A 385,137-nucleotide genomic window follows, 5' to 3' on the forward strand; every position below is an offset into this window, starting at 1 on the left:
TCGTCGTAACGCGCCGTCCAGGTGCTGCCATCCGGGTAGCTGACCTTGGTCACCAGCGTCGTCAGGTGGTGATACTCGTAGGCGATCGTGCGCCCCAGCGGGTCGGTTTCTTCGAGCAGGCGGGCGAACTCGTCGTACTTGAAGGTCAGGCGATTGCCGTCTGGCAGGTCGAGGCCGACCATGTTGCCCTGCTCGTCCTGCTCGTCCTGCTCGTCCTGCTCGTCCTGCTCGTCCTGCTCGTCCTGCTCGTCCTGCTCGATGGCATGCGTTCGCAACCGAAATTGCGACCATCGTTGACGCGTTCAGTTTCGGTGCTAGATATTCAGTCACTTCTTAGCAGACATAAGTTTTGGCCCTACCGCAGGCTTGGTAGAGCCAACGAAACCGCATACTTTTAAAGAGCAAGACTGATCAACTAAAAACTAAAGACGCACCGAGTTCATCAACAACGTAAAAACAATTCAAATATCATTAAACTCAGCCCACGTATCATATGCATAGCGCTCGTCAACCTCCTCAAAGACAACCCCTTTCAAGTCGCAAGCGGCAACTTTAAACTTTTCACTACAGAATAACTCCAACGTTTCCTGACATCTAAAAAGATCCCCCTCTAATGCCGGGGAGATCACAAAACTCGTAATATTATCTATGCTCGTGGACCCCGGATAAATCGGACTTTCAATTTCGAGACCGGTCTCCATGTCTTTTGAAACCTCAAATACTGACTTACTCTTATCTAGCGCCGCCAGACTTTCACCGGGAAGAAATATAAAAAAGTCGCCCTTCCGAGAAGCCCCGCCATAGGATATTTCTAACGGAACGGCCCTATATTTAGCCTCCACTTTATCACAAACATCTAAAAACTTTTTCGAAACATAAGTATCGCCTAGCTGGTAGTAATCGAAATCCAAATCATTGAGTGCCATTTCCAGATCAGATAGCTCCAGAGAGTATGTATTCTCTATTACTATCTCCATTGGATTACGCTCAAAGGAGTCCCACTCAAACTCTTCGCAATTGAAAAAGCCCGACAACACAGTTGGACAGCCTACGCCTTGAGAGTCATAGCGCAAAGCATAATATTTAACACTACTCACAAAAGCCTCCCAGTAACAGAATCCACTACAAAATTATTATTCATGAGGTTTTCTCTTGCGAAATCCTGAATCTTGCCAATCCCCAGTACCAATTGGGTATCTGACACTTTACCAGCCCTAAAAGCGTCATTCAGTGCGGAAACCTTGGTTTCTACCACATTAGTATATTGAGCATGGCTAGACCAATGCCCAGGAAGATCAATTTTCTGCGTCAAATCTTTACTGCCAGGCAAAAATATACCATTGGATGCGCCGTCGTCGCCGAAGCCCATTGATCGAAGCTTGTTAAACATTTTGGCATAACGCGGCTTCTTCATGATCTCTTCAGGAATGAGGTGGTGATTTGCCATCCCATCCCCCTTCCTAGCGCCCATGTTATTACCTAACTTTGTCGAGCACCATCCTAACGGGTCAACTTCTTGAACTGGATTTATAGTGTACGAGTAAATATTTATCCCACCAGCCAATCCTATGGGGTCTTGAGTGGTGAAACGCCCAACCTCAGAATCATAAAACCTGAAAGTATTGTAGTGCAGCCCGGATTCATAATCGAAGTACTGACCCTGGAAGCGCAAATTCTGCTGTATCTCATCGACTTCCAGACTTTCAATGGCGCCCCACGAGCGATACGTCGCCTGCCAAACGACCTCACCATTGCTGCCTGTCAGTTCCAGCGGCGTACCGATCTGATCCGTATGGAAGTAATAAAGCTTCTGCTCTTCCCCTTCCGCCTGATCAACCCGCGCCAACGGCGCGTAGCTACCCGGCTCATACAGGTACAAGATGCTCTGCCCAGGCGTCTCCTCCCGCAGCATCCTCAACCCTTGCCACAGGAAGCGCTTCTGCTCGACCTCACCATTGATCTCAGCCCGCTTGGCAACCCGCCGCCCAAGGCTGTCATACCGGTACTGCCCGGTACTCTCCAGCGTGCCATTGACCACTGTTTCAGCCCGAACCAACCGGTTCTCGCAGTCATAGACAAAGCTCTGCAGCTTGCTATGCCCCGAGCGCTTCTCGATCAGGTTGCCCCAGGGATCGTACCGATACTCCTGATCCCGCCATTGCTTGATCCGGTTGTCCTTGACCTTGTCGAACTGCCGCGCATTGAAGTCCAGGCGGTTGGCCGCCGCGTCGTAGCGGAACTCTTCGCTACCCACCAGCGAGCCAGTATCGCGGCTGCGCAACTGGCCATTGGCTTCGTACTCGTACTTGATCTCGCCACGCAGCTTGTCCAGCGTGCGCACCAGTTCACCGGCCGGGTCGTACTGGTATCGCCGGTGAATCGGGTTGTAGGCATGCTCCACCAGCAGCGAGGTATTGATGCCGGTGTTGTGCGCCTGCGAAAGCTTGTCGGCGGGCAAGGTCGAGGCGAACTGCCAAGCCTTGCGCCCCATCGCGTCGTAGCCAAAGCAACTGGTGAGCTTGCCCTGGGTGCGGTAGACCTCGCGGTGCAGGTCGTCACGCTCCATGTCGCTGATCACCTGGCCATCCAGGTTCAGCTGGTGCAGGTGCCCGCTGCCGTAGTACAGGTGGTTGACCTTGCGGCCGTCCGGCAGGGTCAGCGTGGTCAGGTTACCGAGCGGGTCGTACTCGTAGCTTAGCGTCCCATCCGGCGTGACTTCCTTGGTCAGCCGGCCCAACACATCATAGGCGTACTCCAGCTTTTCTTCCGTGATCCCAAGCTGCTTGCCGATACCGCTGGGTTGTCGCTCGATGCTCAGCAGCCGGTCGCCGTCGTCATAGGTGAATTGCTGCTGTGCGTCGTTATTCAGCTTGCTGACCAAGCGGCCAATGATGTCGCGCTCAAACAGCGTATGACGCTCTGGGCGTTCGGCACTTTCGCCATAGCCAATCTCATCCAGCCGGGTGAGGTGACCAGCGACGTTATAGCTGAAGCGCCGGGTCAGATTATCGACCCGCACTTCTTCACTCAGCCGGTCCGATACGTCGTAGGCAAAGCTATACGTCGCATTATTTTCGTTGACCAGCGCGGTCAGGCGCACGGCCTTGTCGTACTCGTAGCGCACCCGCTGGCCTTTGGCGTCCTGGCGGCTGCTGGGCAGGCCGCGGGCCGTGCGCATCAGGCGTATGGTCTGGCCCTTGCCGTCGGTGTGGCTGAGTACCTGGCCATAGACGTTGTAGGTGAAGGTTTCCGTGCTGCCGTCCGGGTGGTTGATGCGCAGTACTTCACCGTCCGGTTTGCGCTCCAGCGAGGTGGTCTGGTTGAGCGCATCGGTCACCGCTATAAGGTGCTGACGCTCGTCGTAGCGGTAGTAGGTGCTCTTGCCTGAGCAGTCCTGGTAGCGCTCGACCTGGGCCAGGGTGTTCCACCACAGGTACTTGGACTTGAAGGTCGCATCGATGATGGTGTGCGGCAGGCCGTCGTCGCTGTTGAGGTATTCGGTCATCTGGCCGAGCGCATCGATTTCAGCGAGCAGGTTGCCCTTGTCGTCGTAACGCGCCGTCCAGGTGCTGCCATCCGGGTAGCTGACCTTGGTCACCAGCGTCGTCAGGTGGTGATACTCGTAGGCGATCGTGCGCCCCAGCGGGTCGGTTTCTTCGAGCAGGCGGGCGAACTCGTCGTACTTGAAGGTCAGGCGATTGCCGTCCGGCAGGTCGAGACCGACCATGTTGCCCTGCTCGTCCAGCGCGATGGCATAGCGTTCGCCACCGTAGTCTCGGCTGGCGATGACCCGATGGTCGGCGTTGTACTGCACCTCCAGCTCACGGCCGAGCACGTCGGTGGCCCAGCTGGTGCGGGCGTCGAGGTCGTAGCGGAAATGGTAATGCTCGCCGTCACTGGTCCAGTGCTCGACCACGCGTGGCCTGCCGCCCTGGGTTTCCCAGCGATAGTGGCAACCCAGGCCCAGGGCGTTGCTGTGGGTGACCATCAGGCCTTCGGCGTAGCTGAAGCTGCGCACGGTGTCGCCGTTGCGGTTGATTACCGCATTCAGCTGACCGTGTTCGTCGTAACGGTACTGGGTCAGTGTTTCGACCGCTTCATTGTTCACCACGCGCTTGATGTCGGTCAGGCGGCCCAGCGGGTTGTCGTAGTGCAGGTGCACGCGGATGCCGCCAGTGGCGCTGATGTCAGTCAGGGTGCCGTCGGGCGTGCGGGTGAAATGCAGGAAGTGGCCGAGGGCATTCTCTATACGTTGCAGCGGCACTTCGGTGTTGCTGTCGGGCACTTCACCGAAGTAGAAGAACAGGTTGTCGAGGGTCTGCAGGATGTAATGGCCGCCCTCGGTGCATACCAGGTACACCTGCTCGTGCGGGTTGTAGATGCGCTCGCCCGGCTGCAGGGCCACGAACGGGACTTCGCGGCCCTGGTTGTCGGTGAGGTAAATGAACGAACCCTGGCGGCGCAGGCTTTGCTCCCAGGGCAGCACCCAACCGCGGCCAAGCACGCTGTCGACGGTGAGGTCGCTGGCGTAGAAACGCGACCATTCGATGGGCATCAGGCCAGGCAGGCTGAAGTCGATTTCATCAGGGATCAGTTTGCGGCCGGTAGTCAGGTCGACCGGGTTGCCGACCAGCCCACCGATAGCCTTGCGCGCCACCGGTTCGACCACATAGCGGCTGGCGACTTCACCGGCGACAAAGCCTGCCGTGAATTTCAGGGCACAGGGCATGATGGCTTTCATCCCAGCCTGGCTACCGGCCTTGATCAGCTGGGCAATACCGCCGGCAGCGCCAGCGATGGCCATCAGCACATCCACGGTGGTACGCAGCCATTCCGGGATTTCATCATCCACTGGCAGGTAGCGATAGGTGCCGCCGCCGATGATGACGTTGTCCGAGCCACCGGAAATGGTCGCACCGCAGGTCAGCTTGTCGCCCTTGCGTGCCGCGGCAACGCTGTTGATGAAGACGTTGGTCGAGCCCTCGGCAATCTGCACCGGCCCTGGGTGCTTGTCGCAGGCACCGATGCTTTTTTCGACGCGGGCGGCCTTGCGGCTGTTGATGAACACGTTGGGTGAGGCAGTGGTTATCGTCCCTGAGGGGGACGAGAACATACTGCCTATCGCCTCTCCGGCAGCGGTCAGCAAGCTGCCCCCGATACCGGCTGCGAGGCCGGCGAGCAATGCGACGCCGAACCCGCAGGTGAAGGTGGCGATAGCCACCGTGGCCACCAGCGCGATACCCAGGGCAGCTCCGATCAGGAAGCCCCCCAACGCGCTGGTGTGCGAGATATCGTCGCCGAACCTGGCCGCTTCGAACATGAAGGGTTACTCCTGTTCGTTGGTTACGGCCGGGGAACGCGGGGTGAAGCTGGCCAGCAGGTTGTCCCAGTCCTGGTTCTGCTGTGCACTGAAGTCGGCCTGAGCCGTGGTGGAGAAGATCAGCGCACGTCCGGGGGCGATGATGAAGGCGGCCTGGCGTTGGTACAACGGGCGCCCTTGGTTCATGTAGTAGGCGTCGATCTGGATACCGGCGATGGGCGCAGTAGCCGAAAGCGAGACGGCCTTGTTACCCATGCGGGTGTAGCCGCGCAGCTTGGACGTGAGCATTTTGACCTGACGATCCACGTAAGCCTGCAACGCTTCGTCCGGCAGCAAAGTGTCACGCGAGACGGTAATGCTCAAAGGTGCGGGCACACTGGCACCCAGGACGAACATGTTGACTGTGCGGTCTTCGAAACCTGCCGGCAGCGCCATGCTGCCTTCCTGCAACTCGTAATCCATGCGATGAAAATTCCTGATAAAGAGAACGGAGTCAGCCCAGCGCGAAGCCATCGAGCATGCGGTCAAATTCTGCCAGCCACTGGCTCAGGCCAGGCTTGCTCGGGTCGATCACTGTGGAGATGTCGAGCCATTGCTGCGAGTCGCTGCCGACCACGGGCACCAACGCGCCGACCAGGCGACCGTGCCGGGGCTCATGGCCGGTATTGAAGTGGAAGTCCAAAACCTTGGCTGGGTGGCCAGCCATGTGGCAATCACGCTGACGAATCAAGCGCAGCTGTGGGGTAGATTCGCGCAGGGCCTGGACCGCGTCCTCGAACAGCAGCTGCAAGGGTTGCCTGGAACGAACGTCGCGACGCCGGATGCGAAGGCTGACCGGTTCGCCTTCATGCTCAAGGGTGGTTTGAATATCGCGAAAGCGAAAGCCGGCCGGAAATTGCAGGTTGAGACCGGCGAAGGTAAAACCGCTGGCCACATCCAGCAGTGCTATCGGCACCGGCTGCGCCTCGGGCACAGGCTCAGGCAGGTTGGCGGCTTCCGCTAGCCTGGCCTGCCGCGCAGCTTGCTCTTGCGCTTCGCGCTTGGCAGAGAGGCGGTCGTAGATCGAGGTCTTGTACATGAACCGTGTCTCAGTCGTTGATTCGCACTGCCGCGCCAGTGATCTGGGTAGTGTCGGTACTCGTTGTTACGATGGCCTTGCCTTTGATTTCGATGCCTTCCGGCGTCAACGTAATGCTGCTTTCACCCACCTGCAGGATGATGTGCTGCTTGGCGGACACCTGAATGAACTGGTTGTCGACCTGCAAGGTGTAGGAGCCTTCAGTGACTTGCACCACCGTATCTTTCTTTACGCTTTCGGTATGCGTGCCGCCAACGGTAATCGTCCGGTTGTTGCCCACATCATGGGTCTCATCCAGCTCGATCTCGGTATCCATGTTGCGCTCGGCATGCATGATGATCTGCTCGGCGCCGGCCTTGTCCTCGAAGCGGAAGAAGTTGGCCGTACCGCCGTCTCCCTTCATCGACCGGGTCAGGAAGCCGCTCTGGGTCTTGTTCGCCGGCAGCGCCCAAGGCGGCGTGTTGCTGCTGTTGTACAGGCTGCCCATGATTAGCGGGCGGTCGGGGTTGCCGTCGAGGAATACCACCACCACTTCGTCGCCAACGCGTGGGATCTGGATACTGCCGAAGCCGCCGCTGGCGCCGGATTGGGCCACGCGCACCCAGCACGAACTGTGGTCGTTGTGCTGGCCCTTGCGGTCCCAGTGAAACTGGATCTTCACGCGACCCAGTTCGTCGGTGAAAATCTCTTCGCCAGGCGGGCCGACGATGATCGCGGTCTGCGGGCCGGCGATGGTTGGCCTGGGGGTACTCAGTTGCGGGCGGAACGGGATCTTCTTGCGCACGCAACTGAAGGTATTGAAGTAGCTGGCCTGCTGGCCGCTGAGGTAGTTGTTGTGGCCTTCGCTTTCCACGCTCATCAGCAGGAACTGCCGGTCTTCGACGGCGCCCTGGTCGTGGCTATAGTGCTGCAGCAGTTCGAAGGTGTAACCGGGCTTCATGGCCCGGCAGTTACTGGCGCCTTCGAACTTCTTGCCGCGCAGTTCCAGCGCCTCGATACGCAGGCGCAGCAGGGTTTCGCCTTCGTCGTAGGTGCCGTGGGTGTACTGGCCGGGGAAGTCGTAGATTTCGAAGTTTTCCACGTCGCCCTGCTTGTTCACGCTGTTCATCGCCACCGGCAAACGGTTGTTGGGCTGGCGGTAGTCGAAGGTCTGCGTGGCCATCTTGCCGGACTGCAGCTGGCGGTTGCCGCTCCACTGAGTGATGGAGTCGGCGGTCTCGGTGACCGATGCGCTGTGGAAGCGGATCTGTGGTTGTTCAGGGATGTCCACCAAGGTGCTTGAGTCATCGCAGATGATCATGGTGTGGCCTTCGGCGGTGTGCTCGAAGTAATAGAACATCCCCTCTTCCTCCAGCAGGCGCTGAACGAAGTTGAAGTCGGTTTCGCGGTACTGGGTGATGTAGGTGTAGCGCTTCTGCGGGCGGGTCAGGCGGAATTCGTGGCGGGAGAACGCCGGGCACAGGGCGAACACTTCGGTGATTACTTCCTCGACCGTGTTGCCCTGGAAGATCCGCGTATCGAAGCGGTTCTTTAGCATCGAGAACCACGGGTTGAGCGTGGCGGTGTAGCGCGCCATGCCACCGTCGCTGCCGATGCTGGCAAAGCGCGTGAGGTAACCGGTGATGTGCCGCGGGCCGCCTTCGGCCAGTTCAATCTCGATGCTGACATGCTGGCCCATCATCGACTTCAGTGGCAAGCCGGAATCTTCGCAGACCAGCAGCAGTTCGTAGTTGAACGCCCGCGACAGGGCCTCGACGCCCTTGAAGGTTTCCAGCAGCAGTTCCTGCTCGGGGTTGGCCAAGTTGTGGAACTTGAACAGGCGGCGGTTCTGCGGCGACAGCAGCGCGGAGGCCAGGTCCATGATCATGCGAAATCTCCTTGAAAACACGGCCAGCACGCGCTTGCGATGCTCAGCTACAACTCTGTTCTTGCAGGCGTATTCGGCATGCGCACATCACGCGCGTGCCCTGCGGAATCATGCGACTGCCGGCATGATGGAAAGTGCCATCATGCATTGAATTTAATGCGACCTGGTTCACATTTCCGAATGCCAGGCAGGCAGAAGCGCCTAAAAGGAGACACCGGCAAACGATGCCCTGTCAACCCATCGCAAGCCTTGCAATGCTGAGCTTAGAGCCCCGCAAGGCGATATCACATCGCCACTTTTTCGTAACCGTCACTGCTGCGCCAAGACGCTACCAGCCAGCGCCGAATGGCCCGTAGCAGAAGGTTTTACAAGTGGTGAGCGGAGCCTATACCTGACCACGCAAATTCGAGCCGTACGCTACCTCTACGTCCACGGCGCTCGCGGAGAACAATGTTTCATAACGTGGATTGGTTCAAATTTTTCGCCATTCATCCATTCTGGCAAATGGCTAGCGTGGACCCTGGCCGTACTGGCACTTGCGGCAAGCGAACACCAATGATGCGGGCGACGATGCTTAATTGCCATCATTGCCGCACACCGCTGCCATGACAACAATGAACGCTCCGTCGGATCTTCACACCAATCTCGAGGTCTGACGCGACATGCTGCGCTCGCCGCCGAAGCGCCGCCCACCTCCATGGACAGTGAAGCGAAATGGATCTTTTGACCAACATACCCAGCTGGGGCGACATCGATCGCAATCTCGAACAGAAATTCAGCGAGCTCAACCAGAGCGTCGACAGCGGCCTGAACAGCGCCCATGAAGCCTGGGACGGGTTCAGCCGCCGAGTGAGCAATGGTGCCAATCAGGCCTACGGCTACCTGGGTGGCCAGCGCATCGACAACGTACGCCAGGCCATGGCCCTGTCCTACCCGATCATCCAGGACAACCTCAAGCGCAAGTGGTCCTCCATCGGCATAGAGCAAATCCTGCCGGTACTCCTGCAACTGGTCAAAGAAGTGTCGATGATCCTCGGTGGCAGCGTGGCGGTTGGCTCGCTCGCCGGTGGCGTGGCCGGGGCGTTCGCCTTTGGCGTTGGCGCTGCACCAGGGGCGGTGGCGGGTGCCGGCATCGGCCTGCAGGTCGGCAACCTTATCCTCATGGGCCTGGGGCTGTCCGCCATCGCCGAGTATTTCTACCAGGGTCTGCCGGCCTGTTTGTCGACCTTGCAGCAAGGCATGGCCACGGCGTGGTTTGCCGAGGATGGCCTCAAGCCTGCGGGTCTGGACCCAACCGGCGGTTCGTCGGCGCAAGCCCAGGAGCGCGTGGAGCGCGCTGCCCGCCAGCTGGCCCGCGGGCAGGAGCAACTGGTGTTGCTGTTGCTGACAGCCATTGTCACCTACCTTACTCGGGGGCAGATGAAGGCGGGTATTTTGAGGAATATGGAAACCCCCGCTATACGCAGTGCGCGGCTGCAGGCGGAAATGTCCAACAAGCAACTGGCCGCCTGGTTGGCAAAAAACGAGCAACAGCTGTTGGCGCATCCTGAACTTCAAGCACGCGATGCCACACCACTCAAGCGTGCAGAGGCTGAACCACCACGTGCTAATGAACGATCTCGCGAGCTATCGCAGAAGGCTGCCGAGCCACCAAAACCCAAATACAAACCAGGATTCACCGAACAGGATATTCTTGCAATCGCCAAAGGCGAAAGGCCCGACCCTGTTACTTATCTAGACCCAGATTATGTCGCGCAACACCTGGCCCAGTTCGAAAATGGTGCCTCACGCTTCATGACCCAGACAAACCTTGAGAAATACGGCATCGCACAGAGAGATGGTACGTCATTCATCATGCCAGGCCACGAAGCAACCGAACTACTAGCCAAGACAGCAGGTGACAAACGCGCCTTGGAGCAAGCCCTTGGCTTACCTGAGAATTTCCTTGATACCAATGCCCTGGTCCGGGTAGACATCCCTGATCCGAAGCAGTTGAATCTGCGAATTCCTTCAGGAAATGAAGCCGGTGCTAACGAGTTCTGGATCCCTGGTGGCAAGCTACCTGACGGCAACAGCGAGGCCGTCATAGACGCGGCGGGTATTGCCGCCGAGATGTTCAACACCGCCCCCCTTTTTTGAAGGCCCCCTATGAAATTCAAAGATCTTTTCATCAGTCGTCAGCACATGTACTCCATCGGCATCGAAGAAGACGCTGGCCAGTATTACGTTTCGTTTCCAGTCAGCAACGGCATGGTTGACTACGAAGAGTATTACGCCCTCGCTCCAGCTACGTTTGAAGCCTTCATGGATGACCCTGATGCGGCTCTGGCTTTCGTCATCAAATGCCGTAAAAGAGAACTCGATGAATTACTGATCATCAAGCCGGGAAAAAATCGGGGCACGGCCATCTAGCGCCACACAGACAGATGCTGACGAAATCCGACACTGCATGAATGTTTGATCCTACCCACAACCTGGGTGGCGCCATCTCACGCTGCGGTAAATGTGATGCAGTCCCTCACACCCAATCGCGGCGTCTGGTCAATGCAATTGACACCCTCCACAATCAGGGTCAACCATGCCCGGTACTGGATACCTGGTCCGTTCCTTCCCAGCCCTATAACGCCATTGGCGGTGCTCGGCAGATGACCTGTGGCCAACGCGAGCTCTTCAAACTGTTAACACCAGGTGCATTATGAAACCCACACCCCCTCGGCTATGTACAGAAGGCAATCGACATCACCGCACAGCGGAACAAGGCCTGTCCCGCTTACCCCATTTATGGGATGCTACTTAATCAACTTGACTATGTGAAAGCCGTGTTCGAAGGGTGCGAGCAGGATAAATCAAAACTCCACCAACTCAGTATCGGCGCCATTGCCTCGAAAGTATTCGAAGAAAATGACCCCGAGTTGGCCAGAGCACTGAAAGACGCCTATTACGTAGCCATCCAGTCGGCTCGTGGCCTCAAGATTCAACTACCCGATTGATTGCCGAGGTTCGATCAGGCCAGACACTGAACATCGATAGCAGGAACGGACGCTGGGCGGGGCAAGGCAGATAACCTCCACCGAGAAATCACTTTTCAAGTGGGTAAGCCCAGGTGATTAACATGAAACCGACTACACCACTCGAGTATGTAGACAAAGCGCTCGCAGTCGCCATTGACCGCCAAAATCGCATCCCTGGCTTTCCTGTCTACGCCACCGTCATCGATCAGTTAAAGTACATCAGGGCCGTGTTCGACGGTACGGAAAAGGATAAATCGAAGCTGCACAGACTGACGATTGGTGCTATCGCGGCTAAGGAATTTGAACCCACGGACGAAGCCCTCGCCGAGGCATTGCTTCACGTTTATTACATTGCAGAGCAATCAGCCAACGGCCTGAAGATTCGCCTGCCTGGAGAAAAATAATTACCTAGGGGACGCCGACCACCAAACCGCTGAGGTTTCCACTGCGACCGTGGGAGGTGAACCACAACCTGATATGACAGGAACCCCACCATGAATCCAGCTGCGCTGAGGCACTCGGCTACGGCGCTGCGCAGGCTGCTTGAGCACTATCAACACCAACAGCGCGCTGCGGCCCTATTGCTCGAGGAACTGGATGGCCTGCTCAAGCGTGCTACGAATGAAGAAATCACCACCCCCATGGAGGCGCGCGACATCCCTGGCCATCGCTACTTTACTGAAAACCGTTGGGCGCGTACCGTGACCATGAATAGCGCTATGCCATTTACATCGAACTCATCGACGGACGACGCTCGAAAGCTTTTCAGAAGCTACAAGCTTAAATGAACAGACCTTGATCACTTCAAACTGATCACGTCGCCCATGCAAAGCTGTAAGTGCTAGCATCCGGACTTCTCAAATCGATCATGCTCATTCCTTGCTGTGAGTTGCGCTCATCCATGCGAACATTCTGCTGAACCGACTGCTCACTGGCAACGATCCGTGCAGGTAGCAGCAAAGACCAGACCGATGCAGCAAGGAACGCTGAGGCTATCGTGAAGAATCATGCCGAACTCCATGTAAGATCCCCGATCCTTTACAAACTGGCGGGCATTGGCCTGGCCCTTTGCCTACTGGCTGTGGGGGCGCTTGGCGTCTACGTGCTCTGGACTGAAATCGTCCCGCTTTACGGTCGTATCTACCGGGATGCACCGGTCGTGGAAACGCCCCTCAAATCATTCTTCGTTGTCGCGGCAATACCATTCGCACCGGTCATGGCCCTGGGCTGCCTGATCGCAGCCTGGACTGGCCAGAAATTCGACCCGCCCAAAACCTCCTGGCTCTACGCGCTTCAACTGCGCTCGATGAAATTGACGGTTGCACTCATGGTCGTAGCGCCTGTCTTGATCGCGCTGACCACTGCCACACTTTCCGCCAAGGGCTACTGGTCGTGCCCAAAGCTGCGTATCTCGGGTTCAGGTTGGCAAATGTTCTGGGTAAACGATGAGCGTATGTGCTTCAGCCCAGACAGCTACATCAACGATAACTGGCCATGCAAAATCGTGGGCAAACAGAACATCTGCGTCCAAGTGGATGGCCGCTAGCTTCTTGATTCGAAAGAATCGAGAGGCGCCTAGCTGGCTTTAAGCCGCTGTAAACCACCGTACGAAACCGCTTCGGCACGGCATATTCCGTCGCATTGCCATCATTGAAACGCGCCGCGATGGCAGTCGAGTGCCAGCGGCTCGACGCAAAAAAATGAGACCCCCTTCACTTTTTGGAAAAAACTTTTTACGCCAATTTTTACCGTTCTTTTAGCACTTCAGCCCCCCGACTTTAGGGGCTAAAGCCCCATTTCCCGCGCTCAAAACCCACCGCCAATGGCATGGCGCCATCATTGCGTCGCATCACAAAACAGGGAAAAAATCGCTCCCCTCGCCGGAACTTATTCCGCAGCGGGGTGCCCTACTCGGCATTGCTGGCAACACGATATTCATGTGCCAGCACCCAATCAGACGCCTTCGATAGGCGCATTTTCAGGTCCTCGCCACTGGCGTTTCAGGACGATCAAGCAGGCACATGGACGATGCACCGATGACACAGACATTCGATGTCGAAGCACTGATCAAGCTGCGTAGCCAGACGCGGGCGATCTCCGATGCGCTGAAGGCGCAGGCGGCGGATTACCTTGCCACCGTGGCACCGCTGATCCGTCCACAGAACCTGTTTGGCGAGTACCTGCAAGGCGCCCAGCGCAGCAGCGGGCGCGAAACCCAGGGCCATTTTCAGTCGCTGATCGAGCTCTACGAGCGCATTGGCTCGGCTGCGCCATTCCAGTTGGTCAGCGAACTGGACGTGCCGCTCACCCTGATCAGCACCACCCCGGAACTGTACCCACTGGAATACGACAAGGTCCTCGCACAAAGCGGCCAAGTCATCCGCATCACCAGCCCGGTGCGCTGGGTGGTCGGCTTCCAGGGCTTCGAACTGGCGCGCTTCCGCGCAGTCATCAATGACCCCAACCGCAGCAGCGCCGAGCTGTACCGCTTCGTGGTGCACTACCTGGTGCTGTTCTACTGCCTGAGCAAGTCGCCAGGCGTTGGCCGGCTGTTCGAAGGGCTGCGCTTCGGCCTGAGTTTCGAACGCCTCAAGGGCTTGGGCGACCTGCCGTTCTGCGTCCTCAGCGCGCCAGTGCGCTCGGAACTTCCGGACGACTCGGTCATTCGTAGCAGCACGCAAATTGCCGGTAGCACCCGCTTCGAAGAACTGGTGGGGCGCGACAACATCCTGGAAATGAACGACGAAATCCGTCAGCGCCTGCTGCTGACGATCGAAGGACTGTAACGCGCGGTGCCCGCTACCGGGCCGCGCCAAGATACGTAGCGAATTGCTTGCATTGGAGAACACGATGGCGAAGAAGGAAAGCACCCAGCACAAACTCGACCGCGTTCGCGCGCCCCGGGTCCATATCACCTACGACGTGGACATCGGCGATGCCATCGAGAAAAAGGAACTGCCCTTCGTCGTCGGCGTGCTCGGTGACTTCTCCGGCAACCCGCTGGAGCCGCTGCCCAAGCTCAAGGACCGCAAGTTCGTGTTCATCGACCGCGACAATTTCAACGGCGTGCTCAAGGGCATCAAGCCGCGCCTGACCTACCGCGTCGACAACACCCTGGCCAGGAACGGTACCCAGCTGGGCGTCGAACTGAACTTCAACAGCCTTGAAGACTTCGAGCCGCAGAACGTGGTCAAGCAAGTGGAACCGCTGCGCAAGCTACTGGAAGTGCGCAACAAGCTGGCCGACCTGCGCAACAAGATGGGCGGCAACGACAAGCTTGAAGAGTTGCTGATGGATGTGCTGCAGAACACCGAAAAGCTCAAGACCCTGGGCAAGGAATTCGGCCGTGAAGCCGAAGTGAAAGACCCAACCAGCAGCGATCGCGCCTGAGCAGGAGCCCTAACATGACCGACAAGCAAACCGCACCGCAACAGGCCGGCGACCTGGTCGAAGTAGAAAACTTCGCCCCGCAGCCTTCGCTGCTGGACAGTATCATTTCGCAAAGCCGCGTGGCCCGCTCCGATACCGAGCGCAGCCGCACCCGCGACCTGATCGGCGAACTGGTGAACCAGGTACTCGAAGGTGAAATGACCCCGAGCAAGGACCTGATTGCCGTACTCGACTCGCGTATCGCCGAGATCGACGCGATGCTCTCCGAGCAGATGAACGAGATCATGCACGCCCGTGAGTTCCAGCAGCTGGAAGCCTCATGGCGCGGCCTGAAGTACCAGGTCGACCAGACCGAGACCAGCACCACGCTGAAAATCCACCTGCTCAACGCCTCGAAGAAGGACCTGGTGCGCGACCTCAAGGCCGCCAGCGAATTCGACCAGAGCGCACTGTTCAAGAAGGTCTACGAAGAAGAATACGGCACCTTCGGTGGCGCGCCGTTCGGCATGCTGATCGGCGACTACGAGTTCAACCGCAACCCCGAAGACATGTACCTGCTGGAAGAGGTCTCGCACGTAGCCGCCGCGGCCCACGCGCCGTTCATTTCGGCCGCCTCGCCCGAGCTGTTCGGCTGGGACTCGTTCACCGAAATGTCCGGCCCGCGTGACCTGGCGAAAATCTTCGACACTGTCGAATACGCCAAGTGGAAGTCGTTCCGCGCCTCGGAAGACTCGCGCTACGTGGGCCTTACCCTGCCCCACGTGCTCGGCCGCCTGCCGTATGGCCCCGATACCACCCCGGTAGAGGAATTCAACTTCGTCGAAAGCGTCGACGGCCGCGACCACAACAAGTATCTGTGGATGAACGCCGCCTACGCCCTCGGCACCCGCGTCACCGATGCGTTCTCCCGCTACGGCTGGTGCGTGGCAATTCGCGGCGTGGAAGGTGGCGGCCTGGTCGAAGGCCTGCCGACCCACACCTTCAAGACCGATGACGGCGAAATCGCCCTCAAGTGCCCGACCGAAATCGCCATCACCGACCGCCGCGAAAAAGAGCTGTCTGACCTCGGCTTCATCCCCCTGGTGCACTGCAAGGGCACTGACTACGCTGCGTTCTTCGGTACCCAGTCGGCGCAAAAGCAGAAGCAGTACAACACCGACATTGCCAACGCCAACGCACGCCTGTCGGCGCAGCTGCAATATATCTTCGCCACCTCGCGCATCGCCCATTACATGAAGGCGATCATGCGCGACAAGATCGGCAGCTTCGCTTCGCGCCTGGATGTTGAACGCTTCCTCAACCAGTGGCTGGCCAGCTACGTGCTGCTCGACGACACGGCCAGCCAGGAAGCCAAGGCCAAGTTCCCGCTGCGTGAAGCCCGTGCCGAAGTGTTCGAAGTGCCGGGCAAGCCAGGCGTGTACAAGGCCGTGACGTACCTGCGCCCGCATTACCAGCTCGACGAACTGACCGCGTCGCTGCGGCTGGTCGCCGAACTGCCGCAAGGCGCGCGCGGCTGACCGGCCGGTGTGTACAGGGATGACACATGAGTAACCAGGCCCGCCTGCTGCCCTCGCTGCTCGACCGATTGCTGGACGACCGTCCGTACCAGTCGGTTGAAGCCGCCGCGCAGCGCACCTGCTCGCTGGCCGAGTACAAGGCGAGCATCGTCCGCGACCTCGAGGTGCTGGTGAACACGCGCCAGTCCTTGGTCGCCGAAGAGCTCGACGGCTTCAGCCAGCTCGGTGGTTCCATCCTTGAATACGGCATGCCTGATTTCATCAGCCGCAGCGTGCTCGACCCCCATGATCGCCGGCTCATCCAGCAACAGCTGGAGCGGGCGATCAGCACCGGTGACCGGCGTTTTCGCCGGGTTCGGGTGCAACTGCTGGCCCAGGAAAACGGCCACCGCATGTTGACCTTCCGCGTGGACGCCGTGTTGCGCCTGCAAGACATCAGCCGCCAGGTGTCGTTCGACGCCGTGCTGCAGGTCAACACCCAGGAATACAAAGTGCAGAACCTCAACTGATGCTCGACGAACTGCTGCCCTACTACGAAAAGGAACTGTCGCACCTGCGCTTCCTCGGCCAGGAGTTTGCCGCGCAGTACCCGAAGATCGCTTCGCGGCTGCTGATCGAGGGCGACAACTGCGAAGACCCGCACACCGAGCGCCTGATCGAGGCGTTCTCGTTCCTGTCTGCGCGGGTGCACAAAAAGCTTGATGACGAGTTCCCGGAAATCGTCGAGTCGTTCCTCGAGGTGCTGTACCCGCACTACCTGCGTCCGACGCCGTCGATGTCGATCGCCGAGCTGAGCCTGGGCAGGCACGAGAAAGTCACCGAGGCTTATCGCGTGGCGCGGCATACCGAGATGCATGCCAACGCCGTGGAAGGTGTGGTGTGCAAGTTCCGCACCTGCTACCCGGTGGAGCTGTGGCCGGTCAGCGTGCAACAGGCATCGTTCGCGGAAATGGAGCGTTCGGCATTCAACGGCCACAGCGCTGACCTGGTGGCGCGCCTGCGTATCCGCCTGCAAGCCACCAGCGATGCCCTGTTCGGCCAGATGGAAATCGACCGCCTGCGGTTTTTCCTCGATGGCGAAGCGACGCTGATGCTGCAGCTGTACGAGCTGCTCTTCAACAACCTGGCCAAAGCCACTCTGAGTTTCCAGGACGATGGCCGCAACCGCGAAGTCGCGCTGCCAACCACGGCACTGCAGGCCGTGGGCTACGCCCGCGACGAAGGCCTGGTGGACTACTCGGAGCGCTCGTTCCTGGGCTACCGGTTGCTGCACGAGTACTTCACGTTCCCCGACAAATTCATGTTCTTCGACCTCAGTGGCTTTGCCCGCATCCTGCAAGGCAAGGCGGTCGAGCAGGTCGAGATCAACTTCTATTTTTCCGACTACGACCTCAGCGAGCGCCTGGCGCGGCTGACGCAGAACATCGGGCGCAACAACTTCAAACTCAACTGCACGCCGATCATCAACCTGTTCCGCCAGCAGGCCGAGCCGATCAAGCTTACCCACACCCAGCATGAATACCAGGTCACCCCCGACACCCGTCTGCACAATGCCGCCGAAGTGGTGTCGATTGACCGCGTGCGCCGGGTGCGCAAACTCGGCGGCATCGACCAGGTCGCCACCTGCCAACCGTTTTTCGAGCCGCGCGGCGAGCAAGACCCGCACACCAGTTTCTGGATCGCCCGCCGGCGCAATCAGGGCGATGCCACGGCCATGAGCATCCGCGTGGTCGACCGCGACCTGGAACTGATCGACGCCAGCAGCGACACCTTGAGCATCGGCCTGACCTGCAGCAATCGCGATGTGCCGCTGATGCTGCCGTTCGGCGGCGAACGGGGTGATTTCACCATCCCCGCCAACTCGGTGATCAAAGACATCCGCTGCCTGCGCAAACCCACAGCCACCGTACGCGTGCCGCTAGGCAAGGGCCTGATCTGGCGGCTCATCGCGCACCTGTCGCTAAACCACCTGTCGCTGGTCAGCCAGGGGCGCGAGGTGCTGCTAGAGCTGCTGTCGCTGTACAACTACCGCAACGTTTCGGCCATTCGCAAACAGATCAACGGCATCAAGGCAATCAGCAGCGAGCCGGTAGTTGCGCGCATCGGCCACCCACGGCCGAACTTCGTGCGTGGCGTGGGCATTACCCTGACCCTCGACGAAAACCAGTTCACCGGCAGCGGCGTGTACCTGTTCGGCATGGTACTGGACCACTTCTTCGGGCAGTACTGCTCGATGAACAGCTTCACCCGACTGAGCCTGCGCTCCCAACAACGAGAAAAGAGAATCGTCCAATGGCCAGCACGCACTGGCGATCAGCCCCTGGTCTGATCGATCAGGCCCGAGCCGAGCCGCACCGATTCGAATTCTTTCAATTGGTGCGCCTGCTCCGCCTGCACTACAGCCGTACCGGGCGCATGGACCTGGCGACCCGGCCGCACGAAGACCCGCTGCGTTTTCGCACCCAGCTGTCGCTGGCGTTTCCGGCCAGCGAGGTCAGCGACTTGCACTTTGAACGCGAAGGCAAGGTATCCCCGGCCGGCCTGCCCCTGTCGGAGGTGCAGGTCACCTTCATGGGCCTGGTCGGGCCATCGGGCGTGCTGCCGCGTCCGTACACCGAGCTGCTACTCGAACGCCACGTGCAATACCGCGACGATGCTGCCCACGCGTTTCTCGACATCTTCTCGCACCGCATGACCACGCTGTTCTACGAAGCCTGGCAGAAGTACAAATTCCATATCGAGCACGAGCGCAATGGCACTTCGGGCTTCGATGGCTACCTGCTCAACCTGGTCGGCCTGGGCCCGCGCGCGCAAAAGCTCAAGTTCGAAGAGCAGCCTTCGGCGCTGCGTCGCGAGCTGTTCAGCTACTTTGCCGGGCTGCTCAGCCAGAAGCCGCGCAACGCGCTCAATCTCGAGGTGATGCTCGGCTTCTATTTCTCGCTGCCGATCAAGGTCAGGCAGTTCGCCGGGCGCTGGCTGAACCTGGAGCCCGGGCAATGTACCCAGTTGGGGCGCAAGAACGCGCAGCTGGGCCACAGCGCAGTCGCCGGCAGCCGGGTCTGGGACTACCAGTCGTGTATCCGTATCGAGCTGGGGCCACTGGACCTGGCCGATTACCAGCGTTTCATGCCGGGCACCGAGTGCTACCGCAAGCTGGTCGAACTGGTGCGCTTCTATATAGGTGCCGAGCTGGATTTCGAAATCGCCCCGCGTCTCAAGCGCGAGGCAGTGCCTTCCGCCCGGCTGGGCCGCAGCGGCAATGTCGCCCTGGGCTGGCTGGGCTGGCTGAAACGCCCTGGCCATGACGCGGAGCCTTCGCGTTGCGCCGTTTTCCATATTCCTTACGATGGGGTCGCCTTGTGAACCTGAAGTCTCTGTTCGCCAAGCTCAATGAAACCAGCCGCACAGCCACCGAAAGCGCGGCGGCCCTGTGCCTGTCGGAGCACCACTACGACGTCGAGGTGGAGCACCTGCTGCTGCAACTGCTGGAAAACAATGACAGCGACCTGGCGCCGATCCTGCGCCACTACGACGTTGTTGCAGAGCGCTTGCAGGCGCAGCTGGTCACCGCCCTGGGCACTTTCAAGAAAGGCAATACCCGCACCCCGGCGCTGTCCCCGCATATCACCCGCATGATCGAGCAAGCCTGGTTGCTGGCTTCCATCGAATATGGCGTCAGCCAGGTGCGCAGCGGCCATTTGCTGCAGGCCCTGCTCGATGATGCCGAGCTGCGCCGCGTGGTGGTCGCTTCGGCGCCAGAACTGGAGAAAATCATCACTGACGACCTGCGCCTGAACCTCGCCGCCCTGGTCGAGGCCAGCGCCGAGTCGAAACAGGCCAGCCCATTGCCCAGCCCGTCGGCACCCGTGGCCAACAGTGCCAGGGCCGGGGGCAGGACCCCGGCGCTGGACCAGTACACCGTCAACCTTACCCAAAGCGCACGTGACGGCCGCATTGACCCGGTACTGGGCCGCGAGTTCGAAGTACGGCAAATGGTCGACATCCTCACCCGTCGCCGGCAAAACAACCCGATCCTTACCGGTGAAGCCGGGGTGGGCAAAACTGCGGTGGTCGAGGGCCTGGCGCTGCGTATCGCCCAGGGCGATGTACCCGCGGTGCTCAAGGATGTCGCCCTGCATACCCTCGACCTCGGCCTGCTGCAGGCCGGCGCCGGGGTCAAGGGTGAGTTCGAAAACCGCCTGAAGGCAGTGATCGAAGAGGTCAAGCGCAGCCTGCACCCGATCATCTTGTTCATCGACGAGGCCCACACGCTGATCGGCTCTGGTGGCCAGGCCGGGCAGAACGATGCCGCCAACCTGCTCAAGCCAGCCCTGGCCCGTGGCGAACTGCGCACAATCGCCGCCACTACCTGGGCCGAGTACAAGAAGTACTTTGAAAAGGACGCCGCCCTCGCCCGCCGCTTCCAGGTAGTGAAGGTAGAAGAGCCCGACGAAGACAAGGCTATTCATATGCTGCGTGGCCTGCTTGGCAAAATGCGCGAGCACCACAAGGTGGCAGTGATGGACGAAGCACTGGTGCAGGCGGTGCGCCTGTCCAACCGCTACATCACCGGCCGGCAACTGCCGGACAAAGCCGTGAGCGTGCTCGACACCGCCTGCGCACGCATTGCCCTGGCGCAATCGTCGCAGCCAGGCGCCCTCGAAGACTGCCGCCGACAGATCGACAACCTGCAGGCAGAAATTGCCGTGCTCGGCCACGAAGCCGGTAAGGGCCACGACCATGCCCGCCGCCTGGGCGAGCTGCAGGCCACCCTGCAGGCCGAGCAGCAGCAGGAACAGCGGCTGAACATGCAGTGGCAGCAGGAGCTGGAACTGGTCGAGCAGCTCAAGGCACTGGATGCCGCCAACGACACTGATGCCCAACAGCTCAACGCGCTACGTGCCGAGCTGGCCCAAGTGCAAGGCGACCAGCCACTGGTCCACGCGCTGGTCGACAGCGGCGCCATCGCTCAGGTCATCAGCGGCTGGACCGGCATCCCGCTGGGCAAAATGCTGCGTGACGAGATCGACACCGTGCAGCGCCTGCCAGCCCTGCTCGGCGAACGCGTGCTGGGCCAGGACCATGCCCTGCACGAAATCGGCAAACGCATCAAGATTTCCCGCGCGCGCATGGAAGACCCGAACAAGCCGATTGGCGTGTTCCTGCTGCTCGGCCCCAGCGGCGTCGGCAAGACCGAAACCGCCCTGGCCCTGGCCGACACCCTGTACGGCGGCGAGCGCAACCTGATCACCATCAACATGTCCGAGTACCAAGAGGCGCACACCGTGTCGAGCCTCAAAGGCTCGCCACCCGGCTACGTTGGCTACGGCGAAGGCGGTGTGCTGACCGAAGCCGTGCGCCGCAAGCCATACAGCGTGGTGCTGCTCGATGAAGTGGAAAAGGCTCACCCCGACGTTCTCGAGCTGTTCTTCCAGATATTCGACAAGGGCGTGCTGGACGACGGCGAAGGCCGCGAGATCAACTTCCGCAACACGGTGATCATTCTCACGTCCAACACCGGCACCGAGCGCATCATGCAGACCTGCCTGAACGCTGCCGAACTGCCGACGCCGGGCGCCATCATCGAAGGCCTGCGTGACGAGCTCAACCAGGTGTTCAAGCCGGCCTTCCTCGGCCGCCTGAGCATCGTGCCGTTCTACCCGGTGCAGGACCAGATCCTCGAGCGCATCGTCGCCCTCAAGCTTGGCCGTATTGCCAAGCGCTTCGCCCGCAACCATCAGGCCGAACTCAGCTACGACGAAGCACTGGTCAAAGCCATTGCCGCGCGCTGCACCGAGGTCGACAGCGGTGCGCGCAACATCGACAACATCCTGTCCCAGACCCTGATGCCCGAACTCGCCCAGCGCGTGCTCGAGCGCATGGCCCAGGACACGCCGATCGAGCGCCTTGTGATCGAGCTAGGCAGCGATGGCGATTTTGCTTATCGCCTGGCCTGACCAGTACCCGGAGGTTTTTGCCGTCATGCAGCACAAGCACACCATCCTCAAGCGCCTCACCGCAGCCGCTCTGCTGTTGGCACTCGCCGGCTGCGGGGTCACCGACCGTATCGGCAAGCGTATGGAAGACAGCTGGGCAGCCGACATGCTGGCCGACAGCGAGAAGGTCATCCTCACCTCCGACGGCGGCAACCAGCTCAACCCCGATGTCGAGGGCAAGCCGCTGTCGGTGGTGATGCGCGTGTACCAGCTGACCGACCTTGAACGCTTCGCCGCAACCGATGCCGAGACCCTTTGGGACACCCCGGAAAAGGCCCTTGGCAACACCTTGGTGGAAGCACGCGAAATCACCCTGCTGCCGGGTATCGGCCAGATCGACCAGTGGCCGCTGGCCAAGAGCGCCCGCTACGTCGGCGTGGCGGCGTTCTTCCGCGATGAGCAGGACGCGCGCTGGAAAGTCGCCTTCGACGCCAATTCATTGCGCAAGGACGGTATCTGGTTTTCCTCCGACGGCCTGCGGGTACTGGTGGACAAGACCGAGATCAGTGCCATGCGTGGCGTCGACGTACTGAACAAGCCGCCGACCGCAGACCAGCTGGCCGCCGCGCAAAAGGCCGAAGAAGCCGCACCGGCCCTGACCGACAAGGTGCAGGGCGCGGTGCTCGACAAGGCTACGGATGTTGCCGGCCAATCGGCACAGAACGCCACGGACAGAACCTTCAACTCTTTAGTGGATAGCGTTAAATGAGCAAGCAGAGCCGGGTGATGTGGTCGGAAGGTATGTTCCTGCTGCCCCAGCATTTCCAGTATCAGGATGAGTTCCACCAGCACCAGCTGGCCGAGGCGACCTTGCGCGGGACCCCGTTCCATTGGGGCGTGCAGGTGCTGCAAGTGGACGAAGATGCGCTGGCCAACGGTTCGCTGCAGCTCAAGCGCCTGAAGCTGGTGTTCCCCGATGGCAGCCTCTACGACGCGCCGCAGCACGACCCGCTGCCGGCCGCGCGCGACCTCAAGGACTTGCTCAAGGCCAACGAGCTGAAGGTCTACGCCGCGCTCAAGCTGCCCGAACCGTTCGGCCTCAACTATGTCGAGGACGGCCAGGAGCACAAGGCTGCACGGCGCTTTCGCAAGCAGTTCGATACCCTGCCCGACCTCAACGAAGGCGAGCTGGAAAATGAAATTACCAGCCTGCGCCTGAACGTGGTGCTGCTGGTCGACGGTGACAGCCTCGACGGCTACAGCCATTGTGCGCTGGCCAAACTCACGCGCAACAGCATGGGTGGCTTCAACCTAGACCCACATTTTGTCCACCCGACCCTGCACTTGGGCAACCATGAGACCCTGGCCGGCATCGGCAAGCGTTTGCTGGGCGCGCTGCAGGCCAAGAGCAAGGCGCTGTCGGGCCGTCGCCGCGAGCGCGCCGACCAGATTGCCGAGTTCGGCTCCAGCGACGTCACCCTGTTCTGGCTGTTGAACACGGTCAACCGCGCCCACCCGCAGCTGGCCCACCTGCTGGCCCACCCACGCCTGCACCCGGAGCGCCTGTATCTGTTCCTCGCCGACCTGGCCGGCGGCCTGCTGACCTTTACCCTGGACACCCAGCTCAGCGACATCCCGGAGTACGACCACCACGATCCGGCAGCGGCGCTGGTCAAGCTCGACGAGATGATCCGGGTGATGCTCGACAATGTCGTGCCTAACCAGTGCATCGTCATCAACCTTACCCAGACCAAACCGTCGTACTGGCAGGGCCAGCTGCGCGACCCACGCCTGGCCGAAGCCGACTTCTATGTCTCGGTGCAAGCCGACATGCCTGGTGCCAGCCTGCTGGAACTGGTGCCGCGGGCGTTCAAGGTCGGCTCGCCGGAAGACATCGAAGTGGTGGTCAACAGCGCCATGCCCGGCGTCACCCTCAACCACGCCGCGCGGTTGCCCAACGCGATCCCGGTGCGCCTGGACAATCAGTACTTCGCCATCGAGCCGCACGGCCATGTGTATGAGCGGATGATGAACGCCCAGACCGTCTGCTTCTACGCGCCCAGCGCCTTTACCAACCTCAAGCTGGAACTGATGGCGGTGCTCAAATGACCGAAGCCGTACTGCAACAGGGCGCCGATGCGGCCGCCAACGACAAACCGACCCTCAAGGACCTGGTTCAGGACTTCATCAGCATGGCGCTGATCGTGCGCCGTGGTCGCCAGGTCACCTCGGTGCAGGCCTTCGAGGCCAGCGTCGAGCGTTTCTTCGACAACCTCGAGCGCGATGCCCGCGCCGCCAACTACAGCGTCGACCAGGTCAAGGATACCCAGTACGCGCTGTGCGCCTTCCTTGACGAGAGCGTGCTGCGCTCCGGTGACAACGAACTGCGCCGGCATTTCGAGCTGCAGCCGCTGCAGTTCCGCTACTTCGGCGTACACCTGGCCGGTGAAGGGTTCTTCGAGAAGGTCGATGCGCTGCGTGCCGACGTCAAGCAGAACATCGACGTGCTCGAGGTCTACCACCTGTGCCTGGCCCTGGGCTTCGAAGGCAAGTTCAGCCTCGGCCAGAAAGACCAGCTGCGCTACCTGGCCAACACCCTCGGCCAGGACATCGCCCGTTACCGCAAGGCGCCAAAGGCCCTGTCGCCAGACTGGGCGCTGCCCGACCAAGTGTCGCAGATGCTGCGTCACGAAGTGCCCTTGTGGGTATACCTGGCGCTTATCGCGCTGGTCTGCGTCGGCGTGTACCTGACGCTCGACTGGTTGCTGGACAAGGAAGTCGCCGCCCTTTCCGAACAAATCCGCCAGCTGTTCAGTGCCTGAGCAACGCTCAGGTAGCCGAGTCAGGAAGACATGAAAACATTACTGCGCCTGTTGAAAAGTTTCTGGATTCTCCTGCCACTGCTGTGGCTGGCGAGCCTGTTGATCTGCTGGTTGGTCGCACCGTTGCTGCCGTGGCTGCGTCATCACGTGCCCGAGGCATTGGCCATCATCAGCGCCTGCTTCCTGCTGGTGATCGTACTGCGCCAGTATCAACGCATCCGCGCCGAGCACAACCTTGAGAACCTGCTGCAGATCGAAGTCGACCGCTCGTGGAACGCCACCGGCGAATTCCGTGACCAGCAGGTGCTGCGCGAACGCCTCAAGCACGCCATCGCCATGCTGCGCACTGACCGCTCCGCTGGCGGTGGCGGCAAGGCGGCGCTGTCCGACCTGCCCTGGTACCTGGTGGTCGGCATGTCGGCTGCCGGCAAAACCTCGCTGCTGACCCACTCGGGCCTGTCGGCCAGCATCGCCACGGCCAATGACAGCGAAAGCGGTACCCAGCACTGTGACTGGTACTTCAGCCCTGACGCAGTGATGATCGACACGGCCGGCCGCTACTTGCGCGACGACCAGTCGGCCGGCGAATTCTCGGCTTTCCTGCGCATGCTGCGCAAACAACGCGGCAAGGCCGCGATCAACGGCCTGGTACTGGTCGTCAGCCTGCCCGAGCTGTTGGCTGCCAACAATGAAGAGCGCAATGCCCTGGCCGCCCAGCTGGTGGCGCGGGTCGATGAATACGCCGAATGCCTGGACGCCAACCCGCCGGTCTACCTGATGCTGAGCAAGACCGACCAATTGCCGGGCTTCAGCCAGGCCTTCGATGGCCTCGATCTGCACGATCGCCAGCAGCCGCTAGGCATGACCTTCGGCCTGTCGGAGATCCGCAACAACGGCCTGCATGCCGTGCTGCAGGCGCGCCTGAAAAGCCTGCAGGGGCATATCCGCCAGCACGTCGACGCGCAGATGATCGCGCTCGGCGCCGCCGCCGACAGCACCTTGCTGAACTTCCCGCAGTACTTCGCCGCCCTCGGCGGAGTGCTTGAACAATTCCTTGAACACTTTACCCGTGGCCACCGCGGCGGCGCGCCGCTGTTGCTGCGCGGCCTGTACTTCACCAGCGCACTGCAGACTGGCCAGCATCTGGGGCAGGTATACGAAGACGCCATCGCCGACGAGTTCGGCCTGAAGGCCGCCTATGATGACGTTGCGCAGAACGACGGCAAAGCCGTGGGCAGCCGCAGCTACTTCATCACCGACACCTTCCGCCGGGTGATCTTCCCCGACCGCGACCTGACCCTGTACCAGTCGCGCCTGGGCCGCCAGGCCAGCTTCAGTCCGCTGCTGCTAAGCCTGGCAGCCGCCACCGGCGTACTGTTCATCGGCTGGCAAATGCTGTCGTTCGCCAACAACCGCCAATGGCTGGAAAGCCTGCGCGGGCAACTGACGCAGATCGAGCAGGCAGAAGACCGCGAGCAGCTGCTGGCCGCCGGCAAGGGCCTGGAAGTGCTGCGCGGGCAGATGGCCACTGTCGAAGCCCATCGCCAGCAAGGTGTGCCGCTGCAACTGAGTGCCGGCCTGTACCATGGCGAGGCGATCCACCAGGTAAGCCGCACCGCTTACCTGGCACAACTGCGCAGCCAGGCGCTGGAGCCTATCGCCCGCAGCTTGCAAGTGCAGATGCGCGCGTTCAATACCTTTGCCAGCGGCATCAACCAGCAGCTGGAATTCACCCCGGCGGCGCAGCCGAAAAAGCGCAATGGCAAACCGTTGGCCCCGGCCGTCGCGGCCCGGGCCCAGGCGGCGCTGGGCAATACTCGTGGCGGCGCCTATGCCGCCAAAGTCAACCTGGCTACCGCCAGCGACGCCGCCGAGCTGTCTGCCACCACCGGCGGCCTGTCGTTGTCCGAGGAAATGCTCGGGCGCCTCGACGAACAGCAGGTGGCGTCGATCATCGATGCCTACAACACCCTTAAGCTGTACCTGTTGCTGACCGAGCCCCAGGCCCACCCGGACGCGGCGTTCGTCACTGCCAGCCTGCCCCAGGCCTGGGCCAGTGCAACCGGTGAAGGCAGCCCTGCCGATGTCGGCGTGATCGAAGAAAACGCCCCCCTGTACGTGCAGTTGCTGGAACAGGGCCAGGCACCGTCGTTGCCGCGTAATGAACAGCTGATCAGCGAAACCCGCGAAAACCTCAAGGCGTTCATGATCTCCAGCTCGCTGGTCGATCGCGAGTACCTGCGCTTGCAGCTCGAATCGAGCCGCCAGTTCCCTGCGTTAAGCCTCAACGACCTGGTGCCCCAACCAGGCCGCGCGCTGCTCTACGGCTCCGCCGGCGTGCCAGCGATCTACACCCGGCAGGGCTGGGAAACCTTCGTCAAGCCTGAGCTGATCAAGCTGGTGTCGGGCAACCTGCACAACGACTCGGACTGGGTACTGGACGGCGAAGGCGGCGATGCCATCGTGCAGAAGGCCAACTTCGTGCGCGAGTTCATGACCCGCTACAAACGGGACTACACACAGGCCTGGTACAAGATGGTCGGCAGCGTCGGCGTACGCCACTTTGCCGACCTGGCCGCGGCCACCCAACAACTGGGCCTGCTCAGCGACGTGCAGAACTCGCCGGTAAAGAACCTGCTGGCAGCGGTCAACGACAATACCCAGTGGGACCTGCCAGTCAAACACACGCTTCCGTCCCCGGGGGCGGCTCGCGAAGACGGCTTCTGGAGCAAGGTTACCGGGCTGTTCGACAGCAAGGACGCCCTGCCCGCCAACGTCGGCCCGGCCCTGCCCGCGGTCGATGACGGCAGCCTGGCCAAGCGCTTCGAGCCTGTGGCGCGGGTGTTCGCCGAGAACAACGCCGAAGGTGCCGACAGCACCATCATGGACCGTTACCTGGCCGCGCTGCGCAAGCTCAAGGTGCGCATGAACAACATCCAGCGCTCGCAGGACGTGGGCAAGAGCAGCAAGCAGCTGATCAGCGAGACCCTGGAAGGCCAGCCGAGCGAAGTCACCACCGTGCGCAACTATGTGGAAAGCAGCGTCGATACCAGCCAGGACGGCCTGTCACGCTCGCTGCAGGGGCTGTTCAGCTTGCCGATCCAGTATGCCTGGGCCACGCTGCGCGACCCGGCCGGCCAGCAGATCGCCAAGGCATGGGCGCAGCAGATCGCGAAGCCTTGGGAACAGGTCATGGCACACCGCTACCCGATCGCCGGCAGCAGCCGCAACGAAGCATCGGTAAAAGACCTGCAGCGCTTCGTCGACCCCGACAGCGGCCTGCTGCCGGCCTTCAAACGCAACGAGATCGGAAACCTGGCCGGCGGTGAGGGGCTGGGTGCCGGCGATGGCAAGGGGCCGGCGCTGGTCAACCCGCGCATGCTCAGCAGTATCGACAGGGCCAGCTCCGTAGGCCAGGTAATCGCCAGCCTGTCGGACCGCGACAACGGTTTCGAGATCATGCTCGAGCCCTCGGCCACCTTCACCGACATCGTGTTCACCCTCGATGGCCAGGAGCAGCACTACCGCAACGGCCGCAGCAGCTGGAACCGTTTTGCCTGGCCGGGTACCAGTAACGCGCCGGGTGCTCGCCTGGACGTGGTCACCCTGAGCGGCGCAAGGGTCACCGTATTCGACTTCCCCGGGCGTTGGGGCTTGCTGCGCATGAACGAAAGCGCCCGGGTCGAAGACCTCGATGGCATCCAGCAGCGTTTCAGCTGGAACACGGCCAACGGCCGTGTGAGCCTGGTCGTGCGCAACTTCGGTGGGGTCAAGCTGACCGACCTGAGTGACGTCAAGGCCCTCAGCGCTCTCAATGACCGAGGCGCGCAATGATTGGTTGCTTCGGCAAACTGCCGTCGAGCGCGGACTTCGTCAGCCTGCATGGCGCGGCCGAGGAAGTCTGCGAGTTCGACGCCTGGCTGCAGTCTTCGCTGGCGGCGATGCGCCACCGCGAAGACTGGCAGGCGTTGTTCGACGCGTTGCCGATGTGCTTCTTCAACTACCGGGCGCGCAATGGCAACTGGCTGCTGGGTGGCCTGCTCAGCTCGCGCGACGCCAGTCAGCGCCGCTACCCGTTCTTCATCTTCCAGTTGCTCAGGGGCGAGGAAGGGGCGAGCTTGGTCAACCCGTTCACCCTCGCCGAGCTGTTCAGCGCCCAGATCAAGCCCTTGTTGCACCAGGCCGTGCAAGGTGCCGACCGCGCCAGCCTGTTCGAACGGGTCAAGGCGCTGCGGCCGCTGCAGGTTCAGGACCTGGACCTGTTCCGCCGGGTGCACGCCAAATTCCTCCATGATTTCAGCTTCGCTGACATCAGCCGGGCCCTGCAGAGTTCCTGGCCGAACTTCGACAGTGCTACAGCGCTGTCCGGGCTGCATAGCTTCTGGCCGGCGCTGCACGGCGACTTCGAGGGCGGTATCGAATTGCCGCTGCCGGCCGAACGGGGCCTGAAAAACCCCACGGCCGACCTTTGGCTCACCTGGCTGACGCGCATGAGCGGGCACCCGAGCGTGCCCGCGGTGAGCCTGCTGGCCGACGACTTCATGCATCCACGGCTTTATTGCTTCCCATCGCGCCATGCCAGCAGCGCCTATCGCCTGCTGTGTGCCTGCGCCGAAACGCAACAGCACCTGCAACTGCTCGGCACGCCGCCTGCGGCACCGCGCACACATGACGACGACCGACCTCTTGAACACGTCATCGACCAGTTCGTCGATGCGCTGGATGCGATGCCTGTATGAACAAGATCAAGTACTACTGCCTGCGCTATCAACCCTACCTGCTGGGGGTGGCGTTCTTCCTGGGGATCTTCCTGGTCTGGGCCATAGGCCGCGCCCTGGGCTTCGCTTCGCTGCACAGCCTGCTGGCAGGCATCGGCGTGTTCTTGCTGCTGTCGGCAGGCTACGTACTGCTGCTGTACCGCGGTGCCGGTCAGCACCACAACCTCGAGGGCCTGCTGCGCGACGACGCCGACCAAGCGGTGCTGAACGCTACCCCGGCCGACCGTGAAGAAATCAGCTTGCTGCGCGAACGCCTGCTGCAGAGCATCGAGCGCCTGCACAGCAACAAGCCGCGCGGCACCCCAGCCAAGGATGCGCTATACGCCCTGCCCTGGTACCTGGTGATCGGCCAGCCGGCGGCTGGCAAAAGCACCATGATCCTGCAATCGGGCCTGAACTTCCCCTATGCCGAGCGCGAAGGCGCGCGGGTGTCGGGCCTGGGCGGCACGCGCAACTGCGACTGGTTCTTCAGCTCCGAAGCGGTACTGCTGGACACCGCGGGGCGCTACATGAACAGCCCCGAAGAGGCCGGCAAGTGGCGCGGCTTCCTGCAACTGCTGCGCCAGCACCGTCAGCGCCGACCACTCAACGGCCTGATCGTCAGCGTCAGCATCGCCGACATCCTGCACAACTCAGCCGAAGACCGTGAGCGGGTGGCCAAGCGCCTGCGCGAACGTATCCAGGAAAGCTGCGCGCTGCTGGAGGTGCGCCTGCCGATCTACCTGGTGTTCACCAAATGCGACCTGATCCCCGGTTTTACCCCGTTCTATCGCCAGCTGGACGATGCTGCACGCGGTGAAGTGATGGGCAAGACCTTCTCGCACAAAGGTTACCAGCAGGCCGACTGGGGCCAGCGCTTCGGCAAGGCAATGGACGAGCTGACCGGCTACTGGCAGCGGGTGGCCAGCCAGCAGCTGGTGCAGCAGGACATCCAGGTAACCCGGCAAAACAACGCCAGCTACCGCTTTCCACTGGAGCTGGCGGCGCTCAAACCGCGCCTGCAGCAGTTCGTCGACAGCCTGCTGCGTGCCAACCCCTACCAGAATGCCGAGATGCTCCGTGGCTTCTATTTCACCGCCGCGCTGGAGGCTGACGAGGCCCAGTGGGGTAGCCATGGGCAACATGTCGCCGAACGCTTCGCCCTGGAACACGCTGAGGCGGCGGCAGCCCATGCCTGCCAGCCAGCGCCGTTGTTCATCAACAGCCTGTTCCGCAAAGTGATCATTCCTGACCAGCACCTGGTGGCGCTGTACACCAGCAACCGCCGTGAACGCCGGCGCAAGGCCGCCTGGGTAGGCGCTGCCAGCCTGACCGGGTTGGTGCTGTGCAGCCTGTGGGGCTGGTCATACCTGAACAACCACGCCAGCCTGGCCGGCATCTCCAGCGAACTGGCCCAGGCCAAGGCCGAAGACAATGGCGCCAGCGGCCAGTACGCTGCCTGGCGCAGCCTTGACCGACTGCGGTTCTGGGCCGCCCACTACTACGGGCAACACCATGAACACGGCGTGCCGCTTGGCATGCGCCTGGGCCTGTACCAAGGCCATCAAATAGAACCGGTGCTGCGCACCCGCTACTTCGCGACCCTGCAGGACGTAATGCTCAAGCCCACGGCGGACAACCTGACCCGCACCCTGTACCTGCTTACTACGCTCAAGGTCTACCAGCGCAACACCCGTGAGCTGCAGCCCGTACGCGGTATCGACAGCGTCGAGGCAGAAGCCTTGCCGCATGACAATCGCGCGCAGTCGATTGCCGATTTCGGCAAGGCGGCGCTGGACACCTACGTGATGCTTTCGCCGGCCCAACGCGAAAAGGCCGACCCGGCGGTGCTCAAGGCGCGCCTGCCGGACTATTGGTACCCGGCCATTGCCCGCCATACAGGCAAAAGCATCGCGGCGTCCGCCAGCGAGGCCGGCGGCAATCAGGACTACGTGTACGCCAGCCGCCAGATTACGTTCTACAGCGACCAGGTCCATGAGCCAGATGTACCACGCATTCTCGACAACGCCTTCCTGATCTCCAGCTCGCGCAATTACATCGACAGCTTGCGCGCCCAGTCGCTGCGCTCGATCGAGACCATCACGCTGGAATCCGACACCCTCTTCGCCTTTGGCCGCGCGGACTTCCAGAGCCTTAAAAACGAGGGCCAGAGCCAGCTAAGCGCAATCGCCAGCAAACTGCTCAACACGCCGAATATCGGCAAGATCGTCATTTCAGGCCACGCCGACCAGCTCGGTGACAGCCAGGGCAATTTGCAGGTTTCGAAGCAACGCGCACAGACCATCCGCACCTATCTTGTCGGCAAGGGCGTCCCCGCCGAGTTGGTGGTTGCACAAGGCGAGGGCAGCCGCAAGCCACTGGTCAACTGCGACATGCAGCAGCCGCGGGCGCAACTGATCAAGTGCCTGGAGCCAAACCGCCGGGTAGAAATCGAAGTGCGTGGGCTCGACTGAACCACGCCGCAATAACCGGTCGCCCGTGCCTCACAGGAGGAGGCACGGACGACGGAAAGCTACCTCTGCCGGCGTGCCCGGCGAGGTCAAAACCAAGGGGCGCATGAGCAACCCTTTACTTGATGTTAATGGAGAGTTTCACAATGGCATTTGACGCGTATATCCAAATCGACGGCATCCCAGGCGAAGTACTGGACGACAAGCACAAGGACTGGATCGAAGTGCTGGGCTACGAGTACGGCGCCACCCAGGCCACTTCGGCAACTGCCAGCTCCTCGGGCGGTGCGTCCTCCGAGCGTGTTGCCCTGAGCGACTTCAAGATCCGCAAGGCTGTCGACAAAGCTTCGGCCAAGCTGTTCGAACACTGCTGCACCGGCAAGCACATTGCCAAACTGAAGCTGAACGTGAACCGCGCCGGTGGCGACAAGGTCACCTACCTGACCATCGACATGGAAGAAGTCGTGGTGTCGTCGGTCAAATTCGTCGCCGGTGGCAACCAGGGTGGCGAAGACAAGGCTGTCAGCGACCTGCCGATCGAAGAAATCAGCTTCAACTTCGCCCGTATCAAGACCACCTACACCCAGCAGAACCGCGCCGACGGCCAGGCTGGCGGCAACATTGTCGGTGGCTGGGACCGTACCGCGAACAAAGTCTTCGCCTAAGCAGCGCTTGCCCATGGGCCGCACAGGCGGCCCGTGTTCTGCAGCGTGCCGGGTAACCCGGCACGCTGCCTTCCTGTCCTGATCAGAGTGTTATATGCCTGAAATCCTCAACGACCTTTCGCTGGCCGAGCTGGCCGCACCGATCAACGGTGGTAGCGGCGAAGACTTGAGCTTCTCTGCCTTGTTCGACCAGATCAAGGAAGCACGCCGGGCAGACCCTGACTACCTGACCCAGGGCGACTGGCAGACCGACCTGAAAACCGCTGACTGGGAGCAGGTCATCCACCTTTCGGCACAAGGGCTGGCACAGCAGAGCAAAGACCTGATGCTGGTCGCCTGGCTCAGCGAAGGCCTGGCCCAGCGCGAACATTTCGAAGGCATCAGCTTTGGCCTCGCGCTGACCGAACGCGTCCTCGATAGCTTCTGGGACAGCGCCTATCCGTCGCTTGATGACGGCCTGGACGAACGTGCCGCACGGCTGTCCTGGCTCAAGACCACACTCACCGACATTGCCGGTGGTTTGCCCATTACCCAAGGGCAGAATTTCGGCGTGCTGCGCTATGACGAATCACGCCACGTAGAAAACCTCGCCTTGCAAAACCCCAAGGCCATGCAGACCGCGCTGAACGAAGGCAAGATCAACGCCGAAATTTTCCAGCGCTCGGTGGCCCTGAGCGACACCGGGCACCTGCGCACCAAGGCCATGCAGATCGCAGCCAGCCTGCAAGCCTGCAACCGCCTGCAAGCCTGTATCGACCGCCTGTTCGGTCATGAGGCGCCCAGCTTTGCTGGCCTCGCCGACATGCTGTTACGTGCCAGCCAACTGGCCGAAAAGCTGCTCAAGGACCGCGGCGTCGAACTGCACCCTGCCGTATTGCCCGACGTTGAGACAGCTGCCGCCCCTGCCCCTTCCAACGAAACAGGTGCCTCGATGAACACGCCTGTCCAAAGCAGCACACCTGCCCCCATGCGGACCACGCCACTGACGCGTGACGAGGCCTTCACGATGCTCGCGGGCATTGCCCAGTTCTTCAAGCAGAGCGAACCGCAAAGCCCGGTGCCGTACCTGATCGAACGCGCCATCAAGTGGGGCAACATGCCACTCGAGGGGTGGTTGAGCGATGTGATCAAGGACAGCAACGTGGTCGACAACATCCGCGATGTGCTGGGGACTCGCGAGCCAAGGTCCTGACCTTGCGCCAGGCTTGCGGGCCTCTTCGCGGGCACGCCCGCTCCGACAGGGCTGCATGAAGTCTGAACGCTGTGCTGTACCTGTGGGAGCGGGCGTGCCCGCGAAGAGGCCCGCACAGGCAACATAAATGCTGCTACCTTGAGCACTCGTCACTGCCAAGGACCGCCCCATGCCACCCCGCCAGCCCAACCCCTCCGGTTTCATCTGCGTCCGTGGCGCCCGCGAGCACAACCTGAAGAACGTCGACGTCGATATCCCCCGCGACGCACTGGTGGTGTTTACCGGCGTATCCGGCTCGGGCAAGTCCTCACTGGCCTTTTCCACAATCTATGCCGAAGCCCAACGCCGCTACTTCGAATCGGTAGCGCCCTATGCCCGGCGCCTGATCGACCAGGTCGGTGTGCCGGACGTGGATGCCATCGAGGGCCTGCCGCCGGCGGTGGCGCTGCAGCAACAACGTGGCACGCCGAGCGCGCGGTCCTCGGTGGGCAGCGTGACCACGTTGTCCAGCTCGATCCGCATGCTCTATTCGCGTGCCGGCCACTACCCTGCCGGGCAAGCGATGCTGTACGCCGAGGACTTTTCGCCGAACACGCCCCAAGGCGCTTGCCCGGAATGCCACGGCATGGGGCGGGTCTATGAAGTGACGGAAGCGACCATGGTCCCCGACCCATCGCTGACCATCCGTGAGCGCGCGGTGGCGGCGTGGCCGATGGCCTGGCAAGGGCAGAACCAGCGCGACATCCTGGTCACGCTGGGCTATGACGTCGATGTACCCTGGCGCGACCTGCCCCAGGTACAACGCGACTGGATCCTGTTCACCGAAGAAATGCCCACCGCGCCGGTGTATGCCGGCCTGACCCCGGCGCAAACCCGCGAAGCACTCAAGCGCAAGCAGGAACCCAGCTACCAGGGCACGTTCATGGGCGCCCGGCGTTACGTGCTGCATACGTTCATGCACTCGCAGAGCGCGCAGATGCGCAAGCGCGTTGCACAGTACATGCGCCCCAGCCCCTGCCCGCTGTGCCAAGGCAAGCGCCTGAAGCGCGAGGCGCTGAACGTGACCTTTGCCGGCCTGGACATTGCCGAACTGTCGCAGCTGTCGTTGCAGGCGCTGGCCGAGGTGTTCCGCAATGTGGCGAAAGCGGATTACCTTTCGCAACCGCAGGACGACCTGACCCTGGAAAAGCGCCTGGCGGCGCAACGCATTGCCAACGAACTGCTGGAGCGCATCGATACGTTGCTCGACCTCGGCCTCGGTTACCTGGCCCTGGAACGCAGCACCCCGACTTTGTCTTCCGGCGAACTGCAACGCCTGCGCCTGGCCACCCAGCTCAATTCGCAGCTGTTCGGCGTCATCTACGTGCTCGACGAACCCTCGGCCGGCTTGCACCCGGCCGACAGCGAAGCGCTGTTCGAAGCCCTGCAGCGCCTGAAGCACGCGGGCAACTCGGTGTACGTGGTGGAGCACGACCTGGACACCATGCGCCGCGCCGACTGGCTGGTGGATGTCGGGCCGGCGGCCGGTGAGCATGGCGGCACCATCCTTTACAGTGGGCCGCCGGCTGGCCTGGCCGATGTCGAGCAATCCTCTACCCGCACCTATCTGTTCAGCGCACCCGCCCAGGCGACGAGGGCGCCACGCCAGCCCCGAGACTGGCTGAAGCTTGAGGGTGTCAGCCGCAACAACCTCGATAACCTCAGCGCTGCCTTCCCGCTGGGCTGCTTTACTGCGGTCACCGGTATTTCCGGCTCGGGCAAGTCGAGCCTGGTCAGCCAGGCCCTGCTGGAGCTGGTGGGGGCGCACCTGGGCCATGCCGAACAACGTCGCGAAGCCGAAGAGCAGAGCCTCGAAGACCAGCCGGAACAGGCCAGCAGCGGCCATGTCAGCGCGGGCCTTGGCAGCATCAAACGCCTGGTGCAGGTTGACCAGAAGCCGATCGGCCGTACGCCGCGCTCCAACCTGGCCACCTACACAGGGCTGTTCGACCATGTGCGCAAGCTGTTTGCCGCCACCGAACAGGCCAAGGCGCAAGGCTTCGATGCCGGGCGCTTCTCGTTCAACGTGGCCAAGGGCCGCTGCGCCAACTGCGAAGGCGAAGGTTTCGTCAGCGTCGAGTTGCTGTTCATGCCCAGTGTCTACGCGCCCTGCCCGACCTGCCATGGCGCCCGCTACAACCCCGAAACCCTGGCGGTGAGCTGGCAGGGCATGAACATCGCGCAAGTGCTGCAGTTGACCGTCGACCAGGCCCTGGCAGTCTTTGCCGAACAGCCCCCGGCGCGCCGTTGCCTGCAAGTACTGCAGGATATCGGCCTGGGTTACCTGCGCCTGGGCCAGCCGGCCACCGAACTGTCCGGTGGCGAGGCGCAGCGCATCAAGCTGGCCACCGAACTGCAACGCATGGCCCGTGGGGCCACGCTGTATGTGCTGGATGAGCCTACCAACGGCCTGCACCCGCAGGACATCGACCGGCTGCTGGTGCAGTTGAACCGGCTGGTCGAGGGTGGGCACAGCGTGGTGGTGGTCGAGCATGACATGCGCGTGGTGGCGCAGAGCGACTGGGTGATCGACATCGGGCCTGGGGCTGGGGATGCCGGTGGCAAGGTGGTGGTCAGTGGTACGCCGCAGGTGGTGGCGGGGTGCAAGGAAAGTCGCACAGCGCAGTTTCTGGGCAAAGCCTTTTAGGGCCTGTAAGGGCCTCTTCGCGGGTGAACCCGCGCCTACAAGGGTCACGCGATCGTTGTAGGAGCGGGGTCACCCGCGAACAGGCCGGAACGGGCAACACAAGATTGTGCATTGCCAGCTCCGCAGGCCGGCGCATAGAATGCGATCAATTCCTAATTGCACCTTTCCCGGAACCTCGCGCCCGCCCATGCCGCCCGCCGACCCTACCCTCAACCTGCAGGTCCAGACGCTGTACACCGAGCACCACGGCTGGCTGCAGGGCTGGCTGGGGCGCAAGCTGGGCAATGCCTGCGATGCCGCCGACCTAGCCCATGACACCTTCGTGCGCCTGCTCAGCCGCCAAGGCAACAGCTATTTCGGCAGCGAACCGCGGGCCTTGCTGACCCACATTGCCAAGGGCCTGGTGGTCGACCGCTGGCGCCGGCAGGATGTCGAACGCGCCTACCTGGAAGCCATCGCCCACTTGCCGGAACCCGAAGCGCCCTCGCCAGAAACCCGCTGGTTGATCCTTGAAACCTTGTACCGCATCGACGCCATGCTGCGAGAGATGCCGGCACGGGTGCGCCAGGTGTTCCTGCTGTCGCAACTGGACGGGCTGACCTACGCGCAGATTGCCGAGCAACTGCAGGTTTCGCTGATCACCATAAAACGTGACATGCGTACGGCGTTCCTCGCCTGCCTGAGCATCGACTGATGGTGCAGCGTATCGACCCCTTGATTCTCGGTGAGGCAGCCGACTGGCTGGTGCAGCTGCAATCGGGCGCCGCCACCGAGGCTGACCACCGTGCAGTCCAGGCCTGGTGCCAGCGCAGTACCGAGCACGCTCAGGCCTGGCAACGTGCCGAAGCCGTACTTGGCGACTTCAGCCGCCTGCCTGTACCGGTTACCGGCGAAACCCTGCGCCGGCTCAGCCGCAACGGTGCAGTCAGCCGCCGCCAGGCCCTGCAGCGCCTGGGCATGTGGTTGCTGGCTGCGCCTGCGGCGTGGCTGGCCTGGCGCGAAACCCCGTGGCAGCAGTGGACGGCCGATGCGCGCACGGCAGTTGGCGAACAACGCCTATTGACGCTGGCCGACGGTAGCCAGCTACTGCTCAATACCGATACGGCCATCGATATCAGCTTCGACGCCCAACAGCGCCGCATCGACCTGCTGGCCGGTGAAATCCTGCTCACCAGCGCCAAGGACCCTGCCACCCCGGCGCGCCCCCTGCTGGTGCGCACCCTGCATGGCCAGGCAACTGCACGGGGCACGCGCTTCAGCGTGAGTGTCGAGGGTGCGCTGACGCGAGTGGCCGTGCTTGAAGGCGCCGTCGATACCCGCCCCTTGCATGGCACCGGCAGCCTGTTGCTCAGGGCTGGCGAACGCAGCGCCTTCGATGCCGACCGGGTGCTGCCCGCCTCGCCCCTGGAGGCCGGCGACCTGGCCTGGGAGCACGGCATGCTGCTGGCGCGCGATATGCGCCTGGCCGACCTGCTGCAGGAGCTGGGCCGCTACCGCCCCGGCGTGCTGCGCTGCCACCCGGCGGTAAGCGAGTTGAAAGTGTCTGGCGCTTTCCCGTTGGCTGATACTGACGCCAGCCTGCGGTTGCTGGGCGAAACCCTGCCAGTGGCCATTCAGGGCCTGACCCGCTATTGGGTCACCGTGGAGCCGGTGGGCTGACGCGCCCTCTGTAGGAGCGGCCTTGCGTCGCGTTGGAGCGCGAAGCGGTCCCAAGTTCTGTGCCTTGCCACAAGAACGTCGGGGCTGCTCTGCAGCCCATCGCGACGCAAGGCCGCTCCTACAAGGGACCGCGACAACTTGAGTGATACCTTTTCCTGCGTCGTCCGGTGATGAGTGCAGAACCGTCATTTTCTGCACCTACAGGACCCTCGCACCATGCCCCGTTTGCCCCTCAAGGCCTTGAGCCTTGCCATCGCCATGGCCGCCCTGGCCCCCCTGGCAATGGCCGCCGACGCCACCCCGCGCACCTATCACCTGGCGGCCGGCCCGCTGGCCGATGTGCTGGCGCGCTTCGCCGCCAGTGCCGGGGTGCCATTGTCGTTCGACCCGGCCCTGCTCAAGGGCGTGCAAAGCCAGGGCCTGGAAGGTAGCTACAGCGTGCCGGAAGGCTTCACCCGCCTGCTGGCCGGCAGCGGCTACAGCCTGATCACTACCGACAGCGGTGGCTACACCCTGGCGCCCACGGTCGACCTGGGCAATGCCCTGGAGCTGGGCGCGACCACCATCAACAGCGACCTTGCCGCCAGCAGCGACACCTGGCAAGGCGGCCAGTTAGCCCGCAGCGCCCGCCTCGGCGTCCTCGGTGACCAGGCGATCAGCGACGTGCCGTTCAGTGTCACCAGCTTCACCGCCAAGACCATTGCCGACCAACAGGCGCGTACGCTGGGCGATGTCCTGCTCAACGACGCCGCCGTCCGCCAGTCGGCGGGCTTCGGCAACTTCTCGCAGGTATTCACCATCCGTGGCATGCCGCTGAACAGCGATGACATCAGCTACAACGGCCTGTACGGCGTGCTGCCACGGCAAATCATCACCACCGAAGCCCTGGAGCGGGTCGAAGTGTTCAAGGGGCCCAATGCCTTTCTCAACGGCGTGGCCCCCCAGGGCAGCGGCATCGGCGGCGCGGTCAACCTGGTACCCAAGCGCGCCGAAGACACGCCAACTCGCCATGTCACCCTGGACTACGCCACCGGCGCCAACGTCGGTGGCCACATTGACCTGGGCAAGCGCTTCGGCGAAGACAACCGCTTCGGCGCACGTATCAACCTGGCCCAGCACGACGGCGGCACCGGTGTGCATGAAGAGGCGCAGCATTCCACCCTGGTGGCCGTGGCCCTGGACTACCGCGGCGAGCGCCTGCGCCTGTCCACCGACCTTGGCTACCAGAAGGAGCGCATCAACCAGGGCCGTGCGGTGATCTACCCGACCGGCACCAACGTGCCTCACGCCCCCTCGGCACGCGACAACTATTCCCAGGACTGGACCTGGTCGCAGCTCGAGGACACCTATGGCATGGTCAACGGCGAGTACGACCTGAGCGAAAACTGGATGCTTTACGCCGGTGTCGGCGCCAAGCACACCCGCGAAAACGGCGAGTATTCCTCGCTGTATGTCAGCGATGAAGACGGCACGGCACGCGGCGGCTATCTGTACCCGCCGCACGATGAGGACAACAAGAGCGCCATGGCCGGGCTCAATGGCCGCTTTGCCACCGGGCCGGTCAGCCACCGGGTCAACTTCGGCCTCTCTGGCATGTGGGGCGAGCAGCGCTCGGCTTACGCGGCTGTCACTGCTGCAAACCGCTATGAGAGCAACCTCTACCACCCGGTCAAGGTGCCGCGGCCAACCAACACCTACACCGGCAGCGACCTGCACGACCCACGCATCGTCGGCAAAAACCGCGTCAAGAGCGCGGCGGTATCCGATACCCTGGGCCTGTTCGATGATCGCCTGTTGCTGACCGTGGGCGTGCGCAGGCAAACCATCGAGGTGGATGGCTGGGCCACCGCCTCGGGGGCGCGCAACGCCAATTACGAGGAGTCGGTGACAACGCCGGTGTATGGCTTGGTGCTTAAGCCTTGGGAGCACGTGTCGTTCTATGCCAATCGCATCGAAGGCCTGGCCCAGGGGCCGACCGCACCGTCGAGCGTGAGCAACGCCAATGAAGTGTTCCCGCCCAAGCGCAGCAAGCAGGTGGAGGCCGGGGTGAAGCTGGACTGGAACAGCTTTGGCGCCACCCTCGGCGTGTACCGCATCGAGCAGCCCAGCAGCACCACCTTCCGTGCCCCGGGTGCTGAGAAAGAAACCTTCAGCATGGATGGTGAACAGGTCAACAAAGGCGTCGAACTGAACCTGTTCGGCGAGCCAGTGGCGGGCTTGCGCCTGCTGACAGGCGCAGTGTTCATGCACACTGAGTTGAAAAACACGGCCAACGGCAGCAACGACGGCAACCGCGCCCCCGGGGTGCCGCGCTTCCAGTACAACCTGGGTGCGGATTGGGATGTTCCCGGCATTCAAGGTGCAGCGCTTAGTGCACGGGTGCTGCGCACCGGTGGCCAGTATGTGAATACGGCCAACAGCCTGAGCATTCCGGCCTGGACCCGGGTCGACCTGGGTGGGCGCTACAGCTTCAAGGTCGATGACAAGCAGGTGACCTTGCGGGCCAGTGTCGAGAACGTGGCGAACAAGGCGTATTGGGCTTCGGCTTCGACTTCGAACAATTACCTGACCCAGGGGACGCCGCGGGTGTTGCGGTTGTCGGCCAGTTTAGATTTCTGATGGGGCTTGAGGCGTATGCCTTGAGAGGTGCAGCGCCTATCAGATCGAGCGCCGCGCGGGCGGCGCTCGATCTCAACCCCACCACAAAAACCAAGGCATGCACCTAGCAGCACCAACCGCCGCTCAAGTACAGTCTGCCCATGGACAAATACGCCCCCCGCCAGTGGCTCCCCCACGAAAAGCCCAGCCTGCCGGGCTCCCCTTCCACGCCCCTGCATTCGCCAGGTAAACGCCTGGCCTACGGCGTGGTCGGCCTGCTGGTGGCAATCACCGGCGGCCTGGGCAATGCACTGGTCACCGCCAACCTGGTATTTCTGCAGGGCGCACTGGGCGCGACCACGGCGGAAATGGCCTGGTTGCCGGCCGCGTATGTGATGACCAACGTGTCGATCAACCTGTTGCTGGTGAAGTTCCGCCAGCAGTACGGCCTACGGGCCTTCACCGAGGTGTTCCTGGTGCTGTACGCCCTGGTCACCTTCGCCCACTTGCTGGTCAACGACCTCAACTCGGCCATTGCCGTGCGCGCAGCCCACGGCATGGTCGGCGCGGCGCTCAGCTCGCTGGGGCTGTACTACATGATCCAGGCCTTCCCGGCGCAATGGCGGTTGAAGGCCATGGTGCTTGGCCTGGGTGCCTCGCAGCTGGCCTTGCCGCTGGCGCGGATATTTTCCGAAGACTTGCTGCAGATCGCCGAATGGCGCGGGCTGTACCTGTTCGAGCTAGGGCTGGCACTGGCGGCGCTAGGGTCTGTGCTGATGCTCAAGCTACCGCCCGGCGACCGTTTCAAGACCTTCGAACCACTGGACTTCCTGACCTTCACGCTGATGGCCAGCGGTACTGCCCTGCTCTGCGCCGTGTTGTCGCTGGGGCGCATCGACTGGTGGCTGGAGGCGCCGTGGATCGGCATGGCGCTGGCCGCCTCGATCGCGCTGATCTTCAGCGGCCTGGCGATCGAACACAACCGCCGCAACCCGTTGCTGATGACCCATTGGCTGGGCAGCGGCGCCATCATTCGCCTGGCCTTGTGCGTGGTATTGATCCGCATGGTCACCTCGGAACAGTCCACCGGCGCAGTCGGTTTTCTGCAAGCGCTGAACATGGGCAGCGAGCAGATGCGCACGCTGTACGCGATCATGCTGCTGGGCGCGGTGGCGGGTTTGGCCAGCAGCGCGCTCACCATCAACCCCAACCACCTGGTGATACCGCTGTTGGTCTCATTGCTGGCCATGGCCGCCGGTGCGTTCATGGACAGCAGCTCCAGCAACCTCACGCGCCCGGCACAGATGTACTTCAGCCAGTTTCTGCTGGCGTTTGGCAGCACCTTCTTCCTTGGCCCATCAATGGCCCTGGGCATCAGCCATGTGCGCGCCAACCCGCGCAACCTGGTGAGCTTTTCGGTGCTGTTCGGCATCTGCAACAACCTCGGCGGCCTGATTGGCGCCGCGCTGCTAGGCACCTTCCAGACCTGGCGGGAGAAGTTTCACTCCAGCCACCTGATGGACCGCCTCAGCTACCTGGAGCCACTGGTCAATGCACGCGTGCAAAGCGGCGGCGCCGGTTATGGCGGTATCATCGCCGACCCGGCCCTGCGCAGCGAAGCCGGCATGCGCCTGCTGGCCAGCGCGGCCACCCGCGAAGCGAATGTCATGGCCTACAACGATGTGTTCGTGCTGATCGGCAGCATCGCTATCCTGACCATGATCTGGATCTGCATCCGTAGCACCTGGCTCTGGTACGCGAAACGCCAGGCCACCTCCACCGACTCCACCCCCGGCGCGCCCACCCGATGACCGACGACACCCGTACCACGACCACCACCGCCATCGCCGAAACCCCGGAAGGCGCCACGCCACCCAGCGAACCGGGCAGCCAGGTTCGCACGCGGCGGGTGCGCATCTTGTCCTCGATAAGCTTCGCGGCCGTGGCCCTGGCCGGCATCCTGCTGGTGCTGTATGCCTGGCGGCTGCCACCGTTCAGCAGTGCCATCGAAAGCACCGAAAACGCCCTGGTCCGTGGCCAGGTAACCATCATCGGCCCGCAACTCAGTGGTTACATCGTCGATGTGCCGGTGCACGACTTCCAGTTCGTCAAGGCGGGCGACCTGCTGGTGCAACTGGACGACCGCATTTACAAGCAGCGCCTGGCCCAGGCCATTGCCCAACTGCAGCAGCAACAGGCAGCCCTGGCCAACAACCTGCAGCAGCGCAACAGTGCCGAAGCCACCATTGCCCAGCGCCAGGCAGCCATTGGCGATGCCCAGGCGCAGGCAGCCAAGGCCAAAGCCGACCTTGGCCGCAATCAGGCGCTGGTCGACGATGGCTCGGTATCACGCCGCGAACTGGACCTAGCCCGCGCCAGCAACGCGGCCGCCATCGCCAACCTGGCCCAGGCCAGGGCAGCACTGGAAATCGCCCGTCAGGACCGTGAGACCGTGGTGGTCAACCGGGCCGCACTGGAGGCGTCAGTGGAAAACGCCAAGGCAGCCGTCGAGCTGGCCCGTATCGACCTCGACAACACCCGTGTCACCGCCCCGCGCGATGGCCAGCTTGGGCAGATCGGCACGCGCCTGGGCGCTTATGTCAATTCCGGCGCGCAGTTGATGGCACTGGTGCCCGACACCCTGTGGGTGATCGCCAACATGAAGGAAACACAAATGGCCCAAGTGCGCATCGGCCAACCCGTGAGCTTTACCGTGGATGCGCTGAACCACCTGAAGCTACAGGGCCATGTACAACAGATTTCGCCGGCCACCGGTTCGGAATTCGCCTTGTTGCAGGCAGACAACGCCACCGGCAACTTCGTCAAGATTGCCCAGCGGATACCGGTGCGCATCACCGTGGATGCCGACCAGCCGCAAGCCAGGCAATTGCGGCCAGGGATGTCGGTGGTGGTCAGTATCGATACCCGTAGTCAGCATTGAGGGTGTTGCTGCTGGCCCCTTCGAGGCGTCGAACCGCCGCGAAGAGGCCGGTACAGGCTTACATCCACCAGGCCAGCACCACCGGCAACCAGGCAAACGACAGGTAGTTGATTGCAGCCCCAGGATGTCTGCCCAAGACACGTGCATGTCGCCCCCAGACTGCGGCGTCTCGTCGCACACCCAAGCCCCTTGGGCAAATCCTTGCAACCCCGTAGAATCGCGCTTCCTTTTCGCCCGTCGCCTTGAACGGTGGCAACCGGCAGCAATGACAGAGTCCGTGCCTGAACACATGAACGCACATGTGAAATAGGCTCAACCCTCCCCGCCCGGCCCATTTCCCAAAGGGTCCAGCGGTTGAGTCTTGCCCAGGTCGCATCCGTATGACCACTCGCCCCTTATCGGGTCGAGCCGGTGTGCGCGTCCGAGAAGGCGCTCATTCCGCTCATCCAACTAGAGGTACGTATGTCTCCGCGTTTGCTGGCCATGGCGCTGGCGCCCCTGCTCGGGCTGTTCATCATCGCCCTGGGCAACGGCTTCATGTCTTCCCTGACCACCCTGCGCCTGGGCGCTGCCGGTGAGTCTGCCACCACCATCGGTATCGTCTCGTCGACCTATTTCATCGGCCTGACCCTGGGTGCCATCTTCAACGACCGGCTGATCCTGCGCATCGGCCACATCCGCGCCTACACCAGCTTCGCCTCGCTGATCGCCGTGACCATCCTGTTGCAGGGGCTGTTCTACGACGTGACCTGGTGGTCGGTGCTGCGGCTGATCAACGGCTGGGCCGCGGTGGGCGTGTTCCTGGTGATCGAAAGCTGGCTGCTGCTGGCCGGTGACGCAAAAATCCGCGGCCGCCTGCTGGCACTGTACATGATCGCCTTCTATGGCGCCGGGGTCATTGCCCAGGCCGGTCTCGGCGAAATCACCCAGTTGGGCGAAACGGCACCGTTCATGCTGGCCGGCGTGCTGGCCGCGCTGTCGGTGCTGCCCATCGTGATCCTGCCACGGGTGTCGCCGCTGCTGGACCAGGTCGAACCCCTCAAACCCCGCCAACTGCTGGGGGTGGCACCTTCGGGCCTGGTTGGCTGCTTCGGCTCGGGCGTGGCAATTGCCGGCATCTATGCCCTGCTGCCGTTGTACTTGCAGCGCATTGGCCTGGCGGTAGGCGAAGTCGGCAACATGATGGCCTGGGTTATCCTCGGCGCCATGCTGCTGCAATACCCGGTCGGGCGCTGGTCCGACCGCAAGGACCGCCAGGATGTACTGATTGCCCTGGCTGCGCTGTGCGTGGTGCTGTCGCTGGTTACCGTGTTTCTGCCGTCGGACTCGTTCCTGCTGCCGGCCATGCTGTTCCTGCTCGGGGGTGGCGTGTTCACCCTGTACCCGGTAGCGGTCAGCCATGCGGCCGACCGGGCGCCGTCCGATGCGCTGGTGCCGATGATCCAGGGCCTGCTGCTGATCAACTCGCTGGGTTCGGCCATGGCGCCGCTGGCCATTTCGCCGATGATGACCGAATTTGGCGAGGCTGGGCTGTTCTGGGCGTTTGCCGTGGTCAACCTGGCCATGGTGTGCTTCTTCATGTGGCGCCGGGGCAAGCGCCCGGCGGCAGAGCACCCGGCACCGTTCGCCGCTTCGACCACCTTCTCGCCAACCGGTGCCGAGTTGCGCGTGACTGAAGACCTGATGCATGCGGCGCAGGAGCATCCGCCGCTGGAACCGGTGGAAAGCCCGGCGTCGGCGCAAGCGCAACGCCCCGAATAACTCCTCCTCCTGGCCGGTTAACGCCGGCCCCCTGTAGGAGCGGCCTTGTGTCGCGATAGGGCTGCGAAGCAGCCCCAGCAATTTGTGCATTTTTGCTGAAATCCTGGGGCTGCTTCGCAGCCCTATCGCGACACAAGGCCGCTCCTACAGAGTGCGCGAAGGTCGGCGAGATGTGCTGGTTCAATGACCACTCGTCGCCCGGAAGGCACCCCACCCTCACCGCCCAGCCAAACGAATGACAGATCATCCGCCAAGGAGACTTCCCATGATCCGCATTCGCCCTCTTTCGCTGTCCTTCGCGCTGGCACTGGCCATGCTGAGCGGCACCAGCTTCGCGGCCACCGAAAGCACCAACACCGACAGCCACCCGCAAACTGACCAAACCGGCGGCAAGACAGCCGGCGAAGGCAGCAGCGTCAATACACCTGGCGGTGCCCGGGACAATGACAGCAGCAATACCGGCACCGACTCCACCCATGACGGTGCCGCCGGTGGTTCCAACAGCACTGGCGAGGCCACCGGCTCCGGTGCCGGCGCCAGCGGGGGCAGCGCCGAGGACCAGGACAGCCACTGACGCAGGCTTGGTCTAGACTGAGCCCAACGCTCTGCCAAGGTCCCCCACATGCACTTTAAATGCTGGCTGTTCGCAGCCCTGTTGCCGTGCACCGCCCTGGCTGCCGGCAGCAACCAGGGCGCGCTGTCGATCAGTTCGTCATCATTCACCGACGGCGGCACTATCGCCTTGCAGCAGGTTGGCCTGGATCCGGCCTGCGGCGCAGGCGAAGAGCGCACCCCGCAGCTGAGCTGGAAAAACCTGCCCGAGGGGACCCGGTCGCTGGCCCTGATCATGTTCGATCCGGACGGAGGCAAGGGCATTGGCGTGGTGCACTGGCTCGCCTATAACATCGACCCCGAGCAGGATGGGCTCAAAGAAGGCATGGCCGGGCTGAGCGGGCAATATGTCACCGTCGGCCGCAACTCCCGCGGTACCCTCAGTTACCGCGGCCCTTGCCCACCCGCCGGTGATAACCCGCACCATTACGCGTTGACCCTGGTCGCCACCGACCTGCCGCTGGGCACCCTGCCCGAAGGCCTGGACCGCAACGGGCTGCTGGAACTGCTGCAGGGCCATGCACTGGGCGCGCAGAGCCTGATCGGGCGCTATGGGCATTGAACCAACCAGTACAAAAATAAATGACTTACTTCATAGTATTTATCCATTGAATGCCCCGGGCGAAGTGAAGTAAGCTCGGGCTCATTCACTGGAGAGCAACATGCCAACACACACCCGCAACCACGCCAACCACACCGGTCGCAGCCTGCGCCCAGTGCTGGCCGTTGCCGGCTGCGTGGCACCTGCCAGCTATTACTTTGGGTATTGGTTTAGCCACTAGGCGCCGATACCCACACGGCGCCCACCTTCGAGGGGCCGCCGAACATGAGAATACTCAAACCCCCGGTCGGCTTCCCGACCGGGGGTTTTGCTTTTCAGGCCTTGAACAACACCGATTCACATTGAGGACAGATTCATGAACTACGCCACTTATTACTGCGCAAACACCTCTGCCTGGCGATTTAGCCAATCCCGTTCGGGCCAGCCTGCCGCCTCCGATCGGTCCTGCACAGGTGGCAATGCAGTAGCCAATACCAATTCAACGATCTGTCGAACACCTCGATAGGGCCGACCGCGCGGGCCAGAACCCGCCGTCCGCCCAGGGAAAAACGCCATGCAAGCTTCCAGCCTCGCCCTGCCCCTGACCCAGCCGCAAGCGGCCAACACCACCGTCAGCAAGCGCCTGCCCAGCCCGCACCTGCTCAAACAGCAAATGCCGCTGTCCAGCGAACTGGCCCAGCAAGTCCAGGCCCACCGCCAGGCCATCCGCAACATTCTCGAAGGCCGTGATCCGCGCTTGCTGGTCATCGTTGGCCCGTGCTCGATCCACGACCCTCGCTCGGCCCTGGAATACGCCGACCGCCTGGCCGCCCTCAGCCGCGAAGTCGATGACAAGCTACTGCTGGTGATGCGCGCCTACGTCGAAAAACCGCGTACCACCGTGGGCTGGAAAGGCCTGGCCTACGACCCGCATCTGGATGGCAGCGACGACATGCACTCGGGTATTGCCTTGTCCCGCGGGCTGATGCTGAGCATGATCGAACGCGGCCTGCCAGTTGCCACCGAACTGCTGCAACCGATGGCCGCCGGCTACTTCGACGACCTGCTGGCCTGGGCTGCCATTGGCGCGCGCACCACCGAATCGCAGGTCCACCGGGAAATGGTCAGCGGCCTGGAGCTGCCAGTCGGTTTCAAGAACGGCACCGACGGCGGCATTGCCATCGCCAGCGACGCCATGCGCAGCGCCGCCCACCCGCACCGCCACTTCGGCATGGATGCGCAGGGCCACCCGGCAATCATCGAGACCCTGGGCAACCCGGACACTCACCTGGTGCTGCGCGGCGGCCACAAAGGCCCGAACTACGATGCCGACAGCATCGCCATGGCCCGCCAGGCACTGGCCAAGGTCGGCTTGCAGGCACGGATCATGGTGGATTGCAGCCACGCCAACAGTGGCAAGGACCCGACGCGCCAGCCTGCGGTCTTCAACGAGGTGCTGGAGCAGCGCCTGGGCGGCGACCGCTCGCTGGTTGGCGTGATGATCGAAGGTCACCTGTTCGACGGTTGCCAGACGCTGGGCAAGGGCGCACTGAAATACGGCGTGTCGATCACCGATGGCTGCCTGGGCTGGGCCTCGACCGAAGCGCTGTTGCGCGAGGCGGCACAAAAACTCTAGGCCCATGGCTGCAAGCCTGGCGAGACATACCCCGGACAAGTGCGCTAGGCTTGCGTTTTTACCCCAAGGAGCAGTACCCATGGCCCGTGCAACCGCCCGCCACATCCTCGTTGCCAGCGAAGACAAGTGCAACGAACTGAAAGCCCAGATCGAAGCAGGCGCCGACTTCGCAGAAATCGCCAAAGCCAACTCCACCTGCCCTTCCAGCCGCCAGGGCGGTGACCTGGGCTCGTTCGGCCCAGGCCAGATGGTCAAGGAATTCGACACCGTGGTGTTCAGCGCCCCGGTCAACACCGTGCAAGGCCCGGTGAAAACCCAGTTCGGTTACCACCTGCTGGAAGTGACCAGCCGCCAGGACTAAGTAGCCAGTAGCTGCTCATGTCCCCTGTAGGAGCGGGTTCACCCGCGAATGCGTCCGTTCACGCAACGACGTTGCCTGATCTGGCGCATTCGCGGGTAAACCCGCTCCTACAGGTCCTGTGTTGCCTGTTCCTGCTTTTTTTTGCCTTCAATAGCCAGGCTGCCCCCACCCACGCCCTCACTGTCTACGGCGAAGCCCCCCGCTACCCCACCACGTTCCAGCACTTCGACTACGTCAACCCCGACGCCCCCAAAGGCGGCGTCCTGCGCCGCTCGGCCATCGAAATCGGCCAGTTCGACCATATCCTGCCCTATATCGACAAAGGCATCGGCGTCAGTGAAGTCGATGGCCTGCTGTACGCGCCGCTTGCCGTGCGCTCATTCGACGAACCCTATACCGTCTACGGCCTGATCGCCCGGCGCATGGAGCGTGGGCCGGACGACGCCTGGCTGCGCTTCGACATCGACCCGCGCGCCACGTTCGCCGATGGCAAACCGGTACGCGCCGAGGACGTGCGCTTTACCTACGAACTGCTGATGAGCAAAGGCAGCCTCAAGTACCGCACCCAGTTCGCCGATGTTACCGGGGTGACCGTGGAAGGCCCGCACAGCGTGCGCTTCGACTTCAAACCCGGCCACGGCCGCACCTTGGCGCTGGACCTGGCCAGCCTGCCGGTAATGCCCGAGCACGACTGGCAGCGGCGCGATTTTGCCAACGGTGCCGGCTTCGATAAACCAGTCGGCAGCGGGCCCTACCGCATCGGCCAAATCGACAACGGTCGCAGCATCACCTTCGAGCGCGCCCCCAACTGGTGGGCGCGTGACCTGCCAGCCAGCCGTGGGCGCTACAATTTCGCCAAGCTGCGCATCGAGTACTTCGGCGACACCGAAGTGGCGCGCCAGGTGCTCAAGGGCGGTGGCTACGACTATAACCGCGAGTTTTCCGCCACCGCCTATACCCTGGGCTACAACGGTGCGCAACTGGACGACGGCCGCCTGCAACGCGCCCACCTGGGCCCGGCCAAGCCGCAGGTGGCCCAGGGGTTCGTGTTCAACCTCGACCAGCCACAGTTCAAGGACCGCCGCGTGCGCCAGGCGCTGGGCATGCTGTGGGACTTCGAGTGGAGCAACCGGCAGATGATGCGCAATCTGTACATTCGCCAGCAAAGCCTGTTCTCCAACACCCCGTTGGCCGCCCGCCAACTGCCGGATGCCGGTGAGCTGAAGCTGCTCGAACCGCTGCGCGGCAAAGTACCGGACGAAGTCTTCACGACCGTGTTCACGGCCCCGGTCACCGATGGCTCGGGCATCATTCGCAAGCAGCAGCTGCAGGCCCTGGCCCTGCTCGAGCAAGCCGGCTGGCACCCCGAGGGTGACCGCCTGGTGAACAGCGAAGGCACACCGCTGGCGTTCACCTTCCTCAATGGCCAGGCAGGCCTGGAGCGCCTGCTGCTACCGTGGAAGCGCAACCTGGCGCAGATCGGCGTGACTCTGAACATCCGCAACGTCGACTCGGCCCAGTACGTCAACCGGCTGATGGCCCGCGATTACGACATGATCGTCACCGGCTACCCGGTCACCTTGTCGCCCGGTGCCGAACTGTACAACTACTTTGGCGCGGCCGCCGCCCATGACCCTGGTTCGAACAACCTGATGGTGCTGCAGGACCCGGCCGTGGACCGCCTGATCGATGGCCTGGTTCGCGCCAGCAGCCAAGCCGACATGCTGCACCACGCCCATGCCCTGGACCGGGTACTGCAATGGAACTACTACTGGATCCCCAACTACTACCCGCCGGGCAGCTCTACCGTGTGGTGGAACCGCTTTGGCCTGCCCAAGGTCCAGGCCACCTATGACGAAGGCCTGGACACCTGGTGGGAAGTCAGCTCGACTGGACTGACCAATGAGCAAATGGCCGAACGACGGAAGCCAGCCCCATGACCAGCTACGTGCTGCGCCGCCTGCTGCTGATCATCCCGACCCTGTTGGCGATCCTGCTGGTCAACTTCGTCATCGTCCAGGCCGCGCCGGGTGGCCCGGTGGAACAGGCCGTGGCGCGCCTGCAGGGCATTGGTGGTGGCGCACCCGGCGCACGGGCCGAGGTGGTCCATGGTGAGTCGCGTGCCACCCGCGGCCTGGACCCGAAACTGATCGAAGAAATAAAACGCCAGTACGGTTTTGACAAAACCGCCCCGCAGCGGCTGTGGCTGATGCTCAGCCAGTACGCCCGCCTGGACTTCGGTAACAGCTTCTTCCGTGGCGCCAAGGTGACCGACCTGATCCTCGACAAATTGCCGGTGACGCTCTCGCTGGGTTTCTGGGCAACCCTGATCACCTACCTGGTGTCGATCCCGCTGGGCATCCGCAAGGCCGTGCGCCACGGCAGCCGCTTCGATGCCTGGAGCAGCGCGCTGATCGTGATCGGTTACGCCCTGCCCTCGTTCCTGTTCGCCCTGCTGCTGATCGTGCTGTTCGCCGGCGGCACGTCGCTGAACTGGTTCCCGGTGCGCGGCCTGGTCTCGGACAACTTCGACGAGCTGAGCCTGCTGGGCAAGGTTGCCGACTACTTCTGGCACTTGGTGCTGCCGGTCGGGGCGTTGGTGATTGGCGGCTTCGCCACCCTCACCTTACTGACCAAGAATGCCTTCCTCGACGAGATCTCCCGCCAGTACGTGGTCACCGCCCGTGCCAAGGGCCTCAGCGAGCGACGGGTGCTGTACGGCCATGTACTGCGCAATGCCATGCTCCTGGTCGTGGCCGGGCTGCCGCAGGCGCTGATCACGGTGTTCTTTGCCGGCTCGTTGCTGATCGAGGTGATCTTCTCGCTCGATGGCCTGGGCCGCATGAGCTACGAGGCCGCCGTGTCGCGGGATTACCCGGTGGTGTTCGGCACGCTGTTCATCTTTACCTTGGCGGGCCTGCTGATCCGCCTGATCGGTGACCTGTCGTACACCCTGCTCGACCCGCGCATCGACTTCGACACGAGGGCGCACTGATGCTGTCGCCGGTATCGCGTCGCCGCCTGCACCGTTTTCGCCGCAACCGCCTTGGCTGGGTCTCGCTGTGGCTGTTTGCCGGCCTGCTGTTGCTGAGCCTGGGTGCCGAGCTGGTGGCCAACGACAAGCCCTTGCTGCTGGCTTACAAGGGCGAGTTGTACGTGCCGGCGCTCAAGCGCTACACCGAGCAGGAATTTGGCGGCCAACTGCCGTTCCAGCCCGACTACCGCAGTGCTTATGTGCGCCAATTGATCGAGGACCAGGGCGGCTGGATGCTGTTCGCGCCCATCCCGTTCAGCGCCGATACCCCCAACTATGACCTGCAAGTGCCTACGCCCAGCCCGCCGAGCGCAAGCAACTGGCTGGGCACCGATGACCAGGGCCGCGATGTGCTGGCGCGGGTGTTGTACGGCACGCGGGTATCATTGCTGTTCGCCTTCGCCCTCACCGTGGTCAGTGTGCTCATCGGCGTCGTCGCGGGTGCCCTGCAGGGCTACCACGGCGGCTGGGTCGACCTGCTCGGCCAACGCTTGCTGGAGGTGTGGTCGGGGCTGCCGGTGTTGTACCTGCTGATCATCCTCAGCGGTTTTGTCGAACCGGACTTCTGGTGGCTGCTGGGGATCATGGCGCTGTTTTCCTGGCTGACCCTGGTCGACGTGGTGCGCGCCGAGTTCCTGCGTGGGCGTAACCTGGAATATGTGAAAGCCGCCCGGGCGCTGGGCTTGCCGGACAGCCAGGTGATGCTGCGGCATATCCTGCCCAATGCCATGAATGCCACCCTGACCTATGTGCCGTTCATGCTGACCGGGGCAGTTACCACGCTTACGGCGCTGGATTTCCTGGGCTTCGGCATGCCGGCCGGCAGTGCCTCGCTGGGTGAACTGGTGACCCAGGGCAAGCAGCACCTGGAGGCGCCGTGGCTGGGCTTTACCGCGTTCTTTGCGCTGGCGGTGATCCTGTCGCTGCTGGTGTTTATCGGGGATGCCTTGCGGGAGGCGTTTGATCCCAGAGGCTAGGTTAAGTGAACCTTTAAGGAGCATTACATGACCTTCAACGGCAAGACTGCACTCGTCACCGGCTCCACCAGCGGCATCGGCCTGGGCATTGCCCAGGTACTGGCCCGCGCGGGCGCCAACATCGTGCTCAACGGCTTTGGCGACCCCGCACCAGCGCTGGCCGAGATTGCCCGGCACGGGGTGAAGGTAATCCATCACCCGGCCGATCTGTCGGACGTAGCCCAGATCGAAGCGCTGTTCGCCCTGGCTGATCGCGAGTTCGGTGGCGTCGACATTCTGGTCAACAACGCTGGTATCCAGCATGTGGCGCCGGTCGAGCAGTTCCCGGTCGAGAGCTGGGACAAGATCATCGCCCTCAACCTGTCGGCGGTGTTCCATGGCACGCGCCTGGCGCTGCCGGGCATGCGTGCGCGCAACTGGGGGCGGATCATAAACATCGCTTCGGTGCATGGCCTGGTCGGTTCTACCGGCAAGGCGGCCTATGTGGCGGCCAAGCATGGCGTGGTCGGCCTGACCAAGGTGGTGGGCCTGGAAACGGCTACCAGCCAGGTCACCTGCAATGCCATCTGCCCCGGCTGGGTGCTGACCCCGCTGGTGCAGAAACAGATCGACGATCGTGCGGCCAACGGTGGCGATCCGCTGCAAGCGCAGCACGATCTGCTGGCAGAGAAACAACCCTCGGTGGCCTTCGTTACCCCCGAGCACCTCGGTGAGCTGGTACTATTCCTGTGTAGCGAGGCCGGTAGCCAGGTTCGTGGTGCCGCCTGGAATGTTGATGGTGGCTGGTTGGCCCAGTGACGGTCGGTCTGGGCCTGGTGGTGGTCTCGCATTCGTTTATCTGCAAGGAGGCCTTATGCGCCCTACCCCAATGACCGCGATTCTGGCCCTGACCCTGGCTGCCGCTGCGCAGGCATCAGCAGCCAGCTTGAAGGACGTCGCGCCCTACCCCGAGGCCGAAAAAGGCTTCACCCGGCAGGTTATCCACCTGCCGGCCCAGGCTGACGAATCGGCCTATCAACTGGAAATACTCGCCGGCAAGACCCTGCAGGTGGACTGCAACCGCCAACGCCTGGGCGGCAAACTCGAGGAACGTACCTTGGAAGGCTGGGGTTATAACTACTACCGCCTGGACAAGGTCAGCGGCCCGGCCAGCACCCTGATGGCCTGCCCGGACGGCAAGAAGACCAAGGCCTTCGTGCCGGTGGTGGGTGAAGGCTTCATGCTGCGTTACAACAGCAAGCTGCCTGTGGTGGTGTATGTGCCCAAGGATGTCGAGGTGCGCTACCGCGTGTGGTCGGCGTCGCAGGACGTGCAAAAGGCTAAAGTAGAGTAACGTGCCCCCCCTGCTGCCTGAAGCTTGGCGCGGTCCCTGTAGGAGCGGCCTTGCGTCGCGATGGGCCGTGCAACGGCCCCGGCAATCTCGGCTGCGAAGCTGAAAATTTGGGGCCGCTTTGCGGCCCATCGCGACGCAAGGCCGCTCCTACAGGGAGTGCGCAATCGCCTTCAGGTAATGCCTTCAGGCATAATGCGCGCCTTTTTGCCCACGAAGCACAGGTACGCCCCATGAAAGCCCAAGCCCGCCACATCCTGGTCAAAACCGCTGACGAAGCCGAAAAGCTCAAGCAGCGCATCGCCAACGGCGAAGCTTTCGACGTACTGGCGAAAAAGTTCTCTACCTGCCCTTCGGGCAAACGCGGCGGCGACCTGGGCGAGGTCCGCCCCGGGCAGATGGTTGGCGTCATTGACCAGGTGATATTCAAGAAGCCCCTGCGCGTGGTGCATGGCCCGATCAAGAGCAAATTCGGTTACCACCTGGTGCAAACCTTCTATCGCGATTGATAGCCCTGGGCCACCTAGCATTTTTGCCAGTTGCCCCCTCTGCGCACAATCCATACAACTCAGGCAGGGCCGAAGCCGCCGCACTGGCGTTGCTTCAGGTAGTGGTCCTTTCAATGGACACGGAGACCTGCCTATGCGCTGCCCCCGCTTGCTACTGCCTGTTGCATTCCCCCTGCTGACCCTGCCTTTGCTAACCCATGGCCAATCCCTGACCGTTTCACCGGGTGAGAACCTGGGTGCCCTCGTGCAAACGTCGGCTGCTGACACCTTCATTCTCAACGGGGGTGCGGTGCAGTCATTACAACAAGGCGATGGTGAGGACACGTTCACCATGTCTGGCGGCACGCTAGGGTCATTGAACCAAGGCGGCCACATGGACACATTCACTATGACAGGGGGTACCATCACGGGCGCTTTTGAAGATGGTGATACAGCGTGGTTCAAAGGTGGCAGCATTGGCCGGGTAGACCTCAAGCTTGCCGATAACTTCTTTGAAATGTCCGAGGACACCAAGACAACGGGTACCCAAACAACCGTTATTGGTAACGTGGTCAGCGGCCTTGGCAATGACACGATCATCGTGACTGGCGGCACCATCGGTGGGGATATCAGCACCAGCAGCGGCGTCGACAAGATCACCATCAGCGGCGGTACCCTCAAAGGCGAGATAAGGGCCGGTAACGATAACGACGTGTTTACCTGGACCGGTGGCCAGATCGGCGAACGGGTCGACATGGGCAATGGCGATGATACCGCCACTGTCAGTACGTTCGACTTGAGCAACTCAAGCGTTGCCCTCGACGGCGGTACCGGGACCGACACTCTGACATTCGAACAGGCCAAGCTGGGCAAAGGCGCCCTGTATGTCAATTGGGAGTCCATCAGCCTGAACAAGGGCAGCCAGCTCACTCTCGACGACACCTTGACATTGGGCGACCTGGGTACCGATCAACCACGAGCAATCGCCGCGACGGGTACGGGCACCCTGAACATTGATGCGACCAGCACACTATTCAGTCGGCAAGGCGGTATCGTCAGCATCCAGGATGGCAACAAGGCGTCGGTGGTAAACGCTGGCATCATCGATCTCAGGGGTAAGCATGCCAACGGCAGTCTGACTATCCAGGGCAACTACACCGGCAACAACGGTACCCTACTCCTGAACAGCGAGCTGGCCGGCGATCACGCTCCCTCCGACCGCTTGGTGGTCAGCCGTGGAGCCATCGGCGGCTCTACCAAATTACTCATCAACAACCTCGAAGGTACGGGTGCGGCGACTACCCAAAACGGCATCCTGGTCGTTGAAGCACAAAACGGCGCGACCAGTACCAGCACCGCCTTCATCCAGCCCCAGACGCTTTCGGTGGGGGCCTACGACTACCGGCTGTTCAAAGGCGGTGTAACAGCGGGCAGCGAAAACAGCTGGTACCTACGTTCGACGCTGGTCGCACCACCCGCGCCGGCCCCAGTGCCGGCGCCAGGCGAGCCGACACAGCCAACAGAGCCGGGCGAGCCACCCGTGATCGCGCCAGCCGCCACCCCACCGGTCGCCGCCCCTGCACCCGGCCAGGTCGACCTGCCGGCACCGGTGCAAGGCGAAAGCCTGCCGCTGTATCGCCCAGAAGTGCCGGTGTATGCCGCAATACCGCGGGGTGCCGCGATCATCGCCCGCCAGGCACTGGGCACGTTCCACCAGCGCCAAGGCGACCAGCAATTGCTCCAGGGTAAAGGTGGCCTGCCTGCCAGTTGGGGCCAGGCCTACGGCGGCGCGCTGCGCCAGCAATGGAGCGGCACGGTCAGCCCGAGCCTGGATGGCGACCTGTATGGCTTCAAGGTCGGCCAGGACCTGTACGCCATGGTTGGTGACAACGGTTATCGCCAGCATGTCGGCTTCTACGTCGGCCATAGCCGCCAGGACGCCGACGTCAAAGGCTTCGCCCTGGCCGTGCAAAACCGCAGCGTCGGTGACCTGAAACTCGATGGCGACAGCGTCGGTACCTACTGGACGCTGGTCGGCCCTCAAGGCGCCTACCTGGATGCCGTGCTGCAGTACACCAGCCTCGATGGCCGGGCGCGCTCCGACCGTGGCGACAAACTGAACATCGACGGCCACGCCTGGACCGCTTCGCTGGAGTCCGGTTACCCGATCGCCCTGTCCGAGCGCTGGACCCTGGAGCCACAAGCCCAACTGATCGCGCAGAAGGTCTCGCTGGACAGCGCCAACGACAGTGTCTCGCACGTCGGCTACGATGCTCAGGTCGAACTGACCGGCCGCTTGGGGGTACGCCTGGAGGGTGCGTTCAAAGGCAGCAGCAACCGCCTGTTACAGCCCTATGCGCAGCTCAACCTGTGGCACGGCGACGGTGGCCGCGACACCTTGACCTTCGACGGCGTCGACAAGATCAAGACCGACTACCGCTACACCTCGGTGCAACTGGAAAGCGGCCTGGTGGCGCAGGTCAGCAAAGCTTTAAGCCTGCATGGCGGCGTGCAGTACACCACCAACCTGGACAGCCGCCAGCAGGAAGCCAGCGGCGTGAACCTGGGCGTGCGCTGGCAGTTCTAGCGGCGTGCAGCCAGCAGACCGAGGCCGGCGCAGCCCAGCAGGGAGGCGCTGACCCGGTTGAACAGGCGCCGCGGGCCGGGCTGGCTGAACCAGCGCTGCATGTAGGCACCCAGGCCCGAATAGATGGCAATGGCCGCCCACTCCAGCAGCAGGAACAACCCGCCCAGCCAAAGGAACTGCTCGCTCACCGGCGTAGCGCTGCCCACCGAGACGAACTGCGGCAGGAAGGCGGTGAAGATAAGGATGGCCTTGGGGTTGCCGGCTGCCACCCAAAACTCCTGGCGTGCCAGCCGCCAGGTGCCGCGCGGGTGGTCGCTGGCCACCACGGCCTCACCCACTGGGGCACGCCACAGTTGCCAAGCGATGTAGAACAGGTACACGGCGCCCACTACCTTGATCGCCAGGAACAGGTATTCGCTGGTGTGCAGCACCACGGCCAGGCCCATGGCCGCCAGGGCGATCATGCCGCTGAAGGCCAGGATGCGCCCGCCGCCTGCCACACAGGCGGTGCGCAGGCCATAGCGGCTGGCGTTGTGCAGCGACAGCAGGTTGTTCGGCCCCGGAGCCATGTTCAGGGCGAAGCAGGCGGGGATGAAGAGCAGCAGGCTGGAAAAGTCCATTCTTGTTTTCCTCGGGCAACAGGCGTCTATTTCGGCGTGTGCAGGGCCTTGCGGTCAAGTTACAGCCAGCGATAAAAACTGTACGGGTGCGTGACAACTGTTACCCTCGCGAGGATACCGAGGACCACCCTGATGCCTTCTTCTCACGCCGTGCTGTGGCGCGACCCGGCGCTGCCGCATGTCGAAAGCCGCCGCGCCTGCCACAGCCGCGCTTGCTACAAGGCCCACAGCCACCCGACGTTTTCCATTGGTGCAGTGGATGCCGGCTTCAGCCTTTTCAGCGGTGCTGCCGACGGGCAGGCGCGGTTGACACCCGGCACGCTGGTGATGGTCCCGGCCCATCGCCTGCATGCCTGCAACCCCGCCCCCGGGCAAGCCTGGAGCTACCAGATGCTGCATGTGGATGCCGACTGGCTGACGCACGTGCGACAGGAGTCGGGGCTGGGCGGTGCGGGGGCTGGCGAGCCGGCGCGCATCTGCCGGGCGCCGCAGGTGTATGCGCAATTCTGCGAGCTGAACCGCGTGCTGTTTTCCAGCGCCAGCACCTGTGAAAAAGATGCAGCGCTGATCGCCTTTCTTGGCGACCTGGACGTTGGCGCGCAGCCGCCGCTGACGCCAGCACCGGGTTTGCCGGACACAGCCTTGAGCAGGCTGATCGCACAGGTCGAAGGCCAGGACCCGGCGCAGTTGAGCCTGGAGTTACTGGCGCGGGAAGCCGGGCTTGGGCGCTATCAGTTGATCCGGGCATTTCGCGCGGCTACCGGGTTTACCCCGCATGCCTACCTGCTGAACGCGCGGGTCAACCGAGGGCGGCAGTTGCTGGGTGAAGGGCATGCGCTGGCAGAGGTGGCGTACCGGCTCGGGTTTGCCGACCAGAGCCATTTTCAGCGGGTGTTCAAGGCGCATGTGGGGGTGACGCCGGGGCAGTATCGGGGCGATTGAAGATTTGCGCGGTCCCTTGTAGGAGCGGCCTTGCGTCGCGATGGGCTGAGAAGCAGCCCCAAATTCTCAGCTTCGCAGCGGAGATCGTCGGGGCTGCTTCGCAGCCCATCGCGACACAAGGCCGCTCCTACACGGGACCGCGTCAGCTTCTGGTATTTGCAATATTGTTCAATACGCCCAACCCGCCCGCCAGCAGACTGCGGTTTTCCCCGCAGAGCCGCCCGCACCATGCAACAATTCCTGATCATCGCCCTCGCTCACTTCCTTGCCCTGCTCTCGCCCGGCCCGGACTTCTTCCTGGTCGCGCGCACTTCGGTCAACAGCGGCTGGCGCATCGCCAGCGGCGTGTGCCTGGGCATCGCGCTGGCCAATGGTGCGTTCATCGCCATGGCCTTCACCGGGCTTTCAGTGCTGCAGGAAGGCAGCCCGCTGTTCACCGGCCTGCAAATGGCCGGCGCCGGCTACCTGCTGTACATCGGCACACTGTTCCTGCGCCATGCCGGGCAAACCCGCTTGGGGGGCGTCGCTGGCGAGCAGGCCGTTGACGGCTGGTGGCGATGCTTGGCCATGGGTTTTTTGTCCGGCGTCCTGAACCCCAAGAACGCGCTGTTCTACGCCAGCCTGGCCAGCATGGTCGCCAGTGCCAGCGTCGGCTGGAAAGCCACCTACGCGCTGTGGATGTTCAGTGCCGTGCTGTTGTGGGACCTGCTGGTGGCCATGGCCATCGGCAACCAACGGGTATTGCGGCGTTTCGCCCGCAGCCTGCCCTGGCTGGAACGGGCCTCCGGGCTCATGCTGGTGCTGCTGGCGGCGGCATTGCTGTTGCACCTGGCCCGGGGCTGAGCAGCTTAAGGCTGCGCATGTCCATCAAGGTAAAGTGGCCGCTGGCCCAGCCCCCGGTGTCCAGGTGCCAGACATTGCCCAGCAGCTTGGCCTCCAGCACGGGGGTGTGGCCCACCAGCAAGGCACGCAGGCCTTGCACCGGCTCGGTATCACCCACTTTCAGCCGCCGCCGCGACCACTGGCACACTTCCCGCACCTTGGGGTCGTGGTCCAGTTCCAGCTCCAGCCAGTCGCGCAGTACCGCCCAATCGGCAAACGGGCTGTCGGCATGCAACAGACCGACCAGCCCCGCTGCACTTTCAACCTCGATCGCAATCGGCAACTGCTCGAAGCGCTCCACATAGCGCAGTTGCTCGGCCCGTGGCAGGTCGAGAAACCAGCTGCCACCGGCGGCGCGGTACATCTCCAGATCAAGCCGCCCGCCACGTACGCGAGTAATTGCCAGCGCTTCATGATTACCTTGCACGGCATGGAACCAAGGCTGCGCCAGCCATTGCAGCGCCGCCTCGTTGTCCGGCCCGCGGTCGACCAGGTCACCCACGCTGAACAGGCGGTCCACGGCCGGGTCGAACCCCACCGCATCCAGGCATTGCTGCAGGCGCTGGAAGTGCCCATGGATATCGCCAACGGCCAGGTCCCGCCCCCGCAGGTTGGCCATCAGCCGGCGAAACCGTGCCATTGCAAACTTCCTCTGCTGGCCCATGCATTACTGCCTTCATGCGCGCCGCGCGTATGAGGCTGTACCCGGACAGCATGGCACAAGCTGCCCGGGTCGCGGTGATCGAGCAGCGTTTCGTCACCTTGCCCGGGTAAAAAATCCCTTCACTGGTGGAGGAGCAGCTGGCAAGGGTATGCTCGGCGTTTAAACCTTTACCAGGGAAGGGTCCACATGAAGCTTTGCGCCGTAGAACTGGCGTCGTTCAAGGGCGATGTGCCAGGCAGCCTGCAGCGCCACCTGGCCTGTATCGAACAGGCGGCTGCCCTTGGCGCCGAACTGGTGGTGTTCCCGGAATTGTCGCTGACCGGTTATGAACCCAGCGTGGCACGCCAGGCAGCCCTGCCCGTCACCTCCACACGGCTGGACCCGCTGCAGGCCGCCTGTGACCGGCTGGGTATCACCGTGGCCGCAGGCCTGCCACTGCCAACGCCTGACGGTATACGCATCGGCATGCCGATCTTCAGCCCTGGGGCACCGCGCCAGGCCTATGCCAAGCGGCGCCTGCACGAAGATGAACTGCCATGGTTCACCCCGGGTGACCAGGCCTTGCTTTTGCCGTTGGGCGAACACCGCATAGCACCCGCCATCTGCTTTGAGTCGATGTTCATGGCGCATGCCGCTGCAGCCCGCGAGCATGGCGCCGACCTGTACCTGGTCAGCGTGGCGAAAACCGCCAAAGGCATTCGTGAAGGCTACACGCACTACCCTGAGGTAGCCCGCGAGCTGGGCATGCCGGTACTGCTGGCCAACTGTGTGGGGCCGGCCGACACGTTCATCGGCGCTGGTGGCTCTGCCGCCTGGGACAGCCAGGGCCACTTGCTGGCCAGCCTGGATGATCACAGCGAGGGGCTGATCTTGCTGGACACTGGCAATGCCAGCGCCAAGGCTCTCCCCCTGGCCACGGCATGACTTATCTGTTCCTCGCGCTGCTCAGTTATGCCTGCACCTACTACGTGGTTGGCCTGCTCATCCGTGGCCAGTTGGCGGATGTGGCCGAAGGCCTGCGTCACCGACCCGAGGCGCCGACGCCCGGCGAGTACCTGCGCGAGGTCAGCCAGGCTGCACGACGGGCTCAGCGGCACTACACCCTGATGGCCGGCTCGGTGTTGGCGGTTGTGGCTTGCCTGGTCGTCAGCGGGTTCGGCTGACGCCTTACAAATCCAGCGCCAGACTCTGCCGGCCTTCCAGCGCCAGCAGGTACTGTTTGGCCGCCAGCCCGCCGGCGAACCCGGTCAGGCTGCCCGAAGCGCCGATGACCCGGTGGCAGGGGGCGATGATCGAGATCGGGTTGCGGCCATTGGCGGCGCCCACCGCACGCACCGCACTGGGGTTGCCGATCTGCCGGGCGATGTCGCGGTAGCTGCGGGTTTCGCCAAACGGTATCGCCAGCAGAGCGGCCCACACCTGGCGCTGGAACCCAGTACCGACAAAGTCCAGCGCCAACTCGAAACGCTGGCGCTTGCCGGCGAAGTACTCACCCAACTGGCGAGCGGTTTCCAGCAATACCGGGCACTGGTCGTCGCGGTGCAGCGCGCCCAGGCGTACACGGTTCTCTCGTTCCTCTTCCCACAGCACGGCGGCCAAACAATCGCCACGGGCCACCAGGGTCAGGGTGCCGACGGGCGATTGCATGAAAGTGAATGCGCTGGACATCAGCGGGCTCCTGCAGTTGCGTTAAACGCCACTGTACGCATCCACAGTCTCGCCTGCATCCGCTTTCCTGCTCAGTTAATTGCGCAGCCAGCTATGCGTCGTGCCTGGCTGAGGTTGACCTTGGGAATCAGCTCGACCGGGATGCGCGAAGTCGCCGACAGGTTGTAGACATGGAAGTGCTCATTGACCACTTCGCGGGCCATCAGCGTCAGCGACGGCAGTATACGGCTGTCCCAGTGCTGGTCGAGCCCGCACGGCGAGCACTGGCCCTGACCATTCTCATAGAATCGCCCGACGCTCTGGTCGAGGTCTACCCCGACCAGCAGCACTTCTTCAAAACCCAGGTGATAGGCCAGCTGCAACGCCACATACGCGACCGTGCGGGCATCGAAAAAGCCATGGGCCAAGTCTTTGCTGAAGGCAATCGAGCGGCTGCGCTTGCTCCACAACGCGCGGTTGCACACGCAACTGTCACCATGGCCGCGCAAACCGTCGAGCAGGCCCGGTGTGTCGGCCTTGTGCAAGGCATAACGCTCGGTGCCGACCGGCACATCGGCACCGGCATACTGCTCGGGCCATAATGCCAGGCGTTCGCTGTCGCGCACGGCGGTGGCGAAAAAGTCCGGCTGTTGCTGGCGGAAGCTCCTGTCGGTACACACGTAGAAGAACGGTTTGATGCCATGTTCGGCGGTCATGGCGACCGAGCCGTTCATGGCGATGACGGGCAGATGGGCAAACTCTGCCAACGGGAAATGCCTGGCAGAGGCGCCGGAGGCAAGAATCACCACCGGGCCCTGCTGGGTGTTGCGACACGCCCCGAAACTGGAGAACGCCCCGCGTTCAGCACTCGGCTGCGACGAAAGTGTGTTCATCAATGGCTTCTTTGGACTGGACAGTTCAAGCCACAATACTGATCCGTGTATACCTCGCGGCCGCTTTTACCTAACTTTACTCATCTGAACTTTAGTCAATCGCCAGTCCTTTGTTTGGCGGGTTTCGTCTCCGTCTCAAAACATGCACCTGACGTGTAGGAGCGGCCTTGCGATTGAGCTGCAGCGCAGCCCCGGCAATCTGTGCATCTGCGCTGAAACCTTGGGGCTGCTTTGCAGCCCATCCGACCGGTCCGGCGCCCCGGCAAGGCCGCTCCTACAAGGTTCAGCGCAGGTGCCTGGCCAATGTTGGTTGGTCCAGTTGCACACCCTCACAACAGACCACCAGGGCCAGAGGTTGTTCCCGCCACTGGCGGTCCGGTATACCGATCACAGGCTCCGAGGCGACGGACGGGTGATGGCTGATCAGGTTTTCCAGCGCCACCGAATTGCTTCGCATCGGACGACGGCAGGTTTTCATTTGATGACAACTGCGCCTATGACCTTCCGACTAGTCGGAATAGAACTGAATCCCGTCCTTGTGGGTTGGGTCGAGAATTATGAACGCAGCCATTTTGATGAGGTGAATCATGACCATCGTAGCTGAGACGCTCGCTCAACTGGCCCAAGCACTGCGGGCGCAAGGCGCACAACGCGTTGCAGAGCTGACTTTTATCCGCACGCCCTATCGTTGCGGAAAGCGCTGGATATGCAACGTCATTCGTCGCAACAAAGGGCGAAAAGCCATCAATTATTCATGAGCCTGCTTGATGCCTATCAAAGACAGGACTAATACTTAGGTCTCTGCCTGGGGAGGCACGAAGCATGCAAACAAGATTCGTTATCGTTCCCGCAGTGCCCATAGAAAAGGAGTCCTTCCGCGTCGGTAGCCGCTATTACGCCGCTACGGTTTGTGGTGGCTTTGACATTTACGACAATCAGGCCAAGGAGCGGCTCAAGCCGAGCTACCCCAGCCGGACGGATGCGCAGGTGCAGTGTGAGCAGATGAACAGGCGAGGTGAATAGCTGCTCACTCTGTGGGAGCGGGTTCACCCGCGGAGAAGCTGACGTAGTTTATGGCACCGGCTTTGCCGGTGTTCGCGGCTGAAGCCGCTCCCACAGGGACGGTGCGCGCCTTTGAAGTTGAGCAACAAAGGCGCCCACAACGTCATGTGTTCGTGGCGTTGACCTCGCCCTCCTGCCAACCGGCAACTAACCGTCGCGCGTTTTCCTCGCAATTCATCCCCTGCGGTTTGCCTTCAATACCGGCAATCACTGCCAGTAACTGGGCCCGGTTCTGTGCCAGCCGCTGCTGCATCGCCTCAATCTCCGCGACCTTGCGCTTAAGGCTCGCCAGCAACAAACCGTGCCCTCCCTCCGCCGCCCCGGCGGCATCCGTAAGGTTGCGCATTTCCTCCAGGCTGAACCCCGCCTGCTGGCCACAGGTAATGATCTCCAGCGCGCGCACCACGTGCTCCGGGTAATCCCGGTAACCATTGCCCAGGCGACGGGCGGCAATCAGCCCGCTAGCTTCATAAAAGCGGATTCGCGATGCGCTAAGCCCTGTACGTTGTGCCAGTTCACCAATTTTCATTCCGGTGGCATTCCCCTATTGACCTTCAAGTTGACTTTAACCTTAGCCTTCTCGCGAACCTAGGGTTTGTACGAAAAGTCGCCGAGCGGCGATCAGGCAAGGCGAAAACAGGCGAGGAACGGCCGGGGTCGCGCCCGACTTTGCTGGTTGCAAATGAGCATTCCGAGCCTGTTTTCAACGCAGCATGATCGTCGCGCAGGCTGTTTTCGTACAAAACCTAGCCCACGCGTGCAGCAACCGATGCGTGGTAGCCCTTATTCGGAGATCGCCATGACGCCGTTTCAGCCTCTGCCCCTGCCCAATGGCAGTGTCATTCCAAACCGCATCGCCAAGGCGGCGATGGAAGAAAACCTGGCCAACCCGGACCAGACCCCGTCCGACCAGTTGCTGCGCCTGTACCAGGCCTGGGCCGAGGGTGGCGCCGGCTTGTTATTGACCGGCAATGTGATGATCGACCCCAGTGCCATGACCGGCCCGGGCGGCGTAATGCTCGACGCCAGCCAGCCGCTGCAACGCTTTCGCGACTGGGCGCGTGTCGGCCGTGCCCACGGCGCGCAGTTCTGGATGCAGATCAACCACCCTGGGCGGCAGATGCAGGCCAACCTGGGCCAGCCCACCGTCGCCCCTTCGGCCGTCGCCCTGGACATGGGCGGCTTGTCCAGGCTGTTTGCGCTACCCAAGGCGCTAACCGAAGCCGAGATCACGGCCTTGATCCAGCGCTTCGCGCGCACGGCTGCGCTCGCCGAAGAAGCGGGCTTCAGTGGCGTGCAGATCCACGCCGCGCACGGCTACCTGCTGAGCCAGTTCCTGTCGCCGTTGAGCAATCAGCGCCAGGACCGCTGGGGTGGCAGCCTGGCAAACCGCGCCCGGCTATTACTGGAGGTGGTCAAGGCTGTACGCGAGGTGGTTTCGCCAGGTTTTGCCGTGGCAGTGAAGCTGAACTCGGCGGACTTCCAGCGCGGCGGCTTCGAGCCTGAGCAGGCCCGCCAAGTGGTGCTGTGGCTGAACGAATTGCCAGTAGACCTGGTGGAACTGTCGGGTGGCAGCTATGAGGCGCCGGCCATGCAGGGCGATGCCCGCGATGGTCGCACCCTTGCCCGTGAGGCCTACTTCCTGGAGTTTGCTCAGGACATTGCGGCCATCGCGAAAATGCCGGTGATGGTCACCGGCGGCATTCGTCGCCTACCGGTGGTCGAGCAGGTACTCGCCAGTGGCGTGGCCATGGCCGGGATCGCCACGGCACTGGCTGTAGAGCCTGCCCTGCCCCAGCGGTGGCGCAACGGCGAGGCGGCTGCCACAGCCGAGCTGCAACCGATACGCTGGAAGCGCAAGTCCTTTGCGGCGTTGGCCTACATGGCGCTGGTCAAGCTGCAGATGCGTCGGCTGGCGGCGGGCAACCGGCCCAAGGCGCATGCGTCGCCGTTGCGCGCATTGTTGCTGGAGCAAGGCTGCACGTTACTGCGGGTCAGGCAGTACAGGCGCATGATGAAAAGCCGGGCGGGCTAATGCAGACAGGCGCTCCGTGCCCTCTGTGGGAACGGGCACGCCCGCGAAAATCCGACGCAGTGCAAAGGGCACCGGCTGCGCCGGTGTGCGCGGCTAAAGCCGCTACAGGCATTCCTTGGCAGCCTGGCGCAGCTTGTCGCCAGACAGGAAGCTGCCCTTGTAGAACGTCGCGCGGCTGCCCTCGCGGGAATCGACCACGTCCAGCACATCATCACTGGCCACGGCACTGGACGCTGTCAGCCGGTAACCGTGAGCAATCGATTTTTGCGTAGCCTGTGGTGCTACCGCCTGCCATTTGGGCAGGACGCAGGCCGCGTACTCCTGTGGCGTTTTTGGGGTCAGCTTGCTGGCTGTGGGGTTGCCGGGGGTTGCGCAACCGGCAAGGCTGGAGACTAACGCAGAAACGATCAAAATACGAAAAGTAGGCATTTTCAATTGGCCAGTAGGGATACGCTGCATTCTAGCGAAGCGCATTCCGAGTGACTAATCAACCAAGGTCTTGATGCAGGCGCCTGGCGCGATTGACACACTGCCGATATCTCCCCGACAGCAAAATGACAAGTCGACAGATTTACTACAGCAGTACGACATTAATTATTTGCTGGCACTCAGGGAACGAATTCAATCTGCCCTGCTTCTGATGAGCAACAGGCCGCGACAACAGGCGACTTGCCCCACTCACTTACACCGATCAGTGCACGCTTCGCTCAGGAGGATCCCATGCTCTGGTGGTTGGAACTAATCGCCCAATACGCAACCGCAACCGGCTTGGCCGTGCTCTGCATTTTCGTGTTCTGGGCCTTTAGCCTGGCGTTCGGCAGGGCCTACCTGAAGCTGCTTTCGGGCCTGCTGGCCGCCGCGCTGCTGTTTATTGCCGCATTGCCTCATGGTGTGGACTTCGCCTTGGGCAACCACCTGGCGCCTGGTGATACCAGCGCGCTGCTGTTGTTCATTGCCGATGCATGCGGCGTGATCACGGCTGTGATGGTGGCTTCGTTCTTTTTCAACCCCGAACGGTTGTTGGACGAAGCCTGAGCAGCATTGAAGAGCCGCACCTGATATTTCTGCCAGTAGCCTGTAAAACTGGAGACTGGGAAAGTGTCTATGCCAATGGGCCTTACACCATCACTCCTCAGGGGTTACAGAGCATGCAAAAGAAAGCTGGCAAGACGCAGATTTTCTATCAGAACGGTAAACCCGTCACGTTCATCGAACCGGAAAAGTGCACAAGCATCTGTCGCACCGCCGATGTGGCGCTGGCCGAACAGCAGGTAGACGGTATCAAGCTGCTGGAAACGGATGCTATGGGTTCCGTGCTGCGGGTGCACGAGAAAGACTGAAATCTTCGCCCTCAACGGTAAATACCCAGGTTCTACGGAGCCTGGGCAACCACTCGCCCTCCACAAACCTGTTGCGTTCCAGCCGCCTAAGCAGCGATGCTCATAAGCTCGCAGCAGCAACAGACAAGGAAGGCCTCTACGCCATGGAAACGCTCCACACCATCAAGTCAGACCTGGTCAGAACGGCCGACCACCTGGATCAGCTCAGCCAGGCCATGAGCGGCCACGCCAGGTTCCTGGAGGCGCGCGGCAGCTCGCAGGCCGATATCGATGTGGCGGCGCACATCAAATCCATTGATGGGGTAGCGGACGAGTTGCGTATTGTCGCTGCGCGAATCGACGATATTACCGTTCCATCGCGCGGGTTCAGCGCAACTTGAGCTTCACCACTTTGCTCAGCGCCCAGCCAGTGAAAACGTAAAACGCATCCAGATAAAAGCGCCCGGCATAGTTGGGCAGCGGCGCGTGATTCAGTAACACGTCCGGGTCGGGCGCCGGCGGGAACAAGGCATAAATACCGTTGGGCATCACAGCCAATGCCAGCAGCAACAGGTACGTCGAGGCTTGCAGCAACGTTGCGCGGTGACTGAGCCTGGCAGACCACTTCAGGCCGTAATAGGCCACCAACCCGGCAACCGGCAATACCCAGAAATGCGTCGGGATCCCGATGAACATTTCGGGGACAACGCTTCTTGCTTCCACCCGCTGTTCTCCATTCAAATGCGCGGATTATTGCGGGCGAGGCCGGCAAATGCAAAATTCGCTTTCGCCGCCCGAACACAAAGCCCGCTCTCGACGGCAGGCCTTTTGTGGTCCGGGGTTAGATAATCATGCTTTTGAGCACATCAGTGCGGCATCCAGCAGCCTGCCATGGTCATACCAGGCATCCCGTTGATAGGCCGTGAACTGATGCTGGGTGCCCGTGCCCCGTAATTCGACAAGCCCATCTGCCTTGTCGGGGTCGGTACTTTCGATGAACAGCTTGACCGAGTTGTCACCCGCGACTTCGTAGGTTTTAACAGTGCCTTGCAGTTCGCCTTTGACGCACCCCAGATAGGCGGGTGGGCTTTTCGCGGTAGTACCAGAGGTAGCGTCATGGCTGTCACGCACATCGGGGTCATGTGCACAACCTGCCAAGAGCAAAGAGGCAAACCCTGACACCAGTATTGCGCCTGCTAGCGACGTTGAGCTTTTCACGCGACACGCTCCTGCTGCCCCCTGGAAAACAGGTAAAATAGTGCCAGGTAGCCTGCCCTTTCTGGTTTTCATTGGCCTATGTTACTGCCCAATGACAAACGGACATTAGTTTAGTTTGCTATATGCCGTTAATGCCGTATTTCTGACGCACTGGCAGTTGCCCCGATGCCGCGTACGTCTTGCCCCAGAACCGGGGTCAGCCGATGAAATTGAGGAACACGAAGGTGGCTGCCAAATCCAGTGTCAGCACGGCAACCACGCTGAAAATCATGTAGTAGCGGTCATCCTGAGTCATTTTTGCGTACTCCGCAGGGTCAATGTCTCCGGATCACAGCAATTACCGTTCCAGCTTTACCTTGGCGTGGTTGTCGATAGGTTAACTTTGCAGTCTTGCGCCTTCCGCCTCGCGAGTATCAGGAAGCCAAAAGGTAAGCCGCCACCCCCTTGATCAAGTGCCAGGGCTTACCGAGAGACACCTGTTCGAGCAGCCTGTTGTAATTGCCCGCAAACCCGGCAATAGCGAAATAGACAAACCACTTCCGTATAATTCTGGAGCGTTTCTTTTTGGTGATTCGCAACAATCGGTACATCTTGAATAATGGCCCTGCCGAACAATAATAAAAAACCAACAGCGCGTCGGGCTTTGGGTCATCCTATTTACGAAATTTTGCTGCCAGCGCGTCAGCGCTTGTCGTGAAGCTCGGCCGGCCAAGCGCTGAACAGCATGTACATGCCAGGCCTACCTAGCATCTCATTACCGCTTTCCTTGCCTGGTAAGCGGTGCAGGATACCACCGCAGCGAAACGATGACCGCCTGCCGGACGTTTACGTCGATGCACAACAGAAATCATCAAGGTCGGCTAGTATTCAGATGAGTACAAGCACCGCGAGATGACGATCATGCTAAAACAAGAAGCGGACGACGTGATTGAGCGTATTAGAGATGACCTGAAAAGGCACGGCGTGCTGATCGGCTACGATCCAGAGCTAACCAATGCTGAATTCGGGTGCGACCTGGACCACCACGTGGCTCAGGTAAGAGACGATCCGAACAACCATGTGTTGCGCATAGCGATACATGACGAAGGCTTGTGGGCCCAGCTCCGGCAGGGAACGATATATCGCTGCATTGTCAGTGATTGTCGAGGGAAGCTTTTCGGCATTCCTATCTCCATTGAACCAAGAACCGATGCGTCCTACACCATTCAATACAAGGTCTAGAACAATGGCAGAGGGCGGCCAACTCCGTCCTCTGCGTTCATTAGTAGATCCTCATCGGAGCCACGACCGCCCGCCCGGCCGGTCGGCAGGAAACAAAACTCACCGAGGTTCGGGATGTTCACTGGACACCGAGTTGTTGGCATCCACATCTTTCATCTCTTCCTCGATCGGAGCATCGTCGTCCGATGCCAGCGGGACCTCACCACCGGTCTCTGTTGGATCAGGCGCTCCAACCTCCTCAGTACGAGCAGAGCCGTTATCCCGTGGAACTTGTGAGTCTTGGTCGGAGCCTGGGTTGCCAGGAGGAGGATTCCAATCCTCAGGCCGCTTCTCTGACCATGCCTCGCCGACGCCCTGCTTAGGCTCCGAAGCCGTTTCTTCCAAACCGGCCCCATGAGCGTGTCCTTTATCCGGTGCTCGTTCATCGGGTCCTGGGTACGCAGCGTCTGGGCCATTGTGGTCGATCGCCATGACAGTTTTCCCATGTGAGGCGCAGGATATCTGCGCATACGATTGGGAAATCTGGCTTGGTATGAAGTGCCAAAGGCTCGACGAGCGGGCGGACTATGGCGATAAGGCTCCAGTCTGAACCTTCGCAGCACCGCAATAGGGTGCTACCGCTCTGTCAGATGAACGCCGACGGCAAAGGCAACAACCACCAGGACAACCTCCGCTACCACGTATGCCACATAGAACTCATCCGAAAACATGACCCGGTCTCTGAGAAGCCGCCTAGCCCTTTGCTTTGCGGGAATCGATCAGAGCTATGAGGTTGATCAGAAGTTCAGTGCTGGTCTGTAGTCCTCAGGTCACCGGCATCGACTGGCTCCGCGACGATGGCCGTGAAGCTGCCGGTGAAGCTGTGCCGAAGCTCCCTCGGCATGTCGTAGGAAAAGTGGACAAGCCAGGATCCGTCGCCGAGGAGCACTGCTTCCTGGCGATACTTATCGACCTCGTCCTCACCAATTCCGATAACGGCTGCGACTTCGTGGTTCGTTGGCTCGCGGTCCATCGGGACTCAACTCGTTGGGATGGGATTACAACCAATAGCTCAAATGGCATCACATTGCCACTATGACCATCATGAGGTTGACGACGCCCCTTCAAACGAAAGCTAACGAGGTGGGCTTAACGGTTTTCAAGACCGAGGCATAAAAGCACCCAACCACTGTGTGCTTGCATTAAACATATGAACATTCGTATATTCGACTTTCCGTATGTATGGGTGCAGCCATGATTACCCCGCCCGATGTATTCAAGAGCCTATCCGACGAGACCCGTGCTCGCGCCACCCTGCTGATCGCAAGCCTGGGTGAGCTATGTGTCTGCGAACTGATGTGCGCGCTGAACGACAGCCAACCCAAGATAAGCCGTCACCTCGCGCTGCTGCGCAGCAATGGCATGCTGTTGGACCGTCGACAGGGTCAGTGGGTGTACTACCGCCTTAACCCGGAGCTTCCCGCCTGGGTGCACGAAATGCTGCAGGTGACCTTGAACGCCAACTCGCAGTGGTTGGCAGATAACTCGCTTCGGCTGCAAAACATGGACGGCCGCCCCGTCCGTGACGCTGCCTGCTGCTGACCACTATCAAGCGAGGTCTTCGTGCTGGTCGCAATTGCCGTCTTTATTTTAACCCTCACTTTGGTCATCTGGCAGCCGAAGGGGCTCGGCGTTGGATGGAGTGCCGCGCTCGGTGCCTTCATCGCCTTGGCGGCGGGTGCCGTTTCGCTGCACGACATCCCGACCGTGTGGGCCATAGTCTGGAATGCCACCGCCACTTTCATCGCCGTCATCATCATCAGCCTGCTGCTGGACGAGGCCGGTTTCTTCGAATGGGCCGCGTTGCATGTGGCGCGCTGTGCAAACGGCAGCGGCTACCGCTTGTTCGCCTTCTGCGTGCTGCTCGGTGCTGCCGTGTCGGCGCTGTTCGCCAACGATGGTGCGGCACTGATCCTCACGCCCATCGTCATGTCGATGCTTCTCGCGCTGCGTTTCTCTCCTGCCGCGACGTTGGCCTTCGTCATGGCTGCCGGCTTCATCGCTGACACGGCGAGCCTGCCGCTGGTAGTCTCCAACCTGGTGAACATCGTCTCGGCCGACTACTTCAGGCTGGGTTTCAGCGAGTATGCCTCGGTGATGGTGCCGGTCAATTTCGCCAGCGTGGCCGCAACCCTGGTGGTGCTATTCCTGTTCTTCCGCCGTGACATCCCGAGGCAGTACACGGTCGCGGCCTTGAGAGTGCCAAGCGAGGCGATTCACGACCGAGCGACCTTCAATGTCGGTGGCGGGGTGCTGCTGGTGCTGTTGATCGGCCTGTTTGCCCTGGAACCACTGGGTATCCCGATCAGTGCGGTAGCTGCAGCCTGTGCGGCGATCCTCCTTGCCGTCGCCGCTCGCGGGCATCGCATCTCGACCCGCCGGGTACTGCGCGAAGCGCCCTGGCAGGTAGTGATCTTCTCTGTTGGCATGTACCTGGTGGTCTACGGACTAAAGAATGCCGGCCTTACCGACATGCTGACCCACCTGCTGGATCGCCTTGCGCAACAAGGGCTGTGGAGTGCCGCCATCGGCACCGGGTTGATTGCTGCATTGCTGTCCTCGGTAATGAACAACATGCCCAGTGTGCTGGTCGGCGCCTTGTCGATCCAGGCCAGCGAGGCGCAAGGGCTAGTGCGTGAGGTGATGATCTACGCCAACGTCATCGGCTGCGACCTCGGCCCGAAAATCACCCCCATCGGTAGCCTCGCCACGCTGCTGTGGCTGCACGTGCTGGAGCGCAAAGGCATGCGCATCACCTGGGGGTACTACTTCAGGGTCGGCATCCTACTGACGTTGCCAGTTCTGTTGATCACCCTTTCGGCCCTGGCATTGCGCCTGAGCCTTTGAGATCCGCTACGAAGCGGAGGAGCCCCCATGCGAGTCCTGTTCATGTGCACGGCCAACAGCTGCCGCAGCATCCTTTCCGAGGCCATGTTCAATCACCTGGCGCCTCACGGATTTGAAGCCGTCAGTTCCGGCAGTTTTCCGAAGGGCCAAGTGTTGCCTCGCAGCCTGACCACCTTGCAGCATGCCGGCATCACGACCGATGGGTTGAGCAGCAAGGGCAATGACGCGTTCGAGGGATGCCCTCCGGACATCGTCATTACCGTTTGCGACAAGGCTGCCGGAGAAGCGTGCCCGGTGTATTTCGGCCCTGCATTGAAATCGCACTGGGGGCTAGAGGATCCGTCCGATGTCGTGGCTGACCAGATGTCGGTCGAGGCTGCATTCCGCGCCACGCTGGCACACATCGAGTTACGCTGCCGGGCGTTCTTCGCTCTTCCCTTCGACACCCTTGGCCGCGACGAACTCAAACGCGAGCTGGATCGCATCGGCGCTCTCTGAGCAGGAGGAAACATGTCCGATCAACTGCCCAACCTCGATCTTTCGCTGTTCGACCTACCGACAGCGGCAACCCCTACCAGCGAGCACAAGCCGCGCATCCTTTTGCTATACGGATCGACCCGCGAGCGCTCCTTCAGCCGCCTGCTGGTGGAAGAAGCAGCGCGCCTGCTGGAGCACTTCGGCGCCGAGACGCGCCTATTCAATCCTTCTGGCCTTCCGCTACCTGACGACGTGCCGGTGGAGCATCCCAAAGTGCAGGAACTGCGTGATCTGGTGCAGTGGTCGGAAGGCCAGGTCTGGTGCTCGCCGGAGCGTCACGGCGCAATGTCCGCCGTGTTCAAGGCGCAGATCGACTGGGTACCCCTGGCGCTTGGCGCCGTGCGCCCCACACAGGGCAAGACACTGGCGGTGATGCAGGTCTGCGGCGGCTCGCAGTCGTTCAACGTAGTCAACCAACTGCGGGTATTGGGCCGCTGGATGCGCATGTTCGCTATCCCCAACCAGTCGTCGGTCCCCAAGGCCTATCAGGAGTTCGACAACGCAGGCCGCATGAAGCCGTCGGCGTATTACGATCGCGTGGTAGACGTTATGGAAGAACTGGTGAAGTTCACCCTGTTGTTACGTGATCGCCAGCAGTTTCTAGTGGATCGTTATTCGGAACGCAAAGAAAGCGCCGAGCAGCTTTCCGTCCGAGTAAATCAGCGCTCAATCTGAGGCACACATGTGCTTTGAAGTACAAAACTACTCGATCCAGCGGTAACCCCTCTTCCGTCTATTCACTGCCGCGATAAAGCGGCGGCCAGGGGCTGGCTCAGTCTCCGACCCAGAGCCAGCCAGAGTGAACGGCAAGTCTACCCAACAGACGCTTTGGGTATGGCGGCGGGCACGCCTTCAGTAGCTATCCGGCGCGCCCGGCCAACACCCCAGGCCAGGGCCCGAGTCATCGATTCGCCGGGTCGTGAATCGAATGTTTCTTCGTGCAGCGCCATGCCCTGAGGGGCATACACCCCTATAAACAGCTGCGTTTGGCCTGTCCGAGAAAGCCTGACCTGAACATCAACGTGCGTGCCGTCGTCCAGTGTTTCGTCATGGGCACGGTGGTGAAGTTGTGGGTCTGCCCAATCCCAGAACACATTTCCACGAACTCGCATGACCCCTCCTCCAAGATTCTTTATCCATAGAAGGTGGAATGTACGACCCGCAAATTAACTTTCAAGTGCCGTAGATCAAAAAACCTAACCGAAGCGACAACTGGCCATTTGAGACTTATACAGAAAATGACGCCATGTATAAGTTTTCGCCAACAGCGCTCTATTTTCCTTCATTCGCCTCGCTTCGATTCGAAAGTGACTCGGCGAATTCGATCCACTGCTCAAACGCTGCACGGTGTGCATCGCAGGTCGCCTTCCAGTCAGGCCCACCAAGTCGGCCATAGGCAACTTGATTCATGGTGTCCGAGGTCAGCGTGTCGAGTTCTCGCAGTAACTTGTACGCGCGGTATCTTTTTTCACTTTCCGGCATCGTTCTACCTTTCAACTTCGCACAGCAAGGGGGGGCCACTTCCAGGTAGCCTCTGCCCAGTGGACCTGCCTAAGTTCCCTCCTATCCCCTCAATCATGAATTGTCCGCCGAATGGCGGCGAGGCGAAGCTATGTGTCAAGCAAAGAAACGCCCGATTCTGCTCCGCGAGCCTTGGAGGGCCAATACGGCGACGACATGGGCGGGCAGATCTTCCGAGCTACGCACCCAGACGCCATCTACTGCAATCGGCTCAAAGCACGGAGGAGTCCCGCACGAAACCCAACGCCGTTCGTCTCCCGCCAGGAAAGAATGGTGAGCACGGGAACCAGACCTGCGACCTGCTCCACCAAAGGCGTCCGATCCTGAAAGGTTTGGGGATCGGGTACCGCCCCCGTATAACTGCCGTCACACCTATGCGACAATAGCCTTAATGTCTGGTCTCAACCCCGCATTCATCGCCCAACAGCTCGGGCATAGCGTGCAGATGCTCTTATGAACACATTCGCGCTGAATTAACTCGTCCAACGACTGGCAGGCGCTGGAAAAGCTCCAGACGGGTCCGAAAAGGGTCCGTAGCTGCGAAGAAGCCACGTAAGTTATTGATAGGTAAGCTCCTTGATCTCCACCGCTAACATCACCATGCAGTTTCCTGGGGGTGTTTGGCGGTGGTAAAGGGTTGATTTTACTGGGCGAAATCCCCCTCCTCACCCCCTCATTTCCGTATCAGTGGTATCAGAATTGGTATCATTCGGTGGCCGTCGTTGACTGCTCGCTATTGGCCGATAGCTGCCCCTCGCTGACGGCAGCTATCGGCTAGGACCAGTCGTCGAGTACTTACAAAAACCGGGCGATACTGCTAAAAGCCTGCCCGATAGCAGCAAGCCGCACACTACAGGACAAGTGCATAGTTCGCGGAAATACAGCCACTAATTTTTGTCTTCACACCATTGTGCATTGTTGCACTTCATGACTGCCACCGGCTTTCCCATTTCGCCATCCCAGACCCATGCCACCGGCACGAAATCGCCATTTTCCTCACTTGAGCCTTTGAAAGTTATCTGTAAGTTCTCTTCATAAGCAGCGACACCCTTTGGCAATTCCGTAAACTCGCCTTTTTCGTTATGCCCATGAACCAACAGGATCCCAAATCCATATTGCGAAAGCTTCTTAAGCGCGTCCACCACCTCAGCGTCTTTGAAAGCCTCATCAGTACGCTCTTGAATAGATTTCATTGCAAAGCTCCTGTTGAGCTAAAGAGAGTTACCAATGCGAGTATAGTTGGACCACAAAGAATTTATGGCTCAAGGTTGACTGCCCTGCATCGACAGATGCGCAAACTGACGGCCACCCATGCGCATTCCTCTCGAACTTTGCAACGGTTTTCAAGACCGTGGTACAAGCGCCCAAACCATGCGGCCTCACGGTCGAAATCGGTTCCAAAACAGGGGCAAAACGGAATGTCTATACCGCATACTGCAAGGGTCACCGTTTCAGTTTTGGAACCGATTTTGCTGGTTTGGGGACCAATCCGGCGCGAATCGAAACCAACAAACCACGAGCACTTGCTTGACAGCTAAAGGTCGCCGCTGCTAAAGATGTGGCACTTAGCCACCACAAGGATTGATCATGGCAGCCTCGAAGTGCATCAAATGCGACAGCCCCCGCTTTGAAATTAAGAAGGCCAATATCACTGGCGCCAACTTCATCATGTACTTCATCCAGTGTGCAGGCTGTGGAGGAGTAGTAGGCGTCGTTGAGGCTGAGAACATTGGTGCGAAGCTTGAAAAAATATCGCGCAAAATTGGAGCGTTATAAGCTCCCTGGGTAAAGGCTGACCGCCTTGCTTCCAGTACTGCAGCAGTAGCGTGAGATTCGATGCTCAGGCCGCGCCACAAGCATCCTGTGCATCGAACCTGTCTAATCCGGTTTGGCTAGTTTTTGCGACTTTGACCCAGTAAAACCGAGAAGCTCTGGAGCAGTATTAGACAGCTTCAGCACCCTCACCCAGGCGTTCTGCCGGAACGAAACCCAATCTCTTCACAAGCATTTTGTCGCAATACTGGCACCTTCCCAGCAAGCCGCACTCCACCTTCTAAGTGATGGGGCCTATGCTCTGGGAGGCATCGTGTATGAGGTTTTGGTCGAAGGTGAGGCCAGCGTGCTGCAGTGCGAAGTCATCGACCTGGTAGACGAGCAGCCGCAGCCAGGCGCTTGGTCGAGCGATTGGGATGCCCAAGGCTACCGTGAGCTAGAGTTTCGCGTGGTCTCAGGCCAATGGCTCGACCCTGATGGCACACCGCATGACCTGGGCAGAAACGGCTGCGCCGAGGTGGCCGACCGGTATGCCGAGTTCATCGAGGGCGAGCTATGGCACCAGATCGACGCCGAGCGGGCCGCATGAACGATCATGCTCGAGCGCCCACAACCTAGCTGACTCCGTGAACTCCAGCATATCTGCCAGCTGATCAGCGTCAACGTCACACCGCCGGTGCGCAGACATCGCCAGCGCCGTGAGCACCATGGCTCGACCATCAGGATCAGCTACCAGAGCCTGCTGATCATTGAGCTCGTCCAGCCACGCCGGTGGCAGGCTCAACATTTGACTGTCCAGAGTTGATCAATACGCGTCGTATAGGATTGACTCATCATCTCCCGCCTCATTACCCAGTCCGGCGTTGCCGGTACGCTGGCGGCTCGCATCGTCCCCCTCCCCCAGCGCCCGTTGATGTCATCCATCACCTGCATCAGCCGGTCACATGCCACCGACTGCTTGAGCGCGAACAAATCCTCTGAAAACTCGCCTGGCTGCCGCAGATCCATCAACAGCACCTCAGCCTTGCTGTACCGAAACCCGGGCCTGAAGATCCGGCCAACCGCATCGGTGGCCAGCCGAGTCATCAAAAGGGTGTCGCAGGTTGGGTAGGGCAGTTCTACCAATGCCCCTTGGGCGTGGTGGGCTTCGTCCGGGTTGAACATTCCGGTGCGGATGCTGACGCGCATGCGCTTGCAAACCGATCCCTGGGCACGGAGCTTTTCCGCTGCGCGACCAACGTAGGTGGCCACTGCCTGCTTGATCGGCGCCAGTTCGGTCAGCCGCTTGCCGAACATCCGGCTGCAGCATATCTCCTGCTTCGGCGGTTCTGCCTCGTCCAGCTCCAGGCAGGGCGTGCCTGCCAGTTCCCGAGCGGTCTTCTCCACCACGACACTGAATTTCTGCCGCAGCGTCCAGGCATCGGCCCTGGCTAGATCCATCGCCGTGTGAATGCCCATTGCCTCGAGGTGGGCGGTCATTCGCCGGCCCACGCCCCAGACCTCCTTGACCAGGGTGTTCCGCAGCACCCAATCGCGCTTGAACGGATCGGTGATGTCGACCACGCCGCCGGTCTGGGCCTGGAGGCGCTTGGCGGTGTGGTTGGCCAGCTTCGCAAGAGTCTTTGTACCGGCGATGCCAACACCCACAGGGATGCCGGTGCATTGGAAAATCTTTGACCGCACCTTGCGCCCAAACTGGGTCAGGTTTTCCTGAATACCCGACAAGTCAGCGAAGCATTCGTCGATGCTGTAGATCTCGGTGGCCGGCACCATCGACTCGATCAGGGTCATGACGCGCTCACTCATGTCGCCGTACAGCGCGTAATTGCTGCTGAAGGCGATGATGCCGTGCCGGCGCAGCTTGTCCTTCGCCTGGAAATACGGCTCGCCCATCTTCACGTAAGGCTTGGCGTCGTACGACCTGGCAATCACGCACCCATCGTTGTTGCTCAGTACCACGATCGGGGTCTTGGCTAGGTCTGGACGAAACACGCGCTCGCAGCTCGCGTAGAACGAGTTGCAGTCGATCAGCGCGAACACCTGGTCACTGCGCATGGTCGCGAACGCTGTAACGTACGACACCCCAGATGACGAGCTCGTCGCCCTCCATGATGTACCGCGGTGGGTAGGCTGGATTCTCCGATTTCAGTATCACCACGCCGTCGCGTCGGTGCAGACGCTTGCACACTGGCTCGCTGTTCACAGCGGCAATCACCACATCGCCGTGCTCGGCTTCGCGGCCGCGGTCTACGATGACGATATCGCCCGAGTAGATTCCAGCCCCCTGCATGCTGTCGCCCTCCACTTTCACTAGATACACATGGGGCGCTCGGAGGTCGAAAAGCTCATCCAGGGAGATATGGCCTTCCAAATGGTCCGCTGCCGGCGAAGGGAACCCGGCCGGGACATGGAACGAGTACAGCGGTAACGGTTCGGTACCGCCGGTAGGCGTACCCAAGAATGTGATGGTCATGATGGAAGGTCCAATGCAAACTGTATGCATATACAGTAAATCTGGCATCGGGTGCCCGGTCAATCCTGGGCGGTGAAATTTCTGACGGGCGAGAGGTGGGATATGTGCGGACGGTACTCGATCTACGAGTCGATGGATCACTACCTGCGCCAGCTGTCGCTGGACCTAGTGGTGATAAATGGCTACGACCATGAGCCAATCAACCGGTACAACGTAGCGCCGTCCACTCGCGTGGAAATCATTCGCCAGGTTGGGGATGGGTTGAGTGCGGATCGGGTCAAGTGGGGATGGTCGCCTTTCTGGGCGAAGGGGAAGCGCCCGGATCCGATCAATGCTCGGGCCGAGACGGTAGTGACGGGAAAGTTCTTCAAGGGGCTATGGCCAAACGGCAGAGCCTTGGCCCCTGCAAATGGCTGGTTTGAATGGCTGCCTGATCCAGCGGACCCAAAGCGAAAGCAGCCCTACTACATCACCAGCGTCGACGGCGAGCCACTATTCTTTGCAGCTCTAGCTGAGGTTCACCACAGCTTGGAGCCGGATGAGCGCGATGGATTCGTGATCATAACCGCGGCGGCCGACCAAGGGCTGGTCGATATCCACGACCGAAAGCCTCTGGTGCTCTCCCCTGATATTGCCAGGGAGTGGATGGACCCAGCCACAACGCCTGCGCGCGCTGCGGAGATTGTCGAAGCTGGATGCAGGCCCGCTCAGGATTTTCGCTGGTTCCCTGTAGGTAAGGCCGTCGGCAACGTGCGCAACCAAGGACCAGAACTGGTTGAGCCGATTCAGTGAAGCGGCGGAAGATCCTTGCCGCGCGCCTTGGCAATCACCCTAAGTTGGTAGTCGGAAACCACCTGAAACAGAGACTCAGCCAGAAGGCGTAGGCGCTCCACTTCCTCCACCGGCGCGCCACGGTCCTTGGCCTGATGGTACTCGCGCATAGCGTCGATAGCCTGCTGAATCAGCGGCTCGCCGGCTTCGACCATTCCTATGAAGGTGCGCTTGTCCATTGCGATGCCCTTTTCACTTGGATGTGATCATCATAAAGCACCTCGAGGTCCGCTCCTGGGAAAGATTGCCTTGCCTAAGGAATCGTGTAAATTCTCAAGCGATTTGATGGCACATAGCCAGGAGGCCTGCACATGAAAGAGTCATTTGACCTGACAACGAAAGAAGGCTTAGAGCAAGCAAGGTCTGTTGCGAAAAATGTTGGTACGGCGATTGTTTTGGCCAATCCCATTTTTGCTATTGCTAATACGGGCATGCGAATCGCAAAAGGCATGACTAAAACCAACTCTATAGAGACGCAAGCTCAAGCAGCTGTGGACATCATCAAGGCGGGCAAAGAGAACGGCGCGAAGCGAGTTAAAGTCACACTTGATCAAGAAGCCGGCGCAAATCTGAACGTTCCCATCGAGGGCGTGAACGTATCCGCTAAGGTTGGCAGCAACGGTAAGATGACACTTGAAGTTGAGTACTAAATTTTTACCTACAAGCTTCGACTGCTGGCTCAAGCTGCTTCTCATAGCCGAGTCGCTGCCGCCGCTCCGCCAGTAGTGCTCTCACCGTCACCTCAAGGCTGTCGGTTTTGCCAGATCCGGCGCCCTAGTGAAGTGAAGTGTCGATGGATCCAATGGTGATTAATAGGACGCAAGCTGATACTATTCAGCCACGCTAGCTTTTCCACTCATAGGGACCAAGATAGCTAGAAGCCCTGGACGCCAGCATCCGGGGCTTCGTTTTTCTGCCTACGGCCCCTTCATCCCTTCAACTACAGCCTCGCATGCCAAGCCAGCTATTCGGCTTCGCTCAAGCGCTGCCGCGCAGCTGCCCGCCATTCGGTCAGCGTCTTCAAGCAATCCCCCGAGCACCACGACGGCAGAGGTTCCTGTCTTGCGCTGCTGGGCAGCGATGGTATCGCAGGTGGCTCGGTGGCCATCCCGCAGTCGCTTGATCTCACCGTGCAGCCCACTAGCAGCAGACTCAGCAGCAGCGGCCCGGTCTTGGGCCAGTTCCAGTTTCTGTCGTGCATTCTCGCCCTCCTCGTCCGCCTCGGCCTGGCGGCGCCTCTCTTCTGTTCTGGCCTGTACAGCGGCGCGCCGGTCGCGCTCGGCAGCCTGCAGGCGGTAGTCGGACAGAGCCTTGCCGGCCTTGGCTGTTTCCGTCCTAGCAGCCGCCGCAGAACCATCGGCAATCACCACCCGGTATTGCTGGCCGCCGGCAACCAGCACCATGGCTATCAACCACCAGCACCAGGCAGGTACCGCGCCGAGCAAGGTCAAGCCCCCCCCAGGAACAGGTCCCGCTCGGCGGCCCGCCTGCGTACCAAGCCAGCCAGCACCTGCCCGCCGGCCTTGTTCCAGCGCGAGAACTGTTCGGCAGCGGCTGCATAGTTGCCTGCATTGAGCAGCCGGCGGAGCGTGGAAGACTCGAGATTGGCCGCGCCCAAGTTGTAGGTGAAGCTCATCAGGGCGTCCCACTGGTTTTGACTCAGCGGCGTCGTTACCAGGCGCTGCACCTCAGGCTCGAAGCGCTGCACGTCGTTCAGCAGCATGCGCTCGGCCTGTTCCTTGGTGATCGACATCCCCGACTTAACGCCTCTGGTTGTGCCGTATCCAATGGTCCAGACGCCGACTGAATCCTGATAGGCCTGCAGACGCAGGCCTTCGAATGACTTGATGAGGCTCAAGCCGCGTTGCGATGTTCGCATGGGTTCCTCCAAGCATGAAAAAGCCCGCACATGGCGGGCGGGCTGTACATGGTTTCAGGTCTCGATCAGAGCCCCGTTCTACAAAGCAGAAAATCTTAGATAGCAATGAGCCACGTCAGCGGCTACGCTTTGCTTTTTGGTATTCCTTCCAAGCTTGTCGAACAGGACCATCTTTTCGAAATCCAAACCATCCGACAAAAACAGCCAAACTTAAAAAACCTAAAGCAATGACAATTAAGAAAAAAACGAATAAATCCATGCTAAATCTCTCACTTGAAACAGCAAATGTTATCCATACCACCGGATCAGTAATTGCGATAATTTCAGCATTTATCGCTGCCGTAGCGGGCGCCATGACATTCGTGGCCTCAGTGGTTCAGAGCCAACATGCCGACCAAAAAATAGCAGAAGCTAACAGCTTGAGCGCTATAGCGAATAACTCGGCAGCTGAAGCCAATCAAAAAACCGAGGAGCTCGTACAGCAAAACCTCGAACTTTCTATAAAGCTTGAGAGCGAGAGGAATGAAAGGCTGCGTTTACAAAACAGCCTGGGGCCAAGAAAAATAAGTCCGGAAACCGCGTTAAAACTGATGGAAGATCTCAAAGGACTCGGCAATTCATCGATACGTCTTAAAATCGCCAGAAATGAAGAAGAGGTTGAAAAATATGCAGCCCAGATATTCCTTATATTGAAAATGGCCGGAATACCAACAACAGCACAGAAGACGCATACTATTTCATCTGGAAGCAATACAGGAGTTCAAGCGGTGTTTTTCAACGGGCCGGAAAGCGAGAAAATCGAAAGCATTTTTCGCGAGTCTGGAGTATTCAGTAGGATTCTCCGGCCCAAGATCGACGCAAGCAACCAAGACGGTTTCGGTTTCAACACCAGTGAAATTACTGCTGTAATTACAGTTTTCCCGAAGGATCACGTTCTTCCCTGATCTTAAAATCAAGCCTAAATGGATTGATTCGTTGGATTATAACTGGCTAAACCGTGATCCCTCGACCTTCCGCGTACTCGCGAAGATCGGAGGCTACAAGCAAGATCTCCTCCTCTTCCAAAACCTCGCTGTGGTACTGGAAGACCGCGACATCGCAGACACCGGTATACGAGGTGTAAGCGCTACCAATTCGGATCTTGTCAGGAGACACCCTTCGGATAGCTGTTGGTGTTGCACTTGCGGTATAGGGAACGGTGAGGTTTCGGTTGATCAGCTTACCGTCACTGAAGGACAGCATCATCATCGCCCAGGTTGTGAGCGGAATGACCTGCGTGGTGGCAACAGCCAAAACGCCGTCAGCTGCGTCATTGGCCGCGTGAGTCGAGTGGCCATTCACCCGCGATACGGCGCCACCAGCGTAAAGGCCAACGCCGCTATATCCCGGCAGTACAGCCCCGCCAATCCCGCGGTATGTGCCCGCTAGCAACGTCCGATTGGCTACGGCGCCATCGTCGACCAGGTTGCGCGCGATCACGAACATCGTGCCATTCCGGCTTTCTGCGATTCCGGTCTGCAGGAAGTGCTGAAGCCCAGTGCAGCGGAGGTAGGAAGAGTTCACCACCGGCGCGCCGAAGATGGTCCCCTTGAGGCTGCTCTTGCCCGGGGCATAGTTGCGCTGGCACTTCTCCAAGCTTTCATTAAGGAAATGGATGCCCTCCAGCGCCCGGCGTACCGGACTGGCATAGGCGGTTGCGACATTTTCCGCGTCCACATCGGTGGCAACAATACTTACACCCATCATCAACTCCTTAGAAGCCGGACTGCCGGCTGTACTCAAACATCACGCAAGGGTTATGCAGCGCGTACACCGCCCCGGATGGGGAGGTGGCGGTGTCGTACAGCCCGTGCGTATCGCGTAGATTGCCCCGAGCCCCAATCGCAGGCCCCGAAGCAGCTGGGTCGCCGATGCGGCCGCGCGCATAGGTCAGGATGGCATCTGCCGAGGCGGGCCGGCTCAGCGAAATGCGCACAGTATCCTCGGCCGAAACGGCAACGCCGCTGATCAAGCTGGTGGCCACCGCGTCGGACTCGCGGATATCAAAACCTTGGTTCGCCGCTGCAGCGGCTAGCGCTGTGTCGACGACCAGGCGCCCACGAGGAACGTGGAACTTGATGTCGATGTGGTCATCACCCCACGTCACGGCCACTGGCTCAAGCGGCCGCCACTTGCCGCTGCGCCTGATCATGGTTTCGTACATTGCCCGGCTGTGATACTCACCCATCAGCCAGCTGGCCTCATTGGTCAGGTGGAGGTTGTCTTCGGTGACCACCGGCAGAATGTACGCCGGCACCGACATCACCACGTCGGGCCGCTGACGGCTTGCGCGCCACTGAGCCAGTGCAATCTGCATCGTGTCGCTGCTGTACTTGCGATGTGCCGCTACCTGATAGGTGAAGATGTAGGGCAAGAACTTCTGGCCGGTGATCTGCGAAATCTGGACCGACATTTTGTCGAACAGATCCAGGTAGAGCTGGGTGTACTGATAGGCCGACCGCGTTCCTGGCGAGCTGACCGGATAGTTGGCCTCGCCTTGCTCCCAGGCATAGGCCCACACCGAGTAGGATTTGCCCAGCGAGGCAGACAGCGCGGCCTGGCTCTTGATCAGCTCGATGGTTTTTTCAAAGTACCCGACCCCGCCTGGCCCAAGCGCCTCGACGGTTTGCCCTCCCTGGCCGGGCGATGCGCCAACGAACACCCAGTTGGCCGCAGACTCGCCACCAGCGACTGCACGCCGAACGGCGCCATTACACATCGCCGTAACTGGCGTCTCGCCGTCTTCACCCACTACGGTCTCCACCAAAGGTAGGTAGGAGGAGGCGTTGAAGCCCGATTCAGTCGCTCGAACCTTTGTGCCGCTGGCCAGCATGAGGTTGCCGTACAGTTGCTCCACCGACAGTACCGGTGTCGACTTGGCGCCGCGGGAAAGCGACTGACCGTAATTGATGATTGCGATGTGGTTAGTCCGCAGCTGATGATTCAGCGCCAGCAGCAGGTCTATTGACGGACTTGTAACCGGTGTAGCACCGGTGAATTGACCTTCAGCCCCGGGGATGATGAAGCCCTTCTTGTCAACGAACTCGATGCCCTGACTGTTCGACTTCCTAAGTACCAGTCCGTTGATGTCGGATTGCTGCACCCCGAAGGTGGCCATGCTCGTTCCCAGTAGATCGGTAACCTTGAGCCCATCCGACCTCAGTTTTCCGCCGAGCAGCTGCAATGCGCCATCAAGCATCAACTGCGCCAGGATGAACTTACCAGCGCGGAACTCGTGCGATACCACATCGCTTGCGAACTCCTGCACACGGCTTGCAATCTCGTTTACTGCCGCGCTGTTCGGCACAGTGTCGATGTAAGTCGCTACTCCGCTATCGTTTCGATACAGGTCGACATAGCCCTTGGCATCAGCCGAAACCACGCTGAAATACCCGCCTGACACAGTGCCTGCCAGACCTAGAGCAGTCGAAGTGTAGATGAGCGCTCCGCTCATCTGCGTGGAAAGGTCGGCAAGCACTTTGGCATTGGTCGGTCGCTGGACGCCCCCGCCGACGTCGACCATCTTGATATCAGGCGACAAGAACAGCTCATTTGCCGTGTCAATCGTTTGGGTCAAGCGTGCGAGATCTTCTGCTCCGCTCATGTTTACTCCAGGCGAAAAAAAGCCCACCGAAGTGGGCAGGGAATTAGGTGGCCGTGGCGCCAGGCCATGATCGGGTGTACCAGCGCTCAAGCAGCGAGCGAAGCTGGGCGGTCATCACCGTGATCGGCATCCCAGCAAGTAATGAAGTGAATTCGGCTTCGTCGACGATTGGCAGCTCGAACAGCTCAAGCTCTGCGGTGTAAAGCCAGTGATTCACGCCAACCGGCTCCGGCACCACCGGCTTATCCGTGAACCGAGCCCTTGTAGGCTGCAGGCCCAGTGAAGTTTTGATCGGACAGAGAAACCAGTCCGCCCACTTGATGCCCCACTTCCGCCACCCGTCGAAAAGCTTTGCCTGGTTTTTCGTGAACAACCAAGTGACGTTCACAAGGGTCGGAACCGTTCGATAGCGCCGGCGCTGCATGGCCCTTCCGGTGACCAGCGGCGTTCGCTCGATGGGACTAACGGGCGAAAAACCATAACCATCACGCAACGGCAGCGGTAGGTTGTCAGGTATCGAAAGCATCAGGCCCTTCCTCAGGTCGGTGCAAAATTGTCGTCATCGTCATACACCCGTACGTCGTAGTTCACGGCCTCGACATTGGCGGTGAAGCCTTCGGACTTGATGGAATCGATCAGAATCGGGTAGCTCCAACGGGTAGTTGTGCCGAACTGCAGATGCGGAGGCTCGATGCTCCAGGACAGATCCGGCACGAAGTCGAGCTCCGGAACGGTCAGCCTGGTCTCGTCGACCCGGGTTGCAGGCCATGGGCCACTGAGCGTGCCATCCGGACGGCGCAGACCTACGACATGGTTTGCACCTTCATCCCACGGCAGCGGTTCCGAGCTCTCCAGCAAGGTCAGGTTGTTACCCACCTGAAAGTCGACAAGGAGAGCGCTTTGGCCATAGCCGGGAATGTCGTCGGAGGCGGCACAATAGCTTTTGTACCGGCTGTTCATCGCAGCGAGCTCTGTCGAGAACGTGTATCCGTGCCGCTGATACCTGTAACGACGGCGCTGCCTTATCCCGATACGCCACGCTCGATCCCGATTGATCACGCCCTTGAGGGTGATTTTCTCGGTTTTAAGGCCTTGGTCACCGGGCAGTCGGCACTTCACTGTCTCCTTCTGCCAGGTGTTTTCGTCGGTGTACTCGACATCGACCCCGTCGTAATCGTCGGGTCGCACGTTGGTAAACTTGCGGACGAGCCTCGTTGTCATGCTCTGTGGCGAGTACAGGTGCTCGTAGACTGATCGCGGCTCGTCACGCACTGGGCGTATCAGGCCACGATCAATGGTCAGCTCGGCAAAGCCAGCCATCAGAACGGTATTCAGCGCCTCTAGCACCGTTTCCTGACCGTTGACCTCAAGGTCGAACTTGTCGCCACGGGCCTTCCAGATCGCGTCCAAGCGGTCCAACTCAACCAAGTCAAGGTCATCGTCGGTGTAGCCAATGGTCCTGGCCACGTGAGCAACCCACGGAACGATGTCCCTGGTGGGCGTCTCGACTGCCCAAGCGCCGCCATTTCGAACAGGAAGCACTCTGGTTGGCCGTACCGACACCATGGTTTGCGACTGAGCGGAAAGCCGGTTGCTGCCCTTGATGTAGACGACCATAACGGTCACATCGGCATAGCGACGCGGAATACGCTCGATCCTGGCCCGCAAGCCAAACCACTGCACCCGGTCCTGCTTGTTGGTGCTGGTCGACTCTTCGCCGATTCGCCGCACGCGCACTTCCGGCCGCATGGAGGTCGGCAGCGAGATCTTGCGGGTGTAGCCCATCTGGTCAGGCGATGTGGCCGTGTAGGTCGTCGTGACCGATGTCCAATCTCCAGCTGTCGCGATGTCGCGATACTGGATCTCGACCTTAACGCTAACCTGGCGCGGATTGCCGTTCTTGTCCGTGTAGCGGATGAGGCCTTGCGGGAAGAAGAAGTCCACTTCAAGTCGGCGTGTGACCTCCCCAGCCGGCAGCGCTGCGATTGGGCCAGACCAGTCGCCCTCGGTGGTCGAGCCATCGAGGACGATGTTGGCGTCGTTGGTTTCTATAGGGTTGAAGCCCTCCCACTCCTCATCCACTGCACTGATGTCGGTCAGCCTCGTAACGGTGATAGCGGACGGTCCGTGCGCTTCGTTCCCTGGCGTATCCTCGTCATCCTCCTCGGAATCATCGGACACGGCCGTAATGCGGTACCGCAGGGCGCGATAGCCGATGGCGGACAGCAACTCACCGACCTGAAGACCGATCACTGGCGCGCCACCGTCGTAAGCCAGGGTCATGTTGGCGTACTGCCCATCGGTCGCCGCTTCGGATTTGGTGCCAGTAACGAAAACCGGGCTGGAACCGAAGATGTCCGAGGTGGTACCGGTCAGGCCCAGCGCAGCACCGCTGTAGGGTGCGGCTTGCTCTGCAATGCGCAGACGCCCAGATGATGCGCTTGCTGCCAGCGGAGTACCGGCAAGCGCGCTGTTTACTGCTGCGACCAATCCAGTCAGGTTGGTGGTGGCTGTATTGAGCGTAACCGGGAACGTGCTCGCACCACGGGTAACCGTCAAGCTCAGGGGTACAGCGTCGAAGTTGAATCGACTGGGTGCCGCGCTGCCGGTCACCATAGACGGGCTGCCGGGCACCTCTGGAGTGCCTGGCACCTCAGGATTATAGGTGGCCACCACATACTCACCGGCGTTGGCCCCAGTGATTTCGATCCTCATGCCCACAAAGGGCTGCAGCATCGGCAGATGCTTGCCGCTGATCACTGTGGCGCTGCCATCGGCGGGCGCAGTGAAGGTGTGAGGGTATGGGACCTCGATCCGGGCGATCATGCCGCTGGTCCAGCCGGACGGGAACCAACCAGCGCCTTCAGGGACCGTGAGCACGAAGTCGTTTGCCTGGACTGCATTGCCCGAAAACTGCTGTTGCACCGCAACCGTAGTGGTCAGCGTCAAGCCGGCGTTGCCGGTGTTGGTCGCTCCCACCTCTGTTGCACTGTGCCACCACTGAGCGGCTGTCTCGCTGGCCAGGTCTTCGCCTGGGCCGTAAATCGCGTAACTGGCGGTACCACCCAGGGAAGCGATCGGCGTATCACCGATCAAGATATCGCTTGGGAGCACCTGATACTTGCCCTTGCCGATGCAAAGCAGAAGTTCTGCCCATTGCTCGGTGGGGTCGCCGAAGTAACGGTGCACAGGCACCAGTATGTCGGGATAGCGCTTGGGATGGCCGGCCAGTTCCGGGATGACGTCGTTCAGCGCTGGCTGGTTGCCCTTGACAGTGGAAAGGTTGAGTTCTTTGGATGTCCGGTTTTGAGTACTGGGGGTGACCGGCTTCACGGGGTCGAACGGGTTGCCCAGACCAAACAGCTTGGCCAACGGACCTGGCTTGAAAATGGTTTTGAGGGCGCTCCCCTTCGGCTCGATGTAGATCGAAACCTGATCGTCTGGAGCAACCTCGGCTTCGGCCCATGCTGCGGGGGCAACCAGATCACCATTTACCACGATGCTGATCGGCGGTACCGGTCTGGGCTCGTATCCTTTTACCTTGGCCTTCAACCAGGCTTCGATGGTAATGACTTCGGCCAGCGGATGACGCTCCAGCGGGCCGCCCTCAAGCTTGCTCGGGAAGATCTCGATCACGATGGTATTTCACCTTTGGATAGGACCGCTCGAAGTCGATCAGGCGCATGTTGGTCACCCCGGCGATGGGGTTGATCTCGAAGACCCGCAGCTCACCGTCAATCGGCACGACAACCCCGACGTGCGTGCACAGCCCGCCATGGATCACCGCGGCGATTGCTCCCGATACCGGCGGGCCAACTGGCATGAGGTCGGAGTATTGGGCGTAGGCTTTGGCGGATGATCGAAGGTCTCGTCGGTCGATCGGGCCGAAGGACGGCAGCGGCGGCAGGCCTAGCACTTCCTCGCGGATTGCCAGGACCAGCCCCCAGCAGTCGAGCAGGTATCGGCCGCCCACGACCTCGCCCCGCGCCCCGTCTTGATACGTCGCGGTGAAGTATTTGTCGTACATGGCGTTATTGGTAAGTCAGTCCTGGGAAACGGTCGGTGGTGTAGCGGTCCCTGTTCCACATCATGTTGATCAGGTCGTAGTAGCCGGCCTCAACCTGGATGGTGGGGCCGTCCATGGTCCCGCCGAATGAGGTCATCCGGTACGGCCTATCAGCAGGCTCGCCAGGGATGCTGTACAGATACTCGCGGTAAACGATTATGACCCTGGCTTCGGCCTCAAGTGAGGCGTCCAGCAGTTGCTGGGCCTCACCGGTCACGTTGTCGATGACAAAGGTCAGCGTTTGCGCGCCGCTGTTGTCCTTGTCCGGCAGCGCCACATCGATCGCCGAAGCCAGGAATGTGACCGTTTTACCAGCCTCGGTAGTTGCCCGGAAATCTTCAAAGTCCTGGACCAGGTACAGCGTCTTGCTCCAGGCCGGGCACGAGATTTCCAGCGTCGGGACGATGTCATCGCCGCCCGAGGCATAAACCACTTCGAGCGCATTCACCTTGGCACCCTCCTCGTCCCGTATGCCGCTCCGGATGCACGGCTTACCTTGCCATTGCCAGTTGCGAAACCTTTCGCAATGTGGTCTTCGGCCGCGGCAATAATCACCTTCATGGTGTCTCCATCCAATCGAGCGGATACGTTGTCATTTCCATAGTTGGCGATATGGACGTTCATCTGAGGCTGAGTCGCAGCACCTCCCCCTGACGACGCAGTGACTGCACGGGACGAGCCTGCAGCTCCGCTCGTTGTCATCCGACCGCTACGGAGAGCCTCAACCGAAGCAACACCGCCGAAGCGCTGGATATCGGCCTGACTCCAAACCACCTCGCCCTTGTGGACGACGCCAGCGGGCTCATTGACCCCACCATCACCGGTGTAACCGCCGCCGGAGAAGCCCTTGAACAGAGCAAACGCCGCCAGCAGGCCAGCACCACCCACGATTGCGGCGGCACCGAGCGTACCGACCGAGGCCACCAGTGCCGCAGGAAGCCAGGCGGACAGGGTGGTCCCTGCCGCCGCAACCTGGGCAGTAGTCGTTGTTGCGGTAGCCGCGAGGGAGGCGCTGGTGACAACGCCGATCCCAGTAACCTCGGCCGCGGTCTTGACGCCTTCCGCCGCCACCTTGGCGCTTGTGGTGGTGGCAATGCCAGCCAGCTCCAGGGCGGTGTTGATGCCATACCTGGTGCCCATCTGAATGAGCGAGCTCAGCACCTCAGTGACGATGGTCTGACCGAGGCTAGCCATCGACTCCTCAAGGTTCTTCCCTTGAACAATGGCCGCTGCCGCGTTATCGCCGATCCCCTGGGTTACCGACTCCATGGTGTTGTAGATCATGTCGGAGGTCTGGCCGGCAATGTCGCGCGCCCTGTCGCCATAGTCCTCAAAGGCCGACTGCGCACCATTCAGCCAGTTGCCCTCGGCGTCAGCCAGGTCGCGGTAGTTCTGCAGGATCTGCTGAGTGGCCGCCGTGTGGGTGCTAGCCAACGCGGCCTGTTTCTTCTCAAACTCCGTCTGGGACATGCCGCGAGAGCCGTCACCATACTGATCGGCCAGCGTGCGCTGGTCCTGGGCATAACGATCGTCCAAGGTGTTGAGCTCACCCGCAATCTGCCGATTACGTCCACCCTGCCCCACGCCGGCCACTGCTCGGGCGCCCGACTGACGGAGCGTGTCGAGCTGCAGCTGCAGGGCTTCTGTGTAGCTGGTGATGGCCCGCGTCTCAGTCTTCAGCCTGCCCTGCTCGTTGGCCGAGAGGACTGCCAATTCGCTGTCGGCATCCTTCTGCGCCTTGACCATGTTGGCCCGGGCATCAGCGATCTTCTGGTCCAACTGGATGCGCTGCGCTGCAGTGGTGCTGCTGCGGTTCTTCGTCTCCTCCAGGGCCTTGATCTGATCCTCGTAGGCAACAGTAACCTGCTCCTTCTCCGAGTTCGCCAAAGCAACGCGCTGGTGGTAGTAGGCCTCCTGCGAAACGATCCCTGCCTTCTGCAGGGCGTCCAGTTCCTTCTGGTTGTTGGCATAGCTGGTGACGATGGCCTTGAGCGCGTTCTGCTGGTCGTTCACGGACGTGAGGTCGACCGGGGTGTTACGGCCCGCAGGATCCTTGTTCTTGCTGAGAATCCCTTTGGCGATCGTGTCGTAGGCGCCGCCTGAAACCTTGTCGCCATCAAACATAACGCCGGCCAGCAGGGGGCTAGACTTCCCGGTGGAAGCGGCTGTTTCCCGAAGCTCGACAAACTTCAGCCTAAGCTGCTCAAGCGCCTTGGTACGCTTGTTCTCTGGGTTTGCGCTATCTACCTGACTTCCTAGTTCCTTCTGAAGGTTCGCTTGCTTTTCAATCGACGCCTGCAGGGCCGCCCTTTGCTTCCGCTCATTCTCCCCTGCACTTATTCGCTGCTGGATGAGCGCAATTTCATCCGTATACTGTTTCTTGAGCGAGTCACGCGCCTTGCTGCTGAACCAGAACTGCCCATCAAGGTCAGCTACCTGCTGCTGAAGCACCTGCATACGAAACTGATCGGGGTCGGCCGAGACTCCGCGCTTCAACTCGTTCCAATACCTCCTAACTGAGCTAGTCGCCTCGTCCCAGAGCTTGGCTATACCGCGTGTTGAATCAGAGATTTCTTTGTTCCGCCGAGTCATTTCCTCCGATACTTCACCGGCCAGAAGCTTAAGCGCATCCATCTGCCTGCCTTGGTCCTCAAGCGCAGAGATCTGCTCGAATACAGAGAGGCTTATCGCGTGATACTTGGAGTTGAACTCAACAGCAAAGGCAGATACGTCCTTCTTCGCCTCTACGAACTGCGTGACGAAAGTCGAAGCGCTTGTCCCTGTAGCAACTGAAAGCTGTGTAGCCGCTGAAGCAACTGCCTCGAACGCCCCGCCCGTCAACTTTCCGGTCTGCACAAGGGCCAGCAGTGCATCGTTCGCCTGGCTGAAGTATTTGCCACCCGCAAGCTTTGACTGCAGGTCGATTAGCTGGCTCGCAGACTTACCAGCCGCGCCACCAGTCGCCACCAGCGCTTTATTCAGTTCATTTAGGTCGCTGACCCCCGCGAATGCAGCAACAGATAGCCCAGCAACGGCTGCAGCCGCAAGGGATACGGGGTTGATCAAGCTAAAGGCATAGCCGCCAACAGCCTGCAAGGCAGGACCGATGCCCCCGAACATGTCCTTCAGTTGACCACCCTGCTGGAGCAAGACCGTCAACGGAGCTTGCCCGCCTTGGAGCGATACCACGATATCAGTGAACTGAGCAGGAACATTCCTCAGCGCGGCGGCAGTTGCCCTGGCAGACATGCCAGTTCTGTTGAGTGCGTCGTCGGCCCCTCCTAGCGCAGTCCTTGCTTGGTCAATTTTGGCCCTGTACTCGCCAAAGGAGTCTACGTCCAACAGCTTCTTGTCTCGATACCCCTGGAGTTTTTTCTCCATTTCATCAAGTCGCCCCAGAGCGGCAACTGTCGGGTCGATTTTACCAAGGAGTTCTTGAAGGCCGGCGGCTTCGGCTTGTCGTGACTCTGTCGACTCCTTTGACGATTTGGAAAGCCTCTCCTCCGTAGCCAGCAATGCCTGGGCACGGCTATTGATAGAGGCCTGCCGGGCATCTCGGTCAGACAAAACAGCATTCGCCTGACTCGTCACAGTCGCTTGGCGATCAAGTGAACTGCTCAGTGACTGAACATATGTGCTCGCCTCAAGAGACGCCTGGGCCATCGCCAACAGACGAGCCTTCTGTTGCTCAGTAGTCTCAGATGCATTCCGACCTGACTGTGCTGAGGCGTCGGTAGAAACAGCCAGCTTGGTCTGGGCTTGACCTGCCTGTTCAGCCCCAGTGCGCATTGCACTTAGGCCCTTGGCAGCCGAAGTGAAAGAGTCCGACGCAGAAGTTACAGCCCTGCCAACAGAAGCCATCAACTGAGCGGTTTGAGCTTGTTTGGCATTGAGCGCTTGCAGTTCTTGAACAATCTGCCGAGTGTCCCCTTGCAGTCCGTTTAGTGCACTCTCCCACGCCCTACCTGTTTTCCCGGCCGACTCTTCGCTTCGCTTACCTGCATCGACCAGCTTGCCCAGATTGTCTACTGCCTCAACGGCGTCGCCTGAATCGATCTTGATGCCGAGCTCGGCGAAGTTGGCCATGCTTTTCTCCAGGCAACAAAAAACCCGCCGAAGCGGGTTTTTCATACAGCTTTTGTCAGTTACTGAGGATCTTGGCCTTCTCGGCCTCAAACTCCTCGGTTGTTAGGTGTCCCCGTTCCTTCAAGTCAGCGAGCTTTGCTAGCTGCTGAAAACGGTCGCCTTCAGCCGGTGAAGGACTAGCTGCAGCAGTTGGCGCAGCGTCCTGGGAGAACGCCGATGCTGCCCAAACCAGTGCGACTAGCCAGCCTATGAAGGTCCATCCGGCTAACAGATTTAAAAGAAAAATCGCCGTTCCGCTCGGGTGCCCGCGCTTCCCAGCCACCATCGTCGGAATGAAGTAAATTAAGACGGCCAGTAGAAGGAGGATGAATCCGAGGCCGGCGCTGGAGCTTTGAGACATAAAATCTCTCCCTGTAAGTGGGGCAGAATTTATCATTTTGCCACCACTCTGCCCACACCATCAGGACGATGGACGCTCCTCCGCCCACTGCTTGAGAATCACCCCTTCCATGTGCCTCAGGTCACCGAAAACCCCGGCCCGCTCCTTCTTGCGAATTCCCACCAGGTCGAGAACGGCCGGTATGGCGCCATAATCCAGGCCAGATGCCCCACCAGGCCCAACCCGCCATTGCGTCGTCAACGCCTCGAATACGCAGAAGGCCGGCCAGTTCTCTGGCCACACCTGCTGTTCTTCGCCGCCGACATCAGCCTGGGTCAGCCCGAAGGCCGCCAAGGCCGCGCTGTCGTCTTGCTCGTACAGCGCGGAGGCGGCCTCACTCAGTTTCCCAAGCGGGCGGCCTGGAACGCTGCGGAATAGGCCCGCAGGATGGCCCGCGGCGCCTCATTCAAGCCAGTGACCAGCTGGCGGATCGAGTCATCGTCAAACGGCTCGTCGAACCCCCAGCCCTCCGCCACCTCCTTGACCTGCTCGACCTGGATGTCGATTTCCAGTTGCGCCACCTCTTTGAGGGTTGCTCCCTCCTTGCGGGCCGACTCAACCAACTCCTTCCCTTTCTCGTTCCACTCGTCGAACAGGTCAGCCAAGGCCAGCCGGTCACGGTATTTGAAGGTGAAGTCCACTTTCAGTACACCACCGCCAACCTTGGGGATCTCGACGGGAGCCTTGAAGTTTGCAGGTTGGGCAATTTTGAACGACTTGGCCATGCTGGCTCCTTAGGCGGCGTATCGGGTCGGGCGGGCGGCCAGCGACAGCGTGATGGTACGGGTCATCAGGCTGTTGCGGTCCAAGGTTGGGGTGGCGGAGATGGACACGTAGGCGTTGTAGTAGATCACCGAGCCATTCGGCAGCTTCAGGCGCACCACTCGCGGCTCTTTGTCTTCGTCAGCTTCTTCGCAGATCGGAACGTATGGCTTCGCCGGATCGTCCGCGACCGTCAGGGTCATGGTGATCGGGTTCTTCGTGGTCGGCAGCTGGCGGTCGTCATCGTCCTCCAGGAAGCCGAAGGTGTAGAACTGCTGCTCACCCCCACTCATCGCCACCTGGGTGATCTGAGAGATCTGGGCCCAGCTGGTCACAGCCCTGACGGAGCCGGCGCCCGAGCCAGCGGTGTAGACCTGGGTTCGAGTGGTGTCGATGCCTTCCAAGGCAAAGGTGCTGGTCAGGGCATCATCTACCCGGGCGACCTTGCCGTCCAGGCGCACCCAGCCGGACGTGACGACGACTACATCACCATCTTCCAGATCATGTGCAGCCGCCGACACTACGGCCGGATTGGCATTGCTGATGGCCGTGGCCAGAATAGCGGTTGCGAACGCGACGCCGATCTCCATGATCGCGCCATTGGGGAGTTTGAACGCCATGTGGGGTTCCTCTTGCGGGTATAAAAAACCCGCTCAGGGCGGGTATTGGTTGCCCAATGGGCGGTTCAGTCAGCGCTTGCCTCACCCTGGTAGGTAAAGCTGGCCGGGACCGAGTACGTCGCCGACTCGGTGATGGTTGGCCCCTGCTCCACTGGCTCGGTGACCATACCTTCGAAGCCGTTGCGACTAAGGGCAGAATCGACCCGGAACAGGCCGGTTAGCTCTTTGACCAGTGTCTCTGCCGTCTCTAATGGCTGGCCTGCCGGGCAGACGATACTGACCTGGTATATGCCCGTGTACTCGTAGGCTTCGCCGCCCAGGTAACGGCAGGTGGTCGCCCCTGGAAGCTGAAACGCTTGCAGGTAGGTTTCATCCTGCATGGGTTCGAAACCATCTTCGAAGTTCGCCACGCGGATCGGGCGCACCGCTGCCCAAGCCATCAGCTTGATCTCGATAGCCTGGCGGGCCCTTGCTTGGCTCATACTCTGTTGTTCCTGATGGCTTCGTCGACGATGCGTTGGAAGTTAGCCAGAGTCACCCGGACCATACCGGCTGGGGCTTGGGTAGAGTGGCCGTACTCGAGCGGGATGGCGTAAGGCAAATTGTTCACGATGTACGCCGTCTGGCCGATGGTCAGGGCCTGCACTTGGGTGATGAGGGCGGTAATGGCCTCGCTACCCGACGGGTCTACTCGGTCGAGCTCCTCAGTCGCCGGCGAATCGATGGAGAACTGCCAGTTGCCGCGGCACCGTCCGCCGACGTAGCCCTGACCTGCTACCAGGCCATTGGTGGCGAAGTTCTGCTCGCGCTCGGTCTTGGTGAGGGGCTTGGCGTACTTCACGCCCTTGCGCAGCTTGCCGGCCTTGGTGAAGTTGCCCTGATTCAGGTTGATCAGGGTGTTGCGTACCGCGACCTTGAAGTCGTAATCATCAGCTGCCTTGTTGGCCTTGGCTCGGTGGGCCACATTGGCCGCCCACAGCTCCGGGTTGCCGACCGGCGACATGCGGATCACACTGCTGCCGATCTCGATCACAATCTCGCGGAATGTTGCGTCCAGAGCCTGCTCCGCCTGCTCGGCGAATGCCCGTATGGCTTCAGCGAAGCCACCCTGCTGCCCGCCGTACCGCTGGGCCATGTGTGAGCCGCGCGCCATATCACTTCCTCAGCTGAATGGTCCAAGTGGCCTGGGCAGGGTCCTCAGACACGTTGAGGGTGCGGTATCCGCTCACCTGGTCGCCGATCTTGGGCGCTGCCAGGGCATCGGTGACAGCGCCGGCCTGCCCCTCGAATAGTTCGCTCTGGAGTACCAAAAGCTTCACATCCTCGGTCTGGATGCGGGTCCCGTCGATCTCCTTGGCCAGATAGCTGCCGAACACGCCGCGCCCGGTGTAATGGATGTTCGAGGCCGGGACTGTGCCGCCGATCTCGGGGTCGTATCCGCCTTTTACTGTACGGCTCCCTGCAACTGGCTTCACCGCATCGGCCAGGCCATCTGGGTCGTCGAACGCTTCCGCCAGCTCGGCCTGGAGTTCTTCGCGCATGCCCATGGCTCAGATCCTCTTGAGCATTACGGTGCCGGATCGACGGATCCAGGGGTCGATGAGGTCGAGGGCGAAGTTTTCACCGGCCGAGCGATCGACAGACCCCGCGACGTAGGTCTTGCTGGTCGAGGTGCCGGCCTGGGCCGACACGGTCTTGCTCTGCACCTCGCGCTGGGTGTCCTTGTACAGCTTGCCGGCCGCAGCCAGCTTGGCCACCTGCGCGCCGGCACTCACGATGGCGTTAGGCACCGGATCTGGCACCGTCCGTTTGATCTTGGCCGTCAACCAGGCGTTGGCCATGGCAACGGCGAGGACTGCATCACCGTCACCTGCCCAGCCCTGCCCGAGCGCCTGGTCAACATCAGCGACGGTGATGAAGTCAGTCATGGGTTATTCCTTCGACGGGATCAGGGCCTGCAGCTCGGGCTTGTTGAGGGCTGGATCAAAGGTGATGCCTTGCGCCGTCAGCCAATCCTTGAGCTCCGGCACCTTCATCTTGTGCGGGTCGGTCTCGTCGCCGCCCTCTTCCTCGATCGCCTTGTCGATCTCGGCCTGGCTACTGACCGAGGCATAGCCGTTCGGCGGGTAGGTCGACGCCTTGTAACCCTGCTCCAGCCACTGGGCGATAGTCGGGCCGTCCAGGCGCAGACCTTCCTCGATCTCGTTCACGCTGATGCCCTGGCGCTGGTACGCCTCGCCGATGTGCGGAGCATCGCCCTGCACGGACACCGCGGTAGCGCCGTCGATCACGCCGAAAAACTGGTCCAGACGGCGATAGCAGGTGCCGCGCTCGCTGCCCGGGGTATTGGTGTAGATGACTTTCATGCTGATCTCCTGCGCAGGGCGCCTGGCCGGCGCCCTGCATCATGGGGTCAAGGGGTGGCGGTGCCACTGATGACCGCGGCGAATGGAACCTGCTTGCGGTCGAATACGCGCTTCCAGTTGGCCGCCGAGGCGTATTGGGCGGCGGTCGGGCTCAGGTTGCGGTTCTCGCTGCCCTGCCAGCTGAAGCCGGCCGGTTGGAGGATGTAGGTTTTGCGCTCCCACAGCACCTCGGCGCCACCACCGTTGCCGCCATCTGCCTTGCGCTGCATCTCCACCGGCATGTGCGGGTCGCCCTCGCCATAGCCGAATGCGCCCTGGCCGAAGAACAGCGAGAGGAACTGGCCCGGCGCGTAGGTCAGGGCGTCATCCATGAACACCGGCTTACCCAAGTAGGTAGCCAGGATGATCTTGCCCTGCGAGTCGCGCAGGTACTCGATCATGTCCTGCTTGACCATCTGGTTCATGACTACCGAGTGCACGCCAATCGCGCCGAACATGTCGGCAGCATCGCCGGCAGTGAAGGCGGCATCTTGGAAGGCATTGGCGCTGATCGAAGCGCCTGCGTCCTTGACCATGTCGCCACCGTTCTGGGCGATGTTGGCAGCGATGATGCCGCGACCCGCGCCCATCAGATAGCGCTGCCACTGGCGGGTCCAGTAGGTGCCGAAGCGGTTGCGGATGTGCTGCATCGGCTCGGAGTTGGCCAGCTCAGCAGTAAGGTCGGATACGCCGTAGCCTTTGTTGAGGTACAGCGTTCGGGCGCGCATGCTGCCCTGCTCGGCCTTGCCTACGGCGCCCAGGTCGTCAGGGTCGTCGTTGGAGATGTTCGGCGCCTCGTCGGCGTCGAGATCCTGCCAGTAGCTGATCTCGGAAGTGCCTTGGCCGTTCTTCGCGATGTTGTCCAGGGTAGCGGAGCGGGTGATGATGCCCGACTCGTAGACGGCGGTCTTCTCTGGAGAGTTTACCGGCTCCAGGGTGCCGTAGTAGTCGGCAACAAAGATGTCCGACAGTTGGGTAGATGCCATGGGTTAGGTCCCTCGGGTGGCTTGGAGTTTTTTGAAAGCGTCGGGGTTGTCACGAGCCATCGCAGCGCGCTCGGTCTCGGTGTACTCGCCCCATTTCTTCGTGGCCTTGCCACCGTTGTCGCCGGTCTGCCCAGCACCCTGAGCCCTTGGCCACAGGTGGGTAGCGGTTTCGCGCAGCGATTCCGCCCATTCGAGGGGAGACAGCGGGGTTTTGCCGTCCTTCCCGTACACGACTTCGCCGGCACGGTCGGTGGCGACAGGCTCGCCGTCTTCGCTAAGTTTGAAGGTGCCGCGGGCGCGAAGGATGATGTCCTCAGCAGCCTCTGGCAGCGCGCCGGCCTTGATGGCAGCAGCGCGAATGGAGTCAGCCAACACCTTGTCGCTGTACTTGGCAGCGAAGGCTTCGGCCTTGTCCGCACGTTCGTTGGCGGCCTTGACCTGTTTATCCAGATCAGTGCGCAGGCGCTCGGTGCGGCGGCTGATCACTTCGTCCAGCTTGCCCTCTGCGATCAGCTTGGTCTCTTCGTCCTGGCCGGCTTTGGCCAGCAACCCCTTGACCGCCTCGATATCCAGTCCGTCGAACTGGCCTTTCAGCTTATCTAGCTCGGCCTTGATGGTCTTGTTAGAGCCGATCAGCTCGGTGTTTTTGGTTTTGAGGCCCGAGACCTCGCCATCCAGGAATTTCTGCACCTCGCCGCCCAGCGCAGCCTTCAGCGCGGCGGTTTGGCTTTCGTCAAGGGTGAGGCCGTGGGCGGCCGGGTCGAAGTCAAAAGGCATGTGGCTATCCCCTGGGGATTGGTGGGCCCGCCTAGCGGGCAGAAAAAAGCCCCGCAATCGCGAGGCCTGTAAGTCGCGCCACGAAATCGTGGCAGTGTGTTATGTGGCGCGGATTAGCCGATTCCCGCCCGCTCAAATGCCAACGGCTCCAGCTCCTTGAGCTGGTAGAGCGTCAGCGGCTTGAAGTTCCTGTCCAGCTGTAAAGCGGAGAAGCGCTCGGCCGTAAGGCCGCCATCACGAAACAACTTGCCCCGCACCGGCCCCAGCGCGGCGTCTTGGAACGCAGCTGGCTGTGTTTTGAGCCACTGGTAGTAGCTCAGGCTTGCCGAGACCTGCCCGCCGCCATCCGCGCCAACGGCTGCCCGGGTAGCGCCTTGCCCTAACTGCGCCGACAACCTGGTGATCGGCGTGATCGTTGTCCGGCAGTGGATGTGGAACGGGGGCACAGGGCCCTTACCCATCTCGAACTCCCGACCATCTAGGCTCTTGCACTGCGCACTGGTCTTGCGATCGAGCGTGGCGACGATCCGATAACCAGGCACGACCTCAGCATTTGCAATCAGCGTTTCCATGCGCGCCGTGGTGGCCACATGCTGAACTGCGGTCTGGACCACTGCTCGGGCGTTTCGGTTCGTGACCGCCAGCACGCCATCAGTGAAGTTCTGAGCAGCGGTGCCGCGTATGGCCTGGGTGATCTCAGCGTTAGTCTGGCCCTGCACAACGCCCATCCGGATAGCGTTGGTTACCCTTTCCGATTCGGAGCGGGTCCATCCACTCAAGAAGGGCTTTAGCAATCTGCCGCCGTCGATGCCGGCCACCTGCAGAGGCCGTGTATTGATCGCCGCACGGAGCAGAGACTCAGTAGGCATGATCGCATCGATCAGTAGAGCCTTTGCTAGGCTGCGGCCCTCGAAAGCAGCCTCGTACTGTGCGATGTCCACCAGATCAGCCTGCATTCGGTCGCTGAAGGCACTGTAGATCTCCAGCAGCTTCCCACCCACCCTACCCAAAAACTCCTCAAGCCGGCCCCGGCTGTAGGTACTCAGCTCCTTGCGGGTGAGCTGATCACGTACCTGGCTATCAGCCCGGCGCAGGTAGGTTTCGAACTTCTGAACCTCGCCGGCCTTCAGCCGCTCAAGTAGTACCGAGTGGCGGCTTACCTGCTCCAGCAGCTTCTCGTCCGCCGTTTGCTCCGGTTTCTTCGCCATCATCTTTGTCCAGGTTGATGCCCGCCGACTCGCGCTCGTCGCTGATCAGCTCGGCCTCTTCGTCATATGGGCGCTCCGGCAGCTTGCCGGTGGTGAGGTACTGCCAGTAGGTCTCGGCGCTGATGGTGCCGGCCATGACACTCTTCTGCAGCTCTGCCAGCACCTGGGCATCTACCTCTGGGATCACGAACTCTGGCTTGACGGTAAAGACAATCTCGTCAGGGTTGTAGCCAGTCCACTCCGCCGCGTAGCGAAGGGCCTGTTCGATTGCCTCCGCCGCAGTGATGACGATGCTGTGCAGCGTGGCATGCTGGTCGTTCTGGCGGGTTTTGCGGGCCTCGCCCGACTCCGTGCCAGAGACGTCCATGACCTTGGCACCGGCCTCAAGAGCCGCGTTCTTCTGGTCCTCCATCGCCGTGCGGACGGCTTCGATTCCAGCGCCCTGGAACTCTAGGTAGCCGCATTGACCCTTCGGCCCGAGATCCCAGGCTGCGGAAGGACCGGTCACACTGAGTTCCACGCTCTCGTCCAGGCCGGACACCCAAGGCTGCGGGTGGCTGGTCTGATGCAGAGCTGTGAAGTAGTCGGCGCTGAGCTGATACGACTTCAGCGCGGCCCGGGCCATGGTTAGCAGTGGGATCTCGTCCACATCCGGCGAATTGTCGGTGGAACCGCAATAGATGACCGGGATGTAGGCCAGGCCGCGCACCAAGTTGTTGCTGCCGTCGACGGCACCCAGCAGGCGATCATCTTCGATGAGCTCACCGGCCTCGTTACGCACGCCAGTCCGGCAGACCGCGCCGTCCATGTAGAACTCGCGGTATACCGTCTCGCACTCGTGACTGTATCGGTCCTGCTCCTTACGCCTAAACTCGCGGAACACCGACAGCACCAGGTCCTGACGGCCGCCCTGGTCGGCGGTGTGCCAGTTGATGGCATTGCGGACAGCGTAGGTCGCGAAGTACGGCTGGCCTGTGTCGTCGATGTTAACTACCAGCGGCACACGGCCATGGGAAATAGCCTGGCGCACGATCCGCAGGAAGAGTTGGGTCAGACCAAAGCCATCAGCCGTGGCGTTGTCCTCCAAGCCCTTCAGCCCCGACGGTAGTTTCACCTCGGGTATCAGCCGGGAGACCAGGCCCATCATCGAGCGCAGCGAATCCCGCACCCAGTGCTCGTACTGGGCGCGGTCGGTGTAGTTGCGGTAGAGGTAGGCATTGCCTTGGCCGTCCAGCTTCTCGGCCTCGGTCATGCCGCTAGGCTTCGGAAGGTTGCGAGGACTGCGCTTAATAGCGCCCTCGCCCTCCAGGGCGTCGTCCATCATCCGCCACTCTTCGATGTGAGCGTCGTAGTCTGGGTTCGTGGATTGAACAGGCATTACGCCAAACCTCCGATGCGGCGGGTGCCGGCGGACTGTGTCTTGATCGGGAACCGCTTGGCGATGAAGTAGCCTGCGGCGTCGTTCATGTGGTCGTGACCCTTCTTCGGATCTTTGTCCGGCTCACCTTTGTCGGTGTAGGTCTGCCGTTCCAGGCACTGGGTGAGCTGCGGGCATTGGTCGATATTGACCTTCAAGCGACGCTCTCCGTAGGTGTTGAGGAACATGGCGTTGACGGCGTTGATACGGTCCTTCACACCGGGGTTCTGTGAGCCGACCACCACGGTGAAGCCGGCCTTTTTGAGCAACGATAGGTCCGACTCGCTGGCGTTCTTGCTGCTGGTGTTCTGGCCGCTGGCGTCCGGGTACACGGAAACGCTGTGCCCCGAGAAACGCACCTTGATCTTCTCGATCATCTCCGGCGTGTCGCGCACCGAGTGGAACTCGTCCAGCGCCAGCGGCAACCCGTCACGGACCACGTACACAACCGCGGCCATCTTCATGACGTTGAAGTCCATACCGATGTGGATGGCCTCGCCTGGCTTGATGCGCTCGCTGGTGCGGCACTCAGCCCGGTCGAAGGTGTAGTACACGACACCAGCATAGTTTTCGAAGCCAGCCTCGTATTCCTGGCGGAACGTGCGCGGGTCCATCTTCCGCCGGGCGGCGTCCAGCTCATCGGCCGGGACGTTGCCGCCCTGCAGCGAGGTGTATTGCCAGCTCTTGTGGTCGGGCTCACCGCCTGGCTGCCCGTCGCGATAGGTGTCGTAGCAGTGGTTGAAGCCCTTCGGGGTTCCGATCCGCAGCGCATGACCGCCCTTCCTCGACTCCCCGGTCTGCGGGATCGTGTACTGGCAGGTCGAGAGCATGGGCCTGAGTACTTCTTCCCAGGCAGCCCACGGGCAGTCCGCCCATTCGTCCACTAGGACAAAGAACAGGCCGGAGCCACGCAGGTTGTCGTAGTTGTCCAGGCCGACCACACGCATGATGTGGCCAGACTTGAGGGTGATCGAGCACTCGGTTTCGTTCGGCCGGTTGGCGCGCCATGCTTCGGGGATCGCCTGCTTCAACCTACGCCAGAACACGCGCTTGGCCTGCTTGAACGTCGGTGCGCCATACCAGATCTCGTCCTCGACGCTAACGCCCCACTCTGCCGCCAGGCGGGCCGCGCGACGCATCTCTGCCTTACCAAGGAAGGTCTTGCCGAAGCGCCGCCCACACACCGCATCGCGGAAGCGAGCCTCAGGCTGGAAGCCCCAGACGTAGATGTTCGCCTGTTTCGGCGTCAGCTTCACCGGCGGGTCATAGGTACGGGGTAGTCGGGACACCTTCGTCTGGCTCCAGCTTGTACTCAGCAACGGCGTGCGGCTGATCTGCCTGGGAGCCCAGGGGTTTGTCGGGTTCGATCTTGCGGTTGACGTACATGTCGCCGCATTCCTTGGCTGCCTGCTCATACAGCTGGGCAGTCAGCGCCAGGTTGCGCATGTTCTCGGCCTTCTCGGCCATTCGCCCAAGGCCACGCAGCCGAAACGCCCGGTTAGCAATGGGGATCTCCGAAGTCTCCTCTCGGAAGCGCTTGCGGGTGTCTTCGAACAGCGTTCGCCACTTCGCTGCCAGGTTGACCCCGGCGCGTTTGGTCGGGTCGTGCTGCTCCACTTGCTGGCGGGTCACATCGATGTCGAATTCTTGCTTGACGGCCTGCGAGACCTGGGTCGGCGTGTCGAAGCACGCCAAGGCCTGAACGATGAAGGCCTTCACATCGCTTTTCAGGGCTGCCATATATTGGGTTCCGTCTCATGCCTGTCTCACATCAGGCCAACTTAAGCAGACAGGTTCCGCAGGCCCTCGAAATGTTGATCTTGGCCACCTCAGGCGGCCGACTTGCAGCATCGATCAGCTGCTGTACGTCGTTGCTGGCACCGTAGCGCCTCACTACGCCGACGAACTCTTCCACGTCGTGTCCGCGCAGGTAGAGTTTGGGCAGCCCCTCCTGGGTGAACTTGGGAGCGCCGTACTCATCAGCCGCCTGGGCGATGTGGTAAAGCTCGTGTTCGACCAGGGCGCAGAACTCAGCGTCGGTGCATTGGGCGCAGTAGTCGGCAGCCAGGGTGATGAGGTAGGTCGGCTCCTCGCCGAACCACTGGCGCATCTGCTGCTCTTGCCGGGCCTTCTGCCATCCGCCAGCACGGAACATCAGTTGCTCGGCCTGGCCGAGAACCACTCGCCCCTGCTTGGCGAATCCAGTCGACGCCCACAGCACGCCGATGTTGGCGTCCATCAGATGGGCGTGCTCTGGGTTGTGGATGCACCCGGTGTCAGCAAGGATCTCGCTTTGCACCCAATCCCACACATCGGTGGCCGGGCGTAGCGTTAGCCACAGAGATTCAAGCAGGTCAGCCGGCGGCATGGGTCTCCTCATGAATCACCTGGCTATTGAAATAGTGGCGCGTTGCCGGTATTGATGCGGATCCAATCAAAAGAGGTGATCGGCATGACTATCGGTGAATTGGTTGCAAACGCATCTTCGGTGTATGGACATAGCGAGGAGGACAAGCGGGCTTATGCAGTTGCAGCCGCGCTTGAGGTGATTGGCCAAAAGGCATCTCAAAGCGGTGCTCACATCACTCACTTGGACAAGGAGTTCGAGCGCCTGAGCACTTACGCCGATCAGATCCAGGCCGCTTTAAAGCTCAAGTAACACAATCGGCGCCGCTCTCACCCGCGGCGCCACCTACCCTTCGCAGCCATCCAGCAACACATCTATCAGTTGCTGTTCCGCCAGCCTGAACAGCGCCAGGGCCTGCAGGTCATCTGCGGCCGGACCAATGCCGAACGCAGTTACTTTCCCAGCCGGGGAGCGCAGAGCGACCGCGCCGATCGCGCATGGGTCGATGTTGCCCTGCTCCAGGTCGTCGGCGATCTTGCGTAGCGCCTTGACCGTGTCGCGCCACCCCTCTCGCTGGAACTCCAAGACCTTCACTTGGCCACCATCCAGTGCGTCTCGGCATGGGCATGGCCATGCAGGATCGCGACGATCAGGCCCTGGGGCAGGCCGGCGGCCTTGGCTTCAGCCACTGCCTTTGCCACCGCGGTATCGAGCTCATTGGTTGCGGCAGCCACATCGGACGAGAGCGGCAAGGCGTGGTGGAGGCGAGTGATATTCGTCATGGGATCTCCGCGCCACGAACGGCGCCTGCTTGGAATGTGGCGCGACTACGGCGATACCCGATTGAGGGCCTCGTCCGCCTTATCGGCTGCCTGGTTGGCGGTCGTTGCGGCCTTTGAGGCTTTGGCCGCGGCGTTCTCTGCCTTTCGTGTCAGCTCATCCAAGCGCTGGTCGCGCTCAGCCATGGCAGCGTCGTAGGCTTCGCGGATCTGCTGGACCTGGTTGGCCTGGGTACTGGTCATGGCCCAATAGGCCGACTGCCAGCCCAGCACAGCGCCACCGGCGATCAACACCAGGGCGATGACCCAGATCTCAGCCCGGCGCCACCAGCGACGAGCAATGAATTCCAATGCGCATCGGTCCATCAGGAATTACCTCCCAGCTTTCCGCGCAGGCGGGCGATCTCCTCGCTCTGGGCGGTGACTTGCTTGGAGAGCTGTCCGACCTGCCCCGTCAGGGCTTCGATCTTGCCCTCCAGGCGGCCAACGGTGGCCATGAGATCGTTTCGCTCCTTCGCGAACTGATCGGCACGGGCCTCGGCCTGCTTGCGAGCATCGCGCTCGGAGTCGAGCAGTTCGTTCAAGCGGCGGACGGTGCCGATGTCAGCGTTGTCCATGGCACGGTCGGCGGCGTCCTTTGACAGGAACTTGCGCAACCAAAGAAAGCCGCCCAGCAATACAGTGCCCGTTCCGCCCAGCCAGGTGGCTGTGCCTGGGCCGAGGTCGGTCGGATCCATAACTACTCCAAAAGGGTTTGGCCGCATTCCGTGCTGGCCCAACAGTGTTGCTGCCAGGCCTATACTCAAGCGCTGAAATGACTGATTGCTTTGCGGTTTTCTAAGGACTGGGGAATGTCAAACGGATCACTTTATGTTGTCGTGTATCACCTACACGGCGAGGCTAGGCGCTTCATCATTAGGGCCGAGCGAATGGACAACGCGAATGCTTGGCATTGGGCCGCCTGTGATGCAGGCGTGGGCGTGATACCGAGATTTGGGTCGTCAAACACCAAAAAAGTCTCGAAACCGTTAGCAGAGCGCTACGGCATCACTGATGTCCAGTGGAGCAGGTCGAGCAGCTCATGAAATATCGAATTGACTATAACCTCAAAGGGCATGCCCGATTCTGGGTATGCGAATGGCCGTCGTCATTTCGCCAGGACGATGCGCTTACAGCCTTGATACGGTTGCATGCTCATGCGGATTCTTTGACCGCGATGCGGGTGCCGCTCCCTGCAACTCATGAAGAGTTGGCAGCGGCGGTTGCCGACTTGGGTATTTCCGATGTCCGCATCAAGGCGTCCGCATGAACCTACCCGGATTTTGCTTTCTTCAGAAAGCGAGAACCCCGTAGCGCGGTACTACCGGCTTCGTCAGATACCCCTTTCAGGCCACTCTGGCTGTGGGTCCCGCACCAGAAACAAAATTCCCGGCTCGATGGCCGGGACTCTTGAGGCCCTCTTCGGGCAATAAAAAACCCGGCAGTGTGGCCGGGTTCTAGATGTGTTTGCCGTAGGCAAAACTGTAACAATGGCGATACGGTATCACCACACGTGCGGGAACACAACAGGATTCAACCGGATGCTACGCGGCCTCTTTCATTTCGTAGATTGCTGCCGCCACCGGCGACAGCGCACGCTTGTCGATGTCCTCGCATACCTCGAAGCAGATCTGTACGAAAGGCTCCCAGTCGCGGGCCCAGGCACAGGACGGCAGTGCCACCCCATAGGTATCGTCGATCCAGCGTTTGAACCACTCCGGGCTGGCAAAAGGATCCTGAGCCGATGACTGCCCGCCCTGGTGCATGCGGCGGTACCGGAACATCACGCCCTTAGTGACGTACTCGCAGCGTTCGCGCTTCGCCGCGGTCATGCGTCCGGACCTTGCCATCGCCATGCCGAAGATCACCTCCTCGGCCACCTCGCGCTCGTCATCGCTGCAACTTGGGGCATACATGAAATTGCCGAATGCCCGGAGGCTGCCTGGAAGCTTAAAGATCGCCGCCTGCACACCGCCGGCCAGTGCCTGGTGCGCAGCGTGGCTAGCCTTCCGCTGCTTCTCTGTGGTCTGGACCATGGTGCCGAGCAAGCCCAGTTGCTCGATGAACACGCCCTGGCTATCCCACGGAATGTACAGGCAGTCATGCCAGGATTGACGCGCGCTGTTCAGTTGCATGGGCCGTTCTCCTTCTTGCGGCGTGTCTCGATGGTCTTGGCGTGCACTACGCACCAGGTGGAAGCGATGATCATGGCCAGCAGCAGCGCGCCGGCTGTGTCTGCGATTGTCCAGGTCATGCTGCTGCCCTCCGGAGATCTTTGAGTTTTTGCCTGTACATGGCCTTGATGCCCTGCAGGTCCTCGATCGTGTAGCGCCGGACTGATTGGTCCCTATCCAGGGCCTCTACAGCCTCCAGGCCAATGCGCTTGATCAGGCCAATCCGGTAATCCGCCACGTTGCCGGACAGATAGCGGTTGTCGTGCTTCGACTGGGCGTGGCAGTTGTTCTCGTCGAATCGCAGATGTGGCGCCGCGCCGGTGCTGCGGTAGTGGCCGGCATCCACTGCATTACCGTTCCAGTCGAGCGGTCGGCCGCTGGAGATGCAGCGATACCCCGCCAGGCGGTCGCGCTCGCGGATGTACGCGTTGAAAGCCTGCTGAGCCTCTCGCAGGTGGTCACCTTTGGTCTTCAGCTTCTCCCGGCGCGCCTTTAGGTCTTCCCGGGCCTGCTTAGTGATGGCCTTGGCCGCCACCTTCTGCACCTTCGAGTCCTTCGACATGGCCAGAGCACAGGCGATGCTGCACACCTTCTGCGTGGTCATGGCTGGCTTGAAACGCTGACCGCAGCCAGGTGCCTTGCACTTCTTCGGCTTGATCTCCTTGCCTAACGTCATGCCGCCTCCTCCCCCAGCAGATCCCCGAACACAACGCCGCGGGCCGAGAAGTCTGCAACCACTCGCTCGGTGTAGGCGATGCCTTGGGCGCGATTGAACAGGCTGGTCACCGGCATGCCGTCGGGGCCGAACAGCTTGCAGTCGCCCATCATGTCCAGCTTCTCCTCGTAGGACAGGTGACGCATGACGCGGTACCAGGCCGCCTGGAAATCCTGATCTTCGTTCAGCAGGATCTGCACGCCGTGGTGCAACTTGCAGTACTTTCGGGCCTCGGAGGGGTCGCCGATCTGGGTCATCTCGGCGATGCGCTTGTAAAACGCGAACCACAAGGCGTTCTGATCCAGAGTGCGATCCTTGCCGGGGCGCATGCTGACCACCACGAACTTGTTGCTGCGGAACATGCTGGTGAGCATGGTGACGGCCTCGGACAGCTTGGCCTGGCAGTTGACGCTGATTTTCTCAGTCACGGTTCGCCTCCTTCACCCAGCGGCGCATCGACAGGTCGCAACCCATGGTCAGGCAGACGCCATTGGCCATGCCGCGGTGAGTCGCGCGCCGACGACAGCCACAGCCGCATCGGCGGCGCGACTTCGCGTCGACCGGCTCGTGGTACCGGATCTGGCCCGGCAGGCCGCCGACCTGACCCCAGCCATCCATGCCGCCGCGCATTGCTGCGGAGCGTGCTGCCTGAGACATCGAGTTGAGGTCAGTCATGGCTCGCCCCCCGAATCATCGCGCCATCGACCTGCTGATCCAGGCGATCACCGCTAGGGCAGTCATAGCCGAGCTTCACCGAGACCTTTGGGTTACAAACCACAGCGAGCTCCGCCACAGGCCAGTGCTGGTTGCGCAGGAAGCGGTACCGCCTGGCATCCCTTCGAAGGGCCTCGTTCTCGGCCTTGAGCTGGTCGCGGTCACCGCGAAATGCCCTGCGCTCTCGGTCACACTCGCCTAACTGGCTGGAGAGGTTCTGCGATTCACGATCCAGTCGCTCGATCTCAGCGAGTAGATCCAGGACGTCATCGCCAGCGATCTCCATCGGGTGGTGACCCCAATCGATGGCTGCCGCCCGGAGCTTTTCTTTGTCGATTTTCATGGCTTCACCCGGAAGAATTCGACTTCGAAGGGGCCAACGTAAGCTCTCATTGCTGGCTTCCACTGGAGTTTGGTGAAATACAGGTGCCAGTTGCGGGGGCGGAATGCGAAAAGCAGCCACCCGTCTTTGAACCCGAAGCTCACGAAGTGCCCATGGCCCCGGTACACATCGCTGAATGGTCCGTAGTTGATCTTCATGCCACCACCTTCAAGCCCTGAGCCTCGATCACCTTCCGCACGTCGCGAATGTAGGCCGCCTCGTTGAAGCTGCCGCCCTCCACGTCGTCGAACTCCTCGCAGTAGGCCTCACTTGTGCGGTCCGGCATCTGAACCACCACGGCCTCACGGGACGCCCGCCAGCACATCCAGCGCTCGACATGCTTCTCATATTGCGAAACGGTGCAGATTTTCAGGTGAGTCAGTACATAGCGCTGGCTATCTGAGTTCCAGGCCACGCCCTCAGGCACCGGGTAACGCTCCTCGAATTGGGGGCGCATATTCTTGGTGTCCATCAGTGCTTCTCCATCAACTGCGCAATGGCGACGCGTGTCTGCCGCTTGCGGAGATAGGTGTCGACCCGGTTGCGCTGGGATTCTTTGATGCGCTCGCGGTCTTTCTTGTCCTTGGCTGCCTTGAGGATGCAGCGCACCTCGGCCAGCTTTTCGCGGACCTTGGGGCTGACCTGCGCGCGCACTTCACCCGTGAGCAGGCCGGCAATGGCCTGGCCGTCTTGGGTGATGGGCGCAATTCGGAGGTCGGCCAGGTACTTGATCCCGGTCTCTTGGGTGATGAGCTGGGCGCGGACAGCCGACTCGATGGCCACCACCCGGCGCCCAGCGTCGTAGCCCAGCGAGACCTCCCACTGCGCCGGCTGATCCTCGGCCCGGGCAAAGCTGACCAGGCGCTCGTAGGCGCTCATGAACGCCATCCGGGCGCCGATCTTGTCGCCGGCCTCAAGGATTGGTTCGGAGGCAATCATGGCCTGCCGGATTTCTGTGGTGAGCACCACGGTTTCATACTCATCACTGGCCGCCAGCGCGATCGACCACGCTTCATCCTTCCCAGGTCGGCTATCAGCCGCGTGGATGTGCTTGAGGACCATGCCGAGCGAGAGGCGCCCAGCAGGCTCTCTACGGCACGAACGTAGCGCGCCAGTGATAGCGTCAACCTCATACGCCGAGAGATCCTCAGCGATGAGCGTTGCGCCTCCAGCGCTGATCGTCTGCCCCATTGCCTCAGCGGTTGCACAGACAGCCGCAGCCAGATCCGCGATTTGGTCACAGGAAAGCATTGCGCTTACCTCCCTGCCCGTTGCGTATCGCCTCTGCTGCCTCATGCGCTGCGTTGATGTTCGCCTGGGTCTGCTCCTGCTGGCGGGCAGTCGTGGCGTTCATCTGGCGATTGGTGACCCATTGGGTGTGGTAGGCCTCGGCCTTTGCCAGCAGGTCACCCAGGTTGTGGCAGCCGTTGATGATCCGGGCATCGTTGATGGTGATGAAGTACGCAGCAACGTGGTGCGCGATATCCGCCCCCAGGCGCGATACCAATTGCCCCATCTGGCCAGCCACCTTGGCGTTCCATACCGGCCACGCTTCGTAGCGCTTGCGATAGGCCATGGCGTAGTTGGCCCAGGCCTTGAAGGTTTTGCACTCAGGGTCTTTCGGACCAGGCATATCAGCCGGGATCTCACACCGGGGCTTCTGGATCACAGCAACGACCTTACCGGCGCTCCCTTCCGCGTCAGCGGGTGGGGCGCAATGCTTAGCATCAGTCTTTGCTTCTTCTTCAGGAGATTGCTGAAGATCATTCTTTGTTTGTAGGGGATTTTCCGGCGCCGGTTTGGCCGGGGCCGGTTTAGCCGTCGCCGGATTTTCCGTCTGTGGTGCACCCATAGACGGATTTTCCGTCTGTGGTCGCTCGCACACGGTGTAATCCATCCCACTGAAGGAACCGCCATCGCCGCGTGAGCGATCAATGGCCATGTAGCCAGCCGACTCAAGCTCTTTGATGATCACGCGCACAGCGTCACGACCGCTAGACTTGCCAATGGCCTTGCTCGTCTGCTTGATCAGGTGGGCAACGGAAACCTCCCAGTTGTCCGGTTTACCTAGAAGGAAGATCAGCAGGCCACGGGCGGCCCATGAAAGGCGCTCGTCTTCACTGATAGCCTTGTCCAGGGTGTAGAACTTCGTTTCAGGGCGCGGCGCCCGGATGATGCTCATGTCATCACCTCGAAGTAGAACTTGTGCTCCTTGTCGAAGCCCAGCATTGGGAAGGCGCCGGCCTCCTTCAGGTAAAGCAGCTGCGAGTGACCGAAAACAGGACTACCAGTGACTGATTTCGCAACCAGGTACATGCGATAGTCTTCAACAGTTTTTGAACCCTTAGCGCCATTGCAGGAATTGCAGGCCGGCATCAGGTTTTCAATGCTATTCGAGCCGCCATGCTTGCGCGCGGTTACGTGGTCGACAGCAAAGGTCAGCAGCTCGACTGGAGTGCCGCAGTACGAGCAGCGCCCGGCGGTCTTCGCGTAGACGCGCTCGCGCTTCGTGGTCTTCATGGCCTTGACCATCGGCTCCATGCTCACTGGGCACGCTCCAGGGACACAGCGTCACGCTTCTGGCACACGAGCATGAGTGCCGCATTCCGCTCCTCGCGTGCCGTAATGCCACGGCGCCGCATACCGACGACATGCCGGTACGCCCGGAACTTAAGGCCGGTGCCAGATGGGATCTCGGTCGCCGCCTCTTCCAGATCGCAGCGCACCTCGCTGTAGCAGTAGGCGCCGTACTCGGCATCGCGGAACTCAGCCGAATTGAGCTCGTTGACGTAGAAGTCACGCGCCGCTTCGCAGTGCGCACAGGTCTTGTAGGTCGACACGTCGCCTTCCCAGAGGCAGGATACGAACTCGTAGCGGTCACCTGGCTCGATACAGCCGCGGCATTCCGTGCAGTTGTGACGCTTGCGCGCGACCCGGTGCTTTTCGGTGTGGAATTCAGGGTTCATGCTGCACCCCGCACGGCCTTGTCGTGGGTGTGGAGGCCGTCCCAGTTCTTCTTCATGGGCAGCTCGCCGGCCAGGTACAGCTCGTACAAGCGCACGGCGCCCTTGCGCAGCAGTGCAGGCGTGAAGGCGATGAATGAGTCCTTGCCGTGCGGACTGACCTGCTGCTGATGCTCGGTCATGTACTTGTCGCGGGCATAGGCGGCAACGCGGTAGCGGGTACCGGACTTGCTCTCGTTGTAGAGCCAGTTGCGGCCCTCAAGAAAATGGCCGACCTGCATCACGTTGACCCCATTGAGGCCCTTGCAGAACTGGACGTGGCTCATTCCTTCCTTGAACAGGTTCTCCAGGTGGTCGATCTTCTTGGCCTGGGCCTCGACTTGGACAGTGAGCAGGACGCGTGCTTTCTCCGACTCCAGGGCCATCTGGAGGATTTCCAGTTTGCTGAGGTCGGCGGGCATTGGCTTCGCTACCTGAGCCTCCAGTTGCTGCCAGCGGTCAATGATCTTGGCGCGCAGCTTGGCGTTATAGCCAGACACCAGCACCAGGCAGTCGCGCTGACTTAGGAGAAACTCTGGGTACGACTGGCCGTTCTGCGGATGGACGTACTGGGTCTCCTCAGATCTGAGGACACCCTCACCCACCAGGCGCCGAGCATCGCGCATGACGTTGTCGTGGCTTTTGTTGGTCAGCTCTGCGATTTCTCGAGTCGACATCGTGCGCGCCACGAAATCGTGGTTAGCATTTTGTGGCGCGGGCCGGATGAGGGCCTGTACACTTTGGGTCTGCATATGCATAATTCCCTTCAGAGTTTTGTGTTGCAGAGAGCCGGGCCTTCACCCCCGGCTTTTTTGTGCCCGTAATTCGGGCTTATCAGGGCCTGTTCAGGCCTTGCGCTGGAACGGAAGAACCGTTCCCCTCGCGTTTCGAGGTTTCGTTCGGCTGGCCAGCTCTCGATCAATCAGCTCGGCTGCTAGCGCTTCACGGGTGATCCCCCGCTTTCGCGCCTCTCGCTCAAGCAATTCCATCGAGCCCGGGTCCAGACCGAATTGTTCGGTCGGCATAGGGCCTCCTCGCGGCCTTCAGGCTGCGGTTTGATCGCCGGTATTCTCCGAAGCCAGGGCAGCCAGCTGCGCTTCCAGCATTTCGCGGCAGAGCACGGCACGCTGGGTGCGGTGATACACGGCCATCGCCTGGATCAGGTTGAATGTGTCCTCGTCGACCCGGACCTTGATCTCGCGGTCATGCAGGTGATTGCGGTTGGCGTACATGCGGGAGTAGCTCCTTGCAGTTGGAATTGGTTAGGCGGCGACTTGTGTCGGCGGGAACGCATCATCAAGGGCGCAATTGGCGCCCAGGACGTTCAGCGCTTCCACGATCTGGCGCGCCTCTTGAAGGCCTGGGTTCCTGAGGCCTGATTCGTAATTCGCCAGGCGGGACTGATTCCAGCCGAGCTGACGGCGCAGCGCTGCCTGGGTAACGCCAGCCCTTTCGCGGATCGTTCGGACTTGGTTCATACGGTCTTCCTCCATTGATGACCGAAGGATAAACACGCATCGTGTTAATTGCAATCACAATAAGTGAAAGCCTGGTATTTCGTTTCGTGATGAAATTCGGCGCATGAATGAATCATTGAGCCAGCGCATCAAGCGCCTGAGAAAAGCCAAAGGGATGTCCCAAGCCCAGCTTGCTGAGGCCTGCGGCTGGAAATCCCAGTCCCGGGTTGGTAACTATGAGGTCGGCACTCGCGAGCCTACCCTGGCCGATATCGCTTCGATGGCAGCAGCCTTGGGCGTTGACCAGTCCGAGCTGTTACTGAATTCGCCGATGCCAGAACTAACCTCCGCGCCTGAACGGAGCATGGCCGACCTTGTAAAGCAGATGCTCGCAAAGAGCGGCAAGGGCTTTTCCGAGGAGGCGCGCCGCCGGCTTCTCGCAGCAGCTGAGGAGCCGCAACCCTCAAACGTGATTGAGGCTGACTTCTCCCGCCCTGGCCTGGTTGGAGATGAGGTGTGGATTGCGCACTACGATGTCCGCGCAGCAATGGGCGGCGGGCAGAACGCACACGATTTTCCAGAACTATTGAAAGACATCCGCGTCAGCCCAAGCAATCTCCGCGAATTGGGCGTTGAGTTCGAGGAGTACTACCACCTAAAGGTGGTCACCGGCTGGGGCCAGTCGATGGAGCCCACCATCAAGCACCGTGATCCCCTGATCGTGAACATCAACGTCCGCGAGTTCGTGGGGGATGGGATCTACCTGTTCTACTGGGATGACCACATCTACATCAAGCGCCTGCAGGTGGCGGATGAGGACCATTTCGAGATGATTTCGGACAACACCAGGCACAAGGATCGGCTGATCCGGCGGGACATGACGTACATCCAGGCTCGGGTTCTACTTGTCTGGAACGCACATCTCGTTTAACCCCACCATTAGCCAAGGACAGCGCCCATGGACAAAGAAACGATTGAGCACCAGGCTTACTATGAGCAGCTGAAAGCAGCTTCCACCGTGACTGTGGATGAATTCCTTAGCTTCTTAGAAGAGAAGGGTTTGGATGACATGCCATGCGAGCTCTGCCAATGTAAAGAATGGGCGGTAAGTTCTCTGGCGGGGACGGCACCTGATATCGTTATGAAGAACGTTTGCGGCGGGCACGACACAGGATTTTACACCCCTACCAAACGAGCTTTTTTTTATTGCTTTTGCATGGGATGCGGTAACACGAAGGAGTTTTATGCCGACTACGTGCTGAAGCTTATGAAGCCGGAAAGCCCTGAGGCTGCACTCTTCGATGAACGGTTCGAAGTTGATAGAGACAGAGCATGAACAAGATCTTTGTATCCAGAAGCTCTGAAACATCTGAAGCCAAGAAGCTGATAGGCCCAGAACAAGCGCCCTCCGAACCCAAATTGTCAGTCAAATCGAAGCTGTACTTGGTGTCGCATACCAGCACAGAAGCTATAGCTGCACACGTCAAACGGGGATCAGCTAGCCCCAATCACGGCGGTGACAGTCACATTCAAAATGGCTATCCTGAACCCATGAACGACATCACGCGCGAAGAACTCAACGCCAAGCTCGAGGCCATCGAAGTCAAGATGGATGCCCGGGTGCAAGCCGTTTCTGCGAAAATTGATAGCTTCTTGTCTGCGCAAGTGGAGAGAGATAAAGCCTGGGAGAAAATTTCCGAGGCTAGATTCGATCGCATCGAGAAGGACGTCAGCAGCATCAAGGCCGAGAGCAAAAAAGTTGCTGAGGACATCAATGGCCTCAAGGTAACCATGGCCAAGTATCTCGGTGCAGCAATCGTCATTGGCGCTGTTGCGTCAGCAATCCTTGGCGCCGCAGCGAAAAATTTGCTTGGATCTTGATTCATTGATGTAGCTGAAAGCCCGCCATAGCCAGGCGGGCTTTTTCATGGCCGTCAGAAAGGCGCCTCCTCTTCTACCCTCTCATCCTCCCAATCCTTCTCTACGACCAGGTCGTCGCGATCCTCTGCGCTCTGCGGCTCCCACCGAACCGTCACGCTCTCGTCGTCATTGAACGTCAGGTCCAGCTCCGGCGTTTCGGCCATCAGCCCCATCACCTCCTCCCACTCCATGTCTCCATCCGTGTCCAGGCGATGGATCGTCACCCAGCGCTGAGCCTGCGCGATCGGGTGATTGATCATCGACGAAACCCGCAGGCCCAAGCGTTCTAGCTCGGTCATCTCCTGGCGAGCCTGCGGCGCCGACTTCTTCTGCTTGGCCATACCTTCCTCCATAGACTGTACATATATCCAGTAATGAGCAGAGCATACATCACGCCTTGTGAAAGGTGAACACGCTTCGCTTGGAAGAATTTCAACACGGCTCCGAAAAATAAATCACATTTCGTGTTGACACAAAAAACACATTGCGTGATATTTGCCTCAACACCGCAGTCACTCACGAGGGACTGCAGAGGCCCTCAAGCCTCACCGCTCTTTAACAGCCAGCGCCATGCCCGACTACCCGGCCCAGCCGGTTAGGTCACTCCCGGCTCCATCGGTGGGAGGTCAGTAAACCGATGAACAAAACCGCACTTGCCTCTACCGGCGACCGGCGATCCGACAGGCCCGAAAGCCTGCCCACGCGCAGCCCACTGCGACGGCGGACGAGGTGTTGACCGAACTGAGTGAATGACCTGGTAAGCGGGTGCGTAGAAACACCACGAGATTCACTGAAGCACCTGGGCGACCGGGTGCTTTGGGAATCCACTGGAGGTACACCCGATGAACCAACCTGCAAAAGACCCCGTGAAATGCGCACGCTGCCGCCAGCCGGTGGAGAAACCGATCTACCGGACCATTCACTTTATTGGCTTCGCAAACGGACGAAGGGCCGCGCTGAGCGAAAACCTCCCGTTCTGCAGTGCAGAGCACGCCAGTCACGAGCAAATGAGTCGTGAAGGCTGAAGATTTCACTGGCTGGCCTTGGCGACAGGGCCAGACGGGAAACCAACCGAATGCACGGAGCAAGCACAAGATGAACCAGCAAACCCTGCAAGAGCTTCTCGCAGAACGCGTCGCCGCATACGCCAATTCCGACCGCCCTCGTGAGCTGATCGATGAAGGAATCGAAAAGCTGTTTGCAGATGTGGTGAAAGACACGTTCCGCTCATACGGCGACTTCGGCGGCGCCGTCAAGGAGGCGGTGAAAGCCGCTCTTCCGGCCAACGTCTCGGATGTCTTCGAGCTTCAGCGGTACAACGCTTTGGTTGCCAATGTCCTTCGCGAGCGCTGGCAGGCAGCAGCGTTGCAGTCCACTGTTTTGGAGCAGGCAGACAAGGCCATCAGCGAAGTCCTGGATGGCGAAGGGCTAATTACTGGTGAAATCTCATTGAAAGGCCTGATTGATGAGTTCATTGCTGATCACAAAGACCAGGCCGCTGAGGAACGGTGGAGTCGACCAGAAATTCGCTTCGAAGAAAGCGAGATCGCCTCGTCAACCTTCCTCTACATCGGATTTGACCCAGAGCCTGAACAAAGCCGCGACCGGTTCATGTACAGCTCAGACAAGCGAAGCATCCACAGTCTGAAGCACTCTCTTCACATCCACATTCAAGGCGAGCGTGCGACTGAAGACCGATTCAGGCCGACAGAGCGATTCGGCGATGTGGTCGGCGCGAAGCTCGACGAGAAGAAAATCGCCGTCAACATGCGGGTTCGCTCGAAGTGGGAGCGCATGCTGGCGTCCCTGTATTTCGGCAACGCCCTCTTGATCATCGATTGCGAAGAAGACGAGTTCGATTACGGCTTCGACGACTGACAACCAGCGCCACGTCAGCCTGACGTTAACCGCCCGATGCCCTGCACACCATCGCAGGCTGCATCGGAGTGTAATCTGGATGCGCAGGCTGATGCGCGATAACTGACCAGCACCCATACCGGTATTGCTTCCAGCCGGAGAGGAGCGTGGCGACTACGGCTCAGGCTCTGATCAAGGTCAGGACAGTCGAACGCCGGAGATCAGCACCGGCCAGATCACACCCCGATGCAGTTTTCATCGATTTAAAACGCATCACTGTGAGCCTTATACAAGTTAAGGCTCATCGCAGTAACCCTTAATCGACGCGAACCGCAGGCGAATCCGGGGCCACACGGCCAGACCAGATGCTTCCCGGGCAGCTCCGGGCGCCTGCCTCATCCCTTCACATCGACCGCATCGGCAGGCGCCAGGCCACCTTTCACGGTGGGTTTGGTCACCCGCGCCTGGCGCCTGGCCAATGCGGTCCAGAGGATCATCCAATGAGCGGAATGAACGTATCCGGCCAGATCATGATTCAGGAAACTGCAGCCGGCGGATTCTCGGCACAGGTCTACCCAACGCGCCTTGATGCGGCCATTCAGCTACTGCGCGTGATGATTCGCCGCGCAGCTGACGAGCAGCAGGCCATGGCCCAAATCGAAAATGCCGTAGCTGAGCTGATCAGCGAGGAGCGACATGATTTGGATATGGAAATGGCAACCGAGCGTCGCCGCCGCGGAGAAGAGCCATGAGTGGCTGGATCAAGTGTAGCGACAGGCTGCCGCCTGGCCCCGGTAGCTACCTGACCCATTCCCCGCATTCCCCTTACCCGATCCACATCGGGGTTTGGCTTGAGCGCGAACAGGCGTGGGAACACGAGTGCCACCGCAAGAAACGCAGCGAGATCAAGCCAAAAACTTGGATCACGCACTGGCACGAGCTGCCAGCCCTCCCTACCGAGTAACCCACTACCTGGAGGCGACCATGGGCGCACTTCGAGCAGCACAGTTTGAGTACGACAACCGGATGCCGCCGGCGGTGATCGAAAGCGAAGCTGACGGCGCCGAAGAACGCTGGATCGACGACGGCATCGCTGAGCTGATGGCGCGCCGCGACTTCGTGTTCCAACGCCGCCTGCGGCCGCAGCAGGGCGTCACCTTCGAGCGATTCGCCCAAGCAGTGGACGAGTTCGTGATGGGGCAGCTTGGCCTGTCTGATATCAGCAACTCTGTCCTCGGCCGCTTGGTACTGGCGGCGCGCTGCAAGGTCACCAGCGATGCGGCTGCAGCAGCCGAAGAGATCATGAGCGTGGCGAGCCCTGAAGCAGCGCTACAGGAGATCGCTCGCCAGCTGCTCACCCCATTCGCCGAGGAAGGAGTTCTGGCCCAGGCCGAGGAGTCGCAGTGAGAAGCCCTCATGTCCTCATCGACAACGAGCTCGACGCCATGGCGCACCCCGGCACGGATATGAGCTGGAGCGTCATGGTGCAGAAGCTCCTGACCGAAATGCTGGCCGACCAGCGCATCACCATCGAAGAGTTCAACCACTACTGCGGGCGCCTCAACAAGATCGTTGATGGGCGCAAGGAGGTCGCATGAGCAACATCAATTGGGAAAGCTGCCCTGAGGCAACCCTCTTTGACCCGGTTGACCAGAACTTCCTGCGGGAGGTAGGCGAAGCGCTGCTGCTCTTCAACATCAAGCGCGGCTGGACCGTGCCTCTGCACACCGTATACGGCTTGCGCATCGAGGACTGCGATCGCCCACTGATCAAGCGCCCTGAGTGGAATGGCGAAGGCCTGCCGCCCGTTGGCACAGTATGCGAGTTCGCCGGATTCAACCCTGAGGAGACCTTGCCGTCTGACCCTATGATTGGTGATCGCGTGACGGTGATCGCTCACTTCAAGAGCGGCTCAATTGATGTCGCGGCGTTCACCTTCTTCGCCCCGCCTGAGTTTGAGTATTTGCAGGTCGCTCAAGGCGCATATGGCTGCTTCCGACCAGTCCGCACGCCCGAGCAGATCGCGGCGGAGGAGCGCCTAGCATCGACATACGCCATGTGCGATATCGCACCTACGCTGAGCAACGTGGATGCTGTTGCACTGTACGACGCCGGCTACCGCAAGCAGGAGGCATCATGACAACTCCAGTATTCCCATCACTGATCGATGACCAGGTGGCGGAGGTTCAGGAATCCATGGCCCTGCCAGAGGGGCGAATCCTGATGCTCTTCAAGGGCCCCACCTTATGGGATGCCAAGCAGGCCGCAAAAGAGTCGTTTATCGAAAACCCTGAGGCCTGGCACTGCCGCTCCTATCTCTGCGGTGAATGGACTGTCGGCTATCAGGTGCGCACATGAGAGACATTGAACGCACCGTCGAAATCGGCTGGCAGGCTGAAAGCGCTGAGCGCCGAGCAAAGAACCGCCAGAGCAGTGCTGAGATGCTCTCCGAGCGCGGCATTCAGTTCGAAGCCAAGAACATGGGCGCACACCTGATCGTTTCGCACGAAGGGAAGGTCGCAGATTTCTGGCCTGGCACCGGCAAGTACATTCCCCGCGGCGGTGGTAGGCCCGGGCGCGGCGTCTTCAACCTGTTGAAAATGCTGGGCGTCAAGCCATGACCAGCTACCAGCGAGCCCGCCGCCTAGTCATCTGGCGCGGATCCTTCTCCATGCTCTTCGCCTGCACCTTCTTCATGCTCGCCAGCGCCCTTGCTGGCTGCATTACCTCCTGACGCAAGACGCCCGAGTACGGCGGGCCCCTTCGGGGGATAACCGTGCCCGCAAGGGAGCGTAAGCCGGCAAGAGCGCACAACCATCACCGGCAGCCAGGGCGTTCGGCCTACATCACGGGCGTGACCTGGCATTCCCCTTATCTCTACTGACGGCGCCGGCCTGGCGCGAGGTGTACCAATGTCCGCATCAACCGAATTGGCCGTTGTGCCGCCGAAAGAAACCGCTCTTCAAGTCTTCCAGGCGCCGAATGGCCTGGACCCTTACCTGCAGAAGATTCGCGACGAAATCGACGCATTCGTGCCGGACACCAGCACAGTGAAGGGCCGGAAGGCCATCGCTTCGATTGCCTACAACGTCGCCAAGTCAAAGACCGCTCTCGATAACGTCGGCAAGGAACTTGTAGCCGAGCTCAAGGAAATCCCGAAGAAGATCGACGCCGAGCGCAAGCGGATGCGCGACAAGCTTGATGCCTGGCAGGAAGAGGTGCGCCGGCCGCTGACCGAGTGGCAGGCCGCTGAGGATGCTCGGATCGACCGCCACAACGAAGCGATCGCCCACATGAAGGTCCTGGCCACCGAGCTTGGCGCGCTGGATGCCGAGAAGCTGCAGGCGCGCATCACCGAGCTGTCAGCATTCCAGTTGGGCGAAGCTTGGGAGGAATTCGAGGCTGAGGCCGCCCGGACCAAAGAGTCGTCGATGACCGCCGTTCAGGCAGCGCTGGAAGCTCGGAAGAAGTACGACGCCGAGCAAGCCGAGCTGGCCCGCCTGCGCCGCGAAGCAGATGAGCGCGCCGAGCAAGACCGCATCCGGGCCGCACAGGAAGCCGCAGTCGAGCTTGAGCGCCAGCGCGTTGCTCAGGAGCAACAGGCAGAGCGTGAGGCCGCGGCCAAGCGCGAGCAGGAACTGAAAGATCAGGCCGCCGCTCAAGAGCGCGAAGCCGAGAACCAACGCCTGCAGCTCAAGTTGCAGGCCGAGCAAGCCGAGCGAGCCAGGCAGCAAGCCGAGGCCGACCGTATTGCTACCGAGCAGCGGATGGAGCAAGAGCGCCAGGCCGCAGCGCGCCGGCAAGAGGAAGCCGCTGAGCAGGCGCGCCAGGAAGAACGCCGCCGCGCCGATGCAGCCGCGGCTGAGATCGTACGCCAGCAGCAGGCCCGCGAGCGCGACCAAGCCCACAAGATCAAGATCATGGGTGAGGCCAAAGAGGCTCTGATGTCGATGAACATCACCGAAGAGTTGGCCAAGGCCATCGTGCTCAAGATCGCCCGCCGCGAAGTCCCGAACGTCACCATTAACTTCTGAGGTAGCCGCCATGAGCAGCACCATTATCCTGCCGGAGCAGCGCCGCCAGGCTGTAGTCGCTCCCGGCCCAGTAGACAACAGCATCATGGCGGTGATCAGCCGGGCAGCTGCGGACCCGACCTGCGACATCGAGAAGATGGAGCGCCTCCTTGCGATGCATGAACGAATGCAGGCCAAAGCGGCTGAAGCCGCTTTCAACGCCGGCATGGCCCAGATGCAGTGCGAAATCCCGACGGTGTTCGAGGCCGCGGTGAACCTGCACACCGGTAACGCCTACGCCACGCTGGACGACATCACCCGGGTGGTAAAGCCGATCATGCAGCGGCACGGGTTTGCGATCACCTTCAAGGTGGAAAATCAGGACAAGTCGATCAGCGTCACCGGCATCCTGATGCACCGCGACGGCCACCGCGAGCAGACAACCATGACCCTGCCGGCCGACATCGGCAAAGGTCGGAATGATGTTCAAGCGGTCGGCTCGTCCACCACCTACGGCAAGCGCTACGTGATGTGCGCCTTGCTGAACATCACAACCGGCGACGTCAGGGATGATGACGCGCAATCGTCGGATGGCTCCGATACGGCAGAAATGCGAGCCCAGGCATTAAACGACATCCTTGCCCAGGTCGAAGCGGCCGCCACGCCAGACGAACTCAAGGATGTATGGCAGGCATCCGTAAAGGTCATGCAGGCCAGTGGTGACAAAGCCGGATACGACGCGGTGAAGATCGCCGTAACTAAGCGGAAGACAGTATTGGAGGCCAACCCATGATTATCGTCAATTGCACCCAAGGCTCGCCAGAGTGGCTGCAGGCCCGCGCCGGCGTTATCACCGCCAGCATGTTCAGCACCGCCCGCTCCAAGGTGAACGGGCTCACTGCCCAGCAGCGCACCTACGTCGACGCCATCTTGGATGGCCGCAGCGAGGCCAAGGCGCGCGAACTGGCCGGTTACAAGGCTGCGCCAAAGGCTGAGGTTGTGCAGCGGGCCCTGGACGGCGAGAAAGTCGGCGAGCCATCCAATGCCGCCCTCTCCTACGCCTTCGAGCTGGCCGTCGAGCGCATCGGTGGTGCCCCGCTCGATGGCGGGTTCGAAACATGGCAGATGCGCCGCGGCCATGAACTGGAGCCAGAAGCCCGAATGGAGCATGAAATCCAGACGGGCCTGATCGTCACGCAGGTCGGCCTGGTCAAAACGGACGACGGATCGTTCGGCGCCAGCGCGGACGGATTCATCGGCGAGGACGGAGGCAGCGAGTACAAGTGCTTCCTGGCCCCGGACAAGCTCCGCGCGTTCCACATCGAGAACGACGCCAGCGACGTCATCGACCAGGTGCAGGGCTGCATGTGGATCACTGGCCGGAAGTGGTGGCACATCGGAATGTACTGCCCTCTCCTCAAGCCCGTTGGCCGCCAGCTCTGGTGGCGCGAGTTCAAGCGCGACGATGACTACATCGAGCAGCTGGAGCAGGACCTTTGGGAATTCAAGCTGCTGGTCGATGGCTACGAGAGTCAGCTGAGGAGCAAGGCCGCATGAACCCATCAATCGACCTGGAGGCCGCAACTGCGGCCTTCTTCGCATCTGGCGGCCAGATCATCGTGCTCGATGGCTTTCAGTACGTGCCCTTCCGGCAGCGAAAGCATCCTGATCCGAAGCCAAAGCGGGTAAAGCCAGCCCCTCCCGCAAAGGAGCACCCTCAACAGACCCGCGCCAAGGCTCGCACTGCGCAGGTCTCCGAGCTTGCCAAGACCATGACCTGTGCCGAGGTGGCAGAACTCCTCGGTGAAACCAAGACCGCTCTGTGGGGCGTTGCAGCGAGGGGCGGATTCAAGTTTTTCTCTCCGCCAAAGCCGCCTGAGGCAATGAAGATGAAGGCCGAACCTACCCAAGAGGACCGCGATTTGGCGGACAAGATCATCGCCCTGCGTGATACCGGCAAGTCCCGGTGGGGTGTGACTTTGGAGTTGGGCATAGGTAACTGGAGGTTCGCGCGCATCCTTGCCGCGTTCGACATTGACTTCCCTCTCAAGCGGAAACGGGGATAGGCCATGATCGCCACTATCTCCCAGCCCGTACCCGCCGTGAAGTACGCAGCGGCCATGGCCAGGTCCACTGGTCAGCCTTGGGGCGTATACCGAGGAAACAAGCGCCTACTGGTGGTCATGCCGTCAGGCTCGACGAAGAAAACGCCCATTAAGGTGTGCCACCCATGAGACGCATCCAGAAAATCACGCAGCAGCGTCGCCGCCAGCTGCACATACACATCCCGCCCAGCGGATTGAAGGAGGTGCCGTATGGCCATGGATCAGGCAGAGCGCGACCGGCGCCGGCGCGAGAAGTCAGCAAAGCACCAGGAAGAAGACCTGCGCTTGAAGGTTCGACCAGGGACTAAACAGGCCCTGCTGGAGCTGATGGAGTGGGCCGGGATCGAGGAACAGGGCGAGGCGATGACGCTGATGATTCATCACCTGCACGGGCTGGGCCCGGGTGGGGCGCTGCCGCTTCTTACGCCTCCGCGCCACGAAATCACGGTTTCACCGGATGTGGCGCGAAAGCTTGAGAGCTTCAGGGTACGTGAGGCGCTGAGATTGCCTAGTTCTGAGGCGGCGCTTGAGTAGTGAATCGCACTGACGTTTCTCGTTTCGGCGGTGGAGTAACGAATCCTAAAATCGCTACTGTAGAGTAGTAGGAGGGTTCGTCGCCCTTATTTAGAGACTCCGAACCGACATGAAGAAGTCGCCCCTGATGCTCTTGAATCAAGTGATTGATATCCCAGTCAATAGAAGTGCCAAACCGCTGGCTGCAATAGGGGCACCCTGAAAGCTCATCGGTGCTAAGCCTGATGGTATGTTCCACGCCTGAATAGTCCACTCAAAACTCCTTGTGTCCGACCCCATGTCGGTCCTCCGTAATACCCCATCCAAAATCAAATTGCCACCATGCCGCTTAGCGGCCACGGAGAATCCCTCATGCCTATCCGTAACGCAGCAATGCACTTCATCGACAAGAAGCCAGATGGCAGCCCGGCAGTACTGCACAAGGCCAATGGCGCGCTGCCACCAAGCGAAGCCATCGACAACCTCTTGGCAGACCTCATCGACGCCTACAACGCCAAGCAGGGCAAGGCCTGGGGTTTCTTCCACGGTGAGTCCGGCGCCTACCCGTTCAGCGGCTGGCTTCGGTCCTTCGTGGATGGCCAGACAGAGTTCATGGCGTTTACCGACCAGGCAGTCGAGCATCTTCAGCGCCTGATGGAAGAGTCGAACCTCAACACCGGCGGCCACGTCCTCTTCGCCCACTACCAGCAGGGCATGACCGAGTACCTCGGCGTCGCCCTCCTGCAGCATCGCGACAGCGTGACGGTGAGTGCCGAGCTGGACGTGAAGCCATCCCGCCACCTGGACCTGTCACAGCTGCACCTGGCCGCCCGCATCAACCTCTCGGAGTGGCGCAACAACAAGGATTCCAAGCAGTACGTGTCGTTCATCAAGGGCAAGAACGGCCGGAAGATCTCCGACTACTTCCGCGACTTCATCGGCTGCCAGGAAGGTGTGGACGGCCCGGGCGAAACCCGGACTCTGCTCAAGGCCTTCAGCGACTTCATCGAGCGTGAGGTTCTGCCTGAGGAAGCAGCCCGCGAGAAGACCCATACCCTGGTCGAGTACGCCACCGCCCAGACCAAGCTGGGCGAGCCGGTGACCCTGCAAGAGCTGTCCGAGCTGCTTGACGAAGACCGCCCGCAGAACTTCGCCGAGTTCATCCGCAACGCTGACTATGGCCTGTCTGCCGAGATTCCTGCCGATAAGCGGACGATAAACCAGTTCCGCCGCTTCACCGGCCGCGCCGAAGGGTTGTCGATCAGCTTCGAAGCGCACTTGCTGGGCAACAAGATCGAATTCGACCAGGAGGCCGGCACGCTGATGATCAAGGGCGTGCCGACTCAGCTGGTCGACCAGCTCAAGCGCTCGGCAGCAGCCTGACCCCAATTATCATGCCGCCCCGCCACGGAGGGCGGCGCATGCATGGAGAAAGCCATGAAAGACCAAGAACGCTCCGAACTCGCCGCCCGCGTCGCTGAAGACCTGGCCCAGCACCAATACACCCAGCTGGTAAATGAGAACGGCGTCGAGGTTTGGCGCTGTCAGCAGCCTGGAACCCGGGTCTACCACTTCGATATCTGCGTGACCGCCTACGGCATGTCGATGTTCGGCGATATCGACGGGCTGTTATGGCATGTCGGCGCCGACTACGGCATCAACTTCCTGCGCCACCAAAGCGATGGATATCTGCACGAAAAACTGGAGAGTACCTGCAAGCGCGAGGTCATCGACTTCGACAGCATTCGCGATACGGTTTGCAGCTGCATCGTTGGCCGCATTGATGAAGAGTTTGATGCCGATCAGATCCCTGAGGAGATCAGCGGCATCCCTGACCAAGGAGCCACCCTCGATCAGGCAGAGCTGCTGGTCGGATGGTTGCGCAACCAGGAAGAAGCCGGTGACCTGCGACTACCGTTCAGCGACCTGGCCGATGTCATCGAGGAGGTTGAGACCTTCGCCGAAGGCCGGGATACCGAACTTGTGCTTGCCTACGATTTCCTCCAGAGCAATGAGTCGCTGATCGGCGGAAGCGACCTCTGGGAGACCAAGATCAGCAAGCCATGCCCGAACCTGATGGCGCGCCTGTTCTACGTTCGCCACGCGGCCAATGCAATCATGGCGATCAAGGAGAAGCAGCAGGCGGAGGCAGCATGACCCAGTTCTACCTACAGGACAGCCGCAGCAACACGGGTGACGGCCTTATGTTCTGGGCACTGGGTGGCGGCTACACCACCAGCCTCGACAAGGCCGAGCTGTTCACCCAAGAGCAGGCCTGTAGCCACCGGGAAACAGACATTCCCTGGCCAAAAGATTACGTCGATGCCCGCGCACATCTCGGCGTCGACCACCAGTACATCAGCCTGGACGAAGCCCGCGACCAGCTGAGCCCGGGATGCGCCGTTGTACTGCAGATCCTGGGTCACTGGAACGGGAACGACATTGCCCTGGCCAGATGGCCAATAGGCCACACCTTCCGGTTCGACAAAGCACACCACCTCACGCTTGAGGCTGCCGAAGCGATCGGCAACACGCGAGAGGAAGCGGTGATCTGGCCTTTCTCTTACCTCGAGGCCAAGGCCAGGCGCCTGGTGCACAAGCGGGACGTAAATATCAAAGAGGCCCTGCAAGGCACCGGCATTGAACTGGTGGTGCCAAGAAAGCAGCGCAAGCCCTGGGAGCGGCCGCTCAATTGCCACGGCTGCGGACGCTTCATCAGCTGGGACGGCCGATACCTCAACGACTGCCAGCACTGCGGCGCGAACAACTGCCCATGACCCTCCGGCGCTGCCCGCCAGCGCCTCAAATATGGAATCTGCGATCCGGGACGATGCAGCTCCCATCAAACGGGCTGTATCGAGGCGATGTGGCGACGTTGCTCTGGAACAAAACAAACGCTTCGGCTGCTACGCCGGGAAGCCCACGACAAGCCTCCATTTTGCACCGCCCTGCGATGACATTTTCAGTACCGAAGGCTTCGATATCGGAAGCCGACAGGCTTTTGGCGAGGTGTACCACCAGGTTGCAGATGTCGGCGTCCTCTCCACGCTCCGCCGGGTTGTCGAGCAGAAGCTCAATGACCCTGGCTCGGTAAGCCCACCAACGCACCTCGCCACTCCGCTCTTTCGGCTGGCGTGCCTCCTCGAGCAGCAATACGAGTTTCTGTCGCTCTGCCTGGCTTAGCGGCCGCCAATCTAGCTCGTTGATAAACACTTCGGCTCCTGAAGCACGACGGTGGACGTTTCGCTTCAGTTTGGCATATCAGGGCTCAGTCAGCAGACCTAGCGTCGTACTCAGAGATCGGACAGGTGATGACCGCCGTAAAGCTACCGGTAAAGCTGTGCCGAAGCTCTCTCGGCATGTCGTAGGAGAAGTGGACAAGCCAGGATCCGTCGCCCAGTAGCACTGCTTCCTGGCGGTACTTGTCGACTTGGTCCTCACCAATTCCCACAACTGCTGCGATTTCCTGATTCGTTGGCTCGCGGTCCATCGGGGTTCAACTCGCTGGGCTGGGATTACAAGCAATAGCCCAAATGACATCAAATTGCCATCTAAACACGCCTCCCCGGCGAGGGCGGCGCCTGCAATGGAGATTTCCCATGACCCCCTACCAGATCACTGGGCCGGCGCAGATCGGCGTCAGTGGTGGCCGCACTAGCGGGCACATGCTCTGGAAAATCCTTGAGGCCCACGGCGGCAAGCTTCCGACAGATGTGCACGCCTTCTTCCAGAACACCGGCAAGGAGCGCGAGGAAACACTGGCGTTCATCGACGCCATGTCCAAGAACTGGGGCGTCAACATCGTCTGGATGGAATGGTGCAGGGTTTATGGCCAGCCGGACGACGCGCCCTGGTACAAGATCGTCGACTTCGATACGGCCAGCCGCAACGGCGAGCCGTTCACGATGATGCTCGAGTACTACCAGGCATACCGGAAGGCCGAAAAGAACCTGCCGGCCGTGCTGCCGAACTTCAGCAACAACATGTGCACCGCCTACCTGAAGGTGAAGATCGGCGAGAAGCATATGCGCGCCCTGGGCTATGACGAGTGGGATTGCATCGTCGGCATTCGCTACGACGAGCCTCGACGCTACAGCCGGATGATGACCGCCAACGAGCGCGGCAATGCCCGCTGGGACAGCGTTTGCCCATCCTACGTCGCCGGCATCATCAAAGAGGACGTGGCGGCTTTCTGGGCCGATCAGCCTTTCGACTTGGGCATGGATTCGGACTACGGCAATTGCGACCTGTGCTGGAAGAAGAACGAGGCCAAGTTGATCAGGACCATTCAGGAAGACCCGTCCAGGGTGATCTGGTGGTCTGGCACTGAGCAGCGGTTCGGCCAAGTGTTTCGCCAGGACCGGCCCAATTACCGGTCACTGGCCTGGTCAGCGGACCAACGCTCAAGACAGACAGATTTTGATTTCGATTATCTGGCCGAGGATATCGACTGTTTCTGCGGCGATTGAGACGTCGAACGGTCTTGGAAGCTAGCCTGGGTAGCACCTGGACTCGTCAACCCACCACTCTTTTCCGTGATGCTCGTTGCACGAAACGCGCACCATCGTGTCGTCGATTTCTTCGATGACACCGCAGCGTTCCTCGCCAGTTGTAGTGTCGCAGACACAGTCGCCTACTTCGAACTCAACCGATTTATCGTCATTAATAATCATAAGCACTCCGTCCAGCTGTAGGTGTTTTAGCAGGCACAGCCGGCAAATTACCGCACATCACATCATCGCTCCAGCCCTTCAGGTATTCAGGTATTCAGGAATCACCATGACCACAGCAATCGACCTGTTCGCCGGCCTCGGCGGATGGAGCACCGGCGCGCGCGCCGCAGGCGTCCAGGTTCTCTGGGCGGCAAACCACTGGCCGGTGGCCGTTGAATGGCACAGCGCCAACCACCCAGACACGCAGCACGTCTGCCAGGACTTGCACCAGGCCCGCTGGGAGCAGGTGCCGGCGCACGACATCTTGCTTGCCTCTCCCTGCTGCCAAGGCCACGCCAAGGCCCGCGGCAAGAAGTCGGGCAACCCCGAGCATGACGCCTCGCGCTCGACGGCCTGGGCCCCGGTATCGGCCCTGGAGTTCCACCGGCCGTATGCGGCAGTGATCGAGAACGTCCCGGAGTTCACCGACTGGGTGCTCTACCCGGCCTGGCTGCAGGCAGTGCAGGCGCTGGGGTATCAGGCCGCGCCACACATCGTCGACTGCGCCGACCTCGGCGTGCCGCAGCACCGTGTGCGCCTGTTCATGGTTCTGACGCGCAGCAAGGCCCCGATGATGCTGCAGCTGCCGCAGGAACGGCATGTGCCGGCCGCCAGCTTCCTCGATTTCGATGCTGGGCGCTGGTCGCAGATTGAGAGGCCAGGTCGGGCTCCGGCCACGCTGAACCGGGTACGTAACGGCCGCCAGCGCTTTGGCGGACGGTTCATCATGCCCTACTACGGCAAGGGATCAGGCACCACCGGCCGCGATATCAACCGGCCGATCGGCACCATCACTACCCTGGATCGCTGGGCCCTGGTCGACGGCGACCGGATGCGCATGCTCAGCGCCAGCGAGGCCCTGGCCGCCATGTCGTTCCCAGCTGACACCCTTCGACCAGACAACCACCGGTTGACCATGCACATGGCAGGCAATGCGGTGCCACCTCTGGCCGGGCAGCGGGTTATTGAAGCTCTTATGAAGGCCGCCTAGCTTTCTCGACCGCCATCTCGCCGGATCGAGTAAAGGCAGTTGTCCTGATCATCAGGAACGACCATCTCTTCGCCAAGAACGTAGATCGGACCTACTAGCTCGCCGCTCGCGGCATACAAGCCGTTGTCGATAATTTGAAAGCGCTGCACGCCCTTCTCGTCGACCACGGAGCCGTCAGGCTGTATCGCGCCAACCGGCGCACCAACTGGCCAGCGCCCCTGATAAAGCGTGTGCTTGTGCTTATTGAATTCCCCGACCATTCCAGTGCTCCCGTGGCTAAAACATGAACTGTAGCCGAGGTATCCTCATGCCCACAGAAAACCGATCCAGCAGCAACAAACTAGCGATCCTGCCGACGTGGGTCATCGACCGCATCAAGGAAGAAATGCGCCTCGGCCCTGCCACCTGGCAGGCAATAACCGACGCAGTTGAACAGGCAGAGGTGCCACAGGCGCTGCCTTGCGAAGTGAAGCTGCCGCCGGGCACCGTAATCGACCAAGGTTATCCCCTGTCGACGTTGCTGATGGCGATTGCACAGCGCGCGCGCCAGCCGGCCCATGCCCAGGTGTTCAATAACGAACCGCCAGCCCGGCAGCCCCACCCCGAGCCAATAGCCTGGATGGTTAGTACGGCCATCTGGTGGACCAAAGAAGAGGCAGAGCGGGATGCGGCGGCGACTGGACTGCCAATTGTTGGCCTGGGGCCGATGACCGGCGCTGCGTCTGCTGAGCAGCAACATGGCGAGCCGGTAGCCATAGTGACCATTGGCACCAACGACAAGGAAGTGATTGAGCCTTTGTCGCATGACTTGAAGGTCGGGACCGAGCTCTACACCCGCGCCGATCCTGGCGAGGTTGAGAGGCTGCGCGCCGCCCTGAAGTTCTACGCGGACCGAGACCACTTCGCCGAGGACATCGGCAGCGATTGGGACAGCGTGAGCGGCGAGCCTGCGAACGTTCTCTGGCATGAGCAAGAGGCCTGGTTCGTTGAAGACGGGTCAATTGCCCGCGCGGCTCTGGAGCGCCAGCCATGAGCTGCCAGCCTGATTTGGCCGGCCCGACCAATGTCGCGCGACTGGAGCAGCTCATCGCCAAGCTGCAGGCCGACCTTACCGAGCGGCATCAGCGTATCGATCAACAGGTCAACGGCGAGCTTGAGTGGATGGACCCGCGCCGTGCAAAGGCCTTCGCCGATGGCCGCTATACCGGGCTGAACGAAGCGTCGGAGCTCTGCAACCGCATGGGCTGGGCTGCCTATTACCCGCCCGGCACAAGGTACAGGGCCTTTGTGCCGAAAGCTCGCACCGCCCTGGGCGACTTGCTTATCAAGGCTGCCAATGCAATCGCCGATCTCCCTGACGGCCCATACGAGCGTTTCAAGGCACGCCAGGCGAAGAAGAAATCCTGAGGGAGCACATTTGTACTCCAAGCTGTAACCCCTCTCCCGCCTATTCACTGCTGCGATATGGCCGCTAGAGGGTAAAGCTTCTAGAGTGCTGAAGGACGCTGGGTGTATCAGCGAAATCTGGAGTAATGATGCGCAGCATGAAGAAGACGATCATCTTGGAATTGGATGTCTTGGAGAACGTTATCAAGGATCTTCCGGAAGAGAGCCCAGCGGGAAACCGCTTGAGAGAAATCATCGCCGCCGCTGAAGAAGCACGACTGCGCGGCCCAGTGGCTTATCTCGCTCATCGCAGAGATGCAAAAGGGGCTGGCAGAGCATTCGTGGCTCAGCCAGGGAGGAGCTACGACCAAACTATTTATGTGGGGCCTTATCCAGTCTATGCCCAACCTCTTGCTTGATGCCGAAAGGTTGGCTCTGTGATTCGGAGCCAACCCCCGGTGCGTGACGACGGCTCTACCCCGCCGAAGCTTTGGCGGTGATGGCGGGCACTCCTTCGGTAGCGATCCGGCGCGCCCGTCCTACACCCCAGGCCATTGCACGAGTCATCGATTCGCCGGGACGGGAATCGAACGCTTCTTCGTGCAACGCCATGCCTTCGGGTGCATAGACGCCGATGAACATCTGTGTTTGACCTGTTGTTGAAAGCCTCACCTGTACATCAATGTGCGTGCCGTCGTCGAGCGTTTCGTCATGGGTACGGTGGTGAAGCGCCGGGTCTGCCCAACTCCAAAACACATTTCCACGAACTCGCATATGGCCCTCCTCCAATCGTTATTTTTTCATCCATTAGAGGGCCAAAATAATGCGTGCCGAAAAAACTTCAAGTGACGTAAGTCATAAAATCAAACGAAGCGACAATCGGCGTTTAAGTTATACAGATTTTCTATTTTGTATAAGTTCTCTAGGGATTAAGAAGAGCGCTCCCTGTCTCTCGCTTCGGCTGTAAGCGAATCGGCAAATTCAATCCAGGCATCGAAGGCGGCGCGGTGCGCGTCGCATGCAGCTTGCCATTCTGGCCCTCCCAGGCGGCCGTAAGCTACCTGATTCATGGTGGATGACGTAAGCGCGTCCAGTTCCCGCAGCAATTTGTAAGCGCGATATCTTTTTTCTATATCCGGCATGGTCTTTCCATCCAACTTGCACAGCAAGGATTTGAGCCTTCTAAGACTTCTGCCTGATGGACCTCCCCTGGTCTCACTTATTTCCATCAATCTTAAACCGTCCGCCGAATGGCGGCGAGGAGGAACTATGCCCGAGTTAAAACTGATGCCTGGCCTTGAGGGCCGTCGCCGATGACCCGCCTCGCCCTCTGCCTCCTGCTGCTGGCCACCGGCGCCAGCGCAACCGAGAACGTCATCGACGTGCAGCGCGACAGCCAGCGCGGCGTCACCTGCTACCTGCTGAATGGGGTCGGCATCAGCTGCATCCCCGACAGCCAGCTGCTGGCCGGCAACCAGCGCCAGCTCTCCCCGCACGAACAGCAGGACAACGGACCTACACCCGCACTGGCGCCTGGGCGCTGGATTGATGAGAGGTATCAGCTTTGAGCGAAATCGATTGGAGCAAGGCACCGGAAGGCGCAAATCACTACCAGCCCGCAGCCACCCCCAATAACCGACCAGTTTTTTGGAGAGTTGAAAACGACGTAGCGCGCGAGGTCTGGGCGATGAACCCTGACGGCAGCATCCGCGACCATTTCAAATATGGGCCTGATGGCTGCCAGGCTTTCGCGCCGTGGCGCTGCATCGTCAAACCCGTCGAGTGGAAAGGCGACGGCCTACCGCCAGTTGGCCTTGAGGTCGAATGCACCTTCGACATCTGGGGATACTGGCTGAAAGGCAAAGTACTCTGCTACGGCGAGAAGATGATCTTCATGGAGCAGGAGAGCAGCAAGGGCGACGGGAAGTTTGAAGGTTCCATGAACCCTGACGGCATCAGGTTCCGCCCTATCCGCACGCCTGAGCAGATCGCGGAGGACGAGCGAGAGCGTGCCATTTTCGACATAGCGAGAATACTTGCCGGTGGAAACGAGCCAGACCAAATCGACATTGGTGATGCGGGCCTCGTCTACGACGCAGGTTACCGCAAGCAGGTGGCGCCATGATCGCCCTTGCCTACATGGCCTACCTGATCTACAGGGGGCCGCGATGAGCGAAGTCAGCCTCTACCACGGCGAGTGTCTGGAGGTGATGAAGTCGATCCCGGACGCCAGCGTCGATCTGGTGCTGGCTGACCTGCCCTATGGCACCACCCAGTGCGCCTGGGATGTGGTGATCCCCTTCGCCCCACTCTGGGAGCAGTACTTGAGAATCGCCAAGCCTGAGGCGGCCATTATCCTCTGCGCGGCCCAGCCTTTCAGCTCGCTAGTGGTCGCCAGCAACCCCCGCGACTACCGCTACGAGTGGATCTGGGAGAAAGGCAACGCGACCGGCTTCCTCAATGCGAAGAAGCAGCCCCTACGAGCGCACGAAAGCGCTCAGGTCTTCTATCGGCGCCAGCCGGTGTACAACCCGCAGATGACCACCGGGCACCAGCGGCGCACGGCGAAGCGGAAGACGGTCAACTCGGAGTGCTACGGCAAGGCTCTGTCACTCACCGAGTACGACTCCACGGACCGGTACCCGCGCTCGGTGCAGTTCTTCTCGAGCGACAAGCAGACTGCAAACTTCCATCCAACCCAGAAGCCGGTCAGCTGGATGCGGTTCCTGATCGCCACCTACACCAACCCCGGCCAGGTTGTGCTCGACAACACTATGGGCAGCGGAACAACCGGCGTTGCCTGCATTCAACTGGGCCGCCGTTTCATCGGCATCGAGAAAGACACCGACGAACATGGCAACCCGCTTGGGTACATCGACATCGCGCAGCAGCGAATCGCCGAAGCAATCAACATTCGCGACACCCAGGCCGCGCAGATCGAACTCTTCGAAGCGCGCGCCTAACCCCTCCCCCAACTACTCAAGCCCGCCGACATGCGCGGGCATGGAGAGCTATTGCCATGACGAAACACAAACACACGCCAGGCCCTTGGGAAGTCCTAAACGAAACCGAGGTCTTCACCGGCCTGGGCGCTGACAGCGGAGACGGCGTGAAGGCGCTTCCGTCCGATGGCTGGATGATCGCAGATTGCGGCGACTGCGTGACCTTCACCGAGATCGGCCCGGCAGAACTCAGCCGCGACCTGCGCCGGGCCAACGCCAAGCTGATCGCCGCGGCGCCGCTCATGTTGACCGACTTGGTCGACGCTGCCGCCCAGTTGCGCAAGTACGAAGCCTTGCACCGCGCGAAGGGCACCGCCGACAGCCTGGCCAAGGCCGAAGTCAACGCCGAACTGGCCTCGCGCTTCGAGCAGACCATCGCCAAGGCTACGGCCTGACCACCAACCTGCCGCCACCGGCGGCGTGGAGACCATCCCATGGATATCGAAACCACCGGTGACGTCGACAAAGTCACCGAGCAACGACTAGCCGAACTGATCGGCTGCACTAAACGCTCCCTGGAGCATCGGCGTCTGGATGGGAAGATCCCCGAGGGCGTCTGGATGAAGCATGGCGGCCGGATCATCTACAGCAAAAAGAGGTATGACGAATGGCTGGAAAGCCAATGGGTTTACCCTGTGGGGTCGAAATCTTCCGCAACTCCCTCCGCATTCGTTTCACATGGGACGGTGTCCGTCGATGCGAAACGCTCCCCTATCCCCCGACACAAAAAGGGATCAAGGCTGCATCCAACCTTCGCGATCAGGTAACCAGCCTCAACAAGCTCGGCCTCCTTGACCAGGACAAGTACGCAGAGCTGTTCCCCAGTTCACAGGCTGCGGTCGGCGGTAAGCCGACCTTCGGCGAGTATGCCCAGCTCTGGCTCGACGGCCGGGAAATCACCCAGGGCACGCACAACAACTACAAGAGCGCCCTGAACCTCTACTGGGTACCGCGACTGGCCATGGTCCGTGTCGACCTGATCACGACCAATTTGCTGCGTCGCGTCATCGCCGAAACTGAATGGACCTCCCCAAACGTGAAGCGCAATGCGATCACTAGGCTGTCCACCATCCTTACTGCAGCCACCCGGGAAGGTCTGCTTGCAAAGAATCCCGCCGAGCTGATCGACCTGCCTAAGCGCTCGAAGAAAGAGATCGATCCTTTCACCCTGGCAGAAGCCAACACCATCATCGACAAGCTGTACCAGCACAAGCACTGGCCCAGCCTCATCTACGCCGCTCTGTTTGAATTCATGTTCTTCACCGGCCTCCGCCTGTCGGAGGCCTTGGCCGTGCGTTGGGATGTGATTGACATGGAGAGACGGACCGTACACGTCAAACGGACCATCGCACTGGGTGAGGTTGAGGAAAGGACGAAAACCGGCCGGGATCGTTTCGTGCTGCTGAACGATCGGGCGTTGCTGGCAATCCAGTTCGCCAGGCAGTACGCGGATCGCCGCAGGGATGGCAAGGGAGCGGTGACCGAAACCCCCTTCCTGTTCCCGCCGTCAAAGAACGCCGAGTACGTGAGACAGACCTCCGATTTGCACAAACAGTGGGTGCCGGTGCTGAATGAATTGGGGATCAGGCGTCGCCCCCCATACAACTGCCGCCACACCTATGCGACAATATGCTTAATGTCCGGCCTCAACCCCGCATTTATCGCCCAACAGCTGGGTCACAGCGTTCAGATGCTGCTGTCGACGTATGCCCGTTGGCTTAACTCAAGCTCCGACTGGAGCGAGCTGGAAAAACTCAAGATTGGTATCAAATCGGTATCAGCTGAAAGCCCAGCGTCGTAAGTTACTGATAGGTAAGCCCTTTGATCTCCACCGCTAACATCACCATGCAGTTCGGCTCCAAGCCGCTGTTCGAAAACGTTTCCGTCAAATTCAACAACGGCAACCGCTACGGCCTGATCGGCGCCAATGGCTGCGGCAAGTCGACCTTCATGAAAATCCTCGGCGGTGACCTTGAGCCGTCCGGCGGCCAGGTCATGCTCGAGCCGAACACCCGCCTGGGTAAGCTGCGCCAGGATCAGTTCGCCTACGAGGAATTCACCGTGATCGACACGGTGATCATGGGCCACGGCCAGCTGTGGAAGGTCAAGGCCGAGCGTGACCGTATCTACTCGCTGCCGGAAATGACCGAGGAAGACGGCATGGCCGTCGCAGAGCTGGAAACCGAATTCGCTGAAATGGACGGCTACACTGCCGAATCCCGCGCCGGTGAACTGCTGCTGGGCCTGGGTATTCCGCTGGAACAGCACTTCGGCCCGATGAGCGAAGTGGCGCCAGGCTGGAAGCTGCGCGTGCTGCTGGCCCAGGCGCTGTTCTCGGATCCGGACGTGCTGCTGCTCGACGAACCGACCAACCACCTGGACATCAACACCATCCGCTGGCTGGAATCGATCCTCACGGCGCGTAACAGCACCATGATCATCATTTCCCACGACCGCCACTTCCTCAACAGCGTCTGTACCCACATGGCTGACCTGGACTACGGCGAACTGCGCCTGTTCCCGGGCAACTACGACGAGTACATGACTGCAGCCACCCAGTCGCGCGAGCAACTGCTGTCGGACAACGCCAAGAAGAAAGCCCAGATCGCCGAGCTGCAGACCTTTGTCAGCCGCTTCTCGGCCAACGCCTCGAAAGCCAAGCAGGCCACTTCGCGCGCCAAGCAGATCGACAAGATCCAGCTGGCCGAGGTCAAGCCTTCCAGCCGTGTCAGCCCGTTCATTCGCTTCGAGCAGACCAAAAAGCTGCACCGCCAGGCCGTGGTCGTCGAGAAAATGGCAAAAGCCTTCGACGACAAAGTGCTGTTCAAGAACTTCGACCTTACCGTCGAAGCGGGCGAGCGCGTGGCGATCATCGGCCCCAACGGTATCGGCAAGACTACCCTGCTGCGCACCCTGGTCGGCGAAATGACCCCGGATGCCGGCTCGGTGAAGTGGACCGACAGCGCTGAGGTGGGCTACTACGCCCAGGACCACGCCCACGACTTTGAAGACGACGTGAGCCTGTTCGACTGGATGGGCCAGTGGACCTCCGGCGAGCAGGTGATCCGCGGCACCCTCGGGCGCATGCTGTTCTCCAACGACGAGATCCTCAAGTCGGTAAAGGTGATTTCCGGTGGTGAGCAAGGCCGCATGCTGTTCGGCAAGCTGATCCTGCAGAAGCCGAACGTGCTGGTGATGGACGAGCCGACCAACCACCTGGACATGGAATCGATCGAAGCGCTGAACCTGGCGCTGGAAAACTACCCAGGTACCCTGCTGTTCGTCAGCCACGACCGCGAGTTCGTGTCGTCGCTGGCCACGCGCATTATCGAGCTGTCGCCCGATGGTGTGGTGGACTTCAGCGGTACTTACGATGACTACCTGCGTAGCCAGGGTGTGTTGGTCTGATTGAAGGTAAGCCTGGCCATCTTGGGTGGCTGGGCCGGCCTCTTCGCGGGTAAACCCGCTCCTACAGGGATCTCCGGGCCTGCGGACATGTGGAGGTCCTCGTAGGAGCGGGTTCACCCGCGAAGAACCCACCACCTATCCCACAGGCTGGCACTACCCGACGAATAATTCGTTAGCCTGCTTTCATTTCCTGCGCGCAACGGCCATGATGGGACCATGCCCAACCGCCTGCCCGCGAACGAGCCCATGACCGCGCAACAACCCGCCCCCACCAGCAACACCCTGCACATCACCCTGCAGATTCTGTCGATCGTCTTCTACACCTTCATTGCCTTCCTCTGCATCGGCCTGCCGATTGCGGTGCTGCCCAGCTATGTGCACGACCAGCTCGGCTTTGGCGCAGTGATCGCTGGGGTGACGATTGGCCTGCAGTACCTGGCCACGCTGCTCAGCCGCCCGTTTGCCGGCAAGGTGGCAGACACCTTGGGAGGCAAGCAAGCCATCCGCTTTGGCCTGCTGGGCATTGCCGGCTGCGGGGTGTTGACGCTGCTGTCGGCCTGGACCCTGAACCTGCCGCTGCTCAGCCTGGCACTGCTGCTCGGCGGCCGTTTGCTGCTGGGTATCGCTCAAGGGCTGATTGGTGTTGCAACCCTCAGCTGGGGTATCAGCCAGGTCGGCCCTGAGCACACCGCCCGCGTGATTTCATGGAACGGTATCGCCTCATACGGCGCAATTGCCATCGGCGCGCCACTGGGTGTGCTGGCCGTGGACGGGCTGGACTTCAGCGTGCTGGGGCCGGCGCTGCTGGTGCTGGCAACCGTTGCCCTGCTGGTGCTGCGCAAGCGCCCCGATGTGGTGGTGGTGCGCGGCGAGCGCCTACCGTTCTGGTCGGCTTTCGGCCGTGTGGCACCGTGTGGCCTGGGCTTGACCCTGGCCTCGATCGGCTACGGCACCCTGACCACATTTGTCACACTGTATTACCTTGAGCGCGGCTGGGCCGGTGCGGCCTGGTGCCTCAGTGCCTTTGGCGTGTGCTTCATCATTTCGCGGCTGTTGTTCGTCAATGCGGTCAACCGCTTTGGTGGCTACAACGTGGCGGTTGCCTGCATGGCCACCGAAGTGCTCGGCCTCGGCCTGCTGTGGCTGGCACCCTCGCCGCCGTGGGCACTGGTGGGTGCGGGGCTGACCGGTTTCGGATTGTCGCTGGTGTACCCGGCATTGGGTGTCGAGGCGATCAAGCAGGTGCCTAGCAGCAGCCGCGGAGCGGGGCTGGGCGCTTACGCGGTGTTCTTCGACTTGGCGCTGGCCATTGCCGGGCCAGTGATGGGGGCTGTTGCCGTGCACCTGGGCTATGCCTCGATCTTCTGCGTGGCCGCCCTGCTCGCGCTGGCCGGCGTTGGCCTGACGCTGCTACTGGCGCGACGCGCCCGTCGCAGATAAACGTGCGGCCAGTTCCGGCGCGCCCAGCGCCTCACTGAAAAACGCGGCGGTTTCACGCTGCAGGGAGTGGTGGATATGCCGGCGGTCGACACCGTCGGCGTCCTTGCAAAGCGCCGGCATCCGCACGTACTGCTCGGCATCGCAGTGAGCCATGAACACGAAATGCCCGGCACCTGCCAACAGTCGATAGTCTGGTGTGACCGGCAGCTTGCGGGCCAAGGCTTCGGCATTGCGGTCAACAGCCACCAGTTGGTCGCTGTCGCCGCTGTAGATCAGTACTGGCACCCGCACCCCGGCCAGGGCATGGCGGCCGAACAGCAGGCTCAGCGGCGCCATCAACATGGTTGCACCCACGCGCGGGTCGGCTTCGGGCGCCAGTTCGCTGCGGTCGGCAATCAGTATGCCGTGGGTCTTGCAGGCGTCGGCGTCGTTCGGGCGCTCCAGGCAGTACTGGCGCAGGCGGTCGAGATCGGGGCGCGCGCCGGACAGGATCAACGCGGTTTCCCCCCCCGCTGAATAGCCGATTACACCCACCTTGCCGTCATTCAGGTAAGGCCCCACCAAGCCATCGTCGCGGGCCGCAGTGATCGCGGCACTGACTTGCAGCGGCCGGCCATAAAGGTTGCTCAAGGTGCCAAGGCGGCTGTGGTCGCGGGCGTTGTCCCCGGGGTGCACCACCGCCACCACCACGAACCCTTGGCGCGCCAGCGAGGTGGCTAGGTAATGCAGGGCCAATGGGCTGCCAGTATTGCCATGCGACAGCACCAGCAGCGGGAACCGCCCCGTGGCAATGGGGGCTTCTTCGGCTACCTCGATCGGGTAACCGTCGATACGGGTACTGCGGGCCTGGCCGAGCGCCGGGTAGAAGGCCAGTGCCTGCATGGGCCGGCTATCGACCGGGTCGGGCAAGGTCATGTGGTGCAAGCCGGCTGCCCACTGCGCAGCCTCGGCATGGCCCAGCAGGCCGCCGAGCAGGGCCAACGCCAACACGCAACGGGGAATAGTCATCGGCCGGCAGCTCCTTGCGGGTGAAGCGATATGCCAGCATAGGACCCGCACGGCGTGCGCCGGATGAAAACTGAATGAAACCCACGTCATGCACGGTGTGCGTGCGCCCTATGCATTTGCGCGTGACGGCGAACCCGTGGCATAGATGCAGGTCAACGTCTTTACGTGACCGTTTTAGCGCCATTGAAGGAGTTTCATGCATGAGCAAGCCCGCCTACGTGCCACCCAAAGTCTGGCGCAATGACGCAGCCTCCGGCGGCCAGTTCGCCAGCATCAACCGCCCGGTTGCCGGCCCGACCCACGACAAGGACCTGCCGCAGGGCAAGCACCCGCTGCAACTGTATTCGCTGGCCACGCCCAACGGCGTCAAGGTGACCATCGCCCTTGAAGAGTTGCTTGCCCTGGGCCATATCGGTGCCGAGTACGATGCTTGGCTGATTCGCATCGGCGAAGGCGATCAGTTTTCCAGCGGCTTCGTGCAGATCAACCCCAATTCGAAGATCCCCGCCCTGCTCGACCGCAGCGTCGAGCCGCCGGTGCGGGTGTTCGAGTCCGGCTCGATCCTGCTATACCTCGCGGACAAATTCGGCGCTTTGCTACCCCAGTCGTCAGCGGCGCGCACCGAAAGCCTGAACTGGTTGTTCTGGCAGATGGGTGCGGCGCCTTACCTGGGTGGCGGCTTTGGCCACTTCTATGTGTACGCGCCGGAAAAGATCGAGTACGCCATCAACCGTTTCACCATGGAGGCCAAGCGTCAGCTGGATGTGCTTGAACGCCGCCTGGCCGAAAGCCGCTACCTGGGCGGCGATGAATACAGCATCGCCGATATCGCCGTGTGGCCGTGGTATGGCCAGCTGGTGCGCGGCAACCTGTATGGCGCAGCGGAGTTTCTGGCGGTGGACGAGTACCCGCATGTGCAGCGCTGGGCCGAGGAAATTGCCCTGCGCCCGGCGGTGCAGCGTGGTACCCGGGTGAACCGCACCTGGGGGGATGAAGGCACTCAGGTGCCAGAGCGGCATTCCGCGCAGGATCTGGACTGACCTTCTCAGCCGGCTGACGCGAGCCCTTGTAGGAGCGGCCTTGCGTCGCGATGGGCTGCGAAGCAGCCCCGGCAATCTGTGTATTTACGCTGAGAACCTGGGGCTGCATTGCAGCCCATCGCGACGCAAGGCCGCTCCTACAGGGGACCGCGTCGCCTTGCGAAGGGAGCAGTACAGGCCCCGACAATGCCCACCTGCACAAACCATTTGCCCCCGCGCAAACCTGCGTCCGCCATGCCCTTCTTGTACACTCCTCGCAATAGCCCCCACCTGCACATTTTTTTGGTGAACGCATGATCGAGGTAACCGAGGTTTCCATTGCCGAGCTGCGCGACGCGCTCGAGTCGGGCCGCACGACGGCGGTCGAGTTGGTCAAGGCCTACCTGGCCCGTATCGACGCCTACGACGGCGCCGACACTGCCACCGCGCTGAACGCCGTAGTGGTGCGCAACCCACAGGCGCTGAAAGAAGCCGAGGCCTCCGACGCCCGCCGCGCCAAGGGCCAGGTACTGAGCCCGCTGGACGGCATCCCCTACACCGCCAAGGACAGCTACCTGGTCAAGGGCCTGACCGCTGCATCGGGCAGCCCGGCCTTCAAGGACCTGGTGGCCCAGCGCGACGCCTTCACCATCGAACGCCTGCGCGCGGCCGGTGCCGTGTGCCTGGGCAAGACCAACATGCCACCAATGGCCAACGGCGGGATGCAGCGTGGCGTGTATGGCCGCGCCGAAAGCCCGTACAACGCCAATTACCTGACTGCGCCGTTCGCCTCCGGCTCGTCCAACGGTGCCGGCACTGCCACCGCTGCCAGCTTCAGTGCCTTCGGCCTGGCCGAAGAAACCTGGTCCAGCGGCCGCGGCCCGGCGTCCAACAACGGCCTGTGCGCCTACACCCCGTCGCGTGGGGTGATTTCGGTGCGTGGCAACTGGCCGCTAACGCCGACCATGGACGTGGTGGTGCCGTATGCGCGCACCATGGCCGACTTGCTGGAAATTCTCGACGTGGTGGTTGCTGACGACGCTGACCCGCGCGGCGACCTGTGGCGCCTGCAACCTTGGGTGCCGATCCCGGCAGCCTCGACGGTGCGCCCGGCTTCGTACCTGGACCTGGCGGTGGATGCCGGCTCGCTCAAGGGCAAGCGCTTTGGCGTACCGCGCATGTACATCAATGCCGACAGCGAAGCCGGCACCTCCGAAAAACCAGGCATCGGCGGCCCGACCGGTCAGCGCATCAACACCCGCGCTACCGTGATCGACCTCTGGCAGCAAGCCCGCCAGGCTCTGGAGGCGGCTGGCGCCGAAGTGCTGGAAGTGGACTTCCCGCTGGTATCCAACTGCGAAGGTGATCGCCCGGGTGCGCCAACGGTGTACAACCGTGGCATCGTCAGCAAGGCGTTCCTGCATGACGAGCTGTGGGAACTGTCGGGCTGGGGCTTCGATGATTTCCTGCGCGCCAACGGCGACCCCAAGCTTAACCGCCTGGCCGACGTCGACGGCCCGCAGATCTTCCCGCACGACCCGGGCACCCTGCCCAACCGTGAGGACGACCTGGCGGCCGGCATGGACGAGTACGTCAACATGGCCAAGCGTGGCCTGAAGACCTGGGACCAGATCGAAACCCTGCCCGACGGCCTGCGTGGCCTGGAGCAGACCCGCAAGCTGGACCTGGAAGACTGGATGGACCAGCTGGGCCTGGACGCCGTGCTGTTCCCGACCGTGGCCGACGTGGGGCCGGCGGATGCCGACATCAACCCGGCATCGGCGGACATCGCCTGGAGCAACGGTGTCTGGGTGGCCAACGGCAACCTGGCGATCCGTCACCTGGGCGTGCCGACCGTGACCGTGCCCATGGGCGTGATGGCCGACATCGGCATGCCGGTGGGGCTGACCTTTGCCGGGCGCGCTTATAGCGACAACGCGCTGCTGAGCTATGGTGCTGCCTTCGAAGCGACCGGCTCGCGCCGCATGATCCCGCCGCGCACGCCGGCGCTGGGCTAAATACCAGGGCTGCTGCGCAGCCCATCGCCGGCAAGCCGGCTCCCACATCGATTGCATGGACCTCAAGTCATGTGCAATTCCTGTGGGAGCCTGGCTTGCCAGCGATGAGGCCGGTAAAACCAACACAGATCGCAAAGTTCAACTTAATGTGTAAAAATACACAAAACGTTGATTTTGCGATCTATCATGCCCATTCTCCCCATCGAAGAACGCCAGCTCACCCTCACCGTGCTCAAGGCCGCCATCCAGGCCCTGGGCAGCGTTGCCGCGCGCAACATGGAAATCCTCCTGCACGACCTCGACCACCCCGAGCACTCGGTGGTGGCGATCGTCAACGGCCATCTTTCCGGGCGCAGTATCGGCAGCCCGATCCTCGCCGCACCCGAGCAGGACCAGGGTTTCAAGGCGCTGATGCAGGCCTCGGCCGACCAACACGGCTGTGAGCCGGTGGTGCTGCCCGACTACCCCACTACGCTCAAGGGCCGCACCCTGCGCAGCGCCACGGCCATCTTCCGTGACAGCAGCGGCCACCCGTTCGCCAGCCTGTGCGTCAACACCGATGTCACCGGCCTGGACGCTGCCATGAACTTCCTTCAGCAGTTCCAGCCCCTGGGCGCCACACCCGCCGTCAACGAACCCGCCGACATGGAATTGCTGATGAGCGAGATCATCCAGGCCTCGCTGCAACGCTGCGGGCAGGGGCGGATGAACAAGCAGGCCAAGGTCGAAGCCGTGCGGGTGATGCAGGAACGTGGCCTGTTCATCGTCAAGGGTGGTGTCGAGAAGGCTGCCAGTGCCCTCGGCGTCACCCGCTACACCGTCTACAACTACCTCGAACAACTGCGTGGAGCCAGCCAATGACCTTGCACATTCCTACCCCCCTGATCGAATCGCGCCCACTGTCGCTGGCGGCCGGTCGCAACATCTGGCTCAAGCTCGATGCCCTGCAGCCCTGCGGCTCGTTCAAGCTGCGCGGTGTGGGCCACGCCTGCGAGGTACACGTGGCCCGTGGCGCCAAGCACTTCGTGTCGTCTTCGGGGGGCAATGCCGGCCTGGCGGTCGCCTATGCCGGGCGCAAGCTGGGGGTACCGGTGACCGTAGTCGTGCCCGAGACCACCACTGAACGGGCCAAGGAGCTACTGCGCCAGGAGGATGCCAAGGTGCTGGTGCACGGTAGCTCCTGGCAGGAGGCCAACGAGCTGGCGCTGACCCTGGTCGGCGCTGGCGATGCCTTCATCCACCCGTTCGACGACCCGTTGCTGTGGGCCGGGCATGCCAGCCTGGTCGACGAAGTGGCAGCGGCCGGGTTCAAGCCCGATGCCGTGGTGCTGTCAGTAGGCGGTGGCGGGCTGCTCAGCGGTGTGGTCGAGGGGCTGCAGCGCAATGGCTGGGGAGATGTGCCGGTGCTGGCCGTGGAGACCACGGGTGCTGCCTCGCTGCACGCGGCCATGCAGGCCGGGCACACGGTCGAGTTGCCGCGCATTGCTTCGATCGCGAGTTCACTCGGTGCCAAGCGGGTGGCCGAACAGGCGCTGGCCTGCACGCAACAGCACCCGGTGCACAGCCACCTGGTCAGCGACCGCGCGGCGTTGGAGGCTTGCGAGCGGTTTTTGCTTGATCATCGTATGTTGGTGGAGCCGGCGTGTGGGGCGGCGTTGGCGTTGGCTTATGATGCCGACCCACTGGGCAGCTACCAAAACGTGTTGGTGATTGTTTGTGGTGGCGCTACCGCTACTTTGGAACAGATTCAGGCTTGGTTGAAACAGGTTGGTTGAGGTTGCCTGAGCGGGCCTCTTCGCGGGCTTGCCCGCTCCCACAGGGACATCACAGGGCTTAGGGCGGCGGGGTTCCTGTGGGAGCGGGCAAGCCCTAATGCCGGTCAGTTAAGCAATTTGGGGCCGCGTTGCGGCCCATCGCCGGCAAGCCAGGCTCCCACAATATGGCGCATGGCTTGAATCCGATGCGGGTCGGTGTGGGAGCTGGCTTGCCTGCGATGGGCTGCGCAGCAGCCCCAGTAGCCTTAACTGACTGGCACTAGAGCAAGCCCGCGAAAGGGCCGGCACAGGCAATTCATTCTGGATCACGACCCTGCCATTGGTCAGGCTGTCATCAGACTGTTCCCTTCTCTCTGTATTACTCCCCCCAGCACAGCCGGAAATTTACCGGCAACCGCACCAACGCAGAGGAAAAACGCCTTGCGCCCTTTCGGTCTGCGGCAAGTGAAGGCACAATGCGTGTCCTTTTTTTGGCCGGCCTGGCCGGGGGCCTTTAAATGATCAAGACGCCGTATTACCTCATCGATAAAACCAAGCTGCTTAGCAACATGGAGAAGATCGCCTACGTGCGTGAACACTCCGGTGCCAAGGCGCTGCTCGCCCTCAAGTGCTTCGCCACCTGGTCGGTGTTCGACCTGATGCAGCAGTACATGGACGGCACCACTTCATCCTCCCTCTTCGAGCTCAAGCTCGGCCGCCAGAAGTTCGCCGGCGAAACCCATGCCTACAGCGTGGCCTGGGCCGACGACGAGGTCGAGGAAATGCTCGAGAACTGCGACAAGATCATCTTCAACTCGATCGGCCAGCTGCAGCGCTTTGCCGAACAGTCCGAAGGTAAAGTGCGTGGCCTGCGCGTCAACCCGCAGGTCAGCAGCTCTGACTACCTGCTGGCCGACCCGGCCCGCCCGTTCAGCCGCCTGGGCGAATGGGACCCGGCCAAGATCGAGCAAGTGATCGAGCAGATCTCCGGCTTCATGTTCCATAACAACTGCGAGAACGGTGACTTCAGCCTGTTCGACAAGATGCTCACGCACATCGAAGAGCGCTTCGGCCACTTGCTGCACAAGGTCGAGTGGGTCAGCCTGGGTGGCGGCATCCACTTCACCGGTGAAGACTATGCCGTTGACGCCTTCTGTGCGCGCCTCAAGGCGTTCTCGCAAACTTACGGCGTGCAGGTGTACCTGGAGCCCGGCGAAGCTGCCATCACCAACAGCGCCTCGCTGGAAGTGACCGTGCTCGACACCCTGTACAACGGCAAGCACCTGGCCGTGGTCGACAGCTCGATCGAAGCGCACCTGCTCGACCTGCTGATTTACCGCCTCAACGCCAAGATGGCCCCTAACGACGGCGAGCACACCTACATGGTCTGCGGCAAGTCGTGCCTGGCTGGCGACATCTTCGGCGAGTACCAATTCGACCGTCCTTTGGCCATTGGCGATCGCCTGTCGTTCATCGACACGGCCGGTTACACCATGGTCAAGAAAAACTGGTTCAACGGTCTGAAAATGCCGTCCATCGTGGTCAAGCAACTCGACGGCAGCGTCGAAGTGGTCCGCGAGTTCGGTTTTGAAGACTACGTTTCCAGCCTGTCGTAAGACCGGCTTTCCTAGTAAGGAGCAAAGGGTAAATTGAAGAAGAACGTTCTTATCATTGGTGCAGGAGGTGTCGCCAAGGTGGTGGCCCACAAGTGCGCACAGCATAACGACGAACTGGGTCGTATCGCTATCGCGTCACGGAACATCTCCAAATGCCAGGCCATCATCGACAGCGTCAAGGCCAAGGGTAGCCTCAAGGTACCCGCCGACATCCAGGCCTTCTCGCTCAACGCCCTCGATGTCGAGGCAACCAAGGCACTGATCCGCGAGACCGAATCGCAGATCGTGATCAACGTGGGCTCCGCGTTCCTCAACATGTCGGTGCTGCGTGCCTGCATCGATACCGGTGTCGCCTACCTGGACACCGCCATCCACGAAGAGCCGGGCAAAATTTGCGAGACCCCGCCGTGGTACGGCAACTACGAGTGGAAACACCTCGAAGAGTGCCAACAAAAGAACATTACCGCCATTCTCGGCGTCGGTTTCGACCCGGGTGTGGTGAACAGCTACGCAAAACTTGCGCAGCAGCAGTATTTCGACAGCATTGATTCGATCGACATCCTCGACGTCAATGCCGGTTCGCATGGCAAGTACTTTGCCACCAACTTCGACCCGGAAATCAACTTCCGCGAGTTCACAGGGCAAGTCTGGAGCTGGCAGAACAGCCAGTGGACCAGCAACACCATGTTCGAAGTCAAGCGTACCGACGACCTGCCTGTGGTGGGTTCGCAAAACCTGTACCTGACCGGCCACGATGAAGTTCACTCGATTTCGAAGAACCTCAACGTGCCGAACGTGCGTTTCTGGATGAGTTTCGGTGAGCATTACATCAATGTGTTTACCGTGCTTAAAAACCTGGGCCTGCTCAGCGAGCAACCGGTGAAAACCGCCGAAGGCCTGGAAGTGGTACCGCTGAAAGTGGTCAAGGCCGTGCTGCCGGACCCAGCCTCGCTGGCCCCTGGCTACACCGGCAAGACCTGCATCGGTGACCTGGTCAAGGGCACCAAGGATGGCCAGCCACGCGAAGTGTTCATCTACAACGTGGCCGACCACGAAGAAGCCTACGCCGAGACCGACAGCCAGGGCATTTCCTACACCGCCGGCGTACCGCCAGTGGCTGCAGCGCTGCTGGTTGCCCGTGGCGAGTGGGATGCCAAGCGCATGGTCAACGTCGAGGAACTGCCAGCCGAGCCGTTCCTCAAGGCGCTGGACGTGATGGGCCTGCCGACCCGCGTCAAGGATGAAAAAGGTGACCGTCCTTGGGACGCTGAAGCCTAAGCGGTAACACAGAGGGGGCGCCAACAGGGCGCCCCCTCTGCTTTTGCAGGCCTGGCCTATTCGCGGGTGAACCCGCTCCCACAGTCTCGTCCGTTGTGAAGTCCATGTAGGAGCGGGTTCATCGAGGCGTCGAACCGCCGCGAATAGGCCGGCCCAAGCTAGCCCCATTTCCACATTCAAGAACAACTCGCCCAAGTAACAATATCTACACACCGATGTGACATTTTTTCTCAGCTTTCCTATCAAGGAGCTGTCAAATGAAGGTCACGGTTTTCGGTACCGGCTACGTCGGCCTCACCCAGGCAGTGTGCCTGGCCCAGGTGGGGCATTCGGTGTTGTGCATGGATGTCGATGCCGAGCGGGTCGCCGCCCTCAGCGCCGGGCATTGCCCGATCTTCGAGCCCGGCATGGCCCCGATGCTGGAGCGCAACCTGGCCTGCGGCCGCCTGCGTTTCACCACCGACGCCGGCCAGGCTGCCAACTACGCCAGGTTGCAGTTCGTCGCCGTCGGCACCCCGCCACAGGCGGATGGCAGCGCCGACCTGAAACACGTGTTTGCCGTGGTCGACAGCATCCTCGAACATGCTGACGGGCCCAAGGTAATCGTCAACAAGTCCACAGTGCCGGTGGGTACGGTACACCGCATCAAGGCGCGCATCGCCCAGGCCGTGGCCGATAGCAGCCGCTTTCAGGTCATCAGCAACCCGGAGTTCCTCAAGGAAGGCTCTGCCGTGGACGATTGCATGCGCCCGGAGCGCATCATCATCGGTGGCGCCGAGCCGGCCGAAGTGGAGCTGCTGCGTGAACTCTACCTGCCATTCAGCCGCAACCGCGAAAAACTCATGGTCATGGATGCGCGCAGCGCCGAACTGACCAAGTACGCCGCCAACTGCATGCTGGCGACCAAGATTTCCTTCATCAACGAAATCGCCAACCTGGCCGAGCACCTGGGCGCCGACATCGAAATGGTGCGCCGCGGCATCGGTTCGGACTCGCGCATCGGGTACGACTTCATTTACGCCGGCTGCGGTTTTGGTGGTTCGTGCTTCCCCAAGGACCTGCAAGCCCTGCGCCGCAGTGCCGAGGCCGAAGGCTTCGAGGCGCAGCTGCTGCGCGCGGTAGAGGCGGTCAACGAGCGGCAGAAAGGCCGGCTGTTCAGCAAGATCCAGCGCCACTATCCCGGTGGCCTGCGGGGCAAGGTATTTGCCCTGTGGGGCTTGTCGTTCAAACCCAATACCAATGACATTCGCGAGGCTGCCAGCCGAGTGTTGCTGGAAGCGCTGTGGGCCGCTGGCGCACGGGTTCAAGCCCATGACCCGCAGGCCATGGCAGAAATCCAGCGCCATTACGGCGCGCGCGCCGACCTGCAATTGGTGCCCTGCAAGGACGATGCACTGGAGGGCGCCGATGCCTTGGTGATCGTTACCGAATGGCAGGACTACCGCGTGCTCAACATGGACAAGGTGCCGCAGCTGCTGGCCGACCGGGTGGTGTTCGACGGGCGCAACCTGTTCGAGCCCAAACATATGGCCGCTGCCGGCCTGACTTACTACGGCATCGGCCGTGGCCAGGCGCAGCCGGCACGCCCGTACTGATCACAGGCGTTGCCTGTTTTATCGGTTTTCACCTCGCGCGCCGGCTGTGCGAGGCCGGCATCGAAGTGGTCGGCATCGACAACCTAAATGCCTACTACAGCGTCGAACTGAAAAGGGCACGCCTGCGAGAACAGTGCGGCTTTGCCGACGTGGTCGTGGTCGACGAAGGCAGCAGCGACCGTACCCCCAGCTGGGGTGATGTTCCCGGCAACCTGCAGGCCGTTGCGGTGCAGACCGGGAAATGACTGTAGGAGATCGCCCAACCCTCCCGGACTGTGCTGTCGCTCAAAGAACTCGCTTTCGGTGTGGGAGCCTGGCTTGCCGGCGATGGGCTGCGCAGCGGCCCCAAAAATCTCAAGTCAATCACAGTCCGTCAAAATGGTGTCGCCTGCATTGGGGCTGCTTCGCAGCCCATCGCCGGCAAGCCAGGCTCCCACAGAGTTTGTGCCAAATCAAACCGTCACGATTTGTCCCATGAGAGCGGCCTGAAATTACGGCGCAGGCGGGTTGAGCTGCAATACCTCGTTGGTATACGCCCACTCCTTCTGCACCTCGTCCGGGTGGTCATTCAGGCGCATGCCATACGATGGAATGATCTGCCTGAACTTCGCCTGCCACTCTGGCGAAGCCACCTTGTCCTTGAACACCCTGTTCAGCACATCGAGCATGATCGGCGGCGCGGTCGAGGCGCCCGGCGAAGCACCCAACAAGCCGGCAATGCTGCGATCCTTGGACACCACCACCTCGGTACCGAGTTTGAGCACGCCGCCCAATGCCTCATCTTTCTTGATGATCTGCACCCGCTGGCCCGCCTGCCACAGCCGCCAGTCCTCCTTCTTCGCCTCGGGGAAGTAGGTGCGCAACGCCTCGAAACGGTCATTGTCGGATTGCAGCACCTGGCCGATCAGGTACTGCACCAAGTCGAACTCGCGCACCCCGACCCGCACCATCGGCCAGGCGTTGTGCACACTGGTGCTGGCCAGCAGATCCAGCAAAGAGCCCTGCTTGAGGAACTTGGTCGAGAAGGTGGCGAACGGGCCGAACAGGATCATGCGTTTGCCATCGAGCACCCGGGTATCCAGGTGCGGCACCGACATAGGCGGTGCGCCAGTGGCGGCGATGCCGTAGGCCTTGGCCATGTGGCGCTGGGCGATGGCCGGGTTGTCGGTGACCAGGAACGAACCACCCACCGGGAAGCCGGCATAATCCTTGGCTTCGTCTATTCCGGACTTCTGCAGCAAGGGTAATGCCGCACCGCCAGCGCCGACGAACAGGAACTTGGCGTCGGTGGCCGCCTTGCTGCCGTCCTTCAGGTTCTTGTACTCGACGTGCCAGGAGCCGTCACCGTTACGGGTAATGTCCTGCACCTCGGTTGATAGCTTGAGATCAAAATTCGGCCGGGTCTGCAGGTACCCTACGTATTGCCGGGTGATCTCGCCAAAGTTGACGTCCGTGCCGATCGGCGTCCAGGTCACGGCCAGTTTCTGATTGGGGTCGCGGCCCTCCATCATCAGCGGTACCCACTTGCTGATCTGCGCGTGGTCTTCGGAGTACTGCATGGGCTTGAACAATGGGCTGGCCTGCAGCGCCTCGTAGCGTTTTTTCAGGAAGCGGATGTTGTCATCGCCCCAGACAAAACTCATGTGCGGGGTGGTGTTGATGAACGAGTGCGGGTTCTTCAGCACGCCCTGCTTGACCTGCCAGGCCAGGAACTGGCGGGTTACCTGGAACGACTCGTTGATCTCCACCGCCTTGCTGATGTCGATCTTGCCGTCCTTTTCCGGCGTGTAGTTCAGCTCTGCCAAGGCCGAGTGACCGGTGCCCGCGTTGTTCCAGCCGTTGGAGCTTTCCTCGGCCACCTTGTCCAGTCGTTCGACCATTTCCATCGACCAGCCCGGCTCCAGTTCGTTGAGCCACACCGCCAGGGTGGAACTCATGATGCCGCCACCCACCAGCAGTACATCGACCTTCCTGGTTTCCGCTGCCTGGGCGTTGAGCGTGCCGATGGCCAACGCCAGCCCGGCCAATGCCAGTTTGGGCTTGATGGTGATCTTCATAACCTCTCCCGCGCCTCGTGCCAGCGTAAGTTAAGCCACAAGCTTAGCTGACGGATTTAGTCAGGTATGACGGGCACATAAACACTTGCATTCAGGCACTTCTCAAAATACTGTATGAATATTCAGTATCGCAGGTCAGCCCCATGCAACTCATCGCCAAACTCGGCATCCTCGCCGACGCCGCCAAGTACGACGCTTCCTGCGCCAGCAGCGGCGCGCCCAAGCGCAATTCGCGTGGCGCCGAGGGCCTGGGTGCCACCAATGGCATGGGGATCTGTCACAGCTATACGCCCGACGGCCGCTGCGTATCGCTGCTGAAAGTGCTGCTCACCAACTTCTGCCTGTACGACTGCCAGTACTGCGTGAACCGCCGCTCCAGCAACGTGCCGCGTGCGCGCTTCAGCCCCGAGGAAGTGGTGCGCCTGACCCTGGACTTCTACCGGCGCAATTGCATCAGCGGCCTGTTCCTCAGCTCTGGCATCATCCGTTCGGCGGACTACACCATGGAGCAGCTTATTCGCGTGGCCCGGCTGTTGCGCGAGGAACACAACTTCCGCGGCTATATCCACCTCAAGACCATCCCCGATGCCGACCCGCTGCTGATCGAAGAGGCCGGGCGCCTGGCTGACCGGCTCAGCGTCAACATCGAACTGCCGACTGACGCCAGCCTCAAGCGCCTGGCACCCGAGAAACAGGCGCACACCATTCGCCAGGCCATGGGCGTGATTCACCAGGGCCAGCAGGCCGTGGCCAACGAGCCCAGGGCGCCGCGGTTTACCCCGGCCGGGCAAAGCACACAGGTCATCGTCGGTGCCGACAGCACCGACGACAGCACGTTGCTGCGCAATGCCGAATCGCTGTATCAAGGCTTTGGCCTCAAGCGCGTGTACTACTCCGCCTTCAGCCCGATCCCCGACAGCCCCGGCAGCGTGCCGCTGGCCGCGCCACCGCTGCTGCGCGAGCACCGCCTGTACCAGGCCGACTTCCTGTTGCGTGGTTATGGCTACAAAGCCGGCGAGCTGCTGGGCCAGAGCGGCAACCTGGCACTGGACATCGACCCCAAGCTGGCCTGGGCGCTGGCCAACCGCGACGTCTTCCCGCTGGACGTGAACCGCGCGGAACCTGCGCTGCTGGCGCGCATCCCCGGCATTGGCCTGCGCAGCGTGCAGCGCCTGGTGGCCCTGCGGCGGGAGCGGCGCATCCGCTATGACGATCTGATTCAGCTGCGCTGCGTGCTGGACAAGGCGCGCCCGTTCATCGTCACCAGCGACTACCGCCCGGCCCAGGCTGAATTGCGTAGCGGCCTGCTGCGTGCGCGTTTGCGTGAACCGCAAGCGCCGGTGCAAATGGGGTTGTGGGGGTGATTGCGCTCGATTGCGACGACCTGTTCACCACCTGGCGCGATCAGGCCCGGGTGTTGTTGGGGCATGGCATCGACCCCTCGCACGTCACCTGGTCGCAAGGCCCGATGGCAGACCTGCTGGCGGTGCCGACAGCGCTGCCTGATGGCCCCGGTCCTTTCCGGGCCAAGGTCCCGGCAGCCTTGTTGAGCCAGTTGGAACAGGCCTCGTGCTACCGTGGCGAGCAACGCTGGAACCTGCTGTACGAGGTGCTATGGCGCGTGGCCCACGGCGACCGCACGGCGATGCTGGCGGGGGACCGTTTGGGCAGTGAGCTGCAGCGGCGCATCAAGCAAGTGACCCGCGAAGCCCATCACCTGCATGCTTTTGTGCGTTTCGTGCCGCTGCCTGAACAACTGGTTGAACATCTGCAGCTTGATCTGGTGGCTTATCACGAACCGGCGCATGACATTCTGCAGAGCGCCAGCCCGCACTTCGCCGACCGCCTGGGGCGGTTGCGCTGGTTGATCGCCACGCCCCAGGACGGCATTCGCTTCGACGGCCAGGCTTTCGATTACCAGCGACAGTGCCCCGAGCCCTGGCGCCAGTGGTCGCGCAACGCCGAAGACCCGGGTGCGGAGCTATGGCGCACCTACTACCGCCACACCTTCAACCCTGCCCGCCTCAACCCCGACGCCCTGCGCCTGCACATGCCCGGGCGGTTCTGGCGGCACTTGCCGGAAGGCATGTTGATCCCCCAGCTTGAAGGCCTGGCACGCCAAGGCAAGCAACGGGATGGCCAAGCCCAGGAAGTGGCCTCGCAGATCGGCAAGCAAATCAGCAAGCCTGCGCGGTCGGTGTAGGAGATCGCCCAACCCTCGGGGCTGCGCTGTCGCGCACAGAACTGAGTTCGCAAGCGGTCCGCACCCTGTGAGCGGCTTTAGCCGCGAAGAATCCAACGCGGTGCATGGCACCGGCTGCGCGGTGTTCGCGGCTAAAGCCGCTCCCACAGTGTCCCTGCTAATTCAATGAGTTATGTGCAGTTCTATGAAAGCAGCTTAAGGCATCCGTTCGTTCATCAATCCAGCAACCACCCGGCATCGCCCTCGTCCAGCACGCCACCGTGATCAGTCTGGTCACCCTTTCGCGCCACCGCCGCCCCCTCGATCAGGAAATGCTCTGCGCCACTTTCGATTACAGCACCACAGGTAGTATGGTCACCCACCCTGGCAACCGCTCTGCCATTGAACGTGTACGCAGCACTGCCGCTCTCGACCTGGTTGACGCCATGCAACGGGCATACATGTCGATGGCCTACCAGTACAACAGGGTTCATTGAGCTTCTCCTTCAGATGGCGCTGTGCGGGATTCTCGATCCATCGCCTCTGGCCAATGAACCTTCGGCGCCAGGCGGTGCATATGGCTGAGGCCATCGTCATCGTTCCAGTCACGGGGCGGGTGCACGAACTTCGGCAGGGCTTCGGGGCCTTGCTGCATGAATAGCCGGGCGATGGCCCAGTAGGCCTCGCCGTGGTAGAGGTCGTGGGTGAAGAACACACGGTCGATGACCTCGTTGGTGTCCGGGTTGCGCACCGATAGCATGACGTTCTCGATCCGTCCGCCGTGGCCGGGGGCGTAGACTCGGTATACTTCGGCGGTGACGTCGTCCCAGTTGTAGGCGACCGGTTTGACGCCCCAGTGTTTGCGGCTGAACAGGTAGATGTAGTGGAATCTGAATTGATAGAGGTAAATTTTTCGGCGTAGGCGATTGAAACGGATGGGTTCGTCTCTGGGGAGCATCAAGTCCATTTTTACAAAGGATGCAACAGCCCACAAACCAACCAGCGGCATTACAACCGCTACAAAAGCAATATGCCAATCACGCGACCAATTGTCATCCAGCATGCTCCAGTACAATGGAATAAGCACCCAAAGGGCCAACACCAGACCTGGAACCCCAAGCAATACTGCAAGCCCGCGCAAGCTAACAGTAGACCGCGGAATCTCTAGGCACACCTCATCCAAATAATTTGGCGATGGATCTATATCCTCAACACTAAAGCGCGGGACTGCCTGTGAGCTTACATCAGGAAGGTCATAGCTCCAACTTAAAGCCCGCTCCCAAAGGACCTTGGATTTGTTTTTCACTCATTGAACTCCTTGACACCAATCTCTACATAAGCTTCTGGCATACTTCTATCTGGCCAATACATCACTACCAAGGTCGCAGCGTTAATGGTATGTTGTCCAATCGTCGCCATGAGGTCTACAGCACCCGTAATTTCCAATCGAATAGTAGATAAACCATCTGTACCTGATGACTTACGATTTCTATTCACTAAAAAATCACTTTTGTAGTCAGGCACCCTGGGCGGAGAGAAGCCAGAGAAATTGGAGGTCTTGGTGAGAGCCTTGACTGGATAGGCTTGATGCTCATCAACAATCAGGGTCTCTCCGCCCACGAAATCGGGGAAAACACCGTCGCCACTACGATGTACTACCAAGGTCCAACGAAAAGCTGATCGTCCATCAGTGTACCCAGTCAAACAAACTAAGAACTTAAGTTTATGCTCTAACCCCAAGCTGACCAGTCCACCAATCTTGGAAGCAGTCGGTTCGCTTGAGCGATTGGTCTCAAAATTAATCGCCGCACGTACACCGAGCGTGGCCGCATTAAGCTCTGCAAACGCAATATCTGCATATTCAGGAACACGCCAAACCATTGCCAGCTTTTCATCAGCCTTACCAAAACAGCATCGACTCGCCCAACGCTCAAGGGCGGTAGACTCGCTTTCTTCGGCCCACTTGCTAAGTGTATATGCACTAAGCGCCAGCAATACAGCCAAGCCCAAAGGTCCTAAAACGAAAGAGTTAAAAACCGCATAGGCAAATACCCCGGTTGAAACCCCATAAGCGAAGCTCGCAATGGAATATAGCTTTCCCGCTCTAGTATCCCCCTTTGCTGATGCGCGCTTTCCGGCAGAATGCGCTTGCACCGTGTCAAATAGTCCTGCTACCGCACTGATTATGGCACCGAGCCTTATTAGCGTCACTGCAACGCCTGATGTGCGCTTAGCCCACGGCTTACCAATTTTTTCTGCACTTGATCTTAACAGAAGCCCAACGAATTCGATCTGCCCTCCTAACAATCCCATTTGAGCTCCCTGCAGCGCCAACTTGGCCTCATGCGCTCCCGGCCCAATCTCGGCCTCTGCCCTCTCCAGATTCCGGGCCAAACTGTCCTGCTGCAAATACAACCCACCAATCGCCAGCAACACCTCCCAGCTCCCAGCCACTCCCCGTAAACCCGAGAAACCGGTCCGCACCAACTTACCTGCCTGCTCCGAGGTGATCCTCATCCCCTCAAGCAATTTGCGCGCATTGCTATCGAGCGTTCCTGCCGCCACCGAAATGTCTACCAAGGCAATCTGCGCCGCACTGCTTGCCTGGGTCACCTTCATGTTGGCCTTTTCAAACAACCGGCCACGCACATCCTCTGCCTTTCCCTCGACCCATACCGTCACACTGATCATCGTGTGGGTGAACCGCGGGTCGAGCACTGCCAGGCTCATCAGCCCGTGCTGGATGATCGGCCGCACCTTCTGCAGCGACTTCATCGAGCCGAACTCGAAGTCATCAATACTGCGATGCATCCGGTCGCGCGCCTCGGCGATCGTGGCGTTGGCCTTGTGCTGTAATTCGCGCAGATGGGCGCTCTGCAGGGCGTAGTACTCGCCCAGCTTCATCTTCACTTCCATTTCGATCAGGTGAACGCCGTTGTACAGAAACTGCGTCGCGCCGTTCAGGTGCCGCACAGCATTCTGAATGCCAGGCGCAAGGTTTGGCGCCAGTCGCTGGCTGGCGGCATTGAGCGCGCTCTGCGTCTCGGCAATGGCCTGCTTGAGGGTATTGCGCATACGCAAACCGGCGTCGTCGCTAGCGATGATCTTGCTCAGCACGCTGTAGAGCCTGTCGCTGTCGTTCCAGTTGACGGCTTCGCTGGCGGAGAAACTGGGCAGCAGCGCGGCCAGCAGTGCGCGGTCACGCATCAGCAAGGCGCGGTAGGGAGGACTGTCAGGGGCCTGCAACCATTTCAACCAGAGTAGTTCGCTGGAACCGGCAGCGGGGCTGCGTGGTTCCAGGCTGGGTACAACCGCGTCCGTGACACCACCGCCCAGGCACAGGGCCATGGTCTTCGCGTAGGCCACACCGGATTCGCGATTGTGACCGTCATAGTCGTATTGCTCGGCCACCTTGAACATGGGGGTGTCGAACAACGCAACGTAGGCTTGCGCATCTTTGTCGATATAGCGTTGAAATTCGATTTCCTGACGGTCGTAATCGGCCTGGAACGCGGCCCGCTGCGGCTCGTGGTAGCGCTCTTCGAGCCTCTCGTCGCTTTCCAACTGCGCACGCTCGACCAGGCGCTGACGCTCCACTGCCGGGTCCACGAACACAGGTGGCCCGTCCCCCGTCGTTGGCGCCATCGACGGCACCTTCTGCCCCGCCCATTCCCTGTGCGTGGCACGGATGATCTGCAAAATCTGCGAGGTCTGCAGCTGATAGGCGCGCATGGGCTCTTCGCGCCAGACCTGGCGCTTCACTACCCAGTTCAGCCGTTGGTGGTTGTACTCCTGAATCAGGCCCACCGTATCGTCGAGCACCACTGCTAGCACGCCGTTTTCCAGCTTGTGCCGATTCATCGCATTGATCACATGACCACGCAGGGCGAACCGGCGCAGCCAGCGGCTGTGGAAACCATGCGCGCTGTCGAAGGGTGAGCAAGCCTGCTGGGTGTATTCGAACACCTGCGTGTCGACCTGCAAGCTGTCGGGCGTCATGGCCATGCCCAGCAGTTCAGGGTTGTTGCGCGCCTGGGTCAGGTCCAGGCCTTCAAAACGGTGCGCTGGCGCCACGCCTTTCTTGTAGGCATTCAGCACACTGACCGGCCAGGCATCGCTGGAAAAGGCCAACCAGGCGCTGTTGTATTTAGCGGTATCGATGTTGAGGAAGGACGAAGGAATGTCGTGGTTTTCATGCACGCACTTTTCCGGCAACGGCCTGGGCAGGCCGTCGGGTGGCTCGTAAGGGTTGAAGCGACGCAGATGCCCCTGTTCGCTGACTTCGTAGGCATGCCAGACCTGCTGGTCGAGCAGCACATACAGGTAGCCCATGCGCAGGGTGCGCAGGCCGATCCGGGTCGAAATGTGCAGGCTACCTGCGACGGTAGTGATGCACTCCGGCCGGGTATCCGGCACCAGAGCGCGGCGCAGGGGTAAAATCGGCAGCCCCTGGCGTTCGCAAGACATGCACTGGTCATGCGGGAGCCCGGCTTCAGCGACGGCAAGGGCAATACGTTGGCTGATGGTCACAAGCGGCTCTCCGACTTTGGCAAGGATTCGCTCAGGCAGCGCCAATGCGCCTCGGAGTAACGGGCGAGCAATGGCGCGAGCGCAAGCTGGCCCCTGACGACCGCGTCGATCATGCTGCGCACTTCGGCAAGCGTGTGCATCCGGGGATGGATGCACAGTTGATGCAGGGCGAGAACGGCGATGTCTTCCGTGTCATTCAATCCAAGGCTGCGCGCATCATCGATGTGGTTGGACACACGGACGGCTGCAAACGGCGGAATCTGGCACTGGCGGGCCTCGGTCGAGCCTGCCCGCAACACTCTCCAGCTGGCCAGCACGCGCTCGATCAAAGGCACATCTTGCTGAATGCGCAGCGCCGCCACCGGTAACGGGTACTGTCGACCACTCTGGCCTTTCAGGTTGGCCAGCCTCCCTCCGCTACTCAAAAACAGCCAGTTGCCGATCGGCCACCATGGGCCTTGTTCCACCTGCTTGAACGTCGCCGCAAGCAGCTCCAGCCGTACGGGTTCATAGACCGGATAGAAACTGGATTCCCGTTTCGTATCGGGCACCCGGCACAGCCCCTTGAGGTGCGAAGCAACGGCTGCCGATGGCGCCTCACTGAACAGCCAGCCGCACACGTGGCGCCGGCGCTGATACAGCCCGCGCTGCGCGGCCCGGGCCGCCAGTTCCAGCAATGAACGGCATGGCGAGGTTCCCGGGGAGGACAGACAAACCAGCACGGGGTGCAAGTGGGGTGCATGGAGCAGGTCGGCCCGGGGCACACGCGTCAATGCGTGTTCACCCAAGGCCTCGCGCAGCCGGGCCAGCAAGGCATGGTCACCCTTGCCGGCGCTCGCAAGCGGGTCGATCAGCACATGGCAGTACACGTTTACTGCGTGGTGTTTTTCAATTTGGCTTACCAGGCTTTCAGTGCCCATCAGACCTTGACCTCACACTGGGTACTGGCATTCGCCGTCAGTGCCAGCGACTGGTTGCTGCCTGCCCCTTGCGCAGCTGCCCGGGTCTGCCCCTGCAGGTCAAGTGTCAACCCGTTGATGGTGATGCCCCGCTGATCCAGCACGATGCTGCCACCTGGGGTTTGCAGCTCGATGCGCTCACTGGCCCGTAACTGATAGACCGTCGTGAGTTGCTCCATGCCGTTTCCGACGCTGACCCTTTGCGCACCTTTGACGACCAGCCCGCTGTCGTTGCCGACGAAGACATGCTGATTGCCGGCGGTAGATTCGCTGCGATTGTTGCCGACTTTCTCTGTCAGGTCCTGTCTGATCTCCACCTGGCAGTGTTGCCCGATGACCTGAGTATGATTGCCGCCTGTGTCATGGCTGTAGTGGTTACCGACGCTCAGTTGCTCGTCATTGCCAACCTGCTCGACCCGGTTGCGCCCGACCCGCGTGGTCTCATCATGGCCGACCACATTGTTTTGGTCCCGTTGGGCATGAATGAATACTTCCTCCTTGCCAAGCTCGTCCTCGAAACGCAGCTCGTTGAAACCATCCCCCTTGTGGGTCTGGCTCTTGATGGTCATGCGTGTCTTGTGCTCCGGCAGGTCATACGGCGGAAGCTGATCGCCGCAGTAGGTGCGCCCGGTAATCATCGGCTGGTCCGGGTCGGCGTTGACATACTGGATGATCACGTCCTGGCCAATCCGTGGAATTGCCATCGTGCCCCAGCTGCCGCCCGCCCAACCTTGGGATACCCGCACCCAGCAGGAACTGAATTCGTTGTTGTTGCTTTCCCGGTCCCAGGGGAAGCTGACCTTTACCCGGCCCCACTCATCGCAATAGATCTCCTCGCCGGGCGGGCCAACGACAGTCGCCATGTGCGGGCCATCGATACGCGGTTTGGCCAACGGTGCCGGGCGCCATTCACCCCGGCCGGGCACCAGCACGGCTTTCTGCGTGTAACGGGTACCCTGATCGGCACCGGCGGCCTCTTCCAGCAGGCTGGTGAACTGGATGCCTTCGTGGTGCAAGCTGATCGTGCGCCAATGCACGTTGAGGTCTTCACGCGGGTGTTGGATGAGGGTGAAGCTCAGCCCCGGTTGCAGGCGTACATCATCGCCTTCTACCTCGGCAATGCACGCATCGTGGCGCAAGCCCGTGAGGCGGGTGGCGGTGAACGGGACGCCGACCGCATCACGCTTGTAGCGCCCGGGGTAGTCGAAGCGCTCATAGTGCTGCGACTGGTGAGTGATGTTGCCATCAATCGCGCGGTGTTCCTGGCGGTATTGCGGGTTGGTGAAGGTGTAGTCCCGCTGCACCTGCCTGGCGGTGCGCACCTGCTCGCTGTAACGCAAGCGGCGCAGGCAAGGCCTGGCCTGATCGCCACCGCTGTTGGCGCGGTAAAGCACCTGGTCGGGCCCGACGTCGTCCTCGTCGAATAAGCCTTCATCATTGTCATCGGCCTTGATCGCACCCCGGCTGATCGGCCCCAGCGCCAGCAGGCGGTCGGTAATGATCAGTTGGTGGTGTTTGGGCGTGTGTTCGAAGCGGTAGACAAAACCCTCCTCGCCAGCCAAACGGGCGATGAAGTCGAGGTCGGTTTCGCCGGCCTGCACGCAGAATTCGCGCACTTGGTGCTCGCCGAGGCTCTTGATTTCGAATCGGTTGATGCCTTGGCGCTGCAGCATCAGTTCGATGATTTGCGGCACGGTCTTGTGCTGGAAAATGCGCCAGTTGGAACGCAACGCGGCCCGGGCCAGCTGCGGTTCGACCAGCGCACGGTAGCGGGTGCGATGATGGCCGGTTTCGCCCTGGCTGAAACTGCTGACCAGGCCGTGTACGTGACGCAGTATTCGCATACCGCGCCAGAGGGTGAACAGCACCGGCTTGTCGAGCAACTGGCCGAAGTCGACATCGCCTTCGAAACTGACCAACTCCAGCTTCAGCTGGAACGGTGAGCTGATCGCTTCGTCAAGTGTGAACGACACCACTTCGAACTCAAGCTGGCCGACCAGAGGCTCAAAGGTAAAGCGCAAATCGGATTGAGTAGGCATGCGGATTTCCCTGCTACGGCCTTGACATGATGCTGTCGAGCGACTGAAGAACTTCGGCGGTGGTCAGGCTAAGGCGATAGCTGTAGTAGCAGTAGGCACAGGCCATGGCGATGGCCGAAATCACCAGCGGGCTCCACCCGGGCCAATACCGGCGTGGCCTGCGGTAGGGGCGATCGGCAACATTGATAGCGGGGTCGCACAGCTGTCCCGGCGTGGGGCCGCGCAGCTCGCGAATGGCCTTGTGCATCCGCGTGATCAGGGCGTTGATGATTACGTCGCCCTTGGGGTCGAGGGCGTACTTGCCCCGCAGCCCCAGACAAAGGCAGAAGTACAGGAGCTCCAGTACATCCTGGAATTCCTTGGGCGACAGCATTATCCGTTCCAGCAACAGGAAGATCTTTTCGCCACCGTGGGTTTCGTCGTGGAAGATGCTGAGCAATGGTTCCTGGCTCCAGCACGAATTGTTGCCCCAAGGGCGACTCATCACGGCTTCGTCGATGTACAGGCACAGGGCGTAGGAATAGGCTTCCAGATGCATGGGCGGATAACCGTGCTGCTGCATCTCTTTACGGATGGCGTGGACCTGGGTTTGTACGCGCTGGTGCACGAACGCGATGTTGGGCAACTCGTCCAGGGTGCGCAGGCGAATGACCAGGCCGAACAGTTGCGCGGCCGCGTCCAGCATCAGGTTGTCGTAACCGCCGCGCAGTCGGAATTCGGGATCCGCCAGGTAGCCCGCCTCGTCGGTGTGCACGCCTTGACCGGCCGGATAAGGCGAGTCGCCCTCTGCCTGGACTTCGAGCATGGCGAGCATGCTGTTGTCCGAGGCGTCATGGCTATCATTGCCGCCCCCGTTTTTCTTGGGGAAAGTAGAGGGTGGGCGAGGCATGAACAGGTCCTTGTCTTCCAACAAACTGAAGACACGAACGCTACCGGGGAAGCCATTCTGTGGGGAGTCTGGCACTTCCTGATGCGCTGTAGGAAAAGTCGACTGATCTACTGATCTTGAAACAGAAGAACACCCTCCCACGTGCTGCCAAAAGTTTCTGCATCACGCTGTACTTGTAGGAGCGGGCGCGCCCGCTCCTACAGGGACTGCGCTCGCTTTCAGGTCTTGAATAAGCTGTAGAAGGTCAACTGAACAACCTGCCCAGGCAACCAAGCTTCTTCTTATACGAACGCCGCGCTTCCAGCGCCTGCTCCATGCTCACCTTCAGGAACCGCGCCTGCTGGTTCGGCTGCATCTGCCCGACCAGGTCGAGGTCGGCGCTGATCACCGTGCCAATCATGGCGTAGCCACCACCCGACACGGCATCGCGATGCAGGATGATCGGCTCCAGCCCCGCCGGCACCTGGATCGAACCGATCGGGTAGCAGCTGTCGACGATGTTCGAAGGGTCCGAACCGGCACCGAATGGCTGCTCCCTCGGCTGGAAACCCAGGGCGCTGCCGCCCTTGTAGCGGTAGCCGATCCGGTCCGCTTCAGAACCGACAGTCCAGGCTTCGGTAAAAAAGCGCTGCGCCGCCGCTTCGCTCAGGCGGTGAAAATACAACCCCGGCACCACCCGCAGCACGACTTCGCCGCCCAAGGCCTGGCGCAAGGCCATCGGCAGGCTGGCACCGGCGCGGCTCTTGCCACTGGGTACACCAACCGGTAACAGGTCGCCAGCCATCAACTTGCGGCCCTGAAAGCCGCCCAAGGCCCCCAGCGCGTAAGTCGAACGGCTACCCAGCACCTCAGGCACATCCATGCCGCCAGCCACGGCCAGATAGGCCCGGGCGCCTGCCGTGGGGAAGCCAAAGCGCAGCACTTGCCCGGCACGCACGGCAAACGCCGTGTCCGGGCGCTGTTCGCGGCCATCGAGCAGCGCCGGCATCTGCGCACCGCACACGGCCACCAGCGCATCCTGCTGGAACTCCAGCTCCGGCCCTACCAATGCGCATTCCAGCCCGGCAGCCCCCGCCGGGTTGCCCACCAGGTGGTTGGCCGCGCTCAGGGCATACTGGTCGAGTGCGCCAGACGGCGGAATGCCCAAGTGGTAATAGCCTTCACGGCCAAGGTCCTGCACAGAAGTCGCCAGGCCCGGTTTAAGTACCTTGATCATGCCAGCACCTCCTGCAGCGATTTCGGGTAGCCGACCGGGTCTGCGAGGAAGGCGTTCAGGGAAAACTCCACCGGGCGAATACGCAGGTCGAAGCGGCCCTCCTCCACATCCGCCACCGCCTGGTCATAGGTGCGGCGATCAATGGGCTTGAACTGCACGATGTCGCCGGGGCGGAAGAACACCATGTGCTCCTTGAGGTAGTTCAAGGTCTGCTGCGGGTCGTAAATCGGCGCCGGGGTAACGCCGAACATCTGGTAGCCGCCAGCCCCTCGCACCGAGTAGATGCAACCGAAGCAACCGCCATGGCCGAGGGTGAGCTTGGGCGTGTCGGTGCGCGGGCGCAGGTACTTGGGCACCTGCAACTGCCGCTCGCGCTCGACCATCTGGAACATGAACGGCAGGCCGGCGACGAAGCCGACCATGGACACGAACCACGGCGCACCGCTGTGCGCGGCAATGAACGCCTCGACATCGGCCAGGCCATTGATGCGTGCCGCGTACTCCAGGTCAGTGCTGGTCGGGTCCTGGTGGCGATCGCGAAAGCGCATCAGCGTTTCGTGGGTCCAGGGGTCGTTGTACAGCACCGGAATTTCGATGATCCGCGTGTGCAACGAACGCTCGGCCACCGCCTGCGCTTCGGCGCCGCGCACGGCGTTTAGCAGGGCTTCGGGGGCAATGCGGTCAGGGTCGAAGCGGATCTGGAACGAGGCGTTGGCCAGGCACACATCCAGCACGCCGTCCAGGGCCAACCGCTCCACCGCACGGGTGACGGCCATGCCCTTGAAGAACGCTTCCAGCGACATGCTCTCGCTGACTTCGGCAAACAGGTGTTCGTCTGCGCCGAAACTGTAGCGGATGGGGGTTGTAGCAAGCGATTCGGCCATGACTGTTCCTTTTCTTGGAATCTTTATAGAAAGACAGGCAAAAACAAAATACAGGTGCTGCGCCGACTGCATTGAATACAGGCCGTGCGCGGAATCTGTGGGAGCTGGCTTGCCGGCGATGGGCTGCGCAGCAGCCCCAATGGCTACCTGCCAGAAGCCTCACTCAACGCGGCGAACGCACCAGGATGCCGGCCCCATCCAGCGCCTTGCGCGTGGCCTCGACCAGGTCAAGCGCGCCCGGGGTGTCACTGTGCAAGCAGACGGAATCGAACGCGATGGCCAGGTCCTGGCCTTCGACCGTGCGCACCACACCTTGCTGACAAGCGCGCAACACACGCTCGGCGACCGCCTGTGGCTGGTAGCCTCGCACATTGCGAGTGAACACGATCGAGCCGCTCAAGTCGTACTCGCGGTCGGCATAGAACTCGCGAACCACCGGCTGGCCCAGTTCCTGGGCAATCCGGCAGATCACCGACCCAGGCATGCAGAACAGCAGCAACTCAGGCTCGATGACGCGCAAGTTTCCCACCAGCAAACGCGCGGCCTCCTCATCGCGCGCCAGGTGCATGTACAGCGCACCGTGCGGCTTTATATGTTGCAGGCGCACGCCTTGGGCGCGGGCAATTTCACGCAGGGCACCCAGTTGGTAAAGCATGTCGTCGACCAGCTCCTGAGCCGGGGCATTGATGTGCCGGCGGCCGAAGCCGACCAGGTCACGGAAGCCCGGGTGTGCACCCACGGCAACCCCCAAGGCCTTGGCCCGCTCGACGGTACGGCGCATGGTGCCGGGGTCGCCGGCATGGAAGCCGGTGGCAATGTTGGCGCTGCTGATGTAGCCCATCAGTTCGTTGTCGACACCGTCGCCAATCGTCCATGGGCCAAAGCCCTCACCCATGTCCGAGTTGAAATCCACTGCTTGCATTGCGGCATCTCCTGGCACTTGTGGCTGCATGCAAGCCACGTTAGATTCTCCGCACCCCCTCGGGAAGATCTATAAACAGATAGGGTGTCTTCGGAAAAACAGATACCTTGGGAGCCTACCGTGTCACTGACCCTGCGCCAGGTCCGCTACTTCGTCGCGACTGCCGAAATCGGCCAGATTTCCCAGGCAGCGATCCACCTGAACATTTCCCAGTCGGCGGTTACCACCGCAATCAAGGAACTGGAGGCTATGCTCGGCGTGCTGCTGTTCCAGCGCTCGGCCCAGGGCATGAGCCTGACCGAGGCTGGCCGGCACTTTCTGAACCGTGCTTACGTCATCCTGCGCAGCGTCGACGATGCCCTGAACAGCCCGCTGCCGGACCTGCGCGCCAGTGGCTTGCTGCGCCTGGCAGCCAGCTATACGGTGATCGGCTACTTTCTGCCGCACCATTTGCAGCGCCTGGAACACTGGCATCCCGACGTGACCCTGGAGCTGTACGAGCAGGAGCGCAGCGCCATTGAACAGGGCCTGCTGGAGGGGCGCTTCGACATGGCGGTGGTGCTCACCGCCAACCTCACCCACCCGGACATTGTTTCGGAAACCCTGTTCAACTCCGAGCGCCGGCTGTGGTTGCCCGGGCATCACCCCCTGTGCGAGCGCTCGGCGGTGAGCCTGGCCGATGTGGCGTGTGAGCCGTTCATCCTGTTGACCGTCGATGAGGCCGAGCAGAGTGCCATGCGGTACTGGGAACAGGCCGGGCAACGGCCAAGCGTGCGGGTGCGGACCAGTTCGGTGGAGGCCGTGCGCAGTATGGTCGCCAATGGCAGTGGTGTGGCGATCCTGTCGGACCTGGTACACCGGCCGTGGTCGCTGGAAGGCAAGCGCATCGAGACGGTAACCATCAGCGACCCGGTGACGCCGATGAGTGTGGGGTTGGCCTGGCACCGGGAACGGGTGTTCAGCCCGGCGATGCAGGCGGTGCGCAATTATTTCCATGATGCGTTTCTGGCGCCGCAGCAGTTGTCGGCGCGGCGCTGAGGGGTGGGTTTGCAGGTCAGGCCTCTTCGCGGGTTCACCCGCGAAGAGGCCCTTACAGTTCTCCACCGAACGATCAGACCGCAATACCGTCATAACCTGAGCCGGTGCCGACACGCAAAGAGGACGCGAAATGACCCAGCCCGACCCGTCATACGTCAAATGGCTCGAAGACCGCGCCATGCTCAAGGCCTCCCAGGACCGTACCAGCCTATATTCAGGCCAGTCACGGCTGTGGCAACAACCCTACGCCGAAGCGCAGCCTCGCCGGGCCACGGAAATCGCCTCGGTCTGGCTGACCGTCTACCCCGATGCCATCATCGCCCCCGAGGGTTGCTCTGTACTCGGCGCCCTGGCCCATGAAGCGCTGTGGAAGCGCCTGTCGGACATCGGCATCCAGGGCCTGCACACCGGCCCGATCAAGCGCTCTGGCGGTATTCTTGGCCGCGAGCTTACCCCCAGCATCGACGGCAACTTCGACCGCATCAGCTTCGACATCGACCCGCTGTACGGCAGCGAGCCGGAGCTGATCCAGATGAGCCGCATGGCCGCCGCGCACAATGCGGTGACCATCGACGACCTGATCCCGTCGCACACCGGCAAGGGCGCCGACTTCCGCCTGGCCGAGATGGCCTACGGGCCCTACCCGGGGCTGTACCACATGGTCGAGATTCGCGAGGAAGACTGGCCATTGCTGCCCGAAGTGCCGCCCGGCCGCGATGCGGTCAATTTGCTACCGGCCCAGTGCGACGAGCTCAAGGCCCGCCACTACATCGTCGGCCAATTGCAGCGGGTGATCTTCTTCGAGCCGGGGGTCAAGGAAACCGACTGGAGCGCCACGCCACCGATCACGGGGGTCGACGGCAAGACCCGGCGCTGGGTCTACCTGCACTATTTCAAGGAAGGTCAGCCATCGCTGAACTGGCTGGATCCGACCTTCGCCGCCCAGCAGATGATCATCGGCGACGCGCTGCACGCCCTGGATTGCCTGGGTGCGCGCGGCCTGCGCCTGGACGCCAACGGCTTTCTCGGCGTGGAAACCCGCGCCAGCGGCACTGCCTGGTCGGAAAGCCACCCGCTGTCGATCGTCGGCAACCAACTGATCGGCGGCATGATTCGCAAGGCCGGCGGTTTCAGCTTCCAGGAGCTGAACCTGACCCTCGACGACATCGCGCAGATGTCCAAGGGCGGCGCCGACCTGTCCTACGATTTCATCACCCGCCCTGCCTACCAGCATGCGCTACTGACCGGCGATACCGAATTCCTGCGCTTGATGCTGAAGGAAATGCATGCCTTCGGTATCGACCCGGCTTCGTTGATCCACGCCCTGCAGAACCACGACGAGCTGACCGTGGAGCTGGTGCATTTCTGGACCCTGCACGCCCATGACATGTACCTGTACAAGGGGCAGACGCTACCTGGCGGGATCTTGCGCGAACATATCCGCGAAGAAATCTACGAGCGCCTGTCGGGCGAGCATGCGCCGTACAACCTGCGTTTCGTCACCAACGGCATCGCCTGCACCACTGCCAGCCTCATCGCTGCCGCACTGGGTATTCGTGACCTCGAACAGATTGCTGCGGCTGATATCGAACTGATCCAGAAGGTGCACCTGCTGCTGGTCATGTTCAACGCCATGCAGCCCGGGGTGGTCGCGTTGTCCGGTTGGGACCTGGTCGGCGCCCTGCCCTTGCCCGCCGAGGCGGTGGCCGAACGCATGCTGGACGGCGATACCCGCTGGATTCACCGTGGCGGCTATGACCTGGCCGGGCTTGATCCGCACGCCGATATGTCGGTGCGCGGCATGCCGCGTGCCCGGGCGCTGTATGGCAGCCTCGACAGCCAGCTGGAGAACGGCGACTCGTTCGCCTGCAAGGTGAAGAAGCTGCTTGCCGTGCGCCAGGCCTATGGCATTGCCACCAGTCGTCAGGTGCTGGTGCCCGAGGTCAACAGCCCGGGGTTGCTGGTGATGGTGCATGAACTGCCGGCCGGGCGCGGGATCCAGATCAGTGCGCTGAACTTTGGCCAGGAAGTGATTGCCGAGGAGCTGCTGTTGAGCGGATTCACGCCGGGGCCAGTAGTGGACATGATCAATGAAACCGTCGAAGGCGACCTGACCGAGGACGGCCGCTTGCTGGTCAACCTGGACCCTTATGAGGCGCTGTGCCTGCGGATTGTCAACAGCAGTGGGCATGTATGAAACAGTAACGGCCCTATCGCCGGCAAGCCAGCTCCCACAGGGAATGCAGGATGCTCATCCCGTCGCTATTCCTGTGGGAGCTGGCTTGCCGGCGATAGGGCCCGAGAATTAAAAGCACCTTCTTTAAATCAAATCGTAATATCGAATAGCCATATTGAGCGCCCCTGACAATAACCCATGGTCGCCCAATGCATTTCACGCCCAACCGCCTGGCCCTGTGCATCGCCCTGGCCTGTGCCGCCTTCGCCCCCACTGCCTTCGCCAAGGACTACCTGATCGACAGCGCCAGCACCGACACCCTGGAGCTGAAGAAGTCCGACACCTTGAAGGTGACATCCAGCGGCAGCATCGTGGCCAGTGACGACGACAGCGTGATCCTGCCCAAGCACACCAGCGGCGCCACCGTGAGCGTCGACAATGCCGGTATCATCCGCTCGACCGATGGCCGCGGCATCGACACCAAGGACGACGGCGAAGACCTCAGCCACTACGTGATCAACAACCAGGCCGGGGCGCTGATCCAGGGCACCAACGACGGCTTGCGTTTCCAGACCAACCCCACGGCGGGCGGCAGCCTGAGCATCGTCAACGCCGGCACCATCGCGTCCACTGTTGAAGGCCAGGCCATCGACCTGGAAACCCTGAACAACCCGGCTTTTACCACCACCGTGGTAAACCAGGCCACGGGGGTGATCCATGCCGTGGGCAACGACGCGATCAAGACCGGTTCCAACGCCACCATCACCAACTACGGGCTGATCTACACCGACACCGCGCCGCAAGACAAGAACGGCCTGGACCAGAAGTGGGATGGCATCAAGATCGGCACGTCTACCGGCGTGACCGTATACAACCACGGCACCATCAGCGCCGACCGCCACGGCATCGACCTGAAGAGCGACGCCACCTTGTACAACTACGAGGGCGCCAGCGTGACCGGGCGTAACGGCTCGGGCTTCGGCTCCGACGGTAGCGGCACGGTGTACAACTGGGGCACCATCACCGGCGCCATCGCCGACGGCAAGATCAATGGCGACGGCGATGGCGTGGATATCGACAACATCGGCCACGTGTACAACGCCGGCACCATCCAGGGCCTGGGCGCCAAGGGCGTCGACAGCGGTGGCCGGCCGAACGGCAGTGAAGGCATTGCAATGGGTGGCGGCAGCATCGTCAACACCGCCAGCGGGGTGATCCGCAGCGTCGACAACGGCATCCTGGTCGATGACGGCGCCGAAGGGGCCGGGGTGGCCGCCACCACCATCAGTAACGCCGGGCACATCGAAGGCGAAACCGGCTTCGGCATCAAGCTGATCGGCGACTACAACGACAGCGTGACAAACAGTGGCACCATCAGCGGCGGCAACGGCCTGGCACTGAGCCTGGGCGCCGGCAACGACAGCCTGACCGTGCTGACCGGCGGGGTGTTCAACGGCCTGGTCGATGGCGGTGACGGCATCGACAGCCTGACCCTGGATGGCACGGGCAGCTTCGGCAACAGCGCCAACTTCGAAACCCTCACGGTCAGCGGCGGCAGTTGGACCCTGAGCAGCATCGGCGACTTCAGCCAGGGTGGCGTGGTGACGTCGGGCGCCACGCTGATCAACCAGGGCAGCATCCTTGGCGAGATGCTGATCGAGCAAGGCGCCGCCTATGCCGGTGGTGGCTCGGTGGGCGGCCTGCAGGTAAACGGCACCTTGCTGACCAACACCGGCCTCGGGGTAGCCACGGTCGCCGGCGACCTGAATTTCGGCCAGGGTTCGAGCCTGGTGTATGGCGTGAATGCCGATGGCAGCAGCGCGCCGATCAATGTCAGCGGTAGCGCCAACCTTGATGGCGCCACCCTGCGCGTACAGCCAAGCGCGGGTGAATACCCGTGGCAGAGCCATTACACCGTGCTGACTGCCGGCGCAGTAAACGGCCAGTTTGCCCAGGTGACCAGTGACTATGCCTTCCTAACGCCGACCCTGAGCTACAGCAGCACGGCGGTGGGCCTGGACTACACCCGCAACGACGTGGCTTTCGAGCACTACGCACAGTCTGGTAATGGTGCCGGCGCCGCACGCAGCCTGGCCACCCTCGGGCAGAACAGTAACCTGTACAACGCCGTGCTTGGCACCACCACGGCGGGTGCCGGTAACGCCATCGAGCAGCTGTCGGCCAGCAACACGGCCAACCTGGCGGCCGCTACCCTGGCGGGCACCTCGCAGGTCGGTAGCAGCATGCTCGGCGCCATGCAGGCGATGGGCAGTACTGGCAACCTGCTGGTGGGCCTGAACGACAGCGACGGGCCTGCCCTCGCGGCCACCGGCGTGCCACGTGAAGCGCGCAACCTCAACGACCCGAACGCACAAGGGCGGGTCTGGGCGCAGGCGCTGGGCAGCTATGGCAAGGTCGACGGCAGCCATGGCGCCAGCACCCTGGAGCAACGCACCGGGGGCGGCGTGCTGGGCGTTGATTGGGCACTGGGCGGCGACTGGCGCCTGGGCCTGCTGGGTGGCTACTCGCGTACCCGGCTGGATGCCACGAGCCTGGACGGCACCGTGCGCAGCTGGCACGCCGGTGTCTACGCCCAGCACCAGAGCGGCCCGCTGGCCGTGCGCCTGGGCGCGGCGTACAGCAGCCATGATGGCGACAGCAAACGTGATGTGGCGTTCGCCGGCTTCAACGAGCGCCTCAAGGGCGACTACGACGCCGATAGCCAGCAGGCCTTCGTGGAACTGGGCTACGCCCTGGGCAGCGGCCGCCTGAGCGCCGAACCGTTTGCCAACCTCGGCTACCAGCGTTATCACCGTGACAGCTACCGCGAGCAAGGTGGTGATGCTGCACTGGCGGTGGATGCCGATACCCAGGACAACTTCAGCAGCACCTTTGGCTTGCGCCTGGCGCACCTGGGCCACCTGGACAACGGCATGAGCCTGACCCCACGGGCGACCCTGGGCTGGCGCCACACCTATGGCAGCATCGATACCCGTACGCGGCAGGCGTTTATTGCGGGCGGTGATGCGTTCAGTGTCGAGGGCAGTGCCATTGACCGCGACAGTTTGCTGGTCGAGGCCGGCCTGGACCTGGGGCTGAGTGCGAGGCAGAGCATTGGCCTGGGGTATAGCGGTGAACTGGGCAGCAACAGCCGCAACCATGCCGTTGTTGGGCAGTGGCAGTTGAAGTTCTGACCAGCACCCACGCGCCCCTGAGCGGCCTTGCCGGGGCGCCGGACCGGTCGGAAAGGACCGCAGAGCGGTCCCGGCAATGTCGGCGGCGAAGCTGCGATCGAGGGGCCGCTGCGCGCCCCTTTCCGACCGGTCCGGCGCCCCGGCAAGGCCGCTCCTACAGGGATCGCGTGGGCTTGAAAAGAAGCGGCTCTTGCTTTTACTGCTCTACGGGCATAGCGTTCGCTAGCTTTCTTTTCTGTGCCCAGGAGCAACACCATGTACACCGGCATCGTCCAGGCCGTCCGCCCTCTGCTTGATGTGACCCGCTACCCGGGCCACAACCAGTTCACCATCGACCTCACCCCGGAACTGCTCGACGAGCTGAAGATCGGCGCCAGCGTCAGTGTCGAAGGCACCTGCCTGTCGGTCACCGAAATCAACGGCTCCGAGGTCAGGTTCGACGCCATGAACGCCACCCTCGAACGCACCAACCTGCGCAATTTCAAGGCTGGCCAGGGCGTCAACATCGAACGCTCGGCGAAGATGAACGCCGAAGTCGGTGGCCACCTGATGGCGGGTCACATCGCCACCACCGCCGAAATCGTCGAGCTGTCATTCAAGGAAACCGGCGCTTTCATTACCTTCCGCATGCCCGCGCAATGGGGCAAGTACGTGTTCCCGCGTGGCTTCATCGGGGTCAACGGCTGCAGCCTGACCGTCGCCGATGTCGAAGATAACGTGGTTACTATCAACCTGATCCCGGAAACCCTGCGCCAAACCACCTTTGCCAGCTACAAGGCCGGCGAGCTGCTAAACATCGAGGTCGATCACCAGACCATGGTGCTGGTCGATGTGGTGGAGCGGACCATCAAGGGCACCCTGGCTCGCGAAAAACTGCTGCCCTGAGGCCTGCTCATGCTGCCTGACGCCCTCCCTGCACGTTCGGCCAGGCGGTTGCGCCTGCAAGTGCTGCGTGGCCGCGTTGGTCTCGGCCTGGTGGCTGCCCTGTCGGTGCTGGCGGGCATGACCGATGCCATTGGGCTGCTGGCGCTGGGCGATTTCGTGTCGTTCATGAGCGGCAACACCACGCGCCTGGCGGTGGCCATCAGTGAAGCAGACCTGGCCTTGGTGCTACGCCTGAGCGGTGCGCTGCTGGGGTTTGTTGCCGGGAATATGCTAGGCATACTGCTCGCACGCGGCTTCCAGCGCCGGGCCTGGCCCGTGTTGCTGGTGGTGGCCGCACTGCTGGCGTTCGCTGCGGCATGGCCGCTGGGGGTCACCTTCCCTGCATTGCTGGCCGCTACCCTGGCCATGGGCATGATCAACGCCGTGGTCGAGCAGGTGAATGGCCTGCCCATCGGCCTGACGTATGTTACCGGTGCCCTGTCGCGTTTCGGCCGTGGTCTGGGGCGCTGGTTGCTGGGCGAACGGCGCAATGGCTGGCGTGTACAGCTGGTGCCCTGGGCCGGCATGCTGCTGGGCGCCGCACTGGGCGCCTGGCTGCAACAACACCTGGGCCTGCAGGCGCTGGCCGCCAGCTGCGCGCTGGCTTGCGTGCTGGCCCTGGTGTCGCGGTTCATTCCGCGCGCCTGGCAGCGTGGCTACATGCCACGCTGATCAATCGATGCGCGGGTGCTGCTGCGCCAGCAGCTTGCGCTTGGCCTCCAGTTCCGCGATCTGCTCATCGATGTCCTCGATCTTCTGCTCGATGTTGTCGTGGTGCTCCTGCAGCAGTTCGCGCGCTTCTTCGATATCCGATGCCGCCGGGGCAGCACCGCGCAACGGCTTGTTGGCGGTTTCCTTCATGGTCAGGCCGGTGACCAGGCCAACCGCGGCGATCACCATCAAGTAATAGGCCGGCATGTACAGGTTGCCGCTGCTCTCCACCAGCCAGGCGGCGATGGTCGGGGTCAGGCCGGCGATCAGGACCGAAATGTTGAAGGCACTGGCCAGTGCGCTGTAGCGGATGTGAGTGGGGAACATCGCTGGCAGGGTCGATGCCATCACGCCAATGAAGAAATTCAGCAGCACGGCGATGATCAGCAGCCCCGAGAAAATCAGCCCAAGCGCCCCGCTGTTGATCAGCATGAACGCCGGGATCGCCAGCGCAAACAGCCCGACACTGCCGACCACGATGAAGGGGCGACGGCCATACTTGTCGCTCATCAGGCCGATGATCGGCTGCACGAACAGCATGCCGACCATGATCGCGATGATGATCAGCACGCCATGGTCTTCGCTGTAGTGCAGGTTGTGCGACAGGTAGCTGGGCATGTAGGTCAGCAGCATGTAGTAGGTGACGTTGGTTGCGATCACCACGCCAATGCAGGTCACCAGGCTGCGCCAATGCTGGGTGGCCACCTCCTTGAATGACACCTTCGGCCCCGAGGCCAGGCCTTCGCGGTCGCCCTGCTCCATCTTGTCGACATGCTGCTGGAACGCGGGGGTTTCCTCCAGTGCGTGGCGCAGGTAGAGGCCGATGATGCCTAATGGCAAGGCCAGAAAGAACGGCAGGCGCCAGCCCCATTCAAGAAACTTCTCCTCACCAAGGAGGGTGGAAATCATCACCACTACCCCGGCGCCCAGCACAAAGCCGGCGATCGAGCCGAAGTCCAGCCAGCTGCCGAGAAAACCGCGCTTGCGGTCGGGGGCGTATTCGGCGACGAATATCGACGCGCCGGTGTACTCGCCACCCACCGAGAAGCCCTGGGCCATTTTCGCCAGCAGCAACAGGATCGGCGCCCAGATGCCGATGCTGGCATAGGACGGTATCAGGCCGATGGCGAAGGTGCTGAGCGACATGATGACAATGGTGGCAGCGAGAATCTTCTGCCGCCCAAACTTGTCGCCCAACGCGCCGAAGAACAGCCCGCCCAAAGGCCGGATCAGGAACGGCACCGAGAACGTGGCCAATGCCGCGATCATTTGCACGCTGGGGTCGGCATTGGGGAAGAACACCTTGCCCAAGGCGTAGGCGACGAAGCCATACACGCCGAAGTCGAACCACTCCATGGCGTTACCCAAGGCGGCGGCGGTGATCGCCTTTTTCATCTTGGCGTCATCGACGATGGTGATGTCTTTGAGGCCGATTGGTTTGACGCTTTTCTTGCGAGATTTCATGCCCGTGTCCTTGTCGCTGAATGCTCTAAGGGATCAGATACAACGGGACACTAAATAATTCAGCGCTTACGAAATTTTTGTGTATTGGACGAGCTTCGAGGTGCCCTGTAGGCGCGGCTCTAGCCGCGAACACCGGCGTAGCCGGTGCCATGCACCGCGTTGGATTCTTCGCGGCTAAAGCTGCTCCTACAGGGATGCGCCGCGACAGCGGCGCTCTTCGCATCAGATACCTTCGCGGGCGAGGTCCATGGCGAAGTAGGTCAGGATCAGGTCGGCACCGGCACGCTTGATCGCGCCAATGCTTTCGCGCACCACGCGGCCTTCATCGATGGCACCGGCCAGGCCACCGAACTTGATCATCGCGTACTCCCCACTTACCTGGTACGCCGCCAGCGGCAGGCGCGAGGCAGCGCGAATGTCGGCGATCACGTCCAGGTAGGCACCGGCCGGCTTGACCATCAACACGTCCGCCCCTTCCTGCTCGTCGAGCAGCGACTCGCGCACGGCTTCGCGGCGGTTCATCGGGTTCATCTGGTAGCTCTTGCGGTCGCCCTTCAGGGCAGTGCCGCCAGCTTCACGAAACGGGCCATACAGCGACGAGGCAAACTTGGTGGAATAGGCCATGATGGCGGTGTCGTGGAAGCCAGCGCCATCCAGCGCGCTGCGGATCGCCTGCACCTGGCCGTCCATCGCTGCCGACGGGGCAATGAAATCGGCACCGGCAGCAGCGGCAATCACCGCCTGCTTGCCCAGGTTGGCCAGGGTCGCGTCGTTGTCCACACCGTGGTCATGCAGCACGCCGCAGTGGCCATGGCTGGTGTATTCGCAGAAACAGGTGTCGGACATCACCACCATTTCCGGCACGGTGTCCTTGCAGATACGCGACATGCGCGCCACCAGGCCATTTTCGTTCCAGGTGTCGCTGCCCACGGCGTCCAGGTTGTGCGATACGCCAAAGGTCATCACCGACTTGATACCGGCGCGGGCATAGCGCTCGATCTCCTGGGCCAGCAACTTCTCGGGAATACGGTTGACACCCGGCATGCTGGTGATCGGCACGAAGTCATCGATACCTTCTTCGACGAAGATCGGCAGGATCAGGTCTTCAAGGCGGAACTCGGTTTCCTGGAAGATCGTGCGCAGGGACTCGTTCTGGCGCAGGCGGCGAGGACGAACGGACGGGAATTGGTTGGACATGACTGCTCCAGGGAATTTGAACGGCGTATACCTTATGCCTGTCGGGCGCCAGTGAAAAGGCTAATTGGCGAGATATTGTCTTGCATCAATAGCAATAAGCCTGTGCTGGCCCTATCGCCGGCAAGCCAGCTCCCACAGGACTCCACAAGCCCTGAGAGCAGCACAGTACCTGTGGGAGTTGGCTTGCCGGCGATAGGGCCAGCATAGGCGGCGCATTATTGTAGCCAGGGCGGCGTAGGCTCCTCTGCCTTGGCCGGGCCATGCTCGGCTTCGGCCTTGGCCGCACGGCGGCGGGCGTCATCCAGCCGGGCGGCATCGATCTCGCGCATCACCCCACCCACATCAGCCTCATGCTCGTCTTCCTCGAACACCCCAGTCAACGCGGTATCCGGCAGCAACTTGCCGGCCTCATACAACGCCCACATTTCCTGCGCAAACCGCGTGCTTTTCAGCTCGGGGGCAAAACGCCCGAAATAATGGGCCATGTTGTCCACGTCGCGCTGCAGCATGCTGAAGGCATGGTTGTTGGCTGCGGCATCCACCGCCTGTGGCAAGTCGATGATCACCGGCCCGTCCGGGCCGAGTAGCACGTTGAACTCGGACAGGTCGCCATGCACCAGCCCGGCACACAGCATCAGCACGATCTGGCGAATGACAAAGGCGTGGAACGTGCGGGCCTCCTCGGCTTCGAGGTGCACGTCGTTCAGGCGCGGGGCCGCATCGCCGTCGGCGTCGGTCACCAGCTCCATCAGCAATACGCCGTCCTGGAAATCGTAGGGTTTGGGTACCCGTACACCAGCACCGGCCAAGCGGAACAGTGCCGCCACTTCGGCGTTTTGCCAGGCATCTTCGGCTTCTTTGCGGCCGTACTTGCTGCCCTTGGCCATGGCTCGGGCCTGGCGGCTGTTACGTACCTTGCGGCCTTCCTGGTATTCGGCGGCCTGGCGGAAACTGCGCTTGTTGGCTTCTTTATAGACCTTGGCGCAGCGCACCTGGCTGCCGCAGCGCACCACATACACGGCGGCTTCCTTGCCACTCATCAACGGTCGCAGTACTTCGTCGACCAGGCCGTCCTCGATCAGGGGTTCGATTCTTTTGGGTGTCTTCATCAGGCTGCGTTCAGGGTCCTGGCTGTGATGGTGGACATCCTCTCACAGCCTGATGCGACTTGCTCGTCTGTCTTCAGGCGCCCTGCCCTACACTGCCAATCGCGGCCCCGCGCGACCGGCGGCGGGTGACCAGCAGGCCGGAACACACCACCAGCACCGCCAGCACCATGGTCGACACCACTTCAATGCGGTGATCCGGGCGGAACAGCATCAGCACCAGCACACTACTGATGAACAGGATCACCGCCCAGGTCAGCCACGGGAACAGCCACATGCGGTAACTCAAGGTCTTGCCCTGTGCGGTCAGACGCTGACGCAGACGCAGCTGGCTAATGGCAATCACCAGGTACACCAGCAGGGCAATGGCGCCCGAACTGGCCATGAGGAAGCCGAACACCTGGGCCGGCACCAGGTAATTGGCGATCACCGCCAAAAATGCTGCACCGGTAGACAGCAACACTGCCACCACCGGCGTACCACTGCGGCTGGTGACCTGGGCACAGGCAGGGGCATCACCACGCCGGCTCAGCGAATAGACCATGCGCGAGGCGGTGTATAGCGACGAGTTGAGGCAGCTGGTGACCGAGGTCAACACCACGAAATCGATGATCGCCTTGGCGTTGGCCACGCCGAGAGTGTCCAGCACCGTGACATAGGAGCCTTCGGTAGCCAGGCGCGGGTCGGTCCATGGCACCAGCGCAATGACGATGAAGATCGACAGGATATAGAACAGCGCAATCCGCCAGATCACCGAATTGGTGGCCTTGGAAATATGCTTGCCGGCCTCGTCCGACTCTGCCGCCGCAATGGTTACCACTTCGGCCCCAAGGAACGAGAACATGGTGATCAGCATGGCGCTAAGGACCGCACCAAAACCGTTGGGCATGAAACCGCCGGTATCCCACAGCCGCGAAACGCCGCTGACGCCAGAGCCCGGCAACAGGCCGAAAATGGCACAGGCGCCCAGGGCGATGAAGCTGGCGATAGCCACCACCTTGACCAGGGCCAGCCAGAACTCGAATTCGCCGTAGTTCTTCACGCTGAACAGGTTGGTGGCGGTCAGCAGCAAAGTGATCACCAGCGACAAGACCCAGATCTCCAACTGCGGCACCCAGGAATTGATGATGGTTGCGGCAATATTGGCCTCGATCGGAATGATCAAGACCCAGAACCACCAGTACAGCCAGCCGATGGTGTAGCCGGCCCACTTGCCGATGGCGAGGTCGGCGTAGGTGGAAAACGAACCGGTATCCGGTGAGGCGACGGCCATTTCCGCCAGCATGCGCATCACCAGCACCACCAGGCCCCCCGCGAGGATATAGGCCAGGATGGTGGCCGGCCCGGCTTCGGCGATGGCGCGACCAGAGCCAACAAACAGGCCGGCGCCGATCACGCCGGCAATGGACAGCATGGTTACATGCCGTGATTTCAATCCATGACTCAAATTGTTCTTGTGGGTTTGCATGGCACTACCTTGTTGTTTTTGTCATGCCCGCGGGCTGCACGTCACCGACGCAGGCGCGAAAAAGCCCGCCCTGCCCTAAATGGTGAGTAGGGCAGTTCGGGTTGAGTAAAGCGAAACCGCAGAAGGTGTTACGAGGGTGTCAGCTGGCCACCCGCTGGTTGGCCGCCAGGTCTGCCTTGGGGAAGCTACCGCCCTGCAGGCTGACTTGCTCACGCACCTTGTCGACGATGTAGGCGCCAATCGGAATGGCCGAGGTGGCGGCCGGCGACGGTGCGTTGCACACGTTGACGCTGCGCGCGGTGTTGACGAACAGGAAGTCGTCGATCAGCTTGCCGTCGCGCGACACCGCCTGGGCACGCACGCCGGCCGGGTAAGGCGTGAGGTCCGCCTTGGTGATGCTCGGGCAGTATTTCTGCACTTGCTTGAGGTAGCCGCCCTTGAACAGCGAGTTCTTCATCTCGATCAGGCCCGGGCGGAAGTTTTTCGCCAGCACCTTGAGAATACCGGGGGTGGTCAGGGTCTGCAGCAGGTCGCCGGGGCTGACGTCGGTCTTGCGGTAGCCTTCGCGTTTCATCGCCAGTACCGCGTTCGGGCCAACGGTGACGGTGCCGTCTATCATGCGGGTCAGGTGCACCCCCAGGAACGGCATCGAAGGGTCGGGGATCGGGTAGATCAGGTGGTTGACGATCTGGTTGTGCTGCTTGGGCAGCAGGTAGTACTCGCCACGGAACGGGCAGATGACGAACTCGGTGCGCAGGCCCAGCATACTGACCACGCGGTCAGCCATCAGCCCCGAGCAAGTCACCAGGAAACGGCTGCGGAACTCGTCACGTTGCGTACGGACGATCACTTCGCTGGCCTGCTCCTGAAGGCCGACCACCTCGGCACCATAGCGGATTTCGCCACCGGCACGCTGGAATTCGGCGCCCATGGCCGCCGTCACCTGCGCGTAATTGACGATGCCGCTGGACGGCACAAAAATGCCACCCATGCCAACGATATTGGGTTCGCGCTCGCGCAGCTCGTCAGCCGACAGCCAGTAGCGTTCCAGGCCATTGGCCTCGGTGCGCTCCCACAGCGCTTTCATGCGCTGCATTTCCAGGTCATTGGTGGCGACCAGCAGTTTGCCGCACTCATCGAAGCGAATGCCCTGCTCGGTGCAAAAAGCCTTGGTGGCCTTGTTGCCTTCGAGGCAGAAGCGCGCCTTGAGGCTGCCGGGGGTGTAATACACGCCGGCGTGGATCACGCCGCTGTTGTGGCCGGTCTGGTGGCGGGCCGGGCCGGACTCTTTTTCCAGCAAGAGAATCTTCGCGTCCGGGTAGACCTTGACCAGGTGCATGGCCGTGGACATACCCACAATGCCACCGCCAATAATGATGAAATCGTACACAGCGTTACCTCACACGCAGGCATTGCCTGGCTGGCTCACCAAGGCCCGCGCGGGCCTTGGTGGCATCGTTTTGTGCATAGACGCGTGGGCGGGCGCCCGCCCCGTGTCCTGTCATTATTGCCCGCGCTGGTACAGCGGTTTGGGGAAGGCGACGTAACCGCGCTGGCGCATCAGCTCGCGGCGCAGGCCGTCGTGCGGCGTGAAACGGTCGCGGCCATGCAGCCAGAACAGGTTGTTGATCAGCAAGAAGCTGCCGACACCCACCGGTACCGAAACCTTCTTATCGCTGCCTTCCAGCGAATCGGACAGCGCATTCAGCCAGATGCCTTCCTCGTAGTTTTCCGGCTGCACGAACTGGTCAATGTAGCGCATGGTCGGGCGCCCTTCGCCATCGGTATCGAACACCGAGTGGAACACATCTTCGGCCACTTTCTTGCTTGGCGGCGCGGTCCAGCGCATTTCACGGCGCGCCATCGGGTGACGGAAGAACGCATCGCACTGCTCCCAGTCATCCAGGTGCAGCAGCAGCGAGTTGCCGCCTTCCATGTTCTTTTCGTCGATTTTCAGCATCAGCACGTAGTCGGTGATCTGGTTGACGAAGGTGCCGTCGTTGTGCAGCTCCATGACCCGGTGCGGCTGGCGCAGGTAGCTGTCGGAGTTGTCGCTGTTGACCACCACGAAGCGCGCATAGAACTGGCCGCTCATGGCGTCGTAGTTGGAGCGGCCGATCAGGTGCGCACAGGCCGTGGTGAACTTGACCATGTCCTCGGCTTGGCTCACGTCGTCCAGGCCGACCGGGGTGATCAGCATACCGCCGGTGGCGCGGTCGAGGATGGTGTTGAGCAGCACCGGGCGCAGGGTGCCCTGGCACAGCTCGTCAAGGATTTCACCTACGCGAAAACGCAAGAACGACTTGTATTCCAGCGCCTGCACCGGCCACTCGGCAACGGCCTGGACGAACGCCTCGACGGTTTCCCGGGCGAAGGTCAGTTCCAGCAGGCGCGGCGACTGCTTCGAAGGGGCGATGGTGTAACCACGCGGCTCGAGCGGCAGCGGCATGACAAGTTCGTCGATCTGCGTAAAGGCGTTCATGGCAGTTTCCCTGGCTAGAAAGTTGGGTGGCGCCGTCCGGTAGTGACCTGGATCAGTGCGGGCGAGGTAAAAATATCGCCACTGACTCAGAATGTCTACATTTTTATATTTCGGCGATAATTTACCGAATTGTCCATTGTTTTTCGTCAGCGGGTGGTTTCGGTATGATCGGCAAAACGTTTTGAGGAACAGGATCTTGGACGCGCTCGCCCCCCGACAAAATTCAGCATTCAGCGGGTATGAGAGGCTCAAGAAGGACATCATCCGCGGCGTGTTCAAGCCCGGCGAAAAGCTGCTGATGAGTGCCCTGAAGGAACGCTACGACCTGGGCGTTGGCCCGCTGCGCGAGGCCCTGTCGCAACTGGTGGCCGAGCACCTGGTGAACGCCATCAGCCAGAAAGGCTACCGGGTGGCACCCATGTCGCTGGACGAGATGAACGACATCTACGACGCCCGCGCCCACCTGGAGGCGATGATCATCGCCCTGGCCATCGAGCGCGGCGACGACGCCTGGGAAGCGTCGGTGCTGGCCCACTCGCACACGCTGGCCAAGGTGGTGGAAGTCAAAACCCGCGAGCAGCGCCTGGATGTGTGGGATGAGCGGCACAAGGCCTTTCATACCGCCATTGCTTCGGGCTGCGGCTCCAAGCATCTGCTGCAGGCGCGCACCTACCTGTTTGACCAGGCCGAACGCTATCGCCACCTGTGGCTGACGCAGACGGTGTTTTCGGAACAGGCGCTTGAACTGAAGCGCCAGGAACATGCGGCACTGGTCGAGGTGATTCTGGCCCGCGACGCCAAGCGCGCCAGCGCGATGATGCGTTCGCACCTGATGACGCCAGTGCCGATCATTGCGCAGATCATGCATGCCGAGGGGATTGGGGCCCGCTAAGCCGCTTGCGCGGTCCCTTGTAGGAGCGGCCTTGTGTCGCGATAGGGCTGCGCAGCAGCCCCAGGATTTCAGCACAGATGCACAAATTGCTGGGGCTGCTGCGCAGCCCTATCGCGACACAAGGCCGCTCCTACAGCGGACGAGTCTACCGGCCAGGTGCTAGATGAATTTTTCTTAAATCGCCGGTTGTCTATTCTTTGGCACAATCAAATCTCTATTAGATGCCCAGGAACCAGCATGCCTCGCGTACTGACCATCGAAGACGACGCCGTCACCGGCCAGGAAATCGTCGCCGAACTTACCAGCCACGGCCTTGAGGTGGATTGGGCCGACAATGGCCGCGAAGGCCTGGCAAAGGCCATTGCCGGCGGTTACGACCTGATTACCCTGGACCGCATGCTGCCCGAGGTCGATGGCCTGACCATCGTCACTACCCTGCGCAGTCTCAAGATCGCCACGCCGATCCTGATGATCAGCGCCCTCTCCGACGTCGACGAACGGGTACGCGGCCTGCGGGCCGGCGGTGACGACTACCTGACCAAGCCGTTCGCCTCCGACGAGATGGCCGCGCGTGTCGAAGTGCTGCTGCGCCGCAACAGCGTGCCCATGACCCAGACCCGCCTGCAGGTCGCCGACCTGCAACTGGACCTGATCAGCCACGAAGCACGCCGCGGTGACAACACCCTCAACCTACTGCCCACCGAATACAAACTGCTGGAGTACCTGATGCGCCATAGCGGCCAGGTGATCACGCGGATGATGATCTTCGAAGAAGTCTGGGGCTACCACTTCGACCCGGGCACCAACCTGATCGACGTGCACATCGGCCGCCTGCGCAAGAAAATCGACTCCCCCGGCCAGTCGCCGCTGATCCGTACGGTACGGGGTTCGGGCTATGCCATTGCTGAACCCGTCTAAAGGCTGGAGTTCATCGACCAGCCGCCTGCTGGCGCTGTACAGCTTTCTGTTCGTGGCCTGGAGCAGCATCCTCATGGGGGTGCTGTACTTCGAGGTGTCCAGCTACCTGAACAAGCTCACCCGCCACTCCATGCTGCAGCGCCAGCACCTGTTCGCACACATGAGCGGCAAACAGCTGGACGACGCCCTGATCGCCAGCCAGGCCTTCGAAGAACGCAGCTTCGACGCCTATGGTTTGTTCGACGCCCAGCTCAACCCGCTTGGCGGCAGCGTGCGCGCCCTGCCCCCGGAGCTGCGGCTGGACGGCAAGATCCATGAATTGAAGCACTGCCTGGATGCCGACGACCCGCACATGCCGCGTGACAGCTGCGATGCCGTGGCGATCAAGGTGCAGGACGGCCGCTGGCTGGTGCTGTTCCGCGATAACGGCTCGCTGTTCGTGGTAACCCGGATCATTCTCGATGCCCTGCTCTGGGGTATTTCCTTGACGTTGATCCCGGGTTTTGCTGGCTGGTACCTGTTGCGCCGTCGGCCACTCAAGCGTATCCGCGCCATTCAGGCCCAGGCCGAGCTGATCGTCGCCGGCGACCTTACCCACCGCCTGCCGTTGTCGGCCCGCCGCGACGAACTGGACATGCTGGCCGCCATCGTCAACGCCATGCTCGACCGCATCGAGCGGCTGATGCACGAGGTCAAGGGCGTGTGCGACAACATTGCCCATGACCTGCGCACCCCGCTGACCCGCCTGCGTGCACAGCTGTACCGCATTCGCCAGCAAAGTGATGTGGATTCTGCGCAAGCCGAGGCGCTGGACCAGGCCATTGGTGAAACCGACACGCTGATGGCGCGTTTTCGTGGCTTGTTGCGCATCAGCGAACTGGAAGACCGTCAGCGACGGGCCGGGTTTGTGCAGCTCGACCCGCATGGGCTGCTGGTGGAACTGCACGATTTCTACCTGCCGTTGGCCGAAGACGTCGGCATCCATCTGGAATTGCACCAACCCGCTCAGTTACCGGCGCTGCACGGCGACCGCGAGCTGCTGTTCGAAGCACTGGCCAACCTGGTGGGCAACGCCATCAAGTTCACGCCCGAAGACGGGCAGGTGCAGGTAACCGCCACGCAGGACGAAAACGGCGTGCATGTAGCGATCGAGGACAGTGGGCCGGGTATCCCGGAAGAAGAACGAACCGCAGTGTTGAAGCGCTTTTATCGCAGCGATGAAGGTCACCGCCATGCCGGGTTCGGGCTGGGGTTGTCGATCGTTGCGGCGATCGTCGACTTGCATGGGTTTGGGCTGGAGATTGGCGAGAGCCCGTTGGGTGGGGCGAAGCTGGTTTTGCACTGTCCCTTGGCCGGGTTAGCCAAATAACTATTGGGGCTGCTTTGCAGCCCATCGCGACACAAGGCCGCTCCTACAAGGACTACGCAGGCATCGAATGCGGCGTAATTCCTGTAGGAGCGGCCTTGTGTCGCGATGGGCCGCAAAGCGGCCCCAATTGCACCAATCAGTCAGCCAGACGCCAGGTAGTCGCACCCTTGCTGTCTTCCAGCACCACGCCCATGGCGGTCAGCTGGTCGCGAATGCGGTCCGACTCGGCCCAGTTCTTGTCCGCACGCGCCTGCAAGCGCGCCTGGATCAAGCCCTCGACCTCTGCCGCATCAACCTTGCCTTCGGCACCGGCACGCAGGAAGTCGTCGGCTTCCAGCTGCAGCACTCCCAGCACATCACCCAGCTCACGCAGGCGCCCGGCCAGGCCGGCAGCCGCCTCCACGTCACTGTCGCGCAGGCGGTTGATCTCGCGCACCAGGTCGAACAGTACGGCGCAGGCTTCGGGGGTACCGAAGTCGTCGTTCATCGCAACGCTGAAACGCTCGACAAACGCCTCGCCGCCCTTGGCCGCCACCCGTGGCAAGCCGCGCAGGGCGTGGTAGAAGCGCTCCAGTGCACCCTTGGCGTCGCGCAGGCTGTCTTCCGAGTAGTTGATCGCACTGCGGTAGTGGCTAGCCACCAGCAGGTAGCGCACCACTTCCGGGTGGTACTTTTCCAGCACGTCGCGGATGGTGAAGAAGTTGTTCAACGACTTGGACATCTTCTCGCCATTGATACGGATCATGCCGCAGTGCATCCAGGCGTTGGCGTACTGCTTGCCGGTGGCCGCCTCGCTCTGGGCAATCTCGTTCTCGTGGTGCGGGAACTCCAGGTCGCTGCCGCCACCGTGGATGTCGAAGCTGTCACCCAGGCAGCAGGTGGACATCACCGAGCACTCGATGTGCCAGCCCGGACGGCCCGGGCCCCATGGCGACGCCCAGCTTGGCTCGCCTGGCTTGACGCCTTTCCACAGCACGAAGTCCAGCGGGTCTTGCTTGGCTTCGTCGACCTCGATACGGGCACCGATGCGCAGGTCTTCGATCTTCTTGCGCGACAGCTTGCCGTAGCCGACGAACTTGCCGACACGGTAGTAAACGTCACCGTTGCCCGGGGCGTAGGCGTAGCCCTTGTCGATCAGGGTCTGGATCATCGCGTGCATGCCGGCGATATGGTCGGTGGCACGCGGTTCCTGGTCCGGCGGCAGGATGTTCAGGCGGCGCTCGTCTTCGTGCATCGCGTCGATCATGCGGGCCGTGAGTGCGTCGAAGGTTTCGCCGTTCTCGTTGGCCCGGTTGATGATCTTGTCATCGATGTCGGTGATGTTGCGCACATAGGTCAGCTCGTAGCCGCTTTTACGCAGCCAGCGGGTGACCAGGTCGAACGCCACCATGCTGCGGCCATGGCCAAGGTGGCAGTAGTCGTACACGGTCATGCCGCACACGTACATGCGCACCTTGTTGCCATCCAGCGGCTTGAAGGCTTCCTTGGTTTTGCTCAGCGTGTTGTAAATGTTAAGCACGGCGGTTCCTTAGCTGCCCCAGGAGTCACGCAGGGTGACAGTGCGGTTGAACACCGGGCGACCCGGCTGGCTGTCTTTCAGGTCGGCGCAGAAGTAGCCTTCGCGCTCGAACTGGAAGCGGTCTTCAGGCTGCGCCTGGGCCAGCGACGGCTCGGCGCGGCAACCGGTCAGCACTTGCAGCGAATCGGGGTTGATGTTGTCGAGGAAGCTGCCGCCGTCTTCGGTTTTTTCCGGGTTGGCGGAGCGGAACAGGCGGTCGTACAGGCGCACTTCACACTCGACGCTGCCTTCGGCCGGTACCCAGTGGATCACGCCCTTGACCTTGCGGCCTTCCGGGTTCTTGCCGAGGGTGTCCGGGTCGTACGAGCAACGCAGTTCGACGATGTTGCCGTCGGCGTCCTTGATGGCCTCGTCGGCGCGGATCACGTAGCTGCCACGCAGGCGCACTTCACCGGCCGGTTCCAGGCGCTTGTAGCCCTTTGGCGGCTCTTCCATGAAGTCGTCACGGTCGATATACAGCTCGCGGGAGAACGGCAGCACGCGCACGCCCATGTCTTCCTTCGGGTGGCGCGGCAGTTCAAGCTGCTCGACCTGGCCTTCCGGGTAGTTGGTAATGACCACTTTCAGCGGCCGCAGCACGCACATGGCACGCGGTGCGGTACGGTCGAGATCGTCACGGATGCTGAACTCGAGCATCGACATGTCGACCACGCCGTCGGAGCGGTTGGTGCCGATCATTTCGCAGAAATTGCGGATCGAAGCCGGGGTGTAACCGCGACGACGGAAGCCGGACAGGGTCGACATGCGCGGGTCATCCCAGGCGTCGACATGCTGCTCGTCCACCAACTGCTTGAGCTTGCGCTTGGAGGTAATGGTGTAGTTCAGGTTCAGGCGGCTGAACTCGTACTGGCGCGGGTGAGCCGGCACCGGCAGGTTGTCGAGGAACCAGTCGTACAGCGGACGATGCCCTTCGAACTCCAGGGTGCAGATCGAGTGGGTAATGCCCTCGATGGCATCCGACTGGCCGTGGGTAAAGTCATAGTTGGGGTAGATGCACCACTTGTCACCGGTCTGGTGGTGGTGGGCATGACGAATGCGATACAGGATAGGGTCGCGCAGGTTCATGTTCGGCGAGGCCATGTCGATCTTGGCCCGCAGCACGCGCTCACCGTCCTGGAACTCGCCGGCCTTCATGCGGGCGAACAGGTCGAGGTTTTCTTCCACGCTGCGCTCGCGGAACGGGCTGTTCTTGCCCGGCTCCTTGAGGTTGCCACGGTACTCCTTGGCCTGCTCAGGGGTAAGGTCACAGACATAGGCCTTGCCGCGCTTGATCAGCTCGACTGCCCAGTCGTGCAACTGGTCGAAATAGTCGGAGGCGTAGCGCACATCGCCGGCCCAGTCGAAGCCCAGCCACTTGACATCGCTCTGGATGGCATCGATGTACTCCTGGTCTTCCTTGGCCGGGTTGGTGTCGTCGAAACGCAGGTGACAGACACCACCGAATTCCTTGGCCAGGCCGAAGTTGACGCAGATCGACTTGGCGTGGCCAATGTGCAGGTAACCATTGGGCTCCGGCGGGAAACGGGTGACGATGCTGCTGTGCTTGCCCGAGTCCAGGTCGGCCTGGATGATCGGCCGCAGGAAGTTCGCAGGGACAGCGGGGGCGCCTTTGGCAGCGGCGTTGGGCGCGTTGTCGGCAGTGGGCTTGCTCATAGGATCCTTGAATGCATGTGTCCAGCCTGGGTAGGCCGATTGAATCAAAGGGCCTATCATAGCCGAAGCAGTCAAGCTGCTGACAGTCGGGCCCGGACAAACTGGCGTGATTTATCACGGCTTTTTGCCGCAGCCTGGCAAAATGGCCGGTGCGCGCCATGTGTCGCGATCGCCTGATCCTGCGTCAGGGGATAACACGCGCCCAGCGCACCCTAATTTCCGTATGCCTTGAAAGAGCGAATTTCAGCATGTCCAAAGTCAAACTGAGCACCAACCACGGCGACATCGTCATTCAACTGAACGCTGAAAAAGCCCCTATTACCGTGGCCAACTTCATCGAATACGTCAACGCAGGCCATTACACCAACACCGTGTTCCACCGTGTGATCAAGGGCTTCATGATTCAGGGCGGCGGTTTCGAGCCAGGCATGAACGAAAAGCGTGACAAGCGTGCCAGCATCCAGAACGAAGCTGACAACGGCCTGAAGAATACCAAATACAGCATCGCCATGGCCCGCACCATGGAGCCGCACTCTGCCTCGGCACAGTTCTTCATCAACGCCTCCGACAACGACTTCCTCAACCACAGCGGCAAGAACGTGCAGGGCTGGGGTTACGCGGTATTCGGCGAAGTGATCGAAGGCCGTGAAGTGGTCGATGCCATCGAAAAGGTTGCCACCGGTTCCAAGGCTGGCCACCAGGACGTACCGAAAGACGACGTGATCATCGAGAAAGCCGAGATCATTGAGTGATTCTGCTGATCTCTGATCTGCACCTGCAAGAAGAACGCCCGGATATTGCCCGGGCGTTTCTTGATCTGCTCGATGGCCGGGCACGCCACGCCAAGGCGCTGTACATTCTTGGCGACTTTTTCGAGGCGTGGATTGGCGACGACGCCATGACGCCCTTCCAGCAGTCGATCTGCCAGGCCCTGCGCCGGCTGAGCAACAGCGGCACGGCCATCTACCTGATGCATGGCAACCGTGACTTCCTGATAGGCCAGGCGTTTTGCGACGCTGCCGGTTGCACGCTGTTGAACGACCCCTGTGTGATCGAGCTGGGCGGTGAACAGGTGCTGCTGATGCATGGCGACACCCTGTGCACCCGCGACGTCGGCTACATGAAGATGCGCCGCCTGCTGCGCAACCCGCTGAGCTTGTGGATTTTGCGCCACCTGCCGCTGTCGGCCCGCCACAAGCTGGCACGCAAGCTGCGCAGCGAAAGCCGCACGCAAACGCGGATGAAGTCCACCGAAATTGTCGACGTCACGCCGGAGGAAGTACCGAAGGTGATGGCGGCGCATGGCGTGCGCACACTGGTGCACGGCCATACTCATCGGCCGGCGATTCACAAGCTGGTGGTTGACGGGCAGCCGGCACGGCGCATCGTGCTGGGTGACTGGGACCGCCGGGGTTGGGCCTTGCAGGTTGACGAGCAAGGGTTTCAATTGGCGCCGTTCGAGTTTTCCTGAAGCCAATGTGGTTGGCTGCACTGGCCCTATCGCCGGCAAGCCAGCTCCCACAGGTTCTCCACAGGCCTCGAGCGTTGTGCGGTACTTGTGGGAGCTGGCTTGCCGGCGATAGGGCCAGAATGCCCTACTGCTGCGCCACTACCCCCTTGTCCCCTTCACTGATCACCACCTCCCGGTACTCCGGGTCAGCCTTGATCTGTGCCTCGGTAAACGGAATCACCGCCAGCTGCTTGGCCGCAAAGGCCTTGGTCTGGTCACTGGCATGCGCCGATGCCGCTTCGCTCGACTGCGAGAACGCCAGCAACCCACGCGCTTGCGGCCCTTTGTCGGTAAAACTGACCAGTTGCAGGTAGCTGGTACCACTGACCACCAGCCGCTTGCCCCGCCCGTGCGGCACGCTGTAGATCGCGTTGTACACGCCCAATGCCTGCGGGCCGCCCGGGACCGGTGTGCCATCAAGCGCCTGCTGCACTTGCCCCCACTTCACCTCCCCCGCTACACCGCTGCCAGCAACCTGCTTGAGCGAGGCGAGCGCCGCCGCGTGTACAAGCTTGCTTACCGACGCTTGCTCGACCGCCAGGCCGCGCGGGGTGTGTTGCGGGTCGGCCGGGTCGAACGCTACCCGCCAGCTTTGCGGGTGCTCGGCCAGGGCATTGAACAGGTTCTGGAAATGCACCAGGCCAATCCCGCTGTCGAGGTCGGCCTTGCCATTCCAGGCGGCCAGGCTGACGCACACATCTTGTACATCGGCCCCAGCGCCCTTACACCACTGCAGCAGGTCCGGCAGCACCAGGCTGGCCAGGTACACCTCGTCATCGGTAACCATACGCTGCAGGTCATCGACACCCAACCGCGCCGAACCCTGCAGGCGCTGCAGGGCAAAACGGCCGCGCATACCCAATGGCTGGTCGTTGCGGCTGACCAGGGGCGAGTAACCGGTCAGCGGCTGTGCCGGGTTGGCCATCCAGGCCGGGTCGTTGGAGTTCTGCACGAAGTCCTCGCGCTCAAGGCTTGGCAGCAACCGTGCCGGGAAGATACCCGCTTGCGCCGCCTGCGCATCGACCTTCCACTGGCAGGCGCTGCGCGAGCCATCCAGCACCACCAGGCGCCCTCGCGCCTCTGGGTTACTGCAGCTGTCGAGCAGTTGCTGGTCGACATAAGGCACGACCGACTGGTTCAGGTACAAGGCCTTGCCAGCCTGGTCGACCGCCAGCGTGTTGACCCAGGGAATACCCTGCAACTGCTCCACCGAGCCCTTCAATGCCGCCAGGCTGTCGGCCCTGTTGATCTGGTACCACTGCTGCAACACCCGGGTGTTGTCCAGGTTGGCGTCACGCAGGCTGTAGGCTGCACGCGTGTCCCAGTCCAGGCGGCCCGGCCATTGCACCACCGGGCCGAACGGCGAACTGTAGACCTGGCGCTGCACCTGGCTCAGGCTGCCATCCTCGGCCTTGACCGTGACGCTGACGGTTTGCCGGGCCAGCGGCAGCGACTTGCCATCGAGCAGGTAACGCGTCGGGTCCTTGGGGTCGAGTTGCAGGCGGTAGAGGGTGAAGTGGTTCGAGGTGTCGACGGTGTGGGTCCAGGCCAAGTGCTGGTTGAATCCGATGTTGACCATCGGCAGGCCCGGTAACGCCGCGCCCATCACATTGAGCTGGCCGGGTATCGTCAACTGCATCTGGTAAAAGCGCATGCCGCCCATCCAGGGGAAGTGCGGGTTGGCCAGCAACAGGCCGCGGCCATTGGCCGAGCGTTGCGCGCCCACGGCCACGGCATTGCTGCCACGCTCCGAAGCGAAGCGCTCCTGCCGGGCCAGCGCGGTGGCAAAGCCAGCCGTCGAGCGCTGGCCAGTCAGCGCTGGCGGTCGCGCGCCTGCCAGCGCCTCGACGAACTGCCCGACACCGCCTTCAGCCAGCAAACGGCGCGTCAGCTTGACCAGGTCCTGGCTGCTGATGGGCCGCACCCACTCACCGTTGCCGCACTCCGCGGGCAACCCTTGGCTGCGACGCTCGGCCAACGCCCGATTGTAGCCGCTGGCGTAACCGGCCAGCAGCGCCTGCACCGGCGCCGGCTGCGCCTGCAGGAACGCATCGACCGCCGCGGGGCTGTTGAGCCAGGTGAAGAACAGGTCGCTGGCCAGGTTGTCGCGCTGCTCCAGGGTCTTGCCCTTGGCACCGAAGTGGCGTGAGCGCTCACCGCTTACGGTCAGCACTTCATTGGCCAGCAGGCACAGGTTGTCTTGCGCGTAGGCGTAGCCGATGCCATAGCCCAGGCCGCGCTCATCCTTGGCGACGATATGCGGCACCCCGTAACTGGTGCGGCGAATCTGTGCGCTGGCATCGCCATCGGCGGGCTGCGCCTGTACGCCGGCGCTGAAGGCCACCAGGGCGGCGGCCAGACCGGCGCAAGACATGGGACGGGAAAGTGGAAACACGGGCACTCCTCGGCTTCGGGGGTTATCCCGATCAGACGAATGGCCAGATGAAAATTTTACGGTTTACACGGCGATGGAACGTCTTGAAGTGAAACAGGCATATTTTTTACGAGTGGGTTGCAGTTTTTGCGTTCTCATTCGTCCTAGTAAGTGAGGCACCCACATTTCGGGTTCGTCCACGAAAAGGAGCATTCACATGTACAACCCGCAACCCTCAACCCAGGCTGGGCGTGCCCCAGGCAAAGCGCCCAAGGGACAGGACGTTTTTGCTGACGAACGCATCGGCAACGAGCAGATCCGCGAACTGCTGCGCACCTTCGGCCTGCGCACCAGCCTGATCCGCCTCAAGGTGATCGACGCCTTGCACGCCGCCGACCGCAAGGGTCGCAGCATTGGCGTGCGCGGCGTGCATGCTCAGCTGGAACAGCTGGACATTCCGCTGTCCTTCCTCAGCGTGCGCGAAGTACTCAAACGCCTGTGCACCGAAGGCGTTATCCAGCTGGGTAGCGACAAGTGCTACAGCCTCGACCCACAGGCGCGCGCGATACTGGACCAGGCCCCTTCGCGCTGAGCGCATGGCCGGCCATGCCTGGCCGGCCCGCACAGGTCAGGGCTTGACCTTGCGCCGCAGAATGCCGTTGATCACCACGACAACCACTGCGATGGCAATGGCCAGCATCTGGAACGTCTGCTCACTGATCGTGCCCTGCTTCTGCAGGTGGGACAGGCCAAGCATCAGGCCCAGTACGACCAGGATGATCAGAAGTGAATATTTGAGGCGCTGCACGTGTGTCATCGAATGTTCCTTGCAACATCAGGGGCAAATGGCTCGCAACGAGCCGCGGCAATGATACAACGGCCACTGGCCCTGGCGCTGCATTTCCTGCTGGGTGAGGCGACATCAGCCTGAAAGCATGGGGCTTCCAAGCACCCATGCCGGAGGCACCATGTACAAACCCCTGCTATTCGCATCGCTGATCCTGTCCCCCTTCACCGCCCATGCACTGGATACCCATCAGACACCTGCCGAGCACTTGCTCGAACTGGGCGGCGAGCTGGCGACCCATGCCGGCAGCAGCCAGTGGCAACAATTGTGGCAGCGCGTACGCCAGGCCGGCTACCTGCAAGCCAGTGGAGCCCCAGTGAGCTTCACCGTGTCTGCGGCCCGGTTACCTGACCTGGCCAAACAAACCCTGGCCCAGGCTGACCAGGTAGACGCATTGCGCCAGACCCAGGCCCTGTACCGGCGCAGCTTCGCCGGCCAAGTCATCGGCCAGCGTAACGGGCAACCCCTGCATACCCTGTGCCTGCTGGTCGATTGGCGCACATTGCCGCAAGGCATGCGCACCTCACCCCAAGCCTACCTGCATAGCGCCAGCCTGCTGAGCAGTTATCCGTGCGATTAAGGGTTCCAGGACCCTGACCGCAAAATGGGCGTGAACAGATGAGAAATCACCCGGTGCAGCCAGTTGTCGACGCCGTTTCCTACACGCCCGGATATCGTTGCCTGCAAAACCTGTTCACCGAAGCTACAGCTCCCAACCCATATGCCGCCTAGCGACAGGCCTTGGCTGTCGCACAGAATTTGCTCACACCTTCGACATAACGCCGCGGGTGATCGGGTCGCACATCCCACCCATCCCGAAGGAGCGCCATATGCAACTGCCAGATTTGAGCCAGATCGATATCAGCCAACTGCCCCACTCGCTGCAGGCACTGATCGACTGCATCGGCATCGACAACGCCTACCAGTTGACCTGCGCTTTCGGCGGCAGGCCCAAGTACATCCCCAAGCACCGCGAGCGTACCAAGCTCGCCGACGTGCTACCGGCCGAAGCACTCGATGCACTGATCAAGCGCTATGCCGGCGTCGCCCTTGAGATCCCCAAGGCTGACCACTTCATGCGCCAGCTGCGCAACCAGCAGATCCAGAAAGAAAGCGCCAACGGCTTGTCCCGCAGCCTGTTGGCCAACAAGTACGGCCTGAGCCTGCGCCAGATCGGCAACATCCGGCGCCAGGAGCCTTGCGCTCGCTGACACCCGGGCACCTTGGCCGCCATTGGCGGCCCCTTATCCACTTAGAGAGAACATCCAGATATGTCGATAGACAACAGCCTTATTGGCTCCGTCATCAATGCCCTGCCAATGGACCGCATGATCGCCGGCCCGTTGCAGGCCATGGTCCAGGCGCAGGTTACTGCCAGTAAATCGTATGCCGACTTCCTGATGCAGGTGTGCGTGCAGGATGGCAAAGCAGTCGCCATCCAGTTCGACTACGACGAGACCATCGTCGACGAACAAGGCGAGTACAAGGGCGTGGTCAGCAAGACCATGAAAGTGCCGCTGCTGGCGGCCATCACCCACCCGAACATCTCCATCGACGAAGGCAATGTCGAGTTCGAACTGGTCATCAACCAGATGTCGGAAGATGTATCCAGCAAGGACATGAGCGCAGAAGCCACCGGGTCGCTGGGTTGGGGCCCCTTCAGGCTGAACGTGAAAGGCAGCGTCAGCCACAAGTCCACGCAAACCCGCAAGAGCGATACCCGCGCGCGTTACGCCTTCAATACGACCCTACGGCGCCAGGAGCCACCTGAGGCAATCATGCGCGTGATTGAGTTCCTGACCGACGCTGCGACCAAACCAACCGTCGTCAGCTCCGCCACACTCGAGAGCCCGGACGAAATTTCGCAGAAAGACACCTTGAAAGACCCGGCAGCCGACGCGCCGCCTGCCGGGCCTTGAGCTGATTCGCCCTTCTCGAAACAGCCCTTCAGGCCAGTACCCTGAGGGGCCCCGCCGGACTGAGGAATCAAATCAATGGACAAGTCCCCCGCGCCCATGACTTCCATCGACCTGCGTGAAATCACCCGCGGCCTGCAAGAGGCCGCGAGTGCCACCAACAGCCTGATTGCGCAGCAGTACATCAACCTGTTCGACCAGTTCTTCGAGTGTGACGCCGAAGCCTTGGGCGCGCCCATGAAAGCCAAGATGGTCGAGGTGGCCATGGACGGCCAGCACATCATGCGTGTACCCCTGTTCGCCCTGGTGTCGCCCAAGGGCCTGGCCTTGGAGCGCATGCAGGTCGACCTGTCGGTACGGGTCAAAGGCACCGAAGCGAAGCAGGCGCTGCTGACGGCCAGCGAGAACAAGACCGCCAGCTTCAAGGTCACCATCGGAGGCCAGGGCCGCCAGGGTGACAGCCGTGACCCTGACGAAGTCCAGATCCGCATGCAGTTCCAGGCCAGTGAACCACCCGAAGCACTTAACCGGCTGATCGAGGAGTACACCAACCTGATCGTCCCCGTACGTGCCCCCGCCACGCCACCCTCGCCCAGTACCAATGAGTTCATCGAGGCGGCTACCGTCCGTTGACCGCCACCCCGCTGGCGATCTAGAAGTCGCGTTTGTAGAAGATATCCAGTGAGCTGGCCAGCCCGCTGGCCGCCTCCAGGTAAACCTTCTTGCTCAGCTTGTAGCGCAACGCGATGGTGTTTGCCGGTTCGAACACCCCTACCCCGTAACGCAGGCTCAACTTCTCCGTGAGGTTGCCGCTGGCGACCACACTGGTGGTATTGCCCGAGCCTTCGGTATCCAGTTGGAAGTCGTCGATGCCCAGGCTCGACGCCAGGCTGCCGGTAATACCGGCACTACCGGCCAGGCCCAGGCCCAGTGCCGCTTCGGCAAGCATGTTGTTGTCCTCCCCAGAGGTGCTCAAAGGCCGCCCCAATACCAGGTACGACAACGCCTGCTCCTGGCTCATGGCCGGCTCCGAAAACACTTTGGTGGTCGGCTGTTCGGCGCTGCCGCTCAGGCGAATACCGGCAATCACGTCATCCACCTGGCGGATCGCTTCGATGTCCAGGTAGGGCTGGTCGATCGGCCCGGCAAACAGCAGCCGCGCCCGGCGGATGGTCAGGCGCTGGCCGTAGGCACGGTAGCGGCCATCGGCCAGGCTCAGTTCACCGCGGGTGTCGAGATTATCGCCAATGTGCACATGGCCAAGCAGGTTGGCGGTAAGGCCAAAGCCACTGAACGACAGCTTGTCGCGGCCCACTTCGACGTCGATATCCATGGCCATCGCCATGGGTGGCTTGCCCTCTTCGGTCTGGTGACCAACGATTACCGTGTCATCCGACACCTTGACGGTGGATGGCGGCAGCTCGCGCACCGTGATCTTGCCTTTGGGCACCTGTACCTTGCCGGTGACCGCCAGTTTGTCGTCGATCAGGCGCAAGGTCAGGTCCGGGGCAACTTCCAGCGTGGCATAGGGTTCGACCGTGACCGGCAGTTGCTGGCCTTGCACGCGCACGTCCATGCCCAGCGCCTGGCCCCAGGTGAGGTTGCCACTCAACTGGCCACGCCCGGCCTCGCCACTGCGCCAGTTACCATTAAGTTGCACTTGCTCGCCGGCAATCTGCGCCTGCAATGACAAATCCTGCAGGCTGGCAGGCAATTCGGCGCCGCTGACTTCGCCACCGCTGAGCATCAGGTTGCCGTTGACCTGCGGCGCCAGCAACGTGCCCGACAGCTGACCACTGCCATTGAGCTGCCCGGCCAGGCGCTCGACCATCGGCACAAATGGCCTGGCCACCGACAGGTCCAGCCCGGCCAGGCGGAAATCACCCGACAGCGGTTTGTTCTTGCCCAGTGGGTCTAGCCGGGTGTTGACGTTCAACTCGCCCAGGCGCTCACCCCGAAACGCCAGGCGCGTATCGATGCGCCGCGGGGCCAGCGTACTGTCCAGGCGCAGGGCCTGGTACGGGAAGTCGACCCAACGGCCTTTGTCGCGCACACGCAGGGTGCCACCACTGGCATCGACCACCACAGTACCCTTGGGGCCACTGGCCGTGATGTCGAGGTTGATGTCGGCATTGAGCAGGCCTTGCCAGGCAAAGTCCTTCGGCAACCATTGCGCCAGGCTTTCCAGCGGAAACTGCTTGAGGTGGTAGCGCAGGCGCGGCTCGGGTGCCAGGCGCTGGTCGTCCCCACACAGGCTGGCCTGGCCCGAGCGCCAGCAGTGGGCACCGAAGTCGAGCTGCCCGCTGGCCAGCCGCTGCAGCCGCGCCGGCGCCTGCAACTGCCAGTCCTGGCCGCCGGCCTGGATTCGCCCACTGGCCAGGCGCCCGCGCCAGTCGCCCTTGTTCAACTGGCCGTCCAGGCCGAGGTCGAGCTTGAGTTGCGGGCCATCCAGCGCCAGGTTCAGTGCCTGTTGGCGGATGTCGCCTTTGCCATTGGCCTGCAACGTGCCCAGCGCCGTGTCACCCAGGTGGATACCGGTAGCCTTGAGGTCGATCACGCCGCGTTGGGCGCTGTCCAGGCGGGCATCCAGGTCCAGCTGCTGCAGGCGGTTTTCCGCCTGGGCCAGGCGCTGGCCCTGCAACGTGAGCGTGCCTTGTGGCGCGTGCAAGGTGCCGGCAACATCCAGCCGGCCTTTGACCTGGCCTTGCAGGCGCGGCCACAGCTGGCCCAGGCGGGGCAGGTCGAGGTCGATTCGCCCGGCCAGGCGCTGCTGCAGGCTGCCACTGCCGTTGATGCGATTGTCACCCAGCTGAATCGCCAGTGCGCCCAAGGTCCAGCTCTGCCCTGCCCCTTGGGCCTCGGCCTTGAGTACGGCCGGCTGGCCGCGCAGGCGCCCCTTGAGGTCAAGCTGGGCTTCAAGAGAGAGCACATCCCCCTTCATTTCGCCTTTGCTGCGCAGCGGCCCTGCCAGCGTGCCTGGCAATTCGGCCAGCCAGTAGGCCGGGTCGAGTGCAGAGAGCTGCAGGTCGACATCCCAGGCCAGGTTGTCAGCAAAACGTACGGCAACACTGCCGGCGGCCTTGCCCTGGCCTGCCGTCAGCGCCAGTTGCGGCAGTTTCACCTGGCTCAGGTCGCCTTCGAACGGGCTGGCCAGGCTGAACGCCCCGGCCGGGCCGTCCAGGTCACCGTTGAAGGTGCCCGTGTATTTGCCATCTCGATAATGCACCTGGGTATTGAAGCGTTTAAGGGTGACCTCGGGCGGGGTTTCCAGAGGGTACAGGCGCAGCCACGGAAAGTCTTGCCAGTCCAGTTGCGCATCAGCAGCCAGGCCTTGCTGCCAGTCGGCCGTGGCTTGCAGCTTGACGCGCTGGGTGTCGCTGGCAGTGAGATCCAGAGCATCAAGCTTTGCGCCCTTGCTGTCGACCAGGCCGGACAACGCCAAGGCGATCGGCGATTGTTCTGCCGGCAGGCTGGCCGTGCCTGACAGCTGGTAACCTTTGAGCAGGTCGCCTTTGGCGTCGAGCTTGAGCTGGTTCAGCTGCAAAGTATCAGGCAAGGAGCCGGCCGGTTTGAAGGCTTCCGAACGGATCTGCAAAGTCGCTGGCAGGTGCTCGGCCAACGCCTGCAATTGCCCGCTCAGTGTGGCGTCAAGGTAACCGCTGCTGGTACCGGCAAGTGTCAGGGTCTTTTGCAACTCGCCTTCGGCATTCAACGCCAGCTGCCAGGGTTTGCCCTCTACCGCAGGCAGTTGCAGCTGGGCCTGGAGCTTTACCGGCCAGTCACCTTCAGGTTGGATATCGCCCTGAAGGTTCAGCTGCAGGTCATCGCGTTGCAGGTGCAGGCTGTCGATGCGCATGCCGCTGTTGGTCCAGTGCGCCGCAAGCTGCACGTCGCCCAGCAGGTCGCTGCCATCCAGGCGCAGCTGGCCAATCTGTACCTCGCCCAGTTCGATGGCCAATGGCAAGCGCAGACTCGGCAATTGCAGCGGGCTATTGTCGGCCGGCTCGGTACTCGGGGCATACGCCATGTCGATGCGTTGTGCCTGCAAGCGGTCGATGCACAAGGTGGCGCGCAGCAGGCAGGCAGGCGACCAGGCCAACAGCGGTGCCTGTACCTCGACCTTGCTGCCAGCATCGGCCCAGCTCAGCCGGCTGGCTTGCCAACTGCCCGCCAGACGCCCCTGGAAGTCGGTTACCTCAAGCCCGGGCACCTTGCCCAGTGCCCAGCGGCTGCCGGCCTCTGTGCCCAGCAGCAGGCCGAGTGCCAGGCCCAGGCTCGCGACAACCCCAAGCAGGCCCAGCAAAATGTATTTGATCACGCGTTTCACAGCTCAGGCCCCATGGAAAAGTGCAGGCGAATGCCCCCGTCGTCGTCCAGTGCCTTGGCCAGGTCGAGGCGTAGCGGCCCGACCGGCGACACCCAGCGCACACCAAAACCGACGCCGGTCTTGAGGGTGGGCAGTTCCAGGTCGTTGAACGAGTTGCCTTGGTCAACGAACGTTGCAACCCGCCACTTTTCGGTCAGCGAATACTGGTACTCGACACTCCCGGCCACCAGGTAGCGCCCGCCAATGCGGTCGCCGTCGCTGTTCTTCGGCGACAGGGTCTGGTAGTCGTAACCGCGCACGCTCTGGTCGCCACCGGCGAAGAAACGCAGCGACGGCGGAATGTTGTTCTTGAAGCCATTGGTCGCGCTGCCACCCAACTGCACGCGGCCAAGCAAGCGGTGGTTGTGGCCGAGCGTGGTCAGGCCCTTGAGCAATACGTTGCCGTGCAACAGGTTGGTATCGGAGACGAGCCCTTCCTTGGCCACCTGTGCGTCGAACTGCAGGCGGTAGCCGTTGTGCGGGTCGATACGGTTGTCACTGCGCAGGAACGAGTAACTGATGCCGGGCATCAGCAGGTTGCTCAACCCGGCGTCATCACCCAGCCGATATTCTTCGCGCTGGTACTTGAGCGAAATGACCCGCTGCCAGCCGCTGGGCAGCTTGCTGTGCCACTCGGGGCCAACCGTCAGCAGCTTGCTCAGGGTGTCGGTACCGGCAAGCTCCTCATTCTGGTAGCCGCCGGCAAAGCGCAGCTTGTCGGTCAGCGGCGGGTCGAGGGGGATGTCATACCACAGGCCGACGTTTTGCCGCGGCGCCGACAGTTCGGTCTCCCAGCCATAGCTGTGGCCTTGCGGGTTGACCCAGTGGCGGGTCCAGTTGGCCTTGCCGCGCGGCCCAACGTCGGTCGAGAAACCCAGGCCAAGGCCCATGGTACGGGGTTTGCGGGTTTCCAGGTGGACATCCACCGGTACTTCTTCACCGACAGCGGCAGTGGGTGCTGCATCGACGCGCACACCTTCGAAATAGCCGCTCGACTGCAGGTCATTGTTCAGTTCAGCGATCAGTTCCGAGTCGTAGGGGGTACCCGGCTTGAACGACACCATGCGCTGCAGCAGGTCGTCATCCAGCGGCGTGTCGCCACCGAAAGTGACAGCGCCCAGGCGATAGCGTGGGCCGCTTTGGTAAACCAGTTCGATATCGGCCACGCCCGCCTGAGGGTCGACCGCCAAGCGCTGGCTGCTGAAGCGGCCACTGAAGAAGCCGTAGCGCGATGCCTGGTTCTGGATCAGCCGCTTGGCATCTTCGTACAGGCCGTGGTTGAGTTGCTCGCCGGCACGCAGCGCCTTGCTGTCGGGGAGGCGAAAGGCCTTCATTTCGCTGGCCGGGCCATCGATGCGCACGGCCACATTGCGCAGGCGAATGGGCTCGCCCGGGTTGATGTTGATGATCAGTTGGGGGGAATGGTCGGCGTCCTTGGCAGGCTTGACCTCGGTATCGATCTGCGCCTGATAGTAGCCAAGTGCCTGCGCGGCTTTGCGCGCCTGCTCCTCTGCCCCGCGACTGAAGCGCAGCAGCGCTTCTTCATCGCGGTCCCCCAAAGTGCCTATATAGCCTTCGACATTGGCCTTGAGCGCCTTGTTGGCCGGTTTAACCTTCACCAGCAACTCGCTCTGGCCCCATGCTGCAAAACTGGCGGCCCAGAAAACCAGGCCCCAGGTCAATCTTCCTGAATACGTCATGCGGCAAATGCTACCAGACCCGAACGCTCAAGGGAGCCGCCTTGCGGCCTGTTCAGGCAAAAGCGGAATTCGAAGAGACCGGGTTGGGATGAAAGAACACCCGCTCCCGGATTGGTCCTACAGCGACCTCGCCAATTTCCTCATAGCCTTGACGTTGGTAAAACGCCAGATAGTGCTCATTGCCAGTGTCCAGCACCACCCCTTGGGTACCTGGGTCTTCCGCGCACGAGTCGTGCACAGCTTGTAACAATTGCTCGCCGTAGTGCTTGCCCTGAAACTGCGGATGCACACCTAGTAACGGCAGAACGTGTACCTGATCGGTAGGCAGGCAGGTGGCGAGGGCAGCCTGGTAGTCCATGTAACGCCGGGTACAGCGCGGGCCGGTACCGAGGACCATGCGCAGGCGCCAGGCCCAGCTGTCAGCCACACCCAAACGGCGCAGCGGCGGCACGATCAGGGCCACAGCGATCAGGCGATCGTCCAGCAACAGGCCGATGGCAGGCAATTGCAGGTAGAAGTGCTGCCGCACCCATTCGCGCACCATTACCCGCAAGCGCCGCTCGTAGCCAGGGCGCTGGGCCTCGAAGATATAGGCAAAGGTAGGCTCGTGGCGGTAGGCGTTGTACAGCAGCGAACGCGCCTCGCGGCTGTAGCCGTCATCGAGCAGGCAGACACGGGCCGGGGCGGCTGTGGTTTCGGGCATTGCGGGCAGACCTCCTGGAATGGGCGTACTGTGCCTTGGAGGTTCCCCACCGCGCTTCGTTCCCCCCCACACCACAGCACGTTAGCAGCCGGCTCGCAAACCCGCCACGCTGGTGATGCAGGGCAATGTCGGCTAGCATCGCGCCTTTTACCGGGATTGTCTTTCCATGAAGATCGTCTGTTTCAACATCAACGGCCTGCGTGCCCGCCCGCACCAGTTGGCGGCGCTGATCGAAAAGCACCAGCCAGACGTTATCGGCCTGCAGGAAACCAAGGTCAGCGACGATCAGTTCCCACTGGCCGATGTGCAGGCACTGGGTTACCACGTGCACTATCACGGCCAGAAAGGCCATTACGGCGTCGCCCTGCTCTCGCGCCAGGCGCCGTTGAGCTTGCACAAAGGTTTTGCCAGTGATGAAGAAGACGCCCAGCGCCGCTTCATCTGGGGCACCTTCGCCGATGCCCAGGGCAACCCGATCACTATCATGAACGGCTATTTCCCCCAAGGTGAAAGCCGCGACCACCCCACCAAGTTCCCGGCCAAGCAACGCTTCTACAGCGACCTGCAAGCGCTGCTGGAGGGCCAGTTCCGCAATGATCAGCCGGTGCTGGTGATGGGCGACATGAACATCTCGCCGCAGGACTGCGACATCGGCATCGGCCCGGACAATGCCAAGCGCTGGCTGAAGACCGGCAAGTGCAGCTTCCTGCCCGAAGAGCGTGAGTGGATGGAACGCTTGAAAGGCTGGGGTTTGGTGGACAGCTTCCGCCACCTGTACCCGGACGTGAGCGACCGTTTCAGCTGGTTCGATTACCGCAGCCGCGGCTTTGAAGACGACCCCAAACGCGGCCTGCGCATCGACCTGATCATGGCCTCGCAGGCGCTGGTGCCGCGGATCAAGGCGGCGGGTGTGGACTATGAACTGCGCGGGATGGAAAAGCCTTCGGACCATGCGCCGATCTGGTTGGAGTTGAGCTGAGTTTGGTGGTGAAGCCCCAGGGTGCATGCCTCGGGTGCATGCCTCGGGTGCATGCCTCGGATGCATGCCTTGGAGGTTGTGGTGCCTATCAGATCGAGCGCCGCCCGCGCGGCGCTTCGCGGGGCAAGCCCGCTCCCACATCTGTTTCGGGCCAATTATTCCTGTGCCTTGGCGCGCGCACCCTGGGTGCATGGCTTGAGATTGACGAAGAGCAGTGGTGCAGCCGATATCGAATGGAACAAACAAGGCGGGCAGAGGAGACCTCACAGGAGTGATTGGCCCGAAACAGATGTGGGAGCGGGCTTGCCCCGCGAAGCGCCGCGCGGGCGGCGCTCGATCTCCCAGACACCAAAAAACCCGAGGCAGGCACCCTTACCCCCTCTCACTCACAACCCCAACCGCAACGCCTCCCCCAGCCCTGCCCCGCGCACATCGTCCGCTGCGCTGACCAACGCAAAATTGTAGGCCCCATGCGACCAATAGCGCGCCTCCAGCTGGCCATCAACTCGCTGCCCGTTCGGCATGCGCTGGTACTGCTCGCTGGGTGAGCGCATGAACAGGCTGATCCGCTGGCCCTTGCCATCTTCAAAAACCAGCAACGCCGCCGGCCCTTGTTCGTTGCTGAGTAAACGCGCACCCACCGGTTTGAACCCATAGCCCGCCAGGTCCGGCAACTGGCCCACACGGCTGAAATGCCGCCCCAACCAGTCGCGCAACGGCCCCGGGTCGCTGGCCTGGATGTCCAGCGCCTGGCTGGCGGCGAACAACCGGTGCGCCTGCACGGCATCGGCCATCGGCAGATCGACCCGCGCCAGCGTCGCACCGCGCATTTGCCAGCCGCCCAGGCCACCGATGCCTACCGCCAGCAGCAACACCGCAGCGGTTGCCCAGCGCCGCTGACGGCGCTGGCGCAACTGCCGGCGCAACGGGCCCAGCTCCAGTGGCGTGGCGCCGGGCTGTTCGCCAAACCCGGCCAATGCCGCACGCAGCCGGCGGGCATCGGCGCGCCAGCCCTCCACCCGCGCCGCTGCCTGCGGGTTGGCGGCCAGCCAGGCCTGCACCTCGGCACGGCGCACAGGCTCCAGACGCTCATCGACGTAAGCGTGCAATTCGTCTTCGCTGGGGATCAGGCGCGTCATTTCAGTCTCCGCAAGGCCGGTGGCTGGGGGTTGCCCTCGGTCAGTTCGCGCAAGGCATTGCGGGCGCGCGACAGGCGCGACATCACAGTGCCGATGGGAATACCCAGGGCCTGGGCGGCCTCCTTGTAGCTCAAACCTTCGATGCTGACCAGCAGCAGCAAGGCACGCTGCTCGGCCGTCAATCGGGCAAACGCCTGCAGGTCGGCCTGGGCCAGGACGATGGCTTCGAGGTTGTCACCAACCGGCTCGTCGTCGCGCTCTGCACGGCCGAACCACGACAACCAGCGGGCATGCAGGCGCTCGCGGCGCTTACCGTCGAGAAACAACCGATAAAGAATGGTGAACAGCCAGGCGCGCAGTGCATCGACGTCGCGCTGCTGGTCGCGCCGGCTGAGCGCCCGCTCGACGGTGGCCTGCACCAGGTCGTCGGCGCTGCCTGGCTCGCGGGTCAACCACACGGCAAAGCGGCGCAGGCGCGCGAGCAGTTCGCGCCATTGGTGGTCGTCCAGGTCGTGCATGGCTAGGTCCCGGCTTCTGGGTTGTCAGTGTAAGGGGCAGACGCCTGTGAACACATTCTATTCCCGCCGAGGGAATAAATTTTTCCCTGCTGCGTCGTACAGGCACCTTCACTGAACCGGACCATAACCATGAACCCACCTCTGCACGGCCCGGCCAAGGCCTTGCGCCTGGCCGCCATCGGCGCCGTGATGCTGGCCGCAGGCGCCGGCTTTGCCTATGCCGCCGGCTGGCTCGGCGAACCGCGGCTGACGCCACAGCGCATCATCGATACCTTCGAGGCCCAGGCCGGGCACTACCCGGGCTACCGCAAGAACCACGCCAAGGGCCTGTGTGTCAGCGGTTACTTCCAACCCAGCGGCCAGGCCGCCAACCTGTCCACGGCACGCGCTTTCAGCCAGCAACGGGTGCCCGTTATCGGCCGTTTCGCCATCGGTGGCGCCAACCCGTTCGCCCCGGACACCGGCATACCGGTACGTAGCCTGGCCATTGAACTGAGCACCGACGATGGCCAGGTCTGGCGCACCGGCATGAACAACCCGCCAGTGCTTGCGGTCAGCACGCCGCAAGGGTTCTACGAGCAGGTGCTGGCCGGCGCCCCGGTGCCGGCCACCGGCAAGCCGGACCCGGCCAAGATGCAGGCATTTTTCGCCGCCCACCCGGAAAGCGCGGCGTTCCGCCAGTGGGCAGCGAGCTACAAGCCCAGCGACAGCTTCGCCAGCACGCAGTACCACAGCATCAATGCGTTTCGCCTGATCGATGCCAGCGGCGCAGCCCACCCGGTGCGCTGGCAGCTTGAGCCACAAGCCGCGTTTGCCGCGCTGCCTGGCCAAGTGGATGACAAGCAGTTCCTGCAACACGACCTGCAGCAACGCCTGGCCCAAGGCCCGTTGCGCTGGACCCTGCGCCTGGTACTGGCCGAGCCGGGGGATGCCGTGGATGACCCTGCCCGCCCCTGGGCTGCCGAGCGGCGCAGCGTCGACGCCGGCACCTTGGTGCTGGAGCAGGTCGACGCCCCTGAGCAAGGGGCCTGCCGCGACATCAATTTCGACCCGCTGATCCTGCCAAAAGGCATCGAAGCCTCCGGCGACCCCATCCTTGCCGCCCGTTCCGCCGCCTATTCGGAATCCTTCAACCGCCGCAGCCGTGAATCGCTCAGCACCGGAGCCCGCCCATGAAACCCGAAGCCTTCCACCCCTTCGCCCGCCTGCTGCACTGGCTGATGGCAGTATTGATTCTGGCCATGCTTTTCATTGGCGTGAGCATGGTGGCCGACCTGTCAACGCGCCACCCCTTGCTGATCAGCCTGCACAAGGCCACCGGCCTGGCCCTGCTGGTGCTGGTGGTGCTGCGCATTGGCGTGCGCCTGGCGGTGCCCCACCCACCCCTGCCGCAAGACCTGCCAGCGCTGCAACGCTGGGCCGCCGGCGCCTCGCACCTGGTGCTCTACGGCCTGATGCTGGCCATGCCGCTGCTGGGCTGGGCCATGCTGTCGGCCGGCGATTACCCACGCCCGCTGGGCTTGCCCGCCATCGCCCCGCACAACCTGCAGCTGTATGCGGTGTTGCGCCAGGCGCATGGCTGGGCCGGTTACCTGTTGTTCGCTACGGTGCTGGTGCATGTGGGCGCGGCATTGATGCACGCGTGGGTGCGCCGGGACGGCGTGTTGCGTAGCATGTGGCCTGGCCCCTTGCACCGCAGTAAATGAGCTGCAGCAGCCCAGGGGTTCGACAATCGATAATAATGCTTAATAAGATCGGTTTTCTATTTGCCGAACTGCCCTGGACTACCCAATGAACGTCGCAAAGGACCCTGCAACCCTTCTACCCGCCAGCACCCTGGACTTGCGTCCACTGCTGCTGGCCAACATGGCCTGTACCATGTCGATGATGGCCTTCGTCGCCCTCATCGGCCCGATCGCCCGCCTGCTTGGCATGGCCACCTGGCAAGCGGGCGCTGCCGTTACCGTGGCCGGCGTGGTCTGGGTGTTGCTCGCCCGCCCCTGGGGCCGTGCGGCAGACCGCCTGGGCCGACGGCGCATCCTGCTGCTGGGCAGCGCCGGTTTCACCCTGGCCTACTGGCTGCTGTGCCTGTTCATCGAGGGGGCGTTGCGCTGGATGCCTGGAGCGACCCTGGCGTTTATCGGCTTGATGGTCGCACGCGGTTGCATCGGCGCCTTCTACGCCGCCATCCCGGTCGGCTGCAACGCGCTGATCGCCGACCATGTCGAACCGCAACGCCGCGCGCGGGCCATGGCCTCGCTCGGGGCAGCCAACGCCATCGGCCTGGTGGTCGGCCCTGCCCTGGCTGCGCTGTTGGCGCGGCATAGCCTGAGCCTGCCGTTCCATATCATGTCGCTGCTGCCGGCTTGCGCCTTCGTTGTGCTGCTGTTCACCCTGAAACCCCAGGCGCTCCCCCACAGCCATGCGCCGAGCCCGGTACGGCTGAGCGACCCACGCCTGCGCCGGCCATTGCTGGTGGCATTCAGCGCCATGCTCAGCGTGACCGTGTCGCAGATCATCGTCGGCTTCTTCGCCCTTGACCGCCTGCACCTGGGGCCGGCCGAGGCCGCTCAGACTGCCGGCATTGCCCTGACCACGGTGGGCGTGGCGCTGATAATGGCGCAGGTGATATTGCGCCAGCTGGAATGGCCACCGCTGAAGATGATACGGGTTGGCGCGACGGTCTCGGCGCTGGGCTTTGCTTGCGGCTCGCTGGTCACCACGGCGCCTTGGCTATGGGCGTGCTACTTTGTGGCAGCTGCTGGCATGGGGTTTGTGTTTCCGGCCTTCTCGGCACTGGCGGCCAATGCCATGCAGGCTTCCGAGCAAGGCGCCACCGCCGGCTCCATTGGGGCAGCCCAGGGCATGGGCGCGGTGATCGGCCCACTGGCCGGCACCCTGGTGTACGCCGTTGATCCGCGCCTGCCATTCCTGGCCGTAGCGGCACTGTTGCTGCTGGTCGGGCTGTGGCCAATGCCGCGTGAACACAGGGTTTGAGATGCACAGCGCGCAACCGCGCAGAGTGTGTTTTAATGCGCATCGCTCATTATTTTAAACACCTCTGATTACAAGGCGGCTATGGACACGGGGACGCGACTCAAACTGGTGCGTGAACGCAACAACCTCTCCCAACGGGAACTGGCCCGCCGCAGCGGGCTGACCAATTCGACGATTTCGCAGATCGAACAGAATCGCGTCAGCCCTTCGGTCAGCTCCCTGAAAAAACTGCTCGAAGGCATTCCCATGAGCCTGGCGGAGTTTTTCAGCTTCGACGAGCCGGTGCGCGAAGAGCGCTACGTGTTCCGTGGCGGCGAGCAGCCGGACCTGGGCCGCAACGGCCTGCGCATGTTGCTGGTAGGTGCCAGCGTCGAAGGCAGGCAGATGCGGATGCTGCGTGAACTGTATGCACCGGGTGCCGACTCGGGCGAGCCGATCGTGCATGCCGAAGGTGAAGAATGCGGCCTGGTCACCCGTGGCACAGTCGAGTTGTGGGTCGATGGCCAGGTCAGCGTGCTCAACTCGGGCGATGGTTACTATATCCCCACTACCCTGCCGCACAGTTTCAAGAATATCGGCCCGGATGAGGCCGAGATCATCAGCGCCAATACACCGGCGAATTTCTGATTGAATGGGGCTGCTTTGCAGCCCTTCGCGGGCACGCCCGCTCCCACAGGTTGATCGCAGATCTCGTGGATTGCCACGATCCCCGTGAGAGCGGGCGCGCCCGCGAGGGGCCGCACAGCACAGCCTGTGGGAACGCACTCAGCTGGAAACGCTGCTGGCGCCCTGACGCAGTGCTGCCTCGACAAAGTCCAGGCGGTCCTGGCCAAAGAACATCTCATCGCCCACAAAACAGGTGGGTGCGCCAAATACTCCGCGCGACACGGCCGCCTCGGTCGCCTGCCTGAGTGCTGCTTTTACTTCGTCATCCGCCGCGAAGGCGTGAAATAGCTGTGGGTCGAAGCCGCCTTCAGCAAGCGTCTGGTCAAGCACGGCGCTATCGCTCAAGTTGCGGCGCTGCGCGAACAGGCCATTGAACAACACTGCCAGCAACGCCTCGAAGCGCTCCGGCGAGCGCAGCTGGGTACCCACCACACCGCGCATCAGGGTCAAGGTATTGATCGGGAAGCCCGGCGGCAAACCGTACGGCACACCATAGCGCGCCGCAAAGCGCGCCAAGTCGGTAAACAGGTAGCGCCCCTTGGCCGGGATCATTGCCGGTGAGGCATTGCCGGTTGCCTGGAACACACCACCCAGCAACATGGGATGGTAACGCAGCGTGGCACCCTCTCGGGCACACAGCGCAGGCAGTTGGGTCCAGGCCAGGTAACTGGCCGGGCTGCCCAGGTCAAAATGGAAGTCGACAGTCTTGTGCATGCTCGTAGGTCCTTGCGTGGTGATGAGGGTTCACCAGCGTTCCATCCAGGGGCGCAGGTCCAGCTCGAACGTCCAGGCGTCGCGGGGCTGGGTGTGCAGATACCAGTAGCTGTCGGCAATGTGCGCCGGATCGAGGATGCCATCCTGCTCCTTGAGGGCATAGCGCTCGGCGAAGCTGTCACGAATGAAAGCAGTGTCGATGGCGCCGTCCACTACCACATGGGCTACGTGGATGTTGCGTGGCCCCAACTCTCGCGCCATGCTCTGGGCCAAAGCGCGCAGGCCGTGCTTGGCCCCGGCGAAGGCGGCAAAACCGGCTGCGCCACGGGTGCCGGCAGTCGCCCCGGTGAACAAAAGCGTGCCGCGCTCACGCTGGACCATGCGCCGGGCCACCGCCTGAGCAGTGAGAAAGCCGGCAAAGCAAGCCATTTCCCAGATCTTGAAGTATTTGCGCGGGGTTTCATCAAGGATGCTGCAGGGCGCATTGGCGCCGATATTGAAGACAAACGCTTCGATCGGGCCGATATCGCGCTCGATGGTTTCCACCAGCTCGGCCACCTCGTCTTCCTTGCGTGCATCAGAGCCAAAACCATGGGTCTGGCCGCCAGCGGCGCGTATCTCCTCCAGCAACGGCTGCAGCTTGTCCGCCTGGCGCCGGGTTACACAGGCGATGTAGCCCTCGCGGGCAAAGCGCTTGGCTATCTCGCCGCCGGTTGCATCCCCTGCACCAATCACCAGCACCACTTTTTGTTGTTCTGTCATGCCTGCCTCCATTGGTGAATGATCGTTTAGTAAACGAACGCTATGTTATGATCGCGGTCATCGTCAAGCCCGTCTGCAGAGGCATGTGAATGCGCTACTCGAACGAACACAAGCAGCAAACCCGCGAACGATTACTGGCCAGCAGCGGCGCGCTGGCCAAGCGTGGGGGCTTTGCCAGCACCGGGGTGGCCGGGCTGATGAAGGCGATCGGCCTGACCGGCGGTGCTTTCTACAACCACTTCCCGTCCAAGGACGACCTGTTTACCGAAGTGGTGCGCCAGGAGCTCTGCAACAGCCCGCTGGCGCGCCTGGCCAGCCAGGGTGCCAGCCGCGAGCGCTTGGCCCGCTGCCTGCAGCAGTACCTGAGCCTGGCGCATCTGCACAATGCCGAGCATGGCTGCCCGCTGCCGCCCCTTGGGGTGGAAATCGCCCGCGCCGAAGCGCCGGTGCGCGAAGTAGCCGAACACTGGTTATTGCAACTGCATCACGCCTGGAGCACCACCCTGGAGGATGAGCAACTGGCCTGGGTGCTGATCAGCCAGTGCGTAGGGGCATTGCTGGTGGGGCGCATGCTCGCCAGCGAAAGCGTGCAAGCACAGGTGCTGGGTGCTAGCCGCGCGTTTGTCGAACAGGCGCTGCATGAAGCGGATTAGTGCCTTGCTGGGGTTACTGTTGGCTGTACCGGCATTTGCCCAGCAAGCCTGCCCGCCCGGGCAATACCAGGTGTGCCTGATGGGCTGTTTTTGCGCCCCGATCGACCCCGGCCAGGCCGGGCAGATCCTCAAGGATGTCGAGGTCATGGCCTCTTCCAGCCTGACCTACGCCTTGCGTCAGGCCCGTGACGAAGCGACGGCCAGCGGTGTGCAGCCGATCCCGTTGCATATCCGCGCGCAGCTCGAACCCTGGTATGACTTTGCCGTGCTGGATGCGGCTCGCTTTAGGGTGGGTGACGAACAGCAGATGAGCGCAGCCAATGCGCTGCTGCAGAACCCTGACGTGAACGCCGTGACGCTGATCGACACGATCATCTTCCGCCGCAGCAGTGATGCCGAGGACAACGTGGCCTTGTGGGCGCATGAGCTCAAGCATGTGCAGCAGTATCAGCAGTTGGGCGTAGAGGAATTCGCCCGGCGCTATACGCGCAACTACGACGACCTGGAGGGGCCGGCCTACAAGATCGAGGCCGAAGTGGGCAAGGCGTTGCGCGAGCGGGGTTCTGGGCAGGCCCGCTAATCCCAGCCATTGCGCAATCCCGTGTAGGAGCGGCCTTGTGTCGCGATAGGGCTGCACAGCAGCCCCAGAGTTTCCGCACAGATGCAAAAATTGCCGGGGCTGCTCCGCAGCCCATCGCGACGCAAGGCCGCTCCTACACAGGGACCGCGCCAGTGGCCACTGGCGTTATCAGGACGCCGGGCGAGCCTCTTCTGTCACCTGCTCACGGCTGGCATAACGCTGCGCCAGCACCGCACAAACCATCAGCTGAATCTGATGGAACAGCATCAGCGGCAGGATCATTGCGCCAATGCCACTGCCCACGAACAACACCTGGGCCATCGGCACCCCCGTCGCCAGGCTTTTCTTGGAGCCGGCAAACAGGATGGTGATGCGGTCCTCAAGGTCGAAGCCCAGCGCCTTGCTCAGCCAACGAGTGCCAAACAGCACCACCGCCAGCAGGACGCCGCACACCACGAACAGCCCGGCCAGGTGCTGTGGCGACACCGTGTGCCACAGCCCGGTCACCACCGCCTCGCTGAAAGCGGTATACACCACCAGCAGGATCGAGCCTTGGTCCACCACCTTGAGCCAGCGGGCGTTGCGCTTGACCCAGGCGCCAATCCAGCGCCGCGCAATCTGCCCGGCCACGAACGGCACCAGCAGTTGCAGGGTGATCTTCAGTACCGCATCCAGACCAGAGCCGGTGTCGCCACTGGCGCCCAGCAACATCATCACCAGCAACGGGGTGAGGAAGATCCCCAGCAGGCTGGAGGCCGCCGCACTGCAGATAGCTGCCGGAACGTTACCGCGGGCCAGCGAGGTAAAGGCAATGGCCGATTGCACTGTAGCCGGCAAGGCGCACAGATAGAGCACCCCCAGGTACAGCTCATTGCCCACCAGCGGCACGAACAACGGCTTGAACGCCAGGCCCAGCAGCGGGAACAGCACAAAGGTGCAAGAGAACACCAGCAGGTGCAGGCGCCAGTGCCCGGCACCGGCGATGATCGCTTCGCGCGACAGCTTGGCGCCGTGCAGGAAGAACAGCAGGCCGATGGCCAGGTTGGTCAGCCAGCCGAAATACACCGCGCCGTCGCCCGAGCAAGGCAGCACGGTGGCGATAAAGACCACCCCGAGCAAGGCCAGGGTGAAGTTGTCGAATAACATGCGCAAATACTTCATCAGAGTTTCCGTCTTGTCATTGTGCAAGGGCAGACGATAAGGTTTTCGGCTTTACGCCGCTAACGCCGGAAGCCCCGGCGGTATCGCCCAACGGACACGCTCCATACAAGGACTCGCCCATGCCCCTTCTTCGCCTGGCCGCAGTTGCAGCCGCCATCACCCTCACCTTGGGCCATGCCAGCGCGCAGGCCGATGACCAGTTGCAGGCCAAGGTCGACCAGATCATCCGCCCGTTGATGCAGGAACAAGGCATCACCGGCATGGCCGTGGCCATCTATGCCCGCGATCACGCCCACTACTTCAGTTATGGCGTGGCCAGCAAGGCCGACCAGGTGCCGGTAAGCCGTGACACGCTGTTCGAGATCGGTTCGCTGAGCAAGACCTACACCGCCACCTTGGCCGCGCTGGCCAGTGCAGAAGGCAAGCTGGACCTTGAAGCCCCGGCAAAGCGCTATCACCCGGCACTGGCCGGGACGCCGATCGGCGATGCGACCGTTCTGGAACTGGGCGCCTACAGCGCCGACTGCCTGCCGTTGCAGTTCCCGGATGCGGTGCAGACACCGCAACAGGTGGTCGATTTTTTCCGCCACTGGCAACCTCGCGCCAAACCCGGCACCCAGCGTTGCTACTCGAACCCCAGCCTGGGCCTGTTCGGTGACTTGGCAGCCCGCGCGCAGCACCAACCGTTTGCCACGCTGATGACCGACGGGCTGCTGGCGCAAATGGGCCTGGAAAACACTTACCTGCAGGTTCCAGCCAGCGCCCAAGGGCTTTATGCCCAGGGCTACGACGCCGCCGACAAGCCAGTGCGCGTAGGCCCCGGCCCTTACGCCGACGAGGCCTACGGCATCAAGACCAGCGCCAGCGACCTGCTGCGCTACGTGCGCCTGCACATGCAGCCGCAGGGCCTGCCAGCGGCGCTGGTGAAAGCCACGGCCATTACCCGGCAAGGCTACTTCCAGATCGGCGCCATGGCTCAAGGCCTGGGCTGGGAGCGCTACCCCTACCCGGTCACGCTGAGCACGCTGGTCGATGGCAACAGCCCACGGCTGATCCGTGAGCCGCAGGCAACCACACGCCTGCAACCTGCCCTGCCAGCGCTGGCGGCGGCCTGGTACAACAAGACCGGCTCAACCAACGGCTTCGGCGCCTATGCCGCCTTTGTGCCCAATGAACAACTGGCCGTGGTACTGCTGGCCAATCGAAACTACCCCAACGAAGCACGCGTACGCGCGGCCTTCGACATCCTCTCGGGCTTGTAGTGCGCAGGCGGATTGTCGAACAAAACAACACTTTGTAGTGCCAAAAAATATTCACTACAAAATGGTTGACGCCGTTCATCGCCCTTGTGCATGATGAAGCCGTCTCCCTGATCGGGAGCGGTGGCAAGGGTGTTCCAGACGGCCTGCGCGGTAACGCAGGCCGTCCGTGGAGAGGGAACTGTCCAAAAGGCAGCGTGAGAAAGCCCCTGTTGCGATGCTGCTGTAGCAGCCTTGGTAGTGCGCTACACCGTGGTAGCGCCAACTGTGAAAATCACCTACGAATGGGTAATGGGGGCTTTATGATGAACTTGAACAACAATCCGACTCTCGACCAATTGGCCCAGCTGTTCGCCGTACGCAAGGACAGCCTTGACGACCATTTGCTGTGGGTTAGCCAAACCGGTGAAGTGCGCCTCGACCGCCTGCCACCGAATACCATCGAAGATGAATTTGAAGAGCACCTGCCCAGCATGCGTGCCCGCTTCAAGGTCTACCGCCGTGGCCAGGGCTACGTCGGCAAGAAAGCCGCCGCCGACACCGAGTTCGTTGGCCGCGTGCTGCAGACCCTGCAACAAGAATGGCCCGCTGCCCGTGAGCAGCAGGCAGTCAAGGTGATCGAGCCGCTGAACTGAGGGTTCGCACCCTTACCAGAGCCCGGCCTGTATAGGCCGGGCTTTTTCATACCTGGCGCCGCCGCAGGCGGCTTTCCGGCAAGGGCAAGGCACCCGTCGCCATGGCCCGGGCGCGGTCGACGCCCCACACCAGCGCACGTGTCATGGTCTCGCCTGGCCGTGCGGGGTAATACTCCTCCAGCAATGCCCGCCCATCCCCGCCATACAGCCCCAGGAACAACTGCGTTGCACCCAGCCGCGACAAGCGCACCTGTACATCCAGTGTGGTGCCGTCGCTGAGGGCTTCGTCGTGGCTGCGGCTGTGCAAATGGGCGTCAGCCCATTGCCAATAGGTCTCTTCCCTGACTCGCATGCGCATTCAATCCTCCGTTGCAGGAATGCCGCGCCAGAAAACCACAGCCTCGACCATTCGGCGAGTGCTACCCGGCATTACCATGAGGCGGATCAACGAATGGCAATAAAAACCCCGCCATTGGGCGGGGCGATGCGGGGGCGGGATCACTTCTTCAGCGGTACCCGCGGCATGAAGCGGCCCTTTTTGCTGCGCTGCAGGTGTGCAGGCTGGAGCTGTTCGGAATCATCCAGCGTCATGTGGGCGAACCCAAGGCGGAATGCCGCCTGGCCGCAACGCACCTGGCTGTTGATCGGGAACGCATCGTTCAGGTCTTCGAAAAAGGATTCGCTCATGCCCTGTGTCCCTCCAGTGGCGGTCGCGCCGGCAACCAGAAGAGTTGCCCAACAAACGCGGCCCCTGAGACTGAGACTAGCCGGTCATTTGCAGACCACCCGGACAAGAACCAGATAGCCGACCAGTGGCAAAGTGCCCTACTTCAGGCGCACAGCTGTGCCAGTGGCAAATACCACAACCATGCCGCCCTGAACGGACGGCATGCTGATCTCGAAATCCACGCCCACTACGGCATCGGCTTGCAACTGGCGTGCCCGCGCCTTGAGCTCTTCGGTGGCTTGCTCGCGGGCCTCGCGCAGCGCGCTTTCCAGGGTTTGCGAACGGCCACCGAAGACATCGCGAACACGTGTGAAGAAATCGCGCACGAAGTTGATGCCCTGCACCGATTCGGAGCTGACTACGCCCAGGTATTCGGCAATCGGGCGGCCTTCGAGCTGGCTGGTGGTGGAAATGATCATGGGGTGCTCCGTTGGCCTGGTGACAAAAGAGGCCGATTCTAACAAATCACATTGGCCAGGCAGGTATGCACTGCGTTTGTAGGAGCGGGTTCACCCGCGAAGCTGACGACGCGGTGGATGGCACCGGCTTCGCCGGTGTTCGCGGCTAAAGCCGCTCCTACATGGGACTGCGTCAGCGTCTGAATGCGCGTTTACTCAGGCGCTGGCTGCCCGCAAACGCTGGCCGATACGTGCGCCAAACACGTTCACCAGCAAACCGGCCATCACCAGCAAGGCGCCCCAGCCCTGGGTTGCTGTTAGCCGTTCGCCCAACAGCAGTGCCGACGAGCTCAAGCCGATCACGGGCACCAGTAACGAAAACGGTGCCACTTTGCCTGCCGGGTGGCGTGACAGCAGCTTGCTCCACAGGCTGTAGCCCAGCATGGTGGCAACAAAAGCCAGGTAGGCCAGCGCCAGCACCGAGCTCCAACTGATATTGGCCAGGGCATGGCCTATCCGCTCCGGCCCTTCCAGCCCCCAGGACAACGCCAGGAACGGCAGTGGCGGGATCAACCCGCCCCAGATCACCAGTGCCACCAGGTCAACCGAGCCAAAGCGCCGGGTAATGATGTTGCCCATTCCCCACATGGCGCCGCCACACAACGTCAACACCAGCGCCAGCATCGGCACATGGCCGCCGTCTTCGCTGCCGATCAGGGCCAGGCCACTGGCCGCGACCAGCAACCCCAGTACGCTGGCCAGGCGCAACCGCTCACCCAGGAACAATGCAGCAAAACCGAGGGTGAAAAATGCTTGTGATTGCAGAATCAGCGAGGCCAGCCCAGGCGGCATGCCGCTATACATGGCCTGGAACAAGAAAGCGAACTGACCCAGCGAGATAGTCGCGCCATAGGCGATCAGCCAGCGCCACGGCAGTTTCGGCCGTTTGACCAGCAAAATCGCCGGGAACGCCACCAGCAAGAAGCGCAATGCCCCCAGCAACATCGGCGGCAAACCGTCGAGGCCAACCTTGATGACCACGAAGTTGACTCCCCAGGCGACAATCACCACCAGGGCGATGAGCAGGTCCTTGAGCGGCATTGCGACTTCCTTCTGCAGGCTTTTGTAGACATATTTCGTTACAGCATAAGGCTATTCCTTTCGTGGGGACCAGCACAGTTCTCGCCAAGGGTTGCATGTAGGAGCGGCCTTGTGTCGCGAAAGGGTTGCGCAGCGGCCCCAGAATCTCAGCTTCGCCGCATAAAGAGCCGGGGCCGCTGCGCGGCCCTTTCGCGACACAAGGCCGCTCCTACAACGGACCGCGCCAGCATGGTGGAACGGGTCAGTCCCTGTAACCAGGCGCCACCCGCTCCAACAGCCGCAACAACGCCGCCCAAGCCAACTGCAACGCGTCCGGATCGGCCAGCTCACCCTGCTTCAACCCCCTCCCCGGCGCGTTGAACTGCTGCTCGGTATGCGCGCATACCTCAACAGCGGGGAGTACCATCTGCCCGGCACTCTGCGCCGCCAGCTGAATCTCGCACGCCTTCTCCAGGTAAAACATACGCAGGAACGCTTCGGCAACGCTGCGCCCGGTGGTCAGCAGGCCGTGGTTACGCAGGATCATCACCGGCTTGTCCCCCAGGTCGGCCGCCAGTCGCTGCTGTTCATCCATGTCCAGCGCGATGCCTTCGTAGGTGTGGTAAGCCACCTTGCCGTAAAACTCCATGGACATCTGATTGACCGGCAACAACCCACACTCCAGCGCCGCCACCGCACAACCCGCGCGGGTATGCGTGTGCAGCACACACTGGGCATCTTCACGGGCGGCGTGGATTGCGCTGTGAATGACGAACCCGGCCGGGTTGACCGGGTGCGGCGTGGGTTCGACCGGCCTCCCCTGCAGGTCGATCTTCACCAGGCTCGAGGCGGTGATCTCGTCGAACAGCAGGCCATACGGGTTGATCAGGAAGTGATGCTCCGGCCCCGGCAGGCGCAGGGAGATGTGGGTGAAGATCAGATCACTCATGCGGAAATGGGCAATCAGCCGGTAGCAGGCCGCCAGTTCCTGGCGCAGGCTTTGTTCGCTTGCAGTCATTGTCGATGTCCCTGTGCTGAAGGCTACTTGGTGGCCCAGGCATTGAAGCGTTGCTCCAGTTCTTCGCCATGATCGACCCAGAACTCTACATTCATCGCCAAGGCCCCCTGCAGGTTTTGCGGCGATGTGGGCACCCAGCTGGCCAGCGCAGGGTCAAGCTTTGCCGCTGCCTGTGTGTTGGTTGGCCCATAGGGAATCTGCTGCACATAACGCACCTGGGTGTCCGGCTGGTTGGCATAGGCGATCAGCCGCTTGGCCTGGTCGACATGCTTCGAGCCCTTGATGATGGCCCAGTAGTCCATGCCATACAGGCTACCCGGCCAAACCACTGCCAACGGGCTGCCCTGCTGCGCAGCCACGGCGATCCGCCCGCTGTAGGTCGAAGTCATCACCACGTCGCCAGCGGTCAGCCATTGTGCGGGCTGCGCGCCGGCATCCCACCACTGGATGTAGGGCTTGAGTTCCGTGAGTTTGGCAAAGGCCCGCTCGACGCCGGCCGGCGTCGACAGCACCTGGTAAACGTCCTCGACCTTGACCCCGTCAGCCAGCAGGGCGAACTCCAGGTTGTACACCGCACGCTTGCGCAGGCCACGCTTGCCCGGGTACTTGCTGACGTCCCAGAAGTCGGCCCACGAAGCCGGCGCCTGGGCCAGCTTGTTGCGGTCATAGGCAATGGCCACGCTCCACACCAGCGCCGCCGACCCACAATCCTGTGCGGCATCAGGCACCAGTTCGCCTACATGGCCCAGGCGCTGCCAATCCAAATGCTCGTAGATACCTTCGTCACAGCCACGCATCAGGTCGGGGCCTTCGATCTGCACGACGTCCCAGTCGACATTGCCGGTATCGGCCATGACCTGGATCCGCGCCATTTCTCCGTTGTACTCGCTCTGGATCAGCTTGCTGCCGTCCTGGGCACTGAAGGGTGTGAAGATCGCCTCGTCCTGGGCCTTCTGGCCGGCGCCGCCGTAACCGACCACGACCATCTGCGGCGCAGCTTGCGCATTGCCCAGGCCAAGGGCCAGCAAGGCGGCAAAAAGGCCGGTCACACGTGGAAATAACTGCATGCGGGTTTCCTCCTGACGGTGCCGCGTAGGCCCGTTTTCTTGTTGTTGTGAGGTCACGCCCTCGCGGTGAGGGTGAAGAAAACCTAGTCGGGCACCAGTAAAAAAACAAGTTGATTTTTTACTGAAGCTACACTTTCATAAACAAAACAAGAACAACAGCGCACCGGAGCTGCCTGTATGCAGAACGCCTTCCCCCACCTGTTTGAACACCTGCAAATCCGCGGCAAGCGCTTGAAGAACCGCATCATGTCCACCGGCCATGACACCTGCCTGCCCACCGACAACCTGGTCAACGACAAGTTGATCGCCTACCAGCGCGATCGCGCAGCGGGTGGCGTTGGCCTGATCGTGCTGCAGGTTGCCGGGGTACACGACAGCGCCCGCTACACCTCGCATGTGCTGATGGCCACCGACGATGCCTGCATCGAAGGCTATCGCCAGCTTGCCGAGGCCTGCCATGAACACGGCACCGTGGTGCTGTCGCAATTGTTTCACCCCGGGCGGGAGATCATGGAATCGGCTGACGGCCTGCTAGCAGTGGCTTACTCGGCCTCTGCGGTACCCAACGAACGCTTCCGGGTCATGCCACGCGCCCTCGACCAGGCCATGATTGACGAGATCGTTCAGGGCTATGCCAGTGCGGCCCGCCGCCTGCACCAGGCCGGGCTGGACGGCGTCGAAGTAGTCGCCAGCCATGGCTACCTGCCGGCGCAGTTCCTCAACCCACGGGTCAACCTGCGCACCGATGGCTACAACGGCAACCTCGAACAACGCCTGCGGTTCTTGCGCGAAGTGCTGGCCGCTGTGCGCGCCGCCACCGACGAGCAGTTCATCATCGGCCTGCGCATCAGCGCCGACGAGCGCGATAGCCAGGGCCTGAGCGAAGACGAGTCGCTGGCTGCCGCCGTTGCCTTGCAGGGCCAGCTCGACTACCTGCACATCGTCGCCGGCACCTCGGCTTCGCTCGGCGGCGCCGTGCATATCGTCCCGCCCATGGCCATCGAGCCCGCCTACCTGGCCCGCGAGGCGGGTACCTTCAAGCAGCAACTGGATATCCCGCTGTTCGTTACCGGGCGCATCAACCAGCCCCAGGAAGCCGAACTGATCCTGGCGCGCGGCCAGGCCGATGTATGCGGCATGACCCGGGCGCTGATCTGCGACCCGTCAATGCCGAACAAGACCGAGCGGGGCCAGGTCGAGGACGTACGGGCCTGCATCGCCTGCAACCAGGCGTGTATCGGTCACTTCCATCGTGGCCTGGCCATTTCCTGCATCCAGCGCCCGGAAACCGGGCGGGAGCTGCAGTACGGGCAGCTCAAGCGCACTGAATCGCCCAAGCGCATCCTGATCGCCGGCGGCGGGCCGGCCGGCATGAAGGCCGCCGCCGTGGCTGCCGCACGCGGGCACCAGGTGACACTGTACGAGGCCGGCCCGCAGCTGGGTGGCCAGGTGTTGCTGGCGCAGTTGCTGCCACGGCGCAGCGAGTTCGGCGGGGCCAGCACCAACCTGCAGCGGGAAATGGCCCTGGCCGGTGTGGAAGTTGTGCGCAACACCCGCGTCGACCGCGCCCTGGTCGAACGCGAGCGCCCTGACCTGGTCATTGCCGCGACGGGCGCCACACCCTACTGGCCAGCATTCGAGCGCACCGGTGAGCTGCAGGTAGTGGATGCCTGGCAAGTGCTACGCAATGAAGTGAAGCTGGGCCGCTCGGTACTGGTGGTCGACTGGCGCTGCGACTGGATCGGCCCCGGTATCGCCGAGCGACTGGTTCGCGAGGGCCATCAGGTGCAGTTGGCGGTCAACGGTACGCATTGCGGCGAAAGCCTGCCGCTGTATGTGCGCGACCAACTGGCCGGTGAACTGCATCGCCTGGGCATCCCCTTCACCCCCTATGCCCGCCTGTATGGCAGCGACGACAACACGGTGTACCTGCAGCACACCGCCAGCGGCGAACCGATGATCTTCGAAGGCATCGACACCTTGGTGCTGTGCCTGGGCCATCAGCCGGAAGACCGCCTGGCCAGCGAACTGGCAGGCCTGGTAGAGGTACGGCGGATTGGCGACTGCCTGGCACCGCGTACCGCCGAAGAAGCGATTCACGATGGCCTGACGGTTGCCTGGGCGCTTTGAGGCTGTACATACTGCGGCTTTTACGATGGACCGACGTGCATGAGCCAACTCCCCCTGTCCCCCGCCCCTGAAACCGGGGCCGCCGCGCCGCAGTTTCTCGGCACCCGCATCCGCGGCCTGCGCAAGCGCCGCGGCATGACCCTGGCGGAGCTGGCCGCACACAGTGAACTGACCGCTGGCTACATCAGCCAGCTGGAGCGCAACCTCTCCTACCCGTCGATTCCGGCGCTCTTCAACATTGCCCGCAGCCTGGGCGTGACCATCCAGTGGTTCTTCGCCAGCGAAGCCACCACGGCACCCGAAGACCAAGGCTACGTGGTGCGGCGCAACAGCCGCCTGAGCGTGCATTACGAAGACGGCATTGTCGATCAGTTGCTGACCCCGCAGCCCAATCGACAGCTCGAGATCCTGCACTCACGCTTTCCCCCGGGCACCTATAGTCAGCAAAGCTATAGCCATGACGGTGAAGAGGCCGGTTACATCCTCAGCGGCGTCTTTGAGCTGTGGGTGGGCGAGCGGCACTTCCAGTTGGGCGAAGGCGACAGTTTCAGCTTCTCGAGCCAGGAGCCGCACCGTTATGGCAACCCGGGCGAGGTGGATGCCGTGGTGATCTGGGTGATCACGCCGCCAACATTCTGAAGCACTCCTACAGGCCTGCGTAACACCGTTGCGGTGCCATCAACGTACGGCTGATGCAACTATCCTGGTAGCCTGAAACGGCCTCATCGCCGGCAAGCCAGCTCCCACAGTTACTGCACATGACTTGAAGTCGATGCGGTCGATGTGGGAGCTGGCTTGCCGGCGATGAGGCCGTTTCAGGCTTATCGCTGGGGATCAGGCAGCAACAAACAGCGCGTTGGCAATCTGCGCCTGGGCAGCATCAATCGCCTGGGTGCGCTGCTCTGGTCCATAGGCCAGACCATGGGCGCGGACGATGTCCAGGTCGGTTACACCGATGAAACCAAGGAACACTTTCAGGAAGTCTTCATGCCCGGCGCCAGTCGGTTGGCCAGCGTGCAGGCCGCCGGCAGTCGAAACCAGCACCACCTTCTTGTTGCCGCACAGGCCTTCCGGGCCCGCTTCGGTGTAGCGGAACGTCTTGCCGGCGACGGCCACGCGGTCGATCCAGGCCTTGAGCTGGGTGGGCACGGTGAAGTTGTACATCGGCGCGCCAATCACCACAGCATCGGCAGCCAGGAATTCTTCCAGGGTTTCGGCGCTCAACTTGGCCTCGAAGGCCTGGGCGGCGTCACGCATGTCTTCCGGCGTGCCTGCAGCTACCAAGGTAGCGGCAGAGAAGTGGGCGATGGCGTCGGCGGCCAGGTCGCGGTACACCACCTCTACGGTTGGCTCTGCGGCTTTCCAGGCTTCAACCACTTCGCGGCTCAATTGGCGGGAGGCGGAATTGTCGCCCAGGATGCTCGAATCGATGTGCAACAGTTTCATGGGACTCTCCTGTGATTGAAGACCGCATCTGTGGGCGGTCACGATGGGGAGAATCCTACCGGGATGATTAATGACTGATAAGCCGGTAAAAATGCGTTAGTTTGTCCCACAGGTGGAACAGTGAGACATACCCATGCAAGACCTCAACGACCTTTTCTATTTTACCCGCGTGGTCGAAGCCGGCGGTTTCGCTGCCGCCGGGCGCCAGTTGGGCATCCCCAAGTCACGCCTGTCGCGGCGTATCGCCGAGCTCGAAGAGCGCCTGGGCACCCGCCTGCTGCAACGCACCACACGGCAGCTCAAGCTCACCGCGGTGGGCGAGCGCTACCTGCATCATTGCCAGGCCATGTTGCTGGAGGCTGAAGCCGCCGATGAAACCGTGGCCAGCATGAGCAGCGAACCGCGCGGGCGCTTGCGGGTGTCGTGCCCGGTGGCGTTGGCCCATGCCTTCTTGCCGGATGTGATCAGCCGCTTTCTTGAGCAGTACCCGCTGGTGCAACTGGACATGGTACTGCTCAACCGCCGTGTCGACTTGATTTCCGAAGGGATCGACGTAGCGTTGCGTGTGCGCGACCTGGGGGATGAAGACCCGGCCCTGGTCACCCGCCGCCTGCGCCAGGCACAAATGCAGTTGGTGGCTGCCCCGGGCTTTGCCGACCACATTCGCGAACCGGCCGAGTTGGCGTCGTTGCCTGTGCTGGGCGCCGCCGAGGCGGACCGGCTGGTCCACTTCCGCCTGCTCGGCCCCCATGGCAAGCAGCAGGAAATAGCCCTGGAACCACGCCTGGCCATCGATGATTTCGTAGTACGTAATGCTGCTGTACGGGCCGGCCTGGGCTTTACCGCCTTGCCCAGCATGTTCTGTGAAGAAGAACTGGAACGCGGCGAATTGGTGCGCCTGCTGCCAGACTGGTCACTGCCGGGTGGCTACCTGCAGGCGGTGTATCCGCACCGGCGCGGCTTGCTGCCGGCAGTGCGGGTGTGGATCGATCACCTGGCGGCGTCGTTCGAAGCCTGTGGAGAGCGATATGTCTGAAAGGAAGATGAGCGAAGCCGAAGTGGCGGCGTTTTGCCTGGGCCTGCCGGGGGCGCGGGAAGACTACAAGTGGGGTGGCATCCGGGTGTTCTCGGTGGCAGGCAACAAGATGTTCGCGGTGCTTGACCTGGCGGGTGCGGGGTTGTCGTTCAAAGTGGCCGACGATTTGTTTCTGGGTTATTGCGACCGCCCCGGGGTACGGCCGGCGCCTTATCTGGCAAGGGCGCGGTGGATCAGTATGGCGCTGCCCTACCCCATGGGGCGGGATGAGTTGTGTGACTTGTTGCAGCGCTCGCACCAGTTGGTGGTGCGGCGGTTGCCGAAGCGGATGCAGGTGGGGTTGTTGATTTGAATTAACCTGTGCCGGCCTGTGGGAGCGGGCTTGTCCCGCGAAGCAGACGACGCGTTGCTTGGGCACCGGCTATGCCGGTGTTCGCGGGACAAGCCCGCTCCCACAGGGCCGGCACAGCAACCGATCAACCTACAGGCAGATAAAGCCCATCAAAAAACAGCCAATCCGCCCAGAACACCTGGTGCACCAGCACAATCCCCCAGAACACCAACTGGTACGAAACCTTGCGGGTCTTGTGCCGGAACAGCTGCTGCGCCAGCAGCGCCCCCGGCCACCCACCCAGCAGCTCACTGGCATGCAGCACTTTTTCGGGCGTGCGCCAGGCCTGCGTGCGCGCCTGCTGTTTATCCTGCCAATACAGCAACAGGCTGATCAGGCTCATCGCCGGGTACAGCGCCAACGGCCACCAGGCCTGGTCGTTCCAGGCCATGCGCGCAGCCCCCAGAAGCGGCAGCAGGCACAGCACAGCCAACAGCAGCAGCTTCAGCCGCACATAGCGCACGCCTTCCACCCGTTGCCCGCGCAGCGCCTCAGCCATGGGCGGTCGACCAGTCAACCCAGCCAAACTGCCAAGTTGCCAGAATCAGCAGGCCGAACACGATGCGATACCAGGCAAACGCCGCGTAGCTGTGGTTGGCAATGAACTTGAGCAGCGCCCGCACAGCGATCATGGCAAAGATGAACGAGGTCACGAAGCCAAGCGCAAACACCGGCAGGTCGCTGGGCTGGAACAGGTCGCGGTACTTGTAGCCTGAGTACACCGCTGCGCCGACCATCGTCGGCATCGCCAAGAAGAACGAAAACTCGGTTGCGGCCTTGCGCGACAGGCCAAACAGCAGGCCGCCGATGATGGTCGAGCCGGAACGCGAAGTCCCCGGGATCATCGCCAGGCACTGAACGAAACCGATCTTCAGCGCGTGGCTCCAGCGCATGTCATCCACATGGTCCACCTGCACAGGGTGATCGCGGCGCTCGGCCCAGAGCATGATCACACCGCCCACCACCAGGGCAGCCGCCACGGTGATCGGGTTGAACAGGTATGCATGAATCAGGTCGGCAAACAGCACACCCAGCACCACCGCCGGCATGAACGCCAGCAGCAGGTTGCCGGTGAAACGCCGTGCCTTGGGCTGGCTGGCCAGGCCGAACACCACCTCGAGAATCTTGCTGCGAAACTCCCACACTACCGCCAGGATTGCCGCCAGCTGAATGATGATGTTGAAAGCCATGGCCCGTTCACCACCAAAACCTATCAGGTCGGCGACGATGATCTGGTGGCCGGTACTGGAGATCGGCAAAAACTCCGTCAGCCCTTCCACCACGCCCAAGATGATTGCCTGGAAGGCAGTCCAAAAATCCATCATTCCCCCGATGGAGCGCTGCTCGTGGCAGGCCCCTTGTTCTTGATTTGCTTATGATTGCCGCACGCGGCCCGGCAGTTTTACAGCGACTGTTGGGACCAGCGCCAGTGGAAAAGTTCACGCCGGCTAAAGGTTTCATCTTGCGCGGCCGAAATCCTAGCAGAGCGCCTTTGCAATCGCCTTACACGGCTTGCTGCAGACTGTTACAAACATAGCACTTAGCCATTAGTCGTGTGGGGCGTGCGTGCAAAGCATGCTTGGATGCATCTGAATAAAAAGAACAATGCGGGAGCTCCTGGATGAAGACGCTGAGATCGATGTCGATCAGCCGCCGACTGTGGCTGATCCTTGTGGTGGCAGTGGCCATGCTGGTGGTGCTGGGGCTGCTGATGCTGCGCCAGATCCACGGTGACCTGTACCAGGCCAAGGCGGAAAAGACCCGCCACGTGGTGCAGACCGCAGCCGGAGTACTGGCCTATTACCAAGGCCTGGAAGCGGCCGGCACGCTGAGCCGTGAAGCTGCCCAGCAACAGGCGCTGCAGGTGGTGCGCGCGCTGCGCTACGACCATGACGACTACTTCTGGATCAACGACCTGGGGCCGAAGATGATCATGCATCCGGCCAACCCCAAGCTTGATGGCCAGGACTTGTCAGCCGTGCGCGACCCCGACGGCTTTGCCGTATTCAACGAAATGGTCGCCCTGGCCCGCCAGCAGGACGCTGGCCCGGTCAATTACCGCTGGCCTAAGCCCGGCGCCAGCGAGCCGGTAGCCAAGACCTCCTATATAGAGTTGTTCAAGCCATGGGGCTGGATCATCGGTTCGGGGGTGTACATCGATGACGTGCAGGCCGAATTCGCCCGCCAGCTGCGCGACGCCTCGCTGGTCGGCCTGGCCATCGCGTTGCTGATGGCGCTGGTGGTCATGCTGATTGCCCGCAGCATCGCTCGCCCGTTGCAGGAGGCGGTGCAGGCCATGGGCAACATTGCCAGTGGCGAAAGTGACCTGACCCGGCGCCTGGACACCCATGGTCGCGATGAAATCACCCACTTGGGCGAGCACTTCAACCGCTTCAATGGCAAGCTGCAAGGGGTGGTCGGCCAGCTGCAAGGGGCGGCGCATGCCCTGGCACAGTCGGCCGGGCACGTTGGCGACAATGCCGGCGCCGCGCAACAGCGCAGTGCTCAGCAATCACTGCAGATGGACCAGGTGGCCACCGCCGTCAATGAAGTGACCTATGCCGTACAGGACGTGGCCAAGACCGCCGAACAGGCCGCCGGCGAAATGCGCAGTGCACAGCAGCAGGTAACGCACGGCCAGCAGGCCATTCACGGAAGCCTGGTGCAGATTGACCGGTTGTCGTTGACCATCGACCAGGCCGTGCAGGTGATCCGCGACCTGGCCGGGCATAGCACGCGCATCGGTGGCGTGCTCGATGTCATCCGCTCCATCGCCGAACAGACCAACCTGCTGGCGTTGAACGCAGCCATCGAGGCGGCACGGGCCGGCGAGCAAGGCCGCGGGTTTGCCGTGGTCGCCGACGAGGTACGCCTGCTGGCCCAGCGTACAGCGCAGTCCACGGCCGAGATCCACACCATGATCGAGCACCTCCAGAGCCAGTCGGACGCTGCGGTGCGGGCGATCGACACCAGCAGCGAGGCATCGCGCCAGACCGTCGAGCAAGCTCGCGAGGCCGGCGCCAGCCTGGACGCCATCAACCAGGCGCTGAACAACCTGACCGCCTTGAATGCCTCCATCGCCAGCGCCACCTTGCAGCAGTCGCATGTGGTCGAGGAAATCAACCGCAATGTGCTGGACACCGCCGGGCTGTCCCAGCAGACCGCCGATGCCGCGCGCCAGTCCAGCGATGCCGGGGTGGCGCTGGGGCGGTTGAGCGAGGAGCTGGAGCAACTGCTGCGCCAGTTCCGGGTGTAGATCCAAAAGGTGGCTCCCACTTGGCCTGCATCACCCTCAGGACAGGCACAGAACCTGTAGGAGCGGCCTTGCGTCGCGATGGGCTGCGCAGCAGCCCCGGCAATTTGTGCATCTGTGCAGAAACCCTGGGGCTGCTTTGCAGCCCATCGCGACGCAAGGCCGCTCCTACAAGGGCCAGTGCTGGTCAGTAGAGATATGCATCTGGCCGCTAGCGTGCTACACGTTACCCCACTGAACAGCTACAATCGCGCCCCTCCCCCGCAGCCTCCAAGGATCGCCGATGTCCGGCCTTGAACTCATCGCCGCCGTCCTCGGCGTCACCGCTGTCTGGCTTACGGTCAAGCAGAATGCCTGGTGCTGGCCGATCGGCCTGGTCATGGTGCTGATTTATGGCTGGCTGTTCTACGAGGTAAAGCTGTACTCGGGCATGTTGCTGCAACTGGCCTATGCCGTCCTGCAGCTTTACGGCTGGTGGCAATGGAAGCGCCCCGGCCACGCTGAAGACGCCCGCCAGGTTTCCCGCCTGCAACGCCCGGCACTGCTCACCGGCCTGGCGGCCGGGGGGCTGCTGAGCGTCGCCCTCGGCGCGGCCATGGCCAACTGGACCGATGCCGCCCTGCCCTGGCTGGACGCGACCCTGACCGGCTTCAGCCTGGTCGCGCAACTGTGGATGGCGCAGAAGCGCCTGCAATGCTGGCCGCTGTGGGTGGTGGTCGACATCATCTATGTGGGCCAGTACCTGCAGCAACAACTGTATTTCACGGCGGGCTTCTTCGTCGTACTGACCCTGATTGCCGTGCGCGGCTGGCTGGAATGGCGCCGTGACCCGGCGTTGGTGCAAGCATGAGCGGGCAGCAGGCGATGAAAGTGCTGGTCCTGTGCGGCCCCGAATCCAGCGGCAAAAGCTGGCTCAGCGGGGTAATCCAGGCGCATTTCGGTGGCGTGGTGGTGGGCGAGTACGTGCGTCATTTCATCGACCAGGAATGTCGTGATACTTGCTACGCCGACATCCCGACCATCGCCCGCGGCCAACTGACGTGGGAGGACCACGCCCGCGAGCAGGCACCGCCCCTGCTGATTCTCGACACCCACCTGCTGAGCAACATGCTCTGGAGCCGCGCGCTGTTCAACGATTGCCCCGCGTGGCTGGAGCAGGCACTGCTGGCCCGGCGCTACGACCTGCACCTGCTGCTAAGCCCGCAAGGCGTGGACTGGGTTGCCGATGGCCAGCGCAGCCAACCCGCACTCGAAGACCGCCAGCGCTTTTTCGACGACAGCCTGCGCTGGCTGAAGCAGCATGGCCAAGCGCACAAAATAATTGAGGGAAATTGGCCGCAGCGCCAGTTGCTGGCGCTGCAAACAGTGGCTAAGCTCATTGATAGCGATACGCCATACTGCGCTACCGAGTGTTAAGCCACTGACACACCCCGGTGGGTCAAAGCCCCCGGAATTGCGGGGGTTTCCCCCGTTTATGGCCCAGTGTCAAATGCATGAAACACCCCTGCAAAAACCCTTCCAATCAAGCCCAGTGCTGGCTTGGCCGGCAATGCATGCGCCTGACTGTTTCAGCGCTGAGACAAAAGACGCCGCCATTTGTCAGCCCCCTGCCCTAACCGCTTGATCTGAAAACCCTTCTCAAAAGCGGCACAGCTTCTGCTCTGTCCTTCGCATCGCTGATCAGGGCCAGCGCACAGAGAAGGAATTGCCGTCGTGAGGAAAACAGACAAACGCCTTTATCACGTCTTGCTGCTGGGGTGCGTACTGGGGACGCTGAGCCTCACGGCGCAAGCAGACAACGGGATCATCATCATCACCCGCGACGTACAGGTGCGCAACGCGACCATTCCGCCGCTAAGGCCTGACCCTAACCCCACCACCGTCAATGCCAACCCTTCTGCCCAAGTGCTGAAACAGACCAGCGAGCTCAGTGACGGCGACTTCGCCAGTATCAGCAGCGGTGCTGGCATCAGCAACATGATTACCCAGCAGACCAACAATCTGGGCGGCAACCTCGCCAACCAGAACCAGTTGCCCAACCTGTCGGGCGGGCGTGGCACCGGTGGAGCGGGTAATGGTATCTCCAACATGGTCAATTCGAGCGTACAACGCGGCCTGGCGCCGCTGCAGATCCTGACCGGCGGGGGCAAGTGAGATGAAGCACACGCTGCTGATGCTGGCTGCCCTGTGCAGTGTTCCGGCCCTTGCCCAGTCCCCCGTTCCCGTCATAAACAGTGCCGATATCGACAACTCCGGCAGCCGCTACCAAGGCAACCTCACCGTCAACCAGGCTGCCGGCGACCAGCAACAGCAGGCCAATGCCCGCGCTATCGCCGTTGGCCCCGAAGCCAACGCCAACACCCAGATCCGGCAACGGCTCAATACCCCCGCCGACCCCAGAATGGACGCCCGCGCGACCATTCAGGGCAGCGCCTTCAGCAACGGTAGCGGCGCCCTGGGCGTCAACCAGAGCGCTGGCGCCAACACTCAGCAAGCCAACGCCATGAGCATCAGCATTGGTGCACAACCGCAAAGCATCGACGACAGCGTCCTCATGCAACAGAACGTGACGCTGCTCAACAACTCCGGCGCAACTGACATCCCGGCCGGCTATCGCCAGGTCACTACCAGTGACCAGGCCTTCACCGGTAGCCGTGGGGTGATCCAGTTGAACCAGAGTGCCGGGGTGGGAAACCGCATGGCCAACACCTTGAGCATCCGGGTCGCGGACTGACCCTTTCAGTTAAGAACGACACTTAACCAAACTAGAGTACGGAGAATCACCATGAAACCCTCGATGGCAATCAAGCCTCTTGTGTTCGCAATTGCTGCGGTCATGGCTGTTGCTGTACAAGCTGACCAGAACGACCGCCGCGGCGGTCACAACAACAACGGTAACAACAACCAGACCCGGATCCCGATCTCGGCCACTGCCAATGCCCTGGATACCCAGCGCAGCGTAGACAATGCCATCACCAACCAAGGCACCATCAACGAAGCCGAGATGAGCAGCTCGGCTACCGGTGCCAGCGGCAACGTCGGCGTCAACGTGGCGGCCGGTAATGGCAACCAGCAGGGCAACGCATCGGCAATTGCCAACGCGGCCGCAGATACGACGCTGGACAACAGTTTTGTCTTCGGTGACGCCGAGGCCAATGCCGAAGTCAGCCAGGTCAGCAACCGCAACCGGGTCGACAACTGGTCCACCCAGTCCTCTGCGGTCATGAGCGGGTCGGGCGAAGGCAGCTCGGGTAACGTCGGTATCAACATTGCCGGCGGCGACCTGAACCAGCAGAAAAACAGCATGGCCATCGCCAATGCGAACGCCGGCCTGGGTAACTCCACCGCCTCGGCCACTGCTGACCAGAACGGCCCAGGCCTGGTGGTCAACAACGCCGCAGACCGCACCTACCGTGTGGATACGCTGACCTTCACCACGACCAGAACCGGGTCTAGCTCGCGCGAAGGCACGTTCGACTCGACCGATGACCGCAGCTCGTCGTCAAGCTTCAACCTGGCTGGCTCGCAAAGCGCAAGCTCCAGCGGCTCGAACGGCTGGACCTCCAGCGGTTCCAGCAGCTCGAACGCCAGCGGCTCGAACAGCTCGAGCGCCAGCGGCTCCAACAGCGCCAGTGCCAGTGGCAGCAACAGCGCCAGTGCCAGCGGCTCTAACAGCTGGAACGCCAGCGGCTCGGTTGGCGGCACTGCCAGCTCGTCCAGCAGCTCTAGCCTGACCGCAACGCTGGCGGCCGCAGCCGATGCTACCCGTACCATCACCAGTGATGATGGCCGCCGCGAACGCACCCGCACCGACAGCTTCGACGGTTCGCTCAATGCCTCGCTCGATGTTGATGTGGATCGCTCTAGCAACAGTGCGTATGACGCATCGTTCGAAAAGGCCTTCGATTCGTCCTTCGACACCTCGCGTGAATCGGCATACGACCGCAGTCGCGAATCGTCCTACGACCGGACCCGTGATTCTTCGTATGACAAGTCTCGCGACTCGTCGTATGAGAAAGCTCACGAGTCGACTTACGCCAACGCTTCGGAATCGGCGTATGAAAAGTCTGGCGAGCAATCGTCGCAGTCCTCGAACGACATTTCGAAAAGCTACAGCGAAAGCAGCGCCTACGACTTGAGCAATACCGTGTCCTTCCAAGTGCTGACCCCGACCGGCTGGGCCAACCCTGTTACCAACACTGCAACCCTTAGCGGTTCGGTGAACGGTGGCAGCGGCAACCTGGGCGTGAACGTGGCGGCCGGTGTGGGCAACCAGCAGAGCAACTCGCTGGCCATCTCCAACACCTCGTTCTAAGCGTTGCACGTAAGGCCCCCTTCGGGGGGCCTTTCTTCAACAGAACCGGAAGGCATCCGATCATGCGCATTATTGCCCTGGCGTTTTTGCTGTGCCTGGCCAGCGTGAGCGAAGCTGCACAAATGCCGCTGGCAGTCTTGCCGGGCGGCGCCGTCGTATTCAAACCCCTGCAGAGCGTCCGTGAACGCAAATTCGCCGACCTGGTGCAGCAGAAAACCGACTTCAGTTGCGGCGCCGCCGCACTGGCAACCATCCTGCGCCAGGCTTACTGGCTGGATGTCGACGAACACCAGATCATCGAAGGCATGCTGGCCCACGCCGATCAGGACCTGGTACGCACCCAGGGTTTTTCGATGCTCGACATGAAACGCTATGTGGAAAGCCTGGGCATGCGTGCCCGCGGCTACCGGGTGGCTCCGGACACCTTGCACAATGTACGCATCCCGGTTGTGGTGCTGATGGATATCCGTGGCTACAAGCACTTCGTGGTCATGCAGAAAGTCGACAACGGCTGGGTGTATATCGGTGACCCGGTATTGGGCCACAAACGCTACAAGCTCGAAGACTTCCTGAGGGGCTGGAACGGCATCATCTTTGCGGTGATCGGCCAAGGCTACGACAAAGCCAACGTGTTGCTCGACCCTCCGTTGCCCCTGACCGCCAAGGGCCGTGTAAACGGCTTTACCCCGGTCAAGGACACAGACCTGCTGGACTTCGGTTTTATCAAAAGCGACTTCTTCTAACGACTCTTCCAATGACAGGCGCATGAGGCGCCGGGGAGCATTTCATGAAGACCCCTTTTTGGCTGGCTATGGTTTGCCTGGCTTCCAGCCTGCCTACGCAAGCAGAGACCTTCAAACCCATCGAGTTGAAGGATCAAGAGTTGGCCAACTTGCGGGGTCGCTACGTGATGCCCGGGCGTATCGTGAGTTTCGGCATTGTCATGAGCAGCACCTGGCAGAATGCCAAGGGGGACGTGATCGGTGCCACTAGCACCCTGAACGTGCAACAGTCCACGCTCCAACCGCAATTCTACGTATCCATGATCGACGAAAAGGGTACTGGCTCGCCGTCAGCCAGCGGCGCAGCCCCGACCGCAGGCACCGGCACCGTGACCGGCGGTGCGGGGCTTGGCAGCACCGAGGGTGTGACGCAGGTTGTCCGGGCAGCCGGCGACAACAACAGCGCCTACAACAACGTCGACATCAACGTCACCAAGGGCAACGAAGCGCCTGTAGTCCAGCCACAAGGGCAGGTGCTGGCGGCCGGCCAGACCTTGACCGCAGCGAACGGTGCCGGCGCGCTCAGCGTGTCATCCACCGGTGTGGGCGTACAGCTCAACATCAATGCCAGTGACAACCAAGGCAGCAGCGTACAGCGCCTTGCTCAGGGCGGGCTGATGCAGAACACCACATTGCTTGGCAACGGTAACCACATCAACAACATCACCTCGCTCAACGTGGTCATGCGTGAGAACGTGCCGACAGCCGCTTCGCTCAACGGCAATCTGGACCAGCTCAAAGGTCTTCGCACTCTCGGATACTGATCTACGCTCAGTCTCATCAAAAGTAGTCGGAAGGGACGGCAACTCCATGCACCGATCTTTATCGCTCAGAGCTTTTGTATGTTTGACCACCCTGGCACCCGCCACCTCGCTATACGCAGCCGCCGACCCTCAAGTGGAGGCCCTGAAACAGGAGCTGATCGAGCTCAAGCGCCAGTATGCAGCGCAGCAGCAAGCGTTGATGGTACTGGAGCAACGTGTGCGGCAGGTCGAGGAGACGCCCGCCGCGCCGCAGCCTAAACGCCTGGTCAAATCCCCTGCCGAAGGGGTCAAGGGCGCACAGACCGTGGCCTCTGGCGCCCCGGGCACCACCGGCAGCTCGTATGGCCAGGCACTGGCTGCTGATGCGGAGCCGGCACAGAGCGTGTCCAACCTGTACGACGAAGCCAGCGGTTTCTTTGGTGGCGGCAAGTTCAGCCTGGAAACCGGCGTTACCTATACCCACTACGACACCCGTGCGCTGACCCTCAACGGCTTCCTCGCGCTGGATTCCATTTTTCTCGGCAACATCAACCTGGACAGGATCAAGGCTGATAACTGGACTCTGGACCTGACCGCACGCTACAACCTGGCGCAGCGTTGGCAATTCGACATCAACGTGCCCGTGGTCTACCGCGAATCCACCTATTCGTCAGGTGGCGCAGGCGGCGCCGGGGCGGCCAGTTCCGATGCGTCGGTGACGCGCGACCCGGAGATCGGCGACGTCAACGTCGGGGTGGCCTACAAGTTCCTCGACGAGGACGAAACCTGGCCTGACGCCGTGGCCACCTTGCGCATCAAGGCGCCCACCGGCAAGGACCCGTATGGTATCAAGCTGCGCGAGGTCGACGGCAACAGCAACCTGTCGGTACCGGAAAGCCTGCCGACGGGCAACGGCGTTTGGTCGATCACGCCGGGCATCTCGCTGGTCAAGACCTTCGACCCCGCCGTGCTGTTCGGCAGCCTGTCCTACACCTACAACATGCAGGACTCCTTCAGCGACATCAGCCCGCAGGTGAATAGCAAGGTGCCGGGTGACGTCAAGCTGGGTGACTCGTGGCAGATCGGCGGCGGTATCGCCTTCGCCCTGAACGAGAAAATGAGCATGTCGTTCTCGGTGTCCGACCAGTTTGCCCGCAAGAGCAAGATCAAGCCGGATGGCGGCGACTGGCAGTCGATCTCCAACAGTGACTACAACGCCGCCAACTTCAACATTGGCCTGACCTTCGCTGCCACCAACAACCTGACCATCGTGCCCAACTTGTCCATTGGTCTGACCGATGACGCGCCGGACTTCTCCTTCAGCCTGAAATTCCCCTACTACTTCTGATACTTGCCATTGGCCCGGCCCCCGCGAGGGCCGGGCTTTTGGTTACCGGCTTGGTACCCGACCGCCTTCCCTGCCATGGCCTGTTATCATCATGCATAGATGCATGACGATTTAATGGCAAAAGGGAAGTTTTTGTGAAGAACCTGTCCGACCACCCACGTACCCGGCTTGCCGCACTGGCAGGCCTGGTGTTGGTGATCCCACTGGGTGCGCGCGCCATGCTGGGTTGGTCCAACCCGCTCGGTTATCTGTCCGACCTCGCCCTCGGCAGCCTGCTGCTGTTGCTGTTGCACCGCCGGCCATGGTGGCTGGCCTTGCCTGTACTGCTGGCCTGGGCGGCCCTGTGGGTGGCCTCGGCCGAGCTGGTCAGCGCCGTGGGCCGCTTGCCCACCAGCGCCGACCTGGCGTACCTGGTCGACCCGCAGTTCATGGAGAACTCCACTGGCGGTGGGCTGGCCCATGCCTGGCTGCCCGTGGTCATGGGCGCCGGCCTGCTGGCCTGGCTGGCCTGTGCCTGGCGCAGCCGGTCGCAACGTGGCCAGCCGCTGCCGCGCAAGGCTTGGGCCATACCGGTAATGCTGTTTAGCGCCCATTGGGGCAGCCAGCAGTTGCTGCCGTCCGACGCCGACCAGTGGCGGCAATACAACCTGACCCACCAGTTGATGTCTGCCGGGGTCGGCAACCTGGAACGCCAGGTCGAAGGCTGGATGGGCCATACGCAGCCCTTCACCCCGCTGCCCAGGGCCGGCCTGACCCAATCCGACCTGCAGGGGCAGCGGCTGCTTGCCGGCCCGGGCAGCGCCCGCAACCTGTTGGTCATCACCCTCGAAGGCATCCCAGGCGCCTACCTGCGGCCTAATCGCCAGGCGCTGCACAGCCACTTCGACGAAGACCTGATGCCCAGGCTCGGCAAGTGGGCCGAACGCGGCATGAACACGCCCGATTACGTGCTGCATACCCACCAGACCATCCGTGGCCTGTACGCGATGCTGTGCGGTGACTACGACAAGCTGGCCAACGGCACGCCCAAGGGTGTGGAACTGCTGACCCAGAACGAACGTAACCAGGCCTGCCTGCCGGCGCAACTGCGCCAGGCCGGCTTCACCACCCATTACCTGCAGGGCGCGGGCCTGCGCTTCATGGCCAAGGACCGCATCATGCCGCACATCGGTTATGACTCGGTGCATGGCCTGGAGTGGTTCCGCAACAAGAACTACCTCGACTTCCCCTGGGGCAAGGATGACCGCGCCTTCTTCGAGGGCGCCCTGGGCTACGTCAGCCAGCTGCAGAAACAGGACAAGCCGTGGATGCTGACGCTGCTCACCGTTGGCACCCATCAACCCTACTCGGCACCGGCCGAATACCTCGAACGTTTTGACACGCCGAAACAGGCGGCGGTGGCGTACCTGGACGACGCGGTCGGGGCCTTCCTCGACAACCTCGAGCGCCAGGGCGTGCTGAAGGACACACTGGTGGTGCTGACCTCGGACGAATCCCATGGCATTGACGGCGTGCGCCTGGCGTCGTCGTGGGGCTTCAACCTGACCTTGGCCCCGGAACAGGCCCAGTTGCCGCACATCAAGCGCGGTACCTACGGCCATATCGACCTGGCCACCTCGCTGCTCGACTATTTCTCCCTGCCGATTCCCGTTGCGCTGGGCGGCCGCTCGCTGTACCGCGACTACGATACCGGCCGCGAAATGATCGCCTACACCAACGGCATGCTGCGCTACCACAACGGCCAAGGGGTCTTTACCGAATGCGACTTCCAGCAGCGCTGCCGCCGTTATGCCAGCGAAGGCTTCATTGCCGACCAGGCCCGCTACCTTGGCAGCGGCGACAGCATGCTCGGGCAGCAGATCGGCACCCTGGCCGGGGTGCTCGACCAGTCGCTGCTGCAAACGCCGCTCAACCTGCGCTACCAGTTCGGTGGCCCTGCGCCGATCAAGTTGCGCAAGCGCATTCATGATGACTGGGCCGACAACCTGATTGGCGCCCAGTACCTGGAAATGCCCGGGGGCTCGCATACCCGAGTACGCATCAAGGTGCGCTCGCTGGACCCGCGACACGCGGCTTATATCCAGCTCAAGGCCAAGCAACTGGAGCAGGACGTACCCCTGGGCCTGCCTGCCGAGGTGAAAGTCACCGCCGACCAGCCGCTGGAGATGGACTTCAGCTTCGACAACCCGACCGAGCGCAAGGCGTTTTCCTTCCACTTGCTGGGCTATGGCGGCGGCAAGGTGGAAGTCAGCGACTTCAGCGTGATCACGGCGCTGCCGGGCGAGGAGGATGCCGGCGAGGATCTGGCCGAGGGCCAGATCGCCCATTCGGGCTGAGCGCCCTACCGCTCATCGCCCGGCCATCGGTGCCTGTCGATTCGTTGTGACCCAGGCCGAGTGCAGTGGCGCCTATGCGATCGAGCGCCGCCCGCGCGGCGCTTCGCGGCGCAAGGCCGCTCCCACATTTGTTTCGGGCCAGTTTCTTCTGAGAGACCACCTGCGCACGCTTTGTTTGTTCCATTCGATATCGGCTGCGCCACTGGTCTTCATCAATCTCCAGCCATGCACCAAGGGTGCGCGCGCCAAAGGCACAGGCATAATTGGCCCGAAACAGATGTGGGAGCGGCCTTGCGCCGCGAAGCGCCGCGCGGGCGGCGCTCGATTTCACAAACACCCAACATCTCAAGGCAAGCACCTGTCAGCCCCAAATTGCTTAACTGACTCAAGGCATGTCCGCAAACACCGGCTCAGCCGGCGCCAAGCACCGAATCGCCGACTTCGCGGGCACGCCCGCTCTCAAAGAACAAACTCTATGTTATTGAGTTGGCAATAACTTGTGGGAGCGGGCTTGTCCCGCGAACACCGGCAAAGCCGGTGCCAGACACCGCGTTGCCTGCTTCGCGGGACAAGCCCGCTCCCACAATTGCCACTGTTCCCTGCGAGACAGCGCAGCCAGCAGAACTGAGCGATCTCCCACAGGGACCGCAATAAGTCAGGCGCGCACACCCAACATCCCGCGCTCGACGATGAAGTCGATCACCGCCTGCAGCCCCTCGCCTTTCTTCAGGTTGCTGAACGTCCATGGCCGCTGCGGGCGCATGCGCTGGGTGTCGCGCTCCATTACCTCCAGCGAAGCACCTACATACGGCGCCAGGTCGGTCTTGTTGATGACCAGGAAGTCCGACTTGGTAATGCCAGGCCCGCCCTTGCGCGGGATCTTCTCGCCTTCGGCCACGTCGATCACGTAGATGGTCAGGTCGGCCAGTTCCGGGCTGAAGGTGGCGCTGAGGTTGTCACCGCCGCTCTCGACGAAAATCACTTCCAGGTTACCGAACTTGCGCGCCAGGGCTTCGACCGCCGCCAGGTTCATCGAGGCGTCTTCACGAATGGCCGTGTGCGGGCAGCCGCCGGTTTCTACGCCGACGATGCGCTCGGGCTCCAGGGCGCCGGCCTCGGTGAGGATGCGCTGGTCTTCCTTGGTGTAGATGTCGTTGGTAACCACGGCGATCTGGTAGTGATCGCGCATGGCTTTGCACAGCGCTTCCAGCAGTGCGGTCTTGCCAGACCCGACCGGGCCGCCGACACCGACGCGCAGGGGTTGTTGATAGCTTTGCATGCAGGCAGTCCTCAGGAACGGAACAAACGGGTGTATTGGGTTTCGTGACGCGATGAGGCAATGGCCAGCAACGGCAGGCCGCCGCCAAGCTGGTCATCGCCCAGGGCCAGGGCGTGGTCGAGGGCAGCGGGCAAATCGGCACCGAGGTCGCGCAGCAAGGTCTGGGCAGCCTGCTGGCCGAACGGCACCAGCTTGACCCCGGCCATAACCGCGCCTTCCAGCCAGGCAAAACCATGGCCCAAGGCCAACTGGCGCAGCGGGATGGCCCAGTGCGCGGCCAGCCAGGCCATGCCGCCCAGCTGCGTCAGCTCAAGGCCGGCGCGCCAGGCCGGAGCCTGGCCCAGTTGCCAACCGTCGAGCAGCCGCGCCAACGCCGCGCCACGCTGCTGTTCTTCCAGGCGTAGCTCGGCAGTTTCGCGGTTGGCCAGCAAGAAGCGGCTCCACTGGCCGAACGCTTCGGCATCCTCGGCCTGGCAGGCGTGGTACAGGCGCGCCAGCACCGGCCAGTCAACGCAGCCCAGGGTGTCGTGAAGCTGCTCACGCTGCCAGGCAGCAAAGCCCTCCACGCCCACCACCCAGCCCGCCTCGACCGCCCACTCCAGGCCTTGCGAATAGGTAAAGCCGCCCACCGGCAAGCCAGGGCTGGCCAACTGCAGCAGGCGCAGCAACGCGAGGTCGCTGTTCATCAGCCTGCCAGCACCAGCGCAGCGCCGGCCAGCAGGCCGCCGCCGAAGGCTTTCTGCAAACCACTGTGGCGGCGCAACAGGCAACCGACCGCGAAGCCGGCCGCCAGCAGCAGGCCACTGACCGCGACAAAGCCGGCACTGAACTGCCAGAACGCGCTTGGCGTGGCTTCCACGCCATGGGCCCAGCCGTGGAACAGGGCGAACACCGGCATGGCCATGGCCAGCAGCAACTGGCGGCTCGGCAGCAGCACCGCGCCAGCAGCCACCAGCAGCGACACGGCGATCAGCGTTTCCATGCCCAGCACGTCACCGAACAGATGGCCACACACCGCACCACCGAACATCGCCGCCAAGGTCGCCAGCGGCAACGTCAGGTTGCGCCGGGTCAGCGCGGCCAGCACGCCGGTGCCAAGCAGCATCAGCAGGTGATCAAGCCCGGTCAGCGGGTGCAGCAGGCCGTCCTGCAAAGGGTTGCTGTCATGGCCAGGGTGGGCGAAAGCCGGCAGTGCCAGCATCAGCAGAAACAGGGCGAAAGTCTTTTTCATCGGTTGCTCCAGGGCAGTTCAGGAATGGGCAGGCAGGCGCACGAAGCGGTGATCGTGGCCATGGGCATGGCTGTGGCCGTGGCCATGCGGCGCGCTCTGATAAGCGCCCGCTTCAGGTTCGAACGGGGCGTGCTCGGCCTCCACCGTCAAGCCCAGGCCACGCAGCATGTCGTCCAGCACATGGTCGTGCTGAAAACGCAGCAGGCCGGGCTCGATCTGCAGCGGTACATGGCGGTTGCCCAGGTGGTAAGCCGCACGGGCCAGCAAGTGCGGGTCGGCGCAGCGCACCGTGGACACCGCCTCGGGCGCTGCCAGCACACGAATCAACTGGCTGCCATCGGCATCGGCCAACAGTTCGCCACCGCGCAGCAGGTGGCCACGCTCCAGCATCACCCCGGCTTCGCGGCCATCGTCCAGGGTAACCCGCAGGCGGCTTTTGATTCGGCTGTCGACGTCGAGGGTGACGGTGCCGCTGACAGCATGCGTGCCGGGTTCGGTAATACGGCGGGTCAAGACAATCATCGGTGCTCCTTCAGAACAGAAAATAGCGCTGAGCCAGCGGTAGCTCGGTGGCCGGCTCGCACACCAGCAACTCGCCATCGGCGCGCACCTGGTAGGTTTGCGCATCGACCTCGATCAGCGGCTGCAGGGTGTTGTGGACCATGTCCGGCTTGCGTACCCGACGGCAGCCGTTGACCACACCGATCAGGCTGCGCAGGTTCAGCTCCTCGGCCAGGCCACGGGCCATGGCCGCCTGCGGCAGGAAGGTCATGCGCGTGGCATGCCGCGCGGCCCCCAGCGCGCCGAACATCGGCCGGTAATGCACCGGTTGCGGCGTGGGGATGGAGCCGTTGATGTCGCCCATCGGCGCGGTGACGATCATCCCGCCCTTGAGCACCAGGGCCGGTTTGACCGCAAAGAACGCGGGGGACCACAGCACCAGATCAGCCAGCTTGCCGACCTCGACCGACCCCACTTCGTGACCGATACCATGAGTGAGTGCCGGGTTGATGGTGTACTTGGCGATGTAGCGCTTGACCCGAAAGTTATCGCTGTAATGGGTATCCGGCGCCAGCGGCCCGCGGCGCAGCTTCATCTGGTGCGCCACCTGCCAGGTGCGCAGCACCACTTCGCCCACCCGGCCCATGGCCTGGGAGTCGGACGAGGTCATGGCAAACGCGCCCATGTCATGGAGGATGTCCTCGGCGGCGATGGTTTCGCGACGGATGCGCGACTCGGCAAAAGCCACGTCCTCGGCGATGCTCGGGTCCAGGTGGTGACAGACCATGAGCATGTCCAGGTGCTCGTCCACGGTGTTGATGGTGTACGGCAGGGTCGGGTTGGTCGAGGACGGCAGCACGTTGGCCTGCCCTGCCGCACGGATGATGTCTGGCGCATGGCCACCACCGGCCCCTTCGGTATGGAAGGTATGGATGGTGCGATCGCCGATCGCTGCCAGGGTGTCTTCGATGCAGCCCGACTCGTTGAGGGTGTCGGTGTGGATCGCCACCTGGATGTCCATTTCTTCGGCCACGCCCAGGCAGCAGTCAATGGCTGCGGGCGTCGAACCCCAGTCTTCATGCAGCTTGAGGCCGACCGCGCCCGCGGCGATCTGCTCGCGCAATGCTTCAGGGCGCGAGGCATTGCCCTTGCCTAGCAAACCGATGTTGATCGGCAGGCTGTCGGCGGCCTGCAGCATGCGCGCCAGGTACCAGGGCCCGGGCGTGCAGGTGGTGGCGTTGGTGCCGGTGGCCGGGCCGGTGCCGCCGCCGATGAAGGTGGTGACGCCGCTGTTCAGCGCCTCGTCCACCTGCTGTGGGCAGATGAAGTGAATATGCGAGTCGACACCGCCAGCGGTGACGATTTTGCCTTCGGCCGCGATCACTTCGGTGCCCGGCCCGACCGGCACGTTGACGCCCGGTTGCACATCGGGGTTGCCGGCCTTGCCGATCACGGCGATGCGCCCGTGCTTGATGCCAATATCGGCCTTGACGATGCCCCAATGGTCGATGATCAGGGCATTGGTCAGCACCAGGTCCATGGCCTGGGCGGCCAGCATCTGGCCCTGCCCCATGCCATCGCGGATAACCTTGCCGCCGCCAAACTTCACTTCTTCGCCATAGACCGTAAAGTCCTTTTCTACTTCGACCCACAACGCCGTGTCGGCCAGGCGCACGCGGTCGCCCACTGTGGGGCCGAACATGTCGGCGTAGGCCTGGCGGGAAATACGGCTCATGACCTGCCCTCCAGCGCGCCCATCACCTTGCCCTGAAAGCCGTAGACTTCACGCTTGCCGGCGTAGGCCACCAGTTGCACGGTGCGCGCCTGGCCCGGTTCGAAACGCACGGCGGTACCGGCCGGGATGTCCAGGCGAAAGCCCAGGGTCGGCGCGCGCTCGAACACCAGCGCCTCGTTGACTTCGTAAAAATGGTAGTGCGAGCCGACCTGCACCGGCCGGTCGCCGTGGTTGGCCACGCTGACGCTGACCGTTGCCCGGCCACTGTTCAGCTCGATGTCGCCTGCGGCGACCTGGATTTCACCTGGGATCATGCGGCGCTCCTTGGCGGTTTCAGACGATGGGGTCATGCACGGTCACCAGCTTGGTGCCATCCGGGAAGGTCGCTTCCACCTGCACGTCGTGCAGCATTTCGGCGATGCCGGGCATCACCTGCTCACGGCTCAGCACCTCGCGCCCCAGGCTCATCAGTTCCGCCACGGTGCGCCCATCACGGGCGCCTTCCAGCACGGCGGCACTGATCAACGCCACGGCCTCCGGGTAGTTGAGCTTCAGGCCACGGGCCAGGCGCCGCTCCGCCAGCAGTGCAGCGGTGAACAGCAGCAGTTTGTCTTTCTCTCTCGGGGTCAGCTCCATGGCGCTCTCTCAGGTGGCCCAGATACGCGGCGGGCAGGCTGGCAGGCCAAGAATGGCCGGGCGCAGCACATGCCACAGGCGTTGCAGGGTGTGTTGCAGGTGTTGGTTGTCATGATCAAGCAGGCGAATCACCAGCAACGAGCCGAGCAGGGTCGCGCCGGCCGGGTTGCCCAGTTCGTCGAGCAGCGGGCGCACCTGCTCCAGCACGGCCTGGTCGGCCGGTGCGGCGCAGAAGGTGGCGAGCAGCGGGTGGCCGCCGAGCTTGGCCAGCTGCCCGCCTTCGATACGCAGGCGCTCGTGCAGGCCAACCTCGCCAGGTAGCTCGATGTGCAAAACGTTGTCGAGGGCGCCGTGGTCGAAACGCTCGTCCATCACCGGACGACCCAGGCACAGGGTTTCCCAGGCCAGCAGGCGGGCACCGGGTTCAAGGGTGAAGCGGCTGGCGAGGCTGGCGCGGGCGCCGGAAAAGAAGATGCTGTCCTGTGGCAGCCACTCCAGGGTGCTGCCGGCAGCCAGCTGAAAGCGCTGGGCCAGCCGCGCGGTCGGGCCGATGCTGCGGTAGAACTTGCTGGCACCCGGCATGGTCAGCAGCGCGTGGCTGCCGGGCTCCAGCTGAATGTCCAGGTCCAGGCGATCGCCCGCGACGATGCCGCCCGGCGGGTGCAGCACATAGACATGGCAAGGTGCACCTTCCGGGTAGAACGGCCGTTGCACCAAAAGAGGTCCGAAATGTTTCCACGCACCAAGGCGGGTCACACCCTCACGCCGGACAAAGCGCAACTGCAGGTGGGCGCTCCAGCCTGCAGCGTCTTGTGGTTGTTCGATCTGCTCCGCGAGCGACATCCTGCGGCCCCTGAAATCCGTGGCCTGCTGGCCGTTTAGAGGGTCCACCACGGGCGCCTGTCAGCGCGCGCGGCCTGACCACTCGATCAAATTCGCAGGCTGGATATAGCAGGTTGCGGGCCAACTCCGCAGGTGAAGGCAGATGAAACTTTTATCGCGGCCGCTCTGGCATCGAGCATACGAGGGGATGGCGCACAAAGCAGGGGCGTGGTTTGGCCCTGTATCGGTGCCGGACAGTGAGCATGCAAAGGGCCGCTGTGCGCCCCATCGCCGGCAAGCCAGCTCCCACAGGGATCGAGCATTGTTTCAAAACCGAGCCATGCACATGGCTTGGATGCGACGCGGTCGGTGTGGGAGCTGGCTTGCCGGCGATGGGCTGCGGCAGCAGCCCCAGAATTGACGAAGGTCAGTAGTCGAAACGGTCCACCGCCCGGCGGCGCTCGTTGTCGTCGCGCCGGTCGTAGATGGCCGTGGTCTGGATGTTGGCGTGGTGTGCCAGTTTCTGCGCAATCGACAGGTCATGCTCTTCGATCACCCGGGTGATAAAGGCCCGGCGGAAGTCGTGCGGCATGATTTTCACTCCCACCTGCGCACCGCGCTGGCGGGCAATGTAGTAGATCGCATGCTTGGTGATGCGCGCCCGGGTGATGTGGCTGCCGCGGCGGATGCGGTTGAACAGGAACGGGTCGTCCTCGGCGCCGGCCGGCAAGTCCTGGCGGCGCAGGTCGAGCCATGCTTGCAACTTTTCGAATGCCCAAGGGGGCGCGTACTTGACCAGTTGGTGGTTGCCCTTGCCCACCACCTGCAGGCTGCGGGCTTGGAAATCGACCTGCTCAAGGTTGATGTCGACCGACTCCGACTTGCGCATGCCTGTGCCATACAGCAAGGCAATGATCGCCGCGTCGCGCACGCCTTGTGGGCGTGGGTCGGCCGCGCACACGTCCATCAACTCGCGAATCAGGCTGCGCCGCAGGTTGCGCCCGGGCGGCAGTCGGCTGCCAGTGGCCGGCTTGACCTCGCGAATGCGCAGCAGCTGCTCATGGTCGATCAGGCCCTGGCGCCAGGCCTCGTTCATCACCCCGCGGATGGCGTTGACGTATAGCGATGAGCTATTGGGTGCGTAGCCGTCGGCACGCAGGGCCGCCACCAGGGCGATCACGTGGCCGGGCTCGAGCCGATGCCAAGGCACGTCGACGATATTGCAGTCGACAAAACCCAGCCGGTCGGCGGCGTCCTGAAGGATGTAGCGCATGGTTTGCTGGCTGGATGGGGCCAGGCGGGCCATGTACTGCAGCAGCGGGTTTTTCGAGAGGTCGGACAAAGCGTGAATCCTGTAGCGAAGCGTCGGCCGGCAGCGCAGCGGGCCAACCCTGAAGCAAGTTAAAACGACATACAAGCAAGTCTGAATGACCACAGGGTGCGCATGTCATTCAGACCCGGAGAAGTGCCATCACCTTGATATTCAAGGGCTTTGCAATTGGCACGAATCGTGATCTTAACCCAATTGACGCCCTCTGAACGAACCAAGGACTGCCCATGCTTGTGCAACCCGTCGCTTCACGTCCATGCCAGGCTGTCTGGGGCCTGGGTTTTCGTCCGTTCTTTTTGGGCGGCAGCCTGTTTGCGCTGCTCGCCTTGCTGCTCTGGGCCGGGCTGCTGGCCGGCGCGCTGGCCCCGACACCGGCCGGCGGTATGCTGGCCTGGCACCGTCATGAGATGCTCTTCGGCTTTGCCGCCGCCATCATCGCCGGTTTCCTGCTGACCGCCGTGCAGAACTGGAGCGGTATCCCTGGCCTGCTGGACCGGGCATGCTTGCTGCTCAGCGTGGCGGTGCCACTGGCCTTTGCCAAGGGGCTGGGCGATTCACCACACACACTAGCGAGCGTGGCGCGGGTGATCCTGCCGCTGTTCACACCGCTGGGGGTGAGCCTTTCAGCGTTGTGCTGGAGCCTGGCGTTGTTGCTGTTTTTGCGCCATTACCTGCCGATTCTGCTGCGGCCACGGGCGGATGGCATGCCTGGGTAACGGCTTGCAGCTGACAGGTTGACACGGCCCCTTGTAGGAGCGGCCTTGTGTCGCGAAAGGGCCGCAGAGCGGCCCCGGCAATTCATGCATTTGCGCGAAGATACTGGGGCCGCTACGCGGCCCTTTCGCGACACAAGGCCGCTCCTACAAAGGGCCGCGTACCGGTCAGGGGCAGTGCTCGGCCGCTGGCCACCACCCTGGGAACATCTGCTGCACCCGTGGCTCGGCAAAGCGTTCATCGATCAGCACCAACACGCCGCGGTCCTGGTCCCCCCGGATCACCCGGCCCGCTGCCTGGATCACCTTGCGCACCCCCGGGTAGAGGTAGGCGTAATCGAACCCTGCGCCAAACTGCCGCCCCAAGCGCTGCTTGAATTGCTCGTTGACCGGGTTGACCTGGGGCAGCCCGAGGGTGGCAACGAAGGCACCGATCAACCGGGTACCCGGCAAATCCACGCCTTCGCCGAATGCACCGCCCAACACAGCAAAACCGACACCTCGGCCATCAGCAACGAAGCGATCCAGAAACGCCTGCCGGGCGGCCTCGTCCATGCCGGGTGCCTGCGCCCACAGCGGTATCTGTGCATACCGCTCGGCCAGTAACCCGGCCACCTGCTGCAGGTATTCGAAGCTGCTGAAGAACGCCAGGTAGTTGCCCGGCATCTGTTGGTACTGCCTGGCAATCAGCTCGACAATCGGCGCCAGCGAAGCCTGGCGCTGCTGGTACCGCGTGGACACCTGGCTGGCAATGCGCACCTCCAGTTGCTCCGCACGAAACGGCGCGGCCACTTCCAGCCAGGCAGTATCGGCCGGCATGCCCAGCAGGTCGCGGTAGAAATGCGGCGGGCTCAGCGTGGCGGAAAACAGCGTCACACTGCGCGCCGCCCGCATGCGCGGCGCCAGCAGCCGCGCCGGGGTGACATTGCGCAGGCACAACGTGGCCAGCCGCCGATTGCGTGGGCCTTGGCGCTGGCTGATATCGAACAGGAAATGCTCGTCGAACAGCTCGGCGACCCGGCTGAACTGCAAGGCCTGATAGAAGAACTGCAGCACCTGCGGGTCGATGTGCGCGGGTGACTGGTTCATCTGTTCCTGAATCAGCCCGATGCACTGCTGCAACGCACGCAGCAGGCCTTCGGGCAGCGATTCACTGGCCTGGTACGGCGCCCGTTGTTCCTTGTACAGGGCGTTCCACTGCCGGTTCAGGCGGTCCAGTGCGCTGACAAGCCCCTGCGGTTTGCTCTGGCGCAGAGCCAGCAACTGGCCCTGGTCGAGGCTGGCGCTGTACATGCCGCGCCCCCGCTCGACCAGGTTATGGGCTTCGTCCACCAGCACCGCAACGCGCCACTGGTTGAGTTGGGCCAGGCCGAACAGCAAGGCATGGGCGTCGAAGTAGTAGTTGTAGTCGGCGACCACCACGTCGGCCCAGCGCGCCATTTCCTGGCCCAGGTAGTACGGGCATACCTGGTGGGCCAGGGCCACATCGCGCAGGTTGGCGCGGTCGAGCAACGGCACTGCTGCCGCGGCTTCGCGCGCAGCCGGCAATCGGTCGTAGAAGCCAGCGGCCAACGGGCAGGACTCGCCATGGCAGGCTTTGTCCGGGTACTCGCAGGCCTTGTCGCGGGCGATCAGCTCCAGCGTGCGCAAGGCGGGCTGCGGCGTGGCATCGGTGATCTGGCGTACGGCATCAAGGGCGAGCGCCCGGCCTGGGGTCTTGGCCGTGAGAAAGTACACTTTGTCCAGTTGCTGCGGCACCATGGCTTTGAGCAACGGGAACAAGGTACCGAGTGTCTTGCCAATGCCGGTGCTGGCCTGGGCCATCAGGCAACGGCCAGTGCTTACCGCCTTGTACAGGGTTTCGGCCAATTGCCGCTGGCCCTGCCGGAACTGCGGGTAAGGAAAGCTCAGCGCTTGCAGGCCGTGGTCGCGCTCGGCCAAACGGCCTTGCTGAAACTGCGCCCACCCCAGAAAGCGCTGGCACTGGACTTCAAAGAAGCGCTGCAATTCAACCGCAGTGCAGTGCTCACTGAACAAGGTCTGGCTATCGCTATCGACATCCAGGTACACCAGCGCGACCTCGATGGCCGGCAGTTGGCGAGCCTGGCACATCAGCCAGCTATAGACCTTGGCCTGCGCCCAGTGCAACTGACGGTGATTGGCCGGCTGCCGCGCCAGGTCGCCGCGGTGGGTCTTGATCTCTTCCAGCCGGTTGCCGGCGGGGTCGTAACCATCAGCGCGGCCGCGCACCCGCAGGGTTTCGAACTGGCCTTCGAGGGTGATTTCGGACTCGTAGCCCGCCGCTCGCCGAGCCACCACCCGCTGATGCCCTTCGATACCCTCCTGGGCGGTGGGCGATGGCGTGAAGCGCAGGTCCAGGTCGCCGACCTTGGCGCTGAACTCGCACAAGGCCCGTACCGCCACGCTGTAGCTCAAGGCGTTTCGCTCCAGCGCACATGGCACACCGCGACTGGCAGGCCGTGTTCGCGGCAGAATTGCAGCCAGCGCAGTTGGTTGTCCTGCAGGCGATCACCCGGTCCCTTGACCTCGACCATGCGATAGCGCCCCTGCTCGGGCCAGAACTGAATCAGGTCGGGCATGCCCGTACGGTTGCTGCGAATGTCCTGCAACAGGCGCAGGAAGCACTGTTTCAGCTGGGCGGCCGGCAGACAGGCCAAGGCTTGGGTCAGCAGTTCTTCACTGAGCATGGCCCAGAACACGAATGGCGACTGCAGGCCCAGCTTGGCCGCGTAGCAGTCGAGAATCGCCTGGCGGTGGCTGCCATCGTCCAGCCGCCCGAGGCACTGCTCGAACAGCGCACTGCGCCTTAGCAGGAAGTCGCTGTCGTGCAGGTCCTGTGGCGCGGCCTGGAACGGGTTGAAGAACGCACCTGGCACCGGCGCGAAAATCGCCTCCCAGCACAGCAGACCAAACAGGCTGTTGAACAGGGTGTTCTCCACGTAATGCGCCTGGCCGCCTTCATGTGCCAGGTGCTGACGCACCGCCTCCTCCACCCCCAGCGCGGCCTGCTCGCGGGGCAATTCCAACTCGATCAGCTCCAGCGGCGCGGCACGCCGGCGCCGCTGTGGCGGGCCGCCAAGCTTGCGCGCCAGGCGCGGCAGCATGCGCTCCAGTGCCTGCACCTCCAGCGCATTGGCCGGCGCTTCGGCCAGCTGCAACGCCAGTGCGTGGGCCTGGGGCCACTGTTCGCTGCGCTCCAGTACCCGCACCTGGCGGATACGTGCCTGGGCATGGTTGCACTGTGCGTACACGGCCATGGCCTGGTCCCAGTCACCCAGGCGCTCGCATTGCTGGCCCAGTGCGAATTGCAGGCGCGCACGGCGCCGGGCCAGCCAAGGGTTGTCACTGTGCAGGCTGTGCATCACGGCAAGGATCGACTCAGGATCGTCGCCCTGCTCCAGCCGCTCGGTGCAATAGTGCAGGGCCATGGCCAGGTCGAGATCGGCGCGTTGCTGCAAGGCACGTGAATCGGGGCTGAACGGCACCTGTTCGTAACGCAGCAGGCCCAAGTCGGCGAGAACGAAGTCTGACCAGTCCTGGTACAGGTTGCCGAAGAACAGCAGGCGCATGCGGTCGCACAGCGGTTGCAGGCACCACTGGAAGATGCGCACCTCACTGTCGGGGAACCAGTCGGCCAGAGAGCGGGCGGCCAGCTGCAAGGGTTGCAGCTGGGCCAACAGGTCATGCTTGGTGGCGCGCGGGCGGCTCAGTTGCGCGGTGAAGCAGCGGGCCAGTTCGTCCTTGCGCAGCAAGGCGAACAGCTGTTCCAGTGCCAGTTGCTCAGGTTCGCGCACCCAGCCGAGCGCCCGCAACGGTTGCAGGGCCAGCGCGGTGTCGCCTATTTCGGCGTAGTCCAGCCGGTCACTGCGAAACAGCTCACCTTTGCGCATGACCATGCGCACCAGCAACGCCTGGGCTGGCGCCTGCAGTTGGCTGAAGGTGTGAATGAAGGCCAGCTCATGCTCGTCGAGCAGGTCTGCGTAGCGCTGTTCGACCCATAGCAGTACCTGGCGGAAGTTGTGCAGGTAGTAGAACGGGTCGTCGACGGAATGGGCGATCACGGGTTGAGGTCAGATTGCGGGAATAGGCACTGGTTATACATACAGACCCATGTGCCTGACAAGAGCCGTGGGTCAGTTCGATTCGACTGGCTTACGCAAAATGCAGAGGCTCGCGTTGGTCATTGTGGGGGCCTTGTGCCGCGAAGCGCCGCGTGGGCGGCGCTAGATCTCATAGACGCTGAAAGGGTTGTGGCGAACACCTGTCACCCCATACGGGCCCTTCTCACATAGGCCTGGATTTCAGCGGGCGCCGCCCACAACGCGGCTCCAACGCTTGCGCCAAACGCCCCACCACCTGCTGCAGGTCGCCTGGCTGATCGCCCAGCCAAACCAGCGCCAGATACTGCTGGTAACGCCTCTGCAGGCTGAACTGCTCGCCCGGTACCGCATGCAACGCAGTCCCGGCCAATGCCGCGACAATGGCATCCCATGCCAGCGGCTGCTGAAAGCGCACCCACAGCATGCGCCCGCCTTGTGGCATTTCCACAACCACCCGCTGACCGAACTGCGACGCCAGCGCACGCGACAGGCTATGCGTGCGCTGTTGCAGGTTGCTGCGCAGTGCCACCAGTTGCGCCTCGATATCACCCTTCCCCAGCAGGTGCGCCAGCGCCAGCAGCCGCAGTGGCGCAAGCCGGAACGCACGCTCGGCGAACGCCTTGGCCAACACGGTATCAAGGCTCAATAGATAAGCATACGGCGCCTCGGCACCCACCGCTGCCTCGAACGCCCCCACCACCAACAGCCGGTGCGGGTCGACCCAGTCGCGCAAGCGTGTGCTGGGTGGCCCGCTGTAGCAAAGCTCGGTATCCAGGTCATTTTCCAGTAGCCAGACGGGGTGTTGGCCAAGCAGCAGGCCAAGCTGCTGCTGGTAATGCATGGTAACCAGTCGCCCCTGCGGCATGCCAAGGCAGGAAGGCATCACCAGCAGGCGTACTGGCTCGCTCCCCAGCAGCCTGGCCAAGGCATGCAGATCCGGGTTGCCACGGGTATCCAGTGGCACCTCCAGTACCCGCATGCCGGCCCGTGTCAAGGCGCGCAGTATTTGCCAGCAACAAGGCGACTGCACCAGCACCGTCCCCCCTTGCATGGCCAGCGCCGCAAGCAGCGTTTCCAGCAACGCCGGCACATCCGGCGCCAACTGCACGTCCTCGGCACGCCAATATTGGCTGGAACAACGGGTGTAGCGCTCCGCCACCGCATGGCGCAGACGGGCGCTGCCCAGCACATCCCAAGGCGCAGCACTGCGCTCTCGCTGGCGGGCCAGACGCCGTTCGTGGGTTAGCAGAGCGCGCTCCAGTAATGGCTGTGCTGGCAAGGGAGGCTGCCGAGGCATGACCATGGCCTGCTGCTCGTCAGCCGCCTGGATGAAATAGCCCGACCGCGGCAGGCAGTGTACGCGCCCCTCCTCCTCCAGCAGGCTATAGGCACTCTGTACTGTCGCCAGTGACACCCGCAGCCGCCGGGACAACATGCGCAATGACGGTAACCGGCATGGGCCACCCTCTGCTGCCTGGTCAATCAACGCCTCCAGGTAGCGGTAGACCCGCCGATAAGCGAACTCGCCAGCTGCCGCTCGCCCCATCATGGCCGCCTCGCCGGCCCATATCGCCGCCCGTTCGCCTGCCTCGGCAACAACCGCAGGTGGGCATCGCGACGAGCCAAGGCACTCAGCAGGCGCCATGCAGATAGCGGCAACTTACCGCCATAAATCGCCCGCAGTTGCCCCAGTGACAGGCCACTGGTGTTCACTAGCCAGGCTTTTACTGCATCAGGGCAGGGTTTACCTTGCATGGCCCTGTGCAGGTAAGGCAACGCCACCAGCATGTCGGCATGCCGACAGCGCAGGAAGCGTTCGAGGTTTTTCCCCTGCCTGGCAAATGGCTTGAATAGCAGGCACACCAATTGTGTCTGGCTGATGCCATAAGCTTTGCCCAAGTGCAGTGTGGGTACCTCGCGCTGCTTGCCAGCGCCCACCAGGCACAGCGCCGGGCGGGTGGCATGCGGCTCCAGGCTGCGCGCGCGCAGTTCCTGCAGCTGGGCCGCGGCCAGCGGGTCGACAAACGCCGACAATGGCCAGCCAGTTTCATCGTCGGCTTTGAAACGCCAACCCAGCATGGCATCAAGCTGCTGCCCCTCCAGCAAAGGTGGTAGCAGGTCATCAATCGCAATCAGCCGCACATGTACATCCCTCGGCGCCGTGCCCGTTGCATGCTCCGCCAGGCTATCGCGTGCCACCCCGACAGCACCGTGCAAGCGGGCGAGGCCGTGGGCCAGTGTTGCCAGGCAATGGTGCGCCGCGTAAGGGCCACGCTCACCGGCCAGACGCTGGCTACGCCGGGCCCACGCCAGATAACGGCGCCTCTGCAACCCAGGTATCGCGGTGACCCATGCATCGGCACACGCCTGCCCCTGCAGCGGAGCGCTTACAGCCGCCGCCAGTTCCAGGTGCAGGCGGCTACCCAACAGCGACTCGGGCCGGGCATCGATCTGGTGGCCGAACATCAGCATGGCGTCCCGGGTCGCCAACCAGCGCTCGGACGTCACCGAGCGCCGACAACTGAACGGCACCACTTCGCGCCCCTCGATCATCTGCAATTGCACCCGCGGGTCATCCTGCAGGAACAGGGCGCTGAAACTGAGCTCATGACCTTCCAGCGTGGCGCTACCCGCTACCGGCAGGCTGACCACCAAGACGCGCAACTGAAAGGTAACCGGCGCACGCATGGCGATACTGAGTTGCGCGGCACGCAGCATTGCCAGCAGGCGGGTACTCTGGCGATCGCTGCCTTGCAATACCTGCAAGCGAAAAGTGCCTATGTATTCGGGCCCGCCTGCTGCAACCAGCAACCGTTGTATCAGTAACTGCAGGGAGGCGCGCTGTGCCTGGGACATATGGCTCAGCAAACGTTCGAGCACTTGCCGGTAGATATACTGCATTGCCTGGTCGTGAATAACCGTCACGAATCACCTCACACACTTCATGCAGCCAACGCACAGCGAAGCAAACACTTCAAGCTCGATATGCGCCATGCATTTCCAGAAGAAATTTCCTACAACTAAATGCAAGTCATGACGTAATTCATCTCTGTCGCCAAGCCATGGAGAAGTACCCGCCCCTGCAGCGCCCTGACTCGGACATAGCCATACTCATTCCACGCTCCTTGCGCAAACTATCATTGGGCCATTATCGAGTGATGTGAATCGAATTGAAGATACAGATACGGGTAAAAAAACCATTCAGCAAAGATGCAAAAACACATTGACGCCCACGCCAAAAGCATTCAACCCCAAATAGTTGGCGGAATGTTTCCCATAACCCATCAACCTTAGATTTATATGTAGTCCGTATCGCCTTTTATTGTAGGCAAGTTCCTACTTTTCACGAATCAATCATTTGCTAGCACCCATAAAAAACCCGGGACTCAGCCCGGGTTTTTCAATGATGCAGTCAGCCGTCAATGTTGCGCCATGTCCAACACCACTCGCCCACCACATGGGCATTGATCCATGTAACGATGCGCTTCCACCACCTGCTCGAACGGGTACACCTTGATGATCTGCGGTGTCAGCAACTGGTCGGCAGTGAACTGATTGATGTCGCGCAAGGCACGCTGCAGCGCTACCTGGTCCTGGCTGATGCCAAGCTCTGGCTTGCCGGTAAAGTTGCCGATGCAATGCACGTAGAACTGGATGTTCTTCTGGAACGCCGCACAGGCCGGAAACGGCGTCTGGTTGCCACCTTGCAGCCCATACAACACCAGGCTGCCACGCGGTGCCAGCACATCACCCAACAGCGACATCTGTGGCCCGCCCATGCCGTCAAGGACCATGTCCACGCCACGGCCATCGGTGTACTTGCCAACCTGCAGCAGCAGGTCCTGCTCTTCGGTGACGATCACCTTGTCGGCGCCCAGGCTCAACAGGTATTCGCGCTGATCGGCCTCCTTGGTGGCGGCAAACACTTTCAGCCCCAGCGCCTTGCCCAGCTGCACGAATGCAGGCCCTGCACAATGGCTGGCATCGGTCACCAGCGCAGTCTGCCCAGCCTTCGCCCGTGCCAGGTCAACATAAGCGAAATAAGCGATCAGCAGCGGCGTGTAGTGCACGCTGGCCTCGATCGGGGTGAGCACAGCGGGGTAGCGGGTTATGGCCGTGCGCGGCAGCACGATGACATCGCCATATACCGGGTGATCATTGGCACTGGTGGCCGGGAAGCTGGCAACCCGGTCCCCTACGGCAATGTCTTCCACGCCTTCACCGACTGCCGTCACCACCCCGGCCATTTCATGGCCGATACCCGCGGGCAGACGCGCCTGGGAGGGTGCCAGGTTCTGGCGCCAGAGCACGTCATACCAGCTGACGCCAACCGCCTCGACGCGAATTTGCACTTCGTCGGCAGCGGGTGACGGTTCGGCCTGCTCCTCGCAACGGAGCACATCGGCAGCGCCGAACTTGTGGAAACGGATCATGCGGGACATCGCATACCTCGCCTTTGTGAACCTCTAATTACCACTGACTTTATCCGGGCTTTGCCGGTAAGACCATCAGCGGTCATTAATAGTCGACATGTTTGTCATCGATTGGGCACCTGACTTTCCCTGCATTTGGTCCCTGTAAACCCGTGCAGGGTAACAGCCTTTGGCCTTAAGATTCACCCCTGCCCCACTTTAGGCGAAGCGCACCGATGAATCGAAACGACCTGCGTCGTGTAGACCTCAACCTGCTGATCGTGTTCGAAACGCTGATGCACGAACGCAGCGTAACCCGTGCCGCAGAAAAACTGTTCCTCGGCCAACCGGCCATCAGCGCGGCGTTGTCGCGCCTGCGCAACCTGTTCGACGACCCGCTGTTCGTCCGTACCGGCCGCAGCATGGAGCCTTCGGCCCGGGCCCACGAGATTTTCGCCCTGCTGTCGCCGGCGCTGGATTCGATTTCCACTGCCGTCAGCCGCGCTGCCGAATTCGACCCGGCCACCAGCAATGCGGTGTTCCGCATCGGCCTGTCGGACGACGCCGAGTTCGCCTTGCTGCCGCAATTGCTCAAGCGCATCCGCGCCGAGGCCCCTGGTATCGTGCTGGTGGTGCGACGGGTCAACTACCTGCTGATGCCAACGCTGCTGGCCTCGGGCGAGATCTCGGTGGGCGTCAGCTACACGAGCGACCTGCCGGCCAACGCCAAACGCAAGATCCTGCGCCGCAGCATGCCGAAACTGCTGCGCGCCGACAGCGTGCCCGGCAGCATCACCCTGGACGACTTCTGCGCGCGGCCGCATGCGCTGGTTTCGTTTGCCGGGGACTTGTCGGGCTTTATTGACGAAGCGCTGGAAGAAATTGGCCGCAAGCGCCATGTGGTGCTGGCTGTGCCGCAGTTCAACGGGTTGGGGAGCTTGCTGGCGGGGACCGATATTGTTGCCACGGTGCCGGATTACACCGCAGATGCGCTGACGGCAGCGGGTGGGTTGCGGGCTGAGGATCTGCCGATACCGGTGCGCAGTTTCGAGTTGCATATGGCTTGGCGCGGGGCGCAGGACAATGACCCGGCGGAGCGCTGGTTGCGTTCCAGGATACAGATGTTCTTCGGGGATCCTGAGAGTCTTTAGTTCTCGTTGGGCAAGCTATTTAGCTGATCATTTCTGGCTTCAATAGACCATGGAGGATGGTGTCCCTGGAAGTGGTGTAACTCATCTTGCGGCATTATTGAGCGTCCTCCCCGCCTATGCTTGATCAGCAGAAAACTAGGATTGATCCGGTAAGGATTTTTCCTTACCATTCAATCAATACATCCGGGAGAACACACATGCCTGCCATCCACGAAATCGCAACGCTAACCTCAAAGGGGCAGGTCACACTGCCCAAATCCGTTCGCCAGCTTTTGGGCATTGACACTGGGGGCAAGATCGCATTCGACGTACGCGGGGGTGAAATCGTGGTCAGCCGCGTAGAAACCACCCACGAAGACCCTGCCATCGGTGCATTCCTGGGTTTGCTGGAAGCTGATATCCGAAACGGACGCAACCTCACCACTCTGCCGGAAGACTTGGCGCAAGCCATGCTCGCCCACGCAAACCTCTCGGTAAACCTGGACGAAGATATCGATGGAGAGGTCGCGATCTGATGCTTCGACATGGCTGGACACTGTTGTTCCATGAAGGTGTGACTTTACAGCTACGCAAATTGCAAGAAGCCGCCGCCCGGGCCGAGCATAACGACCCGCATGGTTTTGAGAGCAACGCCAACGTCAAGCTGTTTCGGGCATTGAGCCATCTGATCATGGAGGCTGTGCCTGCCGACCCGGGCCGTGATGAGTTCCGCCAAGGCAACACGCTGGGCACCGCCTATCGACATTGGCGGCGGGCAAAAATCGGCAGGCGCTTTCGGCTGTTCTTTCGCTACGACTCAAAATCCAGGATCATCGTCTATGCATGGGTCAACGACGAAAATACCCTACGGTCCGCAGGCAGCAAATCCGATCCCTACGCGGTATTCGAGAAGATGCTGGGCCGCGGTAACCCTCCTGATGACTGGGATGCGCTGACTGCTGCGACGCGTAGCGACTGGGGCGAGCCCAAAGCATAAGTTGCTCAAGTGAGTGAGAGATTGCACGTTCTGCGCCAGCCCCGCCCCCCCCCCCGGTGCGTCCACTGTAATCCACTCGTAGCTGCTGTAAAAAGGGGTACATCTGGGGGTACAAAACCAATTTTCCATTCATAACCAGTTGATTGATATGAATGGCTCAAATGTTCTTCGGAGATCCGAACAGTCTTTACCCTCGCTGTCAGACGCTCGCGTGCTCACTTCGCTCGCCAACTGATAGCGACCGTCGGCCATTCGCGTGATGAATCAATCATTCTCGAGCGAAACCATCACACGCATGATCGTGCTTTTGATCAGGCCAGGGACAAGGGCTGCCCTGGCCCTACCGATGAAATCAGCTCATCAATCCCAGCTCAGCATCATCCATCAGCGCTTTCGCAAGCGCGGCCAAGTAATGCGCAGCCCAGATCATCATCGGTTTCTCGTCCATCAACCCGACAATCGTCAGTTCCCGCACGTACCCCATCAATTCCGAAGACTGCTCCCGCGCACTCTTGCAAGGTATGCCGGCCTCGATGCGAAACAACGGATGAGTCTGGTTCTCTCCCTGGTAGAAGGTGGTCTTGCCTACGGTGGTTTTTTCGTTCGATTTGTCAGTCGTCATGGGTCCATCTCCCTGATCGTCTAGCGCCTGGGCTGATAGCTGTGCCAGTGACAAGCCCGACCCAGGCAATACCTGGTTGTAGGCTTAGTGCGGCGTTCGCGGCTGATTCGGCATTTTCACCAGAACCAATGCGGACTCAAGCAGGTAGCGTAGAGACTCGAGTTCATGTATTGCCGCCATCGTCAGAATCGCGGCAGGCGATTTTGGCTGTAGCAGCAACACCTGTTGCGAAATGGCGAGTGCGCAGACGGCATATTCTGCGGACTGGACGATGGTGTCTTCGAGGGAATGGGGCGTATGGGGTGGATCGGGGACCATTTTAAGCATTGCGTATGTCCTTTCTTAGTGGTACCACCCGCCTGCTGTCAAACAGGTTGGGTGGCAGCTGTACATGGGTTGACAGACCGGCGGACATAGCAAGTTCCGGCGCATGCAAGCATGCCCCACATACAGCCGCCATGAGACGAACTGAAAAACTATGTACCGTTACGGCCTGTCAAAGCCGTGTCACTGATGAGCAGCGACAAGCCCAGACTAGAGCCCTGACAGGGCACCCGCAACGGAAAATAGGCGGCAATAGTATCTTTGGGAAACATCCTACAAGAAAGCGAAAAATTCTTATTTTTCGGAGCAAAGCGCAACACGTCTCAGGCCCATACGACCTGCCGCCCCCCGGCGCACGGCTTGGGCGGTACAGATCCTCGGAGAAACACTTCTCGCAGGTGTCGGCGATCCTAGAAACCGGTCTCGCTAACCGACCAGGCGAACACATCAGCCATTACGCAGGTGCCAAGCTACCACCGTCACAGGCCCAACGTCGCAATGTTTGGGAATGAACTACGCTTCAGAACAACACCGCAAATCGAAGACGCATTGCAGGCGGTCTTTCAGGCCGAATGCGGGTGGTAAGGGAATGGCCATTCTTCGGGATCCGAGACCCTCATCACCATCGTCGGGGTGCGCTCCGTGAGAATCAAACACCTCCAGTTTGCCCTCCTGTCGCTTACGCTTCTCTTTGGTGGTTGTACAACAGCCGACATTCCCTACGAACCCAGTCACGCTTTGCCTGCAAACGATTCGGCGTTCGGCCGATCCATTCAGGCCCAGGTTGCCCCCCATGAAGGTCAATCGGGCTTTCGCCTGTTCCCGGAGAGCTCCGAGGCTTTCGCCGCCCGGGCCGAGCTGATTCGCAGTGCTCAAAGCAGCATTGACCTGCAGTACTACATCGTCCACGACGGCATAAGCACTCGGATACTGCTGAGCGAATTGCTCGTCGCTGCCGACCGTGGCGTGCGCGTCAGGATTCTGCTCGATGACACCACCAGCGATGATCTAGAAGAGATAATCGCGACACTGGCGATGCATCCGCATTTACAGATACGAGTGTTCAATCCTCTCCATTTGGGCCGCAGTACCGTCGTGACACGCACGATGAGCCGGCTCTTCAACCTCTCTCAGCAACACCGGCGTATGCACAACAAATTGTGGGTGGTGGACAATTGTGTCGCCATCGTCGGAGGGCGCAATCTGGGGGACGAGTATTTCGATGCAGAACCCAATAGAAATTTTACTGACATCGACATGCTCAGTGTCGGCCCGGTCGCAGAACAGTTGGGGCATAGTTTTGATGAGTACTGGAACAGTGTCCTCAGCAAGCCCATCGAGCAGTTTATATCGTTCAAGCCGACGAGCAGAGATTTGAGAGACCTTCGCACTCGGCTGGACGATTCCCTGGAAGAAACGCGCAGACAAAACCATGGGCTTTATCAACAGTTAATGAAGTACACCACCCAGCCACGCCTGAACAATTGGCGCAGGGAGTTGATCTGGGCCTGGAATAAAGCGATGTGGGATGCGCCGAGCAAGGTGTTGGCAAAGGGCGAACCCGCTGCGCACTTGCTGTTGGTCACCCAGTTGGCACCCGAGCTCAACGGGGTCAACAAGGAGCTAATCCTGGTGTCGGCCTACATGGTGCCGGGCCATCCCGGGGTGGGGTACCTGACCCGTCGAGCCGACGCCGGCGTGTCGATCAGCTTGCTGACCAACTCTCTGGAGGCCACCGACGTACCGGCTTCGCACGGTGCGTACGCACCCTATCGCAAGACCCTTCTCGAGCATGGTGTGCAGTTGTTCGAGCTGCGTCGCCAAGCCGGCGATCGTAGCGACAGCGATACCAGGCCGCGTTTCTCTCGCAAGGGCTCCTCCAGCAGCCCCTCCAGCAGCTCCGACTCCAGCCTGCATACCAAGGCGATGGTTTTCGACCAGCAAAAAGCGTTTGTCGGTTCGTTCAATTTCGATTCGCGCTCTTTGCTGTGGAACACCGAGGTCGGAGTGTTGGTTGATGATCCGAAGCTCGCCGCACGGGTGCGCGAACTGGCTCTGGAGGGCATGGCACCCGCTCTGAGTTACCAGGCCCGGCTGAAAGATGATCATCTGGTCTGGTTCACCGAAGACAATGGCCAACAACGCACGTTGACCACGGAACCAGGGGGGTGGTGGCGGCGCTTCAACTCGTGGCTAAGCAGCACGATAGGGCTTGAAAAGATGCTATAGCGTAGGAAAGACAAATCATGTGGATTAGAGGCCCCAGGCGGGTTATCAGGCAACTGATGCTGACGCTGAGTATTGGGATTATCGCAATCATTGTTTCATCACGACTGGCACGTTCAAGCGCATTGTCATCGCGAGCAGGTTGGCTATTCTGAGGATGGATAAATGACCACGGGGTGATCATATGAGATGGAAGTTGAATGTCGGCGTGACGCTATCTCTGGCACTGGCTGTATGCCCGATGTTGCTCGCAGCCCCCGGAACAGGGAAAGGCCATGACAAGGGAGGCGCGCACGGAAACCAAGGGCATCAGGGCAACGGCAACGACTGGCAGGGTGGGCCTTCCGTCGACTTGGGCGGGGTGCGCGTCATCCTCAATGACAATCGTGATTACTGGAATCCAGGCGCTTCCTTACCGCCCGGTGTGCAGAAAAATCTGGCACGCGGCAAACCTCTACCGCCCGGAATCGCCAGGAAGTTGGACAGGAGGCTGATCGGACTACTTCCTCATTATGATGGCTATGAGTGGCAACAAGCCGGTACGGACCTTTTACTCGTCGCTGTTGCTTCTGGATTGATCTATGAGGTGCTCCATAACGTACTGGACTGATGCCCTGAATACTGCCGTATATACCGTTACGGCGTGTCGAAGCCGTACACGTCTCAGGCCGATACGACCTGCCGGGCATCCCTGTGCACGGCTTGGGGCGGCACACCAGACCCGCGGATGAACACTTCTCGCGGGTGTCGGCGATCCCTGAAACCGTCTCGCTAACCGACCTATTGCGACGCTGCATGCCTTGAGTTCTGTGCGGTGTTCGGATGTGCTCGCCGTGAAACACTCAGTGTCTATGAGATCGAGCGCCGCCCGCGCGGCGCATCGCGGATAAGTCCGCTCCTACATTTGTCGCAACGTGCCGAACCTGTTACGCCATGGTTGCCAGCCGTGGTGCATGTCTTGAGCCTTGCAAACCGGCTGAAAATCATGGCCTGACAGGCATGGCCACGTTGCAACAAATGTAGGAGCGGATTTATCCGCGATGCGCCGCGCGGGCGGCGCTCGATCTCAGAGGCACTGTAGGTCTTCAGGCGAACGGGTCACCTCAGCTGGAAGAACTGAAGGAGCTCATGTTCACCCGCTCGCTGTACCAGACCGAGGACATGATCAAGCAACACCACCTGCTCGACAGGGTCTCCAAGCTGGTTGATGAGGGCATTGTCAGGACGACGATGGGCGAGCACTACGGTACAATTTGCGCCGACAACCTCAAGCGTGCTCATGCCCTGATCGAAAGCGGGAAAGCGCGGGGCAAGATTGTTCTGGAAGGCTTCTGATCGCAGCGCCAGCTAAGCTGGCGCTCAATCTTGACCAGGGCATGAGCGCCAGCATGCCTTGCTCAGGCGGGTGAGCGGAAAGAAGCTCCGTAGGCGGACCCTGGCAGGCGGCTTGATCCGTCAGCCCTCAACCTGGACCGGAAACTCCCGCTTTGGGGACGGGTTCGGTAGAGCCCTCTCTTTTGCAGCGCTGGCACCACCCATTCTACGAAGTCCTCCAATGTACCAGGGCTCGTTAACGGGTTCAGCATATAGCCACTCGTACCCGAGATCCGTGCATGCTCTTCGATTTTGTCTGCGACCTGCTCCGGAGTGCCCACCAGGATCAGATCGGTGCCCCGTGTGACATGGGCAAATCGCTTCCTGACGTCTCCGGCGGTTAAAGGATTGCCGCTTCCGTCGGGTCGCATCATGTAAGAAGTAAGGCCCTCGGTATGCGTCGACAACGCATCGCTGTCCGCGTAGCGGCTCAGGTCGATGCCTGTGTCGCCGGCATAGCTGACGAGTTGGGCTTCCAAGTGATAGTTGCTCTGGAGCTCGTCGTATTTGCGCTGGGCTTCAATCTCGGTTTTTGCCGTCACGATTCGCAGCACGGTCAGCGACTGTACGTCATCCCTGGCACGGCCACGTGCCTGCGCCATCGTCCAGATTTCTTCCAACCCTTGACGGATTTCATGTGGGTTCGACTTGGCTACGAAGATCAGCTCAGCATGTTTGGCCGCGAACTCGCGCCCTCGCCCAGACCAGCCCGCCTGAATCAGCAGGGGTGTTCGCTGTGGGGACGGAGCGGACAGATGAGGCCCCGAAACCCGATAGCGCTCACCCACATGGTTGATGGGCTTGACCCGGTCACCTTGGGCGTACACCTGCCGGGTTTTATCGGCGACGACTGCGTCGTCTGCCCAACTGCCCTCCCAAAGCTTGTAGGCCACGTCCATGAACTCCTCCGCGCGCTCATACCGGTCTCCATGCTTGAGCATTTCTTCCAGGCCGAAATTGCGCGCGGCACTGGAAAGATACGACGTGACGATATTCCAACCGATTCGGCCATTGGTCATGTGATCCAGGGTACTGAAGCGACGGGCATGGGCAAATGGATGCTCATAGGTCGTGGACACGGTAGCGCCGAACGCCAGATTCTTGGTAATCGCTGCCAATCCCGGGATGATCATCAGTGGGTCATTTGCAGGCGCCTCGACAGCCCACTTCACCGCTGCCTCCGCGTTACCGCCGAATACATCGTAGAAGCCCAGCACATCTGCGAAGAACAGCATGTCGAGGTTGGCCTGGTCAGCGATGCGTGCCTGGTTGGCCCAGAACTCGAAGGTGTTGGCGGCCAGTCGCTCGTCGGCCGGATGCGTCCACAAGCTCGGCGCGCCACCGCAGCCGACGCTGGCTTGTTCGTAGAGGGCAAACAATAAGGGTTTAGGGTCGGACATCACTGTTCCTGTAATCATGGGTGTCAGCGATCAACTTATCGCTGATCCTGAAAGCCTTTGCCGTAGTAGCGCTCGAGCCGGTGCTGGATAAGCTCCAGCCCAATGGACAGAAGCCAATAGATGAGTGCGGCGGTGGCCAGCATTTCGATGTAGCGGTAAGAAGACCGGCCGTAGGACTGCGCCAGAAACATCACTTCCCATACGCCCATCACTGAAATCAACGATGAGTCTTTCAGCATGGAGATGAACTGGCTGGTGGTAGGTGGGATGATCGTTCGCATCGCCTGAGGCAGGATGATGTGGAAAAAGGTGGTGGTCGGTGTCATGCCCAGCGCGACTGCTGCCTGTCTTTGCCCTGGCGGAACAGCCATGATACCGGCGCGGAAAATCTCGCTCAGGTAGGCCCCGTAGTTGAGGGACAGCGCGATAATGCCTGCACTGATTGCGCCGGGCACTACGCCGAGCTGTGGCAGCCCCAGGTAAATAAGCAGGATCTGGATGAGCAACGGCGTGCCCCGGAAAAAAGAGGCGTAGAAGCTCGCCACTGCGAAAGCCACAGCGCTTCGAGACAGTCGCGCCAGCGCTGTTACGAAGCCCAGCACCAGCGACAGCCAGATCGAGCAAGCGCAGAGGAACAAGGTCAGTGCTGCGCCCTGCAGGAACCCATTGGGCCCCAGCTTGAGTCCAACCAGGTTTGGCAGCTTATCGAGAATGATCGAGAACTTGAGGTCGAAGCTCAGGAAGAAAAACACACAGGCGCCGAGCAACGCTGCCCACGTCAGGTATAAACGGGTTTTGAAACCAAAGATTTGCCGAATGCGATCCGACTGCGTCTTCGACGCCAGCGCGGTTTTGGCCGGATGTGGATTAAGGGCTGTCATTGAGTGATATCGGCGCCAATCCACTTTTCAGAGATCTTCGCCAGCGTCCCGTCAGCCTTGAGCTCAGTCACAACCTGGGCGACCTTCTCACTCCACTGGCGGTCGTTTTTCTCCACGGCGACTACGTTGGGCTCGGCATACAGGGTCTCACCCGCAATCTTGAAGCGAGGATCCTGGGCGATGCGTTCTTTAGCCGTAACCAGATTGGTGACCATGGCATCCAGCCGCACTCCGGTGCCTAGGGCCAGGTCCTGGAATGCCACGGTTTCGTTGTCATAGGGCGCAACCTGAACGGTGTCAAACGGGTACGTCAGGGGTTTCTCCTCTGCCCCTTCAATAACGAGATCCTTGTTCAGATAGGCTTCATAGGTAGACGCACTGATTACCCCCACCTTCTTGCCTGACAACGCTTTGCCAGAGCTGATGTCGCTGTCTTTAGCGTTGACCACGATTACCGCGGGTGACCGGTAATATTCGACCGGGAAATCGAACACCTCTGCCCTCGCCTTGCTTGGCGTCATGGAGCAGACACAGATGTCGTACCGCCCACTCCAGCGTCCAGCGGCAATCACATCCCACGAAGGTGTTTCGAGCTTGAGCTTCACCCCAAGCCGTTCAGCCACTGCCTTGGCGACATCTACGTCGAACCCGTCGAGCTGGTTCTGTTCATTCAAGAACGAGAACGGAGGGTAGTTTTCCATCAGTACGCCGGTGAGCTCGCCTTTGCTTTCTACACGTTCAAGGGTCGAGCCGGCGAAGGCAGATGAACAGGCAGCAAGAAGCGCCAGACCTGCAGGAAGGAGAGAAATGGCTTTCAACGACACATACTCCGATATGAAAGAATTTAAATATTAAAACGCAATATAAAATCCTTTCGTACTAACATTATGGAATATCAATGGATTGCTCAGCTATATCCTTGACGAGAGGCCGTCACCGGCCTCTTCACATCGCTGGGATCCAGCGCCAAATGCACCGGTCGCCGGCGGCCTGCGCTACGTGCGCAACACCTGTGCACCTGCCTGGAAGAACATGCTGAACAGCGTCGACGCTTCACCCATCTGGGGCTTGGGTACCTCGGCAAAGCCGACCGCGTTGTAGGTGGTGAACTGCATCGAGCGCGACAACCCGCCGACGAACAGCACCAGCGCCATCCAGTACCAGGGCATGTCCTGTGCTGTTCGAGCAGGATTGGGTGTGCCTGAGCAACGCGCAGCATCCGCGCCTGGGCAACGGCATGAGCTTGCCGCGCTACCGCGCCGAAGGGCATGTGCAGATCAGTTTCGGCACTGGGCAGAAATTGCTGGAGGCAGGATTGGCACGTGCCGGGATCGAACGGCGGATCATGCTGGAGCTGCCGGCGTTTCTTGGGTTGGGGATGATAATCGGGACGACGGATCTGCTGGCCACCCTGCCGCGGCATATCGGGCAGACACTGGCTGACATGCATGGTTAAAGGTGCATGACTGCCCGTTTGAAGTGGAGGAGTTCACAGTCAAACAGCATTGGCATACCCGATATCATCAGGGCAGTGGGAACCGGTGGTTAAGGGAAGTCATTCGTGAATTGTTTCATCCAGCAAGCTAGGGTACGTTGCGCTGGCCCATCGTCGAAGGGCCAGCGCGTTGCCCAGTGCTGCACCGGAGGCCGTGTTGTCGAAGATGCACCAGGTTTCTGCACCTGCGCCGTGGCTGCACTGCAGCCGTTCAGCCAGCTGTAGCAGGCACTGTTGCGAATACTCGCTGTGATAGATCCGCGGCACACCGTGCAGACGCCAGTAGACCAACCCAGGCCAGCCAGCGGGTTGCGCATCGGCAGCGAAACGTGAAGGGCTCGCTGCGACCTGGGCAATGCACAAGTCAGTCAGCATTGGCCCCGCCGCTTGCCAACTGGCGTGCCTGGGCTCAACCGCCACCGGGCCGGCATGGTGTCGGCGAAGGGCTTCAAAAAAGTACCGATCACGGCGGGCATCATGGGCGAGTGATGGAGGCAGCTGTACCAGCAGGCAACCCAGGCGGTAACCCAAGTGCTGGATTTGGCCAAGAAACGCATCAAGCGCAACCTCACAATTTTCCAGGCGCAGCTCGTGGGTGATGACCCTGGGCAGTTTGACGGAAAAGCGAAAATGCTCCGGTACCGACGCCGCCCAACGGGCATAGGTCGCGGGCCGGTGCGGCCGGTAAAAGGCGCTGTTGATCTCGACGGCATCAAGCCGGCCTGCATAGCGCTGCAGGTGGCTACCCGGTTGCAGGAACTCATCGGCGTACTGGCGGGACAAGCTCCACCCCGCGCACCCCAGGTGAATCATCATGGCACTCCAAAAGCACGCTGTTACTGCAATGGAGTCGTCAGCGCCGGTCATCGTTCAATTGGCATTCGCATGGAACAGCCACCGCAACAGCGCCACCTAAACCGGGTAATCACCCTGGAGGACTCGACATGATTGACCCTAACCACCCCGACCCTTACGTCGACGAAGTGCCGCATAACCCGGGCGAGCCGGTGCCTGCACCTGACCCGGAGCAAGAGGCGCCGGACTGGCCTGACGGCCAGGTTCCACCTGAGGAACAGTCTGACGGCTGATGCAGGTCAGTTGCTCGCAGGCTCGGCGCGGCTCGCTGTACCTTCCGCCGCCACTCGCCTGGCATACCCCACCCCCCACACCAGCGCCCGGCTCATGCTTTCACCGGCGCGCTGGGCGTAGGCCCGCTCACATAGCACAGTCCCGTCAGCACGGTACACACCGATGAACAACTGCGTCGCACCGGTGCGCGAGAGGCGCGTCTGCACTTCCAGGCAGGTGCCGTCGTCGAGGGTCTCTTCATGAGTCTGATGATGCAGGATCGGGTCGCGCCATTGCCTGTAGGTCTTGCCTCTTCGTTTCATGTGTCTGCCCTCGCCGATGTTGTCGACGTTAGATCACCCGATCCGCCGTGCCGGTCGAAATGAATCAGGACGCTCAGACAGCCGGCCTAGCTGTACGAAACGCGGATTTTGTACAACCGAGGGCAGGCCGTAAGGCCTAAAAATCAGAAGCGTCTGAACGGTAGGCCCGTCCGTCGACGGCATTGCACGGCCCACGCCGCCATTTGCCGAACACAAGGCGAACACCGCGAAAAAGGAGATTCAACATGAAGATAATGAAGCCTCATACCTGGCTGTTGGCGCTGTGCCTGGGTCTAAACGCACCCATCGTGCTGTCGGCTACCAACATGAACGATCAACGCGCTCCTGGCACGCAAACGCACGAAGATGGCCAAATGAACGGTGGAGCCAGCGGGTCTGGAACACCGGGTGATGGCATGGGTAACGGATCTAGCGGTACCGGCAGCAATGGCACCGACAATACCGGTGGCGACGGCACTACCAACGGCTCGGGCAGTGCTCCCGGGATGGGCGGATCGGGAAGTGGCGGTACGGGGACTGGCACGGGCAACGGTTCGGGTTCAGGTACAGGGTCCGGCACGGGTAGCGGAACCGGAAGTGGCGCTGGCGGTGGTGGCTCGGGCAGCGGTGGGTCTGGAGGTTGATACCGGCTGGCCCGCGCAAAGCTGACGCCATACCTGTGAACGCGGCGGTGTGCCACGTCCACAGCGGGCCATACTGTGGCTTGATCTTTTCCTATCTACGGATTCACGACAGACCGGTAGACGCTTATCGCCGGTGTGCCGCCCGCACTCGGCAAGCGGCTCCGAACGCCTCGAAGATCGCACGGTATTGTGGATAGAACATCACTTGCCACTCCGGATGCCACTGCACGCCGAGGGCGAATGAGCGACTTCCTTCCACCGACAATGCTTCAACGAGGCCATCCGTTGCCACAGCCTCGATGCGCAAACCTTCGCCGACCCGCTCTATACCTTGCCCATGTACCGAGTTGACTTCGATTACCTCGGGAAACCCCAGCCCATGTAATACCCCATCTGCTCGCACCGTGAGCCTGTGAGCGGGTGCGTACTGGTCCTCAAGAGGTTCGTTGCTCGGGGGCTCATGTTCCACGCCAGGTTGATGGAGCTGCTGGACGAGGGTGCCGCCGAAAGCCACATTCATCTCCTGAAAACCCCGGCACACGCCGAGCACGGGCAACCCCGCTTTTACTGCCGCACGCCACAGCGGCAGCGTGAGGTGATCACGGGCGGCGTCTTTTTGGGTACCAGGCGGGCTGGGCGGACCATCGTAATGGTGAGGCTCGATATTGGACGGTGAACCGGTGAACAGCAGCCCATCCAGGCCCTCGATTATGTCTGCTATGTTCAGCAGCTCTGGAAACATTGGCAGAATCAACGGCAAACCATGGGCAGCAGTGGCCACCGCCCGCGCATTCTTGTCGTCATTCAATTGCACTGCGTGCGGGCCGACCTTGTAGCTACAGGCCGTCACCCCGATCATTGGCAGCCGTGACATTTATCCCCCTTGCCAGGCCTGTTGTCGCTTTAGCCGGAGCGCATGGCTACGCTAGTAATCACAACCTGCAATGGCTTTTAGAAAGCCTCTATCTGCAAGCCTGCGCAGGTCTCGCCATTCACGCCAGTCCACCAGCCCAAGACGGTCCATCTCGTCAGCTTGACGAAGCAGTTCTTCATGATGGGTACTCGGGCAATCACATCGTTGTTTCACGTCGTCGTAAAGCAGAAACCACTGGTTGATTGCAACGAGTCGGCGCTGTTCCTGGCCTATCTGTTCGCTGACCGCGTTCATGCCGATAGCCCGTCAGGGTTGCTGGTAATGTCCTGGCGATGTGCCTGGCTCATGATCATGCTCTAGACGCTGAACCTGTACGTCGGTGAATGATGACGCTTCGTTTCGATGCAAGCCTTGCAAATATTCGCGCGCAGCTTCGCGGCTCAGGTCCTCCTGCTCGCTGCGGAACTCGCAAGTCCCGGGCTGGTTGTCGAGGATGTAGCTGATCAAGTACAGGTAGCTGGCCATTTTGAAGGTCCCCAGGCAGATGGAGTAAGAAACGAATCTATTGGGTTGAGCCTGACGCGGTAGCATCCGTTCCACCCGTTTGACGTATGGCGTAGCCACAGCGCCAACGCCGGCTGGAGCAAAAGATGGAAAGGTGAACAGCTGTGGAAGGAACCCGCGCCGGCGCTCATCCGGCGCAGGTGACGCATTTAACGCTTTGCTTCTGCCTCAGGGTCGGCCGACCGGGCCAGGAATGCACGCGTCACTTCCGGCAAATGCTCCTTCAGCCATTCAGCCATGGCGACTTCTTCCTTGAGGATCGAGCGACAGGCTTGCGCAGTCGCACTGTCGCCTACCGCTTCAGCGGCCTCTATCAGCACCGTGTAGGAGGCAATTTCCAGGTTTTCGAACACGTACCCTGCCATGGCACCTTTGACCACCTCGTCGCTCATGGTCATCCCGCCTACAGCCTGCCCAAAGGCCATGAGCTTGCCCGCAAGATCCTTGAAGGTTGATGTGCTACCGCCCAGACGCTCGATGCATTCAACCAGCAAACGCTGTTGCCCTTGCGTCTCCTCGATATGCTGAACAATTCGACCTTTCAGTTCAGGGTAGTGCTCCAAGCGCTCAGCCTGACCTTTCAGCATGCTCTCAGCCTGTTGCTCCATCGCGTGGGCATCACGCAGCCAGTCGAGCAGGTTTTCCTTTGGATTTGCCATTCTCAATACCTCGCATCCAGTGATAGGTATTTCTTCAGAGAATGCTCAGCGGTGCGTTGGTCGGTTGAACCGACGAAAGGGAGTATTTTACGAAGTAACAATCAGACCATTCGTCTGTTGGGCTGTTTGCATCGCGCGTCCGGGCTGTCTTTCGAGGACACCAGCCAGAGCCATTCCCATGCGACAGCTATCTCAATCGATAACCCTTACCCTCGCCTGCTCTCTGCTGTGGGCGTGTTCCGCTTCCGAAACGAAGTCGCCTGTGGAAGCCCCCGGCAGGCCGGAATCAGCGACGACTCAGCTGTTGGAAGCCGGGGCAGCGACACTGCAGGCCAAGCCGCCCATCGAGGCTATCAACGCCTACCTGGACGGCTTCCACTTCTATAACGGCCATCCCGGCGTGCAGATGGAGGCGCACCACTACTGCTCCATTCTCAACGAGGATGTCATTCAGTGCGTCATCTTCGACGGCAATACCAAGGAAGCGAAAATCATGGGTGTCGAGTACATCATCGACAAGCGGCTCTTTGCCGGATTACCGGCCAAGGAGAAAGCGTTGTGGCACAGCCATGGCTACGAAGTGTCTTCCGGGCAGTTGATCGCCCCCGGTATTCCTGCGCCTGCCGAGCACGCCTTGATGAAACGGCTTGCCCATACCTATGGCAAGACATGGCACACGTGGCACACCGATCAAGACAAAGCGCTACCGGTGGGCGTTCCGCAGCTGATGATGGGTTTCACTGCAGATGGCCAGGCTGATGCAGCGATGATCGACCAGCGCAATCGACGCCTGGGGGTGGACGCGGCAAAAACCAAAGCTCAGCGAGCTGACATCCACGTCCCTACGGCTGATTCCAGGGCGGATGCTTGGCAGCACGGCAATATTATCCAGATCATCGACCCGACAGGTGCTCATGTGCATCGACCCGCTACTTCAACACCGGCAGCTGCCAACAGCCGTTCAAGCGATTGACTGGGGCAGGATCGCTGTAGCTTTTCACCTGCGCACTGGCCTGCCAGACGCCGGGCTTGTCAGATACTCGACCAGCGTCGCGGCGCACGCCGAAATGCCGTCCAGAAGCACCATCTCGAACCCATGAGTATTTTCAGTCGGAATCGCGATGCATCCCGCCTGGGCATCAATACCTGTGCTCAATACCGCGCTCGCGTCGGAGGCAAAATCTACTAGCAGTGCCGACTGTGGGGCATAACCTGCTCGCCGGCTGGCTGCGATCAAAGCCTGCACTACTGGGCGGCTGTAGTAACCCTTCTGGTCGCCGGTATTGATGATCGGGTTGACCGACAGCTCCGTACCGTACTCTTCCAGCACCGGCCCCACTTCGACCGCGATGGTGGTTTCGCCTGGCAATCTGGAAGCGGCGTACAGCGCACCGGCATTGGATTCCTCCTCCAACGTGGTCAGGACAAACCACACGTCTTGCTGCAGCGCTTTCTTTTGCGCCTGGAGCAGCCATGCGCAGTGGATCACAGCACTCAATGGCGCCCGGTCGTCGAGAAAATGAGCAGCGACACAGTCATGCACGTAAAAGGGCTTGCGCCAATGCTGGCTGAGCACTACACGCGTGCCAGGCCGCACGCCGTCTTGTTCGAGCTCGACTTTGGTTTTGCGGGTAACGATGTAGACATCCTTCCACTGAACATTGCCGGCAAGGACATCCCGCTCATTCGACGTTCGACCGCTGTTATGCATCGAGCCGTAAGACAAGACCCCTGGCAGACACTTTTCATCGCCCAGGATATCGACAGGGCAGACACCAAAACTGATGGGCTGCGCCCCACCCAGGGCCAAGACCTCCAATGTCCCGTCATCGCGAACGTTCTTGACGATCATTGCGATCTCATCAAGGTGCGCCATGACCCGTATGGCTGTGTCGGGATCGCGGGTACCGCAAGCGCGAATGACGCCGACCACGTTCCCGGCGCTGTCGATGTGCGTGTCATCGCAGACCTCTTTCAGCTCGCGCAGACAGATGGCCCGCACCTCATCTTCCTGGCCGCCTGGGCCACGAGCGCTCAGCAATTCAGTGAGCAACGCCTCAATGTCCAATGGTCATCCTCCCTTCCTGATGGCTAGCGGTTGACCGAAGCCTGGTGCACTGCGTTCAGTTGGATGGGCCTCTCTTCCACGCCTCATAACGCACAAGCAAGGGTTGCACGCTGAGGCCGTGCAACAAAATGCTCAATGCGACAACCGACAGCACGAGATTGGTGATTTCCACTGCCGAATCTGCCTGCAGGCCGTGATTGAGTGCATAGAAAAGGTAATAGAAGCTACCGATGCCGCGAATGCCGAACCATCCCAGCAGCCCACGCTGTCTTGAATTCAGCATTCCCCCGAACGGCATGAACACAACGCTTAGGGGCCGGATCACCAAGAACAGCGCTGCAGCAATGATCATTGCCCGCCAGTCCCAATGCGCGATCAACACGACGCCGAGCAAGGTCACCAGAAAGACCTCCAGCGCCCGCTCCACCAGGCTGCCAAATGCCAGCATATCGCCCAACATGATGCCTGCAGCAACCTGGGAGTCCTCGAGCCCTTCCACATCCCCTTTCACGGCCAACTCGGGTGCCACGTGCTGATGCCCCACCACCGGCTGCACCAGGTGCTCGGCAGCGGGATCATCCGGGCGGGTGGACGTCTGCACTTCAGCCTGGCGCAAGCCCAACCCGGCGGCGAAGACCGCCAGGAACCCATAAGCCTGGATCGACTCAGCGACTACGTAGGCGAGCGCGATCAACGCCAGGGCCAGGTAGTCATTGGGCGACACGGTGCTGTCGTCATTGCGCAAGCGCAGAAACAGCGTGAGCTTGCCAAGGCCGCGCCCCATCCAGTAGCCACAGAGCAAGCCCGCAGCCACTGCCCACAACATGTCCTTGAGTAACCAATCGCTCAACCACGCCTGCCCTGTGTTCTGTTGCAGGAACAACCCGAGAAGGACGAAAGGAAAAGCCACCCCGTCATTCAGCCCGGCCTCACCGGACAAGCTGAAACGGACAGGATCGTCGTCCTGCGCATCGACTACCTGTACGAGGGTGGCAAGGACAGGGTCTGTAGGCGCGAGAATGGCGCCGATCATCACCGATAACCCCCAACCCAGGCTAAGCCAGTAATGCGCCACCAGTGCCACTCCAGCGATGCAGACCACCATGACTGGCCCCGCCAGGTAAAAGGCGCCCCACCAACTGCGGTTGCCCAAGGGCAGGCGCAACTTCAAGCCGCTGAAGAACAGCGAAAACAACACGGCGACCTCCGTCAGATGCTCCAGCCAGGCGCTCGACTGAGCGACATCAAGCTGCAGGAAGTTCAGCCCGGGCGAGCCTAGCGCTATGCCAAGACCAAGGCACACCACCGAGGACGTCACGGGTATCCAACGTAAATAGGAAGATGAGAGCGCGAGTAGCAACAAGACTGCGCCCAGCATGGCGAACCAGACGATGAAGGTCATTTGTGCAAAGGCCTGGGAAATATGAAGTTTGACGTTTCCTCGCTTCACGTCGTTCCGCTGCGCATGTTCCGCTCGCCGCATAGGCTGACGAAATGTAAAAAAAGATTTCAGCGCTCCGCTGTGGTCAGAGTCTTTACAGCGCTATGAAGATGGAGATGGAAAATGAAATTCGCGCAATTTTGCCAATGGTTATCCACTCACGCGGGCAAGCCGAGCTCATTCCTGATTGCGGTCGTGTTGATTGCCATGTGGGCAGCATCCGGGCCTTGGTTTCACTACAACGACACCTGGCAGTTGATCGTCAACACGTCGACAACCATTATCACGTTCCTGATGGTTTTCCTTATTCAGAACACCCAGAATCGTGACAACGACATCATTCATGTGAAGCTGGACGAGCTCATCAGGGCCACAAAATCAGCACACCAATCGGTACTCGATCTGGAGGCGCTCGACAACCGTCAAATTCATAAACTCCGCAAGGAATACCGAGCCATGGGCAGCCAGTGCGAAGCTCACCTCGAAAAGCCCGACGATCAGCCGGGAGAGGATGAAGCGCGTGATCACCCGCAGAAATGAAGGTCGATAGTGCTCGCGACATCGAGCCGAGATCACGAGCACTAACCCTGTTCAACCTTTTGTACGGCGCGGGTCATCTGCGCGTGGATAGGTACGTTCCTCCTCGATAGTCCCGTCGGCTTTATGAATCTTTACCGATGCGGTTTTGCCGTCAAAGAAATCCCGCAACGTGCTAACCAGTTCCTGTTTGGTTGCAGCTCGCCTGGATGCCCGGTCTGCGCCTTCTTTCTTCAATTCCCATCCATCGGACGTCGGGTTGAGGTGGTAGTTGTCCATCACATGCTCCTTTTTATCAGAGAGATTCACCATCGTCCTCTATGTTTTCATCAGCCTCTGCCGCATCGGTGGCATCCGCGTCATTCAGAGGCGGTGAAGTTGGCTTTTCCGGATCGTTGATAAAAGGCACACCACTTGGGCCGTGCTCTTCAAGACCTTCAGTTTTTGGTTGCATAGCAAAGCCTCCAGGCCATTGATTCAGTTGCAGGCCACTAACCGCCCACGCCGGTCTCCGAAAACGTTTCGACAGCTACAGGCTGCGCCGTGAACGCTGGGCCATCTCCTGCCAAACGCCACTTCACCTGCGCGATGCCGTAGCGCTCGGCCATAGGCCTGCTGACCATCTTGATTTTCTGCTGACAAAATCTGGGAATGATGCCAACCCCTGCGTCACAGCTTGCCCAATGCCAGGCAAGGGCATTGTCCATTTTTTCCAGGCGGATGATGAACGTGCGCGCTTCACCATGGAGTGTGTATTCGATTACGTACAGTTGCTGTGCTGCCACGTGAGCCTCTCCCTTTTACTCATGCGTGTGTGAGGCGTTGAGGGCAAAAAAATTCAATTGAAAAGCCAGGCGGCAAAATGCGACGTGAAAGAAGCCTGCATACCTGCGAATGACGGGATGACTTGCCCGATGGTCCGCCTTTCGGAATTCGCAGCATCGTCTTTGAACTTCGCACACCATCGATGGCCTCCCCTTTTATGCCTATCAAGAAAGGAGATTCAACAATGAGTGCACAACTGAACGGCAAACGTGTGGCCTTTCTGGTCACCGACGGTTTTGAACAGATAGAGCTGACCGGCCCGCGTGAAGCCTTGGAGAAAAACGGCGCCGTGGTCGACATCCTGGGCGAAAAGGAAGGCACTGTGCGCGGCTGGAACCATGACAAGCCCGCCGACGAATTCACCGTGGATGCAACATTCGACAGTGCCCACCTGGATCTTTACGACGCCCTTGTGCTGCCTGGCGGCGTACAGAATTCCGACACCATCAGGCTGATACCCGGCGCTCAGAAGCTGGTGAAAAGCCATGACTCGGCAGGCAAGCCATTGGCGGTCATTTGCCACGGTGGCTGGCTGCTGGTGTCGACCGGCCTGGCCAAGGGCAAGCGGATGACCAGCTACAAATCGCTGCAGGACGATATTCGCAACGCTGGCGGTGACTGGGTTGATGAAGAGGTGGTAGTGGATGGCAACCTGATTACCAGCCGCAAGCCGGACGATATTCCTGCCTTCAATGAGCAATTGATCAGGGCTCTGACTGGCTGAGGCTGTCTTCTCTGGCCCCCTCCAGGGGGCCGTATTTTCGTCCGATGGGGCGTTCTCACGCCAACTGGATGTACACCGAATAGCATCCCAGCAGCAACCAGAACACCAGGAAGATCCAAGGTGTGCGTAGCGAAAACAGCAGCGACTTTCGATGGCCGGCGCGGGAAGTTTCAGCTTCGCTGAACAAAGGCGACTCATCGTAAGCCAACCCCATGAGGGGCTCGCTCTGTAGCAAGTGCCTTTGCTTCAGTTGCCAGTGATCAATGATGTTGTACGCCGCTCGGATCCCAGGCCAGGCATTAAGCGAGCTGAGCACACCCAGCAAAGCGAGGAACGCTGGCACGATCAGCGTAAACATTTCGCCCCATCCCTGGTTGAGGTTGCCCATGGAGGACACGAACGCAATGACCAGAAAGGACTGAGCTGCCAGGTAGGCATCGGTACGATTGGCCAGAATGCTGGTTTCGTACTGGATCTCCCGCCGGTAGAAGTCCAGGCGTTCTTTGGGAGAGCCGAACATTCTGGCGTTATGTTCGCTGACTTCATGCTCCGGGGTCCCGGGGGTAATGATTCGAGGCACTTGTTACTCCTGGAATGCGGCTCCCGGCGAAAAGAGCGCCAGGCGTTCAGTTCGGTAGAACAAACGATGCAACCCGAAATTCAATTTGCATTCGACCCCCGCACCGCTCGTCGCACCATGTGCACATCCAACCCAACGCACAGCAACCCAAAGCTTCGAAACGCTATGAGTGTTCTCAACTGCAGGAGCTTCTACCATGCGAGACTTCCCTACCCCGCCCTTTCCCTCACAGCCGCAAAGCGTCCCTGGTTCACAACGCAAGATGGAGCCCTATCCAGACTGCGGTGAGGAGTCGTATATCGGCCATAACCGCCTGGAAGGCAAGGTTGCGCTCATCACCGGTGCAGACAGCGGTATCGGGCGAGCGGTTGCCATCGCCTATGCACGCGAGGGTGCTGACGTTGCCATCGCCTACCTCAGTGAGCATGAAGATGCGCAGGAAACCGCGCGCTGGGTCGAAGCTGCGGGTAAGCAATGCCTCCTGCTGCCCGGCGACCTGGCGCAGAAACAACACTGCCATGACATCGTCGAGAAAACCGTCGAACAATTCGGCCGCATCGACATTCTGGTCAACAACGCAGCCTTCCAGATGGCCCATGAAACGCTGGAGGAGATCGACGATGATGAATGGGTGAAAACCTTCGATATCAACATCACCGCTATCTTCAGGATCTGCAAGGCGGCACTACCTTCCATGCCAAAAGGCAGCTCGATCATCAATACCAGTTCGGTCAACTCCGACGATCCTTCACCAAGCCTGTTGCCCTATGCCACGACCAAGGGTGCCATTGCCAACTTCACGGCGGGTTTGGCTCAGTTGCTAGGCAAGAAGGGAATTCGGGTCAACAGCGTTGCGCCTGGCCCCATCTGGACGCCTTTGATTCCGGCTACCATGCCTGATGAAGCGGTCAAGAACTTCGGCGCCAGCTACCCCATGGGGCGTCCTGGGCAGCCCGTGGAGGTTGCGCCTATCTACGTGCTGCTTGGCTCTGATGAGGCCAGTTACATCAGTGGGTCACGGTATGCTGTTACCGGCGGTAAACCGATACTTTGAGGAAAAGAGGCATCGCAGCACAAGGCCCCACCTCGCCTGCATCACCTCCAGGCAGGCATAGAACCTGTAGGAGCGGCCTTGCGTCGCGATGGGCTGCGCAGCAGCCCCGGTAATCTGTGCATCTGCGCAGCAGCCCCGGTAATCTGTGCATCTGCGCAGAAACCCTGGGGCTGCTGCGCAGCCCATCGCGACGCAAGGCCGCTCCTACACGGGCCAGCGCTGGCCAGAAGAGATATTCAAGACATTAGCCTTACGCCTGATGCGCGCACCCGTTTCAGCGTTTTTGCTGGTCGTGCTCACGGGCTGTTTTTTGCGCCGTAGAGTCATGAGGTGTACCGGACGAGCCGTCCGGACGTTGTGCATCGTTATCACGCTCTTCCTCGCCGTTTGACTTCGTTTGCGAGCCTGGCTTGTGCTGATGGCGTCCGCTTTTCATGATGTTCTCCTGCAAACTGCTGTGTCCGGATGAAGAAGAGAATCCGTAGTCAGCGCAAAGTTCACGCCGGCCGAGCTGCATAGGACGGGCGGGCAAAGATATGCTGAACCAATCAGCGACGGAGCGCGTCCACTGCACAAGAACAAGCGAGTCGATTCTCCATGACAAACGAACCTGTGCTGGCCGCGCTCGGCTATCTCAAAGACAATAAGTTGATCCTCACAACGGCGGAATCGTGCACTGCAGGCTGCATAGTAGCGCTCCTGGCAGCGGAGCCCGGCACTGGAGAGGTGCTGGAAAGTGGTTATGTGGTCTACTCCCCCAGCGCCAAGAAACGGTTGCTGGGTGTCAGCGCCGAGACCATCGAACGCTATGGCCTCACCAGCGAAGCGGTGGCGTGGGAAATGGCCTTGGGTGCCTTGAGAGACAGTGATGCCAACGTCGTGATTGCCACCACAGGTGTGGCCGGTCCTGCTCCCGAATCCGGTATTCCACCTGGCACCCTGTGCTTCGCCTGGGCATTTGCCGGTGAGCCCATAGCCGTTTTCACGCGCACCCAACGGTTCTTCGGCGAGCGGTCTGAGGTGATGCGACAAGGGGCGCTATTTGGACTGACTCGCATTGCCCACTATCACCAACGCTGGCTACGAGGTGAGCGGGCCTGAGGGCGAGCACATGCCGGAAGACGAGGTGGAGTCCCGACGTTATCCCGTACGGGAAAACATGCCCATGCAACAGCGTGTCTGGCGTTTCGAGCGCGTTGGGTGGTACGTACTCGTAATCATCGTGCTGATGGCCTTGGCTGGGCTATTTGGCAATGGCCCTTTGAGCGATGCCGAAAAGGTGAGCCAGGATGGCCGGGTGAAAGTCGAGTATCAGCGCCTCAGTCGCAGTGGCACTACCGACAACCTCTTTATAACGGTACAAGGCCAGCCTGGCCAGCCGGTGAAGGTCGAGCTTGAGGGCTCGTTACTTCGCGCAGCCAGCATCGAGACGATGCAACCAGAACCGCAACGTTCGATGTCGCGTGGCCCTGCCCTGTCACTGCAGCTGGGTACCGGCGAAGACGGCGTGGCCACGTTGTACCTGACCCTTCGAAGTGATCACGTGGGCACCCTGGAGGGTATCGTCAATGCTGGCCCCCAGAGCACTGTCCACTTTTCCACCTTTCTGTTTCCGTAGGAGTGCGTCATGGATTCGATCCTCCGCGCAGCCGGGATGTACGTGGCGCTCATGCTGCTGTTCCGCGTAGCGGGCCGACGCTCACTGGCCGACCTGACCACGTTCGACTTCGTTCTGCTGCTGATCATTGGGGAGGCAACTCAGCAGGCACTGCTGGGTGAGGATTTTTCCTTCACCAACGCCATGCTGGTGATCGCCACGCTGATCGTCCTCGACGTAGGGCTATCGTTGGCGAAGCTAAACGCCAGGCCGTTGGCGCGGCTTCTGGACGGGCACGCTACCTTGGTCGTTGAAAACGGGCACTTTCTGCATCACCGAATGCGCCGGGCGCGACTCACGGAAGACGACATTCTGGAGTCGGCACGCAATAGCCAAGGTATCGAAAAGATCGAACAGGTCAAATTCGCCATCGTAGAACGAAATGGCAAGATCTCGATCATTCCTGCGGATTAGAGCACCTCATCAGCCATCAGGGAGGCATGTCGATGGAAAAACAGCCGGTCGAGGGAACGCAATACGGAGTGCCTCAGCGAGATGAAGGTGGCTGGCTACCACTGGAGGAATATGGCGCGTTGGGTGATGGACGCTCCGTTGCGCTGATTGGCCTGGACGGGTCCATCGACTGGTGGTGCGTGCCGCACATGGACTCACCCCCCCTGTTCGAAAACTGCTGGCCCCTCGAACCGGGGGCTGCTTCTCCATTACCCCCAAAGAGCCGTTCGTTGCCGAGCGCCGCTACCTTCCCGACAGCAACGTTCTCGAAACGATCTTCATCACCGGTGCTGGTCGCGCCCGGCTCACAGAGTCCTTGAACAGCGGCCCTGCTGGCCGGTTGCCTTGGGCCGAGCTGGCCAGGCGCATCGAAGGCGTCGAAGGACAGGTGGATTTTCAAATCGCCATCGATTTCGGCACCCAGGCCGATACCGTGAGCCCTTACATAGCGCCGAACGACAACGCCTGCGTGTTTCACGCCGGCCGCATACTTGGCATGTTCCTGCACGACGACCAGGTACGCATCGCGCGCAAGAACGATATGGGCGTGCGTGCTTCCCTGAGCGTTGCCGCTGGGCAACGCTCAGTGGTCGCGATCATCGCAGGACGTGATGAGCCGCTGGTGGTACCGCCCCTGGCCTTGATCGATGAACGCATCGATGGCTCACACCGGGAGTGGTGCCAGTGGTCAAGGAGCCTTGTCTACGACGGCCCCTACAAGCATCAAGTTGTTCGGAACGCTTTGGCCCTCAAGCTGCTGCTGTCCTCGCCCAGTGGATCGATCATGGCGGCGGCAACTTCATCGCTTCCTGAACGCATCGGTGGCGACAAGAACTATGACTATCGATTCGCCTGGATTCGTGATGCCGGCTACACCATCGAAGCGTTCCTGAGTATCGGCGCGCAGCCAGAGGCCAAGGCCGCCTTTAGCTGGTTGCTGCGTCGGCTGAATGAGCACGGGCCACGGGTGTTCTATACCCTGGACGGATCGATGGGTGATTGCCTTCGCCCACTCAATCTTCCTGGCTACAAGAACTCGCCTCCCGTTGTCGGCAATGATGCCCGTGATCAGCTGCAACATGGCGTGTTCGGCGATATTTTCGAAACGGCCCGCTGTTTCATCGACAGCGGTAACATTCTGGATTCGCCAAGCGCCATGATTTTGTCTGGCCTGGCCGACCAGTGTGCCGATTGCTGGAGGCAGGCAGATGCTGGCATTTGGGAGTTGCCGCAAAAGCAGCATTACACGATGTCAAAAATCAGCTGCTGGCAAGCCTTGAGCCGGGCCATCGAACTGGCCGACGGCGGCCACCTTCCGACCACTTGTCGGGAACGCTGGGGCCGCGAGCGTCAACGCGTTCAGGAATGGATTGAGGGCAACTGCTGGAGCGAGACACATCAGGCTTACCTGTTTTACCCAGGCAGCAACCGGCTGGACGCGTCGGTGGCGCTCGCGGTCCGATTCGGATATCCCAGCGTGGATCGGCTACGCAGCACCCTGGAAGCTGTTCATGAGGAGCTTGGGGCTGGCGCTTTCCACTATCGCTACAGCCAGGTTCAGGATGAAGAGGGCTGTTTTCTGGCTTGCACGTTCTGGCTGATCGAAGCCTGGGCACTTCTGGGCCAGCAAGCGCGAGCCGAGGCGGCCTATGCCGAAGCACTAGGCCGGCTATCGCAGGGGGTGGGTATCTACTCGGAAATGGTCGACCCCGAGAACGGACAGTACCTTGGCAACCTCCCGCAGGGCCTGTCCCATCTGGCTGCGCTTCGGGCAGCGCTTGCCATCGGCGGCTGTCGCCCGGATCGATGAGGCCAGCCCCTAGCGGGTGGGAGGCTCGGTGTTGATCATCGGCGGCACGGCCGCCAGCGGGAAGGCGCGCCGCTGCTCGCGACGTCGGGCGAATGGCCGTGCCGCCAGCGGTTCCAGGCGCTGCGGCTGACCGGTTTCCAGTGCGCGCTGGACCGCCGCGATCACCCGCACATCGCGCCAGCCTTCGTCGCCATCAGGCTCCGGCGCCTCGTTGCGCAGTATGCAATCAGAAAAGTAAGCGGTTTCTCCGGCGAACTGATCGACGACCGGGTTTACATGCACGCGGGTTTCGCCGTCAATGGTCGCCCGGTAACTGATTGCCACACCCTCCCCGTATCCGAAGCACGGCGAGGCTTCGATCTCGCCTTTGCTCCCGAGCAACTGGAAGCGCTCAGTGTCCGGCAGGGTGTAGCTGACCGTGAACTGGGCCAGGCGCTCATCAGGGAAGCGCAGGCTGACGGTGACCGTGTCCCAGGTGTCGATGCTGCTGCCTGGCGAGTGCACGCCCACGGCGGCCACCTCGATGGGCTCGGCATTGAACAACTGGCGAACCATGTTCAGCGGGTACGGCCCCATGTCAGCCACCGGGCCAGCGCCGAATCCGCTCTGGGCACGGTGGTTGCCAGGCTTGACCTGCTGGGTGAAGGTCGAGGTGAACAGCCGCGGCTCACCGAAATTGCCAGCGTGCACCCGCTCGATCATGTCCAAGGTACCGGGCTCGCAGTGCAGACGATAGGCGATCATCAACCGGGCCCCGGTGCGCCGGGCCGCCTCGCTCATCGCCAGGCAGTCGGCTTCGTTGGTCCCCATGGGTTTTTCCAGCAACACGTGGATACCGGCTTCCAGCGCCGGTATCACGAACTCGCGATGGCGAAAGTTCGGCGTGGCGACGTACACCGCATCTACTTCGCTCGAGCCGAGCAGCGCCGCGTAATCCTCGTAGGAATAGGCCTTGATCCCATACCGATCAGCCAGGCCCGTCGCCTTCTGCGGGTCGCCGGTGACCAAGGCGGTTATCACCGAGTTGTCGGTCTGGCCGATACCTGGCATGAACGCGCCTTGGGAAATCGACCCGCCGGCCACTACGCCATATCGGATCTTGCCTGATGCATTGGGCATGAAACCCCTCCTTGTCATGACTATGATTGATGGTTGCAGTCCAAGGTGGGCAAGCCAGAGGAGCGCAAGGTTCCGTAAATCTGCCGGCATGCATGCTGAACCCGAATCGGCGCTACACAGTCCCAAATCAAAACACGGTCAAATGAGGACTGCCTGATGCATGAATGGATCGACTTTCTTGAATGGCCTGCCATGTTGCTGACCGTGCTTGCCGCCTGGTGTATCGGCTCACAACGGCCTGGCCGGCGCAAACTGGGGTTCTGCTGCTTCATCGCCAGCAACGTGTTATGGGCGGTCTGGGGGTGGCAGGCGCAGGCCTGGGCGCTGATTATCCTGCAGGTTTGCCTGTGCATCTTGAACCTGCGGGGCTGGAAGAAAAACACTGCGCTGGAGCCTGGCTGAATACTCATGCGCCAGGAGCCTCACCGCAAGAATAGCGCTCACCATTTATTAAGGTGTTTCGTCCGGCTTTTCAAAATCCGTTGCATGATGCGGCGCTTGTCCCCGGTCACTGAAGGACACAGATCTTCCTGTGTAACTACCGATATGAGGTGTCAATCATGGCTAGCAATCAGGACAACCGCGGTAACCAAGGCGGCAACGCAAACACCAATCCGGGCAACTTCGCCAACGACCGAGAAAAAGCATCCGAGGCCGGGCACAAAGGCGGCCAGATGTCCGGTGGCAACTTCAAGAACGATCCGGAACGCGCTTCTGAGGCTGGGCAGAAAGGGGGACAGGCTTCGGGCGGAAATTTCAAGAACGACCCCGAACGGGCCTCCGAGGCGGGCAAGAAAGGTGGCCAGGCTTCCGGGGGCAATTTCGCCAATGACCGCGAAAAAGCCTCTGAAGCCGGCCGAGTGGGAGGCCAGCATAGTCATGGAGGCGGTCGCAAGAGTGACGACAATCGTGAGTAACCCGTGAAAGCGTTGGGGCAGCCCAGCTGCCCCTGCGTTTCCGCTCGGGGTATGACCTGTGGCAAAGCGTTGGGCATGAACTAGCATCGAGACGAGCCGGTCAATCGATAGGAGATAGCCACGACAGAGAAGAAGCGAATGGTTTCATTTGATCTGCAAAGGATGCTCATTGGCGAGTTCCCGCTGACCTTTCTCCTGGAGGTCGCCCTACGCGTTTCAGCGGCTTTTCTCGCGGTGTTCTTCTTTCTGAAATTCAGCGGTCGGCGGGGAATCAGGCAGCTGTCCCGCTTCGAGCTCGTGGTAATTCTCACCTTGGGCTCAGCCGCAGGCGATGTCACGTTTTACGAAGATGTCCCCCTCCTCCCGGTCGCCTTGGTGTTTCTCACGCTTCTGCTGCTTTATCGCGGAACCGTCTACATGATGAGGCGCAGCAAAACCTGGGAGGCCTGGATAGATGGCTTGCCCATCACGGTGGTAAAGGACGGCATGTACGAGATCCATTCGCTGCGCAACTTGAACATCTCGTCCAATGAGTTGTTCATGGAAATGCGCCAACAAGGGGTGGAGCATCTGGGCCAGGTTCGACTCGGCCTGTTGGAGACCGATGGCGATCTCAGCCTGTATTTCTATGGGCCGGATGACACCCGGCCAGGGCTGTCAGTGCTGCCTGTGGAACATCGTCCTGAATACCAGGCACCGCCGAACGCAGGCCTGCACTGTTGCGTCAATTGCGGCTTCCCGGCCTTCCATGAAGCCAAGGAATCAGGCGCGTGTGAACGCTGTGGCCATGACATCTGGTCACCGGCATTGGTTAGCTTGCGCAGCCGTTAGGCAACCTTCACTCAAGCGCGCGTGGTTTGGCCAGGCATCCCAAGCATCTTGTGGACATTGGCGACCAGGTCATCCATCGCGAATGGCTTGATCAACACGGCCGATGTATCCCGCCATACGTTATCCTCGAACACCGATGGGCTCGCGTAGCCGGTCATGAAAATGACTGGCAAGCGGTCACGGGCTTGTCGTCCGAACGTGGCCATTTCCCGGCCATCGATCCCACCGGGCAAGCCTATATCGGTCACCAGTAGATCGATGCGGGTATCAGATGCGAGCAATTGCAGGCCAGCCTGGCTGTCGGTAGCCTCGATAACCGTGCACCCTAAACCACTGAGAACGTCACTGACGAACATGCGAACGGATGGCTCGTCATCGACTATCAGTACAGTACGGTCTGACCATTGAGGTTCGAAATCGCAAAGGGTCTGTGCGCTGGCAATAGGCGCTGGCTTTCCCGGAGCGATTGGCAGAGCAAGGTAAACCCTGGTGCCGACTTTTTCCTCCGAAACAATCCTGACCTGCCCCCCCGACTGCTTGGCAAATCCGTAAACCATCGACAGCCCAAGCCCCGTGCCCTCACCGAGGGACTTGGTCGTGAAGAACGGTTCACACGCTTTCAATAGCGTTTCGGCAGACATACCCATCCCATTGTCGATTACGCTGATCGTCAGGTATGCACCCGCATTCAGCTCCGAATCCAGATCGGGGCCCTCCTCAAGTGTGATGTTGGCTGTAGTGATGATGATCTTGCCAGCCCTTTTGCCGATTGCATCCCGCGAGTTGATACACAGGTTGAGCAGTGAATTCTCGACCTGTAAGGGGTCAACCAGGCAAGTGGCAATTTCTGCGGTCAAATCGACCTGCAGCTGAATCGATGGCCCTACGGTACGCCGTATGAGATCCGTCAGCCCGCCGATCAAATCATTGATGTCCGTGCGGATGGGCTGCAAAGGCTGACGGCGTGAAAATGCCAACAATCGATGAGTAAGTGACGCCGCCTTTTGGGCGGCCCGGTGCGCGATGTCGAGGTAACGTTCGACGTCCGCCGACCGCCCTTCCCTTACCCGCCGCCTGGCCAAATCCAGACTGCCGGTAATGCCTGCCAGGAGGTTATTGAAGTCATGAGCGATGCCCCCGGTGAGCTGACCTATCGCTTCCATTTTCTGCGATTGGCGCAGCGCTTCCTGAGCGGCCTCACGCTGGGCTATGGCTTCGCTGACGCGACCTTCCAGTGTCCGGTTCAGCTCCAAAAGCGCGGCTTCGGCCTGTTTTCGTGCGGACACATCGATCGAGGAACCAATCAGCCCTATGACCTCTCCAGCTTCGTCAAGGAGCGGGGCTTTTACCGACAGCCATGTGGTCGCAGAGCCGTCGGGCATATCGACCCGCTCTTCAATCTGAACAGCTTTGCCTCCTCGCATGACTTCCTGGTCGGTTTGCATGATTTGCAGCGCCTGGGCCTTGTCATCGAGAAACTCAAGGTCAGTTTTTCCCAGATAAAATTCAGGCGGTTTGCCAATCAACTCCGTCGTCCCGTGGTTTGCAACCAGAAGCCGTCCCTCAAGATCCTTTGCGTACACAACCCCAGGTACGGCGGCTGCAAAGGTTCGCAACAGGGCAGAGACGCGGTCCCGCTCGGCTTCAGCCGCCCGCCGGGGCTCGATGTCCATGAGCACGCCCGGAAAGCGAATCGCATGCCCGGTCGCATTCAACTCTGCGCGACCGTTGGCCTCGACCCAATGATATTCACCATCATCCTGGCGAACCCTGTACTCGCAGCGGAACGGGCCTCCATGGGCCATAGCGGCAGCGATTTCCCGGGAGACACGATCCCGGTCTTTGGGGTAAATGGATGTCAACGCTTCGGCAATGGAAATACCCGCTTTACACTTCTGCAACGGGATACCAAACGCTTTTGAAAACCGCTCGTCTGCTATGACGCGGTCGTTCGGGATATCCCATACCCAGGTACCCATCACAGCAGCAGCCTCGAGCACCAGGCGCAATTTTTCACCAGGCTGAGCAGGGTCGCCGCCAGCTGGAGAAAGGTCAGACGTGTCTTTATCCATAGATCACCTTATATCGTCGTCATCGAGACAGACGGTAAAAGCGAAAAGTTTCCGCACCACGCCTCGTGACTCCCGCGCTTCAGCATTAGCTTCATCATGACCACGAAGTGGATGCTAGAGGTGTACAGGTAGTTGGGGCAGTTCGCAATCTACGGATGCGCTCTGGCGCAAAGTGCTCTGATCTTTTGGTGATGAGGTTCTGTTGGCAGGGATATTGGCCCAGGGCGAGCCGAACAAGCCCGGAGCATCCTGCTCCGGGCCGTTGTCAGTGCACGGTGTGGCTCAGAAAGATTTCAGGTTGCTCTCTTTCCGGCGTATCGCCGGGTAGGTCATTGGGGAGAAGCGAGCCGACTCCAAATGTCATGACGGCCATGCGTACCCGCAGCGCCCGGCAGGCCAAACGTGATTCCGCTTCGAATTCGGCTAACGCCTGGCTCATCAGGTGCTCGACGCCGACCAGCCGATGTGGCAAGTCTTTTTTGCGTAGCGTGTTCATGACGCCTCCGCGGCTCAGTCTTTGCCGTTGATCAGGCCAGAGCCCAGATCTGCGCCGGTGACCGGGTTGGTAGCTGGATCGGACATCGTCCGAAGCTTCATTGCCTCCAGTGTTTCAGCCTCGGCAGGCGTAAGCGTCACCGAAGCGGTGCCATCCCCTCCATCGACAGCGGCGGATGGATTTTCCACGTATTCCCACTCGCTGCCCTCGTTCCAGGGGCCACGCACATTGGGTTCACCGGACATGTTGAAGTAGGTGTTGGTGAACTCCGGCATGCCGGGTAGCTTCCCTTGCGGGAAGTTCGGCTGAATCGCATGAAGCGCCTTCTCAAAGGAAAGCTGATGGGCGATCTCCCGCGTCATGAGAAAGCCCAGAGCCTCCTTGACGCCTGGGTCATCGGTCACGTTCATCAAACGCTCGTAAACGATCTTGGCCCGCGCTTCAGCAGCGATGTTCGAGCGAAAGTCTGCTGTAGGCTCGCCGATGGTATCGACATACGCAGCGCTCCAAGGTACGCCAGCCGAATTGGTGAGCGGGGCACCGGCACCGTACAAGATACTGGTGATGTGTGAGTCGTTGCCCGCTCCATTGATCGCACGATACAGCTCGCCTTCCTCTTCGACGCCCTCGGCCAGGCGCCCCTTTGCGCCCTTGTTCAGCATGACGATGATGGAGCCGACAATCTCCAGGTGGCTCAGCTCCTCGGTCGCAATATCCATGAGCAGGTCTTTACGCCCCGGATCGTCCTCCGCCAATGCCTGGGTGAAATAGCGGCCAGCAGCCGCCAACTCACCCTGAGCACCACCGAATTGTTCGAGCAACAGATTCGCCAGCCCCGGGTTAGGCTGCGCTACCCGCACGGTATATTGCAAACGCTTGTTATGGATAAACATGGTTGTCTCCTCGCGGCTAGTCGAACGCCCAGGGTTAGTTAAGGGCGCCGTCTATGGCTGGGAGTGAACGCCCGCGTGCATCGTGCTAAATAACGCGCAACATTCAGGACGAACGGAAAGGCAGCAATCGTTCAATGAAATGGCGTGGCTGGTTATAAATGAATTCACACCAATTGTTTGTGCACAACATCTTGAAACGCAGCACCGCGCAGCCCCATTTAAACTACCACCGGCGTTTTTAGTCTGAACTTTGCCCTCTGTCTTGGCTTCCCCTGCATACCTATCACTGAAACAGCAATTGCAGGAGCTGACCTTCATGAGAGCACTGACCTACCACGGCGCACACGACGTCAGGGTCGATAACGTCCCTGATCCCATCATCGAGCAAGCAGACGACATCATCCTCAAGGTAACCGCCACCGCCATTTGTGGCTCTGACTTGCACCTCTACCACGGCAAAATCCCAGAAACCGAAGCGGGCGATATCTTCGGCCACGAGTTCATGGGCATCGTCGAAGACACCGGCAGTGCCGTCACCAACCTGCAGGTCGGCGACCGCGTAGTGATTCCCTTCGTGATTGCGTGCGGCAGTTGCTTCTTCTGTCAGCACGACCTGTTCGCTGCCTGCGAAACCACCAATACCGGTCGGGGCGCGATCATTAACAAGAAGGGTATCCCACCTGGCGCGGCGCTATTTGGATACAGCCACCTTTACGGAGGTATCCCAGGCGGCCAAGCAGATTACGTCAGGGTGCCTAAAGGCAACGTCGGCCCGTTCAAAGTGCCCACCGAACTGGCCGATGACAAGGTGCTGTTCCTCTCCGACATTCTGCCGACCGCTTGGCAAGCCGTGATCAATGCCGAAGTCGGCCAGGGTTCATCGGTGGCGATCTACGGCGCCGGGCCGGTGGGTTTGCTGAGCGCCGCTTGTGCGCGAATGCTTGGCGCGCAGACCATTTTCATGGTCGATGACAACGACTATCGCCTGGCCTACGCCCAGGAGGCGTACGGCGTCATACCGATCAACTTTGAGCAGGACGACGATCCCGCGGACAGCATCATCCGCCAGACCCCAGGCATGCGCGGGGTCGATGCGGTGATCGACGCGGTCGGCTTCGAGGCCAAAGGCAGCACTGCCGAAACAGTCATGACGGCGCTGAAGATCGAAGGCAGCAGTGGCAAGGCGCTGCGCCAGAGCATTGCTGCGGTGCGTCGTGGAGGCGTTGTCAGCGTACCCGGTGTGTACGCTGGCTTTATCCATGCCTTCATGTTCGGCGATGCCTTCGACAAGGGCCTCACCTTCAAGATGGGCCAGACCCATGTCCAGAAGTACCTGCCTGAACTCCTTGAGCACATTGAAGCAGGACGCCTGCAACCGGAACTGATCGTCACCCACCGCCTGGCCCTTGAAGAGGCGGCCATGGGCTACAAGATGTTCGATCAGAAGCAGGACGACTGTCGCAAGGTGATCCTCGTACCAGGCGCTGCAGCGGGCACCTTGGGCCCTGACTTCGTGTAGAGGAGGCAAACACATGAATGGTCTCGCCAGCTACTTCTGGATTGCCGTAGCGGCAATTCTTCTGCTCGTTGACCTGTGGGCCATCGTCAGTGTGTTCCGAAGCGACAAGACGGATGCCGTGAAAGCGGGCTGGGCCCTGCTGATCGTAGCGTTACCTCTTGTTGGCCTGGGTATATGGGGCGTTGCCGGCCCTCGTGGCATCAAGCGAGGCACGGGCCCCACTTCCGACGAGCACAGCAAAGGCTGACATCTGCTAGCTGCACCTACAGGGGGTTTGCAACATGATCGATCAAGCGACAGGAATGAAATCAGGTGAACGCTATCGCGTTGAAAACGTGGAGCGCACGCATCAGTTTGCAGGCTTCTTTCAGGACGGAAAATACTACCTGGGCCCTGAGCTTCTGACCGCCGTGGGGTGGCTCGAAGGTACACGCTTCATCTACGACAGCCTGGATGCTGAAGGTGAACCGCTATTTCCAGACCGCGTGGCAGGCACGGTCGAAGGCCTGACGTTAACTCTGGTCGATGGCACCGCTCTTGAGCTTTCCCTGATCGACGCGGGCGAAATCCTCGCGCCGCTCGACGCTGCAAATACCTCTGGCTCGCAGCTAGAAGCGGCTGACACGGGTACTTCGGCCAAAGGGCCTTTGCACGGCAAGGTAGTGGTCATCACGGGCGCATCCAGCGGCATCGGTCGCGCCGCCGCACACGCATTCGCTTGCAAGGGTGCACGCCTGGTCCTGGCGGCCCGCGACGAGGAAGCGTTGTTCGATGTCCTGGATGAATGTACCGAGTGCGGTACGGATGCCATGGCGATTACCACCGATGTCACCCACAGCGAGCAGGTCCAAGCGCTGGCCGCGCAGGCAGCAGCATTTGGCCATGGACGGATCGATATCTGGGTCAACAACGCGGGGGTTGGGGCGGTCGGCAGCTTCGACGAGACGCCACTGGACGCGCATGAGCAGGTTATCCAGACCGACTTGATCGGTTACCTGCGCGGTGCCTACGTCGCCCTACCCTACTTCAAGGCGCAAGGTAGCGGCATTCTCATCAACACGCTGTCGCTAGGCAGCTGGGTGGCCCAACCCTATGCTGCCGCGTACTCGGCAAGCAAGTTTGGCTTACGTGGGCTGACCGAGGCGCTGCGGGGCGAATTAACGGCGTTTCCCCATATCCATGTATGCGATGTCTATCCTGCAGTCATGGACACACCCGGCTTCAGGGATGGCGGCAATTACACCGGGCATGCGCTGACACCGCCAGGCCCTGTATACGATCCGGAACGGGTAGCGAAGGCGATGGTGGCCTGCGCACTCTCACCTCAAGCCCACACAACGGTCGGCGCTGCTGCTCGCATCGCACACCTGGTCAGCTACCTTGTACCTGGGTTGCCTTTATTGTCAGGGTGGCTGACGCGTTGGGGAATAAATCGCAGTCCCAAGGCCGAAGTGTCCTCCGGTAACCTGTTTGAGCCTCCCACTGGCAGGAGGTCCATCGACGGAGGCTGGAGGGAATCAAAAAACAAAGCGCCGTTGCTGATCGGGGCCGCCGCTGCAGGAATAATTGCCGGCTTTGCCATTGCCCACTCAAGACGCAGGAAGGGCTGAAAGTCGAATGGACGTGCTTGCTGACAAAGAAATGTCGAGCCGTAGTCATGTGGTGGGGCAACTCATCGTGGTGTTCTCCCTGATTCTGTTGGTAGCCTTGTTGCTGGGGCTGTTCTCCCTCTACCGCCTGGCCGAGGCGCTAGACGTTCGCCAGGTGGAGCAAAGCCGCTTTCACGCCAATTCGGCCATTACCCAGTTGCAGAAAAACGACAGGACGTTCCTGCTGACCCACGCCGACTGGCAGGCCGCCTACGACCACTTGGGGAAACAGGTCGACGCGCACTGGGCATACGTCGAGGACAATGTAGGCGCCACGCTCTACACCTCCGATGGCTACGAGGGGGTATACGTGCTCGATGATGACGGGACCCGTTACGCCATGCTGGAAGGTAGGCTCAGCGAGCAAGGCCTGGAGCAGCATACCGACCGTGCTGGCAACCTTTTGCACCTGGCTCGCGAAGCTGCGAAGCATGACCAGGCGTCTTCCGGATATCTCGTATTTCGTGGCCAGCCAGCGGTGTACGCCGCTGCGCTGATACGACCGCAGGCCCAGCCCCATCACCTGCCGGGCCCAACTGCAGTGATGGTGTTCATTCGCGTCCTTTCACCCCCTGTACTCCTGGCGCTGGGCGAGTCGGCGGGGTTGTCCGGGCTGGCAGTGGCCGATTCGGCTGATCTGCATCGAGGACGCGGTGCGCTTGCCCTGGACGGCATCGGTCGCGCCCTGACCTGGGATCTGCCGCAGCCTGGTACGCAATTGATCCAGACTGTAATCGCGCCATTGGCAGTCGCCGTGTTCCTGATTGCGCTGACCATTGCATTGTTTGCACGGTATGCAATGCGGGCCAGCACCGGGATTGATCGTAGCCACCGTGCGCTGATGATCTCCCGGGCTGCCTTGCAATCGAGTGAAGAGCGCTTCAAGGCCGTGGCTGAAGCTGCCTCGGACTGGATATGGGAAACCGATGTATTCCTGCGGCTAACCTATTTGTCGGACCGTTTCAGCGAACTCACCGGGCACCCCGTCGAAACGTGGCGGCAGCGCCCGATTACCGAGCTGCTGTCTTGTGATACCAGCCACCTCCAGACCTGGCTGCACAGTCTGGCGGCGACAGGCGCTTCCGGCACCCTGCGCTGTCAGTACCAGGATCAGCTAGGCCAACAGCGTATTTGCCGGATCGCTGCGCGCTCGATCGTGGATCAGAGCGTCTGTACCGGGTTTCGTGGCACGTGTAGCGACATCACCGACGAAGTGGCCGCACATGCACAGGTCCAGCATCTCTCTCTGCATGATGCCCTTACCGGCTTGCCGAACCGTAACAAGCTGTTCCGGTTCCTCGAACAGACCATGCCTGGCACTGAGCCGCTGCAAGTAGCGGTGCTGATGCTGGATCTTGATAACTTCAAGCCGATCAACGACAGCCTTGGGCACCCGGCCGGCGATGCGGTGTTGCTCGAGGTAGCGGGCCGCCTCGGTCAAGCTACTCGCGACAGTGACCTGGTCGCCCGTCTGGGGGGCGATGAGTTCATCGTCGTAGTGACACGGCCAGGCGATCGCGGGGATATGGACCGATTCTGCATGCGCCTGATCGAGGCGATCAAACGCCCCATGCAGGTTGAGGGGCATGTTGTTCACGTTGGTGTGAGTCTTGGTGTAGTGCTGTCGGCCGAATACCCCGGCACGCCAAGCGACCTGATCCGTTACGCTGACGTGGCCCTTTACAGCGCCAAGCAAGCGGGCAAAAACACTTGGCGTTTTTTTTCGGCACAACTCAATGCAGCATTGATGGACAAGCGTGTGCTGGAAAGCGAACTGCGCGAGGGCATACCGCGTGGCGAGCTGGTGTTGCATTTTCAGCCGCGCTTCAAGGTCGACGGGGTTTCGATCGCATCGGCGGAGGCCCTGGTACGCTGGCAACACCCACGCCAGGGCCTGCTGCGCCCCGATCGTTTCATCCCGCTTGCCGAAGAGTCTGACCTGATCGTGCTGCTTGGCAACTGGGTGCTGCAGGAAGCCTGCCTCAAGGCGCTCGGTTGGCCACAGGCGGTAATGGTGTCGGTAAACATGTCGCCTGCCCAGTTCAGCCGCAGCGATGTCGTTCGCGACGTCGGCGACGCATTGCGCACCACCGGCCTGCCAGCCCATCGTCTGGAACTGGAGATTACCGAAAACGTCATGCTCAACGACATTGAAGGCGCTCTGCACACCCTGCAGGCACTGAAGGAGCTAGGCGTGCGCCTGAACATGGACGACTTCGGGACCGGTTACTCCTCGCTGGGCTACCTGCGTACCTACCCGTTCGACAGCATCAAGATTGACAAGCGCTTCGTCCAGCATCTGGGCAAGAGCGGCAGCGACCGTAGCGTGGTACAGGCCATTATCAATCTTGGCAACGCGATGGGCATGACGGTAACAGCTGAAGGTGTCGAGACCGCCGAGCAACTCGCCCTGCTTAGCGCTGACCAATGCCATGAGGTGCAAGGTTTCCTGCTTAGCAAACCACTGGAAAACGAAGTGCTGATGGCGATGATGGCGTCACCACCCGTCGTAGGAGCGGGTTTACCCGCGAACAGGCCGGGCCTGCCGTAATACCACTCGGTCAAGCAGTAGGGGCTCACAGGCGCTTGCCTTGAGATGTCTGATGCGTGTGAGATCGAGCGCCGCCCGCGCGGCGCTTCGCGGCACAAGGCCGCTCCCACATCTGTTTCTGGCCAGTTACTCCTGCACCTGCGAATTCGCGCCCTAGGCGCTTGGTGGAGCAGGGCGGCCAGCGGTAATCTCACAGGAGTGATTGGCCCGAAACAGATGTGGGAGCGGTAATCTCACAGGAGTGATTGGCCCGAAACAGATGTGGGAGCGGCCTTGTGCCGCGAAGCGCCGCGCGGGCGGCGCTCGGTCGCATAGGCGACACTAAAGGCACGGCGAACACCTTAAGATGGCCCCGCTCGCAAGACGCTCAGCGCCAATAGCTCATCACGACGCCCCCGGCGCCGCCGACCGGGTCTTGCCCAGGGCCCGGCACTGCGGCAATTCGCGCCAGCACCTGCCTGTGCGCTGCACTGTCTGGCCGCTGGATGTCGTAGTCTTCCTGCCCATGAGGATAGGCACCGACCACCTGGAAGTCCTCGCTGCTCTCGACGCAGCGGTGCCCCGTGCCCGCCGGCAGCACCAGCACATCGCCCCGCTTTACACTCAAGGTTTGGCCTGACGCCCCGCCCAGTGTCACCCGCGCCCACCCGCTGGCGACCCCCAAGGCTTCGTGGGCATTGGGGTGGAAGTGGTGGTAATCGAAGATCCCGCCGCGCCAGAGTGGCGTCCAGTGGTGTACCGAGAACAGCGCTTCGAAGGCACTGGCGGCATCCTGTGCCGGCGCGATCTGCAGATGATAGAGCACGACCGGGAAACGGCTGTTGGGCGTTGCGCCGTCATCTTGGAAGTACAGGGTCTGTACGCTGACATCGGCAGTGTCGATGGCCTTCATGTGTCGTCTCCAGGTGCTGAGGTCCCTTCAGTTGCGAACCTTGAGCCCGGTCAATGGTTCCACTCGGAAGACCTGCGTGCACACGCGTGAAACTTTCACGCGCCGGGCCAAGTCCAGACGCCTATCCACCACAGGACGGGAGAGCATGATGAGCAACACGGTAGGTGACTTTCTGGTTGAGCGCTTGTATCAGTGGGGTGTGCGACGCATCTTCGGCTACCCCGGCGACGGCATCAACGGCGTGTTCGGCGCGCTGAACCGGGCCGCAGGCAAGATCGAGTTCGTACAAGCACGGCATGAGGAAATGGCCGCGTTCATGGCCAGTGCCCATGCCAAATTCACGGGTGAACTGGGTGTCTGCATCGCCACCTCCGGCCCCGGCGCCTCGCACCTGTTGACGGGCCTGTACGACGCACGCATGGACCACCAGCCGGTGCTGGCCATTGTCGGCCAGCAGGCGCGCGCAGCGCTAGGCGGGCACTATCAGCAGGAGCTGGACCTGCTGTCGATGTTCAAGGATGTCGCCGGTGCCTTCGTCCAGCAGGCGTCGACGCCCGAACAGGTGCGTCACCTGCTCGACCGCGCAGTGCGTACTGCCGTCGGTGAACGTCGGGTCACCGCCATCATCTTGCCCAACGACCTGCAGGACCTTCCCTACCACGAACCCGCCAGAGCCCATGGCACGCTGCACTCCGGCATTGGCTACAGCAAGCCCCGGGTGGTGCCCTTCGAGCAAGACTTGCAGCGGGCCGCCGAGGTACTGAACGCTGGGCGAAAGGTGGCAATCCTGGTGGGCGCCGGCGCCCTTCAAGCCACCGAGCAGGTCATCGCAGTGGCTGAAACACTCGGTGCCGGCGTGGCCAAGGCGCTACTGGGCAAGGCTGCGCTGCCCGATGACCTGCCTTGGGTCACTGGCGCCATCGGCCTGCTCGGCACCGAGCCGAGCTACAGGCTGATGAACGAATGCGACACCTTGCTGATGATCGGCTCCGGCTTCCCCTACGCCGAGTTTTTGCCTAAGGAAGGTCAGGCGCGTGGCGTGCAGATCGACTTGCAACCGGACATGCTCAGCCTGCGTTACCCGATGGAGGTCAACCTGGTGGGCGATGCCAGCGAAACCCTGCGCGCACTGCTGCCACTGCTGGAGCACAAGGCCGAGCGGCGCTGGCGAGAAAACGTCGAAAACTGGCGCACGCACTGGGACAAGACCCTGGAAAAGCGCGCGTTGGTCAAGGCCGACCCCATCAACCCACAACGCGTGGTACACGAGCTTTCCCCTCGCCTGCCCGATCACGCCATCATCACCAGCGACTCGGGGTCATGCGCCAACTGGTTTGCCCGCGACCTGCAGATTCGCCAGGGCATGCAGTGTTCGTTGTCCGGCGGCCTGGCCAGCATGGGCGCGGCGGTGCCCTATGCCATTGCCGCCAAGTTCGCCTACCCGCAGCGCAGCGTAGTGGCGCTGGTCGGCGATGGTGCGATGCAGATGAATAACCTGGCCGAGCTTATCACCGTGGCCAAGTACTGGCGGCAGTGGGACAACCCGCAGTGGATTTGCGCAGTGTTCAACAACGAAGACCTCAACCAGGTGACCTGGGAACAACGGGTCATGGAAGGTGACCCCAAGTTCGAGGCTTCGCAGTCGATCCCTGATGTGCCCTACCACCTGTTTGCCATTTCCATTGGCCTGGAAGGCATCTACGTGGAGCGTGAAGAAGACATTGCTGGCGCCTGGGAGCGCGCCCTGGGGGCTGACCGGCCGGTGTTGATCGAATTCAAGACCGACCCAGACGTGCCACCCCTGCCGCCGCATATCAAGCTGGAGCAGGCAAAGAAGTTCGCCAGCACCTTGCTCAAGGGCGACCCGGACCAGTCCGGCGTTATCGTGCAAACCGCCAAGCAGGTCCTCAGTTCGGTATTGCCTGGCAAGAAATAAGCAGAGACGAAAGCGGTAACCGCACTGTCGGTGGCAGCGCAACGTTACGTTGATCATCTGCATTGAACCCTGGCGCTTGCAGCCCACTCCATCCAAGGCAACCGTGATTTTTTCTGCCCCTTGAGAGGTGACTCATGAACGCAATCGAATTGCTTATCCAAGACCATCAGCTGGTGAAAAAACTGCTCGAGGAACTGTCGTCAACCACCGAACGCGCCGTGAAAAAACGGGCTGAACTGCTCGAGCGCATCAAGCAGGAGGTGAGCATTCATACAGCCCTTGAAGAGGAAATCCTCTACCCGGCGATCAAGCAGGCCGGTGGCAAAGAAGAAGCGAAGATGTATTACGAAGCCAAAGAAGAGCACCGTACTGTCGACTCGCTGGTCATTCCCGACCTGTTGCAAACCGACACCGGTACCGTGGAATTTGCCGGACGGGTCAAAGTGATGAAGGAGCTGCTGGAACACCATATCGAGGAAGAAGAAAGCGAGCTGTTCCCGACTGCCCGCAAGCTGTTGGGCAAGCAGGCACTGGAAGACATGGGCCAGGCCATGGAAGCCCAGAAAAAACTGTTAAAAGGTGAACAGCGCGCCGCCTGAAGGTCACCAGCGCGCCCGCCCAGGGCGCGCTGGTTCATGCCTGATAGTGGGCGACTCTAGTGACTGGCCTTGTCGCCAATATCATCCAGCCGACGCTTGATCTCCCGCGTCTGCTCTTCCTGCTCCTTGATAGACGTCGGTGTGATGACCTTGTCCACCGCCTCGGTATTCGGCTCCGGCCGCTCAAGCACCTGATCCGGCGCAGATCCGCCGCGTTGTGCCTGTTCAGAGGAAATGGGGTTCGGGACTTTGTCCCCAGTCTTGCCATCTGGGTGGTTCATGGGCTGATCATCGTGCGAGTGGAGTCTTTCAGAAGAGCCTGCATCATCCATGGAATGCTCGACCGACGTTTTTACCTCGCTGCCTTTGGCCTTGAGGGTGTCGGTCAACCGATCGCTGCTGGCACCCATCAGCTCATCCTCCTTGCGGGTACTGGGCAATGCCGCACCTAGCGCCGCGCCCAGGGCTATGCCTAAAGCCGCCACTACCAACGGCTGTTCTTGCAACAAGTGTTCGAACTGCCCTTTCAGCGCCGTGGTCTGGTCCGCGACCTTGTGCGCGCTGTTGCGCAGGCTATCCGCCGAGGCGCCCACGGAATCGTGTACACCGCTACCCAGCTCACTTGCCCGATCGCGCACGTCATGGGCCTTCATACGTGCTTTCTGGCTTGCATCGTGTAGCACCTCCCCGGCATGGGCGAAGGCATCTTGCACCGTGTTCACCGCGCTCCCTAGCTTCTCGCCCAGGCCGGGGCCCTGATGCGCTGGCCCGGGGTTGAATGGGCGGTTCTGGTTCAGGCCCAGCCAAGCCAGGCCGAACACCGTCAAGGTCGTGGGTACGGGGTTGTTCTTGAGCGTGGTACCGAGGTTCTGGAAGAACTCGCCGCCATTGCCCTTGGCATAAGCCAGCACGCGGTCGACCATCTGACCTGGGCTCAAGCGTTGTTCCAGGGCATCTACCAGGTCACTGATATGCTCGCGCTTGGCATTGATTTCCTGTTCGAGCAAATCCGGGTCCTTTTGCGAGTCATGTTCGAAGGAAGTGGTCATGGCAGTTTCCTCTTCAGAGTGTCCTTGTCTTGTTCCATGGCATGCAAGGTGCGATCTGGGGTCAGATGGGAAGGCTCGAACTGCTTCTTGCCCGACTGCAGCATGATGAACCCGATCACCACCGTGACCGCACCAACGATCAATGCTGCCAACCATGGCGCGACCACCAGCGCCAAACCGTAGACCGCCGCCAACAAGAGGATGATGAAGCCTGCCAGCACTACGATCGCCCCGGCTGCCACCGCCGCCGTACCCGCCTTCAGGGTGGCCAGGTTGTGCTGCAATTCAGCTTTGGCCAGTGCCAGTTCCTTGGTAAACAGCTCCGGCACTTCACGCATCAACTGCCGCAGCAGGCCGCCCACTCCGACCGGGTCGTTTTCCGGGGTATTCAAGCTTGAGGGGGTATGCAAGGGATCTTTGTTCATCACTCACCTCCTTTGAGCGGGTCGCGCTCGAGCGGGCCGCCACTGACCGGCGTACCGGCCCCTGGCCCAATAGGGTCATTCGGGGTGTAGAGTGCGCCGGTGGATACGTCGCTGCCTTTGTCGGGCGTCATTGGCTGCGCAGGATGCGGCGGGCTGAAATCATCAGACGCCGCACGGCTTGATTCATGGGTGGCGCTGGCGCGCAGGAAACGCGACAAGGCAAAGCCGACCGCGACGCTACCGGCCAGAAACAATGCCGGGTTGCTGCGGGCAAGCTGGCCGCCACGTTGCAGCAGGCTTTCAGCGCTTTCATGGCGTACCTGCTCGGCAAACTCGCCCACACATTCTGCCGCCTGGCTAAGGTAGTGCGAGAGACCCAGACTGTCGTTGCCTTCCAGGGCCGACGCCGCCGAGCGTGCGCCCTGCTTCAGCGAATCGAGCTGGTCGGCTGCGCTATCGCGATAATGTTCGAACTGCTCGCTGCCTTGGTGCTTGACCTCGCCAAGCAGCGCCCCGGCCTCTTGGCTGATGGCATGCACAGGGTCCTGGGGGGTACCGGGTGGCGACGTTAAGCTGTGATCAGTCTTTTCCATCTTCCTGCCCTCGAAGCTGATTAGGGAGTGAATGCCGGTTTGTGACGGGCATTCATTTCGAGGGACGCATTTATGTCGAAAGGAGTTCAGCGCTGATGACGCGTGACATTTGGTTGGGGATCAAAAAATATTGACACGATCAAACACCGCCCCTGTAAACGGGGCGCGTGCTTCAGACTTTCATGGAACGACTGCGGCGCCCAGCCCTCCCACCTTCATGCAGGGCAAACAGCGCTCTGCGCCGTCAATTTGGAGGACTTGGCTCGCATGAAAAAGATTCTGATGGTGCTCACGTCGCACGACCAACTGGGCGACACTGGCGACAAGACCGGCTTCTGGCTCGAAGAGTTCGCAGCGCCCTACTACGTGTTCGTCGACGCCAATGCCGACGTCACCCTCGCCTCGCCCAAAGGTGGCCAGCCACCGCTGGACCCGAAAAGCGATGAACCGGACACCCAGACCGACGCCACCCGGCGCTTTGCCAGCGACACCGAGGGGCAGATGGCCTTGGCTGACACGGTGCCGCTGGGCGAAATCGACCCCTACCACTTCGATGCGGTGTTCTACCCTGGTGGCCACGGGCCGCTGTGGGACTTGGCTGAAGACAAAGACTCGATCACCTTGCTCGAAGCGTTCTATGCGTCCAACAAGCCGATTGCTGCGGTGTGCCATGCGCCCGGCGTGCTGAGGCATGTCAAGGCGCCAGACGGCCATGCCGTGGTCAAAGGCAAGCGGGTAACGGGGTTCAGCAACAGTGAGGAAGAGGCGGTTGGGTTGACCCAGGTGGTGCCATTTCTAGTGGAGGACATGCTGAAAGCCAACGGCGCCGAATACGCCAAGGCGGCAGACTGGGCAAGCCATGTGATCGAGGACGGCCACCTGATCACCGGCCAGAACCCGGCCTCTTCCGAAGCAACGGCCAAGGCACTGCTCAAGCGTCTGGCGCAAGAGCCAGGCGCCTGACGCAAGCGGCCCACCACGGCCAGCTGGCGCTGTTACGCCGTCGAAAGTGCTCGCGCGCGGCTGCGCACGAGCACTTCGCAGACAGTCTCAGGTATCAACGGACGCTGGGCACGGTTGGGTCGACATAACGTACAGACCACGCCAAAACCGCGGCCCAGACCACCGAAATGCCGTAGTTCAGGCGCTGATAGAGGCCAAACCCATGCCCCTCCACGAATGCCTTGGCCATCCACCCTACCGTTGCCAGGGCCAAGAGCAAGCAAAGCAGCGAGAACCACCCAAACATCGGTGAGGGCAGCAAACGCTTACTCAAAAAAACCCAAAGCGCGCTCGCCGTCGTCAGCGAAAGAAACATCACCAGCCCTGCAAGGTTATGTATCTGTTGAGCAGTGGATGGCTGTGGCGGCGCGCATCCCTCGTCACAAGGAAAAAAGCCGGTCATGAAACTCGCCAGCCCGTGCAGCGCTATCAGGGCGGCGCTGATCATGGCCAGGCGTGACGTGCTGAAGCGCCGCGCCAACCCCAGTGCGAACAGCATGAACAAAACGCCAAGGGGAAAGTTGTTCACCCATGCAGAGTACGGGTGCGTGGGGGCGCCTACTGCGCCCAACTGGCTCATTGCCTGGTCGAAGTGGCTGTAACCCGGATAACCCAGTGACGTAAGCCATACGCCAACGAAGAGCCAGACGGGGATCAATAACCCCAAGTACAACAGGTTTCGGTCAGTGGACTTCACGCTACAGCACTCCCTTGTCATGGCAATCAACGCCTCCGTTCGTGACGAAAAGGCACCATGCTAGTAAACCTTTGCATCCGTGCGTTACCGATTTTTTGCAAGGCAGATTGCCCATGCGTCATCCTGTCGCTCCCTCGTACCAAAGATGGTCCCGATGAGCAGATGCCTGCCCAGTATCTCGGCAGAACAGTAGCCCTTGTGGGAGCGGGCTTGTCGCGCGAAAGGGCCGGGCCTGATAACCACCGCCCACCAGCCGATCAGTATTACCGCCGGCGCTGCCCACCCAACTCGATCCAGACAGGCGCATGGTCGCTGGCCTTGGCTTCATTGCGTACCCAGGCATCGACACCCGCCTGCTTCAGGTATGGGGCCAGATCAGGGTTGAGCAACAGGTGATCGATGCGCAATCCAGCGTTGCGTGCCCAATGATTACGGAAATAGTCCCAGAAGGTGTAGATGCGCTCGTCCGGGTACAGAGAGCGAAGGGCATCCACCCAGCCTTGCGCCAGTAACTGTTCGAAACACGCCCGCGACTCTGGCTGCAGCAATGCATCCTTGCGCCATGAACGTGGGTCATAGATATCCAGATCAGTAGGCACGACGTTGAAGTCCCCTGCCAGCACCGTAGGATGGCCACTGTCGAACAGCGCCTGCGCATGGGTAATCAGGCTCTGGAACCAGCGCAACTTGTAGGCGAACTTCGGCCCTGGCTGGGGGTTGCCGTTCGGCAGGTAAAGGCACCCTACCAGCACACCATGCGCCGCCGCTTCCAGGTAACGGCTCTGATCGTCGTCCTGCATGCCGGGCAAGCCACGGCGCACTTCAAGCGGCTCACTGCCCTTGGCCAGGATCGCCACGCCGTTCCACGCAGGCTGCCCCATGTAAAGGCAGCCGTACCCCGCCGCTTCGATTGCCTGACGCGGAAACTGCTGGTCGGCTGCCTTCAGTTCCTGCAGGCAGGCGATATCGGGCTGTTCCCGCTCCAGCCAGGCCAGCAAGGCCGGCAGCCGGCTACGGATGCCATTGATGTTGAACGTGGCGATCTTCAGCTTTTTCATGCGTCCGGATCGCTGACATGCGCTTTGACAGCATCCTCCAGCGCCCGCACATGCGCCTGGTCGGCCAGCGCCTTGAGTGCCAGCCAGTCGTCCCACTCGATGGCGCCATCGTCGCGCAGGGCCTCGGCCGTGCGGACCAGCTCATGGTGGTAGGCATCTGGTGACTCGCGCCTGTAACTGATGTCGTCGTACTGCGCGTACCAGGCCTCAAGCTCAGGAATGCTGCGTTCGATACTCATGGCGTCGCCCTCACTTTGCCATTGCTGGTCCTTTACTGAGGGCAGAGGCACGCTGAAAATTCAATTGGATCGTCAGAGTGAACGTCGCCATTGCAGACAGCGTTTTCACTGTATCGAAACCAACGCTGGAGATTTCGAGATGTGGGCCTCAACACAGAATAGGCATTCGTTCGCGCAGGTGGCGCTGAATCACCTTTCCGCCCTTGCGGCGGGTTACTTTGGTCTTGCCCAAAGTAACCAAAGGCGCCCGCTCCCATCATCCGGCCCCTGCGCTTCGCTCCGGGGTCCCCTCGCTACGGGCTTGCTCCCGGGAGTACGCGCTGCAGGCCCCATGCCTGGGGCCTCAGCGCTTGACGGGCATCCATGCCCGTCACCTCCCTCCGCAAGCCCTTCGCTCGGCCTCCTGAAGTCGCAACCTGTGTCGCCTGAACTATCGCGCGCTTAGAAGCAAAATCAAAAGCAGAGCTGCAAGCGCGCTACATAGTGTTTTCGCCCACTAAGGGTTTGCCCAGCGTTACTTCTTGGCAATGGGCGGCAAACAAGCCCGTGATGATCAGCAGCACAAGGATAAGGACCGCTGATTTTCATTAGCGAAAGCCAAGGCGGCGCAGGCTGCCTTGGCCGAGGTAAGAACACGGCGTTGCCCAGATAGCTGATGGGCAACGCGCTTTGGTGAACGACCGACAATGAGAAATCCGTTGGCCTTTTCTGGATCGGCGTATCGTACAATCGCCTACCCATTTCGTTGAGGCCCAGGATGTCCTTGCAAACGCTTAGCCCGGATTCTCTCCCCGATAACTGCAGGGCCACCCTCTATGCCCTGGCTACCTCGTTCCCTGGCAAAGGGAAAAACTCATTACTCAAGGTGCTGCGCATCATGGGTATCTGTGACCCGGGCGGCAAGCTGGTTGATGTTTCCACTTTGCCCGGCTTGCTGGAATTGCTCCAGGACCAAGGCTGGGTTGAAGTGGAGCAGCGTAACGAAGGGCAATACTTCGTCGTGCCTGCACAACGGCGCAACAGTGTACTGCTCAGCCTGCTTAATGCGGCTGACGGTGCAGCGCGATTGCAGCAGATCGACGACAGCCTGCCAGCACTTGGGCAGAGTCAAGCCCCTGGCAAGCCTCGCGCATTGCAAGAGCTCTGGCTGGACCTGCTGAGTGGTAGCGGCCAGCGATTGCAGCACTCGATGTATTGGGCGGGAAGGCTATTCAACGCGAAGGAATGGGCCAGTCAACACCCTATGCATCTTCTGCAGGCCGATGCGGCCGGCCTGAAAGTGTTCGCCCACCTGGACGACACAGTGCGCGGGCTGCTGCTGGAAGACTACCTGTGCTTGAACAACAGCCTGTTCGGGCCAGCATCGCGTAGCTATGCCTTGGCTCAACTTGAAATGGCGCACTACCCATCCCCTGCGCTGGGGGTGCAGTTGATGCACCAGGCCCTGTGGCGAGGCGACTGGAAAGCGCTGCAACTTTACGGTGAGCCATGCACCCCGATAACCTTCGCAAGCCTGCAGTTCTTGCTGCGCGGCCAGGTTAGCGACACCCTGAAAGTGATACGGGCCTGGCTTACCGATCAGCGCAGGCAGACCAAAAAGCGCAAGATCGACCTGCCACCGTTGCTCAACGCCCTGTACTGCCTGGCACTCATCGCTGAAAACGATAGCCAGCACCACACGGCGCTCAAGCAGGCCCTGGCTCAGGGCGACAAGCAGAACTACGGCACCACCTACCAGGCGCTCTCCCAGCTGTTCGAGCAATTACAGGGCAACAAACCAGACCTCTCGTACCTGCGCCCTTCAGCACTCAAAGGTTTTGATGGCCTGCTGCTCGCGCTCGCCCTGTACTGGCTGGATGCGCCGATCGCGCGGGGGCAGGATTGGCGCACCACGCTGCAAGATTACCGAGCTGAACTCGACCAGCAGGGTTACGCCTGGCTGGCGGCAGAGTTCGATGCCTTGATTGCAGCACAGTTTGGCGTGCCCAGGCAGCTGCACGATCTGCATCAGGATGCCGGGTTGAAACCACTGGCCGCGTTGCTTCAGCGTCAGGAAGCCTGGCAGCACGCCCTCAGTGCGCTGTGCCAGTTGAAGCCGTCCAGCGCGCCGACCAGCCCCGCCAGCAAGAAGACGACTCGCCTGGCCTGGCTGTTGAATAACAGCCGTTACTCCAGTCGTCTGGAGCCGCGCGAGCAAAAGCTCGGGGCAAAGGGGCAATGGAGCAAAGGCCGCCCAGTAGCGCTCAAACGCCTGGTAGAGGAAGTTGACCGGCTGGACTTTCTTTGCGAGCAAGACCGGCAAGCCATCAGCACGATCCAGGCTGGCCATACGTATTATTCCAATGTCGAATTCGAGCTCCTTCCCGGTCTGGCCCTTCCCAGGCTGATCGGCCACCCGGCGCTGTTCTGGCACGATGCCCCGGACGTACGCGTCGAGCTCGAGGCAGGCCACGCCAGCCTGCACCTTGAGGCTGTAGATGGGCAGACTCATCTGCGCCTTGAGCCGCAAGGCGTCGTTACCGATGACACCTACTACCTGCACCAGCAAACGCCGACGCGCCTGCTGATCTATTCGATCAACAGCGACCTGCGCCAGATCGGCAAGATCATCGACAAAGGCTTGCGCATACCGCAATCAGGTAAAGCGGAACTGATCGAAGCGATCAGCGCCATCGCGCCGCTGCTGCCCATCCATTCAGACCTCCCCGAATTTGCGGCGCAGCTCGACCACGAACCGGCAGATACACGCCTTTACGCCCATTTGCTTCCACTTGCCGAAGGTTTGCGCCTGCAGTTGTTGGTGCGGCCGTTGGCCGAGAGTAGCTGGTTCCGCCCGGGCCAAGGCGCGCAAAACCTGCTTGGCGAGCGCGATGGCAAGCCCCTGCAGGTGTGCCGCGACCTCGCGGGCGAGCGCCAGGCACTGCAACAGGTGCTACAGGCCTGTCCCGGTTTGGCCAACGCCGATAGCGATGGTCAGGAATGGCAGCTTGACCAGCCGCAGGATGCCTTGCAGGTACTCGCCGAATTGCATGCGCTGGATGGCGACCAGTTGCACTGTGTTTGGCCAGAAGGCGAACGCATGCGCCTGAAAGGCCGCCTGAAGCTGAATGAACTCCAGCTGGGCCTGCGCAAACAGGGCGATTGGTTCGTGCTGCAGGGCGAGATTGCGTTCGATGATGGCAAGGTGCTGCGTCTGCGCCAGCTGCTGGAGCTGCTCAAGGCCAGCCCCGGGCGCTTCCTCAAGCTTGGCGAGCGCGACTGGTTGGCACTTGACGAAACATTGCGCAAGCGCCTGGACGAGCTGGCGCACCTGGCAGATCGGGTCACCGACCAAGGCCTGCGTCTCAGCCCGTTGACCGCACCGTTGCTGGCCGGGTTGGCAGCCGAAGTTGGCGAATTCACTGCTGACAAAAGCTGGCAGGCACATCTGCAAAAACTGCAGTCGCTGCGCGACTACCAGCCTCAGCTGCCCCGCACCCTGCAAGCCGACTTACGTGGCTACCAGCATGAGGGCTTCATCTGGCTGGCACGCCTGGCTGAATGGGGCGTCGGTGCCTGCCTGGCCGACGACATGGGCTTGGGCAAGACGGTACAGATACTGGCGCTACTTCTGCAGCGAGCTGCCAACGGTCCACAACTGGTTGTTGCCCCGACATCGGTTACGCTCAATTGGCAAGCGGAATGCAGGCGGTTCGCCCCTCAATTGAAACTGCACGTGTATCACCAGAAGCGCAACCTGGATGAGCTAGGCCCCGGCGACCTGGTTATCACCAGCTACGGCCTGTTGCAGCAAGACAGTGCCGCATTCGCCGCCTGCTCGTGGAACAGCGTCGTGCTGGACGAAGCGCAGGCAATCAAGAATGCCCAGACCAAGCGCGCCCAGGCTGTCATGGCATTGCAGGCGGAATTTCGCGTGGTAGCCACTGGCACCCCATTGGAAAACCACTTGGGCGAACTGTGGAGCCTGTTCCGCTTTATCAACCCGGGCCTGCTCGGCAGCCAGGAAAGCTTTAACAGCCGCTTCGCTACGCCAATTGAACAAGGCGATGCGGCAGCCCGACGGACCCTGAAAACCCTTATCCAGCCCTTTATCTTGCGTCGCCTCAAGAGCCAGGTACTCGACGAACTGCCCGCGCGGACAGAAATCACCTACAAAGTACCGCTCTCCGATGAGGAGGCTCACCTCTACGAAGCCCTTCGCCAGCAAGCGATGGACAACGTTGCCGATGCGGCCCCCGGAGCCGGCAGGTCCTTCAAGATACTGACTGAAATCACCCGACTGCGCCGTTTTTGCTGCCATCCAAGCCTGGTGATGCCGGAATCGGTACTGCCAGGCAGCAAGCTTCAGGCCTTTGCAGCCCTCGTCGAAGAGCTTCTGGACAGTGGCCACAAAGCCTTGGTGTTCAGCCAGTACGTCGACCACTTGAGCATCGTGCGCAAGCTGCTCGATGAAAAACGCATCGCTTACCAGTACCTCGACGGCAGCGTACCCGCCAAAGAGCGGGAGCGCCGCGTGAATGCCTTCCAGGCTGGCGAGGGTGAAATCTTCCTAATCAGCCTGAAGGCCGGGGGCAGCGGCCTTAACCTGACCGCCGCCGACTATGTGATCCACCTCGACCCGTGGTGGAACCCTGCCGTAGAGGACCAAGCCAGCGACCGCGCCTATCGCATTGGCCAGCAGCGTCCGGTGACCATTTACCGACTGGTCGCCGAAAACAGCATCGAAGAGCAGATCGTCGGCTTGCACGCGCGTAAAAGAGACCTGGCCGACAGCTTGCTGGAGGGCGGGGAAACCAGCGCCAAGCTGGATGCCGACGCTCTGCTGGCGCTGCTCGCTGGCGGAGCGCATTGATGCTGCGCCCCTAGCGATTAGATAGGGTTGGCAAGGTGTTCTCCGTGCCTTATGCAGCGCCTATTCGATCGAGCGCCGCGCGTGGCCCGCAAGCGCAGCGAAGCCGAGCAGGTCAACGCGTACAAACCCTGGCGAAGGGGAACCTTCATGGCTGACGGGGCTCAGTTGTCCAGAGCGCTTGCCACAGCCACAAAGGATTGCCATGGGACATGCTCCAGCCTCCGCCCTGCCCAAGGTTCGCGTCGAGCGTGAACTGAGCCTGCGGGCAGTGCTCACCGGTGCGGTACTGGGCATTTTGCTTACACCCTCCAATGTGTACGCCGGGCTCAAGATCGGCTGGTCATTCAACATGTCGATCATCGCCCTGCTGGTCGGCTTCGTGCTGTGGCAGGGCCTGGGGCGGCGCAGGCAGGCCGTGCCCGCTTGGACACTGCATGAGAGCAACATCAACCAGACCGTGGCTTCGGCTGCCGCCTCCATCGTTTCCGGGGGGCTGGTGGCGCCAATTCCCGCCTACACGCTGCTCACCGGCCACCAGTTGGACCCGCTGCCAATGATGGCCTGGGTGTTCTCGGTAAGTTTTTTGGGCATCTGGATCGCCTGGTACCTACGCCCCGCACTGCTCAACGACCCTGAGCTGAAGTTCCCCGAGGGCATGGCAACCCTGGAAACGCTGCAGCAGATCTACCACCACGGGCACGAAGCCCTGTTGCGCATCAAGGTGCTGTGCAGCGCCGCGCTGCTGTCGGGGCTAGTGAAATGGATTGACGGGTTCGTCTGGGCGATACCGCGCTGGGCACCCACGCCTGCCTTCGAGCGCATGACCTTCACCTTCGACCCTTCGCTGCTGCTGGTCGGTTTCGGCGGCATCATCGGCATTCGCGTCGGCCTCACCCTGCTGCTTGGCGCTGCACTGGCATGGGGCGGCCTGGCGCCATGGCTGGTCGACCACGCCCTGGTGGTGCTGGCCCCGAACGCCAGCGGCCCGCAATTCGCTGCCCTGGTAGAATGGCTGTTGTGGCCAGGCGTGAGCTTGATGGTCTGCGCAACCCTGACGTCATTGGCGGTCCGCCTGCTGCAAGGGCACCCGCGTAAACCCGCTGACCGCCTGGCAAAGCGACCGACGCGCGCCAAGCTGCGCGTTACGCCGTGGCCAGTAGCCGGCCTGCTGCTGGCCATCGCCCTGGTAGTGACCCTGCAGGTGCTGCTGTTCGGCATAAACGGGTGGATGGCGCTGCTCAGCATTCCATTGGCGATTTGCCTTGCTGTGGTCGCCGCGCGCGTGGTTGGCGCCACCGGCATCGCGCCGATTGGTGCCATTGGCAAGCTGTCGCAGCTCAGCTTCGGCCTGGTCGCCCCCGGCCAGGTGGCCATCAACCTGATGAGTGCCAACACGGCGGGTGGCGCGGCCGGGCAGTCCACCGACCTGATGAACGACTTCAAGGTTGGCCTGGAGATAGGCGCCACGCCGCACAAGCAGTTGCTGGCGCAATGCATCGGTGTCTTCATCGGCAGCGTGGTCGGCGTGCTGGTGTACCTGGTGCTGATTCCCGACCCGCAGGCCCTGCTGCTGACCGAGCAGTGGCCGGCGCCAGCCGTAGCGACCTGGAAAGCAGTGGCACAGACGCTGACTCAGGGGCTTGGGGTACTGTCGCCGGAGCTTCGCTGGGCAATCGTGGCCGGTAGCACTGCTGGCGTGCTGCTGGGTACGCTGGACAGCCTGCTGCCGCACCGGGCGGCCCGCTGGCTGCCCAGCACAGCCGCGCTGGGGTTGGCCTTCATACTGCCCGCGTCGATCAGCATGATGATGGGGCTTGGCGCAGTGCTCACCTGGCTTGTCAGTTGCCGCTGGCCGAGCATCACCGAGCGCTTTGCCATTACCACGGCAGCAGGGCTGATTGCCGGCGAGAGCATCATGGGGGTGGGGGCATCGTTCTGGGAAATGCTGCGCACACTATAATCAGCCGGCTGAACCCAGCAGAATGACCTCGAATGTGGTCCCGGCCTCTTTACTGGACTCCACGTCAATCCTGCCACCATGGCTTGCCACGATCTCCGAGGCAATGAACAGCCCAAGGCCTAGCCCCGCTGCCGAGCCCCGTTCGCCCGATGAATAGCTCGAATAGCGCCCCTCCGGCCGGAAGATGAAAGGCATCACTTCGGCGGGGATAGGTTCCCCCGAGTTATGCACGCTTACCCGTGCGGCGCCTTCCACGTTGGCCACCTTCACCTTGATCGGCGCCGTTGCATCGCCATGACGCAGGGCATTGCCAATCAGGTTGCTGAACACCTGGGCGATACGGTCAGGGTCGAACTGGCCGGAGATGCGCGCCTGCTCATCCAGCAGAATCGTTGCTTGAGGGAACCCCGTACGCAGCTCGTCAACAACAGCGCGGCAGATGGTGTTCAAATTGGCCCTTTGCAGGTTCACCGGAATGCCGGTACCGAGGTTGCAGCGGGCCAGGTCCAGCAGGTCGTTGATCATCACGTTCGCACGGCGGGCGCTGGTGCAGACCTGGGTGGCCAGCACCTTGCCCTTCTCATCCAGGCCCTGCTGTCGCTGGATCAGGTCACCCGCCATGAGTATCGCGCCGAGCGGCGATCGCAAATCATGGCCAAGCACGGCGAGCACCATTTTTCGGGTCGACTCGACCGCCGTGCCATACGCAGCAACCGATTCTGCCAGCGCCTGGTCAATGGCTTCATTGAAGCGGATCATGTCCCGAACATAATGGCTCTCGGCGTGCGAACCCTGGCTAAGCCAGAGAGACAGCACGCTCGCACGCAGTGCCCGATACTCGGAAACCATCTGTTCCATGGAGAACCCCGCTACCAGGCGTGCAACCGCGTGAGTTTCCGCAGCGGTATCACTGGAGCTCCTCGGCCCTCTTCCCTGAGCCTTTTCAGCTTGCTGATAGCGGGTTTGTGCCGTTCGCATGTCCAGGGCGGCAGTAAGCAAGATCTTTTCGGCGTGATCGCGCAAGCCCACGGAATCCTGCTTTGGCAGGTCTGTCTCGACCGAGCGCGCGTAGTTCTCCCAAGCCTGGAGAATCGCTTCCATGCTGTTCTCAATGAAGTCGGACAGCCGCATCTCTATCCCCACTCTTAAAAAGCCGTCCGTACAGGTTAGCCCATCAAGTGAAACTCTACAGACGAGCAAAAGCCCGGCAACACACTACCGGGCTGCAGGGCCTCAACGTTGTGAATCAAGCACTTCGTGCTGGGTGACAACTTGCTGGGCCTTGACGTAGCTTTCGATCAGCAGGCGGTAGTGCGGGAAGATCAGGCTGTAGGCTTCGGCCCACTGCGCAGCGTCCGGGCGGTTCCAGGTGCGCTGGATTTCCGAGGCTACAGCCGCGGTATCCATGGGTACCACACCCGCCTGAACGACGCGGGCCAGGGTAATTTCCTGCGCGGCCTTGGAATAGGTCCCGGATGCATCGATCACGGCAAATACCCGGTACCCGGCGCTGACCGCAGCGATTGCCGGAAAGGCCATGCACACACTGGTGATGGTGCCGGCAATTACCAAGGTCTTCTTGCCAGTGGCCTCTACGGCAGCGACGAACTCAGGGTTGTCCCACGCGTTGATTTCACCCTTGCGCGCCACGTACTGCGCATGGGGAGCTGCCTCATGGATCTCGGGGATCAGCGGGCCGTTGGGGCCTTGCGGCACCGACGCGGTGGTAATCACCGGGATCTTCGCCAAGGTGGCGATCCTGGCGAGGGTAATGGCGTTGTTGCGCAGTTCGGTCATGGGCATGTCCTTGACCGTCTGGAACAACCCGCTCTGGTGGTCGATCAGCAGCATGGCGGTGTCATCGGGGTCGATCACCGGGCGTTGGCCGTTGAAGTTGGCAGTCTGGGTGAATTGCGTCATATCGGTTTCTCCTGGTAGGGCATTCAGCCGTGAAGGGCTATAGATGCCGGGCTGCTGTTGCATGGCTGAAGTGCATGGAAGAAACGATACGGGCAGAACAATTGCCCCGGTAGCCAGCAAAAATTACTATCTGTGTTCCACGAGAGGAACACTGCAATGGATGATCTCAATGACCTTTACTATTTCGCCCAGGTGGTGGAGCACGGCGGCTTCACCCCGGCCGGTCGCGCCCTGGACGAGCCCAAGTCGAAGCTGAGCCGGCGCATTGCCGGGCTTGAAGAGCGCCTGGGTGTGCGGCTGATCCAGCGCTCTACGCGGCATTTTTCGGTCACCGAGATCGGCCAGGTGTTCTACCGGCACTGCGTGGCGATGCTGGTGGAAGCAGCGGCAGCCACCGAAGCCGTCGAGCAGCACCGCTCGGAGCCGCGCGGCGTGGTAAACCTGAGCTGCCCGACGGCGTTGCTGAACTTCTGGGTCGGTCCGATGCTGGCGCGGTTCATGGTGCAATACCCGCAGGTTGAACTGCATGTGCAGAGTACCAACCGCCAGGTAGACCTGATCCAGGAAGGCATCGACATCGCCCTGCGGGTTCGTTTTCCGCCACTGGAAAGCAGTGACCTGGTGATGAAGGTGCTGGGCGAGAGCCGCCAGCAGGTGGTAGGCGCGCCAGCCTTGCGCGAACGATTGCCGGCAAAGCCGGCGCCCGCCGATGTTGCCGCCCTGCCGACACTGCACTGGGGCGCGGTACAGCGCGATTACTACTGGCAACTGGAAGGCCCCCAAGGCACCAGTGCGCACGTACGCTACCAGCCTCGCATGGTCACCGACGACCTGGTAGCCCTGCGCCAGGCCGCGCTGGCAGGCGCGGGAGCAGTGCATATACCCGCCGTGGTGGTGTGTGAAGACCTGAATGCCGGCAAGCTGGTCAACCTGCTACCGGGCTGGGCGCCGCGTACCGGGGTTGTGCACGCGGTCTATGCCTCACGCCGTGGGCTGTTGCCATCGGTGCGGGCGCTGCTCGACTTTCTTGGCGACGCGTTTGCCAGCAGCGGGATCAGCTAATGCGTGTGACAAGTGACAGCGCAACCCTTCACCCAAACACCGCCCAATGTAGGAGCGGGTTCACCCGCGAAGCAGCCGACGCGCTCGATGGCATCGGGTTTTAGCCCCGCAGTCGTTTACCGCAAGGCCTGGGCCATGACCCTAACGCAACGCCGCCAGCATGCTAGCCGCATCGCTGACTTCGAATTTGCCCGGGGCTTCGAGCGCAATGTGTTTGACAATGTGGTCGTCGACCACCATGGCATAGCGCAGCGAGCGGCGCCCCATGCCGCGTGCCGAGAGGTCCTGGATCAGGCCCAGTGCCTCGCTGAAATCGCCATTGCCATCGCCGATCATCTTTACTGCGTCACCCACCTGCAGGCTGTTGCCCCAGGCGTTCATGACAAAGGCATCGTTCACCGAGACGCAGAGGATTTCGTCAATGCCCGCCGCGAACAGTTCGGCTGACGCAGCCACATAGCCGGGCACATGACGCTCGGAACAGGTCGGCGTAAACGCCCCTGGCAACGCGAAAATCAACACCTTCTTCTGCTTGCAGCGCTCGCGAATGGAAAAGGCAACCGGGCCGATCGCGCAGGCGTCGGCATCGTTGTTGTATTGGTAAAGGGTGATATCCGGTAATTGATCGCCAACCTTGATCATCGCTGTCTCCTGGGTGAGGTGATGATTGAGCGGCCCATGATGCCGCAGTCCGGTCGAAATGTCCGTGAAGGCCTGCCAGTCATCGGCAGCTGAAAAGCAAAAACCGCAACCTCTTCCAGTAACAAAAGGCTGCGGCTTTGGTGTTTGCGCGGCTGTCGCAGCCAGCTTCAGACTGCTGCTACACCAATCTCAGCGCAATAGCTCTGGGTTGCCCGCTCGATCACCTGGATATTCTTGTTGGCACGTACCAGCAGGAAAACGCCCAGTGCAATCATGATGATGCCGGGCACCAGCAGGAACAGCATGGGCAAGCCGAGGATGATGCAGAACCAGCCCACCAGCTTGAGGAACTTGGCAGCCTTCAGCAGCATGTTCTTTTGCGTGTAGATAGCGTCGGCGTCTTTGGTTGGCAGCATCTTGTAACCGCCAATGATTTCCCGCTCGTTCGAAAACAGCATGCCTTTCCAATTCCCTTTAGTGAGTGTGTGAATTACGCCACAGCAACCTTTGCGCTGTTGAACTATCACGGGGCTCGACTAGCCATTCACTGCGAGCCGTCCGTGTATCTCGCATGCCAAGGCCTTTGCAGGCGTTTGGACCGGCGCGATTTAACCATGTTGAAGTCCGCTACTTCAATCATTTATCTGGCCCGAAAAGCAGGCACAGGAATATCCCCTGGAACAGGGAACTCGCTGGGTCGGGAATACTCTGATAAAGCTTGGCCTGCACTACGCAATCGGTAATATTATTACGATATCAACCCGGATTGCCGTTTAACGCGCCAGAATCGCCTGGTGATGGTCAATGGAAGGAACAGGCACCTGAACACGCCGTGCCGTCAGCCATTCGCGCATTCGCGCGGTATCGAAAATCTGCCCCTCTTCCATCATCACCAGAATGAGTGTTTGTGACATTCGGTAACAACCACATCGGGCACAACACCGCTCTTCCCAGCCGTGGGCGCACTCAACGGATTCGGCCTGCCCTGCGCAAATCAGACAGCTCATGTAAGCCCCCTTTATTTTTCTTCCATGAAGGGTGGGTGCAAGGTTACGAAGATCGTATGTTTTCGGCTGACCATGAGATTTTCATGCCAACTTCGAAGCCGCTACTTACCCAGAGCACGCAAAAGGCCACCGCCGCCACACCATTTCCCCTGCAACCGGGCCCCCTGTAGGAGCGGGTTCACCCGCGAAGAGGCCAGCACAGGCGCCAGATTACTGAAGCCCCAGCACCCTCTCCAGTACTGATTAGCCAACCGCATCATGAGCAAAACTAAAAAAACTTTGAATCATCTTCAATATCACTCATGCAGCGCCCTGCCTAGAATAGCCCTCATTCCAGGACAACTTAAAGACTACCAAGCGCCGCCCTGACCACCCAGCAGGGACGCACCGCACCGCTTGAGTCAAGCATCAGGACAGCCGTACGCCATGAACAAAGAACCGGTATTCACCGTCAAGCGCATTGCCTTTGACGAACACTATCACCCCGCCGAAAACACCCGCATCACTACCAACTTCGCCAACCTGGCGCGGGGTGCCAATCGCAAGGAAAACCTGCGCAACACCTTGACGATGATCAACAACCGCTTCAATGCCCTGGCGCACTGGGACAACACCGAAAATGATCGCTACAGCGTCGAGCTGGAAATCATTTCGGTTGAAATGCACCTGGATGCCGAAGCGCATGGCAATGCCCTGCCGCTGATTGAAATTTTGAAAACCCATATTGTCGACCACAAGACCAATACCCGTTTCGAGGGCATGGTCGGCAACAATTTTTCATCGTACGTGCGCGATTACGATTTCAGTGTTTTGCTGCTGGAGCACAACAAAGGCCTGCCAACTTTCAGCACGCCTGAAAACTTTGGCGTGCTGCACGGCAACCTGTTCAAGTGCTTCATCAACTCGTCAACCTACAAAGCGCATTTCAACAAGCCGCCGGTTATCTGCCTGAGCGTGTCTAGCAGCAGAACCTACCATTGCACCGAAAACCAGCACCCCGTGCTGGGCGTTGAATACCAGCAGGACGAATACTCCCTGACCGACGAGTACTTCAACAAGATGGGGCTGAAGGTGCGGTACTTCATGCCGCCGAACAGTGTTGCCCCCTTGGCATTCTACTTTGCCGGTGACCTGCTGGCCGAGTACAGCAACCTCGAGCTGATCAGCACCGTCAGCACCATGGATACCTTCCAGAAAATCTACCGCCCCGAGATCTACAACGCCAACTCCGCAGCCGGCAAGTCCTACCAGCCCAGCCTCAAGCACCAGGACTACTCGCTCACGCGCATTGTCTACGACCGCGAAGAACGCAGCCGCCTGGCAATCGAGCAGGGCAAGTTCGCCGAAGAGCAATTTGTCAAACCGTACCAGGCCACGCTTGCGCAATGGTCCGCTCAATACCTCTGATCAATTTAAAGTACAAGGTTACCGTTCATGAATACTCTGCTTCCAACGTCCACCGCCGGCAGCTTGCCTAAACCGGCCTGGCTTGCCGAGCCGGAAAAGCTCTGGTCACCCTGGAAGTTGCAAGATGAGCAACTGCTTGAAGGTAAACAGGACGCCCTGCGCCTGGCCTTGCAGGAACAACAGCACGCCGGTATCGATATCGTCAGTGACGGCGAACAGACGCGCCAGCATTTCGTTACCACGTTCATCGAGCACCTCAGCGGTGTCGACTTTGAAAAGCGTGAAACCGTGCGTATTCGCGATCGCTACGATGCCAGCGTACCGACCGTAGTCGGTGCTGTCGCCCGGCAAAAACCGGTGTTTGTCGACGATGCCCGGTTCCTTCGCCAGCAAACTACCCAGCCGATCAAGTGGGCGCTGCCAGGCCCCATGACCATGATCGACACGCTGTATGACTGCCACTATAAAAGCCGGGAAAAGCTCGCCTGGGAGTTCGCCAAGATTCTTAACCAGGAAGCCCTGGAACTGGAAGCTGCCGGTGTCGATATCATTCAGTTCGACGAACCCGCGTTCAATGTGTTCTTTGACGACGTGAACGACTGGGGTGTCGCCACCCTGGAAAGGGCTCTTCAGGGCCTCAAGTGCGAAACGGCCGTGCACATCTGCTACGGCTATGGCATCAAGGCCAATACAGACTGGAAAAAGACCTTGGGCTCGGAATGGCGGCAATATGAAGAAGCCTTCCCCAAGTTGCAGCAGTCCAGCATCGATATCATTTCGCTTGAGTGTCACAACGCGCATGTGCCAATGGACCTGATCGAGCTGATTCGCGGCAAGAAAGTCATGGTCGGCGCCATCGATGTGGCCAACCATGCCATCGAAACGCCCGAGGAAGTCGCCAACACCTTGCGCAAGGCGCTGCAGTTTGTTGATGCCGACAAACTCTACCCTTGCACCAACTGCGGCATGGCCCCCCTGCCTCGCCGGGTTGCCAACGGCAAGCTCAAAGCGCTGAGTGCAGGTGCAGCCATCGTTCGCCAGGAACTGGCAAACGCCCGCTGAAGCAAACGCAGCCACAGCACCTAGCATGTTGGTTTCTGGTTCCGCCTGAAAAGGATTGTCAGGATCACGCAAGCATGCGGCAACCGCCGTATCATCGCGTCGGTGAGCGATCTCCTGCTCACTGCCAAGGACATCTCCTTCACGACGCTGGCAGGTGTCAGCGAGGCTTCTGGCCCGGCCCTCTGAAAGCCCGCTATAGCGCCTGCTGCTACCCTGGACGCAAATGCACGACGCTGCCGTTAGTACTCTGCGCATTGTGCTGGCCTCTTCGCGGGTGAACCCGCTCCTACAGGAAACCCTCATGCCGCGAGGCATTCGCTGCACCTGTGGGAGCGGGTTCACCCGCGAAGAGGCCAGCTCAGTCAACACATCAATAGCGACCATGCGCAATATTCGACGGCCGCTGCGTTATCCTGCCTCTTTCCCACCCCGTCACGAGATTGCCGTGGCAGCCTTGAACTGTACCTGGTCGGCGCACCGTTGAGCCATCTTCAGCATTGTCGCCATGCATGACACTGGCTCACCCAAAGGGTGAGGAATGATCGTTTGAGTCGAACAGGCTACATGACGTTAATTGGGTGAACACTACACTACAGGTGAAATCATGATCCACGGAAAAACCCTGGAAGCCTGGCAACAAAGCCACCCGATCAATCGCACATCGCCCCCCTGCCGAAGCTTCGCCAGTTGCTGGGGAACGGGCGGTAGCATGGTGCCAGCAACCGAGTTTGACGCTTACCTGTCAAAAGGCCGTGCCCTGCTGACGCGTCCGTAACCTGTGAACAAGGACTGCTGAATGAACACGCCCGGCCGCGTCGCAATCAAGCTCAATGGTGCCCATCTGGGCAGCCTGCATGTGTTTCTGGTCGCTGCGCGCTACCTGAGCTTTGCACGTGCGGCCGATGAGCTGTCCCTCAGCGCAAGCGCCGTGAGCCACCGCATCAACCGGCTCGAGCGTGAGCTGGCGTTGAAACTGTTCAACCGCATGCCGCGCAAGGTAAGCCTGACCGAGGACGGCGAACGCCTGTTCGCGGTCATGCAGCGCTCAATGGACGAGATCAACGAAGCCGTTCAGGACCGTTGCCTTTTGGTAGCTTTCGCGACACGTCCAATCACGGTTATTACCTGGTTCACCCGCACCATGACGGCATGCCCAAGCGGCTGCAGGTGTTGATTGACTGGCTGGTGAAAGCCGCTCAGGCTGAACTTTAGGAAATCAACAGCCTCTGTGGGAGCGGCCTTGTGTCGCGATGGGCCGCAAAGCGGCCCCGTCGATATATGCGGTGATGCTGAAATCGTGGGGCCGCTCTGCAGCCCATCGCGGCGCAAGGCCCACAGGTATTGTGCAGACTTCAGGCTGTCACTGGCGCAGCAAGGCAACGTTCTGATCAATCCGCCCTTGAACTGTCTGCAAGGTATCGCGGGTGATAGCCCCTGGGCACAGGTGCCCGGCAATGCTTGCAAACTGACCGGCCACATCGCAGATGCGGTCAATCAGTTTGCAGGCAGCGTCCAGAGGCACTTCGGCTTCTTCAGCAAGCCTTAGCACTTGTGCGCGGGAAACTGCCAGCGCCTCGCCCATCACATCCATCTGGTGGTAGCCACCTGGCCCTTCACAGAACGTCACGTCGTAGGCCGGCGCCAATTGCCAGCGACCTTTTGGCGACATCAGGAAAGCGAAGTTCTTCGGATGATCATCTCTGTTATTGAACGCAATGTTGAAGACTGCACGCTCGAACGCCACCGCCATTTCACGTACATCGTTGGTACACATCTGCGTTGCCCGCACGAAATTTACGTAATCAAGAACACCCGGTGACTGAAAATCTGCCCCCGTGAAAGCCGCAAGGCTCTGCATGGGTACACGCATGCCTTGCTGCCGGTCGAAGCGCTTGCTGGCAAACGCTGCCATCCCATTGGGCAGGCTGAAGTACTGCGTTTCTGGTGTGGCGATGACGCATTTGCGCAGGCATTCGGCGTAGGCCATTTCGATGGCGCACACTTCGGGATGTTCGTCTTTGGCCGGGAACTTGACCAACCAGGCTTCCAGCCCAGCGGTCGGGGCGGTGGTGAACTCGCCATTCTCAGGGTTGCGATAAACCAGTGCCTTGGGCCTGGCACCTTGAGGCGAGCCACCTACCAGCAGCAGTGTCTGCAGGAACTCGCCACCCTCACCGTGGAGTACCTCGGTAACCTCGGCAGCGAGCTTCTCCAGTGGAATATGAACGTCGGGTTGCTGGCCTTCAGGCATTACCGGTTCAAATGTCATGGCCCCCATTGCATTACCACCGATGAAAGCCAGCCGTTCAAGGGCACCAATACGCGCCGTGGTAAGGCCTCGACGCCTGAACAAGCGGTCCATCAGCAACATCCCCCAGCCGTCCGGTAACGCATCGTAGACAGGCCCAGGCAAATGCAGCTGATGACGCGGGAACTCCCGGCGTAATGGTGGCCCTTGTAGCGGTAGGGTGTAAGCAGAAAGCTCCAGCCCTCTTCGCCTGGCCTCCTCACTGAATTCGAAGACGATGAGTGGCCGACCGGTCAAAGCGGTTGTAGAAACCAATGAGCCCCACCGCCAGCGCTCGCCCCAGCCTTCATAGAAGACATTCACCTGCTCAAGCATTGCCAGCTTTCCTTCTGGACCGAAGACGGCTGGCGCTGCTTTCGTAGCGCCGTATATCCTCAATACTGCCCAGCTTGGGCAGGAACAGACCCTCGAGCTCCTGTGCCCGGCCAAGCGCTATTGCCACCCGTACAACATTTTCGAAGCCAACGTTGCGCCCGGCTTCGAGGTTGGACACGGTGTTAGCGCCAATACCAGCACGCCCGGCCAGTTCGGCCTGGGTCATTTCCAGCGCCAGGCGCTCTGTGCGTAACCGATCGCAAAGGCGCTTGACGACCTCGCTCGGCTTGCTGAAGCTCAAATCCAGCATAGTGTTTACCAAGCTCGCTTCATGGCTGTGAGTAGCTGGAATTATAGAAGCGAGCCCCTATGCCATCAATCCTTATAAATCCAATGTATTGTGTCTTAATCTGGATTTTAATGGATAAGCCACAATATTTGATATTTAGGTAGCGTGCTTGCGATGCTAATCTCGCCATTCAAAACTTTGTGAATCGGGCAGCGTTGGCGATTTCCAGCAATCGCGCGCGTTGCTCGTCGCTCAGCGCCCCACGCAGCGTGATCTCGCGAGCAATCTGAATCTTCGGTTCGCGACCCAGTTGTTCATGGTCGATGCGGATATCGACATCGATGGCTTCCAGCGGCATTTCCTTGCGCTGGGCGTACATGGCAACGGTGATCGAGGTACAGGCGCCAAGTGACGACAGTAACAGCGCATGCGGCGACGGCCGGACATCCCCGCCACCTGCCTGCGCGTCAACGTCACTGGCCCACTGGTGCTGGCCATCGGTGATGCTCACCTGGTACGCCACGCCTGCGTAAGACGCGCGGATTGCTCGCTCTGCCATGGAAACTCCTGTTTGATGATTGTCCTGCAGTGGCCCTGCTGTGGGGGCTATGTGGGTTGAATGATAAAAGCACAGGCCAGTAGCCGGTAGACGATGAAAATCGACCCCTGCGTTCCACAAGATGAACGCTGTCCCTTGTAGGAGCGGCCTTGTGTCGCGATCGGGCTGCGCAGCAGCCCCAGCATGCCAGCGTCAATGCACAAATTGCTGGGGCTGCTGCGCAGCCCGATCGCGACACAAGGCCGCTCCTACAGGGGACCGCGCAAACTTGCTCTATCCCAACAACTGGCTCAACACTGCGCGCAGCTTTCCGGGTTTTACAGGTTTGTTCAGCAGCGGCGCACCCAGTTCCTGCAACGAACGCCGGCACTGGTCAGTGCGGTCGGCAGTAATGATTACCGCCGGAATGGCCGAGGCAAAATGCTCGCGCAAGTGCCGCACCACCTCGCAGCCGACCACGCCATGATCCAGGTGGAAGTCCGCCAGGATCAGCTCCGGTGCGCGCCCCTGCAACGCCCGCAAGGCTCCCTCCTGGTCGGTCGCGGTGACCACCTCGCAACCCCACTGCCCCAGTAGCGCGCCCATGCTTTCGAGGATGCTCACTTCGTTGTCCAGCACCAGCAGGCGACGGCCCGGTAGCGGGTTACCGGCACTTGGCTGTGGCATGGCGTGTTGAATGGGCTGCGGCAACGCTTTGCCAAGCGGCACTTCGATGCTGAACATCGAACCGCGCCCCGGCCACGAGCGGACTTCGATCCGGTAGCCGAGAATCTTGGCGATCCGCTCGACGATGGCCAGGCCCAGGCCCACGCCCTTGCGATCCGCCGCGCGGCCAACGTCCAGCTGGTTGAACTCCAGGAAGATTGCCTGTAACCGGTCTTGCGCAATGCCCCGCCCGGTATCCCACACTTCCAGGCGCAGGTGATCGCCGCGACGCCGCGCGCCCAACAGGACTCGACCCTCGTCGGTGTAACGGCAGGCGTTGCTGAGGAAGTTGCGCAGGATCCTCGTCAGCAACCGCAGGTCAGTGCTGATCGCGTAGTCAGCAATGCGCGCGTGCAGGTTCAAGCCCGCCGCATCGGCCACCGAGCGGAACTCCGACACCAGCGGCGCAAGCAGTTCGTCCAGGCGGTACACGGCCACGTCCGGTTTGACCGCTGCCTGGTCCAGGCGGGAGATGTCCAGCAGGTCGGTCAGCAAGTCCTCGGCCCCCTCCAGGGCCTGGTGAGTACGCTCCACCAACACCTGTTCGGCCTCGGGCAATCGCCGTTCGCGCAACGTCGAAATCAGCAGGCGCGCGGCATTCAGTGGTTGCAGCAGGTCGTGGCTGGCGGCAGCGAGGTACTTGTCCTTGCTGCGGTTGGCGGCTTCGGCGGCATCACGCGCCTCAAGCAACTCATCGGTACGCGCAGCGACCCGTTGCTCCAGTTCGTCATTGAGCTGCTGCAGGCGCTGCTGGGCCTGCTTGCGCTCGGTGATATCGGCAACAAACCCCTCCACCAGCCCTTCCTGGCCGGGCTTGAGCAGTAGGTTCATCAACACATCGAGGTGGCTGCCGTCCTTGCGCCGCAGGCGGGTTTCATAACCGTTCAGGCTGTGCTCACGGGCCAGGATCGTGGTAATTGCCTGCAGCTCTTCAGCCCCCCCATCGAACAAGTGGGTGGCCAGGTCGGTCAGGGAAAACAGCAGTGCTTGCGGGTCGTCATAACCCAGCATACGCGCCAGCGCCGGGTTGGCAGCACGCATGCCGTCTTGCAGGCTGGCCTGGAAAATCCCGTGCACGGCGTTTTCGAACAGCCATTTGTAGCGGTTGCGCTCGGCCTCCAGTTCATCCAGGCGGGCAGAAAGCTCCGGGTAATGGCTTTTGCGCGCCGAGTGGTCGCCCAGCCCCAGCAGCCCGGCCAGCGCCCGTTGCTGCTCGTCAGAGGGCCTCGCCATAGACCACCTCGACATCTCGCTGGCTCGACGCGCGTGGATTGGTGAGGATGCACGGGTCGTCCATCGCATGTTGCGACAGGAACGGGATATCGGCGGTGCGTACCCCGTGCAGGCCCAGGGTTTCATTGAAGCCGATGGCATGCTTCAGGGCAATCAGGTGCTCCACCAGGCGCCCGCAGATCTGCCGGTGGTTGAGGCCACGGCAATCGATGCCGAACACTTCGGCAATCACCTTGAAACGCTCCGGTGCCGAGCTGTAGTTGAACGCCACCACATGCTCCACCAGCACCGCGTTGCACAAGCCGTGCGGCAGGTCGAGAAACCCGCCCAGGCTGTGCGACATGGCATGCACTGCGCCGAGGATAGCGTTGGAGAACGCCAGCCCCGCCTGCATGCTGCCGAGCATGATCTTTTCGCGCAGGGCAATGTCGCCAGGGTTGGCGATCATCTCCACCAGGTTGCCATTGATCAGGCGCATGGCTTCCAGCGCATGAGGGTCGGTCAACGGGCCGTGGCCGGTGGAAACGAAGGCTTCGATGGCATGCACCAGCGCATCGATGCCGGTACAGGCCGACAGGAACGGGTCCATGCTCAGGGTGGTTTGCGGGTCGATCAGCGACACATCCGGCACCACCGCCTTGCTGACGATGGAGAACTTCATGCGCTCCTGCTGGTTGGAGATGATCACGAACTGCGACACGTCCGCCGAGGTGCCGGCGGTGGTCGGGATCAGGATCAACGGCGGGCTGGGCACGCGGATCATGTCCACGCCTTCGAATTCGAGAATGCTGCGCCCATGGGCGACCACAATGCCGATGGCCTTGCCGCAATCCATCGGGCTCCCGCCACCGACGGCAACGATCACGTCACAGTGGTTCTGCCGGTAGATCTCGGCACCGAGCATCACCTCTTCGACCCGTGGGTTGGGCGACACGGCGCTGTACAGGCAGTAATCGATGCCCTGGGCCTGCAAGCTGGCCTCGACATCGGCCACCCAGCCAGCGGCGATCACGCCGGGGTCGCTGACCACCAGCACCTTGCGCGCACCAAAGGTTTTGGCGTAATTGGCGACATTGTGCCGGCAGCCGGCACCGAAGATGATTTCAGGCGATACAAACTTGCGAAGCGGGCTGAAACTCTGGCTCATCGGGAAGCCTGTTCTTATTGTTCTGGAAGGTAACCGCCAGCGTAAAGCATCCCGCCGCGAAAGCAACCAGACCAAAGCGGCATCCGGGTTAAAGACCCGGCCACCGCGAGGATGGCCGGACAGACATCAGCGATTGGCGAAATACATCGTCACTTCGAAGCCAATGCGCAGGTCGGCGTAGGCGGGTTTGGTCCACATAGGGCAAGTCCTCTTCTTGTGCCGGGTGATTCCGGTAGAGGCATTAATGCATGGGCGGCGGCGGGGGCGAATGCTACTTTGGAACGAATTTGCGGCAGGCGTTGGTAGGAAGACAGCGAATAGCGAGGAGTAATGTAGTGCTGTACCGGCCTCATCGCCGGCAAGCCAGCTCCCACAGGTACTGCACAAGTCTGGAGCTTTGCGCGATCCTGTGGGAGCTGGCTTGCCGGCGATGGGCTGCAAAGCAGCCCCAAGGCCATTTCAGGACTTAGAAGAAGCCCAACGGATTGATGTCGTAGCTCACCAGCAGGTTCTTGGTCTGCTGATAATGGTCCAGCATCATTTTGTGCGTCTCACGCCCCACGCCCGACTTCTTGTAGCCGCCAAATGCCGCATGTGCCGGGTACAGGTGGTAGCAGTTGGTCCAGACCCGCCCGGCCTTGATCCCGCGGCCCATGCGGTAGGCACGGTTGATGTCGCGGGTCCACAGGCCGGCACCCAGGCCGAACTCGCTGTCATTGGCAATCGCCAGGGCTTCGGCTTCGTCCTTGAAGGTGGTCACCCCCACCACCGGGCCGAAGATTTCTTCCTGGAACACCCGCATCTGGTTGTGGCCCTTGAGCAGGGTCGGCTGGATGTAATAACCGCTGGCCAGGTCACCCTGCAGGCGCTCGGCAGCGCCGCCGGTGAGTAGCTGCGCGCCCTCCTCCCTGGCAATTTGCAGGTACGAGAGAATCTTGTCGTACTGCTGCTCCGAAGCCTGGGCACCCACCATGGTCGCGGTGTCCAGCGGGTTGCCGCGGGTGATTTTGCCGATTTTCTTCATCACTTCGGCCATGAACGGCTCGTAGATCGATTCCTGAATCAGCGCCCGGGACGGGCAGGTGCACACTTCGCCCTGGTTGAAGAACGCCAGCACCAGGCCTTCGGCAGCCTTCTCGATGAACGCCGGTTCCGCCTGCATGATGTCTTCGAAGAAGATGTTCGGCGACTTGCCGCCCAGCTCCACGGTGGACGGAATGATGTTCTCGGCCGCGCATTTCATGATGTGCGAGCCCACCGGGGTGGAACCTGTGAAGGCGATCTTGGCGATACGTTTGCTGGTCGCCAGCGCCTCGCCGGCCTCACGGCCGAAGCCCTGGACGATGTTCAGCACACCCGCCGGCAACAGGTCGGCGATCAGTTCGGCAAACACGGTGATCGACAGCGGCGTCTGCTCCGCCGGCTTGAGCACCACGCAGTTGCCGGCGGCCAGAGCCGGGGCCAGTTTCCAGGCCGCCATCAGCAACGGGAAGTTCCACGGAATGATCTGCCCCACCACGCCCAGGGGTTCATGGATGTGATAGGCCACGGTGCCTTCGTTGATTTCGGCGGCACCGCCTTCCTGCGCGCGGATGCACCCGGCAAAGTAGCGGAAGTGGTCCGCCGCCAGCGGCACGTCGGCATTCAGGGTTTCGCGCACGGCCTTGCCGTTGTCCCAGCTTTCGGTAACCGCCAGCACTTCCAGGTTCTGCTCGATGCGGTCGGCAATTTTCAGCAGTGCCAGGGCACGGTCCTGCACCGAAGTCTTGCCCCAGGCATCGGCGGCGGCATGCGCGGCGTCCAGTGCACGTTCGATGTCCTGCGCGGTGGAACGGGGGAATTCGGCAATTGGCTGGCCATTGACCGGCGAGCTGTTGGTGAAGTATTGGCCAGCCAGGGGCGCCACGAATTCGCCATTGATGAAGTTGCCATAACGTGGCTTGAAGGACACGACGGCGCCTGGAGTTCCGGGTTGTGCGTAGATCATGCTGAGCCTCTGCGGGTCGATGCCTGTCCGGCGACAGGCGATGGACCGATGGTAAAAAGCCCCGCCTGCCGGACGAATGCATCGTTGGCAGCGGGGCTCTCGTCATTTGGTAGTAGGGCCGCTTGCCGCCAGGGCACTGGCAGCAGGCGGCAGGGTTGCGTTACGGCTGGGTGCTTGCGGTTTGCTGCAGCTGCTTGGGCAGCTTGAAGGTCCAGAGCATGCCGCCCTGGTTGAAGTCCTTGACCCGCTTGGCCACTTCACCGCCCCACAGTGGTACCGCGCCGCCCCAGCCGGAAACCACCGAAACGTATTGCTCGCCGTCCATTTCCCATGTAACGGGCGAGCCAAGCACGCCGGAGCCGGTCTGGAACTCCCAGACCTTGTCGCCAGTCTTGGCGTTGAACGCCTGCAAGTAGCCTTCCGGGGTGCCGGTGAACACCAGGTTGCCCTTGGTGGTCAGCACCCCACCCCACAGTGGCGCATAGTTCTTGTGGCGCCACACTTCCTTGCCGCTGATCGGGTCGATGGCGCGCAGTACACCGATGTAGTCTTCGTTGAGTGGTTTGATGGTGAAACCGGCACCCAGGAACGCCGCGCCCTTCTTGTAGGCAATGCCTTCGTTCCAGATGTCCATGCCCCACTCGTTGGACGGCACGTAGAACAACCCGGTGTCCTTGTTGTAGGCCATCGGCATCCAGTTCTTGGCACCGAGGAAGGCCGGCGCGACGAACACCGAGCTGCCCTTGGCTTCGCTACCCGGGGCGCCCGGGCGGCTGGCTTCGTTGTAGATCGGCCGGCCATCCTTGTCCAGGCCGGTGGCCCAGGTGATCTTGTCGACGAAGGGGAAGCCACGGATGAACTTGCCGTTGGTGCGGTCCAGCACATAGAAGAAGCCGTTGCGGTCAGCGGTGGCGGCCGCCTTGACCTCTTTGCCGCCGTCCTTGTAGTTGAACGAGATCAGCTCGTTGACGCCGTCGAAGTCCCAGCCGTCATGCGGCGTGCTCTGGAAGTGCCACTTGATGGTGCCGTCGTCCGGGTTCAGCGCCAGGCGCGACGAGGAATACAGGTTGTCACCCGGGCGCAGGTGCGAGTTCCATGGCGCCGGGTTCCCGGTGCCGAACAGGATCAGGTTGGTTTCCGGGTCGTAGTAGCCGCCCAGCCACGGCGCGGCACCGCCGGTCTTCCACAGGTCGCCGGGCCAGGTTTTGCCGGCTTCGCCACCGGATATGCCGTTTTCAATGGCCTTGCCGTCCTTGTACACATAGCCCATGTGCCCTTCGACGGTGGGGCGCATCCACAGCAGCTCGCCGTTTTCCGGGTTATAGGCCTGGATCTTGCCCACCACGCCAAATTCGCCGCCGGCGACACCGGTAATCAGCTTGCCGTTGACGATCATTGGCGCAGCGCTGATCGAGTAGCCTTCCTTGTGGTCGGCGACTTTCTTGCTCCACACCACCTTGCCGGTGTCCTTGTTCAGTGCCACCAGCTTGGCGTCGAGGGTGCCGAAGAACACCAGGTCGCCGTACAGCGCCACGCCACGGTTGATCACGTCGCAGCACGGGCGGATGTCGTCGGGCAGGCGGGCATCGTACTGCCACAGCTTCTTGCCGGTGCGCGCGTCCACGGCAAACACCCGCGAGTAGGAGCCGGTCAGGTACATCACCCCATCCTTGATCAGCGGCTGTGCCTGCTGGCCGCGCTGTTTTTCGCCGCCGAAGGAAAACGCCCAGACCGGGCGCAGTTCCTTGACGTTGTTGCTGTTGAGCATGTCCAGCGGGCTGTAGCGCTGGCCCTGCACGCCCAGGCCGTTGGTCACGATCTGCTGCGGGTTCTTCGGGTCCTGAAGGATTTCGTCATTGCTGACGGCGGCGTGGGCCGCGCCGGCAAGCAGCATGGCGCTGAGCACCAGGCTCACAGCGAACGCGGGACGACGTGGAGATCGGGTCATGTCGGCTACCTTTGGTTTTTTTGTTGTGTCCGGGAAAATTTCCCGGTGTGCCGAGGATTCTTGGTCGCGGCCTGCTCGCCAACAATTGCCAGGAGTGCGGAGTTTTCTAGTTCCTTGGTATCGGCCTGGAACATGGGTTGGTGCGGACATCGAGCGCCGCCCGCGCGGCGCTTCGCGGGGCAAGCCCGCTCCCACATTTGTTTCGGGCCAGTCATCCCTGTGCCATTGGCGCGCGTACCTTTTGGTGCATGGCGCGATACCGCGTCGTACAAACAAGGCATCGCGCGCCAATGCCTCAGGAATCATTGGCCCGAAACAAATGTGGGAGCGGGCTTGCCCCGCGAAGCGCCGCGCGGGCGGCGCTCGATCTCGCAGGCGCAGAAAATCTCACGGCAAGCGCCGTAACTGGCGGCGCTCGTACCGCGGATACAGATGGCTGACACTGCGAATCAGCTCATACCGGGTCAGGCTGATACCGGCAAACCGCTCGGGGATCGGGCTGCGGATCATCTCGGCCATGTCGTCGCCACGCGCGGCGCCCTGGCGCATCAGGGCATCCAGCCAGCCCAGGTAGTCGCGCATCTGCACAAATGGCTGCGCATCGCTGGCCACCGGGCCATGCCCGGGCACCAGCTGCTTCCACGGCAGCGCCTGCAAGGTGTCGAGGTCGTTGAGCCAAACGTCCAGCCCGGGGCTGTTGGGCGTGGTCAGGGCACGTTGGTAGAAGACCAGGTCGCCCGCGAACAGTACGCCTGTCTTTTCGTCGAAAATCGCCAGGTCGGCACCGGTATGCCCGCCCAGCCCCAGCAAGCGCAGCCGGTGCCCGCCTACCTCAGTCACACCTGGCTCCACCACCCGGGTCGGTAGTACCACCTCGGTGCCGCGCATCCAGTCGCCAACCAGGCGGTACATGTTCTCGGCCATGGCATCGCCCTGTTGGCGCAGCAGCTCAGCGGTACCGGCCAAGGCACCAATGGGCACATCGGCGAAAGCCTGGTTGCCCAGAACATGGTCCGGGTGATGATGGGTCAGCAGCACTTCCAGTACCGGCTTGTCGGTAATGGCGGCAATGGCCTGGCGCAGCGCCTCGCCATAACGCTTCGATGGCCCGCTGTCGATCACCACCACGCCGCTGTCGGTCACGATGAACGCCGTGTTGACCACATTGCCGCCATTGGCCTTGGCAAAATTGTCGGTACTGCCTTCCAGCAACCAGGTGCCCTCGGCGATCTGCCTGGGCGCGAGCCGGTATTCCAGATCGGCCTGGGCCGGCAGCCCCAGGCACAGCAGCAATAGCAGGATCCAACGCATGTAAGCGCTCCGGTCAGGGGTTTGGTCAGGCTGCACGCTCAGGGCAACGCCGCTTCGAACTGGTTGCCGCTGTTGTCCTGCAACAGCAGCCGGGTCGGTCCGGCGCCCTGCATATCAAAGCCCAGGTTGGGGTTTTCGCTAACGGCCGGGTACAGCTCAAGGCTGGCCAGGCGCTGGCCGTCGGCGCCTTGCAGTTCGGCATGGTTGAGGAAGAATTCGGGAATGCCGCTGACCAGGCCGTTGTCCATCGGGTGGGCTACTTGCAGGCGCAAACGGCTACTGTCGCCACGCGGGTAGCGCCCACCCAGGACCTCGCCAAGGTGCTCTTCCCAGCCAGGCTGGGTGCGCACCACGCTGGGGGCGGTACAGCCGCCACCGGCGGCATCGATCAAGGTCGAACCAACATGCCACAGGCCGTCGCGGGTAAGCACGGCCGCACGCAGGGGCGTGGCCTGTTCAATGCGGATGCGGATCGACAGCCAGGGCAGCACGCGCTCGCTGGGCTGGAAGTCGACAATGCGTGGCAGCGGGTTGAGTTCGGCCCAGGCGATGATACGCACCACCTCGCCGGTGAATGCCCGGGCATCGATCTCCAGCGGCACCTGGCGGGCATCCTCGGCAAACGGCGGCGCCAGCAGCTTGACCCGGTCATCGAAGACGAAGGGTGCCTGGCCCAGCAGCTGCTTGTGGTAGAAGTCCCACATTACCGAGGGTATCGGGTCGTTGTTGGCACCTGGCTCACTGGCCAGGGCCTGAGCGGCCCAGGATAGCCAGCAGGCCAGCAGGACTGTTGCTCTCAGGTTCATGATCCGCTCCCATGGATCAACAAATGGCTTTCAGCCTTGCCTGGCCCCCTGTAGGAGCGGCTTTAGCCGCGAACACCGGCTATGCCGGTGCCATACACGGTGTCGCATTCTTCGCGGGTGAACCCGCTCCCACAGGGGATTGTGTCGCCCGTATGACATCAAGACCTGCTGGATCAGCTATTGGTACATTTCTGGTACTTGATAGCGCAGTCCGTAACGGCTATAGATCGCCTTCAACCGCCCATCCCGTATCAACCCCTCCAGCGCCTCTTCCACGGCATACGCCAGCTGCCGGTTGCTTTCATGCACCGCCATGCCGATCTCCCAGGCTTGCTTGCCAAGGTTCGGGTAGGCGTTTTCCGCCAGGGCCCATTGCGGGTCGGCGGCCTGGTGCAGTTGCCAGTCGACTTCGCCGCGCATGGCCATCACCGCATCCACCTGGCCAGCCTGCATGGCCGCAAACGCCTGCTGCACGCTGGGGTAATGGTGGGTCCTGGCGCTGAGCATGCCGTTGAACACCGAGGTCAGGTAGAACGATGGCACGCTGTCCACCTCGACGCCGATCGGGTGCTGCTGGAACACCGCGACACTGGCCACCGAGGCCAGCCGGCGACGGTCATAGGCCACTTGCCAGCGCTCTTCCTGATAGGGGCCGAACATCACCACCTGGGCGTTTTCCAGTTCACCCAGCTCGTTGCGCTTCTGTGCGTAATCGTGGTCGTACGGCACCCGCATCATCAGGTCGGCCAACTGCTGATGGCGCAGCGGGCTGCCGCGCCAGATGTAGTCACGCAGGTCGTCGTCAAGCTTTTCACCGGGCGGCGCCCAGATCAGTTGCAGGCGTACGCCCATGGCGTCTGCCAACGCCTGCGCCAGCTCCACATCGACGCCACGCGGCTGGCCGTGGTCCTGGAAACTGTAAGGCGCAAAATCCTTGTACACCGCCACCTTCAGCTCGCCGGCGGCGATGATCGCGTCGTAGTTGCGCACCTGCGCCTGGGCCGGTGCGCAGCACAGCAGCAGGCTACTCAACAGCACCGCCCACAGACGCATGGCCGTTACTCCTCGACGTGGACGCTGTCCAGATAGGTGCGTACCGCCCACAGGGCTTCCTGGCTCAGGTAGTCGGCCATTTTCGGCATGTACACGCGGCCGTCACGCACCGCGCCGTGGCGCACGCGCTCGACGAACCATTCATCGCCAGCGTCGCCTTCATCGAGCATGCGCAAGTCGGGGGCAATGCCGCCCGACTTGGCTTCCAGGCCGTGGCAGGCCGCGCAATTCTGGTTGTAGGCCGAGGCGCCGATTTCCACCGCCTTGTCGTGTTCAGGTGAACTGCGGTAAGGGTTGACCGCCGCCCAGCCGTCAGCGTCCAGGCTCACGCCAGCGTCCTTGATCGGGGTCAGGCCCTTGGTCTCCACAGCCTGCGGGACCACGTTGCCATGGGCCCAGGCCGTGCCGGTCAACACCGCCCCGGCCAGCAGACCTGCAGCAAGCAACACATTGCGTTTTTTTGTCATTGTTATGCCCTCACCATTGCACGCAGAGCCTCAACCACAGAGGCCGTGCCGCCATCTTAAAAACACCCCGCAGGCGGCCGAATGCTGCTTTGGTGGCCGGGCCTTACTCCCTTGGTAGTAGGGCTTGTGGCGAAGGGCCAAATGAGGTGTCGGCCGGGAACTCTTCCCGGCAAGGGCGGGACTTTTTCCGTATCCCGCCACTGCCACTGCAGCCCACCCTGTGCAGGCCAAAACCTCCACTGGGAACTGCAACCATGACAATAAGATCGCTACCCGCCCTTTCCCCTCTGGCCCTGAGCGTGCGCGTGCTGCTGATGGCCGGTAGCCTGGCCCTGGGCAGCGTGGCAACAGCGGCCACCCCCCCTGCGGCACCTGCCGGCAAGAACGTCACCTGGGAAGACATCGCCAACGATCACCTCACCACCCACGACGTGCTGCAGTACGGCATGGGCACCAATGCCCAGCGCTGGAGCCCGCTGGCCCAGGTCAATGACCAGAACGTGTTCAAGCTGACGCCGGTCTGGTCCTACTCGTTTGGTGATGAAAAGCAGCGCGGCCAGGAATCGCAGGCCATCGTCAGCGATGGTGTGGTCTACGTCACCGGCTCGTACTCGCGGGTATTCGCCCTCGATGCCAAGACCGGCAAGCGCCTGTGGACCTACAACCACCGCCTGCCCGATAACATTCGGCCGTGCTGTGACGTGGTCAACCGTGGCGCGGCCATCTATGGCGACAAGATCTACTTCGGCACCCTCGATGCGCGGCTCATCGCCCTCGACAAGCACACTGGCAAAGTAGTGTGGAACAAGAAGTTCGGCGACCACAGCGCCGGCTACACCATGACCGGCGCGCCCGTGCTGATCAAGGACAAGACCAGTGGCAAGGTGTTGCTGATTCACGGCAGCTCCGGGGATGAGTTCGGCGTGGTTGGCCAGCTGTTCGCGCGCGACCCGGACACCGGCGAAGAAGTGTGGATGCGGCCCTTTGTGGAAGGCCACATGGGCCGCCTGAACGGCAAGGACAGCACCCCGACCGGCGACGTCAAGGCCCCCTCCTGGCCGGACGACCCGACCACCGAAACCGGCAAGGTCGAAGCCTGGAGCCACGGCGGCGGCGCCCCATGGCAGAGCGCCAGCTTTGACCCCGAGACCAACACCATCATTGTCGGTGCGGGCAACCCGGGCCCGTGGAACACCTGGGCGCGCACCTCGAAAGACGGCAACCCGCATGACTTCGACAGCCTGTACACCTCTGGCCAGGTCGGCGTCGACCCCAGTACCGGCGAAGTCAAATGGTTCTACCAGCACACCCCCAACGATGCCTGGGACTTCTCCGGCAACAACGAGCTGGTGCTGTTCGACTACAAAGACAAGGACGGCAAGGTGGTCAAGGCCACCGGCCACGCCGACCGCAATGGCTTCTTCTACGTGGTAGACCGTAACAACGGCAAGCTGCAGAACGCCTTCCCCTTCGTCGACAACATCACCTGGGCCAGCCATATCGACCTGAAGACCGGGCGCCCGGTGGAAAACCCTGGCCAGCGCCCGGCCAAGCCGCTACCGGGTGAAACCAAGGGCAAGCCGGTCGAGGTGTCGCCGCCGTTCCTCGGGGGCAAGAACTGGAACCCCATGGCCTACAGCCAGGACACCGGCCTGTTCTACATCCCTGGCAACCAGTGGAAGGAGGAGTACTGGACCGAGGAAGTGAACTACAAGAAAGGCTCGGCGTACCTGGGCATGGGCTTCCGCATCAAGCGCATGTACGACGACCACGTCGGCACCCTGCGCGCCATGAACCCGACCACCGGCAAACTGGTGTGGGAACACAAGGAGCACCTGCCGTTGTGGGCCGGCGTGCTGGCTACCAAGGGCAACCTGGTGTTTACCGGCACCGGCGATGGCTTCTTCAAGGCCTTCGACGCCAGGACGGGCAAGGAGCTGTGGAAGTTCCAGACCGGCAGCGGCATCGTCTCGCCGCCGATAACCTGGGAACAGGACGGCGAGCAGTACATCGGCGTGACTGTCGGCTACGGCGGTGCGGTGCCGCTGTGGGGTGGCGACATGGCCGAGCTGACCAAGCCGGTGGCCCAGGGTGGCTCGTTCTGGGTGTTCAAGATCCCGAGCTGGGACAACAAGACCGCACAGCGGTGATTGCCTGAGGTCATGGGGCCGCTTTGCGGCCCATCGCCGGCAAGCCAGCTCCCACACAGGCTGTGTGAAAACCCCCGTCACTTTTCGATGATCGCGCTCGTACGTGAAATCTGAAAAGAGTTGGCTGCTCAGGAGACCCAGATTTTGCGTAAGAGCGCGATTTTTAGGATGTTTTTTGAACAGCTACATCGGTCGGGAGGTTTTCACACAGCCTGCACAGGACCCGCACAACCCTTGAGACCTGCGCTGTACCTGGGGGACCAACTGTCTTGCACAACATCGAGAAGCTGGCGCGATCCCTGTGGGAGCTGGCTTGCCGGCGATGGGCCGCAAAGCGGCCCCATTCACCAACCTCCTATTCGACGAGAGCCTTTTGCCATGAACTACCTCCCCCTTGCTCTGCTGTTGATACTTTCCCCAGCCCTGGCCGCAAAGGCCGACGACGATGGCAACGACACCCCCCTGACCATCAATGGCTGCATCATTGCCGAAGCCAGCCAGTGCCCGGGCGCCAACCTGCGCGGTGCCAACCTGGCCAACCAGGACCTGCGCAAGATGAACCTGGCCGGCGCCGACCTGCGCGATGCCGACCTGCGTCACGCCCAGCTGGACCTGGCCAACCTGGAGAAAGCCCGCCTGGAAGGCGCCAACCTGACCCGCGCCAGCCTGCAGCAAAGCAACCTGCGTCTGGCCGACCTGAGCCGTAGCCGCCTGGTGGCCATCCAGGGCTGGGGCTTGTTCGCCCAGGGAGCGCAGTTCGAGAAAGCCGACCTCAGCGCGGCCTACCTGCAGTTCGCCCGGTTGTCCGGGGCCAAGCTGCAGCAGGCCAACCTGCAGGCGGCGGACCTGGAAATGGCCTGGCTGAGCAAGGCCGACCTGCAAGGGGCCAACCTGGGCGATGCCAACCTGCAGGAGGCCAAGTTCGGCCAGAGCAACCTGGCACGCGCCGACTTGCGCGGGGCGCGGCAACACTATGGGAATTTTCAGGAGGCCAATATGGAGGGGTGCACGGGCTGCCCTGAAACCTGGGACAAATGAACCCATCGCTGTCCAAGCCGCTCATTTCCCCTGTGGGTGAATTTGAACATGCCCATTGCAGTTACGGGGCTCGCAGGCCCAACGCCTCGACCGCCCCGCAGGCAATGGCCATGCCCACCAGCTCCGCCAGGCTGGTGGCCTGCAGCCGCTTCATCACCCGCCCGCGGTACAGGTCGACGGTTTTCACGCTGATACCCAGCTGCTCGGCAATCTCGCGGTTGCTCAAGCCCTGGGCCAACGGCACGAACACGTCCCGCTCACGCGGCGTCAGGCCGTCGATGCGCGCCTGTACCCGTGCCTGCGCCTGGTCACCCTGCCGGGCCCGCCCGGCGTGTTCCAGTGCCGCCTGCACGCTGTCGAGCAGCAACTGGTCGTTGTAGGGCTTTTCGATAAAGTCGCAGGCGCCTGCCTTGAACGCCCGCACCACGATCGGCACATCGGCATGGCCGCTGACAAAAATCACCGGCAGCGTCAGGCCGCGCTCGCGCATCGCCTGCTGCACTGCCAACCCGCCCAGCCCCGGCATGCGCACATCCAGCAGCACACAGGCAGGCCCGTCATCGACACAGGCATCGAGAAATGCTTGCCCGGTGGCAAACGGCAGGGCCTGCAAGCCCACCGACTGCAGCAGCCAGACCGTCGAGTCGCGCATCCCCTGGTCGTCATCGACCACGTACACTTTCGCTTGCACCGCAGCTTCCCCTTATCCCCTGCTGACCGCCAACCGGCAGCACAGTACCAGACCGCCGTCATCCCCCGCCCGTGCCCACAGGCTGCCACCAAAACCTTCGATCAGGCTGCGGCTCATGCTCAGGCCCAGGCCCAGGCCGTCGGCCTTGCTGGTGGTGAACGGCGTGAATATTTCATCCAGGCGCTCGGGCGCCACGCCCGGCCCCTGGTCGGCCACCTGGACCAGCACGCCGTCGCCCTCGCGTGCGGCGCCGAGCAGGATACGTGACGGCCGCTCGCCATGCTGCTCACGGTTGGCATCGATGGCGTTGCGCAGCAAGTTGAGCAGTACCTGTTCCAGCAACACCCGGTCGGCATACACCCAAGGCAGTTGCGCACCCATGCGCAACTCGACCTGCACCTGGTCACGCGCAGCCTCCCAGGCACACAGGCGCATGGCTTCGCCGGCCACCTCGGCCACGTCCAGCGCCTGCAGGCGGCGTGGCCCCTTGCGCAGGAAAGCGCGCAGACGGCGGATCACTTCGGCGGCATGGGTGGCCTGCTCGCTGATGCGCTGCAGGCCCTGGCCAACCCGCTCGCGGGCCTGCGGGTCGCGCGCCAGGCTGTGCAGGTAGCGCTGGCTGGCGTTGGCGTAGTTGACCACGGCTGCCAATGGCTGGTTGATTTCATGGGCAATGCCCGAGGCCAGTTCGCCCAAGGTGGCCAGGCGGGCGCTGTGGGCCAGGCTTTCCTGGGCTTCGATGCGCAAGGTGATGTCGCGGGACACGCTGACCACCTCCACCACCGCGCCAGTGTAGGTCTCGCGGATCGCCCGGCTGGCGATCTCGAACCAGCGGTAGCCACCAGTGGCCTGGCGTACCCGACAGGTCATGGTGTGGTAGCCATCCTGGTCCAGTGCCGCGGCCGCCTGGCGCAATATTTGGCGCCGCTCGCGCGGGTGCAGCAGGCTGTGCACCGGTATGCCACGCAATTGCTCGGGCCATAGCCCCAACAGGCGGTAGGCGGCCGGTGAAGCATCGAGAAAGCGGCCATCGGGGCTGTGCCGCGAGATCAGGTCGGTGGTGTTTTCGATGATCAGCCGGTACAGGCGCCGGGCGCGGCTGGCCTCGCGTGCACCTCGGCGCTCTTCGCTGGCGTCACGGCAGCGACCCACAACCTGCTGGCCGTGGTCGTCCGGCACGAAGGTCCACAACACGATGCGCTCGCCGACCTGTACTTCAACATCGCTGATCGCCCGCTGCTGGCGCAGGCAGGCGCGTACCAGCGCTGCGCAGTTGGCGGGCAGCCAGGCGGCCAGCGTCGGCCCCTCGGCGACCCAGGCCTGCAACGCCGGGTTCAGCGCCAGCGGACGGGCATCGCCGGCCAGCAGCAGGCTGGGTTGTGGGTCCCTGGCGAGCAAGGGGGAAACGGTCTTGTCCACGGCAGGCGGCTCTTCTTATAGTAGTTTTACTATATTGCTATAGTCGATATTCCTACTAATATAGCGAATCGCGTAAAACTGCGACAGAGAAAGCGGCCCACCGTCCGCCTCTCTGCACCCTGAACAGAGCTAACAATCAGCCATCGGGGGCCAGGCAGCACAGGTTGCGCCTGCCTCCCTTACAGGATTACCGCATGTCGATCTATGCCCAGGGCCTGATGCCCGCTGCCGTCAACCATGTCGCCCTTACCCCGCTGAGCTTCATCGAACGCACCGCTGCCGTGTACGGCAACTACCCGGCGGTCATCCACGGCGCCATCCGCCGCAACTGGCAGCAAACCTACCAACGCTGCCGACGCCTGGCCAGCGCCCTGGTTGGCCGTGGCATTGGCCGTGGCGACACCGTGGCAGTGATGCTGCCAAACACCCCGGCCATGCTCGAAGCCCACTTCGGCGTGCCCATGACCGGTGCCGTGCTCAATACCCTCAACGTTCGCCTGGACGCCGAGGCCATCGCCTTCATGCTGCAGCATGGCGAGGCCAAGGTGCTGATCACCGACCGTGAGTTCCACGCGGTGATCGAGGCCGCCCTGGCGCTGCTCGAACACCCGCCGCTGGTGGTCGATGTGGATGACCCGGAGTACGGCGAAGGCCGTGCAGTCAGCGAACTGGACTATGAGGCCCTGCTTGCCGAAGGCGACCCGGAATTTGCCTGGGAATGGCCGGATGACGAGTGGCAGGCGATATCGCTGAACTACACCTCCGGCACCACCGGCAACCCCAAGGGCGTGGTCTACCACCACCGCGGCGCCTACCTGAACGCCTTGGGCAACCAGATGACCTGGGGCATGGGCCACCGCCCGGTGTACCTGTGGACCTTGCCGATGTTTCACTGCAACGGCTGGTGCTACCCCTGGACCATCACCGCCCTGGCCGGTACCCATGTGTTCCTGCGGCGGGTCGACCCGCAGAAAATCCTGACCTTGATCCGCGAACACCGGGTTAGCCACCTGTGCGGCGCGCCGATCGTGCTCAACGCCCTGGTCAACATGCCCGAGGCAGCCAAGGCGGCCATCGAGCACCCGGTGCAGGCCATGGTCGCCGGCGCTGCGCCACCGGCCAAGGTGATTGGCGCCGTGGAGGAAATGGGCATCAAGGTTACCCATACCTACGGCCTGACCGAAGTCTACGGCCCGGTGACGGTGTGCGCCTGGCACGATGAATGGGACGAGCTGACGCTGGAAGAACGCGCGCGGATCAAGTCGCGCCAGGGTGTGCGCTACCCGACCCTGGACGGCCTGATGGTCGCCGACCCGCAAACCCTCGAGCCGGTGCTACGCGATGGCAATACCCTGGGCGAGATCTTCATGCGCGGCAACACGGTGATGAAGGGCTACCTGAAAAACCCCGAAGCCACTGCCGAAGCCTTCCGTGGCGGCTGGTTCCACACCGGCGACCTGGCGGTGTGGCATGCCGACGGTTATGTCGAGATCAAGGACCGGCTCAAGGACATCATCATTTCCGGTGGCGAGAACATTTCCACCATCGAGGTCGAGGACGCCCTGTACAAGCACCCGGCAGTGCTTGAAGCCGCCGTGGTGGCACGCCCGGACGAGAAATGGGGGGAAACGCCGTGCGCCTTCATTGCCCTGAAACCGGGGCGTGAAGACACCCGCGAGGCCGACATCGCCGGGTGGTGTCGCGAACACCTGGCCGGGTTCAAGGTGCCCAAGACCGTGGTGTTTGGCGAGCTGCCCAAGACCTCGACGGGCAAGATCCAGAAGTACGTGTTGCGCGATCGGGCCAAAGCCCTCTGAAACCGTAGCGGCCTCATCGCCGGCAAGCCAGCTCCCACAGGGTCTGTGCAGGCCCAAGCCCTGTGCAGTACCTGTGGGAGCTGGCTCGCCGGCGATGAGGCCCGCACAGACAACCTCACTTCTCCAAGAGTCTACAATGACCACCTACTCCGCCCCCCTGCGCGACATGCGCTTCATCCTGCACGACGTCTTCAATGCCCCGGCCCTGTGGGCCCGCCTGCCCGCCCTGGCCGAGCGCATCGACGCCGACACCGCCGACGCCATCCTTGAAGAAGCGGCCAAGGTCACCGCCCAACTGATCGCCCCGCTCAGCCGCAACGGTGACGAACAAGGCGTGCACTTCGACGCCGGCTCAGTCACCACCCCCGACGGCTTCCGCGAGGCTTGGCACACTTACCGCGAAGGCGGCTGGGTCGGCCTGGGCGGCAACCCCGAACATGGCGGCATGGGCATGCCAAAAATGCTCGGCGTGCTGTTCGAAGAAATGCTCTACGCCGCCGACTGCAGCTTCAGCCTGTATTCGGCGCTGAGCGCCGGCAGTTGCCTGGCAATCGATGCCCACGCCAGCGAGGCGCTCAAGGCCACGTACCTGCCGCCGCTGTACGAGGGCCGCTGGGCCGGCACCATGTGCCTGACCGAACCCCAGGCCGGTACCGACCTGGGGCTGATCCGCAGCCGTGCCGAACCCCAGGCCGATGGCAGCTACCGCCTCAGCGGCAGCAAAATCTTCATTACCGGCGGCGAACAGGACCTGACCGAGAACATCGTCCACCTGGTGCTGGCCAAGCTTCCGGATGCGCCTGCCGGCGCCAAAGGCATCTCGCTATTTCTGGTGCCTAAGTACCTGGTCGAGGCCGATGGCCGCCTGGGCGCACGCAACGCCGCCCATTGCGGTTCGATTGAGCACAAGATGGGTATCAAGGCCTCGGCCACCTGCGTGATGAACTTCGACGGTGCCACCGGTTACCTGGTCGGCGAACCGAACAAAGGCCTGGCAGCGATGTTCACCATGATGAACTACGAGCGCCTGTCCATCGGCATCCAGGGCATCGGCTGTGCCGAAGCCTCCTACCAGAGCGCCGCCCGTTACGCCAACGAGCGCCTGCAAAGCCGCGCCGCCAGTGGCCCGCAGGCACAGGACAAGGCAGCCGACCCGATCATCCAGCACGGCGATGTGCGGCGCATGCTGCTGACCATGCGCACCCTCACCGAAGGTGGCCGCGCGTTCGCCGCCTACGTCGGCCAGCAGCTGGACCTGGCGCGCTATGCCGAAGACGCCGGTGAGCGCGAGCATGCCCAGCGCCTGGTGGCGTTGCTGACCCCGGTGGCCAAGGCGTTCTTCACCGACAATGGCCTGGAAAGCTGTGTACTCGGCCAGCAGGTGTATGGCGGCCATGGCTACATTCGTGAATGGGGCCAGGAGCAACGGGTGCGTGATGTGCGCATTGCGCAGATCTATGAAGGCACCAATGGCATTCAGGCCCTCGACCTGCTCGGGCGCAAGGTATTGGCCGACGGCGGCCAGGCGCTGGCCAGCTTTGCTGCCGAAGTGCGGGCGTTCAGCGTGGACGCGCCGCTGCACCGCGAGGCCTTGCAGGCCAGCTTGGCACGGCTGGAGGCGACCAGCGCCTGGCTGCGGGCGCAAGCGGTTGAAGACGCCAACCTGGTCAGTGCGGTGGCGGTGGAGTACCTGCAGCTGTTCGGGCTGACGGCGTATGCCTATATGTGGGCGCGGATGGCCGCGGTGGCGGTGGCAAGGCGTGATGAGGATGCGGCGTTTTATGGGGCGAAGCTTGCGTGTGCGGCGTTCTTCTTCCAGCGGGTGTTGCCGCGGGGGTTGGGGCTGGAGGCCAGTATTCGCGCAGGTAGTGATAGCCTTTATGGGCTGGAGGCGGCGCAGTTCTGAAGGACCGCCGGGGGCGCTTTGCGCCCCTTTCGCGACACAAGGCCGCTCCTACAGGGGAACGCAACAACCTCGCGGCTGGGCGTTGCACCTGTAGGAGCGGCCTTGTGTCGCGATGGGCTGCAAAGCAGCCCCATACGATCGCGTGCGCGAAAGGTTCTCAAACGCCGAAAAACCGTTGCAAATCCGACGAAAAACCGGCACAACTGATAGTCATTCGCCATTACGCCGGTTCTCGGGGCCCTTCAGCGAGGGTAGAATGCGCAAAACCCGGAGCCGCAATGAACCACGACCGCCTCAATCCCAGCCCAGACGATGCCATCACCGACGCCGCCGCGCACTGGTGCATGCGCCTGCATGCCGAAGATTGCACGGCAGCCGAGCGTGAGGCGTTCGCCCGCTGGCTGGCGGCCGACCCGCGGCATGCCGAGGAATACCAGGCGATGCTGGAAATCTGGCAAACCGCCGACCTGCTGCCGCGCACGGCCACAGTCATCGACTTCAACCCCCCGGCCAAGCAAGCCACGCGCCCGCGTCGCTGGCGGCCGCTGGCTTCGGCCGCCGCCATCGCCCTGGCGGTGCTGCCGCTGGCCGGCTGGGTGGGCTGGGAGCAAGGCTGGCTGCCTAACCACTACCAGCACTTCGAAGCTGGCGACCGCATGCAAACGGTGGAGCTGAGCGACGGCAGCACGGTACAGCTCAACCTCAATACCGAGCTTACCTACCTCAACTACAAGGACCAGCGCCAGGTCACGCTCAAGCGTGGCGAGGCGTTCTTCAAGGTCCAGCACGACAGCAGTCACCCGTTCATCGTGCATGCCGGCCGCGGCCAGACGCGGGTGACCGGCACTCAGTTCAACGTGTGGAAGTACCAGGACCAGGTCAAGGTCACCCTGGTGGAAGGCTCGGTGCTGGTGACCAGTGATGGCAGCGCCGGCGGTTACCGCCTTGGCCCTGGCATGCAGGCCAGCTACCACAAAGGTGACTTCGAGCCACAGCTGGAGCAAAGCGACGACTACGGTAACAGCCTGGCGTGGCGCAACGGCAAGCTGGTGCTCGACAACCTGAGCCTGGAACAGGCGTTGCCGGTGATCAACCGCTACCTCGACGCGCCCTTGCTGCTGGCCGATGCCAGCACCGGGCGCATCCGCATCAGCGGCATCTACAACACCCGTGAAGTGGCGCGCCTGGTCAACAACCTGCCCAAGGTGCTGCCGGTCTACCTGACCCGCAGCAAGGACGGCAGCACCGTGCTCAACCGCATCTCGCCGCCGCCCGGCAAGGGCTGACGCCCTCCCCGCCTTACAAGGTCATCGCCGCCAGCCAGCCGAACGCCAGCAGCGGCAGGTTGTAATGGATGAATGTCGGGACCACGGTGTCCCAGATGTGGTGGTGCTGGCCATCCACATTCAGGCCCGAGGTCGGGCCCAGGGTCGAGTCCGAAGCGGGCGACCCCGCATCCCCCAAGGCACCGGCAGTACCGACGATGCACACCGTGGCCAGCGGGTCGAAGCCCAGTTGCACGCACAGTGGCACGAAGATCGCGGCCAGGATCGGCACGGTGGAGAACGACGAGCCAATGCCCATGGTCACCAGCAGCCCCACCAGCAGCATCAGCAAGGCACCGATGCCCTTGCTGTGGTCGATCCACTGCGCCGAGGTTTCCACCAGGCTCTTCACTTCACCGGTGGCTTTCATTACGTCGGCAAAGCCGGACGCGGCAATCATGATGAAGCCGATCATGGCCATCATCTTCATGCCTTCGGTGAACAGGTCGTCGGTGTCCTTCCACTTGACGATGCCCGACAACGAGAAGATCAGGAAGCCGACCATGGCGCCGATGATCATCGAGTCCAGCAGCAACTGGACGATGAAGGCGGCAGCAATTGCCAGCCCGGCCACCATCAGGGTCAGCGGGTTGTACTGCACGCTCACCTGCTCTACCTGTTCGATGCGCGCCAGGTCGTAGTCACGCTTCTTGCGGTAGCTGATGAACACGGCCAGCAACAGGCCGACGAGCATGCCGGCAGCCGGAATGGCCATGGCGTGGGTGACGTTGACACCGCTCACGTCGACACCCGCGCGGGCAACGTTGGCCAGCAGGATCTCGTTGAGGAAGATATTGCCAAAGCCCACCGGCAGGAACATGTACGGGGTGATCAGGCCGAAGGTAATCACACAGGCGATCAGCCGGCGGTCAATGCGCAGACGGGTCAGCACGTACAGCAGCGGCGGCACCAGCAGCGGGATGAAGGCAATGTGAATGGGCAGGATGTTCTGCGACGACACGGCCACCGTCAGCATCAGGCCGATCATCAGCCATTTGACCTTGCCGCCGTTGGCGTGGCCCTGGCGGTCGATCATGGCCAGGGCGCGGTCGGCCAAGGCATGGGCCAGCCCGGACTTGGCGATGGCCACGGCAAAGGCGCCGAGCAGCGCGTAGGACAACGCCACCGTCGCCCCGCCACCCAGGCCACCGTTGAAGGCCTTGAGCGTGCCTTCGATGCCCAGGCCACCGACCAGCCCACCGACCAGCGCGCCAATGATCAGGGCGATGACCACGTGCACGCGGGACAGGCTGAGTATCAGCATGATGCCGACCGCGGCGATCACTGCATTCATGGTTGGCTTACCTCATTACGACAGAAAAAAGCGCGAACTCTGAAGCAGTGGGGGGCAGATGTCAAAAATGCCATGTTGCGGCGGGTTTCACAGGAGGCTGGATTTTAAATTGAATGTTTGAATAAAGAAAAATGGGCCAGGGCCGATATAGGGTGGGGTTCGGGGTGCCTGGCTGGAGAGGTGTGTCGCCTGTGAGATCGAGCGCCGCCCGCGCGGCGCTTCGCGGGGCAAGCCCGCTCCCACAGTCTGTTTCGGGCCAGTCACTCCTTTGAGGTCACCACTGTCCGCCTTGTTTGTCCCCTTTGATATCTGAAGGGGACGCAACTGCTTTGCATTGATCTTCAGTCATGCACCAAGGCGGGCAGCGGTAATTGCACAGGACAGATTGGCCCGAAACAGACTGTGGGAGCGGGCTTGTCCCGCGAAGCGCCGCGCGGGCGGCGCTCGATCTCACAGGCGACATACCTCACCAGCCAGGCACCCGCCAACCCAACCCAGCCCCAAAGCCATAACCCTTACTGCCCAAAAAAGGGACCCACCCCCATGCCTTTGCGACAACTTTCCATCCAGTGGAAAATCACCCTGCTCGCCGGTCTCTGTCTGGCCGGCATCGTCACCTTGCTCGTCGGCCTGTCGCTGTACCGCATGGACCACAGCTCGGACCTGGTCAAGGCCAGCAGCATGCAGATGCTGACCGAAGCCGCGCAGTCGCGCATCGAGTCGCAAGGTGAAGTGCAGGCGCTGAACATCCGCCGCCAGTTCATGGACGCCTACCAGTACGGCGCCGGGTTCGCCCGCCAGGTGCTGTTCTTGCGTGAACAGGCAGAAAAACGCTTTCTCGATGCCTTCGACCTGCGCGAGGACATGACCCGCCAGGTGCGCGCAGCCCTGCAAGCCAACCCCGACCTGCTCGGCCTGTCGCTGGTATTCGAACCCAACGCACTGGACAACAAGGACAGCCTGTTTGCCGGCAAGGCGGAACTGGGCAGCAACGAAACCGGGCGCTACGCCCTGTACTGGTCACAACCGCGTGCCGGCCAGTTAACCTCGATGGCCCTGCCCGAACACGATATGGCCAACAGTGAGATTGGCCCCAGCGGTCAGCCGGCCAACACCTGGTGGGTGTGCCCGCGCAACACCGGCAAGGTATGCGTGGTGGAGCCCTACTTCTACAACATCGACGGCCAGCAAGTGCTGATGACCAGCATCGTCTTCCCGCTGGCGGTCAACGGCAAGATCATTGCCACCCTGTCCATCGACATCAACCTCAACAGCCTGCAGGCGCTGAGCCAGGAGGCCAGCCGCAGCCTGTACGAAGGCCGCACCACGGTTGGCATCCTCAGCCCGGTCGGCCTGCTGGCCGGCTACAGCGCTGACGCCAGCAAGCTGGCCCAGCGCTTCGACCAGGTCGACCCGGCCAACGGCGCCGAGCTGGTGCGCAAGCTGGCCGACGGCAAACTGAGCATCCTCCACGACCAGCAGCGCCTGAAGGTACTGGCGGCGTTCCCGCCGATCCCCGACGCACAACCCTGGGGCGTATTGCTGGATGTACCGGAAAGCGCCCTGACCGGGCCGGCCGAAACGCTGAAGCAGGAGCTGGACGCCCTGAACACCAGCGGCACCCTGCTGGAGCTGGGCCTGGGCCTGGCTGCCGCGATTGCCGGCCTGCTGATGGTGTGGCTGATGGCCCGTGGGGTTACCCGGCCGATCCTGGGCGTGGCCGCCATGCTCAAGGACATCGCCAGCGGCGAAGGCGACCTGACCCGCCGCCTGACCTACCAGAAGCAGGACGAGCTGGGTGAACTGGCCGGCTGGTTCAACCGCTTCCTCGACAAGCTGCAGCCGACCATCGCCGAGGTCAAACGCTCGGTGCAGGCCGCCCGTGGCACTGCCGACCAGTCCTCGGCAATTGCCACCGAAACCAGCGCCGGCATGGAGCAGCAGTACCGCCAGGTCGACCAGGTGGCCACCGCCTCGCATGAAATGAGCGCCACTGCCCAGGACGTCGCCCGTAGCGCTGCCCAGGCTGCGCAGGCCGCGCGCGATGCCGACCAGGCCACCCGCGAAGGCCTGGCGGTGATCGAGCGCACCACCACCAGCATCGATGCCCTGGCCGCCAACATGAGCGACGCCATGGCCGAAGTCGAGGGTCTTGCGCAAAACAGCGAGAAGATCGGCTCGGTGCTGGAGGTGATCCGCTCGATCGCCGAGCAGACCAACCTGCTGGCACTCAACGCCGCCATCGAGGCGGCCCGCGCCGGTGAGGCCGGTCGTGGCTTTGCCGTAGTCGCCGACGAGGTACGCAACCTGGCCCAGCGCACCCAGGAATCGGTGGAAGAAACCCGCCAGGTGATCGAAGCACTGCAAAACGGCACCCGCGAAGTGGTCGGCGCCATGGACCACAGCCACCGCCAGGCACAGGGTGGTGTGCAGCAGGTTGGCCAGGCGGTCACCGCGCTGCAGCGCATTGGCCAGGCCGTCACGGTGATCACCGACATGAACCTGCAGATTGCCTCCGCTGCCGAAGAGCAAAGCGCGGTCGCCGAGGAAATCAACAGCAACGTGGCGACCATCCGCGATGTCACCGAATCGCTGTCGGGCCAGGCCAACGAATCGGCGCGGGTCAGCCAGTCGCTGAACAGCCTGGCCAACCAGCAGCAGGCGCTGATGGACCAGTTCCGCGTCTGAGGCCAACGGGGCCATGCCAGTGGCCCCGGAAACTGGCAAAACCGCGTCGTCTACACTTGCCCCACTGTCGACGACGAGGTGTCCATGAAAAGACTTCCAGTGCTGCTGGCCGGGCTGCTGTTGACTGCGGGCCTGGCCAGCACCGATAGCGCCGCCTCTGCAGAGCAGCCCGCGCCCATCCACTTTGGTGCCATTGGCTGGGAAAGCGGCGCACTCACCACCGAGATTTTGCGGCTGATCGTGGAGCGCGGCTACGGCTACCCCACCGACACCCTGCCCGGCAGCACCGTCAGCATGGAAGTGGCGCTGGCCCGTAACGACCTGCAGGTAATCGCCGAAGAATGGGCCGGGCGCAGCCCTGCGTGGGTCAAGGCCGAACAGGCCGGCCAGGTGTTCGCCCTGGGCGACACGGTCAAGAACGCTGAAGAAGGCTGGTGGGTGCCGGCCTATGTGATTGAAGGCGACGCGTCACGCAACCTGAAGCCCATAGCGCCCCAGCTGCGCAAGGTCGAAGACCTCAAGCGCTACCCACAGGTGTTCCGCGACCCGGAGTCGCCCGACAAGGGGCGCTTTCTCAACAGCCCCAGCGGCTGGACCTCCGAGACCGTCAACAGCCAGAAGCTCAAGGCTTACGGCCTGAATGAGCTGTACAGCAATTTCCGCAGTGGCTCCGGTGCGGCGATGGATGCGGAAATCGGTTCGGCCATCCGCCGTGGTCAACCGGTATTGTTCTACTACTGGAACCCGACCCCGCTGATGGGCCGTTACAAGCTCATACGGCTGCAAGAGCCGCCCTTCGACGCCCAGGCCTGGGCTACCCTGACCGATGCCGCCAACCCTAACCCCAAGGGCAGCAGTTCGCTACCGGCGAAGCTGTCGATTGGCGTATCCAAGGTCTTTCGTGAACGCTACCCGGACCTGGTCAGCGTGTTCGAAAAAGTCGACCTGCCCATTGATCTGCTGAACAAGGCCCTGGCCGAGATGAGCGAAAAACGCACCCCGCCGCGCGACGCCGCGCTCACCTTCCTGCGCAATAACCGCGAAGTGTGGAAGGCCTGGCTGCCTGCCGACATCGCCGCCAAGGTCGAGGGCAGCCTGTGAGCGACGGTTTTCCGCAAGCTCTGCAGTTTTCCTTTGCCGACAGCGTCAACCGTCTGGTCGACTGGCTGGTGATGAACTACGGCGACCACTTGCGCAGCGTCTCTGACCAGTTGCTGCAGCTGCTGGTCAGCCTGGAGAACCTGCTGCGCCTGCTGCCCTGGTGGCTGCTGCTGTTGCTGGTCGGGCTGCTGGCCTGGCATGCCAGCCGCAGCCTGCTGCGTAGCGTGGTGCTGGTAGCGCTGCTGGCACTGATCGGCATGCTCGGCTTGTGGGACAAACTGCTGCAGACCCTGGCGCTGGTGCTGGTCAGTACCGGCTTGTGCGTGCTGGTAGGCGTACCGCTGGGCATCTTGCTGGCGTCGCGGCCGCTGGCCAGGCGGCTGCTGCTACCGGTGCTGGATGTGATGCAGACGCTGCCGGCATTTGTGTACCTGATCCCGGTGCTGATGCTGTTCGGCCTGGGCAAGGTGCCGGCGGTGTTCGCCACGCTGATCTATGCCCTGCCACCGCTGGTGCGGCTGACCGAACTGGGCCTGAGCCAGATCGACCCTTCGTTGCTGCAGGCCGCACATGGTCTTGGCGCCAGCCGCTGGCAGCGCTTGCGCCGCATCGCGTTGCCGCTGGCGCTGCCGAGCATCATGGCCGGGCTCAACCAGTCGGTGATGATGGCCCTGTCGATGGTGGTAGTGGCGTCGATGATCGGTGCCCGCGGGCTGGGCGAGGATGTGCTGGCGGGGATCCAGACCCTGAATGTTGGCCAGGGCGTGGAGGCCGGGCTGGCAATTGTTGCCCTGGCCATGGTGATCGACCGGATCAGCCAGGCCTATGGGCGTAGTGCACGCTGAAGTGCGCTACCTGTCCCGGCCCTATCGCCGGCAAGCCAGCTCCCACAGGGTTACCACAATTGCCAGCGTCTGTGCGTAACCTGTGGGAGCTGGCTTGCCGGCGATAGGGCCGGGCCTGACAATGCAACCCTGTCAGCTGCAACCGGATCTCTTCGGCATGTCCCTCAAAGCCCTGCGCACCCTGGTGACCATCGCCCGTCATGGCACGTTCGCCCGTGCCGCCGACCTGCTCAGCCTCACCCCCTCGGCAGTGAGCCTGCATATCAAGACCCTCGAAGACGAACTGCAGGTCACCTTGTTCGACCGCAGCCGCAGGCAGGTGGTGCTGACCGAAGCCGGCCAGCTGGCGGTGGCCCGCGCCGAAAGCATACTGGCGGCCTACGACGAACTGGCCGATGCCCTGGCCAGCGGCCCGAGCCTGCGCGGCCGCCTGCGCCTGGGGGCGATCCACACGGTACTGGCGCGGCGCCTGCCCAAGGCACTGGTGTGGATCAAGGCGCACCACCCGCAGTTGCACATCAGCGTGGCGTCGGGCATGTCGGCGGAGCTGGCACGACGCGTGGAGGATGGTGAGCTGGATGCGGCGATCACCACTGAGCCGGTCAGCCCCTACCCGCAAAACCTCGACTTCACGCCCCTGTTCGAAGACCGCTTCTGGGCCATTGCCAGCCCCGAACTGGCCGGGCATAGCGTGGCGCAATTGCTGGCCAGCCAGCCATTCCTGCGCTTCGACAAGCGGGCCTGGGCCGGGCGGCAGATCGAGCAGGAACTGCGCCGCCAGCATATGCAGGTAAGCGAGCAGATGGAGCTGGACAGCCAGGAGGCCTTGGCGCGCATGGCAGTGATGGGCCTGGGGGTGGCGATCATTCCCATGGCGGATGACGACCTGCCGCGCCTGCCGCCGGCCACCTGCCTGCCATTTGGCGAGCCGCAACTGACCCGGCGGGTGGTGTTGCTGGAGCATCAAAAAAGCCAGCGCCGGCATTTGAGTGCGGTGTTGAAGACTGCGCTGGAGGCTTGAGCGTTGCTGCCAAAAATCTGAAAGCCGCCGCGGCCCCTGTGTGCGGCTTTAGCCGCGAACACCGGCAAAGCCGGTGCCATCCACCGCGTCAGCTTCTTCGCGGGTAAACCCGCTCCCACAGGTAAGGTGCAGCTACGAGTGGCAGTGTTGACTGCAACCATTCATTTTTCCTCAACAGTCACTGCAGAAAACAACGTTTTTACAAATCAATCCCTCTCGCTAGTCTTTGCCCGTACCCGTCCACGGAACGCTGACCATGCTGCATTTGCTGCTGACCACCCTGCTCCCGATCATTCTGCTGATTGCCTTGGGCACGTTCCTGCGCCTGCGGGGCTTTCTTGCCGAAAGCTTCTGGCCCGGCGCCGAGCGCCTGAGCTACTACGTGCTGCTGCCGTCGCTGTTCCTGCATGGCCTGGCCACCGCCAACCTCGATGGCGTGCCAATACTGGGCATGGTCGGCGCACTGATGCTCTCCACCCTGGCCGGCGCAGTATTGCTGGTGCTGTACCAGGGCGTGGTGAACCACGACGGTGCCGACTTCACCTCGGTGTTTCAAGGCGGTATCCGCTTTAACAACTACATCGGTGCCACCCTGGCCGCCGGCATCTACGGCAGTGCCGGTATCGCCCTGGCGGCGGTGGCCAATGCGGCCATCGTGCCCCTGGTGAACCTGCTTTGCGTGCTGGTATTCGCCCGCTTCAGCGCCCGCCACAGTTCACCCGTCACCGTGCTGCGGGCTATCTTCGCCAACCCGCTGATTGTCGGCTGCGCGGGCGGGCTGCTGCTGCGGATGACTGGGCTGGGCTTGCCAGCGGGTATCGAGCCTACGGTCAAAGCCCTGGGCCAGGCCGCCCTGCCGCTAGGCCTGCTGTGCGTCGGCGCGGCACTCGGTGGCGCCAGCCTGGGTCAGCAGGTGCGCCCATTGGTGGCCGCATCGGCGTTCAAGTTTCTGGTCATGCCACTGACCACCTGGGGCCTGTGCCGCCTGCTGGGCCTGAGTGGCCAAGCGGCCGTGGTGGCGGTGTTGTTCCAGGCGCTGCCCACTGCTTCGTCGTCCTATGTGATGGCCCGGCAAATGGGTGGCAATGCTCCACTGATGGCGACCATCATCGCCTTGCAGACCGTTGTCGCTGCCGCCACCCTGCCTTTGGTATTAATGCTTACGCTTGACTAGACTGAGCCTCAGCCCACAGTTCGGACGCTTGCCCATGCGCTTTTCGTGGATGGTGATCGGCTTGACCTCGGCCCTGCTCGCAGGCCCACTGAATGCGGCCGACCCGGCCAAGGCCGCAGTCGCTGAAGACAAGGCAGAAGTGCTTGAGGAAAAGGTGGTCGAAGACGCCTCGCCGCCGCAAAAGGCAGAGAAACTGACACCGAGCGAAGCCCAGGCGGTCGACCCGGCCGGCCAGGCGCCGCTGGACGACAGCCTCACCTGCCTGGCCCGCACCCTCTACTGGGAAGCCAAGGGTGCCGACGCCGAAGACATGAGCGCCGTGGCCAGCGTGGTGCTCAACCGCCTGGGCCATGACGGGTTCCCCGACACCATCTGCGGCGTGGTCAAGCAAGGCGTGGAGAGCAAGGCCTGCCAGTTTTCCTGGTGGTGCGACGGGCGCTCCGACCAGGTCGAGGAAGCGCAGCGCTACGACGTCGCCAAGGAGATTGCGCGCAAGGCGCTGAACCAGCAATTGAAGGACCCCACCGGTGGCGCGCTGTACTTCCATGACCGCAATGTGCACCCCAGTTGGGCCAAGGCCTACCGCCGCACTGCGCAGACGACACACTTCCTGTTCTACAAGCCGAACCAGGCGCTGGCGCGGTGAACTGCCGTCAACCGGGCTAATGCGATCCTTGTAGCGAACACCGGCAACGACGGTGCCTGCACCGAGGGCGATACCCAGTGATCGCACTTTTCCGCCGGCCAATGGTCTACTCCCTCTTTTGCCGACAACTCGATTGTCGGCGTTTTCATTGCATCGCACGTTCCCGGGCCAAAAGCCGTGGGCTTGTGTAGGATGAGCAGCGCATACCACGACGCTGCCAGTCATAGGGAGATCCATATGCGCGTCCTGTCATCCGTTGCTGCCTTGTCGCTGGGCCTACTGGTTTCGACCGGGGCATTGGCTGCCACCGGCGAAGAGGCGCAACTGATCGATTCGATCAATGTCTACCGCAGCAAGGCCCAACCCTGCGGCGGCGAGGCGTCGCTGGAGCTACCGCCGCTGAACAGCGATACCCGCCTGGCGCTTTCGCCAGAGGGCACCCGCGACCTGCAGCAGGCCATGACCCGCGCTGCCTACCCCATGGTCAATGTACAGGCCATCAGCCTGTCGGGGCCGCGTGATGCTCGCTCGGCCATGCATGCCATCGAAGAAAGCTTCTGCCAGGTGGTGCTCGACCCGCAATTCGTCGATATCGGCGTCAGCCAGGAAGGCCGCGACTGGCGTATCGTGCTGGCCCGGCCGCTGCTCAGCGGCCGCCTGGGCGACTGGCAGGCCGAGGGGCAGAAGGTACTGCAGGAAATCAACGCCGCGCGCAAGGTGCCGCGCCAATGCGGCGGCCAGCCGTTCGCCGCCGCCCCGCCATTAAGCTGGAGCACGGTGCTGGCCGGGGTTGCCGCCAACCACACGCGGGCCATGGCCAACCAGAACTTCTTCGACCACATCGACAAAGATGGCCGCACCCCCGGTGACAGGGCAGAGCTGGCCGGCTACCTGTACCAGCAAGTTGGGGAAAACATTGCAGCCGGGCGTGACACCGCACACAAGGTGGTCGCTGGCTGGGTGGACAGCCCGGGGCACTGCGCCACGCTGATGAACCCGGACTTCCGTGAGCTGGGGGCTGCGTATGCGGTGGACCCGAAGAGCGATGCCGGGATTTACTGGACAGGGTTGTTCGGTACACCGCAGTAAGCCCGGCTGACGCGGTCCCTGTAGGAGCGGCCTTGTGTCGCGAACGGGCTGCAAAGCAGCCCCAGCATTATCCGCAGCGAAGCTGAGTTTTTGGGGGGGCGCTGCGCACCCCATCGCGACACAAGGCCGCTCCTACAGGGAACCGCGCGCGGCTTCAGAGGGGGGTTGTGCCTGTACGTAACTCGAGGGCCGTACACCCAAACCGCCGCCGCACACACTTGCCCAGGTAACTGGCATCCGCCATCCCGACCTCATCGGCAATCTGCGCCAGGCTGTGGCTGGAGTTGAGCAAGCGCCAGCGCGCCTGCTGCAAGCGCATCTCCAGCCACCAGGCCTTGGCACTCATGCCATGGCTGGCCTGAAACTGCCGGTCCAGCTGGCGGCGGCTGATGCCCAGTTCGACAGCCAATTGCTCCACCGCCAACGGCGCCCCCAAGTGATGACGCATCAGCGCTTGCGCCCGCTGCACCTGGCGCCCCTGGCCAACCCCCAACGCCAACGAACGCAAGGCATGGCGGCTGTCGCGCGTTTCGTCCACCAGCATGTCGGCCAACCCTTTGAGTGCCCGGGTGCGGCCGCAGGCGCGGGACAATAGCGCAACGGCCAGGTCGATGGCCGCAGTGCCACCTGCGCAAGTAATGCGATTGCCGTCGATGCAATACAGCTGCTCACGCAACACCTGCAAACGCGGGAAGGCCGCACGAAACTCGGCTTCGTGACGCCAGTGCACCACCACCTTGTGCCCCCGCAGCAGGCCGCAGGCGGCCAGCAGAAATGCGCCATTGTCGACCCCCACCAGCTTGACCCCGGCCCTGTCGGCCTGCCTGAGCAACGCCTGGTAGCGGGGCGCCAGCGCGGCAGTCGCCATGGCATTGCGCCCGCCGAACAGCACCAGGTAGTCGAAACCGGCCATGTCAAGCTCGCCAGCGACAGCCTCGACCTGCAGCACCGCGCCACTGCTGGACGGCACCGGGTCGAGGTTGAGCCCTGCGACAGTCCAGCTGCAATAACGTTGCTGGCTATAGTCCTCGTCGTCTGCACTGAAGCGCAACTTGTCGAGAAAGGCACCAAACGGCAAGAGGGCAAAATCCGGTAACGGCAGGATCAGCAGGCGGATATCGGGTTGCACGAGGCAGCGTCCAAACATGACTATTCAATGTCCAGATCATACCCTTGCAGATCACGCATTGCGCCATAGACTGGCGCCCTCCACAGCACAAGGCATTCCTCATATGGCACTCGACGCCTGGCTTATCTACCTGCTGGCCAGCATCGGCCTGTCGCTGACCCCGGGCCCCAACAGCCTGTTGGCGTTGACCCACGGCGCCTTGTACGGCGCGCGTCGAACGTTGTTCACCATTGTTGGCGGGGTGTTCGGCTTCAGTGCCCTGATCGCCCTGGCCATGTTTGGCCTCAGCGCCCTGCTGCAAACCTCGGCCTCGGTGCTGGGCGTATTGAAGTGGGTGGGCGGTGCTTACCTGATCTGGCTGGGCATTCAGCTGTGGCGCAGCCCGGGGCTGCACTTGGAACTGACCGAACGTAGCGCACGGCTAAGTCATGCGGGGCTGTTTCGCCAAGGCCTGCTGTCGGCCATCGCCAACCCCAAGGTGCTGCTGTTCTATGGCGCGTTCTTGCCGCAGTTCATCGACCCGCAGCGCGGGCTGGCGCTGCAGTTCGTGGTGATGGCGGCGACCTTTGCCAGCGTCGAGTTTTTGGTCGAGTACCTGCTGGCGCGGTTGGCGTTCCGCGTTCGACCTTGGTTGGCCAAGGGCGGCAAGGGCTTCAATCGTTGCTGCGGCAGCGTGTTTGCCTTGATTGGTTTGGCGTTGCCGCTAAGCCGATAATACCCAGGCTGTCGCGCCCCCTGTAGGAGCGGCCTCGTGTCGCGATGGGCCGCAAAGCGGCCCCGGCGATCTGTGTTGGAACGTGAACCGTGGGGCCGCTTCGCACCCCGATCGCGACACGAGGCCGCTCCTACAAGACCGCGTCAGCCTTCAGGCTCGGCGTGCTTTGGCCAAGAAAATCAGCAAGGCAACACCCGGCAACGCAGCCCCCACCAGCGCCACGCCCTGCCAGCCAAACTGGCTGAATAGCGCACTGGCCACCGCCGACCCCAGGGCGCCACCAAGGAAGATACTGGTCATGTACACCGCATTCAGCCGCCCGCGGCTGGCCGGGTCCAGTGCGTACACTTCGCGCTGGCCGATAACCATGTTCATCTGCACGGCAAAGTCCAGCAGTACGCCGGTGAGGCCGAGCCCAATCACGCTGTAACCCGGCACCGTCAGCCCCAGCAACAAGGCAGCCGGCGCCAGCAGCAGCGCCAGCAGCGAGCCCGCCCGGGCATGCCCGGCATCAGCCAGGCGGCCGGCAATGGGTGCGGCGACCGCCCCTACCGCGCCAACCAGGGCGAACACGGCAATCTGGCTTTGCGACAAACCATGCTCACCCGCCAGCGCCATTGGCACCGCTGTCCAGTAAAGGCTGAATGCAGCGAACATCATGGCCTGGTACAGCGAGCGCTGGCGCAGCAACGGGTAGCGGCGTAACAAGGTCAGCAGCGACAGCATCAGCTCGGTATAACTGGCCTTGTGCTCGGGCCGACGTTGCGGCAGGGTCAGGGCCAACAGCAGGATGATCGCCAGCATGACCGCGGCAGCGCCAATGAACACCGCGCGCCAGCCAAAATGGTCGGCTACCAGGCTCGACAGGGGTCGCGCCAGCAGGATGCCCAGCAACAGGCCACCCATGATGTTGCCCACTACCCGGCCGCGCTGTTGCTCTGGCGCCAGGTGCGCCGCCAGCGGGATAAGCATCTGCACCGCCACCGAGCTGAAACCGATCAGCAACGCATAACCCAGGAACAACTGGCCCTGGCCGCTGCTGCTGGTCCCTGCCAGTAGCAGGCTGACACAGGCCAATACCGCAGTTGCCACCATCAGCCGGCGGTTTTCCAGCAGGTCGGCCAGCGGCACCAGCAGCAACAGGCCCAAGGCATAACCCAGCTGAGTGAGGGAGACGATCAGGCTGGCGTGCTCGGTGGACAACCCCAGGTCCGGGGCGATCAGCCCGACGATGGGCTGGGCGTAGTAAATGTTGGCAACGATTGCGCCGCAGCAGAACGCCAGCAGCACGACCAGGGTCCGGCTCAGGCCGGCGGCTGCCGGTTGCGCTGCGGCAAGGGAAGGGTTCATGCGAGGTTCCTCGACAAGGGTGGTTTATGTCGGCCACCTTACCCATACGCGTCAGCGCCGAGAATCCGGCCTCGGCGCAATGCGCCTTTGCGCCATGCGCAACGCTAGCGACTGCACTGCAACAATGTTTCGCAAAAGCCGATAAACGCGCTCACGCGCCTTGAGCCCCGATGATTGGGCAGGTACAGCGCATTGATGCTGTCATTGGCAGTGCCTGGGCTGGCCTGCCAGTCGGGGAATAGCCGCTGCAAGCGCCCGCCCTCAACATCTTCACGCACCAGCCAGTCGGCCAACAGCGCAATACCGCTCCCGCCCAGCGCGGTTTCACGCAACATGTCAGCATTGGCGCTGCGCAGAGGCCCGCCGACGTCCAGTTCAAAGCTTTCCTGGTCGCGGGTCAGGCGCCAGGGTCGCGCTTTCTGCCCATAGCGAAAACGCAGGCAGGCATGCTCAAGCAACTGCCGGGGGTGCTGCAGCGGCTCATGCTCGGCCAGGTAGGCGGGGCTGGCCACCAGCCAGCGCTGGAAGCGCCCAAGCGGGCGGCACACCAGTTCATCATGCGGCGAAGGGTCGCCCAGGCGAATCGACAGGTCGTAGCGCCCGTCGAGCAGGTCATCGAGGCGATCACTGAGGTCGATGTCCAGCTCCAGCGCCGGGTGCCGCGCCAGAAACGGCCCCAGGTGCGGGGCGATGACGCGCCTGCCGAACTCCACCGGCAGGCACAGGCGCAATACGCCAACGGGCTCCTCGCCCCGGTCGGCGACGCTGGCGTCGGCCTCGTCCAGCGCCTCGAAAATGCCTCTTGCACGCTCATAGTAGCGGGCGCCCGCCTCGGTCAGGCTGACCTGGCGCGTCGAGCGGTTGAGCAAGGTGGCACCCAACGCCGCTTCCAGGGCATCGACCAGGCGTGTCACTGACGATGTCGCCAGCCCCAGCCTGCGCGCGGCCGCCGAAAAGCCCTGGGCATCGACGGTGGTTACGAACATTTTCATCGCCAGGAGTTTGTCCATTGGCTAGCCGTCTTCCAAAACTCGGAAAGTTCTTACAAACAGCCGGGCAGGTCAAGAAGCGCACTGCGCGGTGATTGCGTCCATAGTGAAATTACCCCCTTCAAACGAGACGTACCATGACACCGAACAACCTGCTGACCGCCCTGCCCCCCTGCGACCCCACCCGCGCCGAACGTGTCGACCAGCTGCTCAGCCGCCCGGGTGTGCGCGTAGAACGTATCGTCTCCAGTGGCCAGGCCAGCCCGCCCGACTTCTGGTATGACCAGGCTGAAGGCGAGTGGATCGTCTTGCTTAGCGGCGCGGCCGGTCTGCGCTTCGAGCACGAGAACCACACCCGCCTGTTGACACCGGGCGACTGCCTGGACATCCCGCCGCACTGCCGCCACCGCGTGGAATGGACCGCACCCGGCCAGGCCACCATATGGCTGGCAGTGTTCTACAGCAGCGCCACGCCGTGGCCGACGTGAGCTGGCCCCTCTACAACCAAAGTCGCAATGCAAATTTCTCAGCCGGCATGGACGCCTTGTTTAGTGCAATTTTCGGCGCACGATCTAGACTTTTAGCTACACCTAAGCAAGTTCCGCCCTGCGACAATCAGCCCCACAAAATTATGTACCAACTTGTTAATTAGCAAGCTAAGGGCTTAAACTGCGCGCATTCCACCTGCTGAGATCCCTGGCATGAACGAAACACCGCGCGCCTCTGGCGCCACAAACACCATCCTGATCGGCCTGGGCGTGGTCATCGCTCTGCTCGGTCTTCTCCTGGCTGCTGGCGGCATCAAGCTGGCCGGCCTGGGCGGTTCCTGGTACTTCCTGATCGGCGGCCTGGCCATGGCCATCGCCGGTATTCTCATCGCTCGCCGCAAGCAGGCCGGTGCCTGGCTGTACGCGCTGTTCCTGGTCGGTACTGCCATCTGGGCACTGGTCGACGCCGGCCTGGTGTTCTGGCCGCTGTTCTCGCGCCTGTTCATGTTCGGTGCCATCGGCATGGTGGTGGCGCTGGTCTACCCGCTGCTGGCACGTGCCAACGGCACCAGTGCCGGCCGGGGTGCCTACGGCATCGCCGCGGTCATGGCGGTGGTGCTGGTGATCGCCGCCGGCAACATGTTCGTTGCCCACCCAAGCGTTGCCCCTAACGGCAAAGGCCCGGGCATGACCCCGGTTGAAGCCGGCAAGGAACAGAAAGACTGGGCCCACTACGGCAACACCGAAGGTGGCAGCCGCTTCGCCGCGCTGGACCAGATCAACCGTGACAACGTCAACAAGCTGAAAGTGGCCTGGACCTACCACACCGGCGACGTGGCCATCAGCGACGGCAACGGTGCCGAAGACCAGCTGACCCCGCTGCAGGTTGGCAACAAGGTGTTCATCTGCACCCCGCACAACAACCTGATTGCCCTCGATGCCGACACCGGCAAAGAACTGTGGAAGAACGCGATCAACGCCCAGTCCAAGGTCTGGCAGCGTTGCCGTGGTATGGCTTACTTCGACGCCACTGCCGCCATCGCCCAGCCGACCCAGCCGAACAGCTCGCCAATCACCGGCGGTAGCGTGGCAGCCGGTGCCAACTGTCAGCGTCGCCTGCTGACCAACACCATCGATGGCCGCCTGATTGCCGTCGACGCCGACACCGGCGAGTTCTGCCAGGGCTTCGGCAACAACGGCCAGGTCAACCTGATGGCCGGCCTGGGTAACGTGCCGGACTCGTACTACCAGCTGTCCTCGGCACCGCTGATGGCCGGCACCACCGTGGTAGTTGGAGGCCGTGTTGCCGACAACGTCCAGACCGACATGCCAGGCGGCGTGATCCGTGGTTTCGACGTGATCACCGGGGAAATGCGCTGGGCCTTCGACCCGGGCAACCCGGAAGACCGCCAGGCACCACAAGGCGACAGCACCTACGTGCGCAGCACCCCGAACAGCTGGGCGCCGATGTCCTACGACCCGGCGATGAACACCGTGTTCCTGCCGATGGGCTCGTCGTCCACCGACATCTATGGTGTTGAACGCAACAAGCTGGACCACACCTACGGCGCTTCGGTGCTGGCCCTGGACGCCACCACCGGCAACCAGAAATGGGTGTACCAGACCGTGCACAACGACCTGTGGGACTTCGACCTGCCGATGCAGCCGAGCCTGATCGACTTCACCAAGGACGACGGCCAATCGGTACCCGCGGTGGTGATCGGCACCAAGGCCGGGCAGATCTACGTGCTCGACCGCGCCACCGGCAAGCCGCTGACCCAAGTCGACGAAGTACCGGTCAAGCCAAGCAACATCCCGAACGAGCCGTACTCGCCAACCCAGCCGAAATCGGTGGGCATGCCGCAGATCGGCGCGCAGACTTTGACCGAATCGGACATGTGGGGCGCTACCCCGTATGACCAGCTGCTGTGCCGCATCGACTTCAAGAAAATGCGCTACGACGGCCTGTACACCGCGCCGGGCACCGACCTGTCGCTGAGCTTCCCGGGTTCGCTGGGTGGCATGAACTGGGGCAGCCTCTCTACCGACCCGGTACATGGCTTCATCTTCGTCAACGACATGCGCCTGGGCCTGTGGATCCAGATGATTCCGTCGCAAAACAAAGGTAACGCCGCTGCCGGTGGCGAAGCGCTGAACACCGGCATGGGCGCAGTGCCGCTCAAGGGCACCCCGTATGCCGTGAACAAGAACCGCTTCCTGTCGGTGGCCGGTATTCCATGCCAGGCACCGCCATTCGGCACCCTGACCGCAATCGACATGAAGACCCGCCAGGTAGCCTGGCAGGTACCGGTGGGCACTGTTGAAGACACCGGCCCGCTCGGTATCCGCATGCACCTGCCGATCAAGATCGGCCTGCCAACCCTGGGCGGCACCCTGTCGACCCAAGGAGGCCTGGTGTTCATCGCCGGTACCCAGGACTTCTACCTGCGCGCCTACGACAGCAGCAACGGTAATGAAATCTGGAAGGCTCGCCTGCCAGTGGGCAGCCAGGGCGGCCCGATGACCTACGTCTCGCCGAAAACCGGCAAGCAGTACGTGGTGATCACGGCTGGCGGTGCACGCCAGTCGACTGACCGTGGCGATTACGTGATTTCTTACGCCTTGCCGTAAGACCGCGTCGCCTGCTTCGCGGGTGAACCCGCCCCTACAGGACCCACACCGGTCGTTGCAGGAGCGGGTTCACCCGCGAATAGGCCCGAACAGACAACACGAGACACAGCAATGCCATCCGCAATCCGCATCACCCCTACCCTGTTGCTGGCCCTGGCCAGCACCACTGCCCTCGCCAACGACGACCTGCTGACCCGCAGCACCCTGACCGGTGACTGGGGCGGCCTGCGCCATCAGCTGGAAGAAGACGGCGTTAAGATCACCGGCGACTACAGCGGCGAAACCGCCTACAACGCCCACGGCGGCCTGCACCGTTCGGCGCGCTATTCGCAGAACGTCAAGCTGGGCGTGCAGTTCGACCTGTCGAAACTGTACGGCCTGGATAACGGCGGCAAGGTCCAGCTAACCATCAACGACCGCCGCGGCAACAGCGCCTCGGAAGACCTGGTCGGCAACCGCCTGCCGATCCAGGAAAACTACGGTGGCCTGTACACCCGCCTTACCGAGCTGAGCTACGAGCGCACCCTGTTCACCCCGGCGCTGAACGTCAAGCTCGGCTACATGGCCATGGGCAACGACCTCGGCGGCTTGGACAGCGGCATCCTGTGCAACTTCATGAACGCCGGTTTCTGCGGCCACCCGCTGAACATGTCCGGTGGCAGCGGCTGGACCAACTACCCCAACGCCCACCTCGGCGTGCGGGTGAAGTACGACCTGTCGCCCGCCTGGCAGCTGCGCGTGGCGGCATTCAACGTCGACCCCGAGAGCAACGGCAACTCTAGCCGCGCCTGGCACCTGGGGCCCAAGCACACCACTGGCACCGTGGTCCCGGTTGAGCTGGTGTACAAGCTGCAGGGTGAACTGCCGGGCGAATACAAGCTGGGCTACTACTACGACAGCTCCGATGTTAAACGCATTGGTAGCGATGACGAAGTGTCGGGGCGCGGTGGTCACTACCTGCTGGTCGACCAGGCAATGTGGAATGATCAGGCCTCGCCTGGCCGCAGTTTGCACGCTTTCGGTCAATACTCGGCGTCGAGCAAGGCCGCCTCGCCGTTTACCAAGTGGTACGGCGCCGGTGTGGTGCTGTACAAGCCGTTCCAAGGTCGGCCGAAGGATACCGTGGCACTGGGTTACGGCCGCGCCGTGCCCAACCCGCGTAGCCGCGATGTGCTGGAAGATGCCACGTTCAATGCAGGCGAGCAGTTCCCTGACATCGACAGCGCCGAGCAGTTGATCGAGCTGAGCTACGGCTACCAGGCCACGCCGTGGCTGAACCTGCGCCCGGATGTGCAATACATCATCGAGCCAGGGGCGTTTTCCGGGAAAGACATCGACAACGCGTTGGTGGTAGGCCTGCAGGTCAAGGCAACCTTCTGAGTCGCCGGGGCCGCGCTGCGGCCCATTCGCGGGTGAACCCGCTCCTACAGGGGCGCGGGATTGGGCTCGCGTTCAACCACCCAGCGCACGCTCCAACACTTCGTAGATTCGGGCGTCACCTGACTGAGCCACGTTGAAACGCAGGAAATCCCCCGCCGTCATGGACCGACTAAAGGCATTCCCGGGTGCCAGCACTACACCTTCATTCAAGCACGCCCTGGCCAGCGTTGCCGCCTCCTTGCCCTGAGGCAGCTGGCACCAGACGTACATGCCTGCCTGGGGAATCATCCAGGGCTTGATACCAATCGCCCGAAGCCTCGCTACCGTCCGCTCCATTTCCTCGGCTAACCGAACGCGCACACTTTCCATGTGTTTTCGGTAGCCGCTATCGGTAATTGCCAAATGGATTACATCCGCGGCCAAGCGACCGCCGCCGAAGGTTGTCGCAATCTTCAGATCGACCAGGCTCTCGATCCATTCACTGCGCGCAGCGATGTAGCCGCAGCGAATCGAAGCGGAGATGGTTTTGGAGAAGCTGCCTATCTGGATGACACGCGACAGGCCATCGAAGGCGGACAGCCGTGGCGCGGGCGTAGTCTCGAAATCTCCGAAGATGTCGTCTTCTACAATCACCAGGCTGGAGCTGTCAGCCAGCTTCAGCAACCTGTGTGCCGTGACCGGGGACAAACTGGCGCCGGTCGGGTTGTGGATGCCGGAATTGGTTATGTACAAGCGGGGCGCATGCTCGCGCAGGGCTGCGCTGAACGCCTCGATATCGGGGCCGGTCGGCGTGTAGGGTACGCTCACGATGTTCACCCGGTGTGCTTTCAACAGGGCAAGAAAGTTGAAATAGCAAGGGTCGTCGACCAGCACCGTGTCCCCCGGCTCCAGCAAAAAACGGCAAATCAGGTCGATGGCGTGGGTGCCGGACTCCGTCAGCATGATCTGCTCGAGCGGCGCTTCGATCCCGATACCTGCCAGGCGTCGGGAAAGGAATTGCCTGAGCGGCGGATATCCAAGCGGCGAAGCATACTCCGTCAGCTTCACCGTTTCAGAGCGGGCGAGGGTTCGCAGCGCTTTGCGCATGCCCGCTTCATACATCCAGGAGGCAGGCAACCAGCCGCACCCGGGTTTCAGCGCATCGCTGGAGGTTTCCAGAGACTGGCGCGAGATCCACAGCGGGTCGACGGCCCGATCAAGCCTGGGGCCAAGTTCAGTCAACACCAATGGCGCCACCGGCCCGGCCACGTAAAAACCGGAGCCAGGGCGCGAACTGAGGACACCCTCTGCCATCAACCGCTCATAGGCCTCCAGCACGGTTGAAACCGAGACTTGCATGGCCTGCGCCATGGCACGGACCGAGGGGACCCTCGCACCTGGGGTGTAGGTTCGAGAGGCAATCCTCGACTGGATCTCGCCCATGACCGTTCCAATTCGCGTTCCGCTGCGTATCATCACACCCTCAACTGTGCTGGACTCATATACATAACAGTTCGGTTTAACTGTACTGGATTGTACATGGCCTTGGTTAGCCTGTTGGTGGTGTACTGACCTTCGGCTAATCTAGGAGTGACCGATGGAAAGATCAACAAGCGGATGGCTCAACGGCTTCATGGGCGTCGCAATCTTTGCGGGCTCTTTGCCGGCAACCCGTGTGGCAGTGGCGGCTTTCGAACCGACGTTTCTTACCTGTGCCAGGGCCACCATTGCCGCGCTATTGGGTGCGCTTTTCCTGATCGTGCTGCGGCAACCGCGCCCCGGGCGTGGTGACTTGACGTCATTGGCTGTGACAGCGCTTGGCGTTGTTGTCGGTTTTCCGCTGCTGACGGCTCTGGCCCTTCAGCATGTCACCTCTGCTCACTCCATTGTCTTTGTCGGGCTCCTGCCACTGTGTACCGCAGGGTTCGCGGTTCTGCGCGGCGGTGAGCGCCCGCGGCCACTGTTCTGGTTGTTCTCGCTGACAGGAGCCGGGCTGGTCGCTGGCTATGCATTGATGACTGGCGGCGAAGGTTCGGCGGTGGGCGACCTGTTGATGATAGCTGCGGTCGTTGTGTGCGGGTTGGGGTATGCAGAAGGGGCGCGCCTCTCGCGGACATTGGGGGGGTGGCAAGTGATCAGCTGGGCGCTGCTGGTAGCGTTGCCACCCATGCTGCTGCTGACGATCATCAACTTCCCGGCGCCTGATGCCTTCGCCAACGTCAGCGCCCCAGCGTGGTTCAGCTTCGGCTACGTCTCACTGTTCAGCATGCTGATCGGCTTTGTGTTCTGGTATCGAGGGCTCGTGCAGGGTGGCATTGCGGCAGTGGGCCAACTGCAACTGCTGCAGCCGTTCATGGGGCTTGGGCTGGCAGCGCTGCTTCTGCACGAGCAGGTCAGCTGGATGATGCTGGCCGTTACGCTGGGGGCTGTCATCTGTGTGGCGGGGGCCAGGAAATACGCCCTGTAGATGAAGCGTCAGGTGCCGAGTGAGGCCAGTACGCCTTGCAGCTTGCCCCGTGTCGTTTCGGTGCACATCTGCATGGGCTCGCGCAGCTCGCCACTGATCAGGTTTTGCAGCTGCAGCGCCGCCTTGACCACGGCCGGATTGGGCTCGGCGAAGGCCATTTTTATCCACGGCAGCAATTGGTAGAACGTGCCACGTGCTGCTGCCCAATCGCCGCTGTCGACCTGGCGCAACATACGCACGTAAAGGTCGGCCCGCACCTGCGCAGAAGCCGAAATGGCCCCCGCGCCACCCAGGCACAGGTTGGTGAAGATCTGCAGGTCTTCACCGGCCAGCACCTGGGCGTGGCCGTCCTGGATCAGCGCCATGGTGGTCTCGCTGTCGCCGCTGCAGTCCTTTACCGCAGCAATGCGCGGGTGGCGCACGATACGCCGCAAGGTGTCCCGCTCGATGCGCACGCCGGTGCGGTAGGGGATGTCGTAGACGATCACCGGCACGCGGGCGGCATCGGCGATGGTGGCGAAGAAGGCTTCGATGCCAGCCTGTGATGGGCGGATGTAGCAAGGTGCCGGGACCAGCAGCCCGCCAATCTCACGCTGCTGAATTTGCGCCTGGAAGGCCAGCAGCTCATTCAGGTTGTAACCCGACAGGCCCATCACCACCCTGCCCGGCTCAACCCAGGCCAGTACCGCATCCAGCACGGCCAGTTGCTCGGCCTTGGACAGCGCCGCTGCTTCCCCCGTGGTACCGCACACCACAAAACCGGCCACGCCGTCTTCGAGCAACTGCTTCACCAGCTTTTCCATGCCCGGGAAGTCGATTTCATTGGCGCGCATGGGCGTGACGAGGGCGATCCAGATACCACGGAAATTCGACATGCAAAAACTCCTGATGTTGACCGAAAGTCAGCGTCAGCAGGGTGAAGAGTCGAAGTGGTCGGGCAGGGATACCTGGCGCCTTCTGTCTCGTCAGCCCACCTGACGAGACAGCGCGCCTCGGTCAGATGAGCGGCTGTTTCTTGGATTTCTTGGCAACGGCAACGCACGCACCAGCCTGGGCAATGAAGCCCGAAGCGGAAATGGCGTGGTTGGTCATGGACATGCTGACAAGCCCGTTGCGTGGAGATGGCTGGATAATGCTGGGGCGGCGTGACCGCTGTCAAGGCGCGAATGCGTCTGTGGATTTGCCGACGCATTCGCGGGTGAACCCGCTCCTACAATGGACCGCGTGGAGGCAACCGGGGCCATACGCCGCGTCACCTGCTTCCACATAGCTTCAGGCCAATACGTTCGTCTACCGACAGGCGAATGCCGCGATGTGCTGTATGGTTATTGGCAAAGCAAAGAACTGATTTTCCGGAGACAAGCATGCTTGGTATTTTTGAGCGCCGCCTCGACCCCTTCCCTCCCGACGAGGTGCCGCCTCCCCCCATGGGGTTGTTGCGCTTCATGTGGGCCTGCACGCGCGGTGCCCGTGGCTACATCCTGGCGCTGGCACTGCTCAGTGCCGGGGTGTCGATCTACGAAGCCTGGTTGTTCGCCTTCCTTGGCCAGGTGGTCGACCTGCTCTCGGCCTGGCAGGCCGGTGGCACCGTCGGCCCCGGGGAAACCCGTGTGCTGTGGGGCATCGGTATCGTCCTGCTGGTCAGCGTCGGGCTGGTGGCGCTGCGGACCATGGTTCAGCACCAGGTACTGGCAATCAACTTGCCGCTGCGGCTGCGCTGGGACTTTCACCGGCTGATGCTGCGCCAGAGCTTGTCGTTCTTCTCTGACGAGTTTTCTGGCCGGGTGACCACCAAGGTGATGCAGACGGCGCTGGCGGTGCGCGATGTGCTGTTCACCCTGATCGAGATCCTGCCCGGCATAGGCGTGTACTTCATCGCCATCATTGCCTTGGCCGGTGGTTTTGCCCTGAAGCTGATGCTGCCGTTCATTGCCTGGGTCGTGCTGTTTGGCCTGGCGATGCTGTACTTCGTCCCACGCCTGGGTAAAGTCGGGCAGGAGCAGGCCAATGCCCGCTCGTCCATGACCGGGCGGGTTTCCGACGCCTACACCAACATCACCACGGTGAAACTGTTCTCGCACTCCAACCGCGAAGCGCACTTTGCACGTGCCGCCATGGAGGACTTCAAGCAGACCGGTTTTCGCCAGATGCGCCTGGTCAGCCAGTTCGAAATCGTCAACCAGGCGTTGGTGGTGGGCTTGATCATGGCCGCCGGTGGCTATGCGTTGTGGCTGTGGCACCAGGGCCAGGTCGGCACTGGCGCAGTGGCGGCGATTACCGCCATGGCCTTGCGTATCAACGGCATGTCGCACTGGATCATGTGGGAAATCACCTCGCTGTTCGAGAACATCGGCACCGTGCAGGACGGCATGGCCACTCTCACCCGTGGCCCCAAGGTAAAGGATGCGCCGGATGCTACCGAGTTGGTGACCACAGGGGGCGCGGTGACGTTCGACAAGGTCAGCTTCAACTACAACGGCGAGCGCCAGGTGCTCAACGACCTGAACCTGCACATCCGCCCCGGCGAAAAGGTCGGCCTGGTCGGCCGCTCCGGCGCCGGCAAGTCCACCCTCATCAACCTGCTGCTGCGCTTCTATGATGTGGACCGCGGCGAGATTCGCATCGACGGGCAGAATATCGCCAAGGTCACCCAGGACAGCCTGCGCAGTGCCATCGGCATGGTTACCCAGGACACCTCGCTGCTGCACCGCTCGATTCGCGACAACATTGCCTATGGCCGCCCCGATGCCACCGATGCGCAAATTCGCGCCGCAGCGGCCAACGCCCAGGCCGATGGCTTTATCAGCCAGCTCAGCGACCGCCAGGGCAATAGCGGTTATGACACCCTGGTGGGCGAGCGCGGCATCAAGTTGTCCGGTGGTCAGCGCCAGCGCATTGCAATTGCCCGGGTGATGCTGAAGAACGCGCCTATCCTGCTGCTGGACGAAGCCACCAGTGCGCTGGACTCGGAAGTTGAAGTCGCTATTCAGGAAAGCCTGGACGAAATGATGCAGGGCAAGACCGTCATCGCCATCGCCCACCGGTTGTCGACGATCGCGGCTATGGACCGGCTGATCGTGATGGATGAAGGGCACATCATCGAGCAAGGCACCCATGCGCAGTTGCTGGCGAAGAATGGCACCTATGCGCGGTTGTGGCAGCACCAGAGCGGCGGGTTCCTGGGTGAGGACCAAGGCGTGGCCGAGGCCTTGTAGGCGATCGCCCAGCCCTCGCGGGCTCCGCTGTCGCGCAGGGAACTCGCATTCGGTGTGGGAGCCTGGCTTGCCGGCGATGGGCTGCGCAGCGGCCCCAAAAGTCTCAAGTCAATCGCAATCCGTCAGAAGGGTGTCGCCTGTATTGGGGCTGCTTCGCAGCCCATCGCCGGCAAGCGCGGCTCCCACAGAGACCGCTTCAAATCGAAGAGTGACGAATTGTTCTGAAGCGCGGCCGCGAACACCGGCGCAGCCGGTGCCAACCAGCGCGTCGGCTGCTTCGCGGGCGCGCCCGCTCCCACAGGTACTTGCGTTTGTGCCTCAATCCAGCACCGGCCGCAACAGTGCCTGCGCCTCATACAATGCCGGTAAGTAGGCCAAACGTATTTCATCCATGCTCAACCGCGACGCATGCGTGGTGATGGTCAACGTCGCTTTCAACTGACCCGCCCGGTTCAGCAACGGTACACCCAGCACCCGCATGCCAATTTCATACTCCTGGTCGACAATGCAGAACCCCTGCCCCTTCACCCGCTGCAACTCCCCCTCCAACTGCACCCGGTCGGTCTGCGTATAAGGCGTCAGCGCCCGCAGCGGATTACGCGCAAAGTAGTCATCCCGCGCCCCCTCCTCCAGCCAGGCCAGCCACACCCGCCCACCCGCCGTGCAATACATCGGCACCCGCGAGCCCGGCCTGATCGACAAGGACGCCACATGGCTGTAGCGGCTGCGCACCAGGTGAATGATCTCGTCACCATCACGGGTACCCACTGAGACATGCTCCTGGGTCTGCCGCGCCACCTGCTCGATGATTGGCCGCAGCATGCGCGGCAATTGCGCCGAGTCGACGTAGGCCTGGCCCAGGCGCAAGGCCTTGGGCGTCAGCCAATACTCTCGGCTGTCCGTTTCGGCAAAGCCCTCGTGCACCAGGGTCAGCAGAAAGCGCCGCGCGGCACTGGGTGTGAGGCCGGACAAGCGGGCCGCTTGCGGCACGCTCAGGCGCGGTTTCTCGGCGCTGAACAGCTGCATCAACGCCAGGCCCTTCTGCAAGCCGGCAATGAGGTCACGGGGATGAATAGCGGGTGTGTTCATGCAGTGGGCTCGTACGCAGGGGGGAAAAACAACCGATTACTGCGATAACCGGATCATTAATGCGATTATCGCACTAAAAGCCGAGTCAGTGCATTGTTGCCTGCCCGCGTCTGCCTCACCCTTGCCTCCACAAAAAAGCCAATAAGGAGGTCAGCATGATTCGTGGTTCCACTGAACTGGTCGCCATCGTCGGTTCGCCCGTCGCCCAGGTGAAGTCCCCGGAGAACTTCAACACCTGGTTCGCCAACAACAACTGCAACCTCGCCATGCTCCCCATCGACCTGCACGAGGCAGCGCTGGGCAGCTTTGCCGATGCTTTGCGCGGCTGGCAGAACCTGCGCGGTTGCGTGGTCACCGTGCCGTACAAACAGGCCCTGGCCAGCCGTCTGGACAGCCTGAGCGAACGCGCAGCAGCCTTGGGCTCGGTCAATGTCATTCGCCGTGAGCGCGACGGGCGCTTGCTCGGCGACAACGTGGACGGCGCCGGCTTCCTGGGTGCCGCGCGCAAGCATGGCTTCGCGCCGATGGGCAAGCGCGCCCTGGTGATCGGTTGCGGCGGCGTCGGCAGCGCCATCGCCTATGCCCTGGGCGAAGCCGGTATCGCCAGCATCACCCTCAGCGACCCCAGCACAGCGCGCATGGGCACTGTGTGTGAGCTGCTCGGCAATGCCTTCCCCGGGCTCACGGTAGGCACGCAGTTCAACGGGCTGGAGGACTTCGACCTTGTGGCCAACGCCTCCCCGGTCGGCATGGGCAGTAGCGCAGAGCTGCCATTGTCTGCCGCCCTGCTGGCCACCTTGCAGCCCGCCACCCTGGTCGCCGACGTGGTCACCTCACCCGAAATCACGCCACTGCTGAACCGTGCCCGGCAGGTCGGCTGCGCAACCCAGACCGGCCCGGAAATGGCCTTCGCCCAACTCGGCCACCTTGGCGCCTTCATGGGCGTGACGCCGCTGGAGATCTGAAGCCATGGCGACTGATGAACACAGGCTACACAACGTTGACCTGGTTGTGCTGGGCAGCGGCGCGGGTGGTTTTGCCGCTGCCGCCACGGCGGCCCGCCGCGGGCTGAACGTGCTGGTGGTGGAAAAGGCCAGTCATTTTGGCGGCACCTCGGCGATTTCCGGCGGTGCGGTATGGCTGTATGGCACCGACCAGGCCCGCGCCACCGGGGCCAAGGACACACCCGAGGCCATGCGTACCTACCTCAAGCACGTCCTCGGCGACGGCTACGACCCCGTCTTGGCCGATGCCTTTATCGAACAAGGCCATAAAGCCCTGCGTTGGCTGGAGCAGAACACCGAGCTGCGCTATGCCCTGCGCCCGCACTCGCCGGACTACTACCCGGACGCCCCTGGCGCCACCCAGTTTGGCCGGGCGCTGGAAATGGTCGAATACAACGGCAAGCACCTTGGCGCGCGCTTCAAGGACCTGCAGATGCCACCGCCCGGCATGCTGCTGTTCGGCGGCATGATGGTCAACCGCGTAGACATCCAGCATTTCCTCAGTATTCGCCAATCGCCCAGGTCCCTGTGGCATTGCCTGAAACTGATGGCGCGCTATGCACGGGACCGGCTGCAGCACCCACGAGGCACCCGGCTGACCACCGGCAACGCCCTGATCGCCCGCCTGGCCAGCAGCGCCTTCGCCCACGGCACCCAGTTGTGGTTGCGCAGTGAGGCCGTGGAACTGATCGTCGAACGCGGCGTGGTCATTGGCGTGATCGTGCAACGCGAGGGCCGCCGCGAGCGGGTAATGGCCCGCGGCGGCGTGGTGTGCGCCATGGGCGGGTTTGCCGCCGGCGCTCTGGCCGCAGGTTACCGCCCGGCCCAGGGGGCGCCGCACCTGAGCATGTCACCTGCGGGCAACGACGGCGCCGCCCTGCGCCTTGGCGAGGCCGTCGCGGCTGCGGCGGGCGAAGGCCTGGCAGCCAATTTTTTCTGGGCACCGGTTTCCGAATTGCGCCATGCCAGTGGCCAGCGCGAGCGCTTCCCGCACCTGGTTACCGACCGCGCCAAGCCGGGCGTTATTGCCATAGACCCTGCCGGGCGGCGCTTCGTCAACGAGTCCGACTCATACCACCACTTCGTGCAGACCATGTTCGCCAAGGGCATTGCCAGCTGCTGGCTGGTCTGCGATGCCGAAGCAATGAACCGTTACGGCCTGGGCCTGGCGCGCCCCAAGCCAGTGAACAACCAGGCGTTGATCGATGCCGGTTACCTGCACCGGGCCGCAACAGTACAGGCGCTGGCCCAGGTGATCGGTGCCGACCCAAAGGTATTCGCGCAAACCCTCGAGCAGTTCAACGCCGATGCCCGCAACGGCATCGACCGCGCGTTCGGCAAAGGCGGCAATAGCTACAACCGCTACATGGGCGACCCGCAGCACACGCCCAACCCCTGCCTGGCGCCACTGGCCAGCGGGCCGTTCTACGCCATTCGCATCCATACCGGCGACCTGGGTTCGGCCCGTGGCTTGGTGACCAACGCCGCAGCCAACGTGCTTGACCGTAACGGCCAGCCCATCACCGGCTTGTACGCGGTCGGCAACGACATGAATTCACTGATGAAGGGCACCTACCCCGGCCCTGGCATCACCCTGGGCCCTGCCCTCACCTTCGGCTGGCTCGCTGCCAACCACATCACCGCGCGCCTGCAGGCGCCGACCACCCACATGGAGACCCCGGCATGTACTACGAACTGAGAACCTACACCCTCGACCCACTGAAAATGGCCGACTGGCTGGCCCTGTACCAGAGCCATGCACTGGATGTGCAAAGCGAACACCTGGGCAACCTGGTGGGCTTTTTCACCAGCGAGTTCGGCGACGTCAACCAGGTGGTGCACATCTGGGGCTATGCCAGCCTCGACGAGCGCATGGCACGCCGTGCAGCCATGGCGGCGGACCCACGCTGGGCCGAATTCTCGCGGCGCAACCGCGAGCTGGGGGCGGTAGTGCGCCTGCAATCCCGGCTGCTGCGGCCGACCGGCTTTTCGCCGCTGCAGTAAGCCTTGCCCACTTCCCGACGCACTGGTGGAACACTTCCATGCAACCCCTCGAATGTGACGTACTCGTCATCGGCTCCGGCGCCTCCGGCCTGGCTGCTGCCGTAACCGCCGCGCATCACGGCCTGCACGTGATCGTTGCGGAAAAAGCCAGCCAGCTGGGCGGCACCAGTGCCTGGTCGGGGGGCTGGTTGTGGATACCGCGCAACCCGCTGGCCATCGCCGAAGGCATCGTAGAAGCCGACGATGCCCCGGAACGTTATCTGCGTGCGCAAACCCACACCCGCGACCTGGACCCGCGCCAACAGGCGTTCTTGCGTCATGGCCCGGAAATGGTGGCGTTTTTCCAGCAGCACACGGCCGTGCAGTTCCAGAGCGGCAGCCGTATGCCCGACATGCGTGAAGGAGACGGCAGCGCACGCGGTTGCCGTTCACTGTGCGCCCTGCCCTACGACGGGCGCTTGCTCGGGCCTTGGCTGTACAAGCTGCGCCCACCGCTGGACATCGTCAGCCTGGCCGGCATGGGCATCGCCGGTGGTGCCGACATGGCCGCCTTCTTCAACGCCACCCGCTCGCCCAAGGCCGCGCTGCATGTCGGCAAGCGCTTGCTGCGCCATGGCCGCGACCTGCTGCTGCACCGGCGCGGCCAGCAGTTGGTGAATGGCAACGCGCTGGTGGCACGCCTGCTGCGCAGCGCACTCGATCTTGGCGTAACCTTGCTGACCGACAAACCGGCCACTCACCTGTTGGCTGAAGGGCGCGTCAAAGGCGCGCAGTTTGCCGACGGCCAGCTGATCCAAGCGCGCCGGGGCGTGGTGCTGGCTTGCGGCGGCTTCCCGCATGACCGCCAGCGCATCGCGCAACTGATGCCGCATGCACCGGAGGGTGGCCAGCATTACTCGGCCGCCCCCAGGGAAAACAGCGGTGACGGCCTGCGCCTGGGCGAACAGGCCGGCGGCCTGGTTGCTACGACTGCCGCCCATGCTGGCGCCTGGGCGCCGGTATCGCAGGTGCCACGCCGCGATGGCAGTGTCGGCCACTTTCCGCACTTGATCGACCGCGCCAAGCCCGGCTTCATTGCGGTGCGTCGCGATGGCCGACGCTTCGCCAACGAAGCCGATTGCTATCACGACTTCATGAACGCGCTGTTTGCCGCCACGCCGCCGGGCGAACAGCCGGAAGCGTGGTTGCTCTGCGACCATGCCGCGCAACGTCGCTATGGCCTTGGCTGGGCCAAGCCCTTTCCCTTCCCTGCACGCTTTTATCAACGCTGCGGCTATCTGCAGGTTGGCGCCAGCCTGGCGCAACTGGCACAGCGTTGCCGGATTGATGCTGCTCAGTTGCAACGTACGGTCGAAAGCTTCAACCAACATGCCAGACAGGGTGAAGACCCCGACTTCCAGCGTGGCGCATCGGCTTACAACAGGGCGCAGGGCGACCCCATGCAAGCGCCGAATCCGTCGCTGCGGCCACTGCTGCACGGGCCGTTTTACGCGGTCAAGCTGTTGCCTGGCAGCCTGGGTACCTTTGCCGGCCTGGCAACAGACCCTACGGCCCGCGTGCTGGACCACGCGGCGCAGCCAATTCCCGGGTTGTATGCGGTGGGCAACGACATGCACAGCGTGATGGGCGGGCACTATCCGAGTGGTGGTATTACCTTGGGGCCGGGGATGACTTTCGGCTACCTGGCAGGCAAAACGTTGTGCGGGCTGTAGGCTAATGCCAGTCAGTTAAGGCTACTGGAATTGCTGTGCGGCCCCAAATTGCTTAACCGGTCGCTGTTAGGGAGCGCCAGCGCCAGCCGGCAGCTCTGCTTTTGATTTTGCTTCTAAGTGCGCGATAGTCCAGGCGCTACAGATTGCGACTTCGCTCGGCCTCCTGAAGTCGCAATCTGCGGCGCCTGAACTATCGCGCGCTTAGAAGCAAAATCAAAAGCCGGGGCAATGGCTTGACTGACTGGCATTAGGCTGTAGGCTCCCTTTTCATAACGACTGCTCATCCGACAGCACCACTTGCATGCCATTGACTGGCTGTTGTAACAAGCCTCGCGGCAAGCGGAAGTCTTTGAAAGGTTGCTGGGTAATGGGATTGAAGGCCTTTTCTGCATTGAGCCGATAGCGCATCACACCATCTCCGGTCCTGAAACTCAGGTCCACACTGGTCGCTGTGCGGCCATTGAGCGCGCCACGGCTGAGCAAGCGGAACATCGACCACGGCCCACGGTACTCAAGGCTGCTGCTGTTGCCGTTCTGCCTCAGCAGCGTCAGGTTGCTACGCACGTGCTGCCCCAGCGTGTTGGGCCAGACAATGCCAATGATCTGGCTCGGACCATGGGTGTATGAAATCAACTGGCCGTCGAGGTCTAGCAGGCTGGTACGTTGGTTCGCGCTCAGCCCCAAGGGTTCGATGCTGAACTGCACGCTCAGGTTGCCGCGCTGATCAAAGAAGGTTTCGCGGATGCGGTCGGCCAATTCCAGCTGCTCGATCACATCGCTGCGGATTAGCGATTGCCCTTTCTGACCCGCCTGCAGAGCTTCGAGGTTGTCCTTCAGGAAGACTTTCAGGTACTGGTCGTGGAACTGTTGTAGCCGCCCCTTTGGTCCGAAGAATGCTTCAAAGTCGTCCAGAGATGCATCAGGCGCTCTCACCACAAAGGGATAGCGGCCGGCCAGGCGCTGCTGGAAGAAGCTGTACACCTCGGCATCCCAGCGGCGCTCCAGCTCACGCAGGGCTTCGACGTTCAGTACTTTTGCCGTTTGATCGGCCAGTTTCCTGACTTGATGGCTGATCGGCTCTGGCAAGCCGTTGGCCACCCGCTGCAAAGTGCCAATTGGATCCTGGCCCGTCATCGAGAAACGTTGATGCACAGCCTGGAGTGCCGCTTTACCTCTGTCCGGGCTGCCCTGCACCGCCTTGGCGTAATCATGAACAGCGGCAATGGCGCCAAGGGTTTCATCGTAGTAACTGGGCTTCTCCCCCGTTGCTTGCAACATGGCACTCAGCCCTGCAAAGGCACGCTGAATGGCCCACGCCTGTTGGAGTTCAGGCTTGCCGGTTGTCGGTTGCAGCGCTCCAGAAGCCTCAGGTGCATCAACGTTCACAGCAGATGCCAACGAAGTGTTTTCCTTCACGGTATCCAGCAGCCGATGCAAGGGGGCCGCAGGCCCGGTGAACCGCTGCAGGATCGCAACGCCATGATCAAGATCGCGGAAGTCCGCCACCGAAAAAGCATTCAGGGCACGCCGCCAACTGTCGATGAAATCGGCGCTGTACAAGTTGCGCAACCGTTCGCTCAGCGCCACGCGGTCGGCATCGGAGTAATCCAACTGGTCGCGCTCTCCCAACGCCCACTCATCGACCATCGCCAGTTCGGCGAACCGCTGACTACGGGGTTCGAAGTACTCCTTGAAGCCCTTGGCCGTAAGCATTGGCGCCAACAAGACGCCTTCAACCTGCCTGGTACCGGCAGATGGCTGATATACCACATCAAAGGCCGGCCCGACCTGATTGCGCAGGTCCAGGCCTGTATGCAACTGCTCTGCGGCCTGCTGTTTAAGGCTCGCGTAGACCCGTTCTGGCAGCGGTAGCCTGCGCAAAGTCTGCTGCACTTCGGCGATACGCTGGCTGTACTGTGGCAGTTCGGTGTCGGCATAAGCCAAGGCATATTTCAGGTGCCGCATGAGGTCGCCTTGCAGTTGCCCCTGGCCAGGGAATTTTTGCTGCCACTGGCGGGCCATCCACTGCTCGACCCACTCGGGCCGGCGACTCTGGCGATCCTCCAGCATCCGGTAAACCCTGAGAGCAGCCATTTGCTCCTCACTGCCTGGCGGTGCCGCGTTCATGGCATCGATTACCCCGCTGGCCAGGGCCGGCAGGAAGCGCCTGGAGAGCAGGCTGAGGTAAGCCTCGTCGACGCGAGGGCCGATGGCACGCCCCTGATACAAACCTAAATCAGCGACACCCGGCCACGCGGCACGATAGTCGCCAAACACCGATACCGCGTCGCGAATCTGGTCCAGCGGCTCCAATAAATTGCGCCCGGTCGGGTCCAGCCGTTGGTCCACTTCGTGATGACTGTATTCCCTGCTCTTGGCGAGCACGCTGGTAGCCTTGGCGCCATTGATATCAAAGTAGCGTTGCCAACTGGCGATGCCGACACACAACGCCAGCACGCCTACGCCAGAGCCAACCCAGAGTAGCTGCCGCTTGTTGCGCGCCACTCTGATGTTGTCCGCGGCAAGCCCTGATTCCGGGTAGATGACCCGCTTGAACGCATGCTGGATGAAATAGGCCAATGCCTTGCCCTGCGCCTTGCCTTCAAGCACTGGAAGCTTGGTCTGGTAGGGTTGCGCCGCCTCACGCACGAAGGCATTGAGCATGTCGCCTTGCTGTACGACCGAAGACCAGTACACGCCACGCACCAAGGCCGGCGTGGTGAACCGATCACTTGCAAGTGTTTCTTTCAAAAAGCCAAGCAGTATCGGGCGCAGCCCGACCAGTTGAGCGTGCAATGAAAAGAGGCTCGCTCGCAATGGCGCACTGCCCAACGTATCGAGCCGGTCCACAACCTGCTCGAACAATTGGCTGATCAACTGATCGTAGCCATTGCCATATTCGTCCAGCCAGGCGTCGAATGTCCCGCTCGAATCGAGCTTGAAGGTAAAGCCCAGCATCTTTTCCCGTGTGGCGGCAGGAAGCCCGGCGTAGAGCTGGTCAAAACCCTCCAGCAGGTCGAACTTTGTCAGTACTACATATAACGGCAAGCGCGAGCCCAGCTGGCTGCTTACTTCGTACAACCGCGTGCGCAACACCTGCGCCAATGCAACGCGCTGCTCAGGCGTGCCGTGCAACAGCACGGGCAGGTCGACAACCAGCAACACGCCGTTGAGGGCCCGCTGACTACGGTTGCGAAGTAGCCAATCCAGCAGGTGCTGCCACAATCTGGCCGGCGTAGCGGGCGGCACTTGCGATGAGTTTGCTTCCTCGACGGGTGAGGCTGAGCGCGACGCCTGGCTGACGAAGGCACCCGGTGGATCGATGATCACTGCATCGTTACTGATCCACCAACCAATCGGGTAGGCCAGGGCTTGCGCCTGTCGGCCACGCGCCTGTGCCTTGTCGATCCGGGTCAGCGAAAAACTTTGTTCGGTACGGTCAATGAAGCTGGTCTTGCCTGCGTTCTGGTCGCCCACCACCAGGTACCAGGGTAATCGGTACAGGGCACGCCGCCCACCGGCATTGTGCAGAAAGCGCGCAAGCCCTTGGTCCAACGCCTTCTCTTGCGCCTGAACGTATGGCAACGTTTGGTCCAGTTCGGCGGCCACTGCCAGATTACGCTCTGCCTGCAGGCGGCGATTACCTCTGCGCAACACAACAAGCCAGCACAGCAGCGGCACCAGCACAAGCACCAGACTTGCCAGCCCTCGATGGGCCATGCTGGCCAACGGCTGCTGCTCGCGCCACGTCCATTGCGGGCCGAGCCACCAGATGGCAACCAGTATCAGCACAGCACCTAGTCCAAGCAGCAGCGGCATGGCCAGACCGATGCGGGTCACCAGGGGCAAGCCCCAGCGTTTCAAGAGCTTCCACAACTGATTCATCGTGATTCCCGTTCCTTGTTCCGTTCAGCCTGCATGGGCGGCGCCGCATACTGTTGAAGACGTTGAAACACCTCTGGCTCCCAGGCGCTGGCGGTGGTTTCCTGCATCGTTCTGGCGACTCCTGCGCACAAGTCCCGTGCCAGCCAGGACACACCCCGAGCGGCTAACAGGTCAGCGGCGATGACGGTGGTATGGCAGCGCTCACGGGGGGCGTGGAAATCTGCCTGCAGCCCCTGCAACCGGAGCAAAACCGGCTCGACGCCGCCCGTTTCCAGTTGGCTGACCAGTTCCTCGCGCAGGCTGACAAATTCCTGGGCGGCAGCAACCTGACCGGATACGCCTTGTGCGCCCTTGAGCCACGCCAGGCATTGGTCATCGACAAACACCTTGCCGTCGCTGAAGCACAACTGCTGCAGTGCCGGCATGCGCAGTACAAACCGAGCGGTCGCGGCGCGAATGGCTTCAGCCACCTCGCCCATGGCCAGCCGAGTGGCGGCGGTTGCCGCCAGGAAACTGCCGCGTATCCAGTAGGGGCAAGCCGTCAGGCTCTTTTCGATACGCAGGAGCAGTGCCGTGTCAATCGCGGTGCCTGCAATGGCCTCTTCATAATCACCGGCAATGTCCTGTGGCACGGCCATCAGCTCTGTTCGGTTGCCTTGCCTGGTTTGCGGCGCCGCCTGTATATGGGCCCACAAGCCGAACCGACGGAGCTGGTAGCCCGTCGGGTCGTATGGGTCCTGCTGATTGATCAGCTCGGCCATGGTCAGCACGGCCCTTCGTGATTCACGCTCGTTGCCCAGCGACACGCGAGGCATCGGTTTCGCGATGACCTCGGCCAGCGGTGCAGGTTTGATGCTCGCCGAAGCGGTCTTGACCGAGGCTGAGGTCAAGACTGCAGGAGACTCGCCCACGCCGTTGGCAAGCTCTGTGTGTTTGCCAAGAAGGCGCTCAAGCTCACCGAGCAGCGCTTCATCCAATTGCACAGCGGCTTGCTGCCGCTGCAGCCGTTGCAGCGCGTCCTGTGCGGTCGCCGCGTGAGCGGGGCTGTACGTGAAGCGGTCGAGACGTGGCAACGCTTCGATCAGACGATTAAGCATCAGGGCAACCAGCTTGCGCTTGCCCAGAAAGCCTTTGGGGCCAGGTTTCGGATGTGAGCCTTCCCAATATTGTTCGACCAGACCGGCCAACAGTACCAAGCTAAAGCCCCAGCGCTCCCAGCATCGGCTGCGCAGCCAGGCGACACTCAGGTGTGCGGCGATGCGCCAGTGCTTGCACTGCTGGCCCATGTACTGCCGGGAGGCTTCTTCGATGTAGACCCAGTCGATGGAAGACTCCTGCAGCCCACCCAGCTTGACCATTTCCTGGTCAATGGCCTGGTAGGTTTCGTCCTCTACATCAAACAGGCCGGCGGGCACCTGCGCGGCGACGGGTGCGAGCAGCCTGGCAATCTCCTGCGCGTTGACCTCTGCTACCAGCGACATGTTTTGCGCGCCTCGTCGATGAGCGGGTCCAGACCTTGAGCATCGAAGATCAACCCGTCGACTGCCGGGTTGTCACTCTCGACCAGGATGCGATGAGCGCCAACCAGCTGCTTGATCTGCTCGATGCCCGGTAAGCCTCTGCCGGCGTCGAGCACCTGGCCGTTTTCCGTCACCTGCCAGGGTGTCGGCACTGTTGCGCCACGCTCCCCCCGCAAGCGGATTGTCACGCGTCCGGCATCGATGGGCTGGGCAGTGACCAGTTGCAACCTGGAGATGTTCTGCACACAGCTGATCACCAGGTAGGGGTGCGGGGTAACCGACGCAATCGCAGGCGCGGCGATCATGAGCCCGTGTTCTTCAGCCCTCAGGCGAAACGTCAGGTCGTCTGCCGCCCGCCCCGCCTCATGAGCCATCACGCGGTGCAACGTGGGCGAGTCCTGCTCCGGTGCAGTCCATTGCACAAGCACAAGGTGCGCAGGCGTTCCGGCGGAATTATCGAAACATGCCAAGCGCTCCAGGTTGGACACGATCCGTGGGCAATCCTGATCGGAATACGCGGATGTCGGCATACAGCCAAGTATCAGCGAAAGACTTATGCCATAAGCACTTTTCCTAATCATTGTAAGAAAATTCCCTCTCAATAATACATACACCCTATTCCAGAAGCGCATCTAGATACTCACCCATAAACATTCCGCACCCCATAAGCTGGCGAAAGCCTAGCCGATAAAAATCACAGGCCACAAACAAATATTTTTTTACACTTTCGCGCTCGACTAGATAACGAGACCGACGGCATGGTTTTTAGGCGAGCAACAACAACGCCCGCCATTGTGTTTATAGCGCACACCGATATGAAGGAAATTTCCTACAAACTAAAAGTGAAAATCAGAAACAACTATTAGGAACTACTACAAACCAAGGAGAAATTCTGCAATGTCAAAATCCACAGGATCGGTTGCACCCAAAGAACGCATAAACATCAAGTACGTGCCCGCCACCGGTGATGAAAAAGCCGAAGTAGAGCTGCCGCACAAGATGATGGTGATGGGCGATTTCGGCCTGGATGATGCCCGTGCACTGGAAGACCGGCCGGTCATGCGCATCGATAAACACACCTTCAACAACGTGTTGAACGATGCCGATGTCAACCTGGCCATGTCGGTGCCCTCGGTGCTCAGCACGGCCCCCGACGCGGAGCTGGCAGTCAGCCTGCAGTTCAAGTCGATCAACGATTTCGGGCCCGATCGCATCGCCCGCCAGGTGCCGGAGCTGAACAAGCTGTTGGAGCTGCGCGAAGCGCTGGTCGCCCTGAAAGGCCCGCTGGGCAATGTGCCCGCGTTCCGCAAGCAATTACAGCACCTGCTGAACAACGAGCAGGCGCGTAAACAACTCGCCGAAGAACTGAACCTGGTGCTTGAGGCACCCGAAGAACACTGAGACAACGGAGCGTCCCATGCCAAAGCCAACCCGCACTACTGTTGCCGTTGAAACAACGAGCGAGCCACTGGGCAACGCCACGTTGCTCGACCAGATCATGGCCGAGACCAAACTGGTACCCGCACAAGAGGGCTACCAGGTTGCTCGCCAGGGTGTATCTGCCTTTATTGCGGAAATACTCAAAAGCCATGACCCTGATCAACTCATTAACAAACACCGCGTCGATCAAATGATTGCGGAGCTGGACCGGGTTCTCAGCAAACAGATGGACGCCATCTTGCACCAGCCAGAGTTCCAGCAGCTTGAGTCGGCGTGGCGCAGCCTTAAACTTCTGGTCGACCGCACGGACTTCCGCGAAAACATCAAGCTTGAAGTCCTGCATGTCAGCAAGGAGGACTTGCTCGATGACTTCGAAAATGCTGCCGACATTACCTGCAGCGGCATGTACAAGCACGTTTACACCGCGGGTTATGGTCAATTTGGCGGCGAGCCCGTTGCGGCAATGGTTGGGAACTATAACTTCGGCCCCTCTTCCCCTGATATCAAACTGCTGAGCTACATGGCCTCCGTGGGTGCCATGTCGCACGCCCCCTTCCTCGCAGCACCGTCCCCGGATTTCTTCAATTTGAACAGCTTCGAAGAGCTGCCCAACCTGAAAGAGATCAAGGACATCTTCGCCGGGCCACGGCATGCGAAGTGGCGTGCGTTCCGTGAAAGTGAGGATGCCCGCCACACCGCACTGACCGGACCGCGATTCATGCTCCGCTCGGCCTATCACCCGCAGGAAAACCCCATCCAGAGCTATCACTACCACGAGAACATCGACGGGGAGCACGACAACTACCTGTGGGGCAACGCTGCCTTTTTGCTGGCCAGCTGCATCAACGACAGCTTCGCCAAGTACCGCTGGTGCCCGAACATCATCGGCCCGCAGTCGGGCGGTGCTGTCGAAGACCTGCCGGTGCACCTGTATGAGGCGCTGGGGCAATTGCAGGCCAAGATCCCCACCGAAGTACTGATTTCCGACCGCAAGGAGTTCGAGCTGGCCGAAGAGGGTTTCATCGCCTTGACCATGCGCAAGGACAGCGACAACGCCGCGTTCTTCTCGGCCAACTCCGTGCAGAAGCCGAAAAACTTCCCAAAGACCCCCGAAGGGCTGCAAGCACAGACCAATTACAGACTCGGCACCCAGCTGCCCTACCTGTTTATCGTCAACCGCCTGGCCCACTACATCAAGGTGCTGCAGCGCGAGCAGATCGGCAGCTGGAAAGAGCGTAAAGACCTGGAGTCCGAACTCAACAAGTGGATCAAGCAGTACGTCGCCGACCAAGAGAACCCGTCAGCGGATGTACGCAGCCGTCGCCCGTTGCGTGCTGCGCGTGTCGAGGTGTCGGACGTTGCCGGCGATCCGGGCTGGTACCAGGTTTCGCTCGCTGTGCGCCCGCACTTCAAGTACATGGGCGCGAATTTTGAAATCTCACTGGTCGGCCGGCTTGATACCCAATGAGTGGTTTCTTTGATCGCTTGGTGACGCATCGGTCTGTAAGCCGCACGCCCTCTCGGCAAGAGAACGCTGCCAAGAAGTTTGCCGCCATCAAGCACCACCTGGAAACGCTGCTCAACGCTCGCCAGGGCTGCTCACAAAGCAGCCCTGAGCTGGGCCTGCGTGACTTCAACGGGCACGACGTAAGCAGTGGCGACCTGCTGAAGCAGGTGAGCGCCGACATTCGCCGCACCATCCGGCGTTTCGAACCGCGTGTGCAGGTGCGCTCGCTCAAAGCCATGCCTGATTGTCACGCCCCGCTGGAATTGCACTTCAGGCTGGACTGCCACGTGCTGGTCAACAACCACAAGGAGCAGCTGCAACTGGAGCTGCTGGTCAACGGCCATAGCCGCTACACCCGAGTGAGGTGAACCGATGTCACTTAAGGATCGATTCAGCGAAGAGTTGCGTTACCTGCATGAGCTCGGCAACGACTTCGCCAAAGACAACCCACAACTTGCCCGCCTGCTGGGCAAGGGCGGCAGTGACCCGGATGTCGAACGCCTGATGGAAGCCTTTGCCTTCCTCACAGCCAGGCTGCGGCTCAAGCTGGAGGATGACCTGCCAGAGCTGACGCACCCCATGCTGCAGCTGCTGTGGCCGAACTACCTGCGCCCCCTGCCGAGCGCCACGATCATACAGTTCACGCCACGCAAGCAAGCGCTCAGCCAGTCGCAACGCATAGCCAAGGGCTCACGGTTGTTCTCCAAACCCGTGGACGGCGTGCCTTGTGAGTTTCGCACTTGCATGGCTGTGGACATCCATCCGTTCGAGATCGAATCGGTGAGTGCCACCCAGACGCTTGACAGTTCAGTGGCGCACATCGGCCTCAGCACCTTGGTGGAGCGACCTTTGAACACCCTAGGCTGCGACAGCCTGGATTTCCACCTGAGCGGTGATACAGAAACTGCCCGGACGCTGTACCTCTGGATCGCTCACTACCTCAAGCATGTCGCAGTGACGATCAATGGCGAGGTCCGTCGGCTGCCAGCCAGCAGCATCATCTTCCCTGGCTTCAGTTCGAACGAAGGGCTGCTGCCTTACCCGCAGAACGTTTTCGACGGCTATCGGATCTTGCAGGAATACTTTGTATTTCCGAAGCGCTTTAACTTCTTCCGCGTAACCGGACTGGAGAAAGTCTGGACCGATCAGGCCACGCAGCAGGTGAGTATTGAGCTTCATTTCACCCGCCAACTACCTGACGCGTTGCGCATCGGCAAAGCGGATTTCAGCCTGTTCTGCACCCCGGCGGTAAACCTGTTCAGCCACAGCGCCGAACCGATCGACTTATCCAATCGGCACGCCCAGGCCGACCTCACGCCCAGAGGTAAAGAGCGGCACGCCTACGAAATATTCAGTGTCGATCGGGTCGTCAGTACCCGCACCACAACAGACGGTAGTACCGGCGAACACCTGCGGACCTTCCGCCCCTTCGAGTCGTTCGCCCATGAGATCGAACATGTTCAAGGGCGCGCGGCGCTGTACTACCGCTACACGCTTGAAGACTCACTGCTGGGCGATGGCGTAACGCACCGTATCGCCTTCGTTCGCGCGGATGCCAATAGCTACATCGGCGAGCTGGAAACGGCATCCATCGACCTGACCTGTACCAACCGCGATCTGCCACTGGCATTGAAGGTCGATGACATCAATGTGACTTCCGAGGTCACGCCGCCCCTGGCCAGCTACACCAACCTCTGTGCGCCCACCCGCCCTTACCGGCCGGTACTGGACGGCAAGTTGCAGTGGGCCCTGATCTCCAACATGTCGCTCAACTACCTGTCGCTGCTCTCAGCCGAGCCGCTGAAAGCGGTCATCAATGCCTATGACTTCGCCGCCCTGCATGACATCCAGCAAACCCGCACCACCCGCAAGCGCCTCGATGGCATCCGCGATGTTCAAACAGAACCCCTGGATTGGCTGATCAAGGGCCAGCCCATTCGCGGCTTGCGCACACGGCTGAAGCTGGATCAAAGCGCATTCCTCTGCGAAGGCGACCTGTACCTGTTCGGTTGCGTGCTTGCGCACTTCTTTGCCCTGTACGCCAGCATCAATTCCTTCCACCAACTGGAAGTGATCAACACCACCAACAACGAGCACTACACATGGCCCATCCAGACCGGCAAGCAACCGCTGATCTAGCCGACAAGCTGCTCGCCGAGGCGCACCAGTACAACTTCTTCCAGTTGCTGGAACGCCTGCACGGCTTGCACGGGGATGACCTGGAACCGCGTTGGCCAGACCCCACCGTACGCCGGCGCGTGCGGCTTGCCAGCGACCCGCGGCTGTCCTTTCCCGTGTCCGACGTGTACAAGGCCGAACGCATGCCTGAAACAGAAGACCGCTATCGCGTGTGCACCACCTTCATGGGTCTGCACGGCACTGACTCGCCCTTGCCGACCTATTACCTGGAAGAAGTGTCGTACGAGCATGCCCACGGCATTGGTGTGCGGCCGGCGTTCTTCGACTTCTTCAATCACTACTTGCTCAGCCTGCTGCACCGCATCTGGCGCAAGTACCGCTACTACATTCGTTTCCAGCCTGGCGCGACCGATGGTTTCTCGCAGTACATCTTTGCCCTGCTGGGGTTGAATGACAAACAGCTGCGCGGCGACACGGCACTGCCCTGGAGCCGGCTGCTCAGTTTTGCAGGTGTCATCGCCAGCCGCAGCCGTGCGCCGGGCACGGTCGCCGGCATTATCGCCCACTGCTTCGACCTTACGCAGGTGCACATCCGCGAGTTCGAAACCCGCTCGGTTCCCACTACGGCCAAGCAACTGGTCAGCCTGGGTCGCAGCAATGGCGAACTGGGCAACTCCTTCATGGTCGGCAGCCGCACGCGAACCCGCAGCAGCAAGTTCACCATCGTGATCAGTGAGCTTGACCAGGAACAGTTGCGCGACCTGTTGCCCAGCGGCATCAACTTCAACCGCTTGCGTGCACTGATCGACTTCCTGTTGCGTGATGGCCTGGCCTACGACCTGGAATTGCGCCTGAAGCAGAACGCATTGTCACCTTTCTGTCTGCACCCCACGAAAGGCGCCTACTTGGGCTGGACCAGCTTTGTGGATGATCGCTACGGCCAGATCAGCCCCGTCGTGCGGTTCCGGGGGCGCTCATGAGCCTAATGACCTTGAGCATCATCAACCTTGAGCAGTTGCAGCACAACGTCAATGCCCGGCACCAGTTCGATTACGCAGGCGGCACCATCGGCAGCGCGGGGGCTACCTGGCTGATCAATGACCGTGAACACACAGTTGCACCGATCCACTGCGAGATTCGCTGGCTCGAAGGCGCCTTCTGCGTGATCGACCTCTGTCAGCGCACCTACCTCAATGACAGCCTTGACAGCTTGGGAGCGATTAGCGCCAGGCGGTTGCGGGAGGGTGACCGACTGCGCATTGGCGCCTATCGGCTGCAGGCGCAGCTTTCACAGGCCGATGTACGCTCACTGGCGGATTTGATTAGTCCTGAAGAGACGACTTTTGACCAGTGGATGCTCGAACGTCCAGCCCAAGCGTCGCAACCCGCTCTAGCCACTAGCGAAGCCGCTGTTGAAATCTGCTCGGTCTTCGAGCAAGGCGTTGGCAACGATCCTTTGGCGGCACTGGACACCGTGGCAGGACCTGCCCAGGAAGACCCGCTGGAACGCCTGATCGCAGGAGATCGCCCATGACGCGTCATTCATTCGTGGCCGGCCTACTGACGGCGCTGATCGGACTCTCGGGCTGCACTGCCCTGGGCAAAATCGGCCAGGTGATCAAGGATCCCTCGGTGCCCGTCGGGGCGACCAAAGAGCATCCCACCCAAGTCGCGTTCAGCATCAACGCCAGCCCGACGCTCAATGGCAACCCCCATAGCGTCGAAGCGCCAGTTGAGCAGCCAGGTCCCCTGGAACCCAGCCCTTACGCAGTCAGCTTGAGCGCTGGCGACCCTTACGCCTTGACCGAGAAAGTCGGGACGCTGCTCGAATACCTTCAGGAACAGTTCCCGGCAATGTCGCCCGTCGCGATGCCGGTGGACGAGGACGCCGACTTGGCGCGCTCCCCCATGGAGGAAAGTACGCCCGGCCGCTACGAAGACCCGACCGTGGTGTTGACCCTACCCCACACCACCACCGTGGCCACCGAGCCTGTTGCTACGCCCATGGCCATCAAGATCCTGCAGTTGCGCGACGACTCCCTGCTGCGCAACAGCGTCTACGAACTGCTGGACCAGGACCCGGCCAAGGCGCTGCGCAGCACCTACATCCGCGATGACGACTACCTGCTGCGGCCCGGCCAGTTCAAGTTCATCCCCTTTGCACCCATCGAGCCCGAAACGCGTTTCGTTGCGGTGATTGCTGACTACCGCAACCAGGAAAACGCCACCTGGAGCCAGGTGCTGCGCATCCCCCCTCGGGGCCACCAGATCATCCTGTCGGTGTTGCTCAACGACACGCAGGTCCTGCTCAAGGAAGAAGACTGATGCCAGCCCAGCCCTTCTCATTGACTCACGCTGACACGGAGCGCTCATGAGTTCACGTAACCCTGTCCTGTGGCCTGAAGGCCTGTTCGTCAAACCGCAGCATTTCCAACAAGCGACCCGGGCCAGCGAAGCGGCCCTGCACCAACGCCTCAGCAGCCTCAATGCGGCGTTCTACGGGTTCAGCGAACTGCAGTTGAACGACGAGTACCTGAGCCTCGGCAAAATCGCGATAACCCGCGCACGAGGCATCATGCCGGACGGCACAGTATTCGATATTCCCGCTGACCTGCCGCCACCTCCACCGTTGGAGATCGAGGACGACGGCGCCAAAGACAGCGAGATATTCCTGTGCCTACCGCTGCGCACAGAAGGTGGCCGCGAGGTGAGCTGGCCCGACAATGCCGCCAACTTCCGTTACAGCGCCCAGGCCGAGGAAATCAAGGATACCCATAGCGCCGACGGTGACCTGGTCCAGGTCGACCTGGCAGTGCCCAACCTGCAGCTAAAACGCAAGGCCGACGACAGCAGTGCCTATACCCGCCTGGCCTTGGCCCGTATTCTGGAACGGCGCCCCGATGGCAGCCTGCAACTGGATGAAGGGTTCTACCCCACCAGTGTTTCGGTACGTGCCATACCGGCGCTGCAACGTTTCCTGGAGGAAATCACCAACACCCTGCGCGAACGCGCGCGCAACCTCGCCGCCCGCATCGGCGCCTCCGGCCAGTCCGGAATCGCCGACATTCGCGACTTCAACCTGTTACAGGCCATGAACCGCTGGTGGCCGTGCTTCCAGCACCTGGCCAGGCAAGGTCAGACGCACCCCGAGCAGTTGTACCTGTGCATGAGCCAGGCCTGTGGTGAGTTCGTCACCTTCACCGACGAGACTCGTCTGCCGCAGGAATACCCTGCCTATCACCACACCGCACTGCGCACTTCGTTCAAGCCGTTGGAAGAAACGCTGCGCCGGGCACTGAGCACGATACTGCAACCTCGTGCCGTGTTGCTGCCACTGGAGACGCTGAAGTACGGTGTAATGACGACAACCCTGGAAGACCGTCGTCTGATCGATCAAGCCGACTTCATCCTGGCAGTGCGCGCCAATCTGCCACCGCAAACGTTGCGCCAGATGTTCGTACAGAAAGCCAAGATCGTTTCGCTGGAGTCCCTGAACGAGGCCGTGCCGCTGCAACTGCCGGGTATTCCATTGGTGCCGCTGCTCGTGGCGCCACGGGAGCTGCCCTTCCATGCAGGCTTCGCCTACTTCGAACTGGACCGTCACGACCCGACCTGGGCGGGCATGAAGACTTCCAATGGTTTCGGCATTCATGTCGCGGGCGAATTCCCGGGGCTTGAACTGCAGTTCTGGGCAATCAGGAGCGAGTGACATGGAAGCGAACAACACCTTCCCCACTGATCCGGCACAGGTTGAGAACAAACACCTGCAGACGAGGATTGAAGCGTCATTGTTCGGCGCCTCATCCACATCAGCCGTCGATGAAGGCGCTGAGCGATTGCGAAAGCCAGCGACTGTGTACACAGGCTACCCAGCTGATCCAGATTTCCAGCTGCGGGGCGGCTACGCAAACCTGATGCTGGACGCCGCCACACCACTGTTCGGCCTGGTGATGCGCCTGCGCACCCTCGACTCCTTGCCCAACATCAAGGACGTGCAGCAGCAGGTACGCAACCAGATCGACAACATCCGGGAAGAAATGCGCCAGCACGGTTACGAGCACACCCAGCTGCTCGCGTACTCGTACGGGCTGTGCCTTTTCATCGATGAGGCGGTCATGGAACGGCCCTGGGGCAAAGCCAGCTGCTGGAGCCAGGAACCCCTGCTGAGCATCTTCCACGACGAAACCTGGGGTGGCGAGAAATTCTTTACCGTGCTCTCGCGCCTGATGCTGGAGCCGGCACGCTACCAGGATGTACTGGAATTCATGTACTTCGCGCTGTGCCTGGGCCTGAAGGGCAAGTACGCCATCGCGCCAAAGGGCGAAGAGTCACTGAACGGGCTTATTCACCAACTTCACGGAATCATCCGCGAACTGCGCGGCCCCGTGCCGGAATCGGTCGGCGATCCCTACACCAACGTCGCCCCCCGCAACTTCCGCATGAACCGGCAATGGCCGTGGTGGAGCCCGTTGTTGATTTCCGCCACCGCCATGGCGGTGGCCTACAGCATTTACAGCTACCGCCTGCACTTGATCACCACCGAGGTGCTGGCGTCGCTCAACGGCATTTTGCAGCAGTAACCAGCCGACATCCGGCGTAAGGGAATTCAACGAATTGACGAGGCGTTTGCTTCGTTGACAAGCCCATCGTTTCCGATGGCCACGCCGCCCTGAGTGCGCGTGCTTTATCCACATGGACGCAGGAGAAACTGCCATGCCAACACCCGCTTACATCAAGATCGAAGGGACGCAACAAGGCAACATCACAAAGGATGCCTTCACCGCTGACTCCGTCGGCAATATTTACCAGGAAGGCCACGAAGACCAAATTCTAGTGCAGCAAGTCAATCATCGAATCACCGTGCCCACGGATCCGCAAAGCGGTCAGCCGGCTGGACAACGTGTGCATGGACCGCTGATCTTCACGTGCGCGTTGAACAAAGCGGTACCGCTACTGTACAGCGCGCTGTCCAGTGGAGAAATGCTGCCAAACGTCGAACTCAGCTGGTACCGGACCTCGGTCGAGGGCACTCAAGAGCGCTTCTTCACAACGAAGCTGATCGACGCGGTGATTGTCGATATCGATCTTGAAATGCCGCACATCCAAGACAAGGACAACAAGGATTTCACTCAGTTCTTCAAGGTCTCGATGGCCTACCGTGGCATTGAATGGGAGCACATCACTGCAAGTACCGCAGGCGGGGACGACTGGCGCAAGCCCAAAGAGACTGCAGTTTGATGTAGCGGCACGGCAACCGGGCAGGCGTGCCTGCCCGGACTTTCTTAAATGTCAGCCGGCGACAAGGACTGCTTATGCCTGCCCATTCTGACTTGCGATACAGCTTCCAGCCTTTAGTTGGAAAAGCCGAATTCGAAGTGGTGTCGTTCGAACTCCGAGAGGGGATCAGTACGCCCTTCGAGCTGGCGCTGAAATTGATCAGCTTCGAGAACGACATCGACTTCGGTCATTTGCTCGACAAACCTGTGCTCTTCACCATCTGGGAAGGTGAACGCCCAGTGCGCTACGTGCACGGTGTGGTCAGCCGCTTCAGCCAGGCTGAAAGTGGCTTCTACCGCACCTACTACCACGCGCTGGTCGAGCCACAACTGGCCCGTGCCAACCTGCGCTCGAACTGGCGCATCTTCCAACAGAAGACTGTCCCACAAATTCTTGAACTGATGCTCGAGCGCCAAGGCATCAACCAGTACGAACTGCGCTCGAGCATGGACCATCAGGTCCGCGAGTTCTGCGTTCAAGCCGGCGAGACGGACCTTGCGTTCATTGCTCGCCTGGCTGCCGAAGAAGGCTTCGTCTATCGCTTCGCCCACAGTGAAAAGCTGCACAAACTCATCATCACTGATCGGCTGCAATCACTGGGTTTGATCAGTCATGGCGCCAGCAAGACCGACGATGAAGACGAGGGCCTCTACGATGACGATGAGGCGTTAGATCCCAACACAGTCCTCTACCAATTCAGCAGCGGTGGCGACCAGCCAATGCCTTGTCTGCGCCGCTTGAACTACAGCGAGCAGGTCCGCACGGCACGCCAGGTTCAGCGCGACCACACCTTCACCCATCCAGCCTACCGCCAGGAGCACAGAGCCGCCGGCCCTTTCCTGGAGCACCAGTCCGCCGATTACGAGTATTTCGACTACCCCGGCCGCTACAAGCGCGATGTCGTAGGTAAACCGTTCACTGAAAACCGCATAACCGCCCTACGTCACGATGTGCGGCTGGCGGAAGTACAAGGTGATGACGTGCGCCTGCAACCGGGCCTGAGCTTCAACCTGACCGGTCACCCACGTGACGACCTCAACACCCATTGGCGCGTGAAATCGGTCAGGCATAAAGGCTCCCAGCTCACCAGCCTGCAAGAGGAAGCCGTTGGCGTCGATCAAAGCACCCGCTACGAGCAGACCGCAGTACTGGTGCCCGGTCGAACTGAGTGGCGCCCTGCCCCCCTGGAAAAGCCACAGGTAGACGGGCCGCACATGGCCACTGTTGTCGGCCCGCCGGGCGAGGAAATCTATTGCGATGAATGGGGACGGGTGAAAGTCAGTTTTCCCTGGGACCGCGAAAGCCAGAACAACGAGTTCAGCTCCTGCTGGGTCAGGGTATCCCAAGGCTGGGCGGGTGGCAGTTGGGGCGCCATGGCCATTCCACGTATCGGTCAGGACGTGATCATTCACTACGTCAACGGTGACCCTGACCAACCGATGATTACCGGACGTACGTACTGCGGTGACCAACTACCGCCTTACGACCTGCCCCGGCACAAGACGCGCATGACGATCAAAAGCCAGACCCACAAGGGTGTTGGCTTCAATGAACTGCGTTTTGAAGATGAGCTGGGCCAGGAAGAAGTGTTCATCCACGCACAGAAAGACCAGAACATTGTGGTCGGGCACGATGAGACGACCCAGGTCGGCAATGACCGCAAGGAAGAGGTCAACAACGACGAGTCGATTCTGATTGGCCATGACCGTACCGAGACGGTTGGCAATGACGAGCGCGTCAGTATTGGGCAAGACGCCGCGCTTGATATCGGTCGAAACCAGATCATCAAGATCGCCAAGGACCGTGTTGAAACCATCGGCAATCACCGCCACGACCAGATCTCTGCCAATCATCACACCCGCATTGGCGGCAACCTCGAGCAGCAGGTCGAAGGGCATGCCGAGCTTGAAGCCGGCGTCGAGATCCGCAGGCGAACACGCCGCTATGAGCTGAGGACGGCAGAGGCAGTGATCATCCGAGGCCCCGGTGGCTCCATCCAGATCGACGAGACAGGCATCACGCTCGACGGCCCGACAATCCGCATCAATGGCCAGTTGCTGCAATCGGCAGAAGGTGCAGGTAACCCGTTTTCTATCAGTAGCGCGCCGGTCAATGGCAAGCCCCTGGACCGCCAGTGCGGGCGCCAACCCGATGGCTCCTGCCCCTTGCCCGACTGCCGCTGCAGCAGAGGGCCAGGCCGATGAAAACAGTGCACTCAAACACGCTGCCAGGTGCGGACTTCGCAAACAACGCGCGTTTTTTGCTGCTTCTTACCCGCACGCTCGAGTACTGGGCCTATAGGCCAATATCGCAAATACTCGAAAATGGAGAGCTGGTTCCGGCCTATGCCCCTTCGGTGCTCGAGCTTGTCAATGAAGTCAGCCGCAATACCCAGCATGCGTGGGTGTGGCGACGCAGTGCTCTGGACGAACGTCATGACTTCGGGCCTTTGTTGGTAGACGTGTCAGACGCGCCTGAACTGCTTGCTTACGCAATCGCAACCTGGATGCCCGTTGGCGCCGCCATCGCGCTGGATGCCGATACTGGCCTTGCCGAGCTGGCAAACCATTTCACCAGCCTTGTGCAAGTCTCGCTTCCGGATCACGGGTTGGCCACTTTCGAGTTCAGACCCGACCACCTCGAAGCCTGGCTGGACGCGCTGGATGACGAGCATCGGGCGGCCTGGCTCGGGCCTGTGACTTCGCTGGCCTGGCGAGTCAACTGGGGGCCGGCCCACACGTGGAAAGCCCTTGAACGCAGCCCGACCTCTGTCCGTTCCTTTTCGCAAGCCCCGTTGCTGCTGAGCAAGCTTGAACTTGAGCGGCTGCAAACAGGCATGCACGAACACTTCGTGCTGACGTTGGCGCACGAAGTGTCGGCCCTGCCACAACACGACAGCCACACGCTGGCCGATATCAGGCTTTGGATTGAAACCCTGCTGCCACAACTGAAAGCGCTCAACTTTCGCAACGAGGAAGTCGCCGGGCAGTTCGTCCGGCTGATCGCCAGACATATGTGGCTCATGCGTGATGAACAAGCCGGGAAGATCTACACCAACCTTGAAGAATCACCTCAAGGTCGCCTTCGCGAACTGCACACACTGATCGAAAGCAGGGAGCCCAACCATGAATGACGCGAGTGTCAGCAGCGCCACCTCCGGCCCCGCCTGCAGCGCACGTATCCCCATCCTGCCGATACGCTATGCCATCGTGCCGCGCACCGGCGACATGCCCGC

The 385,137-nt window shown here is 61.6% G+C and carries 383 protein-coding genes and 13 pseudogenes; 211 read left to right on the top strand and 185 right to left on the bottom strand.

Annotated features, from left to right (window positions below):
- The 6 genes and pseudogenes from ACI2KG_RS00005 to tssI all read right to left on the bottom strand — a co-directional run.
- A pseudogene (locus ACI2KG_RS00005) lies at positions 1-275 on the bottom strand (hypothetical protein); the annotation flags it as partial.
- 186 nt (positions 276-461) lie between these two features.
- The gene (locus ACI2KG_RS00010) at positions 462-1,097 is read right to left on the bottom strand and encodes an imm11 family protein (protein ID WP_404660265.1); all 636 of its coding nucleotides are present in this window, start codon (positions 1,095-1,097) and stop codon (positions 462-464) included.
- Positions 1,094-5,320: an RHS repeat-associated core domain-containing protein gene (locus tag ACI2KG_RS00015; RefSeq protein WP_404660266.1), complete on the bottom strand. Its 4,227-nt coding sequence runs from the start codon at positions 5,318-5,320 to the stop codon at positions 1,094-1,096. The genes ACI2KG_RS00010 and ACI2KG_RS00015 overlap by 4 nt, the downstream gene beginning before the upstream one ends.
- Before the next feature lie 6 nt (positions 5,321-5,326).
- Positions 5,327-5,782 (bottom strand): DcrB-related protein, encoded by a 456-nt coding sequence (locus ACI2KG_RS00020; RefSeq protein WP_400615791.1) that lies wholly within the window; start codon positions 5,780-5,782, stop codon positions 5,327-5,329.
- 31 nt (positions 5,783-5,813) lie between these two features.
- Positions 5,814-6,398: a hypothetical protein gene (locus tag ACI2KG_RS00025; RefSeq protein ID WP_404660267.1), complete on the bottom strand. Its 585-nt coding sequence runs from the start codon at positions 6,396-6,398 to the stop codon at positions 5,814-5,816.
- Positions 6,399-6,408: 10 nt separating this feature from the next.
- Positions 6,409-8,265 carry a type VI secretion system tip protein TssI/VgrG gene (gene tssI / locus ACI2KG_RS00030; protein ID WP_404660268.1) on the bottom strand — a complete coding sequence of 619 codons (1,857 nt, stop codon included), beginning with the start codon at positions 8,263-8,265 and terminating at the stop codon, positions 6,409-6,411.
- 714 nt (positions 8,266-8,979) lie between these two features.
- Between tssI and ACI2KG_RS00035 the strand changes: the two genes are divergently transcribed.
- The 40 genes from ACI2KG_RS00035 (at position 8,980) to ACI2KG_RS00230 (ending at position 57,237) form a co-directional block, all read left to right on the top strand.
- Positions 8,980-10,404: a DUF6861 domain-containing protein gene (locus ACI2KG_RS00035; protein WP_404660269.1), complete on the top strand. Its 1,425-nt coding sequence runs from the start codon at positions 8,980-8,982 to the stop codon at positions 10,402-10,404.
- 9 nt (positions 10,405-10,413) lie between these two features.
- Entirely contained in the window at positions 10,414-10,677 is a 264-nt protein-coding gene (locus ACI2KG_RS00040; RefSeq protein WP_404660270.1) for a hypothetical protein, read from the top strand.
- 41 nt (positions 10,678-10,718) lie between these two features.
- Entirely contained in the window at positions 10,719-10,964 is a 246-nt protein-coding gene (locus tag ACI2KG_RS00045) for a polymorphic toxin type 46 domain-containing protein (protein ID WP_404660271.1), read from the top strand.
- A 39-nt stretch (positions 10,965-11,003) separates the two neighbouring features.
- Positions 11,004-11,255, top strand: a complete 252-nt coding sequence (locus tag ACI2KG_RS00050; RefSeq protein ID WP_404660594.1) for an immunity protein Tsi6 family protein — start codon at positions 11,004-11,006, stop codon at positions 11,253-11,255.
- Positions 11,256-11,377: 122 nt separating this feature from the next.
- Positions 11,378-11,680 carry an immunity protein Tsi6 family protein gene (locus tag ACI2KG_RS00055; protein ID WP_404660272.1) on the top strand — a complete coding sequence of 101 codons (303 nt, stop codon included), beginning with the start codon at positions 11,378-11,380 and terminating at the stop codon, positions 11,678-11,680.
- 90 nt (positions 11,681-11,770) lie between these two features.
- On the top strand, positions 11,771-12,064 hold the full coding sequence (locus ACI2KG_RS00060) for a hypothetical protein (protein WP_404660273.1): 294 nt from the start codon (positions 11,771-11,773) through the stop codon (positions 12,062-12,064).
- 209 nt (positions 12,065-12,273) lie between these two features.
- The gene (locus tag ACI2KG_RS00065) at positions 12,274-12,822 is read left to right on the top strand and encodes a hypothetical protein (protein WP_404660274.1); all 549 of its coding nucleotides are present in this window, start codon (positions 12,274-12,276) and stop codon (positions 12,820-12,822) included.
- Positions 12,823-13,312: 490 nt separating this feature from the next.
- Complete coding sequence (locus ACI2KG_RS00070; protein ID WP_404660275.1) at positions 13,313-14,062, top strand: hypothetical protein; 750 nt, start codon at positions 13,313-13,315, stop codon at positions 14,060-14,062.
- Positions 14,063-14,126: 64 nt separating this feature from the next.
- Positions 14,127-14,666 (top strand): type VI secretion system contractile sheath small subunit, encoded by a 540-nt coding sequence (gene tssB, locus ACI2KG_RS00075; RefSeq protein WP_400615799.1) that lies wholly within the window; start codon positions 14,127-14,129, stop codon positions 14,664-14,666.
- 14 nt (positions 14,667-14,680) lie between these two features.
- Complete coding sequence (gene tssC, locus ACI2KG_RS00080) at positions 14,681-16,183, top strand: type VI secretion system contractile sheath large subunit (RefSeq protein ID WP_400615801.1); 1,503 nt, start codon at positions 14,681-14,683, stop codon at positions 16,181-16,183.
- 26 nt (positions 16,184-16,209) lie between these two features.
- On the top strand, positions 16,210-16,692 hold the full coding sequence (gene tssE, locus ACI2KG_RS00085; protein WP_404660276.1) for a type VI secretion system baseplate subunit TssE: 483 nt from the start codon (positions 16,210-16,212) through the stop codon (positions 16,690-16,692).
- Positions 16,692-18,512, top strand: a complete 1,821-nt coding sequence (gene tssF, locus ACI2KG_RS00090; protein WP_404660277.1) for a type VI secretion system baseplate subunit TssF — start codon at positions 16,692-16,694, stop codon at positions 18,510-18,512. Before tssE (ACI2KG_RS00085) ends, tssF (ACI2KG_RS00090) begins: the two co-directional genes overlap by 1 nt.
- On the top strand, positions 18,476-19,546 hold the full coding sequence (gene tssG / locus ACI2KG_RS00095; protein ID WP_404660278.1) for a type VI secretion system baseplate subunit TssG: 1,071 nt from the start codon (positions 18,476-18,478) through the stop codon (positions 19,544-19,546). The genes tssF (ACI2KG_RS00090) and tssG (ACI2KG_RS00095) overlap by 37 nt, the downstream gene beginning before the upstream one ends.
- The gene (gene tssH / locus ACI2KG_RS00100) at positions 19,543-22,140 is read left to right on the top strand and encodes a type VI secretion system ATPase TssH (RefSeq protein WP_404660279.1); all 2,598 of its coding nucleotides are present in this window, start codon (positions 19,543-19,545) and stop codon (positions 22,138-22,140) included. Before tssG (ACI2KG_RS00095) ends, tssH begins: the two co-directional genes overlap by 4 nt.
- A gap of 25 nt (positions 22,141-22,165) precedes the next feature.
- Positions 22,166-22,888: a type VI secretion system lipoprotein TssJ gene (gene tssJ / locus ACI2KG_RS00105; RefSeq protein ID WP_404660595.1), complete on the top strand. Its 723-nt coding sequence runs from the start codon at positions 22,166-22,168 to the stop codon at positions 22,886-22,888.
- Positions 22,885-24,228 carry a type VI secretion system baseplate subunit TssK gene (gene tssK, locus ACI2KG_RS00110; RefSeq protein ID WP_400615812.1) on the top strand — a complete coding sequence of 448 codons (1,344 nt, stop codon included), beginning with the start codon at positions 22,885-22,887 and terminating at the stop codon, positions 24,226-24,228. The genes tssJ (ACI2KG_RS00105) and tssK (ACI2KG_RS00110) overlap by 4 nt, the downstream gene beginning before the upstream one ends.
- Complete coding sequence (icmH, locus tag ACI2KG_RS00115; protein WP_404660280.1) at positions 24,225-24,941, top strand: type IVB secretion system protein IcmH/DotU; 717 nt, start codon at positions 24,225-24,227, stop codon at positions 24,939-24,941. Before tssK (ACI2KG_RS00110) ends, icmH (ACI2KG_RS00115) begins: the two co-directional genes overlap by 4 nt.
- 30 nt (positions 24,942-24,971) lie before the next feature.
- Positions 24,972-28,775: a type VI secretion protein IcmF/TssM N-terminal domain-containing protein gene (locus tag ACI2KG_RS00120; protein WP_404660281.1), complete on the top strand. Its 3,804-nt coding sequence runs from the start codon at positions 24,972-24,974 to the stop codon at positions 28,773-28,775.
- Positions 28,772-29,680, top strand: coding sequence for a type VI secretion system-associated protein TagF (gene tagF / locus ACI2KG_RS00125; RefSeq protein WP_404660282.1), 909 nt, complete (start codon positions 28,772-28,774; stop codon positions 29,678-29,680). Before ACI2KG_RS00120 ends, tagF begins: the two co-directional genes overlap by 4 nt.
- Entirely contained in the window at positions 29,677-32,172 is a 2,496-nt protein-coding gene (gene tssM, locus ACI2KG_RS00130; protein ID WP_404660283.1) for a type VI secretion system membrane subunit TssM, read from the top strand. Before tagF ends, tssM (ACI2KG_RS00130) begins: the two co-directional genes overlap by 4 nt.
- Positions 32,173-32,315: 143 nt before the next feature.
- On the top strand, positions 32,316-32,834 hold the full coding sequence (locus ACI2KG_RS00135; protein ID WP_404660284.1) for an Hcp family type VI secretion system effector: 519 nt from the start codon (positions 32,316-32,318) through the stop codon (positions 32,832-32,834).
- Between the two features lie 94 nt (positions 32,835-32,928).
- On the top strand, positions 32,929-34,026 hold the full coding sequence (gene tssA / locus ACI2KG_RS00140) for a type VI secretion system protein TssA (protein ID WP_404660285.1): 1,098 nt from the start codon (positions 32,929-32,931) through the stop codon (positions 34,024-34,026).
- A 169-nt stretch (positions 34,027-34,195) separates the two neighbouring features.
- A complete protein-coding gene (locus ACI2KG_RS00145; RefSeq protein ID WP_404660286.1) occupies positions 34,196-36,712 on the top strand; it encodes an excinuclease ABC subunit A in 2,517 nt (838 codons plus the stop codon).
- A 187-nt stretch (positions 36,713-36,899) separates the two neighbouring features.
- A complete protein-coding gene (locus ACI2KG_RS00150) occupies positions 36,900-37,406 on the top strand; it encodes a sigma-70 family RNA polymerase sigma factor (protein ID WP_404660287.1) in 507 nt (168 codons plus the stop codon).
- Positions 37,406-38,371: a FecR domain-containing protein gene (locus ACI2KG_RS00155; protein ID WP_404660288.1), complete on the top strand. Its 966-nt coding sequence runs from the start codon at positions 37,406-37,408 to the stop codon at positions 38,369-38,371. The genes ACI2KG_RS00150 and ACI2KG_RS00155 overlap by 1 nt, the downstream gene beginning before the upstream one ends.
- Positions 38,372-38,587: 216 nt before the next feature.
- Positions 38,588-40,990 carry a TonB-dependent siderophore receptor gene (locus tag ACI2KG_RS00160; RefSeq protein ID WP_404660289.1) on the top strand — a complete coding sequence of 801 codons (2,403 nt, stop codon included), beginning with the start codon at positions 38,588-38,590 and terminating at the stop codon, positions 40,988-40,990.
- Positions 40,991-41,130: 140 nt separating this feature from the next.
- Positions 41,131-42,780, top strand: coding sequence for an MFS transporter (locus ACI2KG_RS00165; RefSeq protein ID WP_404660290.1), 1,650 nt, complete (start codon positions 41,131-41,133; stop codon positions 42,778-42,780).
- Positions 42,777-43,910, top strand: coding sequence for an HlyD family secretion protein (locus ACI2KG_RS00170; protein ID WP_404660291.1), 1,134 nt, complete (start codon positions 42,777-42,779; stop codon positions 43,908-43,910). The genes ACI2KG_RS00165 and ACI2KG_RS00170 overlap by 4 nt, the downstream gene beginning before the upstream one ends.
- A gap of 462 nt (positions 43,911-44,372) precedes the next feature.
- Entirely contained in the window at positions 44,373-45,671 is a 1,299-nt protein-coding gene (locus tag ACI2KG_RS00175; protein ID WP_404660292.1) for an MFS transporter, read from the top strand.
- Positions 45,672-45,936: 265 nt separating this feature from the next.
- The gene (locus ACI2KG_RS00180) at positions 45,937-46,245 is read left to right on the top strand and encodes a hypothetical protein (protein ID WP_404660293.1); all 309 of its coding nucleotides are present in this window, start codon (positions 45,937-45,939) and stop codon (positions 46,243-46,245) included.
- Positions 46,246-46,293: 48 nt separating this feature from the next.
- Positions 46,294-46,845, top strand: a complete 552-nt coding sequence (locus tag ACI2KG_RS00185) for a YbhB/YbcL family Raf kinase inhibitor-like protein (RefSeq protein ID WP_404660294.1) — start codon at positions 46,294-46,296, stop codon at positions 46,843-46,845.
- A gap of 553 nt (positions 46,846-47,398) precedes the next feature.
- Entirely contained in the window at positions 47,399-48,460 is a 1,062-nt protein-coding gene (locus ACI2KG_RS00190; protein WP_404660295.1) for a 3-deoxy-7-phosphoheptulonate synthase, read from the top strand.
- Between the two features lie 79 nt (positions 48,461-48,539).
- On the top strand, positions 48,540-48,821 hold the full coding sequence (locus ACI2KG_RS00195) for a peptidylprolyl isomerase (protein WP_009686645.1): 282 nt from the start codon (positions 48,540-48,542) through the stop codon (positions 48,819-48,821).
- 11 nt (positions 48,822-48,832) lie between these two features.
- Entirely contained in the window at positions 48,833-50,761 is a 1,929-nt protein-coding gene (locus ACI2KG_RS00200; RefSeq protein WP_404660596.1) for an extracellular solute-binding protein, read from the top strand.
- On the top strand, positions 50,758-51,816 hold the full coding sequence (locus ACI2KG_RS00205; protein ID WP_400615844.1) for a microcin C ABC transporter permease YejB: 1,059 nt from the start codon (positions 50,758-50,760) through the stop codon (positions 51,814-51,816). The genes ACI2KG_RS00200 and ACI2KG_RS00205 overlap by 4 nt, the downstream gene beginning before the upstream one ends.
- Positions 51,816-52,832: an ABC transporter permease gene (locus ACI2KG_RS00210; protein ID WP_404660296.1), complete on the top strand. Its 1,017-nt coding sequence runs from the start codon at positions 51,816-51,818 to the stop codon at positions 52,830-52,832. Before ACI2KG_RS00205 ends, ACI2KG_RS00210 begins: the two co-directional genes overlap by 1 nt.
- Before the next feature lie 27 nt (positions 52,833-52,859).
- Positions 52,860-53,630: a 3-hydroxybutyrate dehydrogenase gene (gene hbdH, locus ACI2KG_RS00215; protein WP_404660297.1), complete on the top strand. Its 771-nt coding sequence runs from the start codon at positions 52,860-52,862 to the stop codon at positions 53,628-53,630.
- Between the two features lie 55 nt (positions 53,631-53,685).
- Entirely contained in the window at positions 53,686-54,165 is a 480-nt protein-coding gene (gene eco, locus ACI2KG_RS00220) for a serine protease inhibitor ecotin (RefSeq protein ID WP_201207465.1), read from the top strand.
- A 230-nt stretch (positions 54,166-54,395) separates the two neighbouring features.
- Complete coding sequence (locus ACI2KG_RS00225; protein WP_404660298.1) at positions 54,396-54,671, top strand: peptidylprolyl isomerase; 276 nt, start codon at positions 54,396-54,398, stop codon at positions 54,669-54,671.
- A 133-nt stretch (positions 54,672-54,804) separates the two neighbouring features.
- Positions 54,805-57,237, top strand: a complete 2,433-nt coding sequence (locus ACI2KG_RS00230; RefSeq protein ID WP_404660299.1) for an autotransporter outer membrane beta-barrel domain-containing protein — start codon at positions 54,805-54,807, stop codon at positions 57,235-57,237.
- Here the strand turns inward: ACI2KG_RS00230 and ACI2KG_RS00235 are convergent.
- Complete coding sequence (locus ACI2KG_RS00235) at positions 57,234-57,857, bottom strand: LysE family translocator (RefSeq protein ID WP_404660300.1); 624 nt, start codon at positions 57,855-57,857, stop codon at positions 57,234-57,236. The genes ACI2KG_RS00230 and ACI2KG_RS00235 overlap by 4 nt on opposite strands.
- A gap of 132 nt (positions 57,858-57,989) precedes the next feature.
- Here ACI2KG_RS00235 and ACI2KG_RS00240 point away from each other — a divergent pair, with 132 nt between their 5' ends.
- Both ACI2KG_RS00240 and ACI2KG_RS00245 read left to right on the top strand, forming a co-directional pair.
- Positions 57,990-58,799 (top strand): AraC family transcriptional regulator, encoded by an 810-nt coding sequence (locus tag ACI2KG_RS00240; protein ID WP_404660301.1) that lies wholly within the window; start codon positions 57,990-57,992, stop codon positions 58,797-58,799.
- A 228-nt stretch (positions 58,800-59,027) separates the two neighbouring features.
- Positions 59,028-59,642 (top strand): LysE family translocator, encoded by a 615-nt coding sequence (locus ACI2KG_RS00245; RefSeq protein WP_404660302.1) that lies wholly within the window; start codon positions 59,028-59,030, stop codon positions 59,640-59,642.
- On the opposite strand, the gene ACI2KG_RS00250 is transcribed toward ACI2KG_RS00245, so the two are convergent.
- On the bottom strand, positions 59,590-60,321 hold the full coding sequence (locus tag ACI2KG_RS00250) for a metallophosphoesterase (protein WP_404660303.1): 732 nt from the start codon (positions 60,319-60,321) through the stop codon (positions 59,590-59,592). The two genes, ACI2KG_RS00245 and ACI2KG_RS00250, sit on opposite strands and share 53 nt — an antisense overlap.
- 210 nt (positions 60,322-60,531) lie before the next feature.
- Here ACI2KG_RS00250 and ACI2KG_RS00255 point away from each other — a divergent pair, with 210 nt between their 5' ends.
- A complete protein-coding gene (locus tag ACI2KG_RS00255; RefSeq protein WP_404660304.1) occupies positions 60,532-61,269 on the top strand; it encodes a carbon-nitrogen hydrolase family protein in 738 nt (245 codons plus the stop codon).
- Entirely contained in the window at positions 61,266-61,508 is a 243-nt protein-coding gene (locus ACI2KG_RS00260) for a hypothetical protein (protein ID WP_404660305.1), read from the top strand. The genes ACI2KG_RS00255 and ACI2KG_RS00260 overlap by 4 nt, the downstream gene beginning before the upstream one ends.
- Positions 61,509-61,512: 4 nt before the next feature.
- On the opposite strand, the gene ACI2KG_RS00265 is transcribed toward ACI2KG_RS00260, so the two are convergent.
- The 3 genes and pseudogenes from ACI2KG_RS00265 to ACI2KG_RS00275 all read right to left on the bottom strand — a co-directional run.
- Positions 61,513-62,013: a methylated-DNA--[protein]-cysteine S-methyltransferase gene (locus tag ACI2KG_RS00265; RefSeq protein ID WP_404660306.1), complete on the bottom strand. Its 501-nt coding sequence runs from the start codon at positions 62,011-62,013 to the stop codon at positions 61,513-61,515.
- Positions 62,014-62,084: 71 nt separating this feature from the next.
- Positions 62,085-62,885 carry a lipopolysaccharide biosynthesis protein gene (locus ACI2KG_RS00270; protein ID WP_404660307.1) on the bottom strand — a complete coding sequence of 267 codons (801 nt, stop codon included), beginning with the start codon at positions 62,883-62,885 and terminating at the stop codon, positions 62,085-62,087.
- A 286-nt stretch (positions 62,886-63,171) separates the two neighbouring features.
- Positions 63,172-63,333: pseudogene (locus tag ACI2KG_RS00275) on the bottom strand (fatty acid--CoA ligase); the annotation flags it as partial.
- A gap of 139 nt (positions 63,334-63,472) precedes the next feature.
- Here ACI2KG_RS00275 and ACI2KG_RS00280 point away from each other — a divergent pair.
- Complete coding sequence (locus ACI2KG_RS00280; protein WP_404660308.1) at positions 63,473-63,643, top strand: hypothetical protein; 171 nt, start codon at positions 63,473-63,475, stop codon at positions 63,641-63,643.
- Positions 63,644-63,707: 64 nt separating this feature from the next.
- Positions 63,708-63,908 carry a hypothetical protein gene (locus ACI2KG_RS00285; protein ID WP_404660309.1) on the top strand — a complete coding sequence of 67 codons (201 nt, stop codon included), beginning with the start codon at positions 63,708-63,710 and terminating at the stop codon, positions 63,906-63,908.
- Positions 63,909-64,050: 142 nt separating this feature from the next.
- Here ACI2KG_RS00285 and ACI2KG_RS00290 read toward each other — a convergent pair whose 3' ends face one another.
- A complete protein-coding gene (locus ACI2KG_RS00290) occupies positions 64,051-64,476 on the bottom strand; it encodes a MerR family transcriptional regulator (protein WP_404660310.1) in 426 nt (141 codons plus the stop codon).
- Between the two features lie 270 nt (positions 64,477-64,746).
- Between ACI2KG_RS00290 and ACI2KG_RS00295 the strand changes: the two genes are divergently transcribed.
- The gene (locus tag ACI2KG_RS00295; RefSeq protein ID WP_404660311.1) at positions 64,747-65,982 is read left to right on the top strand and encodes an NADH:flavin oxidoreductase/NADH oxidase family protein; all 1,236 of its coding nucleotides are present in this window, start codon (positions 64,747-64,749) and stop codon (positions 65,980-65,982) included.
- 102 nt (positions 65,983-66,084) lie between these two features.
- Here the strand turns inward: ACI2KG_RS00295 and ACI2KG_RS00300 are convergent, their stop codons facing one another.
- Positions 66,085-66,441, bottom strand: a complete 357-nt coding sequence (locus tag ACI2KG_RS00300) for a hypothetical protein (RefSeq protein WP_404660312.1) — start codon at positions 66,439-66,441, stop codon at positions 66,085-66,087.
- 261 nt (positions 66,442-66,702) lie between these two features.
- On the opposite strand from ACI2KG_RS00300, the gene ACI2KG_RS00305 reads away from it, so the two are divergent.
- The 3 genes from ACI2KG_RS00305 to ACI2KG_RS00315 all read left to right on the top strand — a co-directional run bounded on the left by ACI2KG_RS00305 (position 66,703) and on the right by ACI2KG_RS00315 (position 67,702).
- Positions 66,703-67,017 (top strand): hypothetical protein, encoded by a 315-nt coding sequence (locus ACI2KG_RS00305; protein WP_404660313.1) that lies wholly within the window; start codon positions 66,703-66,705, stop codon positions 67,015-67,017.
- 113 nt (positions 67,018-67,130) lie between these two features.
- Positions 67,131-67,322: a hypothetical protein gene (locus ACI2KG_RS00310; protein ID WP_404660314.1), complete on the top strand. Its 192-nt coding sequence runs from the start codon at positions 67,131-67,133 to the stop codon at positions 67,320-67,322.
- A 143-nt stretch (positions 67,323-67,465) separates the two neighbouring features.
- Entirely contained in the window at positions 67,466-67,702 is a 237-nt protein-coding gene (locus ACI2KG_RS00315) for a hypothetical protein (RefSeq protein WP_404660315.1), read from the top strand.
- On the opposite strand, the gene ACI2KG_RS00320 is transcribed toward ACI2KG_RS00315, so the two are convergent.
- Together ACI2KG_RS00320 and ACI2KG_RS00325 are read right to left on the bottom strand one after the other, a co-directional pair.
- Positions 67,689-67,997, bottom strand: coding sequence for a hypothetical protein (locus tag ACI2KG_RS00320; RefSeq protein ID WP_404660316.1), 309 nt, complete (start codon positions 67,995-67,997; stop codon positions 67,689-67,691). The two genes, ACI2KG_RS00315 and ACI2KG_RS00320, sit on opposite strands and share 14 nt — an antisense overlap.
- A gap of 153 nt (positions 67,998-68,150) precedes the next feature.
- Entirely contained in the window at positions 68,151-68,519 is a 369-nt protein-coding gene (locus tag ACI2KG_RS00325) for a hypothetical protein (protein ID WP_404660317.1), read from the bottom strand.
- An 891-nt stretch (positions 68,520-69,410) separates the two neighbouring features.
- On the opposite strand from ACI2KG_RS00325, the gene ACI2KG_RS00330 reads away from it, so the two are divergent.
- Entirely contained in the window at positions 69,411-69,740 is a 330-nt protein-coding gene (locus tag ACI2KG_RS00330) for a hypothetical protein (RefSeq protein ID WP_400615928.1), read from the top strand.
- 784 nt (positions 69,741-70,524) lie between these two features.
- Here the strand turns inward: ACI2KG_RS00330 and ACI2KG_RS00335 are convergent.
- Positions 70,525-70,752 (bottom strand): hypothetical protein, encoded by a 228-nt coding sequence (locus tag ACI2KG_RS00335; RefSeq protein ID WP_404660318.1) that lies wholly within the window; start codon positions 70,750-70,752, stop codon positions 70,525-70,527.
- A gap of 221 nt (positions 70,753-70,973) precedes the next feature.
- Here ACI2KG_RS00335 and ACI2KG_RS00340 point away from each other — a divergent pair, with 221 nt between their 5' ends.
- The 4 genes from ACI2KG_RS00340 to arsH are packed head-to-tail and all read left to right on the top strand — an operon-like array spanning position 70,974 to position 73,838.
- Entirely contained in the window at positions 70,974-71,321 is a 348-nt protein-coding gene (locus ACI2KG_RS00340; protein ID WP_404660319.1) for a metalloregulator ArsR/SmtB family transcription factor, read from the top strand.
- 21 nt (positions 71,322-71,342) lie between these two features.
- A complete protein-coding gene (locus tag ACI2KG_RS00345) occupies positions 71,343-72,626 on the top strand; it encodes an arsenic transporter (protein WP_404660320.1) in 1,284 nt (427 codons plus the stop codon).
- A gap of 27 nt (positions 72,627-72,653) precedes the next feature.
- Entirely contained in the window at positions 72,654-73,124 is a 471-nt protein-coding gene (locus ACI2KG_RS00350; RefSeq protein ID WP_404660321.1) for an arsenate reductase ArsC, read from the top strand.
- A 12-nt stretch (positions 73,125-73,136) separates the two neighbouring features.
- Positions 73,137-73,838 carry an arsenical resistance protein ArsH gene (gene arsH / locus ACI2KG_RS00355; RefSeq protein WP_404660322.1) on the top strand — a complete coding sequence of 234 codons (702 nt, stop codon included), beginning with the start codon at positions 73,137-73,139 and terminating at the stop codon, positions 73,836-73,838.
- Between the two features lie 137 nt (positions 73,839-73,975).
- Here arsH and ACI2KG_RS00360 read toward each other — a convergent pair whose 3' ends face one another.
- Both ACI2KG_RS00360 and ACI2KG_RS00365 read right to left on the bottom strand, forming a co-directional pair.
- The gene (locus ACI2KG_RS00360; RefSeq protein ID WP_404660323.1) at positions 73,976-74,275 is read right to left on the bottom strand and encodes a hypothetical protein; all 300 of its coding nucleotides are present in this window, start codon (positions 74,273-74,275) and stop codon (positions 73,976-73,978) included.
- 160 nt (positions 74,276-74,435) lie between these two features.
- On the bottom strand, positions 74,436-74,645 hold the full coding sequence (locus ACI2KG_RS00365; RefSeq protein ID WP_400615941.1) for a hypothetical protein: 210 nt from the start codon (positions 74,643-74,645) through the stop codon (positions 74,436-74,438).
- Positions 74,646-74,941: 296 nt separating this feature from the next.
- Between ACI2KG_RS00365 and ACI2KG_RS00370 the strand changes: the two are divergent.
- A pseudogene (locus tag ACI2KG_RS00370) lies at positions 74,942-75,240 on the top strand (site-specific integrase); the annotation flags it as partial.
- 331 nt (positions 75,241-75,571) lie between these two features.
- On the opposite strand, the gene ACI2KG_RS00375 reads toward ACI2KG_RS00370, so the two are convergent.
- Positions 75,572-75,877, bottom strand: a complete 306-nt coding sequence (locus ACI2KG_RS00375) for a hypothetical protein (protein WP_404660324.1) — start codon at positions 75,875-75,877, stop codon at positions 75,572-75,574.
- Between the two features lie 394 nt (positions 75,878-76,271).
- Here ACI2KG_RS00375 and ACI2KG_RS00380 point away from each other — a divergent pair, with 394 nt between their 5' ends.
- Complete coding sequence (locus ACI2KG_RS00380) at positions 76,272-76,460, top strand: hypothetical protein (protein WP_404660325.1); 189 nt, start codon at positions 76,272-76,274, stop codon at positions 76,458-76,460.
- A 310-nt stretch (positions 76,461-76,770) separates the two neighbouring features.
- Complete coding sequence (locus ACI2KG_RS00385; protein WP_404660326.1) at positions 76,771-77,046, top strand: hypothetical protein; 276 nt, start codon at positions 76,771-76,773, stop codon at positions 77,044-77,046.
- Positions 77,047-77,237: 191 nt separating this feature from the next.
- Here ACI2KG_RS00385 and ACI2KG_RS00390 read toward each other — a convergent pair whose 3' ends face one another.
- Both ACI2KG_RS00390 and ACI2KG_RS00395 read right to left on the bottom strand, forming a co-directional pair.
- Positions 77,238-78,512 carry a Y-family DNA polymerase gene (locus tag ACI2KG_RS00390; protein WP_404660327.1) on the bottom strand — a complete coding sequence of 425 codons (1,275 nt, stop codon included), beginning with the start codon at positions 78,510-78,512 and terminating at the stop codon, positions 77,238-77,240.
- Positions 78,502-78,930 (bottom strand): LexA family transcriptional regulator, encoded by a 429-nt coding sequence (locus ACI2KG_RS00395; RefSeq protein ID WP_086977640.1) that lies wholly within the window; start codon positions 78,928-78,930, stop codon positions 78,502-78,504. Before ACI2KG_RS00395 ends, ACI2KG_RS00390 begins: the two co-directional genes overlap by 11 nt.
- A 102-nt stretch (positions 78,931-79,032) precedes the next feature.
- Between ACI2KG_RS00395 and ACI2KG_RS00400 the strand changes: the two genes are divergently transcribed.
- Entirely contained in the window at positions 79,033-79,722 is a 690-nt protein-coding gene (locus ACI2KG_RS00400) for an SOS response-associated peptidase family protein (protein WP_404660597.1), read from the top strand.
- Here ACI2KG_RS00400 and ACI2KG_RS00405 read toward each other — a convergent pair.
- Entirely contained in the window at positions 79,716-79,940 is a 225-nt protein-coding gene (locus tag ACI2KG_RS00405) for a hypothetical protein (RefSeq protein ID WP_404660328.1), read from the bottom strand. The genes ACI2KG_RS00400 and ACI2KG_RS00405 overlap by 7 nt on opposite strands.
- A gap of 132 nt (positions 79,941-80,072) precedes the next feature.
- Between ACI2KG_RS00405 and ACI2KG_RS00410 the strand changes: the two genes are divergently transcribed.
- Positions 80,073-80,411, top strand: a complete 339-nt coding sequence (locus ACI2KG_RS00410; protein WP_404660329.1) for a hypothetical protein — start codon at positions 80,073-80,075, stop codon at positions 80,409-80,411.
- Positions 80,412-80,415: 4 nt separating this feature from the next.
- On the opposite strand, the pseudogene ACI2KG_RS00415 reads toward ACI2KG_RS00410, so the two are convergent.
- The 3 genes and pseudogenes from ACI2KG_RS00415 to ACI2KG_RS00425 all read right to left on the bottom strand — a co-directional run.
- Positions 80,416-80,532, bottom strand: a pseudogene (locus ACI2KG_RS00415) (hypothetical protein); the annotation flags it as partial.
- Between the two features lie 146 nt (positions 80,533-80,678).
- Entirely contained in the window at positions 80,679-81,212 is a 534-nt protein-coding gene (locus ACI2KG_RS00420) for a DUF2514 family protein (RefSeq protein ID WP_404660330.1), read from the bottom strand.
- Positions 81,209-81,640, bottom strand: coding sequence for a lysozyme (locus ACI2KG_RS00425; RefSeq protein ID WP_404660331.1), 432 nt, complete (start codon positions 81,638-81,640; stop codon positions 81,209-81,211). Before ACI2KG_RS00425 ends, ACI2KG_RS00420 begins: the two co-directional genes overlap by 4 nt.
- Positions 81,641-81,654: 14 nt before the next feature.
- On the opposite strand from ACI2KG_RS00425, the gene ACI2KG_RS00430 reads away from it, so the two are divergent.
- Positions 81,655-82,584 (top strand): hypothetical protein, encoded by a 930-nt coding sequence (locus tag ACI2KG_RS00430; RefSeq protein WP_404660333.1) that lies wholly within the window; start codon positions 81,655-81,657, stop codon positions 82,582-82,584.
- A gap of 46 nt (positions 82,585-82,630) precedes the next feature.
- Here the strand turns inward: ACI2KG_RS00430 and ACI2KG_RS00435 are convergent, their stop codons facing one another.
- The 23 genes from ACI2KG_RS00435 to ACI2KG_RS00545 form a co-directional block, all read right to left on the bottom strand.
- Positions 82,631-83,383: a hypothetical protein gene (locus ACI2KG_RS00435; protein WP_404660334.1), complete on the bottom strand. Its 753-nt coding sequence runs from the start codon at positions 83,381-83,383 to the stop codon at positions 82,631-82,633.
- A 10-nt stretch (positions 83,384-83,393) separates the two neighbouring features.
- Complete coding sequence (locus tag ACI2KG_RS00440) at positions 83,394-85,283, bottom strand: hypothetical protein (RefSeq protein WP_404660335.1); 1,890 nt, start codon at positions 85,281-85,283, stop codon at positions 83,394-83,396.
- A 43-nt stretch (positions 85,284-85,326) separates the two neighbouring features.
- The gene (locus ACI2KG_RS00445; RefSeq protein WP_404660336.1) at positions 85,327-85,809 is read right to left on the bottom strand and encodes a hypothetical protein; all 483 of its coding nucleotides are present in this window, start codon (positions 85,807-85,809) and stop codon (positions 85,327-85,329) included.
- 11 nt (positions 85,810-85,820) lie between these two features.
- Positions 85,821-88,919 carry a host specificity factor TipJ family phage tail protein gene (locus tag ACI2KG_RS00450; protein WP_404660337.1) on the bottom strand — a complete coding sequence of 1,033 codons (3,099 nt, stop codon included), beginning with the start codon at positions 88,917-88,919 and terminating at the stop codon, positions 85,821-85,823.
- Positions 88,891-89,310, bottom strand: coding sequence for a hypothetical protein (locus ACI2KG_RS00455; protein ID WP_404660338.1), 420 nt, complete (start codon positions 89,308-89,310; stop codon positions 88,891-88,893). Before ACI2KG_RS00455 ends, ACI2KG_RS00450 begins: the two co-directional genes overlap by 29 nt.
- A gap of 4 nt (positions 89,311-89,314) precedes the next feature.
- On the bottom strand, positions 89,315-89,797 hold the full coding sequence (locus ACI2KG_RS00460) for a DUF1833 family protein (protein ID WP_404660339.1): 483 nt from the start codon (positions 89,795-89,797) through the stop codon (positions 89,315-89,317).
- Complete coding sequence (locus tag ACI2KG_RS00465) at positions 89,794-93,435, bottom strand: phage tail length tape measure family protein (RefSeq protein WP_404660340.1); 3,642 nt, start codon at positions 93,433-93,435, stop codon at positions 89,794-89,796. Before ACI2KG_RS00465 ends, ACI2KG_RS00460 begins: the two co-directional genes overlap by 4 nt.
- A 55-nt stretch (positions 93,436-93,490) precedes the next feature.
- Positions 93,491-93,835, bottom strand: coding sequence for a superinfection immunity protein (locus ACI2KG_RS00470; protein WP_404660341.1), 345 nt, complete (start codon positions 93,833-93,835; stop codon positions 93,491-93,493).
- 60 nt (positions 93,836-93,895) lie between these two features.
- Positions 93,896-94,168 carry a DUF1799 domain-containing protein gene (locus ACI2KG_RS00475; RefSeq protein ID WP_404660342.1) on the bottom strand — a complete coding sequence of 91 codons (273 nt, stop codon included), beginning with the start codon at positions 94,166-94,168 and terminating at the stop codon, positions 93,896-93,898.
- Positions 94,169-94,212: 44 nt separating this feature from the next.
- A complete protein-coding gene (locus tag ACI2KG_RS00480; protein ID WP_404660343.1) occupies positions 94,213-94,599 on the bottom strand; it encodes a phage tail assembly chaperone in 387 nt (128 codons plus the stop codon).
- Positions 94,600-94,608: 9 nt separating this feature from the next.
- A complete protein-coding gene (locus tag ACI2KG_RS00485; RefSeq protein WP_404660344.1) occupies positions 94,609-95,256 on the bottom strand; it encodes a phage tail protein in 648 nt (215 codons plus the stop codon).
- Positions 95,257-95,321: 65 nt separating this feature from the next.
- On the bottom strand, positions 95,322-95,738 hold the full coding sequence (locus ACI2KG_RS00490) for a phage tail terminator-like protein (protein ID WP_404660345.1): 417 nt from the start codon (positions 95,736-95,738) through the stop codon (positions 95,322-95,324).
- Positions 95,735-96,409: a hypothetical protein gene (locus ACI2KG_RS00495; protein ID WP_404660346.1), complete on the bottom strand. Its 675-nt coding sequence runs from the start codon at positions 96,407-96,409 to the stop codon at positions 95,735-95,737. Before ACI2KG_RS00495 ends, ACI2KG_RS00490 begins: the two co-directional genes overlap by 4 nt.
- A 1-nt stretch (position 96,410) precedes the next feature.
- Complete coding sequence (locus ACI2KG_RS00500) at positions 96,411-96,803, bottom strand: hypothetical protein (protein ID WP_404660347.1); 393 nt, start codon at positions 96,801-96,803, stop codon at positions 96,411-96,413.
- 3 nt (positions 96,804-96,806) lie between these two features.
- The gene (locus ACI2KG_RS00505) at positions 96,807-97,184 is read right to left on the bottom strand and encodes a hypothetical protein (RefSeq protein ID WP_404660348.1); all 378 of its coding nucleotides are present in this window, start codon (positions 97,182-97,184) and stop codon (positions 96,807-96,809) included.
- Between the two features lie 3 nt (positions 97,185-97,187).
- Entirely contained in the window at positions 97,188-97,622 is a 435-nt protein-coding gene (locus ACI2KG_RS00510) for a hypothetical protein (protein WP_404660349.1), read from the bottom strand.
- A gap of 47 nt (positions 97,623-97,669) precedes the next feature.
- Complete coding sequence (locus tag ACI2KG_RS00515) at positions 97,670-98,647, bottom strand: major capsid protein (RefSeq protein WP_084850517.1); 978 nt, start codon at positions 98,645-98,647, stop codon at positions 97,670-97,672.
- A gap of 3 nt (positions 98,648-98,650) precedes the next feature.
- The gene (locus ACI2KG_RS00520; RefSeq protein ID WP_404660351.1) at positions 98,651-99,424 is read right to left on the bottom strand and encodes a hypothetical protein; all 774 of its coding nucleotides are present in this window, start codon (positions 99,422-99,424) and stop codon (positions 98,651-98,653) included.
- A 113-nt stretch (positions 99,425-99,537) separates the two neighbouring features.
- Positions 99,538-100,632, bottom strand: coding sequence for a minor capsid protein (locus tag ACI2KG_RS00525; RefSeq protein ID WP_404660352.1), 1,095 nt, complete (start codon positions 100,630-100,632; stop codon positions 99,538-99,540).
- On the bottom strand, positions 100,559-101,956 hold the full coding sequence (locus tag ACI2KG_RS00530) for a DUF4055 domain-containing protein (protein ID WP_404660353.1): 1,398 nt from the start codon (positions 101,954-101,956) through the stop codon (positions 100,559-100,561). Before ACI2KG_RS00530 ends, ACI2KG_RS00525 begins: the two co-directional genes overlap by 74 nt.
- A gap of 53 nt (positions 101,957-102,009) precedes the next feature.
- Complete coding sequence (locus ACI2KG_RS00535; protein ID WP_404660354.1) at positions 102,010-103,338, bottom strand: terminase; 1,329 nt, start codon at positions 103,336-103,338, stop codon at positions 102,010-102,012.
- The gene (locus tag ACI2KG_RS00540; RefSeq protein WP_114942642.1) at positions 103,313-103,789 is read right to left on the bottom strand and encodes a DUF2280 domain-containing protein; all 477 of its coding nucleotides are present in this window, start codon (positions 103,787-103,789) and stop codon (positions 103,313-103,315) included. The genes ACI2KG_RS00535 and ACI2KG_RS00540 overlap by 26 nt, the downstream gene beginning before the upstream one ends.
- A 31-nt stretch (positions 103,790-103,820) precedes the next feature.
- Positions 103,821-104,417: a putative metallopeptidase gene (locus tag ACI2KG_RS00545; RefSeq protein ID WP_404660355.1), complete on the bottom strand. Its 597-nt coding sequence runs from the start codon at positions 104,415-104,417 to the stop codon at positions 103,821-103,823.
- 84 nt (positions 104,418-104,501) lie between these two features.
- Here ACI2KG_RS00545 and ACI2KG_RS00550 point away from each other — a divergent pair, with 84 nt between their 5' ends.
- Positions 104,502-104,708: a hypothetical protein gene (locus ACI2KG_RS00550; RefSeq protein WP_404660356.1), complete on the top strand. Its 207-nt coding sequence runs from the start codon at positions 104,502-104,504 to the stop codon at positions 104,706-104,708.
- 33 nt (positions 104,709-104,741) lie between these two features.
- Here the strand turns inward: ACI2KG_RS00550 and ACI2KG_RS00555 are convergent, their stop codons facing one another.
- The 4 genes from ACI2KG_RS00555 to ACI2KG_RS00570 are packed head-to-tail and all read right to left on the bottom strand — an operon-like array spanning position 104,742 to position 105,912.
- Positions 104,742-104,990, bottom strand: a complete 249-nt coding sequence (locus tag ACI2KG_RS00555; RefSeq protein WP_404660357.1) for a hypothetical protein — start codon at positions 104,988-104,990, stop codon at positions 104,742-104,744.
- Positions 104,987-105,178, bottom strand: coding sequence for a hypothetical protein (locus ACI2KG_RS00560; RefSeq protein WP_404660358.1), 192 nt, complete (start codon positions 105,176-105,178; stop codon positions 104,987-104,989). Before ACI2KG_RS00560 ends, ACI2KG_RS00555 begins: the two co-directional genes overlap by 4 nt.
- A 45-nt stretch (positions 105,179-105,223) precedes the next feature.
- Positions 105,224-105,541 carry a hypothetical protein gene (locus tag ACI2KG_RS00565; RefSeq protein ID WP_404660359.1) on the bottom strand — a complete coding sequence of 106 codons (318 nt, stop codon included), beginning with the start codon at positions 105,539-105,541 and terminating at the stop codon, positions 105,224-105,226.
- Positions 105,541-105,912, bottom strand: a complete 372-nt coding sequence (locus ACI2KG_RS00570) for a DUF3450 domain-containing protein (protein ID WP_260777199.1) — start codon at positions 105,910-105,912, stop codon at positions 105,541-105,543. Before ACI2KG_RS00570 ends, ACI2KG_RS00565 begins: the two co-directional genes overlap by 1 nt.
- Before the next feature lie 114 nt (positions 105,913-106,026).
- On the opposite strand from ACI2KG_RS00570, the gene ACI2KG_RS00575 reads away from it, so the two are divergent.
- Both ACI2KG_RS00575 and ACI2KG_RS00580 read left to right on the top strand, forming a co-directional pair.
- The gene (locus ACI2KG_RS00575) at positions 106,027-106,260 is read left to right on the top strand and encodes a DUF6555 family protein (protein WP_404660360.1); all 234 of its coding nucleotides are present in this window, start codon (positions 106,027-106,029) and stop codon (positions 106,258-106,260) included.
- Positions 106,257-106,484, top strand: a complete 228-nt coding sequence (locus ACI2KG_RS00580) for a hypothetical protein (RefSeq protein ID WP_404660361.1) — start codon at positions 106,257-106,259, stop codon at positions 106,482-106,484. Before ACI2KG_RS00575 ends, ACI2KG_RS00580 begins: the two co-directional genes overlap by 4 nt.
- 274 nt (positions 106,485-106,758) lie before the next feature.
- On the opposite strand, the gene ACI2KG_RS00585 is transcribed toward ACI2KG_RS00580, so the two are convergent.
- From ACI2KG_RS00585 to ACI2KG_RS00660, 16 genes are all read right to left on the bottom strand, one after another.
- The gene (locus tag ACI2KG_RS00585; protein WP_404660362.1) at positions 106,759-107,349 is read right to left on the bottom strand and encodes a hypothetical protein; all 591 of its coding nucleotides are present in this window, start codon (positions 107,347-107,349) and stop codon (positions 106,759-106,761) included.
- Entirely contained in the window at positions 107,340-107,468 is a 129-nt protein-coding gene (locus tag ACI2KG_RS00590; protein WP_404660363.1) for a hypothetical protein, read from the bottom strand. Before ACI2KG_RS00590 ends, ACI2KG_RS00585 begins: the two co-directional genes overlap by 10 nt.
- Positions 107,465-108,064: a recombination protein NinG gene (locus ACI2KG_RS00595; RefSeq protein WP_404660364.1), complete on the bottom strand. Its 600-nt coding sequence runs from the start codon at positions 108,062-108,064 to the stop codon at positions 107,465-107,467. The genes ACI2KG_RS00590 and ACI2KG_RS00595 overlap by 4 nt, the downstream gene beginning before the upstream one ends.
- On the bottom strand, positions 108,061-108,531 hold the full coding sequence (locus ACI2KG_RS00600; RefSeq protein ID WP_404660365.1) for a hypothetical protein: 471 nt from the start codon (positions 108,529-108,531) through the stop codon (positions 108,061-108,063). Before ACI2KG_RS00600 ends, ACI2KG_RS00595 begins: the two co-directional genes overlap by 4 nt.
- Positions 108,524-108,778 (bottom strand): hypothetical protein, encoded by a 255-nt coding sequence (locus tag ACI2KG_RS00605; RefSeq protein WP_404660366.1) that lies wholly within the window; start codon positions 108,776-108,778, stop codon positions 108,524-108,526. Before ACI2KG_RS00605 ends, ACI2KG_RS00600 begins: the two co-directional genes overlap by 8 nt.
- Positions 108,771-109,160, bottom strand: coding sequence for a hypothetical protein (locus tag ACI2KG_RS00610; RefSeq protein WP_404660367.1), 390 nt, complete (start codon positions 109,158-109,160; stop codon positions 108,771-108,773). Before ACI2KG_RS00610 ends, ACI2KG_RS00605 begins: the two co-directional genes overlap by 8 nt.
- A complete protein-coding gene (locus ACI2KG_RS00615; protein WP_404660368.1) occupies positions 109,157-109,357 on the bottom strand; it encodes a hypothetical protein in 201 nt (66 codons plus the stop codon). The genes ACI2KG_RS00610 and ACI2KG_RS00615 overlap by 4 nt, the downstream gene beginning before the upstream one ends.
- Positions 109,354-109,671, bottom strand: coding sequence for a hypothetical protein (locus ACI2KG_RS00620; RefSeq protein WP_404660369.1), 318 nt, complete (start codon positions 109,669-109,671; stop codon positions 109,354-109,356). The genes ACI2KG_RS00615 and ACI2KG_RS00620 overlap by 4 nt, the downstream gene beginning before the upstream one ends.
- The gene (locus ACI2KG_RS00625) at positions 109,671-110,450 is read right to left on the bottom strand and encodes a hypothetical protein (RefSeq protein ID WP_404660370.1); all 780 of its coding nucleotides are present in this window, start codon (positions 110,448-110,450) and stop codon (positions 109,671-109,673) included. The genes ACI2KG_RS00620 and ACI2KG_RS00625 overlap by 1 nt, the downstream gene beginning before the upstream one ends.
- Complete coding sequence (locus ACI2KG_RS00630) at positions 110,437-111,381, bottom strand: hypothetical protein (protein WP_404660371.1); 945 nt, start codon at positions 111,379-111,381, stop codon at positions 110,437-110,439. The genes ACI2KG_RS00625 and ACI2KG_RS00630 overlap by 14 nt, the downstream gene beginning before the upstream one ends.
- On the bottom strand, positions 111,378-111,740 hold the full coding sequence (locus ACI2KG_RS00635; protein ID WP_404660598.1) for an HNH endonuclease: 363 nt from the start codon (positions 111,738-111,740) through the stop codon (positions 111,378-111,380). Before ACI2KG_RS00635 ends, ACI2KG_RS00630 begins: the two co-directional genes overlap by 4 nt.
- Before the next feature lie 2 nt (positions 111,741-111,742).
- Complete coding sequence (locus ACI2KG_RS00640) at positions 111,743-112,165, bottom strand: hypothetical protein (RefSeq protein ID WP_404660372.1); 423 nt, start codon at positions 112,163-112,165, stop codon at positions 111,743-111,745.
- Positions 112,162-112,959: a Rha family transcriptional regulator gene (locus tag ACI2KG_RS00645; RefSeq protein WP_404660373.1), complete on the bottom strand. Its 798-nt coding sequence runs from the start codon at positions 112,957-112,959 to the stop codon at positions 112,162-112,164. Before ACI2KG_RS00645 ends, ACI2KG_RS00640 begins: the two co-directional genes overlap by 4 nt.
- 87 nt (positions 112,960-113,046) lie before the next feature.
- Complete coding sequence (locus ACI2KG_RS00650; protein WP_404660374.1) at positions 113,047-113,226, bottom strand: hypothetical protein; 180 nt, start codon at positions 113,224-113,226, stop codon at positions 113,047-113,049.
- An 18-nt stretch (positions 113,227-113,244) separates the two neighbouring features.
- Positions 113,245-113,433: a hypothetical protein gene (locus ACI2KG_RS00655; protein WP_377734904.1), complete on the bottom strand. Its 189-nt coding sequence runs from the start codon at positions 113,431-113,433 to the stop codon at positions 113,245-113,247.
- Between the two features lie 30 nt (positions 113,434-113,463).
- Entirely contained in the window at positions 113,464-113,679 is a 216-nt protein-coding gene (locus tag ACI2KG_RS00660) for a helix-turn-helix transcriptional regulator (RefSeq protein ID WP_404660375.1), read from the bottom strand.
- A 103-nt stretch (positions 113,680-113,782) separates the two neighbouring features.
- Here ACI2KG_RS00660 and ACI2KG_RS00665 point away from each other — a divergent pair, with 103 nt between their 5' ends.
- From ACI2KG_RS00665 to ACI2KG_RS00675, 3 genes are read left to right on the top strand one after another with little or no spacing between them, the layout of a single operon-like run.
- On the top strand, positions 113,783-114,589 hold the full coding sequence (locus ACI2KG_RS00665; RefSeq protein WP_404660376.1) for an XRE family transcriptional regulator: 807 nt from the start codon (positions 113,783-113,785) through the stop codon (positions 114,587-114,589).
- A 27-nt stretch (positions 114,590-114,616) separates the two neighbouring features.
- Positions 114,617-114,994: a hypothetical protein gene (locus ACI2KG_RS00670; protein WP_404660377.1), complete on the top strand. Its 378-nt coding sequence runs from the start codon at positions 114,617-114,619 to the stop codon at positions 114,992-114,994.
- A complete protein-coding gene (locus ACI2KG_RS00675; protein WP_404660378.1) occupies positions 114,991-115,539 on the top strand; it encodes a hypothetical protein in 549 nt (182 codons plus the stop codon). The genes ACI2KG_RS00670 and ACI2KG_RS00675 overlap by 4 nt, the downstream gene beginning before the upstream one ends.
- Before the next feature lie 53 nt (positions 115,540-115,592).
- Here ACI2KG_RS00675 and ACI2KG_RS00680 read toward each other — a convergent pair whose 3' ends face one another.
- Entirely contained in the window at positions 115,593-115,919 is a 327-nt protein-coding gene (locus ACI2KG_RS00680; protein WP_404660379.1) for a DUF1654 domain-containing protein, read from the bottom strand.
- A 501-nt stretch (positions 115,920-116,420) separates the two neighbouring features.
- Between ACI2KG_RS00680 and ACI2KG_RS00685 the strand changes: the two genes are divergently transcribed.
- From ACI2KG_RS00685 to ACI2KG_RS00760, 16 genes are all read left to right on the top strand, one after another.
- On the top strand, positions 116,421-116,603 hold the full coding sequence (locus ACI2KG_RS00685) for a hypothetical protein (protein ID WP_404660380.1): 183 nt from the start codon (positions 116,421-116,423) through the stop codon (positions 116,601-116,603).
- A 70-nt stretch (positions 116,604-116,673) separates the two neighbouring features.
- Positions 116,674-117,456, top strand: a complete 783-nt coding sequence (locus ACI2KG_RS00690; RefSeq protein WP_404660381.1) for a hypothetical protein — start codon at positions 116,674-116,676, stop codon at positions 117,454-117,456.
- A gap of 479 nt (positions 117,457-117,935) precedes the next feature.
- Positions 117,936-118,187 (top strand): hypothetical protein, encoded by a 252-nt coding sequence (locus ACI2KG_RS00695; protein ID WP_404660382.1) that lies wholly within the window; start codon positions 117,936-117,938, stop codon positions 118,185-118,187.
- A gap of 232 nt (positions 118,188-118,419) precedes the next feature.
- A complete protein-coding gene (locus ACI2KG_RS00700; protein WP_404660383.1) occupies positions 118,420-118,842 on the top strand; it encodes a hypothetical protein in 423 nt (140 codons plus the stop codon).
- Positions 118,839-119,033 carry a hypothetical protein gene (locus ACI2KG_RS00705; protein ID WP_404660384.1) on the top strand — a complete coding sequence of 65 codons (195 nt, stop codon included), beginning with the start codon at positions 118,839-118,841 and terminating at the stop codon, positions 119,031-119,033. The genes ACI2KG_RS00700 and ACI2KG_RS00705 overlap by 4 nt, the downstream gene beginning before the upstream one ends.
- On the top strand, positions 119,030-119,575 hold the full coding sequence (locus tag ACI2KG_RS00710; RefSeq protein ID WP_404660385.1) for a hypothetical protein: 546 nt from the start codon (positions 119,030-119,032) through the stop codon (positions 119,573-119,575). Before ACI2KG_RS00705 ends, ACI2KG_RS00710 begins: the two co-directional genes overlap by 4 nt.
- A complete protein-coding gene (locus ACI2KG_RS00715) occupies positions 119,572-119,793 on the top strand; it encodes a hypothetical protein (protein WP_404660386.1) in 222 nt (73 codons plus the stop codon). Before ACI2KG_RS00710 ends, ACI2KG_RS00715 begins: the two co-directional genes overlap by 4 nt.
- Positions 119,790-120,056: a hypothetical protein gene (locus ACI2KG_RS00720; RefSeq protein ID WP_404660387.1), complete on the top strand. Its 267-nt coding sequence runs from the start codon at positions 119,790-119,792 to the stop codon at positions 120,054-120,056. The genes ACI2KG_RS00715 and ACI2KG_RS00720 overlap by 4 nt, the downstream gene beginning before the upstream one ends.
- A gap of 291 nt (positions 120,057-120,347) precedes the next feature.
- A complete protein-coding gene (locus ACI2KG_RS00725) occupies positions 120,348-121,469 on the top strand; it encodes a hypothetical protein (RefSeq protein ID WP_404660388.1) in 1,122 nt (373 codons plus the stop codon).
- Between the two features lie 10 nt (positions 121,470-121,479).
- Complete coding sequence (locus ACI2KG_RS00730) at positions 121,480-122,241, top strand: ERF family protein (protein ID WP_404660389.1); 762 nt, start codon at positions 121,480-121,482, stop codon at positions 122,239-122,241.
- Positions 122,238-123,005 carry a lambda exonuclease family protein gene (locus ACI2KG_RS00735; protein ID WP_404660390.1) on the top strand — a complete coding sequence of 256 codons (768 nt, stop codon included), beginning with the start codon at positions 122,238-122,240 and terminating at the stop codon, positions 123,003-123,005. The genes ACI2KG_RS00730 and ACI2KG_RS00735 overlap by 4 nt, the downstream gene beginning before the upstream one ends.
- Positions 123,002-123,514: a hypothetical protein gene (locus ACI2KG_RS00740; protein ID WP_404660391.1), complete on the top strand. Its 513-nt coding sequence runs from the start codon at positions 123,002-123,004 to the stop codon at positions 123,512-123,514. Before ACI2KG_RS00735 ends, ACI2KG_RS00740 begins: the two co-directional genes overlap by 4 nt.
- A gap of 249 nt (positions 123,515-123,763) precedes the next feature.
- A complete protein-coding gene (locus ACI2KG_RS00745; RefSeq protein ID WP_404660392.1) occupies positions 123,764-124,087 on the top strand; it encodes a hypothetical protein in 324 nt (107 codons plus the stop codon).
- A gap of 351 nt (positions 124,088-124,438) precedes the next feature.
- The gene (gene yejK / locus ACI2KG_RS00750) at positions 124,439-125,449 is read left to right on the top strand and encodes a nucleoid-associated protein YejK (RefSeq protein WP_404660393.1); all 1,011 of its coding nucleotides are present in this window, start codon (positions 124,439-124,441) and stop codon (positions 125,447-125,449) included.
- Between the two features lie 42 nt (positions 125,450-125,491).
- On the top strand, positions 125,492-126,223 hold the full coding sequence (locus ACI2KG_RS00755) for a hypothetical protein (RefSeq protein ID WP_404660394.1): 732 nt from the start codon (positions 125,492-125,494) through the stop codon (positions 126,221-126,223).
- Entirely contained in the window at positions 126,220-126,843 is a 624-nt protein-coding gene (locus ACI2KG_RS00760; protein ID WP_404660395.1) for a hypothetical protein, read from the top strand. The genes ACI2KG_RS00755 and ACI2KG_RS00760 overlap by 4 nt, the downstream gene beginning before the upstream one ends.
- A 25-nt stretch (positions 126,844-126,868) precedes the next feature.
- Here the strand turns inward: ACI2KG_RS00760 and ACI2KG_RS00765 are convergent, their stop codons facing one another.
- Positions 126,869-127,279 carry a hypothetical protein gene (locus ACI2KG_RS00765; RefSeq protein WP_404660396.1) on the bottom strand — a complete coding sequence of 137 codons (411 nt, stop codon included), beginning with the start codon at positions 127,277-127,279 and terminating at the stop codon, positions 126,869-126,871.
- Between the two features lie 386 nt (positions 127,280-127,665).
- Here ACI2KG_RS00765 and ACI2KG_RS00770 point away from each other — a divergent pair, with 386 nt between their 5' ends.
- Together ACI2KG_RS00770 and ACI2KG_RS00775 are read left to right on the top strand one after the other, a co-directional pair.
- A complete protein-coding gene (locus ACI2KG_RS00770) occupies positions 127,666-128,535 on the top strand; it encodes a hypothetical protein (RefSeq protein WP_404660397.1) in 870 nt (289 codons plus the stop codon).
- A gap of 310 nt (positions 128,536-128,845) precedes the next feature.
- On the top strand, positions 128,846-129,769 hold the full coding sequence (locus tag ACI2KG_RS00775) for a DNA cytosine methyltransferase (RefSeq protein ID WP_404660398.1): 924 nt from the start codon (positions 128,846-128,848) through the stop codon (positions 129,767-129,769).
- Here ACI2KG_RS00775 and ACI2KG_RS00780 read toward each other — a convergent pair.
- On the bottom strand, positions 129,766-130,029 hold the full coding sequence (locus ACI2KG_RS00780) for a hypothetical protein (RefSeq protein WP_404660399.1): 264 nt from the start codon (positions 130,027-130,029) through the stop codon (positions 129,766-129,768). The genes ACI2KG_RS00775 and ACI2KG_RS00780 overlap by 4 nt on opposite strands.
- Before the next feature lie 47 nt (positions 130,030-130,076).
- Between ACI2KG_RS00780 and ACI2KG_RS00785 the strand changes: the two genes are divergently transcribed.
- The 3 genes from ACI2KG_RS00785 (at position 130,077) to ACI2KG_RS00795 (ending at position 131,574) form a co-directional block, all read left to right on the top strand.
- A complete protein-coding gene (locus ACI2KG_RS00785; protein WP_404660400.1) occupies positions 130,077-130,802 on the top strand; it encodes a hypothetical protein in 726 nt (241 codons plus the stop codon).
- On the top strand, positions 130,799-131,176 hold the full coding sequence (locus ACI2KG_RS00790) for a hypothetical protein (protein ID WP_404660401.1): 378 nt from the start codon (positions 130,799-130,801) through the stop codon (positions 131,174-131,176). Before ACI2KG_RS00785 ends, ACI2KG_RS00790 begins: the two co-directional genes overlap by 4 nt.
- A gap of 137 nt (positions 131,177-131,313) precedes the next feature.
- Entirely contained in the window at positions 131,314-131,574 is a 261-nt protein-coding gene (locus ACI2KG_RS00795; protein WP_404660402.1) for a hypothetical protein, read from the top strand.
- A gap of 55 nt (positions 131,575-131,629) precedes the next feature.
- On the opposite strand, the gene ACI2KG_RS00800 is transcribed toward ACI2KG_RS00795, so the two are convergent.
- Positions 131,630-131,929: a hypothetical protein gene (locus ACI2KG_RS00800; RefSeq protein ID WP_404660403.1), complete on the bottom strand. Its 300-nt coding sequence runs from the start codon at positions 131,927-131,929 to the stop codon at positions 131,630-131,632.
- A gap of 155 nt (positions 131,930-132,084) precedes the next feature.
- The gene (locus ACI2KG_RS00805; RefSeq protein WP_404660404.1) at positions 132,085-132,297 is read right to left on the bottom strand and encodes a hypothetical protein; all 213 of its coding nucleotides are present in this window, start codon (positions 132,295-132,297) and stop codon (positions 132,085-132,087) included.
- Between the two features lie 171 nt (positions 132,298-132,468).
- Between ACI2KG_RS00805 and ACI2KG_RS00810 the strand changes: the two genes are divergently transcribed.
- The 7 genes from ACI2KG_RS00810 (at position 132,469) to ACI2KG_RS00840 (ending at position 139,005) form a co-directional block, all read left to right on the top strand.
- Complete coding sequence (locus tag ACI2KG_RS00810; protein ID WP_404660405.1) at positions 132,469-132,723, top strand: hypothetical protein; 255 nt, start codon at positions 132,469-132,471, stop codon at positions 132,721-132,723.
- Complete coding sequence (locus ACI2KG_RS00815) at positions 132,720-133,280, top strand: hypothetical protein (protein ID WP_404660406.1); 561 nt, start codon at positions 132,720-132,722, stop codon at positions 133,278-133,280. The genes ACI2KG_RS00810 and ACI2KG_RS00815 overlap by 4 nt, the downstream gene beginning before the upstream one ends.
- Before the next feature lie 43 nt (positions 133,281-133,323).
- Entirely contained in the window at positions 133,324-134,118 is a 795-nt protein-coding gene (locus ACI2KG_RS00820) for a DNA-methyltransferase (protein WP_404660407.1), read from the top strand.
- Between the two features lie 56 nt (positions 134,119-134,174).
- Positions 134,175-134,552 (top strand): hypothetical protein, encoded by a 378-nt coding sequence (locus tag ACI2KG_RS00825; RefSeq protein ID WP_404660409.1) that lies wholly within the window; start codon positions 134,175-134,177, stop codon positions 134,550-134,552.
- A 212-nt stretch (positions 134,553-134,764) separates the two neighbouring features.
- Positions 134,765-135,958 (top strand): tyrosine-type recombinase/integrase, encoded by a 1,194-nt coding sequence (locus ACI2KG_RS00830; RefSeq protein ID WP_404660410.1) that lies wholly within the window; start codon positions 134,765-134,767, stop codon positions 135,956-135,958.
- Positions 135,959-135,978: 20 nt separating this feature from the next.
- Complete coding sequence (locus ACI2KG_RS00835; RefSeq protein WP_400615944.1) at positions 135,979-137,565, top strand: ABC-F family ATPase; 1,587 nt, start codon at positions 135,979-135,981, stop codon at positions 137,563-137,565.
- A 246-nt stretch (positions 137,566-137,811) separates the two neighbouring features.
- Positions 137,812-139,005, top strand: coding sequence for an MFS transporter (locus tag ACI2KG_RS00840; protein WP_404660599.1), 1,194 nt, complete (start codon positions 137,812-137,814; stop codon positions 139,003-139,005).
- Here ACI2KG_RS00840 and ACI2KG_RS00845 read toward each other — a convergent pair.
- Positions 138,976-140,013, bottom strand: a complete 1,038-nt coding sequence (locus ACI2KG_RS00845; RefSeq protein WP_404660411.1) for an alpha/beta hydrolase family protein — start codon at positions 140,011-140,013, stop codon at positions 138,976-138,978. The two genes, ACI2KG_RS00840 and ACI2KG_RS00845, sit on opposite strands and share 30 nt — an antisense overlap.
- Before the next feature lie 200 nt (positions 140,014-140,213).
- Between ACI2KG_RS00845 and yghU the strand changes: the two genes are divergently transcribed.
- The 8 genes and pseudogenes from yghU to ACI2KG_RS00885 form a co-directional block, all read left to right on the top strand.
- A complete protein-coding gene (gene yghU / locus ACI2KG_RS00850) occupies positions 140,214-141,053 on the top strand; it encodes a glutathione-dependent disulfide-bond oxidoreductase (protein ID WP_404660412.1) in 840 nt (279 codons plus the stop codon).
- A gap of 293 nt (positions 141,054-141,346) precedes the next feature.
- Positions 141,347-143,050, top strand: coding sequence for an amidase (locus ACI2KG_RS00855; RefSeq protein ID WP_404660413.1), 1,704 nt, complete (start codon positions 141,347-141,349; stop codon positions 143,048-143,050).
- A gap of 186 nt (positions 143,051-143,236) precedes the next feature.
- Positions 143,237-143,911, top strand: a complete 675-nt coding sequence (locus ACI2KG_RS00860; protein ID WP_404660414.1) for a transcriptional regulator — start codon at positions 143,237-143,239, stop codon at positions 143,909-143,911.
- Positions 143,908-144,825 (top strand): pyridoxal-phosphate dependent enzyme, encoded by a 918-nt coding sequence (locus tag ACI2KG_RS00865; RefSeq protein ID WP_404660415.1) that lies wholly within the window; start codon positions 143,908-143,910, stop codon positions 144,823-144,825. Before ACI2KG_RS00860 ends, ACI2KG_RS00865 begins: the two co-directional genes overlap by 4 nt.
- Before the next feature lie 497 nt (positions 144,826-145,322).
- Positions 145,323-146,420 carry a carboxynorspermidine decarboxylase gene (locus ACI2KG_RS00870; RefSeq protein ID WP_400615962.1) on the top strand — a complete coding sequence of 366 codons (1,098 nt, stop codon included), beginning with the start codon at positions 145,323-145,325 and terminating at the stop codon, positions 146,418-146,420.
- Between the two features lie 33 nt (positions 146,421-146,453).
- Complete coding sequence (locus tag ACI2KG_RS00875) at positions 146,454-147,698, top strand: saccharopine dehydrogenase family protein (RefSeq protein WP_016394970.1); 1,245 nt, start codon at positions 146,454-146,456, stop codon at positions 147,696-147,698.
- 257 nt (positions 147,699-147,955) lie between these two features.
- Positions 147,956-149,293 (top strand): UDP-glucose dehydrogenase family protein, encoded by a 1,338-nt coding sequence (locus ACI2KG_RS00880; RefSeq protein WP_404660416.1) that lies wholly within the window; start codon positions 147,956-147,958, stop codon positions 149,291-149,293.
- A pseudogene (locus ACI2KG_RS00885) lies at positions 149,290-149,430 on the top strand (NAD-dependent epimerase/dehydratase family protein); the annotation flags it as partial. The gene ACI2KG_RS00880 and the pseudogene ACI2KG_RS00885, both read left to right, overlap by 4 nt.
- 354 nt (positions 149,431-149,784) lie before the next feature.
- Here ACI2KG_RS00885 and mqo read toward each other — a convergent pair.
- Positions 149,785-151,350, bottom strand: a complete 1,566-nt coding sequence (gene mqo, locus ACI2KG_RS00890) for a malate dehydrogenase (quinone) (protein WP_404660417.1) — start codon at positions 151,348-151,350, stop codon at positions 149,785-149,787.
- A 143-nt stretch (positions 151,351-151,493) separates the two neighbouring features.
- On the opposite strand from mqo, the gene ACI2KG_RS00895 reads away from it, so the two are divergent.
- Both ACI2KG_RS00895 and ACI2KG_RS00900 read left to right on the top strand, forming a co-directional pair.
- The gene (locus tag ACI2KG_RS00895) at positions 151,494-152,714 is read left to right on the top strand and encodes a putative DNA modification/repair radical SAM protein (protein ID WP_201201468.1); all 1,221 of its coding nucleotides are present in this window, start codon (positions 151,494-151,496) and stop codon (positions 152,712-152,714) included.
- Complete coding sequence (locus ACI2KG_RS00900; protein ID WP_404660418.1) at positions 152,705-153,553, top strand: TIGR03915 family putative DNA repair protein; 849 nt, start codon at positions 152,705-152,707, stop codon at positions 153,551-153,553. Before ACI2KG_RS00895 ends, ACI2KG_RS00900 begins: the two co-directional genes overlap by 10 nt.
- A 215-nt stretch (positions 153,554-153,768) precedes the next feature.
- Here ACI2KG_RS00900 and ACI2KG_RS00905 read toward each other — a convergent pair whose 3' ends face one another.
- The 9 genes from ACI2KG_RS00905 to ACI2KG_RS00945 form a co-directional block, all read right to left on the bottom strand.
- Positions 153,769-154,026: a PAAR domain-containing protein gene (locus ACI2KG_RS00905; protein WP_404660419.1), complete on the bottom strand. Its 258-nt coding sequence runs from the start codon at positions 154,024-154,026 to the stop codon at positions 153,769-153,771.
- A complete protein-coding gene (locus tag ACI2KG_RS00910) occupies positions 154,023-154,838 on the bottom strand; it encodes a DUF6708 domain-containing protein (RefSeq protein ID WP_404660420.1) in 816 nt (271 codons plus the stop codon). Before ACI2KG_RS00910 ends, ACI2KG_RS00905 begins: the two co-directional genes overlap by 4 nt.
- Positions 154,835-158,062 (bottom strand): T6SS effector BTH_I2691 family protein, encoded by a 3,228-nt coding sequence (locus ACI2KG_RS00915; RefSeq protein ID WP_404660421.1) that lies wholly within the window; start codon positions 158,060-158,062, stop codon positions 154,835-154,837. Before ACI2KG_RS00915 ends, ACI2KG_RS00910 begins: the two co-directional genes overlap by 4 nt.
- Positions 158,059-158,982 carry a hypothetical protein gene (locus tag ACI2KG_RS00920; RefSeq protein ID WP_404660422.1) on the bottom strand — a complete coding sequence of 308 codons (924 nt, stop codon included), beginning with the start codon at positions 158,980-158,982 and terminating at the stop codon, positions 158,059-158,061. The genes ACI2KG_RS00915 and ACI2KG_RS00920 overlap by 4 nt, the downstream gene beginning before the upstream one ends.
- Positions 158,982-161,060 (bottom strand): type VI secretion system Vgr family protein, encoded by a 2,079-nt coding sequence (locus tag ACI2KG_RS00925; RefSeq protein WP_404660423.1) that lies wholly within the window; start codon positions 161,058-161,060, stop codon positions 158,982-158,984. The genes ACI2KG_RS00920 and ACI2KG_RS00925 overlap by 1 nt, the downstream gene beginning before the upstream one ends.
- Before the next feature lie 13 nt (positions 161,061-161,073).
- Positions 161,074-161,949, bottom strand: coding sequence for a type IVB secretion system protein IcmH/DotU (gene icmH / locus ACI2KG_RS00930; protein WP_404660424.1), 876 nt, complete (start codon positions 161,947-161,949; stop codon positions 161,074-161,076).
- 244 nt (positions 161,950-162,193) lie between these two features.
- Positions 162,194-163,165: a biotin-dependent carboxyltransferase family protein gene (locus ACI2KG_RS00935; RefSeq protein ID WP_404660425.1), complete on the bottom strand. Its 972-nt coding sequence runs from the start codon at positions 163,163-163,165 to the stop codon at positions 162,194-162,196.
- Positions 163,162-164,049: an allophanate hydrolase subunit 1 gene (locus tag ACI2KG_RS00940; protein ID WP_404660426.1), complete on the bottom strand. Its 888-nt coding sequence runs from the start codon at positions 164,047-164,049 to the stop codon at positions 163,162-163,164. Before ACI2KG_RS00940 ends, ACI2KG_RS00935 begins: the two co-directional genes overlap by 4 nt.
- A 163-nt stretch (positions 164,050-164,212) precedes the next feature.
- The gene (locus ACI2KG_RS00945) at positions 164,213-164,971 is read right to left on the bottom strand and encodes a 5-oxoprolinase subunit PxpA (protein WP_404660428.1); all 759 of its coding nucleotides are present in this window, start codon (positions 164,969-164,971) and stop codon (positions 164,213-164,215) included.
- Positions 164,972-165,091: 120 nt separating this feature from the next.
- On the opposite strand from ACI2KG_RS00945, the gene ACI2KG_RS00950 reads away from it, so the two are divergent.
- The 5 genes from ACI2KG_RS00950 (at position 165,092) to ACI2KG_RS00970 (ending at position 172,975) form a co-directional block, all read left to right on the top strand.
- A complete protein-coding gene (locus ACI2KG_RS00950) occupies positions 165,092-166,009 on the top strand; it encodes a LysR family transcriptional regulator (protein ID WP_404660429.1) in 918 nt (305 codons plus the stop codon).
- A 130-nt stretch (positions 166,010-166,139) separates the two neighbouring features.
- Positions 166,140-168,206, top strand: a complete 2,067-nt coding sequence (gene treS, locus ACI2KG_RS00955; RefSeq protein WP_404660430.1) for a maltose alpha-D-glucosyltransferase — start codon at positions 166,140-166,142, stop codon at positions 168,204-168,206.
- A gap of 188 nt (positions 168,207-168,394) precedes the next feature.
- Positions 168,395-171,379: an autotransporter domain-containing protein gene (locus ACI2KG_RS00960; RefSeq protein ID WP_404660431.1), complete on the top strand. Its 2,985-nt coding sequence runs from the start codon at positions 168,395-168,397 to the stop codon at positions 171,377-171,379.
- Between the two features lie 255 nt (positions 171,380-171,634).
- Positions 171,635-172,264: a riboflavin synthase subunit alpha gene (locus tag ACI2KG_RS00965; protein ID WP_404660432.1), complete on the top strand. Its 630-nt coding sequence runs from the start codon at positions 171,635-171,637 to the stop codon at positions 172,262-172,264.
- A 9-nt stretch (positions 172,265-172,273) separates the two neighbouring features.
- The gene (locus ACI2KG_RS00970; protein WP_404660433.1) at positions 172,274-172,975 is read left to right on the top strand and encodes a YoaK family protein; all 702 of its coding nucleotides are present in this window, start codon (positions 172,274-172,276) and stop codon (positions 172,973-172,975) included.
- On the opposite strand, the gene proP is transcribed toward ACI2KG_RS00970, so the two are convergent.
- The 6 genes from proP to glaH all read right to left on the bottom strand — a co-directional run bounded on the left by proP (position 172,976) and on the right by glaH (position 180,731).
- Positions 172,976-174,478: a glycine betaine/L-proline transporter ProP gene (proP, locus tag ACI2KG_RS00975; RefSeq protein ID WP_400616010.1), complete on the bottom strand. Its 1,503-nt coding sequence runs from the start codon at positions 174,476-174,478 to the stop codon at positions 172,976-172,978. It abuts the gene before it with no gap.
- 222 nt (positions 174,479-174,700) lie between these two features.
- On the bottom strand, positions 174,701-175,675 hold the full coding sequence (hemB, locus tag ACI2KG_RS00980) for a porphobilinogen synthase (protein ID WP_013972900.1): 975 nt from the start codon (positions 175,673-175,675) through the stop codon (positions 174,701-174,703).
- A gap of 215 nt (positions 175,676-175,890) precedes the next feature.
- A complete protein-coding gene (locus tag ACI2KG_RS00985; RefSeq protein WP_400616014.1) occupies positions 175,891-176,784 on the bottom strand; it encodes a PA4780 family RIO1-like protein kinase in 894 nt (297 codons plus the stop codon).
- A gap of 73 nt (positions 176,785-176,857) precedes the next feature.
- The gene (gabP, locus tag ACI2KG_RS00990) at positions 176,858-178,249 is read right to left on the bottom strand and encodes a GABA permease (RefSeq protein WP_404660434.1); all 1,392 of its coding nucleotides are present in this window, start codon (positions 178,247-178,249) and stop codon (positions 176,858-176,860) included.
- Between the two features lie 139 nt (positions 178,250-178,388).
- Positions 178,389-179,639: an L-2-hydroxyglutarate oxidase gene (lhgO, locus tag ACI2KG_RS00995; RefSeq protein ID WP_400616018.1), complete on the bottom strand. Its 1,251-nt coding sequence runs from the start codon at positions 179,637-179,639 to the stop codon at positions 178,389-178,391.
- A 114-nt stretch (positions 179,640-179,753) separates the two neighbouring features.
- Positions 179,754-180,731 (bottom strand): glutarate dioxygenase GlaH, encoded by a 978-nt coding sequence (gene glaH, locus ACI2KG_RS01000; protein WP_404660435.1) that lies wholly within the window; start codon positions 180,729-180,731, stop codon positions 179,754-179,756.
- A 196-nt stretch (positions 180,732-180,927) separates the two neighbouring features.
- Here glaH and csiR point away from each other — a divergent pair, with 196 nt between their 5' ends.
- The 3 genes from csiR to ACI2KG_RS01015 all read left to right on the top strand — a co-directional run bounded on the left by csiR (position 180,928) and on the right by ACI2KG_RS01015 (position 183,910).
- Entirely contained in the window at positions 180,928-181,623 is a 696-nt protein-coding gene (csiR, locus tag ACI2KG_RS01005; protein ID WP_400616022.1) for a DNA-binding transcriptional regulator CsiR, read from the top strand.
- 237 nt (positions 181,624-181,860) lie between these two features.
- Positions 181,861-182,541, top strand: coding sequence for a response regulator transcription factor (locus ACI2KG_RS01010; protein ID WP_012272507.1), 681 nt, complete (start codon positions 181,861-181,863; stop codon positions 182,539-182,541).
- Entirely contained in the window at positions 182,519-183,910 is a 1,392-nt protein-coding gene (locus tag ACI2KG_RS01015) for a sensor histidine kinase (protein ID WP_404660436.1), read from the top strand. Before ACI2KG_RS01010 ends, ACI2KG_RS01015 begins: the two co-directional genes overlap by 23 nt.
- A 136-nt stretch (positions 183,911-184,046) precedes the next feature.
- Here the strand turns inward: ACI2KG_RS01015 and cysS are convergent, their stop codons facing one another.
- Both cysS and ACI2KG_RS01025 read right to left on the bottom strand, forming a co-directional pair.
- Positions 184,047-185,429, bottom strand: a complete 1,383-nt coding sequence (gene cysS / locus ACI2KG_RS01020; protein ID WP_404660437.1) for a cysteine--tRNA ligase — start codon at positions 185,427-185,429, stop codon at positions 184,047-184,049.
- A gap of 9 nt (positions 185,430-185,438) precedes the next feature.
- Positions 185,439-187,142: a glutamine--tRNA ligase/YqeY domain fusion protein gene (locus ACI2KG_RS01025; RefSeq protein WP_404660438.1), complete on the bottom strand. Its 1,704-nt coding sequence runs from the start codon at positions 187,140-187,142 to the stop codon at positions 185,439-185,441.
- Between the two features lie 248 nt (positions 187,143-187,390).
- Here ACI2KG_RS01025 and ACI2KG_RS01030 point away from each other — a divergent pair, with 248 nt between their 5' ends.
- Positions 187,391-187,894 (top strand): peptidylprolyl isomerase, encoded by a 504-nt coding sequence (locus tag ACI2KG_RS01030; RefSeq protein ID WP_400616032.1) that lies wholly within the window; start codon positions 187,391-187,393, stop codon positions 187,892-187,894.
- Positions 187,891-188,613, top strand: coding sequence for a UDP-2,3-diacylglucosamine diphosphatase (locus ACI2KG_RS01035; protein WP_404660439.1), 723 nt, complete (start codon positions 187,891-187,893; stop codon positions 188,611-188,613). The genes ACI2KG_RS01030 and ACI2KG_RS01035 overlap by 4 nt, the downstream gene beginning before the upstream one ends.
- Positions 188,614-188,737: 124 nt before the next feature.
- On the opposite strand, the gene ACI2KG_RS01040 is transcribed toward ACI2KG_RS01035, so the two are convergent.
- The gene (locus ACI2KG_RS01040; protein ID WP_404660600.1) at positions 188,738-191,026 is read right to left on the bottom strand and encodes an acylase; all 2,289 of its coding nucleotides are present in this window, start codon (positions 191,024-191,026) and stop codon (positions 188,738-188,740) included.
- 217 nt (positions 191,027-191,243) lie between these two features.
- Between ACI2KG_RS01040 and ACI2KG_RS01045 the strand changes: the two genes are divergently transcribed.
- Positions 191,244-191,618: a fe2+ zn2+ uptake regulation protein gene (locus ACI2KG_RS01045; protein ID WP_400616036.1), complete on the top strand. Its 375-nt coding sequence runs from the start codon at positions 191,244-191,246 to the stop codon at positions 191,616-191,618.
- A 36-nt stretch (positions 191,619-191,654) separates the two neighbouring features.
- On the opposite strand, the gene ACI2KG_RS01050 is transcribed toward ACI2KG_RS01045, so the two are convergent.
- A complete protein-coding gene (locus ACI2KG_RS01050) occupies positions 191,655-191,843 on the bottom strand; it encodes a hypothetical protein (protein ID WP_003248064.1) in 189 nt (62 codons plus the stop codon).
- A gap of 151 nt (positions 191,844-191,994) precedes the next feature.
- Between ACI2KG_RS01050 and ACI2KG_RS01055 the strand changes: the two genes are divergently transcribed.
- The 4 genes from ACI2KG_RS01055 (at position 191,995) to ACI2KG_RS01070 (ending at position 194,422) form a co-directional block, all read left to right on the top strand.
- On the top strand, positions 191,995-192,453 hold the full coding sequence (locus tag ACI2KG_RS01055; protein ID WP_404660440.1) for a hypothetical protein: 459 nt from the start codon (positions 191,995-191,997) through the stop codon (positions 192,451-192,453).
- A gap of 250 nt (positions 192,454-192,703) precedes the next feature.
- The gene (locus tag ACI2KG_RS01060; RefSeq protein WP_400616043.1) at positions 192,704-193,084 is read left to right on the top strand and encodes a Mor transcription activator family protein; all 381 of its coding nucleotides are present in this window, start codon (positions 192,704-192,706) and stop codon (positions 193,082-193,084) included.
- Between the two features lie 60 nt (positions 193,085-193,144).
- Positions 193,145-193,792, top strand: coding sequence for a DUF2589 domain-containing protein (locus tag ACI2KG_RS01065; RefSeq protein WP_404660441.1), 648 nt, complete (start codon positions 193,145-193,147; stop codon positions 193,790-193,792).
- Between the two features lie 75 nt (positions 193,793-193,867).
- Positions 193,868-194,422 (top strand): DUF2589 domain-containing protein, encoded by a 555-nt coding sequence (locus ACI2KG_RS01070; protein WP_404660442.1) that lies wholly within the window; start codon positions 193,868-193,870, stop codon positions 194,420-194,422.
- A 19-nt stretch (positions 194,423-194,441) separates the two neighbouring features.
- On the opposite strand, the gene ACI2KG_RS01075 is transcribed toward ACI2KG_RS01070, so the two are convergent.
- The 3 genes from ACI2KG_RS01075 to ACI2KG_RS01085 are packed head-to-tail and all read right to left on the bottom strand — an operon-like array spanning position 194,442 to position 200,558.
- The gene (locus tag ACI2KG_RS01075; RefSeq protein WP_404660443.1) at positions 194,442-198,116 is read right to left on the bottom strand and encodes a translocation/assembly module TamB domain-containing protein; all 3,675 of its coding nucleotides are present in this window, start codon (positions 198,114-198,116) and stop codon (positions 194,442-194,444) included.
- Positions 198,113-199,855 carry an autotransporter assembly complex family protein gene (locus tag ACI2KG_RS01080; RefSeq protein ID WP_404660444.1) on the bottom strand — a complete coding sequence of 581 codons (1,743 nt, stop codon included), beginning with the start codon at positions 199,853-199,855 and terminating at the stop codon, positions 198,113-198,115. Before ACI2KG_RS01080 ends, ACI2KG_RS01075 begins: the two co-directional genes overlap by 4 nt.
- Before the next feature lie 52 nt (positions 199,856-199,907).
- A complete protein-coding gene (locus ACI2KG_RS01085; protein ID WP_404660445.1) occupies positions 199,908-200,558 on the bottom strand; it encodes a GNAT family N-acetyltransferase in 651 nt (216 codons plus the stop codon).
- A 166-nt stretch (positions 200,559-200,724) separates the two neighbouring features.
- Here ACI2KG_RS01085 and xthA point away from each other — a divergent pair, with 166 nt between their 5' ends.
- Positions 200,725-201,537 carry an exodeoxyribonuclease III gene (xthA, locus tag ACI2KG_RS01090; RefSeq protein ID WP_400616056.1) on the top strand — a complete coding sequence of 271 codons (813 nt, stop codon included), beginning with the start codon at positions 200,725-200,727 and terminating at the stop codon, positions 201,535-201,537.
- 386 nt (positions 201,538-201,923) lie between these two features.
- Here xthA and ACI2KG_RS01095 read toward each other — a convergent pair whose 3' ends face one another.
- Positions 201,924-202,676: an anti-sigma factor family protein gene (locus ACI2KG_RS01095; RefSeq protein WP_404660446.1), complete on the bottom strand. Its 753-nt coding sequence runs from the start codon at positions 202,674-202,676 to the stop codon at positions 201,924-201,926.
- Positions 202,673-203,194, bottom strand: coding sequence for a sigma-70 family RNA polymerase sigma factor (locus ACI2KG_RS01100; protein ID WP_201203885.1), 522 nt, complete (start codon positions 203,192-203,194; stop codon positions 202,673-202,675). The genes ACI2KG_RS01095 and ACI2KG_RS01100 overlap by 4 nt, the downstream gene beginning before the upstream one ends.
- 123 nt (positions 203,195-203,317) lie before the next feature.
- On the opposite strand from ACI2KG_RS01100, the gene ACI2KG_RS01105 reads away from it, so the two are divergent.
- The 4 genes from ACI2KG_RS01105 (at position 203,318) to ACI2KG_RS01120 (ending at position 206,818) form a co-directional block, all read left to right on the top strand.
- A complete protein-coding gene (locus ACI2KG_RS01105; protein WP_404660601.1) occupies positions 203,318-204,370 on the top strand; it encodes a catalase family peroxidase in 1,053 nt (350 codons plus the stop codon).
- Complete coding sequence (locus ACI2KG_RS01110; RefSeq protein WP_404660447.1) at positions 204,367-204,900, top strand: cytochrome b; 534 nt, start codon at positions 204,367-204,369, stop codon at positions 204,898-204,900. The genes ACI2KG_RS01105 and ACI2KG_RS01110 overlap by 4 nt, the downstream gene beginning before the upstream one ends.
- Before the next feature lie 85 nt (positions 204,901-204,985).
- Entirely contained in the window at positions 204,986-206,191 is a 1,206-nt protein-coding gene (locus ACI2KG_RS01115) for an MFS transporter (RefSeq protein WP_404660448.1), read from the top strand.
- A gap of 81 nt (positions 206,192-206,272) precedes the next feature.
- Entirely contained in the window at positions 206,273-206,818 is a 546-nt protein-coding gene (locus ACI2KG_RS01120; RefSeq protein WP_003248033.1) for a cupin domain-containing protein, read from the top strand.
- Positions 206,819-206,956: 138 nt separating this feature from the next.
- Here ACI2KG_RS01120 and ACI2KG_RS01125 read toward each other — a convergent pair whose 3' ends face one another.
- Both ACI2KG_RS01125 and ACI2KG_RS01130 read right to left on the bottom strand, forming a co-directional pair.
- Complete coding sequence (locus ACI2KG_RS01125) at positions 206,957-207,571, bottom strand: 2-hydroxychromene-2-carboxylate isomerase (protein WP_404660449.1); 615 nt, start codon at positions 207,569-207,571, stop codon at positions 206,957-206,959.
- Between the two features lie 30 nt (positions 207,572-207,601).
- Entirely contained in the window at positions 207,602-208,333 is a 732-nt protein-coding gene (locus tag ACI2KG_RS01130; protein WP_404660450.1) for an SDR family oxidoreductase, read from the bottom strand.
- A gap of 89 nt (positions 208,334-208,422) precedes the next feature.
- On the opposite strand from ACI2KG_RS01130, the gene ACI2KG_RS01135 reads away from it, so the two are divergent.
- Together ACI2KG_RS01135 and ACI2KG_RS01140 are read left to right on the top strand one after the other, a co-directional pair.
- The gene (locus tag ACI2KG_RS01135; protein ID WP_404660451.1) at positions 208,423-208,986 is read left to right on the top strand and encodes a TetR/AcrR family transcriptional regulator; all 564 of its coding nucleotides are present in this window, start codon (positions 208,423-208,425) and stop codon (positions 208,984-208,986) included.
- Positions 208,973-209,566 carry a DUF4157 domain-containing protein gene (locus ACI2KG_RS01140; RefSeq protein ID WP_404660452.1) on the top strand — a complete coding sequence of 198 codons (594 nt, stop codon included), beginning with the start codon at positions 208,973-208,975 and terminating at the stop codon, positions 209,564-209,566. Before ACI2KG_RS01135 ends, ACI2KG_RS01140 begins: the two co-directional genes overlap by 14 nt.
- Positions 209,567-209,734: 168 nt before the next feature.
- Here ACI2KG_RS01140 and ACI2KG_RS01145 read toward each other — a convergent pair whose 3' ends face one another.
- Positions 209,735-210,727 (bottom strand): bile acid:sodium symporter family protein, encoded by a 993-nt coding sequence (locus ACI2KG_RS01145; RefSeq protein ID WP_404660453.1) that lies wholly within the window; start codon positions 210,725-210,727, stop codon positions 209,735-209,737.
- 119 nt (positions 210,728-210,846) lie between these two features.
- On the opposite strand from ACI2KG_RS01145, the gene ampC reads away from it, so the two are divergent.
- A complete protein-coding gene (ampC, locus tag ACI2KG_RS01150) occupies positions 210,847-211,989 on the top strand; it encodes a class C beta-lactamase (RefSeq protein WP_404660454.1) in 1,143 nt (380 codons plus the stop codon).
- A 299-nt stretch (positions 211,990-212,288) separates the two neighbouring features.
- On the top strand, positions 212,289-212,621 hold the full coding sequence (locus ACI2KG_RS01155) for a hypothetical protein (RefSeq protein WP_201203907.1): 333 nt from the start codon (positions 212,289-212,291) through the stop codon (positions 212,619-212,621).
- 46 nt (positions 212,622-212,667) lie between these two features.
- Here the strand turns inward: ACI2KG_RS01155 and ACI2KG_RS01160 are convergent, their stop codons facing one another.
- The 6 genes from ACI2KG_RS01160 to ACI2KG_RS01185 form a co-directional block, all read right to left on the bottom strand.
- Positions 212,668-212,979, bottom strand: a complete 312-nt coding sequence (locus ACI2KG_RS01160; protein ID WP_404660455.1) for a hypothetical protein — start codon at positions 212,977-212,979, stop codon at positions 212,668-212,670.
- A 140-nt stretch (positions 212,980-213,119) separates the two neighbouring features.
- Positions 213,120-213,308 (bottom strand): hypothetical protein, encoded by a 189-nt coding sequence (locus ACI2KG_RS01165; protein ID WP_003253897.1) that lies wholly within the window; start codon positions 213,306-213,308, stop codon positions 213,120-213,122.
- 138 nt (positions 213,309-213,446) lie between these two features.
- Complete coding sequence (locus tag ACI2KG_RS01170; protein ID WP_400616084.1) at positions 213,447-213,767, bottom strand: YbjQ family protein; 321 nt, start codon at positions 213,765-213,767, stop codon at positions 213,447-213,449.
- 195 nt (positions 213,768-213,962) lie between these two features.
- The gene (locus tag ACI2KG_RS01175) at positions 213,963-214,847 is read right to left on the bottom strand and encodes an EamA family transporter (RefSeq protein ID WP_404660456.1); all 885 of its coding nucleotides are present in this window, start codon (positions 214,845-214,847) and stop codon (positions 213,963-213,965) included.
- A gap of 241 nt (positions 214,848-215,088) precedes the next feature.
- Positions 215,089-215,844, bottom strand: coding sequence for a class II aldolase/adducin family protein (locus ACI2KG_RS01180; protein WP_404660457.1), 756 nt, complete (start codon positions 215,842-215,844; stop codon positions 215,089-215,091).
- A gap of 23 nt (positions 215,845-215,867) precedes the next feature.
- Positions 215,868-216,911, bottom strand: coding sequence for an ABC transporter substrate-binding protein (locus tag ACI2KG_RS01185; protein ID WP_404660458.1), 1,044 nt, complete (start codon positions 216,909-216,911; stop codon positions 215,868-215,870).
- A gap of 177 nt (positions 216,912-217,088) precedes the next feature.
- On the opposite strand from ACI2KG_RS01185, the gene ACI2KG_RS01190 reads away from it, so the two are divergent.
- Both ACI2KG_RS01190 and ACI2KG_RS01195 read left to right on the top strand, forming a co-directional pair.
- Positions 217,089-219,041: an FAD-dependent oxidoreductase gene (locus ACI2KG_RS01190; RefSeq protein WP_404660459.1), complete on the top strand. Its 1,953-nt coding sequence runs from the start codon at positions 217,089-217,091 to the stop codon at positions 219,039-219,041.
- A 39-nt stretch (positions 219,042-219,080) separates the two neighbouring features.
- Positions 219,081-219,680 (top strand): helix-turn-helix domain-containing protein, encoded by a 600-nt coding sequence (locus ACI2KG_RS01195; protein ID WP_400616096.1) that lies wholly within the window; start codon positions 219,081-219,083, stop codon positions 219,678-219,680.
- 195 nt (positions 219,681-219,875) lie between these two features.
- Here ACI2KG_RS01195 and ACI2KG_RS01200 read toward each other — a convergent pair whose 3' ends face one another.
- The gene (locus ACI2KG_RS01200) at positions 219,876-220,487 is read right to left on the bottom strand and encodes an FMN-dependent NADH-azoreductase (protein ID WP_404660460.1); all 612 of its coding nucleotides are present in this window, start codon (positions 220,485-220,487) and stop codon (positions 219,876-219,878) included.
- Between the two features lie 133 nt (positions 220,488-220,620).
- On the opposite strand from ACI2KG_RS01200, the gene ACI2KG_RS01205 reads away from it, so the two are divergent.
- Together ACI2KG_RS01205 and ACI2KG_RS01210 are read left to right on the top strand one after the other, a co-directional pair.
- Positions 220,621-221,523, top strand: coding sequence for a LysR substrate-binding domain-containing protein (locus ACI2KG_RS01205; RefSeq protein WP_404660461.1), 903 nt, complete (start codon positions 220,621-220,623; stop codon positions 221,521-221,523).
- Complete coding sequence (locus ACI2KG_RS01210) at positions 221,516-221,875, top strand: MmcQ/YjbR family DNA-binding protein (protein WP_404660462.1); 360 nt, start codon at positions 221,516-221,518, stop codon at positions 221,873-221,875. The genes ACI2KG_RS01205 and ACI2KG_RS01210 overlap by 8 nt, the downstream gene beginning before the upstream one ends.
- A 124-nt stretch (positions 221,876-221,999) precedes the next feature.
- Here the strand turns inward: ACI2KG_RS01210 and ACI2KG_RS01215 are convergent, their stop codons facing one another.
- On the bottom strand, positions 222,000-222,413 hold the full coding sequence (locus ACI2KG_RS01215; protein ID WP_404660463.1) for a DUF1294 domain-containing protein: 414 nt from the start codon (positions 222,411-222,413) through the stop codon (positions 222,000-222,002).
- Complete coding sequence (locus ACI2KG_RS01220; RefSeq protein WP_404660464.1) at positions 222,406-223,236, bottom strand: undecaprenyl-diphosphate phosphatase; 831 nt, start codon at positions 223,234-223,236, stop codon at positions 222,406-222,408. The genes ACI2KG_RS01215 and ACI2KG_RS01220 overlap by 8 nt, the downstream gene beginning before the upstream one ends.
- A gap of 299 nt (positions 223,237-223,535) precedes the next feature.
- Between ACI2KG_RS01220 and mcpP the strand changes: the two genes are divergently transcribed.
- From mcpP to ACI2KG_RS01270, 10 genes are all read left to right on the top strand, one after another.
- Complete coding sequence (gene mcpP, locus ACI2KG_RS01225) at positions 223,536-225,170, top strand: methyl-accepting chemotaxis protein McpP (RefSeq protein ID WP_404660465.1); 1,635 nt, start codon at positions 223,536-223,538, stop codon at positions 225,168-225,170.
- Between the two features lie 280 nt (positions 225,171-225,450).
- Entirely contained in the window at positions 225,451-226,017 is a 567-nt protein-coding gene (pnuC, locus tag ACI2KG_RS01230) for a nicotinamide riboside transporter PnuC (RefSeq protein WP_404660466.1), read from the top strand.
- Positions 226,014-226,583, top strand: a complete 570-nt coding sequence (locus ACI2KG_RS01235) for an AAA family ATPase (RefSeq protein ID WP_404660467.1) — start codon at positions 226,014-226,016, stop codon at positions 226,581-226,583. The genes pnuC and ACI2KG_RS01235 overlap by 4 nt, the downstream gene beginning before the upstream one ends.
- A 297-nt stretch (positions 226,584-226,880) precedes the next feature.
- Complete coding sequence (locus ACI2KG_RS01240; RefSeq protein ID WP_404660468.1) at positions 226,881-227,321, top strand: hypothetical protein; 441 nt, start codon at positions 226,881-226,883, stop codon at positions 227,319-227,321.
- Between the two features lies 1 nt (position 227,322).
- Positions 227,323-227,901, top strand: a complete 579-nt coding sequence (locus ACI2KG_RS01245; protein ID WP_404660469.1) for an adhesin — start codon at positions 227,323-227,325, stop codon at positions 227,899-227,901.
- A 51-nt stretch (positions 227,902-227,952) separates the two neighbouring features.
- Complete coding sequence (locus ACI2KG_RS01250) at positions 227,953-229,482, top strand: heme utilization protein (RefSeq protein WP_404660470.1); 1,530 nt, start codon at positions 227,953-227,955, stop codon at positions 229,480-229,482.
- A 62-nt stretch (positions 229,483-229,544) separates the two neighbouring features.
- Positions 229,545-230,225, top strand: a complete 681-nt coding sequence (locus tag ACI2KG_RS01255; protein ID WP_404660472.1) for a C39 family peptidase — start codon at positions 229,545-229,547, stop codon at positions 230,223-230,225.
- Positions 230,226-230,269: 44 nt separating this feature from the next.
- Positions 230,270-231,028 (top strand): hypothetical protein, encoded by a 759-nt coding sequence (locus ACI2KG_RS01260; RefSeq protein ID WP_404660473.1) that lies wholly within the window; start codon positions 230,270-230,272, stop codon positions 231,026-231,028.
- Positions 231,029-231,074: 46 nt separating this feature from the next.
- Positions 231,075-232,355, top strand: coding sequence for a hypothetical protein (locus ACI2KG_RS01265; RefSeq protein WP_400616128.1), 1,281 nt, complete (start codon positions 231,075-231,077; stop codon positions 232,353-232,355).
- 134 nt (positions 232,356-232,489) lie between these two features.
- Positions 232,490-234,691 (top strand): LTA synthase family protein, encoded by a 2,202-nt coding sequence (locus tag ACI2KG_RS01270; RefSeq protein ID WP_404660474.1) that lies wholly within the window; start codon positions 232,490-232,492, stop codon positions 234,689-234,691.
- Positions 234,692-235,346: 655 nt separating this feature from the next.
- Here the strand turns inward: ACI2KG_RS01270 and ureG are convergent.
- From ureG to xerC, 9 genes are all read right to left on the bottom strand, one after another.
- On the bottom strand, positions 235,347-235,970 hold the full coding sequence (gene ureG, locus ACI2KG_RS01275) for an urease accessory protein UreG (RefSeq protein WP_003253923.1): 624 nt from the start codon (positions 235,968-235,970) through the stop codon (positions 235,347-235,349).
- An 11-nt stretch (positions 235,971-235,981) separates the two neighbouring features.
- On the bottom strand, positions 235,982-236,656 hold the full coding sequence (locus ACI2KG_RS01280; protein WP_404660475.1) for an urease accessory protein UreF: 675 nt from the start codon (positions 236,654-236,656) through the stop codon (positions 235,982-235,984).
- The gene (locus ACI2KG_RS01285; RefSeq protein WP_064493089.1) at positions 236,656-237,201 is read right to left on the bottom strand and encodes a HupE/UreJ family protein; all 546 of its coding nucleotides are present in this window, start codon (positions 237,199-237,201) and stop codon (positions 236,656-236,658) included. The genes ACI2KG_RS01280 and ACI2KG_RS01285 overlap by 1 nt, the downstream gene beginning before the upstream one ends.
- Before the next feature lie 18 nt (positions 237,202-237,219).
- Positions 237,220-237,723 (bottom strand): urease accessory protein UreE, encoded by a 504-nt coding sequence (gene ureE, locus ACI2KG_RS01290; RefSeq protein WP_404660476.1) that lies wholly within the window; start codon positions 237,721-237,723, stop codon positions 237,220-237,222.
- A 10-nt stretch (positions 237,724-237,733) separates the two neighbouring features.
- Entirely contained in the window at positions 237,734-239,437 is a 1,704-nt protein-coding gene (gene ureC, locus ACI2KG_RS01295) for an urease subunit alpha (protein ID WP_404660477.1), read from the bottom strand.
- Positions 239,434-239,751, bottom strand: coding sequence for an urease subunit beta (locus ACI2KG_RS01300; RefSeq protein ID WP_400616440.1), 318 nt, complete (start codon positions 239,749-239,751; stop codon positions 239,434-239,436). Before ACI2KG_RS01300 ends, ureC begins: the two co-directional genes overlap by 4 nt.
- Before the next feature lie 19 nt (positions 239,752-239,770).
- Complete coding sequence (locus ACI2KG_RS01305; RefSeq protein ID WP_003256923.1) at positions 239,771-240,073, bottom strand: urease subunit gamma; 303 nt, start codon at positions 240,071-240,073, stop codon at positions 239,771-239,773.
- Positions 240,074-240,082: 9 nt separating this feature from the next.
- Complete coding sequence (locus ACI2KG_RS01310; protein WP_404660478.1) at positions 240,083-240,916, bottom strand: urease accessory protein UreD; 834 nt, start codon at positions 240,914-240,916, stop codon at positions 240,083-240,085.
- Positions 240,917-241,322: 406 nt separating this feature from the next.
- Positions 241,323-242,237, bottom strand: a complete 915-nt coding sequence (gene xerC, locus ACI2KG_RS01315; protein ID WP_404660479.1) for a tyrosine recombinase XerC — start codon at positions 242,235-242,237, stop codon at positions 241,323-241,325.
- A 215-nt stretch (positions 242,238-242,452) separates the two neighbouring features.
- Between xerC and ACI2KG_RS01320 the strand changes: the two genes are divergently transcribed.
- The gene (locus ACI2KG_RS01320; RefSeq protein ID WP_404660481.1) at positions 242,453-242,941 is read left to right on the top strand and encodes an NnrS family protein; all 489 of its coding nucleotides are present in this window, start codon (positions 242,453-242,455) and stop codon (positions 242,939-242,941) included.
- 165 nt (positions 242,942-243,106) lie between these two features.
- Here the strand turns inward: ACI2KG_RS01320 and ACI2KG_RS01325 are convergent, their stop codons facing one another.
- From ACI2KG_RS01325 to ACI2KG_RS01345, 5 genes are all read right to left on the bottom strand, one after another.
- The gene (locus tag ACI2KG_RS01325) at positions 243,107-245,374 is read right to left on the bottom strand and encodes an ATP-dependent DNA helicase (RefSeq protein WP_404660482.1); all 2,268 of its coding nucleotides are present in this window, start codon (positions 245,372-245,374) and stop codon (positions 243,107-243,109) included.
- A complete protein-coding gene (locus tag ACI2KG_RS01330; RefSeq protein WP_404660483.1) occupies positions 245,371-247,020 on the bottom strand; it encodes a VRR-NUC domain-containing protein in 1,650 nt (549 codons plus the stop codon). The genes ACI2KG_RS01325 and ACI2KG_RS01330 overlap by 4 nt, the downstream gene beginning before the upstream one ends.
- A gap of 223 nt (positions 247,021-247,243) precedes the next feature.
- Positions 247,244-248,605 (bottom strand): GntR family transcriptional regulator, encoded by a 1,362-nt coding sequence (locus ACI2KG_RS01335; RefSeq protein WP_404660602.1) that lies wholly within the window; start codon positions 248,603-248,605, stop codon positions 247,244-247,246.
- Positions 248,605-249,984 (bottom strand): hypothetical protein, encoded by a 1,380-nt coding sequence (locus tag ACI2KG_RS01340; RefSeq protein ID WP_404660484.1) that lies wholly within the window; start codon positions 249,982-249,984, stop codon positions 248,605-248,607. The genes ACI2KG_RS01335 and ACI2KG_RS01340 overlap by 1 nt, the downstream gene beginning before the upstream one ends.
- Before the next feature lie 494 nt (positions 249,985-250,478).
- Positions 250,479-251,501 (bottom strand): zinc-dependent alcohol dehydrogenase family protein, encoded by a 1,023-nt coding sequence (locus ACI2KG_RS01345; protein WP_404660485.1) that lies wholly within the window; start codon positions 251,499-251,501, stop codon positions 250,479-250,481.
- A 206-nt stretch (positions 251,502-251,707) separates the two neighbouring features.
- Between ACI2KG_RS01345 and ACI2KG_RS01350 the strand changes: the two genes are divergently transcribed.
- From ACI2KG_RS01350 to ACI2KG_RS01360, 3 genes are all read left to right on the top strand, one after another.
- Positions 251,708-252,622 (top strand): LysR family transcriptional regulator, encoded by a 915-nt coding sequence (locus tag ACI2KG_RS01350; RefSeq protein WP_400616180.1) that lies wholly within the window; start codon positions 251,708-251,710, stop codon positions 252,620-252,622.
- A 197-nt stretch (positions 252,623-252,819) separates the two neighbouring features.
- Entirely contained in the window at positions 252,820-253,137 is a 318-nt protein-coding gene (locus tag ACI2KG_RS01355; RefSeq protein WP_404660486.1) for a type II toxin-antitoxin system PrlF family antitoxin, read from the top strand.
- On the top strand, positions 253,137-253,598 hold the full coding sequence (locus ACI2KG_RS01360) for a type II toxin-antitoxin system YhaV family toxin (RefSeq protein ID WP_404660487.1): 462 nt from the start codon (positions 253,137-253,139) through the stop codon (positions 253,596-253,598). Before ACI2KG_RS01355 ends, ACI2KG_RS01360 begins: the two co-directional genes overlap by 1 nt.
- Positions 253,599-253,950: 352 nt before the next feature.
- On the opposite strand, the gene ACI2KG_RS01365 is transcribed toward ACI2KG_RS01360, so the two are convergent.
- On the bottom strand, positions 253,951-254,220 hold the full coding sequence (locus ACI2KG_RS01365) for a DUF3077 domain-containing protein (RefSeq protein WP_404660488.1): 270 nt from the start codon (positions 254,218-254,220) through the stop codon (positions 253,951-253,953).
- Positions 254,221-254,304: 84 nt separating this feature from the next.
- Positions 254,305-254,547, bottom strand: coding sequence for a hypothetical protein (locus tag ACI2KG_RS01370; protein ID WP_400616190.1), 243 nt, complete (start codon positions 254,545-254,547; stop codon positions 254,305-254,307).
- A 639-nt stretch (positions 254,548-255,186) separates the two neighbouring features.
- Between ACI2KG_RS01370 and ACI2KG_RS01375 the strand changes: the two genes are divergently transcribed.
- Together ACI2KG_RS01375 and ACI2KG_RS01380 are read left to right on the top strand one after the other, a co-directional pair.
- Entirely contained in the window at positions 255,187-256,773 is a 1,587-nt protein-coding gene (locus ACI2KG_RS01375; RefSeq protein ID WP_404660489.1) for a phospholipase D family protein, read from the top strand.
- A gap of 181 nt (positions 256,774-256,954) precedes the next feature.
- Complete coding sequence (locus tag ACI2KG_RS01380) at positions 256,955-257,380, top strand: anti-virulence regulator CigR family protein (RefSeq protein ID WP_404660490.1); 426 nt, start codon at positions 256,955-256,957, stop codon at positions 257,378-257,380.
- 53 nt (positions 257,381-257,433) lie between these two features.
- On the opposite strand, the pseudogene ACI2KG_RS01385 reads toward ACI2KG_RS01380, so the two are convergent.
- Positions 257,434-257,535, bottom strand: a pseudogene (locus ACI2KG_RS01385) (GlxA family transcriptional regulator); the annotation flags it as partial.
- A gap of 357 nt (positions 257,536-257,892) precedes the next feature.
- Between ACI2KG_RS01385 and ACI2KG_RS01390 the strand changes: the two are divergent.
- Positions 257,893-258,105: pseudogene (locus ACI2KG_RS01390) on the top strand (zinc-binding dehydrogenase); the annotation flags it as partial.
- 62 nt (positions 258,106-258,167) lie between these two features.
- Here ACI2KG_RS01390 and ACI2KG_RS01395 read toward each other — a convergent pair.
- The 4 genes and pseudogenes from ACI2KG_RS01395 to ACI2KG_RS01410 form a co-directional block, all read right to left on the bottom strand.
- Complete coding sequence (locus ACI2KG_RS01395; protein WP_404660491.1) at positions 258,168-259,544, bottom strand: LLM class flavin-dependent oxidoreductase; 1,377 nt, start codon at positions 259,542-259,544, stop codon at positions 258,168-258,170.
- A 35-nt stretch (positions 259,545-259,579) separates the two neighbouring features.
- Complete coding sequence (locus ACI2KG_RS01400) at positions 259,580-260,425, bottom strand: amino acid ABC transporter permease (RefSeq protein WP_404660492.1); 846 nt, start codon at positions 260,423-260,425, stop codon at positions 259,580-259,582.
- Positions 260,422-261,243, bottom strand: coding sequence for an ABC transporter substrate-binding protein (locus ACI2KG_RS01405; RefSeq protein ID WP_404660493.1), 822 nt, complete (start codon positions 261,241-261,243; stop codon positions 260,422-260,424). The genes ACI2KG_RS01400 and ACI2KG_RS01405 overlap by 4 nt, the downstream gene beginning before the upstream one ends.
- Before the next feature lie 204 nt (positions 261,244-261,447).
- A pseudogene (locus ACI2KG_RS01410) lies at positions 261,448-261,600 on the bottom strand (MFS transporter); the annotation flags it as partial.
- Between ACI2KG_RS01410 and ACI2KG_RS01415 the strand changes: the two are divergent.
- Positions 261,600-262,012, top strand: a pseudogene (locus ACI2KG_RS01415) (LysR family transcriptional regulator); the annotation flags it as partial. The pseudogenes ACI2KG_RS01410 and ACI2KG_RS01415 overlap by 1 nt on opposite strands.
- Here ACI2KG_RS01415 and ACI2KG_RS01420 read toward each other — a convergent pair.
- The gene (locus tag ACI2KG_RS01420) at positions 261,981-262,733 is read right to left on the bottom strand and encodes a DUF72 domain-containing protein (RefSeq protein ID WP_404660603.1); all 753 of its coding nucleotides are present in this window, start codon (positions 262,731-262,733) and stop codon (positions 261,981-261,983) included. The pseudogene ACI2KG_RS01415 and the gene ACI2KG_RS01420 overlap by 32 nt on opposite strands.
- 131 nt (positions 262,734-262,864) lie before the next feature.
- On the opposite strand from ACI2KG_RS01420, the gene ACI2KG_RS01425 reads away from it, so the two are divergent.
- Positions 262,865-263,008 carry a hypothetical protein gene (locus ACI2KG_RS01425; protein ID WP_404660494.1) on the top strand — a complete coding sequence of 48 codons (144 nt, stop codon included), beginning with the start codon at positions 262,865-262,867 and terminating at the stop codon, positions 263,006-263,008.
- Positions 263,009-263,014: 6 nt separating this feature from the next.
- On the opposite strand, the gene ACI2KG_RS01430 is transcribed toward ACI2KG_RS01425, so the two are convergent.
- The 5 genes from ACI2KG_RS01430 to ACI2KG_RS01450 all read right to left on the bottom strand — a co-directional run bounded on the left by ACI2KG_RS01430 (position 263,015) and on the right by ACI2KG_RS01450 (position 266,052).
- Complete coding sequence (locus ACI2KG_RS01430) at positions 263,015-263,311, bottom strand: hypothetical protein (protein WP_404660495.1); 297 nt, start codon at positions 263,309-263,311, stop codon at positions 263,015-263,017.
- 768 nt (positions 263,312-264,079) lie between these two features.
- Positions 264,080-264,829: a gamma-glutamyl-gamma-aminobutyrate hydrolase family protein gene (locus ACI2KG_RS01435; protein ID WP_404660496.1), complete on the bottom strand. Its 750-nt coding sequence runs from the start codon at positions 264,827-264,829 to the stop codon at positions 264,080-264,082.
- Between the two features lie 51 nt (positions 264,830-264,880).
- On the bottom strand, positions 264,881-265,123 hold the full coding sequence (locus tag ACI2KG_RS01440; RefSeq protein ID WP_404660497.1) for a hypothetical protein: 243 nt from the start codon (positions 265,121-265,123) through the stop codon (positions 264,881-264,883).
- 12 nt (positions 265,124-265,135) lie between these two features.
- A complete protein-coding gene (locus ACI2KG_RS01445; RefSeq protein ID WP_404660498.1) occupies positions 265,136-265,354 on the bottom strand; it encodes a hypothetical protein in 219 nt (72 codons plus the stop codon).
- 188 nt (positions 265,355-265,542) lie between these two features.
- Positions 265,543-266,052 carry a ferritin-like domain-containing protein gene (locus ACI2KG_RS01450; protein ID WP_400616237.1) on the bottom strand — a complete coding sequence of 170 codons (510 nt, stop codon included), beginning with the start codon at positions 266,050-266,052 and terminating at the stop codon, positions 265,543-265,545.
- A gap of 178 nt (positions 266,053-266,230) precedes the next feature.
- Between ACI2KG_RS01450 and ACI2KG_RS01455 the strand changes: the two genes are divergently transcribed.
- Complete coding sequence (locus ACI2KG_RS01455) at positions 266,231-267,025, top strand: OBAP family protein (RefSeq protein ID WP_404660499.1); 795 nt, start codon at positions 266,231-266,233, stop codon at positions 267,023-267,025.
- Positions 267,026-267,049: 24 nt separating this feature from the next.
- Here the strand turns inward: ACI2KG_RS01455 and ACI2KG_RS01460 are convergent, their stop codons facing one another.
- Entirely contained in the window at positions 267,050-268,120 is a 1,071-nt protein-coding gene (locus ACI2KG_RS01460; RefSeq protein WP_404660500.1) for a M42 family peptidase, read from the bottom strand.
- A 55-nt stretch (positions 268,121-268,175) separates the two neighbouring features.
- Complete coding sequence (locus ACI2KG_RS01465; protein WP_404660502.1) at positions 268,176-269,522, bottom strand: cation:proton antiporter; 1,347 nt, start codon at positions 269,520-269,522, stop codon at positions 268,176-268,178.
- Between the two features lie 162 nt (positions 269,523-269,684).
- Here ACI2KG_RS01465 and ACI2KG_RS01470 point away from each other — a divergent pair, with 162 nt between their 5' ends.
- A complete protein-coding gene (locus ACI2KG_RS01470; RefSeq protein WP_404660503.1) occupies positions 269,685-270,101 on the top strand; it encodes a low affinity iron permease family protein in 417 nt (138 codons plus the stop codon).
- A gap of 51 nt (positions 270,102-270,152) precedes the next feature.
- On the opposite strand, the gene ACI2KG_RS01475 is transcribed toward ACI2KG_RS01470, so the two are convergent.
- Genes ACI2KG_RS01475 through ACI2KG_RS01485 form a run of 3 tightly spaced genes read right to left on the bottom strand, consistent with a single transcriptional unit; the run spans position 270,153 to position 270,883 of the window.
- The gene (locus ACI2KG_RS01475; protein WP_404660504.1) at positions 270,153-270,377 is read right to left on the bottom strand and encodes a DUF2188 domain-containing protein; all 225 of its coding nucleotides are present in this window, start codon (positions 270,375-270,377) and stop codon (positions 270,153-270,155) included.
- 16 nt (positions 270,378-270,393) lie between these two features.
- Complete coding sequence (locus tag ACI2KG_RS01480; RefSeq protein WP_400616255.1) at positions 270,394-270,552, bottom strand: hypothetical protein; 159 nt, start codon at positions 270,550-270,552, stop codon at positions 270,394-270,396.
- 37 nt (positions 270,553-270,589) lie between these two features.
- A complete protein-coding gene (locus tag ACI2KG_RS01485) occupies positions 270,590-270,883 on the bottom strand; it encodes a DUF6555 family protein (RefSeq protein WP_400616257.1) in 294 nt (97 codons plus the stop codon).
- A gap of 224 nt (positions 270,884-271,107) precedes the next feature.
- Between ACI2KG_RS01485 and ACI2KG_RS01490 the strand changes: the two genes are divergently transcribed.
- On the top strand, positions 271,108-271,647 hold the full coding sequence (locus tag ACI2KG_RS01490) for a type 1 glutamine amidotransferase domain-containing protein (RefSeq protein ID WP_404660505.1): 540 nt from the start codon (positions 271,108-271,110) through the stop codon (positions 271,645-271,647).
- A 55-nt stretch (positions 271,648-271,702) separates the two neighbouring features.
- Here ACI2KG_RS01490 and ACI2KG_RS01495 read toward each other — a convergent pair whose 3' ends face one another.
- Positions 271,703-272,227 (bottom strand): hypothetical protein, encoded by a 525-nt coding sequence (locus ACI2KG_RS01495; protein ID WP_400616261.1) that lies wholly within the window; start codon positions 272,225-272,227, stop codon positions 271,703-271,705.
- Positions 272,228-272,423: 196 nt separating this feature from the next.
- On the opposite strand from ACI2KG_RS01495, the gene ACI2KG_RS01500 reads away from it, so the two are divergent.
- The gene (locus tag ACI2KG_RS01500; RefSeq protein WP_404660506.1) at positions 272,424-273,281 is read left to right on the top strand and encodes an SDR family oxidoreductase; all 858 of its coding nucleotides are present in this window, start codon (positions 272,424-272,426) and stop codon (positions 273,279-273,281) included.
- A gap of 274 nt (positions 273,282-273,555) precedes the next feature.
- Here the strand turns inward: ACI2KG_RS01500 and ACI2KG_RS01505 are convergent, their stop codons facing one another.
- On the bottom strand, positions 273,556-273,717 hold the full coding sequence (locus ACI2KG_RS01505) for a hypothetical protein (RefSeq protein WP_400616266.1): 162 nt from the start codon (positions 273,715-273,717) through the stop codon (positions 273,556-273,558).
- A 161-nt stretch (positions 273,718-273,878) separates the two neighbouring features.
- Here ACI2KG_RS01505 and ACI2KG_RS01510 point away from each other — a divergent pair, with 161 nt between their 5' ends.
- The 4 genes and pseudogenes from ACI2KG_RS01510 (at position 273,879) to ACI2KG_RS01525 (ending at position 277,201) form a co-directional block, all read left to right on the top strand.
- A complete protein-coding gene (locus ACI2KG_RS01510) occupies positions 273,879-274,382 on the top strand; it encodes a CinA family protein (RefSeq protein WP_404660507.1) in 504 nt (167 codons plus the stop codon).
- A 10-nt stretch (positions 274,383-274,392) separates the two neighbouring features.
- Entirely contained in the window at positions 274,393-274,899 is a 507-nt protein-coding gene (locus ACI2KG_RS01515; protein WP_404660604.1) for a hypothetical protein, read from the top strand.
- A gap of 9 nt (positions 274,900-274,908) precedes the next feature.
- Positions 274,909-275,352, top strand: coding sequence for a DUF421 domain-containing protein (locus tag ACI2KG_RS01520; protein ID WP_404660508.1), 444 nt, complete (start codon positions 274,909-274,911; stop codon positions 275,350-275,352).
- 32 nt (positions 275,353-275,384) lie between these two features.
- Positions 275,385-277,201: pseudogene (locus tag ACI2KG_RS01525) on the top strand (glycoside hydrolase family 15 protein).
- 9 nt (positions 277,202-277,210) lie between these two features.
- Here the strand turns inward: ACI2KG_RS01525 and ACI2KG_RS01530 are convergent.
- A complete protein-coding gene (locus ACI2KG_RS01530; protein ID WP_404660509.1) occupies positions 277,211-278,320 on the bottom strand; it encodes a Gfo/Idh/MocA family protein in 1,110 nt (369 codons plus the stop codon).
- Between the two features lie 156 nt (positions 278,321-278,476).
- Here ACI2KG_RS01530 and ACI2KG_RS01535 point away from each other — a divergent pair, with 156 nt between their 5' ends.
- From ACI2KG_RS01535 to ACI2KG_RS01550, 4 genes and pseudogenes are all read left to right on the top strand, one after another.
- Complete coding sequence (locus tag ACI2KG_RS01535) at positions 278,477-278,722, top strand: hypothetical protein (RefSeq protein WP_400616277.1); 246 nt, start codon at positions 278,477-278,479, stop codon at positions 278,720-278,722.
- A gap of 158 nt (positions 278,723-278,880) precedes the next feature.
- Positions 278,881-279,141: pseudogene (locus ACI2KG_RS01540) on the top strand (general stress protein); the annotation flags it as partial.
- A pseudogene (locus tag ACI2KG_RS01545) lies at positions 279,142-279,237 on the top strand (general stress protein); the annotation flags it as partial.
- A gap of 138 nt (positions 279,238-279,375) precedes the next feature.
- A complete protein-coding gene (locus ACI2KG_RS01550) occupies positions 279,376-280,068 on the top strand; it encodes a DUF421 domain-containing protein (RefSeq protein WP_404660510.1) in 693 nt (230 codons plus the stop codon).
- Positions 280,069-280,079: 11 nt separating this feature from the next.
- On the opposite strand, the gene ACI2KG_RS01555 is transcribed toward ACI2KG_RS01550, so the two are convergent.
- The 3 genes from ACI2KG_RS01555 to ACI2KG_RS01565 form a co-directional block, all read right to left on the bottom strand.
- Positions 280,080-282,140 carry a PAS domain-containing protein gene (locus ACI2KG_RS01555; protein WP_404660511.1) on the bottom strand — a complete coding sequence of 687 codons (2,061 nt, stop codon included), beginning with the start codon at positions 282,138-282,140 and terminating at the stop codon, positions 280,080-280,082.
- Between the two features lie 265 nt (positions 282,141-282,405).
- Positions 282,406-282,636 carry a hypothetical protein gene (locus ACI2KG_RS01560; protein ID WP_404660513.1) on the bottom strand — a complete coding sequence of 77 codons (231 nt, stop codon included), beginning with the start codon at positions 282,634-282,636 and terminating at the stop codon, positions 282,406-282,408.
- Positions 282,637-282,650: 14 nt separating this feature from the next.
- The gene (locus ACI2KG_RS01565) at positions 282,651-283,529 is read right to left on the bottom strand and encodes a manganese catalase family protein (RefSeq protein ID WP_400616285.1); all 879 of its coding nucleotides are present in this window, start codon (positions 283,527-283,529) and stop codon (positions 282,651-282,653) included.
- 316 nt (positions 283,530-283,845) lie between these two features.
- Between ACI2KG_RS01565 and ACI2KG_RS01570 the strand changes: the two genes are divergently transcribed.
- From ACI2KG_RS01570 to ACI2KG_RS01585, 4 genes are read left to right on the top strand one after another with little or no spacing between them, the layout of a single operon-like run.
- Positions 283,846-285,048 (top strand): zinc-dependent alcohol dehydrogenase, encoded by a 1,203-nt coding sequence (locus tag ACI2KG_RS01570; RefSeq protein WP_404660514.1) that lies wholly within the window; start codon positions 283,846-283,848, stop codon positions 285,046-285,048.
- A 13-nt stretch (positions 285,049-285,061) separates the two neighbouring features.
- Complete coding sequence (locus ACI2KG_RS01575; protein WP_404660515.1) at positions 285,062-285,295, top strand: PLD nuclease N-terminal domain-containing protein; 234 nt, start codon at positions 285,062-285,064, stop codon at positions 285,293-285,295.
- Between the two features lie 34 nt (positions 285,296-285,329).
- On the top strand, positions 285,330-286,658 hold the full coding sequence (locus ACI2KG_RS01580) for an SDR family oxidoreductase (RefSeq protein ID WP_404660516.1): 1,329 nt from the start codon (positions 285,330-285,332) through the stop codon (positions 286,656-286,658).
- 7 nt (positions 286,659-286,665) lie between these two features.
- A complete protein-coding gene (locus tag ACI2KG_RS01585) occupies positions 286,666-289,248 on the top strand; it encodes an EAL domain-containing protein (RefSeq protein WP_404660517.1) in 2,583 nt (860 codons plus the stop codon).
- 367 nt (positions 289,249-289,615) lie between these two features.
- Here ACI2KG_RS01585 and ACI2KG_RS01590 read toward each other — a convergent pair whose 3' ends face one another.
- Positions 289,616-290,140, bottom strand: a complete 525-nt coding sequence (locus tag ACI2KG_RS01590; RefSeq protein ID WP_404660518.1) for a cupin domain-containing protein — start codon at positions 290,138-290,140, stop codon at positions 289,616-289,618.
- A 148-nt stretch (positions 290,141-290,288) separates the two neighbouring features.
- On the opposite strand from ACI2KG_RS01590, the gene ACI2KG_RS01595 reads away from it, so the two are divergent.
- Together ACI2KG_RS01595 and ACI2KG_RS01600 are read left to right on the top strand one after the other, a co-directional pair.
- Positions 290,289-292,076: a thiamine pyrophosphate-requiring protein gene (locus ACI2KG_RS01595; RefSeq protein WP_404660519.1), complete on the top strand. Its 1,788-nt coding sequence runs from the start codon at positions 290,289-290,291 to the stop codon at positions 292,074-292,076.
- 134 nt (positions 292,077-292,210) lie between these two features.
- Entirely contained in the window at positions 292,211-292,675 is a 465-nt protein-coding gene (locus ACI2KG_RS01600; RefSeq protein WP_400616302.1) for a hemerythrin domain-containing protein, read from the top strand.
- 56 nt (positions 292,676-292,731) lie between these two features.
- Here the strand turns inward: ACI2KG_RS01600 and ACI2KG_RS01605 are convergent, their stop codons facing one another.
- The 3 genes from ACI2KG_RS01605 to ACI2KG_RS01615 are packed head-to-tail and all read right to left on the bottom strand — an operon-like array spanning position 292,732 to position 294,742.
- Positions 292,732-293,724, bottom strand: coding sequence for a DUF3618 domain-containing protein (locus ACI2KG_RS01605; protein WP_404660520.1), 993 nt, complete (start codon positions 293,722-293,724; stop codon positions 292,732-292,734).
- Positions 293,721-294,149: a phage holin family protein gene (locus ACI2KG_RS01610; protein ID WP_404660521.1), complete on the bottom strand. Its 429-nt coding sequence runs from the start codon at positions 294,147-294,149 to the stop codon at positions 293,721-293,723. Before ACI2KG_RS01610 ends, ACI2KG_RS01605 begins: the two co-directional genes overlap by 4 nt.
- Entirely contained in the window at positions 294,149-294,742 is a 594-nt protein-coding gene (locus ACI2KG_RS01615; protein WP_404660522.1) for a hypothetical protein, read from the bottom strand. Before ACI2KG_RS01615 ends, ACI2KG_RS01610 begins: the two co-directional genes overlap by 1 nt.
- Positions 294,743-295,009: 267 nt before the next feature.
- Between ACI2KG_RS01615 and ACI2KG_RS01620 the strand changes: the two genes are divergently transcribed.
- Positions 295,010-295,705: a type 1 glutamine amidotransferase domain-containing protein gene (locus ACI2KG_RS01620; protein WP_404660523.1), complete on the top strand. Its 696-nt coding sequence runs from the start codon at positions 295,010-295,012 to the stop codon at positions 295,703-295,705.
- 94 nt (positions 295,706-295,799) lie between these two features.
- Here the strand turns inward: ACI2KG_RS01620 and ACI2KG_RS01625 are convergent, their stop codons facing one another.
- The 3 genes from ACI2KG_RS01625 to ACI2KG_RS01635 form a co-directional block, all read right to left on the bottom strand.
- The gene (locus tag ACI2KG_RS01625; RefSeq protein ID WP_404660524.1) at positions 295,800-296,441 is read right to left on the bottom strand and encodes a DUF998 domain-containing protein; all 642 of its coding nucleotides are present in this window, start codon (positions 296,439-296,441) and stop codon (positions 295,800-295,802) included.
- Between the two features lie 263 nt (positions 296,442-296,704).
- A complete protein-coding gene (gene xth, locus ACI2KG_RS01630; RefSeq protein ID WP_404660525.1) occupies positions 296,705-297,499 on the bottom strand; it encodes an exodeoxyribonuclease III in 795 nt (264 codons plus the stop codon).
- Positions 297,496-297,738 (bottom strand): hypothetical protein, encoded by a 243-nt coding sequence (locus ACI2KG_RS01635; protein WP_404660526.1) that lies wholly within the window; start codon positions 297,736-297,738, stop codon positions 297,496-297,498. Before ACI2KG_RS01635 ends, xth begins: the two co-directional genes overlap by 4 nt.
- A gap of 877 nt (positions 297,739-298,615) precedes the next feature.
- Between ACI2KG_RS01635 and ACI2KG_RS01640 the strand changes: the two genes are divergently transcribed.
- Together ACI2KG_RS01640 and ACI2KG_RS01645 are read left to right on the top strand one after the other, a co-directional pair.
- On the top strand, positions 298,616-302,590 hold the full coding sequence (locus tag ACI2KG_RS01640) for a DEAD/DEAH box helicase (protein WP_404660527.1): 3,975 nt from the start codon (positions 298,616-298,618) through the stop codon (positions 302,588-302,590).
- 202 nt (positions 302,591-302,792) lie between these two features.
- On the top strand, positions 302,793-304,550 hold the full coding sequence (locus ACI2KG_RS01645) for an OPT family oligopeptide transporter (protein ID WP_404660528.1): 1,758 nt from the start codon (positions 302,793-302,795) through the stop codon (positions 304,548-304,550).
- Here the strand turns inward: ACI2KG_RS01645 and ACI2KG_RS01650 are convergent, their stop codons facing one another.
- Both ACI2KG_RS01650 and ACI2KG_RS01655 read right to left on the bottom strand, forming a co-directional pair.
- Positions 304,551-305,681 carry a sensor histidine kinase gene (locus tag ACI2KG_RS01650; protein WP_404660529.1) on the bottom strand — a complete coding sequence of 377 codons (1,131 nt, stop codon included), beginning with the start codon at positions 305,679-305,681 and terminating at the stop codon, positions 304,551-304,553.
- A gap of 102 nt (positions 305,682-305,783) precedes the next feature.
- Positions 305,784-306,470, bottom strand: a complete 687-nt coding sequence (locus ACI2KG_RS01655; RefSeq protein WP_404660530.1) for a hydrolase — start codon at positions 306,468-306,470, stop codon at positions 305,784-305,786.
- 156 nt (positions 306,471-306,626) lie between these two features.
- Between ACI2KG_RS01655 and ACI2KG_RS01660 the strand changes: the two genes are divergently transcribed.
- On the top strand, positions 306,627-307,532 hold the full coding sequence (locus ACI2KG_RS01660) for a LysR family transcriptional regulator (RefSeq protein ID WP_404660532.1): 906 nt from the start codon (positions 306,627-306,629) through the stop codon (positions 307,530-307,532).
- Between the two features lie 141 nt (positions 307,533-307,673).
- Here ACI2KG_RS01660 and ACI2KG_RS01665 read toward each other — a convergent pair whose 3' ends face one another.
- The 3 genes from ACI2KG_RS01665 to ACI2KG_RS01675 all read right to left on the bottom strand — a co-directional run bounded on the left by ACI2KG_RS01665 (position 307,674) and on the right by ACI2KG_RS01675 (position 309,181).
- Positions 307,674-308,174 carry a peroxiredoxin gene (locus tag ACI2KG_RS01665; protein ID WP_404660533.1) on the bottom strand — a complete coding sequence of 167 codons (501 nt, stop codon included), beginning with the start codon at positions 308,172-308,174 and terminating at the stop codon, positions 307,674-307,676.
- Positions 308,175-308,341: 167 nt separating this feature from the next.
- Positions 308,342-308,632 (bottom strand): hypothetical protein, encoded by a 291-nt coding sequence (locus ACI2KG_RS01670; protein WP_201207558.1) that lies wholly within the window; start codon positions 308,630-308,632, stop codon positions 308,342-308,344.
- Positions 308,633-308,947: 315 nt separating this feature from the next.
- Positions 308,948-309,181, bottom strand: coding sequence for a hypothetical protein (locus ACI2KG_RS01675; RefSeq protein WP_404660534.1), 234 nt, complete (start codon positions 309,179-309,181; stop codon positions 308,948-308,950).
- Positions 309,182-309,607: 426 nt separating this feature from the next.
- On the opposite strand from ACI2KG_RS01675, the gene ACI2KG_RS01680 reads away from it, so the two are divergent.
- The 3 genes and pseudogenes from ACI2KG_RS01680 to ACI2KG_RS01690 form a co-directional block, all read left to right on the top strand.
- A complete protein-coding gene (locus ACI2KG_RS01680) occupies positions 309,608-310,588 on the top strand; it encodes a DUF1852 domain-containing protein (RefSeq protein WP_404660535.1) in 981 nt (326 codons plus the stop codon).
- A 27-nt stretch (positions 310,589-310,615) separates the two neighbouring features.
- Positions 310,616-311,650 carry a methionine synthase gene (locus ACI2KG_RS01685; RefSeq protein WP_404660537.1) on the top strand — a complete coding sequence of 345 codons (1,035 nt, stop codon included), beginning with the start codon at positions 310,616-310,618 and terminating at the stop codon, positions 311,648-311,650.
- A 796-nt stretch (positions 311,651-312,446) separates the two neighbouring features.
- Positions 312,447-312,731 (top strand): annotated as a pseudogene (locus ACI2KG_RS01690) (LysR family transcriptional regulator); the annotation flags it as partial.
- Positions 312,732-313,010: 279 nt separating this feature from the next.
- On the opposite strand, the gene ACI2KG_RS01695 reads toward ACI2KG_RS01690, so the two are convergent.
- The 12 genes from ACI2KG_RS01695 to pedF all read right to left on the bottom strand — a co-directional run bounded on the left by ACI2KG_RS01695 (position 313,011) and on the right by pedF (position 325,778).
- Positions 313,011-314,273 carry a type II toxin-antitoxin system HipA family toxin gene (locus ACI2KG_RS01695; protein ID WP_404660538.1) on the bottom strand — a complete coding sequence of 421 codons (1,263 nt, stop codon included), beginning with the start codon at positions 314,271-314,273 and terminating at the stop codon, positions 313,011-313,013.
- Positions 314,266-314,583, bottom strand: a complete 318-nt coding sequence (locus ACI2KG_RS01700; RefSeq protein WP_404660539.1) for a helix-turn-helix domain-containing protein — start codon at positions 314,581-314,583, stop codon at positions 314,266-314,268. Before ACI2KG_RS01700 ends, ACI2KG_RS01695 begins: the two co-directional genes overlap by 8 nt.
- Before the next feature lie 169 nt (positions 314,584-314,752).
- On the bottom strand, positions 314,753-315,121 hold the full coding sequence (locus ACI2KG_RS01705; RefSeq protein ID WP_404660540.1) for an OsmC family protein: 369 nt from the start codon (positions 315,119-315,121) through the stop codon (positions 314,753-314,755).
- A gap of 273 nt (positions 315,122-315,394) precedes the next feature.
- On the bottom strand, positions 315,395-317,059 hold the full coding sequence (locus ACI2KG_RS01710) for a NahK/ErcS family hybrid sensor histidine kinase/response regulator (RefSeq protein ID WP_404660541.1): 1,665 nt from the start codon (positions 317,057-317,059) through the stop codon (positions 315,395-315,397).
- Positions 317,043-318,206: an alcohol dehydrogenase-like regulatory protein ErcA gene (gene ercA, locus ACI2KG_RS01715; protein WP_404660542.1), complete on the bottom strand. Its 1,164-nt coding sequence runs from the start codon at positions 318,204-318,206 to the stop codon at positions 317,043-317,045. Before ercA ends, ACI2KG_RS01710 begins: the two co-directional genes overlap by 17 nt.
- Before the next feature lie 126 nt (positions 318,207-318,332).
- Positions 318,333-318,404, bottom strand: a complete 72-nt coding sequence (pqqA, locus tag ACI2KG_RS01720) for a pyrroloquinoline quinone precursor peptide PqqA (protein WP_400616459.1) — start codon at positions 318,402-318,404, stop codon at positions 318,333-318,335.
- Positions 318,405-318,672: 268 nt separating this feature from the next.
- Entirely contained in the window at positions 318,673-320,193 is a 1,521-nt protein-coding gene (locus ACI2KG_RS01725) for an aldehyde dehydrogenase family protein (protein ID WP_404660543.1), read from the bottom strand.
- Positions 320,194-320,353: 160 nt separating this feature from the next.
- Positions 320,354-322,141 (bottom strand): PQQ-dependent alcohol dehydrogenase PedH, encoded by a 1,788-nt coding sequence (gene pedH, locus ACI2KG_RS01730; protein ID WP_400616352.1) that lies wholly within the window; start codon positions 322,139-322,141, stop codon positions 320,354-320,356.
- 387 nt (positions 322,142-322,528) lie between these two features.
- A complete protein-coding gene (locus tag ACI2KG_RS01735) occupies positions 322,529-323,452 on the bottom strand; it encodes a quinoprotein relay system zinc metallohydrolase 1 (protein WP_404660544.1) in 924 nt (307 codons plus the stop codon).
- Positions 323,453-323,490: 38 nt separating this feature from the next.
- Positions 323,491-324,258 (bottom strand): quinoprotein dehydrogenase-associated SoxYZ-like carrier, encoded by a 768-nt coding sequence (locus ACI2KG_RS01740; RefSeq protein ID WP_404660545.1) that lies wholly within the window; start codon positions 324,256-324,258, stop codon positions 323,491-323,493.
- Positions 324,259-324,435: 177 nt separating this feature from the next.
- Positions 324,436-325,311 carry a substrate-binding periplasmic protein gene (locus ACI2KG_RS01745; RefSeq protein ID WP_404660546.1) on the bottom strand — a complete coding sequence of 292 codons (876 nt, stop codon included), beginning with the start codon at positions 325,309-325,311 and terminating at the stop codon, positions 324,436-324,438.
- A 5-nt stretch (positions 325,312-325,316) separates the two neighbouring features.
- On the bottom strand, positions 325,317-325,778 hold the full coding sequence (gene pedF / locus ACI2KG_RS01750) for a cytochrome c-550 PedF (RefSeq protein ID WP_400616361.1): 462 nt from the start codon (positions 325,776-325,778) through the stop codon (positions 325,317-325,319).
- 254 nt (positions 325,779-326,032) lie between these two features.
- On the opposite strand from pedF, the gene exaA reads away from it, so the two are divergent.
- The gene (gene exaA / locus ACI2KG_RS01755) at positions 326,033-327,928 is read left to right on the top strand and encodes a quinoprotein ethanol dehydrogenase (protein ID WP_404660547.1); all 1,896 of its coding nucleotides are present in this window, start codon (positions 326,033-326,035) and stop codon (positions 327,926-327,928) included.
- A 378-nt stretch (positions 327,929-328,306) separates the two neighbouring features.
- Positions 328,307-328,966 (top strand): pentapeptide repeat-containing protein, encoded by a 660-nt coding sequence (locus ACI2KG_RS01760; protein ID WP_404660548.1) that lies wholly within the window; start codon positions 328,307-328,309, stop codon positions 328,964-328,966.
- A gap of 61 nt (positions 328,967-329,027) precedes the next feature.
- Here ACI2KG_RS01760 and ACI2KG_RS01765 read toward each other — a convergent pair whose 3' ends face one another.
- The gene (locus tag ACI2KG_RS01765; protein WP_404660549.1) at positions 329,028-329,657 is read right to left on the bottom strand and encodes a response regulator transcription factor; all 630 of its coding nucleotides are present in this window, start codon (positions 329,655-329,657) and stop codon (positions 329,028-329,030) included.
- A gap of 12 nt (positions 329,658-329,669) precedes the next feature.
- Positions 329,670-331,076 (bottom strand): sensor histidine kinase, encoded by a 1,407-nt coding sequence (locus ACI2KG_RS01770; protein WP_404660550.1) that lies wholly within the window; start codon positions 331,074-331,076, stop codon positions 329,670-329,672.
- 194 nt (positions 331,077-331,270) lie between these two features.
- On the opposite strand from ACI2KG_RS01770, the gene ACI2KG_RS01775 reads away from it, so the two are divergent.
- From ACI2KG_RS01775 to ACI2KG_RS01785, 3 genes are all read left to right on the top strand, one after another.
- Positions 331,271-332,893 carry an acyl-CoA synthetase gene (locus tag ACI2KG_RS01775; protein WP_404660551.1) on the top strand — a complete coding sequence of 541 codons (1,623 nt, stop codon included), beginning with the start codon at positions 331,271-331,273 and terminating at the stop codon, positions 332,891-332,893.
- Between the two features lie 136 nt (positions 332,894-333,029).
- The gene (locus ACI2KG_RS01780) at positions 333,030-334,799 is read left to right on the top strand and encodes an acyl-CoA dehydrogenase C-terminal domain-containing protein (RefSeq protein WP_404660552.1); all 1,770 of its coding nucleotides are present in this window, start codon (positions 333,030-333,032) and stop codon (positions 334,797-334,799) included.
- 278 nt (positions 334,800-335,077) lie between these two features.
- A complete protein-coding gene (locus ACI2KG_RS01785) occupies positions 335,078-336,085 on the top strand; it encodes a FecR family protein (RefSeq protein ID WP_404660553.1) in 1,008 nt (335 codons plus the stop codon).
- A gap of 13 nt (positions 336,086-336,098) precedes the next feature.
- Here the strand turns inward: ACI2KG_RS01785 and ACI2KG_RS01790 are convergent, their stop codons facing one another.
- Positions 336,099-337,418, bottom strand: coding sequence for a Na+/H+ antiporter family protein (locus ACI2KG_RS01790; protein ID WP_404660554.1), 1,320 nt, complete (start codon positions 337,416-337,418; stop codon positions 336,099-336,101).
- Between the two features lie 543 nt (positions 337,419-337,961).
- On the opposite strand from ACI2KG_RS01790, the gene ACI2KG_RS01795 reads away from it, so the two are divergent.
- The 7 genes from ACI2KG_RS01795 to ACI2KG_RS01825 all read left to right on the top strand — a co-directional run bounded on the left by ACI2KG_RS01795 (position 337,962) and on the right by ACI2KG_RS01825 (position 345,982).
- On the top strand, positions 337,962-340,106 hold the full coding sequence (locus ACI2KG_RS01795) for a methyl-accepting chemotaxis protein (RefSeq protein WP_404660555.1): 2,145 nt from the start codon (positions 337,962-337,964) through the stop codon (positions 340,104-340,106).
- 84 nt (positions 340,107-340,190) lie between these two features.
- Entirely contained in the window at positions 340,191-341,207 is a 1,017-nt protein-coding gene (locus ACI2KG_RS01800) for an ABC transporter substrate-binding protein (protein ID WP_404660556.1), read from the top strand.
- Positions 341,204-342,052: an ABC transporter permease gene (locus tag ACI2KG_RS01805; RefSeq protein WP_404660557.1), complete on the top strand. Its 849-nt coding sequence runs from the start codon at positions 341,204-341,206 to the stop codon at positions 342,050-342,052. The genes ACI2KG_RS01800 and ACI2KG_RS01805 overlap by 4 nt, the downstream gene beginning before the upstream one ends.
- A 157-nt stretch (positions 342,053-342,209) precedes the next feature.
- A complete protein-coding gene (locus ACI2KG_RS01810; protein ID WP_404660558.1) occupies positions 342,210-343,073 on the top strand; it encodes a LysR family transcriptional regulator in 864 nt (287 codons plus the stop codon).
- Positions 343,074-343,329: 256 nt separating this feature from the next.
- A complete protein-coding gene (locus tag ACI2KG_RS01815) occupies positions 343,330-344,247 on the top strand; it encodes an AEC family transporter (protein WP_404660559.1) in 918 nt (305 codons plus the stop codon).
- Between the two features lie 34 nt (positions 344,248-344,281).
- Positions 344,282-344,893 carry a cell wall hydrolase gene (locus tag ACI2KG_RS01820; RefSeq protein ID WP_404660560.1) on the top strand — a complete coding sequence of 204 codons (612 nt, stop codon included), beginning with the start codon at positions 344,282-344,284 and terminating at the stop codon, positions 344,891-344,893.
- A 237-nt stretch (positions 344,894-345,130) separates the two neighbouring features.
- Positions 345,131-345,982: a CAP domain-containing protein gene (locus ACI2KG_RS01825; RefSeq protein ID WP_404660561.1), complete on the top strand. Its 852-nt coding sequence runs from the start codon at positions 345,131-345,133 to the stop codon at positions 345,980-345,982.
- Positions 345,983-346,136: 154 nt separating this feature from the next.
- On the opposite strand, the gene ACI2KG_RS01830 is transcribed toward ACI2KG_RS01825, so the two are convergent.
- The gene (locus tag ACI2KG_RS01830; RefSeq protein WP_404660562.1) at positions 346,137-347,111 is read right to left on the bottom strand and encodes a GlxA family transcriptional regulator; all 975 of its coding nucleotides are present in this window, start codon (positions 347,109-347,111) and stop codon (positions 346,137-346,139) included.
- 103 nt (positions 347,112-347,214) lie between these two features.
- On the opposite strand from ACI2KG_RS01830, the gene ACI2KG_RS01835 reads away from it, so the two are divergent.
- A complete protein-coding gene (locus ACI2KG_RS01835) occupies positions 347,215-347,826 on the top strand; it encodes a LysE family translocator (protein ID WP_404660563.1) in 612 nt (203 codons plus the stop codon).
- 150 nt (positions 347,827-347,976) lie between these two features.
- Here the strand turns inward: ACI2KG_RS01835 and ACI2KG_RS01840 are convergent, their stop codons facing one another.
- Both ACI2KG_RS01840 and ACI2KG_RS01845 read right to left on the bottom strand, forming a co-directional pair.
- On the bottom strand, positions 347,977-349,176 hold the full coding sequence (locus ACI2KG_RS01840; RefSeq protein ID WP_404660564.1) for an MFS transporter: 1,200 nt from the start codon (positions 349,174-349,176) through the stop codon (positions 347,977-347,979).
- A 104-nt stretch (positions 349,177-349,280) separates the two neighbouring features.
- On the bottom strand, positions 349,281-350,186 hold the full coding sequence (locus ACI2KG_RS01845; RefSeq protein ID WP_404660566.1) for a LysR family transcriptional regulator: 906 nt from the start codon (positions 350,184-350,186) through the stop codon (positions 349,281-349,283).
- A 116-nt stretch (positions 350,187-350,302) separates the two neighbouring features.
- Here ACI2KG_RS01845 and ACI2KG_RS01850 point away from each other — a divergent pair, with 116 nt between their 5' ends.
- The 3 genes from ACI2KG_RS01850 (at position 350,303) to ACI2KG_RS01860 (ending at position 354,664) form a co-directional block, all read left to right on the top strand.
- Entirely contained in the window at positions 350,303-350,653 is a 351-nt protein-coding gene (locus tag ACI2KG_RS01850) for a cupin domain-containing protein (protein ID WP_404660567.1), read from the top strand.
- Positions 350,654-350,866: 213 nt separating this feature from the next.
- Positions 350,867-353,284, top strand: coding sequence for a glucose/quinate/shikimate family membrane-bound PQQ-dependent dehydrogenase (locus tag ACI2KG_RS01855; protein ID WP_404660568.1), 2,418 nt, complete (start codon positions 350,867-350,869; stop codon positions 353,282-353,284).
- Between the two features lie 111 nt (positions 353,285-353,395).
- A complete protein-coding gene (locus ACI2KG_RS01860) occupies positions 353,396-354,664 on the top strand; it encodes a carbohydrate porin (protein ID WP_404660569.1) in 1,269 nt (422 codons plus the stop codon).
- A 72-nt stretch (positions 354,665-354,736) separates the two neighbouring features.
- On the opposite strand, the gene ACI2KG_RS01865 is transcribed toward ACI2KG_RS01860, so the two are convergent.
- Complete coding sequence (locus ACI2KG_RS01865; protein WP_404660570.1) at positions 354,737-356,119, bottom strand: PLP-dependent aminotransferase family protein; 1,383 nt, start codon at positions 356,117-356,119, stop codon at positions 354,737-354,739.
- 121 nt (positions 356,120-356,240) lie between these two features.
- On the opposite strand from ACI2KG_RS01865, the gene ACI2KG_RS01870 reads away from it, so the two are divergent.
- The gene (locus ACI2KG_RS01870; RefSeq protein WP_404660571.1) at positions 356,241-357,110 is read left to right on the top strand and encodes a DMT family transporter; all 870 of its coding nucleotides are present in this window, start codon (positions 356,241-356,243) and stop codon (positions 357,108-357,110) included.
- 8 nt (positions 357,111-357,118) lie between these two features.
- Here ACI2KG_RS01870 and dapA read toward each other — a convergent pair whose 3' ends face one another.
- Positions 357,119-357,985, bottom strand: a complete 867-nt coding sequence (dapA, locus tag ACI2KG_RS01875; protein ID WP_404660572.1) for a 4-hydroxy-tetrahydrodipicolinate synthase — start codon at positions 357,983-357,985, stop codon at positions 357,119-357,121.
- 489 nt (positions 357,986-358,474) lie between these two features.
- On the opposite strand from dapA, the gene ACI2KG_RS01880 reads away from it, so the two are divergent.
- Positions 358,475-360,325, top strand: a complete 1,851-nt coding sequence (locus ACI2KG_RS01880) for an ABC transporter ATP-binding protein (protein WP_404660573.1) — start codon at positions 358,475-358,477, stop codon at positions 360,323-360,325.
- 318 nt (positions 360,326-360,643) lie between these two features.
- Here the strand turns inward: ACI2KG_RS01880 and ACI2KG_RS01885 are convergent, their stop codons facing one another.
- A complete protein-coding gene (locus ACI2KG_RS01885; RefSeq protein ID WP_404660574.1) occupies positions 360,644-361,414 on the bottom strand; it encodes an IclR family transcriptional regulator in 771 nt (256 codons plus the stop codon).
- Between the two features lie 155 nt (positions 361,415-361,569).
- Here ACI2KG_RS01885 and ACI2KG_RS01890 point away from each other — a divergent pair, with 155 nt between their 5' ends.
- Genes ACI2KG_RS01890 through ACI2KG_RS01905 form a run of 4 tightly spaced genes read left to right on the top strand, consistent with a single transcriptional unit; the run spans position 361,570 to position 366,134 of the window.
- The gene (locus ACI2KG_RS01890) at positions 361,570-362,379 is read left to right on the top strand and encodes a shikimate dehydrogenase family protein (protein WP_404660575.1); all 810 of its coding nucleotides are present in this window, start codon (positions 361,570-361,572) and stop codon (positions 362,377-362,379) included.
- 4 nt (positions 362,380-362,383) lie between these two features.
- On the top strand, positions 362,384-364,117 hold the full coding sequence (locus tag ACI2KG_RS01895; protein WP_404660576.1) for an FAD-dependent oxidoreductase: 1,734 nt from the start codon (positions 362,384-362,386) through the stop codon (positions 364,115-364,117).
- On the top strand, positions 364,102-364,422 hold the full coding sequence (locus ACI2KG_RS01900) for an NIPSNAP family protein (RefSeq protein ID WP_404660577.1): 321 nt from the start codon (positions 364,102-364,104) through the stop codon (positions 364,420-364,422). The genes ACI2KG_RS01895 and ACI2KG_RS01900 overlap by 16 nt, the downstream gene beginning before the upstream one ends.
- A gap of 38 nt (positions 364,423-364,460) precedes the next feature.
- On the top strand, positions 364,461-366,134 hold the full coding sequence (locus ACI2KG_RS01905) for an FAD-dependent oxidoreductase (protein ID WP_404660578.1): 1,674 nt from the start codon (positions 364,461-364,463) through the stop codon (positions 366,132-366,134).
- A gap of 267 nt (positions 366,135-366,401) precedes the next feature.
- On the opposite strand, the gene tssM (ACI2KG_RS01910) is transcribed toward ACI2KG_RS01905, so the two are convergent.
- From tssM (ACI2KG_RS01910) to vasI, 3 genes are read right to left on the bottom strand one after another with little or no spacing between them, the layout of a single operon-like run.
- Complete coding sequence (tssM, locus tag ACI2KG_RS01910; RefSeq protein ID WP_404660579.1) at positions 366,402-370,019, bottom strand: type VI secretion system membrane subunit TssM; 3,618 nt, start codon at positions 370,017-370,019, stop codon at positions 366,402-366,404.
- The gene (gene tssA / locus ACI2KG_RS01915) at positions 370,016-371,500 is read right to left on the bottom strand and encodes a type VI secretion system protein TssA (protein WP_404660580.1); all 1,485 of its coding nucleotides are present in this window, start codon (positions 371,498-371,500) and stop codon (positions 370,016-370,018) included. The genes tssM (ACI2KG_RS01910) and tssA (ACI2KG_RS01915) overlap by 4 nt, the downstream gene beginning before the upstream one ends.
- Entirely contained in the window at positions 371,488-372,027 is a 540-nt protein-coding gene (vasI, locus tag ACI2KG_RS01920; RefSeq protein ID WP_404660581.1) for a type VI secretion system-associated protein VasI, read from the bottom strand. Before vasI ends, tssA (ACI2KG_RS01915) begins: the two co-directional genes overlap by 13 nt.
- Positions 372,028-372,436: 409 nt before the next feature.
- On the opposite strand from vasI, the gene tssB (ACI2KG_RS01925) reads away from it, so the two are divergent.
- The 12 genes from tssB (ACI2KG_RS01925) to ACI2KG_RS01980 all read left to right on the top strand — a co-directional run bounded on the left by tssB (ACI2KG_RS01925) (position 372,437) and on the right by ACI2KG_RS01980 (position 385,035).
- Entirely contained in the window at positions 372,437-372,940 is a 504-nt protein-coding gene (gene tssB / locus ACI2KG_RS01925) for a type VI secretion system contractile sheath small subunit (protein ID WP_404660582.1), read from the top strand.
- Positions 372,941-372,956: 16 nt separating this feature from the next.
- Positions 372,957-374,447 (top strand): type VI secretion system contractile sheath large subunit, encoded by a 1,491-nt coding sequence (gene tssC / locus ACI2KG_RS01930; RefSeq protein ID WP_404660583.1) that lies wholly within the window; start codon positions 372,957-372,959, stop codon positions 374,445-374,447.
- Positions 374,444-374,854 carry a type VI secretion system baseplate subunit TssE gene (tssE, locus tag ACI2KG_RS01935; RefSeq protein WP_404660584.1) on the top strand — a complete coding sequence of 137 codons (411 nt, stop codon included), beginning with the start codon at positions 374,444-374,446 and terminating at the stop codon, positions 374,852-374,854. The genes tssC (ACI2KG_RS01930) and tssE (ACI2KG_RS01935) overlap by 4 nt, the downstream gene beginning before the upstream one ends.
- Before the next feature lie 4 nt (positions 374,855-374,858).
- Positions 374,859-376,625, top strand: coding sequence for a type VI secretion system baseplate subunit TssF (tssF, locus tag ACI2KG_RS01940; RefSeq protein WP_404660585.1), 1,767 nt, complete (start codon positions 374,859-374,861; stop codon positions 376,623-376,625).
- A complete protein-coding gene (gene tssG, locus ACI2KG_RS01945; RefSeq protein ID WP_404660586.1) occupies positions 376,589-377,605 on the top strand; it encodes a type VI secretion system baseplate subunit TssG in 1,017 nt (338 codons plus the stop codon). Before tssF (ACI2KG_RS01940) ends, tssG (ACI2KG_RS01945) begins: the two co-directional genes overlap by 37 nt.
- Entirely contained in the window at positions 377,602-378,159 is a 558-nt protein-coding gene (locus ACI2KG_RS01950; RefSeq protein ID WP_404660587.1) for an FHA domain-containing protein, read from the top strand. Before tssG (ACI2KG_RS01945) ends, ACI2KG_RS01950 begins: the two co-directional genes overlap by 4 nt.
- Positions 378,156-378,950 (top strand): type VI secretion system lipoprotein TssJ, encoded by a 795-nt coding sequence (gene tssJ / locus ACI2KG_RS01955; RefSeq protein ID WP_404660588.1) that lies wholly within the window; start codon positions 378,156-378,158, stop codon positions 378,948-378,950. Before ACI2KG_RS01950 ends, tssJ (ACI2KG_RS01955) begins: the two co-directional genes overlap by 4 nt.
- 46 nt (positions 378,951-378,996) lie before the next feature.
- On the top strand, positions 378,997-380,334 hold the full coding sequence (gene tssK, locus ACI2KG_RS01960; protein WP_404660589.1) for a type VI secretion system baseplate subunit TssK: 1,338 nt from the start codon (positions 378,997-378,999) through the stop codon (positions 380,332-380,334).
- Positions 380,276-381,205: a type IVB secretion system protein IcmH/DotU gene (gene icmH / locus ACI2KG_RS01965; RefSeq protein ID WP_404660590.1), complete on the top strand. Its 930-nt coding sequence runs from the start codon at positions 380,276-380,278 to the stop codon at positions 381,203-381,205. The genes tssK (ACI2KG_RS01960) and icmH (ACI2KG_RS01965) overlap by 59 nt, the downstream gene beginning before the upstream one ends.
- 133 nt (positions 381,206-381,338) lie before the next feature.
- Entirely contained in the window at positions 381,339-381,863 is a 525-nt protein-coding gene (locus tag ACI2KG_RS01970) for an Hcp family type VI secretion system effector (RefSeq protein ID WP_404660591.1), read from the top strand.
- A 74-nt stretch (positions 381,864-381,937) separates the two neighbouring features.
- Positions 381,938-384,106, top strand: a complete 2,169-nt coding sequence (locus ACI2KG_RS01975) for a type VI secretion system Vgr family protein (RefSeq protein ID WP_404660592.1) — start codon at positions 381,938-381,940, stop codon at positions 384,104-384,106.
- Positions 384,103-385,035 carry a DUF4123 domain-containing protein gene (locus ACI2KG_RS01980; protein ID WP_404660593.1) on the top strand — a complete coding sequence of 311 codons (933 nt, stop codon included), beginning with the start codon at positions 384,103-384,105 and terminating at the stop codon, positions 385,033-385,035. Before ACI2KG_RS01975 ends, ACI2KG_RS01980 begins: the two co-directional genes overlap by 4 nt.
- Positions 385,036-385,137 lie beyond the last annotated feature (102 nt).

Source organism: Pseudomonas sp. NPDC089407 (assembly GCF_044900445.1).
Classification (GTDB): Bacteria; Pseudomonadota; Gammaproteobacteria; order Pseudomonadales; family Pseudomonadaceae; genus Aquipseudomonas.

What these genes read in the sequence shown, in the direction of transcription:
- ACI2KG_RS00145 (WP_404660286.1), top strand. Translation starts at nt 34,196, where the DNA reads ATGCCACCCCGCCAGCCCAACCCCTCCGGTTTCATCTGCGTCCGTGGC.
- ACI2KG_RS01195 (WP_400616096.1), top strand. Translation starts at nt 219,081, where the DNA reads ATGAGCCAACTCCCCCTGTCCCCCGCCCCTGAAACCGGGGCCGCCGCG.
- ACI2KG_RS01795 (WP_404660555.1), top strand. Translation starts at nt 337,962, where the DNA reads ATGCCTTTGCGACAACTTTCCATCCAGTGGAAAATCACCCTGCTCGCC.
- ACI2KG_RS01785 (WP_404660553.1), top strand. Translation starts at nt 335,078, where the DNA reads ATGAACCACGACCGCCTCAATCCCAGCCCAGACGATGCCATCACCGAC.
- ACI2KG_RS00205 (WP_400615844.1), top strand. Translation starts at nt 50,758, where the DNA reads ATGACCAGCTACGTGCTGCGCCGCCTGCTGCTGATCATCCCGACCCTG.
- tssE (WP_404660584.1), top strand. Translation starts at nt 374,444, where the DNA reads ATGAGTGGTTTCTTTGATCGCTTGGTGACGCATCGGTCTGTAAGCCGC.
- ACI2KG_RS01125 (WP_404660449.1), bottom strand. Translation starts at nt 207,571, where the DNA reads ATGCACAAGACTGTCGACTTCCATTTTGACCTGGGCAGCCCGGCCAGT.
- treS (WP_404660430.1), top strand. Translation starts at nt 166,140, where the DNA reads ATGACCCAGCCCGACCCGTCATACGTCAAATGGCTCGAAGACCGCGCC.
- proP (WP_400616010.1), bottom strand. Translation starts at nt 174,478, where the DNA reads ATGAAATCTCGCAAGAAAAGCGTCAAACCAATCGGCCTCAAAGACATC.
- ACI2KG_RS00435 (WP_404660334.1), bottom strand. Translation starts at nt 83,383, where the DNA reads ATGGGTGTAAGTATTGTTGCCACCGATGTGGACGCGGAAAATGTCGCA.
- ACI2KG_RS01025 (WP_404660438.1), bottom strand. Translation starts at nt 187,142, where the DNA reads ATGAGCAAGCCCACTGCCGACAACGCGCCCAACGCCGCTGCCAAAGGC.
- ACI2KG_RS00390 (WP_404660327.1), bottom strand. Translation starts at nt 78,512, where the DNA reads ATGCGCAGTGACCAGGTGTTCGCGCTGATCGACTGCAACTCGTTCTAC.
- tssE (WP_404660276.1), top strand. Translation starts at nt 16,210, where the DNA reads ATGAGTAACCAGGCCCGCCTGCTGCCCTCGCTGCTCGACCGATTGCTG.
- ACI2KG_RS00055 (WP_404660272.1), top strand. Translation starts at nt 11,378, where the DNA reads ATGAAACCGACTACACCACTCGAGTATGTAGACAAAGCGCTCGCAGTC.
- ACI2KG_RS01835 (WP_404660563.1), top strand. Translation starts at nt 347,215, where the DNA reads ATGGCACTCGACGCCTGGCTTATCTACCTGCTGGCCAGCATCGGCCTG.
- ACI2KG_RS01445 (WP_404660498.1), bottom strand. Translation starts at nt 265,354, where the DNA reads ATGGCCAGCTACCTGTACTTGATCAGCTACATCCTCGACAACCAGCCC.
- ACI2KG_RS00480 (WP_404660343.1), bottom strand. Translation starts at nt 94,599, where the DNA reads ATGGCCAAGTCGTTCAAAATTGCCCAACCTGCAAACTTCAAGGCTCCC.
- ACI2KG_RS00575 (WP_404660360.1), top strand. Translation starts at nt 106,027, where the DNA reads ATGTCAAACGGATCACTTTATGTTGTCGTGTATCACCTACACGGCGAG.
- ACI2KG_RS00760 (WP_404660395.1), top strand. Translation starts at nt 126,220, where the DNA reads ATGACCCAGTTCTACCTACAGGACAGCCGCAGCAACACGGGTGACGGC.
- ACI2KG_RS00295 (WP_404660311.1), top strand. Translation starts at nt 64,747, where the DNA reads ATGACGCCGTTTCAGCCTCTGCCCCTGCCCAATGGCAGTGTCATTCCA.
- ACI2KG_RS01085 (WP_404660445.1), bottom strand. Translation starts at nt 200,558, where the DNA reads ATGCCCGAAACCACAGCCGCCCCGGCCCGTGTCTGCCTGCTCGATGAC.
- ACI2KG_RS01335 (WP_404660602.1), bottom strand. Translation starts at nt 248,605, where the DNA reads ATGGGGCGAGCGGCAGCTGGCGAGTTCGCTTATCGGCGGGTCTACCGC.
- ACI2KG_RS01110 (WP_404660447.1), top strand. Translation starts at nt 204,367, where the DNA reads ATGAAACCCGAAGCCTTCCACCCCTTCGCCCGCCTGCTGCACTGGCTG.
- ACI2KG_RS01530 (WP_404660509.1), bottom strand. Translation starts at nt 278,320, where the DNA reads ATGCCCAATGCATCAGGCAAGATCCGATATGGCGTAGTGGCCGGCGGG.
- ACI2KG_RS01220 (WP_404660464.1), bottom strand. Translation starts at nt 223,236, where the DNA reads ATGGATTTTTGGACTGCCTTCCAGGCAATCATCTTGGGCGTGGTGGAA.
- ACI2KG_RS00070 (WP_404660275.1), top strand. Translation starts at nt 13,313, where the DNA reads ATGACACAGACATTCGATGTCGAAGCACTGATCAAGCTGCGTAGCCAG.
- xthA (WP_400616056.1), top strand. Translation starts at nt 200,725, where the DNA reads ATGAAGATCGTCTGTTTCAACATCAACGGCCTGCGTGCCCGCCCGCAC.
- ACI2KG_RS01790 (WP_404660554.1), bottom strand. Translation starts at nt 337,418, where the DNA reads ATGAATGCAGTGATCGCCGCGGTCGGCATCATGCTGATACTCAGCCTG.
- ACI2KG_RS00570 (WP_260777199.1), bottom strand. Translation starts at nt 105,912, where the DNA reads ATGGATCCGACCGACCTCGGCCCAGGCACAGCCACCTGGCTGGGCGGA.
- ACI2KG_RS01675 (WP_404660534.1), bottom strand. Translation starts at nt 309,181, where the DNA reads ATGAGCTGTCTGATTTGCGCAGGGCAGGCCGAATCCGTTGAGTGCGCC.
- tagF (WP_404660282.1), top strand. Translation starts at nt 28,772, where the DNA reads ATGATTGGTTGCTTCGGCAAACTGCCGTCGAGCGCGGACTTCGTCAGC.
- tssK (WP_404660589.1), top strand. Translation starts at nt 378,997, where the DNA reads ATGAGTTCACGTAACCCTGTCCTGTGGCCTGAAGGCCTGTTCGTCAAA.
- ACI2KG_RS00960 (WP_404660431.1), top strand. Translation starts at nt 168,395, where the DNA reads ATGCATTTCACGCCCAACCGCCTGGCCCTGTGCATCGCCCTGGCCTGT.
- ACI2KG_RS00580 (WP_404660361.1), top strand. Translation starts at nt 106,257, where the DNA reads ATGAAATATCGAATTGACTATAACCTCAAAGGGCATGCCCGATTCTGG.
- ACI2KG_RS00120 (WP_404660281.1), top strand. Translation starts at nt 24,972, where the DNA reads ATGAAAACATTACTGCGCCTGTTGAAAAGTTTCTGGATTCTCCTGCCA.
- ACI2KG_RS01840 (WP_404660564.1), bottom strand. Translation starts at nt 349,176, where the DNA reads ATGAACCCTTCCCTTGCCGCAGCGCAACCGGCAGCCGCCGGCCTGAGC.
- ACI2KG_RS00445 (WP_404660336.1), bottom strand. Translation starts at nt 85,809, where the DNA reads ATGCTTTCGATACCTGACAACCTACCGCTGCCGTTGCGTGATGGTTAT.
- ACI2KG_RS00660 (WP_404660375.1), bottom strand. Translation starts at nt 113,679, where the DNA reads ATGAACCAAGTCCGAACGATCCGCGAAAGGGCTGGCGTTACCCAGGCA.
- ACI2KG_RS01590 (WP_404660518.1), bottom strand. Translation starts at nt 290,140, where the DNA reads ATGAAGGCCATCGACACTGCCGATGTCAGCGTACAGACCCTGTACTTC.
- icmH (WP_404660590.1), top strand. Translation starts at nt 380,276, where the DNA reads ATGTCGCGGGCGAATTCCCGGGGCTTGAACTGCAGTTCTGGGCAATCA.
- ACI2KG_RS00335 (WP_404660318.1), bottom strand. Translation starts at nt 70,752, where the DNA reads ATGGACCGCGAGCCAACGAACCACGAAGTCGCAGCCGTTATCGGAATT.
- ACI2KG_RS01320 (WP_404660481.1), top strand. Translation starts at nt 242,453, where the DNA reads ATGCTTGTGCAACCCGTCGCTTCACGTCCATGCCAGGCTGTCTGGGGC.
- ACI2KG_RS00470 (WP_404660341.1), bottom strand. Translation starts at nt 93,835, where the DNA reads ATGTCTCAAAGCTCCAGCGCCGGCCTCGGATTCATCCTCCTTCTACTG.
- ACI2KG_RS00350 (WP_404660321.1), top strand. Translation starts at nt 72,654, where the DNA reads ATGCGAGTCCTGTTCATGTGCACGGCCAACAGCTGCCGCAGCATCCTT.
- ACI2KG_RS00515 (WP_084850517.1), bottom strand. Translation starts at nt 98,647, where the DNA reads ATGGCATCTACCCAACTGTCGGACATCTTTGTTGCCGACTACTACGGC.
- hbdH (WP_404660297.1), top strand. Translation starts at nt 52,860, where the DNA reads ATGACCTTCAACGGCAAGACTGCACTCGTCACCGGCTCCACCAGCGGC.
- ACI2KG_RS01820 (WP_404660560.1), top strand. Translation starts at nt 344,282, where the DNA reads ATGCGCTTTTCGTGGATGGTGATCGGCTTGACCTCGGCCCTGCTCGCA.
- ACI2KG_RS00780 (WP_404660399.1), bottom strand. Translation starts at nt 130,029, where the DNA reads ATGGTCGGGGAATTCAATAAGCACAAGCACACGCTTTATCAGGGGCGC.
- ACI2KG_RS01135 (WP_404660451.1), top strand. Translation starts at nt 208,423, where the DNA reads ATGCGCTACTCGAACGAACACAAGCAGCAAACCCGCGAACGATTACTG.
- ACI2KG_RS00510 (WP_404660349.1), bottom strand. Translation starts at nt 97,622, where the DNA reads ATGAAAGTCATCTACACCAATACCCCGGGCAGCGAGCGCGGCACCTGC.
- ACI2KG_RS01030 (WP_400616032.1), top strand. Translation starts at nt 187,391, where the DNA reads ATGTCCAAAGTCAAACTGAGCACCAACCACGGCGACATCGTCATTCAA.
- ACI2KG_RS01760 (WP_404660548.1), top strand. Translation starts at nt 328,307, where the DNA reads ATGAACTACCTCCCCCTTGCTCTGCTGTTGATACTTTCCCCAGCCCTG.
- ACI2KG_RS01610 (WP_404660521.1), bottom strand. Translation starts at nt 294,149, where the DNA reads ATGAACAAAGATCCCTTGCATACCCCCTCAAGCTTGAATACCCCGGAA.
- glaH (WP_404660435.1), bottom strand. Translation starts at nt 180,731, where the DNA reads ATGAACGCCTTTACGCAGATCGACGAACTTGTCATGCCGCTGCCGCTC.
- tssI (WP_404660268.1), bottom strand. Translation starts at nt 8,265, where the DNA reads ATGATCATGGACCTGGCCTCCGCGCTGCTGTCGCCGCAGAACCGCCGC.
- ACI2KG_RS00315 (WP_404660315.1), top strand. Translation starts at nt 67,466, where the DNA reads ATGGAAACGCTCCACACCATCAAGTCAGACCTGGTCAGAACGGCCGAC.
- tssC (WP_404660583.1), top strand. Translation starts at nt 372,957, where the DNA reads ATGCCAAAGCCAACCCGCACTACTGTTGCCGTTGAAACAACGAGCGAG.
- ACI2KG_RS01395 (WP_404660491.1), bottom strand. Translation starts at nt 259,544, where the DNA reads ATGTCCGACCCTAAACCCTTATTGTTTGCCCTCTACGAACAAGCCAGC.
- ACI2KG_RS00630 (WP_404660371.1), bottom strand. Translation starts at nt 111,381, where the DNA reads ATGAGCATCATCCGGGCGCCGCGCCCTGAAACGAAGTTCTACACCCTG.
- ACI2KG_RS00935 (WP_404660425.1), bottom strand. Translation starts at nt 163,165, where the DNA reads ATGATCAAGGTACTTAAACCGGGCCTGGCGACTTCTGTGCAGGACCTT.
- ACI2KG_RS01740 (WP_404660545.1), bottom strand. Translation starts at nt 324,258, where the DNA reads ATGAACCTGAGAGCAACAGTCCTGCTGGCCTGCTGGCTATCCTGGGCC.
- ACI2KG_RS00665 (WP_404660376.1), top strand. Translation starts at nt 113,783, where the DNA reads ATGAATGAATCATTGAGCCAGCGCATCAAGCGCCTGAGAAAAGCCAAA.
- gabP (WP_404660434.1), bottom strand. Translation starts at nt 178,249, where the DNA reads ATGCAAACCCACAAGAACAATTTGAGTCATGGATTGAAATCACGGCAT.
- ACI2KG_RS00565 (WP_404660359.1), bottom strand. Translation starts at nt 105,541, where the DNA reads ATGGACCGATGCGCATTGGAATTCATTGCTCGTCGCTGGTGGCGCCGG.
- ACI2KG_RS00285 (WP_404660309.1), top strand. Translation starts at nt 63,708, where the DNA reads ATGCAAACAAGATTCGTTATCGTTCCCGCAGTGCCCATAGAAAAGGAG.
- ACI2KG_RS01635 (WP_404660526.1), bottom strand. Translation starts at nt 297,738, where the DNA reads ATGAGTATCGAACGCAGCATTCCTGAGCTTGAGGCCTGGTACGCGCAG.
- ACI2KG_RS00800 (WP_404660403.1), bottom strand. Translation starts at nt 131,929, where the DNA reads ATGCGAGTTCGTGGAAATGTGTTTTGGAGTTGGGCAGACCCGGCGCTT.
- ACI2KG_RS00305 (WP_404660313.1), top strand. Translation starts at nt 66,703, where the DNA reads ATGCTCTGGTGGTTGGAACTAATCGCCCAATACGCAACCGCAACCGGC.
- ACI2KG_RS00820 (WP_404660407.1), top strand. Translation starts at nt 133,324, where the DNA reads ATGAGCGAAGTCAGCCTCTACCACGGCGAGTGTCTGGAGGTGATGAAG.
- ACI2KG_RS00135 (WP_404660284.1), top strand. Translation starts at nt 32,316, where the DNA reads ATGGCATTTGACGCGTATATCCAAATCGACGGCATCCCAGGCGAAGTA.
- ACI2KG_RS00235 (WP_404660300.1), bottom strand. Translation starts at nt 57,857, where the DNA reads ATGGACTTTTCCAGCCTGCTGCTCTTCATCCCCGCCTGCTTCGCCCTG.
- ACI2KG_RS00905 (WP_404660419.1), bottom strand. Translation starts at nt 154,026, where the DNA reads ATGAACCCTGTTGTACTGGTAGGCCATCGACATGTATGCCCGTTGCAT.
- ACI2KG_RS01355 (WP_404660486.1), top strand. Translation starts at nt 252,820, where the DNA reads ATGCCTGCCATCCACGAAATCGCAACGCTAACCTCAAAGGGGCAGGTC.
- ACI2KG_RS00635 (WP_404660598.1), bottom strand. Translation starts at nt 111,740, where the DNA reads ATGGAGCCGATGGTCAAGGCCATGAAGACCACGAAGCGCGAGCGCGTC.
- ACI2KG_RS00670 (WP_404660377.1), top strand. Translation starts at nt 114,617, where the DNA reads ATGGACAAAGAAACGATTGAGCACCAGGCTTACTATGAGCAGCTGAAA.
- ACI2KG_RS00940 (WP_404660426.1), bottom strand. Translation starts at nt 164,049, where the DNA reads ATGGCCGAATCGCTTGCTACAACCCCCATCCGCTACAGTTTCGGCGCA.
- ACI2KG_RS00160 (WP_404660289.1), top strand. Translation starts at nt 38,588, where the DNA reads ATGCCCCGTTTGCCCCTCAAGGCCTTGAGCCTTGCCATCGCCATGGCC.
- ACI2KG_RS00455 (WP_404660338.1), bottom strand. Translation starts at nt 89,310, where the DNA reads ATGTACGACAAATACTTCACCGCGACGTATCAAGACGGGGCGCGGGGC.
- ACI2KG_RS01015 (WP_404660436.1), top strand. Translation starts at nt 182,519, where the DNA reads ATGCCATTGCTGAACCCGTCTAAAGGCTGGAGTTCATCGACCAGCCGC.
- ACI2KG_RS00880 (WP_404660416.1), top strand. Translation starts at nt 147,956, where the DNA reads ATGAAGGTCACGGTTTTCGGTACCGGCTACGTCGGCCTCACCCAGGCA.
- ACI2KG_RS00755 (WP_404660394.1), top strand. Translation starts at nt 125,492, where the DNA reads ATGGAGAAAGCCATGAAAGACCAAGAACGCTCCGAACTCGCCGCCCGC.
- ACI2KG_RS00560 (WP_404660358.1), bottom strand. Translation starts at nt 105,178, where the DNA reads ATGACGAATATCACTCGCCTCCACCACGCCTTGCCGCTCTCGTCCGAT.
- ACI2KG_RS01585 (WP_404660517.1), top strand. Translation starts at nt 286,666, where the DNA reads ATGGACGTGCTTGCTGACAAAGAAATGTCGAGCCGTAGTCATGTGGTG.
- yghU (WP_404660412.1), top strand. Translation starts at nt 140,214, where the DNA reads ATGAGCAAGCCCGCCTACGTGCCACCCAAAGTCTGGCGCAATGACGCA.
- ACI2KG_RS01305 (WP_003256923.1), bottom strand. Translation starts at nt 240,073, where the DNA reads ATGGAGCTGACCCCGAGAGAGAAAGACAAACTGCTGCTGTTCACCGCT.
- ACI2KG_RS01285 (WP_064493089.1), bottom strand. Translation starts at nt 237,201, where the DNA reads ATGAAAAAGACTTTCGCCCTGTTTCTGCTGATGCTGGCACTGCCGGCT.
- icmH (WP_404660280.1), top strand. Translation starts at nt 24,225, where the DNA reads ATGACCGAAGCCGTACTGCAACAGGGCGCCGATGCGGCCGCCAACGAC.
- ACI2KG_RS00465 (WP_404660340.1), bottom strand. Translation starts at nt 93,435, where the DNA reads ATGGCCAACTTCGCCGAGCTCGGCATCAAGATCGATTCAGGCGACGCC.
- ACI2KG_RS01450 (WP_400616237.1), bottom strand. Translation starts at nt 266,052, where the DNA reads ATGGCAAATCCAAAGGAAAACCTGCTCGACTGGCTGCGTGATGCCCAC.
- ureE (WP_404660476.1), bottom strand. Translation starts at nt 237,723, where the DNA reads ATGATTGTCTTGACCCGCCGTATTACCGAACCCGGCACGCATGCTGTC.
- ACI2KG_RS00735 (WP_404660390.1), top strand. Translation starts at nt 122,238, where the DNA reads ATGATTATCGTCAATTGCACCCAAGGCTCGCCAGAGTGGCTGCAGGCC.
- ACI2KG_RS00310 (WP_404660314.1), top strand. Translation starts at nt 67,131, where the DNA reads ATGCAAAAGAAAGCTGGCAAGACGCAGATTTTCTATCAGAACGGTAAA.
- ACI2KG_RS01345 (WP_404660485.1), bottom strand. Translation starts at nt 251,501, where the DNA reads ATGTCCCGCATGATCCGTTTCCACAAGTTCGGCGCTGCCGATGTGCTC.
- ACI2KG_RS01480 (WP_400616255.1), bottom strand. Translation starts at nt 270,552, where the DNA reads ATGCAACCAAAAACTGAAGGTCTTGAAGAGCACGGCCCAAGTGGTGTG.
- ACI2KG_RS00400 (WP_404660597.1), top strand. Translation starts at nt 79,033, where the DNA reads ATGTGCGGACGGTACTCGATCTACGAGTCGATGGATCACTACCTGCGC.
- ACI2KG_RS01095 (WP_404660446.1), bottom strand. Translation starts at nt 202,676, where the DNA reads ATGACGCGCCTGATCCCCAGCGAAGACGAATTGCACGCTTACGTCGAT.
- ACI2KG_RS01070 (WP_404660442.1), top strand. Translation starts at nt 193,868, where the DNA reads ATGGACAAGTCCCCCGCGCCCATGACTTCCATCGACCTGCGTGAAATC.
- ACI2KG_RS01200 (WP_404660460.1), bottom strand. Translation starts at nt 220,487, where the DNA reads ATGAAACTGTTGCACATCGATTCGAGCATCCTGGGCGACAATTCCGCC.
- ACI2KG_RS01680 (WP_404660535.1), top strand. Translation starts at nt 309,608, where the DNA reads ATGAACAAAGAACCGGTATTCACCGTCAAGCGCATTGCCTTTGACGAA.
- ACI2KG_RS00805 (WP_404660404.1), bottom strand. Translation starts at nt 132,297, where the DNA reads ATGCCGGATATAGAAAAAAGATATCGCGCTTACAAATTGCTGCGGGAA.
- yejK (WP_404660393.1), top strand. Translation starts at nt 124,439, where the DNA reads ATGCCTATCCGTAACGCAGCAATGCACTTCATCGACAAGAAGCCAGAT.
- ACI2KG_RS00700 (WP_404660383.1), top strand. Translation starts at nt 118,420, where the DNA reads ATGGGCGCACTTCGAGCAGCACAGTTTGAGTACGACAACCGGATGCCG.
- ACI2KG_RS01600 (WP_400616302.1), top strand. Translation starts at nt 292,211, where the DNA reads ATGAACGCAATCGAATTGCTTATCCAAGACCATCAGCTGGTGAAAAAA.
- ACI2KG_RS00440 (WP_404660335.1), bottom strand. Translation starts at nt 85,283, where the DNA reads ATGAGCGGAGCAGAAGATCTCGCACGCTTGACCCAAACGATTGACACG.
- ACI2KG_RS00380 (WP_404660325.1), top strand. Translation starts at nt 76,272, where the DNA reads ATGGCAGCCTCGAAGTGCATCAAATGCGACAGCCCCCGCTTTGAAATT.
- ACI2KG_RS00365 (WP_400615941.1), bottom strand. Translation starts at nt 74,645, where the DNA reads ATGCCGGAAAGTGAAAAAAGATACCGCGCGTACAAGTTACTGCGAGAA.
- ACI2KG_RS01855 (WP_404660568.1), top strand. Translation starts at nt 350,867, where the DNA reads ATGAACGAAACACCGCGCGCCTCTGGCGCCACAAACACCATCCTGATC.
- tssB (WP_404660582.1), top strand. Translation starts at nt 372,437, where the DNA reads ATGTCAAAATCCACAGGATCGGTTGCACCCAAAGAACGCATAAACATC.
- ACI2KG_RS00360 (WP_404660323.1), bottom strand. Translation starts at nt 74,275, where the DNA reads ATGCGAGTTCGTGGAAATGTGTTCTGGGATTGGGCAGACCCACAACTT.
- ACI2KG_RS00620 (WP_404660369.1), bottom strand. Translation starts at nt 109,671, where the DNA reads ATGGACACCAAGAATATGCGCCCCCAATTCGAGGAGCGTTACCCGGTG.
- ACI2KG_RS00430 (WP_404660333.1), top strand. Translation starts at nt 81,655, where the DNA reads ATGAAAAAGCCCGCACATGGCGGGCGGGCTGTACATGGTTTCAGGTCT.
- ACI2KG_RS01260 (WP_404660473.1), top strand. Translation starts at nt 230,270, where the DNA reads ATGAAGACCCCTTTTTGGCTGGCTATGGTTTGCCTGGCTTCCAGCCTG.
- ACI2KG_RS01065 (WP_404660441.1), top strand. Translation starts at nt 193,145, where the DNA reads ATGTCGATAGACAACAGCCTTATTGGCTCCGTCATCAATGCCCTGCCA.
- ACI2KG_RS00300 (WP_404660312.1), bottom strand. Translation starts at nt 66,441, where the DNA reads ATGCAGCGTATCCCTACTGGCCAATTGAAAATGCCTACTTTTCGTATT.
- ACI2KG_RS01975 (WP_404660592.1), top strand. Translation starts at nt 381,938, where the DNA reads ATGCCTGCCCATTCTGACTTGCGATACAGCTTCCAGCCTTTAGTTGGA.
- ACI2KG_RS01605 (WP_404660520.1), bottom strand. Translation starts at nt 293,724, where the DNA reads ATGACCACTTCCTTCGAACATGACTCGCAAAAGGACCCGGATTTGCTC.
- tssG (WP_404660586.1), top strand. Translation starts at nt 376,589, where the DNA reads ATGGCCCATCCAGACCGGCAAGCAACCGCTGATCTAGCCGACAAGCTG.
- ACI2KG_RS01595 (WP_404660519.1), top strand. Translation starts at nt 290,289, where the DNA reads ATGAGCAACACGGTAGGTGACTTTCTGGTTGAGCGCTTGTATCAGTGG.
- ACI2KG_RS01905 (WP_404660578.1), top strand. Translation starts at nt 364,461, where the DNA reads ATGCAACCCCTCGAATGTGACGTACTCGTCATCGGCTCCGGCGCCTCC.
- ACI2KG_RS01865 (WP_404660570.1), bottom strand. Translation starts at nt 356,119, where the DNA reads ATGATACGCAGCGGAACGCGAATTGGAACGGTCATGGGCGAGATCCAG.
- ACI2KG_RS01890 (WP_404660575.1), top strand. Translation starts at nt 361,570, where the DNA reads ATGATTCGTGGTTCCACTGAACTGGTCGCCATCGTCGGTTCGCCCGTC.
- ACI2KG_RS01050 (WP_003248064.1), bottom strand. Translation starts at nt 191,843, where the DNA reads ATGACACACGTGCAGCGCCTCAAATATTCACTTCTGATCATCCTGGTC.
- ACI2KG_RS00710 (WP_404660385.1), top strand. Translation starts at nt 119,030, where the DNA reads ATGAGCAACATCAATTGGGAAAGCTGCCCTGAGGCAACCCTCTTTGAC.
- ACI2KG_RS01010 (WP_012272507.1), top strand. Translation starts at nt 181,861, where the DNA reads ATGCCTCGCGTACTGACCATCGAAGACGACGCCGTCACCGGCCAGGAA.
- ACI2KG_RS01475 (WP_404660504.1), bottom strand. Translation starts at nt 270,377, where the DNA reads ATGGACAACTACCACCTCAACCCGACGTCCGATGGATGGGAATTGAAG.
- ACI2KG_RS00860 (WP_404660414.1), top strand. Translation starts at nt 143,237, where the DNA reads ATGCCCATTCTCCCCATCGAAGAACGCCAGCTCACCCTCACCGTGCTC.
- ACI2KG_RS01235 (WP_404660467.1), top strand. Translation starts at nt 226,014, where the DNA reads ATGAGCGGGCAGCAGGCGATGAAAGTGCTGGTCCTGTGCGGCCCCGAA.
- ACI2KG_RS00525 (WP_404660352.1), bottom strand. Translation starts at nt 100,632, where the DNA reads ATGGCGAAGAAACCGGAGCAAACGGCGGACGAGAAGCTGCTGGAGCAG.
- ACI2KG_RS01565 (WP_400616285.1), bottom strand. Translation starts at nt 283,529, where the DNA reads ATGTTTATCCATAACAAGCGTTTGCAATATACCGTGCGGGTAGCGCAG.
- ACI2KG_RS00695 (WP_404660382.1), top strand. Translation starts at nt 117,936, where the DNA reads ATGAGCGGAATGAACGTATCCGGCCAGATCATGATTCAGGAAACTGCA.
- ACI2KG_RS01695 (WP_404660538.1), bottom strand. Translation starts at nt 314,273, where the DNA reads ATGCTTGAGCAGGTGAATGTCTTCTATGAAGGCTGGGGCGAGCGCTGG.
- ACI2KG_RS00655 (WP_377734904.1), bottom strand. Translation starts at nt 113,433, where the DNA reads ATGTACGCCAACCGCAATCACCTGCATGACCGCGAGATCAAGGTCCGG.
- ACI2KG_RS00290 (WP_404660310.1), bottom strand. Translation starts at nt 64,476, where the DNA reads ATGAAAATTGGTGAACTGGCACAACGTACAGGGCTTAGCGCATCGCGA.
- ACI2KG_RS00790 (WP_404660401.1), top strand. Translation starts at nt 130,799, where the DNA reads ATGAGCTGCCAGCCTGATTTGGCCGGCCCGACCAATGTCGCGCGACTG.
- ACI2KG_RS00340 (WP_404660319.1), top strand. Translation starts at nt 70,974, where the DNA reads ATGATTACCCCGCCCGATGTATTCAAGAGCCTATCCGACGAGACCCGT.
- ACI2KG_RS01120 (WP_003248033.1), top strand. Translation starts at nt 206,273, where the DNA reads ATGGACACGGGGACGCGACTCAAACTGGTGCGTGAACGCAACAACCTC.
- ACI2KG_RS00840 (WP_404660599.1), top strand. Translation starts at nt 137,812, where the DNA reads ATGACCGCGCAACAACCCGCCCCCACCAGCAACACCCTGCACATCACC.
- ACI2KG_RS00585 (WP_404660362.1), bottom strand. Translation starts at nt 107,349, where the DNA reads ATGCAACTGAACAGCGCGCGTCAATCCTGGCATGACTGCCTGTACATT.
- ACI2KG_RS00540 (WP_114942642.1), bottom strand. Translation starts at nt 103,789, where the DNA reads ATGGCAGCCCTGAAAAGCGATGTGAAGGCCTTCATCGTTCAGGCCTTG.
- ACI2KG_RS00165 (WP_404660290.1), top strand. Translation starts at nt 41,131, where the DNA reads ATGGACAAATACGCCCCCCGCCAGTGGCTCCCCCACGAAAAGCCCAGC.
- ACI2KG_RS00870 (WP_400615962.1), top strand. Translation starts at nt 145,323, where the DNA reads ATGATCAAGACGCCGTATTACCTCATCGATAAAACCAAGCTGCTTAGC.
- ercA (WP_404660542.1), bottom strand. Translation starts at nt 318,206, where the DNA reads ATGAGCCAGAGTTTCAGCCCGCTTCGCAAGTTTGTATCGCCTGAAATC.
- ACI2KG_RS01205 (WP_404660461.1), top strand. Translation starts at nt 220,621, where the DNA reads ATGCAAGACCTCAACGACCTTTTCTATTTTACCCGCGTGGTCGAAGCC.
- ACI2KG_RS01140 (WP_404660452.1), top strand. Translation starts at nt 208,973, where the DNA reads ATGAAGCGGATTAGTGCCTTGCTGGGGTTACTGTTGGCTGTACCGGCA.
- ACI2KG_RS01900 (WP_404660577.1), top strand. Translation starts at nt 364,102, where the DNA reads ATGTACTACGAACTGAGAACCTACACCCTCGACCCACTGAAAATGGCC.
- tssC (WP_400615801.1), top strand. Translation starts at nt 14,681, where the DNA reads ATGACCGACAAGCAAACCGCACCGCAACAGGCCGGCGACCTGGTCGAA.
- ACI2KG_RS00785 (WP_404660400.1), top strand. Translation starts at nt 130,077, where the DNA reads ATGCCCACAGAAAACCGATCCAGCAGCAACAAACTAGCGATCCTGCCG.
- ACI2KG_RS00190 (WP_404660295.1), top strand. Translation starts at nt 47,399, where the DNA reads ATGCAAGCTTCCAGCCTCGCCCTGCCCCTGACCCAGCCGCAAGCGGCC.
- mcpP (WP_404660465.1), top strand. Translation starts at nt 223,536, where the DNA reads ATGAAGACGCTGAGATCGATGTCGATCAGCCGCCGACTGTGGCTGATC.
- ACI2KG_RS01490 (WP_404660505.1), top strand. Translation starts at nt 271,108, where the DNA reads ATGAGTGCACAACTGAACGGCAAACGTGTGGCCTTTCTGGTCACCGAC.
- ACI2KG_RS00260 (WP_404660305.1), top strand. Translation starts at nt 61,266, where the DNA reads ATGACTTATCTGTTCCTCGCGCTGCTCAGTTATGCCTGCACCTACTAC.
- ACI2KG_RS01860 (WP_404660569.1), top strand. Translation starts at nt 353,396, where the DNA reads ATGCCATCCGCAATCCGCATCACCCCTACCCTGTTGCTGGCCCTGGCC.
- ACI2KG_RS00155 (WP_404660288.1), top strand. Translation starts at nt 37,406, where the DNA reads ATGGTGCAGCGTATCGACCCCTTGATTCTCGGTGAGGCAGCCGACTGG.
- tssG (WP_404660278.1), top strand. Translation starts at nt 18,476, where the DNA reads ATGGCCAGCACGCACTGGCGATCAGCCCCTGGTCTGATCGATCAGGCC.
- ACI2KG_RS01130 (WP_404660450.1), bottom strand. Translation starts at nt 208,333, where the DNA reads ATGACAGAACAACAAAAAGTGGTGCTGGTGATTGGTGCAGGGGATGCA.
- ACI2KG_RS01560 (WP_404660513.1), bottom strand. Translation starts at nt 282,636, where the DNA reads ATGAACACGCTACGCAAAAAAGACTTGCCACATCGGCTGGTCGGCGTC.
- ampC (WP_404660454.1), top strand. Translation starts at nt 210,847, where the DNA reads ATGCCCCTTCTTCGCCTGGCCGCAGTTGCAGCCGCCATCACCCTCACC.
- ACI2KG_RS01665 (WP_404660533.1), bottom strand. Translation starts at nt 308,174, where the DNA reads ATGATCAAGGTTGGCGATCAATTACCGGATATCACCCTTTACCAATAC.
- ACI2KG_RS00320 (WP_404660316.1), bottom strand. Translation starts at nt 67,997, where the DNA reads ATGTTCATCGGGATCCCGACGCATTTCTGGGTATTGCCGGTTGCCGGG.
- ACI2KG_RS00495 (WP_404660346.1), bottom strand. Translation starts at nt 96,409, where the DNA reads ATGGCGCGCGGCTCACACATGGCCCAGCGGTACGGCGGGCAGCAGGGT.
- ACI2KG_RS01700 (WP_404660539.1), bottom strand. Translation starts at nt 314,583, where the DNA reads ATGCTGGATTTGAGCTTCAGCAAGCCGAGCGAGGTCGTCAAGCGCCTT.
- pnuC (WP_404660466.1), top strand. Translation starts at nt 225,451, where the DNA reads ATGTCCGGCCTTGAACTCATCGCCGCCGTCCTCGGCGTCACCGCTGTC.
- ACI2KG_RS01455 (WP_404660499.1), top strand. Translation starts at nt 266,231, where the DNA reads ATGCGACAGCTATCTCAATCGATAACCCTTACCCTCGCCTGCTCTCTG.
- ACI2KG_RS00640 (WP_404660372.1), bottom strand. Translation starts at nt 112,165, where the DNA reads ATGAACCCTGAATTCCACACCGAAAAGCACCGGGTCGCGCGCAAGCGT.
- ACI2KG_RS00895 (WP_201201468.1), top strand. Translation starts at nt 151,494, where the DNA reads ATGCAACTCATCGCCAAACTCGGCATCCTCGCCGACGCCGCCAAGTAC.
- ACI2KG_RS01500 (WP_404660506.1), top strand. Translation starts at nt 272,424, where the DNA reads ATGCGAGACTTCCCTACCCCGCCCTTTCCCTCACAGCCGCAAAGCGTC.
- ACI2KG_RS00245 (WP_404660302.1), top strand. Translation starts at nt 59,028, where the DNA reads ATGCAACAATTCCTGATCATCGCCCTCGCTCACTTCCTTGCCCTGCTC.
- ACI2KG_RS01660 (WP_404660532.1), top strand. Translation starts at nt 306,627, where the DNA reads ATGGATGATCTCAATGACCTTTACTATTTCGCCCAGGTGGTGGAGCAC.
- ACI2KG_RS00375 (WP_404660324.1), bottom strand. Translation starts at nt 75,877, where the DNA reads ATGAAATCTATTCAAGAGCGTACTGATGAGGCTTTCAAAGACGCTGAG.
- arsH (WP_404660322.1), top strand. Translation starts at nt 73,137, where the DNA reads ATGTCCGATCAACTGCCCAACCTCGATCTTTCGCTGTTCGACCTACCG.
- ACI2KG_RS01880 (WP_404660573.1), top strand. Translation starts at nt 358,475, where the DNA reads ATGCTTGGTATTTTTGAGCGCCGCCTCGACCCCTTCCCTCCCGACGAG.
- ACI2KG_RS01515 (WP_404660604.1), top strand. Translation starts at nt 274,393, where the DNA reads ATGCCGGAAGACGAGGTGGAGTCCCGACGTTATCCCGTACGGGAAAAC.
- ACI2KG_RS00225 (WP_404660298.1), top strand. Translation starts at nt 54,396, where the DNA reads ATGAAAGCCCAAGCCCGCCACATCCTGGTCAAAACCGCTGACGAAGCC.
- ACI2KG_RS00825 (WP_404660409.1), top strand. Translation starts at nt 134,175, where the DNA reads ATGACGAAACACAAACACACGCCAGGCCCTTGGGAAGTCCTAAACGAA.
- ACI2KG_RS00775 (WP_404660398.1), top strand. Translation starts at nt 128,846, where the DNA reads ATGACCACAGCAATCGACCTGTTCGCCGGCCTCGGCGGATGGAGCACC.
- ACI2KG_RS00035 (WP_404660269.1), top strand. Translation starts at nt 8,980, where the DNA reads ATGGATCTTTTGACCAACATACCCAGCTGGGGCGACATCGATCGCAAT.
- ACI2KG_RS01420 (WP_404660603.1), bottom strand. Translation starts at nt 262,733, where the DNA reads ATGATTCACCTGGGGTGCGCGGGGTGGAGCTTGTCCCGCCAGTACGCC.
- ACI2KG_RS01745 (WP_404660546.1), bottom strand. Translation starts at nt 325,311, where the DNA reads ATGCGTCTGTGGGCGGTGCTGTTGAGTAGCCTGCTGCTGTGCTGCGCA.
- ACI2KG_RS00830 (WP_404660410.1), top strand. Translation starts at nt 134,765, where the DNA reads ATGGCTGGAAAGCCAATGGGTTTACCCTGTGGGGTCGAAATCTTCCGC.
- ACI2KG_RS01040 (WP_404660600.1), bottom strand. Translation starts at nt 191,026, where the DNA reads ATGTCTTGCGCCGGTCTGGCCGCCGCCCTGGTGGCCTTCAGCGCCGGC.
- ACI2KG_RS01520 (WP_404660508.1), top strand. Translation starts at nt 274,909, where the DNA reads ATGGATTCGATCCTCCGCGCAGCCGGGATGTACGTGGCGCTCATGCTG.
- ACI2KG_RS00625 (WP_404660370.1), bottom strand. Translation starts at nt 110,450, where the DNA reads ATGCTTTCCTGTGACCAAATCGCGGATCTGGCTGCGGCTGTCTGTGCA.
- ACI2KG_RS00175 (WP_404660292.1), top strand. Translation starts at nt 44,373, where the DNA reads ATGTCTCCGCGTTTGCTGGCCATGGCGCTGGCGCCCCTGCTCGGGCTG.
- ACI2KG_RS00210 (WP_404660296.1), top strand. Translation starts at nt 51,816, where the DNA reads ATGCTGTCGCCGGTATCGCGTCGCCGCCTGCACCGTTTTCGCCGCAAC.
- ACI2KG_RS00610 (WP_404660367.1), bottom strand. Translation starts at nt 109,160, where the DNA reads ATGAAAATCGACAAAGAAAAGCTCCGGGCGGCAGCCATCGATTGGGGT.
- ACI2KG_RS00485 (WP_404660344.1), bottom strand. Translation starts at nt 95,256, where the DNA reads ATGGCGTTCAAACTCCCCAATGGCGCGATCATGGAGATCGGCGTCGCG.
- ACI2KG_RS01950 (WP_404660587.1), top strand. Translation starts at nt 377,602, where the DNA reads ATGAGCCTAATGACCTTGAGCATCATCAACCTTGAGCAGTTGCAGCAC.
- tssM (WP_404660579.1), bottom strand. Translation starts at nt 370,019, where the DNA reads ATGAATCAGTTGTGGAAGCTCTTGAAACGCTGGGGCTTGCCCCTGGTG.
- ACI2KG_RS00040 (WP_404660270.1), top strand. Translation starts at nt 10,414, where the DNA reads ATGAAATTCAAAGATCTTTTCATCAGTCGTCAGCACATGTACTCCATC.
- ACI2KG_RS01470 (WP_404660503.1), top strand. Translation starts at nt 269,685, where the DNA reads ATGAAATTCGCGCAATTTTGCCAATGGTTATCCACTCACGCGGGCAAG.
- ACI2KG_RS01360 (WP_404660487.1), top strand. Translation starts at nt 253,137, where the DNA reads ATGCTTCGACATGGCTGGACACTGTTGTTCCATGAAGGTGTGACTTTA.
- ACI2KG_RS01850 (WP_404660567.1), top strand. Translation starts at nt 350,303, where the DNA reads ATGACACCGAACAACCTGCTGACCGCCCTGCCCCCCTGCGACCCCACC.
- ACI2KG_RS01365 (WP_404660488.1), bottom strand. Translation starts at nt 254,220, where the DNA reads ATGACGACTGACAAATCGAACGAAAAAACCACCGTAGGCAAGACCACC.
- ACI2KG_RS01655 (WP_404660530.1), bottom strand. Translation starts at nt 306,470, where the DNA reads ATGACGCAATTCACCCAGACTGCCAACTTCAACGGCCAACGCCCGGTG.
- ACI2KG_RS01155 (WP_201203907.1), top strand. Translation starts at nt 212,289, where the DNA reads ATGATGAACTTGAACAACAATCCGACTCTCGACCAATTGGCCCAGCTG.
- ACI2KG_RS00770 (WP_404660397.1), top strand. Translation starts at nt 127,666, where the DNA reads ATGACCCCCTACCAGATCACTGGGCCGGCGCAGATCGGCGTCAGTGGT.
- ACI2KG_RS00965 (WP_404660432.1), top strand. Translation starts at nt 171,635, where the DNA reads ATGTACACCGGCATCGTCCAGGCCGTCCGCCCTCTGCTTGATGTGACC.
- ACI2KG_RS01735 (WP_404660544.1), bottom strand. Translation starts at nt 323,452, where the DNA reads ATGCGTTGGATCCTGCTATTGCTGCTGTGCCTGGGGCTGCCGGCCCAG.
- ACI2KG_RS01535 (WP_400616277.1), top strand. Translation starts at nt 278,477, where the DNA reads ATGCATGAATGGATCGACTTTCTTGAATGGCCTGCCATGTTGCTGACC.
- ACI2KG_RS01190 (WP_404660459.1), top strand. Translation starts at nt 217,089, where the DNA reads ATGCAGAACGCCTTCCCCCACCTGTTTGAACACCTGCAAATCCGCGGC.
- ACI2KG_RS00530 (WP_404660353.1), bottom strand. Translation starts at nt 101,956, where the DNA reads ATGATGGACGACGCCCTGGAGGGCGAGGGCGCTATTAAGCGCAGTCCT.
- ACI2KG_RS01425 (WP_404660494.1), top strand. Translation starts at nt 262,865, where the DNA reads ATGATTGACCCTAACCACCCCGACCCTTACGTCGACGAAGTGCCGCAT.
- ACI2KG_RS00715 (WP_404660386.1), top strand. Translation starts at nt 119,572, where the DNA reads ATGACAACTCCAGTATTCCCATCACTGATCGATGACCAGGTGGCGGAG.
- ACI2KG_RS00060 (WP_404660273.1), top strand. Translation starts at nt 11,771, where the DNA reads ATGAATCCAGCTGCGCTGAGGCACTCGGCTACGGCGCTGCGCAGGCTG.
- ACI2KG_RS01160 (WP_404660455.1), bottom strand. Translation starts at nt 212,979, where the DNA reads ATGCGCATGCGAGTCAGGGAAGAGACCTATTGGCAATGGGCTGACGCC.
- ACI2KG_RS00615 (WP_404660368.1), bottom strand. Translation starts at nt 109,357, where the DNA reads ATGAAGATCAACTACGGACCATTCAGCGATGTGTACCGGGGCCATGGG.
- ACI2KG_RS01245 (WP_404660469.1), top strand. Translation starts at nt 227,323, where the DNA reads ATGAAGCACACGCTGCTGATGCTGGCTGCCCTGTGCAGTGTTCCGGCC.
- ACI2KG_RS00650 (WP_404660374.1), bottom strand. Translation starts at nt 113,226, where the DNA reads ATGCCGACCGAACAATTCGGTCTGGACCCGGGCTCGATGGAATTGCTT.
- ACI2KG_RS00545 (WP_404660355.1), bottom strand. Translation starts at nt 104,417, where the DNA reads ATGCCGCCGGCTGACCTGCTTGAATCTCTGTGGCTAACGCTACGCCCG.
- ACI2KG_RS00240 (WP_404660301.1), top strand. Translation starts at nt 57,990, where the DNA reads ATGCCTTCTTCTCACGCCGTGCTGTGGCGCGACCCGGCGCTGCCGCAT.
- ACI2KG_RS00265 (WP_404660306.1), bottom strand. Translation starts at nt 62,013, where the DNA reads ATGTCCAGCGCATTCACTTTCATGCAATCGCCCGTCGGCACCCTGACC.
- ACI2KG_RS00865 (WP_404660415.1), top strand. Translation starts at nt 143,908, where the DNA reads ATGACCTTGCACATTCCTACCCCCCTGATCGAATCGCGCCCACTGTCG.
- ACI2KG_RS01705 (WP_404660540.1), bottom strand. Translation starts at nt 315,121, where the DNA reads ATGGCAGAGCGAGCAATCCGCGCGTCTTACGCAGGCGTGGCGTACCAG.
- exaA (WP_404660547.1), top strand. Translation starts at nt 326,033, where the DNA reads ATGACAATAAGATCGCTACCCGCCCTTTCCCCTCTGGCCCTGAGCGTG.
- ACI2KG_RS00150 (WP_404660287.1), top strand. Translation starts at nt 36,900, where the DNA reads ATGCCGCCCGCCGACCCTACCCTCAACCTGCAGGTCCAGACGCTGTAC.
- tssK (WP_400615812.1), top strand. Translation starts at nt 22,885, where the DNA reads ATGAGCAAGCAGAGCCGGGTGATGTGGTCGGAAGGTATGTTCCTGCTG.
- ACI2KG_RS00185 (WP_404660294.1), top strand. Translation starts at nt 46,294, where the DNA reads ATGCACTTTAAATGCTGGCTGTTCGCAGCCCTGTTGCCGTGCACCGCC.
- ACI2KG_RS00810 (WP_404660405.1), top strand. Translation starts at nt 132,469, where the DNA reads ATGACCCGCCTCGCCCTCTGCCTCCTGCTGCTGGCCACCGGCGCCAGC.
- ACI2KG_RS00395 (WP_086977640.1), bottom strand. Translation starts at nt 78,930, where the DNA reads ATGACCATCACATTCTTGGGTACGCCTACCGGCGGTACCGAACCGTTA.
- ACI2KG_RS00740 (WP_404660391.1), top strand. Translation starts at nt 123,002, where the DNA reads ATGAACCCATCAATCGACCTGGAGGCCGCAACTGCGGCCTTCTTCGCA.
- ACI2KG_RS01060 (WP_400616043.1), top strand. Translation starts at nt 192,704, where the DNA reads ATGCAACTGCCAGATTTGAGCCAGATCGATATCAGCCAACTGCCCCAC.
- ACI2KG_RS01670 (WP_201207558.1), bottom strand. Translation starts at nt 308,632, where the DNA reads ATGCTGTTTTCGAACGAGCGGGAAATCATTGGCGGTTACAAGATGCTG.
- ACI2KG_RS01685 (WP_404660537.1), top strand. Translation starts at nt 310,616, where the DNA reads ATGAATACTCTGCTTCCAACGTCCACCGCCGGCAGCTTGCCTAAACCG.
- ACI2KG_RS00920 (WP_404660422.1), bottom strand. Translation starts at nt 158,982, where the DNA reads ATGGGCACTGAAAGCCTGGTAAGCCAAATTGAAAAACACCACGCAGTA.
- ACI2KG_RS00675 (WP_404660378.1), top strand. Translation starts at nt 114,991, where the DNA reads ATGAACAAGATCTTTGTATCCAGAAGCTCTGAAACATCTGAAGCCAAG.
- tssJ (WP_404660588.1), top strand. Translation starts at nt 378,156, where the DNA reads ATGACGCGTCATTCATTCGTGGCCGGCCTACTGACGGCGCTGATCGGA.
- ACI2KG_RS01265 (WP_400616128.1), top strand. Translation starts at nt 231,075, where the DNA reads ATGCACCGATCTTTATCGCTCAGAGCTTTTGTATGTTTGACCACCCTG.
- ACI2KG_RS01440 (WP_404660497.1), bottom strand. Translation starts at nt 265,123, where the DNA reads ATGAACGCGGTCAGCGAACAGATAGGCCAGGAACAGCGCCGACTCGTT.
- ACI2KG_RS00680 (WP_404660379.1), bottom strand. Translation starts at nt 115,919, where the DNA reads ATGGCCAAGCAGAAGAAGTCGGCGCCGCAGGCTCGCCAGGAGATGACC.
- ACI2KG_RS01210 (WP_404660462.1), top strand. Translation starts at nt 221,516, where the DNA reads ATGTCTGAAAGGAAGATGAGCGAAGCCGAAGTGGCGGCGTTTTGCCTG.
- ACI2KG_RS01465 (WP_404660502.1), bottom strand. Translation starts at nt 269,522, where the DNA reads ATGACCTTCATCGTCTGGTTCGCCATGCTGGGCGCAGTCTTGTTGCTA.
- ACI2KG_RS01550 (WP_404660510.1), top strand. Translation starts at nt 279,376, where the DNA reads ATGGTTTCATTTGATCTGCAAAGGATGCTCATTGGCGAGTTCCCGCTG.
- ACI2KG_RS00925 (WP_404660423.1), bottom strand. Translation starts at nt 161,060, where the DNA reads ATGCCTACTCAATCCGATTTGCGCTTTACCTTTGAGCCTCTGGTCGGC.
- ACI2KG_RS01775 (WP_404660551.1), top strand. Translation starts at nt 331,271, where the DNA reads ATGTCGATCTATGCCCAGGGCCTGATGCCCGCTGCCGTCAACCATGTC.
- ACI2KG_RS01505 (WP_400616266.1), bottom strand. Translation starts at nt 273,717, where the DNA reads ATGAAAAGCGGACGCCATCAGCACAAGCCAGGCTCGCAAACGAAGTCA.
- pedF (WP_400616361.1), bottom strand. Translation starts at nt 325,778, where the DNA reads ATGACAAAAAAACGCAATGTGTTGCTTGCTGCAGGTCTGCTGGCCGGG.
- ACI2KG_RS01825 (WP_404660561.1), top strand. Translation starts at nt 345,131, where the DNA reads ATGCGCGTCCTGTCATCCGTTGCTGCCTTGTCGCTGGGCCTACTGGTT.
- ACI2KG_RS00280 (WP_404660308.1), top strand. Translation starts at nt 63,473, where the DNA reads ATGACCATCGTAGCTGAGACGCTCGCTCAACTGGCCCAAGCACTGCGG.
- ureC (WP_404660477.1), bottom strand. Translation starts at nt 239,437, where the DNA reads ATGAGCCGTATTTCCCGCCAGGCCTACGCCGACATGTTCGGCCCCACA.
- ACI2KG_RS00795 (WP_404660402.1), top strand. Translation starts at nt 131,314, where the DNA reads ATGAAGAAGACGATCATCTTGGAATTGGATGTCTTGGAGAACGTTATC.
- ACI2KG_RS01710 (WP_404660541.1), bottom strand. Translation starts at nt 317,059, where the DNA reads ATGGCGAGGCCCTCTGACGAGCAGCAACGGGCGCTGGCCGGGCTGCTG.
- ACI2KG_RS00720 (WP_404660387.1), top strand. Translation starts at nt 119,790, where the DNA reads ATGAGAGACATTGAACGCACCGTCGAAATCGGCTGGCAGGCTGAAAGC.
- ACI2KG_RS01650 (WP_404660529.1), bottom strand. Translation starts at nt 305,681, where the DNA reads ATGCGGCTGTCCGACTTCATTGAGAACAGCATGGAAGCGATTCTCCAG.
- ACI2KG_RS00985 (WP_400616014.1), bottom strand. Translation starts at nt 176,784, where the DNA reads ATGAAGACACCCAAAAGAATCGAACCCCTGATCGAGGACGGCCTGGTC.
- ACI2KG_RS00845 (WP_404660411.1), bottom strand. Translation starts at nt 140,013, where the DNA reads ATGACTATTCCCCGTTGCGTGTTGGCGTTGGCCCTGCTCGGCGGCCTG.
- ACI2KG_RS00490 (WP_404660345.1), bottom strand. Translation starts at nt 95,738, where the DNA reads ATGAGCCAAGCAAGGGCCCGCCAGGCTATCGAGATCAAGCTGATGGCT.
- ACI2KG_RS00500 (WP_404660347.1), bottom strand. Translation starts at nt 96,803, where the DNA reads ATGGGCATGCGCGAAGAACTCCAGGCCGAGCTGGCGGAAGCGTTCGAC.
- ureG (WP_003253923.1), bottom strand. Translation starts at nt 235,970, where the DNA reads ATGCAAAGCTATCAACAACCCCTGCGCGTCGGTGTCGGCGGCCCGGTC.
- ACI2KG_RS00410 (WP_404660329.1), top strand. Translation starts at nt 80,073, where the DNA reads ATGAAAGAGTCATTTGACCTGACAACGAAAGAAGGCTTAGAGCAAGCA.
- ACI2KG_RS01175 (WP_404660456.1), bottom strand. Translation starts at nt 214,847, where the DNA reads ATGCCGCTCAAGGACCTGCTCATCGCCCTGGTGGTGATTGTCGCCTGG.
- ACI2KG_RS01800 (WP_404660556.1), top strand. Translation starts at nt 340,191, where the DNA reads ATGAAAAGACTTCCAGTGCTGCTGGCCGGGCTGCTGTTGACTGCGGGC.
- pedH (WP_400616352.1), bottom strand. Translation starts at nt 322,141, where the DNA reads ATGACCCGATCTCCACGTCGTCCCGCGTTCGCTGTGAGCCTGGTGCTC.
- ACI2KG_RS01180 (WP_404660457.1), bottom strand. Translation starts at nt 215,844, where the DNA reads ATGACTGCAAGCGAACAAAGCCTGCGCCAGGAACTGGCGGCCTGCTAC.
- ACI2KG_RS00970 (WP_404660433.1), top strand. Translation starts at nt 172,274, where the DNA reads ATGCTGCCTGACGCCCTCCCTGCACGTTCGGCCAGGCGGTTGCGCCTG.
- tssA (WP_404660285.1), top strand. Translation starts at nt 32,929, where the DNA reads ATGCCTGAAATCCTCAACGACCTTTCGCTGGCCGAGCTGGCCGCACCG.
- ACI2KG_RS00195 (WP_009686645.1), top strand. Translation starts at nt 48,540, where the DNA reads ATGGCCCGTGCAACCGCCCGCCACATCCTCGTTGCCAGCGAAGACAAG.
- tssF (WP_404660585.1), top strand. Translation starts at nt 374,859, where the DNA reads ATGTCACTTAAGGATCGATTCAGCGAAGAGTTGCGTTACCTGCATGAG.
- ACI2KG_RS00945 (WP_404660428.1), bottom strand. Translation starts at nt 164,971, where the DNA reads ATGCAAGCAGTGGATTTCAACTCGGACATGGGTGAGGGCTTTGGCCCA.
- ACI2KG_RS01400 (WP_404660492.1), bottom strand. Translation starts at nt 260,425, where the DNA reads ATGACAGCCCTTAATCCACATCCGGCCAAAACCGCGCTGGCGTCGAAG.
- ACI2KG_RS01645 (WP_404660528.1), top strand. Translation starts at nt 302,793, where the DNA reads ATGGGACATGCTCCAGCCTCCGCCCTGCCCAAGGTTCGCGTCGAGCGT.
- ACI2KG_RS01615 (WP_404660522.1), bottom strand. Translation starts at nt 294,742, where the DNA reads ATGGAAAAGACTGATCACAGCTTAACGTCGCCACCCGGTACCCCCCAG.
- ACI2KG_RS01370 (WP_400616190.1), bottom strand. Translation starts at nt 254,547, where the DNA reads ATGCTTAAAATGGTCCCCGATCCACCCCATACGCCCCATTCCCTCGAA.
- tssM (WP_404660283.1), top strand. Translation starts at nt 29,677, where the DNA reads ATGAACAAGATCAAGTACTACTGCCTGCGCTATCAACCCTACCTGCTG.
- ACI2KG_RS01310 (WP_404660478.1), bottom strand. Translation starts at nt 240,916, where the DNA reads ATGTCGCTCGCGGAGCAGATCGAACAACCACAAGACGCTGCAGGCTGG.
- ACI2KG_RS00505 (WP_404660348.1), bottom strand. Translation starts at nt 97,184, where the DNA reads ATGACTGACTTCATCACCGTCGCTGATGTTGACCAGGCGCTCGGGCAG.
- ACI2KG_RS00230 (WP_404660299.1), top strand. Translation starts at nt 54,805, where the DNA reads ATGCGCTGCCCCCGCTTGCTACTGCCTGTTGCATTCCCCCTGCTGACC.
- ACI2KG_RS00255 (WP_404660304.1), top strand. Translation starts at nt 60,532, where the DNA reads ATGAAGCTTTGCGCCGTAGAACTGGCGTCGTTCAAGGGCGATGTGCCA.
- ACI2KG_RS01250 (WP_404660470.1), top strand. Translation starts at nt 227,953, where the DNA reads ATGAAACCCTCGATGGCAATCAAGCCTCTTGTGTTCGCAATTGCTGCG.
- ACI2KG_RS00330 (WP_400615928.1), top strand. Translation starts at nt 69,411, where the DNA reads ATGACGATCATGCTAAAACAAGAAGCGGACGACGTGATTGAGCGTATT.
- ACI2KG_RS00045 (WP_404660271.1), top strand. Translation starts at nt 10,719, where the DNA reads ATGTTTGATCCTACCCACAACCTGGGTGGCGCCATCTCACGCTGCGGT.
- ACI2KG_RS01980 (WP_404660593.1), top strand. Translation starts at nt 384,103, where the DNA reads ATGAAAACAGTGCACTCAAACACGCTGCCAGGTGCGGACTTCGCAAAC.
- ACI2KG_RS00250 (WP_404660303.1), bottom strand. Translation starts at nt 60,321, where the DNA reads ATGGCACGGTTTCGCCGGCTGATGGCCAACCTGCGGGGGCGGGACCTG.
- hemB (WP_013972900.1), bottom strand. Translation starts at nt 175,675, where the DNA reads ATGTCCAACCAATTCCCGTCCGTTCGTCCTCGCCGCCTGCGCCAGAAC.
- ACI2KG_RS01045 (WP_400616036.1), top strand. Translation starts at nt 191,244, where the DNA reads ATGTACAACCCGCAACCCTCAACCCAGGCTGGGCGTGCCCCAGGCAAA.
- ACI2KG_RS00180 (WP_404660293.1), top strand. Translation starts at nt 45,937, where the DNA reads ATGATCCGCATTCGCCCTCTTTCGCTGTCCTTCGCGCTGGCACTGGCC.
- ACI2KG_RS01810 (WP_404660558.1), top strand. Translation starts at nt 342,210, where the DNA reads ATGTCCCTCAAAGCCCTGCGCACCCTGGTGACCATCGCCCGTCATGGC.
- ACI2KG_RS00590 (WP_404660363.1), bottom strand. Translation starts at nt 107,468, where the DNA reads ATGACCTGGACAATCGCAGACACAGCCGGCGCGCTGCTGCTGGCCATG.
- ACI2KG_RS01055 (WP_404660440.1), top strand. Translation starts at nt 191,995, where the DNA reads ATGTACAAACCCCTGCTATTCGCATCGCTGATCCTGTCCCCCTTCACC.
- ACI2KG_RS00270 (WP_404660307.1), bottom strand. Translation starts at nt 62,885, where the DNA reads ATGAACACACTTTCGTCGCAGCCGAGTGCTGAACGCGGGGCGTTCTCC.
- ACI2KG_RS00520 (WP_404660351.1), bottom strand. Translation starts at nt 99,424, where the DNA reads ATGCCTTTTGACTTCGACCCGGCCGCCCACGGCCTCACCCTTGACGAA.
- ACI2KG_RS01895 (WP_404660576.1), top strand. Translation starts at nt 362,384, where the DNA reads ATGGCGACTGATGAACACAGGCTACACAACGTTGACCTGGTTGTGCTG.
- ACI2KG_RS01280 (WP_404660475.1), bottom strand. Translation starts at nt 236,656, where the DNA reads ATGAACAGCGACCTCGCGTTGCTGCGCCTGCTGCAGTTGGCCAGCCCT.
- ACI2KG_RS00020 (WP_400615791.1), bottom strand. Translation starts at nt 5,782, where the DNA reads ATGGATTACGAGTTGCAGGAAGGCAGCATGGCGCTGCCGGCAGGTTTC.
- tssJ (WP_404660595.1), top strand. Translation starts at nt 22,166, where the DNA reads ATGCAGCACAAGCACACCATCCTCAAGCGCCTCACCGCAGCCGCTCTG.
- ACI2KG_RS01780 (WP_404660552.1), top strand. Translation starts at nt 333,030, where the DNA reads ATGACCACCTACTCCGCCCCCCTGCGCGACATGCGCTTCATCCTGCAC.
- ACI2KG_RS01845 (WP_404660566.1), bottom strand. Translation starts at nt 350,186, where the DNA reads ATGGACAAACTCCTGGCGATGAAAATGTTCGTAACCACCGTCGATGCC.
- ACI2KG_RS00685 (WP_404660380.1), top strand. Translation starts at nt 116,421, where the DNA reads ATGAACCAACCTGCAAAAGACCCCGTGAAATGCGCACGCTGCCGCCAG.
- tssB (WP_400615799.1), top strand. Translation starts at nt 14,127, where the DNA reads ATGGCGAAGAAGGAAAGCACCCAGCACAAACTCGACCGCGTTCGCGCG.
- ACI2KG_RS01430 (WP_404660495.1), bottom strand. Translation starts at nt 263,311, where the DNA reads ATGAAACGAAGAGGCAAGACCTACAGGCAATGGCGCGACCCGATCCTG.
- ACI2KG_RS01350 (WP_400616180.1), top strand. Translation starts at nt 251,708, where the DNA reads ATGAATCGAAACGACCTGCGTCGTGTAGACCTCAACCTGCTGATCGTG.
- ACI2KG_RS00170 (WP_404660291.1), top strand. Translation starts at nt 42,777, where the DNA reads ATGACCGACGACACCCGTACCACGACCACCACCGCCATCGCCGAAACC.
- icmH (WP_404660424.1), bottom strand. Translation starts at nt 161,949, where the DNA reads ATGCCTCGCCCACCCTCTACTTTCCCCAAGAAAAACGGGGGCGGCAAT.
- ACI2KG_RS00550 (WP_404660356.1), top strand. Translation starts at nt 104,502, where the DNA reads ATGACTATCGGTGAATTGGTTGCAAACGCATCTTCGGTGTATGGACAT.
- ACI2KG_RS01185 (WP_404660458.1), bottom strand. Translation starts at nt 216,911, where the DNA reads ATGCAGTTATTTCCACGTGTGACCGGCCTTTTTGCCGCCTTGCTGGCC.
- ACI2KG_RS01115 (WP_404660448.1), top strand. Translation starts at nt 204,986, where the DNA reads ATGAACGTCGCAAAGGACCCTGCAACCCTTCTACCCGCCAGCACCCTG.
- ACI2KG_RS01885 (WP_404660574.1), bottom strand. Translation starts at nt 361,414, where the DNA reads ATGAACACACCCGCTATTCATCCCCGTGACCTCATTGCCGGCTTGCAG.
- ACI2KG_RS00605 (WP_404660366.1), bottom strand. Translation starts at nt 108,778, where the DNA reads ATGACTGACCTCAACTCGATGTCTCAGGCAGCACGCTCCGCAGCAATG.
- tssA (WP_404660580.1), bottom strand. Translation starts at nt 371,500, where the DNA reads ATGTCGCTGGTAGCAGAGGTCAACGCGCAGGAGATTGCCAGGCTGCTC.
- ACI2KG_RS01815 (WP_404660559.1), top strand. Translation starts at nt 343,330, where the DNA reads ATGCTGCATTTGCTGCTGACCACCCTGCTCCCGATCATTCTGCTGATT.
- ACI2KG_RS00425 (WP_404660331.1), bottom strand. Translation starts at nt 81,640, where the DNA reads ATGCGAACATCGCAACGCGGCTTGAGCCTCATCAAGTCATTCGAAGGC.
- ACI2KG_RS00595 (WP_404660364.1), bottom strand. Translation starts at nt 108,064, where the DNA reads ATGACGTTAGGCAAGGAGATCAAGCCGAAGAAGTGCAAGGCACCTGGC.
- ACI2KG_RS00405 (WP_404660328.1), bottom strand. Translation starts at nt 79,940, where the DNA reads ATGGACAAGCGCACCTTCATAGGAATGGTCGAAGCCGGCGAGCCGCTG.
- ACI2KG_RS00690 (WP_404660381.1), top strand. Translation starts at nt 116,674, where the DNA reads ATGAACCAGCAAACCCTGCAAGAGCTTCTCGCAGAACGCGTCGCCGCA.
- ACI2KG_RS01435 (WP_404660496.1), bottom strand. Translation starts at nt 264,829, where the DNA reads ATGTCACGGCTGCCAATGATCGGGGTGACGGCCTGTAGCTACAAGGTC.
- ACI2KG_RS01570 (WP_404660514.1), top strand. Translation starts at nt 283,846, where the DNA reads ATGAGAGCACTGACCTACCACGGCGCACACGACGTCAGGGTCGATAAC.
- ACI2KG_RS01970 (WP_404660591.1), top strand. Translation starts at nt 381,339, where the DNA reads ATGCCAACACCCGCTTACATCAAGATCGAAGGGACGCAACAAGGCAAC.
- ACI2KG_RS01640 (WP_404660527.1), top strand. Translation starts at nt 298,616, where the DNA reads ATGGGTATCTGTGACCCGGGCGGCAAGCTGGTTGATGTTTCCACTTTG.
- ACI2KG_RS00725 (WP_404660388.1), top strand. Translation starts at nt 120,348, where the DNA reads ATGTCCGCATCAACCGAATTGGCCGTTGTGCCGCCGAAAGAAACCGCT.
- ACI2KG_RS00730 (WP_404660389.1), top strand. Translation starts at nt 121,480, where the DNA reads ATGAGCAGCACCATTATCCTGCCGGAGCAGCGCCGCCAGGCTGTAGTC.
- ACI2KG_RS01170 (WP_400616084.1), bottom strand. Translation starts at nt 213,767, where the DNA reads ATGATCATTTCCACCACCAGCCAGCTCGAAGGCCGCCCGATTGCCGAA.
- ACI2KG_RS01725 (WP_404660543.1), bottom strand. Translation starts at nt 320,193, where the DNA reads ATGATCTACGCACAACCCGGAACTCCAGGCGCCGTCGTGTCCTTCAAG.
- ACI2KG_RS01145 (WP_404660453.1), bottom strand. Translation starts at nt 210,727, where the DNA reads ATGAAGTATTTGCGCATGTTATTCGACAACTTCACCCTGGCCTTGCTC.
- ACI2KG_RS01165 (WP_003253897.1), bottom strand. Translation starts at nt 213,308, where the DNA reads ATGAGCGAATCCTTTTTCGAAGACCTGAACGATGCGTTCCCGATCAAC.
- ACI2KG_RS00645 (WP_404660373.1), bottom strand. Translation starts at nt 112,959, where the DNA reads ATGCATATGCAGACCCAAAGTGTACAGGCCCTCATCCGGCCCGCGCCA.
- ACI2KG_RS00015 (WP_404660266.1), bottom strand. Translation starts at nt 5,320, where the DNA reads ATGTTCGAAGCGGCCAGGTTCGGCGACGATATCTCGCACACCAGCGCG.
- ACI2KG_RS01870 (WP_404660571.1), top strand. Translation starts at nt 356,241, where the DNA reads ATGGAAAGATCAACAAGCGGATGGCTCAACGGCTTCATGGGCGTCGCA.
- ACI2KG_RS01255 (WP_404660472.1), top strand. Translation starts at nt 229,545, where the DNA reads ATGCGCATTATTGCCCTGGCGTTTTTGCTGTGCCTGGCCAGCGTGAGC.
- tssF (WP_404660277.1), top strand. Translation starts at nt 16,692, where the DNA reads ATGCTCGACGAACTGCTGCCCTACTACGAAAAGGAACTGTCGCACCTG.
- xth (WP_404660525.1), bottom strand. Translation starts at nt 297,499, where the DNA reads ATGAAAAAGCTGAAGATCGCCACGTTCAACATCAATGGCATCCGTAGC.
- ACI2KG_RS01080 (WP_404660444.1), bottom strand. Translation starts at nt 199,855, where the DNA reads ATGACGTATTCAGGAAGATTGACCTGGGGCCTGGTTTTCTGGGCCGCC.
- ACI2KG_RS01100 (WP_201203885.1), bottom strand. Translation starts at nt 203,194, where the DNA reads ATGCACGACCTGGACGACCACCAATGGCGCGAACTGCTCGCGCGCCTG.
- dapA (WP_404660572.1), bottom strand. Translation starts at nt 357,985, where the DNA reads ATGTCGAATTTCCGTGGTATCTGGATCGCCCTCGTCACGCCCATGCGC.
- ACI2KG_RS00025 (WP_404660267.1), bottom strand. Translation starts at nt 6,398, where the DNA reads ATGTACAAGACCTCGATCTACGACCGCCTCTCTGCCAAGCGCGAAGCG.
- ACI2KG_RS00855 (WP_404660413.1), top strand. Translation starts at nt 141,347, where the DNA reads ATGATCGAGGTAACCGAGGTTTCCATTGCCGAGCTGCGCGACGCGCTC.
- mqo (WP_404660417.1), bottom strand. Translation starts at nt 151,350, where the DNA reads ATGAAGATCACCATCAAGCCCAAACTGGCATTGGCCGGGCTGGCGTTG.
- ACI2KG_RS01380 (WP_404660490.1), top strand. Translation starts at nt 256,955, where the DNA reads ATGAGATGGAAGTTGAATGTCGGCGTGACGCTATCTCTGGCACTGGCT.
- ACI2KG_RS01580 (WP_404660516.1), top strand. Translation starts at nt 285,330, where the DNA reads ATGATCGATCAAGCGACAGGAATGAAATCAGGTGAACGCTATCGCGTT.
- ACI2KG_RS01300 (WP_400616440.1), bottom strand. Translation starts at nt 239,751, where the DNA reads ATGATCCCAGGTGAAATCCAGGTCGCCGCAGGCGACATCGAGCTGAAC.
- eco (WP_201207465.1), top strand. Translation starts at nt 53,686, where the DNA reads ATGCGCCCTACCCCAATGACCGCGATTCTGGCCCTGACCCTGGCTGCC.
- ACI2KG_RS01555 (WP_404660511.1), bottom strand. Translation starts at nt 282,140, where the DNA reads ATGGATAAAGACACGTCTGACCTTTCTCCAGCTGGCGGCGACCCTGCT.
- ACI2KG_RS01510 (WP_404660507.1), top strand. Translation starts at nt 273,879, where the DNA reads ATGACAAACGAACCTGTGCTGGCCGCGCTCGGCTATCTCAAAGACAAT.
- ACI2KG_RS01575 (WP_404660515.1), top strand. Translation starts at nt 285,062, where the DNA reads ATGAATGGTCTCGCCAGCTACTTCTGGATTGCCGTAGCGGCAATTCTT.
- ACI2KG_RS01215 (WP_404660463.1), bottom strand. Translation starts at nt 222,413, where the DNA reads ATGGCTGAGGCGCTGCGCGGGCAACGGGTGGAAGGCGTGCGCTATGTG.
- ACI2KG_RS01620 (WP_404660523.1), top strand. Translation starts at nt 295,010, where the DNA reads ATGAAAAAGATTCTGATGGTGCTCACGTCGCACGACCAACTGGGCGAC.
- ACI2KG_RS00745 (WP_404660392.1), top strand. Translation starts at nt 123,764, where the DNA reads ATGGCCATGGATCAGGCAGAGCGCGACCGGCGCCGGCGCGAGAAGTCA.